This is a genomic window from Natronomonas halophila (genome assembly GCF_013391085.1).
Lineage (GTDB): Archaea > Halobacteriota > Halobacteria > Halobacteriales > Haloarculaceae > Natronomonas > Natronomonas halophila.
Genome location: NZ_CP058334.1, coordinates 1,528,337 through 1,973,347 on the forward strand (window position 1 = coordinate 1,528,337; position 445,011 = coordinate 1,973,347).

At 65.2% G+C, this 445,011-nt stretch carries 442 protein-coding genes, 4 tRNA genes, 2 rRNA genes, 1 other RNA gene and 2 pseudogenes (2 of these 451 only partly in view); 220 read left to right on the forward strand and 231 right to left on the reverse strand.

Annotated features, from left to right (window positions below; genetic code table 11):
• The 4 genes from HWV23_RS08395 to HWV23_RS08410 all read right to left on the reverse strand — a co-directional run.
• Positions 1-1,909: ribosomal RNA gene (locus HWV23_RS08395) — 23S ribosomal RNA — on the reverse strand; it reaches 1,010 nt to the left of the window's first position.
• Positions 1,910-2,109: 200 nt separating this feature from the next.
• Positions 2,110-2,181: transfer RNA gene (locus HWV23_RS08400), tRNA-Ala, on the reverse strand.
• A 104-nt stretch (positions 2,182-2,285) separates the two neighbouring features.
• Positions 2,286-3,751: ribosomal RNA gene (locus HWV23_RS08405) — 16S ribosomal RNA — on the reverse strand.
• The 16S and 23S rRNA genes sit together here with 1 tRNA gene alongside, the layout of an rRNA operon.
• 951 nt (positions 3,752-4,702) lie before the next feature.
• Positions 4,703-5,023, reverse strand: a complete 321-nt coding sequence (locus HWV23_RS08410; protein WP_178289962.1) for a non-histone chromosomal MC1 family protein — start codon at positions 5,021-5,023, stop codon at positions 4,703-4,705.
• A gap of 237 nt (positions 5,024-5,260) precedes the next feature.
• On the opposite strand from HWV23_RS08410, the gene HWV23_RS08415 reads away from it, so the two are divergent.
• Positions 5,261-5,458 carry a hypothetical protein gene (locus tag HWV23_RS08415; protein ID WP_178291632.1) on the forward strand — a complete coding sequence of 66 codons (198 nt, stop codon included), beginning with the start codon at positions 5,261-5,263 and terminating at the stop codon, positions 5,456-5,458.
• Positions 5,459-5,501: 43 nt separating this feature from the next.
• Positions 5,502-6,554, forward strand: coding sequence for a quinone-dependent dihydroorotate dehydrogenase (locus HWV23_RS08420; RefSeq protein ID WP_178289963.1), 1,053 nt, complete (start codon positions 5,502-5,504; stop codon positions 6,552-6,554).
• Between the two features lie 106 nt (positions 6,555-6,660).
• Here the strand turns inward: HWV23_RS08420 and gnd are convergent, their stop codons facing one another.
• On the reverse strand, positions 6,661-7,557 hold the full coding sequence (gene gnd / locus HWV23_RS08425) for a phosphogluconate dehydrogenase (NAD(+)-dependent, decarboxylating) (RefSeq protein ID WP_178289964.1): 897 nt from the start codon (positions 7,555-7,557) through the stop codon (positions 6,661-6,663).
• 124 nt (positions 7,558-7,681) lie between these two features.
• Here gnd and HWV23_RS08430 point away from each other — a divergent pair, with 124 nt between their 5' ends.
• Positions 7,682-9,121: an alpha/beta hydrolase family protein gene (locus HWV23_RS08430; protein WP_178289965.1), complete on the forward strand. Its 1,440-nt coding sequence runs from the start codon at positions 7,682-7,684 to the stop codon at positions 9,119-9,121.
• Positions 9,122-9,291: 170 nt separating this feature from the next.
• Positions 9,292-11,910, forward strand: coding sequence for a valine--tRNA ligase (locus tag HWV23_RS08435; protein WP_178289966.1), 2,619 nt, complete (start codon positions 9,292-9,294; stop codon positions 11,908-11,910).
• 5 nt (positions 11,911-11,915) lie between these two features.
• Here the strand turns inward: HWV23_RS08435 and radA are convergent, their stop codons facing one another.
• The 5 genes from radA to HWV23_RS08460 form a co-directional block, all read right to left on the reverse strand.
• Complete coding sequence (gene radA, locus HWV23_RS08440; protein ID WP_178289967.1) at positions 11,916-12,950, reverse strand: DNA repair and recombination protein RadA; 1,035 nt, start codon at positions 12,948-12,950, stop codon at positions 11,916-11,918.
• Between the two features lie 116 nt (positions 12,951-13,066).
• Positions 13,067-13,669 (reverse strand): PspA-associated protein PspAB, encoded by a 603-nt coding sequence (pspAB, locus tag HWV23_RS08445; protein ID WP_178289968.1) that lies wholly within the window; start codon positions 13,667-13,669, stop codon positions 13,067-13,069.
• Positions 13,670-13,850: 181 nt separating this feature from the next.
• The gene (gene ligA / locus HWV23_RS08450; protein ID WP_178289969.1) at positions 13,851-15,938 is read right to left on the reverse strand and encodes an NAD-dependent DNA ligase LigA; all 2,088 of its coding nucleotides are present in this window, start codon (positions 15,936-15,938) and stop codon (positions 13,851-13,853) included.
• Positions 15,939-15,990: 52 nt separating this feature from the next.
• Positions 15,991-17,100, reverse strand: a complete 1,110-nt coding sequence (locus HWV23_RS08455) for a pyridoxal-phosphate-dependent aminotransferase family protein (protein ID WP_178289970.1) — start codon at positions 17,098-17,100, stop codon at positions 15,991-15,993.
• Positions 17,101-17,183: 83 nt separating this feature from the next.
• Positions 17,184-18,374, reverse strand: coding sequence for an MFS transporter (locus HWV23_RS08460; RefSeq protein WP_178289971.1), 1,191 nt, complete (start codon positions 18,372-18,374; stop codon positions 17,184-17,186).
• Positions 18,375-18,469: 95 nt separating this feature from the next.
• Between HWV23_RS08460 and HWV23_RS08465 the strand changes: the two genes are divergently transcribed.
• Positions 18,470-19,354, forward strand: coding sequence for an MBL fold metallo-hydrolase (locus HWV23_RS08465; protein WP_178289972.1), 885 nt, complete (start codon positions 18,470-18,472; stop codon positions 19,352-19,354).
• Positions 19,355-19,418: 64 nt separating this feature from the next.
• Complete coding sequence (locus HWV23_RS08470) at positions 19,419-20,120, forward strand: SDR family NAD(P)-dependent oxidoreductase (protein WP_178289973.1); 702 nt, start codon at positions 19,419-19,421, stop codon at positions 20,118-20,120.
• A 270-nt stretch (positions 20,121-20,390) separates the two neighbouring features.
• Here the strand turns inward: HWV23_RS08470 and HWV23_RS08475 are convergent.
• The 14 genes from HWV23_RS08475 to HWV23_RS08540 all read right to left on the reverse strand — a co-directional run bounded on the left by HWV23_RS08475 (position 20,391) and on the right by HWV23_RS08540 (position 33,144).
• A tRNA-Lys gene (locus tag HWV23_RS08475) sits at positions 20,391-20,464 on the reverse strand.
• Positions 20,465-20,525: 61 nt separating this feature from the next.
• Positions 20,526-20,906, reverse strand: coding sequence for a helix-turn-helix domain-containing protein (locus tag HWV23_RS08480; protein ID WP_178289974.1), 381 nt, complete (start codon positions 20,904-20,906; stop codon positions 20,526-20,528).
• An 87-nt stretch (positions 20,907-20,993) separates the two neighbouring features.
• A complete protein-coding gene (gene argF, locus HWV23_RS08485; protein WP_178289975.1) occupies positions 20,994-21,887 on the reverse strand; it encodes an ornithine carbamoyltransferase in 894 nt (297 codons plus the stop codon).
• A complete protein-coding gene (locus tag HWV23_RS08490; protein ID WP_178289976.1) occupies positions 21,884-22,936 on the reverse strand; it encodes a [LysW]-lysine hydrolase in 1,053 nt (350 codons plus the stop codon). Before HWV23_RS08490 ends, argF begins: the two co-directional genes overlap by 4 nt.
• Positions 22,933-24,060, reverse strand: a complete 1,128-nt coding sequence (locus HWV23_RS08495; protein WP_178289977.1) for an aspartate aminotransferase family protein — start codon at positions 24,058-24,060, stop codon at positions 22,933-22,935. The genes HWV23_RS08490 and HWV23_RS08495 overlap by 4 nt, the downstream gene beginning before the upstream one ends.
• Positions 24,061-24,064: 4 nt before the next feature.
• Positions 24,065-24,922, reverse strand: coding sequence for an acetylglutamate/acetylaminoadipate kinase (locus HWV23_RS08500; protein WP_178289978.1), 858 nt, complete (start codon positions 24,920-24,922; stop codon positions 24,065-24,067).
• The gene (gene argC, locus HWV23_RS08505; RefSeq protein ID WP_178289979.1) at positions 24,923-25,957 is read right to left on the reverse strand and encodes an N-acetyl-gamma-glutamyl-phosphate reductase; all 1,035 of its coding nucleotides are present in this window, start codon (positions 25,955-25,957) and stop codon (positions 24,923-24,925) included.
• Positions 25,954-26,817: a lysine biosynthesis protein LysX gene (gene lysX, locus HWV23_RS08510; protein WP_178289980.1), complete on the reverse strand. Its 864-nt coding sequence runs from the start codon at positions 26,815-26,817 to the stop codon at positions 25,954-25,956. The genes argC and lysX overlap by 4 nt, the downstream gene beginning before the upstream one ends.
• Positions 26,818-26,931: 114 nt before the next feature.
• On the reverse strand, positions 26,932-27,096 hold the full coding sequence (lysW, locus tag HWV23_RS08515) for a lysine biosynthesis protein LysW (protein ID WP_178289981.1): 165 nt from the start codon (positions 27,094-27,096) through the stop codon (positions 26,932-26,934).
• Between the two features lie 172 nt (positions 27,097-27,268).
• Positions 27,269-28,726 carry an argininosuccinate lyase gene (argH, locus tag HWV23_RS08520; RefSeq protein WP_178289982.1) on the reverse strand — a complete coding sequence of 486 codons (1,458 nt, stop codon included), beginning with the start codon at positions 28,724-28,726 and terminating at the stop codon, positions 27,269-27,271.
• Between the two features lie 3 nt (positions 28,727-28,729).
• Entirely contained in the window at positions 28,730-29,935 is a 1,206-nt protein-coding gene (locus HWV23_RS08525; protein ID WP_178289983.1) for an argininosuccinate synthase, read from the reverse strand.
• Between the two features lie 327 nt (positions 29,936-30,262).
• Positions 30,263-30,958 (reverse strand): DUF7345 domain-containing protein, encoded by a 696-nt coding sequence (locus tag HWV23_RS08530; protein WP_178289984.1) that lies wholly within the window; start codon positions 30,956-30,958, stop codon positions 30,263-30,265.
• Positions 30,959-31,016: 58 nt separating this feature from the next.
• Positions 31,017-32,225 (reverse strand): putative sodium/potassium/calcium exchanger, encoded by a 1,209-nt coding sequence (locus HWV23_RS08535; RefSeq protein ID WP_178289985.1) that lies wholly within the window; start codon positions 32,223-32,225, stop codon positions 31,017-31,019.
• 190 nt (positions 32,226-32,415) lie between these two features.
• On the reverse strand, positions 32,416-33,144 hold the full coding sequence (locus HWV23_RS08540) for a DUF7345 domain-containing protein (RefSeq protein WP_178289986.1): 729 nt from the start codon (positions 33,142-33,144) through the stop codon (positions 32,416-32,418).
• 89 nt (positions 33,145-33,233) lie between these two features.
• Between HWV23_RS08540 and HWV23_RS08545 the strand changes: the two genes are divergently transcribed.
• On the forward strand, positions 33,234-33,419 hold the full coding sequence (locus HWV23_RS08545; RefSeq protein ID WP_178289987.1) for a DUF7554 family protein: 186 nt from the start codon (positions 33,234-33,236) through the stop codon (positions 33,417-33,419).
• 8 nt (positions 33,420-33,427) lie between these two features.
• A complete protein-coding gene (locus tag HWV23_RS08550; protein WP_178289988.1) occupies positions 33,428-33,919 on the forward strand; it encodes a 2'-5' RNA ligase family protein in 492 nt (163 codons plus the stop codon).
• Here HWV23_RS08550 and HWV23_RS08555 read toward each other — a convergent pair.
• The 3 genes from HWV23_RS08555 to HWV23_RS08565 all read right to left on the reverse strand — a co-directional run bounded on the left by HWV23_RS08555 (position 33,907) and on the right by HWV23_RS08565 (position 37,078).
• A complete protein-coding gene (locus tag HWV23_RS08555; RefSeq protein ID WP_178289989.1) occupies positions 33,907-34,644 on the reverse strand; it encodes an HNH endonuclease in 738 nt (245 codons plus the stop codon). The genes HWV23_RS08550 and HWV23_RS08555 overlap by 13 nt on opposite strands.
• The gene (locus tag HWV23_RS08560) at positions 34,641-36,746 is read right to left on the reverse strand and encodes an ATP-dependent DNA helicase (protein WP_246282748.1); all 2,106 of its coding nucleotides are present in this window, start codon (positions 36,744-36,746) and stop codon (positions 34,641-34,643) included. Before HWV23_RS08560 ends, HWV23_RS08555 begins: the two co-directional genes overlap by 4 nt.
• A gap of 170 nt (positions 36,747-36,916) precedes the next feature.
• Positions 36,917-37,078, reverse strand: a complete 162-nt coding sequence (locus HWV23_RS08565) for a preprotein translocase subunit Sec61beta (protein ID WP_178289991.1) — start codon at positions 37,076-37,078, stop codon at positions 36,917-36,919.
• A 119-nt stretch (positions 37,079-37,197) separates the two neighbouring features.
• Here HWV23_RS08565 and HWV23_RS08570 point away from each other — a divergent pair, with 119 nt between their 5' ends.
• Positions 37,198-37,464, forward strand: coding sequence for a thioredoxin domain-containing protein (locus HWV23_RS08570; RefSeq protein ID WP_178289992.1), 267 nt, complete (start codon positions 37,198-37,200; stop codon positions 37,462-37,464).
• A gap of 228 nt (positions 37,465-37,692) precedes the next feature.
• Here HWV23_RS08570 and HWV23_RS08575 read toward each other — a convergent pair whose 3' ends face one another.
• Positions 37,693-38,352, reverse strand: a complete 660-nt coding sequence (locus HWV23_RS08575) for an alpha/beta hydrolase (protein ID WP_178289993.1) — start codon at positions 38,350-38,352, stop codon at positions 37,693-37,695.
• 117 nt (positions 38,353-38,469) lie between these two features.
• On the opposite strand from HWV23_RS08575, the gene HWV23_RS17235 reads away from it, so the two are divergent.
• From HWV23_RS17235 to HWV23_RS08585, 3 genes are all read left to right on the forward strand, one after another.
• Positions 38,470-38,640: an HVO_0416 family zinc finger protein gene (locus HWV23_RS17235; RefSeq protein WP_343045282.1), complete on the forward strand. Its 171-nt coding sequence runs from the start codon at positions 38,470-38,472 to the stop codon at positions 38,638-38,640.
• A gap of 253 nt (positions 38,641-38,893) precedes the next feature.
• Positions 38,894-40,738, forward strand: coding sequence for a UvrD-helicase domain-containing protein (locus tag HWV23_RS08580; protein ID WP_178289994.1), 1,845 nt, complete (start codon positions 38,894-38,896; stop codon positions 40,736-40,738).
• A 165-nt stretch (positions 40,739-40,903) separates the two neighbouring features.
• Positions 40,904-41,572 carry a TM7S3/TM198-like domain-containing protein gene (locus tag HWV23_RS08585; protein WP_178289995.1) on the forward strand — a complete coding sequence of 223 codons (669 nt, stop codon included), beginning with the start codon at positions 40,904-40,906 and terminating at the stop codon, positions 41,570-41,572.
• Here the strand turns inward: HWV23_RS08585 and HWV23_RS08590 are convergent.
• The gene (locus HWV23_RS08590; protein WP_178289996.1) at positions 41,569-42,021 is read right to left on the reverse strand and encodes a hypothetical protein; all 453 of its coding nucleotides are present in this window, start codon (positions 42,019-42,021) and stop codon (positions 41,569-41,571) included. The genes HWV23_RS08585 and HWV23_RS08590 overlap by 4 nt on opposite strands.
• Positions 42,022-42,104: 83 nt before the next feature.
• Between HWV23_RS08590 and HWV23_RS08595 the strand changes: the two genes are divergently transcribed.
• The 5 genes from HWV23_RS08595 to HWV23_RS08615 all read left to right on the forward strand — a co-directional run bounded on the left by HWV23_RS08595 (position 42,105) and on the right by HWV23_RS08615 (position 45,491).
• On the forward strand, positions 42,105-43,190 hold the full coding sequence (locus HWV23_RS08595) for a geranylgeranyl reductase family protein (protein ID WP_178289997.1): 1,086 nt from the start codon (positions 42,105-42,107) through the stop codon (positions 43,188-43,190).
• A 54-nt stretch (positions 43,191-43,244) separates the two neighbouring features.
• Positions 43,245-43,832: a DUF6663 family protein gene (locus tag HWV23_RS08600; RefSeq protein ID WP_178289998.1), complete on the forward strand. Its 588-nt coding sequence runs from the start codon at positions 43,245-43,247 to the stop codon at positions 43,830-43,832.
• A 60-nt stretch (positions 43,833-43,892) separates the two neighbouring features.
• Complete coding sequence (locus tag HWV23_RS08605) at positions 43,893-44,312, forward strand: acyl-CoA thioesterase (protein ID WP_178289999.1); 420 nt, start codon at positions 43,893-43,895, stop codon at positions 44,310-44,312.
• Positions 44,313-44,349: 37 nt separating this feature from the next.
• Positions 44,350-44,754, forward strand: a complete 405-nt coding sequence (locus tag HWV23_RS08610; RefSeq protein ID WP_178290000.1) for a DUF8159 domain-containing protein — start codon at positions 44,350-44,352, stop codon at positions 44,752-44,754.
• Between the two features lie 80 nt (positions 44,755-44,834).
• Positions 44,835-45,491 (forward strand): trimeric intracellular cation channel family protein, encoded by a 657-nt coding sequence (locus HWV23_RS08615; RefSeq protein ID WP_178290001.1) that lies wholly within the window; start codon positions 44,835-44,837, stop codon positions 45,489-45,491.
• 7 nt (positions 45,492-45,498) lie between these two features.
• Here the strand turns inward: HWV23_RS08615 and bcp are convergent, their stop codons facing one another.
• Positions 45,499-45,948 carry a thioredoxin-dependent thiol peroxidase gene (gene bcp / locus HWV23_RS08620; RefSeq protein ID WP_178290002.1) on the reverse strand — a complete coding sequence of 150 codons (450 nt, stop codon included), beginning with the start codon at positions 45,946-45,948 and terminating at the stop codon, positions 45,499-45,501.
• 116 nt (positions 45,949-46,064) lie between these two features.
• Between bcp and HWV23_RS08625 the strand changes: the two genes are divergently transcribed.
• The 4 genes from HWV23_RS08625 (at position 46,065) to HWV23_RS08640 (ending at position 50,156) form a co-directional block, all read left to right on the forward strand.
• Positions 46,065-46,826 carry an SDR family NAD(P)-dependent oxidoreductase gene (locus HWV23_RS08625; RefSeq protein ID WP_178290003.1) on the forward strand — a complete coding sequence of 254 codons (762 nt, stop codon included), beginning with the start codon at positions 46,065-46,067 and terminating at the stop codon, positions 46,824-46,826.
• 37 nt (positions 46,827-46,863) lie between these two features.
• The gene (locus HWV23_RS08630) at positions 46,864-47,388 is read left to right on the forward strand and encodes a metal-dependent hydrolase (protein ID WP_178290004.1); all 525 of its coding nucleotides are present in this window, start codon (positions 46,864-46,866) and stop codon (positions 47,386-47,388) included.
• Between the two features lie 53 nt (positions 47,389-47,441).
• Positions 47,442-48,503 (forward strand): S66 family peptidase, encoded by a 1,062-nt coding sequence (locus HWV23_RS08635; protein ID WP_178290005.1) that lies wholly within the window; start codon positions 47,442-47,444, stop codon positions 48,501-48,503.
• A 72-nt stretch (positions 48,504-48,575) separates the two neighbouring features.
• A complete protein-coding gene (locus tag HWV23_RS08640; protein ID WP_178290006.1) occupies positions 48,576-50,156 on the forward strand; it encodes a cryptochrome/photolyase family protein in 1,581 nt (526 codons plus the stop codon).
• A 24-nt stretch (positions 50,157-50,180) separates the two neighbouring features.
• Here HWV23_RS08640 and HWV23_RS08645 read toward each other — a convergent pair whose 3' ends face one another.
• The 3 genes from HWV23_RS08645 to HWV23_RS08655 all read right to left on the reverse strand — a co-directional run bounded on the left by HWV23_RS08645 (position 50,181) and on the right by HWV23_RS08655 (position 53,978).
• Positions 50,181-51,377 (reverse strand): carboxypeptidase regulatory-like domain-containing protein, encoded by a 1,197-nt coding sequence (locus tag HWV23_RS08645; protein ID WP_178290007.1) that lies wholly within the window; start codon positions 51,375-51,377, stop codon positions 50,181-50,183.
• An 86-nt stretch (positions 51,378-51,463) separates the two neighbouring features.
• The gene (locus HWV23_RS08650; RefSeq protein WP_178290008.1) at positions 51,464-52,663 is read right to left on the reverse strand and encodes a surface glycoprotein; all 1,200 of its coding nucleotides are present in this window, start codon (positions 52,661-52,663) and stop codon (positions 51,464-51,466) included.
• Between the two features lie 181 nt (positions 52,664-52,844).
• On the reverse strand, positions 52,845-53,978 hold the full coding sequence (locus tag HWV23_RS08655; protein ID WP_178290009.1) for a hypothetical protein: 1,134 nt from the start codon (positions 53,976-53,978) through the stop codon (positions 52,845-52,847).
• Between the two features lie 140 nt (positions 53,979-54,118).
• Between HWV23_RS08655 and HWV23_RS08660 the strand changes: the two genes are divergently transcribed.
• The gene (locus HWV23_RS08660; protein WP_178290010.1) at positions 54,119-54,703 is read left to right on the forward strand and encodes a TetR/AcrR family transcriptional regulator; all 585 of its coding nucleotides are present in this window, start codon (positions 54,119-54,121) and stop codon (positions 54,701-54,703) included.
• Positions 54,700-56,184 carry an MATE family efflux transporter gene (locus HWV23_RS08665; protein WP_178290011.1) on the forward strand — a complete coding sequence of 495 codons (1,485 nt, stop codon included), beginning with the start codon at positions 54,700-54,702 and terminating at the stop codon, positions 56,182-56,184. The genes HWV23_RS08660 and HWV23_RS08665 overlap by 4 nt, the downstream gene beginning before the upstream one ends.
• Positions 56,185-56,372: 188 nt before the next feature.
• Here HWV23_RS08665 and HWV23_RS08670 read toward each other — a convergent pair whose 3' ends face one another.
• Entirely contained in the window at positions 56,373-57,305 is a 933-nt protein-coding gene (locus HWV23_RS08670) for a PfkB family carbohydrate kinase (RefSeq protein WP_178290012.1), read from the reverse strand.
• Between the two features lie 116 nt (positions 57,306-57,421).
• Here HWV23_RS08670 and ggt point away from each other — a divergent pair, with 116 nt between their 5' ends.
• The gene (ggt, locus tag HWV23_RS08675; protein WP_178290013.1) at positions 57,422-59,095 is read left to right on the forward strand and encodes a gamma-glutamyltransferase; all 1,674 of its coding nucleotides are present in this window, start codon (positions 57,422-57,424) and stop codon (positions 59,093-59,095) included.
• A gap of 48 nt (positions 59,096-59,143) precedes the next feature.
• Positions 59,144-60,010: a zinc metalloprotease HtpX gene (gene htpX, locus HWV23_RS08680; RefSeq protein WP_178290014.1), complete on the forward strand. Its 867-nt coding sequence runs from the start codon at positions 59,144-59,146 to the stop codon at positions 60,008-60,010.
• Between the two features lie 20 nt (positions 60,011-60,030).
• Here the strand turns inward: htpX and HWV23_RS08685 are convergent, their stop codons facing one another.
• Positions 60,031-63,183 (reverse strand): S8 family serine peptidase, encoded by a 3,153-nt coding sequence (locus tag HWV23_RS08685; protein WP_178290015.1) that lies wholly within the window; start codon positions 63,181-63,183, stop codon positions 60,031-60,033.
• Positions 63,184-63,404: 221 nt separating this feature from the next.
• Between HWV23_RS08685 and HWV23_RS08690 the strand changes: the two genes are divergently transcribed.
• The gene (locus HWV23_RS08690) at positions 63,405-64,931 is read left to right on the forward strand and encodes a winged helix-turn-helix transcriptional regulator (protein ID WP_178290016.1); all 1,527 of its coding nucleotides are present in this window, start codon (positions 63,405-63,407) and stop codon (positions 64,929-64,931) included.
• 27 nt (positions 64,932-64,958) lie between these two features.
• Here HWV23_RS08690 and HWV23_RS08695 read toward each other — a convergent pair whose 3' ends face one another.
• Positions 64,959-65,957, reverse strand: a complete 999-nt coding sequence (locus HWV23_RS08695; protein ID WP_178290017.1) for an AI-2E family transporter — start codon at positions 65,955-65,957, stop codon at positions 64,959-64,961.
• Positions 65,958-66,041: 84 nt separating this feature from the next.
• On the opposite strand from HWV23_RS08695, the gene HWV23_RS08700 reads away from it, so the two are divergent.
• The 3 genes from HWV23_RS08700 to HWV23_RS08710 are packed head-to-tail and all read left to right on the forward strand — an operon-like array spanning position 66,042 to position 69,840.
• Positions 66,042-67,079, forward strand: coding sequence for a thiamine ABC transporter substrate-binding protein (locus HWV23_RS08700; protein ID WP_178290018.1), 1,038 nt, complete (start codon positions 66,042-66,044; stop codon positions 67,077-67,079).
• 3 nt (positions 67,080-67,082) lie between these two features.
• Complete coding sequence (locus HWV23_RS08705; protein ID WP_178290019.1) at positions 67,083-68,765, forward strand: ABC transporter permease; 1,683 nt, start codon at positions 67,083-67,085, stop codon at positions 68,763-68,765.
• A 13-nt stretch (positions 68,766-68,778) separates the two neighbouring features.
• Entirely contained in the window at positions 68,779-69,840 is a 1,062-nt protein-coding gene (locus tag HWV23_RS08710; protein ID WP_178290020.1) for an ABC transporter ATP-binding protein, read from the forward strand.
• Positions 69,841-69,849: 9 nt separating this feature from the next.
• Here HWV23_RS08710 and HWV23_RS08715 read toward each other — a convergent pair whose 3' ends face one another.
• The gene (locus HWV23_RS08715; RefSeq protein ID WP_178290021.1) at positions 69,850-70,047 is read right to left on the reverse strand and encodes a DUF7535 family protein; all 198 of its coding nucleotides are present in this window, start codon (positions 70,045-70,047) and stop codon (positions 69,850-69,852) included.
• Positions 70,048-70,159: 112 nt separating this feature from the next.
• Here HWV23_RS08715 and leuS point away from each other — a divergent pair, with 112 nt between their 5' ends.
• A complete protein-coding gene (leuS, locus tag HWV23_RS08720; protein WP_178290022.1) occupies positions 70,160-72,799 on the forward strand; it encodes a leucine--tRNA ligase in 2,640 nt (879 codons plus the stop codon).
• Positions 72,800-72,874: 75 nt separating this feature from the next.
• On the opposite strand, the gene HWV23_RS08725 is transcribed toward leuS, so the two are convergent.
• Entirely contained in the window at positions 72,875-73,144 is a 270-nt protein-coding gene (locus HWV23_RS08725; protein WP_178290023.1) for a DUF7571 family protein, read from the reverse strand.
• 179 nt (positions 73,145-73,323) lie between these two features.
• Between HWV23_RS08725 and HWV23_RS08730 the strand changes: the two genes are divergently transcribed.
• Positions 73,324-73,530: a cold-shock protein gene (locus HWV23_RS08730; RefSeq protein ID WP_178290024.1), complete on the forward strand. Its 207-nt coding sequence runs from the start codon at positions 73,324-73,326 to the stop codon at positions 73,528-73,530.
• A gap of 84 nt (positions 73,531-73,614) precedes the next feature.
• Here HWV23_RS08730 and HWV23_RS08735 read toward each other — a convergent pair whose 3' ends face one another.
• Genes HWV23_RS08735 through uvrB form a run of 4 tightly spaced genes read right to left on the reverse strand, consistent with a single transcriptional unit; the run spans position 73,615 to position 77,399 of the window.
• A complete protein-coding gene (locus HWV23_RS08735; RefSeq protein WP_178290025.1) occupies positions 73,615-74,058 on the reverse strand; it encodes a peroxiredoxin in 444 nt (147 codons plus the stop codon).
• A 41-nt stretch (positions 74,059-74,099) separates the two neighbouring features.
• Entirely contained in the window at positions 74,100-74,549 is a 450-nt protein-coding gene (locus HWV23_RS08740; RefSeq protein WP_178290026.1) for a peroxiredoxin, read from the reverse strand.
• A gap of 43 nt (positions 74,550-74,592) precedes the next feature.
• The gene (locus HWV23_RS08745) at positions 74,593-75,306 is read right to left on the reverse strand and encodes a hypothetical protein (protein ID WP_178290027.1); all 714 of its coding nucleotides are present in this window, start codon (positions 75,304-75,306) and stop codon (positions 74,593-74,595) included.
• A 41-nt stretch (positions 75,307-75,347) separates the two neighbouring features.
• Positions 75,348-77,399, reverse strand: a complete 2,052-nt coding sequence (gene uvrB / locus HWV23_RS08750) for an excinuclease ABC subunit UvrB (protein WP_178290028.1) — start codon at positions 77,397-77,399, stop codon at positions 75,348-75,350.
• A gap of 109 nt (positions 77,400-77,508) precedes the next feature.
• On the opposite strand from uvrB, the gene HWV23_RS08755 reads away from it, so the two are divergent.
• Positions 77,509-77,802 (forward strand): HVO_A0114 family putative DNA-binding protein, encoded by a 294-nt coding sequence (locus HWV23_RS08755; protein ID WP_178290029.1) that lies wholly within the window; start codon positions 77,509-77,511, stop codon positions 77,800-77,802.
• Here HWV23_RS08755 and HWV23_RS08760 read toward each other — a convergent pair.
• The 3 genes from HWV23_RS08760 to HWV23_RS08770 are packed head-to-tail and all read right to left on the reverse strand — an operon-like array spanning position 77,799 to position 80,831.
• Positions 77,799-78,521: a CbtA family protein gene (locus tag HWV23_RS08760; protein ID WP_178290030.1), complete on the reverse strand. Its 723-nt coding sequence runs from the start codon at positions 78,519-78,521 to the stop codon at positions 77,799-77,801. The genes HWV23_RS08755 and HWV23_RS08760 overlap by 4 nt on opposite strands.
• Positions 78,521-78,709, reverse strand: coding sequence for a CbtB domain-containing protein (locus tag HWV23_RS08765; RefSeq protein ID WP_178290031.1), 189 nt, complete (start codon positions 78,707-78,709; stop codon positions 78,521-78,523). Before HWV23_RS08765 ends, HWV23_RS08760 begins: the two co-directional genes overlap by 1 nt.
• 40 nt (positions 78,710-78,749) lie before the next feature.
• Complete coding sequence (locus HWV23_RS08770; RefSeq protein WP_178290032.1) at positions 78,750-80,831, reverse strand: ATP-binding protein; 2,082 nt, start codon at positions 80,829-80,831, stop codon at positions 78,750-78,752.
• 34 nt (positions 80,832-80,865) lie between these two features.
• Here HWV23_RS08770 and cobN point away from each other — a divergent pair, with 34 nt between their 5' ends.
• The 3 genes from cobN to HWV23_RS08785 are packed head-to-tail and all read left to right on the forward strand — an operon-like array spanning position 80,866 to position 86,184.
• The gene (cobN, locus tag HWV23_RS08775) at positions 80,866-84,756 is read left to right on the forward strand and encodes a cobaltochelatase subunit CobN (RefSeq protein ID WP_178290033.1); all 3,891 of its coding nucleotides are present in this window, start codon (positions 80,866-80,868) and stop codon (positions 84,754-84,756) included.
• Positions 84,746-85,435, forward strand: a complete 690-nt coding sequence (locus tag HWV23_RS08780) for a precorrin-8X methylmutase (RefSeq protein WP_178290034.1) — start codon at positions 84,746-84,748, stop codon at positions 85,433-85,435. The genes cobN and HWV23_RS08780 overlap by 11 nt, the downstream gene beginning before the upstream one ends.
• Complete coding sequence (locus tag HWV23_RS08785) at positions 85,432-86,184, forward strand: cobalt-precorrin-7 (C(5))-methyltransferase (protein WP_178290035.1); 753 nt, start codon at positions 85,432-85,434, stop codon at positions 86,182-86,184. Before HWV23_RS08780 ends, HWV23_RS08785 begins: the two co-directional genes overlap by 4 nt.
• A 17-nt stretch (positions 86,185-86,201) precedes the next feature.
• Here HWV23_RS08785 and HWV23_RS08790 read toward each other — a convergent pair whose 3' ends face one another.
• Positions 86,202-87,320 carry a cyclase family protein gene (locus HWV23_RS08790; RefSeq protein WP_178290036.1) on the reverse strand — a complete coding sequence of 373 codons (1,119 nt, stop codon included), beginning with the start codon at positions 87,318-87,320 and terminating at the stop codon, positions 86,202-86,204.
• Positions 87,321-87,381: 61 nt separating this feature from the next.
• Entirely contained in the window at positions 87,382-88,089 is a 708-nt protein-coding gene (locus HWV23_RS08795) for a CbiX/SirB N-terminal domain-containing protein (protein WP_178290037.1), read from the reverse strand.
• Positions 88,090-88,223: 134 nt separating this feature from the next.
• Here HWV23_RS08795 and HWV23_RS08800 point away from each other — a divergent pair, with 134 nt between their 5' ends.
• Entirely contained in the window at positions 88,224-89,261 is a 1,038-nt protein-coding gene (locus HWV23_RS08800; protein WP_178290038.1) for a nicotinate-nucleotide--dimethylbenzimidazole phosphoribosyltransferase, read from the forward strand.
• A complete protein-coding gene (locus HWV23_RS08805; protein ID WP_178290039.1) occupies positions 89,258-90,553 on the forward strand; it encodes a cobyrinic acid a,c-diamide synthase in 1,296 nt (431 codons plus the stop codon). The genes HWV23_RS08800 and HWV23_RS08805 overlap by 4 nt, the downstream gene beginning before the upstream one ends.
• Before the next feature lie 9 nt (positions 90,554-90,562).
• Here HWV23_RS08805 and HWV23_RS08810 read toward each other — a convergent pair whose 3' ends face one another.
• The 3 genes from HWV23_RS08810 to larB all read right to left on the reverse strand — a co-directional run bounded on the left by HWV23_RS08810 (position 90,563) and on the right by larB (position 91,935).
• On the reverse strand, positions 90,563-90,817 hold the full coding sequence (locus tag HWV23_RS08810) for a GIY-YIG nuclease family protein (protein ID WP_178291633.1): 255 nt from the start codon (positions 90,815-90,817) through the stop codon (positions 90,563-90,565).
• A 67-nt stretch (positions 90,818-90,884) separates the two neighbouring features.
• On the reverse strand, positions 90,885-91,031 hold the full coding sequence (locus tag HWV23_RS17260) for a DUF7563 family protein (protein WP_418766778.1): 147 nt from the start codon (positions 91,029-91,031) through the stop codon (positions 90,885-90,887).
• 130 nt (positions 91,032-91,161) lie between these two features.
• Positions 91,162-91,935, reverse strand: a complete 774-nt coding sequence (gene larB / locus HWV23_RS08815) for a nickel pincer cofactor biosynthesis protein LarB (RefSeq protein WP_178290040.1) — start codon at positions 91,933-91,935, stop codon at positions 91,162-91,164.
• 243 nt (positions 91,936-92,178) lie between these two features.
• Between larB and HWV23_RS08820 the strand changes: the two genes are divergently transcribed.
• Positions 92,179-92,346 carry a DUF1931 domain-containing protein gene (locus HWV23_RS08820; RefSeq protein WP_178290041.1) on the forward strand — a complete coding sequence of 56 codons (168 nt, stop codon included), beginning with the start codon at positions 92,179-92,181 and terminating at the stop codon, positions 92,344-92,346.
• An 82-nt stretch (positions 92,347-92,428) separates the two neighbouring features.
• Here the strand turns inward: HWV23_RS08820 and rpiA are convergent, their stop codons facing one another.
• On the reverse strand, positions 92,429-93,112 hold the full coding sequence (rpiA, locus tag HWV23_RS08825; RefSeq protein WP_178290042.1) for a ribose-5-phosphate isomerase RpiA: 684 nt from the start codon (positions 93,110-93,112) through the stop codon (positions 92,429-92,431).
• A 58-nt stretch (positions 93,113-93,170) separates the two neighbouring features.
• Between rpiA and HWV23_RS08830 the strand changes: the two genes are divergently transcribed.
• Entirely contained in the window at positions 93,171-93,350 is a 180-nt protein-coding gene (locus tag HWV23_RS08830) for a hypothetical protein (protein WP_178290043.1), read from the forward strand.
• 66 nt (positions 93,351-93,416) lie between these two features.
• Positions 93,417-94,721, forward strand: a complete 1,305-nt coding sequence (gene glmM / locus HWV23_RS08835) for a phosphoglucosamine mutase (RefSeq protein ID WP_178290044.1) — start codon at positions 93,417-93,419, stop codon at positions 94,719-94,721.
• A gap of 45 nt (positions 94,722-94,766) precedes the next feature.
• On the opposite strand, the gene HWV23_RS17265 is transcribed toward glmM, so the two are convergent.
• On the reverse strand, positions 94,767-94,925 hold the full coding sequence (locus HWV23_RS17265; protein WP_418766777.1) for a DUF7563 family protein: 159 nt from the start codon (positions 94,923-94,925) through the stop codon (positions 94,767-94,769).
• Positions 94,926-95,021: 96 nt separating this feature from the next.
• Entirely contained in the window at positions 95,022-96,119 is a 1,098-nt protein-coding gene (locus HWV23_RS08840) for an aminotransferase class V-fold PLP-dependent enzyme (RefSeq protein WP_178290045.1), read from the reverse strand.
• 88 nt (positions 96,120-96,207) lie between these two features.
• Here HWV23_RS08840 and HWV23_RS08845 point away from each other — a divergent pair, with 88 nt between their 5' ends.
• The gene (locus tag HWV23_RS08845; RefSeq protein WP_178290046.1) at positions 96,208-96,990 is read left to right on the forward strand and encodes an alpha/beta fold hydrolase; all 783 of its coding nucleotides are present in this window, start codon (positions 96,208-96,210) and stop codon (positions 96,988-96,990) included.
• A gap of 93 nt (positions 96,991-97,083) precedes the next feature.
• On the forward strand, positions 97,084-97,776 hold the full coding sequence (locus tag HWV23_RS08850; protein WP_178290047.1) for a type 1 glutamine amidotransferase: 693 nt from the start codon (positions 97,084-97,086) through the stop codon (positions 97,774-97,776).
• Here the strand turns inward: HWV23_RS08850 and HWV23_RS08855 are convergent.
• Positions 97,773-98,261, reverse strand: a complete 489-nt coding sequence (locus tag HWV23_RS08855; protein WP_178290048.1) for an HPP family protein — start codon at positions 98,259-98,261, stop codon at positions 97,773-97,775. The genes HWV23_RS08850 and HWV23_RS08855 overlap by 4 nt on opposite strands.
• Before the next feature lie 138 nt (positions 98,262-98,399).
• Here HWV23_RS08855 and HWV23_RS08860 point away from each other — a divergent pair, with 138 nt between their 5' ends.
• Complete coding sequence (locus HWV23_RS08860) at positions 98,400-99,560, forward strand: acyl-CoA dehydrogenase family protein (RefSeq protein ID WP_178290049.1); 1,161 nt, start codon at positions 98,400-98,402, stop codon at positions 99,558-99,560.
• Positions 99,561-99,593: 33 nt separating this feature from the next.
• Here HWV23_RS08860 and HWV23_RS08865 read toward each other — a convergent pair whose 3' ends face one another.
• On the reverse strand, positions 99,594-100,373 hold the full coding sequence (locus tag HWV23_RS08865) for a DUF7089 family protein (protein ID WP_178290050.1): 780 nt from the start codon (positions 100,371-100,373) through the stop codon (positions 99,594-99,596).
• On the reverse strand, positions 100,373-100,462 hold the full coding sequence (locus tag HWV23_RS17270) for a hypothetical protein (protein WP_425487425.1): 90 nt from the start codon (positions 100,460-100,462) through the stop codon (positions 100,373-100,375). The genes HWV23_RS08865 and HWV23_RS17270 overlap by 1 nt, the downstream gene beginning before the upstream one ends.
• Positions 100,463-100,547: 85 nt before the next feature.
• Between HWV23_RS17270 and HWV23_RS08870 the strand changes: the two genes are divergently transcribed.
• On the forward strand, positions 100,548-100,943 hold the full coding sequence (locus HWV23_RS08870) for a RidA family protein (protein ID WP_178290051.1): 396 nt from the start codon (positions 100,548-100,550) through the stop codon (positions 100,941-100,943).
• A 264-nt stretch (positions 100,944-101,207) separates the two neighbouring features.
• On the opposite strand, the gene HWV23_RS08875 is transcribed toward HWV23_RS08870, so the two are convergent.
• Positions 101,208-103,001 (reverse strand): AAA family ATPase, encoded by a 1,794-nt coding sequence (locus HWV23_RS08875; protein ID WP_246282666.1) that lies wholly within the window; start codon positions 102,999-103,001, stop codon positions 101,208-101,210.
• Positions 103,002-104,320: 1,319 nt separating this feature from the next.
• Here HWV23_RS08875 and HWV23_RS08880 point away from each other — a divergent pair.
• Genes HWV23_RS08880 through HWV23_RS08890 form a run of 3 tightly spaced genes read left to right on the forward strand, consistent with a single transcriptional unit; the run spans position 104,321 to position 106,400 of the window.
• Positions 104,321-104,962, forward strand: coding sequence for an Era-like GTP-binding protein (locus tag HWV23_RS08880; RefSeq protein ID WP_178290052.1), 642 nt, complete (start codon positions 104,321-104,323; stop codon positions 104,960-104,962).
• A gap of 4 nt (positions 104,963-104,966) precedes the next feature.
• Positions 104,967-105,380 (forward strand): DUF2073 domain-containing protein, encoded by a 414-nt coding sequence (locus tag HWV23_RS08885; protein ID WP_178290053.1) that lies wholly within the window; start codon positions 104,967-104,969, stop codon positions 105,378-105,380.
• 27 nt (positions 105,381-105,407) lie between these two features.
• A complete protein-coding gene (locus tag HWV23_RS08890) occupies positions 105,408-106,400 on the forward strand; it encodes an OapC/ArvC family zinc-ribbon domain-containing protein (RefSeq protein ID WP_178290054.1) in 993 nt (330 codons plus the stop codon).
• A 153-nt stretch (positions 106,401-106,553) separates the two neighbouring features.
• Here the strand turns inward: HWV23_RS08890 and HWV23_RS08895 are convergent, their stop codons facing one another.
• The 6 genes from HWV23_RS08895 to HWV23_RS08920 form a co-directional block, all read right to left on the reverse strand.
• Positions 106,554-107,678 (reverse strand): ORC1-type DNA replication protein, encoded by a 1,125-nt coding sequence (locus HWV23_RS08895; RefSeq protein WP_178290055.1) that lies wholly within the window; start codon positions 107,676-107,678, stop codon positions 106,554-106,556.
• 77 nt (positions 107,679-107,755) lie between these two features.
• Positions 107,756-109,753: a helix-hairpin-helix domain-containing protein gene (locus HWV23_RS08900; protein ID WP_178290056.1), complete on the reverse strand. Its 1,998-nt coding sequence runs from the start codon at positions 109,751-109,753 to the stop codon at positions 107,756-107,758.
• 452 nt (positions 109,754-110,205) lie between these two features.
• Positions 110,206-113,808: a DNA polymerase II large subunit gene (locus tag HWV23_RS08905; protein WP_178290057.1), complete on the reverse strand. Its 3,603-nt coding sequence runs from the start codon at positions 113,806-113,808 to the stop codon at positions 110,206-110,208.
• Entirely contained in the window at positions 113,809-114,231 is a 423-nt protein-coding gene (locus HWV23_RS08910) for a PPC domain-containing DNA-binding protein (RefSeq protein ID WP_178290058.1), read from the reverse strand.
• Positions 114,232-114,348: 117 nt separating this feature from the next.
• Positions 114,349-114,516 carry a DUF7556 family protein gene (locus tag HWV23_RS08915; protein WP_178290059.1) on the reverse strand — a complete coding sequence of 56 codons (168 nt, stop codon included), beginning with the start codon at positions 114,514-114,516 and terminating at the stop codon, positions 114,349-114,351.
• 370 nt (positions 114,517-114,886) lie between these two features.
• On the reverse strand, positions 114,887-116,497 hold the full coding sequence (locus tag HWV23_RS08920; RefSeq protein WP_178291635.1) for a DNA-directed DNA polymerase II small subunit: 1,611 nt from the start codon (positions 116,495-116,497) through the stop codon (positions 114,887-114,889).
• A gap of 79 nt (positions 116,498-116,576) precedes the next feature.
• Between HWV23_RS08920 and HWV23_RS08925 the strand changes: the two genes are divergently transcribed.
• Complete coding sequence (locus tag HWV23_RS08925; RefSeq protein ID WP_178290060.1) at positions 116,577-117,488, forward strand: S24/S26 family peptidase; 912 nt, start codon at positions 116,577-116,579, stop codon at positions 117,486-117,488.
• 27 nt (positions 117,489-117,515) lie between these two features.
• Here HWV23_RS08925 and HWV23_RS08930 read toward each other — a convergent pair whose 3' ends face one another.
• Entirely contained in the window at positions 117,516-117,857 is a 342-nt protein-coding gene (locus HWV23_RS08930) for an AbrB/MazE/SpoVT family DNA-binding domain-containing protein (protein WP_178290061.1), read from the reverse strand.
• 128 nt (positions 117,858-117,985) lie between these two features.
• Here HWV23_RS08930 and HWV23_RS08935 point away from each other — a divergent pair, with 128 nt between their 5' ends.
• Positions 117,986-118,441, forward strand: a complete 456-nt coding sequence (locus HWV23_RS08935) for a MaoC family dehydratase (RefSeq protein ID WP_178290062.1) — start codon at positions 117,986-117,988, stop codon at positions 118,439-118,441.
• On the opposite strand, the gene HWV23_RS17105 is transcribed toward HWV23_RS08935, so the two are convergent.
• The 5 genes from HWV23_RS17105 to HWV23_RS08960 form a co-directional block, all read right to left on the reverse strand.
• On the reverse strand, positions 118,442-118,975 hold the full coding sequence (locus tag HWV23_RS17105) for a DUF5789 family protein (RefSeq protein WP_178290063.1): 534 nt from the start codon (positions 118,973-118,975) through the stop codon (positions 118,442-118,444).
• A gap of 75 nt (positions 118,976-119,050) precedes the next feature.
• Positions 119,051-119,557 carry a KEOPS complex subunit Cgi121 gene (cgi121, locus tag HWV23_RS08945; protein ID WP_178290064.1) on the reverse strand — a complete coding sequence of 169 codons (507 nt, stop codon included), beginning with the start codon at positions 119,555-119,557 and terminating at the stop codon, positions 119,051-119,053.
• Positions 119,557-121,851, reverse strand: coding sequence for an ATP-dependent DNA helicase (locus HWV23_RS08950; protein ID WP_178290065.1), 2,295 nt, complete (start codon positions 121,849-121,851; stop codon positions 119,557-119,559). The genes cgi121 and HWV23_RS08950 overlap by 1 nt, the downstream gene beginning before the upstream one ends.
• Positions 121,852-121,890: 39 nt before the next feature.
• Entirely contained in the window at positions 121,891-122,268 is a 378-nt protein-coding gene (locus HWV23_RS08955) for a hypothetical protein (protein WP_178290066.1), read from the reverse strand.
• The gene (locus tag HWV23_RS08960) at positions 122,265-124,658 is read right to left on the reverse strand and encodes a penicillin acylase family protein (RefSeq protein WP_178290067.1); all 2,394 of its coding nucleotides are present in this window, start codon (positions 124,656-124,658) and stop codon (positions 122,265-122,267) included. Before HWV23_RS08960 ends, HWV23_RS08955 begins: the two co-directional genes overlap by 4 nt.
• A gap of 113 nt (positions 124,659-124,771) precedes the next feature.
• Between HWV23_RS08960 and HWV23_RS08965 the strand changes: the two genes are divergently transcribed.
• Positions 124,772-125,011, forward strand: coding sequence for a ferredoxin (locus HWV23_RS08965; RefSeq protein WP_178290068.1), 240 nt, complete (start codon positions 124,772-124,774; stop codon positions 125,009-125,011).
• Between the two features lie 203 nt (positions 125,012-125,214).
• On the opposite strand, the gene mdh is transcribed toward HWV23_RS08965, so the two are convergent.
• Positions 125,215-126,129, reverse strand: coding sequence for a malate dehydrogenase (mdh, locus tag HWV23_RS08970; protein ID WP_178290069.1), 915 nt, complete (start codon positions 126,127-126,129; stop codon positions 125,215-125,217).
• A gap of 180 nt (positions 126,130-126,309) precedes the next feature.
• Here mdh and HWV23_RS08975 point away from each other — a divergent pair, with 180 nt between their 5' ends.
• Complete coding sequence (locus tag HWV23_RS08975; RefSeq protein WP_178290070.1) at positions 126,310-127,638, forward strand: MFS transporter; 1,329 nt, start codon at positions 126,310-126,312, stop codon at positions 127,636-127,638.
• 15 nt (positions 127,639-127,653) lie between these two features.
• On the opposite strand, the gene HWV23_RS08980 is transcribed toward HWV23_RS08975, so the two are convergent.
• From HWV23_RS08980 to cbiT, 11 genes are read right to left on the reverse strand one after another with little or no spacing between them, the layout of a single operon-like run.
• Entirely contained in the window at positions 127,654-128,850 is a 1,197-nt protein-coding gene (locus HWV23_RS08980; protein WP_178290071.1) for an outer membrane protein assembly factor BamB family protein, read from the reverse strand.
• The gene (locus HWV23_RS08985; protein WP_178290072.1) at positions 128,843-129,214 is read right to left on the reverse strand and encodes a DUF3209 family protein; all 372 of its coding nucleotides are present in this window, start codon (positions 129,212-129,214) and stop codon (positions 128,843-128,845) included. Before HWV23_RS08985 ends, HWV23_RS08980 begins: the two co-directional genes overlap by 8 nt.
• Positions 129,215-129,220: 6 nt before the next feature.
• A complete protein-coding gene (locus tag HWV23_RS08990; RefSeq protein WP_178290073.1) occupies positions 129,221-130,408 on the reverse strand; it encodes a CbiX/SirB N-terminal domain-containing protein in 1,188 nt (395 codons plus the stop codon).
• Positions 130,408-131,076: a cobalamin biosynthesis protein gene (locus HWV23_RS08995; protein WP_178290074.1), complete on the reverse strand. Its 669-nt coding sequence runs from the start codon at positions 131,074-131,076 to the stop codon at positions 130,408-130,410. Before HWV23_RS08995 ends, HWV23_RS08990 begins: the two co-directional genes overlap by 1 nt.
• Positions 131,073-131,300, reverse strand: a complete 228-nt coding sequence (locus HWV23_RS09000; protein WP_178290075.1) for a ferredoxin — start codon at positions 131,298-131,300, stop codon at positions 131,073-131,075. Before HWV23_RS09000 ends, HWV23_RS08995 begins: the two co-directional genes overlap by 4 nt.
• A 2-nt stretch (positions 131,301-131,302) precedes the next feature.
• Positions 131,303-132,367: a precorrin-3B C(17)-methyltransferase gene (cobJ, locus tag HWV23_RS09005; protein ID WP_178290076.1), complete on the reverse strand. Its 1,065-nt coding sequence runs from the start codon at positions 132,365-132,367 to the stop codon at positions 131,303-131,305.
• Positions 132,368-132,369: 2 nt separating this feature from the next.
• Complete coding sequence (locus HWV23_RS09010; RefSeq protein ID WP_178290077.1) at positions 132,370-133,260, reverse strand: precorrin-3B C(17)-methyltransferase; 891 nt, start codon at positions 133,258-133,260, stop codon at positions 132,370-132,372.
• A gap of 31 nt (positions 133,261-133,291) precedes the next feature.
• Complete coding sequence (cbiG, locus tag HWV23_RS09015) at positions 133,292-134,272, reverse strand: cobalt-precorrin 5A hydrolase (protein WP_178290078.1); 981 nt, start codon at positions 134,270-134,272, stop codon at positions 133,292-133,294.
• A gap of 1 nt (position 134,273) precedes the next feature.
• Complete coding sequence (locus HWV23_RS09020) at positions 134,274-135,149, reverse strand: cobalt-precorrin-4/precorrin-4 C(11)-methyltransferase (RefSeq protein WP_178290079.1); 876 nt, start codon at positions 135,147-135,149, stop codon at positions 134,274-134,276.
• Positions 135,142-135,906 (reverse strand): cobalt-factor II C(20)-methyltransferase, encoded by a 765-nt coding sequence (locus HWV23_RS09025; RefSeq protein ID WP_178290080.1) that lies wholly within the window; start codon positions 135,904-135,906, stop codon positions 135,142-135,144. The genes HWV23_RS09020 and HWV23_RS09025 overlap by 8 nt, the downstream gene beginning before the upstream one ends.
• The gene (gene cbiT / locus HWV23_RS09030) at positions 135,903-136,442 is read right to left on the reverse strand and encodes a precorrin-6Y C5,15-methyltransferase (decarboxylating) subunit CbiT (RefSeq protein WP_178290081.1); all 540 of its coding nucleotides are present in this window, start codon (positions 136,440-136,442) and stop codon (positions 135,903-135,905) included. Before cbiT ends, HWV23_RS09025 begins: the two co-directional genes overlap by 4 nt.
• 180 nt (positions 136,443-136,622) lie before the next feature.
• Between cbiT and HWV23_RS09035 the strand changes: the two genes are divergently transcribed.
• Positions 136,623-136,772, forward strand: a complete 150-nt coding sequence (locus HWV23_RS09035) for a hypothetical protein (protein ID WP_178290082.1) — start codon at positions 136,623-136,625, stop codon at positions 136,770-136,772.
• A gap of 5 nt (positions 136,773-136,777) precedes the next feature.
• Here HWV23_RS09035 and HWV23_RS09040 read toward each other — a convergent pair whose 3' ends face one another.
• Complete coding sequence (locus HWV23_RS09040; protein ID WP_178290083.1) at positions 136,778-138,508, reverse strand: excinuclease ABC subunit C; 1,731 nt, start codon at positions 138,506-138,508, stop codon at positions 136,778-136,780.
• Positions 138,509-138,607: 99 nt separating this feature from the next.
• Between HWV23_RS09040 and HWV23_RS09045 the strand changes: the two genes are divergently transcribed.
• The 5 genes from HWV23_RS09045 to ilvA all read left to right on the forward strand — a co-directional run bounded on the left by HWV23_RS09045 (position 138,608) and on the right by ilvA (position 142,629).
• Complete coding sequence (locus HWV23_RS09045; protein WP_178290084.1) at positions 138,608-138,871, forward strand: DUF7967 family protein; 264 nt, start codon at positions 138,608-138,610, stop codon at positions 138,869-138,871.
• A gap of 64 nt (positions 138,872-138,935) precedes the next feature.
• Positions 138,936-139,844, forward strand: a complete 909-nt coding sequence (locus HWV23_RS09050; RefSeq protein ID WP_178290085.1) for an ABC transporter ATP-binding protein — start codon at positions 138,936-138,938, stop codon at positions 139,842-139,844.
• Positions 139,841-140,695: an ABC transporter permease gene (locus tag HWV23_RS09055; RefSeq protein ID WP_178290086.1), complete on the forward strand. Its 855-nt coding sequence runs from the start codon at positions 139,841-139,843 to the stop codon at positions 140,693-140,695. The genes HWV23_RS09050 and HWV23_RS09055 overlap by 4 nt, the downstream gene beginning before the upstream one ends.
• Before the next feature lie 47 nt (positions 140,696-140,742).
• A complete protein-coding gene (locus HWV23_RS09060) occupies positions 140,743-141,165 on the forward strand; it encodes an Hsp20/alpha crystallin family protein (RefSeq protein WP_178290087.1) in 423 nt (140 codons plus the stop codon).
• A gap of 255 nt (positions 141,166-141,420) precedes the next feature.
• The gene (ilvA, locus tag HWV23_RS09065) at positions 141,421-142,629 is read left to right on the forward strand and encodes a threonine ammonia-lyase (RefSeq protein ID WP_178290088.1); all 1,209 of its coding nucleotides are present in this window, start codon (positions 141,421-141,423) and stop codon (positions 142,627-142,629) included.
• 262 nt (positions 142,630-142,891) lie between these two features.
• On the opposite strand, the gene HWV23_RS09070 is transcribed toward ilvA, so the two are convergent.
• Positions 142,892-144,427: a glutamate-cysteine ligase family protein gene (locus HWV23_RS09070; protein ID WP_178290089.1), complete on the reverse strand. Its 1,536-nt coding sequence runs from the start codon at positions 144,425-144,427 to the stop codon at positions 142,892-142,894.
• A 68-nt stretch (positions 144,428-144,495) separates the two neighbouring features.
• A complete protein-coding gene (locus HWV23_RS09075; protein ID WP_178290090.1) occupies positions 144,496-144,888 on the reverse strand; it encodes a hypothetical protein in 393 nt (130 codons plus the stop codon).
• An 88-nt stretch (positions 144,889-144,976) separates the two neighbouring features.
• Between HWV23_RS09075 and HWV23_RS09080 the strand changes: the two genes are divergently transcribed.
• Positions 144,977-145,384: a hypothetical protein gene (locus HWV23_RS09080; RefSeq protein WP_178290091.1), complete on the forward strand. Its 408-nt coding sequence runs from the start codon at positions 144,977-144,979 to the stop codon at positions 145,382-145,384.
• Between the two features lies 1 nt (position 145,385).
• Here HWV23_RS09080 and HWV23_RS09085 read toward each other — a convergent pair whose 3' ends face one another.
• Positions 145,386-146,540 (reverse strand): pyridoxal phosphate-dependent aminotransferase, encoded by a 1,155-nt coding sequence (locus HWV23_RS09085; protein WP_178290092.1) that lies wholly within the window; start codon positions 146,538-146,540, stop codon positions 145,386-145,388.
• A gap of 100 nt (positions 146,541-146,640) precedes the next feature.
• On the opposite strand from HWV23_RS09085, the gene hisD reads away from it, so the two are divergent.
• Both hisD and HWV23_RS09095 read left to right on the forward strand, forming a co-directional pair.
• The gene (gene hisD / locus HWV23_RS09090) at positions 146,641-147,990 is read left to right on the forward strand and encodes a histidinol dehydrogenase (RefSeq protein ID WP_178290093.1); all 1,350 of its coding nucleotides are present in this window, start codon (positions 146,641-146,643) and stop codon (positions 147,988-147,990) included.
• Positions 147,987-148,763, forward strand: a complete 777-nt coding sequence (locus tag HWV23_RS09095; RefSeq protein ID WP_178290094.1) for an SDR family NAD(P)-dependent oxidoreductase — start codon at positions 147,987-147,989, stop codon at positions 148,761-148,763. The genes hisD and HWV23_RS09095 overlap by 4 nt, the downstream gene beginning before the upstream one ends.
• Before the next feature lie 12 nt (positions 148,764-148,775).
• Here HWV23_RS09095 and HWV23_RS09100 read toward each other — a convergent pair whose 3' ends face one another.
• The 3 genes from HWV23_RS09100 to HWV23_RS09110 all read right to left on the reverse strand — a co-directional run bounded on the left by HWV23_RS09100 (position 148,776) and on the right by HWV23_RS09110 (position 151,131).
• Complete coding sequence (locus HWV23_RS09100) at positions 148,776-150,122, reverse strand: outer membrane protein assembly factor BamB family protein (protein WP_178290095.1); 1,347 nt, start codon at positions 150,120-150,122, stop codon at positions 148,776-148,778.
• 87 nt (positions 150,123-150,209) lie between these two features.
• Positions 150,210-150,282 (reverse strand) — tRNA-Gln (locus tag HWV23_RS09105).
• Between the two features lie 27 nt (positions 150,283-150,309).
• Positions 150,310-151,131: a homing endonuclease associated repeat-containing protein gene (locus HWV23_RS09110; RefSeq protein ID WP_178290096.1), complete on the reverse strand. Its 822-nt coding sequence runs from the start codon at positions 151,129-151,131 to the stop codon at positions 150,310-150,312.
• Positions 151,132-151,241: 110 nt separating this feature from the next.
• Between HWV23_RS09110 and HWV23_RS09115 the strand changes: the two genes are divergently transcribed.
• Complete coding sequence (locus tag HWV23_RS09115) at positions 151,242-151,823, forward strand: IMP cyclohydrolase (protein ID WP_178290097.1); 582 nt, start codon at positions 151,242-151,244, stop codon at positions 151,821-151,823.
• Positions 151,824-151,854: 31 nt separating this feature from the next.
• Here the strand turns inward: HWV23_RS09115 and HWV23_RS09120 are convergent, their stop codons facing one another.
• Positions 151,855-152,928, reverse strand: a complete 1,074-nt coding sequence (locus HWV23_RS09120; RefSeq protein WP_178290098.1) for a sensor histidine kinase — start codon at positions 152,926-152,928, stop codon at positions 151,855-151,857.
• Positions 152,929-153,099: 171 nt separating this feature from the next.
• Between HWV23_RS09120 and HWV23_RS09125 the strand changes: the two genes are divergently transcribed.
• Positions 153,100-153,759 (forward strand): metallophosphoesterase family protein, encoded by a 660-nt coding sequence (locus tag HWV23_RS09125; protein ID WP_178290099.1) that lies wholly within the window; start codon positions 153,100-153,102, stop codon positions 153,757-153,759.
• A 248-nt stretch (positions 153,760-154,007) separates the two neighbouring features.
• Positions 154,008-154,205, forward strand: coding sequence for a DUF7472 family protein (locus tag HWV23_RS09130; protein WP_178290100.1), 198 nt, complete (start codon positions 154,008-154,010; stop codon positions 154,203-154,205).
• Here HWV23_RS09130 and priL read toward each other — a convergent pair.
• The gene (priL, locus tag HWV23_RS09135; protein WP_178290101.1) at positions 154,202-155,257 is read right to left on the reverse strand and encodes a DNA primase regulatory subunit PriL; all 1,056 of its coding nucleotides are present in this window, start codon (positions 155,255-155,257) and stop codon (positions 154,202-154,204) included. The genes HWV23_RS09130 and priL overlap by 4 nt on opposite strands.
• Before the next feature lie 693 nt (positions 155,258-155,950).
• Between priL and HWV23_RS09140 the strand changes: the two genes are divergently transcribed.
• The gene (locus HWV23_RS09140; RefSeq protein WP_178290102.1) at positions 155,951-156,538 is read left to right on the forward strand and encodes a DUF7474 family protein; all 588 of its coding nucleotides are present in this window, start codon (positions 155,951-155,953) and stop codon (positions 156,536-156,538) included.
• A gap of 27 nt (positions 156,539-156,565) precedes the next feature.
• On the opposite strand, the gene HWV23_RS09145 is transcribed toward HWV23_RS09140, so the two are convergent.
• The gene (locus HWV23_RS09145; RefSeq protein ID WP_178290103.1) at positions 156,566-156,907 is read right to left on the reverse strand and encodes an SHOCT domain-containing protein; all 342 of its coding nucleotides are present in this window, start codon (positions 156,905-156,907) and stop codon (positions 156,566-156,568) included.
• A 139-nt stretch (positions 156,908-157,046) separates the two neighbouring features.
• Complete coding sequence (locus HWV23_RS09150; RefSeq protein ID WP_178290104.1) at positions 157,047-157,439, reverse strand: hypothetical protein; 393 nt, start codon at positions 157,437-157,439, stop codon at positions 157,047-157,049.
• Positions 157,440-157,637: 198 nt separating this feature from the next.
• On the opposite strand from HWV23_RS09150, the gene HWV23_RS09155 reads away from it, so the two are divergent.
• On the forward strand, positions 157,638-158,822 hold the full coding sequence (locus HWV23_RS09155; protein WP_178290105.1) for an aspartate kinase: 1,185 nt from the start codon (positions 157,638-157,640) through the stop codon (positions 158,820-158,822).
• Positions 158,823-159,007: 185 nt separating this feature from the next.
• Here the strand turns inward: HWV23_RS09155 and HWV23_RS09160 are convergent, their stop codons facing one another.
• Positions 159,008-159,238 (reverse strand): DUF7533 family protein, encoded by a 231-nt coding sequence (locus HWV23_RS09160; RefSeq protein ID WP_178290106.1) that lies wholly within the window; start codon positions 159,236-159,238, stop codon positions 159,008-159,010.
• On the reverse strand, positions 159,235-159,504 hold the full coding sequence (locus HWV23_RS09165; protein WP_178290107.1) for a DUF7533 family protein: 270 nt from the start codon (positions 159,502-159,504) through the stop codon (positions 159,235-159,237). Before HWV23_RS09165 ends, HWV23_RS09160 begins: the two co-directional genes overlap by 4 nt.
• Before the next feature lie 88 nt (positions 159,505-159,592).
• Here HWV23_RS09165 and HWV23_RS09170 point away from each other — a divergent pair, with 88 nt between their 5' ends.
• From HWV23_RS09170 to HWV23_RS09180, 3 genes are all read left to right on the forward strand, one after another.
• Positions 159,593-160,186, forward strand: coding sequence for a riboflavin synthase (locus HWV23_RS09170; protein ID WP_178290108.1), 594 nt, complete (start codon positions 159,593-159,595; stop codon positions 160,184-160,186).
• Between the two features lie 54 nt (positions 160,187-160,240).
• A complete protein-coding gene (gene hjc, locus HWV23_RS09175) occupies positions 160,241-160,756 on the forward strand; it encodes a Holliday junction resolvase Hjc (RefSeq protein WP_178290109.1) in 516 nt (171 codons plus the stop codon).
• Positions 160,757-160,828: 72 nt separating this feature from the next.
• Positions 160,829-163,195, forward strand: coding sequence for a DUF2298 domain-containing protein (locus tag HWV23_RS09180; protein WP_178290110.1), 2,367 nt, complete (start codon positions 160,829-160,831; stop codon positions 163,193-163,195).
• A gap of 33 nt (positions 163,196-163,228) precedes the next feature.
• Here HWV23_RS09180 and HWV23_RS09185 read toward each other — a convergent pair whose 3' ends face one another.
• From HWV23_RS09185 to HWV23_RS17185, 3 genes are all read right to left on the reverse strand, one after another.
• A complete protein-coding gene (locus HWV23_RS09185; RefSeq protein WP_178290111.1) occupies positions 163,229-163,876 on the reverse strand; it encodes an SWIM zinc finger family protein in 648 nt (215 codons plus the stop codon).
• Between the two features lie 134 nt (positions 163,877-164,010).
• Complete coding sequence (locus HWV23_RS09190) at positions 164,011-164,667, reverse strand: DUF7119 family protein (protein ID WP_178290112.1); 657 nt, start codon at positions 164,665-164,667, stop codon at positions 164,011-164,013.
• A gap of 97 nt (positions 164,668-164,764) precedes the next feature.
• Positions 164,765-164,893, reverse strand: coding sequence for a hypothetical protein (locus HWV23_RS17185; protein WP_281362648.1), 129 nt, complete (start codon positions 164,891-164,893; stop codon positions 164,765-164,767).
• 306 nt (positions 164,894-165,199) lie between these two features.
• Here HWV23_RS17185 and HWV23_RS09195 point away from each other — a divergent pair, with 306 nt between their 5' ends.
• The 4 genes from HWV23_RS09195 (at position 165,200) to HWV23_RS09210 (ending at position 169,562) form a co-directional block, all read left to right on the forward strand.
• Positions 165,200-165,544, forward strand: a complete 345-nt coding sequence (locus tag HWV23_RS09195; protein WP_178290113.1) for a DUF8134 family protein — start codon at positions 165,200-165,202, stop codon at positions 165,542-165,544.
• Positions 165,545-165,636: 92 nt separating this feature from the next.
• Entirely contained in the window at positions 165,637-167,385 is a 1,749-nt protein-coding gene (locus HWV23_RS09200) for a nitrite/sulfite reductase (protein WP_178290114.1), read from the forward strand.
• A 390-nt stretch (positions 167,386-167,775) separates the two neighbouring features.
• Positions 167,776-168,888 (forward strand): aminopeptidase, encoded by a 1,113-nt coding sequence (locus HWV23_RS09205; RefSeq protein ID WP_178290115.1) that lies wholly within the window; start codon positions 167,776-167,778, stop codon positions 168,886-168,888.
• Positions 168,889-169,196: 308 nt separating this feature from the next.
• Positions 169,197-169,562, forward strand: coding sequence for a hypothetical protein (locus tag HWV23_RS09210; RefSeq protein WP_178290116.1), 366 nt, complete (start codon positions 169,197-169,199; stop codon positions 169,560-169,562).
• Positions 169,563-169,574: 12 nt separating this feature from the next.
• Here HWV23_RS09210 and HWV23_RS09215 read toward each other — a convergent pair whose 3' ends face one another.
• From HWV23_RS09215 to HWV23_RS09225, 3 genes are all read right to left on the reverse strand, one after another.
• Positions 169,575-170,585 (reverse strand): matrixin family metalloprotease, encoded by a 1,011-nt coding sequence (locus tag HWV23_RS09215; RefSeq protein WP_178290117.1) that lies wholly within the window; start codon positions 170,583-170,585, stop codon positions 169,575-169,577.
• An 80-nt stretch (positions 170,586-170,665) separates the two neighbouring features.
• Positions 170,666-171,060: RNase P RNA component (gene rnpB / locus HWV23_RS09220), an RNA gene on the reverse strand.
• Positions 171,061-171,123: 63 nt separating this feature from the next.
• Positions 171,124-172,488 (reverse strand): LVIVD repeat-containing protein, encoded by a 1,365-nt coding sequence (locus tag HWV23_RS09225; RefSeq protein ID WP_178290118.1) that lies wholly within the window; start codon positions 172,486-172,488, stop codon positions 171,124-171,126.
• A 93-nt stretch (positions 172,489-172,581) separates the two neighbouring features.
• On the opposite strand from HWV23_RS09225, the gene HWV23_RS09230 reads away from it, so the two are divergent.
• From HWV23_RS09230 to uvrA, 3 genes are read left to right on the forward strand one after another with little or no spacing between them, the layout of a single operon-like run.
• Positions 172,582-173,319 carry an SDR family NAD(P)-dependent oxidoreductase gene (locus HWV23_RS09230; RefSeq protein ID WP_178290119.1) on the forward strand — a complete coding sequence of 246 codons (738 nt, stop codon included), beginning with the start codon at positions 172,582-172,584 and terminating at the stop codon, positions 173,317-173,319.
• Positions 173,320-173,373: 54 nt separating this feature from the next.
• Positions 173,374-174,432: a DUF7261 family protein gene (locus HWV23_RS09235; RefSeq protein WP_178290120.1), complete on the forward strand. Its 1,059-nt coding sequence runs from the start codon at positions 173,374-173,376 to the stop codon at positions 174,430-174,432.
• A 44-nt stretch (positions 174,433-174,476) separates the two neighbouring features.
• Positions 174,477-177,410 (forward strand): excinuclease ABC subunit UvrA, encoded by a 2,934-nt coding sequence (gene uvrA / locus HWV23_RS09240; RefSeq protein WP_178290121.1) that lies wholly within the window; start codon positions 174,477-174,479, stop codon positions 177,408-177,410.
• A 95-nt stretch (positions 177,411-177,505) separates the two neighbouring features.
• On the opposite strand, the gene HWV23_RS09245 is transcribed toward uvrA, so the two are convergent.
• Positions 177,506-177,673, reverse strand: a complete 168-nt coding sequence (locus HWV23_RS09245) for a DUF7331 family protein (RefSeq protein WP_178290122.1) — start codon at positions 177,671-177,673, stop codon at positions 177,506-177,508.
• Positions 177,674-177,797: 124 nt separating this feature from the next.
• On the opposite strand from HWV23_RS09245, the gene HWV23_RS09250 reads away from it, so the two are divergent.
• The gene (locus HWV23_RS09250; RefSeq protein ID WP_178290123.1) at positions 177,798-178,037 is read left to right on the forward strand and encodes a DUF8001 family protein; all 240 of its coding nucleotides are present in this window, start codon (positions 177,798-177,800) and stop codon (positions 178,035-178,037) included.
• A gap of 68 nt (positions 178,038-178,105) precedes the next feature.
• Positions 178,106-179,368, forward strand: a complete 1,263-nt coding sequence (thrC, locus tag HWV23_RS09255; RefSeq protein ID WP_178290124.1) for a threonine synthase — start codon at positions 178,106-178,108, stop codon at positions 179,366-179,368.
• Here the strand turns inward: thrC and mnhG are convergent, their stop codons facing one another.
• The 11 genes from mnhG to HWV23_RS09310 form a co-directional block, all read right to left on the reverse strand.
• The gene (gene mnhG, locus HWV23_RS09260) at positions 179,369-179,743 is read right to left on the reverse strand and encodes a monovalent cation/H(+) antiporter subunit G (protein ID WP_178290125.1); all 375 of its coding nucleotides are present in this window, start codon (positions 179,741-179,743) and stop codon (positions 179,369-179,371) included. It abuts the gene before it with no gap.
• A 45-nt stretch (positions 179,744-179,788) separates the two neighbouring features.
• Positions 179,789-180,082, reverse strand: coding sequence for an MrpF/PhaF family protein (locus tag HWV23_RS09265; RefSeq protein ID WP_178290126.1), 294 nt, complete (start codon positions 180,080-180,082; stop codon positions 179,789-179,791).
• Complete coding sequence (locus HWV23_RS09270) at positions 180,072-180,722, reverse strand: Na+/H+ antiporter subunit E (protein WP_178291636.1); 651 nt, start codon at positions 180,720-180,722, stop codon at positions 180,072-180,074. The genes HWV23_RS09265 and HWV23_RS09270 overlap by 11 nt, the downstream gene beginning before the upstream one ends.
• 2 nt (positions 180,723-180,724) lie before the next feature.
• The gene (locus HWV23_RS09275; protein WP_178290127.1) at positions 180,725-182,314 is read right to left on the reverse strand and encodes a complex I subunit 5 family protein; all 1,590 of its coding nucleotides are present in this window, start codon (positions 182,312-182,314) and stop codon (positions 180,725-180,727) included.
• Positions 182,315-182,656, reverse strand: a complete 342-nt coding sequence (locus tag HWV23_RS09280; protein ID WP_178290128.1) for a sodium:proton antiporter — start codon at positions 182,654-182,656, stop codon at positions 182,315-182,317.
• On the reverse strand, positions 182,653-183,117 hold the full coding sequence (locus HWV23_RS09285) for an MnhB domain-containing protein (RefSeq protein ID WP_178290129.1): 465 nt from the start codon (positions 183,115-183,117) through the stop codon (positions 182,653-182,655). Before HWV23_RS09285 ends, HWV23_RS09280 begins: the two co-directional genes overlap by 4 nt.
• Positions 183,114-185,456, reverse strand: coding sequence for a hydrogen gas-evolving membrane-bound hydrogenase subunit E (gene mbhE / locus HWV23_RS09290; RefSeq protein WP_178290130.1), 2,343 nt, complete (start codon positions 185,454-185,456; stop codon positions 183,114-183,116). Before mbhE ends, HWV23_RS09285 begins: the two co-directional genes overlap by 4 nt.
• 78 nt (positions 185,457-185,534) lie before the next feature.
• Positions 185,535-186,284, reverse strand: coding sequence for a GTP cyclohydrolase IIa (locus tag HWV23_RS09295; RefSeq protein ID WP_178290131.1), 750 nt, complete (start codon positions 186,282-186,284; stop codon positions 185,535-185,537).
• Complete coding sequence (locus tag HWV23_RS09300) at positions 186,284-186,859, reverse strand: riboflavin synthase (protein ID WP_178290132.1); 576 nt, start codon at positions 186,857-186,859, stop codon at positions 186,284-186,286. The genes HWV23_RS09295 and HWV23_RS09300 overlap by 1 nt, the downstream gene beginning before the upstream one ends.
• Before the next feature lie 140 nt (positions 186,860-186,999).
• Positions 187,000-189,375, reverse strand: coding sequence for an alpha/beta hydrolase (locus HWV23_RS09305; RefSeq protein WP_178290133.1), 2,376 nt, complete (start codon positions 189,373-189,375; stop codon positions 187,000-187,002).
• A 111-nt stretch (positions 189,376-189,486) separates the two neighbouring features.
• Positions 189,487-191,997, reverse strand: coding sequence for an alpha/beta hydrolase-fold protein (locus HWV23_RS09310; RefSeq protein ID WP_178290134.1), 2,511 nt, complete (start codon positions 191,995-191,997; stop codon positions 189,487-189,489).
• Positions 191,998-192,181: 184 nt separating this feature from the next.
• Between HWV23_RS09310 and HWV23_RS09315 the strand changes: the two genes are divergently transcribed.
• Positions 192,182-192,460, forward strand: a complete 279-nt coding sequence (locus HWV23_RS09315; RefSeq protein ID WP_178290135.1) for a hypothetical protein — start codon at positions 192,182-192,184, stop codon at positions 192,458-192,460.
• A 92-nt stretch (positions 192,461-192,552) separates the two neighbouring features.
• Here HWV23_RS09315 and serA read toward each other — a convergent pair whose 3' ends face one another.
• Entirely contained in the window at positions 192,553-194,136 is a 1,584-nt protein-coding gene (gene serA / locus HWV23_RS09320; protein WP_178290136.1) for a phosphoglycerate dehydrogenase, read from the reverse strand.
• 239 nt (positions 194,137-194,375) lie between these two features.
• On the opposite strand from serA, the gene HWV23_RS09325 reads away from it, so the two are divergent.
• The gene (locus tag HWV23_RS09325; protein WP_178290137.1) at positions 194,376-196,991 is read left to right on the forward strand and encodes an efflux RND transporter permease subunit; all 2,616 of its coding nucleotides are present in this window, start codon (positions 194,376-194,378) and stop codon (positions 196,989-196,991) included.
• A gap of 42 nt (positions 196,992-197,033) precedes the next feature.
• Positions 197,034-198,290: a hemolysin family protein gene (locus tag HWV23_RS09330; RefSeq protein WP_178290138.1), complete on the forward strand. Its 1,257-nt coding sequence runs from the start codon at positions 197,034-197,036 to the stop codon at positions 198,288-198,290.
• Positions 198,291-198,293: 3 nt separating this feature from the next.
• Here the strand turns inward: HWV23_RS09330 and mutS (HWV23_RS09335) are convergent, their stop codons facing one another.
• A complete protein-coding gene (gene mutS / locus HWV23_RS09335) occupies positions 198,294-200,888 on the reverse strand; it encodes a DNA mismatch repair protein MutS (RefSeq protein ID WP_178290139.1) in 2,595 nt (864 codons plus the stop codon).
• Positions 200,889-200,992: 104 nt separating this feature from the next.
• Between mutS (HWV23_RS09335) and HWV23_RS09340 the strand changes: the two genes are divergently transcribed.
• From HWV23_RS09340 to HWV23_RS09350, 3 genes are read left to right on the forward strand one after another with little or no spacing between them, the layout of a single operon-like run.
• On the forward strand, positions 200,993-201,292 hold the full coding sequence (locus HWV23_RS09340) for a hypothetical protein (protein WP_178290140.1): 300 nt from the start codon (positions 200,993-200,995) through the stop codon (positions 201,290-201,292).
• A 51-nt stretch (positions 201,293-201,343) separates the two neighbouring features.
• The gene (locus HWV23_RS09345; RefSeq protein WP_178290141.1) at positions 201,344-201,919 is read left to right on the forward strand and encodes a magnesium transporter; all 576 of its coding nucleotides are present in this window, start codon (positions 201,344-201,346) and stop codon (positions 201,917-201,919) included.
• A gap of 44 nt (positions 201,920-201,963) precedes the next feature.
• On the forward strand, positions 201,964-202,482 hold the full coding sequence (locus HWV23_RS09350) for a magnesium transporter (protein ID WP_178291637.1): 519 nt from the start codon (positions 201,964-201,966) through the stop codon (positions 202,480-202,482).
• Positions 202,483-202,572: 90 nt separating this feature from the next.
• Here HWV23_RS09350 and HWV23_RS09355 read toward each other — a convergent pair whose 3' ends face one another.
• Complete coding sequence (locus tag HWV23_RS09355) at positions 202,573-203,232, reverse strand: apolipoprotein A1/A4/E family protein (protein WP_178290142.1); 660 nt, start codon at positions 203,230-203,232, stop codon at positions 202,573-202,575.
• A gap of 238 nt (positions 203,233-203,470) precedes the next feature.
• Entirely contained in the window at positions 203,471-204,679 is a 1,209-nt protein-coding gene (locus HWV23_RS09360; protein ID WP_178290143.1) for a potassium channel family protein, read from the reverse strand.
• 109 nt (positions 204,680-204,788) lie between these two features.
• Between HWV23_RS09360 and HWV23_RS09365 the strand changes: the two genes are divergently transcribed.
• The gene (locus tag HWV23_RS09365) at positions 204,789-205,544 is read left to right on the forward strand and encodes a CehA/McbA family metallohydrolase (protein WP_178290144.1); all 756 of its coding nucleotides are present in this window, start codon (positions 204,789-204,791) and stop codon (positions 205,542-205,544) included.
• 37 nt (positions 205,545-205,581) lie between these two features.
• On the opposite strand, the gene HWV23_RS09370 is transcribed toward HWV23_RS09365, so the two are convergent.
• Positions 205,582-206,574 (reverse strand): ornithine cyclodeaminase family protein, encoded by a 993-nt coding sequence (locus HWV23_RS09370; RefSeq protein WP_178290145.1) that lies wholly within the window; start codon positions 206,572-206,574, stop codon positions 205,582-205,584.
• A gap of 126 nt (positions 206,575-206,700) precedes the next feature.
• Between HWV23_RS09370 and HWV23_RS09375 the strand changes: the two genes are divergently transcribed.
• The 3 genes from HWV23_RS09375 to HWV23_RS09385 are packed head-to-tail and all read left to right on the forward strand — an operon-like array spanning position 206,701 to position 209,634.
• On the forward strand, positions 206,701-207,450 hold the full coding sequence (locus tag HWV23_RS09375) for a hypothetical protein (protein ID WP_178290146.1): 750 nt from the start codon (positions 206,701-206,703) through the stop codon (positions 207,448-207,450).
• A 47-nt stretch (positions 207,451-207,497) separates the two neighbouring features.
• A complete protein-coding gene (locus tag HWV23_RS09380) occupies positions 207,498-208,613 on the forward strand; it encodes a 60S ribosomal export protein NMD3 (RefSeq protein WP_178290147.1) in 1,116 nt (371 codons plus the stop codon).
• A gap of 1 nt (position 208,614) precedes the next feature.
• A complete protein-coding gene (locus HWV23_RS09385) occupies positions 208,615-209,634 on the forward strand; it encodes a class I SAM-dependent methyltransferase (protein WP_246282667.1) in 1,020 nt (339 codons plus the stop codon).
• 184 nt (positions 209,635-209,818) lie between these two features.
• On the opposite strand, the gene HWV23_RS09390 is transcribed toward HWV23_RS09385, so the two are convergent.
• The gene (locus HWV23_RS09390; protein WP_178290149.1) at positions 209,819-211,576 is read right to left on the reverse strand and encodes a helicase C-terminal domain-containing protein; all 1,758 of its coding nucleotides are present in this window, start codon (positions 211,574-211,576) and stop codon (positions 209,819-209,821) included.
• 59 nt (positions 211,577-211,635) lie between these two features.
• Between HWV23_RS09390 and HWV23_RS09395 the strand changes: the two genes are divergently transcribed.
• The 4 genes from HWV23_RS09395 (at position 211,636) to HWV23_RS09410 (ending at position 212,755) form a co-directional block, all read left to right on the forward strand.
• On the forward strand, positions 211,636-212,046 hold the full coding sequence (locus HWV23_RS09395; RefSeq protein ID WP_178290150.1) for a hypothetical protein: 411 nt from the start codon (positions 211,636-211,638) through the stop codon (positions 212,044-212,046).
• Positions 212,043-212,186, forward strand: coding sequence for a hypothetical protein (locus HWV23_RS09400; RefSeq protein ID WP_178290151.1), 144 nt, complete (start codon positions 212,043-212,045; stop codon positions 212,184-212,186). Before HWV23_RS09395 ends, HWV23_RS09400 begins: the two co-directional genes overlap by 4 nt.
• Positions 212,183-212,515 (forward strand): hypothetical protein, encoded by a 333-nt coding sequence (locus HWV23_RS09405; RefSeq protein WP_246282668.1) that lies wholly within the window; start codon positions 212,183-212,185, stop codon positions 212,513-212,515. Before HWV23_RS09400 ends, HWV23_RS09405 begins: the two co-directional genes overlap by 4 nt.
• 102 nt (positions 212,516-212,617) lie before the next feature.
• Positions 212,618-212,755, forward strand: a complete 138-nt coding sequence (locus HWV23_RS09410) for a hypothetical protein (protein ID WP_178290152.1) — start codon at positions 212,618-212,620, stop codon at positions 212,753-212,755.
• Between the two features lie 6 nt (positions 212,756-212,761).
• On the opposite strand, the gene HWV23_RS09415 is transcribed toward HWV23_RS09410, so the two are convergent.
• Positions 212,762-213,994, reverse strand: a complete 1,233-nt coding sequence (locus tag HWV23_RS09415) for a DUF7405 family protein (protein ID WP_178290153.1) — start codon at positions 213,992-213,994, stop codon at positions 212,762-212,764.
• Positions 213,995-214,130: 136 nt separating this feature from the next.
• Between HWV23_RS09415 and HWV23_RS17190 the strand changes: the two genes are divergently transcribed.
• From HWV23_RS17190 to HWV23_RS09425, 3 genes are read left to right on the forward strand one after another with little or no spacing between them, the layout of a single operon-like run.
• On the forward strand, positions 214,131-214,259 hold the full coding sequence (locus tag HWV23_RS17190; RefSeq protein WP_281362650.1) for a hypothetical protein: 129 nt from the start codon (positions 214,131-214,133) through the stop codon (positions 214,257-214,259).
• 3 nt (positions 214,260-214,262) lie between these two features.
• Positions 214,263-214,535 carry a hypothetical protein gene (locus HWV23_RS09420; RefSeq protein ID WP_178290154.1) on the forward strand — a complete coding sequence of 91 codons (273 nt, stop codon included), beginning with the start codon at positions 214,263-214,265 and terminating at the stop codon, positions 214,533-214,535.
• The gene (locus HWV23_RS09425) at positions 214,528-214,749 is read left to right on the forward strand and encodes a hypothetical protein (RefSeq protein ID WP_178290155.1); all 222 of its coding nucleotides are present in this window, start codon (positions 214,528-214,530) and stop codon (positions 214,747-214,749) included. The genes HWV23_RS09420 and HWV23_RS09425 overlap by 8 nt, the downstream gene beginning before the upstream one ends.
• Here the strand turns inward: HWV23_RS09425 and HWV23_RS09430 are convergent.
• Together HWV23_RS09430 and HWV23_RS09435 are read right to left on the reverse strand one after the other, a co-directional pair.
• Positions 214,742-215,389: a TorD/DmsD family molecular chaperone gene (locus HWV23_RS09430; RefSeq protein WP_178290156.1), complete on the reverse strand. Its 648-nt coding sequence runs from the start codon at positions 215,387-215,389 to the stop codon at positions 214,742-214,744. The two genes, HWV23_RS09425 and HWV23_RS09430, sit on opposite strands and share 8 nt — an antisense overlap.
• Positions 215,389-217,545 (reverse strand): hydrogenase iron-sulfur subunit, encoded by a 2,157-nt coding sequence (locus HWV23_RS09435; RefSeq protein ID WP_178290157.1) that lies wholly within the window; start codon positions 217,543-217,545, stop codon positions 215,389-215,391. The genes HWV23_RS09430 and HWV23_RS09435 overlap by 1 nt, the downstream gene beginning before the upstream one ends.
• A 195-nt stretch (positions 217,546-217,740) precedes the next feature.
• Here HWV23_RS09435 and HWV23_RS09440 point away from each other — a divergent pair, with 195 nt between their 5' ends.
• From HWV23_RS09440 to HWV23_RS09455, 4 genes are read left to right on the forward strand one after another with little or no spacing between them, the layout of a single operon-like run.
• Positions 217,741-221,112 carry a molybdopterin-dependent oxidoreductase gene (locus tag HWV23_RS09440; protein WP_178290158.1) on the forward strand — a complete coding sequence of 1,124 codons (3,372 nt, stop codon included), beginning with the start codon at positions 217,741-217,743 and terminating at the stop codon, positions 221,110-221,112.
• A gap of 12 nt (positions 221,113-221,124) precedes the next feature.
• Entirely contained in the window at positions 221,125-221,781 is a 657-nt protein-coding gene (locus HWV23_RS09445) for a 4Fe-4S dicluster domain-containing protein (RefSeq protein WP_211693207.1), read from the forward strand.
• Positions 221,778-222,164 carry a hypothetical protein gene (locus HWV23_RS09450; RefSeq protein ID WP_178290159.1) on the forward strand — a complete coding sequence of 129 codons (387 nt, stop codon included), beginning with the start codon at positions 221,778-221,780 and terminating at the stop codon, positions 222,162-222,164. The genes HWV23_RS09445 and HWV23_RS09450 overlap by 4 nt, the downstream gene beginning before the upstream one ends.
• Positions 222,164-223,174, forward strand: coding sequence for a cytochrome b/b6 domain-containing protein (locus HWV23_RS09455; protein WP_178290160.1), 1,011 nt, complete (start codon positions 222,164-222,166; stop codon positions 223,172-223,174). The genes HWV23_RS09450 and HWV23_RS09455 overlap by 1 nt, the downstream gene beginning before the upstream one ends.
• A 29-nt stretch (positions 223,175-223,203) precedes the next feature.
• Here HWV23_RS09455 and HWV23_RS09460 read toward each other — a convergent pair whose 3' ends face one another.
• Complete coding sequence (locus tag HWV23_RS09460; protein ID WP_178290161.1) at positions 223,204-223,605, reverse strand: hypothetical protein; 402 nt, start codon at positions 223,603-223,605, stop codon at positions 223,204-223,206.
• 77 nt (positions 223,606-223,682) lie between these two features.
• Between HWV23_RS09460 and HWV23_RS09465 the strand changes: the two genes are divergently transcribed.
• Together HWV23_RS09465 and HWV23_RS09470 are read left to right on the forward strand one after the other, a co-directional pair.
• A complete protein-coding gene (locus tag HWV23_RS09465; protein WP_178290162.1) occupies positions 223,683-223,865 on the forward strand; it encodes a hypothetical protein in 183 nt (60 codons plus the stop codon).
• 169 nt (positions 223,866-224,034) lie between these two features.
• A complete protein-coding gene (locus HWV23_RS09470; protein WP_178290163.1) occupies positions 224,035-225,144 on the forward strand; it encodes a DoxX family protein in 1,110 nt (369 codons plus the stop codon).
• Between the two features lie 9 nt (positions 225,145-225,153).
• On the opposite strand, the gene HWV23_RS09475 is transcribed toward HWV23_RS09470, so the two are convergent.
• From HWV23_RS09475 to HWV23_RS09490, 4 genes are read right to left on the reverse strand one after another with little or no spacing between them, the layout of a single operon-like run.
• Entirely contained in the window at positions 225,154-225,834 is a 681-nt protein-coding gene (locus tag HWV23_RS09475; RefSeq protein ID WP_178290164.1) for a DUF7124 domain-containing protein, read from the reverse strand.
• The gene (locus tag HWV23_RS09480; RefSeq protein ID WP_178290165.1) at positions 225,827-227,647 is read right to left on the reverse strand and encodes an aldehyde ferredoxin oxidoreductase family protein; all 1,821 of its coding nucleotides are present in this window, start codon (positions 227,645-227,647) and stop codon (positions 225,827-225,829) included. The genes HWV23_RS09475 and HWV23_RS09480 overlap by 8 nt, the downstream gene beginning before the upstream one ends.
• A 55-nt stretch (positions 227,648-227,702) precedes the next feature.
• Positions 227,703-227,909 (reverse strand): DUF7561 family protein, encoded by a 207-nt coding sequence (locus HWV23_RS09485; RefSeq protein WP_178290166.1) that lies wholly within the window; start codon positions 227,907-227,909, stop codon positions 227,703-227,705.
• A 38-nt stretch (positions 227,910-227,947) separates the two neighbouring features.
• Entirely contained in the window at positions 227,948-228,163 is a 216-nt protein-coding gene (locus HWV23_RS09490; RefSeq protein ID WP_178290167.1) for a DUF8015 family protein, read from the reverse strand.
• A 330-nt stretch (positions 228,164-228,493) separates the two neighbouring features.
• Between HWV23_RS09490 and HWV23_RS09495 the strand changes: the two genes are divergently transcribed.
• Both HWV23_RS09495 and HWV23_RS09500 read left to right on the forward strand, forming a co-directional pair.
• Positions 228,494-229,408, forward strand: coding sequence for an NAD(P)H-binding protein (locus tag HWV23_RS09495; RefSeq protein ID WP_178291640.1), 915 nt, complete (start codon positions 228,494-228,496; stop codon positions 229,406-229,408).
• Entirely contained in the window at positions 229,405-230,106 is a 702-nt protein-coding gene (locus HWV23_RS09500) for a DUF7530 family protein (protein ID WP_178290168.1), read from the forward strand. Before HWV23_RS09495 ends, HWV23_RS09500 begins: the two co-directional genes overlap by 4 nt.
• 3 nt (positions 230,107-230,109) lie before the next feature.
• On the opposite strand, the gene HWV23_RS09505 is transcribed toward HWV23_RS09500, so the two are convergent.
• On the reverse strand, positions 230,110-230,283 hold the full coding sequence (locus HWV23_RS09505) for a DUF5786 family protein (RefSeq protein WP_178290169.1): 174 nt from the start codon (positions 230,281-230,283) through the stop codon (positions 230,110-230,112).
• 135 nt (positions 230,284-230,418) lie between these two features.
• On the opposite strand from HWV23_RS09505, the gene HWV23_RS09510 reads away from it, so the two are divergent.
• Positions 230,419-231,414 carry a DUF5784 family protein gene (locus tag HWV23_RS09510; RefSeq protein ID WP_178290170.1) on the forward strand — a complete coding sequence of 332 codons (996 nt, stop codon included), beginning with the start codon at positions 230,419-230,421 and terminating at the stop codon, positions 231,412-231,414.
• A gap of 250 nt (positions 231,415-231,664) precedes the next feature.
• Here the strand turns inward: HWV23_RS09510 and mutL are convergent, their stop codons facing one another.
• Positions 231,665-233,662, reverse strand: coding sequence for a DNA mismatch repair endonuclease MutL (mutL, locus tag HWV23_RS09515; RefSeq protein ID WP_178290171.1), 1,998 nt, complete (start codon positions 233,660-233,662; stop codon positions 231,665-231,667).
• 99 nt (positions 233,663-233,761) lie between these two features.
• Here mutL and HWV23_RS09520 point away from each other — a divergent pair, with 99 nt between their 5' ends.
• A complete protein-coding gene (locus tag HWV23_RS09520) occupies positions 233,762-235,162 on the forward strand; it encodes a PAS domain-containing sensor histidine kinase (RefSeq protein ID WP_178290172.1) in 1,401 nt (466 codons plus the stop codon).
• Positions 235,163-235,206: 44 nt separating this feature from the next.
• Complete coding sequence (locus tag HWV23_RS09525; RefSeq protein WP_178290173.1) at positions 235,207-235,509, forward strand: putative quinol monooxygenase; 303 nt, start codon at positions 235,207-235,209, stop codon at positions 235,507-235,509.
• Positions 235,510-235,560: 51 nt separating this feature from the next.
• Here HWV23_RS09525 and HWV23_RS09530 read toward each other — a convergent pair whose 3' ends face one another.
• The 3 genes from HWV23_RS09530 to mutS (HWV23_RS09540) form a co-directional block, all read right to left on the reverse strand.
• Positions 235,561-236,151, reverse strand: a complete 591-nt coding sequence (locus HWV23_RS09530; RefSeq protein ID WP_178290174.1) for a DJ-1/PfpI family protein — start codon at positions 236,149-236,151, stop codon at positions 235,561-235,563.
• Positions 236,152-236,266: 115 nt separating this feature from the next.
• Positions 236,267-236,512: a helix-turn-helix domain-containing protein gene (locus HWV23_RS09535; protein ID WP_178290175.1), complete on the reverse strand. Its 246-nt coding sequence runs from the start codon at positions 236,510-236,512 to the stop codon at positions 236,267-236,269.
• A gap of 148 nt (positions 236,513-236,660) precedes the next feature.
• Entirely contained in the window at positions 236,661-239,297 is a 2,637-nt protein-coding gene (gene mutS, locus HWV23_RS09540; protein ID WP_178291641.1) for a DNA mismatch repair protein MutS, read from the reverse strand.
• Positions 239,298-239,539: 242 nt separating this feature from the next.
• On the opposite strand from mutS (HWV23_RS09540), the gene HWV23_RS09545 reads away from it, so the two are divergent.
• The 3 genes from HWV23_RS09545 (at position 239,540) to HWV23_RS17195 (ending at position 243,262) form a co-directional block, all read left to right on the forward strand.
• The gene (locus HWV23_RS09545) at positions 239,540-242,329 is read left to right on the forward strand and encodes a PKD domain-containing protein (RefSeq protein ID WP_178290176.1); all 2,790 of its coding nucleotides are present in this window, start codon (positions 239,540-239,542) and stop codon (positions 242,327-242,329) included.
• A gap of 97 nt (positions 242,330-242,426) precedes the next feature.
• Positions 242,427-243,062, forward strand: a complete 636-nt coding sequence (locus tag HWV23_RS09550) for a DsbA family oxidoreductase (RefSeq protein ID WP_178290177.1) — start codon at positions 242,427-242,429, stop codon at positions 243,060-243,062.
• A 68-nt stretch (positions 243,063-243,130) separates the two neighbouring features.
• The gene (locus HWV23_RS17195) at positions 243,131-243,262 is read left to right on the forward strand and encodes a hypothetical protein (RefSeq protein ID WP_281362651.1); all 132 of its coding nucleotides are present in this window, start codon (positions 243,131-243,133) and stop codon (positions 243,260-243,262) included.
• Here HWV23_RS17195 and HWV23_RS09555 read toward each other — a convergent pair.
• A complete protein-coding gene (locus HWV23_RS09555; protein ID WP_178290178.1) occupies positions 243,259-244,170 on the reverse strand; it encodes an oxidoreductase in 912 nt (303 codons plus the stop codon). The genes HWV23_RS17195 and HWV23_RS09555 overlap by 4 nt on opposite strands.
• 123 nt (positions 244,171-244,293) lie before the next feature.
• Here HWV23_RS09555 and HWV23_RS09560 point away from each other — a divergent pair, with 123 nt between their 5' ends.
• The 3 genes from HWV23_RS09560 (at position 244,294) to HWV23_RS09570 (ending at position 247,035) form a co-directional block, all read left to right on the forward strand.
• Positions 244,294-244,803, forward strand: coding sequence for a hypothetical protein (locus tag HWV23_RS09560; RefSeq protein WP_178290179.1), 510 nt, complete (start codon positions 244,294-244,296; stop codon positions 244,801-244,803).
• 67 nt (positions 244,804-244,870) lie between these two features.
• Positions 244,871-245,611, forward strand: a complete 741-nt coding sequence (locus tag HWV23_RS09565) for an ABC transporter ATP-binding protein (RefSeq protein ID WP_178290180.1) — start codon at positions 244,871-244,873, stop codon at positions 245,609-245,611.
• Complete coding sequence (locus HWV23_RS09570; RefSeq protein ID WP_178290181.1) at positions 245,608-247,035, forward strand: hypothetical protein; 1,428 nt, start codon at positions 245,608-245,610, stop codon at positions 247,033-247,035. The genes HWV23_RS09565 and HWV23_RS09570 overlap by 4 nt, the downstream gene beginning before the upstream one ends.
• Positions 247,036-247,057: 22 nt before the next feature.
• Here the strand turns inward: HWV23_RS09570 and lpdA are convergent, their stop codons facing one another.
• Positions 247,058-248,482 (reverse strand): dihydrolipoyl dehydrogenase, encoded by a 1,425-nt coding sequence (gene lpdA, locus HWV23_RS09575; RefSeq protein WP_178290182.1) that lies wholly within the window; start codon positions 248,480-248,482, stop codon positions 247,058-247,060.
• Between the two features lie 135 nt (positions 248,483-248,617).
• On the opposite strand from lpdA, the gene serB reads away from it, so the two are divergent.
• The 3 genes from serB to HWV23_RS09590 all read left to right on the forward strand — a co-directional run bounded on the left by serB (position 248,618) and on the right by HWV23_RS09590 (position 251,046).
• Positions 248,618-249,253, forward strand: a complete 636-nt coding sequence (gene serB, locus HWV23_RS09580; RefSeq protein ID WP_178290183.1) for a phosphoserine phosphatase SerB — start codon at positions 248,618-248,620, stop codon at positions 249,251-249,253.
• A gap of 89 nt (positions 249,254-249,342) precedes the next feature.
• The gene (locus HWV23_RS09585) at positions 249,343-250,728 is read left to right on the forward strand and encodes an MEDS domain-containing protein (RefSeq protein ID WP_178290184.1); all 1,386 of its coding nucleotides are present in this window, start codon (positions 249,343-249,345) and stop codon (positions 250,726-250,728) included.
• Positions 250,729-250,782: 54 nt separating this feature from the next.
• Positions 250,783-251,046 (forward strand): hypothetical protein, encoded by a 264-nt coding sequence (locus HWV23_RS09590; protein ID WP_178290185.1) that lies wholly within the window; start codon positions 250,783-250,785, stop codon positions 251,044-251,046.
• 9 nt (positions 251,047-251,055) lie between these two features.
• On the opposite strand, the gene HWV23_RS09595 is transcribed toward HWV23_RS09590, so the two are convergent.
• The 5 genes from HWV23_RS09595 to HWV23_RS09615 form a co-directional block, all read right to left on the reverse strand.
• Positions 251,056-252,339, reverse strand: coding sequence for an O-acetylhomoserine aminocarboxypropyltransferase/cysteine synthase family protein (locus HWV23_RS09595; protein WP_178290186.1), 1,284 nt, complete (start codon positions 252,337-252,339; stop codon positions 251,056-251,058).
• Positions 252,340-252,399: 60 nt separating this feature from the next.
• Positions 252,400-253,608 carry a homoserine O-acetyltransferase MetX gene (gene metX / locus HWV23_RS09600; RefSeq protein WP_178290187.1) on the reverse strand — a complete coding sequence of 403 codons (1,209 nt, stop codon included), beginning with the start codon at positions 253,606-253,608 and terminating at the stop codon, positions 252,400-252,402.
• On the reverse strand, positions 253,605-254,903 hold the full coding sequence (locus HWV23_RS09605) for an O-acetylhomoserine aminocarboxypropyltransferase/cysteine synthase family protein (RefSeq protein ID WP_178290188.1): 1,299 nt from the start codon (positions 254,901-254,903) through the stop codon (positions 253,605-253,607). Before HWV23_RS09605 ends, metX begins: the two co-directional genes overlap by 4 nt.
• Before the next feature lie 145 nt (positions 254,904-255,048).
• On the reverse strand, positions 255,049-255,441 hold the full coding sequence (locus HWV23_RS09610) for a DUF5611 family protein (protein ID WP_178290189.1): 393 nt from the start codon (positions 255,439-255,441) through the stop codon (positions 255,049-255,051).
• 48 nt (positions 255,442-255,489) lie between these two features.
• Positions 255,490-256,269 (reverse strand): DUF7093 family protein, encoded by a 780-nt coding sequence (locus HWV23_RS09615; RefSeq protein ID WP_178290190.1) that lies wholly within the window; start codon positions 256,267-256,269, stop codon positions 255,490-255,492.
• A gap of 177 nt (positions 256,270-256,446) precedes the next feature.
• Between HWV23_RS09615 and HWV23_RS09620 the strand changes: the two genes are divergently transcribed.
• Complete coding sequence (locus HWV23_RS09620; RefSeq protein ID WP_178290191.1) at positions 256,447-256,755, forward strand: DUF6432 family protein; 309 nt, start codon at positions 256,447-256,449, stop codon at positions 256,753-256,755.
• A gap of 48 nt (positions 256,756-256,803) precedes the next feature.
• Entirely contained in the window at positions 256,804-257,886 is a 1,083-nt protein-coding gene (gene ygfZ / locus HWV23_RS09625) for a CAF17-like 4Fe-4S cluster assembly/insertion protein YgfZ (RefSeq protein ID WP_178290192.1), read from the forward strand.
• Here ygfZ and HWV23_RS09630 read toward each other — a convergent pair whose 3' ends face one another.
• Positions 257,887-259,731, reverse strand: a complete 1,845-nt coding sequence (locus HWV23_RS09630) for a ribosome biogenesis/translation initiation ATPase RLI (protein ID WP_178290193.1) — start codon at positions 259,729-259,731, stop codon at positions 257,887-257,889.
• Positions 259,731-260,048: an EMC6-like membrane protein gene (locus tag HWV23_RS09635; protein ID WP_178290194.1), complete on the reverse strand. Its 318-nt coding sequence runs from the start codon at positions 260,046-260,048 to the stop codon at positions 259,731-259,733. Before HWV23_RS09635 ends, HWV23_RS09630 begins: the two co-directional genes overlap by 1 nt.
• A 117-nt stretch (positions 260,049-260,165) precedes the next feature.
• Between HWV23_RS09635 and HWV23_RS09640 the strand changes: the two genes are divergently transcribed.
• Positions 260,166-260,447: a helix-turn-helix transcriptional regulator gene (locus HWV23_RS09640; protein WP_178290195.1), complete on the forward strand. Its 282-nt coding sequence runs from the start codon at positions 260,166-260,168 to the stop codon at positions 260,445-260,447.
• Positions 260,448-260,730: 283 nt separating this feature from the next.
• Positions 260,731-261,150 (forward strand): hypothetical protein, encoded by a 420-nt coding sequence (locus HWV23_RS09645; RefSeq protein ID WP_178290196.1) that lies wholly within the window; start codon positions 260,731-260,733, stop codon positions 261,148-261,150.
• A gap of 59 nt (positions 261,151-261,209) precedes the next feature.
• On the opposite strand, the gene HWV23_RS09650 is transcribed toward HWV23_RS09645, so the two are convergent.
• The 3 genes from HWV23_RS09650 to HWV23_RS09660 form a co-directional block, all read right to left on the reverse strand.
• Entirely contained in the window at positions 261,210-261,761 is a 552-nt protein-coding gene (locus HWV23_RS09650; protein WP_178290197.1) for a type IV pilin domain-containing protein, read from the reverse strand.
• On the reverse strand, positions 261,761-262,273 hold the full coding sequence (locus HWV23_RS09655; protein WP_178290198.1) for a hypothetical protein: 513 nt from the start codon (positions 262,271-262,273) through the stop codon (positions 261,761-261,763). The genes HWV23_RS09650 and HWV23_RS09655 overlap by 1 nt, the downstream gene beginning before the upstream one ends.
• A 109-nt stretch (positions 262,274-262,382) precedes the next feature.
• Complete coding sequence (locus HWV23_RS09660; RefSeq protein WP_178290199.1) at positions 262,383-264,233, reverse strand: PINc/VapC family ATPase; 1,851 nt, start codon at positions 264,231-264,233, stop codon at positions 262,383-262,385.
• Between the two features lie 101 nt (positions 264,234-264,334).
• Here HWV23_RS09660 and HWV23_RS09665 point away from each other — a divergent pair, with 101 nt between their 5' ends.
• Together HWV23_RS09665 and HWV23_RS09670 are read left to right on the forward strand one after the other, a co-directional pair.
• On the forward strand, positions 264,335-265,456 hold the full coding sequence (locus HWV23_RS09665; RefSeq protein WP_178290200.1) for a M20 family metallopeptidase: 1,122 nt from the start codon (positions 264,335-264,337) through the stop codon (positions 265,454-265,456).
• A gap of 67 nt (positions 265,457-265,523) precedes the next feature.
• Positions 265,524-267,029 carry a carboxypeptidase M32 gene (locus HWV23_RS09670; RefSeq protein WP_178290201.1) on the forward strand — a complete coding sequence of 502 codons (1,506 nt, stop codon included), beginning with the start codon at positions 265,524-265,526 and terminating at the stop codon, positions 267,027-267,029.
• A 19-nt stretch (positions 267,030-267,048) separates the two neighbouring features.
• On the opposite strand, the gene HWV23_RS09675 is transcribed toward HWV23_RS09670, so the two are convergent.
• Positions 267,049-267,507: a PaaI family thioesterase gene (locus tag HWV23_RS09675; protein ID WP_178290202.1), complete on the reverse strand. Its 459-nt coding sequence runs from the start codon at positions 267,505-267,507 to the stop codon at positions 267,049-267,051.
• Between the two features lie 93 nt (positions 267,508-267,600).
• Here HWV23_RS09675 and HWV23_RS09680 point away from each other — a divergent pair, with 93 nt between their 5' ends.
• The 7 genes from HWV23_RS09680 to HWV23_RS09710 all read left to right on the forward strand — a co-directional run bounded on the left by HWV23_RS09680 (position 267,601) and on the right by HWV23_RS09710 (position 271,775).
• A complete protein-coding gene (locus HWV23_RS09680; RefSeq protein WP_178290203.1) occupies positions 267,601-267,903 on the forward strand; it encodes a WNWW family protein in 303 nt (100 codons plus the stop codon).
• Positions 267,904-267,971: 68 nt separating this feature from the next.
• Positions 267,972-268,142 (forward strand): DUF5786 family protein, encoded by a 171-nt coding sequence (locus tag HWV23_RS09685; protein ID WP_178290204.1) that lies wholly within the window; start codon positions 267,972-267,974, stop codon positions 268,140-268,142.
• Positions 268,143-268,315: 173 nt separating this feature from the next.
• Positions 268,316-268,825: a universal stress protein gene (locus HWV23_RS09690; RefSeq protein WP_178290205.1), complete on the forward strand. Its 510-nt coding sequence runs from the start codon at positions 268,316-268,318 to the stop codon at positions 268,823-268,825.
• Positions 268,826-268,883: 58 nt separating this feature from the next.
• Complete coding sequence (locus tag HWV23_RS09695) at positions 268,884-270,131, forward strand: MBL fold metallo-hydrolase (RefSeq protein WP_178290206.1); 1,248 nt, start codon at positions 268,884-268,886, stop codon at positions 270,129-270,131.
• An 80-nt stretch (positions 270,132-270,211) separates the two neighbouring features.
• A complete protein-coding gene (locus tag HWV23_RS09700) occupies positions 270,212-270,778 on the forward strand; it encodes a 5' nucleotidase, NT5C type (protein WP_178290207.1) in 567 nt (188 codons plus the stop codon).
• Between the two features lie 36 nt (positions 270,779-270,814).
• Positions 270,815-271,633 carry an aldo/keto reductase gene (locus HWV23_RS09705; RefSeq protein ID WP_178290208.1) on the forward strand — a complete coding sequence of 273 codons (819 nt, stop codon included), beginning with the start codon at positions 270,815-270,817 and terminating at the stop codon, positions 271,631-271,633.
• Position 271,634: 1 nt separating this feature from the next.
• Positions 271,635-271,775, forward strand: coding sequence for a hypothetical protein (locus tag HWV23_RS09710; RefSeq protein WP_178290209.1), 141 nt, complete (start codon positions 271,635-271,637; stop codon positions 271,773-271,775).
• Positions 271,776-271,793: 18 nt separating this feature from the next.
• Here the strand turns inward: HWV23_RS09710 and HWV23_RS09715 are convergent, their stop codons facing one another.
• Complete coding sequence (locus tag HWV23_RS09715; RefSeq protein WP_178290210.1) at positions 271,794-272,075, reverse strand: DUF6360 family protein; 282 nt, start codon at positions 272,073-272,075, stop codon at positions 271,794-271,796.
• 123 nt (positions 272,076-272,198) lie between these two features.
• Here HWV23_RS09715 and HWV23_RS09720 point away from each other — a divergent pair, with 123 nt between their 5' ends.
• The 5 genes from HWV23_RS09720 (at position 272,199) to HWV23_RS09740 (ending at position 277,412) form a co-directional block, all read left to right on the forward strand.
• Positions 272,199-273,377 carry an alanine racemase gene (locus HWV23_RS09720; protein WP_178290211.1) on the forward strand — a complete coding sequence of 393 codons (1,179 nt, stop codon included), beginning with the start codon at positions 272,199-272,201 and terminating at the stop codon, positions 273,375-273,377.
• Positions 273,365-274,660, forward strand: coding sequence for a D-arabinono-1,4-lactone oxidase (locus HWV23_RS09725; RefSeq protein WP_178290212.1), 1,296 nt, complete (start codon positions 273,365-273,367; stop codon positions 274,658-274,660). The genes HWV23_RS09720 and HWV23_RS09725 overlap by 13 nt, the downstream gene beginning before the upstream one ends.
• Before the next feature lie 37 nt (positions 274,661-274,697).
• Entirely contained in the window at positions 274,698-275,576 is an 879-nt protein-coding gene (gene larE, locus HWV23_RS09730; protein ID WP_178290213.1) for an ATP-dependent sacrificial sulfur transferase LarE, read from the forward strand.
• A gap of 72 nt (positions 275,577-275,648) precedes the next feature.
• A complete protein-coding gene (locus HWV23_RS09735) occupies positions 275,649-276,701 on the forward strand; it encodes an ATP-binding protein (protein ID WP_178290214.1) in 1,053 nt (350 codons plus the stop codon).
• Between the two features lie 93 nt (positions 276,702-276,794).
• Complete coding sequence (locus HWV23_RS09740; RefSeq protein ID WP_178290215.1) at positions 276,795-277,412, forward strand: class I SAM-dependent methyltransferase; 618 nt, start codon at positions 276,795-276,797, stop codon at positions 277,410-277,412.
• 10 nt (positions 277,413-277,422) lie between these two features.
• On the opposite strand, the gene HWV23_RS09745 is transcribed toward HWV23_RS09740, so the two are convergent.
• Positions 277,423-278,043, reverse strand: a complete 621-nt coding sequence (locus HWV23_RS09745) for a histidine phosphatase family protein (protein ID WP_178290216.1) — start codon at positions 278,041-278,043, stop codon at positions 277,423-277,425.
• An 87-nt stretch (positions 278,044-278,130) separates the two neighbouring features.
• Here HWV23_RS09745 and HWV23_RS09750 point away from each other — a divergent pair, with 87 nt between their 5' ends.
• Positions 278,131-278,616, forward strand: a complete 486-nt coding sequence (locus HWV23_RS09750) for a hypothetical protein (RefSeq protein ID WP_178290217.1) — start codon at positions 278,131-278,133, stop codon at positions 278,614-278,616.
• Here HWV23_RS09750 and tatC read toward each other — a convergent pair whose 3' ends face one another.
• On the reverse strand, positions 278,617-279,390 hold the full coding sequence (gene tatC, locus HWV23_RS09755) for a twin-arginine translocase subunit TatC (protein ID WP_178290218.1): 774 nt from the start codon (positions 279,388-279,390) through the stop codon (positions 278,617-278,619).
• Positions 279,391-279,965: 575 nt separating this feature from the next.
• On the opposite strand from tatC, the gene HWV23_RS09760 reads away from it, so the two are divergent.
• Together HWV23_RS09760 and HWV23_RS09765 are read left to right on the forward strand one after the other, a co-directional pair.
• Positions 279,966-282,185: a twin-arginine translocase subunit TatC gene (locus tag HWV23_RS09760; protein WP_178290219.1), complete on the forward strand. Its 2,220-nt coding sequence runs from the start codon at positions 279,966-279,968 to the stop codon at positions 282,183-282,185.
• 62 nt (positions 282,186-282,247) lie between these two features.
• Positions 282,248-282,457: a pro-sigmaK processing inhibitor BofA family protein gene (locus HWV23_RS09765; RefSeq protein ID WP_178290220.1), complete on the forward strand. Its 210-nt coding sequence runs from the start codon at positions 282,248-282,250 to the stop codon at positions 282,455-282,457.
• Between the two features lie 10 nt (positions 282,458-282,467).
• On the opposite strand, the gene HWV23_RS09770 is transcribed toward HWV23_RS09765, so the two are convergent.
• On the reverse strand, positions 282,468-282,869 hold the full coding sequence (locus HWV23_RS09770) for a hypothetical protein (protein WP_178290221.1): 402 nt from the start codon (positions 282,867-282,869) through the stop codon (positions 282,468-282,470).
• 124 nt (positions 282,870-282,993) lie between these two features.
• On the opposite strand from HWV23_RS09770, the gene HWV23_RS09775 reads away from it, so the two are divergent.
• Positions 282,994-283,170: a ribbon-helix-helix protein, CopG family gene (locus HWV23_RS09775; RefSeq protein ID WP_178290222.1), complete on the forward strand. Its 177-nt coding sequence runs from the start codon at positions 282,994-282,996 to the stop codon at positions 283,168-283,170.
• Complete coding sequence (locus HWV23_RS09780) at positions 283,163-283,876, forward strand: queuosine precursor transporter (RefSeq protein ID WP_178290223.1); 714 nt, start codon at positions 283,163-283,165, stop codon at positions 283,874-283,876. Before HWV23_RS09775 ends, HWV23_RS09780 begins: the two co-directional genes overlap by 8 nt.
• Positions 283,877-283,894: 18 nt before the next feature.
• On the opposite strand, the gene HWV23_RS09785 is transcribed toward HWV23_RS09780, so the two are convergent.
• Entirely contained in the window at positions 283,895-284,653 is a 759-nt protein-coding gene (locus HWV23_RS09785; RefSeq protein ID WP_178290224.1) for a 23S rRNA (uridine(2552)-2'-O)-methyltransferase, read from the reverse strand.
• Between the two features lie 283 nt (positions 284,654-284,936).
• Here HWV23_RS09785 and HWV23_RS09790 point away from each other — a divergent pair, with 283 nt between their 5' ends.
• Both HWV23_RS09790 and HWV23_RS09795 read left to right on the forward strand, forming a co-directional pair.
• Complete coding sequence (locus HWV23_RS09790) at positions 284,937-285,713, forward strand: hypothetical protein (protein WP_178290225.1); 777 nt, start codon at positions 284,937-284,939, stop codon at positions 285,711-285,713.
• 54 nt (positions 285,714-285,767) lie between these two features.
• Positions 285,768-287,954, forward strand: a complete 2,187-nt coding sequence (locus HWV23_RS09795) for a multicopper oxidase domain-containing protein (RefSeq protein ID WP_178290226.1) — start codon at positions 285,768-285,770, stop codon at positions 287,952-287,954.
• Here the strand turns inward: HWV23_RS09795 and HWV23_RS09800 are convergent, their stop codons facing one another.
• From HWV23_RS09800 to HWV23_RS09810, 3 genes are all read right to left on the reverse strand, one after another.
• Positions 287,955-288,977: an LLM class flavin-dependent oxidoreductase gene (locus HWV23_RS09800; RefSeq protein ID WP_178290227.1), complete on the reverse strand. Its 1,023-nt coding sequence runs from the start codon at positions 288,975-288,977 to the stop codon at positions 287,955-287,957. It abuts the gene before it with no gap.
• Between the two features lie 50 nt (positions 288,978-289,027).
• Complete coding sequence (locus HWV23_RS09805; RefSeq protein WP_178290228.1) at positions 289,028-291,385, reverse strand: heavy metal translocating P-type ATPase; 2,358 nt, start codon at positions 291,383-291,385, stop codon at positions 289,028-289,030.
• Positions 291,386-291,454: 69 nt separating this feature from the next.
• On the reverse strand, positions 291,455-292,204 hold the full coding sequence (locus HWV23_RS09810) for a helix-turn-helix domain-containing protein (RefSeq protein WP_178290229.1): 750 nt from the start codon (positions 292,202-292,204) through the stop codon (positions 291,455-291,457).
• Between the two features lie 683 nt (positions 292,205-292,887).
• Between HWV23_RS09810 and HWV23_RS09815 the strand changes: the two genes are divergently transcribed.
• The gene (locus HWV23_RS09815) at positions 292,888-294,468 is read left to right on the forward strand and encodes a tryptophan--tRNA ligase (protein ID WP_178290230.1); all 1,581 of its coding nucleotides are present in this window, start codon (positions 292,888-292,890) and stop codon (positions 294,466-294,468) included.
• A gap of 21 nt (positions 294,469-294,489) precedes the next feature.
• On the opposite strand, the gene HWV23_RS09820 is transcribed toward HWV23_RS09815, so the two are convergent.
• Entirely contained in the window at positions 294,490-295,008 is a 519-nt protein-coding gene (locus HWV23_RS09820) for a hypothetical protein (RefSeq protein WP_178290231.1), read from the reverse strand.
• A gap of 130 nt (positions 295,009-295,138) precedes the next feature.
• Positions 295,139-296,233, reverse strand: coding sequence for a PrsW family intramembrane metalloprotease (locus tag HWV23_RS09825; protein ID WP_178290232.1), 1,095 nt, complete (start codon positions 296,231-296,233; stop codon positions 295,139-295,141).
• A gap of 123 nt (positions 296,234-296,356) precedes the next feature.
• On the opposite strand from HWV23_RS09825, the gene HWV23_RS09830 reads away from it, so the two are divergent.
• From HWV23_RS09830 to HWV23_RS09840, 3 genes are read left to right on the forward strand one after another with little or no spacing between them, the layout of a single operon-like run.
• Positions 296,357-296,515, forward strand: coding sequence for a hypothetical protein (locus tag HWV23_RS09830; protein WP_178290233.1), 159 nt, complete (start codon positions 296,357-296,359; stop codon positions 296,513-296,515).
• Between the two features lie 58 nt (positions 296,516-296,573).
• Entirely contained in the window at positions 296,574-296,948 is a 375-nt protein-coding gene (locus tag HWV23_RS09835; protein ID WP_178290234.1) for a DUF7532 family protein, read from the forward strand.
• Complete coding sequence (locus tag HWV23_RS09840; RefSeq protein WP_178290235.1) at positions 296,945-298,327, forward strand: ribonuclease FAU-1 family protein; 1,383 nt, start codon at positions 296,945-296,947, stop codon at positions 298,325-298,327. The genes HWV23_RS09835 and HWV23_RS09840 overlap by 4 nt, the downstream gene beginning before the upstream one ends.
• Positions 298,328-298,345: 18 nt before the next feature.
• On the opposite strand, the gene HWV23_RS09845 is transcribed toward HWV23_RS09840, so the two are convergent.
• Together HWV23_RS09845 and HWV23_RS09850 are read right to left on the reverse strand one after the other, a co-directional pair.
• Positions 298,346-299,482 (reverse strand): nicotinate phosphoribosyltransferase, encoded by a 1,137-nt coding sequence (locus HWV23_RS09845; RefSeq protein WP_178290236.1) that lies wholly within the window; start codon positions 299,480-299,482, stop codon positions 298,346-298,348.
• 37 nt (positions 299,483-299,519) lie between these two features.
• Entirely contained in the window at positions 299,520-300,977 is a 1,458-nt protein-coding gene (locus HWV23_RS09850) for an Hvo_1808 family surface protein (protein WP_178290237.1), read from the reverse strand.
• A 138-nt stretch (positions 300,978-301,115) separates the two neighbouring features.
• On the opposite strand from HWV23_RS09850, the gene HWV23_RS09855 reads away from it, so the two are divergent.
• On the forward strand, positions 301,116-301,688 hold the full coding sequence (locus HWV23_RS09855; RefSeq protein ID WP_178290238.1) for a cysteine hydrolase family protein: 573 nt from the start codon (positions 301,116-301,118) through the stop codon (positions 301,686-301,688).
• 27 nt (positions 301,689-301,715) lie between these two features.
• Here the strand turns inward: HWV23_RS09855 and HWV23_RS09860 are convergent, their stop codons facing one another.
• The 4 genes from HWV23_RS09860 to HWV23_RS09875 all read right to left on the reverse strand — a co-directional run bounded on the left by HWV23_RS09860 (position 301,716) and on the right by HWV23_RS09875 (position 304,923).
• A complete protein-coding gene (locus HWV23_RS09860; RefSeq protein ID WP_178290239.1) occupies positions 301,716-302,168 on the reverse strand; it encodes a universal stress protein in 453 nt (150 codons plus the stop codon).
• 92 nt (positions 302,169-302,260) lie between these two features.
• The gene (gene endA, locus HWV23_RS09865; RefSeq protein ID WP_178290240.1) at positions 302,261-303,271 is read right to left on the reverse strand and encodes a tRNA-intron lyase; all 1,011 of its coding nucleotides are present in this window, start codon (positions 303,269-303,271) and stop codon (positions 302,261-302,263) included.
• A gap of 70 nt (positions 303,272-303,341) precedes the next feature.
• Positions 303,342-304,064 carry an endonuclease NucS domain-containing protein gene (locus HWV23_RS09870; RefSeq protein ID WP_178290241.1) on the reverse strand — a complete coding sequence of 241 codons (723 nt, stop codon included), beginning with the start codon at positions 304,062-304,064 and terminating at the stop codon, positions 303,342-303,344.
• A 46-nt stretch (positions 304,065-304,110) separates the two neighbouring features.
• The gene (locus HWV23_RS09875) at positions 304,111-304,923 is read right to left on the reverse strand and encodes a transcriptional regulator TbsP domain-containing protein (protein WP_178290242.1); all 813 of its coding nucleotides are present in this window, start codon (positions 304,921-304,923) and stop codon (positions 304,111-304,113) included.
• Positions 304,924-305,116: 193 nt separating this feature from the next.
• Here HWV23_RS09875 and HWV23_RS09880 point away from each other — a divergent pair, with 193 nt between their 5' ends.
• Positions 305,117-307,189, forward strand: a complete 2,073-nt coding sequence (locus HWV23_RS09880; protein ID WP_178290243.1) for a CHAT domain-containing protein — start codon at positions 305,117-305,119, stop codon at positions 307,187-307,189.
• Positions 307,190-307,191: 2 nt separating this feature from the next.
• Here the strand turns inward: HWV23_RS09880 and pheA are convergent, their stop codons facing one another.
• Complete coding sequence (pheA, locus tag HWV23_RS09885) at positions 307,192-307,995, reverse strand: prephenate dehydratase (RefSeq protein ID WP_178290244.1); 804 nt, start codon at positions 307,993-307,995, stop codon at positions 307,192-307,194.
• 117 nt (positions 307,996-308,112) lie between these two features.
• Between pheA and HWV23_RS09890 the strand changes: the two genes are divergently transcribed.
• The 3 genes from HWV23_RS09890 to HWV23_RS09900 all read left to right on the forward strand — a co-directional run bounded on the left by HWV23_RS09890 (position 308,113) and on the right by HWV23_RS09900 (position 310,182).
• Positions 308,113-308,661, forward strand: coding sequence for a cupin domain-containing protein (locus tag HWV23_RS09890; RefSeq protein ID WP_178290245.1), 549 nt, complete (start codon positions 308,113-308,115; stop codon positions 308,659-308,661).
• Positions 308,662-308,706: 45 nt separating this feature from the next.
• Entirely contained in the window at positions 308,707-309,585 is an 879-nt protein-coding gene (locus HWV23_RS09895; RefSeq protein ID WP_178290246.1) for a hypothetical protein, read from the forward strand.
• A gap of 183 nt (positions 309,586-309,768) precedes the next feature.
• A complete protein-coding gene (locus HWV23_RS09900; protein WP_178290247.1) occupies positions 309,769-310,182 on the forward strand; it encodes a DoxX family protein in 414 nt (137 codons plus the stop codon).
• 37 nt (positions 310,183-310,219) lie between these two features.
• Here the strand turns inward: HWV23_RS09900 and HWV23_RS09905 are convergent, their stop codons facing one another.
• Complete coding sequence (locus HWV23_RS09905) at positions 310,220-310,936, reverse strand: rhodanese-like domain-containing protein (protein WP_178290248.1); 717 nt, start codon at positions 310,934-310,936, stop codon at positions 310,220-310,222.
• A gap of 82 nt (positions 310,937-311,018) precedes the next feature.
• Here HWV23_RS09905 and HWV23_RS09910 point away from each other — a divergent pair, with 82 nt between their 5' ends.
• Together HWV23_RS09910 and HWV23_RS09915 are read left to right on the forward strand one after the other, a co-directional pair.
• Positions 311,019-311,861 (forward strand): hypothetical protein, encoded by an 843-nt coding sequence (locus HWV23_RS09910; RefSeq protein ID WP_178290249.1) that lies wholly within the window; start codon positions 311,019-311,021, stop codon positions 311,859-311,861.
• Between the two features lie 53 nt (positions 311,862-311,914).
• A complete protein-coding gene (locus HWV23_RS09915; protein WP_178290250.1) occupies positions 311,915-313,234 on the forward strand; it encodes a restriction endonuclease in 1,320 nt (439 codons plus the stop codon).
• A 118-nt stretch (positions 313,235-313,352) separates the two neighbouring features.
• On the opposite strand, the gene HWV23_RS09920 is transcribed toward HWV23_RS09915, so the two are convergent.
• Positions 313,353-314,192: a VOC family protein gene (locus HWV23_RS09920; RefSeq protein WP_178290251.1), complete on the reverse strand. Its 840-nt coding sequence runs from the start codon at positions 314,190-314,192 to the stop codon at positions 313,353-313,355.
• 165 nt (positions 314,193-314,357) lie between these two features.
• Here HWV23_RS09920 and HWV23_RS09925 point away from each other — a divergent pair, with 165 nt between their 5' ends.
• On the forward strand, positions 314,358-314,711 hold the full coding sequence (locus HWV23_RS09925; RefSeq protein WP_178290252.1) for a winged helix-turn-helix transcriptional regulator: 354 nt from the start codon (positions 314,358-314,360) through the stop codon (positions 314,709-314,711).
• Between the two features lie 86 nt (positions 314,712-314,797).
• On the opposite strand, the gene nucS is transcribed toward HWV23_RS09925, so the two are convergent.
• The 6 genes and pseudogenes from nucS to HWV23_RS09960 all read right to left on the reverse strand — a co-directional run bounded on the left by nucS (position 314,798) and on the right by HWV23_RS09960 (position 319,992).
• Positions 314,798-315,562, reverse strand: a complete 765-nt coding sequence (gene nucS / locus HWV23_RS09930; RefSeq protein ID WP_246282669.1) for an endonuclease NucS — start codon at positions 315,560-315,562, stop codon at positions 314,798-314,800.
• 25 nt (positions 315,563-315,587) lie between these two features.
• Positions 315,588-316,136, reverse strand: a complete 549-nt coding sequence (locus tag HWV23_RS09935) for a DUF6735 family protein (protein WP_178290254.1) — start codon at positions 316,134-316,136, stop codon at positions 315,588-315,590.
• Between the two features lie 33 nt (positions 316,137-316,169).
• On the reverse strand, positions 316,170-317,330 hold the full coding sequence (locus tag HWV23_RS09940; protein WP_178290255.1) for a site-2 protease family protein: 1,161 nt from the start codon (positions 317,328-317,330) through the stop codon (positions 316,170-316,172).
• A gap of 51 nt (positions 317,331-317,381) precedes the next feature.
• A pseudogene (locus HWV23_RS17075) lies at positions 317,382-318,769 on the reverse strand (HVO_2922 family protein); the annotation flags it as partial.
• Between the two features lie 171 nt (positions 318,770-318,940).
• A complete protein-coding gene (locus HWV23_RS09955; RefSeq protein WP_178290257.1) occupies positions 318,941-319,312 on the reverse strand; it encodes a response regulator transcription factor in 372 nt (123 codons plus the stop codon).
• 89 nt (positions 319,313-319,401) lie between these two features.
• On the reverse strand, positions 319,402-319,992 hold the full coding sequence (locus tag HWV23_RS09960; protein ID WP_178290258.1) for a 50S ribosomal protein L15e: 591 nt from the start codon (positions 319,990-319,992) through the stop codon (positions 319,402-319,404).
• 304 nt (positions 319,993-320,296) lie between these two features.
• On the opposite strand from HWV23_RS09960, the gene HWV23_RS09965 reads away from it, so the two are divergent.
• Positions 320,297-320,974, forward strand: a complete 678-nt coding sequence (locus HWV23_RS09965) for a nitroreductase family protein (RefSeq protein WP_246282671.1) — start codon at positions 320,297-320,299, stop codon at positions 320,972-320,974.
• A 192-nt stretch (positions 320,975-321,166) separates the two neighbouring features.
• Here the strand turns inward: HWV23_RS09965 and HWV23_RS09970 are convergent, their stop codons facing one another.
• Entirely contained in the window at positions 321,167-322,072 is a 906-nt protein-coding gene (locus HWV23_RS09970; protein ID WP_178290259.1) for a serine/threonine-protein kinase RIO2, read from the reverse strand.
• A 136-nt stretch (positions 322,073-322,208) separates the two neighbouring features.
• Positions 322,209-323,144 carry an ADP-ribosylglycohydrolase family protein gene (locus HWV23_RS09975; protein WP_178290260.1) on the reverse strand — a complete coding sequence of 312 codons (936 nt, stop codon included), beginning with the start codon at positions 323,142-323,144 and terminating at the stop codon, positions 322,209-322,211.
• A 204-nt stretch (positions 323,145-323,348) separates the two neighbouring features.
• Between HWV23_RS09975 and HWV23_RS09980 the strand changes: the two genes are divergently transcribed.
• Genes HWV23_RS09980 through HWV23_RS10000 form a run of 5 tightly spaced genes read left to right on the forward strand, consistent with a single transcriptional unit; the run spans position 323,349 to position 327,347 of the window.
• Positions 323,349-323,933 carry a DJ-1/PfpI family protein gene (locus HWV23_RS09980; protein ID WP_178290261.1) on the forward strand — a complete coding sequence of 195 codons (585 nt, stop codon included), beginning with the start codon at positions 323,349-323,351 and terminating at the stop codon, positions 323,931-323,933.
• A 25-nt stretch (positions 323,934-323,958) separates the two neighbouring features.
• Entirely contained in the window at positions 323,959-324,690 is a 732-nt protein-coding gene (locus HWV23_RS09985) for a ribonuclease H-like domain-containing protein (protein WP_178290262.1), read from the forward strand.
• Positions 324,691-324,745: 55 nt separating this feature from the next.
• Positions 324,746-325,591: a lipoate--protein ligase family protein gene (locus tag HWV23_RS09990; protein WP_178290263.1), complete on the forward strand. Its 846-nt coding sequence runs from the start codon at positions 324,746-324,748 to the stop codon at positions 325,589-325,591.
• Positions 325,592-325,640: 49 nt separating this feature from the next.
• Positions 325,641-326,513, forward strand: coding sequence for a GIDE domain-containing protein (locus HWV23_RS09995; RefSeq protein WP_178290264.1), 873 nt, complete (start codon positions 325,641-325,643; stop codon positions 326,511-326,513).
• Positions 326,514-326,564: 51 nt separating this feature from the next.
• Complete coding sequence (locus tag HWV23_RS10000) at positions 326,565-327,347, forward strand: inositol monophosphatase family protein (RefSeq protein ID WP_178290265.1); 783 nt, start codon at positions 326,565-326,567, stop codon at positions 327,345-327,347.
• Between the two features lie 36 nt (positions 327,348-327,383).
• Here the strand turns inward: HWV23_RS10000 and HWV23_RS10005 are convergent, their stop codons facing one another.
• Positions 327,384-328,904, reverse strand: a complete 1,521-nt coding sequence (locus tag HWV23_RS10005; protein ID WP_178290266.1) for a molybdopterin-dependent oxidoreductase — start codon at positions 328,902-328,904, stop codon at positions 327,384-327,386.
• 143 nt (positions 328,905-329,047) lie between these two features.
• Between HWV23_RS10005 and HWV23_RS10010 the strand changes: the two genes are divergently transcribed.
• The 6 genes from HWV23_RS10010 to HWV23_RS10035 are packed head-to-tail and all read left to right on the forward strand — an operon-like array spanning position 329,048 to position 333,559.
• Complete coding sequence (locus HWV23_RS10010; RefSeq protein ID WP_178290267.1) at positions 329,048-329,662, forward strand: HAD family hydrolase; 615 nt, start codon at positions 329,048-329,050, stop codon at positions 329,660-329,662.
• On the forward strand, positions 329,659-330,570 hold the full coding sequence (gene cbiB / locus HWV23_RS10015; RefSeq protein WP_211693217.1) for an adenosylcobinamide-phosphate synthase CbiB: 912 nt from the start codon (positions 329,659-329,661) through the stop codon (positions 330,568-330,570). Before HWV23_RS10010 ends, cbiB begins: the two co-directional genes overlap by 4 nt.
• Positions 330,561-331,313, forward strand: a complete 753-nt coding sequence (gene cobS / locus HWV23_RS10020) for an adenosylcobinamide-GDP ribazoletransferase (protein ID WP_178290268.1) — start codon at positions 330,561-330,563, stop codon at positions 331,311-331,313. Before cbiB ends, cobS begins: the two co-directional genes overlap by 10 nt.
• Complete coding sequence (locus tag HWV23_RS10025; protein ID WP_178291645.1) at positions 331,313-331,864, forward strand: NTP transferase domain-containing protein; 552 nt, start codon at positions 331,313-331,315, stop codon at positions 331,862-331,864. Before cobS ends, HWV23_RS10025 begins: the two co-directional genes overlap by 1 nt.
• A complete protein-coding gene (gene cobD / locus HWV23_RS10030) occupies positions 331,854-332,867 on the forward strand; it encodes a threonine-phosphate decarboxylase CobD (RefSeq protein ID WP_178290269.1) in 1,014 nt (337 codons plus the stop codon). The genes HWV23_RS10025 and cobD overlap by 11 nt, the downstream gene beginning before the upstream one ends.
• Positions 332,867-333,559: an adenosylcobinamide amidohydrolase gene (locus tag HWV23_RS10035; RefSeq protein ID WP_178290270.1), complete on the forward strand. Its 693-nt coding sequence runs from the start codon at positions 332,867-332,869 to the stop codon at positions 333,557-333,559. Before cobD ends, HWV23_RS10035 begins: the two co-directional genes overlap by 1 nt.
• On the opposite strand, the gene HWV23_RS10040 is transcribed toward HWV23_RS10035, so the two are convergent.
• Both HWV23_RS10040 and HWV23_RS10045 read right to left on the reverse strand, forming a co-directional pair.
• The gene (locus HWV23_RS10040; RefSeq protein WP_178290271.1) at positions 333,560-334,306 is read right to left on the reverse strand and encodes a class I SAM-dependent methyltransferase; all 747 of its coding nucleotides are present in this window, start codon (positions 334,304-334,306) and stop codon (positions 333,560-333,562) included.
• Positions 334,307-334,366: 60 nt separating this feature from the next.
• A complete protein-coding gene (locus HWV23_RS10045; RefSeq protein WP_178290272.1) occupies positions 334,367-336,235 on the reverse strand; it encodes a receiver/sensor box histidine kinase in 1,869 nt (622 codons plus the stop codon).
• A gap of 172 nt (positions 336,236-336,407) precedes the next feature.
• Between HWV23_RS10045 and nikR the strand changes: the two genes are divergently transcribed.
• Positions 336,408-336,833, forward strand: a complete 426-nt coding sequence (gene nikR, locus HWV23_RS10050) for a nickel-responsive transcriptional regulator NikR (protein ID WP_178290273.1) — start codon at positions 336,408-336,410, stop codon at positions 336,831-336,833.
• 51 nt (positions 336,834-336,884) lie between these two features.
• Here the strand turns inward: nikR and HWV23_RS10055 are convergent, their stop codons facing one another.
• Entirely contained in the window at positions 336,885-337,634 is a 750-nt protein-coding gene (locus HWV23_RS10055) for a GNAT family N-acetyltransferase (protein ID WP_178290274.1), read from the reverse strand.
• 109 nt (positions 337,635-337,743) lie between these two features.
• Here HWV23_RS10055 and HWV23_RS10060 point away from each other — a divergent pair, with 109 nt between their 5' ends.
• The 3 genes from HWV23_RS10060 to HWV23_RS10070 all read left to right on the forward strand — a co-directional run bounded on the left by HWV23_RS10060 (position 337,744) and on the right by HWV23_RS10070 (position 339,334).
• On the forward strand, positions 337,744-338,415 hold the full coding sequence (locus HWV23_RS10060; protein WP_178290275.1) for a cob(I)yrinic acid a,c-diamide adenosyltransferase: 672 nt from the start codon (positions 337,744-337,746) through the stop codon (positions 338,413-338,415).
• Positions 338,416-338,693: 278 nt separating this feature from the next.
• The gene (locus HWV23_RS10065; protein WP_178290276.1) at positions 338,694-338,933 is read left to right on the forward strand and encodes a hypothetical protein; all 240 of its coding nucleotides are present in this window, start codon (positions 338,694-338,696) and stop codon (positions 338,931-338,933) included.
• 170 nt (positions 338,934-339,103) lie between these two features.
• Positions 339,104-339,334 carry a hypothetical protein gene (locus HWV23_RS10070; RefSeq protein WP_178290277.1) on the forward strand — a complete coding sequence of 77 codons (231 nt, stop codon included), beginning with the start codon at positions 339,104-339,106 and terminating at the stop codon, positions 339,332-339,334.
• A 33-nt stretch (positions 339,335-339,367) separates the two neighbouring features.
• Here HWV23_RS10070 and HWV23_RS10075 read toward each other — a convergent pair whose 3' ends face one another.
• Both HWV23_RS10075 and HWV23_RS10080 read right to left on the reverse strand, forming a co-directional pair.
• Positions 339,368-340,861: a cobyric acid synthase gene (locus HWV23_RS10075; protein WP_178290278.1), complete on the reverse strand. Its 1,494-nt coding sequence runs from the start codon at positions 340,859-340,861 to the stop codon at positions 339,368-339,370.
• An 83-nt stretch (positions 340,862-340,944) separates the two neighbouring features.
• On the reverse strand, positions 340,945-341,142 hold the full coding sequence (locus tag HWV23_RS10080; protein WP_178290279.1) for a hypothetical protein: 198 nt from the start codon (positions 341,140-341,142) through the stop codon (positions 340,945-340,947).
• A 140-nt stretch (positions 341,143-341,282) separates the two neighbouring features.
• Between HWV23_RS10080 and acs (HWV23_RS10085) the strand changes: the two genes are divergently transcribed.
• The 9 genes from acs (HWV23_RS10085) (at position 341,283) to HWV23_RS10125 (ending at position 354,327) form a co-directional block, all read left to right on the forward strand.
• Positions 341,283-343,271 carry an acetate--CoA ligase gene (gene acs, locus HWV23_RS10085; RefSeq protein WP_178290280.1) on the forward strand — a complete coding sequence of 663 codons (1,989 nt, stop codon included), beginning with the start codon at positions 341,283-341,285 and terminating at the stop codon, positions 343,269-343,271.
• 196 nt (positions 343,272-343,467) lie between these two features.
• Positions 343,468-345,990: a bacterio-opsin activator domain-containing protein gene (locus tag HWV23_RS10090; protein WP_178290281.1), complete on the forward strand. Its 2,523-nt coding sequence runs from the start codon at positions 343,468-343,470 to the stop codon at positions 345,988-345,990.
• Positions 345,991-346,197: 207 nt separating this feature from the next.
• The gene (gene acs / locus HWV23_RS10095) at positions 346,198-348,171 is read left to right on the forward strand and encodes an acetate--CoA ligase (protein ID WP_178290282.1); all 1,974 of its coding nucleotides are present in this window, start codon (positions 346,198-346,200) and stop codon (positions 348,169-348,171) included.
• A 57-nt stretch (positions 348,172-348,228) separates the two neighbouring features.
• On the forward strand, positions 348,229-348,693 hold the full coding sequence (locus tag HWV23_RS10100; RefSeq protein WP_178290283.1) for a DUF4212 domain-containing protein: 465 nt from the start codon (positions 348,229-348,231) through the stop codon (positions 348,691-348,693).
• Positions 348,690-350,381, forward strand: a complete 1,692-nt coding sequence (locus HWV23_RS10105; protein WP_178290284.1) for a VC_2705 family sodium/solute symporter — start codon at positions 348,690-348,692, stop codon at positions 350,379-350,381. Before HWV23_RS10100 ends, HWV23_RS10105 begins: the two co-directional genes overlap by 4 nt.
• 2 nt (positions 350,382-350,383) lie before the next feature.
• Positions 350,384-350,842 carry a universal stress protein gene (locus HWV23_RS10110; RefSeq protein ID WP_178290285.1) on the forward strand — a complete coding sequence of 153 codons (459 nt, stop codon included), beginning with the start codon at positions 350,384-350,386 and terminating at the stop codon, positions 350,840-350,842.
• Positions 350,843-350,922: 80 nt separating this feature from the next.
• Positions 350,923-351,153 carry a DUF8119 family protein gene (locus tag HWV23_RS10115; protein ID WP_178290286.1) on the forward strand — a complete coding sequence of 77 codons (231 nt, stop codon included), beginning with the start codon at positions 350,923-350,925 and terminating at the stop codon, positions 351,151-351,153.
• Between the two features lie 93 nt (positions 351,154-351,246).
• Positions 351,247-352,422 (forward strand): lactate 2-monooxygenase, encoded by a 1,176-nt coding sequence (locus tag HWV23_RS10120; protein ID WP_178290287.1) that lies wholly within the window; start codon positions 351,247-351,249, stop codon positions 352,420-352,422.
• A gap of 681 nt (positions 352,423-353,103) precedes the next feature.
• Complete coding sequence (locus HWV23_RS10125) at positions 353,104-354,327, forward strand: threonine synthase (RefSeq protein WP_178290288.1); 1,224 nt, start codon at positions 353,104-353,106, stop codon at positions 354,325-354,327.
• On the opposite strand, the gene HWV23_RS10130 is transcribed toward HWV23_RS10125, so the two are convergent.
• From HWV23_RS10130 to HWV23_RS10145, 4 genes are all read right to left on the reverse strand, one after another.
• Positions 354,328-355,107, reverse strand: a complete 780-nt coding sequence (locus tag HWV23_RS10130; protein ID WP_178290289.1) for a class I SAM-dependent methyltransferase — start codon at positions 355,105-355,107, stop codon at positions 354,328-354,330.
• 37 nt (positions 355,108-355,144) lie between these two features.
• Positions 355,145-355,528 (reverse strand): DUF7522 family protein, encoded by a 384-nt coding sequence (locus HWV23_RS10135; RefSeq protein ID WP_178290290.1) that lies wholly within the window; start codon positions 355,526-355,528, stop codon positions 355,145-355,147.
• 55 nt (positions 355,529-355,583) lie between these two features.
• Positions 355,584-356,417, reverse strand: a complete 834-nt coding sequence (locus tag HWV23_RS10140) for a deoxyribonuclease IV (RefSeq protein WP_178290291.1) — start codon at positions 356,415-356,417, stop codon at positions 355,584-355,586.
• A 71-nt stretch (positions 356,418-356,488) separates the two neighbouring features.
• Positions 356,489-358,720 (reverse strand): PAS domain S-box protein, encoded by a 2,232-nt coding sequence (locus HWV23_RS10145; protein WP_178290292.1) that lies wholly within the window; start codon positions 358,718-358,720, stop codon positions 356,489-356,491.
• A 106-nt stretch (positions 358,721-358,826) separates the two neighbouring features.
• On the opposite strand from HWV23_RS10145, the gene HWV23_RS10150 reads away from it, so the two are divergent.
• Positions 358,827-359,288 (forward strand): GNAT family N-acetyltransferase, encoded by a 462-nt coding sequence (locus tag HWV23_RS10150; RefSeq protein ID WP_178290293.1) that lies wholly within the window; start codon positions 358,827-358,829, stop codon positions 359,286-359,288.
• On the opposite strand, the gene HWV23_RS10155 is transcribed toward HWV23_RS10150, so the two are convergent.
• Positions 359,285-359,425 carry a zinc ribbon domain-containing protein gene (locus tag HWV23_RS10155; RefSeq protein ID WP_178290294.1) on the reverse strand — a complete coding sequence of 47 codons (141 nt, stop codon included), beginning with the start codon at positions 359,423-359,425 and terminating at the stop codon, positions 359,285-359,287. The two genes, HWV23_RS10150 and HWV23_RS10155, sit on opposite strands and share 4 nt — an antisense overlap.
• Positions 359,426-359,630: 205 nt before the next feature.
• Here HWV23_RS10155 and HWV23_RS10160 point away from each other — a divergent pair, with 205 nt between their 5' ends.
• On the forward strand, positions 359,631-360,662 hold the full coding sequence (locus tag HWV23_RS10160; RefSeq protein WP_178290295.1) for a hypothetical protein: 1,032 nt from the start codon (positions 359,631-359,633) through the stop codon (positions 360,660-360,662).
• Here HWV23_RS10160 and HWV23_RS10165 read toward each other — a convergent pair.
• Both HWV23_RS10165 and HWV23_RS10170 read right to left on the reverse strand, forming a co-directional pair.
• On the reverse strand, positions 360,659-361,366 hold the full coding sequence (locus HWV23_RS10165; RefSeq protein WP_178290296.1) for an alpha/beta hydrolase family protein: 708 nt from the start codon (positions 361,364-361,366) through the stop codon (positions 360,659-360,661). The genes HWV23_RS10160 and HWV23_RS10165 overlap by 4 nt on opposite strands.
• Positions 361,367-361,409: 43 nt before the next feature.
• Positions 361,410-361,688, reverse strand: a complete 279-nt coding sequence (locus tag HWV23_RS10170; RefSeq protein WP_178290297.1) for a hypothetical protein — start codon at positions 361,686-361,688, stop codon at positions 361,410-361,412.
• 83 nt (positions 361,689-361,771) lie between these two features.
• Here HWV23_RS10170 and HWV23_RS10175 point away from each other — a divergent pair, with 83 nt between their 5' ends.
• The gene (locus HWV23_RS10175) at positions 361,772-362,581 is read left to right on the forward strand and encodes an aldo/keto reductase (RefSeq protein ID WP_178290298.1); all 810 of its coding nucleotides are present in this window, start codon (positions 361,772-361,774) and stop codon (positions 362,579-362,581) included.
• A gap of 345 nt (positions 362,582-362,926) precedes the next feature.
• Here the strand turns inward: HWV23_RS10175 and HWV23_RS10180 are convergent.
• Positions 362,927-363,000 (reverse strand) — tRNA-Tyr (locus HWV23_RS10180).
• Between the two features lie 174 nt (positions 363,001-363,174).
• Here HWV23_RS10180 and HWV23_RS10185 point away from each other — a divergent pair.
• From HWV23_RS10185 to ftsZ, 3 genes are all read left to right on the forward strand, one after another.
• Positions 363,175-363,735 carry a double zinc ribbon domain-containing protein gene (locus HWV23_RS10185; protein ID WP_178290299.1) on the forward strand — a complete coding sequence of 187 codons (561 nt, stop codon included), beginning with the start codon at positions 363,175-363,177 and terminating at the stop codon, positions 363,733-363,735.
• A gap of 233 nt (positions 363,736-363,968) precedes the next feature.
• Entirely contained in the window at positions 363,969-364,142 is a 174-nt protein-coding gene (locus tag HWV23_RS10190; RefSeq protein ID WP_178290300.1) for a ribbon-helix-helix domain-containing protein, read from the forward strand.
• Positions 364,143-364,145: 3 nt separating this feature from the next.
• Positions 364,146-365,375: a cell division protein FtsZ gene (gene ftsZ / locus HWV23_RS10195; protein WP_178290301.1), complete on the forward strand. Its 1,230-nt coding sequence runs from the start codon at positions 364,146-364,148 to the stop codon at positions 365,373-365,375.
• Between the two features lie 128 nt (positions 365,376-365,503).
• Here the strand turns inward: ftsZ and ncsA are convergent, their stop codons facing one another.
• The 5 genes from ncsA to HWV23_RS10220 all read right to left on the reverse strand — a co-directional run bounded on the left by ncsA (position 365,504) and on the right by HWV23_RS10220 (position 371,373).
• Positions 365,504-366,490, reverse strand: a complete 987-nt coding sequence (gene ncsA, locus HWV23_RS10200) for a tRNA 2-thiolation protein NcsA (protein ID WP_178290302.1) — start codon at positions 366,488-366,490, stop codon at positions 365,504-365,506.
• 47 nt (positions 366,491-366,537) lie between these two features.
• On the reverse strand, positions 366,538-366,699 hold the full coding sequence (locus tag HWV23_RS10205; RefSeq protein ID WP_178290303.1) for a hypothetical protein: 162 nt from the start codon (positions 366,697-366,699) through the stop codon (positions 366,538-366,540).
• Positions 366,700-366,950: 251 nt separating this feature from the next.
• Complete coding sequence (locus HWV23_RS10210) at positions 366,951-367,643, reverse strand: RAD55 family ATPase (RefSeq protein ID WP_178290304.1); 693 nt, start codon at positions 367,641-367,643, stop codon at positions 366,951-366,953.
• Positions 367,640-368,221 carry a response regulator gene (locus tag HWV23_RS10215; RefSeq protein WP_178290305.1) on the reverse strand — a complete coding sequence of 194 codons (582 nt, stop codon included), beginning with the start codon at positions 368,219-368,221 and terminating at the stop codon, positions 367,640-367,642. Before HWV23_RS10215 ends, HWV23_RS10210 begins: the two co-directional genes overlap by 4 nt.
• A 5-nt stretch (positions 368,222-368,226) precedes the next feature.
• Positions 368,227-371,373 (reverse strand): PAS domain S-box protein, encoded by a 3,147-nt coding sequence (locus HWV23_RS10220; RefSeq protein ID WP_178290306.1) that lies wholly within the window; start codon positions 371,371-371,373, stop codon positions 368,227-368,229.
• A gap of 121 nt (positions 371,374-371,494) precedes the next feature.
• On the opposite strand from HWV23_RS10220, the gene HWV23_RS10225 reads away from it, so the two are divergent.
• Positions 371,495-372,157 carry a DUF7095 family protein gene (locus tag HWV23_RS10225; RefSeq protein ID WP_178290307.1) on the forward strand — a complete coding sequence of 221 codons (663 nt, stop codon included), beginning with the start codon at positions 371,495-371,497 and terminating at the stop codon, positions 372,155-372,157.
• A gap of 19 nt (positions 372,158-372,176) precedes the next feature.
• On the opposite strand, the gene HWV23_RS10230 is transcribed toward HWV23_RS10225, so the two are convergent.
• Positions 372,177-372,512: a winged helix-turn-helix transcriptional regulator gene (locus HWV23_RS10230; RefSeq protein WP_178290308.1), complete on the reverse strand. Its 336-nt coding sequence runs from the start codon at positions 372,510-372,512 to the stop codon at positions 372,177-372,179.
• A 137-nt stretch (positions 372,513-372,649) separates the two neighbouring features.
• On the opposite strand from HWV23_RS10230, the gene HWV23_RS10235 reads away from it, so the two are divergent.
• Positions 372,650-373,288 (forward strand): NAD(P)-dependent oxidoreductase, encoded by a 639-nt coding sequence (locus tag HWV23_RS10235; RefSeq protein ID WP_178290309.1) that lies wholly within the window; start codon positions 372,650-372,652, stop codon positions 373,286-373,288.
• A gap of 93 nt (positions 373,289-373,381) precedes the next feature.
• Here the strand turns inward: HWV23_RS10235 and HWV23_RS10240 are convergent, their stop codons facing one another.
• Complete coding sequence (locus tag HWV23_RS10240; protein ID WP_178290310.1) at positions 373,382-373,519, reverse strand: hypothetical protein; 138 nt, start codon at positions 373,517-373,519, stop codon at positions 373,382-373,384.
• 119 nt (positions 373,520-373,638) lie between these two features.
• Between HWV23_RS10240 and HWV23_RS10245 the strand changes: the two genes are divergently transcribed.
• The 4 genes from HWV23_RS10245 to HWV23_RS10260 all read left to right on the forward strand — a co-directional run bounded on the left by HWV23_RS10245 (position 373,639) and on the right by HWV23_RS10260 (position 376,927).
• On the forward strand, positions 373,639-374,403 hold the full coding sequence (locus HWV23_RS10245; protein WP_178290311.1) for a nucleotide-binding protein: 765 nt from the start codon (positions 373,639-373,641) through the stop codon (positions 374,401-374,403).
• Positions 374,400-374,933, forward strand: a complete 534-nt coding sequence (locus HWV23_RS10250) for a DUF8054 family protein (RefSeq protein ID WP_178290312.1) — start codon at positions 374,400-374,402, stop codon at positions 374,931-374,933. Before HWV23_RS10245 ends, HWV23_RS10250 begins: the two co-directional genes overlap by 4 nt.
• A gap of 62 nt (positions 374,934-374,995) precedes the next feature.
• Positions 374,996-375,577, forward strand: coding sequence for an LURP-one-related/scramblase family protein (locus HWV23_RS10255; RefSeq protein ID WP_178290313.1), 582 nt, complete (start codon positions 374,996-374,998; stop codon positions 375,575-375,577).
• Positions 375,578-375,613: 36 nt separating this feature from the next.
• The gene (locus HWV23_RS10260; protein ID WP_178290314.1) at positions 375,614-376,927 is read left to right on the forward strand and encodes a phosphoribosylamine--glycine ligase; all 1,314 of its coding nucleotides are present in this window, start codon (positions 375,614-375,616) and stop codon (positions 376,925-376,927) included.
• A gap of 18 nt (positions 376,928-376,945) precedes the next feature.
• Here the strand turns inward: HWV23_RS10260 and HWV23_RS10265 are convergent, their stop codons facing one another.
• From HWV23_RS10265 to HWV23_RS10275, 3 genes are read right to left on the reverse strand one after another with little or no spacing between them, the layout of a single operon-like run.
• Complete coding sequence (locus HWV23_RS10265) at positions 376,946-378,412, reverse strand: amidohydrolase family protein (protein WP_178290315.1); 1,467 nt, start codon at positions 378,410-378,412, stop codon at positions 376,946-376,948.
• On the reverse strand, positions 378,409-379,059 hold the full coding sequence (locus tag HWV23_RS10270; protein ID WP_178291646.1) for a helix-turn-helix domain-containing protein: 651 nt from the start codon (positions 379,057-379,059) through the stop codon (positions 378,409-378,411). The genes HWV23_RS10265 and HWV23_RS10270 overlap by 4 nt, the downstream gene beginning before the upstream one ends.
• A 58-nt stretch (positions 379,060-379,117) precedes the next feature.
• The gene (locus HWV23_RS10275; RefSeq protein WP_178290316.1) at positions 379,118-379,948 is read right to left on the reverse strand and encodes an alpha/beta fold hydrolase; all 831 of its coding nucleotides are present in this window, start codon (positions 379,946-379,948) and stop codon (positions 379,118-379,120) included.
• A 142-nt stretch (positions 379,949-380,090) separates the two neighbouring features.
• Here HWV23_RS10275 and HWV23_RS10280 point away from each other — a divergent pair, with 142 nt between their 5' ends.
• Positions 380,091-380,468, forward strand: a complete 378-nt coding sequence (locus tag HWV23_RS10280; RefSeq protein ID WP_178290317.1) for a DUF7522 family protein — start codon at positions 380,091-380,093, stop codon at positions 380,466-380,468.
• 6 nt (positions 380,469-380,474) lie between these two features.
• Here the strand turns inward: HWV23_RS10280 and HWV23_RS10285 are convergent, their stop codons facing one another.
• Positions 380,475-381,872: a permease gene (locus HWV23_RS10285; protein ID WP_178290318.1), complete on the reverse strand. Its 1,398-nt coding sequence runs from the start codon at positions 381,870-381,872 to the stop codon at positions 380,475-380,477.
• Between the two features lie 87 nt (positions 381,873-381,959).
• Entirely contained in the window at positions 381,960-382,409 is a 450-nt protein-coding gene (locus HWV23_RS10290; RefSeq protein WP_178290319.1) for a universal stress protein, read from the reverse strand.
• A 140-nt stretch (positions 382,410-382,549) separates the two neighbouring features.
• Here HWV23_RS10290 and HWV23_RS10295 point away from each other — a divergent pair, with 140 nt between their 5' ends.
• The 5 genes from HWV23_RS10295 to HWV23_RS10315 all read left to right on the forward strand — a co-directional run bounded on the left by HWV23_RS10295 (position 382,550) and on the right by HWV23_RS10315 (position 385,717).
• On the forward strand, positions 382,550-382,750 hold the full coding sequence (locus HWV23_RS10295) for a DUF7511 domain-containing protein (RefSeq protein ID WP_178290320.1): 201 nt from the start codon (positions 382,550-382,552) through the stop codon (positions 382,748-382,750).
• A 100-nt stretch (positions 382,751-382,850) separates the two neighbouring features.
• Positions 382,851-383,645, forward strand: coding sequence for a YqcI/YcgG family protein (locus HWV23_RS10300; protein WP_178290321.1), 795 nt, complete (start codon positions 382,851-382,853; stop codon positions 383,643-383,645).
• An 82-nt stretch (positions 383,646-383,727) separates the two neighbouring features.
• Positions 383,728-383,970 (forward strand): DUF8015 family protein, encoded by a 243-nt coding sequence (locus HWV23_RS10305; RefSeq protein ID WP_178290322.1) that lies wholly within the window; start codon positions 383,728-383,730, stop codon positions 383,968-383,970.
• Positions 383,971-384,050: 80 nt separating this feature from the next.
• A complete protein-coding gene (locus HWV23_RS10310) occupies positions 384,051-384,848 on the forward strand; it encodes a ZIP family metal transporter (RefSeq protein ID WP_178290323.1) in 798 nt (265 codons plus the stop codon).
• A gap of 101 nt (positions 384,849-384,949) precedes the next feature.
• Positions 384,950-385,717 carry a hypothetical protein gene (locus HWV23_RS10315; RefSeq protein ID WP_178290324.1) on the forward strand — a complete coding sequence of 256 codons (768 nt, stop codon included), beginning with the start codon at positions 384,950-384,952 and terminating at the stop codon, positions 385,715-385,717.
• Positions 385,718-385,726: 9 nt separating this feature from the next.
• Here HWV23_RS10315 and HWV23_RS10320 read toward each other — a convergent pair whose 3' ends face one another.
• Entirely contained in the window at positions 385,727-385,969 is a 243-nt protein-coding gene (locus tag HWV23_RS10320) for an amphi-Trp domain-containing protein (protein ID WP_178290325.1), read from the reverse strand.
• A 164-nt stretch (positions 385,970-386,133) separates the two neighbouring features.
• Between HWV23_RS10320 and HWV23_RS17115 the strand changes: the two genes are divergently transcribed.
• Positions 386,134-387,009 (forward strand): universal stress protein, encoded by an 876-nt coding sequence (locus HWV23_RS17115; RefSeq protein WP_246282673.1) that lies wholly within the window; start codon positions 386,134-386,136, stop codon positions 387,007-387,009.
• Positions 387,010-387,033: 24 nt separating this feature from the next.
• Here the strand turns inward: HWV23_RS17115 and HWV23_RS10335 are convergent, their stop codons facing one another.
• Genes HWV23_RS10335 through HWV23_RS10345 form a run of 3 tightly spaced genes read right to left on the reverse strand, consistent with a single transcriptional unit; the run spans position 387,034 to position 390,340 of the window.
• Complete coding sequence (locus HWV23_RS10335; RefSeq protein ID WP_178290326.1) at positions 387,034-389,346, reverse strand: heavy metal translocating P-type ATPase; 2,313 nt, start codon at positions 389,344-389,346, stop codon at positions 387,034-387,036.
• Positions 389,327-390,136 (reverse strand): sulfite exporter TauE/SafE family protein, encoded by an 810-nt coding sequence (locus HWV23_RS10340; RefSeq protein ID WP_178290327.1) that lies wholly within the window; start codon positions 390,134-390,136, stop codon positions 389,327-389,329. The genes HWV23_RS10335 and HWV23_RS10340 overlap by 20 nt, the downstream gene beginning before the upstream one ends.
• A gap of 6 nt (positions 390,137-390,142) precedes the next feature.
• Positions 390,143-390,340, reverse strand: coding sequence for a DUF8131 family protein (locus HWV23_RS10345; protein WP_178290328.1), 198 nt, complete (start codon positions 390,338-390,340; stop codon positions 390,143-390,145).
• 104 nt (positions 390,341-390,444) lie between these two features.
• Between HWV23_RS10345 and HWV23_RS10350 the strand changes: the two genes are divergently transcribed.
• From HWV23_RS10350 to HWV23_RS10370, 5 genes and pseudogenes are all read left to right on the forward strand, one after another.
• A complete protein-coding gene (locus HWV23_RS10350; protein ID WP_178290329.1) occupies positions 390,445-390,600 on the forward strand; it encodes a cytochrome oxidase in 156 nt (51 codons plus the stop codon).
• A pseudogene (locus tag HWV23_RS10355) lies at positions 390,597-391,079 on the forward strand (cytochrome c oxidase subunit II); the annotation flags it as partial. The gene HWV23_RS10350 and the pseudogene HWV23_RS10355, both read left to right, overlap by 4 nt.
• Positions 391,080-391,093: 14 nt before the next feature.
• Positions 391,094-392,812: a b(o/a)3-type cytochrome-c oxidase subunit 1 gene (locus HWV23_RS10360; protein ID WP_178290331.1), complete on the forward strand. Its 1,719-nt coding sequence runs from the start codon at positions 391,094-391,096 to the stop codon at positions 392,810-392,812.
• Positions 392,809-393,030 carry a CbaC protein gene (locus HWV23_RS10365; protein WP_178290332.1) on the forward strand — a complete coding sequence of 74 codons (222 nt, stop codon included), beginning with the start codon at positions 392,809-392,811 and terminating at the stop codon, positions 393,028-393,030. Before HWV23_RS10360 ends, HWV23_RS10365 begins: the two co-directional genes overlap by 4 nt.
• Positions 393,031-393,033: 3 nt before the next feature.
• Positions 393,034-393,705, forward strand: coding sequence for a DUF7546 family protein (locus HWV23_RS10370; protein WP_178290333.1), 672 nt, complete (start codon positions 393,034-393,036; stop codon positions 393,703-393,705).
• 102 nt (positions 393,706-393,807) lie between these two features.
• Here the strand turns inward: HWV23_RS10370 and HWV23_RS10375 are convergent, their stop codons facing one another.
• A complete protein-coding gene (locus HWV23_RS10375; protein WP_178290334.1) occupies positions 393,808-394,077 on the reverse strand; it encodes a hypothetical protein in 270 nt (89 codons plus the stop codon).
• A 133-nt stretch (positions 394,078-394,210) separates the two neighbouring features.
• Between HWV23_RS10375 and rtcA the strand changes: the two genes are divergently transcribed.
• Complete coding sequence (gene rtcA / locus HWV23_RS10380) at positions 394,211-395,209, forward strand: RNA 3'-terminal phosphate cyclase (RefSeq protein WP_178290335.1); 999 nt, start codon at positions 394,211-394,213, stop codon at positions 395,207-395,209.
• Between the two features lie 346 nt (positions 395,210-395,555).
• Positions 395,556-397,814, forward strand: coding sequence for an NADP-dependent malic enzyme (locus HWV23_RS10385; protein WP_178290336.1), 2,259 nt, complete (start codon positions 395,556-395,558; stop codon positions 397,812-397,814).
• Positions 397,815-397,828: 14 nt separating this feature from the next.
• Here the strand turns inward: HWV23_RS10385 and HWV23_RS10390 are convergent, their stop codons facing one another.
• Positions 397,829-397,978, reverse strand: a complete 150-nt coding sequence (locus HWV23_RS10390) for a hypothetical protein (RefSeq protein WP_178290337.1) — start codon at positions 397,976-397,978, stop codon at positions 397,829-397,831.
• Between the two features lie 83 nt (positions 397,979-398,061).
• Here HWV23_RS10390 and HWV23_RS10395 point away from each other — a divergent pair, with 83 nt between their 5' ends.
• Complete coding sequence (locus HWV23_RS10395) at positions 398,062-398,598, forward strand: diadenylate cyclase (protein WP_178290338.1); 537 nt, start codon at positions 398,062-398,064, stop codon at positions 398,596-398,598.
• Between the two features lie 62 nt (positions 398,599-398,660).
• Positions 398,661-399,188, forward strand: a complete 528-nt coding sequence (gene yjjX / locus HWV23_RS10400) for an inosine/xanthosine triphosphatase (RefSeq protein WP_178290339.1) — start codon at positions 398,661-398,663, stop codon at positions 399,186-399,188.
• A gap of 13 nt (positions 399,189-399,201) precedes the next feature.
• Here yjjX and HWV23_RS10405 read toward each other — a convergent pair whose 3' ends face one another.
• From HWV23_RS10405 to HWV23_RS10440, 8 genes are all read right to left on the reverse strand, one after another.
• The gene (locus HWV23_RS10405; RefSeq protein WP_425487426.1) at positions 399,202-400,347 is read right to left on the reverse strand and encodes a branched-chain amino acid ABC transporter permease; all 1,146 of its coding nucleotides are present in this window, start codon (positions 400,345-400,347) and stop codon (positions 399,202-399,204) included.
• Positions 400,348-400,528: 181 nt separating this feature from the next.
• Complete coding sequence (locus tag HWV23_RS10410; protein WP_178290340.1) at positions 400,529-401,521, reverse strand: branched-chain amino acid ABC transporter permease; 993 nt, start codon at positions 401,519-401,521, stop codon at positions 400,529-400,531.
• Positions 401,518-402,216 (reverse strand): ABC transporter ATP-binding protein, encoded by a 699-nt coding sequence (locus tag HWV23_RS10415; protein WP_178290341.1) that lies wholly within the window; start codon positions 402,214-402,216, stop codon positions 401,518-401,520. Before HWV23_RS10415 ends, HWV23_RS10410 begins: the two co-directional genes overlap by 4 nt.
• Positions 402,213-402,995, reverse strand: a complete 783-nt coding sequence (locus HWV23_RS10420) for an ABC transporter ATP-binding protein (RefSeq protein WP_178290342.1) — start codon at positions 402,993-402,995, stop codon at positions 402,213-402,215. The genes HWV23_RS10415 and HWV23_RS10420 overlap by 4 nt, the downstream gene beginning before the upstream one ends.
• A 3-nt stretch (positions 402,996-402,998) precedes the next feature.
• A complete protein-coding gene (locus HWV23_RS10425; protein WP_178290343.1) occupies positions 402,999-404,360 on the reverse strand; it encodes an ABC transporter substrate-binding protein in 1,362 nt (453 codons plus the stop codon).
• 80 nt (positions 404,361-404,440) lie between these two features.
• The gene (locus HWV23_RS10430; protein WP_178290344.1) at positions 404,441-405,394 is read right to left on the reverse strand and encodes an alpha/beta hydrolase; all 954 of its coding nucleotides are present in this window, start codon (positions 405,392-405,394) and stop codon (positions 404,441-404,443) included.
• Positions 405,395-405,561: 167 nt separating this feature from the next.
• Complete coding sequence (locus tag HWV23_RS10435) at positions 405,562-406,272, reverse strand: helix-turn-helix domain-containing protein (protein WP_178290345.1); 711 nt, start codon at positions 406,270-406,272, stop codon at positions 405,562-405,564.
• Positions 406,273-406,316: 44 nt separating this feature from the next.
• Positions 406,317-407,882: a class I adenylate-forming enzyme family protein gene (locus HWV23_RS10440; RefSeq protein ID WP_178290346.1), complete on the reverse strand. Its 1,566-nt coding sequence runs from the start codon at positions 407,880-407,882 to the stop codon at positions 406,317-406,319.
• A 313-nt stretch (positions 407,883-408,195) separates the two neighbouring features.
• Between HWV23_RS10440 and HWV23_RS10445 the strand changes: the two genes are divergently transcribed.
• From HWV23_RS10445 to HWV23_RS10470, 7 genes are all read left to right on the forward strand, one after another.
• A complete protein-coding gene (locus HWV23_RS10445) occupies positions 408,196-409,071 on the forward strand; it encodes an SDR family NAD(P)-dependent oxidoreductase (protein ID WP_178290347.1) in 876 nt (291 codons plus the stop codon).
• A 344-nt stretch (positions 409,072-409,415) separates the two neighbouring features.
• Entirely contained in the window at positions 409,416-410,480 is a 1,065-nt protein-coding gene (locus tag HWV23_RS10450) for a PstS family phosphate ABC transporter substrate-binding protein (RefSeq protein WP_178290348.1), read from the forward strand.
• 35 nt (positions 410,481-410,515) lie between these two features.
• On the forward strand, positions 410,516-411,625 hold the full coding sequence (pstC, locus tag HWV23_RS10455; RefSeq protein WP_178290349.1) for a phosphate ABC transporter permease subunit PstC: 1,110 nt from the start codon (positions 410,516-410,518) through the stop codon (positions 411,623-411,625).
• Positions 411,622-413,175 carry a phosphate ABC transporter permease PstA gene (gene pstA, locus HWV23_RS10460; protein WP_178290350.1) on the forward strand — a complete coding sequence of 518 codons (1,554 nt, stop codon included), beginning with the start codon at positions 411,622-411,624 and terminating at the stop codon, positions 413,173-413,175. Before pstC ends, pstA begins: the two co-directional genes overlap by 4 nt.
• On the forward strand, positions 413,168-414,091 hold the full coding sequence (gene pstB, locus HWV23_RS10465) for a phosphate ABC transporter ATP-binding protein PstB (RefSeq protein ID WP_178290351.1): 924 nt from the start codon (positions 413,168-413,170) through the stop codon (positions 414,089-414,091). Before pstA ends, pstB begins: the two co-directional genes overlap by 8 nt.
• A gap of 2 nt (positions 414,092-414,093) precedes the next feature.
• Positions 414,094-414,225, forward strand: a complete 132-nt coding sequence (locus HWV23_RS17200; protein ID WP_281362653.1) for a hypothetical protein — start codon at positions 414,094-414,096, stop codon at positions 414,223-414,225.
• 2 nt (positions 414,226-414,227) lie between these two features.
• Complete coding sequence (locus HWV23_RS10470; protein ID WP_246282674.1) at positions 414,228-415,226, forward strand: phosphate signaling complex PhoU family protein; 999 nt, start codon at positions 414,228-414,230, stop codon at positions 415,224-415,226.
• Between the two features lie 77 nt (positions 415,227-415,303).
• On the opposite strand, the gene HWV23_RS10475 is transcribed toward HWV23_RS10470, so the two are convergent.
• The 13 genes from HWV23_RS10475 to HWV23_RS10530 form a co-directional block, all read right to left on the reverse strand.
• The gene (locus HWV23_RS10475) at positions 415,304-416,110 is read right to left on the reverse strand and encodes an aldo/keto reductase (RefSeq protein WP_178290352.1); all 807 of its coding nucleotides are present in this window, start codon (positions 416,108-416,110) and stop codon (positions 415,304-415,306) included.
• A gap of 121 nt (positions 416,111-416,231) precedes the next feature.
• Positions 416,232-418,316: a VirB4 family type IV secretion system protein gene (locus HWV23_RS10480; RefSeq protein ID WP_178290353.1), complete on the reverse strand. Its 2,085-nt coding sequence runs from the start codon at positions 418,314-418,316 to the stop codon at positions 416,232-416,234.
• The gene (locus HWV23_RS10485; RefSeq protein WP_178290354.1) at positions 418,313-419,407 is read right to left on the reverse strand and encodes a TraC-like domain-containing protein; all 1,095 of its coding nucleotides are present in this window, start codon (positions 419,405-419,407) and stop codon (positions 418,313-418,315) included. Before HWV23_RS10485 ends, HWV23_RS10480 begins: the two co-directional genes overlap by 4 nt.
• Before the next feature lie 3 nt (positions 419,408-419,410).
• Positions 419,411-420,520, reverse strand: a complete 1,110-nt coding sequence (locus HWV23_RS10490) for a TrbL/VirB6 family protein (RefSeq protein WP_178290355.1) — start codon at positions 420,518-420,520, stop codon at positions 419,411-419,413.
• A gap of 2 nt (positions 420,521-420,522) precedes the next feature.
• Positions 420,523-421,305, reverse strand: a complete 783-nt coding sequence (locus tag HWV23_RS10495; protein ID WP_178290356.1) for a hypothetical protein — start codon at positions 421,303-421,305, stop codon at positions 420,523-420,525.
• A complete protein-coding gene (locus tag HWV23_RS10500; protein ID WP_484549433.1) occupies positions 421,305-423,047 on the reverse strand; it encodes a DUF8186 domain-containing protein in 1,743 nt (580 codons plus the stop codon). The genes HWV23_RS10495 and HWV23_RS10500 overlap by 1 nt, the downstream gene beginning before the upstream one ends.
• Positions 423,048-423,051: 4 nt before the next feature.
• Entirely contained in the window at positions 423,052-423,468 is a 417-nt protein-coding gene (locus tag HWV23_RS10505; protein ID WP_425487427.1) for a DUF7985 family protein, read from the reverse strand.
• 82 nt (positions 423,469-423,550) lie between these two features.
• Complete coding sequence (locus HWV23_RS17325; RefSeq protein WP_484549434.1) at positions 423,551-423,955, reverse strand: DUF8112 family protein; 405 nt, start codon at positions 423,953-423,955, stop codon at positions 423,551-423,553.
• Positions 423,883-424,374 (reverse strand): DUF8118 domain-containing protein, encoded by a 492-nt coding sequence (locus HWV23_RS17080; protein WP_211693221.1) that lies wholly within the window; start codon positions 424,372-424,374, stop codon positions 423,883-423,885. The genes HWV23_RS17325 and HWV23_RS17080 overlap by 73 nt, the downstream gene beginning before the upstream one ends.
• A 488-nt stretch (positions 424,375-424,862) precedes the next feature.
• Positions 424,863-425,252, reverse strand: a complete 390-nt coding sequence (locus tag HWV23_RS10515) for an acyl-CoA thioesterase (protein WP_178290357.1) — start codon at positions 425,250-425,252, stop codon at positions 424,863-424,865.
• Positions 425,253-425,694: 442 nt separating this feature from the next.
• Complete coding sequence (locus HWV23_RS10520; protein ID WP_178290358.1) at positions 425,695-426,987, reverse strand: TRAP transporter large permease; 1,293 nt, start codon at positions 426,985-426,987, stop codon at positions 425,695-425,697.
• The gene (locus HWV23_RS10525) at positions 426,980-427,489 is read right to left on the reverse strand and encodes a TRAP transporter small permease (RefSeq protein ID WP_178290359.1); all 510 of its coding nucleotides are present in this window, start codon (positions 427,487-427,489) and stop codon (positions 426,980-426,982) included. Before HWV23_RS10525 ends, HWV23_RS10520 begins: the two co-directional genes overlap by 8 nt.
• A 3-nt stretch (positions 427,490-427,492) precedes the next feature.
• Positions 427,493-428,503, reverse strand: coding sequence for a TRAP transporter substrate-binding protein (locus tag HWV23_RS10530; RefSeq protein WP_178290360.1), 1,011 nt, complete (start codon positions 428,501-428,503; stop codon positions 427,493-427,495).
• Between the two features lie 372 nt (positions 428,504-428,875).
• Here HWV23_RS10530 and HWV23_RS10535 point away from each other — a divergent pair, with 372 nt between their 5' ends.
• Together HWV23_RS10535 and HWV23_RS10540 are read left to right on the forward strand one after the other, a co-directional pair.
• The gene (locus tag HWV23_RS10535; RefSeq protein ID WP_178290361.1) at positions 428,876-430,420 is read left to right on the forward strand and encodes a class I adenylate-forming enzyme family protein; all 1,545 of its coding nucleotides are present in this window, start codon (positions 428,876-428,878) and stop codon (positions 430,418-430,420) included.
• Positions 430,421-430,493: 73 nt separating this feature from the next.
• Complete coding sequence (locus HWV23_RS10540; RefSeq protein WP_211693224.1) at positions 430,494-432,071, forward strand: class I adenylate-forming enzyme family protein; 1,578 nt, start codon at positions 430,494-430,496, stop codon at positions 432,069-432,071.
• 60 nt (positions 432,072-432,131) lie between these two features.
• Here HWV23_RS10540 and HWV23_RS10545 read toward each other — a convergent pair whose 3' ends face one another.
• Together HWV23_RS10545 and HWV23_RS10550 are read right to left on the reverse strand one after the other, a co-directional pair.
• On the reverse strand, positions 432,132-433,079 hold the full coding sequence (locus HWV23_RS10545) for a dihydrodipicolinate synthase family protein (RefSeq protein ID WP_178290363.1): 948 nt from the start codon (positions 433,077-433,079) through the stop codon (positions 432,132-432,134).
• 209 nt (positions 433,080-433,288) lie between these two features.
• Positions 433,289-433,816: a hypothetical protein gene (locus HWV23_RS10550; protein WP_178290364.1), complete on the reverse strand. Its 528-nt coding sequence runs from the start codon at positions 433,814-433,816 to the stop codon at positions 433,289-433,291.
• A 99-nt stretch (positions 433,817-433,915) separates the two neighbouring features.
• Here HWV23_RS10550 and HWV23_RS10555 point away from each other — a divergent pair, with 99 nt between their 5' ends.
• A complete protein-coding gene (locus tag HWV23_RS10555) occupies positions 433,916-435,124 on the forward strand; it encodes an iron-containing alcohol dehydrogenase (protein WP_178290365.1) in 1,209 nt (402 codons plus the stop codon).
• Between the two features lie 107 nt (positions 435,125-435,231).
• Positions 435,232-436,002 (forward strand): IclR family transcriptional regulator, encoded by a 771-nt coding sequence (locus HWV23_RS10560; protein ID WP_178290366.1) that lies wholly within the window; start codon positions 435,232-435,234, stop codon positions 436,000-436,002.
• A gap of 462 nt (positions 436,003-436,464) precedes the next feature.
• Here the strand turns inward: HWV23_RS10560 and HWV23_RS10565 are convergent, their stop codons facing one another.
• The 5 genes from HWV23_RS10565 to HWV23_RS10585 form a co-directional block, all read right to left on the reverse strand.
• Positions 436,465-437,058 carry a DUF6735 family protein gene (locus HWV23_RS10565; RefSeq protein WP_178290367.1) on the reverse strand — a complete coding sequence of 198 codons (594 nt, stop codon included), beginning with the start codon at positions 437,056-437,058 and terminating at the stop codon, positions 436,465-436,467.
• A 93-nt stretch (positions 437,059-437,151) separates the two neighbouring features.
• On the reverse strand, positions 437,152-438,078 hold the full coding sequence (locus HWV23_RS10570; RefSeq protein ID WP_178290368.1) for a transcription initiation factor IIB: 927 nt from the start codon (positions 438,076-438,078) through the stop codon (positions 437,152-437,154).
• Between the two features lie 232 nt (positions 438,079-438,310).
• A complete protein-coding gene (locus HWV23_RS10575; protein WP_178290369.1) occupies positions 438,311-438,664 on the reverse strand; it encodes a type II toxin-antitoxin system PemK/MazF family toxin in 354 nt (117 codons plus the stop codon).
• A complete protein-coding gene (locus HWV23_RS10580) occupies positions 438,664-439,032 on the reverse strand; it encodes a MarR family transcriptional regulator (RefSeq protein ID WP_178290370.1) in 369 nt (122 codons plus the stop codon). Before HWV23_RS10580 ends, HWV23_RS10575 begins: the two co-directional genes overlap by 1 nt.
• 193 nt (positions 439,033-439,225) lie before the next feature.
• Positions 439,226-440,386: a hypothetical protein gene (locus HWV23_RS10585; protein WP_178290371.1), complete on the reverse strand. Its 1,161-nt coding sequence runs from the start codon at positions 440,384-440,386 to the stop codon at positions 439,226-439,228.
• 565 nt (positions 440,387-440,951) lie between these two features.
• On the opposite strand from HWV23_RS10585, the gene HWV23_RS10590 reads away from it, so the two are divergent.
• The 5 genes from HWV23_RS10590 to HWV23_RS10610 form a co-directional block, all read left to right on the forward strand.
• Positions 440,952-442,652 carry a zinc metalloprotease gene (locus tag HWV23_RS10590; RefSeq protein WP_178290372.1) on the forward strand — a complete coding sequence of 567 codons (1,701 nt, stop codon included), beginning with the start codon at positions 440,952-440,954 and terminating at the stop codon, positions 442,650-442,652.
• A gap of 86 nt (positions 442,653-442,738) precedes the next feature.
• Positions 442,739-443,398: a hypothetical protein gene (locus HWV23_RS10595; protein ID WP_178290373.1), complete on the forward strand. Its 660-nt coding sequence runs from the start codon at positions 442,739-442,741 to the stop codon at positions 443,396-443,398.
• A 182-nt stretch (positions 443,399-443,580) separates the two neighbouring features.
• Complete coding sequence (locus HWV23_RS10600) at positions 443,581-444,042, forward strand: hypothetical protein (protein ID WP_178290374.1); 462 nt, start codon at positions 443,581-443,583, stop codon at positions 444,040-444,042.
• Positions 444,043-444,259: 217 nt separating this feature from the next.
• A complete protein-coding gene (locus tag HWV23_RS10605; protein WP_178290375.1) occupies positions 444,260-444,526 on the forward strand; it encodes a type II toxin-antitoxin system RelE family toxin in 267 nt (88 codons plus the stop codon).
• Between the two features lie 135 nt (positions 444,527-444,661).
• Positions 444,662-445,011 carry the 5' portion of a hypothetical protein gene (locus HWV23_RS10610; RefSeq protein WP_178290376.1) on the forward strand. Its footprint extends 34 nt past the window's final position, so 350 of the gene's 384 nt are visible here — the first part of the coding sequence; the start codon lies at positions 444,662-444,664; the stop codon falls past the right edge of the window.

Sequence of the window (445,011 nt, forward strand, 5' to 3'; positions counted from 1 at the left end):
GGTGTTCAGATACCCGCACTGGGCAGGATTCAGTGACCGTACGAGTCCTTTCGGATTTGCGGTCACCTATGTTGTTACTAGACAGTCGGAGCGTCCTAGTCACTGCGACCTGCCTCTTTCCGAGGCAGGCACCCCTTATCGCGAACTTACGGGGCCAGATTGCCGAATTCCCTAACGTCGGTTGTTCCCGACAGGCCTTGCCTTTCGCCGGCATGAGCACCTGTGTCGGATCTCGGTACGGACGTCATACTTGCCTTTTCACGGGCCCTAGGTTGAACCGACTTACGCTATCCTGCCGTTCGTCCGCTTCGTGCCATTACGGCTTCCACGGATTTTGACAGTTGGACCGGGCGAAAGCCCGGTTCGGTCGACCCCAAGGCGTTGGCGTTGAGTGTATGACGGCGCTGGAATATTAACCAGCTTCCCATTTGATCCGCTCGAATTGCGACGGATCTTAGGACCGGCTAACCCTCGGCTGACGAACATTGCCGAGGAACCCTTGCTCATTAGGCCGTCGGGATTCGCACCCGACTATCGCTGCTACTGTAACCAGGATTTTCTTCACCAATCGGTCCACTCGAACTCTCGCCCGAGCTTCCACCCAATCGGAGTGCCGACCTACGGAAACACGCGGTCAAGCGTGTCGCCGGGTCTCGGTGGTAGACTTGAGCCCCGATCATTTTGGGCGCCCCAAACCTCGGCCGGTAAGCTGTTACGCTTTTCTTAGAGGGTAGCTGCTTCTAAGCTCACCTCCCGGCTGTCTAAGGCTCGGGACCACCTTCAATCGCACTTAGTCTACACTTTGGGACCTTAACCCAGCTCTGGGTTGTCTCCCTCACGCTGCACAGGCTTACCCCGCACAGCGGACTCCCTGCGTCCACAGCGTCCATGAGTTCGGAGTTTGACAGGAGGTCCGACCCCTCTCGGGGGCGGGGCCTCCAATCAGTCTCTCTACCCCATGAACTACCTCAGCAGAGGTCATGCTTCGACATGTTTCGGTCGGAACCAGCTGTTTCCGGGTTCGATGGGCCTTTCACCCCTAAACATGGATTACGAGAGGGTATTGTAGGACACCAACTCTAGCAGGCCTCCACGTAGCTTTCGCCACGCTTCACCTTATCCATGCTTAGATCACCCGGTTTCGGGTCGTGCCCGTTTGACTCCCCGCGCTTGAACACGGCGGCCCTAGTGCAAAGCACTGCGGCCATGTCGGTTTCCCTACGCCTTCCCCGATAAACGGGTTAGACTCGCCAAACAAGCACACTCCCTGGTTCGTTTTTCAAAACGTACGATGAGACACCGGCTTCCCTTGGGTCCTACTGGAGGTTCGCACCTCGGTCGTTTTCCAAGGGACCTTTTGTGCCCCATCGCTCTATCGCCACCTGATTTCAAGCCCTATTGCACCTCCCTTCTCGGGGTGCTTTTCAGCGTTCGCTCACGCTACTTGTTCACTATCGGTCTCAGGACGTATTTAGTCTTAGCAGACGATGTCTGCCATATTCACGAGGAATTTCCAATCCCCGATACTCTGGAGCTGACGCACGACTTACTAGTTCCTGATACGGGGTTGTCACCCTGTATCACGCTCCGTTCCAGAAGACTTCTCAGAAACGTTCGGTCGATGAGTGTCAGTCCGAACACCACATTGCCCATAAGGCTTCGGTTTGGACTGGGTCGCGTTCACTCGCGGTTACTAACGACATCGCATTCGCTTTCTTTTCCTGCCCCTACTAAGATGTTTCAATCCGGGGCGTTCCCCATTGCGCAAAGCAATTGCTATGAGGATTCCTATTAGGAGATCCCAAGTTCTTCGCCTCCGTGCGGCTCCCTTGGGCTTATCGCAGCTTGGCACGTCCTTCGTCGGCGCCTGAGCCGAGCTATCCACCAGGTGGCACAGTAGCCACGATGATCGCTCAATCAACCCGATGAAACGGGTCCAGTGAGCGCCTGGATCGCACGTACACACGGTCTCATACACAAGCCAGTCGACTGCTGGCTGTGTCCACCCTTCCCACTCACGCTTGCGCGGAGTGGTGCATCGGTTCTTCGTACCCAAACGAACCACCGTTTCCCACTTAAGGGACACGGTTCGAAGTCGGGTACGTGAGATGGACCCACTGGGATTCGAACCCAGGGCATCCTCCTTGCAAAGGAGGCACTCTACCACTGAGCTATGGGCCCGGCCATTAGCCCTGACAGTTCAAAGGTGCTCGGTCGGCCACGGTCGACGAACGACGATAGACACGCCAAAGGTGGGTTGGGGCTACGCCCCAATCCCGATCGTTAGGAGGTGATCCAGCCGCAGATTCCCCTACGGCTACCTTGTTACGACTTAAGCCCCCTTGCGGAGCCCAGATTCGACCTGGGAACCAGGCCTCATCCGGACCCCACTCGGGTGCTTTGACGGGCGGTGTGTGCAAGGAGCAGGGACGTATTCACCGCGCGCTTGTGACACGCGATTACTACCGAATCCAGCTTCATGTGGGCGAATTTCAGCCCACAATCCGAACTACGACCAGGTTTAGGAGATTAGCTCCACCTCTCGGTGTCGCATCCCATTGTCCTGGCCATTGTAGCCCGCGTGTAGCCCAGCTCATTCGGGGCATACTGACCTACCGTTGCCCGTTCCTTCCTCCGTCTTGGCGACGGCAGTCCCCCTAGTGTACCCAGCCATCGCGAGATGCTGCTGGCAACTAGAGGTGCGGGTCTCGCTCGTTGCCTGACTTAACAGGACGCCTCACGGTACGAGCTGACGGCGGCCATGCACCTCCTCTCAGCAGCTCGAATAAGGTCATCAACCTGATCGTCATTACTGCTGTCGGAGCTGGTGAGATGTCCGGCGTTGAGTCCAATTAAACCGCAGGCTCCTCCGGTTGTAGTGCTCCCCCGCCAATTCCTTTAAGTTTCATCCTTGCAGACGTACTTCCCAGGCGGCTCGCTTCACGGCTTCCCTACGGCACAGCACAGGCTCGTAGCCTGTGCCACACCTAGCGAGCATCGTTTACGGCTAGGACTACCCGGGTATCTAATCCGGTTCGAGACCCTAGCTTTCGTCCCTCACTGTCGGATCCGTCCTTCTGAGGTGCTTTCGCCATCGGTGGTCCGTCCAGGATTACGGGATTTCACTCCTACCCCAGACGTACCCCTCAGATCTTCCGGTCCCAAGCCGCACAGTTTTCGCCGGACGCCCACACGTTAAGCGCGTGGATTTCCCGACGAACTTGCGCGGCCAGCTACGGACGCTTTAGGCCCAATAATATCGGCCATCACTTGGGCTGCCGGTGTTACCGCGGCGGCTGGCACCGGTCTTGCCCAGCCCTTGTTCCTGAACCACCTTACGGTTCAGAAAAGCGAGGGCTCTATGCCCTCGCACTCGGTGTCCCCCTATCGCACTGTCGTGCAGTGTAAAGGTTTCGCGCCTGCTGCGCCCCGTAGGGCCCGGACTCGTGTCTCAGAGTCCGTCTCCGGGCTCTCACTCTCATGACCCGTACCGATTATCGGCACGGTGGGCCGTTACCCCACCGTCTACCTAATCGGCCGCAGCCACATCCTATGGCGCCGGAGCGTTTCACACATCCGCCAGTTCCAGGCTGGATGTACTATCCAGGATTAGCCTCAGTTTCCCGAGGTTATCCTAGTCCATAGGGCAGTTTGGCCACGTGTTACTGAGCAGTTTGCTACGTTAAACGTGCAACTCGCATGGCTAAATCGGACACCGATAGCAATGGCCTCCGGCAGGATCAACCGGAATGTGTTCCCCGAACCTGATTCCCGGCTCGGGGAGGGTTGGCGGGAACACACCCAAAGGGTGTGTTACCAATCAATTGTCTATCGGCGTTCGGCGACGCTCGGACCGACCGAGTGTCACCGAACTGCCAGGGCTAACATCAGATCCCATCTATACGGCGGACCGCAGGGGTGGAATCCTCATTTCCTTCGGACCTAATTGTCTTCCGCGATGGGTCATAAACCCACCGGATTTCAATTGGCCCGTGAGTGAGTTCGGGTTCGAACCGAACTCAACCACGTCGTGTCTTTTCCAACCACCCTCATACACATAAGGGCGTCGGAACGGAAGCCAATCCGGGGCGACCCCGGACCGGCCTTCACACTTCAACTCGAATGCCCTGTTACACTTAAGGGCATCGGAGTTAGGTCGTCGCCGGAATGCGATTCCGCGCCGACCTTCGTATTTCAATCCAAGTGCCCTATTACACTTAAGGGCGTCGGATTGAATCCGACCCGACTCGTTTCCGAGTCGAGCTTCGTGCTCCGTTCCGAACGCCCCTCGCAGATGCGGGCGATCGGAAACGAGACGACCCAGAGGGCCATCCCGTCCGGGGCATCGCGCCCCGCGTTGATTGCATTCGTTCAGATGGGAGTGTTACCCTTAAGCCCGTCGAAGTGAACCGCCTGCGTCACGCGATTTCACGCCGTTCGGACCGTGTGAGTACGAAACGCGGGTTGCTGTACCGTGCTTGGTAGATGGAGTCTAGCGCGATAGCGCGCGGGTGTCATTAAAACGATAGGAAAACCTATCAGAATCCGTATAGAAATGTCGCGCGGCTGGAAAACGACTCCTCATCCGTGCGCGCGTACGCGATGTCGGAGTCGGGTGAGGGCCGCGCAGGTACGACTAGCTACCGGGTACTCAAAGCCGTTCGGAAAAACGAAGCAGTGTTGGGCCGCAGCGTGGACGGCCTCAGATTTCGTCGAGATGTTCGATACCTTTCTTGGAGACGTTCGCCTCCGTGATGGTATCCTGCTCTTCGAGCCACTCGGGGGCATCCTCGGGGGCGTCTTCCTCCCACGACCACCCGTCATAGATGTGGACCTTCTTCGTGCCCTTCTCACGGAGCCGCAGTTCTTTGTGTTCGGCGTGCTGTTCGGTGTCGGCGGGCTCGAGTCGGCGCGCTGCTTTCAGCGCTGCCTGCCGCGGAGTCCGTCCCGAAAAGACGCTCGTTTCGTTGCCGGTCTGGTCGCGGAGCGCGAAGTTCCGCGTGTCATCGTCGTCACGTGCCATGGTTTGTACTCCTCCGTGTGACGTCTGCACACACTCTGATATAAATATATCCCCCGTTCCGGCGGTTTCGGCCGTTTCTTTTATAAGTGAAGAGAGCGCCGTCGGCGAAAAACCGGGGGCGAACCCGCCTTCTGGCGCCCGATATCCCCCGTTTGGCGCCTCGCGCGCACCCGAATCCCCCGACCCGCGCACGGTACACTTATGTATCTCGTGTGGCGAACGACCCAACACAACGCGATGGTGCGAAAGAAGAAGCTCAGCCCGAGTGGCGCCAAGGACGAGGACGGCGAGTACCACAACGTGCACGTCAACCTCCACGAGGACGAACTCGCCGTCGCCGGCATGGAGATCGGCGACGAAGTGTTCGTCCGCGTTCGCGACGGGAAGATCATCATCCAGAAAGCCGACCCGGAGGACGTCGAACACGAGTTCTGAACACGACCGCGGCGCTTAAGCGCGTTCGCCAGCCCCCTACGGTATGAGCCTCTACGACCTCGCGAAGCCGCTTTTGTTCCAACTCGACGCCGAAACCGCCCACCGGACGGTCCACGAACTCCTCGGTGCCGTTCAGGAAACGCCCCTCGAACGCATCCTCGCGGACTACTACACCGTCGTCGACGCCCGCCTCCGCGTGGAGGCTTTCGGCCAGACCTTCCCGAACCCCGTCGGCGTCGCCGCAGGCTTCGACAAGAACGCCGAGATTCCCAACGCCCTCGCAGCGCTCGGCTTCGGCCACGTCGAAATCGGCGGCGTCACTGCGGAACCGCAGGCCGGCAATCCCCGCCCGCGGATGTTCCGCCTCCCCGAGAACCGCGCGCTCATCAACCGGATGGGCTTCAACAACGACGGCGCCGACGTCATCGGCGAACGCCTCGCGGACACCGACTGCAAGGTCCCCCTCGGCGTCAACATCGGCAAGTCGAAATCCGCCCCCAACGACGAGGCCGAGGACGACTATCTCTATACGTTCGAACGCGTGCGCGAGGGCGGCGATTACTTCGTCGTCAACGTCTCCTCGCCGAACACCCCCGGCCTCCGGGAACTCCAGCAGCGGGACCGCCTCGAATCCATCCTCGAAACGCTGCAGGACGCCGGTGCCTCGCCCCTCCTCGTCAAACTCTCGCCGAACCTCACCGACACGGCCATCGAGGACGCCCTCGACGTGGTCGACGAACTGGACCTCGACGGCGTCATCGCCACGAATACCTCCACCGACCGCCCGGCGAACCTTCACGGCGAGGCCGCCGACGAAGAGGGTGGCCTCTCGGGCAAGCCCATCGAGCAGGAAGCCACCGACATGGTCCGTTTCGTCGCCGAACGAACCGACAAACCCGTCGTCGGTGTCGGCGGCATCTCCGACGCGGAAGGCGCCTACGAGAAGATTCGCAACGGCGCCAGCGTCGTCCAACTCTACACGGGCCTCGTCTACGAGGGACCGTCGCTGGCCCGCGACATCAACGAGGGGCTGCTGGAGTTGCTCGAACGCGACGGCTTCGACTCCATCGAGGACGCCATCGGCGCGGACCTGTAGAACGGTCGTTCGAGTCGAAACGAAGGGCGAACGGCGGTATAAACGAACCGGCGATAGGAAAGCGGAAGTAAACGGTTGTCGACGGCGCTGTGGGACGAGTCGTCTTCTAACGGCGCTTTACTTCGTGTCGACCGAAGCCGTACCGGAGCCGGTTGGCCAGTCGACGGGAAAACTTGCCGTCCTCGACGCGGGAGTCGAACCGTTCACCCAGCGCCTCGTAGATGAGCGGCACCGAGACCTCCTGTTCGAGGGCTTCCTGAACGGTCCAGGTGCCCGTCGACCCGCCGGCGATGTGGTCGTCGACGTCCCCGAGGTCGTTGCCCTCCTCGCGGAAGGCCTCCTCGCAGAGTTCGAGCAGCCACGACCGGATGACGGCGCCGTTGTTCCACGTGCGCGCGATGGATTCCATATCGAGGTCGTAACGGCCCTCGCTGAGTAGTTCGAAGCCCTCGCCGTAGGCCTGCATCAGCGCGTACTCGACGCCGTTGTGGACCATCTTCACGTAGTGACCCGACCCGGAGGCACCCATGTGGTCGTGGCCCTGCGGCCCGGTCGCGACGGCATCGAAGACCGGCACCATCGCCTCGTAGGCCCATTCGGGGCCGCCAATCATCAGCGAGAAGCCGAGTTCGGCGCCGGCAGGGCCGCCCGAGGTCCCACAGTCGAGGTAGGCCGCATCGAGGGCTTCGGCCCGCTCGACCGACCGCTCGAAGTGGGAGTTACCGCCGTCGACGACGACGTCCTCGGCGTCGAGCAGCGGGTCGAGGTCGTCCAGCGTCGCGTCGACGGCGTCGCCGGCCGGCACCATCAGCCAGATGCGCTTTTCCTCGGGCAGTCGTTCGACGAGGTCCTCGATGGAGTCAGCAGGGGTCGCGCCCGCTTCCGCCGCGTCCGCGACGGCCTCCTCGTCGAGGTCGAAGGCGACGACGTCGTGGCCGTGTTCGAGCACGCGGTCGACGACGATACGCCCCATACGGCCGAGTCCGATAACGCCGAGTTGCATGGTCGGACATCTCGGCCCCGGCAAGTGAGGGTTGTGATTCGCCCGGCACCCGTATCGATACATAAAGGCCCGGCTAGAGGCGCCGATAACCCTTTGCAAGTCGTTCCGGAATCTCGGGTCAAGGATGCGTGGCCAGTTCACACGGCGAGCACTCCTCCGGCTTGCCGCCACGACGGGAGCGGTTTCCGTCGCCGCAGGCGCCCCTTCCGCAGCGACCGCTGGCCCGGTCGACATCGCCGACGAGTGGCTCGAACGGGAGTTCCGCAACTACACGAAGACACAGGAAGCCCCCGCCGAGCAGGCTTCCGACCCCGAGTTCATGCGCCGCTGGCAGCGCCGGAGTTCCGCCAACGGAGCCGACTATGCCGAACGCGTCGCCGACGAACCCGGCTGGCGAAGCCACGCCAACCTCTGTGCGACGTGGGGCGAACAATGCACCGGCGACCCCGACCTCTACCGGGACATCGACGCGCGTGGCTTCTACGGCACCGTCGGCGAGCGCCGGCGCGTCGCCTTCTACGACCGTGAGGGCGCGCGCCTCTCCGGTCACCTCTGGACGCCGACCGAGACGCGTGATTCCGGCCGGGGGCTCCCCGGCGTCGTCATCACCAACGGCTCCGTCGAGGCGCCGGAACCCCTCTACTGGTGGGCCGCACAGGCGCTGGTCGAGGCCGGCTACATCGTCCTCACCTACGACCCGCGCGGACAGGGCCGCTCGGATAGCGTCACGCCCGACGGCGACCCCGGCGGCAACGCCGACGGCGAGGTGTTCGTCACGAACCAGATCGACGCCATCGACTTCTTCCGGTCGACGCCCGCCGACCCCTACGAGCCGAACGCCGCCTTCGACCGGGGCGACGACGCCCCCGTCGAACCGCACAACCCGGTTTTCGAGGCGCTGGACCGCGACCGACTCGGCATCGCCGGCCACTCGGCGGGCGCCATCGGCGCCAGTATCGTTCAGGGCCTCCAGCCGTGGCCGACCGGCGGCGACAACCCCGTCGATGCCGTCGTCGCGTGGGACAACCTCGGCGACGCCGACGACGTGACCGGCGAGGACGCGAGGGGCGAGCTCTACGACGGCGGCCAGTTCCTCGAGACGGTCCCCGAGGGCGGCGTCGAACCTCGCGTGCCCGCGATGGGCCAGTCCGGCGACTACTTCCTGACACCCACCCCGCACGCGCGCCCGCCCGACCCCGACGGCAAGGCCGGCGGTTTCGGGACGTGGCGCGAGGCCGACGTGCCCATCTACCAACTCGTGGTCCGCGGCGGCACCCACTACGAGTGGTCGCGGCTGCCCACATTCCCGACGACCTCCTGGGAGTTCGGCAACGCGCTGGCGGAACACTACACCGTCGCGTGGTTCGACCGCTGGCTCAAGCGGCCCGAGGAGGACGGCTACCACACCGCCGACGGCCGACTGTTGGCGGACGACGAATGGGGAAACCACCTGAGTTTCCACTACCGCTCGAAGCGAGCCTTCCCGGGACGGGACGGGCGGTTCTACGACTGTGCGGACATCCGGGCGGGCTGTGAGACGGTGCCGACGACCCGCCAGCGGTGAGGTCGGCGGTGGATTTGGCGCGAACGCCCCGTAAGCGAACTTTTATACCGGCAACAGCCAACTCAACAGGTATGCGCGCGACTCAGTCGGTAGTACGTGGGCTGTAACCGCGCCTCCCTTTTAGGCGCACGAGCGAATCGCCTACCGACTGGTATACGCGACACCAAACTATGAGCGAGGTTCCAGACGACTACGACCCCGACGAAGCCGAACAGAAGTGGCAAAACCAGTGGCAGGAGGCCGACGTCTACAGCTACGACGACGACCCCGAACGCCCCGATTACATCATCGACACGCCGCCGCCGTACCCGACCGGGAACCTGCATATCGGGAACGCGCTCGGCTGGTGTTACATGGACTTCGCGGCCCGGTATCACCGTCTACAGGGCGACGACGTGCTCTTCCCGCAGGGCTGGGACTGTCACGGCCTCCCGACCGAAGTGAAAGTCGAGGAGAACCGCGACATCCACCGGACCGACGTCTCCCGCGAGCAGTTCCGCGAGTGGTGTATCGAGCACACCCACGACCAGATCGACGCGATGAAGGAGACGATGCACACGCTGGGCTTCTCCCAGGACTGGGACCACGAATACCGGACGATGGACCCCGAATACTGGGGCGAGACCCAGCGCTCCTTCCTGGAGATGGCCGAGGACGGCTACGTCTACCAGGACGAACACCCCGTCAACTGGTGCCCCCGCTGTGAGACCGCCATCGCCGACGCCGAGGTCGAAAACGAGGACCGCGAGGGAACCCTCTACTACGTCACCTTCGACGGCGTCGACAACGACGACATCGAAATCGCGACTACCCGCCCGGAACTGCTCTCGGCTTGTGTCGCGATGGCCGTCGACCCCGACGACGACCGCTACGCCGACCGGGTCGGCGACACCTTCGAGGTCCCGCTGTTCGGCCAGGAGGTCGAACTCATCGCCGACGACGACGTCGACTCCGACTTCGGGACCGGCGCCGTCATGATCTGTACCTTCGGGGACAAACAGGACGTCGACTGGTGGGCCGAACACGACCTCGACCTCCGGCCGGTCTTCACCGAGGACGGCAAACTCAACGAGCTCGCCGGCGACTTCGAGGGCCTGACCATCGACGAGGCGAAAGACGAAATCGCCACCGCCCTCCAGAAATCCGGCCACCTCAACGACGAACAGCCGACCGAGCAGTCGGTCGGCCAGTGTTGGCGGTGTGACACCCCCATCGAAATCCTCTCGAAGGAACAGTGGTTCGTCGAGGTCAACCAGGAGGAAATCCTCGAGACCGCGCGGGACATCGAGTGGTTCCCGGAGCACATGTACGACCGTCTCAAGGACTGGACGGAGGGCATGGAGTGGGACTGGGTCATCTCCCGCCAGCGCGTCTTCGCGACGCCCATCCCCGCCTGGGAATGTACCGACTGTGGCCACGTCGAGACGGCCAGCCCCGAGGAGGTGCCGGTCGACCCGACGACCGACGACCCCGCGACGGGCACCTGTATCGAGTGCGGTTCCGAGTCCTGGACGGGCGAAACCGACGTGATGGACACGTGGATGGACTCCTCGATCTCCCCGATGTTCGTCGCCGGTTGGCCCGAAGAGAGCTTCGAGCCGGTCCAACTGCGCGAGCAGGGCCACGACATCATCCGAACGTGGGCCTTCTACACCATCCTCCGGACCGCCGCCGTCACCGACGAAATCCCGTGGGAGGACGCTCTCATCAACGGGATGGTCTTCGGCGAGGACGGCAACAAGATGTCCAAATCCCGCGGCAACTTCGTCCAGCCCGAGGAAGTCGTCGAGGAACACTCCGCGGACGCCTTCCGACAGGCGATTGCGCTGGGCGGCCAGCCCGGCACGGACATCCAGTTCCAGTGGAAGGAGGTCACCTCCGCCTCGCGGTTCCAGACCAAACTCTGGAACATCACGAAGTTCGCGAGCGAGCATGTCGACGAGTCGACCGCGGACGTCGAGAACCCCGGCTACCGCGACGCCGACGCGTGGATTCTCGACAAGTGCGCTCGCGTCGCCGAGCGTGCCGCCGAGGACATGGACGAATACCGCTTCGACAGCGCGCTCCGCGAGGTCCGGGACTTCGTCTGGCACGACCTCGCCGACGACTACCTCGAACTCGTCAAGGGGCGCCTCTACGAGGGCCGACCCGGCGAGAAACACGCCGCACAGCACGCCCTCTACACCGCACTGACCGCCTCCCTGCGGATGCTCTCGCCGTTCGCGCCGTTCATCACCGAGGAGGCCTGGGACCACCTGCCGACCGACGGCAGCGTCCACAACGCCGAGTGGCCGGACCCGCCGGAAGTCGACCCCGAGGACGCCGAGCGCGGCGAACTCGTCGCCGACATCGCCGCAACCGTCCGCGGCTGGAAGTCCGACGAGGGCAAGCCGCTGAACGCCGAACTCGACCGCGTCGAGGTCTATCTCGACGAGGCGGTGCCGCTGGACACCTACGACCTCTCGGATACCGTCAACGGCCCCGTCTACGTCGAGGAGGGTGCCCCGAGCGTCGAACTGGTCCCCGTCGGCGTCGACATCGAGCACAGCGAACTCGGCCCGGTCTTCCGTGACCAGGCCGGCGACGTGGTCGCGGCACTCGAAGCCGCCGACCCGGCCGAACTGCAGGCCGAACTCGAAACCGAGGGTCACATCGAGTTCGAAATCGATGGTGAGACGGTGACCGTCGAAGCGGAGATGTTCGATATCGTCGAAGAACAGCGCGCGGAAAGCGGCGAAGAAGTCGTCGTCCTCGAAGCCGGCGACGCGACGGTGCTGGTCTTCGAGTAAGCCGTCTATTCGGGCTTCAGACCGTCGTTTTCGACGCGCATGACCGCTTCCCCGTCGGGGAGGTTCGGCGCGTCGACCAGTTTGACGATACGCTTGTTCTGCTTGGACTTCTTGAGGTACATCCGGAAGGTGGACTTGTGGCCGAGGATGTTACCACCGATGGGCTTGGTCGGGTCACCGAAGAAGGCGTCGGGGTTCGACTGGACCTGGTTGGTGACGACGACGGCGCTGTTGTAGAGGTTGCCGACCCGGTCGATGTCGTGGAGGTGTTTGTTGAGTTTCTGCTGTCGGTCGGCGAGTTCGCCACGGCCGACGTACTCCGCACGGAAGTGGGCCGTCAGCGAGTCGACACAGAGCAGGCGGACGGGGTAGTCGTCCTCCTCGTGTTCCGCGGCGATTTCCTGGGCCTTCTCGGCCAGCAGGATCTGGTGGTTGGAGTTGAACGCCTTGGCGACGTGAATCTTGTCGAGGAACGACTGGACGAGTTCCTCCATCGCCTCTTCGTCGTCGAGGCCACCTTCGATTTCGCGGTCCTCCATGGTCGCTTCGAGTACCTCGTCGGGGAGGCCGCGAACCATCTCGTCGATACGCTCGGGCCGGAACGTGTCCTCGCTGTCGACGAAGATACAGCGGCCGTGGAGGCCGCCCTCGTCCTGGGGGAGTTGGACGTTGATCGCCAGTTGGTGGGTAATCTGGGACTTACCGGCACCGAACTCGCCGTAGACCTCGGTGATGGACTGAGTCTCGACGCCGCCGCCGAGCATCTCGTCGATTTCCGGGATGAGGAATTTGAGTTTGCCAATCTGCTCGCGACGCTGGAGGACGTCAGAGCCGGTCTCGAAGCCGCCGATGTCGGCGGCCTCTCGGGCGGCCTGAATGATGTCGTTGGCGTTCGATTCGCCGACGTCGGCCGTGTTGGAGAGTTCCGCGGGGCTGGCTACGGCGATGCTCTGATAGGAGTCGTAGCCGTTGTCGCGGAGTTTGTCTGCAGTCGCGGGACCGACGCCGGGGAGTTCTTCCAGGTCTGCGGTTGCTGCCATGGACGTATCTGTGGCCGCCCACTACATAAACCCTCGTTAACACCTGAGTGAAAGTGAAACCGGGAGAGGGGACGCAGGCGAACCTGACGGTCGGCCGAAGGTTTAGGAACGAACGGTCAGCCCCAGGGGTGGGTGTCGCCCTCGGGCCACATCGGATACCAGTAGGCGGTGTCGTCCTCGACATCGAGTTCCCCGTCGAGGACGCTCTGGAGTTTGAACTCGATTTTCTGGTCCCGCTCGCGGCCGCCCGTCGGCACGAAGGGATAGTACGCCCCTCGACGGAACGAGTAAATCCAGTAGGCCGTCGTCTCGTCCCGTTCGAAGGCGAACAGCGCCGCCAGCAGGCGGGAGCCGAACCCCGACTCCATGAGCGTGTCGGCCGCAAAATGAACGCTCGTCACGAGATTCTCGAAGTCAGAATCGTGGAGGACGACCCACTGGTAGCCGTGAGCGTCCTCGATGAAATCCGCCGTCGTTCCCGTCTCCTCCTCGCCCAGTTCCAGTACCGCCTCGACTTCCGCGCGCGCGTCACGGAACGCGGTACTGTCGACGTCACCGAAACACAGCGCCGCGTCGCCCGATGGCACGAAATCGAGGTCCGCCTCCATCGTGACGTAGGCCGTCGACATCCCGAAGAGGTCCTCGGGGTCCGCATCGCGGGTGGCGTCGGCCTCCGCACCCCAACCCAGCACCTGCCGAATCGTATCGAAGACACCCATTATCGACACCCCGGGCGGACGGGACTTATACACGGCGCCTGACCCCCTAACCGCCTGACCCTGCCGACCATTTATATACCATCACGCGGCCAGCCGGCCCATGCGCTAAGCCCTCGCCGACAGTCCGCCGAGGCCGGAGTGCGGGCCGCGGCTGTCGAATCAGAAGTCGCCTGCCTGCTCGCTATTCGTCGATATCGACGTCGATACCGTGGTCTTCCAGCAGCGCCTCGAACTCCGATTGGTCGATTTGCGGCACGTCGTGTTCGTCGGCGTCTTCCCGCTTGGCCGTTCCCGGATTTTTCCCGACCACGAGGTAATTCGTGTTGCTGGAGACGCTGGAGGTGGCGGCGCCGCCGTTGGCCTCGACGAGTTCCTTGGCATCGTCGCGGGTCATCCCCTCCAGCGACCCCGTGAAGACGAAGGTCAAGCCGTCAAGCGCCTCGCCGGCTTCCTCGGCTTCCTGCGGTTCGACGCCGTGGTCGCGTAGCTCCTGGATTATCTCGCGGTTCCGCTCGGTGTTGAAGAAGCCCGCGATCTCGGTGGCCATCGTCGGGCCGATACCCTCGACTACCCGCAGGTCCTCGGTATCGGCAGCCATCACCGCATCCAGCGTCCCGAACTGTCGGGCGAGGTCCGCCGCCGTCGTCGGCCCGACTTCGGGGATACCGAGCGCCGAGAGGAAATCCGCCAGCGGCGGCTCCGTGCTCGCCTCGAGTTCCGAAACGAGGTTCTCGGCGCTCGTCTCCCCCCAGCCGTCGAGGTCGGCCAGTTCCTCGACCGACAGGTCGTAGAGGTCCGGCAGGCTCTCGACGAGGCCCTCGTCGACCAACCGGTTAACCGCCTCCTCGCCGAGGCCTTCGATATCGAGACCGTCCTGTGAGGCGTAGTATTCGACGAGCCGCCGAAGCTGTGCCTCACAGTCGATGCCCGCCGAGCAGAACGCCATCGGCCCCTCCCGTTCGACCGGACTGCCACAGACCGGACACGAATCGGGGAACGCGAAGGTACCCTCGGTTTCGGCCTCGACGACCTCCTCGATGTAGGGGATGACGTCGCCCGCGCGCTTGAGTCGGACCTTGTCGCCGATATCGACGCCCAGTTCCTCGATCTGTTCGGGATTGTGCAGGGTCGCTCGCGAGACCTCGACGCCCGCGACTTCGACCTTGTCCAGCAGCGCAACCGGCGTCAGGCGCCCCGTTCGGCCGACCTGCACGATGATGTCCCGGACCGTCGTCACCTCGGTCCGAGCGGGAAACTTGTAGGCGTAGGCCCATCGCGGCGCCCGCGAGGTCGCCCCCAACACCTCGCAGGCGTCCTTACGGTCGACCTTGATGACGGTGCCGTCGATTTCGTAGTTGAGGTCGTCCCGCATCTCCAGCATCGTCTCACGGAACTCGACGGCGCCGTCGATGTCCTCGACGAGTCGGGTGTGGTCATCGACGTGAAAACCCCACTCAGTCACCTTCTGGTGTTCGTCGATGCGGCGCTCGAAGCCGTAGTCGCCGTCGTCCAGTACGTCGAAGACGAAACAGTCGAGGGGGCGTTCGGCGGTCACCGAGGGGTCCAACTGCCGGAGCGTGCCCGCCGCCGCGTTCCGGGGGTTCGCGAAGGGGTCGTCGCTGCGCTCGATGCGTTCGCGGTTGTACTCGTTGAAGGCGTCCCGGGGCATGAACACCTCCCCACGGACGGCCAGGAAGTCGGGGTAGTCGCCGGTGAGTTGCAGCGGGACCGACCGGATGGTCCGGACGTTCTCGGTCACGTCGTCGCCTTCCTCGCCGTCGCCGCGGGTGGCCGCCCGCTGGAGTTCGCCGTCCTCGTAGACCAACTCGACGGAGAGGCCGTCGAACTTCGGCTCACAGAGGTACTGAACCGGCCCGTCGTAGTCCGCTTCTGCGAGTCGGTCGTGGACTCGGTCGGCGAAATCCCGAACGTCTTCTTCCTCCACCGAGGAGTCGATAGAGAGCATTGGCGTGACGTGGTCGACGGTTTCGAGTTCGTCGACGGGTTCGCCGCCGACCCGCTGGGTCGGACTGGTTTCGGACCGGAGGTCGAACTCCTCTTCGAGCGCCTCCAATCGCTCAAAAAGGTCGTCGTAGGCGTTATCCGAGATAACGGGGTCCGCGAGTTGGTAGTAACGATAATCGTGATACCGGACGGCCTCCCGCAACAGTTCGACCTGCCGTTCGGCCGCTTCCTCGTCGAGGTCCTCGACGGGGTCGAACTCGAAGGGCGGGTTCCGGATATAGGGGTTGTCCTCCGGTTCCTCCATTTGGCTGCGCTTCGACGGCCGCCCTCAAAAACGGGGGTGCTGGCCGACCGGATTAGAGGTCCGCGACGTCCTCGATAGCGTCGGTGAGTTCTTTGATGCTCTCGAGGTCGTGTTCGCCCATGTGGCCGATACGGAAGCTCTCCTCGCCGATGTCGCCATAGCCGCTGGAGAAGACCATGTCGTATTCCTCGGAAACCTGCTCCACGGTTTCGGCAACGTTGATGCCGCGGGTGTTCTCGACGCAGGTGACCGTCTGGGACTCGTAGCCTTCCTCGGGGTAGAGGCCGAAATGCTCGCGGGCCCACTCGCGAGTGTACTCGGCCATCTCCTTGTGGCGCTGGTCGCGGGCCTCGTGGGTCTCGTCGAGCATGTGCTTCATCTGCTTGCGGTAGGCCAGCATGAGCGGGATAGCGGGCGTTGAATGGGTCTGGCCCTTCCGGTCGTAGTAGTCCAGACAGCGCTGGAATCCGCCGTACCAGGAGGCCGAATCCTTCTCGACTTCCCGGTCGTAGGCGGCGTCGCTGACGACACAGACCGCGAGGCCGGGCGGCATCGCGAAGGCCTTCTGGGTCGAGGTGAAGATGGCGTCGATGTTGTGACCCTCGATGTCGATGAAGTCGCCGCCGAGACAGGAGATGGCGTCGACGATGAAGAAGGTATCCGGGTAGTCGCCGAGCAGGTCGCCGATTTCCTCGACGGGGTTGCGGACGCCCGTCGACGTCTCGTTCATGACGACGCCGACGGCGTCGTAGCCCTCGGTGCTTTCTTCGAGCGCTTCCCGGATGTCGTCGGGCTTGACCGCCTCACCCCAGTCGTATTCGATGCGGTCGACGTTCTTGCCGAGTCGCTCGGCGACATTGGCCTGCCGCTCGCTGAAGGCGCCGCTCGTGGGGACGAGGATGTCGTCCTCGACGAGGTTGAGCGTCGTCGCCTCCCAGAACTCGGTGCCCGACGCCGAGAGGACGATGACGTCGTTGTCGGTATCGAGGAACTCCTTGGTGTCTTCGACGATGGTCGTATAGAGGTCGGTCATCCGGTCCATCCGGTGGCCGAACATCGGTTCGGCCATCGCCTCGATGACGTCCTCGCGGACCTCGGTCGGGCCGGGCAGATACAGCGTCTTGTCGGGGTAATCCCCGGTGTATTCGCTTTTCTCGGTCATAGGAACCACTGAATACCTGTACCCTCGACGCGGGACGGCATGGTAGTTTTGATACCGTCAGTGCTACCGCGGGCATCGGCCGCTCACTCGGGCGTCCCGAAGGTCGACGTCGGGTCGGGCACCACCCGAACCAACACCGGCAGCGCGACGAGGACGATACCGATTTCGAGTGCGGCGGCGACGGCGAACGCTTCGAAGAAGCCGAACCGCGAGGCGATGCCGCCGCCGACGAGAATACCGCCGAGGAAGCCGAGGCTCCCAAAGATGTTGAACCCGCCCATCGCGGCGCCGCGCTCGCCGGGGCCGGCCATGTCGGTGACCAGTGCCATCGTCGCAGGGGCGATAAGTGCGCCGAGAACGCCCGCGATGACGAGAACGACCGCCGCCGAGAGGAAGGTCGGGGCCAGAGCGACGCCGATGATGGCCAGCCCGTAACCGACCGACCCGGCGACGATGGGGACGACCCGGCCGATGCGGTCCGAGAGGCTGCCGAAGGGGTACTGCAGGAGCGCGAAGGGCGCGAAAAAGCAGGCCAGCGCCAGCCCAGTCTCGCCGGGCGAGAGGCCGAAGGAATCCCGGAAGTAGAAGGTACCGACGATGCCGAAGAAGCCGCCGGTAAAGCGGTCGGCGAACCCGAAGCCGAAGGGGAGGAGGAGTTCGGGGCGGTGGCGGAGGCCATCGAGGATTCGGCGGAGGTCGTCAGTATCCGTCGGTGTCCGGTCCGGCAGCGTCGCGACGAGGACGGCAACCAGTGCCAGCAGGGATGCCGAGGCAACGAGCGGCGCCAACGCGCTTATTTCGTAGAGTTGGCCGCCGATGGGTGCGCCGAGGGCCGCCCCGAGGCCGATAGCGATGCCCGCCGCGCCCATGTTCTTGCCGTGGCCGCCATCGAGGTCCATCAGCATCGTAATCGCGAGCGAGAAGGCGCCGATGGTAAAGGCACCCTCGACGAACCGGAGGACCAAGGCGAGGCGGAAGTCGCCGACGCCGAGGACGACGGCGGCAATCAGCGCGAGATAAGACGCGGTTCCGCCGATGGCGCCGAGGACGATGAACGGCACGCGGCGGCCCGCGCGGTCGGAGACGGCGCCCCAGACCGCCGAAAAGAGGACGAACGCGAGGAGTTGCACGCCGAGGAACGCGGTTCCGGCGTCGATGGTCGGCGCGCCGCCCAGCGTCTCGACGAGTCTGTCGACGCCGGGATACACCAGCAACTGCGTGAAGAGGACGACGAAGACGACGGCGGCCAGACGGGCGCGCTCGGTACGACTCACGGTCGGGCGTAGGGCGCCCTCGTACTTGTGCCGTGCGACCGACGGGCGACAGGGTCGGGGGCGTCTTTTTGAGGATGCCGGCCCCAGCGGGTGCCATGGGACTGACGATTACGGTGCTCGGCAGCGGCGGGAACTCGCCCATCCCGACGCCGACCTGCCGGTGCCGCATCTGCGAGCGCGCCCGCGAGGAGGGGATTCCCGAGGCGCGACACGGCAATTCGCTGTACCTCGAAGAACTGTCGGCGATGGTCGACGCGCCGGAGTACGTCTACGAGAACCTCGAACGCGAGGACATCGACGAACTGGGGTACCTCTTTTTGACCCACTGGCATCCCGACCACTCCGCAGGCCTTCGGGTCGTCCAGTCCCGCTCGATGGAGCGGATGTTCACCGACCCCGGCTACGGCCTCATCGACGCTGCCCGCGAGAACCGCCCCACCCTCGTCACCACCCGCCGCGTCTACGAGCGCACCTGCGAGGTCTACGACGGCCTCCGGCACTTCGTCGAGGACGTCGGCTTCGCCGAGACGCATTTCCTCGACGAGGAACCGCTGACGATCGACGGAACGACGGTCGAGGCCGTCCCCTACACGCTGTCGGGCAACGACGACATGGACGCGACGGCTTTCCTCCTCGAGGACGACCACACGACCGTCCTGCTGGCGACCGACGACGCCCGATATCTGGACGAATCCGACCTCCCCGAGCACATCGATTTCGCGGTCTTCGAGTGCGGCTACTTCCACGAGACGCCCGACGGCACGCCCATCCTCACGGAGGGCGACGAGACACTCCTCGCCGACGAACTCACCCACGCGGAGGTGATGGAACGCGTCCGCCGCCTCGACCCAGACCGGACGCTCTTGACCGAAATCGAGCACCTCTACGGCCGCACCCACGCCGACTACCGCGAACTGGAGCGGACCTACGAGGACGTCCAGTTCGCCCACGACGGCCTGACGATTTCGGTGTCCCGCTGAGCGCTCCCGGGTATCCGGCAGCCGTCACGTCCTTTTAAGCCGGCGGCCCGCCACCCCGCTGTGTATGGCGAACGCTATCATCGTCGGCGCTTCTTCCGGTATCGGCCGTGCGCTTGCCCGGGAGCTATCGGGCGAATACGACCTCGGATTGGCCGCCCGACGCACCGACCGGCTCAAGGCGGTCGGCGAGGACATCGGCGGCGCCCACGTCGCGAGCATCGACGTCACCCAATCCGACGCCCGCGAGCGGTTCGACGACCTCGTCGACTCGCTGGGCGGCGTCGACCTCGTGGTTCTTTCCTCCGGCATCGGCCGCTACAACCCCGACCTCGAATGGGACGACGAACGCGACACCATCGACGTCAACACCCGCGGGTTTACCGCCCTCACGACCGCGGCGATGGACCACTTCGAGAAATCCGGGGGCGGCCATCTCGTCGGCATCTCCTCGGTCGCCGCCGAAATCGGCAGTCAGACGATGCCCGCCTACAGCGCCACCAAAGCCTACGTTTCGCGATACCTCGAAGGTCTCCGCTATCGGGCCGACGACGATATCTCGGTCACCGACGTTCGACCCGGCTTCGTCGATACGCCGATGTCACCCGACACCGACCGCTTCTGGGAGTGCTCGCCGGAGACCGCCGCCGGCCAGATTGCCCGCGCGATTCGAAAGGACAAGGACGTCGCGTATATCACCCGCCGGTGGTGGCTCGTCTCGAAAGTCCTCGGCCTGCTGCCGGACCGCTACCGTGCCGGCGTGATGTGAGACACCGGAGTGAATGTGGTCGGCAGTTCACACGACCCCTGAAAGAAACCCCGGACAGCGCTTGCGTCGACGGTATTCGTTCGATTCCACCCGAAGGCAGGGGGTTCGAGTCGAGAGGGATTTGAACCGAGTGGAGACGTTCCTGCTCACTTCGTTGCGCGGGCTGCGTCTCCCCGGGTTCAAATCCCACTGCCGTTTCGTGACTCACGGGAAGCCGAACAGCGCTTCGCTGTCGCTCAGCGCTGTTCGGCGTATTGCTCCTCACAAAAGCGGGCCGAGAGGGATTTGAACCCCCGGCCATCTGGTTAAAAGCCAGATGCTCTGCCAGACTGAGCTATCGGCCCGCACGCATTCATAACCGTGGTTGTGGGTAAATCCTTTCGATTGCCCCTAAACAGACCCGCTCTATTCGCCGGGGAAGTCGTCGATTTTCTCGTGGACGTAGGCGGCCCACTCGTCGAGCGTCTCGTGCATCAGTTCGCGGGCCTCCTCGGGCGGCGTCGCACGGTACTGGTAGACGTGGCCGCCGGAATCGAGCAGGCGCCGCCGCCGCGAGGCGAGTTCCTTGTCCAGAAGCGTCGAGAGCGCCCGGTTGACGTTGCTCCGGTCGCGGTCGACCTCGTCGGCGAGTTCCGCGACGGTGCTATCCGGCGCGTCGAGCAGTTCCAGATAGAGGCGCGCCTCGTGGTCCTGAATGCCGAACACACAGCGAAGGACTTCCTCGAAACCCGGTTCCGAATCCAACATCAGATTGCGGAACCGCGAGGGGTCCGGGTCGGGGTCCATAGCCAGGTTTGGCCCCCGATGAGGATAAATGCCGGGTGTGACATCCGCCGCTGCCGGTAATCAGCAGCCGAAAAGCGAGAAGCGAGGTTACTCCAGCAGGTAGGTCAGCAGGCCCTTCTGGGCGTGCAGGCGGTTTTCGGCCTGGTCCCAGACGATGGCGTTGTCGCTTTCCATCACCGAGTCCGTGACCTCCTCGCCGCGGTGGGCGGGCAGACAGTGCATCAGCAGGCGGTCGTCGAGCCACTCGTCCTGTATCTGGAAGCCGGCCTCCGAGAAGTCGATGAGTTTCTCGGCGCGCTCGGATTCCTCGCCCATACTGACCCAGACGTCGGTGTAGATGACGTCGGCGCCCTCGATGGCTTCCTCGGGGTCGTGCGTCGTTTCGGGGGCCTCGCCGAGTTCCTCGGCGCGGGCCATGATGTCGTCGTCGACGCCGTAGCCGTCCGGCGTCGCCACGGTCAAATCGAGGCCGACAAGCGCCGCCCCGAGGACGAACGATTGACAGACGTTGTTGCCGTCGCCGACCCACGCCACGTCGGCGTCGAAGCCGTCGAAGCGCTCCCGGATAGTCATCAGGTCAGCCAGCGTCTGGCAGGGGTGGGCGTCGTCGGTCAGGCCGTTGACGACCGGCACCTCGGAGTATTCGGCCAACTCGACGGCGTCCTCGTGGTCGAAGACCCGCGCCATGATGACGTCGACGTACCGGCTGAGCGCGCGAGCGGTGTCCTTGACGGGTTCGCCGTGGCCCAGATGGATGTCGTCGGGGCCGAGGAAGATGGCGTGGCCGCCCAGTTGGGTCGCGCCCGTCTCGAAGGACACCCGGGTTCGGGTCGAGGGTTTCTCGAATATCATGCCCAGCGTCTTGCCCGCCATGGCGTCGCCGGTCTTGCCCCGAGCGGTCCGTTCCTTCTGGTCGGCCGCACGGGTGAGCACTTCGTCGAGCTGTTCGCGCGTCAGGTCGTCGATGTTCAGGAAGTTCATTGCAGTTCCTCCGCGACGCGTTCCAGAACCGCGACGGCGCGGTCCAGTTCACGCAGTTCGAGGTGTTCGTTCGGTGCGTGGTCCAAATCAGAGTCGCCGGGGCCGTAGGTCGCCATCGGGCAGTCCCATGCGCCGGCGAAGATGTTCATGTCGGCGGTGCCCGTCTTCCGGAGCAGGCGCGGGTCCCCGCCCTGCCCGCGGATGGCCATCCGGAAGGCCCGGCCCACGTCGGTCCGGGGGCTCTGCATCGTCGGTTCGACCGCGTCCTTCCAGTTGACCGTCCCCGCGCCCGACAGTTCGGCGTCGGCCATCTCCCGGACCTCGTCGGTCGAGTATTCGGGCGGGACGCGCAGTTGGGCGTCCAGCGTCGCCTCGACGGCCAGTCCGTCCTCGCTGACGCCGCCCTCGATGCTGACGGGCTTGGGCGTCACGCGCTCGAAGACGGCGTCGTAGCCGTCGCCGCCGAACTTCTCCTCGACGGCCGACCACCACGCGATGGCGTCCTGAATCGCGTTGTTCTCCGGCCGGGAGGTGTGGCCGGACTCGGAGGTGGCGACGTAGGTGCCCTGCAGGATGCCGCGGTAGCCCAGCGTAATCCCGTCCCACCCGGAGGGTTCGCCGTTGACGACGGCCTCCGGGGCTTCGCGGTCCTCGATGAGGTGGCGGGCGCCGCGGGAGTTGACCTCCTCGCCGACGACGCCGACGAAGGAGACGCCCGTTCTGACGGCCGCGACCGCAAGCGCCGTCAGCGGCCCCTTCGCGTCGACGGAGCCACGGCCCCACAGTTCGGGGCCGTTCTCGCCCTCTTCGACGCGGACCGGAATATCGCCCGGCACGGTGTCGATGTGGGACGTGTACAGCGCAGAGTCGTCTGCCGGCGCCCGGACGTTGCCGACGTCGTCGATGAAGACCTCGCGGTCGTGGTCGCGGAAGAACTCGGCGAGCGCCTCCGCGCACTCCTCCTCTTCGGGCGTCGGCGAGGGGATGGAGACGAGGGTCTCCAGCAACTCGCGTGCTTCCTCGTCGGCTTCGGGCGCCGTCTCACTCATGCGATGATGGCCTCCAGTGCGTCGACGACCTCGTCGGCGTGTTCGCGCTCGATGGTCAGCGGCGGGAGCAGGCGCACGACGCTGCGACCTGCGGGGAGCGCGAGAATCTGATGGTCGATGGCGAGGTCACGGAGGATGGGATTGGCCCCCCGTTTCACCTCGACGCCGACCATCAGGCCCTCGCCGCGGACCTCGCGGACCTCGTCGCCGATGGCGTCCTCGAGTTGGTCGACAAGATAGTCGCCAACCTCGGCGGCGTGTGCCGGCACGTTCTCGCGTTCGATGACGTCGAGTGTCGCGCCCGCGGCGGCGGTGACGACGGGGCCACCCGAGAAGGTCGACCCGTGGTTGCCGCAGTCCTCGGCAATCCAGTCTTTGACGAGCGTCGCGCCGATGGGTAGGCCGCTGCCGAGGCCCTTCGCCGTCGTCAGCACGTCCGGGACGACGTCGTGGGCGTCGGCGGCCCACAGCGTTCCCGTCCGGCCGAGGCCGGTCTGAATCTCGTCCAGAACCATCGCGGCGCCGGCCGCCTCGGTCGTCTCGCGGACCGCCTGCAGGTAGTCGGTCGAGGCGGGGTTGATACCGCCCTCGCCCTGCAGGGGTTCGACGATGACCGCGGCGGTTTCCTCGTCGACGGCCTCGGCCATCGCCTCGCTGTCGCCGTAGGGGACGAACTCGACGTCGCCCGCCAGCGGGCCGAAGCCCTCCTTGTACTCGTCCTTCCAGGTGGCGGCGAGCGTTCCCATCGTCCGGCCGTGGAAGGCCTGCATCGTCGCGACGATCTTCGAGCGGCCGGTGGCGTGTCGGGCGAACTTCAGTGCGGCCTCGTTGGCCTCGGTGCCTGAATTACAGAGCCAGACGTTGTCGATATCGCCCGGCGCCACGTCGGCCAACTGCTCGTAGAGGGCCGTCCGTGGCGCGTTGGGGTAGGAGGCCTGGACGTACATGAGGCGCTCGACCTGGTCGGTCGTGGCCTCGACCACCTCGGGGTGGCAGTGGCCGACCGGGGTACAGGCGTAGCTCGCGCCGAAGTCCAAGTACTCGGTGTCGTTCGTGTCGTAGAGGTAGACGTCCTCGCCACGTTCGATGCTGATGGGTTTCTCGGAGAAAACGAAGCCGCTCATTGTGTTAATCGTCCTTAGGAAGCGCGCTGGGCAGGATATGCGTGCCGCCGCCCTCGACGGCAGACCGGATGGGCTGGTCGGCGTTGGCGCTGGCGACGACGACTTCGCTTGCGCCGCCCTCCAGTGCCTCCGTCGCCGCCATGACCTTCCGGCCCATGAAGCCCTCGGCGGCGTCTTTCAGTTCTGCGTACTCTTCGGGCGTCTCGACGCGTTCGATGAGCGTCGAAGAATCGTCGGGGTCGCGGTAGACGCCCTCCACGTCGGTCAGCGAGACGAGCGTCCCGCCGAGTTCCGCCGCGACGGCGGCCGACGCGCGGTCGGCGTCCGTATTCACGGCGACGTTTCGGGGGTCGGCGTCCTCGCCGTTGTCGCCGAGCATCGGCGGGGAGGCGACGGGCGTGTAGCCATCGTCAAGCAGCGTCTCCAGCAGGTCGCCGTTGACCTGCTTGATGGACCCCGAGTGGTCGCCGCGACGAATCTTCTTCTTGCCGTCCTCGACGACGCGAACGGCCTCCTTGCGGGGGCCGTAGAACAGTTTGCCGTCGACGCCCGACAGGCCGACTGCCTCGATGCCCTGATTCTGGAGGCCCGTCACGAGGTCGGTGTTGACGAGGCCGGCCATGGCCATCTTGAAGACGTCCATCGTCTCCTCGTCGGTGAAGCGGCCGACGACGCCCGATGGGGTTTCGACGTATTCGGGGTCGATGCCCATCTGTTCGAGCGTGTCGTCGACCGCAGTAGAGCCGCCGTGGACGACGGCGACGTCCGTGCCCTCGTCTTTGAGCGCGCCGATGTCGGCGAGCGCGCCCTCGGGGTCGACCGCGCGGGCGCCGCCGATCTTGACGACGACGGTGTCGGCCATCTACGGCGCTCCCACGGGGTGCATCCCCGTGAATTCGAGGCCGGCCGTCTCCTCGAATCCCAGCGCGACGTTGGCCGCGTGGACGGCCTGGCCCGCCGAGCCTTTCATCATGTTGTCGATGGCCGAGAAGACGACGACGCGTTTGTTCGCCGGGTCGAGTTCGAAGCCGACCTCCGCGTAGTTCGAGCCGGCAACCGCCTTCGGCTCGGGGTAGCGATAGACCCCGGAACCGCCGGCCACCAGCCGGACGAACGGCTCCTCCTCGTAGCTGCCGCGGAAGGCACCCCAGAGGTCGCCCTTCGAGACCGGCTCCTCGGGATAGACGTGACACGTCGCCGAGGCGCCGCGAGTCATGTCCACGGCGTGGGCGGTGAAGGACACGCTTGTGCCGAGGAACTGCTCGATTTCGGCCTCGTGGCGGTGGCCCGTCGGCGCGTAGGGGCGAACGACGCCTGAGCGTTCGGGGTGCGACGAGGCTTCGCCGCCGCCGGCGCCGCCCTCGGAGGAGCCGACCTTCACGTCGACGACGATTTGCTCGGTTCCCGAGAGGATGTCGGCGTCGAACAGCGGTTTGAGGCCGAGAATCGCCGCGGTGGCGTTACAGCCGCCGGAGGCGATGAGGTCCGCTCCACGGAGGTTCTCGCGGTTGAGTTCCGGCAGCGCGTACTCGGATTCGTCGAGCAGTTCGGGCCGTTCGTGGCCGTCGTACCACTCGTCGTACTGCTCTTCGCTGTCGAGGCGGAAGTCCGCGCTCAGGTCGACGACGGTGTCGGCGGCGTCCTGAAACGCGTCGATTTGCCCCATCGAGACGCCGTGTGGCGTACACGCGAAGAGGACGTCGACCGATTCCAGTTCCTCGGGGCTGGAAAAGCGAAGGTCCATCCCGCGGAGGTTCGGGTGAATCGACCCGACGGTCTTGTTCTCGTAACTGCGACTCGTCGCCTGTGCCACCTCGAATTCGGGGTGGCCCTCCAGCAGGCGGAGCAGTTCCCCGCCGGTGAAGCCGCTGCCGCCGATGACGCTTGCCGTCGTCATGCGGTTACCTCGGCTTTCTGGACCTTGGCTTCGAGCCAGTCGACGACCGCGCTCGGGACGTCGACGTCGGTGACTTCGTTGAGCGCCTTGAACTCGACGGTGTGGTTGACCTCGTGGACGGTGTAGGAATCGCCCGTCTCCATGAGGTCGACGCCGAGCAGGCCGCCGCCGACCGCATCAGAGGCGCGCTCGACGAGGTCGGCCATCTCGTCGGTGACCTCGATTTCCTCGGTTTCGGCGCCCTGTGCGGCGTTGGTGAGCCAGTGGTCCGACGAGCGGGCCATCGCCGCGACGGGTTCGCCGTCGGTGGCGACGACGCGGATGTCACGGCCCGGCTTGTCGACGAACTCCTGGATGTAGAACACCTTGTGCTCGTAGTGGCCGAGCGTCTCCTTGTGTTCGAGGATAGCCTCGGCGGCATCCCGGGAGTCGATTTTCGCCATCAGGCGGCCCCACGAACCCACGACGGGCTTGAGGACGCACGGATAGCCGAAGTTCTCGATGGACTCCATGGCCGACTCCTTGGTGAAAGCCACCTCGGTGTCGGGCGTCGGGATGTCCTCCTCGGCGAGGACGAGGCTGTTGCGGGCCTTGTCGGCGCAGATGGCCGCCGTCTCCGGGTCGTTGACGACCGGCACGTCGTAGGCGTCGACGAACCGGGTGATGTAGCGCGACCGGCTGGTCGCGAGACAGCGGTCGACGGCGATGTCGACGTCGTCGAAGGCTTCCGGCGGTTCGTGGATGCCAAAGCGCTCCTTGCGGACGTCGATTTTCGTCACGTCGTGGCCGCGGTCGCGGAGTTCGCTCAACAGGAGCTTCTCGTCGCGGCGGATGCGCGAATAGAGGACGCCGACGTTCACGAGTCGTCACCTCGTGACGACTCGTGAGCTCGAAGCGCCGGAGGCGTTTCGGCGTTCATGCTGTGGCCTCCTCACGCGCGGTCGAGTGCGCTGCTGCGCCGACGAACATGGGCCTTACTCCCCCCAGTCCTCTTCGAGTTCGGGCGCCGTATCCAGCTCGACGGGGTCGTCACCGACCACTTCGAGTTCGGCACCGCAGGTCGCACAGTCGACGATCTCTCCGACTTCGAGGTTGTCGTGCAGGTCCTGTTCGGCCCCACACTCGGGACATTCTGCCATTGTACATCGTACTCACCCGTCTAACCACTTAAACGCTTCGAACCTATCAGAATAAAATAATGACGTATACTCGCCTCTAATGCCACAAAAAGCGCCGTTCAAACGTCCAAACGTTTTCCAGTATCAGGAATTTGGTATTATGTCCCCGAGAGGGGACGGCGGTCGTGGTCGGTCACGCATACGTCGACACCTCCGTGTCGAGGTCGGCAGTAGCCGCCGACAGCGCCTCGCGTTTCGTTTCGAGCGTGTCAACGTCGGCTTCGACGCCCGCGACGGCACGCTCCAGCGCCGCCGCCACCGCGTCGGGTGCAGGCCCGCCGAGCGAGTCGCGCGAGGCAACGCTCTGTTCGGGGTCCAGCGCCGCTTCGACTGACTCGCGGTCGACGTGCTCGGAGAGCGACTCGCCGAGTACCTCCTGGGCCGCTTCGTCGAGTGCCTCGTAGTCGCTGCCGTTCTCCGCCGCCAGCGCAACCATCTCGTGGGCCGTCCGGAACGGCAGTCCCGACATCGCCAGCAGGTCCGCGACGCCGGTCGCAGTCGAGAAGCCCTCGCCGGCCGCCTCGGCCAGCGCGTCCTTCTTCCAGTCGGCGGTCGCGACCGCACCGGCCGCAACCTCGGTCGCCTCCGTGACCGCATCCACGGCCTCGAAGGCATGCGGGTGCGCGCGCTGGAGGTCGCGGTTGTAGGCGCGGGGAAGCCCTTTCAGAATCGTCAGCAGGGCGTTCAGCCCCGCCGAGGCGTCGCCCGCCGCGCCCCGCACGAGTTCCATCGTGTCGGGGTTCTTCTTCTGGGGCATAATCGACGACGTCGAGGAGTAGTCGTCCGACAACTCGACGTAGCCCTTGTTCGAGAAGACGACGAGGTCCTCGGCCAGCCCCGACAGCGTCGTCGCAAGCGAGGCGACCGCCGCGGTCGTCTCAACGAGGAAATCACGCGCCGAGGAGGCATCCATCGAGTTCTCGATGACCGACTCGAAGCCGAGCAGGTCGGCGACGCGCTCGCGGTCGATATCGAAGGGCGTCCCCGCGAACGCGGCGGCGCCAAGCGGCGAGCGATTGACGCGCTCGTAGGCATCCAGCAGGCGCTCGGTATCGCGGGCCAGCGCCGATTCGTAGGACAGCAGGTAGTGGCCAACCGTCGTCGGCTGGGCGGGCTGGAGGTGCGTGAAGCCGGGCATCACCGTCTCGCTGTGAGCGGCCGCGACTTCGGTCAGCACCTCGCGGGCCTCGATGGCCGTCTCGACGGCCTCAAGAACGTCCTCGCGTAGACGGTAGCGGATGCAGGTCGCCACCTCGTCGTTGCGCGAGCGCGCGGTGTGCATCTTCCCGCCGCGGGCGCCGACGCGTTCGATGACGGCCGTCTCGATGGCCGCGTGGACGTCCTCGCCGTCCGGCAGGGCGCCGTGGCCCGCGTCCTCGACGTCATCCAGCGCTTCGAGGATGTCGGCCGCGTCCGCCTCGTCGATGATGTCCTGTTCGGCGAGCATCACGACGTGAGCGCGGTCGACCGCGATGTCCGCGGCGAAGATGCGCTCGTCGGCCGCGAGGCTCGACAGGAACTCGCGGGCGGGGCCGCCGCTGAAACGCTCGCGGCGGACCACGTCTTGCGATTCCTCACCCTGTTCCGACATCCGTTATTCCTCGTCGGTCTGGCTGTTGATGACGCGGTTTGCGAGGCGTTCCTGGAAGCCGTGGTACTTCGCGACGCCCGTCGCGTCGCCCTGTTCGATGTCGCCGGTGACGTCCTCGGTGTTGAACGAGGCGGCGTCGGCGGAGTAGACGGCGTACTTCGAGTCGCGGCCGACCGGACGGGCCTGCCCGCCCTCGAAGCGGATGGTGACCGTGCCCGTGACGCGGGTCTGGGTCTCCTCGATGAAGCCTTCGAGCGCGCCGACGAGCGGCGCGTTGACCAGCCCTTCGTAGCCCTTCTCGGACCACTCGTGGTCGATCTGCTTCTTGAAGGAGCGTTCCTCCTTCGTCAGCACGAGGTCCTCAAGGGCCTGATGGGCGTTGAGCAGGACCGTCGCCGCGGGGTGCTCGTAGTTCTCGCGGACCTTCAGGCCGAGCATGCGGTCCTCCATGATGTCGGAGCGGCCGATACCGAAGTCGCCCGCGAGGTCGTTGAGTTCCTCGATGAGCGCGACCGGCTCGATCTCCTCGCCGTCGAGGCTGACGGGGTAGCCGTTCTCGAATCCGACCTCGATTTCGAGCGTCTCGCCCGTCGGCGCGGTCGTCCACTCGTAGATGTCCTCCGGCGGGACGTAGCTCGGTTCTTCGAGTTCGGAGCCCTCGATGGAGCGACTCCAGAGGTTCGTGTCGATGCTGTATTTGCCCTCGTCGCCGCCCTCGACGGGCAGGTCGCGCTCGTCGGCGTACTCCTGTTCGAACTCGCGGGTGAGGCCGAGTTCGCGGACCGGCGCGATGACCTCCATGTCGGAGTCACGCCAGACGGCCTCGAAGCGGAGTTGGTCGTTGCCCTTGCCGGTACAGCCGTGAGCGAGGCCGGTACAGCCCTGCTCTTTGGCGACTTCGAGAATCGCGTTCGCGATGACGGGACGGGCCAGCGCGGTCCCGAGGGGGTAGCCCTGATAGGAGGCGTTGGCGCGGACGGCGTCGAAACACAACTCGGCGAACTCGTCTTTCGCGTCGACGACGTAGTGTTCGAGGTTCAGCGCCTCGGCCGTCTCCTCGGCCTCGGCGAACTCCTCTTCGGGTTGGCCGACATCGACGGTGACGCCGATGACCTCGTCGTAGCCGTATTCTTCCTTGAGCAGCGGTACGCAGACCGTCGTGTCGAGCCCACCGGAGAAGGCGAGCGCGATGCGTTTGTTGTCGGACATGTGTGATGTGTTGATGGGGTAACTGTCGACCGGACAGTCATCGTTGGAAGCGGGGCGACGCGACGTGGGGTGTAGATACTATTCGGGCCTAACGGCCCGGTCGTCGCTGTCGCGGGAGAATGAGGGACCCACCGCTGACATCGGCCGCGTCGGAACGGTGGGTGGTCGTCATGTACATCCATCTATTCCCAGAGGGCTATTAAACCCTTGCGGGACGGCAAGAATCCTTTGTCACGCTATCACGAACCGCGGACGAACCGGGCGTTCAGAAACGCTGGCGGTGAAACAGGAACCGGCGGCAGCATCGTCGAACGAAAATGAGTCCGGTTACGTGCGACGACGGGCCAGTGCCGTCGCGACCACGGCACCGCCAGCGACGGCAACACCGAAGCCGGCGCCGTCAGCATCGGAGCCCTCGGTCGTCGTCGAGTCGCTCCCCTCGGCGACGACCTCGAAGCCGTCGAGGCTCGTACCGGCGTTCCACGTCACGCTGCCCGCGCTACTGCCGTCCGCCGAGGGCGCCGACGAGGTAATCTCGTAGCCGTCGGGTGCCGTGACGGTGAACGTCCGATTGGGCTCGAACCCACTCGCGAAGGGTTCGGTCACGGTCAACTGCTCGCCCTCGACGGCCGCGAGGTTCTCCCAGGCCACCGACAGCGTGACGGTACCGACGCTATCGTTCGATGCGACCTCGATGCTCGCGTCGGTCACGGACATCGACCGCCCGGTCTCGTTGCTCGCCCGGTCGGCGACGCCCTGCATGCGATTCTGGAACCGGGAGGCGGCCGCCTGTCGCGCCGTTTCGTTCGATTCCAGTTCCTCGAAGGCGGCCCGCTCGCTGTCCGTTTCGAGGTCGTAGGTGTAGGTAACCGTCAGGTCGGCGTTACCCTCGGCGTCCAACTCGACGAGGAACTGCTCGTCGTCGTGTTCGGCCGCAGCGGCCGGCGCCGCCGTCGCCGACGAAATCAATGCAACACAGAGCAACACTCCGGCGAACCGTCGTATCCATCCGTCAGAAATCATGTCTTGAAAAGTATCGTGAATCAGCGGTTATCGCAGCGAAATCCGACACGCGTCGGGGTTAGGCGTCCGTGCTGTCGGCCGTCCCGTCGTCGGTTTCGGTCTCCTCGACGTCATCCTCGGTTTCTGCGTCGTCGTCTTCGTCGGCGTCAGTCTCCGGGTCTTCGGTTTCAGTCGCTTCCTCCGTTTCCTCGTCGCGTTCCTCCTCAGTTTCTTCGGCCTCGGTCTCCTCGTCAGTCTCCTCGTCGCGCTCGTCGTCGGAGGCCTCGTCCTCACGTTCGTCGCCCTCGTTCTCGCGCTCGTCTTCAGCCTCGTCCTCGTCGGATTCCTGTGCGTCCTCGGCCGCGTCGAGGGCCGCCTCGGCGTAGTCGCTCGCTTCCTCGGCGAGTTCGAAGGCACGGTCCTCGTCGCCGTTATCGAGCGCCGTCTGGGCGTCGTTCAGCGCCGCACGGGCGTTTTCGAGTTCGGTCCGGGACTCGTTGAGCGCCTCGGTCGTGTCCTGGCTGGCGTTGTCGCCGGCCTGCTCTTCGATGGCGGCGACGCGGTCCTCGGCGAAGGCGACGTGGTCTTCAGCGAAGGCGACCGCCTCGCTGGCGTTGTCCGGTTCGCCCCGCTCGTGTTCGATTTCGACCTCGCGCTGGCCGTCTTCCTGCTCGACTTCGATTTCGATGGTGCCGCCCTGACGCTGGATAGTGACCTCGACGTCGACCTCGCCGCGCTCGTTGCCCGCGATGCTGCGGGCGATGGCGGCGACTTCGCTATCGCTCAGGTTGTCGGCGTTCTCCTGCAGCGTCCGGATGGCCGTGGCGTTGACGCCGCGTTCCTCGAGAGCGCCCTCGGGGAGCGTGGCAGCCGTCTCGTTGGTCGTGTTCAGCTGCTGGCGGACGCTTTCGATGTTCGCGTTGAGTTGGGCCAGTTCGGCGCGGTATTCACCCTCGCTGAGTTCGCCTTCCTGACGCTCCTCGCGGAGGTCCTCCCGTTCCTCACGGAGGTCTTCGAGGCGTTCCTGGAGCCGTTCGACGCGGTCGGCCACGCGGTCGGCGCGTTCGTCGTCGGATTCCGCGGATTCCAGTTCGATTTCGTAGGCGCGGTTCTCTATCTCACCCTCGAACTCGGCTTCCTGAACGCCGACGACACCCGACAGCTGTTCGCCGGGCGTGACCGTCTGGTCGTCCTCGGTGGTGTTTTCCTGCGCGACGACGCCAGCGGCCGGGACGGCGAGCAGCCCGACCACCAGCATCGCCGACATCAGTAGACTTGCGTGCTTCATTACATCCACTCCTACCACCGTGAACACCATATAAATCCCCAGTCGTTCCGACGAATTACCGTCGGTCAACGCCGATTAACCCGGATTAAAAACGCAACACGTGGGCGCGTTTTCCGAACCAACGTCTCGCATCCGCCCTGAACGGAAGGAATATTTATATACTACGTCGCCGGTCCGTGGTCCAGACGTGCTACTCCCGTCGCCGCAGCGCGACCAGCAGCGCGACCACCGGCAACGCGGCCAGCGTGAGCGCCCACAGGAAGGTTCCGACGCCTTCGAGGCCGTCGTCCGGCGGGGCCGCCGTTGTCGGTTCGGTCGCCGTCGCGGTTTCACTGCCCTCGGGTTCGTTGAAGGCGGCATAGAAGTTCGAGAAGTCGGATTCGACGCTCCAGGCGGCGCTGTTCAATCGGGCGATACCCGGCGGGGGTTGGGTGACCCCGCGCCGGTAGCCCTCGGGACCGTGAATCGTCACGTCGCGGTCGGGTTCGTAGCCGCTCCGGAACGGTTCGGTCACGACGACCATCGTCTCGTTGTAATACGCCAGGTTCTCCCAGGTGACGGTTACCGAGACGAAGCCGGTGCCGTTCCGCTCGTAGGTGTCGACCGAGGGGTCCCGGACGCGCATATCGAGGTCCGTCCCGTTTCGCCCGGTCGCCGCCGCCGCTTCGAGGTCCGACATCGTCTCCTCGCGGTGGTCGGCCCGCGCCGTCTCGTTGGTAGAAATGGCCTCGTAGGCCGATTGTTCGTCCTCGGCGCTCAGATTGTAGGTCGTAATGTGGTGGACCGCGGCGTTTCCGTCGGCCGTCAGTTCGATGGCGAGCGTGTCGTCGGTCGATTCCTCGTGGACGCCGGCAGCGAGGCCGGCCGTCGCCGCCAGACAGCAGGCCGCCAACAGTACGACCGCGAGCGTTCGCCGCATGCCCGTTGCTGTGCGGTGGCCTCCCAAAGCGGTTTCGCCTTCCATGCGGGGCCACAGCGCTTTTGCGCTCGCCGGACCCAGCGGGCAGTATGCTCCCCAACCGCGGCGGTATGGACGTCGAGGACCTGCTGAAAATCGTCCTCGTGCTGGTCGTCATCTGGATTATCGTCCAGATACTGCTGGACATCCTCGAGTTCGCCTTCAGCGGCGTCGGGTCGCTGCTCGGCCTCGTCATCGTCGTCCTCATCGTGGCCTACTTCCTCGACTACATCTAAGACGAGTCGTGTACAGCCTCAACGCGCCCGTCCCCGCGGAGATATCGCGACTCGCTCGGGGACTGGCCTCGAACTGCTTCGACGCCACGCCGCGGGACCGCCACACCCTCGTCCTCAAGCGCCTCGGTGACGGCGAACCCCGCAACCTCGCCAGCGAGGCCCGCTCGCGTATCGTCGGCACCGAACCGTTCTCCGCCCGCGTGACCGGCGTCGACACCTTCGAAGAGCCCGCAACCGGCCGAGGACCCGTCGCCTACCTCCGGGTCAAATCGCCCGGCATCGAGCGGCTGCATCGCCGGCTTTGTGAGCGGTTCGACCCCGCCGAGGGCATCGAGGCCGACGACTACGTGCCCCACATCACGGTCGCCCGCGGCGGCGACGCCGACCGGTTGGCCGGCACCGACCTCGACCGCGAGTGGACCGTCGACGCGCTCGTCGTCTGGTCCTCGGAGTACCGCGAACCCGTCGAGCGCATCGCGCTGCCCGTTCAGAAGGCGTAAAACGAGAAGGCGACGCCGAGGAGGATGAAAAACAGCGTCAGTCCGATGGGGTTGAGCAGATACCGAAGCGGCGTATCCGCGACGAGTCGCTCGGTCGTCGTCTTCGGCGGCCGCGAGGCTCGAACCGGCCCCGAGGCGAGCATCGCAGGCCGGACCGGCGCCTCGCCAGCACGGTCGGTCAATGCCTCGGCGTCGACCGCGCCGGCCGCCTCGAAGTCCTCGGAGTCATAGCCCGCTTCGAGCAACGCGCCCGCACAGGGCTTACAGAGGACGTACTCCTGTCCGCCCTCCTCGTAGGCGGCCAGTTCCGTCGCCGACTGGGCGACGTGCTGGCAGCGCTGGCAGACATGCTGGCGGTCCGAACGCATCGTCGAGACGGCCCGGGGTGCGTCGGGAAGCGGGAACAGCGGCGCCGCCTCCCGTCGGTCGCCGTAGGCCGGGTCGTCGGGATGCAGCGTCGCGTGACACGGGCCACACAACGTGACGAACTCCTCTAAGGACTCCAGCGAGGGCGTCGTATGCGGGGCCGCATGATGGGCTTCCAGACGGCGGCCGTCCGCATCGATGTCGCTGTTGTCCTCGACACCAGTCGGGTCCTGCCGGTAGCCACACCGCTGGCAGGTGTGTTCGTCGCGGTCCAGTACCTCCCCGCGGATGATTTCCCATCGTGGCCCCTCGCCGTCGGCCGTCCGTCGGTTCTCCGCGCGCGGGTCGAGAGTAGTCATGGCTGTGGCGGCGTCCCGTCCCAGGCGTCCTTGTCGCTGTAGAAGTTCAGCATGGCGAACTTGAGTTTCTCGGGAGCGATGTCGATGTGTTCGCTGCGCTCCTCGGGCGGGAAGGACGGATAGACGCTGTACTCGCCTAACTCGACGCGCTGTGAATGCGTGTAGCGTTCGTCGACCAGCACGCGAGCGCCGAAGTCCTCCGGCGACCGGATGGCCCGTCCCAGCGCCTGCCGCGTCTTCCGGACCGTCGGGATTTCGACCGCATAGCGCCAGCCCGCATCCTCGTCGGAGTCCTCGTCACCGAAGGCGCCCTCGTAGGCCCGCTGGACGGCCTCACGTCGGTCATCCAGATGCGGGTAGGGCACGCCGACGACCACGACGCTCCGAGCGTCGTCGTCGTCGAAACTGACCCCCTCCGCGAGGGTACCCCACAGCGAGGTGAAAAGCACCGCGTCGTCCTCGTCGGTGAACTCCCGGCGCATCTCCTCGGCGCGGGTCGCGGGTTCGTCCAGATACGGCGTCGAATCGCCCGAAAAGCGGTGGTAATAGCGTTCGGCCTCGGCGTAACTCGGGAAGAAGACGAGCGTGTTGCCGGGGGTGAACTCGACGGTGTCCTCGATAACGTTGCCGACGGTTTCCTGCACGGTGGGGTCGTCCCGCTGGCTGGCGAACAGCGCCGGGGTCTCGACGGCGTAGGTGCGGCGGTTTTCCTCCGGGAACTGCTCGCCGTAGGCCATCGTCACCGGGTCCTCCAGCCCCAGCACGTCCTCGGTCACCTCGAAGGGCCGCAGGGTCGCGCTCATCAGAATCGTCGAATGCAACTCCTCGAAGAGCGGCCGGGTGACCTGCTGTGGCAGACAGGTGTAGAGTTCAGCGCGGCCGATGACGCCCGTTTCGGTGCGTCGAACGCCTAAAACGGGGTACTGGCCCGGTTCGACCGACGACTCCATCCACTCCTCGATGAACGACGCCGCCGACAGCGTCGGACACTCCTTGCGCGTCGTCGCCTCACCGTCCTTATAGGCCTGTTCGTAGCGGCGGTCCAGTTCCTCACCGAGGGCCAGCGCCTGTTCGAGGTCCGTCGAGAAGCCCTGTCCCGTGTAGTTCTGGAGGAAGGAAACCGAGAGGTCGTCCCGGCCCTCCTCGTTGTCGATGGGAACGTCCTCCCAGTCCTCGCCGACCGCCTCCCGTTCGCCGAAGCCGAACGAATCCTCGTAGGTCTCGACGAGCGCATCGCGGAAGGTGCCAATGACGTTCGCCGCCGGTTCCGCGCGGGCGTCGTCACACTCCTCCAGTTCGTCCATCGCGCCCTCCAGCGTCTGTTCGGCGAGTTTTCGTGTCGCGTGGTCACGGGCGGCGCCCGCGACGTTGTGGGCCTCGTCGAAGACGACGATGATGTCCTCGGGTTCGCGGCCCAGCCACCGGAAGAACTGCTCGCGAATCATCGGGTCAAGCAGATGGTGGTAGTTGCAGATAACGAGGTCGACGCCCTCGATGCCGTCCTTCAGGAGTTCGTAGCCGCAGAAATCCATCGCGTGGGCGCGCTCGTAGATTTCGTCCGGCGTCCGGACGTCCTCGTAGAGCCACTGGTAGAACTCGTCGGTCTCGCCGGTCAGGTTGTTGTAATATCGGTCACAGATGTTCCGCTCTTCCTGCAGCGCCTCGATGCTCGCTTCGATGTCGTCGATCTCGTCCATGACCGACCCGCGGGCCTGCGCGGCCTCGCCGTTGCCGTCCTTGCTCGCATCGAGCAGTTCGCCCTCGCGGTCCTCCAGTTCGGCCAAATCCTGTTCCTTGTCGACCAAATCGCGGGTCGTATCCCGCAGGGCCTGACACTCCTCGTAGCCGACGTCGATGTGGCACATCGAGACTTTCCCGCGGAAGACGACCGACCGAATCGGTTCCTGGTCGTTGATGGCACGGGCCTCCTCGATGAACTGCCGGGTCTGTTGGTGGACGTTGGTCGTAATGACGACCGTCTTGCCGGCCGCGCGGCCGTACTCCAGCGCCGGCACCAGCGAGGCAAGCGTCTTGCCCGTCCCGCAGGCACCCTCGAAGAGCACGTCACGCTCCTCGACCAGCGCCTCGCGGATGTTGCCCATCGCGTCCTCCTGGTGGTCGTACGGCTCATCGTACGGGAAGAATCGCGCGTGGCCGGACGACTCTGACACAGCACCTACTCAGTCTTTTTCAAATAAAAGGGTTCGCCGCGCGGAGTGAAAGTTATACCACGGGCTCGCGGTGGGAAAACGGCGGTAAAAAGCGAGCCGAGTTAGGCCAGCGCGTTCATCATCAGGACGAACACGCCCAGTAGAACGCCGAAGGCGATGACCGTACGGGGGTCCATCGTGGGCGTGTTGCCGCTCTCTTCGTCGAAGTACCGGACGAGTCCGGCGCTGGACATCAGCCCGCCGGAGTTTTCTCCACTGCTCATACTCGACAGTTCGCAGGCGTGGGGGTAAGCCTTTCGGCAGCGTTCGACCGCCCCGGTCCTGCGTCGGAACCACCGGTTGGAAAACCCTTAAGCGAGCGGCTAAACAAACTCCGATAGTCATGCCCGTTACCCTCAAGGACTTCTATGCAGACTGGTGCGGCCCGTGCAAGACGCAGGACCCCATCCTCGACGAACTCGAAGACGAGTTCCCCGACGTCGACTTCGAGAAAGTAAACGTCGACGAGGAACAGGACGTCGCCAACGAGTATCAGGTCCGCTCGCTGCCGACGCTCATTATCGAGAACGACGACGGCATCGTCGAGCGCTTCGTCGGCGTCACCCAGCGCGACGACCTCGAAGACGCGCTGAGTCAGGCCGGAGCCTAAAACACCCACTTTTCAACACCGAACTTTTTGCACGGCGAGCCGGAGGCTCGCCGGCAAAAACTTCGATGAAAAAGACACGGCGGGCCTCCCTACGGTCGGCCCTTGGTCCCGCGCCTCGCTATCGCTCGGCGCGGTGAACCGCTCGCGCGCCTTCGAGAGCGCGCTCACGGATGCTTCGACTATTGCTTTCTTAAATAAGCAATCGCAGATAGTCGCCTTAACAGCGCGTCAGTACCTGCCTTCCAGCCACGTCACCACGTCCGTAATCTCCTGTGGGGCGGTTCCGTGACCGACGCCGTAGGTTTCGAAACGGACGTCGGCGCCGCCCTCTTGTAAGAGTTCGGCGGCCTGTTCGGCGCGTTCCGGCGGGATGACCTGGTCCATCGCGCCACACCCGATGAAGACCGGCTTGCCTTCGGCGTTGTCCACCTCGTCGTGGTGGGAGTCGGCGAGATAGCCGTTCAGCGCGACGACCCATCGGTAGGCGTCGGGGCGCTCCAGGAGGGCCGACATACTGGTGATAGCGCCCTGACTGAAGCCCAGCAGGCCGACGCGGTCCGGGTCGAGATTGTAGTGCTCGACCGCCTCCGCGACGAACTCGTGGATCAAATCGAGGCTCCGGCGGAACCCATCGGGGTCCGGCTGGCTGGCGTGGAGGCCGCCACCCGAGAGGTCGAGGTCGTACCACGTGTAGCTGTTCGGCCCGCCCATCTCGTTCGGGGCACGCACGCTCAGGACGTGCAGTTCGTCCGGTAGTTGTGCCGCGATGGGCAACAGGTCGCGTTCGTTCGTCCCTCGCCCGTGAATCAGTACGACCGCCGGGGCGTCTTCCTCGACAGAGCCCGGCCGACTCTCGTGGACCAGCGGCAACTCGCCTGAATCGCTCATACCCCGAATACGTCGTCCGCCATCAAAAACAGCCGGTAACCCACGCCCCACGGCAACCCTAACCGTGTTAGAATCTACCACAGCATTTATTGCTACTGTGAATCAATGACACTCTGTATGGCGACCGCGAACGAAGATATCTTCGACGACTTCCTCGACGAGCGAGGCCACACGACTGACTCTCCGTCCTGGGAACGAGACTATAACAAGAAACGATGTCCCGACTGCGGCGGGCTTCACGGACTCGACGCCTCGACATGCTCGGTCTGCGGCTGGCAGCCCAACTGAATCGCGGTCATTCCTCCCGTTTCTTTTAAATAATATATCCGGATAGCCGTGGGGTTCGCTTCGTTCCGACGGCCCTCGCTCGCGGGTCGCTCCGCTCCCCGCTCGCACATCGAGGCTTCGAGAGTCTCACTCCGTCCTGACCCTCCTGCTCACGGCTCACTCCGTTCGCCGTTCGTATAACCGAGGCTTCTCGCTTTGCTCGGAGCCTCGCTAATGCACGTTCTTTATACACGAGCGTGCCGTTACACGGGTAATGGCTGATTCCACCCACGTGACACGACTCTTCGGTGGGCCGGGCAGTGGGAAGACCACCGCCCTGCTCGACCGCGTCGACGACATGCTCGACGACGGAGTCGACGTCAACGACATTCTGGTGGTGTCCTACACCCGCGCGGCCGCCGCCGAGGTCCGCGAGCGTCTCGCCGAACGCCTCGATACCACGCCGAAATCCCTCCGCGGCAACGTCTGTACGATGCACGCGAAGGCCTACGAACTCCTCAACCTCTCGCGTGGCGACGTTGTCGGCGAGAAGCACAAAGAGGAGTTCTGTGAGAGTTACGGCCTCGAATTCGAAGACGAACACAAATCCTCCCGCCGCCGCTCGGCCCGGTCGACGACGCTGGGCAACAAAATCATCGCCACCTCCCAGTGGCTCCAGCGAACCGAACGCGACGTCGCCGACTGGTACGACGTCCCGTTCAAATGGGACGACGAGGAGGTCCGCCTCCCGCCGGATATCGACGAGAACGCCCAGACGGGCAACAAGTACACCCCGACGTGGCCCTCCTCGGACGACCGCGTCGACATCCCCGAAGCCATCCGTGCGTGGCGGTCGTATAAAGGCGAAGAGGGCGTCGTCGGTTTCGCCGACATGCTCGAACGCGTCCAGCAGCGTTCCCTCCTCCCGAGCGTCGACCATCTCGTCATCGACGAGTTTCAGGACATCACCACCCTCCAGTACGGCGTCTACGACGAGTGGAAACCCCACATGGAAAGCGTCCTCATCGCCGGCGACGACGACCAGGTCGTCTACGCCTGGCAGGGTGCCGACCCCGCACTCCTGCTGGACGAGGAGGTCGACGACGACGTCGTGCTCCCGAACTCCTATCGTCTCCCCTCGAAGATTCTCAACGTCGTCAACACCCAGATTAGCCACATCGACCAGCGGCAGGACAAGGACCTCAAACCCCGCAAACAGGGCGGCTCGGTCGAAGCCGTCTCCAGTCCCTCGATGCTCGACCTCGTGCGCAACGTCCGCGCCACCCTCGAAGAGGACGAAGAGGGCAGCGCCATGGTCCTCTTCCGCGCCCGCTATCAGATGTTCCAGTTCATGGACGAGTTCATCGACGAGGGCATTCCCTTCACGTCGCTGACCGACCAGCGGATGTGGACCGACCGCCTGCAGGGCTACGTCGACGCCATCGAATCCCTCGACGATGACGAACCCATCGACGGCCTGCAGGCCCAGCGCCTCGGCGAGATGCTCGCCGACAGCGCCTTCGGCACCGGCGAACGGGACGACTACTTCGACGCCCTCGACGAGATGCAGGACGCGGAAGGCGTCGACGACCTCACCGACATGGAGGTCGCCCCCGACTTCGTCAACGACCACGCCCCCTTCGCGCCCGGCCCCGCCTCCGCCGCCGACATGCTCACCAAGGTCTCGAACTTCCAGGAGCGCTCCGTGAAGGCCTACTTCAAGGGCGACTATCAGGGCATGGACCCCAACCGCCTCCGACTCGGCACCATCCACTCCGCGAAGGGCCGCGAGGCCGACCACGTCTTCGTCGCCACCGACCTCACCGAGAAGGTCGTCGAGCAGATGGCCGCCTCCGTCGACGACCCCGAGGACGTCGCCGGCGTCACCGAGTTCAACAAACACTCCGACCCCGTCCCGACCATGACCGACAACGAACGCCGTGTCTTCTACGTCGGCATGTCCCGGGCCCGCGAGCGCCTCGTCCTGCTGGAAAACCTCGTCGACGGCGCGCCGACGCTGCCCATCGACGTCCTCCTCTACAACGAGCCGCTCAACAAGCCGCTCGACGAAATCCTCTCGGATGCACAGGAGACGGGCAAAGAGCTCGCTGCCGATTAATTCCCACTTTTTGCACGCGAGCGCGGGGTCGGCGCGCAGAAGCGCCGACCACCGGCTCGCGGCAAAACCATGGTGAAAATATGCGCGCGGCGACTCGCTTTGGTACTGAACTCAGACGAGGACGTGGCCTCCAAGCTTATTCCGGTGGGTTTTGATAGGTCAGGTATGGAACTGGTAAACATCGGGTTACTGCTGGCAGGGTTGGTGTTGGTCTTTTTCGGCGCGGCGCTGTCGATTTACGCCGTGGCGCTGCTGGGCTTCCTCATCGGCGCTGGCGGGGGCTACGTCCTCGCACCGACACTCCTTCCCGCACTCGGCGCGGAAGGAATCATCGGCTTCGCGATAGCAGTCCTCGTCGGCGGGGCACTCGGCGCGGCGTTATCCTACGTCGCGCTGTCCTTTGCGACGGCGATACCGGCCTTCGTCGTCGGCGCGTATCTCGGCCTCTACGTCATCACGCCCATCTTCACCAGCGGCGGCCTCATCAAGTGGCTCGTCATGATCGTCGCCGGTATCGTCGGGTCGGTCATCGGCTTCGCGCTGACGAAGTACGCGCTCATGTTCATCACCGCCTTCATCGGGTCGGCGCTCGCGAGCACCCAGGTCCAGATGGGCGACTTCACGGCGGCCCGCGAGAGCCTCTCGCCGGAACCCATCCTCTTCGACCCGCTGGCGACGACCGGCGTTTTCGGCGTCGAGGTGCCGCTTTTCGGCGTCCTCTTCGTCCTCGGTGTCCTCTCGCAAATCGGCCTGTTCAAACTGGGCTGGGTGGCGAAGTTCGCGACCATCGTCCCCGGCGTCGGCAGTGTCTTCGGTAGCAGCGAGGAGAGCTAATCCGTCGCCTCACCCGATTTTCTCCAACTTCGGAAGACGCGTTCGACGCTCCCGGCGAGCAGCGCCGCGAGAAGAACGAGTGGCCACGCGAGAAAGGCCAGTTCGATGGGCGTCCCGGGCAGCGGAACGACGGGGCTCCGAAGCAGGAGCCACGTCCGGAAGGCCGCGGAGGCGAGGACGCCGAGGGCGAGAAGCATCGGCGCGAGAAGCCGATACCGCGCGTAGAGCGTCGCAACCGTCCCGCCCACGGCAGCACCCCCGATGACGGTATACAGGAACAGCGGACCGACAAGCGGGTCCGAGAGCAGTTCACCGAGGCCGTCAAGGGCCATGATGCCGCCGGCGAACAGCCCCACGACGGTGATGACGACCCCCGAAAGCGCGCCGATAGCGGCGACGCGCTTGGTCCGCGGCGTCGGCTCGCCGATGGGGGTGATATCGGACGACATACCGGCCCGTCTTCCGGAAGTGGCATAATCGTTGTCCGGCCCGCAACGGTGGATATTTTGCCGCGCGTCACCCTCGTTCGGGTATGCGCGATTTCGTCGTCGTGGGTGCCGGTCCAGCAGGGTCCCGCTTTGCCCGCTCCGCCGCCGAGGACGGCCACGACGTCCTCGTTCTCGAATCCGGAGAGATAGGCCGGCCGCTGGCCTGTTCCGGCCACGTGAGTCTGGATATCTGGGATTTTGTCCCCGAGGAAGCCCGCGACGACCTCTTTCAGAACGCCATCTACGGCGCGCGGTTCCACCTCGGCGGCGCCGACAGCGAGGCCCATCGTTTTTATAAGGACGAGCCGGTCTCCAACGCCATCGACCGGGTGGGACTAGACAAGACGCTCGCCCGCTGTGCCGAAGAGGCGGGCGCCGACGTTCGTGACGGCCACACTGTGACGGCCGTCGACGAGAAACCGGGAGGCGTCGATGTGACCGCCAGCGGCCCCGACGGCGTCGAAACCTTCGAGGCTCACATGGTCTGTGGCGCCGACGGCCCCCGCTCGCGGGTCCGCGACGAGGTGGGGCTGCCCGAACCCGCAGAACTCCTCCACGGCGTCTTGGGCTTCGAGTTCGAACCGGACCATCAGGACTTCGTCGACGTCCATCTCACGGTCCCGCGCTTCTTCGCGTGGCGCATCCCTCGCGGCGACGCGGGCGTCGAATACGGGCTTGCGGTCCGCCCCGGCGACGACGCCCCACAGCGGTTCGACGACCTGATTGCCGACTACGACGCCGACATCGACAAGCGGTGTTCGGGCGCCATCCCCATCGGCCCGCCGGACCGCACGGTCGGCAAGCGCTCCTTCCTCGTCGGCGACGCCGCGGCCCAGACCAAACCCTTCACCGGCGGCGGGATTCTCTACGGAATGCGCGCCGCCGACATCGCCGCCCGGGAAATCGACCCCCGACAGCCGGCGACGCTGGACGACTACGAGCGGTCGTGGCGCGACGAGTTGCGAAACGACCAGCGGCTTGGGTCGCTCGTCCGGGCCGGCTACTCGATGCCGCGACCCATCCAGCGGGCCGGGATGCGCGCCTTCTCGGGGGAAATCGCGGTCCATATGGACCGCCCGACCTCGCTGTTCTCGAAGGCCCAGTTGCGGGCGCTGTTGTCGTGGAACTGACCGAACCTCGGTGGCTTTCGTGGCACTAATCCCCGCTGGCCGCCAAACCCGGATATGACCGCGCCGACCGCCGACGGGACGCCCCGCACCGAGGGCCCCTTCCGGGTCCTCCGGGGCCGCGACGACGATGAGTGGCTCCTGCTGGACGTCGAATCGGCGGACCCGACCTACGTTTCCCGTGATGCGCTGCCCGACGACGTCGCGGTGGGCAACCGCGTCGAGGCCGACATCTCCTGGGACGGCGACGAGCCCGTCGTCGAATCGGCCGCCATCGACACCCGGACCACCTTCGAGTTCGTCCGCACCGAGGAACCCATCTTCGAGGCCGCACAGAGCTGTTTCGAGGAGGCCCGCGCCGAGGGCGAGGCGATGAACTCCCGTGTGACGTACAACACCGACAACGAGGCCAACGGCGTCGTCTACACCTTCGCCGACCAGTCCGGGAGTCAGGACCTCTTCGTCGAGTTCCGCGACGGCCACAAACCCCTCGAACCGCTGGTCGCCCGGGCGGCCCACCCCGAGGAGGTCGACCCGCCGTTTTCGGTTTTCGTTATCGACCCCCAAGAGCCGTTCATCGTCGTCTACATCGTCTTGGAGCCCGACGGCCTGCTCGACGAGACGGTACGGGATACCTACCTGTAGTCGACGCCGACACACCCGGCCGACCACACCTTTATACAGGAACCACGCGCCCTCACGCGTATGCACGAGGTCTACGAGAACGTCGTCCGGTTCGAGGAGACGGACGCACAGGGCATCGTCTTCTACGGCAACTACGTCACCTTTCAGGACGAGACCTTCACCGCGTATCTGGAGGCCATCGGCTACCCCTACAGTTCGCTGAAGGAGGCCGACTGGGACGTCCACGTCGTCCACATCGACCTCGATTATCGACGGTCGGCGGAGTTCCGGGACAGATTACGGAACGCGGTTCGTGTCTCGGCCATCACGGAGTCCAGCATCGAGTTCGAATACGAGTGCCGCAACGACGAGGGCGAGGTCCTCGTCGAGGGCGGCGTCGTCCACGTCGCCGTCGACGAGTCCGGCGAACCCACCCGCGTCCCCGACGAGTTCCGCGAAGCCGTCGTCGACTTCCAGGACGTCGCACCGGACCCGGTGTAGGCGGCAGGTTCTTTTCGCTCGGCCCGAACGAAGAGGTATGTCCGAGGTCGTCGACCGTCTCGAACGCAACCTGATGAGCCTCGGGGTCTACGTCGAGGACCACGCCGTCGAAACGCCCGAGGACACCGATGATGTCGTTCACGTCGAGTACGAAACCGCCGCGGACGGCCTCGCACAGGGTGACATCGGCAACGTCTGTTCGGAACTGGTCGAAGCCCACGAGGCCGGCTGGGAACCCAAAACGGTCCACTGCTGGGTGTTCAACACCGACGGCGGCTTCCACGGCGAGTGGGAGGCCCGCGCCGGCTGGTTCCGCGCGCTGGCCAACGGCGACATCTCCGAGACGGACTTCTCGACGCTCGTGCTGTCGACCCGCGAGCCGGCCGAGGAGCCCCCCGCGGAAGTGCCGGCGTTCGGTCCCGAACCGCAGGAAACCGGCTAGCCCGCCTGCCGAGACGAATCGTACACGTCTGAGTGTCAGAGGCGTAGCACTCAAGAGAGCCACTCACATAGCCGGAGGTAGTGACTCAGGACGCCCTCACGATACTCTTCGGCGACCCCTTCGCCGTGATGAACACCATCGGGTTGGTCGCGTTCGCCCTCGTCGGGTCGTCGAAGGCGATCCGTGAGGAGTTCGACCTGCTGGGCATCACCATCGTCGGACTGGCGATGGCCTTTGCCGGCGGCGCGACCCGCGACCTCCTCGTGACGCGCGTTCCGCTGGCCCTCCAGTCGCCCATCGAAATCAGTCTCGGCCTCCTCGGCGTCGGCCTGGCAATCGGACTCAACGTCGTGTTGACGTCCCCGGAGACCCATCCGATTACGCTGGTCGCCGACGCCATCGGCCTCGCTGCCTTCGCGACGACGGGGGCTATCGTCGCAACCGAGGCGGGGGTTTCGGTGTTCGGTATCGTCGCCATCGCGACCATCAACGCCGTCGGTGGGGGGGCGCTCGCGGATATCCTGCTGGACCGCGCCCCCTTCATCCTCTTCGAGGACTTCTATGCGAGTTGTGCCGTCCTCGGCGGTGTGGCGTACTGGGTCGTGGGCGCGCTCGGCGCGACCGGGGGGACGGCCGCTGTGGTGTGCGCCGTCGTGACCGTCGGCACTCGGTTGGTCGCGGTGGTCTACGACTGGCACCTGCCGACGGTCCAGACGTTGGGACAGTTGGGTAAGTAACAGCGCCTTACTCGATATCCGCCAGAATCGCCTCGGCGTGGCCCTCGGGGTCGACGCCTTCGTAGACGGCCTCGATTGTGCCGTCGTTGACGACGAAGGTGTTCCGGAAGACGCCGTCGAAGGTGTTACCGAACATGTTCTTCTCGCCGTAGGAATCGTATTTCGTGGCGACGGTACCGTCCTCGTCGGAGAGCAGGTCGATGGGTAAATCGTACTTCTCGGCGAACGCCGCGAGGTCCGAGACGGGGTCGTCGCTGATGCCGAGGACCGCAATATTCCGCTCCGCGTAGTCGTCCCAGTTGTCCCGGAAGTTGCAGGCCTCGGTCGTACAGCCGGGGGTGTCCGCGCGGGGGTAGAAGTAGACGACGACGCGGCCGTCGAAGTCGGAGAGCCGCACCGTCTCCCCGTCCTGATTTTCGAGTTCGAAGTCGGGGGCTTCGTCGCCGGGTTCGAGCATACCGATGCTGGACGGCGAGGGGCCAAACCGGTTGCGGATGGCCACCGCGGACCGCCCGCCAGTCTTCGAGTGGGGCGTTAGCAAGGCTTTATGAATGGTGCTACCAATGTACGGCTATGCGCTTCGAAGACGATACGGTGTTCATCACCGGTGCGGGTTCGGGAATCGGACGTGCGACCGCGACCGCGGTCGCCGAAGAAGGCGGGTTCGTCGTCGCGACGGACATCAACGAAGAGGGCGGCCAGAAAACCGTCGACGCCGTCGAGGCGGCCGGCGGCGAGGCCGTCTTCCACGAACTCGACGTGACCGACGCCGAGGAGTTCGACGCCGTCATCGAGACGGCCGTCGACGAGTACGGTCTCGACGCGCTGGTCAACAACGCCGGCGTCGGCCACCCGCCGGCCTACACCGAGGACGTCACCGACACGATGTTCGACTACGTGATGGACGTGAACCTCCGGGGCGTCTGGAACGGCTGTCAGGCCGCCCTGCCGCATCTCAAGGAACAGGAGGACGGCGCCATCGTCAACGTCGGGTCGCTCGCCTCCTTCCTCGGCCTGCCGAAACAGGCCGTCTACTCGCTGACGAAGGGGGCGGTCCTGAACCTGACGCGGGCCATCGCCGCCGAAGCGGGGCCGAAGGGCGTCCGCGCCAACGCCGTCTGTCCCGGCTTCATCGAGACGCCGCTGGGCAACCAGTACTTCGACTCACAGGAGGACCCCGAAGAGGCCAAGGAACGCGCCGCCCAGCAGTACCCCCTCAAGCGCCTCGGCGAACCCGAGGAGGTCGCCGACGCCATCTCCTTCCTGCTCTCGGATGAGGCCTCCTTCGTCACGGGCCACGGCCTCGTCGTCGACGGCGGCTTCTCGACGAGTTAGGCCGAGGCTTCTTGGCATACCACGCGGTTTTTCGAATATGGCGGGACTGGCCCTGCCGACCCTTTCCGACGTCGGGACGCTCGGTTATGCCGTCTACCTGCTGGTGGCGTTCGCCACCCACGCCTTCGTCGGCTACGTCCTCGCCGCGACGCTGACCGACGCGCGGCCGGCAATCGGCGGCGTCGTCGGTCTCGCACCCGACGCCGACTTCCTCTTTCCCGCCGAACTCGGCTTCCCGTTCCTCCACCGGGGCATCACCCACACACCCGTACTCGCCGCCGCCTGTCTGCTCGTCGGCTATGCGCTCGATGTCGACGAGGGGGTCCTCGCGGCGGTCGGTCTCGCCTACTGTTCGCACCTCTGCATCGACAGCCTCACGCCGAAGGGCATCATGTGGCTCTACCCGCTCTCCGAGACCGCCTTCAGCACCGCCATCGGCGGCCATTCGGCGCTCCCGACGGCGGTCATCTGGGCGCTTTTCGGCGGCCTCTACGTTACCTACCGACGCCTCCCGGCGAACACGCTCACCGAGGCCCTTCGCAGGGGTTCGTTCGCCGAGTGAACTGTTCGCATACCCGAACAACGCTTTTGAGAGCGCCGCCGAATTAGGCGACCATGTCCGACCGCGAGTTCCTCACACCGCCCCCGCTGGAACCCGGCGACAGCGTCGCCGTCATCGCCCCTTCCAGCGGCGGCGCTCACGATGCCCCGCACGTCTTCGAACTCGGCCTCCAGCGTCTCCGCGACGCGTTCGACCTCGAACCGGTCGTCTATCCGACCGCCCGACAGAGCAACGGCTTCCTCGCCGATAGCCCGCGGGCGCGGGCCGCCGACGTCCACGCCGCGTTCCGGGACCCCGAAATCAGCGGCGTCATCGCCACCATCGGCGGCGCCGACCAGTTGCGAATCCTCCGCCACGTCGACCCCGAGGTCCTCCGGAACAACCCCAAGCGGTTCTACGGGATGAGCGACAACACCAACCTCAACCTCCTGTCGTGGACCGCTGGCCTCGTCTCGTATAACGGCGCCCAACTGATGAACGAACTCGCCGTCCCCGGCGACCTGCCCGCCTACACCGAACGCTACTGCCGACGGGCCTTCTTCGAGGACTCGCTGGGCGAACTCGACGAAAGCGACGAGTGGACCGACGAACCCACGACCTGGTGGACCAACCCCGAAGAGATGGGGTCGCCGCCGGAATACGAGGCCAATCCAGGCTGGCGCTGGCACGGCGGCACCGAGGCCGTCGAAGGGCGACTCTGGGGCGGCAACCGCTCCATCGTCGAGTGGCACCTGGCGACCGACCGCTACCTGCCCGCCCCCGAGGCGCTGGACGGCGCCGTGCTCTGTCTGGAGACCGCCGAGACGATTCCCGACCCCGACATGGTCGGGGCGACGCTGATGTGTCTCGGCGAACGCGGCCTGCTGGAGCGGTTCGACGGCGTCCTCGTCGGCCGGCCGCCGACCCGGAGTTACCGGAAAGAGCCGCCCCGCGAGGAACGTGAGGCCTACCGCGAGCGACTCTACGAGGCGATAATCGAGGAGGTGGGACGGTACAACCCCGAGGCGCCCGTCGTGTGCGGCCTCGATTGGGGCCATACGACCCCCATCGCGCCGCTGCCCATCGGCGGGCGGGTCAGTCTCGACCCGGCGGCGGAGACGATTCGGTTCGAATAGCCGACGGGGCACCACGCGTCACCACACACACCCCACACTGACTACTAAACGCGCGGCGCCCGAATCGTGAATATGCGCCGGCCGCTCGTCGGCGACCCGCCCGACTACACGCTGGACGACACCGAGGTGCCGTGGGTCCTCGGCACGCAACTGACGGCCGAATCCGGCCCCCTCGCCCGAGCGCCCGAGGGCAGTCGCGTCCTCATGGTCGAGGCCCACGACTTCGCCCGGCGGAAGCCCTACCATCACCACAAACTCACGCTCGTCTTCGCGGCGATGCAGGCCTTCCGTGACCGGCTTGAGGCTGCGGGCTACGACGTCGTATATATACGGGCAAATACCTTCGGCGAGGCGCTGGACGAGTTCTTCGGCCGCTATCCAGAGACGACGCTCGTTCTCATGCGTTCGCCGAGCCACGGCGCCGAGCGTCGATTGCGCGAACTCGCCGACAAAGCGGGCGGTGACCTCCGCGTCGTCGACAACGAACTGTTCGTCAGCACCCGCCGGACCTTCGACGAGTGGGCCAATGGCCGCGAAGCGCCGTTCCGCCACGAGGAGTTCTACCGATGGATGCGACGCGAGACGGGCGTCCTGATGGACGGCGACGACCCCGAGGGCGGCGACTGGAACTACGACGAGGCGAACCGCGAGTTCCCGCCCGACGACTGGGAGGCCCCGCCGAAACCGCCCGTCGACCACGACGAGGGGGTTCGCGAGGTTCACGAGTGGGTCGGCGAGGCGTTCGAGGTGTGGGGCAGCGACGCGTTCGCAGGCGAGAGCGACGAAGGATTCGTCTGGCCGGTCACCCGCGAGGGCGCTCGCGACGTTCTGGACCACTTCATCGACGAACGCCTCCCCGAGTTCGGCCCGTATCAGGACGCCATGCGCGCCGACGAGTGGGCGATGGCCCACGCGCTGCTGTCCCCAGCCATCAACCTCGGCCTGCTGCACCCCGTCGAAGTCATCGAGGCCACCGAAGCGGCCTTCGAGGAGCGCGACCTGCCGCTGCCGTCCGTGGAGGGGTTCGTCCGGCAGGTCCTCGGCTGGCGGGAGTTCATGCGCCACGTCTACCGCCACGCGATGCCCGAGTTGGCCGACGCCAACCAACTCGGTGCCGACCGGGACCTCCCGGAGTGCTACTGGAGCGGCGACACCGCGATGAACTGCCTCGCCGAAACCGTCGACGACGTCCGGTCGCGGGGCTACTCCCACCACATCCAGCGGCTGATGGTCCTGTCGAACTTCGCGACGCTGTGGGGCGTCGACCCCGCCGAACTCAACGACTGGTTCCACGCGGCCTACGTCGACGCCTACCACTGGGTGACGACGCCGAACGTCGTCGAGATGGGGTCGTACGGCCACGGCGTCTTCGCCACCAAACCCTACGTCTCATCGGCGAACTACCTCACCGAGCTGTCCGACTACTGCGCGGGGTGTCGGTACGACCCCGAGGCCGACACCGGTGCTGACGCCTGCCCGTTCAACGCACTCTACTGGGACTTCCTGGACCGTAACGAGGAGCCGCTTCGCTCGAATCACCGGATGGGACTCATGTACAGCCACGTCGACGAGAAACGCGAATCGGGCGAGATGACAGACATACGCGAGCGAGTCGCCGAACTGCGCGAGATGGCCGACGCGGGTGACCTATGAAAAGTACGGCGCGAAACCGGTCGGCTACCGCCGGATGACGGCCACCGCGACGATAGCGAGAAGCGCGGCGATGACGCCGAAGCCGGGACCGTCGCCGTTGGTGCCGTCGGTCGTCTCGGTCGGTTCGGTCGCCGTCTGCTCGTCGGCCGGGACGATACCGTTGACGACGACGGGGTCGCTTTCGAGGTCGTCGCCGACCGCACGGAACTCGTTTTCGCCCGCCGATTCGATGGTGACGGTGAGTTGACCGTTAGCGTCGGTTTCGCCGACCGCCTGGCCGTTCCGCTGGACGGTGATGTTCGGCAGCGGTTCGCTGTAGGCGTTGACTACCTGCAGGGTCGTCACCTCGCCGACCACGACCTGCGTGTTCTGCGGTTCGACCGTCAACGTCGGCACGCGTTGGGTGGCGATTTCGACCGACCGGTCGGATTCCCGGACGGTGAGTTGCTGACTGGACTCCGTGTAGTTTTCCTTCGTGACGGTGACCCGGTAGTCGGTATTTACCGGGACACTGAGCGACGCGGTGCCGCCGGAGGCCCGAACGCGTGCGACTTCGCCGTCAGCATCGTCGAGTTGCACCACGGCGTTTTCGAGCCGTTCCGCCGGGTCGAAGTGGTCGTCGACGACCGTCACATCGAGACGCACGGTACCGCGCTCCAGCGATATCTCGTGGGTTCCATCGGTGCGAACCCGCTCGGAGATGGACTCGCGGTAGTAGCCGGGCTTGACCGCCTCGATCTGATAGCGGCCCTGCTCTATCGTGTCCGTCTCGAAGCGGCCGTCGGCGTCCGTCTGTCCCGTGGCGACCGTCCGGCCGTCCCGCCGGAGTTCGACGGTCGTGTTGACGAGAGACTGGTTCTCGCTGTCGGTCACCACGACGGTGGCCTGCCCCTTCTGCGAGACGCGAACGGTCACGTCCTGTTCGGAGGCGTCCTCGACGGTGACCGGGAAGTTACGAGTGTACTCCTCGTGGTCAACATCTATCGATACATCGGCGCCCTGGGGGACGTCGACGAACGCGCGCCCGTTGCTCGCGGTCGTCGCCGTCTGTTCACCGTCGTCCCACGTCGCAGTGACGGTAGCGTCGTCGACCGCCGCGTCGCTTTGGTCGACGACGGAGACGGTCAACGTGACCTGCGATTGGGTCGCTGCAGCCGTCGGCGTAATCAAAAGACAGCCGACCATCGCCGCGGCGATGGCCAGACTCACCAGCCGGTACATATCGGAGCCTCCGTGCGGGACTACTTAGTTTGGCCGGGCCGTTTCAACAGTCGATTCCGGGCGGAAAAGAAGATTATATCGCCGTCTTAGCGGTGCCGCGCCGCGATGAGCGAGGATGCCAGCGCCGCGAGCGCCGCGAGGGCGCCGAAGCCGGCGCCGTCGCCCTGCGAGCTATCGTCGGGCGACTGCGTCTCGGTCGACTCGCTTTCGGTGGCCGTCGACCCGTCCTCGGTCGGCGTCGCGTCGTCCTGACTGCTCAACTGGACGTTCCGCGCCGAGAAGTGGTCGATACCGATGGCCACGTCGACGGTCGCTTCCGCACTGGAGGACTGGGCGACGTAGTAGCGGGGCTGGTCGCCCTCCGTGGCCGACTGTTCGACCGCGCTGTAGGAGTCGGCCTGTGCCGCGGCCTCGCCGTCGACGGTGACGGTGAGGTCCTCGGCGTTCTCGAAGGCCGCCTCCGAGACCGACGTCAGCACGACCTTCCCCTGACTCCGGGTCCGCTCGACGGTCATGTTGATCTCGTTTTCGGCCGTCGAGGCAACCTCGACGGAGGTGTCGTTACCGTACTCGATGGCTTCGACCGCCGTCTCACCGCCGGATTCGGCGGACTGCTGGACGTAGACTTCGGCGGTCGCCGTGCCGTTCTGAATCATCTGCTCGGCCTCCTCGTCGTTCTCGGAGCGCTCGTCGTTGTACTGTCGGTAGACGAGTTGGCTGTCCTCGTAGACTTCAGCCGTCACGTCCCCGTTGTCGTCGACGGCGACGCTGCCCTCACCGACGACGATGAAGGCGCCCTGACTGCCGTCGTCCTTGGTGACGACCACGCGCTCGTCGCTTTCAGCCTGCGCATCGGCGTTACTGGAGACGTTCACCGCGACGACCTGGTTACCGTCGGTCGCCTGGAACTGGACGACGCCCCGCTGGGTGTCGTGGGTCTGCATCTCGCCGCCGCTCTCGAATCCGAGCGTGACGCTCGCGTCGGTCTGGCTTCGGCTGCCGATGGTCGCACCGACGATGTCGGCCGCGAGGGCTGCGCCGACACTGGTCTCGACGCCGATACCGGTTTGGCTTCGGGCCTCACCGGCCGACTGCATCGTCACGTTCTCGACGATGACGTTCCCGTCGACCGCGTAATCCGCGACGGCGTTACTCTGCTGGTCGAATTCGACGTGTGTTCCGGCATACGCTTCGCCTTCCGCGGACTGGGCCGCTGCCGGTGCTGCGGCCGTCCCCACCATGGAGACGACCAGCAGCGCCGACAGCAGTATCGCTCGGTATCGCATACGTGAAACGTTCCGTTCGGCAGAAATAAGCTTCTTGGCCGATGCGGCAACGTCTGCCGTTCACGTACTGCGATTTTGTTTATAGAACGGAGGTATTCCGGGTATGCCCGATGTTTGATAAGAGGGGCGAAACCGCAACGGGAGGCCCAGCAAGGCCGTCGGCAAGAAAAAGGAACGGTGCCTATGCGTGTCGGCGGGCCGCAAGCAGGGTGCCGACGACCGCAAGCAGCGCGATGACGGGACCGAAGCCGGCGCCGTCGCCGTCGGTCATGCCGCCGTCACCGCCGCCACCGTCGCTTTGCATCGCGACGTTCCGTTCCGAGAAGTGGTCGATACCGATGGCCACGTCGGTCGTCGCCTCCGCACTGGAGGACTGGGCGACGTAGTAGCGGGGCTGGTCGCCCTCCGCGGCGGACTGCTGGACCGCGCTGTAGGAGTCGGCCTGTGCCGCGGCCTCGCCGTCGACGGTGACGGTGAGGTCCTCGGCGTTCTCGAAGGCCGCCTCCGAGACCGTCGTCAGGATGACCTTCCCCTGACTCTGGCTCCGCTCAACCGTCATGTTGACCTGACTTTCGGAGGCGCTGGCGATTTCGACGGAAGTGTCCTCGCCGTATTCGACGGCGTCAGCGACGGTCTCCTCGCCGCCTTCCTGAGACTGCTGGACGTAGACCTCGGCGGTCGCCGTGCCGTTCTGAATCATCCGCTCGGTCGTCTCGTCGTCGTCGCTCCGCTCGCCATCGTACTGGCGGTAGACGAGTTGGCTGCCCTGCTCGATGTCGGCGTTGACGTCGCCTTCCTCGTTGACGACGACTTCGCCGTCACCGACGACGATGAAGGTACCCTGACTGCCGTCGTCTTTGGTGACGACGACGCGCTCGTCGCTTTCCGACTCCGCGTCACCGCTGACGTTGACGTTGACGACCTGACTCTGGCCGTCCGCGCGGACCTGAATGATGCCGCGCTGGTTGTCGTGGGTCTCCATCTCGGCGCCGCTTTCGGACCGAATCGTCGCGCTGGCGCGGGTCTGGCTCTGAAGTTCCAGTCCCGCCGCGTCGATGTCGGTGGTCGCTTCCAGCCCGGCGTCGAGGCCACCGCTGCTTTCGGCCTCGCTGGCGGACTGTACGGTCACGTTCTCGACGATGACGTTCCCGTCAACCGCGTAATCCGCGACGGCGTTGCCCGTCGTCTGGAACTCGATGTTCGCGCCACTGTACGCCTCGCCGTCAGCCTGCTGGGTCGCGGCGGCCGGCGCCGCCGCCATCGTGACCATCGAAACGGCCACGAGGAGTGCTAATGCCGTTGCTTTGAGCCTCATGTCCGGCTTTCCCGCGGCTCGACGCATAAATTATGTGGCCAATCAAGGGACGGATTACCACGCCGGATGGACGGCCCGAGCGGCCCCTCGATGGCCGGTACACGCAACGGTTAAAACGTCGACTGACTAGTCAGTCAATAATGGTCGAGGAGACACGGGAGCGCATCATGGAGGCCACCTACCGGGCCCTCTGTGAACACGGCTACGCCTCCCTGACGATGCAGGACATCGCCGACGAGTGTGACTGCAGCAAGTCGCTGCTACACTACCACTTCGACACGAAGGAGGACCTGCTCGTTGCGCTGCTCGCGTATCTCCTCGAACGGTTCGAGGAACGGGTCGCCACCGACGGCGACCCTCGTGACCGACTCATCGACCTCGTCGACGCGTTCCTCTTCGGCGACGAGCGCAGCCGCGAGGAACACCGCGCCTTCCATACCGCCCTGCTGGAACTCCGCGCGCAAGCCCCCCACAACGACGCCTTCCGTGACCAGTTGGCCGAAAACGACGCGCAGATTCACGCGACGGTCGCCGCCGTCATCGACCGCGGTATCGACGACGGCCGCTTCCGAAACGTCGACGCGGCGCGCGTTTCGGCCCACCTGCTCGCGGCGATTCAGGGCGCACGCATCCGCTGGGTCACCCTCGGACACGATACCGCGCTCGAACCCGTCCGCGAGGCGCTGGTCAGCGACGTCATCGACGGCTGGCTGGTCTCCGGATGAAAGACCGGTCGGTCAACGTCACCGACGGCGACCTCTTCAAACCCCTTCTGGTGCTGTCGGCACCCATCATCGGCTCGCAGGTCCTGCAGGTCGCCTACAACCTCGCCGACACCTTCTGGGTCGGCCAACTGGGCGCCGACGCCGTCGCCGCCCTCTCGTATTCGTGGGCCATCGTCTTCCTGATGGTCTCGGTCGGCGGCGGCCTCACCACCGCCGGGACCGTGCTGGTCTCCCAGCACAAGGGGTCGGGCGACTTCCGGCAGTCCCACCACGTCGCCGGCCAGACGATTTCCTTCGTTACCATCGTCGCCGTCGTCTTCGCCGCCGTCGGCTACGTCGCCGCGCCCTACCTGCTCGCGCTCATCGGCGCCACGCCGGGGACCGCACCCCACACCTTTGCCACCGACTACACCCGCGTCATCTTCCTCGGCGTCGTCTTCATGTTCTGGTTCTTCATCTTCGACGCACTGATGCGCGGCTGGGGCGACACCCGAACCCCGCTCTACCTGATGGCCGGCAGCGCGACGCTGAACGTCGTTTTGGACCCCTTCCTCATCCTCGGGTTCGTCGACAACCCCCTCTTCGTGTGGGCCGGCATGGAGGCCCTCCAGACCCAACTGTTCGCGCTGACCGGCTTCGATGGCTTCGGCGTCATGGGTGCGGCCATCGCCACCGTCATCGCCCGCTTCTTCCCGGCCGGCATCGGAATGTACCTCCTGCTGTTCGGCGACGTCGGCCTCTCGCCGTCGCCCAGCGACTTCCTCCTGAAGGCCGACACCGTCAAGAAAATCCTCGATATCGGCGCGCCGACCGGCGCCGAACAGGGGATGCGCGCCGGCGGCATCGCCGCGATGACCGCCATCATCGCACTGGCCGGCGACGACGCCGTCGCCGCCTACGGCATCGTCAACCGCCTCGCCTCCCTGCTCTTCCTGCCGGCGCTGGGCTTCGCCCGCGGCACCGAAACCGTCGTCGGCCAGAACCTCGGCGCCCGGCAACCCGAGCGCGCCAAACGCGCCGTCCTGCTCGCGGCCGCGACCGTTTCCGGGGCCTTCCTCGTCGTCGTCACCATCGCCTACCCCTTCGCCGAATCCATCACCGGCGTCTTCCTCCCGCCCGGCGAGGCCGCCTCCGAGACCGTCATCGAATACGGCGCCGCCTACATCCGCATCGCCGGCCCCGCCTACGTCTTTTTGGGCGTCTTCCAGATTACGCTGGGCGGCTTCCGCGGCTCCGGGTCGACCCGTACCGCGATGCTGCTGTCGGTCCAGGAGCTGTGGGTCTTCCGCATCCCGCTTTCCTTCGCGTTCATCACCGTCCTCGGCTGGGGCGTCATCGGCGTCTGGTACGCCGTCGCCATCTCCTTCGTCATCAGCGCGCTGACGACCGGCGCGTGGTTCCTCCGCGGTACCTGGACCGACAACGTCGTCGACCCCGAGGACGTCGACGCGCCCGGGGATATCGAGGTTGCGGACGACTAGCCACTTTTTGCACTTCCTTCGCGCGCCTTCGGCGCGCTCAGTCAGCGTGGCGGCGAAGCCGCCACGTCATAAGGTCGCGGCGTAGCCGCGACCCAGGGCAAAAACGTGGTGAAAATATGCGCGCCTCGGGGGCGCTTTTCAAGCGCCCCGCTCGGCGGATACTACCTATAAATAAAATCGGCTATCGCTCAAGTAGGCTTCACGTCCTCGGCAACCTCGGCGACTTCTGCGGCGTTGAACGCCGCCATCGGACCCGTCGTCGTCTGCACGAGGGCGTCGGCAGCCAGCGCCGACCGAAGCGCGGTTTTCGCCGTGCCATCGGCAAGCGCCGCGAGGAACGCCCCCACGAAGGCGTCGGCGCCGCCCGTCTCGTCGACCGCGTCCACCTCGACCGTCGCGAGTTCGCTGACCGTCGAATCCTGCCACGCCGCGGCGTCGTGGGGGCGCCGCATCGCCACCACGTCGAGGCCGTGTTCCGACGCGAGCGCGTGAGTCACCTGCGTCGGTTCCCCCGAGCGGTCGAAGACCGCCTCGACCGCCGAAGCGGAGGCGATGAGGACGTCGACGGCCGGCAACACCCGCTCCAGACGGTCACGGGCCGACTCGATGTCGTCCCACTCGTCGGTCTCCAGCAGGCCGACTGCCGTCCTCGCGCCGTTCTCGTGGGCCGTCTGGATGAACTTCGCGGTCGATTCCGCGAGCGCCCGCGGGCCCTGCAGCGTCGTCGCCGTCACGTAGGCCGTATCCGCCTCAGCGATGGGAGCCGTCGAGAGGTTCGACAGTGTGAGTTCCTCGACGGCCTCGCCCGCCAGGTCGGTGATTCTGGCGTCCGCACGCGGGGAGGCCCCGCGCTCGAAGAAGGAGATTCCCTGCCGGTCGTCGGCCCGTTCGGCGACGACATCGACGTCGTGGGCGCGCAGTTCCGCGGCGACTCGCCGGCCGAGCGGGCCGTCGGGAAGCCGGGAGAGCCACGTCGACTCGGCGCCGAGACGACCCGCGGCGACCGCGGCGTTGGCCTCCGGCCCCGTCACGCTCACGTCGAGCCGTTGGGCCGTTTCGAGCCGTTCGCGACCCGGCGGTGTCAAGCGAAGCGCCGCGCCGCCGAGGGTAACGAGTTGCATAGCCGAGACATCTCGCGGCGACCCTATAAGTAGCCGTGCCGACACGAGCGCCGAGGTGGTGTGACGGTGGCTGTCCGAGTCGCCGCTGATAAATCGGAGCCACGCGTACACGCCGTATGGACAAGCCATCTGTCGACGCGTTCGGCTCCCGGCGGTCGACGCTCCGGGGACCGAACGGCGCGGTCGCAACGAGCCAGCCGCTGGCGGCGCAGGCGGGCCTCCGCACGCTGCAGGACGGCGGCAACGCCTTCGACGCCGCGGTCGCGACGGCAGCGGCGCTGAACGTCACCGAACCCACCTCGACGGGGCTCGGCGGTGACGCCTTCATGCTGTACAAGAGCGCGGACGGCGAGGTCGGCGCGATGCGGGCCTGCGGCGGTGCGCCCGCCAACGCGACCCGCGAGAAGGTCCGCGAGGCCGTCGCCGACGAACAGGGCATCGACCCAAGCGAGGCCGAGATGCCCCGCACGGGCGCCCACGCGGTGACCGTCCCCGGCACCGCCCGCGGCTGGGAGGCCACCGTCGAGGAGTTCGGCTACCTCGACCTCGCCGAGGTCCTCCAGCCGGCCATCGACTACGCGACGGACGGCTATCCGGTCACCGAGGTCATCGCCGACGCGTGGACGCAGGGCGAAGACCTGTTCGAGGACGCCCACGCCCGCGAGCAGTACCTCGTCGACGGCGAGCGCGCACCCGAACCCGGCGAGACGGTCCGCCTCGAAAACCTCGGCGAGTCGCTACAGGCTATTGCCGAAGAGGGCGCGGACGTGGTTTACGAGGGCTACATCGCCGAAGCAATCGCCGAGGAGGTCCAGAGCCACGGCGGCTTCCTGACCGTCGAGGACCTCGCGAACTTCGAGGTGGAGTTCCCCGACCCCGTCTCGACGACCTACGGCGACGCCGAAGTCTACGAACTCCCGCCGAACAATCAGGGCCTCATCGCGCTGGAAGCCTTAAATATCGCCGAGGAGTTGGGCGCCAGCGACTACGACGCCGATTCAGCGGCACGCGTCCATTACCTCGCCGAGGCGATGAAACGGGCCTTCCACGACGGCCACCGCTACATCACCGACCCGGATTTCGAGGAGATTCCGCCGCTCGGTTCGAAGGAGTGGGCCCGCGAGCGCGCCGAAAGCGTCGGCGAGACGGCCTCTGATGTCTCCTTCGGCGTCCCCGATTCCCACGCCGAGGATAGCGCGGGACATGGTCCCGCTGACCCTCGGGAACCGAACGTTCCCGAGGACGCCGATACGGTCCTGCTCTGTGTCGGCGACGACGAGGGCAACGTCGTCTCCTTCATCAACTCCCGCTTTGCGGGTTTCGGCAGCGGCCTCGTCGCCGGTCGGACGGGCATCGCCCTCCAGAACCGCGGGGCCTCCTTCTCGCTGGACGACGACCACCCCAACCGGCTGGAACCCGAAAAGCGGCCGTTCCACACGCTGATTCCCGGCATCCTCAAGCGCGGCGCCGAGGACTGGTCGGCCTTCGGCGTCATGGGCGGCTACATGCAACCGCAGGGACACCTCCAGACGCTCGTCGGGATGCTCGACGATGACCTGACGCTGCAGGAGGCGCTGGACCGCCCGCGCTGGCGCTACCGCGAGGATGGCCGCCTCGCCGTCGAAGCCCGGATGCCGACCGACGTCCAGAACGGCCTCCGGCGCCGCGGCCACGACGTCGAAGTGCTGCTACCGGGCATGTTCGGCGGCGCGCAGGTGGTCCGGAACGAGGACGGGTCCCTGTCGGGAGCCACCGAACCGCGAAAGGACGGGACGGTCGAGGTCTGGTAACTCGCCGCTGCGCGCGAACTTTTAACCGCCGCGTCCCGAAGAGTCGGTATGGAATGGCAGACCGACTGGAACCTCCGGGCCCGGATGGGCGTGACGATGTTCCTGCTGTTTGCGCTCTATCTGGTCTTCGTCGGCGTCCTGACGCTGTATTTCGATAACCTGCTGTTTGCAGCCCTCCTGCTCGGGGCCTTCTCGCTCGTGCAGTTCTTCTTCAGCGGCAAGCTCGCCCTGCGGTCGATGGGCGCAAAGACGGTCAGCGAAGACGAGTACCCACAACTCCACGCGCAGGTCTCGCGGCTCTCACAGCAGGCCGACCTGCCGAAACCCACCGTCGCCGTCGCCGATAGCCGGACGCCCAACGCCTTCGCGACCGGCCGGTCGCCGAAAAGCGGCGTCGTCTGCGTGACCACCGGCCTGCTCGACACCCTCGACGACGAGGAACTGGAGGGCGTGCTGGCCCACGAACTCGCCCACATCAAGAACCGCGACGTGGCGGTGATGACGATCGCCTCGTTCCTCTCGACGATCGCTTTCCTCATCGTCCGGTGGGGGTGGCTCTTCGGCGGCCGTGGGCGGAATCAGGCGCCGCTTTTCGTCGCCATCATCGTCTCGCTTCTGGTGTGGGTTATCTCCTTCCTGCTCATCCGCGCGCTCTCGCGGTACCGGGAGTTCGCCGCCGACCGCGGGGCGGCCGCGATTACGGGCAACCCCGCGGCGCTGGCGTCGGCCCTGATGAAAATCTCGGGGCGGATGGACAAGGTGCCCGAGGAGGACCTCCGCGAGCAGGCCGAGATGAACGCGTTCTTCATCATCCCGATTTCCAAGGGGTTCATCGGCTCGCTCGCCCGAACCCACCCGCCGACCGAAAAGCGCATCGAGGAACTGCGAAAGTTAGAGCGGCAGGCCGAAACGTAACTTCTGAAATCCGGCGCCGGTCAGACGTCGGCGCCGAACAGAACGACGTCGTCGGTGCCGGCGAACTCGACAGTCCCCTGCCGGAACGACCCGTCGTCGACGATGTCGGCGATGGCCGGGCCGTAGCTTTCGAGGTTCGAGTTTTCGAGACCTGCCGGCGGTTCGACGAAGTAGGTGAAGGTGACCTCCTTGTCGCCCTCGACGTCGGTGGTCGTGACGGGGGTGACACCGTCGGTCTCGGGGTTGGCGTCGAACTCGACGACCCCATCCTCGCTTTCGGTTCCCTCCCCGAACGGGAGTAGGTTCCAGTCGCTGGGGAAGCGGTCGCGGATGACCGCCTCGCCGTCGAGGTCCGTGACGGTGAGTCGGACGCGGTTGGCCTGTCGGCCGGTCACGACGGTGCTGTCGGTCGTGCGGCTACCCGTCGCCTGGAAACTCGGCAGCGGGAAGCTATCCGCGGGACTGAACGTCACGTCGAGGTCGAAGTGCGCCTGCACGTCCTGGCCGTTGATGGCGCCGGGGACGTTGACGAGTTTCGCGACGACGAACAGCGTCCGCTCGGTCGGGTCCGTGGCGTCGCCACGGTCGACGCTGACCGACACCTCGGCGGTCCCGTTGGCCCCGACGGCGCTGTCGAGGATGTTCGGTTCGCCGACGTCGGTCGGGTTCTCGGCGTCGTAGACGAACAGGTCGATGTGGGGGTCGCCCTTGGCGAGTCCGGCGTTGCCGCCGCCGTAGGAATCGAACGCCACGGAGGCGGTCAGGTCGCCGCCCGGTACCTCGACGAAGCCCGCGACGGCCCGCGAATCGAAGGGCACGTCGAGGCCGACGGTCTCCTCGTGGGTGACGCTGGTCTGCTCGTCGCCGAGGGAGATGTCGGCACCGAGCAGGTCGCGCGTAACCGCGTCGACGGCGGCGTCGGGATTGACGCGACCGTAGCCCTCGTAGGGGTCACGCTCGCCGTGGGTGTAGCCCGCCGGACTCGGCACCAACTGGGCGTTGTGGTACGGCGCAGCGGTGAAGGCCGTCGTCGATGCCGTCGACAGGATGACCTGTTTCAGCCGCATGGTCTCCTCGTGGCCCATCTCCGGGCCGGGTTCGGGCAGTGCAATCGAGTCGGGCGCGTCCTCCTCCATCGCCTGTGCGACCAGTCCTGCTACGCCGCAGACGTACGGCGAGGCCATCGACGTGCCACCGATGGAGCGGTGGTCACGGGCGAGCGTCGTGTCGTCGGTCGTCGCCCCGTCGATACTGGCGATATCCGCGCCGGGATCCGGATTAGCGGTCGCACGCACCAACTCGACGTTGTCAGGGGTCGGGGTGCCGACGCTGGGCACGTCAATCGGCGCGAGCGACCCCGGCAGGCCGAGCAGGACCGTCACGAGCGCGTCGGGTTTGATATCACCGCCCGGCGCCGTCACGTCCGGCTTGAAGTCAAAGCCGTCCTGGTTCTCGTTGAGTTGGCCGATACCGCCCGAGGAGTAGCCGGTAATGCCGTCGAAGGGGTCGGTCGCGACGACCGAAATCGCCTCGCCGACCGCCGCCGGCTCCCCGTTGCCGTTGGCCGGCGTCCAGGAGTTGCCCGCCGCCGCGACCGTGAGGATGCCGGCATCGGCCATGCTCCGAATGGCCGGTGCCGTGCTCGGCAGCGCGCCGAAGGCACTCAACGGCAGCCCGAGCAGCGGCCCCCACGACATGTTGACCGCACGGAGATTGAGCGTATCGCGAACGTCGGCGGCGATGTCCCCGAGGTCCTCGGCGGGGCCGCTGAGGCCCTGGAACCCGGCGAGGCTAAAGTTCGGCGCGACGCCGCCGTGGACCGTGGTGTCGTCCTCGGTCCGGTCACCATCCGTCTCCGCCGGATGCCTGTACGCCCCGACGGCGATTTTTTCCAGCCGGCCGGCCAGCGGATTGCCGGCCTGAGCCTGCTCGGCGGCGGGGAGTGCCGCCTCGGTCTCGACCGGTTTCACCCGGACGGTGTAGGTTGCCTCGCCCGCCTCGTGGACGGTCGGGGCGTCGGCGATGATGGAGTCGAATCGAAGCGGCGATTCGTGGATCGTCTCGCCGTCGTGGACGATTTCGATGACGACGCCCTGGCCGATTCCGCTGGCGAAGACGCTCGTGCCGGCGCGGGCGGTGACCTCGTATTCGAGGAAATCGGTCGGCAGCAGCGTCGCGTTCTCCTCGTGCATCTCGGTGCGGTCGGGGTCGATAGTCGACGCGCGGCCGGTCGCGGTCATGATACCCGAGACGTGTGAGCCGTGACCGTTCTGGTCGCGAGGCACGTCGAACGACCCGTAGGAGTCGGTCTCGCTGTACCAGGCGACGGTCTTGGGCGTCTGGCCGTCGATGGCCGCGTTCTCGGCGGGCAGGACGTCGCCCTCGAAGCCGGTCGTCTCGTAGACGGTGGCGAGTTCGGTCTCACCCGTATCTGCGACGGTCTGAAGGGCCGCCTCGATGTCCCAGGCGGCGACGCCGCGGGTCGGTTCGACGAGGAACCGATACGTCTCGCCGGCCTCGACCTCGATGGTCGCCTCGATGACGTTCTCCGAACGAACGTCGTCGACGTAGGTCGTTCCGAGGGTCTCGACGGCGACGAACTCGCCGTCGGCCTCGCGCTGGAGCGTCGCGCGAACGCTCGAAAGTTGTGCTTCGGGCGTGTTGACGTTCCAACTCAGGGTGGCGTCGATCTGGTAACCGATGACCGAGTCGCCGCCCTGTGGGTCGATACTGAACGTCGCCGTCTCGGCGCTGGAGAGGTTCTCGACGCTCGTTCCGGCGACCTGACCGCTGAACGTCAGCGTCTCGACGGTGGTCGCCTCGGTGACCGGAACCTGCTCGGTCGATTCCTCGACGGAGGACAGGTCGATACCGCCATCGCCGTCGGGGCTGATACGCAGTCCGTTCCAGGGCCCGAGGTCGGGATGGCGGGCGGCGACCCCGGAGTCGGTGATGCCGAGCGTCCGGTCCGGACGGCCACGATACCCCTTCTCCCAGACTTTCTTGGCTTCCGCGACGCGCCAGTTCAGGAGCCGTTCGTCCAGCGGGTCGATATCCGCAGCGGCGGTACCGGCCACGCCGGCACCGAGCAACCCGGCCCCGACGAGCGTCCCCGACGCCTGGAGGAACGTCCGACGGGAGAACCCGGAATCGTCGTTGGGCTGTCCACTCATGATGTACCCGCTGCTTTCCGATATCCTACAAAGGTAGTTCTGACAACGGCATCGAAACGACGGCTGCCGGGGACCGAGTTGGGGACGGTAGCATCAATCGAATCCCACGACTGAAATCGGATTTGCGCCCGTTCGGCCGGCTGTCGGCCGTAGAGTGACTTTAAAGGACAGGTTATACCCGGGAGAACCGTTTCGGTACGATAGTCGTAGCCAGATATACGGTGGTTTCGGGGACACTCTATCGACGGGGGATATGCGTAGCCGCCTGCGTAGCGCTGGCGTTCCTGCTCGCGGCGGCCGTCCCGGCGCCGGCCGCGGCGGATCACGACACGACGAGCGACCGCTTCGACGACAACCGGACCGACGACTGGGGAGACCACGACTACCGGGAGACGAACGCCACGGACGCCGTATCCGACCGGTCGATACTCGACCGGAACACGACCCACGTCGACCTCGTGAACGGTACCGTCGGGAACGCGACCGTAGCGAGAGCGCTGGCCGAGGACCTCGATGGCGTCTCCGCGTCGGACCTCATGAGCGACAACGGGACGGTCCACGAGCGCGCGCTCCAAAACCTCACGGCCGAGGAGGCCGAGGCGCTCGCGAACCATTCGGCCCTGTCGGTGAACGCGTCGGTGCTGCTCGAGTTCGAGACCGACCCACAGCGGGCCGAGGAGCGGGCACTCGACGACAGCGGCGACGGCGCCGGGTCGACTCCCGAGGAGACCGGCAACGACGCCGATTCGACGGTCGGTGTCGTCCTCGACGCCGACATCGTGCCGGCCGACCGGCGGATGGGACTGAACGCACGGGTGCTGCCGGGCGTGGCCGTGCCGATGACGGCATCGTCGCTGGGCGCTGACCCGGTCGCCGTCAACCGAACCGAATCCACAACCGCGAACGACGCCTCCTCGTCGACCGGCGGGACGGCTACGCGCTCCGGTGGCAGCGACGAAACGGCGACGCAGGGCGCCGGGAGCGGGGAGACCGCCGAGACACCGACGCCGGACGACTCGTCGGAAGCGGCCGACGGGACGAACGCCACGGCGGGTGTGTTCGACGCCCCGACGACGCTCGATGGCGTCCTCGATAGCGGGGCGCCGCTTGCACCCGCCTCGCTTTTCGCGATGGGTCTGCTGACGGTCGTGACGCGGCCGTGGGTCGGCTTCCTGTCGACGGGCGCCGTCCTGTTCGGCGACTGGCTGGGCCGATTCGGCGTCCTCTTCCGGTTCGGCCGGTCGTCCTCGACCGACCCGCTGGAACACGAGACCCGCACGCTGATTCACGACCATCTTCAGGAGGTGCCCGGGGAGAGCCTCACGGAACTATCGGAGACGCTCGACGTGCCGCTTTCGACGCTCAGACACCATCTCAAAGTGCTCGAACGCGAGGGCGAAATCGTCTCACACAAACAGCGCAACCGGCGTCGGTTCTACCCGCTGGGGGCGGAACACGAAGCGCTCACGGCCGCGCTCGCGGAGGACACCAGCGCGGACATCATCGAAACGCTTCGACGGCGCGGGTCGGCCACCGTTGGCGAGGTCGTCGACGCCGTCGACCGGAGTTACAGCACGGTTTCCTATCACCTCTCGCGGCTGGCCGAGGACGGCCTCGTCGTTCAGCGAACCGAGGGCAGACAGACGGTTTCTCGGCTCGATTCGTCGGTCGAATCCCATCTGGGGCCGACCTCCGAACCCGAATCGACGGAGTTCAGCGGGCGGAACGGCGAGGCCACCGCCGACTGACACCGGCCGACGGCAAGAGTCGGGGTTTCAGTCCCGGATTTCGCCGGACCGCTCGCTCAACAGGTCGACCATCTCGACCAGCAGCGCGACGATGAGCGGGCCGGCGATGATGCCGATGACGCCGACGGTCAGGACGCCGCCGACGAAGCCGACGAAATAGAGGCTCGCCGGCAGGTTCGCCTGTCTCGTCGCCAACCGCGGGCGGATGAGGATGTCCGGAAGGACACCGATAACCACCGTCCCGAGCACGATGACGGCGATGGCCCGGTCGGTCATTCCGATGAGGAAATCGTAGCCGCCGAGCGCGATAGCGAGCATGCCGGGGCCGACGATGGGGAAGAACTGGAGGATGGCCGACAGCACCGCCAGCACGAAGACATCGTCGTAGCCGAGCGTGAAGAAGACGACCAGCGCGACCGGGAAGGTGAGGACGGCCGTCGCCGCCTGAATGATATACAGGGCATAGAGGGTGCCGCCGATCCGGTTGTGGAGCGCCCGGATGACGTCGTGATAGGACGGCGGCGTGATTTCGAAAGCCGCCCGGCCGACGGCGTTGGGCCGCAACAGCAGGCCGTAGAGGACGATGGTAAACAGCGTCAACTGGAGGGTGATGAAGACCGAATCGGCCGCAATCGAGAAGGCCAACTCCCGGAGGGCCTCGGACGTGCTGTTGACGAGGCTGACGACGTCGACGACGTAGGTAAAGCCGAACGCTTCGATTGGCAGTTCGTCGGGGAGGTTCCCGAGCAGTTCGATGATGGCGCTGCGGCGGCGGAACAGCGTCCACGCGATGGGCGCCAGCAGGACGACCACGGCCACGAACGCGACCATGGTGACGATACCGCTGGCGATGCGGTTCGGCACGCTGCGGTCGACGAGGCGCTGACGGAGGGGGTAGAGGACGTAGGCGACCGTAATCGCGAAGAAGACGGTCTCGACGACCGCCCAGAGGATGCCGACGGCGATCAAGCCGATGCCGACGAGCAACCCAGCGAGGACGTATCGCCGGCGGCGAAGCGATGACACAACACCCATTCAGCGGGCGAGGGCAAAACCGTTTCCCGGCCACGACACGGGCGACTTAAGTACACGCAGAAATACCACCCGGTAATGAAGCGACGGACGTTCATCGCCGGCGTCGGTGCTGGCGTTACGGCGACGGCTGGCTGTCTCGGCTATCAACAGGAACCCGGCGACGGCGTCGTGACCGTCGCGACCTACGACTCCTTCGTCGACGGCGAGGAACCCGTCGGCCCGTGGCTGAAAGAGCGGTTCGAAGCCCAACGCGACGACGACGTCACCATCGAGTTTCAGGTGCCCGAAGCGGGCGTCAACCAGTACATCCAGCGCGCCAAGCAGGACGCGCCAATCGAGGCGGACCTCTATGTCGGCCTCAACGTCGACGAACTCATCCGCATCGACGACGAACTCGATTCGGCGCTTTTCGACAGCCTCTCGGGGCAACTCGAACGGAGCGACCGGGTTCTCGACGAACTCCGCTTCGACCCCGACGGCCGGGCGGTCCCCTACGACACCGGCTACATCAGCCTCGTCTACGACGAAGAGGAGGTCGAACCCGAGACGTTCGAGGACCTGACCGCCGAGCGGAACCGCGGTGACCTCATCGTCCAGAACGCCCAGCAGTCGGACCCCGGCCGGGCGTTCCTGCTGTGGACCATCCACGAGTTCGGCGCGGACGGCTACCTCGACTACTGGCAGGACCTGCAGGACAACGACGTGCGCGTCCTCGGGTCGTGGGACGACGCCTACAACGCCTACCTCGAAGAGGAGGCGCCGATGGTCGTCTCCTACTCGACCGACCAGGTCTACTACGGCGACACCCCGCGCCACCAGGTCGGCTTCCTCAACGACCAGGGCTATGCCAACCCCGAGGGGATGGCCCGCTTCGCGGACGCCGACGACCCCGACGCGACCGTCGACCTCATGGAGTTCATGCTGACGCCCGAGGCGCAGGGCGAAATCGCCCAGCGGAACGTCCAGTTCCCGGCGGTCGACGACGCCGAACTCGACGAGGAGTTCTCCCAGTTCGCCCACGTCCCGCCCGAGCCGGTTACCTTCTCGTACGACGAACTGGCCGGCAACCTCGACGGCTGGGTCGAGGACTGGGCCCGACAGGTCGCCCAATAAGCAATGGCCGGCCGACGAGGACGCCCCGAACGACCGTTTCTCGTTGCCGGAGCAGTCACGGCCGCGCTGCTGGTCGTCCTGCTGTATTACCCCGTCGCCAGCGTCCTCGTGGAGGCCATTTTCGAGGACGGACAACCGACGCTTTCTCCGCTGCTCGACGTCCTCGCCGACCCCTTTTACTGGGACCTGTTCGGCTTTACCGCCTATCAGGCGACCCTCTCGACGCTTTTGAGCCTCGCGCTCGGCCTCCCGGGCGCCTACGTCCTCGCGCGCTACGGGTTCCCCGGCCGCCGCACCGTCCAGTCGCTGACGCTCGTCCCCTTCGTCCTGCCGTCCATCATGGTCGCGGTCGGCTTCGCCGCCATGTTCGGGACGAACGGCCCGCTGAATCAGGCGCTGGCGGGGCTCGGCTTGCCGAAACTCGAATTGATGTTCACGCTGAAAATCATCGTGCTCGCCCACGCCTTCTACAACGCGCCGCTGGTCGCCCGTATCGTCGCCGCGGCGTGGCAGAGCGTCGACGCCCGCACCGTCGAGACCGCCCGCAGTCTCGGCGCCTCGCCGCGGCGGGCGTTCCGTGACGTGGTCGTCCCGCAACTCGCGCCCGCCGTGCTGACCAGCGCCCTGCTCGTGTTCATCTTCACGTTCATGTCCTTCCCCATCGTGCTGGCGCTGGGGGGCCTCGAACTCGCGACCGTCGAGGTGTGGCTCTACGACCGGATTCGGACGCTCCGACTGCAGGAGGCCGCGGCGCTCGCAGTGCTGGAAGCCATCATCACGCTCGGCCTGACCTACGCCTATCTCCACTACGAGACGGCACAGGCCGCAAGTGGTGGCGTCGCGCCGCGCCCTCCGGCCCGAAAGCGCCTGTTCGCGAAACTCGACGCCAAGCGCCTCGCAATCGCCGGGTATGCCGTCGTCATCGCCGTCGTCTTCGTCGGCCCCATCGTCTCGATGCTGCTCGCGAGCGTCACCGACCTCGACGGGTCGCTTTCCCTTCGCTACTACGAGTTCCTGCTGGCCCGCCGGGACGTGGTCGTGGGCACCCAACCGGACGTGGCCATTCGCAACTCCCTCGTCTTCGCTGTCGGCGCAGTCGCCCTCGCGGTACCGATGGGCGTCGTCGTCTCGCTGGCGACCGCACGGGATACGCTGACCGCGCGCGTGGTCGGGACGCTCGCGATGTTGCCCTTCGCCGTCTCGGGTATCGTCGTCGGTTTCGGTCTGCTGCAGACGGTCGTCTTCGGCGTCGAGGTGGCGGGCCTCCGGATTCAGGTGACCGGCGCCGTCGCCATCGTCGCCGCCCACGCCGTCGGTGCCTACCCCTTCGTCGTCCGCACTGTCGCGCCGGCGCTGTCGTCGATGGACGATTCGTTGGTCGAATCCTCCCGCGCGCTCGGGGCCTCGCGCACCCGCGCGCTACTCGATATCGAGTTGCCGCTGGTCGCGCCCGCCGTCGCCGCCGGCGCGGCCTTCGCCTTCGCCATCAGCATCGGCGAGTTTAACGCCACCATCGTCCTCGTGGAGGGCGGCGGGTCCTACACCATGCCCGTCGCCGTCGAGCGCTATCTCGCCGAGCGGACGCTCGGACCCGCAACCGCGATGGGGTCGGTGCTCCTCCTCGTGACGGGCGTCAGTTTCGTGGTCATCGAACGCGTCGGCGGATACGGAGGCTTCGAGCGATGACGAGGTGGCACGAATGGAGGTAACGCTGGACGGCGTCGCCAAGCGCTACGGCGAAACGACGGCCCTGGAAGACGTGTCGCTGGCCATCGAGGACGGCGAGTTCTTCACATTGGTGGGGCCGTCGGGCTGCGGGAAGACGACGACGCTCCGTCTGCTGGCCGGCTTCGAGGAACCGACCGAAGGCACGGTTCGCTTCGACGGTGAGGACGTTGCCGGCCGGCCGCCGGAGGCCCGCGATATCGGCATCGTGTTCCAGAACTACGCGCTGTTCCCGCACATGAGCGTCGCCGAGAACGTCGGCTACGGCCTGCGCTTTTCGGAGCCGCCGGGCGGCGTTTCGACCGAGGAGCGCATCACCCAACTGCTCGACCTCGTGGGACTGGAAGGCTTCGACGACCGCGACCCGACGGAACTCTCCGGGGGCCAACAGCAGCGCGTCGCCCTCGCGCGGGCGCTGGCGCCCGGCCCCGAGGTGCTCCTGTTGGACGAACCGATGAGCGCGCTGGACGCCCGCCTCCGGGAGCGCCTTCGGCGCGACGTTCGGGACATCCAGCAGGAACTCGGCGTCACCACCGTCTACGTCACCCACGACCAGGCCGAGGCGATGGCCGTCTCCGACCGCGTGGCCGTGATGCACGACGGCCGGGTCGAACAGGTCGGCGACCCCCGTGACCTCTACCGTCGCCCCCGGACCCGGTTCGTCGCGGAGTTCCTCGGTGAGAACAACGTCTTCGACGCGCAGGTCGTTACCACGAACCGTGCCAGGGAACGAACTGCAAGTGAAACGGAGGGGTGCACGGTTCGCGTCGGGGATGCGGATTTCGAACTCTCTCGGGTGGAACCGCCGTCCGACGGGCGTCTGACGTTCTGTGTCCGGCCCGCCGCCTTCGAAAAAGGAACTGGACGGAATCGCCTCACCGGCGAGGTCGTCGACAGCGAGTTCCTCGGGGAGACGACCCGAGTGTGGCTGGAGTGGGAGGGTCGGCGCGTGGTCGCCGCGCTCGACGACCCGCCCGAGTCGGGGTCGCTGACGGTTGGCTTCGACCCCGATGACGCGTGGGTGCTGGACGACTAACGGCCGGCCTTACTCCCAGGAGACGTCCTTCCGAATACCCTTCAGGGTGCGCGAAATCATCCAGACGACGAGCAGGAACGGGAGCAGTGGGACGAGCAACAACAGCAGGCCGGCGCCGACAGCGAGCCAGAGATTGCTCGTTTCCCCGTCGCGTGAAACCCGATTTCGGAGCGCGAGTCCCCCGGTCGAAGCGGTACCCTCGGACATACCTCCCCATTGGGACGCATCCGACATGAGCCTTCGTGTGACCGGACAGCCGGATTCGTCGGATGGAAAGTTTAAGGGCCGAACCGGCGGTACCTTCGATAACTTCCTCTCTATGCACGACGACGGCTACGACCACACGGCGGTCGAACGACGGTGGCAGGAGGCGTGGGACGACGCCTCGGTGTATCGAACGCCCGACGACGTCTCCGACCCGACGTACGTCCTCGGCATGTATCCCTACCCCTCCGGACAACTTCACATGGGCCACGTCCGCAACTACACGATTACGGACGCCTACGCCCGTTACCGGCGGATGCGCGGCGACGACGTCCTCCACCCGATGGGCTGGGACGCCTTCGGACTCCCGGCCGAAAACGCGGCCAAGGAACGCGATACGAACCCCCGCGATTGGACCTTCGACTGCATCGACACGATGCGCGGTCAGATGGAGTCGATGGGCTTCGGCTACGACTGGGACCGCGAGGTCACAACCTGCAAGCCCCGCTACTACAAGTGGAATCAGTGGCTGTTCCGCCGGTTCGTCGAGGAGGACCTCGCCGAGCGCCGGGACGCCGAGGTCAACTGGTGTCCCTCCTGTGAGACGGTGCTGGCCGACGAGCAGGTCGAAGGCGACGCCGAACTCTGCTGGCGCTGTGACACGCCCGTCGAGCAGCGCGAACTCGAACAGTGGTTCCTGAAGATTACCGACTACGCGGACGAACTGGTCGACGACATCGACGACCTCGAAGGCTGGCCCGACTCCGTCCGGCAGATGCAGCGCAACTGGATCGGCCGGCAGTACGGAACCCAGCTAGAGTTCGAAATCGAGGACTACGGTTCCGTCGAAGCGTTCACGACGCGGGTCGACACCATCTTCGGCGCGACGTTCTTCGCCCTGGCGCCGGACCACCCTATCAGCGAGCAGTTGGCCGAGGAGGACGCCGACGTCCGTCACTTCATCGAGGAGGAGGCCGACCCGGACGGCGACGAACCCAACGGCGTCGAGACGGACCTGACCGCGACGAACCCGGTCACCGGCGAGGAGATTCCGGTCTTCGTCGCCGACTTCGTCCTCTCGGACGTCGGCACCGGCGCGCTGATGGGCGTGCCCGCCCACGACAACCGCGACCACGACTTCGCCGAGAAAATGGGCGTCGACATCGACCCCGTCATCGCCCCGAGCGAGGACGAGGTGCCCGACGTCAGCGAGGAAGCCTACACCGAGGACGGCGTGCTGGTCAACTCCGGCGACTACAGCGGCCTCGACAGCGAGACGGCCCGCGAACGCCTGACGGAGGACATCGACAGCGCCGAACTCGACACCCAGTACCGACTGCGCGACTGGGGTATCTCCCGGCAGCGCTATTGGGGGACGCCGATTCCGGTCGTCCACTGCGAGGACTGCGGCCCCGTCCTGGTGCCCGAGGAGGACCTGCCCGTCGAACTGCCGGAGTTCATCAACACTACCGGCAACCCCCTCGACGCCGCCGAGGAGTGGAAGCAGACCACCTGTCCCGACTGTGGCGCCGAGGCGACCCGCGAGACGGACACGATGGACACCTTCGTCGACTCCTCGTGGTACTTCCTGCGCTACGTCTCGCCGGACCTCGACGACGCGCCGTTCGACTTAGAGCGGGCCAACGACTGGATGCCCGTCGACCAGTACGTCGGCGGCATCGAACACGCCGTGATGCACCTGCTCTACAGCCGCTTCGTCACGAAGGTGCTGGCCGACACCGAGGACCTCGACCACCGCGAACCGTTCGAGAACCTGCTGGCCCAGGGGATGGTCCAGCTGGAAGGCGAGAAGATGTCCAAATCCAAGGGCAACGTCGTCTCCCCGCAGGCCATCGTCGAGGAGTACGGCGCCGACACCGCCCGCCTGTTCATGATGCAGGCCGCCCAGCCCGAACGCGACTTCGACTGGACCGACGAAGGCGCCCGCTCCGCGTATGCCTTCCTGACCCGCCTGAAGGACACGGTCGAGGCGTTAACCACCGGCGACGTGGAAACGACCGACGACCCCGGTTCGGTCGCCGGCTACGTCGACGACGAAATCGAGGCCGCCGTCGCCGTCGCCACCGAGGAGTACGACGACCTGACGTTCAACACCGCCCTGCGGGAGGCCCAGGACCTCGTCAGCACGCTCCGACAGTACCGCGACTATACTGCGGTCGACGCCGACACCTTCGAGGCCGGCCTCGAAACCGCGCTGAAACTGCTGGCGCCCGTCACGCCCCACGTCGTCGAGGAACTGTGGGAGACGCTGGGCTACGATGGCTTCGCCGTCGACGCCGAATGGCCCGACACGGAAGCCGACCGCGAGACGGCCGAACGGCGCCGTCGCCTCGTCCAGAACACCCGCGAGGACGTCCGGGAGATCAGCGACGTCGCCGGTATTCCGAACCCCGAGCGCATCGACATCGTTGTCACGCCGGAGTGGAAGTACGACGCGCTGAACATCGCCATCGACAGCGACGCGCCGAACCTCATCGGCGAACTGATGCAACACGACGACATCAAACGGCACGGCGACGACGCCGCCTCCTACGGACAGGACCTGCAGGCGAACCGTGAGGCCCTGCAGGAGACGCTGGACCCCGAAACCGAGTACGAGGCCCTGCAGTCCGCGGCGTGGCTGGTCGAACGGGAGTTCGACGCCGAGGTCCGGGTGCTGACCGCCGAGGAAGCGCCCGACAGCGTGGCGAACAAGGCCGAACCCGGCCGACCCGCGATTAACATCGAGGAGTAGGCCGTCGCTGTTCGCGGGGTTTTCTCGCAGGCGCCGCTATCGAGGGAATCGTCAAAAAATACGAGTCGCGTCCCCCTACGTCGACAGCTGGTCGTGTTGCCAGCCCGGGTCCTGGCCCGTTCGCTCGATCAGTTCGGCCCGGCAGGCCGGACAGTAGTCGGGAACCGTCGATTCGCTTCGGGGGACGTACACCGCGCCGCCACACTCCACGCACGCATCCGCGACGATGGTCGCACAGTCCGCGCAAACGTTGAAGTCGTCTACCGTCAGGTCGCGCAGCGGTTCGAGTTGTTTATCCAGGATATACTCGTCGATGACCGTCTGACAGTGTTGGCACGGTTGCATAGCGATGCTCCTAGTCAGATGATACCACACCGTAAATACCTGTCCCCACCGGAAACCCCCGCCGGGCGAGCGGAAACGGTCGTCGAAAACTGCCGAAAACGCCATCTCAGCGCCGGAGGGTCCATGGTACCTTGACTCTCGGAAGGGTTATCCCCTGATGGGCCATACATTTGTTTGTAATGGCAAACGGTAAGGTTGACTTCTTCAACGACACTGGCGGCTACGGTTTCATTTCGACTGACAGCGACGAAGTAGACGACGACGAGGACGTTTTCTTCCACATGGAGGACGTCGGCGGCCCGGACCTCGAAGAAGGTCAGGAAGTCGAGTTCGACATCGAATCATCCCCCAAGGGACCCCGCGCGACGAACCTCGTCCGCAACTAATTACGAACGTCGTCCGTCGCTGATACCGATGGTCGTCGATTTCGTTTTCTTCAGGAACTACACCGAATAGCGATACGCTCGCCGTTAGGCAACCCTCTCGACTTCGGCCAGTACGTCGTCAGCGTGGCCGTCAGGGTCCATATCGTCGGCGTCGACGACGGCTTTGACTTCGCCGTCGGCCAGGACGAACGTGATTCGGTCGACGAAATCACCGCGTATCTCCACATCGAACGCCTCGGCTACCTCCCCGTAGGGGTCCGCCAGCAGGTCGAAGGAGAGGTCCTCCTCGTCGGCGAACTCCCGGTGGGAGTCGACATCGTCCGTCGAGACGCCGTAGACGGTCACACCCGCCCGCCGGAACGATTCGATGTCGGCCTCGAACTGCCGGGCTTCGAGTTGACAGCCCGGCGTGCCGTCCCGCGGGTAGAAGTAGACGACCGTCGGCTCCTCGAAGTCCGGCATCACGGTCTCTCCGTTCTGGTTTTTGGCTTCGATAGCCGGTGCGTCCGCGCCTTGCTGTAGCGTCATGTCCACGTGTGGCGGGACGGGACACATCAACCTAATCCGGCCTAAAGTGACACGATGCCGTCGTCGAGCATGTCCATCAGCACGTCGCGGGCGTGTCCGTCAGCCGAAACGCCGCCGTAGACGCGCCGAACCTCGCCGTCAGCCAAGACGAACGTCGTTCGCTCGGCCCGGCCTTGGCTATCCCGCAGCACGCCGAACGCATCGCAGAGTTCGCCGTCGGGGTCCGCCAGCAGGTCGTAATCGATGCCCTCGCTTTCGGCGAACTCCCGGTGGGAGTCGACGCCGTCCGTCGAGACGCCGTAGACGGTCACGCCGGCATCGGCGTAGGATTCACGCTCGCGTGCGAACTGGTCGGCCTGCGTCGAACACCCGGGCGTGCCGTCCTCGACGTAGAAGTACAGGACGGTCGGAACCTCGAAATCGGGGGTGACCGACTCGCCGTGCTGGTTCGACGCTTCGACGTCCGGGGCGGGCTCGCCTACGTCAAGCATACCGGCACTTCCGGGCGAGGCGGGTTAGTGGTTGTCCACGCACCTACAGCGACTCCGCCGTCGCGTAGGCCCTCGCGCGCCAGGCGGCATCGATAGCGACGGTCGCGACGAGGCCGAGAACCGCCAGAGCCACCGACAGTGACACGGCAAGCGAGGCCGAGAGCGGCGTGGAGAGGACGCCACCGGCCGCGACGGCGACGACCAGCAGTACCGTGACAGCGAGACCACCGAATACGACCCGTTCGCGGCCCGGTTCGGGCGGGACGCGGTTCGCGCGGTCGACGCCCCGGGCCAACGACGTCGGCGAGTCGAGAACGACGGCGGGGACGACGAAGGCCTCACAGCCGACGACAATCTCGTTCGGTGCTACGTCGTCCTCCGAAACGACGTACTCGGCCAGCGGGCCGACGGCCACGCGAGTCTTCAGCCAGCGAGCCAGCGGGACGGCCGCGTTCCGCACCGCAGCGAGCGTCCCACCGAGCGTCGCCGTTCCGCCGCGAGCTTGCCGTCCGACGGCGTAGGCGACGCCCGCGCCGAACGGATACCAGACGAGCGATACGAGGGCGGCCACCACGACCAGAAGAACGAGATAGAGCAGGCGGCCGAGGCCGCCGAGAAAGAGCGGATGGACCGACACCGCGCTCGCGTGGAGGACCATCGCCAGTTGCCAGCCGATGGCGGCAACCGCGCCGACGGCGGCCGCGCCGAGGAGCGTACAGCCGACGGCCGCCCGCGAGCGGAGCAGGGCCCGAACCATGTTCCTAACCTGCCCGGCGGCTGACAAAAATCCCGGGGCAGTCAGAACTCGTCGTCGGGCGTGGGGACGCCCTCGTCGGGGTCGTCGAGTTCCTCGAAGGTCTGTCGCAACTCGCGGATGCGGTCCCGGATGTCGGCCGCGAGTTCGAATTCGAGATTCTCGGCGGCCTCGTTCATCCGGTCTTCGAGTCGTTCGATGAGTTCTTCGGCCTCGTCGACGGAGTCGGCCTCGACACCCGCCACGCCGTCGGTGTCGGTTTCGGCGCCCGGCAGGTTCGTCTCGCCGACTTCCTTCTCGATGGTCCGCGGTTCGTGGCCGTGTTCCTCGTTGAACTCGGTCTGAATCTCGCGACGGCGGCGGGTCTCCTCGATGGCGGATTGCATCGAATCCGTCTCGTCGTCGGCGTAGAGCACGACCTTGCCGTTGACGTTCCGAGCCGCTCGACCCATCGTCTGGACGAGTGTCGTCTCCGAGCGGAGGAACCCCTCCTGGTCGGCATCGAGGATGGCGACCAGTGAGACTTCGGGGATGTCCAGACCTTCCCGGAGGAGGTTGATGCCGACCAAGATCTGAATCTCGCCGAGACGGAGCGACCGGATGAGTTCGTGGCGTTCCAGCGTGTCCGTCTCGTCGTGCATGTAGGCCACGTCGATGCCCGCACCTTCCAGATACTCCGTGAGGTCCTCGGCCATCCGTTTGGTCAGGGTCGTCACCAGCACGCGCTCGTCGTCGGGCGTGTTCTCGATGCGTTCGAGGACATCCTCGACCTGTCCTTCGGCCGGTGACACCTCGACTTCGGGGTCGACGAGGTACGTGGGCCGGACGATCTGTTCGACGATCTGGGCCGAGTGTTCCCGCTCGTAATCGCCCGGCGTCGCCGAGACGTAGAGCGTGCGGTCGGTCTTCTCCTCGAACTCCTCGAAGGTCAAGGGGCGGTTATCGTAGGCCGTCGGCAGGCGGAAGCCGTTCTCGACCAGCGAGTCCTTCCGGGATTTGTCGCCCTCGTATTGGCCCTTAATCTGTGGGATGGTCTGGTGGGATTCGTCGATGACCGTCAGGAAGTCGTCGGGGAAGTAATCCAGCAGCGTGTAGGGCGCGTCTCCCGATTCGCGGTCCGACATGTGGACCGAGTAGTTCTCGATGCCCGAGCAGTGGCCCGTCTCCCGGAGCATCTCGATGTCGAAGGTGGTCCGTTCCTCGATGCGCTGGGCAGCGACCATGTCGCCCTGCCGCTCGAAGTAGCTGACCCGCTCTTCCATCAGATCCTCGATTTCTCTGATTGCGCGTTCGAGGCGCTGTTCCGGGATGGAGTAGTGTTCCGCCGGGTGGACCAGCGCGGCGGGTTCCTGGGAGACGACGTCGCCTTTCAGTACGTCGACCTTCATGATGCGGTCGATTTCGTCGCCCCAGAACTCCACGCGGAGGGCGTGGCGGCCGTACATCGGATAGACTTCGACGGTGTCACCGCGCACGCGGAAGGTACCCTGCTGGAAGTCGACGTCGTTGCGCTCGTAGTTCAGGTCGACCAGCCGTTTCAGCAGATCGTCGCGGCCCATCTCCGCGCCCTGCTCCAGTCGGAGGGCCATGTTCTCGTAGTTGCCCGGGTCACCTAGGCCGTAGATGGCCGACACGGAGGCGACGACGATGACATCGTCGCGGGTCAAGAGGGAGCGCGTCGCGGAGTGGCGGAGGCGCTCGATTTCCTCGTTGATGGACATGTCCTTGTCGATGTAGGTGTCCGTCTGCTCGACGTAGGCCTCGGGCTGGTAGTAGTCGTAATAGGAGACGAAGTACTCGACGGCGTTGTTCGGAAACAGGTTGCGGAACTCCTCGTAGAGTTGGGCGGCGAGCGTCTTGTTGTGCGCGAGGACGAGCGTCGGCTGCTGGAGGTCTTCGAGGACCCACGAGACGGTATTTGTCTTGCCGGAGCCCGTCACCCCGAGGAGGGTCTGTTTTTCGGCCCCGCTCTCGTAGCCCTCGACCAACTGCCGGATGGCGTCGGGTTGGTCGCCCGCGGGGTCGAACGGCGCGTCGACCTCCAGCGGGCGGTCGAGGTCGGGACGGTCAGGCTGGAGTGGCCCGGTGTCGCTCATTATCCGAGTGTAGGGGCCGACGCACTTGAGGCGCACGCCAGCGGCCGATAGCGGACGAAGTGTTGTTCGAAACCACGACATTATAAGAGGGCCGCACCCACCCACGCCCATGACCGTCGAAGTACGCCTCATCGGCCCCGAGGGGAACGAAACCCACGAGTTCGACGACGAGGCGGCCGACCGACTATGCCGACCGACCACTCTCGAACTCCTGCGAACGCTGGCCAGCGAGGAGCCAACGAGTATCCGCGAGGCCGCCCGGCTGGTGGACCGCGACGTCCGGCAGGTCCACGACAACCTCTGGAAACTTGGCGAACTCGGCCTCGTGGAGTTCGACCGGAGCGGCCAGTCCCACCGGCCGTTCGTCACTTACGAGCGTATCGAAGTCGAAATCGACCTCTAGTCGGCCGCTATCGGGCGAACGTCCGGGGGCCGCTCAGTTCGACTGCTTTTCAGGCGGGCGTGCGTTGCCGCGGTGATTCCCCACAGACCGAGTTGCCCAACGACAATCGCGCCGACGTAGAGCGACTCGAAGGACGCGGGGAGCGCGCTCTCGTAGGTCGGCGACGGTGCGACGAGGACCGCCACGCCGACGATTGCCGTGAAAACGGCGACGCCAGCGACGCCCGCAACGGCGTTTCCGTGGTCCGACAGACGAGTATATATCGAACCCGCCGCGAGGCAGGCAATCGCACCCGTCGCTATCAGGCCGACGTATAAATACCGGCTCGTCCCAACGGCGAGACTCGTTTCGACGCCCGGCGCGGCCGGCGGCAGGACGAGCCACGGGACGCCCGAGACGGTCAGGAAGCCGGCGAGGCCCAGCAGGTAGCTCTGCCCGCGTTCGGGTAGCGCCGGTTCGACGAGGAAGGCGACGACCCCGAAGACGACGACGCCGAACAGCAGGCCGAGGGCGACGCCGCTGCCGACCGAGATGGCCTGCATCAGCCCCTCGCTGACGAGCGGTTCGGAGACCTCATGGGCGTGTTCGTGGGCGTGGCTTTCGTGAGCCAGCGTCTCGGCGTGTGCGACCAGCGGGTTGCCGACAAGCGCCATGTAGAGGCCGTAGGCGCCGCCGCCGACGGCGCCCGCGAGCGCGCCGCGCTGCAGGTAGTCGTACATCAGTGACAGATGACACCGGCGACGTGGCGGCCGTTGTGCATGGCGTCGTGGACGAGCGGGTCGCCCGCAAAGGCCAGCAGGAACAGCCCCAGCGTGATGGCGGCGAGGCCGAGCGCGACCTGCGTCGGCGAGAGCGTCCCAGCGGCGGTGTCGATACGGTCCGAAACGGTGTCGTTTGCGACCGGCATTTTAAATCCACTTGTTTAAAGAACAAGCAAGGTTGTAAAACTATCGCCGCGCGTTCGCCACCGCCTGCTCGATACGTTCGGGCGTCAGCGCGTCCAGCGGCACGCGGTCGCCCTCCGTGGCGGCGACGACCTCCGAAAGCAGGCCGCGCTCGTCGCCCGCTTCGACACAGACCACGCGGGCGCCCGTTTCGGCGAGCGCCGCCGCAGCACGGCGGGTGTCGGCCGTCGGATTATCGGCCGCGTTGGCCCGGCCGTCCGAGACGACGACCACGACCGCAGCCTCCGGGTCCGCGCGGTCGACGACTTCCGCGGCGCTCCGCAGGCCCGCTGGCAGGGGCGTCCGGTCGCCGGTCGGCAGGTCCTTCAGGTGTCGCGCCGCGAGCGTCACCGAATCCGTCGGCGGCAGGAGTACCTCGGCCTCGTCGCCCGCGAAGGCGACGACGGAGACGCTGTCGCGCTCGGTGTAGGCGTCCTCCAGCAAGTCGAGGGTAACGCCCTTGGCCGTCCGCATCGCCGACCGCATCGACGCACTCGCGTCGACGGCGAAGACGACGAGCGCCTCGCCCTCACCGGAGCGGACCGACCGCCGGAGATCGCGCGTCTCGACGCCGTCGGCGCCCCGACTGGCCGCCGCCCGGACCGAGGCGGCGGCGTCGACTCCGTGGCCATTTTCGGCCGGTTCGGTGCGCACGCGCGTCCCGCGATTGCCGGTCGCCGGTGCCGCGGCCGCTCGGCCCGTTCCCTCAGCACCGTCGATTTCGGATGCCTCGACATCCGGCGAAATGGCGTCGGTAGGTGCCTCGCGCTGCTGGCCCGGGACGAGCGGCGTCGCTTCCTCGGGGTCATCGGAGTCAGCGTCGGTATCGTCACCGGCCTCGGCCCCCGGTTCGGCCGCCTCGGCGTCGTCGGCCTCGCTCGGTTGCGGGGCCGGCTGCTGGTCGGGTGTGGGGGGGTCACCGTCGTCGGACTCGTCACCGGGGTTGGCAGAGTCATCGGACGGTTCGCCGCCCTCGGCGTCTTCCCTGTCGTCGGCCTCGCCCTCATCCTCGCCTTCGGGTTCCGGCTCTTCCTCGGGATCAGTCTCCTCATCGTCCGCCTCCTCGCCTTCCTCACCCTCCTCGTCCTCGTCGAAGTGATCGTCAATGACATCCTCGGCGTCCGGTGCGTCCTCGAAGGGCCGGGACTGCATCCGGTGGGCAAGCGCGAGTTCCGCCGCGCGTTCGAGGTCAGCGTCGGTGACGGTCGGTCGGCCGTCCAGCGCCGCCAGCGCTCGCGCCGACCGGGCAGTCGCTATGTCGGCGCGATGGCCTTCGACGCCCGCTTCGAGACAGAGTTCCGCGATATCGCGCTTCTGCTCGTCGGTGAGTTCGACCTCGCCCAGCATCTCGCGGGCCTGCCGAAGCCGTCGGCGGTAGTCGGTGGTGTCGTCTGCCCGACCGGAATCGCCGAGGTTGTCGTCGATAATGGCGACGCGATCCTCGACGTCGCGCTCACCGCGAACCTCGACGGAGAGGGCGAATCGGTCCCGGAGTTGGGGCCGGAGGTCGCCTTCCTCGGGGTTCATCGTCCCGACGAGGGTGAACTCGGCGGGATGGGCGACGCTGACGCCGTCGCGTTCGACACGGTTCTCGCCGGAAGCGGCAGCGTCGAGCAGAACGTCGACGAGGTGGTCGTCGAGTAGGTTCACCTCGTCGACGTAGAGGATACCGCGATTGGCGCGGGCCAGGAGGCCGGGGTCGAACTCGGTCTCGCCGGCCAGCGCGTCCGAGACGGAGAGGGTACCGACGACGCGCTCGCGGGTCGCGCCCAGCGGCAGGGTAACCAGCGGGACGGGTCGCGTCTCCACCGGCAGAAACGCGCGCTCGCGGCAGTCGTTGCATTGCTGCGAGCGGTCGTCGGGCGGACAGCCGTAGGGGCAATCCGCCACGGCGCGCTGGTCGGGCAGGAGGTCGGCCAGTCCCCGCACCAGCGTGGATTTGGCGGTGCCCTTCTCGCCGGTGGCGAGCAGGCCGTCAAGCCCGTCGTCGGCCGCGACGGTCAGGAGCGCCTCCTTCAGTCGCTCCTGGCCCACGACCGCGCCGAACGGCGTGGAAACGCTTTTGGTTTCGGCGAAATCAAACACACTTGTATTAGCACAACGCGAGTTTATCAATATTATGCCCCGGATTGGACTCTACACCGCGACCGAAAACGAACTGGGCGCTCTGCAGCGCGCCGCCGACAAGGTCGATTCGGACCTCGTCGTCCGCTCGGAGAGCGACCTCGACGAACCCGATGACGTCGAGGCGTTCTGCGACGAACTAGCCGACTGCGACGTCGTCGTCTTGTGGCTCCACGGCGCCGAGGACTCGATGCCGGGCTACGACCGGGCCATCGACCGCTGTTACGACGCCGGCGTCCCCGTCGTCGTGAAGGCGACCGGCGACGCCTTCGCCATCGAGGATACGACCGTCCCGGGCAGCGTCCGGGATACCGTCTGCGAGTACCTCGAAAAAGGCGGGAGCGCGAACCTCGCCAACGCCGTCCGGTACCTCGCCGACCGCTTTACGACCGTCGACCGCGAGTACGACGCCCCCGTCGACCTGCCGACCGAAGGCGTCTACCACCCAGACCACCCCGGCGCATCTTACGAGGAACTGCGCGCGACGCTGGACCCCGACCGGCCGACCGTCGCCGTCTGGTTCTACGAATCCCACTGGACCCACGAGAACACCCGCTACGTCGATTCGCTGGTGCGGGCCATCGAGGCGGAGGGTGCCGACGCCCTACCCGTCTTCTGTAACCCCGTCACCGACAGCGACGAGCAGGAAGACGCCGAGTGGGTCGTCGACAACTGGCTCACCTCCGAGGACGGCGACCCCCTCGTGGACGCCGTCTGCTCGTCGTTCATGTTCTCGCTGTCGATGTCCGAGCGCGGCCGCGATGCCAGCGACGAAGGCTCCGACGCCGAGGAAGTCTTCCTCAAGCGCCTCGGCGTCCCTGTCATCCAGACGGTGACGACGATGCGCTCGCGGTCGCGCTACCAGTCCAGCGACACGGGCGTCATGGGCTTCGAACTCGCCCTTTCCGTCGCGTTGCCGGAGTTCGACGGCAACGTCATCACCCACCCCATCTCGGGCAAGGAACGCACCGACGACGAAGCGGGCATCGGCAGCGCGCCGAAACAGCACTTCCCCATCGAGGACCGCGTCGACCACGCCGCCTCGCTGGTCGTCAACTGGGCGAACCTGCGATATACGCCCAACGACGAGAAGAACGTCGCCGTCGTCCTCCACAACTACCCGCCGAGCGACGACGGCATCGGGACTGCCTTCGGCCTCGACTCGCCGGAGTCGACGGTCAACCTGCTCGATGAACTGCGCGCGCGGGACTACGATTTGGGAGGGCAATTCCCCGACTCGGGTCAGGAGCTTATCGAGACGCTCACCTCACAACTCACGCTGGACGACCGCTGGGTCGCCCCCGAGGACGTTCGGGACCGCTCGGTGGACGTTGTCTCGTCCGAGCAGTACGACGAGTGGTGGGCCGAGGCGGACCCCGACTTCCGCGAGAACGTCGTCAAGGAGTGGGGCGAGGCGCCGGACCGACCCTTCGCCATCCCTGGCGCGGAGTTCGGCAACGTCCTCGTGACCGTCCAGCCCCCGCGTGGGTTCGGTATGGACCCCTCGAAGGTATACCACGACTCGGACCTCCAGCCGCCGCACGACTACTACGCCTTCTACGCGTGGCTCCGCAACGACTTCGACGCCGACGCCGTCGTCCATCTCGGTACCCACGGCTCCTTGGAGTGGCTTCCGGGCAAGACGGTTGGCCTCGACGGCGAGTCCGCACCCGACGCGCTCGTCTCCGACCTGCCGAACGTCTACCCCTACATCATCAACAACCCCGGCGAGGGCACGCAGGCGAAACGCCGCTCCTACGCCGCCATCGTCGACTACCTCACGCCGCCGATGGCCAACGCCGGAACCTACGACGAACTCGCGGAACTCGAAGAGTTGGCCGACCAGTACCGCGAGGCCGGCAGCGAGGCCGGTGAGACGGTCGAACGCCTCCTCCGGGAGGCGGTCGACGAACTCGACCTCGCGGTCGAACTCGGAATCGCGGGCGACATCGACGAGAAAGCCGACGTACGCGGGCCCGAGGAAGCCGGCACAAGCCTTGCCGAGGGTGAGGTTTCAGGCGATGTAATCGGCGTCGACGAACTCGTCGAGCGCGTCCACGCCTACCTGACCGACGTGAAATCGACTCAGATTCGGATGGGGCTGCACACGATGAGCGAACCCCCCGAAGACGACTCCCTCGTGGAATACCTCGTCGCGCTCACCCGCCTCGAAAACCCCGGTGCGCCATCCCTCCGCGAGAGCGTCGCAGGCGTGCTGGGTGTCGACTACCAGACGATGCTCGATTCGCCCGGCGAGTACGACGAGACGCTCGGCATGACCTACTCGCAGGCCGCCGACGCGGTCCACGAGAAGAGCGTCGAACTGGTCGAGACGCTCGCCGAGTACGATTTCGACGTGCCCGAATCCAACGTCGATGCCGGCCCCGACGACGAAGTGAACATGAACCTGCTCGTCGTCGACATCGACCCGCTCGGCGACGCCCGCGTGCAGGGCGGCGCCCACGACGACCTCCGGGAGGTGCTGGCCTACATCTGCGAGGAGGCCGCCCCGAGCGTGCTGGAAGCAGAGGAGGAGATTCCACAGACCGTCGACGCGCTCAATGGCGAATACGTCCCGCCGGGCGGAAGCGGCGCGCCGACCCGCGGCGGCGTTGACCTGCTGCCGACGGGCCGGAACTTCTACACGCTGGACCCCCGGAAAGTGCCCGCCAAATCGGCGTGGGAGGTCGGCCGTGAGGTGGCCGACGGCACACTCGAACACCATCACGACGAACACGGCGAGTATCCCGAGGAAATCGGCGTCGTGGCGTGGGGGACGCCCACCGTTCGAACCCGTGGCGAGACCATCGCGCAGGTGCTCGCGCTGATGGGCATCGAACCGGTCTGGACCGACGCCGGCCGCATCGACGACGTGGAGCCGATTCCGCTCGACGAACTGGGACGGCCCCGCGTCGACGCGACGACCCGCGTCTCGGGGCTGTTCCGCGACGCCTTCCCGCAGGCGGCGGGTGTCATCCACGACGCCGTCGATGCCGTCGTCGACCTCGACGAGTCCCACGAGGAGAACTTCGTCAAGAAACACGTCGAGGAGGAAGCCGAGGAACTGGAAGAAGAGGGTATGGACCCCGAGGAGGCCCGCGACGCAGCGATGCCGCGAGTCTTCACCACGCGTCCGGGCGGCTACGGCGCCGGCACGAACAAGGCCGTCGACGAGGGGAACTGGGAGGACCGCTCCGATTTAGCGGAGGTCTACGTCCAGTGGGGCGGCTACGCGATGGGTTCGCGCGGCCGCGTGAGCGAGGACCACGACGGCTTCCGCCGGCGCCTCGGCAGCGTCGACGCGACGGTCAAAATCGAGGACACGATGGAACAGGACGAGTTCGACTCCTCGGACTGGTATGCCTTCCACGGCGGCTTCATCACCGCCGTCTCCGAAGTATCGGGCGAAGAACCCGCCTCCTACGTCGGCGACTCCTCGGACCCGGACAACATCGACGTCTACACGAACGAGGAGAAGGTCCGCAAGGCGATGCGCGCCCGCGTGCTCAACCCCGAATGGCTCGATTCGATGGAAGAGCACGGCTACAAGGGCGCCGGCGACCTCTCCCAGACGGTCGACGTGACGCTCGGGTGGGACGCCACCACCGACGTCGTCAGCGACACGCTCTGGAACGAGGTGGCCGAGAAGTACGCCTTCGACGAGGACCGCCAGGAGTGGATGCGCGACGTGAACCCGTGGGCGCTGGAATCCATCACGGACACCCTGCTGGAAGCCATCGAGCGGGACTTCTGGGACGCCGACGATGAAACCGAGGAACGGCTGCAGGACCTCAACCTGCGCGTGGATGGGGACCTGGAGGAACGAGCGACGGATGCTGGTCGTGGCGACGGCCACTCCACGGAGGTGGCCAGCGATGACGACTAACCCAGACTTCGAGGAGTACGCCGACCTCGGCGCGACTACCTCGGACGCCATGGAAATCGCCGAAACGAGCATGGACCGCGTCCACGAAATCGTCCCACAGGAGACGCTGGCCGACCGGGTCCGCGCGAAGTCGGTCCACGCAACCGGCGACCCCGAGTTCCAGCACCTGATGCGGTTTACCGGCGCCGACGAATCCGAGCCGCTCCGGGCCGGCGCGCAGGCAGTCCTCGACGAACAGCCCATCGTCACCGACATCACGATGGTCAAATCCGGCATCACGGGCCGCGGCCACGATTGTGAGGTCAAGAAGGCCATCGGCAACGGCGCGGAACTGGCCGCCGAGACGGGGATGACCCGGACCGCTGCCTCAGTGCTGGAACTCGACAAGGAGGGCATCTACGACGGTGCCATCGCGGCCGTCGGCAACGCGCCGACCGCGGCCCTCGCGCTGGCGGACTGCATCGAGCAGGGTACCCGCCCGGCCGTCATCGTCGGGACGCCCGTGGGGTTCGTGAAGGCCGCCAAGAGCCGAAAACGGCTCCGAGAGGTCTGCGAGGAACACGGCGTGCCGGCCATCACGAACGTCGGCCGACGCGGCGGCAGCGGCCTCGCCGCCGGCCTGACGAACGAACTGGTCCACGTGGCGAGTGATGTTAGAGATGGTGAGGTCGAACTGTGACGGAACCGGTCGACTTCCCCGAGGAACCCGCCGAGCTCGCGGCCAGCGCACCCGAAACACGGGGCGACGAGCCAGTCTACGCGGTCGGCATCGGCCCCGGCAACACCGAGTTCCTCACTCGCCGCGGCGCCCGCGCAATCGGGGAGGCCGACGTCGTCGTCGGCTTCGAGACGGTCGTGGATTTCGTCCGCGAGGAAATCGACGGCGAGGTGCTGACCTGCGGCTACCGCGACGAACCCGAAGTGCTCGCGAAGTTCGCCGAGCGCGTGGCCGACGGCGCGACGGGAACGGCCGTCCTGATGGGCGACCCGAACCACTCGGGGTACCAGTTCGTCGGGAAGGTCGAGGCGGCCATCGAGGCCGCCGATGTCAACCGCCCCGTCGAGGTGGTTCCCGGCATCTCGTCACTCCAAATCGCCGCGAGTCGTGCCCGGACGCCGATGGAGGAGACGACGTTCGTCACCCTCCATAAGAGCGGGCCCATCGAAAGCGACCTCCAGCGGCTTGAGCGGGACGTCGGCGAGCGGAACCTGCTCGTGCTGCCGCGCCCCTACGATTGGATGCCCGAGCGAATCGCCCACCGCCTGCTCGAATCGGGCGCACCGGATTGTGAGACGCTCGTACTCGAGCGGCTGACCCACCCCGACGAGTCAATAACCCGGACGTCGCTGTCGGCGTTGGCGGCCGACATAGATTCAAAAGAGGCGACCGCCTTCTCGGACCTCTCGGTGCTGGCCGTCCGTCGGTAGTCCCGGTTCGCCTATTTTCAGGTCGCCTTCAACACGAGCGGGTTCAGCGGCCCGCCGGTCGCACGCTGGACGTGCAGCGGCGCGGCGGTAAAGAGGAACTCGTAGACGCCATCCTCCGCACAGGCCGCAGCGAGGTCATCGAGCCACAGCATCTCCACGAGCGGCATCCCGAGGTTTCGGAGAAAAGCGCCGTGCAGCGGCAGGACGTACGTCTCGCCGTCGATAGTCTGGGTGACGCGCTCGATAGCGACGTTGTCGGCACCCACGGCAGCGATATCGTGGTCGTGGACCCACTCGACTAACTCCTCGCTGAAGACGAGTCCGGGTTCGTTCGTTGGGTGCCAATCAGCATCGGGGTCTCGGGTACGTGCCATCGCGCCCGTGCGGACGAGAAGGATGTCGCGTTCACGGATTTCGACATCCTGTGCATCGGTGGTCGTCAGCAGGTCGTCGAGATCGATTTCGGCGCCCATCGGCAGGCGCTCACCCTCGCTTTCGTCCGCGTGCCGGCCCACGTCCAGCAGGACGCCGCGACCGGCCACACCCGAGTCGGCTAGCGGCGCGACGGAGAGTTTGCCGTGGCCGCGCGTCTCGGTCACCCCTCCATCGATGCCCTCGACGGGCGTCTCGAATCGCTTTTCGATGGCCGTCTCGTCGGCGCTGAAGCCGTTGTAGAGTTCGTTCCCGTACCACGCGTGGCCCAGCGCGTCCATGTGGGTGGTCCCCTGCAGGTAGAACGGTGTCTCGAAGCGGTCGTCGGAGAACTTCATGCCCGCGCTGGCCTGCTGGTCACCCTCGCGGTAGGACCGTTCGTCGGAGACGTTGGTTCGGCGAGCGACTTCACGGCCCGGAAAACCGGGGTCGCCCGTGCCCCCGTTTTCGGGGATGGCTTCGCCCGTCAGCGGTAGGCCGAGGGTGAACCGTTCGACCGATTCCTCGCCGTTTCGGAGAGCAGCGTTCATTCCGGCCGCCGCTTCCCGACTCCCGAGCAGGTTGAGCGTCCCGTATTCGTCGTCGGCGCCCCAGCGGCCCCAGTTGTCGGGGAGGCCGTCGAGCAGGTCGGATACGTCCGGTACGGCTCCGCCATCGGCGAGCGCCCGGTCGGCACAGGCCGCACAACTCAGCGAGTGATGCATCACGGGGAGATGTGGAGGAGAGGAAAAATAGCTGCCGGCGAGCGGACGCGGTGGACGGAAGTCAGTTCCCGCCGTCGGTGGCGACGGGCGTCACGGCGGCGGTGCCGGCCTCGATGGCGCGGGCCTTCGAGAGTTCGGCCTCGATGGTGTCGGTGACGGCTTCGTGGTCGCCGAGCGGGTCGGCGTAGGCGAGGCCGCCGCGGTCGAGTTCCAGCTTCTCGGGCAGGGCCTTCTCCGTTTCCTCGCAGGGGGCGACGAAGAAGGGAACGGCGACAGCCCGGTCGCCGCCGAGGTTGTACCGGACGCATTCGGCAGCGGGGTTCTGCAGGAGATACGCCGTCGTCACCTCGCCGTAGTTCGAACTCTTGCGCAGGCGGTCGGCGTGTTCCTCGGTCGTCCGGCGGGCGTCGGCCATCGACGTGTCGCCGAAGGCGACCAGCGCGACGGAGGCGTCGTCGTCCGGGTCCACGGCTTCACGGGCCCGGTCGGCCAGCGCCCGGGTGACGGCCGCGCTGGCACCGACGGGCTCACAATGGCGAGCGGCCGGCAGCGCGCCCGGAATCCCGCGGGTGGTATCGCGGTCCGGCGCGACGGCCATCGGAACCACGTAGGTGTCGGCGTCCGCCGCGACGTCCAGTTCCGCCGGGTCGCGCTCGTAGGTCTCGACGCGCACCCGACCAGCGACGCCCCGCTCGCGGAGTCGCGCCGCGTGCCGCTCCGCCGTCTCTCGCGTGTGATTTCGGCCGACGAGTAGGAGTGTGTCCGTCATGGATGTTTAATCAAGTATAGTTGTATTAGCGCAAATCGGCTTGTATCACGGTGTGCGGCCATCCGATAAATAGGTTACGGGGCGCTGAGGACCAACCCGCAAACTCAAGTACGTTTGCACGAACACCAACCATAGTGACTCGACTCGTCCTGTGTGCCGGTTCGACGCGGACCGCCGCTATCGACGGCATCAGCGCCGCCGGTGCCGACGCCGACCTGATGGCCCACACACCGAGTGCCGACGCCGAAATCCTGACCTACGGCGCGCCGGTTCGGGCGCCCGTCGTCCCCGTCTCCCCGACCGGCTGTCCGACGCCCGCCGTCGTCACCCGCGCCGTCGTCGACCGTCTCGGCATCGATACCACCATCGTCGATGCCGGCCTTGCGGAACCGACCGGCGCGCCCACGGTGACAGTCGGCGCCCGTGCCGGCGACGACATCCGCGAACGCGACCCCGTCCCCTCCGCGCCGGGCGCCTTCGCTGCCGCCCGCCAGTTCGGCCGAAAACTCCCGGACGACGAACTCTTCCTCGCCGAGACGGTCCCGGGCGGCACGACCACCGCGCTCGGCGTTCTGACCGCGCTCGGTGAGGCGGACGTTCTCGGCCGCGACGAGGGTGCCATCTCCTCGTCGCTGCCCGAGAACCCACTCGACCTGAAGCGTCGCGTGGTCGATGAGGCGCTGGAAGCCTCCTCGCTTGCCCCGGGCGATGCCGCCGACGAACCGCTCGTCGCGCTCCGCCGGGCCGGCGACCCCGTCTTGGCCGTCCTCTCGGGCATCGCCGCGGGCGCCCTCGAAACCGACACCGCGGTCACGCTGGCCGGCGGGACCCAACTGGTCGCCGCCGCTGCGTGTCTCCGCCACGGCGGCTACGAGGGCCCCCTCGGGTTGGCGACCACCTCGTTCATCGAGGCCGACCCCGCCGTCGACATCCAGCGGGCGGCTGCCGAACTCGACCTCTCGGTGACCGTCACCGACCCCGGATTCACCGACGACCACCCCGCGATGGCGGCCTACAACCGCGGCGAAGCCAAGGAAGGCGCCGGCATGGGCGGCGCGCTCGCCATCGCCGACCGCGCGCGCCTACCGATGGCCGACGTGCGTGCCGGACTGCAGGACGTCTACGACGAACTGCTCGCCGACGCCGACGAGGAGCGGGCGCCCGAAGCATGAACGGCGTCGTCCTCGCCGGCACCGCCTCGGGCGTCGGCAAAACCGTCGCCTCGCTCGCCGTGCTCCGCGGCCTCCAGCGGGCGGGCTACGACCCACAACCCGCGAAGGCCGGCCCCGATTTCATCGACCCGAGTCACCACGCCGTCGTCTGCGAGCGGCCCTCCCGGTCGCTGGACCCGTGGCTCTGTGGCGAAACGGGCTGTCGGCGCAACTACTGGCGCGGCGACGGCGACGTCTGCGTCGTCGAGGGGATGATGGGCCTCTACGACGGCACGAACTCGACGGCATACGTCGCCGAGACGCTGGAGTTACCCGTTGTCCTCGTCGTCAACGCGAAAGCCGGGATGGAAAGCGTCGCGGCACAGGCGCTGGGCTTCCGCGAGTACGCCGCCGAGGCCCACCGCAATATAAACGTGGTCGGCGTCCTCGCCCAGCGCGCCCACGGCGGCCGCCACGAGGAGGGCATCCGCGACGCACTGCCCGACGAACTCGATTACTTCGGTCGAATCCCGCCGCTGTCGGAGTTGGAGATTCCGGAGCGCCATCTCGGCCTCCACATGGGCGAGGAATCCCCCATCGACGCCGAGACGCTGGACGAGGCCAGCGAACACCTTCGAATCGAGCGACTGGTCGAAGCGGCCAAATCGCCGCCGCGCCCCGACCCCGAACCGGAGCGACCGAAAACCGATGCCACCGTCGCCGTCGCCGACGACGCCGCGTTCTGCTTCAAATATCCGGCCACCATCGAGCGCCTGCGCGAGCGGGCCGACGTGGTGACGTTCTCACCGGTCGCGGGTGACCCGCTTCCCGACTGCGACGGCGTCTATCTCCCGGGCGGCTACCCGGAACTCCACGGCGCCGAACTGGCCGCGGGCGGCACGCTGGACGATTTAAAAGCGCGTGCGACCGATGGCCTGCCCGTTTTCGGGGAATGCGGCGGCCTGATGGCACTCTGTGCGACGCTGACCGACACCGACGGCGAGACCCACGAGATGGCGGGAATCCTGCCTGCCGATGTGGAGATGTGCGACCGTTATCAGGCGCTGGACCATGTGGAACTGGAGCCTCGCGGCGAGACACTGCTGGCCGATTCCAGCGACGCGGTTCGGGGCCACGAGTTTCACTACTCGAAAGCCGACGTCGCCGACGACGCAACCTTCGCCTTCGACGTGAAGCGAGGGGACGGCATCGCCGATGGCAAGGACGGCCTCACCGCATACCGGACGCTCGGCACGTATGCGCATTTCCACGCCGAATCCGGCGTCTTCGACAGGTTCGTCGAGTCGCTGTAGGTTGGTTCGTCAGTCATCCAGTCCGACCAGCCGCTCCTTTTCGGCCCGCGAGAGCTGCTTGATTTCGTACTCGCGGCTCATCGCGGCGGATTTCGAGTCGAAGGATTCCGAATAGACCAGTTCGACGGGCGTCCGACCGCGGGTGTATTTCGCGCCGTCGCCGGCATCGTGTTCCTGAACCCGGCGCTCGACATCGGTCGTATAGCCGGTGTAGAGCGATCCATCGGCACACTCCAGAACGTACACGTAGTGGGCGTCGCTCACAGTCACGGCTTAGGTAGAAAACGAGGGCACCCTGTGTTTGACACACAGTTCTACGGACGCACGGCCGTCACTCGTACGCACGTTCTCGGGACACTTCGGCGATGCCGGCGTTCGCAGAGCAGTTCGGACACGCGTGAACGCGTCCACCTTCGTCCGCGAACACTCGGGCGAACCGGTCCGAGATGTGCGCATCACAGTGGTCACACCTGGGCATTCTGGCCGCCGACGCGGGTATCCCTTGTCGGCATCGGTAGTACGGGGTCGAGACATTAATACCCTCGGTAAGGGGAAACACGGCACGAGGGCGCGTGACGCCCGCTCTACACCCGGTTTTCGATTCGGCATCAGTCAGTCGTCGCTCGCGCCGCCGAAACCGACCGCGCGATGAGGCCGGCCTGTGCGCCCGCGGCAAAGCCGGCGTCGATGTTGACTGCCATAATCGGCGTACAGGACTGTAACATGCCCGCCAGCGCCGCCTCGCCATTGCCACCGTGGCCGTAACCGGACGAAACGGGCAGTCCGATGAGCGGGACGTCGACGAGGCCGGCGATGACCGTCGGCAGGGCACCCTCCCGACCGGCAGCGACCACGAGGGCATCGACCGCCCGAATCTCGTCGATGTTGTCGAACATCCGCGCGATGCCTGCCACGCCCACGTCCGAGATGCGTTCGACGGTCGCGCCCATCTCGCCGGCGACGACGGCGGCCTCGCCGGCCGCCTCGGCGTCGACGGTCCCCGCCGTGACGACGCCGACGGTCGCCTCCAGGTCCGGCGGTTCGTAGTCGGTTCCGTGGACGACGAGCGTCCGGGCGCGTTCGTCGTGGTCGATATCGGCCGCGGGGAACTCCTCGGCCAGCAGCGACTTACAGGCATCGGCGCTCTCGTGGTCGATACGGGTCACGAGGGCGCTTCCGGTCGTTTCGACGGCCGCGACGGTCATGGCCGCGACTTCGGCGGGCGTTTTTCCTTCGGCGAACACCGCTTCGGGAATCCCCGTTCGGGCCTCCCGGGCCGCATCGAACCGGCCCGCCTCGGTGCGGGCGTAGCCCCGGAGTTCCGCCTCGGCCTCGGTCGGCGACAGTTCCCCGTCGGCGACCGCTTCGAGTATCTCGCGCATATCCCGACGTTCGTGTCGATAACAAGGAACCTGTCGGGTCGTCACCGCGCGCGAGCAGGGAAACCGCCTCATCGGCGCGGATACCGACGTACCGGCCAGGATTCCCGGCCACAAAATGTAAATAAAGGAACGGCTATCCCCATCGATTCCTCCCGGTTTATCACGGCTAAACGGGCGTTAGAAGCGGCGAAACCGCTCACGATTGGGAACATATATAAAGTACCCCGGACAATCCCGGCCTGTATGGCAGACCTAATCGTCAAAGCCGCTGTGAAGGAAGCGCTCGATGACATGAACGTTGCCTCCGACTTCTACGACGCCCTCGACGACGAGGTCGAGGAGATCCTCGAGGACGCCGCTCGTCGCGCCGAGGAGAACGACCGCAAGACGGTCCAGCCGCGCGACCTTTAAAGCGTCTCAGAGCTTTTCCGTTTTTTCCCACGCCCCGAGTCGCTGGTATCGCAATCGCCCCGAAACCCGCCGATAGCCGCCGCTATCGCTCGGTAACGTCGACGCCCGTCTCGGTCCCGACGTGAATCTCGTCAGCCACGCCGACGAAGAGGCCGTGTTCGACCACGCCCGGAATCGCCGCGAGGTCGGTCGCAAGCGCCGCCGGGTCGGCTATCGCGCCGAACGCACAGTCGATGACGAGGTTGCCGTTGTCGGTGACGACGGGACCGTCCTTCCGTTCGGCATCGCGGAGTTCGGGCGTCCCGCCGAGAGCGTCGAGGTTCGATGAGACCACGGGTTCGGCATCGGGCAGTACCTCGATGGGGACCGCCAAATCGAGCGGCGAGGCGAGTTTCGTCTCGTCGGCCACCACGAGAAAGCGGTCGGCGGCCGTATCCACCAACTTCTCGCGGGCGTGGGCCGCGCCGCCGCCCTTTATCAGGTCGAATCCCGCTATCTGGTCGGCGCCGTCGATGGCGACGTCGGGCGTCGCCTCGGTCAGCGAGGTGAGCGGAATCCCCGCTTTGCGGGCCATCTGCCGGGATTCGTACGACGTTGGAATACCTCGGATATCGAGGCCCGAATCGACCCGTCGACCCAACTCGCGGATGGCCGTGGCGGCCGTCGACCCCGTGCCGAGACCGACGACCATCCCGTCAGATACGGCGTCGGCGGCGCTTTCGCCGGCGCGGCGCTTCTGTTCGTCCGTCCCGCCGGATTGCTTCATGTGCGCGTCTCGCGTCGATACGGGAAAAGCCCTTGCGGTGACAGGGCCGACCCCAGACATGGAGTGTACGTACTGCGGCAGCGACCTCTCGAACTACGACCCCGTCTACGTCGAGGAGACCCGGGATGGCGAGCGCACCGAGGTCGGAGGGTTCTGCAATTACGCCTGCCTCGACGCCCACATCGACGAGGCCGAACTCACCTACGGCGACTCGTGTGAGTGGTCCCCCGACGACTGACCGCCACGACCGACGACCGGCGACCGGACGGGTATCGTTTTCACGACGGCGGCCGACTACCGCGGTATGTTCGGAACGAGCGGCATCAGGGGACCGGTCGGCGACGAGGTGACGGCGGACCTCGCGCTTCGCGTCGGTCGCGCGCTGGGGGCCGAAACCGACCGCGTCGTGGTCGGACGCGACCCCCGCGAGAGCGGCGAGTTGTTGACCGACGCGCTCGCGGCGGGCCTCCGAGAGACCGGCACCGACGTGGTCGACCTCGGCCTCGCCGCGACGCCGACGGTCGGCCGCGCGGTCGCGTGGGAGGGCGCCGACGCCGGCGTCTCGGTGACCGCGAGTCACAACCCCCCAGAGGACAACGGCATCAAACTCTGGCAGCCCTCGGGACAGGCCTACGACGAGGCCGGCCGCGAACGCATCACCGAGCGCATCCGGGCCGACGACGCGGACCTCGAAGCGTGGGACGGGTTGGGCGACCGGACGACCGACGAGGCGGCCGAGCGACATATCGAGGCGCTGGTCGATGCCGTCGACGGCTCGCTCGACCTCTCGGTTGCCGTCGATTTGGGCAACGGTGCCGGCGGCGTCACCGTCGATGCCCTCATCGAATTGGGCTGTGACGTCGAGACGCTGAACGCCCAGCCCGACGGCCGGTTCCCGGGGCGGCCCTCCGAACCGACCGCCGAGAACTGCGAGGCGCTCGCGACGCTGGTCGGCGACGGCGACTACGACCTCGGCATCGCCCACGACGGCGACGCCGACCGGATGCGGGCGGTCGCGGGCGACGGCACGTTCCTCGCGGGCGACACCCTGCTGGCGCTTTTCGCGGCCGATGCCGCCGAATCTGGCGAGCGCGTGGCGATTCCCGTGGACACGAGCCTCGCCGTCGAGGACTTCCTCGCCGAACGTGGCGTCGCCGTGACCCGGACGCCCGTCGGCGACGTCTACGTGGCCGAGGCTGCAACTCAGGAGGACGTGGCTTTCGGCGGCGAACCCTCGGGCGCGTGGATATGGCCCGAGGCGACGCTGTGTCCCGACGGCCCGCTGGCGGCGGTTCGCATCGCTGCGCTGGCGGCCGCCGAACCGCTCGAATCCCGCCTCGAAGCGATTCCGAGCTATCCCATCCGGCGGGCCAACGTCGAAACCGACGAGAAAGAGCGAGTGATGGCCGCCGTCGAGGAGCGCGTGTTGGCGGAATACGATTCGGTCGAAACGCTTGATGGCGTCCGGGTCAGTACCGATGATGGGTGGTTTTTGATTCGCGCCAGCGGGACTCAGCCGCTGATTCGGGTGACGGCGGAGGCCCGCGAGGCCGAGGCAGCGGACGCGTTACTGAGCACTGCGCGGGAGTTAGTGGAAAACGCCCGATAACCGCCGGGCGAAAAGCGCGGAAGGATAGTTAGAGAGCGAGGCCAGTCACGTACGGCGCGTCGAGCGCGCCTCGCGAACGTCGGACCCGTCGCGGATCTTGTCTTCGCACTGCGGGCACACGCGCGGATTCTCGATTCCGTTCGGCGTGAAAACCCGAGCGTACGCTGCCGTCACGAACGCGCCACAGTTCTGGCATTCCGGCATACACGAACCGTTGGACCACACACACATAATAATAGTGTGGCAACAGGTATCGCACAGCCAGCCGTTTCGGGGCCGAAACGCCCGATTTTCGCGGGGTCAGCAGAGCGACAGGAGCGCGTCGACGTCCTCCGGTGTGTTGAACGCGTGGACCGACGCCCGCACCGCCCCCGAGGGGAGCGGCCGGACGACGACGCCCTCCGCTTTGGCGTCCTCGACGAACGCCTCCGCGTCGCCATCGATTTCGAAGGCGACGAGACCTGATTCGTACTCGGTCGGCGAGAGACACCGCTCGCCCAGTCCGTCCTTCAGGCGGTCGGTCAGTCGCTCGATACGCGTTTCGACGTTCCCCATGCCGATACCCTCCAGCGTTTCGATGGCCTCGATGAGTCCCGCATACGGCGCGACCGCGGCCGTCGACACCTCGAAACGGCGCGCATCGGGGTGGAACTCCAGACCCTCACCCGTGGGTTCGACGGCACTCCGGTAGCCGACGTGTCGGGGCTGGAACGACGACAGCGACTCCGGACGAACGTAGAGATAGCCGGCGCCCCACGGTCCGAGCATCCACTTGTGGCCCGAGGCACAGACGGCGTCGGCGTCCCACTCCCGGACGTCGACGGGATGCTGGCCGACCGACTGGACGGCGTCGACGACGACTAACGCGCCCGCGTCGTGGGCGATATCGACCGCCTCGGACACCGGCAGACGCGTCCCGTGGAGCCAACTCTCGGAACTGAGACAGACCAGTTTGGCGTCGGCGACCGCCTCTTTATAGGCGTCCATCGGTAGACGGCCGTCGGGACACGGCAGCGTGACGGCCTCGACGCCCCGGTCGCGGAGGCGCCGCCACGGCAGGACGCCCGAGGGGTGTTCGAGGTCCGTCCGGACGACCCGGTCGCCGGCCTCCCAGTCGATGGCGTTGGCGACGCGGCTGATGCCGTCGCCCGTCGAGGCCACCAGCGCGATGTCGGCCGGCCGACAGCCGAGGTGGGTAGCGAGCGTTTCGCGGGCGTCCTCGCGCAACTCGGCGTCGGCCTCGTAGTGGCCGACCGAACAGGCCTCGAACTCCTGACGTCGCTGGGCCGCGTCGATGGCCTCGACGACGCGCTCGGGACTCGGCCCGCTCGCGCCCGTATTTAAATACACGCAGTCGTCGCAGGCGGGGATGTCGGCACGCAGGGCTTCCGGGTTCATACAGAAGAATCGATGGCCAGCGTAACGGGCTTTGGGGCGCTGGCAAGCGAGCAAAACGGGCATACCCCGTCGAACCGAACGACCCCACATGCCAACAGTCGAGACGGACGGGACCACCATCCAGTACGAAACGGAGGGCGACCCCGAGCGGCCGACGGTCGTCTTCGTCCCGGATACGGCGACGGGGCCGTGGCTGTGGGGCTGGCAGGCACCGAAACTGGCCGGTACCCATAGGACGGTCGTCTACGCCCAGCGGGGGACCGACGGCTCCGATACCGACGGACCCTACACCGTCGACCGACTGGCGGCGGACCTCGAAGCGGTCCTCGCGGATGCCGAGGTCGGCCGGGCACACCTCGTCGGTGCTGGACTCGGCGGGATAGTCGCGCTCCGATACGCCCGCGAATACAGTCGCGCGCGCTCGCTGACGCTGTTCGGTGTCCCGCCCGACGGCGAGCGCATTGACGCCGACGCGCTGGCCGGCCTCCATCCGCCGGACCCGACGCGCATCCGCCAGTCGCTCGAACTCGCCTTCTCGGACCGCTTCCTCGCCGAAACCGGCCTCGCCGACGACATCGTGGACTGGCGCACGGACGAGGACGCCGTCGGCGACGCCCGCGGCGGCCACATCGACGCCGCGCTCGAATTCGACGCCGAACCGCTCTACGAACTCGGCCTCCCGACGCTGGTCTGTCACGGCGTCGACGACCCCGTCGTTCCGCTGTCGGTCGGCGAGGAACTGGCTGCCGACCTGCCGCGCGGGCGGTTCGAGGCCGTCGAGGGGAAACGATGGTGTTTCGTCGAACACTCGGCTGCTGTGACGGACGCGATAGCCGAATTCATCGATGAGACGGTCGCTACCGACGAATGAACGGCAGTCCGGGTGATTTGACGGCGTCATAGGCCGACGCGAACGTGCCCGCCGACGCCCGCTTTTTACCTACGGAGGCGCTACCGGCGCCTAATGCGACCCCGAATCGCGCTGCTGGACGCCTCCCACGACGACCCGAACACCCCGCGGAACTTCCGCCGGGAACTCGACGCCGAAGTGTCCAGATTCCACGTCGTCGACCGGGAGTTTCCGGACCACGAGGCCTTCGACGGCCTGGTCGTCACCGGCTCTCGGGCCTCGGTCTACTGGGACGAACCGTGGATCAACGAGACGCGCGCGTTCGTTCGGGACGCCCTCGACGGTGGGGTCCCAGCACTCGGGGTCTGTTGGGGCCATCAGTTGCTCGCCGACGCGCTGGGCGGCACCGTCGAACCGATGGGCGAATACGAACTCGGCTATCGGACGGTCCGCCACTCGGGGGCGGACCTCTTCGATGGCGTCCCCGAGGAATTCACCGTCTTCACGACCCACTCCGATGCCGTAACGGAACTGCCGGAGGGTGCCGAGTTGATCGCCGAGAACGGTTACGGCATCCACGGCTTCCGTCATGGCAACGTCTACGGCATCCAGTCTCACCCCGAATACGACCCCCAGACTGCCGAAGACGTCGTCCGCGGGAAGGACCACCTCCCCGACGAGCGCATCGAATCGGTCTGTGAGGGTATCACCGACGACGCCTACGCCGCGGCCAAACCGGCCAAGAACGTTTTCGACAATTTCTGTGCGTCAGTGCGACGGACGGCGACCGCTCCCGCGGACGATTAGATTCCGCGGTCGAACCGCCGGTCGGCCCACAGGAGTAGTTGCTCGGCGCCGACCAGAACGACCACCGAGCCGATGATGACCGCACCCTCGAACAGTGTCGACAGCAGTCCCAGCGAGACGATAAGCGTCGTCGCGCACGCGGGCGCATGCCGGAGGTCCGTCGCGAGCATCGCCCACGTCGTCAGGCCGACCGAGACGACGCCCGCGATGGCGATTCGAAGCCCCGAAAGGGAGAACGCGGGCGCGGGATCCGTCGCAACCAGCCCGGTCGCGAGCGTGTGGTACGCCAGCAGGCCAGCGAGCACGCCGATGACGTGGCCACCTACGACTCTCGGGACGTTCGTGTCCTTCTCGGCGCCCAACGCGAGGACGTAGGCCGTCGGTCCGAGACTCGGGAAGAGCGCTGGATAGCCGCTGGCCCACGAAATCAAACCAACCGTGATGATGAGGCCACCGGCATGCAGGCTCCGCCGAACCGTCTCCATATCCCCACTCCGTCAGACTCCCTTTTCGGCCTGTCGAAGCGAACCACGGACTTACCCATCAACTGTGACCGCCCCGCATGCTATCAACGCTCGACCTGTGGGAGATAGTTTTTGTGTGCAACTCCCTAGGACACAGATATGCTAGACTACGTGGGTCTTGAGGAGGACCTCAACGAAGAAGAGCGAATGGTCCGGGACACCGCCCGTGACTTCGTCGAAGAGAAATTCAAGCCCGATGCCGGCGAACACTGGATCGAGGGGACTTTCCCGAAGGACCTCATCCCGGAGATGGGCGAACTCGGGTTCTATGCGCCCAACCTCGACGGATATGGCCTACCCAACCTCAGCGAGAAGGCGTACGGCCTGTTGATGCAGGAACTGGAAGCCGGCGACTCCGGCCTCCGCTCGATGGCCTCCGTCCAGGGCGCGCTCGTCATGTATCCGATTCACGCCTTCGGCTCCGAGGAACAGAAGGAAGAGTACCTGTGGGACCTCGGTGCGGGCGAGAAAGTCGGTTGTTTCGGCCTGACGGAACCCGAACACGGTTCGAACCCCTCGGCGATGGAGACCCACGCCGAGAAGGACGGCGACGAGTACGTCCTCAACGGCGCCAAGACGTGGATTACCAACTCCCCGATATCGGACGTAGCCATCGTCTGGGCGAAGGACCGCTCGGACGATAACACCGTCCGTGGTTTCCTCGTCGATACGGACAAGGATGGCGTGACGACCAACAAAATCGACGAGAAGCTCTCGCTTCGGGCCTCGATTACGGGCGAAATCGCCCTCAACGACGTTCGCGTCAACGAGGACGACGTGCTGCCGGGCGTCCGCGGGATGAAGGGCCCGCTGTCCTGTCTCACGCAGGCCCGCTACGGCATCGCCTGGGGCGCCATCGGCGCCGCACGTGACTGCTTCGAGACCGCGCGGCAGTACGCGACCGACCGCGAGCAGTTCGGTGGTCCCATCGGCCGCTTCCAGATGCAGCAGGACAAACTCGCCGAGATGGCCACCCAGATTACGCTCGCCCAACTGCTGGCCCACCGCCTCTCGGACCTGAAGGAACGCGGCGAGATGCGCCCCCAGCACGTCTCGATGGCCAAGCGGAACAACGTCCGGATGGCCCGCGACCAGTCGCGTATCGCCCGTGAAATGCTCGGCGGCAACGGCATTACGGCCGACTACTCGCCGATGCGCCACATGACCAACCTCGAAACCGTCTACACCTACGAGGGCACCCACGACATCCATACCCTCATCATCGGCGAGGACCTCACCGGCCTGCAGGCGTATCAGTAATAGACGCAGTTTTCGCTCGCCGTTTTTTTCGACCTATTCCAGCGCCTCGAAGGTCCGTTCGGCCCATCGGACCGCGAAGGCCGCACCGTGTTCCTTGTAGGCCGCGGAATCCAGCGCGTCGAACGGTTTCGGCACCTCGACATCGTGTTTGACCGCGGCGCAGGCGAGTTCCGCGGCGTCGGGGAAGCCGGTCCGGCCCGAGGCGACGTCCGAGGAAAGCACCGACAGTCGGGGTTCGAGTCGTTCGCCCGCGTCGACCCACTCGTCGTGGAGTCCGTCGTACTCGCCGTCCCACGCCGTGAACTCCTCGCGCGTGTGGAGGCCGACGTAGGCGTCGAACAGCGCGGCCGCGAGTTGGTAGGTATCGGCCGACCCGAGCGGGACCGCATCGGCGAGGGCCGCATAGTCGTCCTTGAAGAACCCGAGGAACTGTTCCGGGAGGTCGGTGCCGATTTCGACCAGTGCCTCCGCAATGAGGAAGTCGATGAAGCCCTCCGGGGAGCCTTCGAGGCGGGGTTTGACGAAGACCGTCGGCGGGTCGGTCTGGCGGGTCCACGCGACGCCGCCGTCGCCGGGCGCGCCGACGGTGAACTCGTCGCTGGCGATACGATGCAGCGTCTCGGGGGCGTCGGCTGGCACCCACGACTCAGGATAGGAAAGCGGGTCGATACCGTCGACGACCGCCAGCAGGTTCTCGGCGACCGACGGCGGCAGTGTTTCGAAATCACCCTCGCTGTCGAGGACGAGCGCGCCGGGGGCGTATTCGTCACGCACCTCGGCGAGGTCGCCCGACAGTTCTCGGCGGTCGAACATCACCCAGCGATGATAGCGCCGAGCAGGACGACGGCGATGACGGCGGATACGCCGACGGTCCCGAGCACGACTTTGGTGGCCTGACTCATGTTCGATACTTCCGACGGCGGGCGTTTAAAGCCTTCCAGTTCCGCCGCGGCGGAGAGTTATCCCCTCGGCGCTGCCACCCCGAGTATGGGCCGCCGCCGCGTTTCGACTGGAACCGAATGGGAACCGAAGGTGGGGTATTCGCGGGCCGTCCGCGTCGGGAACCGCGTGCTCGTCTCGGGGACGACGGCGACCGACGAGGACGGAAACCCGGTCGCACCCGGCGACCCCGAAATCCAGACCCGCCGCGCACTCGAAATCATTCGCGAGGCGCTCGAAGAGGCGGGTGCAGACCTTGAACACGTCGTCCGCACGCGCATGTACGTCACCAATGCCGACGACTGGGAGACCATCGGCGAGGTTCACGGGGAGTTCTTCGGCGAGATTCGACCCGCTGCAACGATGGTCGAAGTCTCAGGGCTCATCGGTCCCGAGTACGTCGTCGAAATCGAAGCGGAAGCCGTCGTTCCTGCGGATGAGTAATGTTCTCCATGTGAAACCGAGGGGTTACCAAGGATAACGATATTTATAAGGAGAAATCAGTGGAAAGGCGAGTGTCCACCGAGGTTCGGCTGGTGAGACAGAAACAAAGGTTGCATCCGCGAGGGCAGGTTCGGAGAACCCGCCCGAAGCGGTTCCCCGCGCGACCGCAGGGAGCGCGGGACCAAGGGCCGACCATCGGGAGGCCCGCCGTGTCTTTTTCATGAACGTTTTTGCCGGCGCGCGAAGCGCGCCGTGCAAAAAGTTTCAGTCGAAGCGCGCCTGCACGAATGGCTGAGCGTCCTCGACCTCGCCGACCCGCGAGTCCGAGAGGAGGACAGCTTCGGTTTCGTCGAGGGGGACGGAAAGGCTGATTTCCTTGGTCCGGCCGTACCGACCCTTCGAGACGACGACGGCGTTGACGATGCCGAGCATGTCGAGTTCGCTGATGAGGTCGGTGACCCGCCGTTGGGTGAGGACGTCGGCGTCGATCTCCTGGGCGAGGCGCTTGTAGATGTTGAACACCTCGCCGGTGTTGATGTTGTGGACGCCGTTCTTCTCGAGGAGGATGATGGCGTAGAGGACGAGCTTTGATTGTGTGGGGAGGGTGCGTACTACCTCGACAACCCGGTCGAGTTCGATCTTCTCCTGGGCGTGGCGGACGTGCTTTTCGTCGACGGTTTCGGTGCGGTCGCGTTCGGCGAGCTCGCCAGCCGTCCGCAGGAGGTCGAGGGCACGGCGGGCGTCACCGTGTTCCTGTGCGGCGAAGGCTGCACAGAGGGGGATGACGTCCTCGGAGAGGGTGTCGGATTTAAATGCGATTTCCGAGCGGTGCTGGAGGATATCTCGGAGTTGGGTCGCGTCGTAGGGCGGGAAGACGATTTCCTCCTCGCCGAGGCTGGATTTGACGCGGGGGTCGAGGAAGTCGGTGAACTTCAGGTCGTTGGAGATGCCCATGATGGAGACCCGGGAGTTGTCGAGTTCCGAGTTCATCCGCGAGAGGTTATAGAGCGTGTCGTCGCCCGATTTCTCGACGAGTTTGTCGATTTCGTCGAGCATGATGACGACCACGCGCTCGTGGTAGTCGACGGCGTCGAAGAAGGTCTGGTAGACGCGGTCGGTCGGCCATCCGGTCATCGGGACGGGTTCGAACTCCTCGAGGTCGTCTTCGAGGGTGCCGATTTCGGCCTCGACTTCGGCGACGTTGTCGAACTCGCTGTCTACGAGGACCTCGGGGTCTTCGGCGGCCTCGTCGCGAAGCTCGCCGAGTTCGTCGAGGCGCTCCTCGATGTACTCCTCGTTCTTGTCGATGAACTTGTTGGCGAGTTGTGCGAGCACGCGATACTGGGTGTCGGTCACCTCGCAGTTGATGTACTCGACTTCGCAGGGGACCTCGTACTTCTGGGAGGTCGATTCCAGTTCCTCGGAGACGAACTTCGCGCTGGCGGTTTTTCCGGTCCCGGTTTTGCCGTAAATGAGGATATTGGAGGGCGTATCCCCGCGGAGAGCCGTCACGAGGATGGTCGCCATGTTGTTGATCTGTTCCTCACGATGGGGGAGTTTGTGGGGCGTGTAGGAGGGACGGAGGACTTCCTTGTTCTCGAAGATGGGTTCGCCCTCCAGGAGGTCGTCGAAGAGACCGCGGGATGCCTCGTCGGTTTCGCTCTCGGATTCGGTATCGAGGTCGAGGTCTTCGAGGTCGACGTCGCCGGAGAAACCATCGACGTCGGTGCCGGCGGCAGGAGCGTCGGTTTCGGCGAGCGCATCGGCCGTCTCGTCGACTTCCGGGGTGTCTCTCGTTGACGAAGACCCCTTTGTTTCAACTGGAGAACCACCAGACTGCGAAGCAGTATTGGCGATTCTCCCGTCCGATGGCTGCTCGTCGAGTACCCCATCGGTGTCGTCCGGTTCGTCCTGGTCCACCGGCTGGTCGGTCGATGCCGAGTCCGTCGGCTCCTCGTCCTCCGGTGCGTCGGTGGCCGCGTCGCGGCCGTCGCCGACGGCGTCCGGGCTAGTGTTCGATTCCTCGTCCGTATCCGCGGATGAATTGCCGTCCGTCATTCGTTGATATACCCCTCCGTTTCACGTGGAGACACACCGCGCGACGACCGAACGGGTTGAATACAGTCGGTAGGAACCCGTTACCCCGAATCGGTTTGAAATCGGTCGTCCAGTTGATGCAGAGGAACCGATGGTGCATTACGGTAATAAGCGTTGCGGTGGCGCGGCGGAAATCGGTGGATAGCGGGTGGATGACGGGGATTAACGAATGTGGGAAAGGAGCACGGCTGAAGTTAACGAAACAATCCGAAACAGTCGCGGCGTTCGGGGAGCAACGCGGATAACTCGATGCTGGTCACCCGAAACGAACGCCAGTGGAGACGGGTGCACGGGTTGGCAGAGGTCAGCACGAGCCAGTAGAGTCAACTGGTGTGACTCGGGGCGGATCAGTCGGGATTACTCGTCGTTCGGACGGTCGTTCGGACGGTCGATTGGGGCGTCGGGGGGGACGATGGTTAGTTTCCAGTGGATGCACGGGAAGCGGAGGGGAGTACCCCCACACCCCTTTGTTTCGGGTGGAACGGTGAAACCGACGGGTGGGGGTGGTCGGAGAGGAGTTCGGACTCTAGTACAGTAACCTTTATATCTATAGTAGTAAAACCAAATCCGCAGTGGAAGGAAATAGAATATATTGTTTAGTTTTATGTCTAGTATAACTAGATGTTTCGGCAGTAAACCGCATCTAGTCTAGTATTTTCTAGATTTCTACTACGTTTCTACCGCGAACCGTGGCAGATCCCGTCCCCAGCCAGCCCCCCACCACACCCCTTCGTCCCGTTCCACCCGAAACGAAGGGGTGGGGGGCCACCTCCCCCTCGTTTCACCCCCCGCGCCCCGGAATTCCTGCTATAGTCGTCGTTTAGGGCCTGGTCCGTATCCGAGACACGAGACGACTTCGCTTTTGGGTCTCACCGCCGTTTCCCGTGGGGACGGTTGACACCCGTTGCTGGATGAGTGGTGGTCGTGGCTGGGGGAGAGGAACGGTAGTCGACAGCTGTTGGTTGATAGACGACGGCCGACAGTCGGCAGCAAGATAGGCACTACCGAGAAGGCTTGTCACCTATCGTCCTGACCTTCTCCTAATTCTTCTAAAATCATCGTCCCTGTACCCCTCCGTTTCACATCGAACGATATCAGCGGTCGTCTCGCGTCCTTCCACACGCGCGAAAGACCTTCTCCATCGGTTTCTCACGGACGGCATCATCAGCACCTGTTCCTTCCGTGATGTTTGTCTGACACACAGTTAAGTAAATGCGGTATGGTAGTACGTGCAGAGCGACTCCGATTTCGACTCGAAATCGGGGCCGTGGGAGGATGAGATGGGACTGCTAACCGAACTCAAATCGAGTATTTCGCGCGCGTCGTCGGCCCTCTTCTCGGGGAACGAGCCGAAGCGAATCGGCATCTATGGCCCCCCGAACGCAGGCAAGACGACGCTCGCTAACCGTATCGCTCGCGACTGGACCGGCGACGCCGTCGGCCCGGAGAGCCACGTACCGCACGAGACGCGGCGTGCGCGTCGAAAGGAAAACGTCGAAATCAAGCGCAACGGCAAGTCCGTCACTATCGACGTGGTGGACACGCCCGGCGTCACCACGAAGGTCGACTACAAGGAGTTCCTCGACCACGACATCGAGAAGGACGACGCCGTCCGGCGCTCCCGAGAGGCGACCGAGGGCGTCGCCGAGGCGATGCACTGGCTCCGCGAGGACGTCGACGGCGTCATCTACGTCCTCGATGCGACGGAGGACCCCTTCACGCAGGTCAACACGATGCTCATCGGCATCATCGAGAGCCAGAACCTGCCGGTCCTCATCTTCGCGAACAAGATCGACCTCGAGGACGCCAACGTTCAGCGCATCAGCAACGCGTTCCCGCAGCACGAGACCGTGCCGCTGTCGGCGCTCGAAGGAGACAACATGGACGAAGTCTACGACAAAATCGCGGAGTACTTCGGGTGATACCATGCCTGAAGTAACCACAAACGGCGACGACGGCGACGACGGGCTCGCCGACGGTATCCAGATCGACATGATCAGCGCCGACCGGATGCAGGGAATGCGAACGATGGAGAAAATCCGCCTCATCCTCGACGGCGTCCACGACGGCAATATCGTCATCCTCGAGGAGGGACTCGACCCCGAAGAGGAGTCCAAACTCATCGAGGTGACGATGTCGGAGATCAACCCCGACGGTTTCACGGGCATCGAAATCGAGACCTACCCCGGCGAGGAAACCAGCGACAACGGCTTTCTCGGCCGCATTATGGGGAAGGACAACAGCGATTCGAACAAACTGACGGTCATCGGCCCGGCCAACCGTATCGAGACGCTCCACAAGGACGAGACGCTCATCAGCACGCTGATCAAGCGCCGGTAATCGGGCTTTCGCCCATCCATCAACACCATGCCACACCAGTGTACTGGCTGCGGCCACACGTTCGCGGACGGCTCCAAGGAGATGCTGTCGGGCTGTCCGGAGTGTGGCGGCAACAAGTTCCAGTTCCGCCCCTCGGAGGAGGACCTCCCCGATGAGCCAGCCGAATCGGCGGAGTCCGACGCCCCCTCACGGCCCGACGCCGACTCCTCGTCGGTCGCCGAGACGGTCGGCCGCGCGACGACGAAGATGCGCGACCTCGTTTCCTCCGGGCCGGAGAGCCCCTCGGACGACCGCGGTGAGCCGACGGCAGAGTCTACTACCGAGTCGTCGACGGAGTCGACCGCAGAGTCGACGTCCGTTCCTGACCCCGATTCGACGACCGACCCCGACGCCACCGTTTCGAGCGCGGAACCGACGACGAGCAACGCGTCGGCCGGCTCAGTCGGGGCTTCCGAAACGGCACAGACGGACGCCGACCCGAATCCGGACGCCGCGTGGCCGAGCGAGTCCGAAGAGGCGCCTGCGGATGTGACTTCTGTCGATTCGTCGTCCGCTCGACCCGAAACCGGGGGAGAACCCGCGGGGACGGACGACGACGACGGAGAAATCATCGATGCGGACGCCCGCCGCTCGACAACCGACGAGTCTGACGAGGACCTCGCGCAAGCGAGCGCGCGTAGTGATATCGTTCAGGAAGACGAACTCCCCGAAACCGACGAGGTAGCAGCCACCAGCACGTCGGGACTGGAGTCGGCCGAATCACAGGCCGGGGGTCCGGAACCGGACGTCGACGGTCGGGTCGTCAGCGAACCTGACGACGAACAGCCGGATATCGCGGAGCTCCGCGAACAGCTCAACGACCAGTTCGAATCCATCAAAATCGTCGAACCCGGGCAGTACGAACTCAACCTGATGGAACTGTACGACCGCGAGGAGTACATCATCGCGCTGCAGGAAAACGGCCGGTACGTGATTCAGGTCCCGGAACAGTGGATGGGCGAAGACCCGGGCGAACGATAGCCCGGACGTCCCGCATCCCGTCACTCCCGCTTTCCCTCCACTCATCCTTCGGTCATCTGCTTCCCTCGCCTATTCACCCCTCTCCTTCGACTCGAAATGCGCCGGATACACCCGTGTTATTCCCTGCCGACTTGTACATCAGCCGACGCTCGTCTATTCTTCCAGCCGGTCCAACACCGCATCGGCGTCGTAGGAAAGCGATAGCGTCCGTGAACGCCCACGGCCCTCGACGCTGCTGTATTCGGCGTCGATGAGGCCCAACTGTTCGAGTTTGTTGATAATCTCGGAATAGCGGGTGTAGCCGAGGTCGGTCTCCTCGCTGAAGACGTCGAAGACGTCGCCGGCGCGCTTGCCGTCGTGGTCGGCGAGCACGCGAACGAGCGCGGCTTCCGACTCCGAAAGGCCGCGGAGGTGCCGCGAGAGGTGGACGTATTTGGCCTTTTCGTAGGCCTCGTCGACGTCGTCGGTGTTGACCTCCGTGGACCCGCGCATCTCGGCGTTGAGCCCGGCCCGCCGCAGCAGGTCGATACCGACCCGGAGGTCACCGCCGCTGTCGGCGGTGTGTTCGGCCACGCGGTCCAGCACCTGCGGGCCGACGGCCTCCTCGCGGAAGCCACGCTTGACGCGTTCCTGGAGGATATCGACGATTTCCCGCTCGCCGTAGGCGTCGAAGTAGACCTCCTCGGGTCGGAACACCGACTGGACGCGGCTGTCGAGTTCCTCGATGACGTTCAAATCGAGGTCCGAGGAGACGACGATGACGCCGATCTTCGCGCCCGAGTGGGCCTCGTGGGCCCGAAGCAGCGAGTAGAGCGTATCCGAGGCCTCGTCCTCGTAGAAGAGGTAGTTCACGTCGTCCAACGCGACAATGAGGACTTCGTCTTCCTCGACGAGGCGGTCGGTAATCTGGCCGAAGAGCTTCTTGAACGAAATTCCGGAGGTCGGCGGTTCGTATTCGAAGAGGCCCTCGAAGAGTCGCGAGAAGACGGCATACCGGGTCGAATCGACCTGACAGTTCACGCGAACCACGTCGACGTCGCTGACGCTGGCCAGTTCGTCGAAGAGTTTTTGCACGGCGGTCGTTTTCCCGGTGCCGGGCGGCCCGCGGGCCATCACGTTCAGGGGACGGGAGCCGCGGACCGCCGGTCGAAGGGCGTATTTGAGGGTCTCCATCTGCTCGTCGCGATGGAGGAACGCCTCCGGCAGGTAATCGAGTTCGAGGACGTGCTCGTCGCGGAACACGGATTCGTCCCACGAGAGCATGTCGTCGTCCGCCATTTCACTTTCACCACGCTGGCGCGGGTGTTAAGCCTTCGGGCGAACACGCCGAAGACGACTCGGAAGGTCCGAACGCATCAATCGGTCTGCTGGGTCGCCTCGAACTTCTCCAATAACTCGTCGTAGAGGACGTCGCCGTCCTCTTCCGCGAGTTTCTCGACGATGAGTTCCGGTGTCGACCGGGCGAGATGGTTCTTGACGGGCGAGCGGTTCACGCGCAACTCGCCGTTCTCCAGGCCCACCGCTTCGATGCCGTCGATGGTCACGTCGGCGTCGGCGGCCTCCCGAATCTCGCCGGCCAGATGCGAGACGAACACCGCCGTCGAGTCGCTTTCCTCCAGTGCCTCCAGAATCCCGGCGATGATGACCGCGCTGGCGCCGGGTTCGGTAATCGACTCCAGTTCGTCGACCAACACCAGTCGCGTTCGGTCGCCCGCGACGAGCGACCCGAACTCCCGGAGCGTCGACTCGAAGGCGCCCGCATCCAACGTGCCCTGTGTCTTCGCCTGATAATGTAGGGCCTCGAACCGCTCCAGTCGCGCTGCCTCGGCAGGCACGGGCATCCCCATCTGTCCTAACACGACGACCAACCCGACCAAATCGAGCGTCGACGTCTTCCCGCCGCTGTTGACACCCGAGAGCAGTGCCACGCCTTCGACCCCATAATCGACGGGTTCGACCTCCTCAAAGGCGACGTCAAGCAGCGGCGACCGCCCATCCTCGATTTCGAATCCCCGGCCCTCGAAGGTCGGGAACGTGCAGTCGAAGTCCCGGGCGAAGCGGGCGATAGCCAACTCCACGTCCAACTCCAGAGCGGCATCGACAAGGTCGTCCGCGGACTCGCGCATCTCCCGGAGGTCGTCGGCCAACTCGCGTTTCAGCGCGGCGGCCCGGCGGTCCCGCTCGGCGTTCAACTCCTCGCGTAACTGGCTGATGACGCGTTCCTCGTGTTCGACGGGAAACGTCGGGTCGTCGCCGAAGGCCTGCCGGGCCATCGATTCGTAGTCGTCCAACCCCAGCGCGTCCGCGAGGTGGTCCCGCGCGGCGTCGATGGCGGCGTCGTACTCGTCGGCCAACTCCCGGTCCAGAAGCGAATCGACGCCCGCGCCGCGTTCGACCAGCGACAGCAAATCGGCGCCCTCGATGGTCACGTCGCGTTCCTCGATGGCCTCCCGAAGCCGGTCGTTCGCGGTGTTTTCGGCCATCGAAACCGCGGCATCGAGGTCATCCAGCGCGTCCTCCAGTTTGTCCAGCGTTTCGTCGCCCGCGACGGTGCCGTCTTCGTTGAGTCGCGACAGCGCCTCGTCGAGCGCTTCGACGTCACAGGGCGCGTCCAAATCCGCAGCCTGATGGACCGCCGCGGCCGCTCGCAGTCGGTTCCGGTTCCGTGCGAAGAAAGCTAGCGTCCGTTCGGGAACCAACCGTTCGGGGTCCTCCAGCGCCGTCGGGTCGACCCGAACGTCGCCCTCGACGTCGATGCCCGAAAACTCCTCGTCGAGGACGATAACGGTCGAATAGCCCCGGGCCAAATCCGCAATCCCGCGGGCGTCGTCGACTAACTCGACGCTCATCTCGGGGACGGCCTCGCGGGCCGCCGAATACGTCTCGGCGTCGTTCGTCGCGAGACATCGGTCCCGAACCCGAACGTCCCGCGGCGGTTCCAGCGGTTCGACGCCGTCCAGCGCTTCGATTACCTCCGCCGTCGGGTCCCGTTCGACCGCTTCCCGAGCGAACTCTCGAACCTCTTCGATTCGGGACTCGGCAGCGCTCGGATAGAAGGTTTCCAGCCGCTTTTCGGCGTAGTCGGTCACCGCTCGCTCCTGCAGCAAGTCCAGCGCCGACTCGTAGAGTTCCCGCGCCCGCGGCGTCGACAGGAAATCGCTCTCGTCGTCGTGGTCGTTCCGAATCGCCGCCCGAGCGATGCGGGCCGCCCGCCCCTCGCTGATGCCCGGCGCTTTCGCCAGGCCGGCGACGTCGCCGGCCGACAGCAGCGTTTCCGGGTCGTCGAGTTCGGCCAACCGGTCGGCGGTTTTCGCGCCGACGCCCGGAATGGCCTCCAACTCCTCGCGTTCCATCTACCACTCTATGTGCCGTCATCCCGGAAAACTCCTTCTACGAACTTTTTGTACGGGCGCCTGCGGCCGTCTGCTCGCGGGCCGTAGGCCCGCTCGCATGGTCCGAGGGACCTTCGGTCCCTCGCTACCCGGCAAAAACTTCGATGAAAAAGACACGTCGGCCTTCCCTACGGTCAGGCCTCGGTCCCGCGCCTCCCTTCGGTCGGCGCGGCGGAACCGCTCGCGCCCTGCGGGCGCTCGTGGACATCACGCAATTTTGTCGAGATAGCTAACGCGAGAGCTCAACTGAAGGCGGTCAATCAAAAATGAGGTTAGCATACGCCGAGCGCAGCGAGGCGTTTCCCCGCGCGAGCGAAGCGAGTGCGGGACCAAGGGCCGACCATCGGGAGGCCCGCCGTGTCTTTTTCATGAACGTTTTTGCCGGCGCGCGAAGCGCGCCGTGCAAAAAGTTTCTACATGAAATCAGCAATGCCACTTTGCTTGTTGGTGTCGTCCTCGAAGATGGATTCGACGGCGCGGTCCAGTATCTTGAGGCGCTGCTTGGTGTATTCCCGACAGTCGTACTCCTCGGCGACCATGATTGCGGTGTCGATGTACTTGTTGACCGACCCCTGATGGACGGTGAGGTTGACGCGGCCGCCACATTCCCGGCAGTCGCCGGTCAGGGGGACGCGCCGGAACTTCTCGCCGCAGTCAAGACACCGGGTTTCCTGTCGTGAGAACGCCCGAAGGTTCCCGATGATGTCCGGCAGGAAGTGATACTCGATGACCCGCTCGGCGACGTCGGTTTCGTCGACCGACCGAAGCTTTCGGGAAAGCTCCAGTTGGGCGTTCATCTTCTCCATCATGTCGCCGAGCGTTTTGTACGCCGAGAGGTCCGGCCCGAGGGCGATGTCGCCCGTATCGTGGGTGTGCTCGAAACCGCGATACTGGTCCTCGGTGCCGAGGGTGTCCTCACCGATCTGGATGAGGTCCTCGACCTCGCCGGGGTCGGCCATCTCGCGCGTGGCCTCGTAGAACTCGCGGGGGTACTCCGAGACGATGTCCATGTTGTGGGCCTCGTCGTCGATTTCCGCCGGGTCGATGCGCGAGGACATGACCAGCGGCGCGTCCATCCGGCCCCCACGCTGGTTCGGCAGGAATGATTTAGAGAAGTTGAGAAGTCCGTCCATGAGGAGCATTACGCAATCTTCGTCACCATCGCAATTCCGACGCTTCGCGGCGTGAAAGTACGGATGAGCGTATCCGACGGCCGCCGAGGTGAATCCTATAATCCTCCCGACAACTGCGGCGGACGTGTGGGGTGCCATCCCGAAGACCAACTCGCCGACGAGTTCGTCGCGGTCGTCGATGTCGTAGTAGCGGTCCATGCCGTAGTACTGCTCCAGCAGGTCGTCGACGAAGTCGGCGGTCCGCATCATGTGCTCGGCGGCGCCGTTCGAGAGGACGACGTCCTGGACTCGCAACTCGACCAGTTGGTCCTCGTGGGTCAGCGGGTCGCCGTGGATGTCCTCGTCGTAGCCGAGGGCTTTCAGTTGGCCGACGGTGATGTCGAGTTCCGAGGCCCGCACGGAGGTGACCGGGAGGTCGGTCATGTCGTAACGGACGGTGCCGTCCTTGAACGATGAAACGCCGTTTTTGGCCCGAAGGACGCCCTTTTCGATGGGTTCGGGAACCTTGTGCTCCGAGGAGAGTCCCTGAACACCTTTCAGGACGTCGAAGGCGTTCTCGCGTTCGCCGACGTTTTCGAGGGCGTTGCGGTACTCCTCGTGGACGTCGATGGTCTTGGTCTGGACGGCCTCGGCTTCGGACTCACAGCGGGGACAGATGGCGCGGCCTGCCTCGTCGGGTTCGACGTCGATGTCGCAACTGTAGCAGATATAGTGGGGGTCGGTAACGGCGTTGCAGTCGGGACAGCGCGCCCGGTGGGTTTCGGTGTCGCAGTCGGGACAGGTCCGGCGGCCGACCTGCACTTCGACCCGGCCGGGGGTGTCCTGCATGTTCTCGGAGTGTTTCGCGGCGGCGGCGATATCTCGCTGGGAGCCGCCGGCCTCGCCGATGGGAAATAGCGTGTGGACGGCGGGCGAGAGGTCGCGCTTCTCGGATTTTTCGGGGCGACCCATCCGACAGCCGATGCGGGTTGGCGCGCGTTCGCGAACCTCGAAGGGCGCGACCTCGTTGACGGCCTTGACAGCGTTGTGGCCGTCGTCCCAGTTTCGGGCCTCCTCGGAGAGGTCCTCGCTGCCCCACGGCTTTTCGAGGTCGTCGGTCAGTCCGAGCGACTGGACGAAGGGGACAGCGTCGGGGACGGTCAGCGTCTCCTCGCCCTGGGTATGTTCGACGATGAGTACCTCCAGAGCCTCCCGGACGGGTTCAGTACGCGGGAGGACAAGGGTGCGTTCCGTGGGTTCGTTGGCGTCTGCTGGTGCAACTGCGGCACCATCGGCTTCTGCCCAGTGTCCGTCGCTTGCGGCTTCCGCCAGCGTCTCGAACCGCTCGATATCGAGGTCGTGCCACAGGTAGGTGTATTCGGGATGCAGCGGCGCGCCGTACTCCTCGACCCATTCGAGAGACTGTGCGGCGCTCGGGTGTTCGAGGTTGACCCGCGGCGAGTCCTCCAGCGCCTGCACGTCGGCGCCGGCAGCCTTCAGGTCGCCTTTCCACCACTCGGGCGTGTAGGAGGCCGGCGAGAGCGGGTGGTTGTTCTCGACGTATTCGCCGTAGTTGACGAGATATTCGCCCAAATCCAGAATCTTCTCGACGCCGTTGCGGATTTCCAGCGCCTCCTCGGGGTCGTCGATGCGCCGGACGTCGCCGTTGGCGAGTTTGACCGTCGGGCCTTCCATCGAGTCGACGGGGACGACGCCGCCGGCCTTGCCGGGGCGTTCGGTCTTGATCTGAGTGCCCGTCGCGAGGAAGTCGTCGACAAGGTGCATCGTCGCGGGATGGACGCCGGCCGTCGCGAAGCCGTGGTTCCGGGACCGGCCGTAGCGAAGACGGAAACCGCCGGTCTCGGAGGGGTGACCGAAGACGGGACGGCCCGCAATCAGGTCCCGAAGGAACTTCTTGGAGGGGTCGTGACGCGGCGGACCGTCGGGGCCGTCGGCTTCTCCCTCGGCCTCGTCTCCCGCTTCGTCGCCGTCGGCGTCTTCCTCCTCGGTGTCGGCCTCATCACCCTCGTCAGCCGCCGAATCGTCGCCTTTGTCCTTTTTATACGTGCCGTCGATGAGGTCCTGCAACCACGGCCAGTCGACCTCGTCGAGTTGGGAGGTGTACCGCTGAATCTTCGGCGCTTTCTGGGCGATACCCTCCCCCAGAACGAGACACATCCCACCACGTGCGTTGTTCGTGTCGACGCGTTCGAGGTCCCGAAAGCCGGAGACTTCCTCGTCGCCGGTGGCCTCGCCGTCGAGCATGATGGGCATGTTCTCGGCGATGAATTTCGTCTCGGCGTCCTTCGGGGAGTACTGCAGGCCCGTCTCGTTGTCGTAGAGAGCCAGTTCCTCGGCGTAGCGTTCGACCTCGTCGGTTCGGGCTTTGAACTCGTCGATGCCGATGAGGGTTCGAGTGTAGTCGGCCACCAGCACCGACAGCGCCTGTGCGGTCCCGCCCGCAGACCGGATGGGACCAGCGTAGTAGATGTTGATGAACTCGGTGCCGTCGTCGTTCTCCAGCAGTTCGACCCGGTCGATGCCCTCGATGGGCGCGGCGACGACGCCTTCGGTCAGGAGGGCGACGGCGGTCCGGACCGCACCTTCGACCTTCCCGGCGCGGGTGTCGTAGTCGCCGACCTTGCCGTCGGCGAAGTCGGCCGCGAGTTCGAGGGCGGCCTCCTCACGCGAGAGGTCGGGGTCTTCCTCCATCTCGCGGACGCGCTCGGCGACCCCGTCGATGCCGAGGATGTTCTCGACGCGGTCGGCCATGTCCTTCGCGATGGGAATCTCGACGTCCTCGGTGGGGTCGCCGCCGCGCTGTCGGGCCTCGCGGGCGACGTCCAGCGCCTCGTCGAGGCCGGTTTCCAACCGCTCGAAGTACGCTTCGTCGTCGGGGCGCATCTACAGCGGCCAGAGGTCGAGGTCAGTCGTCTCGTCGTGCTCGCGTTCGAGATGGGTGTCCAGTTCCCGGACGTAGAGTTCGCCGGCGAAGGTGGTCGCCGAATCGAGGTGCCCCCCGACCATCGAACCATCCTCGCGAGACAGCGTCACGTGCGTGTGTGCGAAGCGGTCGCCCTCCAGATGCGAGATGTTCCCCAGCGCAGTCGTCACCTCGAACGGTTCGTCGAATTCGACGGGGTAGTATTCCTGTTCGTCCTGGTCGTAGAAGTAGACCGTCGCGTCCTGCACCGCGCCGAGACCGAAGAAGAAGGCCGCATCGATGCCCTCGGCGTCGGCGAAGGCCTCGATCTGCTCGCGCCAATCCCGTCCGTGTTCCAGTCGGGCGACGAACTCCCGGTCACCCTCGACGCGTTGATAATCCATACTGGGTGGGATGACGGCAGCGGTCAAAAAGGTGTTCTCCCGGTGGCGGTCACCGGGACCGAACCGAAGCCGTGGCTACGAACCTCGAAAATGGGTCCCCACCCGTCGGCCACGCGGTTATCGCCAGTCGTCTACGTCGACTGTGGCTGCCGTGGACATGGAGAGATAGGCTTCCTCTCGGCAAAGCTCGGCGATGATAAGTCGGTCGCCGTCGTTGCCGCTGTCCACGGACGCCATAACCTCACAGTCGGAAACCGTCTCCGCAGTGGCCGTGTCCTGTGCCATGCATGTGCATAGTTGACAGTAGGTATATAACCCTGACGATGTGACACCGTGACATACCGTGATTTGCCGCATCGTTTATGAGGGATTTATATGTGGTAAGTAACATGATGCCGGAGAATCATTTTAAGGCAGGTGTCGAGTATGATTAACATACCACACAGTAGGTATCCGTGAGCGCCCGCAGGGCGCGAGCGGTTCCCGCTGGCGAGGCCGAAGGCCGAGCCAGCGTAGCGCCGACTGACTAACGCGAGCCGGAGTGAAGCGGAGGCTCGCGGCTGGAGGGAGGCGCGCATATTTTCCCCACGTTTTTGCCGAGAACCGGGGTCGCGCCCCGAAGCGGGCGCGACCCGCGTTCTCGTGCAAAAAGTGGCTATGAAAACTTGTGGACCGTCATATTCAGCGTATCGAGGTCCACGACGGGCGCGAACCCGGCGTCGGGGTCGATGTTGACGGATTTCTGGAAGTCGGTCTGGGCCTGCCAGCAGCCGGAGTTGACCGCGAGCACGTTCCGGTATTTCCCCCAGCCGAGTTTGTGGACGTGGCCGGTATGGAAGATGTCGGGCACCTCGTCCATGACGAGATAGTCCTTTTCCTCAGGCGCTAGACGGGTGTGGCCGCCGAACTGCGGGGCGACGTGGCGCTTTTTCAGGAGTTGGTACATCGCCTTGTGGGGGTCGTCGTAACTGGCCTTGTCCTCGGGGAGTTCGGCGATGACCTCGTCCAGTGAGACGCCGTGGTACATGAGAATTGAGACACCCTCCAGCGTGACGACGGAGGGGTTCGAAACGATGCGGGCGTCGTGGGCGGTCATGATGTCGCGCAACTCCTCGTCGAAGCCCGGCTGGGGTTCGGCGAGGCGGACGGCGTCGTGGTTGCCGGGTATCATGACGATTTCCATGTCGCCGGGGACTTCCTTGAGGTACTCCGAGAAGGCCTCGTACTGGTCGAAGATGTCGACGATGTCGAGTTCCTCGTCCTGGTCGGGGTAGACGCCGACGCCCTCGACCATGTCGCCGGCGATGAGGAGGTACTCGATGCGTTCGGCTTCGGGCGTGTGGAGCCAGTCGGTAAAGCGGTGCCAGGCGTCGGCCATGAACTCCTGTGAGCCGACGTGGACGTCGCTGATGAGGGCGGCCTGGACGTGGCGGTCGGCCGTCGAGGGTTCGTAGGTCCGGGGAATATCCGGGAAATAGAGGTCGTCGACGAACATGATGGAGCCGTCATCCGAGAGGGTCCCGTCGACGGCGATGACCTCGTCACAGAGCAGTTCGTCGACGAGGCCGGCGATGTTCTTGTCCTTCATCACGAGACAGGGGTAGACGCCGGTGGTGTCCTCCAGTTCGATGAGCCAGTGGCCGGAGGCCGTCGACCGGATGTCCGAGACCATCCCGACCATGCCGGCGTCGCCGCCGCCCGGACTGGCCTCCAGTTGGGAGGCGTTGCGGTGGTTGACCCGACCACGGAGTTTTCCGGCGAGGCGCTCGTAGCGGTCCCGGAACGTCGCCACGAAGTCCTCGTACTCGCCGGTCCCGGTCGAGTGTCCGGTCATGTCGTTGGCGATATCGAGGTCGCGCTTCGAGGGGTCGACGTCCCGCCCGCTCGAAGACCCCTTCGTTTCGACTGGAGCTGATACCCCTCCATCCCCTGATTCGGTCGCCGTAGTTCCAGTTGAAGTAGAGGGGTCTGTATCCGATGAAGAGTCGGCGACTGCGCCGCCGTCTCCCCCCGCTTCGGCTGCCGCGGCCGTCGCGGGTTCGTCCTCGGAAATCGGGTCTCGGCGGCCGCGCGGTTCGCCGTCGAGGGCGTCCTTGACGTCGGCCGCGGTGAGTTTCAGGGCGTCGTCGGGCGTCGCCTCGACGGCGAGCAACAGGGCCTGTTCGGGGCTGTCGGCGCTTGCGAGGAGCGTAATCGCTTCGCGGTCGGCGGTGTAGCCGTGGCTCGCGAGTTGTTGAGCGATGCGGGCGGGCTCCTCCTGAGGCACGTCGAAGACGTTGCCGGCGGCGGCCAAAAGCATAGCGGACCCAGAACGTTCAAACCCGCAGCGGCGTTACCACGGTGCAATGACGGATTCAGAGGACGGTGACCGTCGCGGTGACGGGCCGTCCGACGTGTCGGGGACCGACGCCACCGACGGGACGGAAGATTCCTTGGGGCCATCGGAAGCCCGAACACAGGACACCGAAGGCGGTCCCTCGGGCGTCGTCGACTGGCTCAAGTGGTTCTGGACGACCGACCGTGGCTGGGTCATCTACCTTCGGGACGTGACCACGAGCGTCACCGCGGTTCTCGTCATCGGCCTGCTGCTGTTCGCCATCAGTGGTATCTGGCCGCCGATGGTCGCCATCGAGTCGGGAAGCATGGAACCGCACATGGAGCGCGGCGACCTGGTCTTCGTCGTCGACGACGACCGCTTCGTCCCCGATAACGCGCCGGTCCACGAGGGCCAGTCGACCGGTGTCCTGCCCGCTGACCGGGCCGCAGGAACCGGTTATCGGAAGTTCGGGGGCTACGGCGACGTCATCGTCTTCCAGCGGGACGGGAGGCGCGATTTGACGCCGGTCATCCACCGGGCGATGCTGTGGGTCGAGGACGGCGAGAACTGGTATGACCGTGCGGACCCCGCCTACATGGGCAGCGCCTCGAACTGCGAGCAACTGACCCACTGCCCGGCGCCGCATGCGGGCTTCATCACCCTCGGCGACGCCAACCCGGCCTACGACCAGCACCGCGGCCGGGGGCAGTCGCTGTCCGCGCCGGTCAAACCCGAATGGGTCATCGGCACTGCCGAACTGAAAGTGCCCTACCTCGGGCAGGTCCGCCTGTTCTTCTCGAGGCTGTCGATGGCCTCGGAACCGGCCGGACAGGCCGCCGCTGAGGGCCCTGCCGTGACGGGCGCTGAAAACGCGACGGCCGCGGCTCCCGACTCGCCGAACGCCACCGCGACCGCCGGCCACACCCGGCCAGCGATTTAAAAGACGCTGCCGCGACCGCCGCTCGTTTTACTCGTCGTCGTCGCGCTTCCGCTTGACGGGCACGACGACCGTCTGGACGATGTCGCCGTCCTCGATATCGAGGGCCTCCCGTTCGGCGTCCGGGATGGAGATGCGGCCGCCGCTCTGGACGCGGGTTTTGAACGTCGCCATCTGGCTCATGGTGCCCAACTGCTCGGAGAGGTTCCCGAGGTCCGGCGTCGCGCTCGTCGTGGCGCCGGTCGCGCCGGTGAGCAACTGCTGGAGCGCCTGCTGCTGCTGTTTGGTAGCCTGTTCGGACGCCTGCTGAACCGCCTTCAGCAGGTTTGGCGGGCTCATGATGCTCTGGTCATCGTCGTCGTTATCGGTCATCTGATGTTCGAAGCGTCGCTTTTCCGGCCAATAAGGGTTCCGGGAGATACCACCAGAGGGCAGCGAGTGGTGTTGGATTCCTGTCGTTCGGCACCACGGTTTAGGGAGGGGGCCCCGTAGGCGATGCCATGCCAGAAATCGACCCCGGCGCGGACCTGCCGGACTGGGACGTAGACATCGACATCGAGGGCACCGACGACGCCCCCCTTGCGGTCGGCGACAGCATCCGATTCGCGAAGACGCTCTCGGACGACGATATCGAGCGGTTCGCGCTCGCCTCCGGCGATACCAACCCACTGCACCTCGACGACGAGGTGGCCGGCGAAACCCGATTCGGCGGCCGCATCGCCCACGGCATCCTCACTGCGGGCCTCATCAGTTCCGCCGTCGCTCGCCTGCCGGGGACCGCCGTCTACCTCTCACAGGACCTGGAGTTCCGCGCGCCGGTTCGACCGGACGACCGCGTGACCGCCGAAATCGAGGTCGTCGAAGCCCTTGGCAACGACCGCTATCGCTTCGAGACGACCGCCGAAACCGCCGACGATACGGTCATCCGCGGCGAGGCGACCGTCCTGATTGAGTAGTCACGGACGCTCGTCGGTGATGTCCTCGGTCGCCTCCGATTCGTCCTCGCGGTCGACGTCCTCGACCGATTCGGCGCCCTCGTAGACGCCTTCCGGCGCTTCCTCGGTTTCCTCCGGAATCGCCTCCGGGTCGTTTCGGGGTTCGGTCCCGACCGGTGACTCCTCGCCGGCCGCCAGTCGGTCCTCCGTGGACCCGAGGTTGCCTGCCTCATCCGGTTCGAGGTCGCGTTCGAGGTTGAACTCGCCGGGGTTGATGGCCTTGCCCGTCACCTCGCCGATGACGGCTTCCTTGGCCTCCCGCGGGGTGTCGAACTCCTGGTCTGTCAACCGGTCGAAGACGTCGCCCAGCGCCTCCGTTTCGTTGGGCAGTTCGACGGTCGTCTCGCCGTAACGGGCCGACAGTTCCTCCCGGCGGACCGGATAGGACTCCTCGTCGAGGTGCGGATTCACCTCTCGCAGGATGTTCTCGACGATTTCCGCGCGCTCGCGCTGTCCTTCACGCGCCGTTCGCTGTGGGTCACCCTCGTCGGTCATATGTTGGCCAGTAATCACTAATTCGGACGGCCGACTCAAAAGCGTAGGGGGCAGGTACGGACGTGAACGACCCTGCTACCGTTCGACGACCAACAGCGCGACCCGTTCGCGGACCAGCGCTCCGATATCCTGCTCGGTCGCCTCCAGTTCCGCGGCGCCGATATCGTAGAACTCCCGGACGGCCGCTTCGTCATAGTCGCCGAGCGTCGCCGTCGAGTCGAGCAGGTCCTCGACGGCCGCCGCCGCGGCGTCCTCGTCGCCGTCGCCATCGACCAGCACCACGGCCTCGGTTTCGCCCTCGCCGATGCCGAGCTCCAGCGCGCGCTGAATCTGCCGTCGCCCGGCCGCATACAGCATGATTTCGACGCCTCGGTCGCGGGCGATGCCCTCGCCGCGCTCGCGTTCGCGGTCGGCCAACTCGACTGCCCGCTCCAGATGCCGACTGGAGACGATATACCGCGAATCGAACGCCTGCACAGTCACGCCGTACTGCTCCCCGATTCCGTCCAGTGTCGCGACGAGCGTCTCGATGTCGGGAAACGCTTCGTCGCCGATTTCGACGGTGCCTTCGACCAGTTCCATCAGAAATCACCCAGACTTGCCTGCCCCTCGCCATCGTCGGCCGCTTCCTCGTCGGCGTCGTCGGGCGTCGCTGCCGCGTCCGGCGTCACGCCGTCCATCTCTGGATTCTGGTGGCCGGCCGCTTCCAGCACGTTCTCGGCGGTCTTCTCGCGGCCTTTCAGCGCCCCGAGAACGACCGACTTGTCGGCTTCCCGGAGGTCCGCCCGTGTCTCGATGCCGGCATCGAAGAGCCGACGGGCGCGCTTGCGGCCGACGCCGCGAACCCCCGCGAGGTCGATGAGTTCCTCGCCGACGCCGTGCTGGACGCGCTTGCGGGCCTCTCGGACGGCCGGCACCGTTTCGAGGCCGAGTTCGCTCGCCAGCGATTCGGCGGCGCCGAGCAGCCATTCGGCGGTGTCGACCTTCCCGCGGATGTCGCCCGGCCCGACGCCGTAGCGTTCGGCGATTTCGTCCTCGTCGACCTCGCCGGCCCAGTCTTCGAGCATTCGGGCGGTCTTGAGCGCCGACAGCCAGTCGTCGAAGCGGCCCTCCTCGAACTCGCTGGGCATCTCGCCGCAGAACTCCGATTCCCGTTCGTAGGCCAGCATCGTGTACTCCTCGCGGTCGCCCGACCGGAGGTAGAGTTCGTACATGTCCGGGGTTCGGGAGACGAGGTGATAGAGGCCGAGCGCCGTCGGGTCCGAGGCGTCCTTCAGACCGTCGAGAACCGTCGCAGCGCTCATCGGGTCCAGATAGAGCCGTGAGACGGTGTGGCCGAGGTTGGTCGCCTCGATGCGGTCGCCGTCCGCTCGCGGCTCCGCCGCTCGCTCATCCCGTTGGGCGTCCCGCCCAACGCCCTCGATGAAGTCGTTCCGCTCCAGATACTCCAGCGTCGAGTCGACGATACGCTCCAGTTCGGCGTCCTCCTGTCCGTACTGGGTGGCATACAGCGTCTCGTCGAGGAATTCCAGCAGGGCCTCCCGCGAGTCGGCGAAGCCGCTGGCGACGGTCGCCAGCAGGTGGGTCCGCATCGACGGCTCCCGGGCCAGTTTCGAGTCGACCGGTTCCGGGTCCGCCCAGACGTAGCGGTCCAGCAGTTCGTCGAGTTCGTCGTGGCTGTTCGCGAGCAGCAGCGCCTCACCGTAGGGGTCCCGACCCGGGCGGCCGGCGCGACCCATCATCTGGTGAACCTCCAGCACCGAGAGGGGTTGCATGCCGCCGGCTTCCCCGGAATACCGCCGCCAGTCGCGGACGACGACGCGGCGGGAGGGTGTGTTCACCCCGGCCGCCAGCGTCGGCGTCGCACAGACGCACTTGATGAGGCGTTCGCGGAAGGCGTCCTCGACGATGGAGCGGTGTTCGGAAGCGCAGCCGGCGTGGTGGAAGGCGGCGCCCTTCTCGACGCAGTCGGCGAGGTCCTCGCTCGTCTCGGTGTCGGAGACGCCGCGCAACTCCTCGGCCAACTCGGCGAGCCGTTCCCGTTCCTCGGGTTCGAGGTGGTCGCGCGTGGTGTTGGCCAGCCGTTTCGCCGCACCTTCGGCGTTCCTGCGGGAGTTGACGAACACCAGCGTCGACCCTTCGTCCGCGAGCGTATCCCGGACGATGGCGGCGGTCGGCTTCTCGCTGGATTTGACCCTGAGTTCCTGCTGAGAGCCGTCGCCGAAATGTAGCGCCTGCCCGTAGTGGACGCCCTTCTTGAGTTCGATGGGGCGCCAGTCCGAGTCGACGAGGTCGGCATCGAGCCACTCGGCCATTTCGTCGGCGTTGCCGACCGTCGCCGACAGCGCGACGACCTGCAGGTTCGGGTTCACGCGGCGGAGTTTCGCCAGCGTGACCTCCAGCGTCGGGCCGCGCTGGGGGTCGTCGACGAGGTGGACCTCGTCGCTGACGACACAGTCGAGGTCGTCGATCCACGGCGCGCCGTTCCGGACCAGCGAGTCGACCTTCTCGCTGGTGGCGACGATGATGTCCTTCTCGGCGAGCCATTCGCCGGTGTCCTCGTAGTTGCCGGTCGAGACGCCGATTTCGACGCCGAACTCCTCGAAGGCGGAGAACTCCTCGCGCTTCTCGCTTGCGAGCGCGCGCAGGGGTACGATGTAGAGCGCCTTGCCGCCGCGCTGTACGGCCGACAGCATCGCCAACTGGGCGATGAGGGTCTTGCCGCTGGCGGTCGGAATCGAGGCGACGAGACTGTCGCCCTCGGTGACGCCCGCCTCGACGGCTTCGGCCTGCGGCGGGTACAGCGACTCGATGCCCTCCTCGCGGAGGTGGTCGGCGAACCACTGGGGCACGCCGGAAACGTCGGCAACGTCCATTACCGTGGTCTTGTGCGCCACCGCTTTTAAATAACGTGCTCAGACCACGCCGCGGACGAGCGACCCCCACACCGGCAGCACCAGCGCCGCGCCGATGGCCACGTAGGCCGGCGGCGTCAGCGTGAGGAACTCGCCGACGCCCATCGTCGGACTCGCGAGGGCGTTGAGCGCCAGCACGGCGATGCCGACAACGAGGCCGGCGACGACCGCTCGCGGTAGCGTCCGACTCACCAGCCCCACGAGCGCGCCGGCGACGAACAGGCCGAGCCAGTGGACCCACGCCGCGCCGAGTCCGATGATGGCGAGGACGACGAGGGCCGTGTACCGCTTTCGTGGCTCGGTCCGCACCGTCGTCAGGAAGGCAGGTCGGAGGGGGTCGTCGTCGGGCCTCTCCTCAGTAACCGCTTCCTCACTCATTCTCCGTCACCTCCGAACTCGATGGTATCGTCGCTGTCGGGCGTCTCGAAAGCCATTGCCTTGTACTCGCCGTCAGCCCACATCTCGAGTTGGTCGTCGTAATGTTCCGAGAAGACCGACCCGCTCTGGCCGCCGGGGAGTATCGACCGCGAAGGCTCGCCGACCGACGAAATCTGTCGCCAACTGCTACCGGCCGAGAGGCCATCACGAGTGTTAAAGAGGGTGAATGCGCTGCCGTCGGTCGGATAGCGCGGGTAGTTCAGCGACGGGACCTGCCCGCTGAACTGGTGGTCGATGGTCGTCCGGTGGTAGTCGCCGTAGACCGACCAGCCCTCGGCGTCGATGTTCTCGACGGCGGTTTCCATCGCCTCGGCGATGACGGCCGCGCGGTCGCCGTCGAAGAAGTCGTCGTCGGGCGGCAGTTCGGTGAGCACCCACTCCTGTGGCCACCAGCCGTCGTCGAGGCCCAGTTCCTCGAAATCGTCGCCCCACGTCGCCCCCTGGAAGGCCTCGTAGAAGTGATGGAAGACGAGGGCGGCGGCCGAATCCCGGTCCATGCGGTAGTCCCACTCCGCGAGGGCATCGAGCCACGGGTCGGCAGCGTCATCGATTTGGTCGCGAACGTCGAGAATCGCGGGAACCAGTTTCCGCGCCCGGATATCGAGGGTATCCCGCTGGACCGACGCCATGAACTCGCTATCGACTGGCTCGCCGCTTTCGATGCGGTCGTCGAGCCGTTCGTAGACGCGCATTCCGCGGAACCCGGAGGCGTACTCGAAGCCGATGGGATACGTCGGGTCGTCGACGATGCGCTGGTTGGCGGTGCCGATGTAATCGGGGTCGACCACGCCGGGTTTCTCCTCGAAGGGGATGAACTCCCCACCCGCCCAGTCGCTCTGGCCGAACGGCTCGAAGCCGTCCCATTCGCCTTCACCGGCCGACCCGTCGAAGACGCGGTTGCCGTCGATGATCTCGCCGTCCTGCCGGCGAATCGGAATCTTGCCAGTCACCTTGTAGTAAATCTGCTCGTCGTCGACGTAGAGGGCGTTCTGGGTCGGGACGTCCATTTTCTGTAGGGCCTCGCGGTAGTCGTCGACGCCCTCCGTCTTGCTGAACTCGTAGATGGCCTCGGATTCGCGGGTGCCGGACATGCCGGTCCAGGCGACACCGACGTGCCGGGTCTCGCCGTCGATTTCGCGGTCGATGAAGGCGCCGTGGACCGTCTTGCGGACCTCGATTTCGCGGTCTTCGCCGCCCGATACTTCGATGGTCCGGGTTTCGGTCTCGAAGTCGCGCCACTCGCCGTCGTAGCGGTACTGGTCGCCGTCGGTCTCGTAGGTGTAGTGGTCGACGACGTCGGCGCCGGTGTTGGTGAAGCCCCACGCTCCGTGCTGGTTCTCGCCGACGATGACGAAGGGGATGCCCGGGAAGCCAGCGCCCCGGACGTCGACGTCCTCGTTTGCGACCGTAATCCGCTGTTCGTACCAGACGGGCGGTACCATGAGCGTCAGATGGGGGTCGTAGGCGAGGATGGGCGACCCGCTTTCGGTGTGGTCGCCGCCGACCGCCCAGTGGTTCGACCCCCACCACGCCGGCGGTTCGTGGGCGGCCAGCCAGTCGACCAGCGACGCGTCGACCCGCTCGGCGGCCGGACTCGCCGGAAAGCCGTCGACGCCCTGTACCTCGCCGCTGGTCCCCTCGCGGATGATGGGCGCGTCGTGGTCGAACGGTTGCTCGTAGAGGCGACGGTAGTCGGCGGTATCAAGTCGGTCGCGCAGGACCGCCCGCCGGAGCGTCTCGAAACTGCCCGTCAGCCCCCACGATATCTGCGTGCCCACCAGCAGGCTATCGCCGACGGTCCACTCGTCGATGTCGTAGCCCGCCAGCGTCGACTCCAGCGGTTCGGGCCCGGTCTCGATGTAGGCGTTGACGCCGTCGGCGTAGGCCTCGGTCACGGCCTCGACGCGGGTTCCCGCCAGTGCGTCCCGCGAGGCTTCGGCGGCGCCTCGGAAATCCATCTTCGCGTGGAAGATATCGGATTCGACGGTCTGTTCGCCCACCGCGGCCGAGAGCCGGCCGTCCATCAGGCGCCGAATCAGGTCCATCCCGAAGAGTCGGTCGGCGGCCTGTGCGTAGCCCACCGCGAAGTAGGCCGCTTTCTCGCTGTCGGCCTCGACGTGGGGGATGTGGTAGTCGTCGTAGGTGACCGTCGCCTCGCCGTACTGGCTGGCGACGGTATCGGGTACCTCCCCGCGCGTGCTCTCCCACGTTCGACCGCTCAGGGGAGCGAAGGAATCGAGCAACCCACCTGCCGGCGATAGCGCGGCCGCCCCGACGCCCCCGCCCAGTAGCGCGCCGAGAAACGCGCGGCGCGTGGTGTCGTCTGGCATACGGGAAGACACCACTGTATATATAAAAATGGTTGCGCTGCCGTCGATGGACGGGTATTAAAATACGGTCGTGCCTCCCACACGCCTTTTGCGGTGTCCGCCCAAGCGTCGGTATGCGAGTTCGCTACGACCGGGATACCTGTATCGGGATGTTCCAGTGTGTCGCCGAATGGGACGCCTTCACGGAAGACGAGGACGCGGGCAAGGCCGTCCTCGAGGACAGCGAGGAAGTCGAGGACGGCATCTTCGAACGGGAGGTCCCGGAGGACGCCGAACTCGACGCCAAGTTCGCCGCCCGTGCGTGTCCCGTCGATGCCATCGAAATCTACGAGGACGGCGAACAGGTCGTCTGAGCCGCCCGATTGCATGGCCGGCGGTGGACCGCTCCCGAACGCTTATAAGGAGTCGTGTAGAGGTTTCCACGTGAGGGAGTACCATGAACAGTCGCTCGACCGGCCGCGACCGACAGCGGCTCTGTGAGTGGGCATCGCTCATCGGTGACGACCTACCGGACGAGTACGGGCCCTGCGGCCCCGAAAAAGACGGCTAACGCCGCTTAGGAGATTTTGTCGTACTGGTCGGAGAGTTTCTCGGCAGCCTCGTCCATCAGTTCCTCTTCGTAGTCGTCGAGGTCCCACTCGACGACCTCTTCGATGCCGTTCGCGCCGAGTTTGACCGGCACGCCGAAGGCGGTGTCCTCGTAGCCGTATTCGCCGTCCAGCACGAGCGACCCGGGCAGCACCTCGCCGGTGTCGTTGAGCACGGCCTCGACCATGTGGGCGACGCCCGTCGCGGGGCCCCACTGGGTCGCGCCCTTGCGCTCGATGACGTCCATCGCGGACTCCTGCAGGTCGCCGAGAATCTCCTCCTTTTCGTCCTCGGAAAAGGAGAGGTCCTGACCGTCGACGCGGACCTTCGAGAAGGCGGGCACCTGTGCGTCGCCGTGCTCGCCGAGAATGGTCGCGTCGACGTTCTTGACGGGCACGTCGAAGCGTTCCGAGAGGACGTAGCGGAACCGCGCCGAATCGAGGCGGCCGCCAAAGCCGATGACCTTGTGGCGGTCGCGGTCGCCCGACTCGTAGAGGTGGCGGTTCAGCAGGTCGACCGGGTTCGAGGTCGTAATCGAGACGTAATCGTCGTTGTGCTCGTCGAGCGAGGCGCCGATGTCCTCCATGATGGGCGCGTTGTCGCCCGCGAGGTCGATGCGGGTCTGGCCCGGCTGGCGCGGAATGCCCGCGGTGATGACGACGACGTCCGACCCGGCGGTGTCCTCGTAGTCGCCCTGCACGACGGTCGTGTTGGAGTCGTAGGCGATGCCGTGGTTGGTGTCGGCGGCTTGCCCGATGGTGGTCTCCCGCTGGTCCGGAATGTCGACGAACACGAGTTCGTCGACGATATCGCGCAGCGCGAGGTTGTACCCCGCAGCCGCACCGACGGTCCCCGCCGCACCGATGACGCTAACCTTTGTCATAGTCGTTCGAAAGAGGCGGTGCGAGCCGATTAACTCTTGTCTTTTCGCCGTCCGAAGGCCGGCGTACCACCGCGCTACCGGCCGAATCTGCCGGCTCATGCCGTCGCGTCGAACCGGAAAACGACAGCAGGGGTAGCCGCCTCCGATACGCCTTTGCATCGACCGGTCGGACGGCCGATAGTGACAGCACGCGGACTTCGCCGGCTGTGGACCGACCCCGAGACCCGCCGTTGGCTCGCCTTCTTCGCGCTTGCGGCGACCTACGCGCTGGTATCGGTCTACCGGCTCTCGACGGCCGTCCTCGCGGACGAACTCACCCGCGCCTTCGACGTGACGGGCACACAGCTCGGCACGCTCCATGCCTCCTTCTTCTACGTCTACGCGGCGATGCAACTCCCGGCGGGGGTCTTCGCGGACCGCCTCGGCGCGCGCCGGACGGTCACCGGCGGCACCCTCGTCATGAGCCTCGGCGGTATCGTCTTCGCTGCCGCCGACAGTTACGCGCTGGCCTTCGCCGGGCGCGCGCTCGTCGGGTTCGGCGGGAGCGTCCTCTTCATCGCCATCCTCCGCTTCTGTGCCAACTGGTTCCGCCCGACCGAGTTCGCCCGCATGAGCGGCTTCACCCTCGCGGTCTCGGGCTTCGGTGGCGTATTGGCGACGACGCCGCTGGCGCTCGCGGTCTCCGCGTTCGGCTGGCGGCCGACCCTGACCGGGATGGCCGCCGTCGGCGTCGGCCTCGCGACGACGGCCTACCTCGTCGCCCGGGATACGCCATCCGACGCCGGGTTCGAGCCGATGGCCGGCCCCGAACCGCCCGGCGCACCCTCGCTGCGGGCCATCGTCTCGAACGCTCGAACGGTGCTCGCCGAGCGCGAAACGTGGCTCTGCGGGGCCATCCTCTTCGCCGGCACCGGCGTCAACATCACCGTCGTCGGCCTGTGGGGCATCCCCTATCTCGTCCAGACGTACGGGCTTTCGGTGACGGCGGCCTCGACGTACACGCTACTCGGCAGCGCCGGCCTGCTGGTCGGCCCGCCGACGGTCGGCGCCGTTTCGGACCGTCTCGCGGGCGCTGCCGACGGCACCGCGAGCACGGCCGCCCGAACGCGGCTCATCGTCATCGGGATGGCCATCTACACCGCAGCCTTCGCCACCCTCGCGATTACCGGCGCACCGCCCCGAATCGTCGTCGCGGCCGTCTTCTTCGCTTCGGGCGCCCTCGCCGGCGCGTACGCGCTGACCTACGCCGTCGTCAAGGAGCGCCACGAGGCCGCGGCCTCCGGCGTCTCGACGGGGACCATCAACACGATGGCCTTCACCGGCGCGGCCATCCTCCCGACACTGATGGGCTATGCGCTGGACGCCTACTGGACCGGCGAGACCATCGGCGGCGCCCGCGTCTACTCGGAGTTCGGCTATCAGGTGGCCTTCGGCCTCGCGGCAACCGTGGCATCGCTCGCGTTGCTGTCGTCGATTCTGCTGCATCGCAGAACGGTCGCACGCGCCTGAAAGCAAAAACCGTCCTCAGGGGCGCCGCAGGGCGTATTTACCAAGCACGGTCTCGCCGTCGTGATACCGGACTGGTTCCTCGATGAGTACGCGCCGGTCGCCCTCGATGGCGGCCGCGGTGACGACGCCCTCGTAGTCTCCTGACTCGACGCGGCCATCGGCCACGTCAAGCGCGTGCCAGCCGTGGACCGACGGGTCACGGTCACGGAAATGCTGGGCGACCGGGACCAACAACCGGTCGCCGTCCGTCGCGATCTCGTGAGAGAAACCACCGATATCGGCTCGCCAGCGCCATTCGCCGTCGAGCGTGTAGCCGAAAGCCGACTGCTCGTTCGGGTGTCGCTCGTCGGTTTCGCGGCCCTCCTCGGGGAAACTGTTACCGGTCTGGAAGCAGACGCCCGATTCGGTTGCATAGACGTGGTTCGGGTAAGCGTAGACCTCGTCGCCCTCCGAGAGCGGGGTCCCGAGGTCGACACGCCAGTCGACGGCGCCGTCTGTAAGTCGGTAGCCGCGGTAGTCGGCGTGACTCGTGATGAAGAGGCTCCCGTCGGCCGCCGAAACGTCACCGACGCGACGGAGCATATCCTCGCTGTCGCCTTCGGGGTCCCACGTCCAGCGTTCCGAACCGTTGCCATCGAGGACAACGAGGCCATCGTCGTGGGAGCCGGGACAGCGGTTGTAGGCGACGGCGACGCCGTCGTCGAAGGAATCTAGGGAGATGGGCGAAGCATCGGCGTCATAGCGCCAGCGGACACTTCCGTCGGGTGCGAGCGCGTAGATTGCGCTCTCGAAGTGCCGACCACCATCTTGCCGCTCGTAGCGTCGGGCGGCAACGTAGGCGGTATCGCCCGCAACCGCGGCGTTGACGACCATCGGGAGAAAAAAGCGCGTCTCCTTGCTCGGGTCGCCGATGACGTCGGCGGCGTCGTGTCGCCACCGCTCCTCGCCGTTGCTTATAAACCGAATTGCACCGCGCGCGGAGCGTTCACCGACCAGCACGCCATCGGCGAAAGGGACGTGCGTGATGGCGCTGCCCTCGCCGTCGAGGTGCCAGCGCTCGCGCCCTTTTGAATCGAACGCGCGGATTGACCCGTCGTCGAGGCCGACGACCGGTCCCTCGTCGGTCAATGCGAGCCCCGAGCGACGGCCTGCTTGCCGGGAGCCACAGGGGTCGACCTCGCCCAGCGAGAGTCGGGTCGCGGTCTTACTCATCCGCGGGGAAGACCTCGTGGAGCGTGTGGTGGGCCTCGCCGAGGTCATCGAGGAACGCCTCGCCCTGCGAGAGCAGGCGGTCGAGGGTGGCCTCGGCATCCCGAACCGCGACGAGGCGGCCCCGGAGATAGTCGTAGTCGGCGGCCTCCGGGTCGGCCGCCGCGACCTCCTCTTCGAGTTCGACGAGCGCGGTGTCGAGGTGTCGCTTGCAGTCCGCGAGCGTCTCGGCTTCGGCGAGGGCCTCGATGTGCGGTTCGGGATTTTCGCCCAACTCATCGCGGGCGTGTTTCTTCGCGGCATCGTCGCTGAGGCCGAGGCTGTTCATCAGGCCGAGTCGGAGCGCTTCGATTTCGTGGCAGGTCATGGTGGGTCAGAGGGTCTGGTCGACAAGGTCGGAGACGATGCGGTCGCGTTCCAGCGACGAGGCGATGCGGTCGCTGTCCTCGGGCGCGACGGAACCGTACCAGACGCCGTCAGGGTAGACGGCGACGTTCGGCCCCTCGCCACAGCGGTCGAGACACGACGAACGGGTAATCTGGACGTCGAGGTCGCGGTCCCGGGCGGCCTGCCGCAGGCGTTCCAGCACCGTCGCCGCGCCCTGTCCCGCGCAGGTGCGGTTCGTACAGACCGCGACGTGTTTGTCGGGTGCGTCGTGGACGTGGGGCTCGTCGTCCACGTCGGAGCGGTCGGCGTGGGCCGCCTGATGGGTCATCGCGCGCAACATCGCGCGGGCGCCGCCCGAGTCCTCCTCGAAGCCGTTCATCTCGACCTTGTACTTGCAGGTGTCGCAGGACATCGAGACGTCGCCGGCGCGGGCCTTCTCGAAGCGGTCCGCCAGCACTTCCAGCAGGCGCTCGTTGGCCCCGAGGGGTTCGCCCGAATCGGCGTCGACGTAGGGGTAATCGGCGTCGAACTCCTCGGTCCGGTCGTGGACCCGCTGGGTCAGGACGCCGTCGCCGAGCATGTACGGCAGGACGACGACAGCGTCGGGCCGGCGCTTGGCGACGGTGTGGAGTTGGTCTTCGAGCAGCGGTTCGGTGACGCCGATGAAGGCCGCTTCCACGTCGGTGAACTCTCGGCCCTCGTAGAGCAGGCGCGCGAGTTTGTGCACGTCGGCGTTCGAGTCGGGGTCCGACGACCCGCGGGCACAGAGGACGACCATCACGTCGTCGTCCTCGCGGTCGACGCCCAGTCGTTTCTCGACGGCCGCGGCGCGGTCATCTAGCAGTTCGACGAGTTCGGGGTGAACGCCGAGGTGCTTCCCGTTGTGGATCGAGACATCGTAATCGCCGCGGGCCTGCTGGACGATGAGCGGGATGTCCGCTTTGACGTGGCTGGCGGCGAACAGCGACAGCGGCAGGAGTGTCACGTCCGAGACGGTCGGCGCCAGCGAGCCGATGGCCGCCTCGATGGAGGGTTCGGCGAGTTCTAGAAAGCCGGCGTCGACCGGCAGGCCGAGACGGCCCTCCAGGTCGGCGGCCAACTCCCGGACCTGGTCGTTGGATTTCTCCCGTCGGGAGCCGTGTCCGGCGAGTACGACGGCCTCGGCGTCGAGCATCAGTAGGCCTCCGCCTGCTCGATGCTCTTTTTCAGTTTCCGGCGGCGACTCGGCGCGAACAGTCCCGTCTCCTCGCTGCCTTCGTAGAGCCACTCACCGACAGCGGGCGCGGCCGCGTCGTCGATGCCGAACCAGTAGCCGCCTGACGACGTCTCCGAGAGGTCGCCGTAAGGCGTCTCGACCGGCAGGTCATCGAGCAGGCGCTGGATTTCCGTCAGTAGCGCCTCGTCCTCGTGGACGAAGGAGATGCCGACCGTACCGTCGGAGGACTTGAAGCAGACCGTCCCACAGCCCTCCAGCAAGCCGCGGAGCAATTGTCGGTCGTGGCCGGCGAGCGTATCGAGCCGATAGCCGCCGGAATCGCCCTCGAAGGGGAGGCCGAGCGCGGCCGCCGCCCGGTCGCCGACTGACCCGTGGGCCTGCACCGTGTAGCTGTCCTCGCTTCGGGTGATGGTCGTGTCGTGGGCGTACTCCCGCTCGATGATGCGGTGGTCGACGGTGTCGGCGCCCGCGACGGCGGCGAGGCGCTCGGCGGCCGTCTCGTCGTTCGTTCGGACGGTTACGCCCTCGCTTGTCACCTCGCCGTCGCCGATGGCGCGGCCCCAGAAGTAGGCGGTCTCGGGGTGGGCATCCAGCAGGTTCCTCGGGGTGCCGATTTCGATGCTCACGCGTCGCTCACCTCGATAGCGTCCACCGGACACGCTGCTGCGGCCTGCTCGGCGTCCTCTCGCTTCTCGTCGTCGAAGGTGGCAACCAACTCACCGTCGCCTCGGTCGCTATCCGGCAGCGTCACGAGGCCGTCGTCGGCCTCCGCAAAGCGGCCGTCGCGGACGAGACAGGCGAAGATGCCGTCACACGCCTCCAAGTCGACTGAAACGCGGTATTCGGACATGGTCAGTAGTCGTATTTGGTCTCGTAGCCACGGGGGGTGACCATCCGGTCGTCCCAGACGTAGGTGTCCTCGTTGCCGACGATGATGGTCGTCGTCATGTCGATGATGTCCTCCTCGCCGAGTTCGGGGAGCGTGCCGAGGTCCGTGATATGCGTGGCCTCGTCGTCGCGGGAGGCGCCGTGGACGATGCCGACCGGTGTATCCTCGTCGCGGTGTTCCAGCAGGATTTCACAGCAGCGCTGGAAGTTCTCCCGGCGCTTGCGGCTCCAGGGGTTGTAGATGGCGACGGTGAACCCTTCGGGTGCGATGGCATGGAGGCGCGATTCGATTTCCTCCATCGGCGTCAGATGGTCCGACAACGACACCGAGACTGTGTCGTTGACCAGCGGTGCGCCGAGACGCGCACCGCAGGACTGGGCGGCCGGGACGCCCGGTACGACCTCGAAGTCCACCGCTGAGGCGGTCTCGCCCTTGGATTCCAGAATCTCCAGGGCAAGGCCCGCCAGCGCGTAGACGTTCGGGTCGCCGGAGCCGACGATAGCGACGTCGTTGCCCGCCAGCGCGCGGTCGATGGCCTCTTCGGTCCGGGAGACCTCGCCGCACATCGGCGTCGAGTAGATGTCGTCGGCCTCGTCGGTAATCTCGTCGGGCACGAGGTCGATGTAGGTCGTGTAGCCGACGATGTGTTCCGCGTCGGCCAGCGCCTTCTTCGCGCGAGTGGTCATGCCCTCCGGCTGGCCGGGCCCGAGGCCGACCGCGATGAGGCGGCCGGGGTCGGCGTCGAAGTCGTCGACGGTGGCGCCGACTTCCTCCTCGTCGTCCGACGACGAGGCGCCGCACTTCGAGGAAGACGACGAGTCGCTGGAGGCTCCGCACTTGCTCTCGCTGGATTCGTCAGTCGTGCTGGCGCCGCACTTCGAACTGCTCGTGTCCGTGCTTGTTTCGGCCTCAGTTTTTGAAGCACTCGCTCCGCATTTCGATTCCGTACTGGTATCGGAACTCGAAGCACCACACTTCGATTCCGTACTCGATGCCTCTGCCGTCTCCGTGGTGTTGTCCGTGCTCATGCTCAGAAGTCCTCCACCTCGCGGCCGCCGCGCGGCGTCACGAGGTACTCGCCGTGGTCGTTGCTCCACTCGTGGGATTCGTGGGTGCCGACCAGAATCGAGGTGCCCATGCCCCCGACCTTCTCGTCGTGCTCGGTCGCCTCCCCGAGCGTCGTGATGGTGTGAGTCTCGTCCTCCAGATTGCGACCGGCCTCGCCGCGACCGGCGTCGTTGAAGATGCCGACGGGGACGTCGTCGGACCGCTCCTCGCGGATGACTTCGATGGCCTGCTCGTAGTCTCGCCAGCAGTTGTAGAGGACGATGACGAAGCCAGAGATGGCGGCGGCCCGGAGCTTCTCCGCGATTTCGTCCCAGCCGCGCCACTTGTCCGAAAGCGAAACCGTACAGAAGTCGTTCGAGAGGGGTGCGCCGAGGTTCGCCGCGCCGCCCAGTGCTGCCGTCACGCCGGGGACGATTTCGATGGGGACGTCGTAGGCTTCCTCCTCCTCGGCCATCAGGAAGATGAGGTCGGATTTTCCGTAGACGTTCGGGTCGCCGCCCGAGACGTGGGCGACGTCCTCGCCGTTCCGGACGCGTTCGAAGGCCTCTCGGGCCAACTCGATTTGCTGGCCCATTGACGACCGGACGATTTCCTGCTCGTCGCCGGTCGGGGTGGTTGCAACCCCGCCATCAGTTGCGGGCTCCGGCGGAAGTGTCCCGTCCTGTCGCAGGAACTCCTGATAGAGGTTCGAGGCGATTACGCAGTCCGCGGTCTGAATCACGTCGCGTGCGCGCTGGGTCATCGCATGCGGCAGGCCGGGGCCGATGCCGACGACGTAGAGCGTACCGTAATCCTCGGTATCGGCGTCGGTTTCGCCGCCGCTCGCGTGGCGCTCCGCTCCCCGCTCGCTCATTCCGAGACCTCCCGTTGGTCGGTCTCGCCGCTCATTTTCCCACCGCCACGGTCACGGCCTCGTCGAACCGCTCTTTCTCACGCACCAGTTCGTGTTCGCGTCCGCCAGCAATAGCGGAGGCTTCCGCGATTCCGGGCCACCCGATGAGTTCCTTCGCCCGCGAGGGGGTCGGGCCCTCGTGGTCCAGCAGGGTGTCCTTCTCGAAGTGGACGACTCCGGCGCCGATTTCTTGGGCAGCCTCTACGAGGCCCTCCTCGCCCTCCTTGCGGGTCGCCGTAGCGACGAACTCAACGTCCGAAAAGTCGAGGTCGAGGTCCTTCAGCGCGGCCTCCCAGGCGTTGAGGACCTGCTCTTTCTTGACGCCGTCGACGGTGCCGGTCCCGAGGACGACCCCCTCATCGTTGCGCTTCATGACGGTCACGTCGTCGCCCACGAGAACCGCGCGTGGGCCGTCGAGGCGTTCGACCGCGTCGATTTCGTCGTTGAGGACGGCAAGGTTCGTCGCGACGGTCGAATCGCCGTTGACGACGTGGGCATCGAGGGCTTTGGCCTTCGATTCGATGCCCTGCTTGCCGGCGGCCTCGCTGGCGGTCGTCATCGCCGGGACGGCACCCATCCGCGAGAGGTCGTGGGCGACCTGGTTCGCACCGTGGTGGCCGCCCGTGATTGGGATGGCCCAGGTGAGTTCCTCGTCGACGACGACGATGGCGGGGTCGTCCCACTTGTCGTCGAGCAATGGGGCGGTTTTCCGCATCGCGATGCCGGAGGCCATCAGGCCGACGAAGCAGTCGTACTCGCCCCAGTGTTCGGCGAAGACGTCGCCGTGGTACTCGATGATGTCGATGGCCTCGTAGTCGTCAGCCAGTTCGTCTTTGATGTCCTCGGCGACGGGCAGTTTCCGCTCGAAACTGATGATGGCGATTTCTTCTGCGACTTCGCCATCGGAGTCAGGTGTCGAGCAATGTCCGCCGCCGCTATCGCTCGTGTCGGTGTCGTTGCTGTCGGTGCTCATGTTAATCGTCACTTTCCGCAGTATTTCCGCCACGATTCGCCCAGCCGTCGTACAGGTAGGAGCGCTCGTAGCCGGCGCCCGCGGCCGCGTCGCCGATGAGGACTAGGGCGGAGGCACGGTAGCCCGCGTCCGCCAGTTTCTCGCCGATATCAGCCACCGTGCCCTCGATGACGTCCTCGTCGGGCCACGAGGCGTGATAGACCACCGTAACGGGCGTTTCGGGGTCGGCGCCTGCCTCCAGCAGGCGGTCCATCGTGTCGCTCACGGCGTGGGTGCCGAGATAGATACAGGTCGTCACGTCGCCCATCTCGACGAAGTCGGCGATATGGTCGTCCTCCGGGTCAAGGGTCTTGCCCTGCGGCCGGGTGAAAGCGACGTGGTTCGCCGTCTCGTTGAGCGTCAACTGCGTCCGCAGGGTCGCACTCGCCGCGAACGCGGAGGTAACGCCCGGTACGATGTAGGTCGGCACGTCCTCGTGTTCCAGCGCGTCCATCTGCTCTAAGGCGGCGCCGTAGATGGCTGGGTCACCCGAGTGCAGTCGGATGACCTCGCGACCCTCGTCGTAGGCGTCCCGCATCAGGGGGATCAGCTCTTCGAGGTCCTTGCCGACCGAGTTCACGAGTTCCGCGTGGTCGCAGTAGGCGTCCAGCAGTTCGCTGTTGACCAGCGACCCGGCGTGGACCACGAGGTCCGCCGATTCCAGCGCCTCCTTGCCGGCGACGGTCAGCAGGCGAGGGTCCCCCGGCCCGGCGCCGATGAAGGGGATACCCTCCTGTTCGTCGCTCGCCGTGTGTTCGTAGACGCGCTCGTCGCGCTCGTGAGCGTGTTTCTCGCGCTGTGCGTCGATGGCCGTCTGCGGGTCGGTCTCGTCAGTCATCGTAAATCTCGTCTCCAACGGATTCCGCGGTGGCGAGTTCTTCGCTCACGACACCGCCATCAACCGTCGTCTCCGTCCCGAACGCGGCCGTCGCCGGCGTCTCGCCGGTGCCCGGTTTCTCGGCGTAGGCGACGGTGTAGTAGTCCCGCTCGGTCAGTTCCTTGGGGTCGTCGGTGACGATGGACTCGTGGTTTTCCATGAACAGTCGGCGGCCGTAGGTCACGCTATAGCCCGCCTCGACCAGTCCCTCGTGGGTCGCGGGCACGTCGGTCACCTTGAACAGGACCATCCGGTCGGGACCGGTCGGCGACGCGCCGTTGTCGGCCTCCCGAAGGGCGAGTTCCGAGCCGGCGGTAATCTCGACGTCCAGCGCCGTCGCGAAAGCGGTCACCGTCGAGACGCCAGGGACGATTTCGAGGTCGACCTCCAGGTGGAACCGGTCCAGCGTCCGGCGCAGGTGGCCGAACGTCGAGTAGACGTTCGGGTCGCCCAGCGTGACGAAGGCGGCCGTTCCGTCTTTTGCGACGGGTGCGACCTCCGCGGCGGCCTCCTTCCATGCTTTCCGCAACTTCTCCTCGTCGCGGGTCATCGGGAAATCGAGGTCGCCCAACTGCTCGTCGTCGACGTATTCGGTGGCGACGGCCCGCGAGAGGCGGCCGGGGGTGTACACCTCGTCGGCGTCCTCCAGAATCCCCCGGCCGCGAACCGTAATCAGCCCGGCGTCACCGGGGCCCAATCCGACGCCGTAGAGCGTCATGCGGCCCCTCCGACGATGACGTAGACCGGGTTGTTCGAGTCGAAACTCGTCGCACCGGCGAGTTCGTAGCCCGTCGAGACCTGGACCTGGACGATTTCCTCGAAGAGGTCACGCTCGCGGAACGCTCGGACGGCGTCGCCGGCGACTTCCAGCCGCGAGACGTTCATCACGACCCGGCCGATGCCGTTCTCGGCGGCGAAATCCAGAACGTCCTCGTAGTTCCGCGACCCGCCGAGAAAGAGCGCGTCGGCGTCCTCGGGCAGGCCCTCGGGGGCTTCGCTTTCGACCAGCGTCGCGTTCTCGACGTCGTTGGCCGCGAGGTTCTTCTCGGTCGTCTCCAGCCGGTTCGGCTTCCGCTCGATGGCCGTCACGCGGCCGGCCCGGCGGGCGGCCTCGACCGTGACCGCGCCCGTACAGGAGCCGACCTCGGCGAAGTGGTCGTCGTCGTCCAGATTCAGCTTCCCGAGCGTTACCGACCGGACCTCGGGTTTCGTCGGCCCGGCCTTCGCGTTGTGTGGAAGCGCTATGCGTGCCATGGGGCCTACAACTACACCAGTGCACAAAACAATTTTGATTGTTCTAAGGAAAGTTCAGTTTACAAGTCTGAATTTCTGGTTGTTAATTTTTAAGCCCTCGTGCCGACAGGTCGATATAGTTGGATATCTAATACTATCTTAGGCCGAAGAACGTTGTGTTACCTTGGCGTATCAATCAGTATGTCGACACAGGAACGATCCCAGCACGTCCGTGTCGTCTGTGGGGACTGCTACTACTCCGAAACCGTCGAAAAGGAGGGCCAGACACCCGCGGAGAAGATAATCGAACACGGCCGGGAGACGGGCCACAAACTCACCATCGAGCAGTAATCTGTTTATAAGGCTCGCTCGATGGCGTCGGCCGTCGCCTCGCCGACACCCTCGACGCCGGCCAGTTCCTCGCGGGAGGCCGCCCGGACGCCGTCGACGCTCCCGAACCGCCGGAGGAGCCGTTTTCTCAATTCGGGGCCGACCCCCGAGACGTCGTCCAGCGGCGTCGACACCTCGTCGCGAAGCGTCTGGTGATACTGGACGGCGAAGCGATGTGATTCGTCGCGCACGCGTTGGAGGAGATGCAACGCCGGGTCGTCCTCGTCCCAATCGTGAACTCCCCCCGGCGTAATCACCAACTCCTCGTCCTTCGCCAGCGCGATGGCGGGTACGTCCCACCCGACCTCCGAGAGCGCGTCGCGGGCGGCGCCCAACTGTCCCTCGCCACCGTCGATGAGCAGCAGGTCGGGGTCCGGCCGGTCGTCCCGCCCTTCGACGGCCCGGAGCGCGCGCCAGCGGACGAGTTCGCGCATGTTGGCGTAGTCGTCGTTCGTCTCGTCGAGTTTCTTCCGCCGGTAGTCGCTCTTTTCGGGCGAGCCGTCGACGAAGGCGACGTTGCTCCCGACGACGGCCTTGCCCTGTGCGTGGCTCACGTCGAAGCCCTCGATGCGCTCGGGGCGGTCGATACGGAGTTTCCGCCCGAGCGCGGTGACGCCGTCGGCCTCGCCGGCCTTCCGGCGGGCGTTCTTAAGCGCGAGGTCGATCAGCGTCGCCTCGCGGCCGGTGCCGGGCACCCGGACGGCGACGCCTTCGGCTTCCAGCCACCGGGTGACTTCCTCGTCGCCGTGGCGTTCGGGCAACAGCAGCGCGTCGGGTAGCGTTCGGTCAGCGTAGAACTGCGGGATGAACGCCGCCAGCACGCTCGCGACGCGGTCCTCGCCCTCCGGGGCGTCGACGCGGTGGCGCTCCCGGTCGACCAGTTTCCCGTCCTCGCTGTGGAGGCGTGCGACGGTCGCGGAATCGCCCTCGACGGCCACGCCGAGGACGTCGACGCGGTCCTCCTCGCGATTGACGACGGCCTCGCCGCCGCCCTCGTGGAAGGATTCGACGGCGTCGAGCCTATCGCGGAGCGAGGCGGCGCGCTCGAAGGCCTGCTCCTGTGCGGCGGTTTCCATCTCCCGTCGGAGCGGTTCGGCCAGCGCGCCCGTCTCGCCCTCGAAAAAGCGGACGACCGATTCGACGTCTTCGAGATAGGCGTCTCGGCCGATTTCGTCGGTGCAGGGCGCGGTACACAGCCCCATCTCGTAGTCGAGGCAGGGTCGGTCGCGATTGGCGTATTTGTGGTCCGAACAGCCCCGGATGCCGTAGGTCTCGCGGAGGGCCTTGACCACCGTCTCGACCCGGCCCTTGTTCGTGAAGGGGCCGAACACCGTCGACCCGTCCTCGGGGTCGCGGGTCACCTCGATGCGCGGGAACTCGTGGTCGGTCAACTGGACGAGCGGATAGGATTTGTCGTCCTTCAGGCGGACGTTGTACCGTGGCTGGTGGCGCTTGATGAGGTTGGCCTCCAGCAACAGGGCCTGCGTCTCGGTATCGGTGACGGCGAAATCGACGCGTTCGGCGCGGTCGACCATCTTCCGGATGCGCTCGCCCCGAGGGTCGGCATACGAGCGGACCCGGTCCCGCAAATCGACGGCCTTGCCCACGTACAGCACCGTCTCGCCGGCCTCGAACTGGTAGACGCCCGGCTCTTTGGGCAGGTCGTTCGCGCGTTCGCGGACCGCCGCGCCGTCCATGGTTGCTTGTCCCGGATTAGTCGCGCGGGCGTATCAGCGTGACGCGTTCGGAGCAATGGGAGCGGCACGTACAAACCGTGGCCGCCACTACGACCGCCAATGACTGATTCCGAGCGGCTCTGGCTGGTCGAGCGCACCTACACCGACCGCGACCTCGTGGTGCTCATCTACGCGACGCCCGACGGCACCAAACAACTCCGGAAGGAACTGGCATCGACGATGCTCCAGCGGACGACGGTGACGGCGGCCATCGAAGCGGACCCCGAGGACCTCGACCCTGTCGACGACGAGGAAACCCGCGACCGCTACGCCACCGAAGTCGAGCGCGTCCGGGCGGACCACGCCCCCGACGACCCGATCTGAAGGGCTACCACGCCGCATGAAAGCCTCAAGGCCTATAATCCGCCGGTAAGAAGCCGGGGATGAGATGACCGCTATCGAGTTGTCTGGGGTGCAGAAGTCGTTCGGCGACGTACAGGCACTCCGTGGTGTCGACCTCGAAGTCGATGACGGAGAGATATTCGGCTTCCTCGGCCCCAACGGCGCCGGGAAGTCGACGACCATCAACATCCTGCTGGACTTCGTCCGCCCCGACGCGGGCGAGGTGCGCGTGCTCGGCCACGATGCCGGCGACGAGAGCGTCGCGATTCGAGAGCAGACCGGCGTCCTCCCGGAGGGCTTCGACCTCTACGACCGCCTGACGGCCCGCGAACACCTCGAGTTCGCCATCGACTCGAAGGAGGCCGACGACGACCCCTACCCACTGCTGGAACAGGTCGGCCTCGAGGACGCCGCCGACCGGAAGGCGGAGGGCTTCTCGACGGGGATGCGCCAGCGGCTCGCGCTGGCGATGGCGCTGGTCGGCGACCCCGACCTGCTCATCCTCGACGAACCGACTTCGGGACTGGACCCCAACGGCGCCCGACGGCTCCGCGAAATCGTCGAGGAACAGGCCGCAAGCGGCACGACGGTCTTCTTCTCCAGCCACATCCTCGGGCAGGTCGAGGCGGTCTGTGACCGCGTCGGCATCATCCGCGCCGGCGAAGTCGTCGCCGTCGACACCATCGAGGGGCTCCGCGAGAACGTCTCGGACGGCACCACCCTCGTCGTCGAAGTCGACGCGGTACCGGACGGCGCCGTCCACCGCGTGAAATCCCTCGACGGCGTCTCCGACGTTGCCATCGACGGCACGCGTCTCCGGGTCACCTGTGACAGCAGCGTCAAGACCGACGTGGTCGCCGAACTCGAAGACGCCGGCGCCGACGTGCTGGACTTCTCGACGGAGGAAGCGTCGCTGGAGGAACTCTTCGCGGCCTACACGGAGGGGCAAGCATGAGTTGGCAGGCCGTCGCCCAGAAGGACTTCCGCGACGCCATCCGCTCGCGACTACTCATCGCCCTGACGGCGCTGTTCGCGCTCTTCGCGGTCGGCGCGGCATACGTCGTCTCCGAAATCCAGCCGCCCCAGCAGGCCGCCCTGACCGGCGAGGTGACGACCGTTCTGCTCATCGTCGGCCTCGTGCAGGCGACGGCGGTGTTCATCCCCATCGTCGCCATCGCGGTCGCCTACCGGGCGCTGGCCGGCGAACGACAGAGCGGGAGTCTGAAGGTCCTGCTCTCGCTGCCGAACAGCCGCGCTGACGTCGTCTTCGGCAAGTTCCTCGGCCGCGCTGGCGTCGTCACCGTCGCCCTCTTCGTCGGCTTCGCCGTCGGCCTCGTCGCGACGGCGGCGCTCGCCGAAGCGTTCTCCGCGCTCGAATACATCGTCTTCGTCGGCACCTCGCTGCTCTTCGCGTTCGTCTTCGTCTCCATCGCCGTCGGCGTCTCCGCGTTCACGTCCTCTACCTCCCGGGCCGCCTACGGCTCGTTCGGCATCTTCGTCGTCTTCCAGTTCCTCTGGGGTATCCTGTCGCAGGGCATCGTCTACGGCCTCAACGGCTTCTCCTTCGAGGGCGTCCAGCAGGGCGACCCCCTCTCGGACCTCTTTCAGGTGCTGACCATCATCGACCCGACGGCCGCCTACCAGCAGGCGACCAACTGGACGGTCCGCCTGCTCGCCGAAAACCAGGAGGTTCAGGACGCGCCGGCCTTCTACCTCGAACCGTGGTTCGGCTTCGTGATAATGGCAATCTGGATCATCCTCCCGCTGGCTATCGGCTACTACCGGTTCGAAGCCTCGGACCTGTAATCTTAGGTCCCCCATTTTTCTAACTGCCCGACGTATCCTCACCTGTCATGTCCCGCAACCCCTTCGACGAAATCGAGCGGATGTTCGACCGGATGAGCAACCGCCTCGAACCGTTCGACGAGGGCGTCTTCGAGGGGTCGGTCGCCGTCGACATCGAGGAAACCGACGACGCCTACGTCGTGACGGCTGACCTGCCGGGCTTCGACCGCGATGACATCGACGTCGAACTCGCGGGCGACCGCCTGACGCTGTCGGCCACCCACACCGAGGCGGAATCGGAGGAAGGCGACGAAGACGGGGGTCGCTACCTCCGACGGGAGCGCCGCCAGCAGTCGGTCAGCCGGTCGGTTCGCCTCCCCGAACCGGTCGATGAGGACGCCACGGAGGCCGAGTACAACAACGGCGTCCTGACGGTCACGCTCCCGAAGGAAGCCGAGGGCGATTCCGGCCACGACATCCCCATCAACTGACCCGACTCGAGCGAGTTCCTTTTTATACCCGACCACCCCCGAACGGCCGTCTGTCAACCGTCGAACGACCGTCTGACGAACGGTTCCTCCCCGCGTTGTCTTGCGGTTACACTTTCACTCCGCATGGAGGGGTTTTATGGTACATCCGGCCTCCCAATCTAATGCACACGCTCCTTCCCCTTTTGGCCTACCACCGCCGAGCGACGGTGCCGGCGGCCCGGAAGGCCTACCATTCCGCCACGAGTAGCCGTGGGTATGCTCGAGTTCGCCGACGTGGAAGCGGCCCGCGAGACGGTCGCGGAGACCGCCCGGGAGACCCCGCTCGAATACTCCAACACGTTCTCGAACCGGACCGGCGCGGACATCCATCTGAAACTGGAGAACTTCCAGCGCACCGGCTCGTTCAAGATTCGCGGCGCGACGAACAAGATCGCCCAACTGACCGACGAAGAACGCGAGCGCGGCGTCGTCACCGCCAGCGCCGGCAACCACGCACAGGGCGTCGCCCTCGCTGCGACCCGCGCGGGCGTCGATTCGACCATCGTCATGCCCGAGTACGCGCCCATCTCGAAGATCAACGCCACCCGCGAATACGGCGCCGAGGTCGTCCTCCACGGCGTCGACTACGATGCCGCCGCCGAGCGGGCCCACGAAATCGAACGCGAGGAGGACCGCACCTACGTCCACGCCTTCGACGACCCCGCCGTCATGGCCGGGCAGGGCACCATCGGCCTCGAAATCGTCGACGACTGCCCGCAGGTCGACACCGTCGTCGTCCCAATCGGCGGCGGCGGCCTCATCGCCGGTATCGCCACCGCCGTCAAGGCCCAGACTGACGCCCGCGTCGTCGGCGTGCAGGCGGAGGGTGCCTCCAGCGTCGCCGCCTCCCTCGAAAAGGGCGAGGTCATCGAACGGGATTCGGTCGACACCATCGCCGACGGTATCGCCACCCGAAAGGTCGGCGAGCAGACCTTCGAGGTCATCGAAGAGCGGGTCGACGAGGTGGTCACCGTTACCGACCCCGAAATCGCCAACGCCGTCGTCTCCCTGCTGGAGCGCTCGAAAACGCTGGTCGAGGGCGCCGGGGGTGTCCCGCTGGCTGCCGTCCTGGAAGAGCGCTTCGACTACGAGGAGGACGAAACCATCGTCCCCGCGCTCTGCGGCGGGAATATCGATTTGAACGTCCTCACGACGGTCATCCGCCGCGGTCTGGTCGAACGCGGCCGCTTCCTCCGGGTTCGAACCGTCCTCAAGGACCGCCCCGGCGCGCTGGAGGAACTGGTGGAGTTGCTGGCCGAGAATCGGACGAACATCTACGCCATCGAGCACGACCGCGCCTCGAAGGATATCGCGATGAACGCCGCCGAGGTGGAACTGGACCTCGAAACTCGCGGCCACGAGCATGCGCTGGAACTGCTGGATGCGATGGAGGCCGCCGGGTACGAAGTTGAAGTCTTGGTGTAGGGTTCTCTGTTCGGGTTTTATAAACAGGGCTCGGTGACTGCTCGACCGCAAACAGCCGGGAAGCCCTCGGCCCGCTAGCGGTCGCTAAACAGGATATCCTCCCTACGGTCGGATAGAGCCTGTTTAGCGACTAAATAAACGCCACCGAGCCTCACCCTTCCAGTCCACCAGGTCAGCACCGCACCTGCCCTTCCCCGGATCGGATGGTCGGCCTTGCGGCCGACCCATCCTCCCGGCCGAAACGAGCGATTTTCCTTAAAACTCAGCCACCATTCTGCACGCTCGCTTCGGCCTGCGGCAGCCAGTCGATGAACGTCCCCTCGATGAGCGTCTCGGATTGCTTGTCGATGTATTCGGCCTGCATCCCCCAGACGGCTTGCGCGAACGGCTCTCCCCGGCCGACGGCCTCGGCGACCAGTCGATGCTTCCAACTCGCGGGCGTCACCCGGCGGTCGACACGCTCGCGGAGCGGCTGGATGTAGCGGTTGGCTTCCTCGGCGTCCAGCCCCCGCAGCTCAAGGCCGTCGCGGGCGATTTCGAACAGTTCGGCGTATATCTCCTCGGTGTCGGTCGTCTCCTCGCCCGCGCCGGTAATCCAGCGGAAGTCGGCATCGAGGCCGTCCCGGACGGCCGCATAGAAGTTCTCCTCGGCGGCCTCCCACGGCAGGTCGTAGAGCGGGTGTTCGCGGCGCGGAAGGCTCTCAAGCAGCCCCGCGAAAACCGCCAGCAGGGCGACGGTGTCCCGGACTGTCGGCTGGCCGGGCAGCGGCCGGAACTCGATGCGGGCGTTGGCGCTCTGCCGCGTCGGGCCGTCGAAGACGGGGCGGACCCACCGCCAGAAGGTGCCGTGTTTGTGCCGGAAGTGGGCGAACTGGTCGTCGAAGCGGTGGCCCGTCTCCATGACCGTCGGCACGACCGTCTCGTCGGCGGCGATACGCTGGAGGGCCTCGTCGATGTCCTCGATGTCCTCCGGGAAGGTCACCTTCTCGCTGTCGGCGGGGTTGAGCACCGATTCGAAGACGGGCACGCGGTTTTCCATCCACGTCTCGTCGAGAATCGTCTCGGGGTCCGAATCGTAGAGTTCCGGCGGGAAGAACGGGCTATTGACGGCCACGCCGAGCAGCGGCCCGGCGATACGGAGCGCATACCGGAACCGCTCGGGCAGGTCGTGGGCGTGGGCCATCTGGTAGTGTGGCTGAATCGAGGTGATGAGGCTCTCAGGCATTACGGTATCCGCCGACAGCGAGACGTGCGGGGCGTCCAGTTGGAGTTCCGCCGCGTAATCGGTGTTGGCCATCGCGTGATACCGCGTCGAGGCCGACATGTTCGTCGCCATCCGAATGCCGTCCTCCTCGATGCTGTCGGTCAGGTAGTCGCTGGCCGTCTCGCCGATGGGCGGGACCGTCCACATCCCGTCGCTGACCAGCGCGATACCCTCGCGTTTGACCTCGGTTTCGGCGGCGTCGAGTTTGGCCTGCACCTCGGCTTCCTGTGCGCGGAGGCCGTATCGGGACAGCGGTTGGGGCGCCGTCGACAGTTCGGCGTTGTGCAGGCCCAGTTCCTTCTCGAAGCCGATATACTCCAGCAGGCGGCGCGGGACGCGCATGAGGGCGTCCGTCTCGTCGTCGACCGCGTAGAACTCGTATTCGAGGCCGACGATGGCCTGCGGGTTGTCGAAGGTGCCGTCCTCGATTTCCTCGCGCAACGCCTCGACCTCGCTGTCGACCCGCGACGCGAACTCCTCGTCGTCGACTTCGAGGGCCGCCCTGACCTGCGCCGCGAGTTCTGAGGCAGACATGTCGGTCCCTGAGTGCGGCTAGGGTTTGAAACGTGTGGCTGTCGCGAGGCCTCGCGCCCCGCGGAGAGTCACGATTCCTCCATCGTCGGCGCGGGCCGTTCGTAGGCGAACGCCAGCAGTGCCGCCGTTTCGTGGTCGACGTTGATGACCTCGCCGAGGCCCTCCATCGTGACGATGACGCGGCCGTCCTCGACGAACGCCGAGGCGGGCCGACCGTCGGTCACGGTGACGGTTTCCTCTTGGGCCAGCGCACGGACGAGCGCGCGAACCGCCGTTTCGAGGTGGTCGGCGCGGTTGTCCGGGTGGACGTAGGTGAGGTCGGCGTCCGTGAGGTCGTCCATGTAATCGCTGGCCTCCGGCGGCGGTCCGTGTTCGGCCGAGGCCTCGCTTTTCGACCCCTCGAGTTTGTCCGCGAGATACTCGTCGGCCCAGTCGCGTCCCGCCGAGCCGGTGCTTGCCATGTCGTAACATACAACGAGCGGGACAATCAATCCACCTCCCGCCTCGCCGTCGGGCAAGGGCCTTGTCTCCGCAGTCCCAAGAGCCACCGTGACCGAGACGACCGACGAACTGGTCGACTACTGCAAGACGCAGGCGGGCCTGCTGTCGGGCCGCGCCGAAACCATCGGGACGGAGGCCGACGAGCTACTGGACGAAATCGACGAGGACATCGAAACGCTCCGCGAGCGCCTCGAAGAGACGCCCGAGGACGTCGGCGATATCGAAACCGAGGGCGAATCCCTCGAAGAAAAGCAGGCTATCGTCGAGGCCAAGCGAGCGCGCATGTCCGCCTTTCAGGACCTCGCGGCCGACTATCTCGACCTCGCCGAGGACATCACCGATACCGAGCCCGAAACCGCCCTCGCGCGCATCGTCGACTTCGAATCCGAACGCGACGCTCCCGCCTACTTCGACGAACGAACGACGATTCTGGAGACCGTCGCCGAGGAGTCCTGAGTCAGTATTCGGCGACGCCCCTTTCGAGGCGGTCCAGCCCCTCTTCCAGCCGGTCCATCGAGTTCGCGAAGGAGAGCCGAAGCCGGCCAGCACCGGCCTCGCCGAAGCCGCTGCCGGGCGCGAGGACGACGCCGTGTTCTTTTAAGAGATACTTCGCGAAGTCGAGCGCCTCGGCGTCGGCGTCGTAATCCAGAAACGCGTAGAAGGCGCCCTCGGGTCGTGGCGCGGAGACGCCGTCCATGTCGTCGAGGCGGTCGCCGACGTAATCGCGTCGCCGCTCGAAGGCCGCGTACATCTCCTCGAACGGCTCCTGCGGCCCCGTCAGCGCCGCGATGGCCGCGTGCTGGGAGACGCTCGACGCACAGGCCGTCGTCGATTCGCGGATTTTCGTTACCTCACCGATAATCGATTTCTCGCCGGCCAGCCAGCCGAGCCGCCAGCCCGTCATCGCGTAGGTTTTCGAGCAGGAGCCGACGGTCAGCACGTGGTCGGGATGGCCGGTCAGCGCCGCGATACCGCGCGGCTCCCGGTCGTAGGTCAGCCCCGCGTACACCTCATCGGCGATGACGTGCGCGCCGCAGTCGGCCGCGGCCGCCACGACGGCCCGAATCGGCTCGGGGTCGAAGACCCGGCCGGTCGGGTTCGACGGTGTGGTCAAAATCACGGCACCCGTCTCCGGACCCATCCGCTGGATGAGGCGGTCGGCATCGAGGTCGTAGCCCTCTTCGACGGGCATCGGCACCTCGACCGGTTCGCCGTCCGCCAGAAACGCCTGCGTCTCGTAGTTCGGCCACGACGGCCCGGGATACAGCAACTTCTCGCCCGGTCCGACGGTCGCCAGCACCGCCAGATGCAGGGCCTCCATCCCGCCGACCGTGACGACGATTTCATCGATGGCGTGTTCGACGCCGTAATCGCTGGCCATCGCGTCGCTGATTGCCCGCCGACATTCGGGCAGCCCCGCGTTCGAGGTGTAGTGGGTCGCGCCCTCGCGGGCCGCTTCCGCGGCCGCCTCGACGACGTGCTCGGGGGTGTTGAAATCCGGTTCGCCGACTTCGAGGCGGACCAGTTCGCGGTCGACCGACTCCGCGAGGTCGAACATCACCCGTATCTGGGACCGCTCGGCCCGCCGCACCCGGTCCGTTGGTTGGTGCATGCGCGGGGCTACGACCGGCGGGAGTAAAGCAATCGGGTCATCGGCCGCGCCGAGGTTCCGCGATACGAGTTTTTAACTCAGATACTGGGGATTGTGAACTATGAGCACAGAATATCTGAAATCGGCGGCCGACGCGTCCCTCGAAATCCCACAGGACGTCACGGATTCCGTCCGCGATATCGTCGACACGGTCCGAGAACGCGGCGACGAGGGGGTTCGCGAACTCACACGGAAATTCGACGGCGTCGAGCGCGAGGCTCTCCGGGTGAGCGACGAGGAAATCGACGCGGCGGCGGAGTCGCTTACCGACGCCGAGCGGCGAGCCATTGACAACACCGTCGAGAACGTCCGTGAGTTCCACGAAGAACAGTTCTCGCACCTCGACGGCTTCGAGCGGGAGTTCGGGGAGGGAATCACCCTCGGGACGCGACTGGTGCCGGTCGAACGGGCTGGCGTGTACGTCCCCGGCGGCCGCAAACCGCTGGTCGCGGCGCCGGCGATGACCATCGTCCCGGCGACCGTCGTCGGCGTGGACACCGTCGTCGCCTGTGCACCGCCTCAGTCGGACGGGTCGGTACAGGCCGCCCAACTGTACGCCATGGACCGGGCCGGCGCGGACGAAATCTACGTCGCGGGCGGCGCCCAGGCCGTCGCGTCGATGGCCTACGGGACCAAAACCATCCCCAGCGTCGACGAGATAACCGGGCCGGGCAACGTCTACGTCATCGAGGCCAAACGGCAGGTGTTCGGCCACGTCGGCATCGACTTCCTCGCCGGGCCCACGGAGGTGCTGATAATTGCCGACGAGACGGCCGACCCCGCGTTGGTCGCGACCGACCTGCTCGCGCAGGCCGAACACGACCCGCGCTCGCGGGCCATCCTCGTCGCGACGGACCGGGACATCGCCGAGGCGACCGTCGACGAGGTCCACGAGCAACTCCCGGACCTCCACACTGAGGAGGTCGCAGGGGAGTGCTGGGAGGAAAACGGCGAGGTCATCCTCGCCGACGACCTCGATGCCGCGGCCGCCGTCGCCAACGACTACGCCCCCGAACACCTGCAGGTGATGACCGACGAGCCCCGGGGGCTCCTCGAGGACCTCCACAACTACGGGTCGCTGTTCCTCGGCCACCACGCCCCGGTCGTCTTCGGCGACAAGGCCGTCGGGACGAACCACACGCTCCCGACGCTGGAGGTCGCGAAATACAGCGGCGGCATCAACGTGACCACCTACCTGAAGATGCTGACCCATCAGGAACTGACCACCGAAGGCGCCGACGACATCGCGCCGTGGGCCGCGAAAATCTGCGAAATCGAAGGGACCCACGCCCACCAGATTTCCGCCGAGAAACGCATCCGGTCGGAGGAGTCACGAGGCCTTGCCCGGAGTCTCGACCTCGAACCAGGTGGCGGCGTCGACCTAGAGGGGGAGAGAGAGGAAGAACGATGACGCTCGAAGACACCACCGCCTTCGTCACCGGCGCGAGTCAGGGTCTCGGCCGGGCCATCGCGCTGCAACTCGCCGACGAGGGCGCCAACGTCGCGCTGGCGGCCCGCAGCGACGGCATCTACGAGACGGCCGCCGAATTCGACGACGAATCCCGAGCCTTACCCGTCGAAACCGACGTGACCGACGAGGAGTCGGTCGCGTCGGCCATCGAGGAGACCGTCGAGGAGTTCGGCGGCCTCGACTGTCTCGTCAACAACGCGGGCATCGCCGGGCCGACGGCCCCCGTCGAGGACGTCTCGGTCGACGAGTGGGAGCACACGATGGACGTCAACGTGACTGGCATCCTCCGGTGTGTCAAGCACGCGTCGCCGCACCTCCGAGAAAGCGACCACGGCAGCGTCGTCAACATCTCCTCTATCACCGGCAAACGGCCGTTGGAGGGCCGGACACCCTATGCGGCCTCGAAGATGGCCGTCATCGGTGTCACGCGGACGCTCGCGTTCGAACTCGGCGAGGACGACGTGACCGTCAACGCCATCTGTCCGGGCGGGGTCCGCGGGGACCGCATCGACCGCGTCATCGAAAAGCAGGCCGAACAGCGGGGACTCTCCTTCGAGGAGGCCAAACGGGAGGCCTTGACCGGCGACACCGCCCTCGGGCGCCTGACCGAACCCGAGGATGTTTCCGAGATGGTCGCCTATCTCGCGAGCGACAAGGCGCGTAACGTGACCGCCCAAGACATCAACATCGACGCCGGCACCATCTGGTACTGACCGTCTGTTAGGTCACGATTCCGGTCCGAGACAGTAGGCGTGACCGGGGGTTTCGACGACCGTTTCGGCGTCGCTCCAGTAGCCGCTGAGGTCGGCCCGTTCGGCGTAATAAACCCGCCCGTCGTGGGGGACCGCTTCGCTCGTCACGTGGCCGTTGTTCGGGACCCGCCAGCGGATGGCGCCAGTCTCCTTGTCGAGCGCGTACAGGTGCGTATCGTAGGACCCGACCAGCACGCTCTCGGCGGTTACCGACAGCGACCCGATGACGTGGCCGCCGACGTTTCGCGACCACAGTTCCTCGCCCGTCTCGGTGTCCAGCGCGTAGATATGGTGGTCGTCGCTGCCCATGAAGACGACGCCCGCGTCGGGGTCGATGCCCGGGTTCGACATGATGACCTCTCCGGTCTCGAAGGACCACTCCTCGCTGCCGTCTTCGAGGTCGAGACAGTAGAAGTGGCCGTCCCACGACCCGACGAAGGCCTTGCCCTCGTAGGTCGGAATGGTGCCCTTGATTTCGGCACCCGTCTGGAACTCCCAGGCGAACTCCATGGAGGGGAACTCCCAGCAGTAACAGACGCCGTCGTTCGACCCGGTGATGATGCGCTCGGTCGCGGGGTCGATGGCAAAGGAGGGGTGTGGCATCCCCCACAGGCGGTCGTCGTGCCACAGCGGCGCGCCCGTCTCGGCGTCCAGCGCCCACGCCGTCCCCGATGGCTCCTGCCACGGGTAGTTGTACTCGGCGACGACGTAGATGACGCCGTCCCAGTAGACCGGGCTGGAGCCGATGGCGAGGGCGCCGCGGAGGCGCCAGTTGGAGGTCTTCCAGACCCGCTCGCCCGTCGCCACGTCGAAGGCGTACATCGCGCCGTCGTAGCCGCCGACGTAGGCCGTCCCATCGACGATGAGCGGCGTCCCGTGGATGCCGAGGTTCGTCGCGCCGGTCTGAGCGGTCCACACCTGCTCGCCGTCGGGCCGCACCGCATGGACCTTCCCCGTGTCGGCCGGGATAATCAGCGTCTCGCCGTCCGGCGTCGGCCGCGGACTCGCCTTCGCCGCCGTGTGGCCGATTTCGTTTATCGGCATCGACCACTCTTTTTCGACCGACTCGGGGACGACGGCATCCGGATAGTAGCCGAGCCGTCGCGTCCCCTCTCGGAACATCGTCACGCCGTCATCGTCCGGATACGTCTCGTCGTAAGGCAGCGGTTCCGGGTCGAACGCCTCTTGGCTCCGGTCGTAGCCCCGACCGGGAAGGGTACAGCCGGCGAGGCTAGCGGTCGCCGCGAGGCCGACGCTCTGCAACAATCGGCGTCGACTGGTTGTGCGACCCGTTCGCCCGCTGTCGTTCGACCCGGACATTGACCGTCCGTACAGACGCGGCGGATATATGTATCGTGGTCGGCGGTTCGCGAAGCGTGTAGCTACGCGGTGAACGTTCGGAAGAAGTAGTCCCGGCTGGATTCGAACCAGCGTTGTGGGCCCCAGAAGCCCACGTGATTGGCCACTACACTACGGGACTGCGTGCACACGAAGGAATGCCACGGGACTATTTATGATTGTCGTGTTCGCCCGACGCTGCCTCCGGCGTCGGCGGCACGAAATGCGCCCGCCGATGGCAGTTCGCACACAGTAGCTCGCACTTGTCAATCTCCGCTTCGATGACCGGCCGTGGGCGGTCATCCGCAACCAACCGTGCGATAGTGTCGGCCTTCTCACCGACGTGATGGAAATCGAGGCAAGCCGGGTCGGTCTCGCCGCAGGTCGCACACCCGCCCCGGTTTCGTTTCCGTTCGAACACCCAGTTTCGCAGTTCCTCGGTCGGTGGCGTGTGATGCTCCAGCCGATGGCAGTTCGCACAGAGCACATCGCAGCCCTCGATTTCGTCCCGAAGCGCCGCTTTGCCGTATCCGTGCGTTACCATCGTCCCCACGTCCATCTCCTTTTCCGAGGGCTGTCTGTGGTGGAAGTCGAGACACGCGGGGTCGCTTTCGCCACACCGAACACAGCCGCGTTCCGCCTTGTATTCGTTGAGCCACTGGCGGAGTTTCGCCCGCCGCCTGCGAGTCCGCTCGGCGTTCCGCTCGCGGTTTCGATAGTGCCACCGCTGGTCGACCGAGAGTTCCGACCATTCCATCTCATCTGGGAGTTCGACATCAGCGGGTTTCTCGCTAACTCGCGCCCCCGTCGAGGGCTCGATGTCCAGCCCGGTAGCCTCTTTCGCGGCGTTCCAGCCGCCGAGTTGCCGAATGATGGTCGCCGAGGCAGGCGTCAGCCCCAACGCCTCGTATTCGGCTTTCGTCGGCGACTTGTCCAACCGGTCGGCCGCTTCCCGAAGGGCGTCGATGCATTCGGGTTTCGGCGTCGCCATATCCTCGCTGGCCGCCCTCTAGTATAAAAACCGTGCCGCGCAGCGGAAGTGTCAGCGGCCGCCTCACCGGAACCGACACCGACATACCGACGCCGCCGAGACTGACGCCCATGTACGTCGGACGTTTCATCGTCGTCGCACCGGACCGCGCGGCCTACCGCGTCTCCTCGCGGTCGTTCCCGAACCGGCAGGTCATCCAGCGCGAGGGGGCCCTCACCGTCGCGCCGACGCCGGACGCGCCGGAGACGGACAACCCCTATATCTCGTATAACTGCCTGCGAACGACCGACGGCGGCGACTTCGCCGTCATCGGCAACGGCACGCAGGTCGACCCCATCACCGAAAAGCTCGAACTCGGCTATCCGGCGCGTGACGCCCTGGTCGAACCGCTGCTCGCGCTGGATTACGAGAAGGACGACTACGACACGCCCCGCATCGCGGGCGTCGTCGGCGACGAGGAGAGTTACATCGGCATCGTCCGCCGAGATGCCATGCTCGTCCACGCTGTCGAGGAACCGACGCTGGTCGCGACCTACGAGAAGGACCGCCCGGAAGCGACCGACCTCGACGCGACCGACCCGGAAGCGATGGCCCGAGAACTCTACGACCGGGACCTCGAACACCCGGTCTGTGCGGCGGCGGTGGCCAACACCGACGACGGCTTCGAGACCGGCTTTTATAACGGCGAGTAGCGGGCCGAGGTCGGCTGTCGGCCGTCGAGGGCTATTCCTGTTGGAGGCGGATGCGGACGCTGTTGCCGCCCAAATCGCTGTCCTCGAAGGCGAGTTCGCCGCCGGAGCGGTCGACGATCCATTTGACGAGCCAGAGGCCGAGGCCGCTGCCGTGGTGTTTCGGCGTGATATCCGCGTCGCCGGTGACGACGTTGCGCTCCATCGGCGGGATGCGCGGCGCGTCGTCGTCGACGATGATATCCGCCCATCCGCCGTTCTCGATGCTCTCGATGCGGACCCGGACGGTCGGTTCGTCGTCGGGGTTGTGCTCGATGGCGTTCTCGACGACGTTCTCGATGGCGAGTTGGAGGCGCGGAATCGCCGAAACGGTCATCGAATCCGGGATATCGAGGTCGACCGTCGCGTTCGGATGCGCGTTGCGGAGTTGTTCGACCGTGGCCCGGACCAGCGGCACGCAATCCAGCGGCGCGGCGTCGGAATCCGGCGACTGCAGTACATCGTCTATCTGTGCCGCATCGCCCGCCAGACCGAGCAATCGCTCGGCGCGCCGGTTGATGACCGTCGCCGTCCGGACGGCGTCCTCGTTGTCGCCGTCGAGTACCTCCAGCAACTGCGCCGAGTTGCCTTCGATGATGTTGGCCTCCGTCCGCAGGGTGTGCCGCAGGACGCGCGTGACGACCTGCAGTTGGCGTTCCTTCCGGTTGATTTCGGTCAGGTCGGTGTAGACGGCGAAGCCGTCGATTCCGGATGACTCCGAGGTGTAGGGAATCCCGCGATAGAGGAACTCACGGAGGCCGTCGGCGGTCCGGCGCTGGACCCGCCGATAGTTGATTTCGCCCGAGGCGGTCCGCGAGTCGAGCGTGTCGGCCTCGTCGGTGAGCCACTCGGGGACGATGTGGTCGTTGAGCGGCGTATCCACCACCTCGGCGCGCTCGTAGCCGAACAACTCGACGAACGACTCGTTGACGCTCCTGATAACCGGTTCGTCGTCGACGAGTTCGAAGGCGACGACGGCGTCCTGTATGTGGCCGAGGAGATGGCGCAACCCTTCGGGTTCGTCGACCGGGAACAACTCCGTCTCAGTATCGTGTTCGTTAATATGCATTATTGTCTTCCTAAGTCTGTTTTCTGTGTCTGTTTGGTCGGTTAATCCTGCATACTGAAAAAGAACACTGTGTATATTCCTCTAGAAATTTAATCTATATTCAGACGAACAGCCATCCGGTCGGATGCCGGCGGCGGATATTTATCCCGACGCGGGCCGAACCGTCGGGTGATGCAAGTCGGGGTTATCTCTGATATTCACGCGAACCGGGTCGCGCTCGATGCGGTCCTCGACGATATGCCCGAGGTGGACGCGCTGGTCTGTGCGGGGGACGTGGTGGGGTACAACCCGTGGCCGGGCGACTGCGTCGACGCGATGCGCGAGCGCGACGTGCCGACGATAATGGGGAACCACGACCGCTCGGTCGTGACGGGGACGGGCTATCCCGGCAACCGGATGGCCGACGCGGGGGTCCATCACGCCATCGACGAACTCGACGATGACCAGATGGCGTGGCTTCGCTCGCTGCCCGAGGAGCGAACCTGTTTCGACGGTCGGATGAAAATCGTCCACGGCCATCCCGACGACCCGAACCGCTACACCCATCCGGGGCTGTTCTCCGAGGACCTGCTCGACGACGAGGACGTGCTCGTGATGGGCCACACGCACGTTCAGCACTACGAAGTCTACGACGACGGCGTCGTCATGAATCCGGGCAGCGTCGGCCAGCCGCGGGACAGCGACCCCAAAGCCGCCTATGCCATCGTCGACCTCGACGAGTTGGCCGTCGAGGAGTACCGGGTGGCGTACGACATCGAGGCGGTCATCGAAGCCATCGAGGATGCCGGATTACCCGAGGACACGGGCAAGCGGTTGCGGAAAGGGCGGTAGAGAAAGAGCATACGCCGAGCGTAGTCGTTCGAGAGAGCAAAGCTCTCTCGTGATGACGAAAGACGCCGAGAGCGTCTTTCGAACCACGAGGCGTTTCACCGCGCGAGCGAAGCGAGCGCGGGACCAAGGCCCGACCGCAGGGAGGGCCGCCGTGTCTTTTTCATCGAAGTTTTTGCCGGCGCGCGAAGCGCGCCGTGCAAAAAGTTCGGTTCGAAGCCCTTTTGCCCGATAGCACCGCAAAACCGAGTATGGACCGGGATGCGGCCGTCGAAGCCGTCGTCGCGTTCGCGGGCGTCGCGTTGCTCGCGGGCGTCATCATGTGGATCGGGACCGCCTACACGAGCGATGGGCTCACCGCGAACGGCGGCATCGCCCTCGTCGCGGCTATCGGTTTCTTCATCGTCTTCATGTCCGTCGTCGGCCTCGGACTCTCGCGACGCTACTAGGCGCGCCAGTCGGTGACCCGATTGTCGGGCGCCTGCTGGAGCCGTTTTTCGTAATAGGAAAGCGGATGCTGAATCGTCTCGCAGGTGTCGTCCTTGTCGACGCAGTCGCCGTACTCGTCCATCACGGCACACGACGGCGGCGCCAGAGCACTGCCGTCCTCGTCGTCGAGGCGTTCGACTTGGGCCTGAACCCGTTCGGCGGGCGTTCCTGAGACGTCACACAATTCGACGATTTCCTCGCCGTCGAGGCCGGTACTGACGAGGAACGACACGAGCGCGAACCGGGAGTGGTCCGGCAGCGCCTCGCCCTCGCGGATGCGGGTCAGCAGGTCGCGCATGCAGGGCGGAAAGAGGCCCGGAACGACCGCGTCGAAGGCCATCGGCGGGTCGAGGTCCGAGATGTCCTGTCGAATCGCCGTGAGTTCGTCGTCGAGCGGGTCGGCGATGGGCTCCGGTACCGCGAGGGGTAGGCCCTCCGCAACGCGGTGGTGAATCGCCTCCCGAAGCAGGGTGTACAGTTCCGCGCGGGCGACGGGCACGCGGCCGTCATCGAGCGGACGACCGACGAGTCGCCAGCGCTCGTCGTCGAGGTCGCCGGCGAGTTCGAGGTAGGCAGTCACCTCGACGCTGAATCGGCCGTTTCCGGTCGGTTCGACGCGTCCCGAGAGGCCGAAATCCGCGAGCAGGCGCTCCAACGTGAGCCGGCTTTCGGCGGTGCTTTTGAGTTCGATATCGGCCTCGAAATCCTCGACGAACCGCTCGCGGGCGGTGGCGGCCTCGGCGGCGGCGTACTTCTCCGTGGCGCCCGGCACGTCCAAAAGCGAAACGAGCACGCGAGCGACCGGGTAGGAGAGCAGTTCCGCGCGGTCGCTCCAGAGTTGCGACTCCTCGGCTTCGGTGGTCCCCTCTAAAAGCGCGCGCTGGACGCGCTCTTGGCCGCGTTCGACGGCCGGCCCGCCACGCTGGACGAGCGCGGCGAGGTCGACGTCCGCGGCTTCGACCGCATCGCGAGAGGCGTCGAGGAAGGGATAGCGAGCGTGGAGCCGCTCCATACCCACCGGTATCCGGGCGGTGCCGATAAACGCACCGACCCTGAGTTTCTGACTTTTCTGATGATTTATAAATCGTGCTTAGCGACTTCCTGACCACAAACGACCGGAAAGCCCTCGGCCCGCTGGCGGTCCCTGAGCGGCATATCCTCCCTTCGGTCGGATAGGGGCCGCTCAGGGACTATATAAACGCCACTGGGCCTCGCCCTTTCATTCCACCAGGCAGTACCGCAACCGCACCACACGCCTCCCCAACCGACTCCCTCGCTTCGCTCGGTCGTCCCTCGCGCGCTGGCTGGCCTGACCGCCGCTCACGAGATGTTTGCGGCGGTCGGCCAGCGCGCGCCATTTATAAGAATCACCTGGCCGGGAGCGAGGGGTTGCCCCCGGCGACCCCTCGCGACCCGGGGAAGGGCAGGCACGGTGCGGTTCCCTGGCGTCCTCGTGAGCGACCGAAGGGAGCGAACGAGGGCTCAGGAGAGCTTGCTCTCCTGGTGGAATCGAAGGGCGAGGGCGGGTACGGGAAGCACGACCCCTAAAGCACCGAAGCGAACGAAGTGAGCGAGGCGCGCAGAGTGGGTCGCGCGACCGTAGCCGCCCGAGGGCTTCGGAGGTCGCGGTTCCGTTTGAGTAGCGGTTTTCAAAACAGGAGAGTCGACACGCCTATACTCGCGCCCATCCAGCAACCCAACATCCGTGCGTCTCAGGTATCGCTGTCCGGGCTGTCGGACGACCAGCAACCTCCACGACCCTGGGTGTGAGTTCGAGGGCACCGACCGGACCCACATCGAGAAGGCCTACACCGACATCCTGAGCCCGCTGTCCGCCCGCAACTACGACGACGAGGACGCCCTCCGAGAGGACGTCCCGGACCGCTGGAGCGGCCTCCACGGGGCGGTCCTCTCCCGTCTCGAAAGCGACCAGCGGGTCGTCGACGAGGACGGCGAACTCCAGTTGCTGCCGCCAGAGGAATACAAGGAGCGCGTCTCCAAGCCCACGTTCGAGCCGCTGAAGACGATTTATGAGAAGGGCAGCGTGCCGGGCGCGCACGACAACTCCGTTTTCGCCATAATCGCCTTCTACGAGATGGTCGGCCTCTCGTGGGAAGAGGCCCGCGAGAACACCGTCGACTGGCTCCACGAGTCGGGGACGTGGGACCGCGGCGGCTTCGAGGAGGCCTCACCCGAGGAACTGGTCGACTCGAAGAAGCACGTCTACGAGCAGGGCTACGGCTGGAAGGAGAAGGCCCAGGCCGCGAAGGCGGTCATCGACCGCCATCTGTAGACGAGTCCGGCAGTCTGCGGCTGTCGCTTAGTTCTGGTCTTCTTTCAGTCGCTGCATCCGCGTCTCGTATTCCTCGTCGGTCAACTCGCCGCGAGCGTAGGCCTGCCGGAGTTCCTCGATGGCTCGGTCGGCTTCGTCCCCGTCGGCGAGAGCCCGGTAGCCGGCGTAGGCCAGCACCGCGATGACGACGAGCGGCAGGAGACTCGACACCAGCCACCAGCCGCCGGTGCCCATCATCCCGCCGTCCCACATCCCGGTGTGCATCCCGCCGATGGTCGGCATCATGACTAGCATCATCAGGACCGGCAGCAGCAGCAGGGCTGCGCCGATGATGAGGACGAGCCGCAGCAGTCGGTCATCGTTACTCATACCTAACACTACGGGGGCCGTATTCATGCCCGTTTTCCCTCTGAATCCATCGTAAATACTGCCCTACGCTTGCAATTCGAAGGCGAATCCGGGCTATCTACCCCGAGAACGAATCTTCAGATGGTCGCCCGGTCTGTCGTTACCGATTCGGCTTCCAGCGGTATCGCGTCGTGTGCGTGCCGTCGAAGCGCGGTCCCGGCCCGTGCTCGTCGAACTCCGTCTCCTCGACGGCCGTCCGCGTCTCCTCGTCGTGTTCCGGTACCAGGAGTTCGACGTCCATCCCCTCGCGGTCCGCAAAGCGGGTCGGCTCCTCCAGCAGGCGCCGGTGGATGGCGGGGGTTTCGCCTTCCAGTTGGGTGACGTGGACGGTCCGCCCCTGAGCGTCGAAACTGACGAAGCCCTGCACCGCCCCGTCTTCCTCCGCGACCCGAACCGTCCGGTCGTGGACGAGGTTCCGCATCACGTCGGTCGGTGCGCCGGTCAGGGTCGCCAGTCGCTCGGCGTCGGCCTCGACGGCGTCCCGTATCTCCATGCTATGCGGTACCATTTTCTCACGGATTAATGTTCCCGTCAGGCAGAGGCGTCTCGCTGGCCACGACCCCCGGCCCGCCTCGGCGCAAAAATCGCCGGAGACGGCGGTGTGGCAAGCTTCCCATAGATGGACAGGGTTATCTCCCGGGACCAGTTACCCGACGGGTATGAGCCACCACACCGTACCGCAGGTGATTGCATGCGCGTAGTCGCCAAGTTCGGCGGCACCAGCCTCGGCAACGGCGACCGGGTCAACCGTGCTGCCGACTCCATCGCCGCCGCCGTCAACGAGGGCCACGAAGTCGCCGTCGTCGCCTCGGCGATGGGGTCGACCACCGACTTCCTGCTCGACGCCATCACCTTCGAGGCCGACGAATCCGACGAGGCCGAAATCGTCTCGATGGGCGAACGCACCTCCGTCCGGATGCTGAAAGCCGCCCTCGGCGCCCGCGGCATCGACGCCAAGTTCCTCGAACCCGGCACCGACGAATGGCCGGTCATCACCGACGAACACGGCGAGGTCGACGTCGAGGAGACCCAGCGCCGCGCGAAGAAGCTCGCGGCCGACATGGCCGCCGAAGGCTACGTCCCCGTCATCACCGGCTTCCTCGCACAGGACCACGCCGGCAACGTCACCACGCTCGGCCGCGGCGGCTCCGACACCACCGCCGTCATGATGGGCAACTACATGAACGCCGACGAGGTCGTCATCGTCACCGACGTCGAAGGCGTCATGACCGGCGACCCCCGTGTCGTCGAGGGCGCACGCAACGTCGGCGAAATCACCGTCGACGAACTCCGTAACCTCTCCTTCCGCGGTGCCGAAGTCGTCGCCCCCTCCGCCCTCTCGTATAAGACCGGCAAGATGAGCGTTCGCGTCGTCCACTACCAGCACGGCGACCTCCTCTCGGGTGGCACCTCCATCGAGGGCCAGTTCGAGAACCTCATCGACCTCCGGGAGGAACCGCTGGCCTGCCTCACCGTCGCCGGCCGCGCCATCCGCAACACCCCGGGCATCCTCTCGGACCTCTCGGACGCCATGGCGGATTCGGACCTCAACATCGACGCCGTCTCCAGCGGCATGGATTCGGTCACCTTCTACGTCGACGCCGAAGTCGCCGAACGCGCCGAGAACGTCCTCCATCAGGCCGTCATCGACGTCGAGGAACTCTCCAGCGTCACCGTCGACGACAACGTCGCCGTCATCCGAATCACCGGCGGCGAACTCCCCACCCAGTCGGGTATCCTCGAAGACATCATCGTCGCTCTCAGCGAGGAACACATCACGATTCAGGACCTCATCACCAGCGCCACCTCCGTCTCCGTCTTCATCGACTGGGACGACCGCGAAGCCGCGCTCAAACAAATCCAAAACGCCGTCTAAACCACGAACTTTTTCCACGGGTCGGCTTCGCCGACCCGGCAAAAACTTCGATGAAAAAGACACTGCGGGCCTCCCTGCAGTCGGCCCTTGGTCCCGCGCCTCCCTGCGGTCGGCGCGGCGAACCGCGCGAGCGAAGCGAGCGCGGATGCTGGCGACTATATTTAAATTAATCTCGCGTCGCGCGACTACTCCCCGCCGCGAATGTTCTTCAGCCGCTTGACCCGACCCACCGTCTTGTCCGTCAGCCGCGTGTAGATGTACTCGCTGACGATGACGAGGCCGATGGACGCGAGGAGGAAGAACACGGCCTGCGGATAGAGGCCGTCGAGCAGGTTGAACACGCCGACCATCGCGATGGGACCGGCGACGACCAGCGTCCCGATGAGTTGCAGCGAGCGGATGATTCCCAGCGTCACTTCTGGTACCCCTCGGGGGCGTCATCGTCGTCGGACGGCACCTCGTCCTCGTCGATGACGACGGTGTCGACGGCCGTCCCCAGAACGCGCTCCTTGATATCGAAGACGCTGATGTAGTGCTGGCCGATGACCAGCGCCGCGGCGACAGCGATGAACCCGACACCCATGGCCGTCCGCCCCCCGACGAGGAACTCGACGCCGAGCATCCCGATGGGCAACGCGAGAACGAGCGTCCCGGCGAGCGAGATGGTGTCGATGATACCCATTTGTCGTCTGTAGGCCGTTGCCGCCCAAAAGCCCGCCGTTCCAGACGCGTGACGACAGCCTTTCGGCGGGGGCGGTCCTACGCCGGGTATGTTCACCGGCATCGTCGAGGAGACCGGCGAAATCGTCGCCGTCGATGACGGCCCCGAAGGCCGCCGACTCCGCGTCGCCGCGTCGTTCTGTGACGAACTCGAACACGGCCAGTCCATCGCGGTCAGTGGCGCGTGCCTGACGGTTGAGGACTGGGATTCGGAGAGCTTCGAACTGTTCTGCTCCGAGGAGACGCTGGAACGGACGTATCTCGATGAAATCGAGGTCGGCGACGTCGTCAACCTCGAACGCGCGCTGCCCGCCGACGGCCGCTTCGACGGCCACTTCGTGCAGGGCCACGTCGACGGCGTCGGCGAAGTGACCGAAATCGAGAAACTGGGGGACGACTGGTCGTTCGCCTTCTCGCTGCCCGAGGACCTCCAGCGGTACGTCGTCGAGAAGGGCTCGATTGCGGTCGACGGCATCTCGCTGACCGTCGCCGATTTGGGCGATGACGACTTCGCCGTCGCCATCATTCCAGCGACCTACGAGTTGACGACGCTTGCCGACAAGGAATTGGGCGACCCCGTCCACCTCGAAGTCGACGTGGTCGCGAAATACGTCGAGAGCCTCACCGAGGGCTACGTCCAGTAGCCTACCCGCGCGCCGTCGGCCCATTTAAGGCCGCCCCTCCCCGAGTGTCCGCCAATGTCGAACTCGAACGCGAAGGGGGACCGCCGCGAGCGCGAACTCGTCAACAAACTCGACGAGGCCGGTTTCGCGGTCATGCGCGCGCCCGCTTCCGGCAGCGCCACCGAGCGCGAACTCCCGGACGTGCTGGCCGGCGACGGCGAGACCTTCTACGCTATCGAGGCGAAATCCTCCAGCGGCGACCCCATCTATCTGACCGGCGAGGAAATCGAGGCGCTGGTCTACTTCTCGCAGAATTTCGGCGCCAAACCCCGCGTCGCGGCCCGCTTCGACCGCGAGGACTGGTATTTCTTCCATCCCGGCGACCTCTATACGACCGACGGCGGCAACTACCGCGTCAAGAAGGAAACCGCCCTCGCGGAGGGCACCGATTTCGCGGAGTTCGTCGGCGACTCCGAGAAGGTCACGCTTGACGAAGTTGCCGTCGAATCCGACGCCGGCCCCGACCGGGACGTCCTCGAAGCGCTCCAGCGCGGCGACCTCTCGGTCGACGAGGCCGCCGAGATGTTATAAGGCGGCCGCTCGCGGCGCTCTCGTCGTCGGTTCCGAAAAGCACTTGCCGAAAACAGGTGTGTTCTGGAAGACATGGAGTGGCTTACCGTCCTCGTGTACCTCCTCGCGCCCGCGGTGCTCACGGTGCTCGGCGCACCCATCGCCGCCCTCTTCTTTCGGGCCCTCCCCCGAAAGGGCGCCGCGTTCGCCCTCCCTACGGCGCTCGTCCCGTTTACCATCACCGTCTTCTGGGTCGGTCAACTCACCTTCGGCCTCCACACGCTCGTCATCGGTCTGGGCGTCCTCGTCGGCGGCGCGATAGCCGCGATGCGTCTCGGTGCCGCCCCCGAGTGGCGGTCGGTCGCCGCGATGTACGGCGTCTTCTGTGCCGGCTTTCTCGTACTGGTCGCCTTCCGTGCGGCCGACCCGGGCATCACGGCGGCCGGCGGCGAGCAGTTCCTCCATTTCGGCATCGTCAACGCGCTCGAACGCGCGAACACGCTGCCGCCGGAGGACATGTGGTTCGCCGGCAAGCGCCTCAAATACTACTACGGAACCCAACTGCAGGTCGCCAGCCTCTCGATGCTCACCGGCACGCCGCTCCGCTACGGCTTCAACCTCGGCATCGCTGCCTTCTACGGCCTGTTGTTCGTCGTCGCCTACGGCGTCGCCGGCGCCATCGCCCATCGACAGGACCGCTCGTATCGACTCGGCGGCGTCTTCGGCGCCTTCTTCGTCGCCTTGGCCGGCCCGACGACGACGGCAATCCGCCTCGCGACGCCGTACCTGCCGGACGCGCTGGCCGACCCCATCAAACCGGCCGCGTTCGGCTTCGTCGCGACCCGATTCAACGGCGGCGACCTCGCACAGACGGTGACCGACCTGTCGAATCCCCTCGACTGGGGCTGGTGGTACACCCGCTATGTCGTCCCCGGGACGATTCAGGAAGTGCCGCTCTACTCCTTCGTCAAGGCCGACCTCCACGGCCACACCTTCGCCAACGGCTACGTCCTCTTCGCCGGTGCGCTCGCGCTCGCCTACTACGCGACGCCCGAGGGCGAACGCACCCGTCGCCGCGCGCTCGTTTTCGGCGGCCTCGGTGCCGTCGCCGGCCTGTTCGGCTTCATGAACACGTGGTCGCTCCCGACGGCGGCCGGCCTCACCGTGCTCGCGGTCGGCGCGGCCGATGCACATCCGGCCACACTGCTTCCGGAGCCGCTCTCCGAGCGCCTCCAGTTCTCGCCTGCCTCGCCGGAGGACCGCCTCGCGTGGCTCGCCCGCGAACTCTGGCGGCTGGTTCTGGCCACGCTCGCCGGCGTCGTCGTCCTCGCAATCGGCGTCGTCGTCGCCTCCCCGTTCCTCGTGTTCGGGCAGGTGCCGACGAACAACGGCATCGGATTCTTCCCCCCACGAAGCCCGCTCGGGCCGTTCCTCGTCATCTATGCCGGACTGGTGGCCGCCTTCGCACTCTACGTCGCCGCGCGCGGGTGGCCGGCCATCGAGGGCGTCTCGACGCCCCGACTCGCTGCCGGTGGGCTGGCACTCGTCGCCGCGATGGCCGCGATTATCGTCGCGCTCGATTTCGCCGTGCTGGCGGTTCTCGGCCCCCTCATCCTCGGCGGCTGGCTGCTGGTCCGCTCCGGCCGGGGGGACTTCGCGCTCGTGTTGCTCGTCGCCGGTGCGGGCCTGCTGCTCTCGTTCGAACTCGTCCACGCCAAACTCCCGCTCATCGATAACCCCCGCTGGAACACGTCGCTGAAGGTGGCCGTTCAGGGCTGGACCCTCGGTGCGGCCGGGGCCGGCGCGGGGATGGCCGTCCTCCTCGCCCGCAGTTACGAGCGCTTGAGCGAGTCCGGGGCCTTCGGTTCGAGCGGAGATGCGGCCGTTTCCCCGTCCAACGGTGTCGATACGGCACGGCTCCGGTCACTGGCGCCCGCCGTCTTCATCGTCGTGGTGCTTCTCGCCAGCGCGGTGTTTCCGACGATGATGTTCGCGACCGAAATCGGCTCGGAAATCGACGAGAACCGCTACAACCCCTCCATAGACGGCTATCAGGCCGCAGACCGGTTCCACCACGAGGAGTACGAGGCCCTGCGGTGGCTCAAGGACCGCCCGGGTCGGCCGACCATCGTCGAGGCGCCCGGCGGTTCCTACGACTGGACCAGTCCAGCCGCCACTTTCTCGGGGCTGCCGGGTGTCATCGGGTGGGACCACGAGGAGGAATACCGCAGTCCCGAGGCTTACGAGCGCCGCGTCGACCACGTTGACGAGGTTTATACCGGCGAGTGGGCCACGGCGGCTGAACACCTCGAACGCTACGACGTCACCTACGTCTACGTCGGCCCGAACGAACGCGAGCGCTACGGCTCGGAGTTGCGTTCGTTCGACCGCGAGGCGTTCAGCGTCGCCTTCGAGGGCGGCGAGGTGACGATATACGAAGTCGACCACTCGGAACTGTAGCGGGCCGCAAAACAGCTGATTTCGGCGTTCTGTCTACTCGATGAGCATCTGGTCGCGGACCGCCAGCCGTGAGTAGGGGAAGGCATAGCGCGGGCGTTCGTCGAGGTTCGCGTCGGCGTCGTCGGAAAAGGGGTAAACCACCTCGACGACGGGGTCGTCGCTCGGGTAGCCCTCGTTTTTCGGGTAGTCGGCGACCGTCGAGTCGGCGGCCTCGATATAGCGCTCGTGGGCCAGTTCCTCGGTTAGTCGGTAGACGACGACGGTGTCGCCGGTTTCCTTGTCGGTCGCGAGGTCGCCGCGTTCGAGCCAGCAGTCCCCACAGAGTTCGGGGCCGTTCTCGGGAACGAACGACTCGCGGCCACAACCGGCACAATCCGCGCGCTTCTTGCCGGGCGGCGGGACCCGCCCCTCCGTCACCTCGATGGCGACGCGCCGGAGGTGTTTGCAGCGCTCGCCGCGGATTTCGTGGTCCGGGCAAGTGCAGTCGCTCCGCGAGAGATTCACCATGTAGGTCGCGCCGGACTGGCTTTCGACCGCGTATCGGCCGGCCCCGAGGGAGCGGACGGCCATCGATTCGGTCCACGCGCGGGCCGAGCGGTCGTCGAGACGGCTGGTATCGGGCGCCAGCGGCCGCCGAGCGTCGGAGTCCGATGACGCGGATGTGTGTACTGGATGCGTCATATTCCAGTTGAAACGTAGGTGTTCGACGCTTATGAGTCGTTCGACGGTTCACGTCGTGAACGGCGCAAAAACGGGCTATAAAATAACCATTTCAGGTCAGAATTAGCCACCGCCGAGTGCAGTTTAAAAAGGCTCTAGAGGTACTCGTCGAGCGCCTCGGCGACGACGTTCTCGGGGTCGGTGTCCTCTAACGCGGCGTGTCGTCGAAGCTCTCGGTAGGTCTCGGGCGGCAGGGACAGCGATACCTGTCCGAGGTCGATGCCCTCGGCTTCCAGCGCTTCCTCGACGCTCATACCCTCGTTGACGCGGGAGGCGATAGACCGGACTTCGCGGACGGTGAGGTCGTGGTCTAAGGTCGCCCACGCGAGCAAAAAGCGGGACTCACCCGAGACGCGGGCGACGTGTTTGGCCGCTGTCGGCGCGATTTCACCCAACGCGACGTGGCGGCGGATGGACCGCGGCAGGTCGTGGACCCGCGCCCACTTCCGGATGAAGGAGACGGTGGCCTCGCCGTCGGCGCGTTCGGCGGCGGCCTTGTACGACCCGGTGCCGCGAACGAGGGCGGCACAGGCGGCGGCGCCGCGCAGCATATAGACGTTGTCCTCGCTGCCGACGGTGTTCGAGGCGAAGCGCCGAACGGTGTCGGCGGCCTCCGCGAGACTCTCGGGGTCGTCGGGGTCGAACTGGACCGCGCGCTCGCCGGCGACGCGGGGGTCACCGCGAATGACGGGTTCGCCGACCGGCGATTCGCGGTCCGTCGGCGGCTCCTCGTCGCCCGGGCCTTGACTCATTGAACGTCGATACGGTAACCGAGGTGAAAAACGTCTCGGCGCTGTGTGGTTTCGCGGTCAGGACGCGAGTAGAAGAGGTCGGGGGCGAGACGCCACGCTACTCGTCGGCGTCGCGCTCGTCCGACATATGCTCCCAGATTTCGGTACATCCGCATCCGTCCTCGACGTCGTCGAGGTGGCTCGTGTCGATCTCTTCGTCTTCCGGCTCGTTCTGTGTCTGGCTCATCGTAACTCCTCCTCGTACAGCTCGGGGGCGACGTCCGCAGACGTGTGCTGGCGGATGCCCGCCCGCTGACGGTCTGTCATCACTCCCCCGTAGATGTCTTATCCGTATAAGGCCGCCTTCCTCCGTAATCCCTACCCGTGCTCCCGCTTCCAGGAGCTTCTTTCCCCTTTCTCCGACGGCCCGACTCGACGGAATACGGCGACGTGGGGCGGTTCGGTCGGAAACGACCGTCACCGAATCTCCGGACGAGCGGCAACGGCTGTCCACGCCGACGGCCTTACCCCGGCGGAGCGTCTGGTAGCGGGTATGCCCACCTCGGTACACCAGCTGGACGACGGCGCGTGGCTCAGCGTCAACGATAGCCGGCAGGTGAACGTCAGCGACCTCTGGTGGCTCGCACGCCACGATTTCTGCGACTGCGAGATGGCCGACTTTTTAGCGGAAGGGTTTGTCACCATCAGCGTCGACCACCCGAACATCGAGGGCCGCATCGCCGGCCAATGTATCAACTGCGGCGAAAGCGGCGTCACCGACTGGCTGACGCTCGGCCGCGTCGTCGACCCCGACGAGGGCGAGTTCTATTCCGTCGACCCATCGAGCGTCCACATCCCCGAGCGCCGGACTCGGCTGGCCGAACCCGAAGACGCCTGAGAAAAAGCGGCCGTTTTTTCCGGAAGAGGTGAGACGCGGGGAGGCTTGACCGAATGGAGGATGGTATATGTGCAGGACTATTGCCTGTGGATATGCCGAGCAAGGTCGAAGGCTGGAAAGACGAGGTCTACGGTGCGGAAATCCGGGACCACCTCATGGAGTTCGCCGAAGAGGGATGGAGTTCCATCCCCGAGGACGAACACGACGCCTGGTTCGAGCGGTTCAAATGGTGGGGTCTGTACCACCAGCGGAAGGGCCAGGAATCCTACTTCATGATGCGTATCGGGACGCCGAACGGTCGCCTGACGCCCGAACAGCTTCGGGTCGTCGGCGAAATCGCCAACGAGTACGCCACCGGGCCGGTCGAAAACCCGGAGTTCGGCGGCGCCTACTGTGACTGGACGACCCGGCAGTCCATCCAACTGCACTGGATTCAACTGCAGGACATTCCGGACATCTTCGAGAAACTCGAAGAACACGATCTCTCTACTATTCAGGCCTGCGGTGACTCCTGGCGGAACATCGTCGGCTCGCCGATGGCCGGCAAGGACGCGAAGGAACACATCAACGCGTGGCCGGTCATCAAGGAGCTCAATGACACTTTCAAGGGCAACGACGACCACTCCAACCTCCCCCGGAAGTGGAAGGTCGCCGTCACCGGCGACACCCGCGGCTCCGGACAGGCCGAAATCAACGACCTCGGCTTCGAGCCCGCCACCAAGGAACTCGACGGCGAGGAAGTCAAGGGCTTCAACGTGAAGGTCGGCGGCGGCCTCTCCCGCAAGGAACCCCGCATGGCCCGCAGCATCGACGTCTTCGTCACCGAGGACACCATCGCCGACGTCGCCGGCGGCATCTCCGCGCTCTTCCGCGACCACGGCGACCGCGAGGACCGCTTCAACGCCCGCATCAAGTTCCTCGTCGACGAGTGGGGTACCGACAAGCTCCGCCGCGTCCTCCAGGAGGACTACGTCGACTTCGAACTCCCCACCGCGGGCGAGGACCTCCGGGAGCAGTACACCTACAACTCCGGTCGCAACGACGAAATCGGCGACTACGTCGGCGTCCACGAACAGGTCGACGGCGACTACTTCGTCGGCCTCTCCGTCCTCGTCGGCCGAATGGGTGCCGACGACGTCATCGAACTCGCCGACCTCGCCGAGGAGTACGGCTCCGATATCGTCGGCATCACCCAGCGACAGAACCTCATCGTCTCCGACATCGCCGAGGAGGACCTCGACGACTTCCTCGACGAGCCGCTGCTGGAGACCTACTCGCCGGACCCCCACCCGTTCATGCGGGGCTCCATCGCCTGTACCGGCACCGAGTACTGTTCGCTCTCCATCGTCGAGACGAAAAACCGGATGGTCCGCTACGCCCGCTGGCTCAAGAACAACGTCGAACTGCCCGAGGGCGTCAACGACTTCCACATCCACCTGTCCGGCTGTACCGCATCCTGCGCTCAGCCCCAGATCGCCGACATCTCCCTGCGTGGCATGAAGACCCGCAAGGACGGCGAACCCGTCGAGGCCTTCGACATCGGCCTCGGTGGCGGCCTCGGGGAGAACCCCCGCTTCGCCGACTGGATCGAGATGCGCGTCGCCGCCGACGAGGTGCCCGGCTACATCGAGAACCTGCTCGAAATCTACGACGAAGAGAGCAACGAGGGCGAATCCTTCCGCGACTACATCGAGCGCCACGAGGAGGAGTACCTCAACGGCCTCGCCGAACCCGAGGAAACCTCCTACGAGGACCCCTACCTCGGCAACACGAAGATGACGTGGTACCCCTACGCCGAGGACACCGAGATGGACGCGTCGCCGGCGCCGGCTGACGACTAACGAACTTTTTGCACGGCGCGGCGAAGCCGCGCCGGCAAAAACTTCGATGAAAAAGACACTGCGGGCCTCCCTCGCCTCACGGCTCACTTCGTTCGCCGTTCGGCATACCGAGACTCCTCCTTCGGTCGGAGTCTCGCAACCGGTCGGCCCTTGGTCCCGCGCCTCACTTCGTTCGGCGCGGTGGAACCGCTCGCGCCCTGCGGGCGCTCGCGGATGCTTTCTTTATACTCTGTTTAAATATCTATCAGCAGTAGTTATTCGGCCATTTCTGTGAGTTCCACCCGAAACACCACCCCTGTCAGGGGACCCCTCCTTCGTCTGGAATAACGACGCCCTGCGTTTCGTCTCGAATGCCGGCTTATAAATCCTCGCGCGGCGAACGGGCGGGCAATGGACGAGCGCGTACGCGAACACGCGGAGGTACTGGTCGAGTGGAGCGCGCGAACCGAGGAAGGCGACGACGTGGTATTGTCTGTCGCCGAGGACGCCCACGAACTCGGCGTTGCGGTCGCCGAGAAACTCGGCGAGGTCGGCGCGAACGTCGTCACGACCTACGGCTCTGCCGAGGTCTCGCGGGCCTACCTGCAGGGCCACGACGGGGACTTCGAGGAGAACCCCGCCCACGAACTCGCGCTCTACGAGAACGCCGACTCGGTGCTGCGAATCGGCGGCGGACGGAACACCACCGCGATGGCCGACGTCGACAGCGACGTCCGGCAGGCCTACTCGAAGGCCCGCGAAGAGGTCCGTGAGGCCCGAATGGACACCGACTGGGTGTCGACGGTCCACCCGACCCGCGCGCTCGCACAGCAGGCCAGCATGGCCTACGAGGAGTATCAGGACTTCGTCTACGACGCCGTCCTGCGCGACTGGGAGTCGCTGGCCGAGAAGATGGCCCATATGAAGGAGATTCTCGACGAGGGCGAAGAGGTCCGTATCGTCAAGGAACGGGAGGACCAGCCGAAGACGGACCTCACGATGTCCATCGAGGGTCGCACCGCGGTCAACTCCGCGGCGTCGGTCGCCTACGACTCCCATAACCTCCCGTCGGGTGAGGTCTTCACGGCGCCCTACGCCACCGAGGGCGAGGTGTTCTTCGACGTGCCGATGACCATCAACGCCCGTCGCGTGCGGAACGCACACCTCACCTTCGAGGACGGCGAAGTCGTCGACTTCTCGGCGGAGACGGGCGAGGATGAACTTGAGACCATCCTGAACACCGACGAGGGCGCCCGACGGTTGGGAGAGTTGGGCATCGGGATGAACCGCGGCATCGACCGCTTTACGGACAACATCCTCTTCGACGAGAAGATGGGCGATACCGTCCACATGGCTGTCGGCCGCGCCTACGACGCCAACATGCCGGAAGGCGAGGAGGGCAACCAGTCGGCCGTCCACGTCGACATGATTACGGACATGTCCGAAGCCTCGCGCATGGAAGTCGACGGTGAGGTCGTCCAGCGGAACGGGACCTTCCGATTCGAGGACGGTTTCGGGGGATAGTACCGCACCGAGCGCAGCGAGGTGCGGCTTTTTCATCGAAGTTTTTCAAGGAGGGTGAGCGAGTGAAGCGAGCGAACCCGACGCAGAAAAAGTTCGAATGGCACCTTCCGATTCGAGGACGGATTCGAGGGATAGTCTACTACGACTGGATATGTTCTGGTAATAGATGGTATCGAAACCCATCTGACACCATAATAAATAAACCGGGTGGCCTGTTAGTCGGTAGCAGCGCGAGGTCGGAGACAACTTTGAACGCCGCCCAAGTTATTATGGGCTTGCTGACAGCTTGACACTCGCGGAATGCAACCATGCTACACCTACTATCCGGCGGGCGGTTCTGCCCGCTGCCGAGTGCCGTCGAGGCACAGAAGAAAATCAGCGCCGCGACGTTCGAGTTGGTGTCGACCGGGTCGACGATGCACCACGAGACCATCGCCGCCGCCCGCGCGATGACCCAGCTCAATCTCAGTTCGGCCGAGGAGACCACCGGTATCCGGTCGCCGCGGGCCCACGACACGATAGACGACGGCTTCGACACCATCGAAGACGCCAGCAAGCGCGCCGAGGACCGCTTCTACCGGGCGCTGCTGTCGGCCGGCCAACTGTCGGCCACCTACGCCGAGTTCGTCGACGCATCGGTCGAACGGGCCTGCCCGACCGCCAGCGATGAGTAACGAGTCGCCCGCTCAGTCCCACCAGTTGCTTCGCCGTTCCTCGTAACTCGCCGAGGGCCTGAGCGGCTCGGGGAACTCGCCCGGTTCGGTGTGGCCGAACCCGGTCCCGAGCCAGCGGCCGACGTGCCACGCGACGGCGTCGGTATCGACGTCCACGAGGACGATTTCCAGACTCGTATACCGTTCGAGCGTGCCGTCCCCGTCGACGTCCTGTCCCGTGGTCCGCCCGCAGGAGCCGCCGCCGGTCCGGCAAGGGTCCGACTCGGCGAAGCGTATCGTGATATCCGCGCTGTCCGGAGTCTCCGCCCGGTAGAAGGTCACGTTCTCCGGGACCGTCCCACCGGCGCCGTCCATGTAGTAGTGCAGCGCGGCGCCGACCTGTCGTTCGGTGGCGTCCCACGCCGAATCGGGGACGCTCCCCTGGTCGATGTAGACGACGAGCCCCGGCTCTTCCCACGGGAGCGGTCGTTCGGTCGCGTTCGGCTTCGGCACCGTCGCCAGCCGGGTCCGCGCCTGCATCACTTCCTGTGGGGCGGCGTCGTGGGTCAGCCCCAGCGTGTGCCCGAGTTCGTGTTCGAGCACCTGTTCGGTCGATGCCGCCGAGAGACCGGTCCGGACCCGAACGTCGACGGGGCGGTCTATCTGTCGGGTGTCGGTCAGAACCGGCGCACAGCCGGCGGTGTGCTCATCGTCGCGGGATTTCCCACAGTCGGTCACCACGGGTTCGAACCGGACGTGGATGTCCGCGGTTTCGTTCGGCTCCGCCAGCCGAAAGCCCACGTCGTAGCCGGCGTACTGCCGGCTGTGTTCGGTCCAGAAGACCAGCGCCCCGTGGACCGCCGACTCGTAGTCGCGGTCGGCGTCCGCCGGTGCCTCGTAACTGACCGATAACACGTCGTCACGCCAGGGGTTGTCCGGGTCACCGTCGTAGCCGTCGCCGGTACCCATCCCGCCGGGGTTCAGGGGCCCGACACACCCCGAAAGCAGGAGAACCGTTGCGACCGCAACCACCCGCCAGTGCATTATCCGCGGTATCGCCTGTGGGTAAAAAGAGGGTTTCGCCGGTTCGGGGCGCCGAGCCGCGGCGCTGGTGGCGTAAAATCGGCTGAGGATAGTAAGCCCCCTTCTGTTTCTACCCGGCATTCGGCTGAGCACCCGTCTGTGTGTCCGGGCTACCTTAGTCGACGGGCTTGCACCGGCGAGGATTCGCCGTTCCATCCGTTCCCACTCGTCAGCGTGGCCTCGAGAGGCCACGTCATCCCTCGACGGGTTAGCTCCCTTCCCTTACGGGTCGGTTCGCGCGCTTGCGGCGGAACCGCAAGCGCCATAGGCCGCCGATGGCGGCCCACGCGTCTCATCGGTCGGAGTGGGCGGTCTCGTTTCTGTTCCAGAGCCAGCGGTCTCCCGCTCCGGGCTTGCGCCCGGTCACCTGCCCGGACGGTGGGGGGACTTTCCTCATGCCCGCATGTGCGGGCACGGGGACCGGGCATCCTCTTCCACTGATAAGTAGATGGGTCGGCCGCTTAAGGGGTTCGGTGGGGAGGACCACCCGACCGGACGGTCACCTTCGAAGCCGCCGGTAGAGCCCCGCCAGTCCGAGGCCGCACAGCCCTGCGGCCGCGCCGAGACCGGCGCCGTCCCCGCTCGTCTCGGTCCCCGTCGGCGTCGTATCCAGCGGCCCACCGGGGTCCGGGAAGGCGTAGATTCGGGCGCCCTCCGCGGGCGTCTCGAGGCTGTTGTCCTGCCAACTGCTCCCGATGACGGCGTCGCCGGCCCGCTGAGCCGTCCAGAAACTCGTCGTCTCCGAATCCCGCCAGTGGGCCAGTTCTTCGGGGTCGGTCGGGTCCGTGACGTCGTGGACCTTCAGGCCGCCGCGGTACCACGATGTGTAGAGGCGGTCGCCGACGAACTCGAAGTTGTGCGACGTCGTCCAGACGCCGCCGCGGAACTGTGCGTCGCTCGTCGGCGGCGCTTCGATGCGCGACAGTCGCTCCTCGTCGGCGGCGTTCCACAACTCCACGCCGCCGAGGTCGCTCGTCGGGGCGTCGGCTTCCTCGCCCCATGCCTCCTCGTTGAGCGCGACGAGGTCGCTGTCGACGCCCCGCTGTGGCATCGCGAAGTGGTCGTTGCCGGGCAGATAGAGCCGGCGTTCCAATGCCTCCGAATCGCTGAGTCCCGCCCGCGATTCGGGGTCCTGTCCCCGGAGGCCGACGATGGGCGTCGGGTCGCTCGGATCCGACACGTCGATGAGCCACGTACCGGCGTCCCAGTAGGAGACGTAGACCACCTCGTTTTCGACCCACACATCGTGGATTTCGTACATCTTCCAGTAGACGTCGGCCCAGCGGTCGTCCGTGTCGAGAATCGACCACCGGCCCACCTCCTCGCCCGATTCGATGTCGACACAGACCAGCGGGTTTCCCTCGCCGTTGTTGCCACAGAGGTACAGCGTCTCGCCGTCGGTGGTGAGGTTGTGATGGTAGAAGTCGGTCTCGTATGTCAGGACGTGCTGGGGGTCAGCGGGGTCGGAGACATCGAAGACGACGGCGGCGTAGGTGGTCCCCGAGTGGGTGTTCGGCGGCCCGCCAACGGCGTAGTAATCGCCGCCGACCTTGCCGTCGTAGATACCCGACAGCGGGCCCTGGCGATGGTCGGCGAGCAGGTCGGTGCGTTCGGCGAGCACGGTGAGGTCGGTCGGGTCCGAGACGTCGACGGTGGCGAAACCGTCGGTGGTGGCGACGTAGGCGACGCCGTCGTCGACGACCAGTTCCTTGGCCCCCGGCAGCGAGAGGTTATCGAGCGGGTCGAAGCCGCCGCCGGCCTCGCTATCGCCGCCGCCGTGACCCTCGTGGGCGGCGGCGCCCCCGGCGAGCGCGAGACTCGAGGCGCTGGCGAGGCAGGTCTTCAGCAGCGACCGACGGTGCATTCGCCCGAGATTGGGCGTGGGTGCGCCTATGCTTTCCGGCCCGGCGTCGTCGGGCGGGACAGCTATTTGCCCGCACCGCCCCGAGACGGGCGTATGATTCGACCGGACTGTTCGGGACGGGTCGCCCTGGTCACCGGCAGCGCGAAAGGCGTCGGCCGTGCGTTCGCGCTCGCGTTGGCCGACGCGGGCGCGGACGTGGCCGTCCACTACCACAGCAGCGACGCCGAGGCCGAAGCCACCGCCGAGGAGGCCCGCGACCGCGGCGTCAACGCCGTCACCGTGCAGGCGGACGTGACCGCCCCCGACTCCGTCGATGCGTGTTTCGAGACCATCGAAACGGAACTCGGCAGCGTCGATATTCTCGTCAACAACGTCGGCGAGTTCGCGCCCGACCACTGGGCGGACATCGACCTCGACACCTGGCAGATGGTCATGGATACGAACCTGACGGGGACGATGCTCTGTTCGAAGCGCGCGCTGGGACCGATGCGCGATGCCGGATGGGGCCGCATCGTCAACGTCGGCTACGCATCGGCCGAACGGGCCTCCGTCTCGCCGACCAACTTCCCCTATTTCGTCGCCAAGACGGGCGTGCTCATGTTCACGCGGATGCTCGCCGCCGAGACACAGGACGACGGCATCACCGTCAATGCAGTATCGCCGTACGTCGTCGAGACCAGCGACGCCTTCCCCGAGGAGGCCCCCCGCGGCCGGTGGGCCAAACCCGAAGACCTCGTGGCGGCGCTGCTGTTCTTCGTCGACGAATCGACCGAATACATCAGCGGCGAGAACGTCGAAATCGACGGAGGATGGCTTCCCGAATCGGTATGAATTGTGAATCGGCGAACACATTCATAAGCCCCGATATTCAACCATCTATCGTACATGCTCGGTGACCGCCCCGCGAGCGAGCGGGGTCAACTACTCGTCATTACGGCGCTCGTTCTCGCCGTAGTGCTGGTCGGACTGGCTCTAGTTCTCAACTCCGCGATTTACACGGAGAACCTCTCGACGCGCCAGAGTACCGACAGCGTCGGCGTCACCACGGCCATCGGGACGGGCGAAGCCGAAATCGAGCGTGCCATCCACCACGTCAACCGGCATAATAACTCCTCGAACCCCAAGGTCAACCGAGCGTTCGACGACGCCATTCGCGACCTCAACAACGACACCAACGACGAGTACGCCAAGCGCGGGACGAGCTATCGGTTCCAGGTGACCGACCGGACCAACGGCACCCACCTCAAACACACCAACAGTTCGAAGAGTTTCGTCTCCGGTGGGTCGAACTCCGGGCAGGGTGACTGGCTGCTTGCCGGAAGCGTTCCTCATCTTCGTGATTATCGGATGACTGTTCAGCCGCGATACCTGTATACCGGCAGTGACCTCACTATCGATATCCTGATGAACAATGCTTTCCGGGTGAACATGACTGGCGAGGACCAAAGCGGTAGCGAGGTGACGTGGGAAGTCTACGTCTACGAGAACGATACGGGCGACGTGGTAGTCGTCGGCGCCAACGAAACGGAACTCCTGAGCGAGGACACTATCGAAGACCTGACCACGTTTGAGGATGGCTGTCGGGCGGTGACGAGTAGCGACGACGAAGACGTCACCCTCGATTTCACGAACGGAACGGTTTCGGGACAATCCTGTTCGGGGCTGGCGTTTCAGGACCACTTCGAAGGCCCAATTTCGATTCGATACGAGAACGCCGACGATAACGAAACCCTCGCCGAATCACGTAGCGGCGGCACCTATGAACTCGCCATCGGCACCACTGACTACGAGGACCAGCACTTCCACAACGCCACCGAGGACCAGTCCCCCTACGCCACCCATATCATCTACAGCGCCCGCGTCGAGAGCCACTACGCCCGCGCCGATATCACCCACAGCAGGACCATGCGCCTCTATCCGGGTATAGAGACGTACGTCGGATAGCCGCAACCGACAGGGTTTCACTCGGCCAGTTCCTCGACCCGATAATGACTGACGACATCGTCGTCCGCGGTGCCTCCGAGCACAACCTGAAGGACATCGACGTGTCCATTCCCCGCGAGGAGTTCACCGTCGTCACCGGCCTTTCGGGGTCGGGGAAATCCTCGCTCGCGTTCGAAACCGTCTACGCCGAGGGCCAGCGCCGCTACATCGAATCGCTGTCCGCCTACGCGCGTAACTTCCTCGGGCAGATGGACAAACCGCAGGTGGAAAACGTCGAGGGGCTGTCGCCGGCCATCTCCATCGACCAGAAGAACGCCGCGAACAACCCACGCTCGACGGTCGGGACCGTCACCGAACTCCACGACTACCTCCGCCTGCTGTACGCCCGCGTCGGGACGCCGCACTGTCCCGAATGCGGCCGCGAAGTCGGCGAGCAGAGCGCCCAGCAGATGGTTCGCCGCCTGCTGGAACTGCCGGAGGGGACCCGCGCGAAAATCGGGGCGCCCGTCGTCCGCGACCAGAAAGGCGCCTTCGAGGACCGCTTCGACGAACTCGTTTCGGAGGGGTACACCCGCGTCGAAGTCGACGGCGAGGAGTACGACCTCTCTATCGAGACGCCGGACCTCGACGACAATTACGACCACACCATCGACGTCATCGTCGACCGCGTGAAACTCGAAGAGGACGCCCGCTCGCGTATCACCGACTCCGTCGAAACCGCGCTTGAGGAAGCCGACGGCGTCCTGAAGGTCATCCTCCCTGACCCACCGGAAGACGCCGATATCGGCACCCAGTCCCGCAGCACTGGCGACCTCGCAGGCGACGATGACGACCGCCTCGTCGCCGAGTTCTCCGAGGAACTGGCCTGTACCCACTGTGGTATCGACCTGCCGGAAATCGAGACCCGCTCCTTCTCCTTTAACTCGCCGCACGGCGCCTGTCCGGAGTGTGAGGGCATCGGTGAGACGAAGGAGGTTGACGAGGACCTCGTCGTCACCGACCCCTCCAAGCCCATCAAGAACGTCTTCGAGCCGTGGAGCTACAACCGCTCGTACTACCGGACGCGCCTCGATAGCGTCGCCGAGCACTTCGGCGTCAGCGTCGACACACCCTTCGAGGACCTCGACGAGGACGTCCAACGGCAGTTCCTCTACGGGACCGACGAGGAGGTCGTCTTCAAACGGCAGACGAAGAACGGCACCCGACGCAAGGAAAAGCGCTTCGAGGGCGTCATCCCGAACCTCGACCGCCGCTACATCGAGACGGACTCGGAATCCACCCGCGAGCACATCGAGGACTACATGGCGACGACGACGTGTCCGGCCTGCGAGGGGACGCGACTCAAGCCCGAATCCCGCGCTGTCCTCGTCGCTGGCACCTCGATTACGGCCGTCAACCAACTCTCCATCGGCGACGCCTTGGAGCACTTCGAGAACCTCGATGCGGACCTCGATTCGCGCGAGCGGAAAATCGCCGAGGAGATTCTCAAGGAAATCCGCGCCCGCCTCGGCTTCATGGAGGAGGTCGGCCTCGAATACCTGACCCTGGACCGAGAGGCCTCGACGCTTTCCGGCGGCGAAAGCCAGCGAATCCGACTCGCCACGCAGGTCGGGTCGGGCCTCGTCGGCGTCCTCTACGTGCTTGACGAACCTTCCATCGGCCTCCACCAGCGGGACAACGACAAACTGCTGGACACCCTCGAAGGCCTCCGCGATTTGGGCAACACGCTCGTCGTCGTCGAACACGACGAGGAGACGATGTGGCGCGCGGACAACGTCATCGACATGGGTCCCGGACCCGGCAAGCGCGGCGGCGAAGTCGTCGCCAACGGCGACGTCGAGGACGTGATGGCCGCCGAGGAGTCCGTGACGGGGGATTACCTCTCCGGCGAACGGCGGATTCCGGTGCCCGACGAGCGCCGCGACGCCGACGGCTATCTCACGGTGCGGGGCGCCCGCCAGCACAACCTCAAGGACCTCGACGTCGATTTCCCGCTGGGCTCTTTCACCGCGATTACCGGGGTTTCGGGGTCCGGCAAGTCGACGCTGCTGCACGAGATTCTTTATAAGGGTCTCGTCAAGCGGATGAACGACACCGACGTCTTCCCCGGTGAGCACGACGACATCGAGGGCATCGAGAACATCGAGACGGTCCGGCTCATCGACCAGTCGCCCATCGGCCGGACGCCACGCTCCAATCCGGCCACCTACACCAACGTCTTCGACCACATCCGCGAACTCTTCGCGGAGACCAAACTCTCGAAACAGCGCGGCTACAAGAAGGGCCGCTTCTCCTTCAACGTCAAGGGCGGTCGCTGTGAGTCCTGTGGCGGTCAGGGGACCGTCAAAATCGACATGAACTTCCTCAGCGACGTCTACGTCCCCTGCGAGGAATGTGAGGGTGCCCGCTACAACGACGAAACCCTCGAAGTCACCTACAAGGACGCGACCATCTCGGACGTCCTCGATATGGAAGTCGACGAGGCCTACGACTTCTTCGAGGGCCACTCCGGCATCCGGCGCCGCCTCCAGTTACTCAAGGACGTCGGCTTGGGGTACATGCGCCTCGGCCAGCCTTCGACGACGCTCTCCGGCGGGGAGGCCCAGCGAATCAAACTCGCCGAGGAGTTGGGCAAGAAGGACTCCGGCGAGACGCTCTACCTGCTGGACGAACCCACCACCGGCCTCCACAGCGAGGACGAGCGCAAACTCATCGACGTCCTCCATCGCCTGACCGACGACGGCAACACCGTGGTCGTCGTCGAACACGAACTCGACCTCGTGAAGAACGCCGACCACATCGTCGACCTCGGCCCCGAGGGCGGCGAGAAGGGCGGCCAGTTGGTCGCCGAAGGCACCCCCGAAGACGTCGCCCAAACTGAGGAATCCCACACCGGCCGCTACCTCCGTGACCTGCTGCCGGCCGTCGACCTCGATGGGCCGCGGAGCGGGCGAGGGAAAGCGGCCGGGGACGACTGAGGTCTACTTTTCGCACGGCCGACTTCGCCGCACGCTGGGGCGGATACCCGTGGTCGGCCTCGCGAGCGCGATACTACTTAAAATAGCGTGTGGTCTCAGGCCGCCGCTTCGAGTTCTACAGCGTCGTCGGACTGTATCCACGCCCGGTGGTTTTCCCGGTCGTAGATGACGAGTTCGCCGGATTCGAGTTCGATATCGACACACCGGTCTGCGGGAACCGGGGGACTGGCCTCGCTGGCGTCGTCTTCGAGCGGCGGTGTCATTGGTGGGTCACGGGCGATATCGCCCTACAGGAGACGATTGATGGGCGATATTGATAAATGTTACCACGGTACATGATTGGTGACTTTGCAAGCGGTGAAGTACCGTGAGGCCGTTCAGCCGTGTATGAGTGGCTCGAACGTCGTCGAATCCGGCGAATACACGGCGGATGAACTTCTGGAGCGGTTGCGCGAGGGCGAACGCCTCGTCGTCCGGACCGAGGTCCTCGGCAACCCCGAGGAGTTGACGCTCCGCTACGACGGCGAGACGTACTACTGTGATACGCCGACGACGCTCCACAAACACGAGACGGCCGAGGAGATGCGCGAGTGCATGCGGCACTACGGCTACGTCACGGCGGCGTGACCGCGCGGGTGCCAGCAGTATCGACGTGAAACGGCCCCTTTTTGCGACTCCGTACCGCAGGGCCAGTAATGGCTGACCTCGCGCTTCCCGACGACCCCGCGGCGCCGGACGTGGCAACCGACGGCGTCTGGCTCCACTGCATCGAATGCGGCGAGCAGTTCGCCCCCTTCGAGGACATCATCTACACCTGTAGCGACTGCGGCGGCCTGCTGGAGGCCCGCTACGACCGCTATCCCACCTTCGATGACTTCGACGGGTCGGGCGTCTGGCGGTACAACGCTGCCCTGCCCTTCGAGGAGGGCGTCACCCTCCCCGAGGGCGATACGCCGCTCCATCGCGTGCCCCGCCTCGAAGAGGAGATCGGCGTCGAGAACCTCCGCATCAAACACGAGGGGATGAACCCCACCGGCTCGTTCAAGGACCGCGGCATGACCGTCGGCGTTCGCGTCGCCGAGGAACTCGGCGTCGGCCGTCTGGCCTGTGCCTCGACGGGCAACACCTCCGCGGCGCTTGCGGCCTACGGCGCGCGTGCGGACCTCCAAACGCTCGTTCTCCTGCCCGCGGGTAAGGTCGCGGCCGGAAAAATCGCCCAGGCCAGCCTCCACGGCGCGCGTATCCTCGAAGTCGACGGCAACTTCGATTCCTGCCTCGACATCGTCCAGGACCTCGCGGACCGCGGGGAGGCCTACCTGCTCAACTCGCTGAACCCCTTCCGTCTGGAGGGACAGAAGACAATCGGCCTCGAAATCCTCGAGGAGTTCCACGCCGACTACGGCCGGTTCCCGGACCGCATCGTCCTCCCCGTCGGCAACGCCGGCAACACGGCCGCCCTCTACAAGTGCTTCCGCGAGATGGTCGCTGCGGGCGAACTCGACGAAAGCGAGGTGCCCAAACTCACCGGCGTACAGGCCGAAGGCGCCGCGCCGATGGTCGAAGCCATCGCGGAGGGCGCCGAGGACACCCGCCGCTGGGAGGACGTCGAAACCATCGCGACCGCCATCCGCATCGGCAACCCCGTCAACGCGCCGAAGGCCCTTCCGGGCATCCGCGAGACGAACGGCACCGCCGTCGCCGTCTCCGACGAGGAAATCACCGACGCCCAGCGCACGCTGGCCGGCGAGGGCGTCGGCGTCGAACCCGCCTCCGCCGCCTCCGTTGCGGGCCTCCGGAAACTCCGCGAGCAGGGCGTCATCGAGGACGACGAGAACGTGGTCTGCCTGACGACGGGCCACCTGCTGAAGGACCCCGACGCCGCCGCCGCAGCCGGCGCCGACCCCGAACCGGTCGCGAACGGCACCGAGGCCGTGCTGGAGCACCTCGCCGGCGAATAGCTACTCCTCGGGTTCTTCCTCGACCGTCTCCCGCTCGTTTTCGCCATCTTTGCTCGGCCACGTGACGCCGCCGAGGAAGGGTACGCCCGCCTTCTGGGCGGCCCGCGAAATCATGTGGGCGCCGGTCGGCACCGTCAGGAACAGAAAGAGGATGCCGACAAGCGACGTGAGGCCGGCACCCCCCGGCCCGAAGTGGACGAACCCGGCGACGAAGACGGCGGCCGTTCCCAGCGTCGTCGGCTTGCTCGTCGCGTGCATCCGGTTGTAGACGTTCGGGAAGCGAATCAGGCCGATAGTCCCCACCGTGAGGAAGAAGACGCCGACCACGGCCAGCGCTGCGACGGTCAGATGCCGCGCCGTTTCGAGTGCGACCATACTATCGGGCCTCCGTTCGTCGGGTGTGGGTTCGTGCCTGCATGATTACTCCCGTCGGGTGATGATGTCGCCTTCGGTGACGTACTTCGCGACCGTGACCGTCGAGAGGAAGCCGATGATGGCCAACACGAGGCTGACGGTCACGAAGAGGCCGCGGTCGGTCTTCAGCGCGAAGAGGACGGCGATGGCGACCACGTTCGTCGCGATGGCGTCCAGCGCGACGACGCGGTCCGGTACCGTCGGCCCGCGGATGACCCGGTAGCCGCAGACCAGACACAGCGCCGCGGTCACGACGATAGCGCCGTCGATGACGGCGCCTGCGAGCGTCTCACCGGTCATCGGTGCGCTCCACCTCCGTTTCCTCGCCCCGGTTGGCGAGGTGTTCCATCGGGTCGGCGGCGTTTTTCGGCTCCGGCGGGTAATCCGGCGGATGGACCCGAATCTCGGGGGCCTCGTCGCCGGGGTCGAGACGCTCGTCGAAGATGCGGAGCGCGTAGTCCTCCCAGTCGCGTATCGGGTCGACGATGGCGTCGACGTCCCGGCCGTCGATAGCGTGGACGTAGAGGGCGTTCTCGTCGGGGTCGTGGTCCATCGTCACCGTCCCCGGCGTGATGGTGATACTGTTAGCGATGGTGGTGATGCCGAGGTCGGTCTCGACCCGCAGCGGGACGAGGATGACTTGCGGTTCGATGGCCGTCCACGGCACGAGCGTCCGGTAGGCGACGTCGACGTTCGCGACGATGATCTCCTTGCTGAAGGCGGCGATATAAAAGGCGATGTACGGGACGATAGTGAACGTCCGGGCGAGGTCGACCCGCTCCTCGTAGAGTCGCCGGAAGACGTAGGCGACGGGCATCCCGACCGCGAGGCCGACGACGAAGGTACCCAGAAGTCCCTTCAGGGTCGGCGCTGCGCCCTGAACGAATACCCACAGGACGCCGAACAGCGTCCCGGCGACCAGCCACCGCCGCGTCGTGATGCTCATGCGTTGTCACCTCCGGGGTCGACCGCGTCGACGTAGGCGTCGGTATCGAGGGCCGCCTCCGCGGCAGCGTCGGCGAACGTGTATACGGGCTCGAAGCCGACGCCGACGAGGACGACCAGTCCCGCCAGCGTCGCCACGAGCGCGACCAGTCGGGTATCGACGGGGTCGGTATCGACCGCTTCGGTCGGCGCCCCCCAGAAACACTCGGTCCAGACGCGCGTCGAGTAGACGAGCGTCAGGAACGCCCCCGCCAGTAGGACGGCCAGCAGGCCGACCGACGCGACCGTCGTGTCGGCCGCTATTCGGACGATGGCCGCCTCGAAGACGAGGAACTTGCCGAAGAAGCCGACCAGCGGCGGGATGCCGACGAGCGAGAGGCTGCCGACGAAGAAGGCCGCCGCGAACGTCGAGGAGCGTTCGGCCAGTCCGCCGAGGTCAGCGATTTTCGTCGTCCCCGCCGTATCTCGGATGACCGCCGCCGAGAAGAAGAGCAGGCTCTTCGTGAGGGCGTGATGAAGCGCGTAGACGAGCGCGGCCACGAGCGCGAGGCGTCGGGCGGAGTCGCTGGTCGCCGCGGCGGCGACGGCGACCGGCGCGGCGATGAAGCCGACCTGGCCGATGCTGGAGTAGGCCAGCAGACTGTCGAGGTGGCTCCGACTCACCGCGCCGATGCCGCCGACCAGAACGCTGGCGGCGGCCATGACCAGCAGCACCGGCGCGAGGAAGGCAAGCGGCGAGTCGCCGCCGAAGAAGGGCGCGGACAGCGAGGCGTCCGCGAAGACGGTGAAATACAGGCGGATGATGGCGTAGATACCGACCTTCTTGGTCACGCCGGCGAGCATGGCCGCGATGGGCAGCGGCGCCGCGCGATAGGCCGACGGCACCCAGAACTGGAAGGGAACGAGCCCGGCCTTCAGCGCGAAGGTGGCGAGGATGAGCGCCGAGAAGCCGACGACCGGCGCCGTCTCGACGGCCGAGGGTTCGGCCAGTACGACGGCCATATCGGCCATGTTGAGCGTGCCGACCGTCGCGTAGAGGCCGCCGACCGACAGCAGCATGAAGACGCCGCCGAGGACGTTCAACACGACGTAGCGGGCCGCCGCCGCGGTGTGCTGGGCGTTGCCGTAGAAGGCGACGAAGACGTAACTCGCCATCAGCATCACCTCGAACCACACGAAGAGGTTGAAGAGGTCACCCGTCAGGAAGGCACCCGTGACGCCCAAAAGCAGGAAGCCGAAGACGGGGTGGTAGTAGACCTGCTGGTTGCGACGGTCGATGAAGTAGACGGAGACGGCGGCCGCAAAGAAGGCGACGATGGCCGTCATCGACAGCATGAACGCCGACAGGGCGTCGACGACGAGCGTGATACCGAAGGGTGCGGGCCAACCGCCGACCTGATAGGCGACCGCGCCGGTCGCATCGGGCGCGAAGACCGTCCGGTAGACCAGTGCGCCGATGAGGACGGCATAGACTGCGGTGCCGGCGACGGTCGCGCCCTGCTGGAGGCGCCAGCGGCCCCGCGTCAGGAGCGCGACGGCGGCGATGCCGAACGCAACGAGCATCGGCGCGATGACGAGCGTCTCCATCTATTCCCACTCCCTGAGGTCCATACTCTCGTTTTCCTGATAGGCGCGATACGACAACACGAGCGCGAAGGCGGTCATGCCGAAACTGATGACGATGGCGGTCAACACGAGCGCCTGCACCAGCGGGTCGGCGGTCGCCGGAAACGGCGCATAGCGGGTCCCGAGGACGGGCACGGTGTCGCTCGTGCCCTCCCGGATCCCGCCCATCGTGATGAGGTAGACGTTCGCCGCCTGCGAGATGACGGCCACGCCCCAGACGACGTGGATGATGTCGTCTCGGAGCAGCAGGAAGGTCCCGAGTGCGAAGAGGGCGCCGACTGCCGCCGCGATGCCGACCGTCATTCGGCGCCCACCACCGAAAGCACCGCCAGCAGGCCCCCGACGACGACACAGAAGATGCCGATATCGAAGACCAGCGCCGACGCCAGTTCCACCTCGCCGTACAGCGGCACGCCGTGGACGTAGGTGTAGGTCTGGGTGAGGAACGGTTCGCCGAACAGCATCGGGACGACGCCGCTGACGAACGCGAGGAGGACGCCGAGAACGAACAGGCGGCGGTAGGCCTCGACGGTCCGGTGCTGGAGGATGCCGGTCCCGGGGTCGACCTCGCGGCCGAGGACGCCGACCTCCAGATAATCGAGGCCGTAGGCGACGTACACCAGCGCGAAGGCCGCCACCGTCAGGACGCCACCGATGAAACCGCCGCCGGGGTCGTTGTGGCCCTGCAGGAACAGCGAGAGGGCGACCACGAGCACGATGGGGACGACGACCCGCGCCGTCGTCCGCATAATCGTCGTCGTCATTGCGTCTCACCCCGGTCGCGCATCTCCAGTAGCACCAGCACCGACAGCGCGGCAAGCAGGATGACCGCCGCCTCGCCCAGCGTGTCGAACGCTCGGAAGTCGGTCAGGATGACGTTGACGATGTTCGTCCCGCCGCCGCCGGGCACCGCGTTGTCGACGTAGTAGCGACTCGTCTCGGTCAGCGACGGGTCCGGACTGGCCACCAGCACCGAGACGAACGCCGTCGCGCCGACCAGTATCGAGAGGGCGATATCCCGGGTGACGACGCTCGGCCGTAACTCGGTGTAGAAGGCCGGCAACTCCTCGATTATGAGCAGGAAGACCAACAGGAGGAGCGTCTCGACGACCAGTTGCGTCAACGCGAGGTCCGGGCCGCTGGCCAGCACGTAGAAGACGGCGACCATGAACCCGAGGATGCCGAGGGTCAGCACGCCCGCGACGTGGGAGTCGGCGGTGGTCACCGCCAGCGCGGCGACGACGGCAACCGCGAGGACGAGCAGTAGCGCCGCCGGCGCTCGCTGTCCCGCAAGGCCGGGTTGGACGGCCGTGACCCAGTAGCCCAGCAGCGTCAGGCCGCTGGCGGTGGCGAGCGCCCACGTCACGTAGGTCCGTAGCAGGCCGTTGTGGACGACGGCATCGAGTCGCGTGCTCGCGGCGTCGAGGACTTCCAGCATGTCGGCGTAGAGCGCGGCGGGTTCCAAGAGCGTCGCCCCGGATTCGACCCGGGCGATTCCCGACCGGACCCGCCCGGAGAAGGGGTAGGCGGCCCCACCGACGACCAGTGCGACGACGCTCATCAGCACCGGCCCCGACAGCGAGGTCGGAATCCCGGCGTGGACCTCGACGGGCTTGAGCGTCGTTGCGCTCGCGGCGTCGTTGACGATGAAGTCGATGGCGACGCCGGGAGCGACGCTGACGACGCCGACGAGAACGGCGAGTACCGCCGGCGGTGCCACGAGCAGGGCCGACGGGCGATGGGCGACCGACGCCGTCTCGGGCTGGTCGCCGAAGAAGATGCTCAAGAACCGCAGCGAGTAGAGGACGGTGAAGATGCTGGCGAGGAGGGCGACGGCGGGATAGAGCCACGCGAGGCCGCCGGCCGCGTGGGCGGTCTCCCACGCCGCTTCGAAGAGCAACTCCTTGGAGTAGAAGCCGTTGAACGGCGGGACGCCGGCCATGCTCAACCCCGTAATGACGGCGATGGTGGCCGTAATCGGCAGGTCGCCCCGGAGGCCGCCCAACTCGTCTATCCGCCGGCTTCCGGCCTCGTGGGCGACGATGCCGGCCACGAGGAAGAGCGCGGCTTTGAACAGCGCGTGATTGAACAGGTGGAAAGCGCCCGCCTCCGCGCCATAGTAGGTGGTGAAGCCGAACCCGGCGACCATCAACCCGAGGTGGCTGGCCGTCGAGTAGGCAAGCAGTTCCTTGATGTCCGTGGCGACGACGGCGAGGACGGCGCCGACGGTCATCGTCAGGAGGCCGACGGCAGCCAGCAGGGTCGTCCATTCGTCGCCAACGAAGAGGGGACGCATCCGGCCGAGGACGTAGACGCCGACCTTGACCATCGTCGCCGAGTGGAGGAACGCGGAGACGGGCGTCGGCGCGACCATCGCGTTCGGCAGCCAGAAGTGGAGCGGCACCTGCGCGGATTTGGCGGCCGCGGCGACCGCGATGAGGACGAGTGCCGGCACGAAGAGGCCGGCCTCGGTCAGTTCCGCGCGCATCGCCTCGCGCTCGGCGAGCATCACCGCGAGGTCGAAGGTGCGGCCGCCCAGCGCCGGCCCGCTGGCGACCGCAAGCAGGAGGATGCCGGCCAGCAGACAGAGGCCGCCGCCGACGGTCACGAGCATCGCCATCCGGGCCGAATACAGCGACGGTTCGTCGTCGGTGTAGTAGCCGATGAGGACGAACGAACAGACGCTGGTCAACTCCCAGAAGAGGAAGAGCGAAACGAGGTCCGAGGCGAAGGCGACGCCGAGAATCGAGCCCATGAACGCCGACAGCGCCATATAAAAGCGGCCGAGGTTCGGCTTGCCGTGCATGTAGCGGCCGGCGTAGGTGAAGATGAGGACGCCGATGCCGCTGGCCAAAAGCGCGAAGAGGAGCGCCCACCCGTCGACGTAGAAGCCAAGCGAGATGTCTCGCGAGGGAATCCACGACACCGCGACCGAGCCCTGTCGGCCGTGCTGGGAAGCGACGAGGCCGAACGCGACGGCGGCGACGGCGGCCCCGACGTAGCCGGCGCGGTCGCCGACGACCCGATAAAAGAGCGGCATCGCCGCTGCCGCGACGAAGGGAAGGAGGACCGCGGCGAGAACGACCGATAGCTGCGGGTCCATCAGTTGTCCCTCACATCTCGTGGCACCCTTAAATTAGTACCCGGTCGGCCCGTCGCGTTCCGGGAGTTCGTCGCCGCCTTACTGCCGGGTTCGGGCCGGCGATTCGAGCGTTATCCGTTCGCCCGTCTCCCGACCGGCTTCCAGCGCGTGCTTCGCTTGAATACCCGCGCCTGTCGGCATTTCGGCGGTTCCGACGCCGACCCGCAGGTCGACGCCCGTGCGTTCGGCCTCGCCGAGCGCCGCCTCGTAGGCCGCTTTTTCCAGCGGCGGACAGACTGCGATGGCGTTGTCGCCGCCGACGAAGAATGTGAGCGCGCCGCGGTCGTACAGCGGGTCGGCGATGGCGCTGATGCCGCGGGTAATCGACTGATAGGCCGTGTACGCGTCGGAGGTGTCCGTGTAGTGGGTCGTCGCGTCGACGACGTCGAAGTGGGCAACGTCGAGAGGTTCGACGCTTCCCGTCTCGCCGACGAGTACGCGCTGCCGGTCGGGGTCCTGTGCGCTGCCCGCCTGCTGGAGGTGACCGGTCGCGGCCGCCAGCGCCGCCCGTGGCGTCTCTCCCGGGCCGATGCCCGCGCTAACCGAGACGGGATAGCGGTCGTCGAGTTCGTCCAGTATCCCCTCGTGTGCCTGCCGGTCCATGCCGGGCGTCACCGCGACGACGTTGTCCCCGCGGGCGTAGAACGCGTAGCCGCCGTGGTCGCCGACGGCTTCCGCGATGTCGGCGTAGAGCCGCGACTGGAGGGTCTGGAGGCGCATCTCCGGCCGCGGGTCGGGCGTCGTCGTCCACGGGCCGTAGTTGTCGAGTTGGAACAGCGTCGCCTGCATCAGGCCTCCACTGCCTCCCCGCGGGCGTACTTCGCGAGCACGTCGTACTCGACATTGACCGCATCACCGACCGAAACCGCGGGCAGTGCCGTCTCGTCTCGTGTCGTCGGGACCGTCGCGACGGTGAACGTATCGCTCCCCACGTCGGCGACGGTGAGGCTCGCTCCATCGAGTGCGATGGCACCCTTCTCAACCACGTACGGCGAGGCCGGCCGCTCGAAGACGTACTCGTGGGTGTCGCCGCCGTCCCGGACCTCGCGGAGGGTCGTGGTCGTATCGACGGTGCCCTTCACGACGTGGCCGTCGAACCGGCCGTCGGCAGCGAGGGGGCGTTCGAGGTTGACGGTGTCGCCGGCGTCCAGTCGCCCTATCGTGGTCCGTCGCCGTGTCTCCGCCGAACAGTCGGCGACGAGCAGGCCGTCCTCGCGGGCGGCGACGGTGAGGCAGACACCGTCGACGGCGAGGCTATCGCCGTGTTCGCGCTCGAACGGCGCGTCGATGGACAGGCGAAGGCCGCCGTCGTGATGGTCGACATCCCGTACCGTGCCGGTCGCTTCGATGATTCCGGTGTACACGGTAGAGCGGGGCACTCGGTTCCTCAAGAATGTTCCTAAATTAGATATGCATAACGTATTTGTTATAGATGTGGTTCCGGGGACCGTTCGGCCGGTAAACCCGCTGCTGTCGGGCAGGCGTGCGCAAAACCAGTCGGTGGTTAGGCGGGTCGCGGTTCGCGTTTCTCTTCGGGCGTCTCGTGTTCGAGTTCGGCCAGTCGGAGTTCGTGGACCGACTCGCCTTCGGGAACGTCGAGGTCGTAGGTGCCGAAGGCGCTGGCGAGGGTGACCGTCGCCGCGTCGTCGCTGTCGGCCCGAACCGTGATTTCGGCCTCGGGGTCCAGACCCGCTTCCTCGACCCACACGGTGGTCGATTCGACGCCATCCAGAGAGATTTCGAGGGTGTTCTCGGGCGGCCGCCGCGACTCGATGGGCGGGGTTTCCCACTGGAGGCCGCGGGTGAAGTGGGGCCGGGGGTTCGTTCCGACGTTCCGGAACGTGCCGACTTCGGGCGGCGCGTAGCCGTCGGCCAGCGACGTGGCATCGACGACGCCGGAGCGTTCGCCATCGCGGGTGACGATATCCGAGACCCAGTAGGCGCCGTCGTGGACGAGGCCGACCTCGGGGTGGTCCAACTCCGGCATCTGGCGGTAGGTGACCCGCCGGGGGTTGCGGATGACTTTCCCGCTTTCGATGAACTCGGGGATGCCGTCCCAGCGGTCGTGGTGACCCAGGGAGAGGTGGGTATCGGCGGGGAAGACGTTGAACTGGTAGCGATACCCGTGGTTCTTGAGGCGGCGGGCGTAGTTGTCCGGCGACAGCACGGGTACCAGCGGGTCACCGACGCTGTTCCACAACATCATCGGGACGTGCCGGAGGTTGTCGGCGATATCCAGCGCGCTCTCGGGGTCCTCGGTGAAGACGTTGAGGAACTCGCCGCCGCCCTCGCCGCCGAAGAGGCCGTTGGTCAGGCGGGCGGGCGATTTCAGCCAGCCGTCGGTGATGGCCTCGATTGGGTCCTCCGAGGGCGGGCCGACGACCGAGAAGCCGCGGCCGAAGAGGTCCGGACACTGGGCGGCGAGCATACAGGTACCGAACCCGCCCATCGAGTAGCCGCCGATGGTGACCCGCGAGCGGTCGATGTCGAAGCGGGTCTCGAGGTCGCGCCACGCCTCGAAGATATCGAGTTCGGCCTCCCGCTTGTACCAGCGGCCGGGGCCGCGGGCCTGCGGCATCATGATGATGGCGCCGGTCTTCTCGGCCAGCGACTGCAGCAGGTTCGGCGTGTAGACGGCGTACTGCGTATACGAGCAACTCAGCGAGTGGAGAAGCAGAATGAGCGGCGCCGGTTCTTCGAGGTCCTCGGGGATGTAGACGTTGTAGGGCTGGATTCGGCCTTCGAGGATGTCGTGGTCGACGTCGACGCCCTCGCCGAGGTAGTACCGGGAGGGGTACATAAAGGAACTGACGCCGGAGTCGGGCGTGTTGCGCTCTTCGACGCCATCGCGGAGCTTTCCAAAGTCGATGTCGGCGCCGAACCCGGAGATGTCGCGTTCGGCCAGCGCCATCGCCTGTTCGTGTTCCCGCCAGTTGCCCTCGCCGAGAACCCGCGGCGAGCGTTCGAGGAACAGGTCCAGCAGGTTGTGACCGAGGCCGGTGATGTCGACGAGGTCGAACAGCCCCCGGCCGATATCGACGGGCCCGAGGTTCCGGCGGTACGGTTCGTCGAAGCGGAAGCCCACGTTGAAGACCGGCGGCAGGTCGTCGTTCTCGCGGACCCCGCCGGGCGTCTCTTCGTCGGGACTGACGGCGATTTGTTTGAACTCCTCCTCGTCGTCGTCCCACAAACCGACGACGACGTAATGGCGCCACGTCTCGTCGCCGGGGTCCAGCGGAACCTCGATTTCGATTTGTCGGCGGCGCACGTCGATGTCGACGCGGTCGGCGTCAAGGGGTTGGCCGTCGAGTTCGGCGCCGGTGCCCCAGGTGACGAGGCGGTGATCGACGGGGGCGCCCAATTCGCCCAATCCGTATCCCCAGTCCGTTCGGCGGTCCGACGAGCGGGTGAGACTCGGGTCCGACTCGGTGTCGATGCCGACGGCAACGGCGGCGGCGTCGGGTTCGAGCATCGTGTTGAGGGTGATACGATAGGCGATGCCCTCGTCGGTCGGCCGGGCGCGGAACTCCAGAAGGTCCGCCGCGTTGTAGCCGTAGGTTTCGGGGTCGTTCGGGTAGTGGTAATCGCCGGTCGATTGGGAGAGCACGCCGCCGAGAGAGGCCGAATCCGCGGGTGAGCCGCCGATCCACGAGCGGGTGTCGGCGCCGTGGTCGTCGTAGACGTAGTCCTGATAGAGGTATTCGCCGTCGGCGTAGGCGTCGCAGCCGGCGACCATCAGGGGGTCCGCCTTCCAGCCCGGGCCGTTCTCCAGTTGTGGCGGGGTCGGATTCGCCCCGTATAGCGCGTCCGGCCCCGGGCGGGGCGGGGAGGTGGGATGCTCGGCCGCGTCCCCCTCCTGGTTGCTCTGCTGGTGAGACATGGCTACACACAGGACACGGACGCGGAAATGTGTTAACCCTATGAATACGTGAGGGTTTATATACTCACCTGCCTCTCCGTCGAGGGATAATTATAAACTCCGAACAACTGGTCAATCCGTGGTTCCCTCGGCGAGCGGGCCGACGGTCAGCGTCGACTCGCCGCGGTCGACGGTGACGTCGTGGGCGCCGAAGGAACCCCGAAGCGTCAGCGTCGCCGCGGTGTCGGCGTCGGCCTCGATGGTGAGTTCCCTCTCGGGGTCGAGGCCAGCGGCTTCTACCCACAGCGTGACCGATTCGACGCCCTCCAGGGAGAGTTCGAGCGTGTTTTCGGGGCCGCGTTCGCTTCCTTCCTCGGGGTCGTCCCACTCGACGCCGCGGGCGGTGTAGGGAAGCGGCTTCGTGCCCGTTCTGTTGAACGTCTCGGCGTCGGGGTCGGCGTAGCCGTCGGCCAGCGAGGTGGCGTCGACGAGGCCGCTGCCGTGGCCGGCTTTCGCCTCGATATCGGTCACCCAGTGGGCGCCGTTGTGGCGGATATCGAGGTCCGGGTAGTCGAACTCGGGGACGTACCGGAAGGTGACCCGTTTCGGGAACGTCGGCTGGTCGGTCCCGGCGAGGTATTCGGGGCCGCGCTCCCAGTAATCCTGAATCGCGATGAGGAAGTGGTCGGCCGTCGGGAACACGTCGATTTCGTGCCGGTAGCCGTGCGAACGGAGCTGGTTGGCGTAGTTGGCTGGCCCAAGCAGGGGCACCAGCGCGTCGGTGCCGCCGTGCCACAGCATCATGGGAACGTGTCGGAGGTTCTCCGTCAGGCGGAGGGCGTTCTCCGGTTCCTCGGTGAAAATCGAGAAGAGGCGGCCGCCGCCCTCCCCGCCGAAGAGGTCGTGCATCAGGATGGATGGCGTCGCCAGCAGGTTGCCCGTCGGCCCCTCCAGTGGGTCCTCGGCGGGCGGGCCGACGACCGCGAAACAGCGCCCGAAGCAGTCGGGGTGTTTGGTTGCCATGATGATGGCGCCGAACCCGCCCATCGAGTAGCCCGTCACCGACACCTGCGAGCGGTCGATTTCGACCCGGCGTTCGAGGTCGCGCCACGCCTCGAAGACGTCGAGTTCGGCCCGGCGCTTGTACCAGATGCCCGGTCCGCGGGTCTGGGGCATGAAGACGACGCCGCCGGTCTCCTCGGCCAGCGCCTCGACGTAGCCCGGCATCCACACCTGATACTGGGTATAACAGTTGCCCAGCGAGTGCAGCGCCGTCACCATCGGCACCGGTTCCTCGTCCTCGACGTCCTCCGGGATGTACGCGCCGTAGGGCTGGATGCGGCCCTTCAGGACGTTCGCGTGCGGGTCGACGCCCGACCCGAAGTCGTGCCGTGAGGGGTAAAGATAGGAGACGTAGCCCGATTCGGGGAGGTCCCGTTCGGTCACTTCCTCCTGCAACTTCGCGAAGTCGATATCGGCGCCGAACGGCGAGATGTCGCGTTCGGCCAGCGCCTGTGACTGGTGGTGGTCCCGCCAGTTTCCGACGCCGAGGACGCGGGGGATGCCCTCGACGTCGCTGAGCGGCCACAGTTCCTCGAGGTCCGAGATGAGGTCCGAGATAGCCGTCGTTCCGAACGGGGTGAGGGGGTTGCCGAGCGGGTTCAGCAGGTCCAGCGGGTCCTCGAAGTCCTCGGCGACGTTGACCGCGGCGCCGAGCCGCTGGAGCGTCTCGAAGGGGTTGTCCAGTTCCGCCAGCAGTTCCCGTGGCGTGTTCGCCAGCACCGTCGCCAGTCGGGGCAGAATCGTTTCGAGGTCGACGTTCCGGTCCATCGGCTCCTGTTCGTCGAAGCGGAAGCCCACGTTGAATATCGGCGGCGTATCGAGGCCGCGTTTCCGGCCGCCCGGCACGGATTCGTCGGCGTCGACCGCGACTTCCTGAAACTGTTCGCTCTCGCCGTCCCAGAGGCCGACTGCGACGTAGTGGCGCCACGTCTCGCCGTCGGGCTCCAGCGGGACCTCGACTTCTATCTGGTTACGCCGCACGTCGACGTCGATTCGGTCTGAATCGAGCGGTTCGCCGTCGAGTTCGGCGCCGGTGCCCCAGGTGACGAGGCGGTGGTCGACGGGGGCGCCCAACTCGCCGAGGCCGTAGCCCCAGTCCGTTCGGCGGTCCTCACCGTCGTCCGACGCTTCGGGGTCGGCCTCGGTGTCGATGCCGATTGCGACGGCGGCGGCATCGGGTTCCAGCATCGTGTTGAGGGTGATACGATAGGCGATGCCCTCGTCGGTGGGGCGGGCGCGGAACTCAAGGAGGTCCGCCGCGTTGTAGCCGTAGGAATCGGGGTCCGACGGATACCGATAATCGCCCGTCGCCCGACAGTAGAACCCACCCATCGTGTTGCCGCCGGGCGGTTGGTCGAACACCGACCGGGTGTCGGCGCCGTGGTCGTCGTAGACGTAGTCCTGATAGAGATACTCCCCATCGACGTAGGCGTCACAACCGGAGATTAGAAGCGGGTCGGCGTTCCAGCCGAACCCGTTTTCCAGTTGTGGCGGCGTCGGGTTCGGGCCGTACAGCGCGTCGGGGCCGGGCCGCGGCAACGACGGCTCCTGTCCCCCGCGTCCGGTCGACTCGTCGCTCATTGCTCGGCGGTTTGGAGTCGACGGCGAAAGGTATTCCCCCGGTTATGGGATGGGATTTATAATCTCTCGACGGTCGTTATCGTCTCACATGGGCGGCCGGTACGGGCTCTGTCACGGTAATGTCTGACGTATCGATGACCGATGTCCGACTGACTTTTTTAAGTACAGGTCGCGAACCCCGAGTATGGCCAGCGCATCGTCCGAACCCGTCGAGCCTGGTGTCGAGGGGAGCCGAATCGCCGACCTTCGCGCCGAACTGGAACGTAGCGAACGCCGTCGCCGCGACGCCGAGAAGTGGGCGGAGTTCCTCGAAACCGAACTCGAAGCCCGGAACGAAGAACTCGCCGCCAAGGAACGCCACCTGAACGACGTTATCGAGCAGTACGAACGCCAACTCGAAGCGGCCAACGAATCCGAGGAGACTCCGGGTCTCCTCGACCGCCTCTTCGGCTGGCTCCGATAACGGCCCACCCCCTCGACCCAGCGACGGCTCTTTTGCCGACTCCGTGAACTATCAGTTTATAATAAACGTCGAAAACAGCGGCTTCGAGCCCGTTAGTCGCCGTTGAGGCTGATGTACTTCGTCTCGATGATGCGCTCGTCGGCTTCGAGCTTTTCGCGGGCTTCGTCGGGAACCTCCTGGTCGACGTTGTAGACGGTCAGCGCCTCGCCGCCGTGGGTCTCGCGGGCGTTGAACATCCCGGCGATGTTGACGCCGAACTCGCCCATGACCGAGCCGATGTGACCGATGACGCCGGGTTCGTCGGTGTTGCGCGCGACCATCATCTTGCCGCCGGGGATGGCGTCGACGCGGTAGCCGTCGACGCGGACGATACGGGCGTCGTCCTCCGCGAAGAGCGTTCCGTCGACGGAAATCTTCTTCTCGCCGTCGCCGACGGTGACGGTGACGAGGCTCTGGAAGTCCTCGGCCTGCCGGCGCTTGGTCTCGCTGACCTCGATGCCGCGGTCCTCGGCGATTTGCGGTGCGTTGACGGCGTTGACCTGCCATTCCAGCGGCTGGAAGACGCCCTTGAGCGCGGAGGCGGTGAGGAGGTCGACGTCCTCCCCGGCGATGTCGCCCTCGTAGGTCACCTGCACCGTCTCGAGACGGCTATCGAGCAACTGGATGGCGATTTTGCCCGCCGTCTCGGCGAGGCCGATGTACGGTTCGATGCGCGGGAACGCCGACTCGTCGACCGAGGGCGCGTTCAGCGCGTTGATGACCGGTTCGCCCTCGAAGGCGGCGACGACCTGTTCGGCCGTCGAGGTGGCGACGTTCTCCTGGGCGGCCTCCGTCGAGGCGCCGAGATGCGGCGTAACGATGACGTCCTCGACGTCGAGCAGGGGGCTGTCGTCGGGCAGCGGTTCTTCGGCGAAGACGTCGAGGGCAGCGCCGGCAAGCACGCCGTCCTCGACGGCTTCCGCGAGGGCGGTCTCGTCGACGATGCCACCGCGGGCGCAGTTGACGAGGTAGCCGCCCTCCATCTCGGCGAGTTCCGCCTCGCCGATCATGTTCTCCGTCTCGGGCGTCAGCGGCGTGTGGATAGTCAGCACGTCGGCGGCTTCGAGGACATCGTCGAGTTCGGCGAGGTCCGCGCCGAGTTGGTCGGCGCGCTCCTCGCTGATGTAGGGGTCGTAGGCGACGAGGTCCATGCCCAGCGAGTCGAGTTTCTTGGCGACTTCCTGGCCGACGCGACCGAGGCCGACGATACCGAGAGTCTTACCGTTGAGTTCCGTCCCGAGGAACTCGCCTTTCGCCCATTCGCCGTCCGTCAGGCGGATGTGGGCCTGCGGAATCGAGCGGGCGGTGGCGAACGTCATCGCGACGGTGTGCTCGGCGGCGGCCCGAACGTTACCCTCGGGAGCATTGGCGACGATGACACCCTCGTCGGTCGCGGCGTCGATGTCGATGTTGTCGACGCCGATGCCGGCGCGGCCGACGATGACGAGGTCCTCGGCGGCTTCCAGCACCTCTCGGGTGACTTCCGTGCCCGAGCGGACGATGAGCGCGTTCGCGTCCGCGACGGCATCGAGGAGGTCCTGCCCCTCCGCCTCGTAGTTCGTGACGACTTCGTGGCCCGCCTCGCGCAACACGTCGAGGCCGGCGTCCGCAATCGGGTCCGTGACGAGTACCTTCATGCGCGTATCGTCCCGTCCGCGAGGGATAACGCTTTCTTCATCGCCGCGTTTTGCAGGCGTCGGAAGCGGCGATTGTATACATGTACTTGTTCATTATTCCATAAGATGGTTCTCCGATAGACACATTAATGTGGTGTCTCTTACGGTGACGTTTTAAACGCCGTCGAAATCCGGCGATGGGTATATAGGCTGGCGGCCGCCATGGTCTGTGAACCCGTGTCGCCGTCCGGTGGTCCCCCATGAAACTGGACGCCCTCGCCGAGGCCGTCGTCGTCGAGCACCGCCGCAAAATAATCGCCGTCACGCTTGCGGTCGTGTTCGTCCTCAGCCTCGGGCTTCCGGGACTGGTCATCGATACGACCCTCGAGGAGTTCCGCGGCGGGACGCCCGAACACGAGGCCAACGGCTACATCGAGAACAACCTCAGCGGGCAGGCGCCCAACTCGACTGGCTCGTTCGTCGTCATCCGCGACGACGAGAACGTCCTCACGAAGGACCGGTACGTCCAGCAGTTGCGCGCCCAACAGCGAATCCGGAACGACTCCGTCGTCGGGCCAACGCTCGTCGACGAGCAGCCGCCGCTGGGCGTCGCCAACGTCGTCGCAATCGTCGCCATCAAGCGCGAACGCGGCGTTCCGCCCGAGGAAATCACCGTCAATCCGCGGCCCCCTCTCGATGCGCAAATCGAGGCCGTCGAGGACCTCACGGATTTCGAACGCCAACTCTACACCGCCTACGCCGTCGGCCTCGTGATGGACGACGTCGACCACACCTGGCCGGCGGGCGGTTCCTTCGCGACGGTCCCGACCAGCTACGAGGGCAACGGCAAGACCGCCGAGTCGACGGCCATCGTCGTCTCGCATAAGGAGTCGACCTCGCCCGAGGAACTCGCGGCGGCCCAGACCCGAATGGCCGACATCGTCGACGAGGAAGTCGAAGGCGAGGCGCTCGTCCTCGGTGACGGCATCATCGACGACGAACTCCGGCGCTCGTCGTTCGACAGCCTCGGCATCGTCGGCCCGCTGGCGTTCCTCTTCGTCGTCGTCGTGTTGCTCTTCGCCTACAGGGACCTCTACGACGTCCTGCTCGGCCTCTTCGGGGTCGGGTGTGTCCTCGTGTGGACGCTCGGCTTCATGGGGTGGGCGGGAATCACGTTCAACCAGTTGTTCGTCGCCGTTCCCGTGCTGTTGATGGGACTGTCCATCGACTACGCCATCCACGCCGTGATGCGGTATCGGGAGGCCCGACCGCCGGACGAGGGCGGCTTCCAGTTCGGCGACGCGGAGGGGCGGCGCTCGGTTCGGAACGCGATGGCGACCGCCCTCGGCGGCGTCGCGGCCGCCTTCGCGCTCGTGACGATAACGACCGCCACCGGTTTTCTCTCGAACCTCGTCAGCGAAGTCCCGCCCATCCGGCAGTTCGGCCTCGTCAGCGCCGTCGGTATCTGCGGGGCACTGGTCGTCTTCACGCTCCTGCTCCCGGCCCTCAAGGTCGAACTCGACGGGTGGCTCGAAGGCCGCGGCATCGACCGCCGCCTCCCCGCGTTCGGCACCGAGGGCGGCCGCCTGTCGGCGGTTCTCGCCGGCCCCATCGCCGCCGCGCGCATCTCACCCAAAGGCGTGCTGGCCGCCGCACTCGTCGTCACGCTCGTGGCCGGCGCCGGTGCTGCGACGGTCGATACCACCTTCGAACAGGAGGACCTGCTCGTCGAGGAAGTCCCCGACTGGCAGCAGAACCTCGGCCCGCTTTCGGCCGGCACCTACACCGCACAGGACAACATCGCCTTCGTCAACAACGAGACCTACGTCTACGACGGCACGACGACCCAGGTTCTCGTCCGCGGCGACATCACGCAGGATGACACGCTCGAACGCGTCCAGCAAGCCTCCGACCGGGCCAACGAGACCGACGTCGTGCTCGTCATGCCCGACAACGAACCGGGAACCCAGAGCCCCGTGCGCGTGATGGAGGACCTCGCCGAGGACGACGAGGCGTTCGCCGAAACCTTCGAGGCGGCCGACACCGACGGCGACGGCGTCCCCGACCGGAACATCGAGGGCGTCTACGACGCCTTCTACGAGGCCGCGCCGGAGGGGGCCGCAAACTGGGTCCAGCGCGAGGACGGCGAGTACGTCGCCCTTCGTCTGGTGGTCCCCGTCGACGGGACCGCCGGTGAGGCCGAAATCGCCGACCAGATTCGCCCCGTCGCCGAACCCGTCGACGGCGACGGCCTCGATGCCATCGCGACGGGCCAACCCGTGATGAATCAGGCCGTCGCCGAGGGCCTGCTGTCGACGGTCATCAACAGTCTCGCCATCACGCTGGCCGTCGTTCTCGGCGTCCTCGCGGCCGTCTACCGCCGACTGGAGGGGTACGCCAGTCTCGGGGCGGTCACCATCACGCCCGTCCTCCTGGCGGTGGTCTGGATTACCGGCTCGATGGCCGCCCTCGGCATCCCGTTCAACGTCATGACCGCGCTCATCACGAGTTTCACCATCGGCCTCGGCGTCGACTACTCCATCCACGTCGTCGAACGCTACGTCTCGGAGTTGAACGCCGAGGTCGGCAAACAGGAAGCCCTCGAACGCGCCGTCTTCGGCACCGGCGGCGCCCTGCTGGGCTCGACGGCCTCGACCGCGGGCGGCATCGCCATCCTCGGCCTCGCGTTGCTCGTCCCGCTCCAGCAGTTCGGGGTCATCACCGCCCTCACCATCGTCTACGCCTTCATCGGCAGCGTCGTCGTCCTGCCGAGTCTTCTCCTGCTGTGGACCGACTGGGCCGGCGCCGACCCCACGGACGTCCCCGAGCACGTCCGGCGTCGTCGGCAGCGCCAGCAGGCCGAGAGCGACGACTGAAGAGGGGCAGACGATTTGAGGCAGGCCTTCGACGGGTTCGCCATGGCTTTCGACCCCGGACTCACCGTCGCCGGCAGTCTCGCGATCCTGTTTCTCATCGGCGCAAGCGCCTTCTTCTCCAGCAGCGAACTCGCCATCTTCTCCTTGGCCCGCCACCGCGTCGACGCGCTGTCGACGACGGGCGCGGCCGGCCGGACGCTCGCCCGCCTTCGCGAGGACCCCCACAAACTGCTCGTCACCGTCCTGGTCGGCAACAACGTCGCCAACATCGCCGCCGCCAGCATCTCCACCGCGCTGCTCATTCAGGTGCTCCCGCCCGGCGAGGCCGTCCCCCTCGCGACGGTGTTCACCAGCGGGTTCGTCCTCGTCATCGGCGAAATCGCGCCGAAATCCTACGCCGTCTCCAACGCCGAACCGTGGGCACTCCGGGTTTCCCGACCGCTCGCGCTGGTCCAGAAACTCATGTCGCCGGTCGTCTACCTCTTCGAAATCGCCACCAACGCCGTCACCCGCCTCATCGGCGGCAGTACGGACTTCGAGACCTACCTCACCCGCGAAGACATCGAGACCATCGTCGTCTCCGGCACCGAAACGGGCGCCATCGCCAGCGAGGAAGGCGCCATGATTCGCGGCGTCCTCGATTTGAGTGAACGCCCCATCCGCGCGGTCATGGTCCCGCGGGTGGACATGATTGCCGTTCCCCGCTCGTCGGACCTCGATACCGTCGTCGAAACCGCTGCGGACAACCACATCACGCGCGTCCCGATATTCGGCGAGAACCGCGACGATATCGTCGGCGTCGCGGACCTTCGTGACGCCATCAACGCCCGCAAGGAAGGCGGCGACCTTTCGTCTATCCTCACCGACCCCGAGTTCGTTCCCCAGTCAAAACCTATCGACGAACTGCTCGCGGAGATGCAAGCCGAGAACCTGCGGATGGTCTTCGTCGTCGACGAGTTCGGCTCCGTGGTCGGGCTGGCGACCCTGGAGGACGTCGTCGAGGAGGTCGTCGGCGAGATTCTCGACCACGGCGAGACGGAACCGATTCGGGTTCTCGATGAAACGACGGCCGTCGCCCACGGGTGGGCCACCGTCGCCTACGTCAACGAAACGCTGGGGCTCTCGCTGCCGACCGACGCCGACTTCGAGACGCTCGCGGGACTCATCCACGCCCACACCGGCCAACTCCCCGAGGAGGGCGACCGTATCGAGGTCGGCGGCGTTACGCTGACGGTCCTCGATGCGACGAGCACGCGTATCCGGCGGGTGCGCGTGGAGTGGCAGAAAAGCGAAGAATAGCCGCTATTCGACCTGTGATTTGAGCCGCGACAACAGGTTCAGCGCCTCCAGCGGCGTCGTTTCGGCGAGGTCGACCGCGCGGAGTTCCGCGAGAATATCCGCTGGGAGTTCGCCCCCATCTGTTGAGGCAGGAACTTCGGTCGTCGTGCCGTCGTCGTCCGCAATCGCCGCTCGCTCGTCGGTTTCGTCGGCCAGCACCGCCTCGGCGCGCTGAACGACCTCGGCGGGGACGCCGGCGGTGTTGGCCACCTCGACGCCGTAGGAGGCCTCGGCCGGTCCCTCCCGGAGGTCGTGTTCGAAGTCGACGCCGTCGGCGCGTCGTTCCGCGGAGAAATGGTAGTTGCGCGCCCGCGGCAACTCGGCGGCCACGTCGGTCAGTTCGTGATGGTGGGTCGCAAAGAGGGTGTAGGCGCCCACCTCGTCGTGGAGGTACTCGGTGGCGGCCTGGGCGATGGCGTAGCCGTCGGTGGTGGAGGTGCCGCGGCCCACCTCGTCGAGGACGACCAGCGAGCTCTCGTCGGCCGCCTCCAGAATCGTCGCGAGTTCGGTCATCTCGACCATGAACGTCGAGCGGCCGCCGGCAATGTCGTCGGAGGCCCCGACGCGCGTAAAGATTCGGTCGATGACGGGTAGTTCGGCGCTCCGGGCAGGGACGAAACTCCCCATCTGTGCCATCACGGAGAGCAACGCGACCTGTCGCATGTAGGTCGACTTGCCGGACATGTTGGGGCCGGTGATGACCGCCATCGGGCGCTCGCGCGGGAGGTCCGTCGGGTTCGGGACGAACGCCTCCTCGGTGCGCTCGACGACGGGGTGGCGTCCGCCCTCTACATCGATTCCGTCGGCGCCAACCTCGGGCCGGCAGTAATCGTAGCGGGCGGCGACCGTCGCCAGCGAGCAGAGCGCATCGAGGCGAGCGACGGCGTTGGCGGTCCCCTGAATCCGCTCGGTTGCTTCGCCGACCTCCTCGCGAACCTCCTTGAAGAGGTCGTACTCGCGTTCGTCGGCGCGGCCCTCGGCGCGGATAATCTCGTCCTCCCGCTCTTTCAGTTCGGGCGTGTAGAACCGCTCGGAGTTCTTCAGCGTCTGTCGGCGCTGGTAGTCGTCGGGCACGGCATCGAGGTTGGGGTTGGTCACCTCGATGTAGTAGCCGTGGACGGAGTTGTGTCCGACTTTCAGGGAGTCGACGCCGGTCCGCTCGCGTTCCTGTGCTTCGAGGTCGTCGATCCACGCCTTCCCCTCGCGTTCGGTCTGTCGGAGGTCGTCCAGCGTCTCGTCGTAGCCGTCGCGGATGACGCCGCCCTCGGTGATTTCGACGGGCGGCGACTCGACGATGGCGCGGTCGATGAGGTCACGCACGTCGGGGCAGTCGTCCAGTTCCTCGTGAATCTCTGCGAGCAGGTCGCTTTTGTCGGCCGAATCGGCGATGCACTCCCGGAGGTCCGGGACGACCGAGAGCGTCGATTCCAGGGCCCGGAGGTCGCGGGCATCGGCCCGTCCTCGGGAGACGCGCGCCACGAGGCGTTCGAGGTCGTAAACGTCGGCGAGCAGTTCGCTTGCCTGCTCGCGGTCGCCGACGCTTTCGACCAGTGCTTCGACGGCATCGAGACGGTCCTCGATGTGGGACTCGTCTAACAGCGGCCGTCGGAGCCAATCACGGAGTTCGCGCCCGCCGAGCGCACTCGCCGTCTCGTCGAGCGTTTCGACGAGGGCGGCGCCCTCCAGTCCGTGGACGTGCCGCGGTTCGAACACCTCCAGCGAGCGAAGCGCGACGGCGTCCAGCAGCATGTACTCGCGGGGGTCGTAGCGCGTGAGGTGATTGAGGTAGTCCAGTTGCTCGGTTTCGCCGTCGGTCGTCCCGCCGCGGGCGTACTCGGCGTACGACAGCAGCGCGCCGCAGGCCCGGAGTTCGGCCTCGCTGGCGAGCGTGGTATCACCAAAATACTCCTGCACCTTCTTGCGGGCGTTCTCGATGTCGAAGGCCGACCGCTCGTAGGGCGTGACCATGCAGTTCGACGCGAAGGGGTCGGTCGGCGCGTCGGGGCCGACGACGGCCTCAGCGGGGTCGAACCGCTGGAGTTCGTCCTCGACAGCTTCGAGGCGGCCGAGTTCGGTGGCGTAGAAATCACCCGTCGAGACGTCCAGCAGGGCGAGTCCGTAGCCGTCGGTGAGACAGGCCACGAAGTTGTTGTCCTCCTCTTTGAGCAGTTCCGTCTCCGTCAGCGTGCCGGGCGTGACCACCCGCGTGACCGCGCGGTCGACCAGTCCCGACGTCTCCTCGGGTTTCTGGACCTGGTCGGCGACCGCGACCCGGTAGCCGGCCTCCAGCAGCGTCTCGATGTACGATTCGGCGTTGTCGATGGGGATGCCGGCCATCGGGTAGGTGCCGGTTGAGTCCTCCCGCTGGGTGAGCGTGATTTCGAGGATGCGCGCCGTCGCCTCGGCGGCCTCGCAGAAGGTTTCGTAGAAGTCGCCGACCTGGAACAACACCAGTGCATCGTCGTAGCGCTCACACAGTTCCAGATACTGCGAGAGCATCGGCGTCAACTCCTCGGCCTTCTCGGCCATCGCGGGCGGCGGCCCCAACGCCTCGTCCATATCCGAGGGTGCGTCTCGTCGCTCAAATACTCACCGGGCGACGGTCGATTCCGCTTTTGGCGTCGGTCGGCCGGATTATATGGGCCGGCCCCCAAGAGGCCCGCATGGCTGACGACGACAGGGGAACCACCCCGCTCTTCGACCCGCGGTTGTTCACGCCGACCGAGTTCCTCGGCGAGGACATGGAGCACAACGTCGACGTGACGGGCGATACCAGCGTCGAGGTCAACCACACGCTCGACCTCGATTTGCCGATGCGGCGCATCGAGGCCGGCGTCATCTGCTTTGCCGTTCTCGTGGTCGCCCTCGGCGTACTGACGGGCTTCGGGCCGACGGTACAGGTCAGCGCGGCGCTGGGTGCCGTCGTGGTCGGCAACGTCCTCGCACGGGCGGTCGGGCGGTAGCGAGTCGGCCCCTCCGCGGATTTTATACCCTAACCACGAGACGCCTCGCGTATGGAAATCGGTGAGGAGGTCCGGCGCATCTACCGGGAATCCATCGGTATCCTCTGTGTCAGCCTCCTCGGCGGCCTCTTTGCGGGCACGGTCCTCGGCAGCGAAGCCATGCGCGCCGGGTTCCGCGAGTTCCCCGGACTGCTGCTTTTGCTTCCGGCCTTCCTCGCGACCCGCGGCAACGTCTACGGCGCCTTCGGCGCGCGCATCTCCTCGGGCCTCCACCAGGGGCTTATCGAACCCGACCTCGGCTGGGACCGCCGACTGGTCAACGCCGTCGTCGCTTCCTTTATAAATGGGCTCGGTATCTCGGTGTTCATCGGCGCCCTCTCGTGGGCCATCCTCCAGGCGCTCGGCCGCGAATCCGCCCGCCTCGTCGAACTCGTCAGCATCACCTTCCTCGCCGGCCTGCTTACCTCCGTCGTCCTCGTGTTCGGTCTACTGATTTTGGTTTTCGGCAGCTACGAACGCGGGATGGACCCCGACAACCTCATCGGGCCTATCGTCACCATGCTCGGCGACGTCTTCGGCGTCGTCTTCCTCTATCTCGCCATCGTCGCCATCGGGGTGGTACTGTGACCGACGACATCGGCTCGTGGCGCACCCGGCGCATCGTACTCACGATGTTCCCGCTGTTGCTCGGCCTCTCGGTGCTGGAGATGGGCTCGGGCTACGTACTGGAAGCCCTCGAAGCGACGTACGTCGACAACCCGACGCTGCTCGTGTTGGTGCCGGTGATGATTGGAATGGGCGGGAATCTCGGTGCCATCCTCTCCTCGCGGCTCTCGACGCGGCTCCACCTCGGCGTGCTGGAGTTCGACCTCCGCGATACCGTCCTCTGGACGAACATCATCGCGATTCTGAGCCTCGCGGCCACCGTCTTCACCCTGCTGGCCCTCGCAGCGTGGGTCATCGGCCGGTTCATCACCGGCACGCCGATGGCGCTTGCGGATTTGCTCATCATCTCGCTCGGCAGCGGCATGTCGCTGGCGGTGCTGGCCATCCTGCTTTCCATCGGCGCGACGTACGTCTCCTACCGGCTGGGGCTGGACCCCGACGACACGACGATTCCGGTCGTCACGAACGTCGCCGACATCTGCGGGGTGCTGATTCTGTCGGGGTTCGCAATTTTAGTGTTGTAAGAGCCGCGCCGCTATCGGATATAAAAGCCGTGTGAAGGAAATGGGACCAATGGCCGCCGCGGTGACGCGGTGGCGCGACGGGACTGCCGCTTAGGCCGCGGCGTCTTCGTCGGTGCTGGTCGCGCTCTCGGCGGCGTCGGAGACGTTCTCGGTCACGTCCTCGACTTGCTCGGAGAGGGTTTCGGTCTGCTCTTCGATCTGCTCCTGAACCTCGTCGAGCTGCTCTTCGAGCTGGTCGCGGAACTCCTCGCCGCGCTCCTCGAGTTCGTCGCGGACGTCCTCGATTTGGGTCTGGAGATCTTCGAGGGCGTCGACGGTCTGGTCTTCGAGGTCCTCGTTGGCCTCGAGGATGGATTCGACCTGCTCGTCGAGCTGGTCGAGGAAGTCATCGAGGAACTCGTCGACGGAGTCGCTGCCGTCTTCGAGGCCGTCCTCGATGCGGTCGAGGGCGTCCGTGCGGTTCTCCTCGATGGTGTCGAGCTGTTCGTCGATGCTCTCGCGGAGGTCCGCGACGACGTCCTGGTCGCCGGGGACGGTCGCCTCGATGGCGTCGAAGTAGGTGTCGAAGCCGGTGCGGACGAGGTCACCGCTGCGCTCGGAGACGTCGCGGGCAGGCTCGAAGCCGCCGATGACCGTCTCGTTGAGGCGCTTCTGGAACTCGACGCCGCTTTCGATGGCGTCGCGGGTGCCCTCGATGGTCGTTCGCTGGAACTGGAAGACCGCACTGACGGGGGAGTCGTTCTCGCTCATTGTATTTGGATAGAGGGTTCCCGAGTATATAAATCTGTCTCTGAATGGTATTCAAAACCATCAAATGTCTTTGAATGTCTGAAAGATGCGGAGGGGGCCTGCCAGTACCTCGGGAGTAGCACGGCAGCCGTTACGGACGGGCGGGTGATTCAGACGACCGACCTACACGCGCGAATGAAACAAAAGAAAGCACGAGAGCGGCGGCTACGAACGTGAAAAACGCGAGAAATCGAGGGGTTCAGGATTTCGCCAGCGATTCGAACTCCTCGGCGGATGTGCGGGTGCCCTTGGTGATGAGGACGTCGCCGGCCTGCAGGGTCAAATCCGCGTCGGAGGCGATAATCCAGCCTTCCTCGGGCCGCCGGACCGCGATGACGCTCATGCTGAGTTCCGTCTCGGGGACGCCCGCCTCGATTTCGGTGCCGTCGAGGACGCTGCCTGCCTCGATTTCGGTGCGGGTGATGATTTCGTCGGACTCCTGAACGGCGAGTTCGACGACCGGGTGGATATCGAGCCCCCGGAGGACGCCCTCGCTGATTTCGAGGGCGGCGTCGCTTATCATCTCGGTACTGACGCCGAGATAGATGAGGCCGCGCAGGGAGACGGGGTCCTCGGCGTCGGCGGCGGCGGCGAGCAGCCACGCCTCGAACCGCGAGCGCAGCGCGTCGACCTCGACTTCGAGGTTGCGGACCTCCTCGGCGAGTTCGGCGTTCTCGAAGAGGATGCTGCCGTACGCGAGGTCGACGGCCAACTCCGAGAGGTTCTTCATCAGGATGATGGAGTCGACCGCGCGTTCGAGGTCGTCGACCTCCGATTCCGGCGGTTCCGGCGACTCGTAGGCCTCGCCGCTCGCGGTCTCGTAGACGTCGGCCAGCGCCTCCTCGGGCCCGCGCATCAACATCACGTCGTCGGCCTCGATCGTCGTCCCGGGGCCGGGGTTCAGAATCCACTCGTCGCCGCGGCGGATGCCGATGACGCGAACGCCCGTCTCGCTTTCGAGGTTGATATCCAAAAGCGTCCGGCCGGCGAACGCCGAGTCGTCGGCGACTTCGCCGCGGACCAGCGCCTCGACGGCTTCGGGGAGGGCCGCCCGCATCGCCTCCGGCAGGCCGATGTCTTCGAGGACGATTTTGGCGATGTCGGCGGCGGCGTCGCTGATGTGGTCCGCCCCCGCCGCGATGCCGAGCACGGGCGCCAGCGTCTCCACCTCGCTCGGGTTGCGCGCGGCCATCATGAGGCTCATCCGCGCGCGCATCTGGAGAACGTCCATCTTCTCTTCGAGCGTCAGCACCTCCTGTGCGAGGTCGTCGCTCTGGTGGAGCACCGCCGAGTAGGCGAGGTCGATGAGTAACTCGGAGGTGTCCTTCATCTCGATCAGGAGTTCCTTGACGCTAATCGGCTCGTAATCCACCGACTGCGGGACGGAACTCCCATCGAACCCGACCATACCTCCCCCTTCCGAAGGAGGCGATAAAAAGCCTTGTTCGCCCGTCGCCGCTGATTGTACCTCCGGGACCGCCGCGCGTCTTTTCCCTGCGCGGCCCGAACGCCAATCGATGAGTAGGCCGACCACCCTCGAAGTGGACCTGCACGTCCACAGCGAGGCGTCGTACGACGGGCACGAACCGGTCGAGCTAATCCTCGAACACGCCGCCGACATCGACCTCGATGCCGTGGTCATCACCGACCACGACACCATCGGTGCCTCCATCGAGGCCGCCGAGATGGCGGCCGACTACGGCCTCGTCGGCGTGCCCGGTGTCGAGGTATCGACCGCCGACGGCCACCTGCTGGCCATCGGTATCGAGGAGATGCCCGCGCCTGGCCGCCCCATGGTCGAGACCGTCGAGGAAGTTCAGGCGGCCGGCGGCGTCGCCGTCGTTCCGCACCCCTTTCAGCGGACCCGCCACGGCGTCCGCAAGCGACGACTCAAGCACGTCGACCCCGACGCCATCGAGACGTTCAACGCCTGGCTCTTTACGGGCTACCGCAACCGCCGCGCTCGGCGCTACGCCACGAAATACGGCTACCCCGCCGTCGGCGGCAGCGACGCCCACTCGCTTCTGACCGTCGGCCGTGCCTACACCGAAATCACCATCGACAAACCCGTGCCAGACATCGACAGCGACGACATCGTCGCGGCCATCCGCGAGGGCGACACCGGCGTTCGGGGCCACCGTGCGTCCATCAAACGCGCCACTGGCCACTACGCCAAAGCCGCCGCCCGAAAGAGCGCGTGGGGCGTCCGGACCGCCCTCAAAAAGAGTGCGTGGGGCGCCAAACGGACCGGGTCGGCCGTCTTCTCCTGGTAGTCAGTCCGACAGTCGCCGAAGTCGGTTCTCGCCTCGCTCAGACGCGCGTGTCGACGAGGTCGAAGGCCGTGCCGTTGTTCTGTTCGTTGGCGCGCTCGTAGACGACGTGGGCTGTCGCGACGTCCTGGATGGCGAGCCCGGTCGAATCGAAGACGGTGACGCCGTCCTCGGGGGTGCGACCGGCCTCGTCGCCGGTGACGATTGCGCCCAACTCGCCGTAGAGGTCCTCGTCGGAGAGGAGGCCACGGCTCCATGGGACGTTGATTTCGCCGGAGTGGGTACACTGCTCGTAGTCGTCGATGACGAGTTTGGCGTTCGTGACGATTTCCTCGTCGAGTTCGTTTTTGCCGGGGGCGTCGGCGCCCATCGCGTTGATGTGGGTGTGGTCGCCGACGTCAGCGGCGTCGACGATGGGCGATTCGACGGGCGTGACCGTCGAGAGGATGTCACACTGGGCGGCCTCGGCGATGGAGCCACCGCGGACGTCGAACTCGTCGCCGAAGCGGTCGATGAATCGCTGGACGGCGTCCTCCCGTTTGTCGGCGACGACGACCGTCTCGATGTCCCGAACCACGCTGATGGCCTCCAGTTGCGTGTAGGACTGGACCCCCGCGCCGACGATGCCCAGCGAACTGGCGTTCGGAATCGAGAGGTGGTCGGTGGCGACTGCTGCCGCTGCGCCGGTCCGTTTGCGGGTCAGCGTCGTCCCGTCCATAATCGACAGCGGGAAGGCGTTTCTCGGGTCCGAGTAGATCATCGTCCCCATCACCGTCGGCAGGTCGAACTCGTCGGGGTTGTCCGTGTGGACGTTGACCCACTTGATGCCCGCCGCGTCCCAGTCGCCGGCGTCCATGTAGGCCGGCATCGAGCGGAAGTCGCCGTTGTACTTCGGCAGGTCGATGTACGACTTCGCCGGCATCTGGACGTTGCCGTGCTGGTAGGCCGCAAAGGCCTCCTCGACGGCCACGATTACCTCCTCCATCCGGGCGTTGTCGCCCACGTCCTCCCGGTTCAACAACAGGGTCTCCATATGGCAAATTTTGCACGGGCGCCTACTTATGTCCATGCACTTTGCCAGGTTCCGCCCTTCGAGATATGTCAAACCGTTCCTTGAGCCTACACAAAGCCCTCTACCTAAACGTCCGTCCGCTCTTCTATGACGACGCTGAACCGACGAACCGTACTGGCGGCGGTCGGTGCGGCCGCTCTCGGGGGGTGTACCCGGTCGGAACTGCCGATGGTCGGCGACTCCACCGAGGACCTGCCCGAGGACTGCCCGGTCTCACAGGACTACGGCGTCGAGTGGCCCGCTGACCTCGATGCCGACGCCGCGGAGACGTTCGTCGAGAACTACGAGGCCGTCCACTACCGGGAGGGTGTCGTCGGGTACGAACCCGAGACGCAGCTGGATTCCTACGATCTGGGCGTCAACTCGGAGGGCGTCCAGCGTTCGGGCGACGGCTACGAGGTCGAGGTCTCGGGCAACGGCGGCATCTACCGGCCGGATTTGATGTTCGGCGCCCACCGCGAGGACGACCCCGCCGACGCCGAGCGCGTGCCCGCAAGCGAGGTGGAGGACGAACGACTCCGCGAGTTGCTGGAGACGGCCGCCGCCGAGGGCGAGGCCGACGCGAACGTTCGACACGGCCCCGAAGTCGACCAGTACATCGACCTCTTCGATTCCCTGTTCGACAGCTACGACCCTCACCAGAAGCATGGGGATTCGAGGACGCTCTACTTCACTGTCGACGGCACGCCCGTCGAAGTCGACGTGACTGCCTCGACGCTACACGGCGACTACTGGTGGTCGGCGACCTACTACGTCGACGAACACGTCGTCTACCGGGCCGAGGAGGACCAGTCGCCCACGGACGGCAGGCTGCTGGAGTGTCGGGACTCGACCTGAAGCACAGGGCGCGCCGTTTAAAAGGCTCCATCGGCTATCCTTCGGCAATGAGTTCCGGTTCGCGCTCCGAAGAGTTCTGTCCGCGCTGCGGCGACGCCATCGAACGGCCCCCGGAGGTCGACCTCCCGACGGGGCCGCGCGACCCGGATTCGGTGCTGTGCGACGAGTGTTACTTCGAGGATTTCGACCTCGTCGACGCCCCCGAGCGCATCGAGGTTCGGGTCTGTAGCCAGTGCGGTGCGCTCCACCGCGGCAACCGCTGGATAGACGTCGGCGCCCGCGACTACACCGACATCGCCATCGAGGAGACGGCCGAGCGGTTGGCGGTCCACGTCGACGCCCACGATATCGACTGGGGCGTCGAACCCGAACAGGTCGACCAGAACACCATCCGGATGCACACGGTGTTCACCGGCATCATCCGCGATACGCCGCTACAGGAGGAGGTCACCGTCCCCGTCTACATCGCCCGGGAGACCTGCGACCGCTGTGGCCGCATCGCGGGCGACTACTACGCCTCCATCGTGCAGGTCCGGGGTACCGAGCGCACGCCGACACCCGAAGAACAGGACCGCGCCATCGAAATCGCCGAGGAGTTCGTCGCTGACCGCGAGGAGGACGGCGACCGCGAGGCGTTCATCACCGAGACCACGGAGATGAAAGACGGCGTGAACATGAAGGTCTCGACCAACAAACTCGGCCAGACCATCGCCGAACGCATCGTCCGCGAGTTGGGCGGGGCCGTCTCCGAGGCGCCTACGCTGGTCACCGAGGACAGCGACGGCAACGAGGTCTACCGGGTCACCTTCACCGCGCGCCTGCCGCCCTTCGTCCCCGGCGACGTTATCGACCTCGACGACGGCGAGGGCCCCGTCCTCGTCACCAGCGCCCACGGGAACCTGAAGGGCACCCGTCTGGAAACGGGCGACCGCTACGAGGCCGACTTCGAGGACGGTATCGCGCCCGAGGCCCGAAAACTCGGCACTCGCGAGGACGCCGAGGACACGACCGTCGTGACCGTGGAAGACGCCCACGCCGTGCAGGTGCTCGACCCCGAGACCTACGAATCCAAGACGATTCCGCGCCCCGACTACATGGACCCGGATGCCGACGAGGTACCGGTGCTCAAACACCGCGACGGCCTGCATATCCTCCCCGAATAGCGTGTCGCCCCTCGCCGCGCTCGTTTCGAAACCCCGCACGCAGGATGCCATCGACGCCCTGCGCGCGGAGGGCGTCTACGATTCGACGAGAAGCGTTGCTGAATACGACAACGAACGAGTGGCGATTCCCGTCCACGAGGCGCCTGCGGAAACGGCCGTCGATGACACGCGCAAGGTCGACCTGCCGACCAGAGCGCGCGGCCTCGACGACGTTCTGGCCGCTCGCGGCGCCAGCGAGGAAACCATCACGGCTGCTCCGTCCTCGTGGGCCGTCGTCGGCGATATCGTGCTGGCGGATTTCGGCGATGTCTCCGCCGAATCGACGCTTGACGCCGACGAGCGCGAAATCGTCGGCGAGGCGCTACTCGAACTCCACGGCAACGCCGACACCGTCCTCGCTCGCGGTGGTATTTCGGGCACCCGCAGGGAACCCTCGCCGGAGGTCGTCGCGGGGACGGGCGAAACCGAAACGGTCCACGTCGAACACGGCACCAACTACGCGGTCGATTTCTCGAAGGTGATGTTCTCGCCGGGAAACAAGGCCGAACGCGCCCGGATGGGAGACATCGTCGGACCGGGCGAGCGCGTCTTCGATATGTTCGCCGGCATCGGCTATTTCACGCTCCCGATGGCGCGGGCCGGCGCCGAGGTGACCGCCGCCGAAATCAACCCCGAGTCCTTTCGGCTGCTCGTCGAGAACGCACGGCTGAACGATGTTTCCGACCGTGTCGAAGCGGTCCTCGGCGACTGCCGCGACGTGGAGACGACGGCCGACCGGGTCGTGATGGGGTATTACGACGGACATGAGTACCTTGACTCGGCGCTGGATACGCTCGTTTCGGGCGGCACGCTCCATCTACACGAGGCGACGCCGGAACCGCTGTTTCCCGACCGGCCGGTCGACCGACTGACTGCGGCCGCCGACCAGGCGGGGCGGTCCGTCGAGATAGCGGACACACGCGTTGTGAAAAGCCACAGCGAAGGCGTCGTCCACGCCGTCGTCGACGCCGTCGTCGAGTAGGCTATCGTGCGAACACTGCCTTCGGTGTCGGGAGTGCCTGACACGACGAGGGACTTATAGGGGGAAAGGGCAAACTACCGCTATGGATTTCGGCCCTGACCTCGACCGGCAGCAGATTATGGCGCTGCTGTTCGTCTTCCTGATGATCATGTGGATGGTCGCGACCGCGGCGACCATCCTGTAGTTACTCGTCGCCCCAGACGTCCGACAGCGGGTGGTCGTCCAGCGACCCCGAGCGGCGCGCACTTTTCGACGCCGACTGACTCCGTGAGGTGGTCGTCCCGCCTGCGGACTCCCCCGCGTTCGTCGTGTCGGCGACGCCCTTCGGGTCGAACGGCGGGAGGTCGGGTTGGGACATGCGGTCGACCTGTTCGGCGAACCACTCGGGCATGTCGTGGCGCGCCCGCTCGAAGAGGTCCAGAAGCGAGGAATCGGCGAGATACGTCGCCCCGTAATCATCCGGCGAGCGGACCACGCGGCCGCAGGCCTGGATGACCGTTCGCAGCGCCGTCCGGTAATACCAGCCCCACTGGCCGTCTTCGAGGCGTTGGGCGACCCGCGAATCGTTCGTGTTCGGATACGGTGCCTTGCAGAGCACCTGCCACCGGCAGAGGTCGTCCTTCAAATCGAGGGCTTCCTCCATCTTCACCGAGACGAAGACGTCGGGGTCGTCGGCGCGCTTCCAGCCCGACAGCGCGGCGTCGCGGGTCTCCTTGTCGTGGCCGCGCACGCGGTCCGAAACGCCGAAATCGTCCAGCAACTCGTAGAGGTGGTCGGCGATGTCGTAGGAGTGGGCGTGAATCAGCCCCTTCTCGTCGGGGTGTTCGTCCATCAGGCGGACGATGGTGCGGGCGACTTTTGGCAGCGTCTCGTCGCGCTTTTCGTAGGTCATCTTCCCCTGTGTCACGTCGTAGAGCGGCCGGTTCTCGACGGGGAACGTGTGCGGGACGTCGACGAGCGCGACGTTGTCGGGGTCCAGTCCCGCGCTGCGGCAGAAGGCGTCCTTGTTGAGGATGGTCGCCGACAGGAGCGCGAACTTGGTGCCGCGGTCCCAGACCGTGTGATGCAGGTAGCGTGCGGGGTCCAGTGGCTTGACCGAGATGGCACGATTCCGTGATTGGTCGGCGACCCACGTCGTCGGACTGTCGGTGTCCCGCAGGTCTTCGAGGAACCAGCCCAAATCCCGGACCAGTTCGGCCAACTGGTCTCGCTCCTCGGCTTCCTCGGGCGTGAGTTCGGCCTTACCGCGCAACTCCTCCTGGCGGCGCGAACAGACCGTCGTCAGCCGTTCGGCGTAGTCCTCGACGTCGCTCAAATCGTCGATTTCGGGCGGTTCGCAGGCATCCCAGACCGGGATTTCCGCGGGCGAAAGGTCGATAGTCGCGTACATCTCCGCCCACTCCGCGAGGCCGTGGGCCTCGTCGACGACGACGACGTCCCGGGTACCGAAGACGTCGCTGCCGGCGGTCTGCATGAAGTAGGCGAGCGTCATCGCCGCGATTTCGCGGTTCGAGGCGATAGAGCGGTCCGAGAAGTACGGGCACCGATGTTTGACCGGGCAGTTGAACCCCCGCTCGCGGGCGCAGGGCGCCTGATTAACCGGCGTCGAGGTTTCGCCCGGCAGGATACACGAGTAGTTGGCCTTGCCGCGGATGACGCTCAGATCTTCGAGCAACTCGTCGCCCTCGACGTCGTCGAGTTGGGAGACCTGCGGCGTCGTGTAGTAGGCGCCGACGGGTTTGGCGGCCTCGCCGGAGCCGGCGTGTCGCGCGCACCCGGCGATGGCCCGCGCCAGCAGGGACTTGCCGCTGCCGGTCGGCGCGCGCACTAACACGACGTCGTTGCCGGCCTCGAAGGCGGCGCGGATGTCGCTGAGGGCCTGCTCTTGGGCGCCCCGGAAGGAGGGTGCGGGGAACTCATCGACGATACGCGACGGGTCCACAGCGAACCGAACGCCGTCGGCGGCCTAAAGTCCTCCCTTAGACGAACGCGGTCACGGTTATGACAATGCGAAGTGTCACCCGAACGGGGGCCGGTGCCCTCGTCGCGGCCGCTCCGGCCGTCCTCGCGGGCTTCGAGCGAGGTCAGGAGGGGCAGGGTGGAACGTGGAGTAAGTTTTTCACCCTCCCCGGCCCAACTGGGGTGTGGGTAGTTAACATGGGAATCAGAACGTCGCTCCAACAGGCGCGGTGGTTAACGTTCGCGGCCCTCGCGGTCGCCATCTGGTCGGTGGTCATCTGGTTCGAGGTACTCAACGGAATCGAGTGGGCGTCGATGAACTACATCGGCCGCTCTGCCCCAAGCGGGGTCATCGGGCTCCTCGTCCTCGGGGCGTTCATCGCCCTGCTGGTCGCCGTGTTCGGCGAACTCGGTGAAGAAGATCCGTCGCCGGAGAGTTGGCCCCCCGAATGACGTACTTCGAGTGTACCGAATGCGGGCAGATGGGTAACTTCACGAGAATGGAGCGGTCCGAACTCCGCCAGCGGTGTCCGTCCTGCGAGGAGGAAACCGTCTGGGAAACCGCCTTCGAGGCCGAGGAGGGGACGTTTTGATTACCTTCGAGGTCAGCGACCGCCTCTCTGAGGCCGCCGAGGAGTGGGCCGAGGCGCGGCTGGAGGACGAAGACGAGGCGCTCGAAACCAAGGTCGAACAGGCGCTGCTGGAGGTCGAACACCTCGTTTCCGGCGCCCACGAAGTCGACTTCGAGGTCGAGGGCCGGACCGTCCACCACGAGCCGACCGACGCCTTGGCGGCGTTCCTCGACCAGCAGGCGACGGAGAAGGGCATCGACGAGTCGGACGTGCTCGCACTCTACGTCGACCTGTTCGCACGCGTGTTCCTCGACGACGAGGAACGCCCGTCCAACGCGCCGCCGACCTGATACGGGCCGTCCTGTGTTGGAGGCCCTTTTATACGCAGAGCGTAGTGACTGCTCGACGGGCCCCACACAAACCTTAATACTACGTCTCCAGTATGTGTCATCATGTCACACAAGGACGGCGAATGGCGCCCCAAGGGCGCGACCGAGACGTTCAACGGGTTCGAAGTCTGGGACCACGGCGTCTGGCCGAACGAACTCCACACGGGCGAGGTCGACGGCGACGTCTCCTTGGAGGACTAACGCTTTTTACGGCGAGAACGCCGGAAACGCGCGACTGGTGCGGGGCGGAACGTAGAAGTTCGCCCGCGATTGGACCTCGATGAAGTTCAGCAGGCCGTTGTTCTTCCTGTCGGTTACCTGGTCGTGTTCGTCCCGGAGGAACCACCCGTTCATAGCCTTCCGCGTCGCCGCGAAGTCGTCGAGCGACGCCTGCAGCGACAGGAAGTGAACGCCCGCTCTGCCGCCGTCGACCGTGTTGAAATCCCGTCTGAGGATGACGGGGTCCCCGTCCTCGCGCGCTCGAGCGACCTTTTCGTGGTGGCCGACGACGCCGAACTCCTCGGCGTGCTCGAAGGCTTCGTCGAGAAACGGGACGTCGTCGGTAAATGAGTCGACGTCCTCGGGGGAGAACTCCGGCGAGAACATCCGGTCGACCCGCCCGCCTTCGTCCATGTCCCACCAGGCGTCGAGCGATTCGGTGAGGTGTGAGAGGTGCATCGTCGTGCCGCCGTCGAACCGGCCGTCCTCGAAGCGCCCGCTGTCGATAGTGACGCGGTCCTCGCTCGGCTGTGTGCCCTGCCGCATCGACATGAACCCGGTGAACATCGGGGCGTCGCGGGGGATGTCGTCCGGGACGCCCTCGGCGCCCGTGTGTTCGGCGGGGAGTCCCTCGCCGTGGAAGCCGGTTCGACGAGCGACGACCGAGAACACGTCGCCGAGTCGGGCGTCGAGTTCCCGGCCTTCGAGGGGTTCGGATTCCGAGAACAGCGCCGTCTCGGTGCGGACGAGATGCGAGGGAACGTCGGAGGCGAGGACGAGCGCGGCGTCGTACGAGAGGAGGTCCGGGTCGTCCGTCCGCGACAGCACCTCCGGGTGACGAATCGGCGAGGCCTCCAACGCGCCGATTCGTTCGAAGTAGCGGGTCCCCCACGCCAGCGTGTGGAGCAGTCCGTCAGGGGACCACTCGTAGGTGGCCTCCAGTTCGCGCATCGCGGTTTCTACGGTATCGGCGGCGTCGACGGATGGGTCGACGTCCAGATCGACCAGGAGGACGCGATGGTACTGCGGCAAGTGATGATTACCGTGGGCATCCGTGTGGAGAACCGCGTCCCACGCGTGCTGTCGGTCGGGGACCTCGTGGGGGTTCGACGGCAGCGATACAGGGTCCCCTCGGTCCTGCGAGAGTAGCGTGGAACACCCCGGTATCGCCGCGACTCCGACGGCGGCCAACCGCCCGAGCAACCCGCGTCGCGAGGTCATGCTCTGGTCTACGTCTGAACGGCCAAAAACGTTTCTCAGGGTTTTTATCCGGGGATTTCAACGTATCCGGATTCCGATGTGATGGGAAAAAGGGAGGTTCCACAAGGGTTTAGAACGGCGACTCGAAACTAGGTGTGTGGTAAACGGTATCGCACACCTCGGTTCGACGCCCGAAACGTCGATGACGTCACTGGCGGTCCTCGGTCTCGGACTCGTCGCTATCGCCGTCGTCACGTGGGATGCCTACAGACAACACTGGGATTGAACTATGGCCGTCGAAACGAAGTCAACGACCGATTCGAACCTGACTCGAGCGCTCGGATACGTCCGTACGGCGGTCTACGTAGTCGCGACGCTGATTGGCCTCTCGATTCTCGTCGTCGGCACCGTCGCCGTCATCGCCGGACTGAAGGGAACGTGGCACTGGTCCATCCACCTCGAATCGACGATACGGTATATGGCGACGCTGGTGGAGTACTTGCTTGCCCTGTTAGTGCCGCTCTTTGGAGTGCTCGTCGTCGGCCGGTGGTACGATGAGTAACCGCCTCGGCACCGCGGCGCTGGCTTCGGCCGTCGGGTCGTTGCTCGCGGTGGTCGTCGGCATCGGCGTCGTCTCGCTGTTCGCCGAATGGCGCGGCGTCTGGACCAGTTACTTCCTGATGGAACGGACGATAGACGCCGGCGCGCCCGTGGTGGCCGCGCTCGGCGTCCTCGCGTTGCTGGCGGGGTTCGTCGTCGTCTACGGGGCTACGTAGGCACCTGCTGGGCGACGAGTTCGTCCTCGAACTCGACGAGGCCGACGAACACCTCCGTCGCGGCGAGAAAGAGGTTCGCCTCTGCTTCCTTCATGTCGAACTCGTCCTGAACCGTTTCGAGGAACGCCTCGTGCCATCGCCCGAGGTGTTCGTCGAGGAAGACCCGCTCGAAGCCGAAGGCGGCCTCCTCTCCGCGTCGCTGGCGGTCGACCAGATCGCGGAGGAACGCGAGTTCGACGGCGATGTGGTCGTTTTCCTCGGGGTAGTCCTCGTGGGGCTTCCAACCCGCCGCCGAGTAATCCGCCTCCAGTTCCGCGAGTCCCTCGCCGATGAAGTCCGTGTCCTCGCGATAGTAGGTCTCGTGGGGAAGCGCCGGTGGACGCGGCCCCACGAACAGCCGTGTGTACTCCGTTCGGAGTTCGTCGGAAACGTCCTCGACCGACCGCGACCGGTTGGCTTCGATGAACGCCTCGAGCCGTTCGAAGCCGCGGTCCATCGGGTCGTTGATTTCTCCCTCGGGGACGGCTACCTCGTCGGAGAACAGCCGTCCGAGGAACTCCTCGTCGGGGGCGTCGTAGAACACCTCGATGAGGAAATCGATCACTTCCAGTCGCGCCTCGTAGATTTGAGTTTCGTCCATCAGTTTTCACCTCGCTCGAACAGCAGCGACGTTCGACAATCGCCACAGTACTCGAAGACCGAATGCGGTGAGTTGGGTGCGATACCTTGAACCGCGTCGCCGACCTCCCCGCGGACCTTGTCGATGGTTCCGGCGGACGCGAAGGGCTTGCCGCAGCGAACGCATTCCTGCATCTCGCCCTCGTAGACGCTCGTCCAGGCGGCACTCGGGACGTCCTCGGGGACCTCCTCGCGGACCTCCTCGCGGTTCTCCGGGAGGAGCGACAGGTCCAGTCCGTCCTGCATCGTGATGGCCGTCTCCGGACACCCCTCCTCGCAGAGGCCGCAGTTGACACAGCGTTCGTGGTTGAACAGCAGGTCGCCCTCGTTCGTCCGCTGGATGGCGTCGGTCGGACACAGGTTCGTACAGGTCGGCGTGAGGTTGCAGGCGTCCGAGACGTCCATCCAGCCGAAGTCCTTCAGGCCGCGGATGACCTCCCGGTCGGGGTCGACGTGTTCGAGGAGGACGCGAACGGACTCCAGCGTCCACGCGTGGGAGGCAAACGCCGGGCGGTCGATGTCGCCCTCGATGGTGCCCTCGGCCTCGTGTTCGCCGGCGGGGACCGGCGACTCGTCGAGGCGCTCGACGACGAACCTGGAGAGTTCCTCGACGAACTGGCCGGGGTCGTCGGCCCCGGGTGCGAAGAAGCCGACGCGCTCGCCCAGACCGAGATCGGCGGTCGCGCGGTTCAGGCGCTCGACCAGTTCCGCCTTGGGGTCCGGTCCGGAGTGCAGACAGTCGCCGCCACAGCCGACGATGGCGACGCCGTCGGCGCCCGCCGCCAGCGCGTGCATGACGTGGGCCTCCCCGACAGTGTCGGTGCAGTTGACTTTCACGGGGAGAATCGGCGGATAGGAGACGTCCTCCTCGATGGCCGCCCGGCGGCCGTACTCGCGCAGCCGGTCGGCGGCCCGCTCCGAGCAGACGAAGGCGACGACCGGCTGGTCGATGCCGCTCGACCCCCGATTGAACAGCCAGCCCCCGTTGTCGTTTTCGGCCTTCAGCAGGGCTTCGACTTCGCGGGCGATGCGGCGGTTCGAGGGCTCCCGGAGTTGCGTGGCCCCGGTCGGACACGCCGAGGTACAGGCGCCGCAGTCCTGACAGGCCACCTCGTCGAACTCGACGGAATCGACCGACGGTCGACTGACCGCGTCGTGCGGACAGGCGTCCGTACAGGCCGTACAGCCCTCCTGTGAGGAGGCGCCCGCGGCACAGACGTCCATCTCGAGGTCGAGGAACGCGGGTTTCTCGATACCGCCGAGTTGGGATTCGACGGCCGCTATCGTGGCGGCGTCGACGTGGCCGGTGTAGTAGCCCACGCGACCGCCGCGGGTATCCGGGTCGGCGTCGGGATGGATGACCTGGTCGACGGCGATGCGGCGGGTCGTCCCGTCCATGTCGATGGCGTCGGTCGGACATACGTCGGTCCATTCGCCGTCGGGCGCGTCGGCCGGAATCTGGACGGGGCGTCTGGTGACGCCGTCGGGGCCCTCCCGGACGCATTCCATGCAGTCGATGCAGGCTTCGGTGACTCGCGATTCGAGGGTGAGTTCGAACTCGCCGAACCGCCCGTCGACGTCGACGACCTCCCCGCGAGCGATATCCACGTCATCGAGGTCGGCATCGACGTTGGCGAGTTCGCGGCCGTCGGCGACGAGCGTGACATCCGCCGAATCGGCGAGGGCGGCGGCAGTTTCGGAGTCGCCCACGACCGCGACCGAGTCGCCGGCCTCCCGGGAGACCGTTCTGGAGACGGCTTCCTCCTGCAGCCCCGCGTGGGTCGCGTTGAGCAGGCGGGCGGTCTTGTCGGTCGCGGCCTCGCTGTCGTGGACCCACGCGGCCCCCTCGCGGTGGTCGACGAAGGCCGCCGCATCGGGGTGGAGCCCTTTCCGCTCGACCAACTCGCGGAACGTCCGTTTACACCGGTCGTCGGACGCCGTTACGATGAGTTGGTCGAGGTCGTACTCGTCGATGACGTGTTCGACGCCGTCGAGACCGCCCTCACAGAGTAGGTCAGAGGACGCCACGACGTCGACGTCTCGAACACCCTCGCGAACCTCCTCGAGGTCGAGCCCACAGGTGCCGCCACAGCCGCAAACGAATGCCCCTACATTCATCGACTGTGTTCAATGCTACCGTGGATATATGTTTTGCGACGGTTCCGTCGGCGAAAAAACATAAATATACTAATAGATCGCCGTACTCCCGCGGATGTAATAAATATCCGTTTACTAACGGCCCGGTATTTAATATAGGATGGTTTCCTATGTGCTAGGGAATCGCAATCAAACAACACGGTCCGCAAACATGGTATGAGCACAGAACCAGTCTCCTTGGACCTCGACCGACGGTCGTTCATGAAGGCGAGCGCCCTGACGGGCGTTGTCGCACTCGGTGGCGGTACCGCTGGGCAGGTACTCGCCCAGAGCGACGATGAGGTCGATGGACAGGACACGGAAGGAGAGTTGACAAAGACTATTTGTAACTACTGTTCGGTCGGCTGTGGCTTCCACGGCGAGCGAAAGGGTGATACCTTCGTTGGCATGGAGCCATGGGAAGACCACCCGATCAACAACGGGTCGCTCTGCTCGAAAGGGGCAGGCATCTACGAGACCGAACACTCCGAAAAGCGCCTCAAACACCCGATGATTCGGGAAGACGGCGAGTGGAAGAAGCTGTCGTGGGATACCGCCTACGACCGCCTCGGCACCGACATTCGGGCCCTGTGGCCCGACTCGGACGTTTCGCCGAGCGACGCCGTCGACGTCGACGAAGAACACAGCCGCGAGAGCGTGATGCTTCTCGGGAGTGCCCACCACTCCAACGAGGAGTCCTACGCCATCCGAAAGCTCGCGGGATTCATGGGAACGAACAACGTCGACCATCAGGCACGCATCTGCCACTCGACGACGGTCACCGGCCTCGCGAACACGTGGGGTTACGGTGCGATGACCAACACCGTCTCCGATTACCGCAACTTCGACCTCGACATCATCATCGGACAGAATCCCGCCGAGGCCCACCCCATCGCGATGCAGCACATCCTCGAGGGGCAGAAGCGTGGCGGGGACATCCTCGTGCTCGACCCGCGGTTCACGAAGACGGCAGCCCATGCCGACGAATTCATCCGGTTCAGGCCCGGGACCGACGTGGCGCTGATGATGGGCGTCGTCAAGGAACTCCGCGACGAGTACGGGCTGGCGCTGGACCCGGACGCCGACGACACGGGCCAGAACATGCTCTCGGACCGCGTCCAGGGCTGGGAAGACGTCGACGCCGAACTCGACCAGTACGACAAGGAGACGGTCTCGGACATCACGTGGGTCTCCGTCGAGGACATCGAGCGAATCGCCGAGATGGTCCACGAGAACCGCCCCCACGTCCAGATCGAGTGGGCGATGGGCGGCACCCAGCACAACAACGGGACCCAGAACATCCGCTCGTACGCCGTCGCGAGCCTCGCCTCCGGAAGCGCGGCCCGCAGCGGCGGCGGCCTGCAGGTCATGCGGGGCCACGCCAACGTTCAGGGTGCGACCGACCTCGCGGTGGCGAGTCACATCCTGCCGGGCTACTACGGGCTCACACCCGGCGGCTGGTCGTGGTGGGCCGAAATCTGGGACAAGAACCCCTACACCAGCGGGTCGACCTCGTTCGAGGACATGTACGACAAGTTCGAGTTGATGCCGCCGGACAAGTACGTCCGACAGAGCGGCAACGAGGAACTTGAGCCCGATTCGCTCCCACCCAACGAAAACCACGGCCCCGAGGAACCGGCCGCGAACTCGATGATGTTCCAGAACGGGCTCACGGTCGCCCGCTGGTTCGAGGCGGCCCTCGACCAGGAGGACCGCTATCAGGACACGCCGATTTATCAGCCCGACCAGGTGAAAATCGCCGTGTTCTGGGGCCACTCCGCGAACTCCATCAGCGAGATGGAGCAGATGAAGGAGGGCATGGAGAACCTCGACCTGCTGGTCGTCGTCGACGTGTTCCCCTCGGTGGCGAGCGTCCTCCCCGACTACGAGGACGGCCCGCCCGTCCTGTTGCTGCCGGCGTCGAGTCAGTACGAACACTACCGTTCGCTGACGAACACGAACCGGTCGGTGCAGTGGTCCGAACCGGTCGCCAAGCCCGCCCACAACTCCCGTCCCGACCTGCGAATCATGCAGGAATTGGCCGACGAACTCGGCTTCGGCGAGCACTTCGACTGGGGCAGCGGCCCCGAGTTGTACAACGGAAAGTCGACCTACGAGAACGTCATTCGGGAGTTCAACCTCGGGACGAACACCATCGGCTATCGGCAGACACCCGAACGGCTCCAGCAGCATCTGGAGTACGACTACGCGTTCTCCAGCGAGGACCTCAAAGGCGCCGAAGGGACGCCCGTCGAGGGCGAGTACTGGATGCTTCCGTGGCCCTGCTGGGGCGAGGGGCATCCGGGGACACCCATCATCTGGAACGACGACATGGACCCCAACAACGGGGGACAGGACTTCCGGACTCGATGGGGCGTCCAGGCCCCGTCGCCGGACGACTGGGACGCGATGCCCACCGACGACGATTACCCGCTTCAGGAGACCGTCGACGCCCACGACGATATGGAGGAGGCGCTCGACCTGACGCGAGCGCCGTACGTCCCCGACTGGGCCAGCAACCGCGATCTGGCCGAGGACGGACAGATTCACGGCGTGCCGGAGTATCCGGGCTGGAAAATCACGCCGCCACAGAGCCTCATCGACCCGACGCAGTCGACACAGTCCGACGAACTGACGATACCACAGCAGTACGCGCTGGACAATCAGGAGTCGGTCTACACCGCCGCACAGGCACTCGACGACCCCGACACCGGAAGTCCGGAGTTCGACGAGTACCTCCGGACCATGATTGGTGAGGGCGTCGACCCCGACTTCTACGAGGAGTACGACTACAAACAGCCCGACGCCCCGACCGGTCGGGGTCGGGCCCGGGCGGTCGTCTGGAGCTTCCTCGATAAGATCCCGGTGCATCGCGAACCCATCGAGAGCCCGCGGTCGGACCTCGTCGAGGAGTGGCCGGCGAACGGCCAGCAGCGGAACCACTACCGCCTCGACCAGAACAACGCGGCCGAACAGCAGACGGCGATGGACATCATCCACGGCGATGGCGACGGCCCGGAGCTCGATACCATCATGACGACCGGTCGGCAGGTCGAACACCAGGGTGGCGGCGCGGAGACGCGGTCGAACATCCACACCGCCGACCTGCAGCCCCACATGTACGCGGAGATAACGCCCAACAAGGCCGAGGACCTCGGCGTCGACGGCGGCGACCTCGTCGTCGTCTCCTCGACCGACCGGGGGTCGGTGCTCGTGAAGGCACGAGTGACCGACCGGCCCAACGACGACGAGGTGTTCCTCCCGTTCCACTGGGGCGGGGTGTTCAAGGGCAAGAGTCAGGAGGACAAATACCCCGAAGGCACCGTCCCGTACGCCATCGGCGATTCGGCGAACGCGATTACGTCACGGGGCTACGACGTCGAGACGCAGATGCAGGAGACGAAGGTGTCGATGGTGGCCGTCCGACCGGCTACCCAGAGCCTGCTCGAGGAACTCGGGATGGACACGGACCTCGAGTTCCCGCAGGACCGTGACGGCATCGGCCAGCAGAAGGACTTCGACGTCCGTGACAGCGAAACGGTTCAATGAGGTGATACAAGCATGTCTCAATCAAACAAAGAAGTGATGGGCGATGGCGTGATGAGCGTCGGCGAGGGAACGCGAATCTTCCCGGACGTCGGCGCATGCATCGACTGTGGCGGTTGCGTCGTCGCCTGCAAGCGAACGTGGGACGTTCCCCACGACGAACAGCGAATCAGCATCTCGACGATGCTGGAGGGTCAGGAGGGCGACGGGGGGTCAGCGGCGAACGCGCTCGCACAGGGCGACTCGCCCGGCGAGACGTCCATCCCGATGCAGTGTTACCACTGCGACAACGCACCCTGCGTTTCGGTGTGTCCGACCGACTCCCTCATCAAGACCGACGACGAGTTCGTCGACGTCCGCGAGGACCTCTGTGTCGGCTGTCAGTACTGTCTGTCGGCGTGTCCGTTCGGGGCGCCGCAGTTCCCCGAGGAGGACGACGGCGCCGCACAGGTGTTCGGTACCGGCGGTAAGATGGACAAGTGTACGATGTGTGAGGAACGGCAGGACGTCGGCAAGGGGCCGGCCTGTGCCGAGGAGTGTTCGACCGACGCCATCCTCGTCGGGCAGCCCTCGCAGATCGCCGACGAACTCGATAGACGCGACGAGGGTCCGTTCTTCAACGACGTGGCGATGGACATCGTCTTCGGTGAGGACGCCGGTGAGTTCCAATGAGTCACGAGACGCCCGAGGTCGAGGGGTACTCCCCGATATCGGTCTTCATCTCGGCGCTGGTCGGCATCGTGGTCGCCGTCCTGTCGGTGTGGTGGGCCAGCGGGTTCGGGCCGTTCTACGAGACGCTCTTCCGCGTTGGCCCCACCGTCGAGGGCGGCGGCGTCGGCGCCGACTGGGTCGCCGGCAACACGATTCCGGCCCTGGACTTCCTCATCGCGCTGGTCCACGCCGCCGACGTCATCCTGGGCGTGTTCATCCTGCTCCTGGTGTTCCTCCACTGGGCGAGTTTCCGCCGTCTCGCCGCTCGGATGCGGCACCCCGGGGAGGATGAGACGGGCGAGACCGTAATGGCCGACGGCTCCGGTGACGGAGGTGAACGCTGATGACGAATCTCGACCACGGCAAGTTCACGCGGGTGACGACGCTGTTCCACTCGCTTTTGGCGCTCGACGTGTTCCTGCTGTTCTTCACCGGCTACGCCATCATGTTCAACTCGGAGCTGTGGTGGCTGATGACGCTGATGGGCGGTGCGACCGGCGTCACCGCGCTGCACCGCATCGCCGGCATCGGCCTCGTCGCGCTCATCGTCTTCTGGATGGTGCTGATGCTCATCAGCCCGACCGGCCGGAGCAACTTCGCGGAGATACTCCCGGTGAAAGAGGACATCGAGGCGTTCCTACAGGACGTCCAGTTCATGCTCGGGCGGGCCGACGAACGCCACCCCCACGCCCGGCAGTTCGCCGGCTACGAGTCCGACGAGGTGCCGCTGCTGTCCTACGTGGGCAAGGGCGTCGTCGCCATCTTCGCCATCGAGTTGACCCTGCTTACCATCTCGGGGCTGCTCATCTGGTCGAAGACCGGCCTCATGTCGTACTTCGCGACGCGAACCGCAGCCATGGCGTTCGTCGTCTTCCATGGCCTACTGGGGATTATCATGCTGATGGGGGTGATGTTCCACATCTTCGAACACGGGATGCATCCCGCCTTCTACCCCGTCGAGACGAAGGCGTTCATCCCCCGGAGCATGATCCCCGAGAGCCACGACGACGACGAGGACCACGACGGGACGGGCATCGAGCGGCTCGAACTCTCGCCGAGCTGGCACTCCGTCTCGACGGTTTTCGGCTCGTTCGTCGTCATCGGTATCGTCTCGGTGTTGATGGGGAGTATCGTCCGGGAGGGATACCCGGTCCCACGGGAGTTGGTCGTCAGCGGTGACCTGACGAATCTCCTGCTCACTATCGGTATCAACATCGGGATATTCGTGCTGTTCGTCGGCCTCGTCCTCTCGATGTACGGTAACGTGATGCGAGTCCGTTGGGAAAAGGAGGTGCAGCGCCGCCAAGAGCGCGAGACGGTCGCGGACGGTGGCGAAACCCGGACGGACGACTGAACTCCGTTTTCGGCGATTTTCTCGCGTTTTCAGGCTGTCAGCAGTTCCGCGCCCTCTTGGGATAGGTCCACGGTGACGTCCTGTCGCGTCTGTTCTTGAATCTGGTCGATGTTACGCGTGAGGACTTCGAGGATGTCCTTCGGCTCCGGGTACACCAGCATGTTCCCGTCTTCGTCCTCCATCACCAACTGGGTGTCCGAGAGGGTCACCTGGTCGTTCTCGATGCTGGCGACGATGGCCGGCAGCGCCTCCGCCCCGCCGGGGTCGCCCTCCTCGACTCTGGTGATATAGACGGAATCGAGGCCGATCAGGTCCTTGTACTCGCGGACCCGCTCGGCGCAGTTGACCATGTCCCTCGTCACTTCGGTCTTGCGTTGGTTCCCGTGTTCTCCGTCATAACAGTGCTTACACACCCGTAGCTCGATTCGCATGGAACGATGTATCGGAGTGAGTACTAAAGACGGTTGCGCCGGTAACGCTTTTATACGTCCGGGATGTGTGTTAACATATGGCTGGTGCCCTAAACATCGTCTACGCCGTCATCGTCGTGCTGGTCGCGATAGTCGGATTCGCTTACGTGTTGACACAGTCGGACGACGGCACCGGCGAGGAGACGCGATGGAGCGACTGGGGAACCATCGCGGCGGTCGCGTTGTTCCTCGTCGGCCTCGTGTGGTCGACGATGTTCTAATCGGTGTCAACCGCCTGCGTCCGAATCGTGGCGCCACGGGCGGTTCGACACGCTGTTCGTTATTCCCCGCCCGGTCGGGACGCGTTAGCTGCTTTTGATGGTGTCCTCACGACGACCGGATGGCGCCATATCGACGGCTCTTTTAAATCTCGCCACCTGTGTGTGATGTATGGTAACTCCCACCGCGAAAACGCTCTCTCGCGCGCTGGTTACTCTCGGGGCCGTCTCCGTGGTCTGTTCGGGGGTCGTGGCCGCCCACGTGCGGTTCGTCACGGATACGACGGACGTCGGCGAGGGGTTCGCCTTCCTCGCCGATGCGCTGACGGACCCGTTCAATGCTGCCATCCTCGGGGGCGGCGCTCTCGCCGTGCTCGTCGCGCTCGGCGTCTATCTCCGCGTTCAGCCGCTCCAGCGGGACATTGAGGTGTTCCGCGACGTGATGACCGGCTACCGTGACCTGTTGCCGTGGCTGCTGCGTCTCGGGTTCGGCCTCCCGCTCGTCGGGGCCGGCTTCGCGGGTTACTTCTTCAACCCAATCGTCGAACCGGCCACCGCCCCCGGGTTCGCTCGCCTGTTCCAGATCGGACTCGGGTTCGCGCTGCTTTTCGGCGTCGCCACGCGAGCGGCCGCCATTCTCGGTCTGCTGGCCTATCTGGTGTCGCTTTTCCTCCAGCCGCTGTTGCTGTATTCCTTCGAGTGGGTCCCCGGTTTCATCGCCCTCGCGGTGGTCGGTAGCGGCCGTCCCAGTGCCGACGAGGTCCTGCAGAAAGTCGCCGCCGCCGACGGCACCGTCTACGGCGAACTCGACCCGGTCCACCGCGCCGCATCGTGGCTCAACCGCGCCGTCGACCCCTACGAGCGGTTCGTCCCGACGGTCATCCGTATCGGGATGGGTCTTTCCTTTGCCTTCCTCGGGCTCTTCGAGAAGCTACTGGCTCCCGAAATGGCCCTCAGCGTCGTCGAACAGTACAGCCTCACCGCGCTGCTGCCCGTCCCCGCCGAACTGTGGGTGCTGGGCGCCGGCTTCGCCGAACTCGGCCTCGGCGTCGCCATCATGTTCGGCTTCTTCACTCGCACCTCCGCAATAACGGCGCTGAGCGTCTTCGTCCTCACGCTGTTCGGTATCCCGGACGACCCCGTCCTCGCCCACATCGGCCTCTTCAGCCTCGCCTCGGCGCTTCTCATCACGGGCGCGGGCGCCTACGCCCTCGACAACCGCATCGGCGCCGACAAACCCGCGGCGGCCCGGGACGACATCGTAACCACGGTCGACGATTGAAGGGGTCGGCTATTCCTCTTCGATGTCCCAGTCGGCCTTCTCGGCGGCCGTCTCCAGCGGGACGAACTCCCAGCCGGATTCCTCGGCAATCCACTCATCTTCGGGGGTGCCGACGACGGCCAGTCGTTCGGCGTAGAACATCGACGTCTTGCCGATATCGGCGAGTCGTTCGGCGGGCCCGGTCCCCGTCCCGTTGAAGAAGTCGGCGTCGATGGTGTGTTCGCGCTGGAACTTGGTGATGACCGGCGCGCTCACGTCGCCGACGATGCCGACCCAGTCGGCCCACTCGCGGGCCGAGGCAACGACAAGTTGCGGGTCGGACAGCGCGGTGACGGCATTGTAGGTCAACGCCATCGTCATATCGTCGACGCCGCCGCCGTGGGGGCCTTCGGCCATCGGTTCGGCGTCGTCGGGAGCGTTGCTGACGGTCGCGCCGGCGCCCGAGCCACCGCTTTCGGTCGGCACGCCCGCTGGCTTGTCCTCGTTTTCCCGGGGGACGCGCGGGACAGGGCCGTCGTCGTCGGTCGCGTCCGCCTCGGCGTCGGCACTTCCGGCGCTTGCCGCCGGCGCCGGCGCGTCGGGTTCGTCGTCCGGGTCGCCGTCCTCGCGCCACAGCCAGTCGCCGTGGTTGGCCTCCGGTTCGTCGTCATCGTCGGTTTCGATGTCGTCGAGGTCGATTTTGTCAGTCATCGTCGTCGGTTTCGGTTCGCGGGGCGGTTTCGGGGGCGGCGCCGACGGGCGTGTCGTGGTCGACGGTCGCTTCGAGGTCGAGCCGTTCGAGCGTCTCGCGGGTCGGCAGCCCCTCGCGACTCCAGCCGCGAGCGGCGTAGTAGGCGTCAAGCAGGACGTCGAACTCCGCGGGGTCGATGCGGCCGCCTTCGGCGGGCCCGTCGGAAATCGGCTCGGTGAAGGCGGCGGGCAGTTCGTCGGTTGCGCGGTCGAAGCCCTCGCGGGCGTTGAACAGGCGCACGAGGTTCCAGACCCGTTCGCCGACCCGGTGGAGTTCGTCGGGAGCGTAGTCGTCGCCGAGGGCGTCGAACCACTCGGCGCCGAAATCGTCCCACAGCGGTTCGCCCGCGAAGTCGTCGGCGACGAAACTCCACAGCGCCGAGCGGGTGTTCTGGGCGGCGACCACGGCCGCGACCCGCTCGCTGGTGTCGGCGTCCTCGGCGAAGGCCTCCCACTCGATGGGCCGGGCCCGCCGGTGGCAGCCGCCACGGTCGCTGGTCGCGTAGGCCAACGCCATCCCGGCGGCGGCCCGGGGGTCGTAGGCGGGCAGTTCCATGGATTTGACCGTCGGGATGACGTCGTCGGTGCCGTAGGCGTCGCTTGCGGCGTCGACGCCCTCGGCGAGCGTCTCGGCGACGCCGGCCTCGCAGGGGCCCGCAGCGCCGGTCGCGATGGCCTCGATGAGCGCGCGGGCGCCGTCGGCGTCGCCGAAGGCCAACTCGCAGTCGATGTAGTCGGCCTCGGCGGCCCGAATCGCCCACGCGACGGCGTTGCCGGCCGAAATCACGTCGATGCCGAGGCGGTCACAGAGGCCGCCCAACTCCGCGACGGCGTCGAAGTCTTCGACGCCGAGGCCGGCCCCGAGAGTCATCGGCGTCGCGCCGCGCGGAACGGAGGTCCCCTCGTCGGTCTCGATTTCGAAGCCGCCGGGTACCTCCCGGTCGGGGTGTTCCCGGCCGACGGCGGCCTCGGCGGCGGCCTCGATGCCGATGTCGTCGGCGGCCTCGAACTGGTCGCGCTGCCAGCCTTCGGTGGCGAGGGCGCCCACCTCGTTGGCGAAGTCGATGCTTTCGAGCGTCTCGCCGGCGGCCTGCCACCGGCCGGTGTCGCCCTCGGCGTACTCGCGCTCGTAGCGTGCCCGGAGGTCGGCGAGTTCCGGCGGCGTCTCGGGGGTGCCGTTCCGGACGACGACGGCCTTGAGCCGTTTGGCGCCCATGACCGCGCCCGCGCCGCCGCGGCCGGCGTGGTGGTCGCCAGCGTCGGAGGCGATGGTCGCGTAGGCGACGCCATGCTCGCCGGCCGGGCCGATGCAGGCGACGCCCGAATCGGGGTGGGCCTCGGCGGCCGCGACGGTGTCCTCGCCCCACGTCTCTGCGGGTTCGATGTCTCCCTCGCCGTCCTCGATGACGATGCGGACCGGCTCGTCGGCCTCGCCGGTCACGAGCACGGCGAGACAGTCCTCCAGCGACCCGGCGAGGCGGCCGGCGAAGGCGCCGCCGGCATACGAGTCAAGAAAGCCGCCGGTCAGCGGCGATTTCGTCACCGCCGCATAGCGGGTTTCGCCGGGCAGGTAGCCTGACAGCGGGCCGATACAGAAGGCCAGCAGGTTATCGGGGCCGAGCGGGTCAGTGCCGGCGTCGAGTTCCTCGTAGAGGTAGCGCGCGCCGAGGCCCTTGCCGCCCAGAAAGCGGCGTCGCCATCGCTCGGGAACGCGTTCGCGGCTGACGGTCCCCGACGAGAGGTTCGCTCGTAGGACGTACTCGCGTCCGGCCATTCCCCGAAGTCTTCGGGATTGGGTAGTAAAAACTATGGGGTGGCATACCACGCGATTAGTTCTCGTCCAGCGCCGCGACGTCGGCGGCGCTCGGCTCGTCGGGCAACTCCTCGATACAGTCGAAACAGAGGAAATGTTCGGTGCCGTCCTCGAACTCCAGTGTCATGCCGCCGGTGCCCTCGGGGTCCGACGACCAGATGCCGGAGATACCCCCGCCTATCGGCACGTCGTCGCCACAGCCCTCACACGGTTCGCTGGCCATAACCGGGGTAGGCGCCAGCGACTCAAAAGGGACGCGACCTACCGGGGCGGGTTGACCGCTAACCCGTCGGCCACGAGCGGCAACACCACGAACGCACTCGCCGCGAGCGCCGCCCAGACGGGCACGCTCGTCACCTGACCGACCAGCCAGCCGATCACCAACAGCAACGGAATCGTCGCAAGCAGGAGGTCGTATCGGGAGAGTTCGGAGATGTCGAGCGTTCGTCGTTCGTCCGGCCCTGCCGGACGGGCCATCCGAGAGATATCGCTACGAGGTTGTCGCTCCGACATCAACACCACCTCCACTCGATACTGACAACGGCTTGTAACTAAAATCTTACTTCGAAATTGTCGAGAAGGCGAGTGATTATATTCATATATTATTTCTAGATGTGTCCACAAACAGCCTTGTTACGTCGGAGGCGGTTTTTGGACCGAATGACGGTATATAATGGCTCCATGAGACAGCCACGATACTCTACTTGCCGCGGCTGCTACTGAATGGGTCGGCTACCGGTCCTCCGCGGCGAGACGGCCCACGAGCGCCGGGGTGGGATTAAGGGCGTGGCCGGCAACGAATCGAGTATGCGCGTGCTCGTGACGGGGGCGTCGGGGTTCGTCGGCAGCCGGCTGGTGTCCGCTCTGCTCGAACGCGGCCACGACGTGGTCGCGCTCGTTCGGGACGCGGACCGCTACGACGCCCCCGCGGGCGTCGAAACCGTCGAAGGCGACCTGCTGAAACCGCCCGTGACGTTTCCGTCGGCCGACGCCGCCTACTATCTCGTCCACTCGATGGGGACCGGTGGAGATTTCGAGGCCCGCGACCGGCTGGCGGCCCGCACCTTCGTCGATGCCGCCGACGCCGCCGGTATCGAGCGCACCATCTATCTCGGCGGCCTCGGGGACGACCGCGACAAACTCTCGCCGCACCTCCGCTCGCGTCGCGAAGTCGAGCGGATTCTCGCGGAGGGCGAGGCCGACCTCACGACGCTTCGGGCCGCCATCATCGTCGGCGAGGGGTCGGCGAGTTTCGAACTCATCGCCCAACTCGGCAGCCGTCTTCCCGCGATGGTGACGCCGAAGTGGGTCCGCACCGAATGCCAGCCCATCTTCATCGACGACGTCATCGAGTACCTGGTCGGCGTGCTGGACGCGCCCGAAACGGCGGGTGAAACCTACGAAATCGGCGGCCCGGACGTCCTCTCCTATCAGGAAATCCTGCGATACACCGCGAAGTTGCTGACCGGCCGCCAGCCACTCATCCTGCCCGTGCCCGTCCTGTCGCCGCGGCTATCGGCCCGGTGGCTCTCGGTGGTGACCGACGTCTCGACCAGCGTCGCCCGGCCGCTGGTCGAGGGGATGCGCAACACCGTCGTCGTCACCGACCACAGCATCGACGACCACGTCGACGTCGAGTTGACGCCCTTCGACGAGGCCGTCCGGCAGGCGCTGGGTGACCGGGCCATCCTCGCCGAACCGGTGGGGGTGTCCGAGACGTGAGACGCCGCCCCGAGTACGGCGAGACGTGGGCTTACGAGAGCATCATCGGCGCGCTTCCGGGCGTCAACATCTCCCGGGGGGCCGCTATCGCCATCCAACTACTCGTCTTCGAGGTGTCCTTGCTGGGGCTGGCGTGGTACTACGCCCTCCCGGACATCATCGTGCCGGGCACCGCCGCCGTCGCCGTCGCCGCGGCCGGCAGCGCCGAAATGCTCCGTATCAGCGGCGCCGCGCGGGTGCCCGAGACCCCGGAGGCCTACCGCCGCCTGCTGTTCGGCTCCAGCGTCGAGGTGGTCCTCTCGGTTTTGGCGTTTATCGCCTTCGTCACCCACCTGTTCGTCTTCGACCCCGGCGGCGGCCCGCTGGTCGAACGGCTCTTCGGCATGCGGCCGCCGACGCTCGTGGTCTACCTGACGCTGCTCGTGATGTGGGACCTCTGCTATCGGCTCGGAACCGGGTGGTGGGCCGCCATCGTCGCGCTCTGGCGGTCGGCGACCTATCGGTTTGACCCAGAAACCGCCGCGACGCTGCGGCGGGCCGACCGCGAGACGCTGCTGTTCGGCGTCATCCAACTCGTTCTCGTGCCCTTCATCCTCGATTTCCCGGTCCTGCTGGCGGCGCTTCTCGGACACGTAACTGCCGTCTTCGTCGTGACGACGGCGTCGCTGGCGCTGTTGCGGTGGCGAGAAACAGGGTGAGGATTACTGCGACTGAATCTGCTTGTACTGGTCGAGCAGCGCCTCCGTCGAATCCCCCGAATCGTACTCTACTTCCCCCTCGTAGTTGGTTCGCTCGTCATCGAAGTCGGCATCGACGGTGGAGGTTTTCTCTTCGCGGCGCTCGTGCTCGTCTTCGTCATAGGCACCCATTGACATGGTAAGTACACTCCCACTTTGCGATTATACATTATTAATGTAACGGGGCCGATGGACGTACATTTATAAACGCGACGTTGCGTTCACGCCGCCGGCGTGCGAAACCGGTAAACCCGACGGCCGATTACGATTCGTGTGGCCGGCCCTCTCCGTTTCCGACGCTCGAACGAGACGTGGACCCGCGACCGGGTCCGCAAGCAACTTCTCGCCCCGCTGGCGTCGTCCTTCGGCGCCCGCATCGAAGAGCCGTGGTTCGCCGTCAACGACGACCGATACGACGCCGTCCGCTTCGAGATGGACAACGGCGACATCGCCCTCTTCTGTTTCCGACCGGGCCGCGCCTACTGGCTCGGAAACACCGAAACCCCCGAGCCGCTGTGGCGCACCGAGAAAGAGACCTTCGACGAGGCGCCCTACGCCGTCTCCCGGTGGGCCCAGCGGGAACTCACCGCTCGCATGGAACTCACCGACCCGTGGCTGACCGACTACGAACACGTCACGTGGTTCTTCCTGCCCGTCTTCTGCTCGAAGGACGGCCGCGATTCGACGCGCCGGTTCTTCGCCGAGGACGCCGCCGGCTTTCCCGACGCGACCCGCGAGGAGGGCCTCGAATTCTACGAAGCCTTCCTCTCGACGGGCGCCCTCGACGCCCACCGCTACACGATGGCCTCGAAACTCGGCACCTCGCCGGGCTACGACCTGACCCGCATGCGCGCCACGATGGCCGAATTTAACGTTGCTAAAATCCTCCACGACGCCGGCCTCGACTTCGAACCCGAGGTCGAACAGGAAAGCGGCCACGCGCTCGATTTCGCCGTCGACGGCCGACTCGTCGAGGTCACCCGCCCCGAACCGCCCGCCCGCCGCTCCCGCGCGGACCACCCCGTCGCCGCGGTCCGCGAAACCGGGAAGGCAAAGCAGGACGACCAACTCGCCAAACACCCCGACGCGGCCCTCTTCGTCGACTGTACCTCCTTTACCGGGCCCGAGTGGGCCGCCGTCAAGGGCGAACAACCCCACGTCGACCACGAACCGACCGTCGTCTTCCGGGTCCGCCCCGACGGGCACATCGAAGGCTACCGCTACGGCAAACTCCCCTTCGACCTCAAGGACGCCATCGAGTGGGTCTGAGGACGGCGACCTTCTCGATTTTCAGTGCTGCTTAAAAAGGGACGCTCACTATCGGTTTCTGCTGGTCAACCAACTGCTATCCTGGTGGACTGAAAGGGCGAGGCGGGGAGGCGTTTACTTGGTCGTCTGAGCGGGCCCTATCCGACCGTAGGGAGGATATCCCGCTCAGCGACCGCCTCCGCGCCGAGGGCTTTCGAGGTGATTGCGGTTCGATAGTCACCAAGCTCGGTTCATAAAAGAACGTACAATCCTAGCCGCCGTGACCGGGATAATCGCGCTCGAAGCGGTCCTGAATCTCCTCGCGTGAGAGTTCGATAATCGTCGGCCGACCGTGCGGACAGGCGTAGGGGTTCTCGCAGTCGTCCAGCGCCGACAGCAGCCCCGTCACCGTCCCCTCGCGCAGCGACGTATTACCCTTAATAGACGGATGGCAGGCCAAATCCCCGAGCAGGTCGTCCACTACGGACTCGACCGTTCCTTCTGGGTCGCCGTCGACGAACTCCGCCAGCAGGTCGCGGGCGAGTTCGGGCGCGTCGTCCCCGATACGCTCGGCGACCAGTGCCGGCACCGTCGTCACCGCGGCGGTCCGGTCGCCGGTCCGCTGGACGCGGAAGCCGAGGCGGGCCAGCGCCTCCTGATAATCGTCCAGCAGCGCGGCCTCGCGGGCAGTCAAATCCAGTTCAATCGGGTCGGCGAGCGCCTGCGTGGTCACCTCGCCCGCGAAGCGTTCCTGAAGTCGCTCGTAGTTGACCCGTTCGTCGGCGGCGTGCTGGTCGACCAACACGAGGCCGTCGTCGGTTTCCGCGACGATGTAGGTGCCGTCGAACTGCCCGAGGACGCGTAGTTCCGGCAGGCGGTCCATCGCCTTGGGCGTGCCCGTCGTTTCGGTGCCGCCGAAGGTGCGCTGGTCCGGCGTCTCGCGGAAGCGGTCGTTGTCCTCGTCTCTGGCGGCGGAATCGGGCGACTGCGCGGGGGCCTCCTCGATAGCATCGTCCTCCTCCCACGCAGCGGATGGCTCGCTTCGCGAAGCCGTCGACGAAGCGTCCGCTCGATTCGTTCCACGCGAAGCGTCGGTGGGGTTCGAACCCGCCCCCGTTTCGGGTCGAGCACGGTGACCCGAGTCGGTGCGTTCCGGGTTGTCCGCATCACCGCCTTCGCCCGTATCCGGCGAGATTTCGGTCTGTTCGGGGGCCGACCGTCCGCGCGGCGCACGCGAGCGGAGCAGACCCTCCTCCAGCAGTGCGGCCTCCACCGCGTCGCTGACCGTCTCGCGGACGCCCTCGTCGTCGGCGAAGAGCACCTCCAGTTTTCGGGGGTGGACGTTCACGTCGACGCCGCCGGCCGGGACGTCGATGTCGATGACGGCGAAGGGGTAGCGGTCCGGCGCGAGTTGGGTTCCGTAGGCGTCGACGATGGCCTCTCGGACGACGTTCGCGGTCACGTAGCGGCCGTTGACGAGCGTCGTCATGTATTCGCGACTCGCGCGGTTCGTTTCGGGGTGGCTGACGAGGCCCTCGACGCCCGCCAGCGGGCCGGCGTCGGTGTCGGCGTCGCCCTCCTCGCGGGCGTCGCCGACGGGAATCATCGACGCCGCGACTTCGCGGCCGTAGACCGAGAGGACGGCGCTGCGGCGGTCGCCGTCGCCGGGCGTCGAGAAGGTCTCGCGGCCGTCGTGTTCCAGCGTCACCGCGACGCCGGGGTTGGCCAGCGCGTAACCGGCGACGACCTGTTGGATGTGGTCGAACTCCGTGGCGGCGGTCTTGAGGTATTTCCGCCGCGCGGGGACGTTCCCGAAGAGGTCGGTCACTTCGACGGTCGTGCCCTCGGGACAGCCGACAGGGCCGCACTCGACCACGTCGCCGCCCTCGACGACGAGTTCGGTGCCGCGGGAGCCACCGCGTGGCTTCGTCCGAATCGCCAGCCGGGCGACCGACCCGATGGCGTGGAGGGCCTCCCCGCGGAAGCCGAGGGTGCCGATGGCGTCGAGGTCGCCGATATCCCGGAGTTTGCTGGTCGTATGCTCCCGGACGGCCTTGCGGGCCTCGCTTTCGGCCATGCCGAAGCCGTCGTCGGAAACGACGATGCGGTCGGTGCCGCCGGCCTCGACGCGGACGTCCACGCGGGAGGCGTCGGCGTCTAAGGCGTTCTCGACCAGTTCCTTGACGACCGATGCCGGTCGCTCGACGACCTCGCCGGCGGCGATTCGGTCCCGCGTCGTCTCGTCGAGTTGTCTGATTTCCGGAGCCATGAGGGGCCGCGTACGTACGCCGTTGGCCGCTCACCGTACCTAACTCTTTCTCAGCGCATCGGGCACAATCGTTATACTCGGGTGCGACGACCACATGCTATGAACGAGGACGGCGGCCCGGAGCCGCGGGACCGGGACTGGTACCGCGCGCTGCTCGACGCTGCCGCCGAAGTCGTCGTGGTCCTCGACGACGGCACCATCGAATACGCCAACGCCGCCGCGAGGGACGTCCTCGGCTACGACCCCGAATCCCTCGTCGGTATGCCGATAACGGAGTTCGTCCACGAGGACGACCGGGACGTTGCGCGCGACCTGCTCGCCGACGACGCTGCTGCGGCCGTCGACACCGAACTCCGCGTCCACCACGCCGACGGCACGATGCGGCAGGTCGCCCTCAGGCGGTCCGACCTCCCGGCCGAGGGGTCGGTCGAGGTGACCGTCCTCAGCCTCCGGGACGTGACCGACCGCCGGCAGCGGGAGGAGGAACTCGCTACCTACGAGACCATCGTCAAAACCGCGCCGGTCGGCCTCTTCACGCTGGACGAGACCGGCGACGTTACGTGGGCCAACGAGGTTTACGCCGACGCGCTGGGTATCTCGAGGGACGACCTCATCGGGACGTCATTCGAGGACCTCGTCGCGGCCGGCTACTACGCCCCCGAAACCGTCGACACCTACGCCGAGCACGTCCGAACGCTGCTGTCGTCGGACAACGACATCGAGCAGGCCAAATACCGGGTCGAGGTGCACCTCGACGGCGAGACGCTGGTCCACGACGCATACGTCGCCCTCCTGCCGCTGGAGGACGGCGAGTTTCAGGGCACCGTCATCGCGTTCCGTGACGTGACCCAACAGCAGGCCTCCCAGCGGGAACTCCAACGGCAGAACGAACGGCTCGACCAGTTCGCCTCCGTCGTCAGCCACGACCTCCGGAACCCGCTCAGCGTCGCCAAGGGCCGCCTGACCCTCGCCCGCAAGACCGGCGAGGACGAACACTTCGAGGCCGTCGCCGAAGCCCACGAGCGGATGATGTCGCTCATCGATGGTCTGCTGTCGGTCGCCCGCGAGGGGCGCACCCTCGAAAACCCCGTTTCCATCTCGATTGCCAGCGTTGCCGAGGCCGCGTGGGAATCGGTCGATACCGATGCCGCGACGCTGACCGTCGACGACGGCGCCGGCACCGTTACGGCCGACCCCGAACGCCTCCAGCGCCTCTTCGAGAACCTCTTTCGCAATGCGCTGGACCACGGCGGCGAGGGGGTCGCCGTCACCGTCGGCACGCTCGCGGACGACGAGGGCTTCTACGTCGCCGACGACGGCCCCGGCATCCCACCGGGGGACCGCGACCGCGTCTTCGAACAGGGCTACTCGACGAGTCCCGACGGCACCGGTTTCGGCCTCCGCATCGTCGATACCGTCGCCGAGGCCCACGGCTGGTCGGCTATCGCTGTCGAAAGCGAACCGGGCGGCGCCCGCATCGAAATCCACACCGGCGAGTAGCGCGGCACGAAGGCTTTTGGTTGCGGTGGGCGTTGCCAACGTGCATGATAGTGATGCACGCCGAACTCCCCATCGACCCCGAGCACCGCGAAGAAGCCATCGAACGCGTCGAAGAACTCGCCGTCGACTCCCGCGCCGAGGACGGCGTCATCGATTATCGGGTCACCACCGACATCGAGGATACCGATGTTATCCGCGTCATCGAGCAGTACGAGGACGACGACGCCGTCCAGTCCCACATGAACAGCGACCACTTCGAGGCCTTTCAGGCGGCAATCGGCGCCTGCCTCGCCGGCGACCCCGAGCTCTACCGGTACGAGGTCGAATCGAAGACGCGCGTGATGTAGCACGGCCGTCCGCTCGCCGGCCCGTTAAAATAGTTAGTCGTCGCTTTTGCTTCAGTCGTCGGCCGCCGCCGGCGCGCCGTGTTTGATTTCGTCGCCGAGCAACTCGAGGAACGTCGCGAGCCACTCGGGGTGGTCGGGCCACGCTTGGCCGGTTACGAGGTTCCCGTCGCGGGTGACCTCATCGACCCACGAACAACCGGCGGCCTCGCATTCGGCGCGGACGGCCGGATACGACGTCATCTCGTAGCCGTCGAGGACGTCGGCGGCCGCGAGGATTTGCGGGCCGTGACAGAGCGCCGCCACGGGTTTGTCCGCCTCGAAGAAGTGCTGGACCGTCTCGATGACCTCGTCGTAGGTGCGGAGATACTCCGGTGCCCGGCCGCCCGGAACACACAGCGCGTCGTACTCCGTCGGGTCGACCTCGTCCATCGTCGCGTTCAACTCGAAGTTGTGGCCGCGTGCCTCCATGTACGTCTGGTCGCCACGGAAGTCGTGGATGGCAGTCTTGACAGTCTCGCCCGCCTCCTTGTCGGGACAGACGGCGTCGACGTCGTGGCCGACCATCTCCAATGCCTGAAACGGTACCATTAGCTCGTAATCCTCGCCGAAATCCCCAACGACCATCAGGATGTCTTTGCCCATTGGTAACACCCATACTAGCTACGGAAACGGAATACAAAAATCCGCGCATTCATCACTCAAATGGGAGAAATCGGGTAGAACGCGTCGACTACCGAACGGCCGTGGACGGCGGGCGTCAGGGCGCGAGTTTCCGCCCGCCCCTCTCCCCGTTGAGGCGGTCGAAATGCCGTTGGCCTTGTTCGGTTAGCGCGTAGACGCCGCTCGTTGCGGTCATCGTGATATGGCCCTCGTTTTCGAGGTCGTAACATTGCCGGTCGACGGTGACGGGGTGGCGGTTCAGTCGGTCTGCCAGTTCGACGACCGGAGTCGCACCGTGCTCCGCGAGCAGCGCCAGAATCTCTCGCTCGGGGTCGGTTGCCATGGGTATCACTTACGAACGCTTCACAGTAACCCCGATGCTGTGTACTGCTGGTGGGTTTATAAGTATGCGAACGTCTGATGGTTCGTGGTGGGGCTTAGAAACACTATCTGACGTTCAGAGACATTCGGTGGCCGGACTCGGCTACGGCTCACCCGTCGAGCCGTTCCTGCCACTCCTGGACGCGACGCATCAGTTCGACGGGCGGCACCTCGTTGACGTCCATCCCTTCGAGGTCCTCCAGTACGGCCTCCGTGGCGGGGTCCAGCGGCTCCGGACCGCCGTCAGCCGATGCTTCGGCGCTTTCGGCCGTCCCCTCGGCATCGTCCCGGAACTCGCCGCTGCCGAGGTCGAAGACCGTCTGGACGGGCCCGTCGGAGCCGCCGCCCTTGGCCTCGATGGCCCGCTCGTTTCGCAGGCGGTCCAGCACGTTCCGCGCGCGGTCGACGACGGGAGCGGGCACGCCCGCGAGGTCGGCAACGTGGACGCCGTAGGAACGGTCGGTCGGCCCCTCCTCGATGGTTCGGAGGAAGGTGACCTCACCGTCCCGCTCCTCCGCAGCCACGTGAACGTTCTCGACGCGCGGCAACTCGTCGGCCAACGTCGTGAGTTCGTGATAGTGGGTCGCAAAGAGGGTGAACGCGCCGATTTCGTTGTGGAGATACTCGGTGGCGGCCCACGCAATCGAGATGCCGTCGTAGGTGGCCGTCCCGCGGCCGACCTCGTCGAGGATGACGAGGGAATCCTCGGTGGCCGAATGGAGGATGTTCGAGAGTTCCTGCATCTCGACCATGAACGTCGACCGCCCCTGTGCGAGTTCGTCGAGAGCGCCCACGCGGGTGTAGACGCCGTCGACGAGGCCGACACGGGCGCTGTCGGCGGGAACGAAGGAACCGACCTGTGCGAGCAGGGAAATCAGCGCGGCCTGTCGCATGTAGGTCGATTTGCCGGACATGTTCGGCCCCGTCACGAGCAAAAAGCGCCGCTCGCGGTCCAGATAGAGGTCGTTCGGCACGAACCGCGTCTCGGTTTCGACAACGGGATGGCGTCCCGCCTCGACGTCCAGCACCTGCTCGTCGGTCAACGCGGGGCGCGTCCAGTCCTGTTTGGCGGCGTGGGCCGCCAGCGAGCAGAAGGCGTCCAGTTCCGCGAGCGTGCGGCCGACTTCCTGCAGCAGGTCGGCCTCCTCGGCGACCGATTCGCGGAGGCGGCAGAAGGCCTCGTACTCACGGTCCCCGCGTTCCTCTTCGAGGCGCAGGATTTCGCGTTCCTTCTCCCGTAACTCGTCGAAGACGTACCGTTCGGCGTTTTTCAGGGTCTTGATGCCCTCGTAGTGGTCCGGCACGCCGTCGGCCGCGCTCTTGCCGACCTGCACGTAGTAGCCGTCCGTCTTGTTGCGGCCGACAGTGACATGGGAGAGGCCGTGCTGGCGCTTTTCGCGCTCTTCGAGGGTCTCGAAGAACTCCTCGGCCCGCTCGTGTCGGGCGACCAGTTCGTCGAGGTCCTCGTCGTAGCCCCGTTTTATCAGGCCGCCCTCGTGGAGCGTCTTCGGCGGGTCGTCGGCAAGGGCCTCCAGTTCCTCCCGGAGGGCCGCGACGGCCTCGCGGTCCAGGTCCGCAAAGAGGTCCGCAACCGGTGAATCCGCCAGTCGGGGCGCACCCTCGATGCTCTCGGCGAGGTCGGGCACGAGCGCCAGCGTCTCGCGGGCCCGCAACAGCGCGTCGGCGTCGGCGCTTCCGGACACCGCGCGACTGGCGACCCGTTCGAGGTCGTAGGCCTCGGCGAGCGTCTCCCGGAGGCCCTCCCGCACGAGCGCGTCGTCGGCCAGCGCCGCCACCGCGCGCTGGCGGCGCCGGAGTTCGCCCTCCCGTCGAAGCGGCCGGGTGAGCCACTCCTTCAGGAGGCGGCCGCCGGCGCTCGTTTCGGTGTGGTCGATAGTATCGAAGAGCGTCTTGCCGCCGCCGGTCATCGTCTCGGTTAGTTCGAGGTTACGCTGGGTGGTCGCGTCCAGCGAGACGTGGTCGTCCGGCGCGTAGGCCTGCAATCGCGTGACCGACGCGAGGGCGCCGACGCCCGTCTCGGCGACGTAGTCGATAGCCGCCCCGGCGGCCGCGACTGCCGCCTCGCTGTCGAGGCCGACGGTTTCGACGGCGTCGCCGAACTGCTCGGAGAGGGTGTGGCGAGCGCGGCCGGGGGCAAAGGCCTCCGTGTCGTGGAGGGTCGTCCGGCCGTCGATGCGCTCACGCAGGGTGGCGAGGAAGTCGTCGTCGGTCCGCACCTCGGGGCCGGGAACCACCTCGACCGGCGCGAACCGGTAGAGTTCGGTGAGCGCGCGACTCGCCGCGTCGGCCCCCGAAACCGCCGTCGCGCGGAAGGTGCCGGTCGTGATATCGCAGAACGCGAGACCGTATTCGTCGCCGTCGCGGGCGACCGCCGCGAGGTATTTCGCGTCGTCGTCGTCCGTCTCGATGAGCGTTCCCGGCGTAACGACGCGGGTCACCTTCCGGACGATATCGCCGTCCTCGTCGTGCTGGTCGGCGACGGCGATGCGGTAGCCGCGTTCGGCGAGTGCCTTCAGATAGGGTGTGAGGTCGTCGACGGGGACGCCCGCCATCTCGTAGTTCTCGCCGCCGGAGGAGCGCTCGGAGACCTTCAGGTCGAGTTCCTCGCCGACGAGGCGGGCGTCCTCGCCGAAGAACTCGTAGAAATCGCCCATCTGCATCGCCAACAGGTCCGCCTCGCTGTCGGCCTTCAACTCGAAGAACTCCCCGACGATACCCGAAGCCATGTCGCTATCGCCGGCCGCGGTGGGGTAAAGCGCTACGGTCGGCGGGTCCCGTTTTATATTCGCCCGCCGAGTGGACGGGGTCTGCTGGACCACGACACCCTCGTTGGTCCCATCGCCACCACGCTGGGTGACGTCTTCGGCGTCGTCAGTCTGGTGCTGTGTCGGGTCGGCGCTCGCCATGCCAAAACTGTTAGGCACTCTTCACTTCCCTCTGTTCGGGTTATTGTTTGGTATTACTACTCATGACCACGCATACCCGCCGCACCAGAGCTTTCGCCGGGGTGGCCGTCGCGGTGGTACTCCTCGTCGGTTGTCTCGGGTTGGTCGCGATAGCGGCCCCGAACGCGGCCGCCGCCGAGGCCAGCGAGCCGGTGTCGACCTACGCCGATACGGACGGGACGCTGACCGTCCTCTACGAGAACGGTACGACGAAATCGCTCGGCGTCTCCCCGAACGTCATCGGGCCGATGGAGGACATCGACGGCGACGGGACGCTCGAAGTGACGTATATCGACCAGAGCAACGACCTGCACGCCATCGGCCTCGACGGCAGTACCGGGACGCTCGTCAGCAATAATGCGACGGGCAAGTACATCGCCGTCGGCGACTGGAACGGTGACGGGACGACAGCCGTCTATTACAAGGGCTCCAACAACGGGAAGCTCTGGCGCGTCGAAGCCGGCGGCACGCCGGAAGCGGTTCGCGACCCCAGCGGTAACAAAATCGCCACGAACAGCCCGCTCGGCGTGGCTGACTACGACGGCGACGGTAACCGCGATATCATCTATCTCGGTAGTTCTTCCACGGTCAAGTACTACGACGGCGAGACCGTCGACAGCACCGGCTTTTCGAGTTTCGGGTCGAACAACGGCCTCGGCATCGGCGAACCGGCGACGTTCGAGGACCGCGGTGTTCGCGTCCCATACATCACGGGCAGCAACAACCTCGCGCTCTTGGCGGCGGACAGCAGCAAGGAGAAACTCGACGGGAACTACGGGAAGGCCGTCAAGGCCCCCGTCGCAGCCGCCGACTGGAACGGCGACGGGACACATGAGTTGATGCACGTCCACAAGGACAACAACGAGATTTACGTCGGCTATCTGAACGGCTCCGTCGACCCCGTGACGAACGCCGGCGGGTCGACCGTCCAGACCACGGCCGGCCTCGGCATCCTGGCGGGCGCCGCCAGACCTGCCCCAACGATTTCCGAATATAACGTGGCCAACCCCGAGGGCCGGGACGTCCGCGTCTCGTTCAACTCCAGCGACCGACTGACCGACATCGAAATCGACGTTTCCGGCGCCGAGAGCGCGACGCTGACCGAGGCCGATACGACCGAATCCGGCAGCGGCCCCTACCAGTACGTCGCAACCTACCGGGGTAGCGTCGACGGCGACTACACGGCGACGCTCGTCCGGGCCGCAAACAGCGACGGCGTCGACGGCGCCAGCGGCGAAAGCGGCACCGTCACCGTCGAGACGCCGTCGCCGACGGTCGATATCGCGACGCTGACCGACGCGGCTGACGGCGACGGGCTGGTCACCGACGGCGACTCGGTCCGCGTCGAGGCCACCGTCCACAACGAGAGCCGAATATCCTCAGTCACCGCCGACGCGTCGGCCTTCGGTGCCGGAAACGTCGTCCTCGCCCACGAGAGCGGGTCGACCTACACGGGCACGTTCACCGTCGATGCGGCCGGTGTCGGCGAGGACGGCAACCTGTCGGTGGCCGTCACCGCGACAAACGAGTACGGCCATACCGACACGAACGGTTCGGATACGGTCTTCGTCGATACGACGCCGCCCGATGCCTACGCCGGCCCCAACGCGACCATCGAGGAGGACACCAAGGTCATCTTCAACGGTCGCGGGACCCGCGACAACTACGAGGTCGTCGGCTACGCGTGGGACTTCGGCGACGGGACGACGGCCCCCGGCGACACCGTGACGAACGTCTTCGAGGAGCCGGGGACCTACACCGTCGCCCTGACCGCCGAGGACGCGGTCGGCCAGACGGCGACGGACACCCTGACGCTGGAGGTCACCGACGTCAACGAGACCACCAGCGACACCTCGGATAGCGAGACGACCACCGAGACCGACGTCGTCCGCATCTACGAGGAACGGGACACCGAGACGGAGACGGAATCGGATACCGAGACGGAGACGCAGACCCAGTCCCCATCCGTCATCGAACTCTCCCCGACGAAACGGCGCGTGGTCAACCGGACCGCTGATGGGCCGGTGGCGTTCGCCTTCGAGGCTGATATCGCCGATACCGAGCCGGTTCCGACGCAGGTGACGGTGCTCCCGGAACGGGACGGCCCGTTCAACATCTCGGTTCGGCCGCTCTCGGATGTCGGCCCGCCCGCGCCGAACCACACGGCCGTGGCGGGGTACTTCGCGGTGAACCACACTATCGACGAGGCGAACATCAGCAAGGCGACGCTGACACTCGCCGTGCCGAAATCCGAGGTGCCCGACGACGACCGACCGCCGACCGTCTACCGCCGCCATAACGGCTCCTGGGAGGGCCACGAGGCGGCCCGAGTCGACGAGACGAACGATACCGTCTACTACAACACGCGCCTGCCCGGCCTCTCGACGTTCGCGATGGGCTTCCGGTTGCCCGCTCTCAGCGTCGAGCGCGTGCAACTCGAACAGGACGCCGAACGCGCGGTCGACGTCACGGCGGTCGTCACGAACGACGGCACCGCGACGGCCACCGAATCGGTCGCCCTACAGGCCAACGGCGACCCCGTCGCCACGAAGAACGTCACCGTACCGCCCGGCGAGAACCGGACGGTGACGATGCGGCACACCTTCGAAAGCGCCGGTAACTATCGGCTCTCGCTGAACGGCGACGGCATCGGGTCGCTGACCGTCGACGACTCGGGGGCGACGGAGACGGCAGCGACGGGCCGAACCGGCGGCCCAGCAAGCGACTGGTGGCTGTTCGCCCTGCTATTCGCCACCCTTCTCGGTGGCGGTGGCCTCGTGGGCTATCGGCAACTGAACGGTAAGGGCCGATAGCGGACGGTCAAGCGTCGATTCCTCCTCTCGCTTCCGGTGATGTACGGGCCCGCCACACCGGGAACGCCCTTTTAAACGCCCGTCCCCGAATAGGGGTATGAGCGAAACCCAGCAGACCCCGACGGTACAGATTTATGCGGACTACGTCTGTCCGTTCTGCTATCTCGGCTACGCGTCGCTGGACCAGTATCGCGACAGCCGCGAGGAACCGCTGGAGACCGACTGGCACCCCTTCGACCTCCGGGCCGGCAAGCGAAACGCCGACGGTTCCATCGACCACTCGGTCGATGACGGCAAGGACGAGGAGTACTTCGAGGAGGCCCGCCGGAACGTCGAGCGCCTCGCCGAGAAGTACGACGCCGAGATGGCCCAGACCCTACGGAAGGACGTCGACTCGCTGGACGCCCAGCGCGTCGCCTGGCGCGCCCGCGAGGAGTACCCCGAGGCCTTCGAGGAGTTCCACCGCAGCGTCTTCGACGCCCTCTGGGAGGACGGCCGCGACATCGGCGACATCGACGTCCTGAAGGAACTCGCGAGCGACGCCGGCATCCCCGAGTCGTTCGTCGAGGAGACGCTGGCCGACGAATCGAGCGAGGCCGAACTCGAAGACGCCTTCCGCAACGCCCAACAGACCGGAATTTCCGGCGTGCCCACGTTCGTCTCCGAGGACAACCACGCCGCCCGCGGCGCGGTTCCGCCCGAACAGCTCCGACGCCTCGTCGAAGGCGCCTAACCAACCGAGCGACGGCGGCGGGGGATTTTTATATCGCCGCCGATTCCTGTGGTGTGCGAACGATGAACATGACGCTGCTTCATACGGACGACGGCGACCGCTACGGGCAGTTCCGTCTCGACGATACGCTCGTCGTCTACGACCGCGAGAACGCGAACGCGTGGGCGCGGGTCGCCCCCGCTACCGACGTGCGCACTTAATACGTTACGTCAGTCAGGTCTTCCGAGACGTCCCATAGCCGCTCGGCCGCCCCCTCGTCGTAGGAGCGGTCACTCGAACGCTGCTTTTCCGGCGCCCCGCGCATATTGAAGAGGCCGCCGGGGCCGACGTACTCGCCGCCGTCGATGGCCTCGGCCGTCGCCGCATACAGCATCGGCAGTGCGCCCTGTGCGGCCGACTGGGCGAACACCCGATTGAAGACGCCCATCAGCGCGCGTTTGAGCCGCGAGCCCTCGGCTTCGGGCCCGCGATACTGGAGGTTTGTCGCCGCGTAGCCGGGGTGGCAGGCGACGCTGGTCAGGTCGTCGCCGTGGCGGCGGTCCAGTTCGTAGGCGAACAGCACGTTCGCCAGTTTGCTCTGGGCGTAGGCGTCCCACTTGTCGTAGGACGCCTCGCCGTGGAGGTCATCGAAGTCGATTTCTCCGCGTTCGTGAACGCCGCTGGACTGGGTGACGACTCGCGGGTTCTCGGCCGCACGCAGCGAATCGAGCAGCAGACCGGTCAGCGCGAAGTGGCCGAGGTGGTTGATGCCGAACTGGCGTTCGAAACCGTCCTCCGTTTCGCCGCGGGGAATCGCCATCACGCCCGCGTTGTTACAGAGGACGTCGATGGCATCGAGTTCTCCCCCGACGGTCGCCGCGAACTCGCGTATCGAATCGAGCGACGCGAGGTCGAGTTCGCGCACCGACAGCGAGGCGTCGGGAACGTCGCCGCGGACGTCCGTCGCGGCCGCGCCGCCGCGGTCGAGGTCGCGACACGCCAGCACGACGTGGGCGCCCTTCCGGGCGAAGGCCCGCGTCGCTTCGAGGCCGAGGCCGCTGTTGGCGCCCGTGACGACGACCGTTTCGCCGGTGCAGTCGGGCATCTCGTCGGTGGTCCAGTCGGTCATATCGGTTTCTGGGCTGCCAGGGGGTTACGTCTTCGGTGAGCGGCAGTCGGAGCGCGTCGTTGGCTTATAAACCCGGCAATGTCGGGCGAAAAGCGGATTTGGGTAAGGAGTGGCATACGAGGTATGCGACCCCATCGACTCGTAGTGTTCGTCGCCGTCGCCTGCCTCGCGGTCGGCGCGCTCGGCGGCGTCGCCGCGGCCAACGGCGTTACCGAGGACACGACTATCGGGACGAACGAGAGCGTCACCGTCGGCGACAACGGCGGCTATCTCGACGTCACCTGTATCGGCACCGTGACCGACCACGAATGCGACAAGGAAGGCGAACTCGACGCCGGCCCCGCGTCGGTCGACTACGACGGCTTCAACGACGATAGCCTCGAAGACCGCCGGTCGACCTTCGGCGACAACTTCGTCATCACCGTCGACGACCAGGGCGCCGTCGTCGGCTTCACCTGCGATATCGACACCACTCCCTCGGCGGAGAACCCCTGTCCGGTCACTGTCGAACAGTACGAAGACGAGGGGAACAACGGGCAGGGCGATGAACGGAGCGACGACGACGGCGACAACGGCGATAACGGACAGGGCGACGACAACAACAACGCGCCGGACCACTCGAACCGGCCCTGAACGAGGGCGACTCTCTTCTCGTAACGCCCCTAGACTATAGGCCCCCGGCGGGTGAACCTCTGCTCGAATGGCGGCGATTCAGACGCGCGAGTTGACGAAACGCTACGGCGACGTGCTCGCCCTCGATGCGCTCTCGCTTTCGGTCGACCGCGGCGAGTGCTACGGTTTCCTCGGCCCGAACGGCGCCGGGAAATCGACCACCATCAACATCCTCACCGGCCAACTGGTCCCCGACTCCGGCGAGGCGCGGGTCGTCGACGTCGACCCCGTCGAGACGCCCGTCGAGGCACGAAAGCACGTCGGCATCCTCCCCGAAAGCGGTCGCCCGCCCTCGTTTCTGACCGTCCGGGAATACTTCGAGTTCGCCGCGGCGACGCGGGAACTCGACGACGCGACCGTCGAAAAACGGGTCGACACGTGGGCCGAGCGGCTGGAGTTCGCCCACAAACTCGATACGCTCTGTACGGACCTCTCGCAGGGCGAACGCCAGAAGGTCCTCATCACGCAGGCGTTCCTCCACGAACCCGAGGTGGTCTTCATCGACGAACCGCTGACGAACCTCGACCCCATCATGCAGGAGCGGGTCAAGCGCTTCTTCGAGACCTACCGCGAAGCGGGTAACACCCTCTTCCTGTCGACGCATTTCGTCGAGACTGCGGCCGAAGTCTGCACGCAGGTCGGTATCATCAACCGCGGCCACCTGCTTGAGGAGTTGCGGCCCCGCGGCATGACGGGCGACGAACTGCTCGACCGCTTCTTCGAGTCGGTCGACGAGGACATGGCCGCGGCCGAACTCACCCGCCAATGAGCCTCTCGATGCCCTACCTGCTCCGGATTATGGCAATCGAGGAGTTCCGCCTCCACAGCCGGCTGTTCGGCGGCAGCCGGTTCGCCGTCTTCCCGGTCTTCGTCGCGGTGGTCGCCGCCGGCACCGCCGCCTTCTTCGCCCTCGCCAATGCCGAAACCGGCCTTCTCATCGCTGGCCTCCATCTCATCGTCGCCGCCCTCGGCCTGCAGGTCGGCACGGTCGGCCTCGTCGGCCGGGACGCCCTCGAAGACCTGCTCGGGGAGACGACGCTACTGCTGTTTTCGGCCCGGACGCTGCCCGTTTCGGCGAAGAAACTGCTCGTCGCGTTCCTCCTGAAAGACGTCGGCTACTACGCCGTCCTCTTTTTGTTGCCGCTGACGGTCGGCCTCGTCCCGCTGGTCGTCATGGCCGGCCTGCCGGCGACTCGCCTGCCCCTGTTGTTCCTCACGTCGTCGGGGATGTTCGCCGTCGGCGTCGCCGCCAGTTTTGCGCTCGTCGGGCTTCACACCCGGTCGCGAGCGGCCGCCCTCGTCGTCGCGTTGGGAACCATCGCCGCCCTCGTCCTCGATAGCGGCCGCGTGCTCGTCTTCACGCCCTACGGCCTGCTGTCGGGTATTCGTCCACTCACCGTCATCTCCAGCCTCGCGCTCCCCATCGTTCTCGGCGTCGTCGGCGGCGCACTCTTCGAGTTCGACCGCCGGACGCCCTCCCGGACGTCGGTCGACCGCTTCCGGACGCTCAACGCGAAGTTGGGTACTTTCGACGAACAGGGCTTGCTGGCGAAATCACTGCTCGACGTGGTTCGGTCCTCGGGCGGCCTCTGGAAGGTCGTCTTCTCGCAGGGATTGGTCTTTGCCGTCCTCGCAGTACTTCTGGCCTACCTCCCCGATGTAGTGCCGGTCCGACCCGAACCCGGCCTCACCATCGCCGCCGTGCTCGCGCTGGGCTCGTTTACGACCTACAACTGGCTCTGCCAGTTCGACGATACGGCGTTCTACCTCCGATTCCCGGTTTCCTTGCCCGCCGTCTTCCGGGCGAAACTGCTTGGCTTCTGTGCGCTCGCGCTGCCCGCCGGCTTCGCCTTCCTCGCGCTCGGGACGGTCGTCTTCGGGACGGGCACGATGCTGGTCGGTATCGCCGTCTTCGCGCCGCTGTGTCTCTACATCTTCGGCATCACCGCGTATCTCGCCGGCCTCGAACCGACGGAACTCCTCTTCGATACGCCCGTCTTCGTCGGCTTCACGCTGGCGAACATGGTCGTCCTCATTCCGCTGGTCGTCGCCGCTATCGCCTTCCAGTTGGCGCCGACGCGGTTGGCGCTCGGTAGCGTCGGCTACGCGGTTCTTGCGGGCCTCGTCGGCCTCGGACTCTATCGGCGGGCCGGCCCGCGCTGGGAGCGGAAGGCGCTCGCTGGCGAGAACTGAGTCGAAAAACAGCCGTCGCGGCCTACCGGTTCAGCGTGTGGGTCGCCATGCCGCGAGCGTTGGCGGCGGCCTCGGCGACGGCCTCCGAAAGGCTCGGGTGGGTGTGAATCGTCGCGGCGATGTCCTCCAGTTGGGCGCCCATCTCGATGGCCAGTCCGACCTCGGCGATGAGTTCGGAGGCCTCGGGGCTGACGATTTGGGCGCCGAGGACGAACTCGGTTTCCTCGTCGGCGACGATGCGGACGAAGCCCTCGTCGGCGCTGAGGGTGAGCGCCCGCCCCGACGCACGAAGCGGCATCTCGCCGACGATGGGGTCGAAACCCTCCTCCTCGGCTTCCTGTTCGGTCATGCCGACCGTCCCGATTTCGGGGTCGGTGAAGACGGCGGCGGGAATGGCCTGATAGTCGAGGGCGGCGGGTTCGCCGGCGATGACCTCCGCGGCGACGTGGCCCTCCTTGTACGCCTTGTGTGCGAGCATCGGTTCGCCCGCGAGGTCGCCGACCGCGAAGATGTTCTCGACGTCGGTGCGGGCCTGATGGTCGGTGTCGATGGTACCGTCGTCGTTCGGTTCGAGGCCGGCGGCCTCGGGGTCGAACGTGTCGCTGACGGCGTGGCGGCCGACGGCGACAAGCACCTTCTCGGCGTCGTATTCGAAGGTCTCGCCGTCCTCGGTTTCGGTGGTGACGCGGACCTCGCCGCCGACCTCCTCCCAGCCCTCGGCAGCCTCGCCGAAGTGGAAGTCGATACCCAACTCCTCGGCGCGGCCGCGGATGATGCGCTTGACGTCCGCCTGATAGCCCGGGAGGATATCGTCGAGCATCTCGACGACGGTGACGTCACAGCCGAGTTTGGCGAGCACCGTCGACAGTTCCATGCCGATGTAGCCGCCGCCGACAACGAGCATCGAATCGGGGAGTTCGTCGAGGTTTAGCACGTCCCGCGAACTCAGGATGCGCTCGCCGTCGAAATGCAACCCTGGCAGTTGGACGGGTCGGCTGCCGGTGGCGACGATGGCGTGTTCGAACTCGATGGTTTCGCTGCCCTGCCCCTCGCCGCCGTGGGCGACGCGGGCGGTGTTCTCGTCGACGAACTCCGCGCGGCCCTGCACGAGGTTGACGCCGTTGGCCTTACACAGTTTCTCGACGCCGCTTGTCAGTTGGTCGACGACGCCGTCCTTCCAGCCGACCATCCCCTTGAGGTCGACGTCGGCGCGGGCGTGGATTCCCATCTCCTCGGCGTTGTTGGCGTCGTGAGCGAGGTTCGTACCGTGAATCAGCGCCTTCGACGGGATACACCCCTCGTTGAGGCAGGTGCCGCCGTACTCGTCCTTCTCGACCAGCGTGACGTCGAGGCCGAGTTGTCCGGCGCGAATCGCGGCGACGTAGCCGCCCGGCCCGCCACCGATAATCAATACCTCCGTGCCTGTTGCGATGTCTCCGACGACCATTCGTTAGCAACCTTCTCGCCCGCCGGGGTTAAAAACTGGCAGGAATTGCCATTGGGGACGAGTTGGCGGCCCGCACGGACGCCCGCGGTTGGCCCGAACCGGACGTTTTGTGACCCCCGGACCCCCACAAGCGGTATGCTCATCGCCTTCGACTTCGACGGGACGCTCTCCGATTCGGAGATGACGGTCCTCCTCGGCGAGGAAGCCGGCGTCGCCGACGAAATCGACGAGATTACCGAACGGGCCATGAACGACGAACTCTCCTACGCGGAGAGCCTCTACGAGCGGGCCGAACTCCTCGATGGCCTCCCCGAGGCGAAGGTCGAGGCGGCCTTCGACCGCGTGCAGTTGCGCCCCGGCGCGGCCGACGTCATCGCGGCCCTTCAGGAAGATGGCCACCACGTCGCCATCCTCACCGGCGGCTTCGACCGCGGCGTCGCCAAGGCACTGGAAGCCGAGGGCGTCTCGGTGGATACCATCGTCGCCAACCGCCTCCCGATGCGCAACGGGAAACTGACCGGCGACGCCGAGGGGCCGCTCATCGAGGGGACGAAGGACGACGCCCTCGATGACCTCGCCGCCGACGTCGGCGTCGAGATGGCCGATACGGTCGCCATCGGCGACGGCGCCAACGACCTGCCGATGCTGGAGGTCGCCGGCCTCGCTATCGGCTACGAACCCAAGCCCGCCGTCGGACCGCACTGTGACGTCGTGGTCGAATCGATGACCGACCTGCTGGAGCTGCTGGAAGCGAAGGGCGTCCTCGAATAACTCTTGGGTGGACGGACGGCTACGCACGGTTGGTTCATCCCATGTCACGGCCAAAACTGAGATTAGTGGTTGGTTCGTGAGACTACCTGATGGGAATCCCCGGTGAGGGTACATACTCCCCCCAACAGAATCGGCGTCTCGACGAGCACGGCTTCGAGACGATTCGAGCGGAGTTCGTCGGCGCCGACCTCGACCGGCATCTCGCGCTGTTCTACGAGTCCCGCGACCTGCAGTTGACCGTCGCGGCGGCCTTCGTCGACCACACGCTCACGCAGGGAAAGCAGTGTCTGTACCTGGTCGATGACAACACGGCCGACGCGGTCGAGACGGCGCTCCGTGCGGCCGGCATCGACGTCGAGCGGCGTGTGGCGGACGGCGATCTGGTGATTCGAGACGCGGAATCGGTGTATCTCGACGCCGAGTTCGACCCCGAGACGCTGCTGGAAACGCTGGACGAACGCACCGACGAGAGCATCGCCGAGGGCTACGAGGGCCTCGGCGTCGTCGGCGAGAACACGTGGTGTTTCCATACGGCCGGCACGTTCGACCGCATCCTCGAGTTCGAAGCCCAGTTCGACACGCGGTGTCCCGACCTGCCGATCACCGCCCTCTGTCAGTACGACCTCACGCGGTTCTCCGAGGAATCCATCGCCAAGGCGCTGTGGACCCACCGACAGATTATCTACCGGGGCCGGCTCTGTCAGAACCCCTACTACGTCCCGCCGGAGGAGTACACCGACTCGCGGAACCCGGAGTTGAACGCCCGGCTCATGCTCGAACAGACCTACGACCTCTCGCAGGCCCAGCGCGGGATTCAGCAACGCGAACAGCGGCTCGCGGTCCTGAACCGGGCGCTCAGACACAACATCCGCAACGACCTCAACATCATCGCGGGCTATCTCGAACTCATCGGGGACCGCACCGACCTCTCGGCGACCGAACGCGAGTGGCTGACGACCGCACGGCAGCACGTCGACGACGTGGTCGAGATGGCCGAGAAAGCCCGGCACATCGAACGAACGCTCTCGAACTCGCGGGTCGAACCGACGGACCTCGGCGAGGTCATCGAGGAGGTAACCGCGACCATCGAGGCGGAGTTTCCGGACGCACGGGTCTCGGTTAGCGGCGACCGGCACGTGACCGTGCTGACGGATACGAACCTCGACGTCGCCCTGCTGGAACTCGCCACCAACGCCATCGTCCACCAGAAAACCGAGACGCCGTCTGTGACCTTCGACGTCGCGACGCCGACGGAGGGTCCGGTCCGCCTCGAAATCCGCAATCCCGGTCCGCCGATTCCCGACCAGGACCGCCGTGCGCTGCGTGAGGGCCGGGAGACGGCGCTGGAACACAGCAGCGGTCTCGGCCTCTGGATCGTCAAGTGGGTCGTCGAGGAGGCCCACGGCAGCCTCTACTTCCCGAACGGCGACGAGGAGTGCCGCGTCGGCATCGAACTCCCGCGGGTGACGAATTAAGGCGCCGTCGGCGTCTGACGCGGTTTTATCTCCTCACCTGGCTTACCGACGGCTATGGGTCTTCAGGGAACGCTGCTGTGGCCGGTCACTAAACTCGCCGGATGGGTCGACAATAATCCGCTGAGTGCGGTCGGCGTCGTCGTCGCCCTCGGGGCGCTTGTCGCCCTCCTCGTCTCCGCTGATATCGTTCTGGGCGGCCAGCGGACGATTTCGAGTACGAGCGCCGCGACGGCGATTTCGGAGACGGTCCTCGCACAGCCAGCCTATGCCGTCATTGCGCTGGCCGGGATGGCCGTCTTCCTCTTCTACGACGGATAGCGCGCCGAATCAGGTCGCGTCCTCGATGGCCGCATCGAGGTCCGCGATGATGGTGTCGACGTCCTCCAGGCCGACCGACAGTCGCACGAGGTCGTCGGTGACGCCGCTCGCCTGCTTTTCCTCGTCGGTGAGTTGCTGGTGGGTCGTCGAGGCGGGGTGGATGATGAGCGTCTTGGCGTCGCCGACGTTCGCCAGCAGACTCGCGAGGTCGGTCGATTCGGTGGTCCGCTTTGCGGCCTCGTAGCCGGCCTCGAGTCCGAAGGTAATCATGCCGCCGTAGCCGTCCAGATACTCGCTGGCGGTCTCGTGGGTTTCGTGGCTTTCGAGGCCGGGGTAGGTGACCCACGAAACCTCGGGGTGGTCGTCGAGATACTCGGCGACGGCCATCGCGTTCTCGCAGTGGCGTTCCATCCGCATCGGGAGGGTTTCGAGGCCCTGAATCGTCGTCCACGCGTCGAAGGGCGCCTGCTGGTTGCCGAGGTCACGGAGGCCGCGGGTCCGGGCGGTGTAGGCGAAGGCCGCCTCGCCGAACGTCTCGGAGAAGTTGATGCCGTGGTAGGCCGGGTTCGGCTTCGCGATTTCGGGGAAGCGGTCGGCGTGCTCGTCCCACGGGAATGAACCGCCGTCGACGAGAACGCCGCCGATGGTCGTTCCGGAGCCGTGAATCCACTTGGTCGTGGAGTTCCAGACGAGGTCGGCGCCGTGTTCCAGCGGGCGGCAGAGCGCGGGGGTCGCGAAGGTGTTGTCGACGAACAGCGGCACGCCGTTGTCGTGGGCGATTTCGGCCAACCGTTCGAAGTCGGGCGTGACGAGGGCGGGATTGCCGATGGTCTCACAGTGGACGAAGGCGGTATCCTCGTCGATAGCTTCCTCGTAGGCCTCGTAGTCGAGCGTGTCGACGAAGCGGGTTTCGACGCCGCGGCGCTCGACGGTGTGGGTGAGGTAGGTGTAGGTGCCGCCGTACAGCGACGACGCCGAGACGATGTTGTCGCCCGCCGACGCGAGGACGAAGGTTGCGAGGTCGAAGGACGCCATCCCCGAGGAGGTGGCGATGGCGGCGACGCCGCCCTCCAGTGTCGCCAGCCGCTGTTCGAGGACGGCGTTGGTCGGGTTCATAATCCGGGAGTAGATGTTGCCCGGTTCCCGAAGCGCGAAGAGGTCCGCGGCGTGTTCGGCGTCCTCGAACTCGTAGGAGGTGGTCTGATAGATGGGCGGTGCGCGCGCGCCCGTCGTCGGATCTGCTTCCTGTCCTGCGTGCAGCGAGTCGGTGTACAGGTCGTCCCTGTCGAACATATCCGAGGGGTTAACCGCCATCGTAGTAAACCCACCCCCGAACGACTTTTTAAGGGGAGTTCAGTCAGAAAAAAGGCTGGTGTGGACGGGGGCGAACTCGTCGCCCTCGTCGTCGCGTTCGACGGTATCGGAGACGGCCTTGCCGCGGACGCCCGAGGCGAGGAAGTCGTCGACGGGCGGGCCGACGCGGTCCGGTTCGACGAGGAAGGCGTCGTGGCCGTGGTCCGAATCGATGACGTGGTGGGCGGTAGCGGTGTCGCTGGCGCGGAACGCCTCCGCGAGCGATTCGCACTGCTCGGTCGTGAAATGCCAGTCGCCGGTAAAGGAGACGAGCAGGGCCTCGCCGTCGAAGGCTGCCAGCGCGTCGGCGTCGTTCTCGTAGCCCGACGCGAGGTCGTAGTTGTCCATCGCCCGCGTGAGGTAGAGATACGAGTTGGCGTCGAACCGCTGGGCGAACTTCTCGCCCTGATAGTCGAGGTAAGATTCGACCTCACGATAGGGGAAGAAACCGGCGGCGGGGTCGCTGGGGAACGTGTCGCGGCCGGCGTCCATCCCGGCGGAGCGGCGGCCGAACTTGTCCTCCATCGATGATTTCGAGAGGTACATGACGTGGCCGATCTGTCTGGCCAGCGCCAGCCCCTCGACCGGCGGGTCGCTGTCCTCGCCGTAGTAGTCGCCGCCGTTCCAGTTCGGGTCGGTCGTAATCGAGCGGCGGGCGATGGCATCCAGCGCGAGACACTGGGGGTCCAGTCGGGCCGCGGCGGCGATGACGATGACGCGGTCGGCGTGGTCCGGGTGGCGTTTCGCCCAGTCCAGCGCGTTCATCCCGCCGACGGAGCCGCCGATGACGGCATGGAGGTTCGGAATCCCTAACTCGTCGAGCAGGCGACGCTGGGCGCGGGTCCAGTCGCCGACCGTGACGGCGGGGAACTCGGTGCCCCACGGTTCACCCGTCTCCGGGTTCGTGGTCGCCGGTCCCGACGACCCGTAGCAGGAGCCGGGCACGTTTGCGCAGATAACGTAGTACTCGGTCGTATCGACGGCTTTGCCGGGGCCGACGATGTCGTCCCACCACGCGTGGGCCTGGCCGGCGGTATCCGCGCGGCGGCGCGACCCGGCGACGTGGGCGCTGCCGGTCAGGGCATGACAGACCAACACGGCGTTGTCGCCCGTAAAGTCGCCGTAGGTCTCGTAGGCGATTTCGAGGTCGGCGACGGACTCGCCGCACTCGAAGGTGAACTCGCCGAGGGAGACTGTCTCCTGTGTCATAGTACGCTATCGAGGTCCGCGATGATGTCGTCGACGTCCTCGACGCCGACCGAGAGCCGAATCAGGTCGGGTGTGACGCCGCTCGCGCGCTGTTCGTCCTCGGTCAACTGGGCGTGGGTCGTGGAGGCGGGATGGATGACGAGCGACCGGGCGTCGCCGATGTTGGCGAGGAACTTCGCGACCTCGGTGTCCTCACAGACCCGCTTGCCGGCCTCGTAGCCGCCTTCGGGGCCGAAGGCTATCATGCCGCCGTAGCCGCCCTCTAAGTATTTCGAGGCGGCGTCGTGGGTCTCGTGGTTTTCGAGGCCGGGATAGGTGACCCACGCGACTTCGGGATGGTCGTCGAGATACTCGGCGACGATTTGGGCGTTCTCGCAGTGGCGTTCCATCCGCAACTGGAGGGTCTCGACGCCCTGGAGGGTCGCCCACGCGTCGAAGGGGGATTGCTGGTCGCCCAGCGTGCGGGTCGCGCGCTGGCGGGCGGCCATCGTAAAGGCCCGGTCGCCGAACCGTTCGGTGAAGACGACGCCGTCGAAGGCGGGGTTCGGGGCGCCGATTTCGGGGTACTTCTCCGGGTATTCGTCGAAGGGGAAGGAGCCGTCGTCGACGAGAATCCCGCCGAGGGTGGTCCCGGAGCCGTGAATCCACTTGGTCGTGGAGTTCCAGACGATGTCGGCGCCGTGTTCGAGCGGCCGACAGAGCGCGGGGGTCGCGAAGGTGTTGTCGACGACGAGGGGGATGCCGTGGTCGTGGGCCACGTCGGCGATTTCCTCCAGCGGCGGCGTCACCAGCGAGGGGTTGCCGACCGTCTCACAGTGGACGTAGGCGGTGTCCTCGTCGATTGCCTCGGCGTAGGCCTGCGGGTCCAGCGTGTCGACGAAGCGGGCCTCGATGCCCCGGCGGCCGGCGGTGTGGGTGAGATAGGTATGGGTGCCGCCGTAAATCGAGGAGGCCGAGACGACGTTGTCGCCGTCCTCGGCGAGGACGAGCGTGGCGGCGTCGAGCGCGCCCATGCCCGAGGCGGTGGCGAGGGCGTCGGTGCCGCCTTCGAGGGAGGCCAGTCGCTCTTCGAGCGCGCGCACGGTCGGATTGGCGATACGCGAGTAGACGTTGCCCTGGTCTTCCAGCGCATAGCGCGAGGCCGCGATGTCGGCGTCCGGAAACTCGTAGGAGGTGGTCTGATAGATGGGCGGCGCGGCGGCGCCCGTCTCCGGGTCCGGGCCCTGCCCGATATGGAGACACCGCGTGCCGAACCCGAGGCCGTCGCCCCCTCGCTGCAGCTCCTCGTTACTCATGTATGGTATGCATATCACTCTAGTCTTCTATAACCACTAGTTACGGCAAGAATTGCTTACCATGGGTGGGCGACACATTCGGGGCGCGTCGGGAATAGCCACGGCTGGCCGGTCGCGGCGTGCCGAAGAAAGGCGAAGGTCGTCGTTAGACGTTGTCGGGGGTTTCGGCGTCGTCCTCGACGGCGCGCTTCATGGACTCGCGGCGGGCCTTGGCGTCGCGGCCCGTACAGTCCAGCAGGAACTCGTTTTTGGCGTTGTTGGCGTCCTCGGCGGCGTCGACGTCGCCGGTCTCCAAAAGCTCCTCGAGGTCCCGCTCGACGAAGTCGACGGCCAGTTTGTCCTTCTTGCCGGAGTATTCGACGGCGCCCGCGACGACTTTCTCGAAGACGGGGTTGTCGGGGTCGCCGACGACGTGGAGGTCGCTGCCGTTGAACTCCTCTGTACCCGTAATCTCGCCGAACGTCTCCTCGATTTTCGCTTCGAGGTCGGGGACTCGTTCTTCGAGGTACTCCCCACGACGCATCTTGTACTCTTCCATGGGCGTCCTATCGTAAGCCGACGGTATACCGTTTTCGAGGTTCGAGGACTACTCGTCGTCCTCGACCAGCCACGCGCCACACTCGGGACAGGGGTCGCCGTCGCGGTACGACGACTCCGCATCGACCGTAAACTCGCATTCGGGACAGACGATGGTGCCTTCCGGCACCGTGATACCGGCCAGTCGGTCCTCGTTGTCCGACGGTTCGGGTTCCAGTTCGGGTTCGGGGCCGGGGTCCGGCTCCTCGCCATCCGCCGTCCCGTCCTCGGCGGCTGGCTCGTGGGCTTCCACCACGTCCTCGTCGTCGGGCCACTCGCCGGGTTCGCGGTCCGGTTCGTCGTCGTCGGTCAGGATTACGGCGTCCTCCTCCTCGGGGTCGCGGTCCTCGATGGTCGACTCCTCCTCGTCCGGCGATTCCGCGAGTTCGTCGACCGCGGCCGCGGCCTCCTCCGCGGCTTCCTCGGCGGCCGCGTCGGGTTCGGCATCTCCATCGTCCTCGATGATTTCGGCGTCCTCCGCGCCGCTTCGGTCGACGGCGGCATCGAAGGCGCCACCCTCGCTTGCCCCGGAGGCGGTGTCGCCACCCGCGGCAGCACCGGCGTTGGCGTCGACGTCGGTCGCCGTCGCGTTCTCGTCGATATCTACCTCGTCGGCATCGACGACGGTGGTGACCTCGGTCGTCTCGGAGACGACGCGCTCCTCGCCGCAGCGCGTACACTCCTCTAACTCGCGGACCATCGTCACGACCTCGCTACCCTGCTCTTCGCGTTCCGTCTCGGTCCCCGCCGGCTCGAAGGAGTGGCCGAGTATCGAACATTTGAGTCCCATTGGGGGATTGTGCCCGTGTGGAGGGCTTAAAGGTTGATACGGATCGTTGCCGCAAATTACCGGCGAGCACCGAGTCGTACCGGGCGTTCGTCGGTAAACGACGACGATTCGTATGCGACACCACGGCCGGAAGTTCCCCGGCGAACGGTTAAGACGGACCCGGGCCAAGGCGCGCATATGCAGGCCAAGCGGGAGTACCGGGACCGCGACGACGCCCAGGTCGCGGTGCTCGATGCGCTCGTCGACCGAAGCGAGGAGGGGATGACGGTCTTCGAACTCCGCTCCGGCGTCGACGTCGACATCGATATCGACGAACTGGAGACCGCGCTCGCGGACCTCAAGGAGGCGGGCCTCATCGACGTCGAAAACGACGACGAGGCGATGCGTATCTACCCCGACGAACGGGTCGTTCCCGAACCGACCAACGGCGACGAGGACGACGGCCCCTCGGTTCTCGACCGACTCCGCGAGAAACTCGGGTTCTGACGCCCGACTTCGCGGCTGTTTTACCGCCTCGTCGCCTTTCGTCACACAATGACAGTCGTCGAGGACATCCACGCTGCCCACGGCGCGACGTTCACCGAACGCGGGGGGCGACGCGTCGCTGCCCACTACGGCCGCCCCGAGCGCGTCCACCGCGCGATTCGGAACGTCGTCGGGGTCATGGAGATGGGATACGGCGTCGTCGAAGTCACCGGTGACGACCGCACCGAGTTCGTCGACAACGCGGTCACCAACCGCGTCCCCGGCGAGGACGGCCACGGCGTCTACGCCCTCCTTCTGGACCCGCAAGGGGCAATCGAGACGGACATCTACGTCTACAACGCCGGCGAGAAACTGCTCTGTTTCACGCCACCCCAGCGGGCCGCTCCCCTCGCCGAGGAATGGGAGGAAAAGACGTTCATTCAGGACGTCGATATCCGCGTCGCCACCGACGATTTCGGCGTCTTCGGCGTCCACGGCCCGAAGGCAACCGAGAAAATCGCCTCGGTCCTTACCGGCCCGGGGTCGCCCGACGAACCCCTCTCGTTCGTCCGCGGGACGCTCGGCGACTGGGGGGTCACCATCGTCCGCACCGACGACCTCACCGGCGAGGAAGGCTACGAGGTCATCTGTGCGGCCGAGGACGCCGCCGACGTCTTCGACGCGCTCATCAATCACGGCCTCAACGCCGCGCCGTTCGGCTACGAGACCTACGAGAACCTGACGCTGGAGGCCGGCACGCCGCTGTTCGATACGGAACTTGACGGCAACGTCCCGAACGTCCTCGGCCTCCGGAACGCCCTGGACTTCGAGAAGGGCTGTTACGTCGGTCAGGAAGTCGTCTCCAAAATCGAGAATCAGGGCCGGCCATCCCGGAAACTGGTCGGTATCCGCCCCGAGTCACTGCCGGAGGCTGGCGCCGCCGTCTTCGACGGCGACAGCCACGTCGGCGAAATCACGCGCGCCGGCAACTGCCCGACGCTCGAAGGCCCGGCCGCGCTCGCGCTGGTGGACTATGGGCTCGATAGCGAGGAACTCACCACGCGCGTTGATGGCGAAGAAATCGACGCCGAAGTCGCCGAACTGCCCTTCGTCGAGGGGTCGGCACAGTCGCGGCGGCTGCCGCAGTACTGATTACTCCTCGTCGGTGTCGGTCGGCGCGTAGTAGTACTCGCCCTGCTTTTTCTGCTCGCGGTCCTTCTGCGACCCGGGCTTGTTGATGCGCGGGCGACCGGTCCGCTCGTCGCGGCGGAAGGTCACATCGAGGTTTGCGAGGAAGGTGTTCATCCCCTCGCGCATGCCCATCGGACGGCCGGCGTGGCCGTGTTCGGCGGGTTCGCCGTCGAAGACCTGCAGGCGGTCCGCCAGCAGGTCGATCATGTAGATGTCGTGGTCGATGACCATCGCCGTCTTGTCGTGGGTTTCGGTGTAGCGCCGAATCGCACGCGTCGCGAGGACGCGCTGTTCGACGTCGAGGTGGGCGGAGGGTTCGTCCAGCAGGTAGAGGTCGGCGTCCTTCGAGAGACACGCTGCGATGGCGACCCGCTGGCGCTCGCCGCCGGAAAGGTCCGTCAGGTTCTGCTCCATGATGCGCTCGAGTTGGAGCGGTTGGGCGATTTCGGTGTTCCAGTAGGAGGTGCCGAAATCGTCCGTAATCGACCGCAGGAACGAATCGACGCGCATCGGCTGGTCGATTTCGACGTACTGCGGCTTATACGAGATGTCGAGGTCGGCATCGAACTCGCCGTCCTCGGGTTCGAGGCGGCCGGCGAGAATCTGCGCGAACGTCGACTTCCCGATACCGTTCGGGCCGACGATGCCGAGCACCTCGTTGTTCCGGATTTCGCCGCCCTCGATATCGAGGCTGAACTCGCCGTCGCCGTAGGATTTCGTCATGTCGGGGTACTCGACGAGCGTGTCGCCGCGCGTCGCCGTCCGGGGGGCGTGTTCCTCGAACTCGATTTCCTCCGGCCGGATGCGCATATTCTCGTTTTCGAGGTAGCCTTCGAGGTACTGGTTGATGCCGCCCTTCGTGGATTTCGGCGGTGTGATGACACCGAAGACGCCGGGTTCACCGTAGGCGACGTGGAGGTTGTCCGCCAGCAGGTCGAGCACCGCGAGGTCGTGTTCGACGACCAGCATCGAGCGGCCCTCCTCGGAGAGTTCTTGAATCAGGCGCGCCGCGGTGACGCGCTGGCCGATGTCGAGGTACGGGGTAATCTCGTCGAGGAAGTAGAAGTCAGCGTCCCGGACGACCGTCGCCGCGATGGCGACCCGCTGGAGTTCGCCGCCCGACAGCGTGTCGATGGGCTGGTCGACGATTGGGCCGATACCGAGTCGTTCGATGATGTCGTCGGCGACGCCGCGCTCGTCGACGCCCTCGATGAGTTCCATCGTCTTGCCGTCGAACTGCTCGGGAATCTTGTCGACGTACTGCGGCTTGCGGGCGACGGTCACGTCGCCTTCCTGCAGGTCTTCGAGGTAGCCCTGGATGGCCGTCCCGCGGTACTCGTCGAGGACGGTCTCCCAACTCGGTTCCTCGTCGAAGTCACCGAGGTTCGGCGTGATTTCGCCGGCCAGAACCCGGACCGCGGTGGTCTTCCCGATACCGTTCGGGCCGAGAATCCCCGTTACGCGGCCTTCCTGTGGGGCCGGGAGGCCGTAGAGCGCGAAGGCGTTCTCGCCGTAGCGGTGGGTCGGCTCCTCGTCGAGTTCCTGCGGGAGGTTGATGATCTCGATGGCGTCGAAGGGACACTTCTCGACGCAGATACCGCAGGTCTCGCCCAGACACAGCTCCTCGGAGATGGAAATCTGGTCGGGGCCGCCCGTGTACATGTCGTCGTCATCGTAGCGTTCCTCCCGGGTGACGATACACTCCTCGCCGGTCCGGTTCGGCGGGCAGTAGTTCGCACACTCGTAGTTACACCGGTCCGGCTGACACCGGTCCAGATCGACGACGGCGATGCTGTCGTCAGCCATTAGAGGCTCGCCCCGGTTTCGAGCAGGATTGCCCAGCAAACGAACCAGAGCGCGAAGGTCATGAACGCGACGTAGAGGTAATCCTTCGCGCCGAAATCCTCGATATCAAGCTCGAGGCCCGCCATCTCCAGTCCCTGCAACAGCGGGAACTGCACGATGATGGCGCCCGCGAGGACGTAGACGCCGAGCGTGTCACCCGCGCCGCTGGCCACCATCGACGACACGAGGGCTGCGACGACCCCCGCGAGACAGGCGATGGCGGTAACGGTCACGCCGCGAATGTGTGCGGCTCGGCGTTCGGCCGTATCCGTTGCCATATGCATGCGTCCGCGAGCCGTCGCCAAAAGCCGTTCGTTCCCGTGACGCCACGATTCCTCGGATTCCGGGATTCTCCTCAATCTTTATACGGTTGGCTCCCGTTCATATCGGTACAGATGGCCGATTCTGACGGGGAAGAACTTACCGACCTTCCGCCCAGCGCGAAGCTCGTGTACAAGGTGCTTGAGTACAACGGGCCGATGACCCAGAAGGACATCGTTGAGGAGTCCATGCTCTCGGCTCGAACGGTCCGCTACGCGCTCGAACGGCTCGAAGACATCGAAATCGTCTCCGAGGACGTCTACTTTGCCGACGCACGACAGAACCTCTACGAACTCGAAGCCCCCGTAGAGGCCTCCGCCGACGGCGGGACCGACCCCGCCTGTTGTGACGACTAAACTCCACTTTTTGCACGGCCGCTCGCCACCGGCAAGCGGCCGGCAAAAACGTGGGGAAAATATGCGCGCCTCCCTTCAGCCGCGAGCCTACGGCTCGCGTTAGTCGGTCGGCGCTACGCTGACTCGGCCTTCGGCCTCGTCAGCGGGAACCGCTTCGGGCGGGTTCTTCGAACCCGCCCTCGCGGATACTCTCCGAGGTATCCTTTTTAATAGGCTGAATCTCCATATCTGGGGAGCACGCGCGGCACAAAGAACAAATGTCATCTAATCGTGTTTTCTGATAATGGGTATCCAATCGCGTAACACGCTCCTCGGCGTAATACTCGGCCTCGGCGCGCTCCTGTGGGGAGCGGCCGTGTCGGTGCTCGTCACCTCGGGCGTGTTGCCCTCGACGTTCGAGTTACCAGTCGGGTTTGCCCTTTTGATGCCGGTACTGGTCGGCATTACGGTCGCGCTTCCGGGCGGATTCGACGCGGCGGCCTACGTCCAAAACGAGGATATGCCGACCATCGCCATCGACACGATTCTCGTCTTACTGGCCGCGCTGTTGACGGCTGCTGTCGTCATCGTCTTCATGTCGGAGGTGGCGACTGCCGTCGTTTCGATTCCCGAACTGGTCTCGATACCCATCTCCTTCGGCCTCACCACCGTCGCTGGCTTCGTTACCTTCGGGTCGCGGAACGCCGACTACTACGCGACGTAGCCCACACAGACGAGGGTAGTCGCCGAACGCTATCGCAGTGCGCTCGCCGCGCGGCTACGTCACTCGATATTAATTCGTGCCACCGTAGCGGCCCGCTCGTCACTGGACCAGACGATTGAAACCGTGTCTCCGGGCTGAAGTTCGATGACCGTGCCGTCGCCATCCGTGAGGTGCCGTTCTCCACCGTCGACTTCGGTGGCGAACGACACGTTCGGGCCGCCGTCCGGCGCCCCCGCGACGGTAGTCACTTCACTCCCCATCGTGACCGTCGCGTCGTCGAACGTCGCCGAAGTTCCGTCGGCATTCAGCCCCCTCCACGGTCGGGTCTCGTTTTCTTTGGAGACGAGGATGTCGAGATTCGACGCGTCGATGGCCTCGCCGCCGTCGTGGCGGAAGGTGACCGTTCGGACCTCGATGCGCTCGCCCTCGACGGTGAGGTTCGTCGTAGCTTCCTCGACGTCGAACTGCGCGTTCGGTGGCCCATCGGGTTCCTCCGGCGTAGCCGCCCAGATACTCGCGCCGATACCGGCCGTGACGAGCACCGTCGTTCCGAGGAGAGCAGCGATGGCCAGCCGAACCGGGATACCGACGTTGTCATCGGTCCCGCTCATCAGAGGAAGTCCCCCAGACCGATTACCACGGTTCCCCAGAAGAAAAGATAGGTGATGCCGATGGCGAAGCCGCACACGGCGACGAGTCCACACGCGCGAAACACCTCGTCTTCCGGAACACGGGCGTAGTCTCGACGCCAACGGAGCGCAGTTCCGACAGCGTACCCGAGGACGGCCCACACGCCGGTCGCGCTACCGACGAGAAGGAGTCCGAAAATTTCAGTTATCGAACCGATGACCCCGACGCCATGGAGCATCCCACCTATCGCTGGTAGGGCGGCCAGCGGACCAATCAGGTGGGGCGATTCTTTATAAGCCAGATACGTCGCGCCGACGAAGACTGGGGATGTCGCGGCCTGCAACAGGACGGCCACATCTATACCGTCCAGTCCGCCGATTACGAAGAGCACGCTGCTCGCCGCGTACCCGAGAACGACGAATAGAAGCCCGATAGTGGCCTTCCTCGCTCCGGTCTCGCCGAATCGGTCCCGGAGCGACGAGCCGACGTTCATATTTGCTGATACAATCGTTCATAATATAAATACGCTCGGCCGGCTCAGTTCTGGACCTCCGTAGAAATCGGATGACTGCGGAGTCCGAAAAGTGGCTCCGAGCGAAGGTCTACTGGGGAACGACGGTAATCTGCTTGCCGCGGTCGATGGCCTGTTCGAGTTCCTCGGCGATGGCCGAGCCGCGGGAGACCTGAATCTCGCCGCCGCGGGAGACGGTGGCGGTAAAGAGGTACTCGCCGTCGGCCTGAATCTCGACGGTGTCGCCGTGGTAGTCGTCCAGCGGGATGACGACGTGGCGGCTGGTCACGTCGGGGGTGACGACGTCACCTTGCTGGCTGCCGCCGCCTCCGCTACCGCTTCCGGCCTTGCCGCCGGGGCGTTCGTCGAAGGTTTTGACGTCGATGTCGATGCCGAGGCGGTCCTCGATCTGGTTGATACGGCCGCCGCCTTTGCCGATGACATACGAGATGTCGTCGTCCTCGACGTAGACGACGGCGGTGTTGCTGCCTTTGAGTTCGACGTCGACGTGGCCGTTGGCGACCGAGCGGACCTCCCGCTCGATTTCCTGTTTGGCGACGCGTTCGACGCCGGTTTCGCTGCCTTCCTCGCCTTCGGCGCCCTCGAGGGGAACGGTGACGACCTGCCGGTTGAAGGTGTAGATTTCGTAGGCGGGTTCGCCGGTTTCCCAGTCCTCGATGACGATGACGGGGCGGGCGAGGTCCTCCTCGACGAGGCCGTGGGGGACCTTCACCTCTGTCGTCACGTCGTAGACGGTGTGGACGTCACCCTCCTCGATGTAGACGACGGTGTCGACGACCTGCGGAATCATGCCGAGTTCGACCCGGCCGACGAGGCGCTGGAGGGCGTCGATGGCGCGGGTAGCGTGGACGACGCCGATCATGCCGACGCCGGCCAGTCGCATGTCCGCGAAGGTTTCGAAGTCCGACGTTTTGCGGACCTCGTCGTAGATGGTGTAGTCCGGACGGACCATCAGGAGGGAGTCGGCGGTGTTCTCCATCGACCCGCCCAGTTCGGTGTACTGGGTGATTTCGGGACCGACCTGCAGGTCCCGCGGTTTCTCCATCGTCTTGACGGCGAAGCCCTCGTCGTTGAGGAACTCCGCGACGGCCTGTGCAAAGGTCGACTTCCCGGCACCCGGCGCGCCCGAAATGAGGACGCCGCGCTGGTGTTCGGTGAACCGGTCGCGCAGGTCGTCGGCGTGCTCGTAGTCGTCGAGGTCGGTCTTGACGATGGGGCGAACTGCGGTGACCTCGATGGCGTCCGCGAAGGGCGGTTCGGCGACGGCGATACGCATGTCCTCGATCTGGGCGATGGTCATGCCCGGATGCGTGAGTTCGATGAAGCCGTCGTTCGAGGAGCGTGCGGTGTCGATGACGTCGTTGGCGTAGGAGCGCATCTGCTCTTCGGTGAGGGCCTCCTCGCCGATTTTCTCGTAGGCCATATCGCCGATGGCGCCGCGTTTGGCCATCGGGCGGACGCCGGTCTTGAGGTGGACCGACATCGTCTCGTCGTCGAGATAGGCCTTGATGGCGAGTTCGCTCTCGTCTTCGGTTCGGGGTTCGACGTAGTCGACGTCGAGGCCCTTCGCGCGGGCGACTTCGGCCTGCACGACGTCGCTCGTTAGAAGCGTCGCGGCGTGTTCCTCCGCGAGGTCCCGAATGAGGGCGTCGATTTCGCCCTCTTCGGCCTCCCGCTTCTCGACTGCTTCGGGCCGTCGGCCGACGTACTCGACCGTGATGGCCCCCTCGTCGGCGAGGTTGGCGAGTCGCTGTAGCTCTTCGAGGCCGTCCCAGCCGCTGTCGCGGCCGGCGTTGGCCTGTGCCTCCAGTTCGCCGACGACCGCCTCCGCGATGTATACGGTGCCGCTAAAGCCGTCGGCATCGACGCGTTCCGACACGCGGCCGTCGATGACCGCGCTCGTGTCCGGCAGAATCTCCATACCTTAGCTGGGTTCCCGACGCGTATAAAAACCGTGATGGGTGTGCGAACACCCGCCACCTGTCCCTGAATCTCAAGTCACTGGCGGCCGTCGCCGCCGATATGCCCCTCGCCGAGTTGACCCGCGACCTCGTTTCGATTCCCAGCCACGAGGACGAACGCGAGGCGGGCGCCTTTATCGCCGACTGGCTTCGGGAGCATACCGACGCCACCGTTACCCACACTGATGTGGGAAACGTCATCGCACGGCGGAACGAGGACGCCGACACGTCCCTCGCGCTCGTCGGCCACCACGACGTGGTGCCGCCGGACGACGACCAGACCGACGGGGACGGCTACGCTGTCATGGAACGGCAGGGACGGCTCTACGGTCGCGGTGCTGCCGATATGAAGGGAAGTCTCGCCGCGGCGATGACGGCCTTCCGTGACAGCGAAATCCGAGAGGTGTCGACGGGCCGGACGGATTCGGACAGCCCGGGCTGTGAACTCGTCTTCGCCTCCTTCGCGGGCGAAGAGCAGGGCGGTGTCGGCTGTCGGGCCGCCATCGAGGATGGGTTCGCGCCCGACTACGCCATCGTCGGCGAGGGGTCAACTGGCTATTCGGCGGAAGGCGTTACCGACGTGGCCGTCGCCCACAAGGGCCGCCGCGGCGCGACGGTCACCGCCGAGGGCGAGGCCGCCCACGCCAGCGAACCCGAGGCCGGCGAGAACGCCATCTACCGGGCGGCCGACGCCGTCGACATCGTCCGCCATCTACCGGCCCCGGAGACGCGCGTGCTCGGCCACGAACTGTCGGGCAGCGTCGTCGTCACCGAAATCGAAGGCGGCAGCGGCTGGAACGTCATTCCCGAAGCCTGCGAGTTCACCGTCGACGAGCGGACTGTCCCCGGCGAGCGGGCGGAGCTAGAGCAGGTCGAATCCCTCTTCGGCGTCTCGCTGGAGGTCGACCAGGACCTCCCGCCGATGGCTTGCGACGACGGCGACTTCGCCGATGCGGTGCTGGAGGGGGCCGACGCTGCACAGGGGGCCACGCCCGAACAGGTCGTCAAACCCCACGCCACGGATGCCGGGTGGCTGGCGAATCGGGCGGGAACCACCTGCGTCGTCTGTGGCGCTGCCGAACCCGGCGAGGCCCACACCGCGAGCGAGAGCGTCTCGCTCGACGCCGTCGAGCGTTGTGCGGACGTCTATCAGCACGTCGCCGAACGCGCACCGTTGTGGTAGGTGTCAACGATTCTCCCCGGTCTCCTGCTTCCGTGGCTTCATGGTTTCGCGGCCCCCAGCAGTGGTTATGGCAGCCGACCAATCGTCGGTCCCCGACGCGTACGACGACTTGCTCGAACAGTACGGGCGGGCGACGTATCTCGCGGACGCGAACATGGTCCTCTCGTGGGACCAGGAAGTGATGATGCCCGAGGGCGGCACGCCCGCCCGAGCGAAACAGCGCGGTGCGATTTCGGCCGTCCAGCACGACCTGCTCGTCGACGACGATATGGGCGAGTGGCTGGACGAACTCGACGGCGCGGACCTACCGGCCGAGGAGGCGGCCGCTGTCCGCGAAATCCGCCGGCAGTACGAGCGGAAATCCCGCGTGCCGACCGACCTCGTCGAGGAAATCAGCGAGGTCACCTCCGATGCCCACCCGATCTGGCAGGACGCAAGGGAGAACGACGACTGGTCGACGTTCGCGCCGACCGTCGAACGGCTCGTCGACCTCAAGCGGGAGTACGCCGAACACATCGACGCCTCGGCGGACCCCTACGCGGTCCTGTTTGCGGATTACGAACCGTACATCGACCTCGATACCGCCGAGGGAATCCTCGAACGCCTCCGCGAGACGCTGGTCCCGCTTATCGACGACATTCGCGAGGCCGACGCCGACCTCCACGAACTCGACGGGACGTTCCCCGAGAACCAGCAGTACGACCTCGTCCGTGAGACGCTGGAGGCGCTGGATTACGACTTCGACCGCGGCCGCCTCGACACCGCACCGCATCCCTTCTCCTCGGGGACGCAGTTCGACGCCCGCGTGACCGCGCGCTTCGACGAATCCAACCCGCTCGAATCGCTCGGCATAACGGTCCACGAGTTCGGCCACGCCGCCTACACGCAGGGACTCCCGCAGGACGCCTACGGGTCGCCGCTGGGCGAACACCGCGGTCTGACCGTCCACGAATCCCAGTCGCGACTCTGGGAGAACCACGTCGGCCGGTCGCGGGCCTTCTGGGACTTCTTCGTCCCGCGGTTCAACGCGGCTTACGGCGCCGACCTCTCGTCGGAACAGGCCTACGAGGCCGCCAATCAGGTCTACGAGGACAACCTCATCCGCGTCGAAGCGGACGAACTCACCTATCACCTCCACATCATTCTCCGGTTCGAAATCGAGCGTGCCCTCCTGTCCGGCGACCTCGATGTCGAGGAGGTCCCGGCGGTCTGGAACGACAAGATGGAGGAGTATCTCGGCGTCCGCCCCGAGACCGACGCCGAGGGCTGTCTGCAGGACATCCACTGGAGCCACGGCTCCTTCGGCTACTTCCCGACCTACTCGCTGGGCAGCGTCCTCGCGGCCCAACTCTATGCGGCCGCCGACGATGACATCGACAGCCTCGATGCCAAGATTCGCGCCGGCGAGTTCGAGGACCTCCACACCTGGCTGACCGACAACGTCCACAGCCACGGTCAGCGTTACACGACCGACGACCTCATCGAGCAAGCCACCGGCGAGTCCTTCACCGCCGATTACTTCCTCGACTACGCCGAATCCAAGTTCGGCGACCTCTACGACCTCGACCGGTAGGCCGGGGCTTCCTTTTAAGTTAGCTTCTGAACAGCCGATAGGCGCCCATTCCGACCGCGACCTGCTTTTCCTCGCCGTCGGGCGTTTCGCTCATCACTTCGATGTAGGAGACGCCGACGCTGCCGCCGGCCCGGACGACCTCTGCGGTCGCCGTGAGGTCGCCGGTCGCCGGACGGAGGTAGTTGACGTTGAGGTTGATAGTCGAGAGGTCGTCCTCCAGCGGGTCGGTGAGGTAGGGCCGGAGGGCGATGCCGCCGACCACGTCGATGAGCGTCGAAGCGACGCCGCCCTGTATCGTCGGCGGGTCGGTCGGGTTCGTGAGTTTGTCGTCGAAGGGGATGGTCGAGACCATCCGGCCGATGTCGAACTCCTCGACGGTGAAGTTCAGCCACGAGAGGAACTGGTGTTCGGATTCGAGATACTCCTGTAACATGGCGACGGCCTCGTCGGGCACGTCGTGCGGTTCAACGTCCGTCATGTGGAATCTTGCCACCCACGGTGGCTTGTATGCTGGGGTGGCCGCCGTTCGCCGACCCGTGCTCTCAAGTAACCGCGCACCATCGTGTGATATGTGAGCAAATCAGAATCCGGGTTCGATGCCGAGGCGCTCGCAGCGGGTCTGGAGACGTTCGGCGGTGACCCCGAAGAGCGGCGGGCGGTAGCGCGCCACGCCCGCGACCTCGCGGACAGCGGCCGCTACGAGGCCGACGCCGACGTGCCGCTGACGCCCGAGCACGTGGTCGTCCAGTTGGCCGACGCGCCGGAGGGTGGACCGGCCGAACGCTGGAACTGGTGGCTCGGCGCTCTGGAGTTCGCGTACGGAGGCTACACGGAGTTCACGCTGCGGCGCTGGAGCGCTCCTGACGAAGCCTGATACGCCGCTCAGCCCCGTCTGATGCGCATCCCGGTGTTTTTCCGTACGGGGTCTCTATTGTCGAGTGTATGGGCTTCGGTAGTTACGACGAATCCGAGCAGAAGGACCAGAACGTCGAGGCGGACGAGGACGCTGCGGTCAACGTCCACGAAAACGACCACGAGGGCGAGGTCGAATTCGAGTTCGAGGAAAGCGAGGAGTCACTGATCGACAAACTCCAGGACATGAAAGACGACTGACTGTCGTCTCGACGAGAACACTGCATTCGCGTTTGTTTTCGCAAGGCTGCGGCGGTGTCGAATAGTCGATTCTCTCAACCGGGTTGTCGACCCGCTCTCGCTCCCCCGGTACGGAATCCCAGATACTGAGATTCGATATCGACGGTTTTGGTGCCGCACGCCTACGTGTAAGCATGACTTTCATGGTCCCGTTCGACGGCAAGGAACTCGCCGAGGCCGCCCTCGTCCGGGCAAAGGAGTTCAATACCGTTCTGGACGAGCGAATCGTCGCGGTGTCGGTGATCCCGAAGGAGAACGTCGAATACGCTAGAGAGCGGGGATGGTTACAGAAAGACGAACCCTTCGACGTTAAGAGAATCGTCGCCAAACTCCACGAACAGGTGCTCGAACTGGCGCCCGAGGCCAACTTCAGACACATCGTCGTCAGTCGCTACGCGCCGACCGGAACGATAGCCTCCCAACTACGCCGCCACGCCGAACAGGAGGACGCGTCGATGGTGTTCATCGGCAGCGAAAACGCCGGCCGCGTCGTCTCGACGGTGAGCAGCGTGGGGAACAACGTGGCGAGCGACGAGGACTACGACGTGGTCATCATCCGCAACCGGACGCCGTCGAAGATCGCCAAGATACGGAACAACTCGCCGCATCGGCGACAGAAATCGGACTTCTACTTTCCCCGGTGATTCCCCCTGTGGTCCCGAACCGACGAAGGCAAACCACCCGAGCGAGTAACCACCGGTAGTGAACCTGCAGTTCCTCGGCGGTGCCGGCGAAGTCGGACGCAGCGCGATTCTCGTCAACGAGTCGCTGCTGCTCGATTTCGGCATGAAGACCGCCGACCCGCCACAGTACCCCGTCGGCGGGGTCCGCGGTGGCGGTCCCGACCCCGATGCAGTCGTCGTCAGCCACGGCCACCTCGACCACGTCGGGGCGATTCCGGCCCTGCTGTCCGGCGACGCCCGCCCGCCGATTTACTGGACGCCGCCGACCGCCGAATTGGCGCTGACGCTGGCCCGCGACACGCTCAAACTCCACGGCGGCACGCCGCGCTGTCCCTTCACCGAGGAGGACCTCCGCCGCGTCACCGAGGTTTCGGAACGCCGCGGCTACCGCGAAACCTTCGAGGCCGCCGGCCACGAGGTGACCTTCTTCAACGCCGGTCACATCCCCGGCAGCGCCCACGTCCTCGTCGACGACGGCGAGACGCGACTGCTCTATACGGGCGATTTTCATACGGAAAACCAGCGCCTCGTCTCCGGTACCGACGCCCGGCCCAACGCCGATATCGTCATCACCGAATCGACCTACGCCGACGTCGAACACGAACCCCGTGAGTCGGTCGAACAGCGGTTCGTCGAGAGCGTCAAGACGACGCTGTGGGAGGGCGGCACCGTCGTCGTCCCCGCCTTCGCTATCGGCCGGACGCAGGAACTGATGCTCGTCTGTGCGGCCCACGACATCGACTGCTACGTCGACGGGATGGGCAAGGACGTCACCCGGATGGTCCGCCAGCATCCCGAGTTCCTCCGGGACGGTGAGGCCATGCGCCGCGCCAAGTCTAATGCGCGGTTCGTAACCGGCCGCGACGGCCAGCGCAAGCGCATCGCCGACCAGCAGACGGTCGTCATCACCACCGCCGGGATGCTCTCGGGCGGCCCCGCGATGACCTATATTCCCGAAATCTATGCGAACCCGGTCAACAAGATCTGTTTTTCGGGCTATCAGGTCGAGGGCACGCCCGGCCGCCAGTTGCTGGAGACGGGTGGTACCGAAATCAACGACCGGCACCTCCGCGTCAGCGCACAGGTCGAGAGTTACGACTTCTCGGCCCACGCCGACAGCGAGGGCCTGCGCGACTTCCTGAGCGACTACGAGGACACGCCGCTTCTGGTCAACCACGGCGATTCCTGCGAGTGGTTCGCCGAACAGTTGCGCGCCGACGGCCACGAGGCGGCTGCCCCCGAGTTGGGCGAGACCGTCGAAATCTGAACCGCCGCCCCAACGTCGGTCGACGTACGATACCACGCGCCAAAGTGCGACTTAAGCCGCTCCAGCCCTAAATACCGATAATGACGAACCGTCCGCTGGCCGCCGGGTCGACGCTTCTGGTCGACCTCGACGGCGTCGTCGCCGACCAGCTCCCGCGGCTCTGTACCTACCTCAACGACGAGCTGGGCCTCGACGTCGCCCCGACCGATATCGACGACTGGAGCTACGACGTGCCGGGCGTCGACGGCCACGTCGGCACGGTCATCACCGAACTGATGACCGACCACACGGAGTGGTACTTCGGCGGCATGGACCCGACGCCGGGCGTCGCCGACGCCCTCGCGGACCTCCGCTCGGAGTACCGCGTCGAAATCGCGACCCACCGCGTCCCCGACACCCACGACGTCTCGAAGGCGTGGCTCGACGACCACGGCATCCCCTACGACGACTTCCACGAGGAGGTCCCCTCCGACAAGGGTGCGGTCCCCGGCGACGCGCTCATCGACGATTACCACCGCAACGTCGCCAACGCCCTCGATGCGGGCAAGACGGGCTTTCTGATGCGCCAGCCCTACAGCGACCCGACGGCCTGTGACGGCGCCCACGTCGTCGACTCGTGGGACGACGTGCGCAGCCTCCTGCTGTAGCCCCGACTTTTTGCACGCTCCGCCGCAAGGTGGGGTATGGACACGTTCGATATCGGCGGCGAGTTGACCGTTCGACGACTCGGCTTCGGCGCGATGCGCATCACCGGCGAGGACATCATCGGCGAACCCGACGACGTCGAGAACGCGCGCGACGTGCTGCGCGAGGCGGCCGACCGCGTGGACCTCATCGACACCGCCGACTCCTACGGTCCCGGCGTCTCCGAACGCCTTATCGGCGAGACGCTGGCGCCCTACGAGGACGTGGCCGTCGCGACGAAGGGCGGCCTGCTCCGGTCGCCGGACGGCGAGTGGTTGCCCCACGGCGCCCCCGAATACCTCCGCAACGCCCTGCTGTGTAGCCTCGACCGCCTCCGAGTGGATACCATCGACCTCTACCAGTACCACCGCCCGGACCCCGACACCGATTTCGAGGAGAGCATCACGATGCTGGCGGAACTGAAAGACGACGGCTTCATCGACCACGTCGGCGTCTCGAACGTCAGCGTCGACCAACTGGAGACGGCCCGGGACCACGTCGAGGTGGCGACCGTCCAGAACCGCTACAACGTCGGCTACCGCGATGAGGCCGCCGTGCTCGATGCCTGCGAGGAGTACGGTATCGGCTTCATCCCGTGGTATCCGCTGGCGGCCGGCGACCTCGACTCGGTCGAGGGCATCGACGAGATTGCCGACGCCCACGACGCGACCCGGCAGCAAATCGCGCTGGCGTGGTTGCTGGAGCGTTCGCCCGTGATGCTCCCGATTCCCGGCACCTCCAGCGTCGAACACTTAAAAGAGAACGTCGCCGCGGCCGATATCGACCTCACCGACGAGGACGTCGCACGGCTCACCTGACATGACGTGGCCGCCCGACGACTGTCCCGAATGCGGGAGCCCGGACCTGCGAAAGCGGTATACGGTCGGTGGCGGCTGGCGAGTCGACGCCTACGTCTGTGGCGACTGCGGCAACCGGATTCGGCGGTCGGACGGCGAGTAAATCGGCCCCGAGTATCCGTCAGTCCTGCGCCGCTTCGACCTTGTCGGCGTGGTCCTCTAGTTCGGCGGCGAGTTGGCGGGCCTCGTCGGCCGACAGCCGCACCGTGTCGGCGTGGGGCTGGAGGTTCTCCAGTTGGGTGTTGTCGAGTTCCAACTGCAGCGAGACGTGGTCGGGGTCCTCCCGTGGGCTGGTGACGTTGAGGACGGCGTAGGCCTCCTCCTCGAAGTCGTGGCCCTCGGCCTCGCCGTCGAGCAAATCGAGCGTCGTGAAGGCGTTGACCTTCATGATACGGTCGACCATATCGACCGAAAGGCGACTGGGCGGGGTAAGCGTGACGCTCGTCACTGTCGCCGCCGCTCGGCACTAAACGGGCCGTCTATCGACGCCGGAACCGTCAGGTATGCTGGCACGCATCGTGTGGGTATGCAACCCTACGGGGCTTACCGCGCGGCGTTCGCGGACCGGTCGCTCCCGACGGCGTTTCTCGACCGACGAGCCTTCGAGGCGAACGTCGAACGGACCGCCGAGCGCGCCGACGGCGTGCCCGTCCGTATCGCCTCGAAATCCGTCCGCTGTCGGGCCGTCCTCGAACGCCTCCTCGACGAACCCGACTTCGAGGGACTGATGTGCTACACCGGCGACGAGGCCGCCGATCTGGCTGCGGCGGGATTCGACGACCTGCTCGTCGCCTATCCGACCGTCGACGAAGGCGAACTCCGGCGAGTCGCTGAAACGGTCGCGGACGGCGCGCGCATCGTTCTGATGGTTGATTCGACCGAGCACGTCGAACGAATCGGGGCGGTCGCCAGCGATGTCGGTGCCGACGTCCCGCTGTGTATCGACCTCGATTTATCGACCGAACACCTCGGAATCTACTTCGGCGTCCAGCGCTCGCCGATTCGGACGCCCGAACAGGCCACGAGCGTCGCCGACGTCATCGCCGAAACCGAGGGCGTTCATCTCTCGGGACTGATGGGCTACGAGGCACAACTCGCCGGCCTGCCGGACCGCAACCCGGCGAACAACCCCGCGAAAAACGCGATTATCCGGCGCCTGAAGGAGCGTTCGAAGCCAATCGTCCGGGAGCGCCGGCAGGCCGTCGCCGAGGCGTTGGATGACGAATACGGACTGGCGTTCGTTAACGGCGGCGGAACTGGCAGCATCGAGTTCACCCGACAGGACCCATGGGTAACCGAGGTGACGGCGGGGTCGGCCTTCTATGCGCCCCGACAGTTCGACTGGTACGACGAGTTCGCCTACGAACCGGCCGCCGGCTACGCCGTCGAGGTGACGCGAGAGCCCGATTCGGGCGTCTACACCTGCCGTGGCGGCGGCTACGTCGCCTCCGGGCCCGTCGGTGAGGACAAGGCCCCGATTCCGTGGCTGCCCGAGGGTGCGACGCTCCGGGACGACGAAGGGGCGGGCGAGGTACAGACGCCGGTCCTCTACGACGGCGACCTCTCCGTCGGTGACCCGGTCGTGATGCGCCACGGGAAGGCGGGCGAACTGTGCCGGTTCTTCGAGGAACTCGCGGTCGTCGACGGCGAGGAAATCGTCGACGTGTGGCCGACCTACCGGGGGGAGGGCAAATGCTACATCTGACCGACGAGGGCGTCTGGCACAACTGGTCGAAGAGCGTGTCGGCGCGGCCGGAACACGTCCACTTCCCCGAAAGCGAGGACGCCCTCCGGACGGTCGTCACCAACGCCGAGGGCACGCTTCGGGTCGTCGGCGCGGGCCACTCCTTTCCGCCGGTGGCGAAAGCCGACGAGACGCTCGTTTCACTGGAGCGGTATACTGGTCTCGTGGACGTCGCCCCCGACGCACGGCGGGTGACGGTGCGAGCGGGCACGCCGCTGTCGGCCCTCACGAGTGCGCTGGCCGAACACGGCCTCATGCTGGAAAACATGGGCGACATCGACGACCAATCGATTGCGGGCGCGCTCTCGACGGGCACCCACGGCACCGGCACCGACTTCGGCGTCATGCCGACCCAAATCGCGGGAATGCGGCTTATAAAGGCGAACGGGGAGGTGCTCGAACTCGACGAAGCAGACGACCGCTTCCCGCACGCACAGGTCTCGCTCGGCAGTCTCGGTGTCATCAGCACTGTCACGCTGGACGTGGTCGACGACTACCGCCTCGAAGAGCGGAAGTTCCCCGCCGATATCGACGACGTGCTGGCGAATCTCGACTCCTACCGCGAGCACCGCAACTTCGAGTTCTGGTGGTTCCCGCACACCGATACGGCGCTGGTGAAGATTCTGGAGGAGACCGACGAAACGGGTTCGCCCGGCCGTCTCGACTCGGTTGAGGAGCGTCTCGAAAATCTCGCGTGGGAGGGGCTCTGCCGTGCCGGGACGCGGGTTCGGCGGGCCTCCCCGCTTTTAAGCAGGTTCACCGCGGGGACGTTCTCCGAGTCCGAACGCATCGGCCCCGCGCGCGAGGTGTACCCCACGACGCGTGCCGTCCGGTTCAACGAAACCGAATACGGCGTCGCCCGCGAGGACGCGGTGGACGCCTTCGACGAACTCCGGAGCGTCGTCGAATCTCACGACGCCATGTTTCCGGTGGAGTTCCGCGACGTGGCCGGCGATGGGATTCCGCTGTCGCCCGCTTACGACCGTGAATCGACGTTCCTCGCCGTCCACGCCTATTATAAACGCGAGTGGGAACCGCTGGTTCGGGACGCCGAAGCCGTCTTCGACCGATACGACGGGCGGCCACACTGGGGCAAACACCACACGAAGACGGCCGAGGAATTCGCGGGTTTGTATCCCGAGTGGGGCGATTTTCAGACGGTTCGGCGGGAACTCGACCCCGATGAGCTGTTCCTGAACGACCACCTTCGGGACGTGTTCGGCAAGTCGGGCGTCGAATCGTGACGCTGGGCTTTTCTACGCGCGACACGACACCTGAGACATGACATCCGTCGAGGCGAAGCGGGAGGCCGCAATCGAGGACCTGCAGGAGTTCGATAGCGTCCTCATCGCGTTTTCGGGGGGGGTCGACTCCTCGGTGGTCGCCGCGCTGGCCCACGAGGCGCTCGGCGAGGATGCCGTCGCCTGCACCGCCAAAAGCGAGACGCTGCCCGACGCCGAACTGACGGAGGCAAACCGGGTCGCCGACGAAATCGGCATCCGCTACGAGACGGTCTCCTTTTCGGAGTTGGACAGCGAGGCGTTCATCGAAAACGACGGCGAGCGCTGCTATCACTGCCGGTCGATGCGGCTGGGCCGGATGTTCGACAAGGCTCGCGAACTGGACATCGGCGTGGTCTGCGACGGGACGAACGCCTCCGACCCCGGCGAGGGCCACCGGCCCGGCCTCCGCGCGGTCGAGGAGTTGGACGCCTACTCGCCGCTTCTCGAACACGGCATCACGAAAGAGGAGGTGCGTGAAATCGCCCGCCACTACGACCTCTCGGTGGCCGACAAACCGTCGATGGCGTGTCTCTCCTCGCGGATTCCGACGGGGCTGGAAGTGACCGAGGAGAAACTCTCCCGCATCGAGAAGGCCGAAACCCTGCTCCGGACGTGGGGCTTCGAGCAGTTCCGCGTGCGCGACCACGACGGCCTCGCGCGCATCGAGGTGGGCGAGGACGAACTGGAGCGTGCGCTGGACGCCGATTTCGCGGCGGCCGTCCGTGACCACCTCACCGATATCGGCTTCGACCACGTGACGCTGGACCTGGAGGGTTATCGGACCGGGAGCGTCTCACCGGAGGACGCCGACGAGTCGACCGACGCCGAGACGGCCGACGACGTGTTGGATGCCGACTATCCGACCAGCGACGACTGATTCTGGATGGTGGCCGACACAGCACGATGAACGATTCACGCAAAATATCACCGGGCAGGCCGTAGCTACGGTATGAATCTCGCGTCGCTCCGGCGCCGGTCGTGGCTCCTCGTCGCTGGCTTCGGAGTGCTGCTGTTAGCCGCCGACGTGGGCAACTACCTGTCCGAACTGGCGGACCCATCGGTGACCGGCGGGCCGATGGCTGCCCTGTTTCTCGATAGTCTGCCCGCCCTCGGACTCGTCTACGCCGGCTACTGGCTGTCAACTTCCGACTTCGGGCCGGAGGCGCGATTACGCATCAGCGGGTGGTGCCTCGCGGGCGGGGCGATATTCGGCAGTGCTATCGGCGCGACAATCGTCGTCCGTCTCTTCGAGAACCGGCCTATCGGCGAACCGGCGTTTCCGCTGTTGGTCGCCGTCGGCGTGGGCGGGCTGGCCGGCTTCGCCGCCGGATACTACAACGCTCGGGCGCGAGCGGAGGCGGCACAGGCCCAGTCGATGAACGACGCGTTCGCGTTCGTCAACGACCTCATCAGACACGACCTGCGGAACGACCTGACGGTCATCAGCGGCTATGCCGACCTGCTGGAGGGCGAGAACGCCGAGATTATCTCCAAGAAATCCGAGGAAGCCCTCACCCGCATCGAAGTCTCGAAGGCAATCGCGGAGACGCTCACGACCAAACGGGACGAGGAGACCGTCGACCTGGCCGGTATCACCGCCGAGGTGGCCGAGAAAATCGACGACACCTACGACCTGACGGTGACGACCGACCTGCCCGACCACGCGCGAGTCGAGGCCAACATCGGCGTCCGGTCGGTCATCGACAACCTGCTGGAAAACGCCGCCGAGCACAACACCGCGGCGGACCCGCGGGCACACGTCACGATAGACTGCGCCGACGACACCGTCCGCCTCGCCGTTCGCGATAACGGGTCGGGAGTCCCCGAGGAACAGACCGAGGGCCTCTTCGAAGCACCGACATCGGGGCCACGGGGCGGCCTCGCGCTTGCGAAGACTCTCATCGAACGCTACGGCGGCCGCATTCGCTACGAGGGCGGCGATTCCCGAGGGTCGAACTTCATCGTCGAACTCCCACGAGCGGACCCCGTCCCGTCGAGATAGCACCTCTCGGCCGCCGGCGGCGGAGGGATTCGGTCGGCCACGCGATACCCCGCGCTTCCCATAGCCTTTGCCCGTGGGACTCCTGGTATCGATATGGACCCCTCCGACAATCACCAGAACTGGGCCGACCGCTCCGGGGAGTTCTCACCGGAGTATTACGCCCGCCTCGGCCCCAACGAGGTCAGCGAGACCCTCGCCGAGGTGTTCGCCCACTACGTCGAGGAGGACGCCGCCGTCCTCGAACTCGGCTGTAGTTCCGGCCGCCACCTCGCGCATCTCCGCTCGCAGGGCTACGAGAACCTCACCGGCATCGACCTCAACGACGAGTCCTTCGACGTCATGGCCGACCACTACCCGGAACTCGCCGAGACGGGCACGTTCTATACGGGCGCAATCGAGGATATCCTGCCCGATTTCGACGATGACGCCTTCGACGTCGTCTATTCGGTCGAGACCCTCCAGCACGTCCATCCCGACAACGAGTGGGTCTTCGAGGAGGTCATCCGCGTCACCGAGGACCTGCTAATCACGGCCGAAAACGAGGGCAACAGCCCGAACCGCGGCCGCGGCGACACCGACGTGAGTTACGTCAACGACGATTTCCCGCTGTATCACCGCAACTGGAAGGACGTCTTCTCGGAGTACGGCCTCGCGCAACTGCTCAAAGAACCCGGCAAACGCGACACGGTGCGCGTCTTCCGGCTGCTGTGAGCCGCCGGCGCTATTCCAGCCAGACCCGCTCGTTTTCCCGGACCACGCGCAACTCGCCGTCCTCGGCGACGAGTTCGTTGACGCCGCAGTTGTCCTGATGGTGCTGTTTCAGCCCCTCGTGGAGCGGCAGCCCCTTCGCGTAGCCGAGCATGACGTGCAGCGGGCCGCCGTGGGTGACCAGAAGGACGGTCTCGCCCGCGTGGTCGGCGACGACCTGGTCGAGTCGCTCGGTGACGCGGTCGGCCAAATCGCGGAGCGATTCGCCGCCCTCGGGGACCGCCATCGCGGCCTCGTAGGCGGCGTCCCCAAGCGAGAATTTCGGGAAGCGCTCCTGTACCTCGTGGTATTCGAAGCCCTGATAGACGCCGATATCCCGTTCGCGCCAGTGTGGCTCGTAGGTAACGTCGAAGTCGGCGTCGAACGCGTCCAGAACCAACTCGGCGGTCTCCTCGGTGCGGTCGAGGTCCGACGCGTAGACGGTGTCGATATCGTACTGGTCGGCGAGCCACTGGCCCGCCCCTTCGGCCTGCTCGCGCCCGGTTTCGTTGAGTTTGGTCGGCGCCCAGCCCTGCATCCGACCGTTGCGGTTCCAGTCCGTCTCGCCGTGGCGGACGGCGACGACACGTGTCATTGGCTGGCCGTACTCCACGGGGGGCAATGAGCCTTCGGCCACCGTTTCCGGCAGTAGTTCTATACCCCCGAGCGGTGTGGCTCGCGTATGGCGACCGAGTCGTCCGTCGACCCGACCGAACGCCTCCTGTGGTCGCTGCTGGCGGGCGTCTGTTTCGCGGCCTCGGCGTCGATGTTCGTCGTTCCCTTCATGGGTGCCGAGAAGATGTGGCCCAACCCGCTGTCGAACAGCGACGGCGCGATGGGCGCCGCGGCACTGCTCGCCGCGTTTCTCGTCGGCGGTGCGTGCTGGTTCTATATCGAGGGGAACGCGGAACGGCGCTACGTCAGGGCCGGCGTCGTCGCTGGCGTCGTCACCGGGACGGTCGCCCATCCGGTGATGTGGTTCCTCTGGGGGCTGCTGAACGGGTCGCTCTATATGGCCGTCCTGTTCCTCGTCCCGCTGTTTTGGCTGCTCGGGCTGCTGTTCTTCGGGATAATCACCGTCCCGCTCGCGGTCGGTGCGGGCGTGGTCGTGGGCCTGCTTCGGGTCGGTTCAAAACGATACGGGCAACGCGGGCAAGACGCGGCGTGACTACCGCTTGACCCACCGTAACGTGAGCAGCGTCGCCTCGAAGAGGCCGATCATCGTCGCGGCGACGATGATGGGTGCCATCCCGGTCGGGTCGGGGCTGAACAGGAACGCGATGCCGAGGAACGCGCCCCAGAAGTAGAGGCGCTTGTCGGCCAGCCACCGGCGGGTCGTCAACCCCATCATGATGGCGAGCATGATGAACAGCGGAATCTGGAACACCGCCGCGAACAGCCCCATCATGAGGACGATGAGGTCGAACGTCTGGCTCAGACCGAAGGCGATAGTCGCCGCGTCCTGCGAGTAGGTGAGGAAGTACGTGAAAATCGCGGGCAGCACGAGGAAGTACGCGAAGAGGACGCCGACGCCAGCCAAGACGAGGCTGGCCGGCACGGAAGCGAGGTAATACCGCCGTTCGTGCTCGTAGAGACCGGGCCGCATGAACAGGTAGGTCTGGTAGACGAACACCGGCAGCGCGACGATGAAGCCGCCCAGCGTGGCGACTTTCAACCGCGCGAGGATGAGCCCAAGCGGGTGGTACACGCGGGGGCGGGCGATGTCGCCGCCCGGAAGCACCGAGTACCACAGGAAGTTGATGATGAACTCCGCGAAGGGAAAGACGATACCGGAGATGATGGCCATGACGACGATGACGATGCCGAGCCGGTAGACCATCTCCTCGATGTGGTCCGCGAGCGGCATTTCCTCGTCGCTGGCGGGGCCGTCGCCGACGACTCCTTCGTCGACGTTGTGGCTCCCCTCCGGCGTCTCTGCCATGTGTTCCGGTCGGCCCCCGGTGTTTGTAAGCCTTCTCCTAGTCACTTGTAGCCCACTTTTTGCACGCTCCGCCGGTCTGGCGCGCTACGGCGCCAGACCCGGCTCCGCGGCAAAAACGTGGGGAAAATATGCGCGACTCGTTCCCGTCGCGCGCCTGACGGCGCGCGGTGGTCACTCGTCGCTACGGCGCCTCACTACGTTCGGCGCCGCGAACCGCCTCGGGGGTGACCTTCGGACACCCCCTCGGCGGATGCCACCTCTGATCTCTCGTTGAGTCTGTTTTAGTTCTGTTCTACCCCGAACCTTCGAGTTACACCCGATTCGAGCCGGACACAGTAACAACGTAGTGAGCATCCGCCGAGCGGGGCGTTTGAAAAACGCCCCCGAGGCGGTTCCCCGGACAAGGGCGCCGAAGGCGCCCGCAGTCCGGTAGCGCCGACCGACTAACGCGGCCCGCAGGGCCGCGGCTGGAGGGAGGCGCGCATATTTTCCCCAGTTTTTGCCGGGCGCCGCAGGCGCCCGTGCAAAAAGTGGAAGCGAAAAGGTTGATAACTGCGAGCAGACAACCTTCCCGCGTGTCTAGCGCCGTCGACGACGATGTGAAGCGGACGGTCGCGGAGGGGCGACAACATCTCGGGACGCTCCTTCGGGGCCTGCAGAAGCATCTGCAGAAGGTTTTCATCGTCTTCCTCATCGGCTTTATCGGGACGTTCACGGTCCTGCGCCTCTACGTCTGGGAGATACTCAAACAGGACCTCAACGCCCACCCCGACATCGTCGTCGTCGCCATCACGCCGTTCGAAGTCATTCTACTGCAGGCGAAAATCGGCCTCGCGGCCGGCGTCGTCTTCGCCATCCCGCCCATCCTCTATCTGAGCCGCGATTCGCTCAAGGCACGGGGTCGATGGCCGGAGAACCTGCCCCGCTGGAAGGCCATCGGCTTCGGTATCGCCAGCGCGGCGCTGTTCGCCGGCGGCGTCGCCTACGCCTACTACCTCTTCTTCCCGCTGATGTTCGCGTTCCTCGCGAGTAACGCCGTCGGCGCGGGTTTCGAGCCCACCTACTCCATCTCGATGTGGGCGCAGTTCATCTTCCTGCTGTCGATGTCGTTCGGCCTGGCCGCCCAGTTGCCGCTGGCGATGAGTTCGCTGTCCTACAGCGGTATCGTCCAGTACGAGACCTTCCGTGACAAATGGAAGTACGCGGTCATCGCCATCTTCGTCTTCGGCGCACTCTTCTCGCCGCCGGACCCCTTCACCCAGATTATGTGGGCGGTGCCGCTTGTGACGCTGTACGGCATCTCGCTGTACATCTCGAAAATCGTCGTCACCACGAAACGCTCCAGCAGTTCCATCGACATCCCCGCGACCGCCCGCGAGCGATGGAACGCCCTCGCGGGCCTGTTCCTCGTCGGCGTCGCGCTGGTCTATGCGTTCTACACCTACGGCGGCTACGAACTGGTCAATAGCGTCCTCGCCGCCGTAAACTCCAGTTATCGGTTCCTACCAACTGGCGGCGCCTACGACGTCCCCGACACCACCTACATCGGCGTCCTCGGCGCCATTTACGGCCTCATCTTCACCGCCGTCGGCCTCGGCTACTTCGTCTACGACGGCCTCGAAGAGCCGACCCGAAACCAGTATGCGGTCCCCGGCGGCACGCCCGGCGACCCCGCCGCTATCGACCTCTCGCAACTCGATGAGGCGGGCATCCGGGCGGCCCCTGTTGCGGCCTTCGCCCGCCTCGAAGAGGAAGAAGCCCTCGCCCTCGCCGAAGAGGCGATGAAGGACGACGACCCCGAGCGCGCACAGGCCATCCTCGACCGCTTCGATAACGTGAATCCGCCCGAAGGCGACGTTTCCCCGAAGGAACACGGAATGGGAACAGGCGAAGGCGGGGACGGAGCCGAAGCCGGAACCGCCGAGGCTGCCGAAGACGAGGAGGATGCCGGCATCCTCGCCCGGCGGAGTGCGGGTATGCTCGACGCCTTCAGCGAGGACGAAATCGACGAGGACGACGTGGGCGGCTACGCCTACGACATCGCCTTCGTCGTCGACAGCCTCACCTCGAAGGCATTCGCCCTCGTCGGCGTCTTCATGGCCGTCATGGCCGCCGTGTTCTTCGTCCTCTATCAGGGCGGTATCGGCGAACTGAGCAAGCAGTTCGTCAGCCGGATGCCATCCGAGTTCGCCGCCGAACAGGTCTCCATCGTCACGCTGCATCCGGTCGAGGCGCTCATCTTTATGATCAAGGTCTCGGTCATCGCGGGCGCGGTCGCCACGCTCCCGCTGGTGCTCTACTACGCGTGGCCCGCGCTGAAGGAACGCGGCCTCGCCCGCGGTGACCGTCGGGTCCTCCTGCTGTGGGGCGGTACCCTGCTGTTCGGGTTGACCGTCGGGAGCATCGTCGGCTTCATCTACGTCGCGCCGGCGGTCATCTCGTGGCTCGCGGCCGACGTCCTCGGGGCGAACATGATTATTGCCTACCGCATCAGCAACTACGGCTGGATGATCTTCTTCCTCACAGCCGGTATCGGCATCCTCTCGGTCATCCCCGTCTCGATGTTCCTCTTCCACCGCGGGAACATCGTTCCCTACTCCGTGATGCGGAACCGCTGGCGGGAGTTCACCATCGCCGTCCTCGCGATTGGGGCGTTCTTCTCCCCGCGCGGCGTCTTCACGATGTTCCTGCTCGGCATCCCCGTCATCGTCGCCTACCTGGCCGGCCTGGGGGTACTGTGGGCCTACACGCTGGGCGGCCGCCGGACGTTCGAACCCGCAGAGGGCGCGGACTAGTCTCTCTGCTTACTACGGCGTATGTGCCGTCTAACAAAGCAGCCGTGTCCTGTACGGTAGGTATGGTATCCCTGAGAGCGCTGCTCGTCAACGCCATCGTCGGACTCATCATTCTGGTCGTCGCCAACGCCATCGGTCTGGGCGTCGAGATTTCGATACTCACGCTCCTGATTTGTGCAATTTTGGGCGTGCCCGGGGCGATACTCGTCATCCTGCTCGCAGTGCTCGATATCGCCTTCGCGGCGTCGATGGCGCCTCTATTTATCGGGTAGGTCGTCCCCGCTACTCGTGGTCGCGTATCGCGGCCACGGCCCGCTGTCGTTTCTCGACGATGGCGTGGACGCGGTCCTTCTTGTCCTCGATGTCCTGCTGGTCGCGCAGCCAGTAGAGGTCCGTATAGAACGCCACCAGCGCCTCGATTTCCGCCCCGGAGAGGTGGCCGATGTCGTCGGCGTTGCTCTCGTAGATGACTGGTGTTTCGACGGTCTCGGTCAGCGTTTCGTATGCGCCCCGTTCGGCCAGGTCGTCGAGATACGAGAGCGCGTCCAGTTCCGTCTCGAAGGCCTGCCGGAGATGCGTGCGGGCCAGCCGCCGCCGGCGCCAAAACAGGAAGTACGACCCCGCGATGGTCGCAACGGCGCCGATGATACTCCCGAGGACGAATCCGGTGATGGTTCCAGCCACGCTATCGGTTCACACGGCCACGGCAAAGGCGTTGCCGCCTATCTATATGCCCTGAGTGTTCTCCAGATAAGGACTCAAGAAGAAATCCGAGTCGTATATACCGCCATACCCGTAACCGGAAGATATGCCAAAAATAAGCGTCGAGATTCCGCAGGAACTGCTCGACGACCTCGACGACCATGTCGGGGACGACGGCAAGTACGTCAACCGGAGCGACGCCATCCGCGCGTCGATTCGCAAGAACCTCGATATCATCGACGAAATCGACGCCCGCCACGGGCGACTGGAGGACGATGAGTAGCGCTCACGTACGGCAGCGGTTGCTGCCGACCGGCGCCGTCGCGCTCGCGGCGATGTTCGTCACCGCGCTGGTCACCTCGCAGGTCACCGCCTCGAAGTTGCTCCTGTTCCAGTCGCCGGTCGCCCTGCCGGTGACGGGGACCGCTCTCGTGTTGCCCGGCGCGGCGCTGGCGTACGCGCTGACCTTCCTCGCGACCGACTGTTACACCGAACTGTACGGCAAGCGCGCCGGACAGGTCCTCGTCAACATCGGGTTCCTGATGAACTTCCTGTTGCTCGCGCTGGTGTACAGCACCATCGCCGCCCCGGCGGTTCCCAATCAGCCTATCGACCCCGCCACTTTCGCGGCGGTCCTCGGCCAGAGCGGCCCGCTTGTGGTCGCCAGCCTCGCGGCGTATCTCGTCAGCCAGAACTACGACGTGCTCGTCTTCCACAAACTCAAGGAACTCACGGACGGCGAGATGCTCTGGCTCCGCAACATCGCCTCGACGGGAACGAGTCAGGCCATCGACACGGTCATCTTCGTCGGACTGGGGTTCTACGTCCTCCCGCAGGTCGGCTTCGGTGCGACCTACGAACTCGGGTTCGTGCTCTCGCTTATCGTCGGCCAGTACGCCCTGAAACTCCTCATCGCGCTGGTGGATACGCCCTTCGTCTACCTCATCACCGGCGTGATTCGCCGCAGCGAAGAGCCACAAATCACCTAAAAGAGCCGCCGACTCGACCTATGCCTTCTTCTCGGCGAAGCCGTACCGCGGCTTCACGTCGGTGACGGTCACCTCGACCGTCTCCCCTTCGTCGGCGTCCCCGACGAAGAGCGTGTAGCCGTCGACCTTGGCGATGCCGTCGCCCTCGCTGCCGACGTCCTCGATGTCGACTTCGAGTTCGTCGCCCTCGCGGACGGGCGCCGTGATGCGGCTCTTGGCCACCATGAACAGCTCCGAGGAGGAATCCCGGGAGGCCTTCGGGTGGATGGTCCGGACGTACTCGAACTCCTCGTCGATATCGGCCCGGAGGTCGTCGGTGTCGGGGCCCTCGAAGACCTTCGCGACGAAGTCGCCGCCCGGCGCCAGCAGTTCGAGGCTGGTCTCGAAGGCCATCCGCGCGAGATGGACCGACCGCGCGTGGTCAAGCGAGTACTCGCCGGTCATGTTCGGCGCCATGTCCGAGATGACGACGTCGGCCTCACCGACCATGTCGACGACCTGCTCGCGGGTCTCCGCTTCGGTCATGTCGCCGCGGACGGTCTCGACGCCGTCGATGGGCTTGATACGCTGGAGGTCGACGCCGACGACGCTTCCGTCCTCGCCGGCCAGTTCCTTGGCGACCTGCAGCCACCCGCCCGGCGCGGCGCCGAGGTCCACCACGGTGTTGCCGGGGTTGATGAGGTTGGCCTCCTCGTCGAGTTGCTTCAGTTTGTAGGCGGCACGGGAGCGGTAGCCCTCCTGTTTCGCCCGGTTGTAGTAGTCGTCCTTACGCGTCATACGTCCCTCACCACGTCCTCCGATACGTCTCCATCCGCTACAAACGAACGTGCGCTCATACACGTCTTGACGGGGTCAACGCGGAAAGACGTGCCGGATTCGGGGCTCTCTGGGCCACGTTGGTTCGGTTCGTCTTCGGGGCCAATCGACCCGAGTAATTCGCCGCCGTAGTAGCATACACCGTCAGTTGATATCAGTAATAAAAACAGTGATTTTAGAAACTTCTGCAAAACTTCATCCATCCGTTGACCCTTAACTACAAGGACGTCTACCTGACGCCGACATGTCCTTTGAAGGGGTGACGTCGCGCCGAGCGTTCCTCGGCACGGTCGTTGGGGGAGCTACTGTAGCTCTCGCTGGCTGTAGCAACGATTCGAATAACGGAAGCACAGGGACACCGACGAATACACCGACGCCGACGTCGTCCGGGCTGGAGGCACAACTCCAGACGGTCCGCGAGGCGACGGCCGACTTCGAGGACCCGCAGGCGGCCCTCCAGAACGGGTTCCAGCCGGGCGGACCGTACGTTCCGGGCATGGGGTGGCACTTCCAGAACCCCGAGTGGGCCCAGGAGGCGGCCCAGAACGGGTTCGACCTCGAGAAGCCGCCGACGCTTACCTACGTGGAGACGGACGACGGACTGACGCTGGGGTCGGTCGAGTACGCCGGTCCCGCACAGGCTGTCCCCGAGTCGCCGGACCTCTTCGACGACGCCGATGCCGACGCCACCGAATCGTGGGGCACCCACGCCGCTGCTACCCACGTTTTCGCGACGCCCGACGGCGAGCAGACCAATCCGGAGGACGTCACCTTCGATGAGTGGACGACTCCGGACTACTGGGCGGAGTTCAGCCCGCCGGACAGCGACCTCGAAGCCGGGGATACCGTCTCGCTGAACTGGGGGACGGCCAGCGGCAAGGAGGGCGACCGGACCGAGCGGGTCGCCGACGTCGTCACTACCCATCCGGAACTCCGGGCGCTCCACGTCTGGACGCACATGGAGAACCCGGAGGGCGTGTTCGCGCCGGTCAATCCCCGCCTCACGAGCGATAGCGGGTGAAGGCTGGCCGGCAGACTGGGGGTAACGGGTGAGAAACGAGAGTATACTTATTTTATGAACGACACGACTGACGACCGAACGCGGATACTCGTCTGGGGGTTTACCGTCGCCGCCGTCCTCGCCGTCCTCGTCGGCGGGGTCGGATTGCTCGCGGACCCCGTCGCGGCCCACGGCGAGGACGGAGGGGGTAACGCATCGCAACCGACGCAGTCGCTCTGTGAGTTCCCGAACCCGGAGTGGCGTGAGGCCCAAACGATTGCGGGGGTGGATATCCAGCAATCCCGGCATTGTCGACCGGACAACCCGAACGCCGTCGCGGCGTCGGTCGCCGGGACGAACAACGTCCCCATGGACGTCCTGATGCGGACGGGCTATGCCCGGGACGCCGTCGAGAAGTGCTGTGACAGGGACGGCGACGGTGACCCGGACGTCATCCGCATCACCCTCGAAATCAACGAACTGAACGGCGGCGCCGTCGAACACCACATCGCGCCGGGCGTCTCGCCGGGCATGTGGGTCTTCTCGCCCAAGACGCGGGGGATGGTCGAGAACGGGTCGGCGTCGTCCCGCCTCGTCCGCGCGCCGTCGCCGTCCATCCGTCTCGAGGCGGGCGATACGGTCTACGTGACCGTCGAGAACACCCACTACCAGCCGCATACGGTCCACTTCCACGGCACCGACCACCCATACGAGAGCAACGGCACGGACGTCGACGGCAACGACGGCGTCCCGCAGACGAGCGAACGACCGATCAAACCGGGCGAGAATCGGACGTACAAGTTCACGCCCGGCGAGCCCGGGACGATGTTCTACCACTGCCACGTGGCCCCGGACGTCCACATCCCGATGGGGCTCTCGGGGATGTTCGTCATCACTGAGAACGCCTCGGACAACCGCGTCCAGACGTTCAACAACGGCGCGGGGAAGGTCCGCCACCCGTCACGGGCGGAAGGAAACGACACCGCCGGGGTCTACGACCTCCACTATCAGGCGCTGGATAAGAACCTCTCGCGGATTCCGGCGACCCACGACGACCCGCGGCGCGTGGCGACGCTGATGAACCGCCGCCACGACGCCACCGACGCGTCGATGGATTACTACCTCCTGAACGGGCGGTCGTTCCCCTACACGCTGCAGGAATCACCCATCGTCGTCGACCCCGGACGGGAATACCGGCTTCGGGTGCTGAACTCCGGGCCGCGCGACGTGGCCGTCCACACGCACGGACACAAGGCCACCGTCGAGGCCTACGACGGCGTCACGCTGAACGAGTCGAACGAAATCCAGCGTGACGTTATCGACGTCGCGCCGGCCCAGCGCGTCGACCTGACGCTCAACACGACTGACGACGGCCGCAATTCCTACGGCCCCGGCGTCTGGTTCATGCACGACCACCGCGAACCGGGGGTGACGACCGACGGCATCTCGCCGGGTGGCAACATCAACACCATCACCTACGCCTCGTATCTCGACGAGCGGACGGAACTCCCGCAAACGGAGACCGACCTCGGCCGCTACTTCAACAGCTCCTACTACGCCGGCGAGGTTCCGTACTGGAGTAACCTCGACGAGAAACTGGCCGCGGGCAACGCGACGAGTACGGCCACGGCCGGCGCCGTCGACCACTGGGTCGGCGCGAACGAGATGCGGATGGAGATGCGAATGGCCGAGGGCGGACTGGTCGTAAACGAGAACGAAAAGGACCCGCCGTACGGCTGCGACGAGATTCGGGGCACGCGCAACGTCACGGTCGAGGCGGGCGAGCAGTTCGCCGAACCGGGCGAGATGTTCGCCTACAACCGCAGCCAGTGGCAGTTCGACACCTGCACCCGGGTAAACGTCACGCTCGTCAACACCGACGAGGTGCGACACCAGTGGATGATACACGGGCTGCTCCGGACGAGCTATCCGGGCGGAATGTTCAACATCGAAGCCAACGGCGGGACGTCCGTCACCGGGACGTTCGTCACCCCCGGCGTCGACACGCGCTTGCAACTCCATTGTTCGGTGCCGTCCCACGACATGTCCGGCATGAACGGGACAGTCGTCGTCGGCAACCCGTCCAGCGGGAACACGAGCGCCGACGCCGCAACCGCAACCGACGACGCGAACGAGTCGACGGCGACGGCGGCCGTCGGGACGGGGGCGTTACTGTCCAGTAGTCCCCCGAGCGTCGCACTCGGGGCCGTCGTCCTCGCCCTTCTCTCCGGTGTGTTGCTGGCGAGACGGCGGTGGAACTGATTAGACGAGGCCGACGCCTTCGGCGATGAGTTCGTGGGACCGAAGCGCGTCCTCGTGGCCGTCGTGGACGTGCTGAATCATCATCTCGTCGACGCCGACGCGGTCGGCGAGTTGGTCTAGCAGGCTCGAAATCGTCTCCGGGCTACCGGAAATCGCTCGCGGCCACTCGTTTTCGTCGAGCGTCGCGGGCGTCGGCTCCGGAACGCCGCCGAGTTCGTCGATGGCCTCCTCGATTGACGGTCGCGTGCCGACGATGCCGCGTTCCATCCGCTTGTAGGTCGCTTCGGCGACCGCCCGAATCCGTGCGGCCTCCTCGTCGGTGTCGGCACAGACGGCGTTGACGGCGACCATCCCCTGCGGTTCGTCGATACTCCCGCCAAGTTCCGAGGGCTGGAACGTCTCGCGATACTTCTCGAAGGCGTGGGTGGCGAACTGCGGCCGGATGAAGGCCGCAAAGCAGAATCGAAGGCCGAGTTCGCCGGCGATGGCCGCACTGGAAGGGCTGGAGCCGAGCACCCATGGTACCGGCTCGTCGGCGCCGGAGCGGGGAATCTCGATATCACTGTAGGCGTGGTTGTCGGGGTAGTCGTCGTAGAGGTGGTTGATGACGGCCTCTATCTTCTCGGCGTGGTCCTTGTCGGGGTTCTGGACGTGGCGGTCCGTCCCGAGCGCACGGTCGACCGCGGGCGAGCCGTTCGCGCGCCCGAGGCCGGCGTCGATGCGGCCCGGTGCGAGCGCGTCTAAGGCGCCGAACTGTTCGGCGACCTTGAAGGGACTGTAGTGGTTGAGCAGAACGGCGCCGGAACCGAGACGAATCGAGTCGGTTTCGGCGGCGAGATGGCCGAGCAACACTTCGGGCGTCGTCCCGGCGAGGGTGTCGGCCATGCCGTGGTGTTCGGCGACCCAGAACCGTTCGAAGCCGAGGTCTTCGGCCTGCTGGGCGGCTTCGACGGTGTTCGCGTAGGCCTCGGTCGCGGTGCCGTCGTCGGGAACCGGCGAGAGGTCGACAGCGGAGAGCTTCATACCCGGAGTCGGGGACTGCGGGAGATAACGGTTGGGCTATCAGCAGACGCTTATCGCTCTTCGGGGCTGATTCGCGAGAGCCGCATCGCGTTGCCCGTCACGCCGAGGCTCATGCCCATGTCGCCGACAACGACGGCCAGGGCGACGCTGACCAGCCCCAGCGGCACGCCCAGCGCGAGCAGGAACTTCACGCCGAGGCTCGCCCAGATGTTCTGCCGGATGACGCCGTTGGCGGTGTGCGACAGCGAGTACAGATACGGGAGTTTGCCGATATCGTCGCCCATCAGCGCGATATCGGCCGTTTCGAGGGCGGTGTCGGTGCCGGCGGCGCCCATCGCGATGCCGACCTCGGCGGTCGCCAGCGCGGGCGCGTCGTTGATGCCGTCGCCGACCATCGCCACGTCGCCGTACTCCGTCTGTAGTTCCTCGATGGCCTCGACCTTCTCCTCGGGCAGGAGTTCGGCGCGGTACTCGTCGACGCCGACCTCCTCGGCGATGGCGCGTGCCGTCCCCTCGTTGTCGCCGGTCAACATTACGACGTGTTCGACGCCCAACTCCTGAAGGCGCTCGACGGCGCGCTTCGAAGTCGGCCGCACCTCGTCGGCGATGGCGATGGCACCCAGCAATTCGGTCTCCGTACCGACGAGGACGACGGTCTTGCCCTCCCGTTCGAGCGCGGCGAGGGTGCCCTCGTCGAAGGTCGCCCCGGCCGTCGGGTCCTGCTCGGGTTCGGGAACCGCGCCGCCGTCGGTTCGTCGGCCGCGGTCGAGTGCGAAACCGAACTCCTCGAAGAGCGCCGGCTTGCCGGCGTAGTAGGTCTTGCCGTCCAATTCGCCGCGGATGCCCTTGCCGGTCAGGCTCTCGAAGGCCGCAGGTTCCGGAACGTCGCCCACGCCCGATTCCTCGGCGCGGTCGAGAATCGCGGTGGCGATGGGGTGTTCACTCCGCCGTTCGAGGCCGGCGGCAGAGCGGAGCAGCGTCGCCTCGTCGGTTTTGCCGACCGGCACGACGTCGGTGACGGTGAGTTCGCCTTTCGTCAGCGTCCCGGTCTTGTCGAGGGCGATGGCGTCGACCTCGCCCATCGCTTCGAGGTGGTTGCCGCCCTTGACGAGGACGCCGTTTTTCGCGGCGCTGGTGATGCCCGAGACGACGGAGACGGGCGTCGAGATGACGAACGCGCAGGGACAGGCGATGACCAACAGCGTGAGGCCGCGGATGAACCACGTCCCCCAGTCGCCGACGAAGGTGATGGCATAGCCGGCCGCGCCGACCGACACCGGGTCGGAAATCGCCAGCGGCGGGAGGACGGCGGTCAGAATCGCCAGCACGACGACGGTCGGCGTGTAGTAACCCGCAAAGCGGTCGACGAACTGCTCGGTTTCGGTCTTCTTCGCCTGTGCGCCCTGAACCATCTCGATGATGTGGGCGAGCGTCGATTCGCCGGCCGTCGAGGTGACCTCGATTTCCAGATACCCGCCCTCGTTGATGGTGCCGGCGTACACCTCGTCCTCGACGCTCTTGTCGACGGGGACGCTCTCGCCGGTTATCGGCGACTGGTCGACCGCGCTTTCGCCCTCAAGCACCACGCCGTCCAGCGGAATCTTGTCGCCGGGGCGGACGACGACAGTCTCGCCGATGTCGACGTCGTCCGCGGGGACGGTCACCTCCTCGCCGTCGCGCCGGACGGTCGCCTCGTCGGGCGACAGTTCCATCAACTCCCGGAGGGAGTCGCGTGCGCGGTCCATCGCGTAGTCCTCCAGCAGTTCGGCGATGCTGAAGAGGACCGCCAGCGTCGCCGCCTCGACGAAGTAGCCGATGGCCGTCGCGGCGATGATGGCCGTCCCCATCAGCAGGTCGATATCGAGACTCAGGTTCTTCGCGGAGTAGTAGCCGCCCCGGACGACCGGGAACCCGCTTGCGATGACGGCGCCGAGAAAGAGCACGTCAGCGAGCGTCAGCGGGATGTCGAGAACGCTCGCCACGACGAGGTTGCTCCCCGTGAGGACGAACTCGAAGAGGAGGCCGACCGTGACGAAGACGGTGCCGACCCACGTTTTGATGGCACGCGGACTCGTCCAGATTTCGGAGGGTGGGGCGACGTCGACGCCCTCCGAGGTCTCGTCTATCCCGTCGCCCTCGTCGTCGGTTTCCCGAACCACCTCGTAGCCCGCGTTCTCGATGGCGTCGATGACCGCACTTTCGCTCACGCGGTCCGGGTCGTAGGTGACGGCGGCGGTTCCGGTCGTCGGCTGGAGGGTCGCTTCGATGATGCCGTCGACCCGCTGGAGGCTCTTGTCGACCTTCCGCGCACAGGACGGACAGTCCATCTCGGGGACGGCGAGGCGAGCGGTGAGTTCCCGCCGCCGTCCGTCGTCCGTCCGGTCCGCGGCGTCTGCATCGTCGGTCATTACCTGACGGTTCGGCCGACACGTCGATAAGCCTTCGTTGGAATATTCCAACTCCCGCCCTCGGCCCCGCTACAGCGGCGTCGACGGTTCCGCGCCGAGCTGCGAGTCCGCGACGTGGCGCTTCGCCAGTTGTTCTTCGGCCCGTCGAAGGCGATAGGTAAGCGTCGACCGCGGCACGCCCAGATGGTCGGCCAGTTCGCCGACGTCGACCTCCCGGGGTGACTCGTAGTAGCCGTGTTCGACGGCGGCCTGCAGCGCGGCCTCCTGTTCGGGCGAGAGGTCGTCACTGCGGCCGGCCGCATCGCCCGTCGAGGCCGACGTCTCGGCGGTTCGCAGCATCTCGGTTCGGGCACAGTCGCCGACAGCCGCTTCGAGGTCAGCGAAGAAGGCGGCGACGTCGCCCTCGCCGGAGTGGATGACGCGCCAGGTGTAGTGGCGGCCCTCGTGACGCGTCTCGAAGAGAACACCGTCGCCGAGGTGGTCACGGGCGATGTGGGGAACCGACGCGCAGTCGGGCGTCCGCTCCCAGTCGGAGTAGAGTACGAGCGTATCGTCGGTGTGGTCGAGCACGCGCGTGGTCTGGGTGGCGCCGCAGTCGCCCGTCGCGAGACAGTCCGCGTAGTAGTCGCTGTTCAGGAAGGCATCCTCGATGGCGTCGAGCGCCTCCGGCGTGCCGGTGGCGTGGTCCACACGCCAGAGGCGCTCGGGGGTCGCATGGAGGGACAGCGAGCGAATCCGGGCGTCCGGGTGCTCCGCTAGCGTGTCGGCCACCCGGTTGCACCCCGGTTCGTATTCGAGGGCGAAGACGAGTTCGCGCATAGGCTTCCTTGGTGACGAGTGGACAAAACCTGTCGGCTTCATTTATAAGTCGAGCGTGACGACTTCCTGACCGCAAACAGGCGACTCTCTAGCCGCAAACAGCCGGAAAGCCCTCGGCCCGGAGACGGTCGCTAAGGAGGATATCCTCGCTCGCGTTGCTCGCTCGGATAGGGCCTCCTTAGCGACTATATAAACGCCTCCGGGCCTCGCCCTTTCATTCCTCCAGGGACCGCACAACCCTGCCCTTCCCCGGGTCGGATGGTCGGCCGTGCGGCCGACCCATCCTCCCGGCCAAGTGTTTATTTATAAATGGCGCGCGCTGGCCGACCGCCGCGAGCAGAACGCGAGCGGCGGTCAGGCCGGCCAGCGCGCGAGGGACGACCGACTGAGCGCAGCGAAGGAGGGAGTCGGTTGGGGAGGTTCGTGGTGCGGTCGCGGTGCTGTCCTGATGGAATCGAAGGGCGAAGCCGGGTAGCGCTTGTCTTGGGCGCTCAGCGGGCACTACTCGACCGAAGGGAGAGTATCCCGCTGAGCGACCGCCAGCCGGCTGAGGGCTTCGGGGGTAGTGTGGTCGAGACAGTCGCCACGCTTTCTTTATAATCAGATACACCACAATCAGACTGCTCCACAAGCCCTCTCACGCAAGCGAACGGTTTTTGGGCGGACCACCCCGACGGATGCGTATGGCAGACGACGAAACCCACGCTGACGAGGGCACCCCTGCCGGGGCGGACCGCGAGGTCCGACCCGACGGCGGGGCGAAGGGAGCCGACGACGTTGCCCTCGACCCGTGGGGCTCGTCGACGGTCGCCGACTACCGGAAACTCTTCGACCAGTTCGGCATCGAGGAGTTCGACGATGTCCTCCCCGAGGTGCCGACGCCCCACTATCTCATGCGTCGGGGCGTCATCTTCGGCCACCGCGATTACCGCCCCGTCGCCGAGGCGATGGTCAACGACGAGCCGTTCGCCGCGCTGTCGGGCTTCATGCCGACCGGCGACCCCCACATCGGCCACAAACTCGTCTTCGACGAACTCATCTGGCACCAACAGCAGGGCGGCGACGCCTACGGCCTCATCGCCGACATGGAGGCCCACGCGGCCCGCGACATCCCGTGGGACGAAATCGACGAACACACCGAGAGCTACCTGCTGTCGCTCATCGCGCTGGGTTTCGACCCCGAGGAGGGCGAAATCTATCGGCAGTCGACCAACCGCGACGTTCAGGACCTCGCCTTCGAACTCGGAACGCAGGCGAACTTCTCGGAGTTGGGCGCCATCTACGACTTCGACGGCGAGACCGAGGTCTCCTACATGCAGTCGGTCGTCACCCAGATGGCCGATATCCTCTATCCGCAACTGGACGAACCCAAGCCGACGGTCATCCCCGTCGGTCCCGACCAAGACCCCCACATGCGGCTCGCTCGGGACCTCGCCGGTCGGATGCGCTACTTCAAGGTAACCGAGGCCTACGCGAGTTTCGAACTCGACGACGGGGAACGTGAACTCGTCGGCCGGGCCTACGAGGCGCTCGCGGCGGACGCCGCCGACCCCGAAACCGACGTCCGCTGTACCGACGCCGCCGACTGGCTCGAGGACGAATCGCCGGACCACCCGGCGCTGTGGAACACCGTCGAGAAACTCCGCTCGGGCGGCAAGGAACCGCTTCGCCCCCGCGTGCGCTTCCTCGACCGTAACGCGACCGAGGACGCCTTCGAGGCGCTCATCGACGCAGTCGACGGCGAAAAGCGCGTCTACGAGGGCCACATCGACAGTTTCGACCTCGATGCCGAGGCAGCCGAGGAACTCGCCCGACAGGTCGAGGTCGACCACGGGGGCTACGGCTTCCTGCCGCCGTCCTCGATTTATCACCGCTTCATGACCGGCCTCACCGGGGGCAAGATGTCCTCCTCGGAGCCGGCCAGCCACATCAGCCTGCTCGACGACCCCGAGGGCGGCTACGACAAGGTCAAAGCAGCGACGACCGGCGGCCGCGAGACGGCCGAAAAGCAGCGCGAGTTGGGCGGAAAAGCCGACGAGTGTCCGGTCTACGAACTCTACGCGTACCTGCTGGCGAACGACGACGACGATTTCGCCGCCGAGGTCTACGAGGAGTGTGTCACCGGCGAGCGGCTCTGTGGCGGCTGCAAGGAGCAGGCCGCCGAGTTGATGAAGGAGTTTCTGGCGGAACACCAGGAAAAGCGGGAGGAGGCACGTGAACTGCTGGAAGCGGCCGATATCGAACTCGACAGCCCGCGGAAGTAAGCGTCAGGGGGACTACGACCGTTAGGCGGCGAGCAGTTCTTCGAGGCCGTCGAGCCCCGGCGTGGTGGGCACGTCGTTGCCGGGCAGTTCGGGGACCTCATCGCCCGGCAGTTCGGGCGCGTCGCCGCCCGGCGTGTCGGTTTCGCAGGCGCCCTGCGGGTTCTGCGCCGAGTCGGGGCTCAGCTCACAGTCGATGCCGCCGGCAACGCTCTGGTTGTTCGCCGACCCGTCGCCGCTGGCCGCGACTTCGACGCCGTTCTGGGAAACCGAAACCGACCCCTCGGCGGAGGCGCTTCCCTGGTCGCTTTCGACGCTGACGGAGCCGTCGCCACCGCCGCCGTTACCGCCGGCTTCGGGGTCCTCGATTTCGGGAATCTCGTCGGTCAGGTTGGTGCTGTCGCCGACGCCGTCGGTAATCCCGTCGGTGACGTCAGTCGCGTCGTCGAGTCCGGCCGCGGCGGCCGACCCCGCGAACATCGTCGCGACACAGAGGGCGATCAAAACCGATACGAGCGCTCGTGATGTGAGTCGTGTACTCATACAACAGGCAACCGGTGCGACGATAAATAGAAGGTCGTTACTCGGGACATTGACGGCATTTTAAATACTGGGGTGGACGAACGCGTGGTTTCCGTGTCGTACCTCGGGCCGAAAACGAGGGGGAAAATCGCTACGAGTTCGTATCCGGGTCGAACTCCGTCAGTTCGGAGTCGGCGTCTTCGGGGTCGTCGATGTCGTCGTGAACGCGCGCGTAGGCGCTCCGGTAGCGGGCGATTTTCCGGTAGAGGGCATAGAAGAACACGCCGTCGTAAACGACGACGAAGGCGACGAAGATGATGAAGACGGGGATGGGAAGCAGCGCGCCGATTACGACGGGGACGATGCCGACGAGGATGTTGTAGGTGCCGTGGATGAAGGCCGCGATGAGCAGGCCCTTGGCGACGATGGGGCCGGCATTATCGGGGTTGAACTTCGCGAGGCCGAGGTAGTAGCCCGCGAAGGCCGAGTAGATGACGTGGCCCGGCCCGGCGAGGCTTCGGACGGCCGTAATCTCGCCGCCCGCATCCAGTGTCTGGAGGAACGCGGCGGCGAAATCGGTTGCGGTCTGGGTGATGACGGCGCTCGGACCGCTGATGTTCTGTGTGATGTAGAGGACGTTCTCGATGGAGGCGAAGCCGAGGCCGGCGACGGCGCCGTACACCGCGCCGTCGATGACCGAGTCGAACCGGCTGTCGCGGTAGGCATGGAGGCGCACCGCCAGCAGTTTCACCGCCTCCTCGCCGGGGCCGACGACGAGGTAGTAGAACAGCACCATCACGAGTAACTGGAGGCCGGGTACGGGACCGACGACGGCGACGATACCGCCGGCACCGACGCCGAACAGTCCCCTGAAGGTGGTGTTGATGATGGCCGCAAAGCCGGCAAAGAGGACGGCGAGCACGAAGGTCATCGCCAGCAACGACGCGGGTTCGTCGGTCGTGATGTCGGTCGTGTAGATGTACACCGCCAGCAACCCGGCCGGCACCACCGACAGCGCGACCAACGCGAGAATGAAGGGGTTCTCGAAGAAGGCAGCGGCCGCGCCGCCGCCGAGAATCAAAAGCAGAATGAACACGCCCAGCGCGACGAGCAGCGCCCGTCCAGCCTTGAGGACGCCCTGATGTGTCTTCACCGCCAGTCGGTCGAGCCGACTCCGCGGTTCCCACGACGTGACGTCGTAGAGGTCCTCCGACTCGTCGGCGCGAGCCTCCACCGGGTCTTTCATAGCGGCAATGCGGCCGGCGGACTCCTAACGTTTTGGCCCGAGCGCGCGGCGACTCGAATGTGATAATACAACATTATGACCTTCAGGGGCAGGTTGAAATAGGACAATCGAACACATCGGGCCATGACGCGCTACAGCGCCAGCCGAGGGATTCTCTACTCCGCGCCGCCGGGACCGAACGGGAACCGCGGGAACGAGAAAGCAAGCGAGGACGCCAGCACGGAGGAACCGACCGCCGAAACCGAGGCCGACGCGGCCGCGGACGCGACCGCCGACGACTGAAGAACCCACCGGCGTTCCAAGCCGGGACGCTTTCGGTCCCCGCCTTCGAACGAGGCGTATGCACTTCGACCAGCGAACCCAGCAGGCGCTTCGGGAGTTCGGGCTCTCGACGGCGGAGATAGAGGAGGTCTCCGAGGCCGTCGTCGAGGCCACCGCCGAGGACGCCAACGCCATCGAAGCGTTCTTCGAGGGCGTCGATACCGTCTACTCGGATATGGAGATGGCCCATTCGGCCAGCGACTTCCCCGAACACGGCCTCGAATACGTCGACCTCTACACTCACGCCGACGATCTCCGGGGCTACATCAAGTTCGACGGCTGGGGCGCTTACGTCGAGGGCGGCCGCGTCCTCTCGGATAGCGTCGTCGAACTCACGCTCGGCCCGACGGTCGACGACCGCGTGCGCTTCGCCGCCGACCGCGACGACTTATGACCGACCGCGACAGCGTCCGTATCCGCGGCATCTACACGACTGCCCTCACCGAACTGCTCCGCGAGGAGTACGACGTGGTACAGGCTTCCCCGCCCATCCGCGAGCGGTTCGACGCCGAGTTCGAGGCCGCGCCCGCCGATGTCACCCTCCGCACCACCGACGACCGACAGGGCGTCGGGGTCGCTGGCGCGCCCGATGCGGTCGCCGACGTCTCCGACCGCCTCGCGGACCTCGCGCTCGACGTCTTCGTCTGGGACGACCCGGCCCCGCAGGGCGCGGTCTTTCAGGGCGTCGTCGAGGAGACGCTCGGTTCCGGTGCCGTCGTCGATTTGGGGGACACGGAGGGATGGCTCCCCTACGACCGAACCGAGGGCTACGTCAACGAAGGCGACACCTACCGCGTACAGGTCGCGGTCCCGAAACCGCCGTGGGACGACGACCGCCCGTCGCTGGCGACGGACCTCCGAATCCCGGGCGGCCTCGTGGAGTTGCGTCGCGACGGCGACCCGGACCGCGGCGAGACGGCCCGGATGGCCGACCTCCTGCCGGTCGACCCCGCGGAGGGCTGGACGCCGAAGTGGTCCCGCACCGCCGACGACGCCTCGCTGGACGCGATGGCCGACGCGCTCGAAGCAGCCAACGACCGCGCCGAGGACGTGATGAGCGCCGTCGCCGACTTCGATTCGGACGACGCGCCCGGCCGTATCGTCGCTCCCGAGGCGGGCAGATGGGTCTGGTTCGGCCGCGAGACGCGCTTTGCCCTCGACGAGCACCGCCGCGACGTCGAGACGACGATGCCCGGCCACCACCGCGTCAAGGCCGCGACCGACCGCGCCAGCGCCGCCGTTGACTTCGCGGAGGCGCTCTGCGAGCCGTCGGGTCAGTTCCCCTTCGCCGTCACGACCCGCCAGTTCGGCCCACAGGAGGGCGACACACTCGCCATCAGCCACGGCAAGCCCGACGGCCGGAACATCACGCTCGGCCGCGGCGAGGTGGTCGACTGGGACCCCGATGGGTCGATTACCCTCGAACGCGAGATGACCGGCGGCGGCACCTACGACGCCTTGGGCGTCGAGCGGCACGCCGGCGACATCGCCCGCACCACCTTCGTCGAGGGTCGCTGGTGGTACGCCACCGTCTACGAAGGCACGGACGGAACCCGTCGCGGGACCTACGTCAACGTCTGTACGCCCGTCGAAATCTTCCCGCATGCCGTCCGCTACGTCGACCTCCACGTCGACGTCGTCAAAGGGCCGGACGGCGAGGTCCGCCGCGTCGACGACGACGAACTCGACGAAGCAGTCGAGGTCGGCCATATCGCCGAAGACCTTGCTGACCGTGCGCGGACGGTCGCCGGTTCTATCGAAAACGGCCTTTGAGAACGTAACTCTCGCGTCCTATTCTTCCCGAAACCCGACGCGCTCGGCCTCGGCCGTCGCGCGCTCCGAAGCCTCCTCGAGGTCGAACTCCGCGACGATGTCCCCGTCTCGAATCAGCGGCTCCATGAGCGATTCGCCGTCCTCGGGCCCCTCTTCGTCGGCCAGCGCGATGTGGTGGCCGCCGTCGGGCGTGCGGTAGACCTCCTTTCTGCCCGAGAGTTTGCCCTTCTTGGCGGCGGGTTCGCCCTCGATTTCGACGATGTCGAGGGCGAAATCCAGCGGGTCTGCGTTGGAAACGTGGCTGCCGACGCCGAAGCCGTCGGCGACGTCCTTGAGTTCCCGAATCGTTTCGGGTGTGATTCCCCCGCTGACGAAGATATCCACGTCCTCGTAGCCCTCGGCGTCGAGTTTCCAGCGCGTCTCCTTGATGATGTGGCGGAAGTCGCCGCGGCGGGAACTCGTCGTATCGAGACGAACGCTGTCGAAGCCCAGTTCGGCGGCCCGCAGGGCTTCGTCGGTCTCGTCGTCGTAGGTGTCACACAGCGCGATGCGGGGGACGTCCTCGTCGACGGCCTCGTCGAAGGCGCGCCAGGCCTCTTCCTGATTGCCGTGGCCGAAGCAAATCATGAGCGCGTGCGGCATCGTCCCGGAGGCCTCGTGGTCCATGAACTCCTCGGCGGCGACGAGCGAGAAGCCGTCGAGGCCGGCCAGCATCGCCGAACGGTCGACGACGCCGCCGATAGCGGGGTGGACATGGCGGGCGCCGAAACTCAAAAGCGAGGTCTCGGGCGCGGCGCGGCGGGCTTCGAGGGCGGCCGTCGCCATACCTGAGGCGTGCGAGAGGAATCCGAGCAGCGCGGTTTCGAGTCGACAGAACTCCAGATACGACCCTTCGATGCGCATGACGGGGCCGCCGTCGAACAGCGTCCCTTCGGGAACCGCGTCGGCGTCGAGGTCGTAGCCCGCAAGCAGGTTCGCGGCGTCTTTCAGGCCGGCAAAGCAGTCGAACTCGCCGGTCGGAAACTGGTCCTGAGTGAGTTCGGCGACGACGGTCGGATTTCGCCCGGCGTGTTCCAGTGCCTCCTCGGTCCGCAGGAAATACGCGTCCGTGGCCCGCCCCTCGACGATGGCGGACTCCGGGACGATGTCGAACATATCGACCCATCGACGCGCGCGGCGAAAAAGGTAGCCGTTATCGGCCGTCGTCGGTGCCGCTCCCCGCGGGCGCGTACACGTCGTCGAGACTCCCCCGCGTCGGTGCCTTCACGACGGTGAAACTGGTGCCGTCCCGCTGTACCCAGACGGCGCCGCGGAACCGCTCCTCGTCGCCGAACCGCCAGACTTCGGCGCCGCCGTCGGTCGCGACCCGCTGGCCGCCCCAGAACTCGAAGACCTGCTCGTAGCCGTTGCCGAACTCCGTGGCGTTGGTCCGGTCGTTGAACGTCACGTTCCAGACGAAGGCCGTGCGGTCGCCGTCGGCGTAGGCGTGGAGGCGGTCGGCGTACCACCCCTCGGCGTAGCTCACGTCGTAGGTGAACGGCCGCTCGCGGTCAAGCCCGTTCTGCCCGGAGTTCAGGAACTCGTTTCGGTCGATGACGGGACTGTTCCCGCTTGCCCCGTCGACGTAGAGCGTGTAGGCGAACATCGACGCCAGACCGCTCTGGCCGACCGTCGCGTAGTCCGGCCCTCGTTCGGTCCGGACGCGCTCCCAGTCGGCGTCGTTGCGGTCGGTCACCGTCGCGTTCCCGTAGGTGTCGGTGTCGTAGGTCGCGGGATAGATGATTTCGGCGGCGTCGGTCGGCAGGTCCTCGTGCATCGCGTTGACGGCATCCCAGCCGCCGCGTTCGCGGTGGTGGTCGACGAACGAGGGGCCCTCGGCGTAGGGGAAGAACCCGGTGAAGTAGACGCCCCAGTGGAAGCTCGACCCGGCGGAGGCGCCCGACCCGCCGCCGGTGCCGATACACTGCCACTCGCCGCTCGCACAGCGGTCCTCGTAGTCGTGCTGGACCGACGTGGCGTCGCCCTCGATGAGGCCGTTGCGGGCGTTGACCGAATCCAGTGTCCCGGGACCGAGCGATTCGAGGCCGAACTGCTGGTCCTGCAGCGCGTGGACGAGTTCGTGAGCGAGGGTGTACTCGTCGACCAGCGTCGCCGGTTCCGTGGGGCTGACGAGAACGAGCCGGCCGGTCCCGGGCAGATAGTAGCCGAGGACGGTCCCGCCGCGGTTCCCGCCCCGGACGTCGACGATGTCCCGGTCGGGCCCGACGAGGAACAGCGCCTCGAACTGGGCGTTGTCGAGACGGCGAGCACTCGCGTTCGGCGCGGTCCAGACGTCGTCGTTCTCCGCGCGGAACTCCTCGCGGGTCAGGAGTTCGACTTCGATGTCCTCCTCGAATTCGAGGCCCCGGAGGAGTTGGACCCGGGCCATCGCTCGGGAGACGACGGCCTCGGTTTCGGATTCGGTGAGGCCGTTCGAGGCGTTGATGTCGAAGGTGTCGTTGTGCCAGTAGCCATCGTAGTAGCCCAGCCGGTCGTTTTCGGGGGATTCTGAGGTAGGGGGTTCCGCCGTAGAGGGCTGGTAGCCGGCCGAACAGCCGGCAAGCGCCAACAGGACGGCGAGGGCGATGGCCGCCATCGGGCGTCGGTTCATTACCCTAACGCAGGGCCGACGCGGGCAAAAAGCCACGGCAGTCGTCCGGCACTGCCGGAACCGTGGGTTCGGTGCCGCCCGGCACGCGCGGACTGCCCGCGGGGTAACGGTTTTGCGCTTCCGTTCGAAGTACCGCATATGCAACTGGCCCCCGACAGCACCGCGGTCGTCGTCGTCGACATGCAGAACGGCTTCTGTCATCCCGACGGCTCGCTGTACGCGCCAAACAGCGAGGCGGCCATCGAGCCGTGTGTGGAGATGGTCGACACCGCCCGCGAAGCCGGTGCCTCGGTCGTCTTCACCCGGGACGTCCACCCGCCCGAACAGTTCGAGGACAACCACTACTACGACGAGTTCGACCGCTGGGGCGAACACGTCGTCGAGGGGTCGTGGGACGCCGAACTCGTCGAGGAACTGGACCCGGACGACGCTGACCTCGTCGTCGTGAAACACACCTACGACGCCTTCTATCAGACGGAACTGGAGGGGTGGCTGGAGAGTCACGGAATCGACGATCTGGTCATCTGCGGCACGCTGGCGAACGTCTGCGTCCTCCACACCGCCGGGTCGGCCGGCCTTCGGGATTATCGGCCCCTCCTGCTGGAGGATGCCGTCGGCTGTATCGAGGATGACCACCGCGAATACGCCCTGGAGCACGCCGACTGGCTGTTCGGCGAGGTCCACGCCCGTGAGGATATCGAGTTCGTCTGAGTCCCGCGTTCCCTACGCGACGTCGGGTCAGGCAGCGTCGATAGTCCCATCGGGCTGGACGGTGACGACGGGAACCGGCGCCGTCCGAATGACCTTGTCGGTCACACTTCCGAGGACCGTCTTCTCGAAACCGCTGCGGCCGGCCGTCCCGATGACGACCATGTTAGCCCCTATTTCGTCCGCGTAGTTCGAAATCTCCTCTGCGGGCGTCCCCGTGCGAACGACGACTGCCGCGTCGAGTCCCTCCGCTTCAGCCGCGTCGGCCAGTTCGGATGCCCACTCGGACGCCCGTTCGGCAACGTCGTCTTCCGTCATCGGCCCGGAGCCACCGATCGACGAACGATGTGTTAAACTCGTGTCCCCGACCGAGAGCGCGTGGACGGTCGCATCGAGGTCCTCGGCAAGCCCGAATCCAACTTCGGCAGCAGACATGGCGTACTCGCTTCCATCCGTTGGGATAATAATCGAATTTTGAGTCATTCGTTTCGTACGTTCTGGTTGATAGACTCAATCGTATAGTTGTGTTGACTAGCGTGGATATTGCGCGAGTCCGGTCGTGCTGGGGACGGCGATTACGGCGTCAGCCGCGCAACCGACACCCACCGCATATCGCCGTTCCCGTCGACCAGCGCATAGACCATTTCCTTGCGGACGCCATGGGCCAGCCGAACGTCCAGCGCGAGGTCACGCGGCGAGAGGATTTCGTCGGCGGGCAACACCCGAATCAGCAACTCCGAGTGGCCCAACTCCTCGACGCTTTCGACGTCGGCGTAGGTCCGGAAATCGGCGCCGAATTTGAAGCCGGTCTTCGGAACCAGCCCCCGCTCGCGGAGTTCCCGATAGACCGTCAGCCGCCGGTCGAACCGCTCGCCCTCGACGGCACGCCCGCGGTTGAGAAGCGCCTCGGCGCCGCCATCGACGTTCAAATGGCCCGTCTCGGCGAGATAGGTCGCTTCCAGCAGCGACAACTGAAGGGTGTCGTCGTCACGCCCCATCTGCTGGCCGTAGAACCCCCGTTCGTAGAGGTCAGTGGGTGGCTCCCAGCAGAGCACGCGGTCCTCCAGCAGATGTCCCTGCGTACTGCCGTCGAAGGCCATCGAACTTTCCCCCGCGACGGGTTCGTCGTCGGTGTCGAGATACGTGATCTCGCTTTCCTCGTCGACGACGGCGAGGACGACGTCCCCGAGGGAGGCAAGCGGGATCGAGGCCCGTTCGCCGACGACGCTGACGCGGTGTTCGACGGTGTCGTCCCACGGGCCGTCCCCGCGCGGGTGGACGACGAAATCGATGTCCGCGGGGTCGTCGACCCAGCCATCGCGGGCCGGTGAGAGGTAGAAGCCGCGGTCCCGCAAATCCCGGTAGACGAGGAAGTCGACGACGATGTCCTCGTGTTGGGCGAGGAACGCGGCGAAATCCTGCCCGTCGACGGCATCGAGGTCCCCGCGATAGAGGAGATGCGCAGCCTCGACCCGCGAGAGGACGACGCCGTCGCCGCGCGGTCGGCCGTAGCCCCGCGAATCGTAGTACCGCTCGCGGGCGTTGGCGCCGACCTCGACGGTGCCGTCGATGAGTTGGCCCTGCATGGGCGGTTGTCGCGGCCCCGGTCGTATAGCCGCTACGGTCGGCGGAAAGGCGTGGCGCTGCCGTTCGCTGCTACGTCCCGCAGGTCGCGTCGAGACACCGTCGACCGCTGGCGGTCTCGAAGACCGGGAGCCCGCAATCGCACTCCTCGACGATGCGGCCATCGGGAATCGAAAAGCCGGTCTCGCAGTCGGGGTAGTCCGCACAGCCAGCGATGAGACCGCCGCGCCGGAGGATTTCGAGGGGGCTTCCGCACTCCGGGCAGTCCCATTCGCGGTCGAACCGTTCGGTGACGGCCTCCGTGAGGGAGCCACAATCGTAGTCCAGACACAACTCGAAGGTCTCGCCGCGGTCGGCGCGGAACTTCGGCAGGCCGCAGTCACAGGTGTCGTCAGTGACGCTGGCGCCGCTCGGAAGCCCGAAGACAGCCTCGCAATCGAGACAGACGACCTCGCCGGCGGTACGGACGAGGTGGCCGCCACAGCGACAGTCGCCGACTGGGATTCCGGCACGGCTCACGTCGTGGTTCTGAGTGGTAAGGTCGCCGTCCTCGTCGCCTGCGGCCTCGATTTGCAGGCTCTCGTCGCCGTCGGTCGCAACGACCCACAGCGGGTCGGTCGTCACCGAGAGTTCCGCCGGGCGGGTGAGCCACGCGACGGGCTGATAGCCGTCGGCGTCGTGGACGAGGACGGTGTCATCGGGCTTGATGAGGACGTGAACCCGGCCGCGCTGGATCCGGTCGCGGCGGCCGCTGGCGTGGACGATACAGTCGCCGGTGATGGTGCGAATCGACACGGGGCCGCTGGCCGCGGCTTCCTATATAAGTACGCGGACGCGAGAATCAGGCCGCGGAAACGCTCTCTGCGAGGCCCAGCAGTTGGACGGGGTCAGCTTCGTCGACGTCGGTGCCGAGGACGAGTCGCTGGCGGGGGCGACCGATGTCCTTCGGAATTTTCTCGGTGTCGATGAGGCCGACGTCCTCCAGTTTTCGCTTTTCGCGGGAGAACTTCGCCTTGCTGCCGACGCCGGTGGATTCGCCCCAGTTGCCGAGTTCGTAGAACTGGACCTCGTTTTTCGCCCCCATCAGGATACTGAGGCGGACGGGGTCGACGGAGGTTTCGTCGCTTCGGGTCTCAACGGCCGCGCTCAGCACCGTCTCGACGTCGTCCCGCATCGTCGTGCCGAGTTTCTCGTCGAGTTGGTCGAGCATTCCCGTGTAGGCGGGCGTCCGAAAGGAGACGTCAGCGGCGGTGTCGAATTGCTCTTCGACGGTCTCGCGCGTGCCGGCGACGAACGATTCGTCGTCGTCCATTACCACGGTCAGTGTCGTCTCGTCGACGCCCGTAATCGTGGTTACTGCGCCGTCGGTGATGACGAACGAGGGTAGGTGGCCCTCCCGTCGCCGGACGCTGACGGTGCCCCGCTCGATATAGTCGACCAGATACGAAGCGACCAGAAACCGACGACGGACTGCTTTTGCCGTCTCATCGTCCGTCAGAATGCGAATCTCCCCCTCCGGGTCGTGTTCTTCGAGTGCAGACAGAATATCCGTGAAATCGGAGACACGAGAAGACGTAATGAACACGTCGCTGTCGGCCTTGAAGACGTCAGCATAGGCCGAGACGCGTTCATTATTGATACTCTTTAAGGGCATACCTCTAGACACGTCGATACCTGAGTTAAATCTTCGGCAAACGGTCGGGGGATAATCCCTCCCGTTCGGCGTGATGGCCGACCTTCCGTCCGGTTTGGACGTACGCCCCCCCATCCCGTGTTATCCTCTATCGAACCGTCGGCGACTGATTCGATGGGCAACTTTATACATGGAAATTGGGTAGGTGGAACTAATGACTGGTGTCGTCTTCGAGTCGCTGTCGTCGCCACCGCGGATTCGCGTCGCGGATACCGTCGGTCACGAACAGACCGACCTCTATACCGACCAGCCCTGCACGCTGACGCCCACGACTGCTGACTTTCCCTTCCGTGTTACCGACGCCGTGGAGACGACGATATCGGGGTTCGAGACCTCGAAAGCGATTCAGGTGTATGTTCGGGACCGTTCTGGTCGGATGGTTCTTAGCGCTGAACATGACTGCGAACACTCGTTACCGGCTGATGACTACTTCATCGAGCTCTCTGCCTCGGTTAAAATCTACATAGAGGTATCCAGCAGCATATCTATTGACGCGAACCTGGAGCGATCGCGTGTTTCATTCGACGGCCCGACACGGCTGGTGATCGGATCTCGATCGCCTCGGAGCCAACCCCCCGAGACTGTCACCACGACTGGTGACCCCGAAGACCTGATGACTGCGTTGTCGTGTCTGGGTGAAGGTATTCTGGCTGACTCTCCTGACCGCTCGTATCCAACTATTCGGGGACATCCGCCAGAGATAGCGCTCGGCTCGGAACTCGAGGTCCCAGACAACATCGAGCCACACGATTCCGATGTCGTCTTCGAACTCCCACCTCGTATTGACGCGCTCTACCCTGCTGTTCCGCTAGTCTACTATCTCGATGCAGCCATCGAACCGGGTGAAACCCCTCGAATCGTCGCTGACGGCGAGACTATCTATGAGACGTCCCTCGAAGAGTTCCCATCAGCCGTCAAAGAAATCCTTCCGCATGTGTTCCTGCTTGACTGTCTCGCTCGTCGGGCTGGCTTTTACCCATTCAAAATCGGCGTTCACGAACGCGTAACTGATGATTTACCCTTTGCCCCAGCTGACTACTACGACCGACCACTGGCAGAGCAATTGCGGGCGTATCTGGATGTTCCTTTCGAGACGCTGAAACCATATCTTCCACAGTGGTCGGTTACCGCTCACGTCGAACCAGATATCGAACATGTAACCGCGATGCCGTATCTCGCGGCGCAGTTGGCCTTCGTCGAATGTACGACGTATCCACGGGTGACAGGTGACGACGCCCGCAAGGCGAGCATACAGGCCTTTGTTGAGGGTGGAAGTAGCGCGACTCGAGCAACGACCGACGTATTCAACGAGGATGCCGCTTTCGTCGATGTCTCACCTGATCCTCGAACACTCTCCGATATCTGGGTCGGCGATGATATCCCGCTCCGAGCGAGCGAGTTCATGGCTGAGGGTCACCAGAACCGTCACAACCGGGAGCCGCTCGAAGAGAGGACCGTCACGGTGACCATCGTCTGCAACGAATCGTGGATGGACGGTGAGGCGGCTGCTGTCGAGGAACTATACGGTACGCGAGAGGACCTTCCTTTCAATATTCGCACCCATGACGGGTTAACCTGCGACGAATTGGCCGAGGTCCTTCAGCGCGATACTGACTTCTTCCATTATATCGGTCATGCCGAGCCCAAAGGATTGCAGTGTACGAACGGCTTTCTCGATATCCAGAATATTTCGTCAGTTGGCACGGATATCTTCTTCCTCAATGCTTGCCAGTCTTATCAACAGGCGGCCGCTCTGGTCGAAGCCGGTGCGATTGGAGGTATCGCCACGCTCAGCGATGTAATCGATGAACCGGCTAGCGCTGTTGGCCGGACAACTGCTCGCATGCTGAATCAAGGTTTCGGGCTTCGTGATGCTCTTTCGATTGCACGAAGCCGTTCATTCACTGGCGGGCAGTATCTGACTATCGGTGACGATAGTGCCACATTTCTACACGCAGAGAGTCATCTTCCGAACCGATGTATCGTTGCTGAATCAGGAAATGAGTACCATCTCTCGATGCTTCCCTATACGGACCAATACGGGCTCGGAGGAATGATAACACCATATACCGACTCCGAGGGTAAGCGATATCTTAGCGGCACCTTGATTGGCCCCTACAATCTTTCCAGAGACGAACTCGTGGACTTCCTCGAACTCCAAGACGTCCCCGTCGAATTCGAAGGCGAGTTCTATTGGGCGTCGGACTTAGCCGAAGAACTGGAATAACTCTAAACGACGTGTTCGGTGTCGTAGGAGCCCAAAACGCGCACCCAGCCGTTTTCGGCGAGGCCGCGCAACTCGTCGATTGCTTCCTGTGCTCGTTCCTCGTAGAGGCCGGCGGCGAAATCGAAGTGGAAGATGTAGTCGCCGAGGCGTTCGCCGCTGGGGCGGGATTCCACGCGCGAGAGGTTGATGTCCCGGTCGGCAAACGGTTCGAGCATCTCCAGGAGGAGACCGGGATAGTTGGTGTTCGGATAGACGATGACGGTGCTCTTGCCGCCGGCATCGGAGCGCTCGGTTTCGGGCGCCAGCACGACGAACCGGGTGGCGTTGGAGGTGCTGTCCTGGATGCCCTGTGCGAGCACTTGCAGGTCATCGCCGGCGTTTTCCGGATGGCCGATGGCCGCGACGGTCGGGTCCTCGCGGGCGCGTTCGACACCACGGGCGGTGGAGGCGACGGCCTCGGTCTTGGCGCTGGGGTACTCGCTGGCGAGGTACTCGCGGCACTGGGCCAGCGCCTGCGGGTGGCTGGCGACGATATCGAACTCGCTGGTCTGGGCGAGCAGCGCGTGTTTGATCGGCGTGACGATCTCGCGGACGACGGCGACGTTGCGGTCCGCCAGCGCGTCCAGCGATTCGGTGACTGACCCCTCGATGCTGTTCTCGATGGGGATGACGCCGCGTTCGTACTCGCCGCCGGCGACGCCTTCGACGATGCTGGTCACCGACTCGACGAAGTCGATTTCGTCGGCAACCGCCTGCGTCGCGCGATGGGAGTACGTTCCTTCGGGACCGAGCGTGAGGGCCTTCATCGATTCACGGTAGATGGGGAGGTATGAAAAGGGCGTCGGGGGCGTGGTCCGACCGCAGGGAGGACCACGATAGCGAGCGCTGCGGACTTTTAAACATCGCCGCCGGAAAGGCCAGCCATGAACCGAGTCACCGTCGACGCGTGTGACGTTGCGTCTTACGCGGGCATCGAGCGTCGAAATCTCGGTGAGGCGGTAGAGACCGATGCGGTGGCGCTCAACCACTACGCGGTCGACCCGGGCGAGCGCATCGCGGGCCTCCACACACATCTCGACCAGGAAGAGGTGTTCGTCGTGCTGTCGGGGTCGGCGGTGTTCGAGACGCTCGACGGGAAACGGGCCGTCACCGAGGACGAGGCTATCCGCTTTGCACCCGGCGAATTCCAGTCCTGTACGAACCGGGCGGACGAGCGACTCGTCGTACTCGCGGTCGGCGCGCCCGCCGGCACCGACGAACTCCGGGTTCCAGTCGGCTGTCACGCCTGCGAAGCCGACGCGATGGCGCTCGAATTCGCCGCCGGCGAGGAACGTCTCGTCTGCCCGGAATGCGACGCCGAACGGGTGCCCGAATGTCCCGAGTGTGGGGGTGGTGAATTGCGCGCGGAACTGGTCGAAGGCCGCCCCGCCAGCGTCTGCCAGTCCTGCGGTGCGGCCGACCCTGCTCGATAGCGTCCACGCTCCGAGTTTTATATATCCGCCCGCCGGAGTGCCGGCATGAACCGCGATAAAGCGGCGCTTGCCGGGGTAGGACTCGGCCTGCTCGCGTCCGCGCTGGCGCTCGCGTACGCGTTCGTCGTCGACCTCATCGGGCTGCCGCCCACGCCCGGCGTCCCCTACGGAACGATACTGGCAGTCGCGGCGGTCGCCGTCGTCCCCTTCGCCGTCGCGGGCGGGTCGGCCTACGTGGCCGCTCGCCACGGCGTCTTCGCGCCGTTGGTACTCGTCGCCGTACTCGCGCTTGCGCCCGCCGTGCTCGGCTGGACGGGCGACGAACTGCTGGTCGGGCTCTTCGTCGTCGGCCCGTTCGTCGTGGTGGCGGGCCTCGCCGACGCGCTCGTTCGGGCGCGAGTCGATCGCCTGAAAAACCCACCCTCGGAGGCCGGCTACCGGGCGCTTTCGGTCGGCGTGATGGCGGCTATCGTCTACTTCGGCGTGTTCACGCTGCGGGCGGTCCTGCCGCTGTGGCGCATCGACACCGGCGCGCCCCAGACTCTGCCACCGTCAGTCGACCTCTTGCTCATGCTGTGGTACGTCTTCGGCATCGCACTCGTCCTCGTCGGCCTTCCGGTCGCGCTCAACCGGCGATTCGGCCTCGTCGCGCCGCTTTTCGGCCTTGCCGCGTACCTGCTGGTCGACCTCGCGTACCTCCAACCGCTGGTCGCGGAAGGTGCCGAACTCGTCGTCGTGCTCCTGCTGGCCGTCTGGCCCCTGTTGGCGTCCGTTCTTGGGGGTGTCGGTGCTATCGAGTGGTGGGTCCGAAAGCGTCGCGGGGAGTACGAGCAACCCGACGAGGAAGGCGGCGAGGGGGGCGACGGCGGCGATGGCGGCGGCAGATTCACCGTCGAAGGCGGCCTCTTCGGCGACCGCGTCTAGCGGTTTTTCGCTTCCTGTGCCGTGGTATTATCTCCCGCGGACATCGATGTTACTTGGTTGTGCTCATGTTGGCGAGAGAATATATAGGTTCCATATCCTACCTGGTAACGTAATGAAACCAGATATCGAAATGAGTGCTGTATCGCCCGCCAACCGTTCGACGCTCACGGCGGTGGTCGCCTGATGTTCGACGCTGCAGGCGCCGACATCGTGTTCCTCATCGCGCGAGTCCTCTTCGGCGGCGTCCTCGCGTTCATGGGTCTCAACCACTTCCTGAACCTCGAGGACATGACCGGCTACGCCCAGTTCAAGGGCCTGCCGGCGCCGAAGGCGTCCGTCCTCTTCAGCGGCGGCCTGCTGGTCTTCGGCGGCCTCTCGCTTATTACGGGGGTCCTCCCGGCCATCGGCGCGGGCGCTATCGCCCTGTTCCTCGTCGTCTCGGCAATCACGATGCACGACTTCTGGAACCAGGAGGGCGAGGAGGCCCAAAACGAGATGACCGCGTTCCTCAAGAACATCTACGGCGCCGGCGCCGCGCTGGCGTTCCTCGCGGTCGCGAACGCCGTCTGGCCCTACGCGGTCAACGTCGGCCTGTAAACGCGGTCCGACTGTCCACGCGAGTCCCTTTTCCCCTTTATAATCGAACGACGTCCCCGAGCAGGTTTCCGAGCGGTTGCTCCGTCTCGGCAGCCGGCGTCGTCACGCGAATCTCCGAATCGCGCGTCACGTCGTAGAACTTGATTTCGAGCGTGAACCCGCCGTCCTCGGCGATGGGGACCGCCTCGCGCTGGCCCGTCGGGTCGTGGCGCGCCCACGCGTACTCGCCGGCGTAGGTGGCGTCGGTTCGGCCGCGAATCTCGTAGACGTCGGGCCGCTGTTCGACGGCGTCACCTGCCAGCGGATAGCCGGCGTCGACCCACGCGCCGAACCCCTCGTCGATGGCGTAGGTGTCGACGTAGCCGTTCTCGATGAGCGTGGCGCCGCGCATCGCCGAGAGATGGTGCGGACAGCCACAGTAGGTGACGATGCGGGTGTCCGTCGAGCGGTCCGCGAGCGGGTCGCCGCCCTCCTGGCCGTCGGGCGCCGGACTGAGGACGGCCGCTTCGATATGGGCGCGCTGGTAGGCGGTCAGGCTTCGAGCGTCGGCGAAGACGGTGTCGTTGTCCGCGCGATACCACTCGATAGCGTCGTCGATGGGGACCAAAGGGACCTCGACGCCGTCGTCGGTGGTCGTCGTCTCGTAGCCGTATTCGTTGGCGGCCTCAGGAGTGTCATCGCCGCCACCGAGACAGCCAGCGGTCGCGACTGCGCCGGCCGCGACGCCGGTTTGGAGGAACGTTCGCCGGTTCATGCCAGCGGATACGACCCGCGTGGACAAAACGGTTCCCTGCGGCGGCGATAGCGTTTTGCGTCGGTCGCTCCTGCGAGGGGATATGCAACGCCGTGCGTTCCTCGCGGCGACGGCCTCGGTCGCCGGTGCTGGCGCTGCCGGATGTATCACGCGGTCCGACAGCGAGGAGCGGGTCAACGCCGCCGGCGACATTACCGTCCGCATCGACGGCGACGCCCTCGACCTCTCGGCGGACCGTTTCCAGTCCGAACACGCCGACGAATCCGTCGCCTTCCACCTCCACGACGGCGACGACGACTGGTATATGGAGGGCGACGAGCGCGTCACTCCCGCCGAGGGCCTCGATTTGCTCCCTCACTTCGCTTACGGCCGCGACGGCGGGTATCGCCGTCTCACCATCGACGGCACCACTTACGATGCGTCGTCGCCCGGCACCGAACTCGCCGTCTTCGTCAACGAGCGCCTCATCGACCCGGCAGCCTACCGCCTCCGCGACGGCGACGACCTGCTCGTAGTCGTCACGACGACCGGCCGCCAGCAACTCGGCGTCGAGGGCGACCGGGTCTCGGCGAGCGGCGATATCGGCCTCCGCATCGACGGCGACCCGTTCGACCTCACGGCCGACCGCTTCCAGTCCGAACACGCCGACGAGTCCGCCGCCTTCCACCTCCACGCCGGCGACGGCAAGTGGTACATGGAGGGCGAAGACCGCGTCACCGTCGGCGAGGGACTGGCCCTGTTGCCCCACTTCGACTACGACCGCGAGGAGGGCTTTCACGTCCTCACCATCGACGACACCACCTACGACCAGCGGGAGTCGGGCACCGATTTCGCCGTCTTCGTCGACGACACGATCGTCGACCCCACTGCGTGGGAACCCGCCGACGGCGAGGCTATCCGCGTCGACGTGACGACCGGTGCCTAACGAACCGCGAGTCGGCCGGCGGTCTTTTGGTTCCCGCCGTTGGAACGCCGATAGTGACCCTGCTGGACGGCCTTTCGGGTTTCGAATTCGAGGACGCAGTCTCCTCGCTGTTCCGCGCCCACGGCTACGAGAACGTGCAGGTCGGGACCCGCGTCGCCGACGAGGGACGGGATATCACGATGTACGACGGCGATACCGCCTACGTCGTCGAATGCAAGCACACCGACACCGTCTCCCGGCCGGTCGTCCAGAAACTCCACTCGGCCATCGCAACCTTCGACCACGACGGCCCGAAACGCGGCATGGTCGTCACCTCGGGCCGCTTTACCGGCCCCGCCGAGGAGTACGCCGACCGACTCCGAAAGCGGGACGACCCACATCTAATCGACCTCGTTGACGGCCGCGAACTCCGCAAACTCGGCGAGGAGGTCGGGATGGACCTCTACAACGGCCGCATCGAAATCCTCTGTGAGGAGACGCTGCCCGTCGGCGACCCCGAAACGGTCTTCGTCGATGTCTTCGAGGACGTCGCCAACGCCCCCTCACGAGCGGACCTCCCGACGCCGGACTACGACGTGCGCTACCGCCCCGTCGTCGACGTCGAGGCAGTCACCCGCGCCACCTTCGAAACGAGCGTCGGCGTCATCCACCGCATCGACCGCCGGGACCACCTCGTCGTCGAAGCCGACGGGCCTGCCCCGCGACTGGCGTCGGACCTCGTTGACCTGACCGGCGTCGAGACGGTCAACCTCGAAACCGCCCAACAGCGCCACGGCGGAGAGGCCGTACGCTTCCAGCACACCGAAAGCGAATACCGGGAATGGGCGACCGACCGCCTCTGTGACCTGCTCGAAACGACGGTCACCTACACCGGCGACAACAACGTCACCTACCACAAGGACTGCCGCCCGTCGCCGAACGACGTGGCGGTCCGCCGGGCCAACCCGCTCTACATCCCTCGCGTCGATGCCGGCGTCGGGTTGGGCGAGTACACCCATAATCTCGAATACGCCGCCGCGGGCAACCGCTACGTCACCCGCGAGGACGGGATTCGACGCTGTGTCCATTGTGATACCGCCGGCCCCGAAGCGGCCGAATACACCTACTGCGAGAACTGCGGCAGTATCAGTTGTGCAACCCACACCGAGGAGGAGCGACTCACCGGCGACCCGGTCTGTACCGGCTGTGCGGTGACCGGTGACTTCTTCTTCGCGACGAAGTACTTCTTCGACGAGGGGAACCGCGAGACGTTCCGCGAGGAATACGAGGCGATGCCCTTCTACCGCAAACCGCTGGAGAACCCTTACCTCGCGGCGGGTGTGGCCGTCGCACTGGTGCTCGTGTTGCTGGTGCTCGTCGGAGCGTTCGTTTGACGACAGCTAGTCGTTCGCGGTGGGACTACCGCGTATTCCCCCGTTTCGGGAGCGCGTGTCGCTACGACCATCGCCATTTCAGCGATTAGATGGCGGGCTGACCGGGGGCAGGCAACGTTCAGGCGCGAAACCGCATCTCGATTTCGTCCGGCCCCGTAACCGAGATGCCGTCGTCCGTCTCGGTTACCGCGTACTCACTCTCCGCGATTCGGTCCCGAACCGCATCGAGCGTCTCCGTTCGGGGTAGAACCACTTCGAACCACGACAACCCTCTGCCGTCGACTGGTCCGGTTCGGTTGTTCCACGTGTTCGCGCCGAGATGGTGGTGGTATCCGCCGGCAGATACGAAAAGGGCTGCCGGGAGTTCGGTTTGGACCTCGAACCCGAGCGTCTCCACGTAGAACTCCCTGAACGACGCAAGTGAGGACACTTCGAGGTGCACGTGGCCCACGTCCGTTCCGGCAGGGGCCTCCGACTCGCCCGCAGCGGCCGCTTCTATCGGTTCGAGGTCGAGGTGATACGTGCCGATACGAACCGTCCCGTCGTCGTTGCGAGGCCATTCCTCCCGCGGGTAATCCCGGTAAATTTCGATGCCATTGCCCTCCGGGTCCGTCAGATATAGCGCCTCGCTCACCCCGTGGTCGGACGCGCCACCGAGTTGCCAGTGGTCCCTGATTCGGTTTAAGGCGTCACCCAGCGCTGCACGCGACGGGACCCTGAACGCGTTGTGAAAGAGCCCCGCCCCCGACCGGTGTCGGGTGGGCGCATCCGGTTCGTGTTCCAACACGAGAAGCGGGGTCTCCACGCCACCGAGAACTGCCCGGGTGTCGTCGCGGCTGAGCACGGTGAGTCCGACGACGTCCCGATAGAAGTCGGCCATCTCCGTGAGGTCCGATACGCCGAGTGCTGTCCGCCCGATGCGCGTTCCCGAGGGCAATCTATCTCCGTCCGAATACATGGTTCCTCGATGTGGCGTGTTCGGTGAAGACCCCCTCCGCTCCATCGGTACCCGCCCCCGATTGGCTATCGATTACGAGTACCGCCGTGTTTCGTGGTTTCGTCATATTACCTAGTTTGGCTCCAAACCTACATATAGCTCAGCCAATAACCGTGTGAGTAGGTTATGGCGACCCAACCACCGGAGGATGCGGACGAACGGTCCGACGTCGAACGGCGCAATGCGGACGTCTGTAACGTCGTCGAGGCGGTCGAAGAGGTCGGCTCGAAGTGGAAACTCGTCGTCCTCAACGACTTACGGGGTGGAGAAAAGCGGTTCAACGAACTCAAGCGGTCGACGGGCGCGAGTTCCTACACGCTGTCTCGCGTCCTCGATAGTCTGGAAGAGGACGGGTTCATCGACAACCGCAAGGAGTTGGAGTCGCCCGTCGCCAGTTACTACACGCTGACCGAGAAGGGCAGCGAACTCTGTCCCGTGTTCGATGCCCTAGACGAATGGGGAGCGGACTGGCTCGAATAGACCGACCCTCTCGGAGTCGCCCACCGTTCGGCGGGGCCGATTCTCGTTCGGTAACCGTACTACGACGGCCCCTCTTTGCCCGCCCGCTATTCGCCCTCGGGCGTCAGCGAGACGAACTCCAGTCCTTTCTCGGCCAGCAGCGCCTCGGCACGGTCGGTAACCGACGGCGCCACGAGAACCCCGCGCACCTCGGCGTCGGCGTGCAAGTCCCGCTGGAGCGCCTCGACGTACCGATTCAGTTGGCCGACGGCATCGGGGCCGACACGCCGGCGTTTCAACTCCAGCACGACCGTCCGCCCTTCGTCGTCCTCGCCGTAGACGTCGACGGCGCCGGCCGGCGTCTCGCGTTCGGTCGCCAGCGGGGTGAATCCCGCTTCGACCAGTCCCGGCTCGTCCAGAATCCGCTCTTTGAGGTCGGCTTCGGTGCCGACCACTTCGAGGGACTCGGGGTCCGACCCGGCGAAAGCGGCGGCGTGGGCGACCGACGAGAAACGAACGACGAGCGACTCCTCGGGCGTCGAGCGGTGGCTCTCGACGACGAGTTCCTCACCATCCGTTCGACAGCTGTGCTCACAACCGGGTGGCTGCCAGTTGACCGGCTTCTGGCCCTCGTCGGTGTGGACCAGCGCCGCGCCGTCGGGTTTGAGCATGAGATGGCGGTCGCCGGGGCCCAACTCGGATGCCGCACGACCCTCGTAATCGACGCTACAGCGGCCGAACAGCGTCACGAGCGCCTCGCGGTCGAGGCCGTCGCGGACGAGTTCGGCCGCTTCCGCGGGCGTGGGGTCGGTGCGGGTACGCGCCGCTGCCGCCCCGGCTGGCTCCCCCGTCACCGTCTCGTCGTTCGACACGCCCGAGCGTAGTGGCGTCGGGCGTTTAAGCGTCGCGTTCGTCGCTCGCGCGTGGCGATTCATCGGCCAGCCAGACGACCGTCCCCCGGTCGGCGTCCAGCCAGCGAAGCGCCCGCGCGATGGCCGTTCCGTCGAGGCCGCTGGTATCCCGGACGGCGCGGGCCCCCGCCAGCCAGCCCCGGAGGTAGGATGCGTCCCGCTGGCCGTCGTAGCCCACGAGCGTGCCGGTCCGTCGGCCGTCGATGTCGATGGGGAAGACCAGATAGGTTCGCACCGAGAAATCCGGTGCGACGACGAACAGCGCCTCGTGTTCCAGCGGGTCGACGCGCTCACAGACCTCGGCGAAGGTGAGGCCGGTCGCTATCGGGTCGGGGTCGACCGCCCGGTCGTGGTCTTCGGCGAGCCGGCCGCCCCTGACGTCGACGAGGTCAGCCGCACGGTCGGCGGCCCACTTGTCGTCGGGCGGCCCGCCGAAGGGGGTTTCAGGTGTGAGGTCGGCGGGGTTCGGCCCCCAGTGTGCGTAATGCAGGTCGTAGCCGTCGCGGTCGTAGGCGACGAGGACGCGGTGGCCCATGGGGGCCGTCTGGCCGCGCTTTCCCTGATAAAATCAGGCGTAGCCGTCGGGTGCCTCGATGTCGACGCGGCGCGTGCCGATACCCTGCAGGACCTCGATGGCCGACAGGAAGTCCTCGGAGGTTATCTGGCCGACGAACCGGCCGTCTTCGATGACGAGCACGCGGTCGCCCTTCGATTCGCCGAGGGTTCGCATCGCCTCGAAGGCGTCGTCGTCCGGGCCGACGCTCGGTGGGGCCGGGCCCATCACGTCGGCGACGGTGGTCGAGGACCGCTTTGTGGAGTCGACGTTTCGGACCGTACTCAGCGTCACGAGGCCGGTGACGGTCCCTTTGTCCATGACGGGGTAGGCCGTCGTTCGCTCGGTGACGACCCGGTCGAGGAACTCGTCGACGGTCGTCTCGGGGGTGACCGTCCGCAGGTCCGTCGACATGAGGTCACGAGCGGTCATGTCCGCCAGCAGGTCCCGCATGACTGTCGCGCGGGACTCGGCACCGGCGGCGACGTAGACGAACATCGCGACCAGCAGCATAATCGGCGCGAAGGCGAGGACGGCCACGACGGCCAGCAGGATGGCCATGCCCTTGCCGACGGCGGCCGCGGTCTGGGTCGCTTCGGCGTAGGGCCGCGAACGTGCGAGAAGTGCCCGAAGGACGCGGCCGCCGTCCATCGGGAACGCGGGAATCATGTTGAAGATGGCCAGCGTGAGGTTGATGACCGCGAGCCAGCCGATGACGAAGACCACAACGGGTTGGGCCGGGACGACGAACAGCAGCGCGTAACAGACGGCGGCGACGAGGACGCTCATCGCGGGGCCGGCCAAGGCGACGTAGAACTCGACGTTCCAGTCCTCCGGCAGGTCCTCCATGTGAGCCATGCCGCCGAAAATCCACAGCGTGATGGAGGTGATGGTGATGCCGTAGCGGCGGGCGGTCCACGAGTGGCCGAGTTCGTGCAACAGGACACCGACGAACAGGCCGAGGGCGGCGGCGACGCCGATAACGATGGGCGTGTTGCCGGTCTGCAGCAGCGCGATATCGACCTCGTGTGGCGAGATGCTCGCGACGAAGCCGGCGTAGGCGGCCAGCTGTGCCGGGCGGCTAATGAGCCACGCGAGGACGGGCAGGAAAATCACGAACGTGATGTTGAGTCGGATGGGAATGCCGGTGATCGTGCCGACGTGGAAGTTGCGCATTGGTGTGGGTTGTCCGTAAAAAGGCCCGAAGCCGGGTAGTTATTCGCCTTCGTCGGCGCCGGGAGCGTTCCGCTTGACGCCGTCGACGGCGTCCTGTGCGGAGCTTCGCGAAGAGTAGCCCTCGCCGGAGTCGGCGATGATGTTGCCGTTGTCGTGGCGGAGTCGCCAGCGATACTCGCCGCGGTTGTCCTCGTAGAGTTCGAAGGTTGCGGTCATGGTTATTGCTCCTCGATATCCGCATCGCCCGCGTTGGTTCGGACGCTGTCCAGACCCTGCCGTGCCTTCTGTCGGCTGGCGTAGCCCTCGCCGGAATCGGCGAGGATGTTGCCGTTCTCGTGGACGAGCCGCCAGCGCCACTGGCCGGCCTTGTCGCGGTAAACCTCAAAGCCGGCGGGGTCGATTTTGAGGTAATCACCCGCGGCGGCGTGCTCGCGGACGCCGGCCATCGCGCGCTTCGCGTTGGATTTCGAGGCGTAACCCTCGCCGGAATCGGCGAGGATGTTCCCGTTGTCGTGGACGAGTCGCCAGCGGTAGTCACCCGCGTTGTCCTCGTAGAGTTCGAAGGAGGCCTGACTCTCGTATTCGATAGGCTCGGTTTCGACTTCCTCGGCGGCTTCCTCCGGGTCCTCGGGTTCGATGATGCGGACTTCCGCGCCCAGCGCGTTCCGCATCACGCTGTGCATGCCCTGCTGGCACTTCTGTCGGCTGGCGTAGGCCTCCGCGGAGTCGGCGATGATGTTGCCGTTGCGGTGCCGGAGCCGCCAGCGGTAGCCGCCCGCCCGGTCCTCGAAGAGTTCGAAACGGGCCTGCGACTGCCGAAGGGCTTCGAGTTCGGCCGCGGAGGCTTCGGCCGATGTACGGGCCTCGTCGCGTTCCTCGCGCGTGCTCGCGAGTTCTTCGCGAGTTTCGGCGCCCTCCCGCTCGGCCGCTTCGCGAGTCTCCCGTTCGCTTGCGGTCTCGGTTTCGGCACGCGAGAGCATCGGGACCAGCACCGCGCCCGCGGCGATAACCACCAGTCCGAGGACGTACAGCGCGATAACGCCGGTGTTGCCCGTCGCGAAGGTCCAGTCGGCCGGATAGACCGTCAGGAACCACACGAGTGCGAGCAGACACAGGGCCATGCCGCCGTAGGTCAGGTACGTCGCCAGGTTCCGCAGCGGCAATCGAAGCGCGATGCCGCCGAGCATGAGCGGGACGCCACCGGCCGCCAGTACGATGGCCAACTGCCGAACCGTCCAGAAGGTGGCCGGTTCGGCGACCGGCGGACGCTGGGTCACCAGCGTCGAACTGTAGAGGAACAGCGCGACGCCGATGACGCTGGCGACGAGGCCGGCCACGAACAGCCAGTAGCCGTACACCTCGTCGTCCGTCGAGGGTTCCGTGATGCGCTCGCGGTACAGCGACACGAGCGCACTATCGTCTGCTGGTCTCTCTGCCATACTACTAAATATCTCGGTGAGGAGACATAAATGTTGACACGGATACTATTATGGCTGGTGTACCATGGTATGAGGGCGTATATTCGGTGATATCAGTAGAAATATGCTATTATTGATATATTGGATAGTTGTTTGACAGGTGGTAACGTTAAACGCGATAGGGGGCCGCGGCTACGCCAGTCGGTCGATTCGTTCCCGGAGTTCCGTCGGGCTGAACGGCTTGGTGATGTAGTCGTCCTCGTTGACGTCGACGCCGTCCGGGATGGTCTCTTCCCGGTCCCTCCCCGAGAGGAAGACGACCGGCACGTCGGCGAGTCGGTCCTCGGCGTGAATCTTTCTCAGCACGTCGAGGCCGTTAATGCTGGGGAGCATGATATCCAGCAGGACGAGGTCCGGGACCTCGCCGTCCCGGAGTCGTTCCCAGCAGGCCGTCCCGTCGCTGTAGGCTTCGACGGTGTAGCCGTTCGATTCGAGCGTGTAGGTGAGAAGGTCCCGCAGGTCCGCCTCGTCTTCGGCGATAACGACCGTCGCTCCCGTACCCATTGACGAACGGAGGCGACGCTCGGTAATAACGTGTGGGCTACGCGGACTGTGAGACGAACGCGAAAAACCGCGAGAACGGCCGAAACGGCTTATTTGCCGCGGTTGTTGTTCGAGCGGAGGCTCGGACGGGTGTGTTCGGTCCCTTTGCCACGCTTCTGCTGGCCGCGGCCACGCTGGCCGGCGGAGGTGCGGCCGCGGTAGGCGCGGCCACGGTGGCTGTCGTCGCAGATCCAGTTGAGGTCGTCGTCGTTCTGGATGGCGCCGTGTTCGGGGTCCAGCAGGATTACCTCGAACCACTTCTGGGAGCCGTCCTCACCGACCCAGTAGCTGTTGAGGACCCGCAGGTTGCGGAACTTCCGGCCGGAACGCTCCTCGGCGATGCGCTGGAGGTTCTTCCGGCGGGTAATCTTGTTGACACCCTGGCGCTTCGACCGGCGGCCGGCCTTGAAGCGCTGTTTGCGAGCGGTACCTTTGCGGACGGACACCCGAGCGACGACGACGCCCTGCTTGGCCTTGTAGCCGAGCGAACGGGCCTTGTCGAGGCGGGTGGGGCGTTCGACGCGCTCGATAGCGCCCTGGTCGCGCCATTCCTGCTGGCGCTGCCACTGTAGTTCAGCGAGCTTTCCGTCCTTGGGCGTCTGCCACGCCTCTCGGATGTGCGAATAGAAGCTTCGTGCCATTGTGTTTCACCACGGGCGTTGCGTGGTTCAATCCACACCGCGGCCGTCCGCGCGTGCGAATCACATCCCGACCTGCGTAGACAGGTGCCCGCTGGTGCCCGTCGTCCAGCGAGTTATCGAACATTCCCTACGATATCGGTTAAGGGCTTCGAAAGCCGGTTGGTTCGGCCCTGACAGTGGCAGGGATATGCTGGCTTTTCTCCCGCGTGACTGTCACTCCCATTACCCGGTCACACTCCTGATATCCGGTGGTAGCGGGGTTAGCGAGAGTATTTCCGATGGAATCGGCTAGACGGGGACACACGTGAAGTCCCCATCTAACGCTGCGACTGGCACTGCCGATATCGATACTGACGCCGACGTCCGGTTCCCCGGTGCCCTCGAAGCACTCCGAACGCGCCGCTCCGGGCACAACTTCGACCCCGAGACGGACATCGACGACGAGACGCTGGAAGCCCTCGTCGAGGACGCGACGCTCGCGCCCTCCTCGTATAACCTCCAGCCGTGGGAGTTCGTCGCCGTGCAGGATGACGACCGCCTCGACGAACTCGTCGACCTTGCCTACGGGCAGGAACACATCCGAGAGGCCGGCACCGCCGTCCTCGTCGTTGGCCACGACGAACCCAAGACCGCCGACCGCGTCTTCGACGAGTGGGTCGAGGCCGGCCGGATGGACGAGGAAACCGCCCAGGCAACCAAGGAACAGGCCGTCACGATGTACGACGACGAGCGGATGGGCCGGGACTACGCGGTCCGCAACGCCTCTCTTGCCGCCCAGAACTTCCTGCTTTCCGCCCACGCGCGTGGCCTCACCGCCACGCCGATGATCGGTTTCGATATCGAGGGTGCCGCAGAGTTCCTCGAACTCCCCGAGGACGCGGTCCCCGTCGTCCTCATCGCCGTCGGCCCGAACGGCGGCGACGAACCCGAGCGACTCCCCCGACGCGACGTCGAGGAAGTCCTCCACCGCGAAACCTTCTAAGGTCGCTTTTCGTCTGTTCCATTGCGGTTTCGACGTTTCGAGCCCGTAGCGACGGCATTTCGACACTCTACAGCCGACCCACTCAGCCCCGACTCCCTCAATTCTATATCGCACAATTTGATTTATTAGGGGTTCAACACGGCTATCCTCGAACACGCGAGAACACGTCGAAAAACGGCGAAAAGATACGTCTCAGGCGAAATTACGGACCGTCTCGAACTCGTCGTCCGCGAGTGCGCTCGCGAGGGCGGCTCGGTCGACCTCCGGCGTTTCGCGAGGGTACTTCCGCTCGAAGTAGCCGACGATATTGTCGACATCCCGCTGCAGCAGTTCCTCGCTGTTTTCGTGTTCGGTCGGCACCGACTGGGGCCAATCGAAGACGGTCACGCCTTCGCTGGAGACGAAGACGTTGTACTCGCTCATGTCGGCGTGGACGTAGCCCTCCCGGTAGGCGATCGCCATCTCCTCCAGGATTAGATCGAGGACGCCGACGACCTGCTGGGATTCGAGTTTCGCCTGCGAGAGTTCGACGCCGTCGAGTTTCTCCATTATCAGGGCGTGTCGGTTCTGGTCGACCGGTCGGGGGACCGACACCTCGGGATAGAGGGTTTCGAGGGCCTCGTACTCCCGTTCGGCGGCCTTTCGGGCGGTGTAGAACCACGAGCGGTGTTCCTTGTCGGCGGTGTATTCCCGCTCCTTCTGGACCTCCCGGAAGTTGGTGTAGCCCTCGCGGTGGTATTTGAGAGCCAGCGACTGGAAGGACCGGGCCTCGTAGACGTCGCTTTCCTTGCCCACACCCAGGGGTGCGCCGACGCCATCGATGGTGTCTCGTTCCGAGAAGGTCCGCAACGCGAGCGCGTCGTACCCCTCGAAGGTGAGCCGATAGCCGGTGTACTGAATCGTTTTCCGTTCGACGAGTTCGCGGTCCATACAGCGGTCGATGCGGTAGGTGACCTCCTCCTCGTCGAGCCGGGAGAACTTGGGGAGTTTCCCCTCGCTGACCCACCGCGAGAACCGCATCCCGTGTTCGATGCCCGACAGCAGATGGAAATCGCCCTCCTCCAACTCGGCCATCTGCGCAGCGACGTTCTGAACCATCTCAGCGTGTCTAGCGTCCGAACCCTCAAAAGCACCTCGCGTCGAGGATAGGCCGAGATAAACCGTATATAACGATATAAAATCCGGCTCGTCAGCTCACTCTCCTAAATCGCGGAAACGAACGAGAACGGAGAACTCAGGCCTGTTCGTGGTCGGTTTCGAACAGTTCGTCAGCGAGTGATTCGAGTTCGTCGCGGATGGCCAACTCCGAAAGCCACCGCTCGGGCAGTGCTTCGACTCCGAATCTGGCGCCGGCAAGCGCGCCGGTTACCGCGGCGATGGTGTCGGTGTCGCCGCCCATCATCACGGCGTCGACGATTGCGGCCTCGGCGCTCGTGGTCGTCAGGGCGTGATAGAGCCCGGCCTGCAGTGTCGTGACGACGTATCCCGAGTTCTGGAGGCCGACGCTGTCGGTTTCGCCGTCTCGGTAGGCGACTACCTCGGTCGCTGCGGTTTCGATTTCTTCCGGGAGATTATCGCCGAGCGTGTCGAGTGCGGTCTCCAGCGGCCGGTCGTTACCACCCAACTGCTCGGCGAGGACGTCGTTGAACAGCACACAGCCCCACTGACACCGGGGGTCGGCGTGGGTAATCGCCGACGATTCGCGGCTGACCGTCCCGCGTGTTTCGGGGTCGTTGCGGTAGGCCACCGCGTAGGGTGCACAGCGCATGAGACTGCCGTTGCCGGCGTTGCTGCCCTCCCGACTGGCTTCCCATTCGTTGTGGCCGGCTTCGTCCCAGGGTTCGCCGTTCTCGATTCGCCGGAGGGCGCTGCTGGTCATGATGCCGATATCGAAGGGCCCGGACCGTTTCCACTCGACGAACCGCTCGGCGATATCTGCCGGGTCGAACTCGCCGTTCTCTGCGAGGCTTCGGGCGATACAGAGGGCCATCTCGGTATCGTCGGTGATAGTCCCCGCCGGCTGGCCGTGCGTGCCGTCGGCCAGCATCTCAGTCACGCGGCCGTGCCGCCGCTCGATCGCCTCCGGCGAGGAGAACTCGACCGGCCGGCCGAGCGCGTCCCCACAAGCCAACCCCAGCAGTACCCCGCGTGCGCGTGTGCGTTCGTCCATCCTGTGCGGCTTGCGGGCCGAGTCCCAAACTACTGTCGCTGATTCGAGTGAAACGACCGATATCGCGAGGTAAACGGCTTCGCTGCGGGCTCTCGCGAACGCCCCTCGATTCTCGCCGCCATCAATTTGATATAGCGATATACAGTTTATCGATTCTTTCGTCGCGACCCACAGTTTCATCGCGCTGACTGCCCAATTCGTCGCATGAACGTTGCTATCCTGCTTTTTGAGGGATTCGACGAACTCGATGCGGTCGCGCCCTACGAGGTCTTCGAGACGGCCGGCGATTTCGGCGCCGACGTCGACGCACGGTTCGTCACGCTGAACGGCGCCGAAACCGTCGAAGCGACCCACGGCATGCGAATCGAGCCGGACGGCGTGTTGGCCGATACCGACCCGGACCTGCTCGTCGTCCCGGGCGGTGGGTGGAACAACCGGGACTCGCCCGGCGTCTGGACTGAATACGAAGATGGCGCGATTCCCGACGCCATCGCTCGGTTCCACGACGAGAGCGTGACCGTCGCCTCGGTCTGTACCGGCGCGATGCTGCTCTCGAAGGCGGGCCTGCTGGACGGCCGCCCGGCGACGACCCACCACAGCGCGCTCGATGACCTCCGGGAGACGGACGCCTCAGTTCGCGAAGCCCGGTTCATCGACGACGGCGACGTGCTGACGGCCGCCGGCATCACCTCGGGGTTCGACCTCGCGTTACACCTCGTCGAGCGGGAGTTCGGCGAGGAAGTCGCCGCAGACGTCGCCCGCGAACTGGAGTACGAGCGAACGGTTTAGGAGGGTCGACCCCCGAGGAGTGGTCGTGCGACTGGAGAACTCCTACATTCCCGTGGACGGCGTCGGCGAGGCGACGGAGCGAAAGCTCTGGGAGGCCGGGGCCCGGACCTGGGACGCATTCGAGCCCTCGCTGTGCGGGCCGACGACGGCCGACCGAATCGAATCCTTCATCGAAACCGCGCGCCCGCGGCTCGAATCGGGCGATTCGGCCTTCTTCGACCGGCAACTGCCCTCCTCGGAGCGGTGGCGCCTCTACGAGGACTTCCGCGACGAGGCCTGCTTTTTCGACATCGAGACGACCGGGCTGAACCACACCCACGACGACGTCACCTGCGTCACGTTCCATCAGGGCGGCGACACCGAGACGCTCGTTCGCGGCGACGACCTCACTCCCGAGAACGTCCGCGAGTTGCTGGACGCGCCGCTGCTGGTGACGTTCAACGGCGCGCGCTTCGACGTCCCCTTCCTCGAGGAGTCGTTCGACCTCTCAATCGACGCGCCGCATCTCGATTTGATGTATCCCTGCAAGCAGGCCGACCTGACGGGCGGCCTGAAGACCATCGAGACCGAGGTCGGTATCGAGCGTGACCGCCCGGACCTCTCCGGGGAGGACGCGGTCCGCCTCTGGCGGGAACACGAACGCGGCGTCGACGGGTCCCTGGAGACGCTCGTCTCCTACAACCGCGAGGACACGGTCAACATGAAGACGGTCGCCGACCGGACCGTCGAGCGCCTCGACGAACGGCTCCTGCCGTAGCCGATTCGTCCCGTTCGGGCACAATCGCTTTCCCTGCCGGTTGCCAAGCGCGGGTATGGACTGGCGGCTCATTCCCGAGGAGATGCAGGACGGCGCGATGGCGATGGCCTTCGACGAGGTGGCCGCCGAAACCGTCGCGTCGGGCGGCCCCGCGACGGTTCGGCTCTACCGCTGGATGCCGAGCACGCTCTCGCTTGGCTACGGCACCGACGCCTCGGTCGTCGATTGGGACTTCTGCGAGAAATGGAACATCACCGTCACCCGCCGGCCGACCGGCGGCGGCGCCATCTACCACGACACGGCCGGCGATATCGCCTACTCGATTATCGCGCCGGCAGACGAGTATCCCGGCGACGTCACCGAGTGCTACCGGGAGTTCATGCAGCCGATTTTGGACGCCTTCGACGCCTGCGATATCGACGTCTCCTTTGCCGACGAGGAGCGCGAGGCGCTGTGGTCGCCCTCCTGCTATCTCCGCGCCATCGACCCGGTCCACGACCTGACGGGCCCGGACGGCCGGAAGATAGCCGGAAACGCCCAGTATCGGACCCGCGACGCCATCGTCCAGCACGGCTCGCTGACCTTCGACGTCGACGCCGAGAAGCACCTCGGCTGTTTCGAGGACCCGCCCGTCACGCCCGAGGAGTTCGAAGAGCGGGTCTGCGGCGCCGTCGAATCGGTCGACTACGACGACTCCGTCGAGACGGGGCTGGGCACCTTCGGCGGCTACGACCTCCAGCGGTCCCGCCTCGTGGCCGAACTCGAAGACGCGCTGGCCGAGTGGGCCGGCGCCGAGGAGGGCGAATGGACCGACGCGGAATGGGACCGCGCCAAGGAGATCTCGGGCGGCAAGTACCGGACCGACGAGTGGGTTCGCGAGCGGACGGACCCGCTGGACTGACCGACGAACCGGGCAAACCCTTTGTCGGTGCCGACTGCACTCTGCCGGTATGGGCGCAGTCGCGGACCTGAAGCGACGGACCGGCGTCGGACTCGGCGGCATCCTCCTCTATTCGCTGCTTCTCGCGGGCGGCATCGTCGCAGCGACGGCCACCGGACAGGTCGACTGGACCGATGGCAACCTCGGGCTGTTTTTCGCGGGCCTGCTCTACGGCGTGGGCCTGCTCGGCGTCGTGTCCGCGGTGTCGAACCTCCCTCGCTTCCTGCTCGTGGCGGTCGGCCGACGCCGTGGCCCGATGGAGGGCCTGTCGGCAGTCACCGGCACCATCGAGACGATCGAGGGGACGCTGACGGCGCCGCTACACGACGCGCCGGCGGTCTGCTATACGTACCGCGTACTCGATACCACGGAATCGGAAGGAGACGACGAGGCCGGAGAGGACGCTGCTTCCGATTCGTCGGAGGACGACGAAATCGACGAGGGGAACTGGTCGCTGACCGCGATGGGCGAGGACGGCGTTCCCTTCGCTGTCAGCGCGGCCGACGGCACCGAACGCGTACGCGTCGACCCCGCGGCGGCCACCGTCCACCTCGACGACCGAACCGAGGTCATGGTCGAGGCTGGCGAACACCCCTCGGGCGGGGCCGAGGCGCTCCGCCGGGAAGCCGACCTCGCGCCCGCTCCCTCGGGGGTGCCCCGTCGCTATCAGGAGGCGACGCTCACGCCGGGCGAGGAGGCCTTCGTCGTCGGCCGCGCCCGGTCGGACGGCGGCCTCCGCATCGACGACGGGACGCCCTTCGTCGTCGCCGACGCGGACTACCCCTCGCGGCTTCGGGGCCGCGTCACGGTCGGCTTCGGCGCCGGCATCCCGGTGAGCGCCCTCGGAATCGCCGCGATGCTGTTCGCTGCCGGCGGGTTGTGAGGGCCGGCCCGGGACGAACCATTTTTGCGCGAACCGGCCGCAGGCACGGCCATGTCTTCGGTCCCCGACCACGCCGAATCGGTCGCTATCGACGCCTGTCTCCGCGGTGGCCGGTATCTCCGTGCGGCCTTCCGCGACGGCGAGACGGACGCCGACCACTCCGCGACGGACGTGAAATCGAGCGCGGACGTCGAATCGGAATCGCGGATGCTCAACGTCCTGAAACGGGCTTTTCCGGACCACACTATCGACGCCGAGGAATCGGGCCGCCACCCCGGCGACGACCGGTATCGCTGGATCGTCGACCCGCTCGACGGGACCAACAACTTCGAGGCGGGACTGCCCGCCTTCGCCGCGGCGGTCACGCTGCTGGTCGACGGCGAGCCGGAACTCGGCGTCGTCTACGTCCCCAGCACCGACGAGTTGTACGTCGCCCGTCGCGGGGCGGGCCTCCGGTACGACGGCGAGCGAGTCGACGGCGCGGAGACGCCACCGCCGACCCCCGAATCGGCGACGGTGATGTCGGTCATCGGCCACGGCGTCAAGCGGGACGCGGCCGCCAGCGCAGTCTCCGAGGCCATCAACCGCGGCATCGAAACCGCCTGCAAGCGGCGCCTCGAAAGCTGGAGTCCGACCGTCCACTGGGGCCTGCTCGCTCGCGGCTGCATCGACGGCGCGGTCTGTTATCGCCCCGACGCCGAAGAGCAGGCGCTCGGCGAACTGTTCGTCGAGGCGGTCGGCCACGAGACGGCCGCGGGCGAGGAGTGGTTCGTGGCGGCCCGAACCGCGGACCTCCGCGAGCGACTGGTTGACGTCGTCACGGACGCGGTCTGATTCGCGCTGGTACCACCGGCCCCCGAAGCAGGGGTCTCAGAAGGGGTTGGAGCCGCCGTCGCCGACAGTCCGGGTGACCCACCCCGAGGGCCCGCTCGGGAAGGGGTCGGTTTCTTCGGCGGGCTGGACGGTCCCGTCGGCCTCGATGGCCCGGACGACCACGTCGTGGGCACCCTCGGGCGCGTCGTATGCGTGAACCCACTGGCGCCAGACGTCCTCGCCGGGCAGCGGCTCCGAGAGGGTCGCGTCGGTCCACGTCTCGCCGCCGTCGGTCGATACTTCGACGCCGCCGATACCGCGCGTGCCGGCGTAAGCGTGGCCGCCGACGCGGACGCGGCCGCCGTCGAGTTCCTCGACGAGGTGGAGTTTCGCGACGGTCTTGACGGGGCCGGTGCCGTGCCAGCCGCGTTCCTCCCAGTAGCCCTGTGCTTCCTCGTCGAGCACTTCGATTTCGGTGACCCACTTGACGTTGATTTCGCCCCAGTGGCCCGGGATGAGGACGCGGGCGGGGTAGCCGTGGCCGCGGGGGAGCGTCTCGCCGTTCATGCCGTAGGCGAGAAAGCCGTCTTCGAGCGCCGCCAGCGGGAACTCCTGATAGTAGCCGTCCGTCGCGTGAAGCATGACACAGCATTCGTCGGCGGGGCCCGCCGGGTCGACGAGGTCCATGATGGGGACGCCGGTCCACAGCGCGTTGTCGAGTTTCCGGGCGTTGAGTTTCTCACCGACACACCGGAGGGTGACAAAGCGGTTCTCGGCGTCCATCCCCGTGATTTCGTCGTAGGTGTAGGACACTTCCTCGTCGACGGCGCCGGTGACCGACAGCGTCCAGTCGTCGGGCGAGACGGTCGGGTCGGTGGTGTTGATGTCCACCTCGTAGAACCGTTCGGAGACGAGCGGCTCCAAGTCCGGCACGTCGAGGCTCTTCTCGTCGGCCTCCTGCAGCAGCGGCCCGATTTCGGCCTCCGCGCCGTCGTCGTCGACGGCGGACCGCTCGGGTCTTGCGGCCGAGAGGTCCCCGCTTCCGAGGAGGTAGCCGCCGCCGAGGGCGCCGATGGCGCTGACGACGCCCCCGAGGACGCTTCGGCGGTCCCGAAAGCCCGCTTCGCGGTCGGTAATCGACACGAGGTTCGCCGCCGCGACGACCAGCGCAACGGCGACGCCAGCGGCGAGGGAGGGCAGCGTCGCCGCCGTCACGGTGACGGTGACGCCGGCAGCCAGCACGCCCGCAATCGGGGCGGCCGCGGCGGCGACTTCCAGCCGTTCGGCGGTGGCGATGCCCACGCCGGCGGCCACGGCCAGCAGCCCCGCCGAGAGCACCAGCGCGACGATGAGGTTGAGGCGGCTACCGAGGTCACCGAGAAGGAGGATGCTGTAGGTGACGACGACCGCCGGCAACCGCCGGGCCAGCAGGCCGGCTATCGGCCCCGCGATGAACGAAGGGGTGAACGATGCGACGGCGTAGGACCCCGCGACGCCGGCGACGCCGGCGGCCAGCGACACCGCAGCTGGCCCGGCGGGGACGGCATCGAGGATGTCGGTTCGCGATGGCGGATTCATGGGCGGTGTGACGACCGTTGGCACAGTAATGGCTCCGAGACGGATAATTCATGGCCTGCCGGCCGGATACCGTGCTTTCCCGCCCGTTCCGGTCCAGGGGCGTGCCCACGAAATTCAAGTCGCGGCCCCCGATAGGTCCGGTCGTGGCAGTTACCTTCGACCTCTTCGGCACGCTCGTCGACGCGGACACACCCGCCGACCCCGCCGCGGCCGTCGCCCGCGAGTTACGCGACCGCGACGTGGCCGTGCCCGACGATTTCGACGAGGCCTACCGCGAGGTCCACATCGACGCGCCGCCGGGGGCCGAAGTCCCGCTGCCGGCACACGTCTCGGCGGCGCTTGGCTCTCGGGGCGTCGACGGGCCGAACAACGCCGCCCGGCGGGCCGTCGTCGCGGCCTTCGACCCCGACGTCGAACGCCGCCCCGGCGCCGAGGCCGCAATCGAGGCGGCGAGGGAGGTCGGCCCGGTCGCCGTCTGCTCGAACTGTAGCGTTCCCGAGTTGGTCCGCCGGACGCTGATTCGTGCGGACCTGAAAGGGGCCTTCGACGGCGTCGTCACGAGCGTCGGTTGCGGCTGGCGGAAGCCCGATTCCCGCGCCTTCGAGGCCGTAGCGCGCCGAATCGAGGTCTCCCCCGCCGACCTCGTCCACGTCGGCGACGACCCCGAGACCGACGGCGGGGTCACCGAGGTGGGCGGCCACTTCGTCGACGTGGCCGAGACGCCGCTGGCCGAGTTCGACCCGGAGGTACTGCGGTGAGCACCGCGGGGCTTGCTGTCGCTATCGCCGCCGGCCTCGCGCTGGCGCTCGACTGGACGTTTCGGGAACCGCCCGCCGAATACCACCCCGTGACCCTGTTCGGCCGGGTGGTCGACTGGGCCGACCGCGAGTACCGACGCCCGCGACTGGCGGGGGCCGCGCTGGCGTTCGTCCTGCCTGCTGCTGCGGCACTTCTCGTCTACGGTGTGCTGTGGCTGGCGTGGCCGTGGGTCGTGACTGGTCTCGTCGCCGGTCTCCTGCTGTGGTCGACGTCGAGTTTCCGCCTCCTGCTGGATATCGCCGGCCGCGCTCTCGTCGAAAGCGAGCGGGACATCGAGGCGGCCCGCGAGGCGCTGCCGGCGCTCGTGGGGCGGGACGTCGAGGACCTCTCGCCGGAACTCGTCCGGAGCGCGGCCGTCGAAAGTGCCGCGGAAAACCTCTCGGACGGCCTCGTCGCGCCGTTGCTGGCCTTCGGGCTTCTGTCCGCCGTCTCCCTGCCGGCGGCGGGCGCCGCCGCGGCGTACGTCAAGGCGGTCAACACGATGGATTCGATGCTCGGCTACCCCGGCGCCTTCGGGTGGGGCAGCGCCCGCCTCGATGACCTCGTGATGTTCGTCCCTGCGCGGGTGACGGCGCTGCTACTGGCCGTCGTCACGGGCGCGCCGGCCGCGTGGTGGCGTGCCCGCCGCTACGCCGCGACGACCGACTCGCCCAATGCCGGGTGGCCGATGGGGACGCTGGCGGCGGCACTGAACGTCCGCCTCGAAAAGCAGGGCGTCTACACGCTCAACGAGGTGGCCGATTACCCCTCGGTGGCCGACGGCGACGCGGCACTGGCGGCAGTCAAACGCGTCGGACTCGTAAGTTACACGCTGGTCGCGCTCGTCGGCGTGATACGGTGGCTCTAACCGAACTCGGCTCGGCCGTCCGCGGCGGGGCGGCCTTCCTGACGCGTTTGCCCGTTACGACCAGCGAAGGCGACTGGCTCCAGTTTCAGGGGACGCCAGCGGTCTTCCCGCTGGTCGGCTATCTCATCGGCGTACTCGTGGCGTTGCCGTTCGTCCTGCTTGGAGGTCACGCTGCGGCCGCCGGCTTCCTGCTCGCGTTGTTCGTCGTTGCCGGCATCAACCACATGGACGGCGTCGCCGACCTCGGAGACGCCGCGGCGATTCACGACGCCGAGGACCGAAAGCAGGCGCTCAAGGACACGACCACGGGTGTCGGCGGCACCGTCGCCGTCGCCGTCATCGTCGCCGGTCTCGCGCTGGCCGGCCTCGCGCTGGCGTCGATGCCTTTCCGGGCGGCCGTCGCCTTGGTCGTCGCAAGCGAGGTCGGCGCGAAACTCGGCATGGCGACGGTAGCCTGTCTCGGCACCGCGAGCCACGAGGGGCTCGGCTCGCAGTTCACGCGCAACGCGAGCCGGCAACTCCTCCTCGGGCCGGCCCTCGTCGCGGTGCCCGCGGCGATGCTGACGGGCTTTTCGCCGGCCGCGCTCGTCGCGGTGCTGGCCGGTCCGGCCGTCGCCGTCGGGCTTGTCCGGTGGGCCGACGACGCCCTCGGCGGCGTCAACGGCGACGTCTTCGGCGCGACGAACGAACTCGGCCGCGTCGTCGCGCTACACGCGGGGGTGTACGTATGGATGTACTTCTGATGTGCGGCGGTCGGGGGACCCGTCTGGACCGCGGCGAGAAACCGCTGTTCGAAATCGGCGGCGAGCCGATGGTCGACCGCGTGCTCGCGGCACTGGAGGCCAGTCGCGCCGGGACGGTTCACGCCGTCACCGCGCCACACGCCCCGGAGACGGCCGACCATCTGGACGGCCGGGTTCCCCGCATCGAGACGGCCGGCGAGGGGTACGTCGAGGATTTGACGACGGCGCTGGACCGCGTCGAGTTGCCGGTCATGACGGTGGTTGCCGACCTCCCGCTGTTGGCCGGCGAGGTGGTCGACGAGGTACTCGACGCCCACGAGTCGGGGCCGCTGACGGTCTGTGTCCCGAGGGAGCTGAAAGAGGCTCTGGACGTGAGCGCTGATACGACCCGCGCCCACGGCGGCCACGAACTCGCGCCGACGGGGCTCAATATCGTGGGCGCCGAGGATGCCGACGAGACACTCCACGTCAGTTACGACGCCCGCCTCGCGGTCAACGTCAACCGCCCGGCGGACGCCGAAACCGCGGAGGTGCTCGCGGATGGACCCTGACAGCGTCGCCGACGCCGAGCGGGTCCCTCACGGCTCCAGCGACGACCCCGGCGTGCTGGATTTGAGCGCGAACATCAATCCTCGCGTGCCCGACGGCTCCCGGGCCGTCTACGAGGCGGCGTTCGACGACGCTCGCTCGTATCCCAACGACGGTTATCCCGACTTTCGAGCGGCCGCCGCCGAGTACGTCGGCTGTGACGCGGATGCGGTCGTTCCAACCGCGGGCGGCCTCGCGGCGATTCGCCTCGCAATCGGCGTCGTCGTTTCGCCGGGCGACAGCGTCCTCGTCCCCTACCCCTCCTTCGGCGAATACGCCCGCGAGGTCGAGTTGGCGGGCGGCGACCCTCATCTCGTCCCCCACGACGAACTGCTTGATGCCGACCCGACCGACCACGCGATGGCTATCGTCTGTACGCCGAACAACCCGACCGGCGAGTTGCCGCCCGCCGACGAACTGGCGGCCTTCGCCGACCGATGTGTGGCCGCCGATACCGTCCTGCTGGCCGACGAGGCGTTCCTCGGCTTCACCGACCGCGCCTCGCTGGCCGGCCGCGAGGGGTGCGTCGTCGCCCGCTCGCTGACCAAACTGTTCGGCCTGCCCGGCCTCCGGGCGGGCTTTGCGGTCGCTTCCGGCGAACTGCTGGAGCGTCTCAAAACCGCCCGTCGCGCGTGGTCGGTCGGCGGCCCTGCTGCTGCTGTCGGCGCCCACGCCATGGCCGATTCGGCCTTTATAAATGAGACGCGCGAGCGGGTCCGGGAGGAACGCCAGTATCTCCACGAGGGACTGGAGTCCCGCGGCTTCGAGGTCTACCCCTCCGACGCGCCCTTCCTGCTGTGTGACGTTGGCGAGGACCCGGCGGCCCTGCTCGATGCCTGCCGCGAGCACGGGGTCGTCCTGCGGGATGCCACGACGTTCCGTGGCCTCGACAGTCACGTCCGCATCGCCGTCCGGGACCGCGAGGCGACCGAGGACCTGTTCGCCGTCCTCGACGAGGTGTGGTGATGTTCGAGTACGACCGCACTGACGATCGACTCACGCTTTTCCGGCCTGACACCCGGTGGCTCTCGAACGGTTTCGACGGCGGCTATCGCGATGCCGACGCCGCCCACAACCTCACGGTGCCGGAGGGGTTCGACCGGACGGACCTCGGGGCGTACGCCGCGGAACGCCTCGGCGAGCGGCCGTCGGGGCCGACCCTTTTAACCGGCGTCAGCCAGCGGCACGCCCGCGGCGCTCGCTGTGGCCCCGTCGAGGCGGTGGCGACGGTCGGTCTCTCGAATCCCGCGGTGTTACCGGTGGAGGGCGACGCCGAACCGGCTGCAGGGGAAACGATGGCCGACGGCTGGCGACCGGGTACGGTCAACGTCTTCGTCGGGACGACGCGCGCCCTCGACGACGGCGCCATGGCCGGCCTGCTGGCGACCGCGGTCGAAGCGAAGACGGCGACGCTGCTCGCGGCGGCGGACGTGCCGGGCACCACGAGCGACGCCGTCGTCGTCGGCTCTGCCCCCGAGGGGTCTCCGTCGGCCTTCGCCGGCAGCGCGACGGAGGTCGGCGATTCGGCGCGGGCCTGCGTCCGCGATGCGGTGCTGGCCAGCCTCGATGCGCGCTACGACGGCGAGCGTCCGCCGACGCCCGAGGAGGCCCGCTACGGGCTGAGGACGACCCGCGAGCCGTCGGGCTTCGAACCGTGACTACTTCTCGGCGACGACGACCAGTCGCTCGGCGTCCTCGTCGAAGTCGCGACCGTCGAGGTCGCCGTAGACCTCGACCGCCGAGAAGCCGACTTCCCGGAGCAGTTCGGACAGTTCGTACGCCGAGTAGAGCCGATGGGAGACGGTGAACTCGCGGGTCTCGCCGTCGGCAACCAGCACCCAGCGGTTCTCCATCCAGCACCAGTCGTCGGTCACCTCTCGGTCTTCGAGGAGGTAGGTGCCGTCCGCCTCGGACCAGCCGCGTTCCTGAAACTCCTCGGCCAGTACCTCCTTGCTCGTGAGGCTCATCACGAGTTTGCCGCCCGGGGACAGCGACTCGTAGATGTTGCGGGCGGCCCGCTCGTCGTCGGCGCGGTCCTCGAAGTAGCCGAACGACGTGTAGAGATTGACCGCGAGGTCGAACGTGTCCGGCCGTCGGAACTCGCGCATATCGGCGTTGACGAACTCGACGTCGGCCCCAGCCTCGGCGGCCCGCTCGCGGGCGGTCTCGAGATAGGGTGCCGTCGCGTCGACGCCTGTCACCTCGAAGCCGCGAGCGGCGAGTTCGACGGCGTGGCGGCCAACGCCGCAGGGCATATCGAGGACGCGGCCGCCGTCGATACCCGCCAACCCGAGAACGTCATCGAGTTGTTCGGGCGCCTTCTCGACGGTTTCCGGCGGGAAGACGTGCGGTTCGACCGCCTCCCAGAAGGCCGGGTTCTCGTGCCAGGGGGGTGTACCGTCCATACGGTCGCCTCGGAGCGAGATTAATAAGTCGCTACTGGTGGTGTGGGGAAAGATAACACGCTATTCGAACGTGACGTCGGTAACCTCGAAGCGTGCGCCGTCCGACTCGCTTTCGGTGACGGCGACGGTCCAGCCGTGGGCGTCGGCGGTTTTTCGGACGATACTCAGCCCGAAGCCGGTGCCCTCCTCGCTCGTCGAGTAGCCGGCGTTGAATACGGATTCGCGTTCGCTCTCGGGGATTCCGGGGCCGTCGTCGGCGACGTAGAAGCCGTCGCCGTCGATGGAGCCGACGGTAATGGTCACGTCCTCGCCGCCGTGCTCCACCGAGTTCCGAAAGAGGTTCTCGAAGAGCTGTGCCAGCCGGCTTTCGTCGGCCAGAACGGTCACGGAGTCGTCGAGCAGGACGTTCAGGTCGGCGCCGTCGGTGTCGACGGTCCGCCAGCAGTTCCGGGCGTGGGGCCCGAGGGCGACGGGTTCGCGGTCGGTCACGGTTTCGCCCTGCCGCGCCAGTTTGAGCAGGTCGTCGATGAGCGCGTCCATGCGGGAGAGGGCGTCGTCGATGTGGTCGGCGTGGGCCTCGATGTCGCCGGTCTCGACGAGCAACTCGAGGCGACCCTTGGCGACCGACAGGGGGTTGCGGAGGTCGTGGCTGACGACGCCGGCGAACTCGTCGAGGCGCTCGTTCTGGCGTTCGAGGCGCCGCTGGCTCTCGCGGAGTTGTCGGTGCTGGTCGACGCTATCGAGGGCGACTTCGACGTTCGCGGCGAGAAGCTTCGCCAGCGACACGTCCCGGTCGTCGAAGGCGGACCGTTCGGTCGCTCCCGCGATGAAGACCCCGTGGTCGCCGAGCGGCAGCAGCATCTCGCTGCGAATCGGGGTCTCGGGATTGTAGCGGTCCGGTTCGTTGCGGACCTCCTCGACGGTTCGGGGCTCGCCGCTCTCGAAGACCTCCCAGGCCAACCCCTCGCCGCGCTCGAAGTTCGGCGGGTCGGGTATGAGTTCGCGCCCCTCGTCGGTAATCGTCTCCAGAACCAGCGCGTCGCGGTCCGCATCGTAGAGCCACACCGCGTGTATCGCGAGGCCGACGATGTCCCGGGCCGCACCCGTCGTGCGGTCGGCGATTTCGTGTTTCGTCTCGGCCTGAATCACCTGCCGTGTCACCTCGTGGAGCCGCGTCAGTTTCCGCTCGTAGGCCTTCCGGTCGGTGATATCCCGGATGACGCCGACGCTGCCGCGGTAGGTGCCGTCGTCGGCCCGAAGCACCGCGAGGTTGGCCTCGACCTGCCGGCGTTCGCCGCCGGCCGTCATGACGCTCATCTCGTAGACGTCCCAGTCGGGGCCGTCGTCGTCGAGCAATTCGCGGATGCGTTCGGTCGCGCCCTCGAACTCGTCCTTGACGATGAACGCGCTGGCGTGGGTGCCGACGATGGCCTCGCGGTCGGTGCCCAGATACTCGGCCATGGCGGCGTTGGCGAATTCGACGTACCCCTCGTCGTCGAGGACGTACATCGGGTCGCCGACGGTTTCGACGAGGGCCCGGTACCGCCGCTCGGTTCGGCTGTCTTCGAGGGCCTCGTGGACCCGGTCGACGAGGACGTCGAGCGTCTCGGGTTGCTGTGGCACGTAGTCGGTGACGCCGGCGGCGACGGCCTCGCTGGCCAACATCTCGTCGCCGTCGGCGGGATAGAGGACGAACGGCAGGTTCGGGTCGGCTTCCCGGATTCGTTCGCAGAACGCCACCCCGTCGGTTCCCGGCAGGGCGTGCTCGCTGACGATACAGTCCGCGTTCCGCGGGGGCGTCGCCGCCGACGGGTTCGAGACGGCCTCGACGGTCACCGACCCGTCGCCGTCGAAGGCCTCGGTGACCCGCCCGGCGGCCTCGTCGCCCACGTATAGCAGTCGCCACGAATCCCGCCCCCCGGATGGCATGACTCGACACCAAGGAACGGTCGATTATTGTTGTTTTGGTCACGAATCAGACGGCGAGGCACCCTGGTTCGGCCCGGGACCACCGACGAACGCGGCGTTCGGCTAATAAAACCGGCTCCGAAACCCCCGCTCGGTACGCAATCCTTAATAGAATATACGGTTGTTTTAATATATGACCGTCGTCAGCGTCTCGATGCCGGAATCGTTGCTGGAGCGGCTCGACGAGTTCGCGGAGGAACACGGCTACACCGGCCGCAGCGAGGTGGTCCGTGAGGCCTCTCGTAACCTCCTCAGCGAGTTCGAGGACAAGCAACTCGAGGGCCGCGAGTTGATGAGCACCGTCACCGTCGTCTTCGACCACGAGACCTCCAGCGCCGAAGAGCGGATGATGCAGGTCCGCCACGACCACGAGGACATCGTCGTCTCGAACGTCCACAACCACGTCGGCGACCACTACTGCATGGAACTGTTCATCCTCGAGGGCCCCCTCGACGAAATCTCGACGTTCGTCGGCAAGATTCGCGCGACCAGCGACGTGCTCTCGGTCGATTACTCGGTGATTCCGGTCGACGACGACGACGTGCCGCTGGCGGGATAAGGACGTTCGGTCGTCCCCGATGACGAGCGGCGGGCGTGGAATCGCCTCCAGCTAGAGGTAGCTGTCGTCCCACTCATCGGGCCGGTGTGCGTTGCCGCAGCTTTGACACTCAATGCGGTCGAGTCCGTCGGCGGCATTGGCCATCGAGCCACAGTTGATACAGTAGAACCCGTACTGCTCGGTTAGCTCCGAATCGGTGTACAATCGGAGGAACGGCGCCTCAGTGCCAGGAATCTCCTCATCGCCCGTGTGGACCGTCTCGCCGTCCTCCGTCTCGATGGTCTCCGCCCGGTGGCGTTCCTGGTGTTCGTCGCTGGCTTCGCTGGTCTCGGTGCCGAAGACGTTGATGGTGAACTCCTCCTCCGCGATGGTCTCCTCTCGACTGTCGATTTCCTCGTAGCCGAACTGTTCGAAGAACTGGTCGCCCGCCTCGTTTTCCGAGAGGATGAGCGCCCGGACCGTGTCGGCGCCCTGCCGTTCGAGTTCGTCACGAATCGCCTCGAACAGTCCCGTGCCGATGCCCCGACCCTGGGCCTCGGGGTCGACGAACAGCCAGTCGATTTCGCCGTCACCGCCGACGAGCGACCCGGTGGCGAAACCGACCGACTCGCCATCGTCCTCGGCGACGAGAACGACGTCATCGTCGTTTTCGCGGCGCTCCGTGAGATTGTCGGGGTCGAACTCCGAGCGGACGATGCCCTCGAGTCCCTCGGGGCTCAGCGAGTAGGACGCGCGCATCGAGTCGCTGGCAATCTCCCGGATTACCGCATCGTGGTCGGCCGTCGAGTTGGTGACGTCCATGCCCATACTTCGGGGCCCACGGGATTATTTGTTGCCCCTACAAGAACACAATCTGGTAACCAAGTGGGAAGCCAACACCGCCTTGGTTCGGGGGGTACAACCCCGGAGTATGCCCGGAAACGACCCGACACCGCCCGGAAAGAACCGGACGCCGGAGCCCCGCGATATCGACCCTGCAGCGCCCGAGGAATTCGGCCTCACGCAGGTCTGGTGGGGCGACGGCAAGGGCAAGACCACCGCGGCACTCGGCATGGCCTTCCGCGCGGCGGGCCACGGCTTCCGCGTCCACCTTCTCCAGTTCATGAAGGGCGGCGCCGACAGCGTCGAGGACGTCCGCGGTGAGTACAACGCTATCGCCGCCATGCCCGGCCTCACCTACGAGAACTTGGGCCACTACGGGTGGCACGCGATGAACGACGGCACCGAGGAACGCGACCACGAGGCCGAAGCAGAGGCGGGCTTCGACCGGGCGCGCGACCTCGTCGACGCGGCCGACGACGCGGACCTCTCGACGCCGTTCCCGCTGGACGGCGACGCCGACGACGGGCTGCACATGCTCGTCCTCGACGAACTCCTCTATGCCGCCGACCGCGGTCTCGTCGCCCCAAAGGACGTCGTCGACCTCGTCGAGTCGAAACCCGACGGCCTCGAACTCGTGTTGACCGGCAGCCACGAACACCCGGACTACCTCATTGAGGCCGCGGACCTCGTCACGAACGTCAGCAAGGAGAAACACCCAATCGACGCCGGTCAGCGAGCGCGGAAAGGCACCGAATACTGACCCTCTCGTTGGGTCGAAAGATTACCGAAAACCGCCGGCAGACAGCCGTCTGACGGGCGGACGACATCGGCACAAGACACATTATGTACCCCCTCCGAACGACGGATGGAGGATGGGTCGGCGCACGCTCCTTCCCCTCATGCGCCTTCCCCTTCAGCGCCGTCGTGGCTCGTACCCGGTGTGCTTCTTTCGATCAGGCAGTGGCTCGTTCGCCCGGCCGAAACGGACTCCGTGACTCGGGTGCGGAGCTATTTATCGCTCGCCGACCACGTACCGCCATGAGCGAGGATTCGGTGTTCCCCGAGGGCTTTCTCATCCCTATCTCCGGCCTGTTGGCGGTCGTCTTCGCGGTGCTTGCGGGTGCCAGCCTGCCGTCCGCCCTGTCCGGCCAGGTCAGCGGTATCGCCGCAGTCGTCGTCTTCGGCGGCGGCAGCATCGCCCTGATGGTCTTCAGGCACCGACACGGCAAGCGCCGTGAGGCGGCTGCCGAGGAGGACGCGGATATGGGCGAGGAATAACAGGAGACGCAGTGAACCGGCGGCCTGATGGGATGAACGGACTGGCGAACTCGACACTACGCTGCTGTTGACGGTCCGTCTATAGGGGCTCCGAGAGCGCATCGTGACCGAAACACCCGAAGTATTGAACAAATCCGACAGCGAAACGACGGCACGACCCGAGAGGACAGATGTTCGTACTTCTGATAATCGCAATCGGGGCCTTCGCCGCTGTTAGCGGTGTCGTCCGGCTTGCGCTGGTCGGCCGTGCGTATCGTTCTGCGCGGAGCGGCACACCTGACTCCACGGCGTTCGACAGGGACTGCGCACTTACGCTCACGATTCAGTCGATTACCGCCATCATCGGCGGGGCAGTCGTCGTGTCTATCGGCCTGGCCCTCGATGGCATCCTCGTTTTCTGAATCGGATTGCGGCGCGGCCGGCACGACGACTGCTTATAAATCTACGTCCAGTGCGTCGAGGTCGATCTCGCCGACCAGTTCCGCGGCCCGCTCGTACGGCGAGTCCGCTTGCCCCTCCGTTTCCGGTCGAACGCGCCCTGCGCGCTTATAAACGGCATCCACGAACGCCTCGCGAGCGACCCGATTCTCGAAGAGGGCGTGGAGGTAGGTGCCGAATACGTCCTCGACGGCGGCGCCGTCGTCCGTGAAGGGGCGGTCGACATCACCGAGCAGTCGGCTTTCGCCCATGTGGATCTCGTAGCCCGAGACGGGCCCCGAGGCGCCCGAAATCGGGCCACAGCCCGATAGGTCGCGCTCGACGGCCTCGACGGTCTTATCGGGCGAAAAGCGGGTTTCGACGGGTAGCAGGCCGACGCCCTCGATGGCCTCGGTGTCGCCCGTGCCCTCCACGTCGGCGTTGGTCAGGCGCTCGCCGAGCAGTTGGTAGCCACCACACAACCCGACCACGGGGCCGTCGAAGGCCCGCAACTGTTTATAAAGGCCTGCCTCCCGCGCCGCGAGCGCGTCGTCGACGGTGTTCTTGGTGCCCGTCAGCAGGACGGCGTCCGCGGCGTCGAGGCTGGCATCCAGCGGGACGAACCGCACACGGACGCCCGGAACCCGTGCCAGCGGTTCGACGTCGGTGACGTTCGAGGCGCGCGGAAACCGCGGGACGGCGACGGTAACCGTCCGGTCCTCGGGGACGCCGTCGTCGGCGCCCCATACGTCGGCCTCGCCGGGTGCCGGTAGCGAGACGCTGTCCTCTTCGGGGAGGCCGGGGTCGTCGTAGGGCAGGACGCCGAGGACGGGGACGCCCGTTCGCTCCTCGAAGCTATCGAGGCCGTCCTCCAGCAGCGAGCGGTCCCCGCGGAACTTCGTGATGACGGCGCCGACCACTTGCTCGCGGACGTCATCAGGGAGCAGTTCGAGGGTACCCACCAGCGAGGCGAAGACGCCGCCGCGTTCGATGTCGGCCACGAGGACGATATCGGCATCAGCGAACCGGGCGGTTTCCAGATTCGCCAAATCGCGGTGGTGAAGGTTGATTTCGGCGATGGAGCCGGCGCCCTCCGCGATTATGACGTCGTGGTTTTCGGCCAGTCGGTCGTGGGCCGCCTCGGCGGCCTCGCGAGCGCGGTCCCAGTGGGTGTCGTAGTAGTCGCCCGCGGCGAAGTGGCCGACCGCCTCGCCGTCGACGACGAGTTGGGATTCGCCCTCGCCGCGCGGTTTGAGGAGGACGGGATTGTGGTCAGTCGTCGCCGGGACGCCGGCCGCGCGGGCCTGAACGTGCTGGGAGACGCCGATTTCGCCGAAGCCGTCGCCGGTCGCTCGCGCGACTGCGCGTGCGTTGTTGGACATGTTCTGGGCTTTGAACGGCGCGACGTCGACGCCGTGGTCGGCCAGCAGGCGACAGAGGCCGGCGGCGACCGTCGACTTGCCGACGTGGCTGGCCGTGCCGGCGACGAGGATGGTGCGGGCGCGTGCCACGCCTGCTCACAGGCGTGGGCCTCAAATACCCCTTACGAGTCGCGAGCGCGCGGCGAAAGCAGCGACGTGCGTCGAAAAGAGACTCAGAACGCCTCGTCGGGCTGTTCGATGGTCGCCGAAAGCCCCTCGCGTTCGGTCTGGCCGGCGAGGTGTTCGCTTTCACCTTCGGATTCCCGCCGGCTGTTGCCCTGCTGTTCGTCGGTCACCGATTCGTCGCCCGTGACCTCGACGAACAGGGACTGTAACTCCTCGGCGCTCCCGTTGGATGCGTTCGTGCTCATCGTGCCTTCCTCCGCCTTGACCAACCAAGGGGAACATAAAGGAAACTCTGCCTAATCATATTGGCCGGGCCACAGGTGCGTCGGAAACCGGTGGGTCGGCGGAGGAACGTTTATCCGCCCGACACACCGACATACGACCGATGGACGACGGGGGCGACGCCGAACTCGAAGCGTGGGTCGAAAACCAGGAGACCTTCGAACCGCCAGCGGAGTTCGTCGCGGGCGCGAACGTCTCCGACCCCGATATTTACGAGGAATTCGAGAACAACTGGCCCGACTGCTGGGAGCGGGCCGCCGAGTTACTGGAGTGGGACCGCCGCTGGGAGGGCGTTCTCGACGACTCGGACGCGCCCCGCTACCGCTGGTTCGTCGACGGGAAACTCAACGCGGCCTACAACTGCATCGACAGACACGTCGAGGCCGGCCGGAAGAACCACGCCGCCCTCCGGTGGGTCGGCAAGCGCGGCGAGACGGAGACCTACACCTACGGCGACTTGCAACGGGAGACGGAGGCCTTCGCTGCCGCCCTTCGCGAGTTGGGCGTCGGCGAGGACGACGTCGTCACCCTCTATCTGCCGATGATTCCCGAACTGCCGGTCGCCATGCTGGCGTGTGCGCGCCTCGGCGCGCCCCACTCGGTCGTCTTCGCGGGCTTTTCGGCGGACGCGCTGGCGACGCGGATGGACAACGCCGATTCGGAGTATCTCGTCACCTGCGACGGCTACTACCGCCGCGGGGACGCCCTCAACCACAAGGGCAAGGCCGACCGCGCGGTCCGACAACTCGACCACGACGCTGAAACCGTCGTCGTCGACCGGCTCGGCGGGGGCCTCCCCCACTCGCTGTCCGACGCCCAGCACGACTACGACACGCTCGTCGAGGACCACCGCAACGCCGAGGTCGAACCGGTCGCCCGCGACAGCGAGGACGACCTCTTCGTGATGTACACCTCGGGGACGACGGGCGAACCGAAGGCCGTCCGCCATACGACGGGCGGCTATCTCTCACACGTCGCCTGGACCAGCCACGCGGTACTGGACATCAAACCGTCCGACACCTACTGGTGCTCGGCGGATATCGGCTGGATTACCGGCCACTCCTACATCGTCTACGGGCCGCTCGCGCTGGGCGCGACGACGGTCATGTACGAGGGGACGCCGGACTACCCCGAGAAGGACCGCATCTGGGAACTCGTCGAACGCTACGACGTCGACGTCTTCTATACGGCACCGACGGCGGTCCGGGCGTTCATGAAGTGGGGCACCGGGCATCCCGAGGAACACGACCTCTCCTCGCTGCGCCTGCTCGGGACGGTCGGCGAACCCATCAACCCCCGCGCGTGGAAGTGGTACTACGACAACATCGGCGGCGGCGACTGCCCGGTGGTCGACACCTGGTGGCAGGCCGAAACCGGCGGGATGATGGTCTCGACGCTGCCCGCCGTCTCGACGATGAAGCCCGGCTCTGCGGGCCCGCCACTGCCCGGCATCGACGCGAAGGTGGTCGACGCCGACGGCGAGGAAGTCGACCCCGGCGAGGCCGGTTATCTCGTCGTCGAGAAGCCGTGGCCCGGCATGCTGCGGGGGCTGGCCGGCGAGGACGACCGCTTCATCCCCGAATACTGGTCGACCTACTCCGAGCCCGACGAGGACGAATGGGTCTACTTCGCGGGCGACGGCGCGAAACTCGACGAGGACGGCTACATCACCCTTCTGGGGCGGGTCGACGACGTCATCAGCCTCGGCGACCACCGCATCGGGACGATGGAGATCGAGTCGGCCATCGTCGGCGTGGAGGGCGTCGCCGAGGCCGCCGTCGTCGGGACGGCCGGCGAACTCATCGCCTACGTCAGCACCGAACAGGACCGGGCGGGCGATGCGGACCTCCGGCGGGCCATCGTCGCGGGCGTCGAGGACGCCATCGGCGAGGTGGCCGTCCCCGACCACGTCGTCTTCACGCCCGAACTCCCGAAGACCCGGTCGGGCAAAATCATGCGCCGCCTGCTGGAGGACATCGCCACCGGCGCGGAGTTGGGCGATATCAGCGCGCTGCGCAACCCCGAAATCGTCGGCGAACTGCGGGCGCGACTGGCCGGCGAGACGCGGTCGTACCTCGAACCCGAGGACTGATTTCGCTTTTCGAATCGGATACGAAATCGCTGCTATAACCCCTTGCCACTCCGTCTAGGGTACCGTCCCAGTCGTTTGCGGTTCGCGTCCCGATTAGTTACGAATTAGCCATCCGATAGGTATCCTCCCGCTCGACGCCGCTACCGCCCGCAGCCACCCGAAGGGTTATGGTTTCGCAATAGACATTGAATACGAAATGGAAGCCACGCTGGACGGGACGGCCTACGAACGGCTTCGGGAGGCCGCCACGACGGGCCGGGAGCGACTCGTCGTTCGGCTGGCCGGCGAGGCGGGGGTTCGGCCGGCCGAGCAGACGCGGCTTCGGCCCGGCGACATCGACAGACGGCGTTTCGAGGGCGAGACCCACCACTTCCTCGCGGTCCGCGACGAGGACGACGACCCGACTCGCCGGACCCATCTCTCGGCGGACCTCGCACAGGCAATCGACGAGTACGCCGCGACGACGGGTACCGACCCTGACGGCCGCCTCATCGACGTGACGCCGCGGCGGGTCCAGATGCTCATCAGCGAGGTGGCGACTCGGGCCGTCGAAGCGACCGGCGACGAGCGGTTCGAGGACGTCTCCAGCGACGAGTTGCGCCGCTATTTCGCTCGCCGCCTGCTGACCGAAACGGACGTCGACCCCCGCGTGGTCCGCGAAGTGGGCGGGTGGGACCGACTGGCCGCGCTGGACCCCTACGTCGGCGAAATCGAGGACGCCGACATCGCGGCGGCCTTTACAAACGGCCATCGCCCGGCCATCGCCGCCGACGAGGGCCCCTCCTTCGAGGCTGCCGCGAGCGTCGTCGCGCTCGAACTCGACGCCGACGGGCGCGTGGTGGGGTGTTCGGGTGCGTTGGCGTCCCTGCTCGGCTATCCCGACGATTCGGTTCCGGGCACGCCCTTCGAGGGCCTCTTCGCCGAGGAGGCACGCGAGCGCGCACGGCCGAAGGAACTGCTCGCGACGGCGGGCCGCGATGACGTCACCGTCGAGGAGTGCTGGTTCCAGCGGGCCGACGGCTCCCGGGTTCGGCTCTCGGCACTGGTCGGCGCCCTCCGCGAGGACGGCCGCCTCGACGGCTTTACCGTCATCGTTCGGCCGGCCGACGCCGACGGCAGCCTCGCTGCCGGCGCCTTCCAGCAGGCCGTCGAGGCGGCGGGCCAGCCGATGTGTCTCGCCTCGGTCACGGGCGAAATCGAGTACGCCAACGCGGCCTTCGAGGAGTTGACGGGCTTCACGCAGGGCGAGGCCGTCGGCCGGACCGCCGACGACCTGCTCAGTACCGGCGAGAACACCGAGGCGTTCTATCAGGAACTCCGGGAGACGGCCCTGGACGGCGAGACGTGGACCGGCCAACTGACCACGCGCCGCAAGAGCGGCGAGCGGGTCCACGTCCGCCAGACCGTCGCGCCCGTGATGGACGGCGATGAAGTGGCTTTCTTCGTCTGTATCAGCACCGACGTGACCGAGCGGGTCCGCCGCGAGCGCGCGCTCGCCCGGCGGTGTGAGACCCTCGAGGGGCTCGAAACGCTGGTTGCGGACATCAATTCGGCCGGCCGCGAACTCATCGACGCCTCGACGCGGGAGGAAATCGAGGCGGCCGTCTGCGAGTCGCTGGCCGACAGCGAGGCCTACGTCGGCGCGTGGGTCGGCAGCACCGACCCCGGCGACCCGCGACTCCACCCCCGCGAATGGGCGGGCCTTGACCGGGAGACGACCGGTGCCGTCGACGTCGAAACCCCAGCCGTCGAGACGGCCCTCGATACGGGCGACCCGCGGGTGACCGGCGGCGACTTTGCCCCGGACGTGGTCGGCCCCTTCGATGCGGCGGAGGTCGGCGGGGTGCGCGCAGCGGGCGTCGTCCCGCTGGCCTACGGCGAGACGACCTACGGTGCTCTGGTCGTCTTCACCGACCGGCCGACCGCCTTCGGCGACCGCGAGCGGACGTTACTGTCTGACCTCGGCGCCCGCATCGGCCACGCCGTGACGGCCATCGAGCGGCGGAACCTCCTGCTTGCCGATACCGTCGTCGAACTGGAGTTCGGCTGTACCGACGACGAGGCATTCATCGTCGAGGCCACCCGCCAGCACGGCTGTTCGTGCACGCTGGAGGCCGTCGTTCCCGTCTCCGAGACGTCGCTGCTGTTCTACGTGACGCTGTCGGGCGCCCAACCCGACGCCTTCCTCGATACGGTGATGGACGCCGACGGGGTCGTCGACGCCCGGTACATCCGGGAGTATTCGGACCGCTCGCTGCTGGAGTTCACCGTCGAGGGCGATTCGCCGGCGCTGACGCTGACGGACCTCGGCGCGACCATCCGGTCGGCGGTCGCCGAATCCGGCGAGGCGACCTATCACGCCGAAATCGCCCGCGAGGGCGACGTCCGCGGCATCGTCGAGGGGCTACAGGCCGAGTTCCCGGCGACGGACCTGCGGGCGAAACACGCCGTCGACCAGTCCATCGAGACGGTCGCGGAGTTTCAGGACACGCTGGCGGAGTCGCTCACGGACAAACAGCGGGCGGCGCTGCGGGCGGCCTACTTCGCGGGGTATTTCGACTGGCCCCGCGGGTCGACCGCCGAGGAGGTCGCCGACTCGATGGACGTCTCCTCGCCGACCTTCCACAACCACCTCCGGAAGGCCGAACGGAAACTGCTGGCCTCCTTCTTCGACCACACCCACGACCACCTCGGCGCCGAGGCGCCCGAACTCGGCTAAACATTTTAAATCGGTCTGGTTCGCCGCACCTTCTGTCGGTTCGAACAGGTCAGATATCCGCGTCGAAATCTCTGATGAACGTTCATTCGGGACTCGATAGGGGGTTCGAGGGGCCGATTCGCGCCGGTCTCGCGGTCGCGACCTCGGGTGCGTTTGTCATGCTTAGATTCCCCGCTTATTAGTACCCGTTACGCTTGAACGGATGGAATGTCAGACTCGGAGGAATCCCAACTGGAGGCACGGCTTGCCGACCAGGAGGAATTCGAACCACCTGAATCGTTCGTCGAGCAGGCCAACGTGTCCGATCCCGCCATCTACGACGAGTTCGAGGAGAACTGGCCGGAGTGTTGGGAGCGGGCCGCCGACCTGCTCGACTGGGAAACCGACTACGACGAGGTACTGGTCGACGACGACGAACCGTTCTACGAGTGGTTCACCGGCGGCGAACTCAACGCCTCGGAGAATTGCCTCGACCGACACCTCGATTCGCGCGGCGACGAACTCGCCATCCAGTGGGAGGGCGAACTCGGGGAGACCCGCGAGTTCACCTACGAGGAACTCCACCGCGAGGTAAACGAGTTCGCCGCGGCGCTCCGGGACCTCGGCGTCGAGGAAGACGACGTGGTCACGATGTACATGCCGATGGTACCGGAGCTGCCCATCGCCATGCTGGCGTGTGCCCGCATCGGCGCACCGCACTCCGTGGTCTTCGCGGGCTTCTCCGCGGACGCGCTCGCGACGCGGATGAACTCCGCGGACTCGGAGTATCTCGTCACCTGTGACGGGTACTATCGCCGCGGTGACGCCTTGGACCACCTCGACAAGGCCAACGAGGGCCTCTCGGGTGTCGACCACGAGACGACGACGGTCGTCGTCGACCGCCTCGGCGACGAACAGGAACACGAACTCGGCGAGGACCAGGTCGACTACGACGACCTCGTGGCCGACCACGCGGGCGCGGAGGTCGAACCGGTCACCCGCGACGCCGAGGACATGCTGTTCCTGATGTACACGTCGGGGACGACGGGCGAACCGAAGGGTGTCAAACACACCACCGGCGGCTACCTCTCGTACGTCTCGTGGACGAGTCAGGCGGTCCTCGACGTCAAGCCGGACGACACCTACTGGTGTGCCGCCGACATCGGCTGGATTACCGGCCATTCCTACATCGTCTACGGCCCCCTCGCGCTGGGGACCACCTCGGTCATGTACGAGGGGACGCCGGATTACCCCGACAAGGACCGAATGTGGGACATCGTCGACAGCTACGACGTCAACCAGCTCTACACCGCCCCGACCGCGATTCGGGCGTTCATGAAGTGGGGCAGCCAGTACCCCGAACAGCACGACCTGTCGAGTCTGCGCCTGCTGGGGACGGTGGGCGAGCCCATCAACCCGAAGGCCTGGAAGTGGTACTACAAGCACATCGGCGGCGAGGAGTGTCCGGTCGTCGACACCTGGTGGCAGACCGAGACCGGCGGCATGATGATTACGACCCTGCCGGGCGTCGGAACGATGAAGCCCGGCTCCGCGGGGCCGCCGCTGCCCGGTATCGACGCACAGGTCGTCGACGGCGAGGGCACCGAGGTTGCCCCCGGCGAAGCCGGCTACGTGACGGTCAACAAGCCGTGGCCCGGCATGCTCCGGACGCTCTACAAGAACGACGAGCGGTTCATCGATGAGTACTGGGACGCCTACTCGGACCCCGACGCAGACGAGTGGGTCTACTTCCCCGAGGACGGCGCGAAAATCGACGACGACGGCTACATCACCATCCTCGGCCGGGTCGACGACGTCATCAACGTCTCCGGCCACCGGCTGGGAACGATGGAAATCGAGTCGGCCGTCGTCGGCGTCGAGGGCGTCGCCGAGGCCGCGGCGGTCGGCGGCGACCACGAGATGAAAGGCGAGGCCGTCTACACCTACGTCATCCTCGAGGACGGCTACGAGGAAGGCGAGGAGATGGAACAGCGCATCATCGAGGGCGTCGAGGACGCCATCGGTCCCATCGCCCGGCCCGAGCAGGTCATCTTCACACCTGAACTGCCGAAGACTCGGTCCGGGAAAATCATGCGACGACTGCTGGTCGATATCGCCAACGGCGAAGAGCTTGGTAACACCAGTACGCTGCGGAACCCCGACGTCGTCAAGGACATCGAAAAGAAGGTCAAGAGGGACTGAGGGGAGGAATCCCTTTTCCGAGTTACCGACGCCGAACACAGGCTACACACGACAACTATGACAGACAAAACCACTCACGATACTGCGGGTGACTCCGGTCGGGCCGACGACGGCCGGTCCATCGAAACGGACGGTGGAGTCGCCTCACAAGCCGCACAGGACCACGAACAGACCGACTATCTCAACGCGGAGGTGAACCTGCTGAACCCGAGCACGCCGTTCATGCGCGAACACCTGAAAATCGTCTGGACGGGCTTTGCCATCTGGGCGGTCATCGTCTTCGGGCCGGTAACGATGACGCGGCTGGCACCGGGCGTAATGACGACCCAGATGCCGGTCATCGGGTTCCCGCTGCACTACTTCCTCATCGCCTTCGGTGGGCCGACCGGCGCGCTGCTGCTGTCGTTCTGGTATGCGCGCAAGCGGGACGCCCTCGACGAGAAGTACGGTATCGACCCCGAGAGCGTCTCGACCCAGACCGAAGGCGAGGCCGTCGCTGCTGACGGAGGTGTCGAGGAATGATCGACTCGCTGGCACTCCAGAGCGAACTGCTCCCGGAAGGGCTGAACATCTCGTTCAAGACCCTGCCGGCCATCCTCGTGTTAGGGATGCTCGGCCTGTTCCTCGCTATCGGCTTCGTCTTCCGCGTGGCCGACACCGAGAACATGTGGGTCGCCGGCCGTTCCATCGGGAACGTCGAAAACGGGATGGCGATCGGTGCCAACTGGATGTCCGCGGCATCGTATCTCGGGATGGCCGCCCTGATCGCCCTTTCGGGCGTCTACGGGCTGGCGTTCGTCGTCGGCTGGACGACGGGCTATTTCATCCTGCTCATCTTCATGGCCGCACAGCTCCGACGGTTCGGGAAGTACACCGCCCCGGACTTCGTCGGCGACCGCTTCAACTCCGATAGCGCACGCGCCATCGCGGCGGTGACGACGTTCCTCATCGGGTTCGTCTACGCCATCGGGCAGGCACGAGGGATGGCCCTCGTCGGCCTGTACGTCTTCGGTGACTTCGGCGGCGTCATCCCCGGTCTCGACGGCTATCAGGTGATGGTCGTCGCGATGATGGCGATTACGGTCGGGTACCTGTCGCTGTCCGGGATGCTGGGCGCGACGAAGAACCAGGCCGTGCAGTACGTCATCCTCATCGTCGCGTTCCTCGCCGGGCTCTTCGTGGTCGGCGTCACGAACGGCTACTCGACGATTCTGCCGCAGATCGAGTACGGGATGCTCATCAGCGAACTCGGCAGCGAATTCAGCGAACCCTTCGTCAACGAGAGTTACTACCTGTGGATCGCGACGTGTTTCTCGCTAATCGTCGGCACCTGTGGTCTGCCGCACGTCCTGGTCCGGTTCTACACCGTCGAAAGCGAGCGGACCGCCCGCTGGTCGACCGTGTGGGGCCTGTTCTTCATCTGCCTGCTCTACTGGAGCGCACCGGCCTTCGCCGCCTTCGGGACCGACCTCTACAGCAGCAACGTCGGCGCGACCTACGGCGACCCCGGCATGTCGAGTGCCGCCGGTGACGTCATCGTCGTGCTGGCGACCCAGCTGTCGGGCCTCCCCGAATGGTTCGTCGGGCTGGTCGCCGCGGGCGGCATCGCCGCCGCTATCGCGACGGTCGCGGGCCTGTTCATCGCGGGTTCCTCGGCCATCAGCCACGACATCTACACCAACATCATCAACCCCGACGCGACCCAGCGCCAGCAGATTCTGGTCGGCCGACTGAGCATCCTCCTTCTGGGTGCCATCACGACGCTGGCCGCGCTGGACCCCGCAGCACCCATCGCCGCGCTGGTCTCGTACGCGTTCTCGCTGGCCGGCGCCGTGCTGTTCCCGATGTTCTTCCTCGGCATGTGGTGGGAGAACACGAACCGTCAGGGCGCACTCGCGGGCATGCTGACCGGCCTCACGCTGTGGGCCATTCCGATGATCAACGAAGTCGTGCCGACCTACGGCTTCTTCGGCGGCGAGACCATCTCGCCGGCCCTCGCACAGTGGATGCCGGCCATCGGCTCGGCGCTTATCGCCGTGCCCATCGTCTTCGTGGTCACTATCGGTGTCTCCCTCGCGACGGAGGAGCCGCCGATGGAGACCAAGAAGATCGTCCGGCAGTGTCACAGCCCCGAACCGATGAGCCAACAGCAGACGGCAGAAGACGTCGTCGCAGCCGACGGGGGCACCGAGACCCCCGCGGATGACTGACCATGTACGAGAAAATACTCGTTCCGACGGACGGTAGCGATACGGCCGAAAACGCCGTCGAGCACGCGCTCGACATCGCCGAGAAGTACGACGCGGAGGTCCATGCCCTCTACGTCGTCGACACGGACTCGATGAGCCTCACGCTCGGCGGCGAGCAACTGGACCGCATCGAGCAAGGCCAGTTCGACGAGATGGAGGAGGTCAAAGGCAAGGCCGACGCGGCGACCGGCTACGTCGCCGACGGTGCGGCTTCCCGCGGCCTCGACGCCGTCGAACACATCTCGGCGGGCAAGCCCCACGACCAGATCGCCAACTACGCCGAGCACAACGACATCGACCTCGTCGTGATGGGCAGTCACGGCCGCTCGGGCGTCAAGCGTGCGATTCTCGGCAGCGTCACCGAACGGACGCTCCGGTCGACGCACGTGCCCGTGCTGGTCGTCGACGTCCAAGAGGAATAGCGCGCAAGACTGACGGCGCCCCGGCGCCACGATATTTTTATGCACTACCACCGACCGACACCCCAGAGGAGCCACCGGCTATGAGCATCGTCGACCGACTCCGCGAGCACGTCGAGGAAAACCAGCAGGGTATGCTCTACGACCTCGTGTTCGCGCTCGTGTGGGTCGCCTTCGTGGACGCCCTCTTCCGGTTCGTCTTCCCGCCGTCGTATCCGGAGTGGGCGTTCTACCTGTTCATGCTCGCCGGCATCCCCGCGTACTTCGGCTTCTTCTGGTCGCTGAAGATGGCGAAAGCACAGCAGCAAGAGTAATCTCGAATCGGATTCCGACCCCGCCGACTTCGTTTTTCGTTCCCGACTAGCCGCGTCCCATACCTCTAAGCGCCCGCGTGCCAAGCCCCGAGTATGGGCGAGCAATTCGGCAACCGGAAGGTCAATCAGGTGTACCGCGAGGGGATGTTCGAGGGCAAGACGCCCGAGTTCCCGGTCAGTTACGAGGACCTGCGACAGGCGGCCCACGACTCGATGGACGAAACCGCCCGCGCCTACATCCACGGCGGCGCGGGCGCCGAGGAGACCTTCCGCAAGGAACAGGACTTCTCGGCGTGGCGCATCGTCCCCCGGATGCTGCAGGGCGTCGCCGACCGCGACCTCTCGACGGAAGTCCTCGGCCAGACCATCGACTACCCCGTCATGGTGACGCCACTGGGCGTCCAGACGCTGGTCCACGAGGACGGCGAACTCGCCACCGCCGCCGCGTGTGACGAACTCAACGTGCCTTTCATCCTCTCGTCGCTGTCCTCGACGCCGATGGAGGACGTCGCCGAGGAACTGGGTGACACTCCCAAATGGTTCCAGTTCTACTGGTCCAGCGACGAGGACATCGCCAAGTCGTTCCTCAACCGCGCCGAGGAATCGGGCTACGACGCCATCGTCGTCACCGTCGACGCGCCCACTCTCGGCTGGCGCGAGCGCCTGCTCGAACGCGGCTACTACCCGTTCCTCGAAGGCGAGGGTGTCGCCAACTACTTCTCGGACCCCGCGTTCCGCAGCCAACTCGACGAGCCGCCGGAGGAAGACCCGCAAGCGGCGGTCGACCACTTCCTCGACATCTTCGGCGACTCCTCGCTGACGTGGGACGACCTCGAATTCGTCTTCGAGAACACGGACCTACCGGTGCTTATCAAGGGCGTCCTGCACCCCGAAGACGCCCGGAAGGCCGTCGAGCACGGTGCTGACGGTGTCGGCGTTTCCACTCACGGCGGCCGGCAGGTGGACGGGTCTATTACGGCGATTGAAGCGCTTCCCGAAATCGTGGAGGAAGTCGGCGACGAGGCGACGATTACCTTTGACTCCGGGATTCGTCGGGGTTCGGATATTTATAAGGCGCTCTCGCTGGGGGCTGATGCGTGCCTTATCGGCCGGCCCTTCATCTACGGGCTGGCGCTCGGCGGGCAGGACGGCGTCCATCACGTGCTGGAGAACCTGATTGCCGACTTCGACCTCTCGATGGGGCTTGCCGGTCGGGACGATGTCGATGATTTGGACCGGGACTCCCTCCGCCACGAAGACGACCTCTAGACGTAGTCGTTAGCGCTATTTCTTTTTGAGTCGGACTTGGCGACTCACTCGACCGCAACACCTCCGAAGCCCTCAGCCGGCTGGCGGTCGTTCAGCGACATATCCTCCCTACGGTCGGATAGTGGTCGCTGAACGACTCCACTTCGTCGCCACCCGGCTTCGCCCTTCGATTCCGCCAGGCACCGCGACCGCGCCACACGCCTCCCCAACCGACTCCCTCGCTCCGCTCGGTCGTCCCTCACGGGTCGCTTCGCTCCCCGTTCGGCATCCGAGGGTCTCGCTCCCTGCGGTCGCTCCGACCCTCGCTACCCCTCGCACGGTTTCGTCCGACCGCCGCTCACGGGTGCGTTCGCGGCGTTCGGCCAGCGCGCGCCATTTATAAATTCAACTGGCCGGGAGCGCGGGCGGCCGGAGGCCGTCGCGTGACCCGGGGAAGGGCAGGTGCGTCTCCTGGTGGACTGAAAGGGCGAGGGGCGCTGGCGCCGAAGTAGAGTCGCTGAGGAGGCACTACGCGAGCGAAGCGAGCGTATCCTCCTCAGCGACCGCCAGCGGGCCGAGGGCTTTCTACGTCGTTGCGGTCAGGAAGTCGCCAAGCATCACTCACCAACAAACACGTCCAAACCCAGCACCTCCAGTTTATAAATATCAACGCGCCGAAACGCCACACAACCCCACTTCTCCATGCCACTCCAACGAGTCTGCTACGACTGCGGTCGCGAGACGGACGAACGCCGAGCCAGATGCACGTGCGGCGAACCACTATGGCTCGACACGGACCCGGAGGATTTCGACTGGAGCGACGTCACCGACGCGCCGGGGTTGTGGCGTTACGAGGCCCTCCTCCCGGTCGGCATGCCGACGCCGGGCCGTCTCGCGGCCGCAGCGGGCGGAACACCCCTCCTCCGAGAGCCCGAACTCGACGGCTTCGCGGGCACGAAAATCCACCTCAAGGTCGAAGGTCAGCACCCGACGGGGAGTTTCAAGGACCGTGGCAGCGCCCTCGCGCTGGCGGCCATCGAGGCCGGCCTCGAAGACGAATCCGGCCACCAAATCGACGCTGTTGGCACGGTCTCCCACGGCAACATGGCGATGAGCATGGCGGCCTACGCCGCCTCCTTCGGCCTGCCGTGTGTCGTCCTCGTTCCCGACGACATCCCCGAGGAACGCCTCGGCGTCATCGCGCAGTTCGACCCCGAAATCAGACGGGTGCAGGGCGATTACGGCCGTCTCTACCGCGACTCGCTGGAGGCGGGCGCGGCCCACGATATCGCCTTCGTCAACTCGGACGTCCCCCTGCGCGTGGAAGGCCAGAAGACGACGGCGCTGGAAATCTGCGAGGCCTTCGCGCCGACGACGCCCGATGCCATCGTGATGCCGGTCTCCAGCGGCGGCCACGCCAGCGGCGTCTGGAAGGCCCTTCGCGAACTCGAATCGGCGGGGGCCATCGACGAGATTCCGCGCCTGTACTTCGTGCAGGCGGCCGCCTGTGCGCCCATCGCCGAGGCGTTCGCCACGGGCGCCGAGACGGTCTCGCCCATCGAGGGCGGCGGTGGCGAGACGATTGCCTACTCCATCGCGAACGCCGACCCACCGAGCGGGAACCGGGTGCTCCGTGCGGCCCGCGAGACGGGCGGGTCGGTCATCGCCGTCGACGACGAGGAGATTCGGGAAGCCCAGCGTGAACTGGCGACCGAAGCGGGCCTGACCGTTGAGGCCGCCTCGGCCGTCCCGCTGGCGGGCGCGCGACTCCTCGCCGAGGCCGGTACGCTTGCGAACACCGACGATGTGGCCGTCATCACGACCGGCACGGGACTCAAAGAAGCCGCCGGGTCAGCAGCGGCGGCGTCGACCGAAACGGTCGGTATCGACCGACTGGATGCGGAACTATCGACGTTCGCGGAGTAATCAGACCTCGCCCAACGCGACGTAGAACGGCACCGTCTCCCGGCGGTGGTACTCGCCGGATTGGACCTGTCGGACGGCCTCACGGCCCATTTCGCGCCACTCGCTCCTGAGGGCATCGAGTTCCTCCTCGCTGCCGGCCATCGTCTCGCGGCGCTCTCGGAGGCCCGCGCCGCTTGCCTTTCGACCGACGGCTTCGACCTCCCGTTCGCTATAGGGCGGTTCGACCGCGAGCGTCTGGTCGTAGCGGGTCGTCGTCACGTTCGCGAGGCCGGCCGTCCGGAGGACTTCGGCGGCCTCGGCGCCCAGCGCGACGTTCGTCTCGATGCCCTGCAGGTAGCGTCGGCGGGCCTGTGCGGCCAGTCGGCTCTCGGCGTCGACGGTCGATTCGACGGCGACGGCGCTGTTATCCGGTTCGATGCAGGCCACGCGATTGCTTGCGACACGGGCGAACTCCCGGACTGCGGCCTCGGGGTCGGGGAGGTTGATGAGCAGGGCCTGACAGACCACGAGGTCGAAACTGTCGTCGGGGAAGGGCAACTCGTAGGCGTCGGCCTGCACGGCGGGGCCGTCGACCTCCAGGAGCAACTCGCGGTCGCGGTCACAGCCGACCACCTCGCCGGGGCATTCCTCGGCGAGCACGCGGGTCAGCGCGCCCTCGCCACACCCGACGTCGAGGACCCGGTCGCAGGTATCGAGATCCAGTGGGTCGAGGGCCTCGCGGCTGTCGGCCCACATGCCCTGCCGCGTCTCCCGGAGGTATTCGGCTGAGAACCGCCGCATTGCCGGAGGGTAGTTCTGGCGGGCTTAAAACGTCTCGCTACGTCGATGCCTTGGCGGCGATGCGGACGCCTTCGACGAGGCGCTCCAGCGGCCGGGAGCCGTTCAGTCGGACGGCCACGACGATGCCCTGGGTGTCGTTCGTGGGGACGACGACGTCGGCGACGGTTTCGTAGACGCGAACCGTCGTCGTCAGTTCCTCGCCGTGGATGTCGGTGTAGGCGCCGCTGCCAAGACTTCCGAGCAGCGACGATTCGAGGGCGCCCTTCCCGGCCTCTTCGTGCTCGCCGAAGCCATCGGCCAGATAGACGCTGTCGGTGCGGGGGTCGGCCTGTGAGTCGTACCAGCCGACCGCAAGCAGGTCGTCGCCGATTTCGGTTTCGAGCGCCTCGCTCGCCGCGGTGGCCGCCGACTCGACTGTCATACAGGGTACACGAAGCGGATAAACAAAAACGCTGGCAGCGGGGAAACGAACCGAGTCAGTTCCCGTAGAACTCGCGAACGCGCTCGATGTTCCAGGCGTAGGACTTGCCGTTCTCGGTCGGGGTTTCGAGGACGAGCGGGACGTCTTCGACGGCGTCGTGGTTGATGAACGCGCGCATGCCTTCCTCGCCGATGAGCCCCTCGCCGATGTGGGCGTGTTCGTCCTTGTTGGTGCCACACTCGTGTTTCGAGTCGTTGAGGTGGACGCATTCGAGGTGTTCGAGGCCGACCTCCTCGTCGAACTCCGCGAACGTTTCCTCGACGCCTTCGGGCGTCGAGAGGTCATAGCCCGCGGCGAACATGTGGGCGGTGTCCAGACAGACGTCGAGGTCGAGGTCACAGCGGTCGAGGACGCCGCCGAGTTCCTCGAAGGTGCCGCCGAGTTTCGTCCCGCTGCCGGCGTCGGATTCGATGAGGACGGTCACGCCGTCGGGCACGTCGAGTTCTTCCAGCGCGCTCGCGGCGTTATCGAGGCCGCCGTCGACGCCCGCGCCCGTGTGGGCGCCGAGATGGACGTTGACGTACGGAATCCCGAGTTTGTCGGCGGCGTCGACTTCCTTCTGCATGGAGTCGATGGATTTCTCGCGGAGGTCGTCTTTCGGGGTACAGAGGTTGACCAGATACGAGGAGTGGATGACCCACGGGCCGACGTCGTTCTCCTCGGAGAGGCCGCGGAACTGCCCGGCCTCGTCGTCGCCGATGTTGGGGTCCTGCCAGACCTGCGGCGAGTGGGTGAAAATCTGCCCGCAGTTGCCGTCGTATTCGAGTTGCTCCTCGACGGCGTTGTCAACGCCGCCCGCGATAGAGGTGTGTGCGCCGATTCTGAGCATACACTCCCTCCGGGCAGGTGGGGGTTAGTGGCTTCGGAATCGTGGCCGGTTGCCGGTGTTCGACACGCCGACTAACCTGCCGTCGGGTCCTCGTCGGTGAACTCGAAGCGCGCGCCGCCGGCGTCGCTTTCGGTCACCGTGACGTCCCAGTCGTGGGCGTCGGCGATGGTGTCGACGATGGCGAGACCGAAACCGGTGCCGCCACCCTTAGAGTAGCCGGATTCGAGGACGGCCTCGCGTTCGCTTTCGGGAATGCCGGGGCCGTCGTCGGCGACGTAGAAGCCGTTCGGGAGGCCGCCGACGGTGACCGTGGTGGCGCCCTCGGCGTGTTCCGTTGCGTTCCGAAAGAGGTTCTCCAGCAGTTGCCGGAGGCGTTCGGGGTCGGCGACGACGATACCGGGGTCGTCGAACGAGAGGTCGAGGTCCCGGGTGTCGGCGGTCTCCCACGCGCTTTTGGCGGCGCTTTCGAGGTCGACGGGTATCGGGTCGTCGGTGAGTTCGCCCTGTCGCGCCAGCGCGAGCAGGCCGTCGATGAGTTCCTCCATCCGGTCGTGGGCGTGCTCGGTGGCCTCGAAGTGTTCGTCTTCGCCGGTTTCGCGGGCGAGTTCGAGACGGCCGCGGGCGACGCTGAGGGGGTTCCGGAGGTCGTGGCTGACGACGGAGGCGAACTGGTCGAGGCGTTCGTTCTGCCGGGCGAGTTCCCGCTCGCGCTGTTTCTGCTCGGTAATGTCGGTGTAGATGGCGTAGCCGCGGGTGACCCGTTTCCCGACGTCGTGGGGGACGACGTGGAGGATGAAATCCCGCAGGCCGTCGGCAGTCTGCCGGCGCACCTCGCCGTGGAGGCTCTCGCCCCGCTGGATGCGTTCGTTGAACTCGTTGGGGTCGTCATCGACGTCCGGCGGGACGATGAACTCGTCGAGGTTCTCGCCGGCGATTTCGTCGCTATCGTAGCCGAACACCTCCTCGAATGCGGGGTTGGCGCGCTTGACGATGGGTTTGCCGTCCTTCATGTGGGCCTCGACGGTCGGGTCGGGGATGTTCTCGAAGAGGGCTTCGAGGTCGTCCCGTTCCTTCCGGAGGCGGGTTTCCTTGGCCGCGCGGTCCAGGGCCGCCTCGGCGTTGGCCGCGAGGACGGTCGCCAGTTGAAGGTCCGCCTCGTCGAAGGCGTCCCGCTCCGTCGAGGCGATGCTCAACACGCCGTGGTCGCCCAGCGGGAAATAGGCGGCCGACTGAATCGGGCCGTGGTCGTAGTCGTCCTCGACCGTCGAAAAGTCGGGTTCGACGCGCGGTTCGCCCGCCTCGAAGGCCTTTCCCAGCGGGGTAACGCCGACGGGATACGGCTGCTGAACACGGAACATCTCCTCGACTTCGTCGGTGCTGTAGGACGGCACCAGCATGCCGTCCTCGTGGAGGCGAACCGTGGCGATGGATTGGCCGAGAATCTCCTGTGCGGCCTCGAGCGTCAGGGTGGCGACCTCGTCGGTATCGGCGGTGGCCATCAACTCCCGGGTCGCATCGTGGAGGCGTCGCAGGCGGGCGTCGGTTCGGTTCTCGCTCCGCCGAAGCACGCCGATAGTGCCCCGGAAGGTACCGTCGTCGGTGAGCAACGCGACGTGGTTTTCGAGGTCGATTGTCCCGCTGTCGGCCGTCTCGACGGCCATGTCGTAGGTCGCGGTTCGGTCGTCGCTCCCGGAGAGCAAGTCCCTGATGACGGCCTCGCCGCGCTCGATGTCGCTCGGACTCAGGAGCATCGAGACGGGTTCGCCGACCACCTCGTCGGGGTCGTAGCCGGTCAGCTCCGCAGCGCGTTCGTTGAAGCCCATGATACGACCCTCGGCGTCGGTCATGTAGGCGGGGTCGCCGATGGCATCGAGGAAGTGGCGATATTCGGCCGGCGCGGGGGTCGCTTCCCGGTCCGCCGCGGGGCCGTGGTCCTCGACCGCGTGTTCGATGCGGCGAGCAAGCAGCGTGTAGGTGTCCGCGTTCGGGTGCTTCCGGACGAAGTCGGTCGCGCCGGCCGCGAAGGCCTCGTCGACGAGGCCCTCCTCGCTGGTGCCGGTAAAGAGGACGAACGGGAGGGAGGGCCGCTGGTCCCGGATGGCAGCCAGCAGGTCCAGTCCCGAGGCGTCGGGCATCTCGTAGTCCGACACCACGCACTCGACCGTCCCGTCGAGCGCGTCGAGGGCGGGGGCGGCGCCGCTGGCCGTCGCGATATCGAACTCCTCGCGTTCGAGGTGCCGGGCGACCGTCTCACGGAACGCGTCGTCGTCATCGACGAGCAGTACCCGAATACCCGGACTCACGGACCATTTGTGGGTGTTCTCGCGGGATAAGCGTACTGGATGTGCGTGTCGGCTCTTCGGCGACACGGTTCGATGGCGTTTTGCTCGGTCCGCGCGCCGTCCCCGTATGGACCAGTCGTTCGTCGACGGTGAGGCCCCGGCGGGCTATCGCCTTCTGGAGGAGGTGCCGACGCCGTCGGAGTTCGTCCGTCTACGGTCAGAGGCGGGAATGGCCGAACGCAGCCTCGAAGCCGCCGAGCAGGGCCTGCCGAACACGTTGTATTCGGTCGTAGCGCGAACGGAGACAGCCGACGAGACCGACCCAACCGCCGGGCCGGCCGTCGGCGTTGCTCGCGTCATCGGTGACGGTGGCGCCGTCTTCCAGATATCGGACGTGGCCGTCGTGGAGGCGCATCAGGAACAGGGGCTGGGCACCGCGATGATGGATGCGGTGATGTCCTATATCAGGGCTGAGGCCCCGGAAACGGCGTATGTCAATCTTCTCGCGGACGTCGATGGCTTCTACGAGCGCTGGGGGTTCGAGTATAGCGCGCCCGCTTCGAAGGGCATGGTCTGGTCGCCCGATTAGTCGATGGAGTAGCGGGCGATGTCGGCCGACCCACAGACCTCACAGTCGTCGGCGTGGGGACCGAGCGTCGTTCCGCAGTCCCGGCATTCGTAGACGACGTTTCCATCCGCGAGCAGGCGTCGAACGCGTTCGAGCATAGTGTTGGTTCCTCCCGAACGGGAGGCCCCGCCAGTAGCGACTCGGCGGGCCATCCTCCCGTGGCCGTACAGGTGGCTTGTGCTGGCCGACCCATAAATAGTCCAGACCTTTCAATCCGATGATGGCGGCTGGGTATACACGTCGATGAACACCTCGCGAGCGGGACCCGGAAGGTTCCTGTGGCCGCCCGCCCATCCACCGACGATGAGCGACGACCGACCGACCGCCGTGGCGCTGCCCGGGCCGCCCGAATCGTGGCTGGCGAGCCTCCGGACCCTGCTCCGGGACGTTCGCGGCAAGTCGCCGTCAGAAGACGACGTCCGCGCGTGGCTGGAGGAACACACCGAGGGAGACACCGATGCGAACGTCGACCGCTATCTCGATTTCCTCGCCGCCATCGACGTCCTCGATGGTGGCGACACGCCGCCGTCGCTCGGCCCCTACGGCCGGGACTTCCTCGATAGCCACGACGAGGGCGTCCTCTTCGAGACGTTGGCGGCGAACGTCGCTGGCGTCCGCGCGCTGGTGGAGGTGCTGGCGATTCGACCCATCACCGACATCGAGGCCGCGGAACTCCTCTCGCGGGAACTGGACGCCGAAATCGAGGACGCATCGGCCTATCGCGGCTGGCTTCGGGCGCTCGGCTACGCGGAGTACGACGAGGGCGTCATCGACCTGACGACGAAGGGTCGGCGACTGGTCGACAGCGACGCAGAACTGTCCGACGGGGCCGCCTCGCGACTCCCGAGCACGCGGGCATCGGAGGCGGCCGACGCGGCGGCGAACGAGAGTGATGACGAACCGACGGCCGGCGAGGAAGCCACACCGGGGACCGCCGCTTCGTCGTCGGAAACTACGGAAACAGCGCGTTCGACGGCGGAGACGAACCCGCCCGACATGGACGCCTCGACGCTGACGGCGCGGCACGACTACCGCTGTATGGTCTGTGGCGACCGGCGTCGGCAGGCCCCCGAGGAGGGCTACGCCGAGGTTCACTACCTCATGCCGCCCGACGAGGACCATGGCGGGCCGACCGACGCCGACAACGCCGTCGTCGTCTGTCCGAATCATCGCGCCGACTTCGAGCACGGTCTGATTCGGGTCGACCCCCAATCGCTGACCGTCGAGCACGCCTACGAGACCGACGTGTCGGGTCGAACGCTCCGGACCGTCGAGGGCCACGCCCTCGGCGCGCAGTATCTCGCCTACCACAACGACGTCGTCGCCGACTTCTAGCGGACGCGCGCCAGCCACTCGAAGGCCTGTTCGCGGAGGCGGTCTTCGGCGGCCTCCGAGAAGCGATGGCCCTCCTCGCGGTAGGTCTGTAGAAGTGTATCCGTCTGCAGGGCGCCGACGGCATCGAGGCTGTCCGACAGGGGGACCGACGCGTCCTCGCGGCCGTGGAAGATTGCGACGGGCACCGCAAGCGACTCGGTGACGCCCTCGAAGGCGTAGGTGTCGAAGTCCTCGAAGAAGCGCTCGTCGATGGCGTACTCCTCGTCGTACTGGAAGACGCCCTGCGATTCGACGGCCTCACGGGCGGCATCGAAGGCGCGGTTGTAGGTCACCGGCGCGCGCGTGACGAGCGCCTCGACACGGTCGTCGTCGACGGCCGCATGGAAGGCCGTCTTCCCGCCGAAACTGGAGCCGAAGGCGGTGTAGGCGGGCGGGTCGAAGTAATCGACGACCGCCTGAAGGTCCGCGATACGCGTCGAGAGGTTCTGGTCGATGAAGGCGCCGTCGGATTCGCCACAGCCGCGGAAATCGAAGCGTACGGCGTTGTAGCCCTCCGCGACCGCGCGTTCGCAGCGTTCCTCGTAACTTCCGGACTTGTCGCTGAGAAATCCGTGACAGAAGACGAGCCAGTTCTCGGAGTCGGCCTCGTGACGGACGGCGACGACGGATTCGTCGTCGGTGACAGACACCGTGTGACGTTCCATTGGCCTGTCGGACACGGCGGGCGACCGTAGGCGTTGTTGTCGGTCAATCGGTCTTGATGTCGAGTTTGTCCGTGCCGCGAATCCACTCGAGGTACTCGGAGATCCGGTCGGCCTCCCGAAGCGCCTCGATGGTGTCGTAGGACTCCCGTAATTCTTCGTTGGTGAAGACGGCGTGAATCTGGTCGTGACAGGGGCGACACAGCATCACCGTCGGACTCTCGGCGCGTTCCTCCGGTCGGAGGTGGTGTTCCTGAACGACACGCGGGTCGTCGATGCGTTCGTCGGGCACCACGCGGCCGCAGAGTTCGCAGGTCGTCGGCATCGGCTCAAACGGTGTAGGGCCTACAGCGGGATATCGGTGACTCCGCCGGCACACTCTTTGTCCTGCCCGTCGGCCACCCCTGCATGGCTACCGATTCGCCGGTCCCGCGTCTCGGCCTCGGGACCTGGCAGAACACCGATTTCGACCAGTGTCGCGAGAGCGTCCGGACCGCGCTCGAACTCGGCTATCGGCACGTCGACACCGCGGAGTTGTACGAAAACGAGCGTCCCGTCGGCGCCGGTCTCGCCGCTGCAGACGTGCCCCGCGAGTCGGTCTTCCTCGCGACGAAGGTCCTCCATCCCCGGGCGACCGACGAGGTGACGCGAGCGTCCATCCGCGAGGCCGTGGAGGGCTGTCTCGACCGCCTTGACGTCGATGCGGTCGACCTCATGTACGTCCACTGGCCCGCCGACTACGACCTTGAGTTGGTCCACAGCACGCTCGCTGGCCTTCGCGACGACGGACTACTCGACGGCGTCGGCGTCAGCAACTACGAGCCACGCCACCTCGAGACGGCACTGGACGCCGACCCGGACATCGTCGCGAATCAGGTGGAGTTGCATCCGTTGCTCCCGCAGGCCGACCTCCGAGAGCGGTGTGCCGACCTCGGCGTCGACGTGGTCGCGTACGCGCCGCTGGCCCACGGGGACGTGTTCGACGTCCCCGAACTGGAGACGGTCGCCGAGAAGCATGGGATGAGCGTCCCGCGTGTCACCCTCGCGTGGCTCCGCGAGAAGGGCGTCGCCGCCGTTCCGAAGGCCACGAGCGAGGCGCATATCCGGGACAATCTGGCCTCACGTGACCTCGAGTTGGCCGAGGAGGACGTGGCGACTATCGACGGTATCGAGCGGACGGAGCGGTTCTTCGACCCCGACTACGCGCCCGAGTGGTGAGACGGTGTCTGACTTCGTTCGACGGTTTGCAGGAGGATACTCGCAATATCGAGGCGCCTCCCCGATTTGAACACCGTGAGACGTGCTCGCTCCGCCCGACTCACGAGCTCAAATCGGCTCGGGATAGACTTTTGACTGCTCACGTTGTTCGCAGCAAAATGCTCGCGGCTTCGCCGCTCGCAATATCGAGGCGCTCTGCGAGCGCCTCGCAGTCCGCCCTCCCCGATTTGAATACGCGGAGACGTTCCGAGCGTGCGGCGCTTCGCGCCGTTCCGGGACTGCGACTCCTCTCTTCAAATCGGCTCGAAATAGACTTTTGACTGCTCACGTTGTTCGCAGCAAAAGTCCGCCCTCCCCGATTTGAACGGGGGGCAAGTCGATCTACAGTCGACTGCTCTACCAGTCTGAGCTAAGGGCGGGCGTATGTGATACGAGACGACTGCGGGACTTAACGGTTTTGACCTACATCGCCCTCGTGTCTCCGACTCATACGCGATTTCACGCCGTTCGACGGCGTGTCCGCCGCTCGACGCACGCCTGTCTGACATCGCGGGAAGATTGAAATACCGTCACACACAATCGTCGGACGAGTAATGAGCAAGATCACGTTCCGGGCGGATGACGACCTCGTTCGCCAACTCGAGGAGTTCGACGCCTCCAAGAGCGAGGTCATGCGTCAGGCGCTCCGGGCGTACCTCGACGAGAACGGGGAGGCGCCCGTAAACGAGGGTTCGACGGGCGTAAACGCCGATTCTTCGCCTGCGTCGGCCGAGGAGTCCCTCGACGACCTCATCGCCGAGCGCGTCGACGCCGTCCTCGCGGACCGACTGGACGGCGCGTTGACGCCGCGAGAGCCGCAGGACGTGAACGTAAACATCACGCTGGATGGCGATTCCGGCAGTGTGTCACACGAGGCAGGGGAGGGTCGTAAGACAGTCCCCGCCGAGGACGAAAACGCGTCCGACGAGCCGCGGGAGACGTGTAAACAGTGCGGCGAGGACTTGCCTGAATCGGCCGTATACTGCTCCAACTGTGGCGAAAAGGCGTCTCACAGGGTGTTCTGCGAATGCGGCGACGAGCTCCGCTCGGACTGGGGCTTCTGTCCCGGGTGCGGCCGTCGCACCCCTGCAGCGGACGTTCTCAAGGATCCGTAAACGCGGAAAACAGGGGATTCAGGGTCGTAAACGTCCTTCTTACATAGTTGTCTTACGCCACCCCTAACCTTTAAGTAGTCTGCTTCTGTGATTACATCTGCGTAAGACGGCGCGTCTTACACCAACCCGCCTGTGGCAGGAAGGGCCACGCTACCGGGCGATTTCGGGGTGTAAACGCGAAAGCGAACGCGTGTGCAACGCCGTCTTACCCACAGACAGAGGGGAAATACAATATGGAGCGTGTGACACTACGGATTCCGAAGCAGCAGATCGAAGAGGTCGAACGCATGGTCGATACGGGCGAGTTCCCGAATCGGAGCGAGGCGATTCGCTCCGCCGTGCGCGAGATGCTCAATGAACAGGACGCCGAATCACGGGACAGCAACCGCCCGTGGGCCAAGGTGTAGACGATGCAGGACATCGTCAACTCCGCACTCGAGAACGCGGAGAAAGAATCCCGAGAGGTCGGCGACAGCGACGACGGTAGCGATTTCGGTGACCCCCGAATCGTCATCGTCGGCGCTGGCGGTGCCGGTAACAACACCGTCAACCGGCTGTACAACATCGGCGTCGATGGCGCGGATACCGTCGCCATCAACACCGACAAACAGCACCTGCAGATGATCGAGGCCGACACCAAAATCCTCGTGGGCAAGTCGCTCACGCAGGGGCTCGGTGCCGGCGGTGACCCGTCGATGGGCGAACGCGCCACCGAGATGGCGCAGGGCACCATCAAGGAAGTCCTCGGTGACGCGGACCTCGTCTTCGTCACGGCGGGCATGGGTGGCGGCACCGGTACTGGTGCGGCCCCGGTCGTCTCGAAAATCGCCAAAGAGCAGGGCGCTATCGTCGTGGGCATGGTCTCGACGCCGTTCAACGTCGAGCGCGCCCGGACGGTCAAGGCCGAGGAAGGACTGGAGAAGCTTCGCGGCGAAGCCGACTCCATCATCGTCCTCGACAACAACCGCCTGCTCGATTACGTCCCGAACCTGCCCATCGGCAAAGCCTTCTCCGTGATGGACCAGATCATCGCCGAGACGGTCAAGGGCATCAGCGAGACCATCACTCAGCCGTCCCTGATTAACCTGGACTACGCGGACATGTCCGCGATAATGAATCAGGGCGGCGTCGCGGTGATGCTCGTCGGGGAGACCCAGGACAAGAACAAGACCGAAGAGGTGGTCAACGACGCGATGAACCACCCGCTGCTCGACGTCGACTACCGCGGCGCCTCGGGCGGACTGGTCCACATCACCGGCGGCCCCGACCTCACGCTGAACGAGGCCGAGGGCATCGCCAGCAGCATCACCGAACGCCTCGAAGCCTCCGCGAACGTCATCTGGGGCGCCCGCATCGAGGACGCCTACAAGGGCAAGGTCCGCGTCATGGCCATCATGACCGGCGTCCAGTCGGCCCAGATCCTCGGTCCGACGACCCAGAAACAGGCCGACGCCTCCCGGCAGGCCATCGACTCGGTGGACGAAGACGAGTTCGCCTCGACGCCGCCCGAAAGCTCGACGGAGACGGGCACGGCCGGCGGCCGCGGCGCCTCCGGCAACTCCGGCGGCTTCAGCCGCAGTGAAACCGACGGCGGCCGCTCGGAAGCCGAGAAGAACAACGGACTTGACGTAATCCGATAAGTCTTAATTTCGATACTTTCTTTTGACCGCTACTGATTGCGATTAGCTCCAGCAATAGTCAGCTATATTCTCTGACAATAACCGCGTAAAACGACGTGTATGACGCTCGGCTGACGGCAGATAGAGGTTCAGTCGCCGGTCTCGGCTAATTCGCCACCGACTGCGTCAACGAGTTCGCATTTCCGACAGACGTCGTTGTTCGTCGGCGCGCCACAGCGGTCACAGTCGCCGCGCGGCCCCTCGTCGCCGCCGCGGTAGGCCTCGGCCGCCAGCTTCGCCAGTTCCTCGTAGCCGGACATGATGGAGTGGCGGGTGCCGGGATGGTCGTCTTCGAGGTCGTGGATGTGCTGTTGAATCTCGCCGCGGTAGGCCTCGCTGGCGTGGGGACATTCGGCCATATGCGAGGGGAGGTCCTTCAGGTGCGCATAGAGGGCGACCTCCTTTTCGGGGATGTCCCGAAGCGGCTTGGCGCGGGGAACGAAGGGGTCGTCGTCGATTTCGCGGTCCTCGAAACTGCCCAGCGAGGCGTCGAAGTGTTTGGCGACCTGCTGGATGTCGCCCGACAGCAGGTTCATCATCGCGGTCTGGGCCTCGTCGTCGAGGTTGTGGCCCGTCAGGAGTTTGTCGGCGCCGTACTCCTCGGCGTACTGGGAGAGTGCGTCCCGGCGGAAGACCCCACAGTAGGCACAGGGGGCCATATCGAGGGGGTCCTCGGCGGCGACGTCGTCCATCTGGAGGCCGTATTCGTCGGCATACGAGACGACCTCGTGTTCGATAGAGAGGTCGTCGGTCAACTCGATGCAGGCGTCCAGCGAGGCGTCGCGGTAGCCCTCGATACCCTCGTGAATCGTGAGCGCGACCAGTTCGACGCGGGGGTCCTTCGCGAAGATGTCGTCGAGAATGTGGGTGAGGACGACGCTGTCCTTGCCGCCGGAGAGGCCGATGAGCCACGTTTCCGGGTCCTCGGGCGTGGCCTCGGCCGAGAGCAGGGCGTCATCGCGAATCCGTTTGCGGACCCGGGAGTCGACCGACCGACAGAAATGTTCCTCACAGAGGTGCATGCCCGAGTAGGCGGCGTGCATGACCGCCTCGTCGCCGCATTTGTCGCACTCCATTAGCGGCTACTTGCCGATTCGACGGGATACGGGTTTCGCTCTGATGCTCATCCGGTCTCTTCCGTAATGTGGACCCGGGCGCTCGCGACGACCCCCCACACGAAAAGCCACGTAAAAAGGACGATGAACGTAACCATCGTCGAGGAAAGCAGGCCAAGCGGCTCCGTCAGGTCGAACAGCACCGGGTACGACAGCAGGCTGAAAACCACGGCAACGAATCCGCCCATAACACACTCCAGACACTGCCAGACGGTGCTAAATCGAGGGGTACCGCTCTGGACCTTTCGGGGACGCCCTCCCGCGCTGTTTGGTGTGTTCATTCACACCACTATTCTGGACCTTCATGCTAATTCATTATAAATATGTCGCACACATCGCTGTAGCATCGTTGCCTCGAATAACCGATGTACGTGCCCTCCCGTGGTCTCGGCGGCGGTTTGGGTCACGCGGGCGGAACCGATTAGAAGGAGACCCAGGTTCGCGGCGCGTCCGGGAGGCCGACCACGCGCATCTCGCGGGTGCCGTCGTCGGCCTCGCGCAGTTCGACGACGGCGTCGAAAAGCGACGTGAGGGTGTTTACCTCCTGAGTGTTCTGTGTCGTCGGGTCGAGGGTGGCGATGCCGAGGTAGTTGGCCGCGGAGACGCGGCCGGTGATTGTATGGAGGAAATTGAACATCCGCTGGCTGTCGGCGTACTGGAGTATCGTCGACAGCGACAGCACCGACAGTCGCAGGCCGGCCTCTACCTCGCGGCCGATATCGCGGGTGCATTTGACGATGCCCATCCCGATGCCCGTCAGGTCGCCGGGCGAACCGACGTATTTGATGGCCTCGGTGTCGTCCATCGACCCCTTCCCGGTCGCGCCCGTACAGTCGACGACGTGGAGCCTGTCGGGGTCGCCGTCCGGGAGTCCCTCGTAGGTCGACCGGAGCCGGTCACCGTCGGTGTCGGGCGTGATGGCGATGGCGTGTTCGTCCGGCGTGCCGACGGCGAGCAGTTCGAGCGCGAGGCGGCGCTTGCCGAGCATCGGCGGCCCGGAGATGAGGACGTTGGTCCCGGCGGAAACGGTATCGAACCCGGAGACCGGAACGACGTCGCCGACGTGGTAGGAGTCGGCCCTGGCGACGGCGCCCTGAAAGCCGTCCGAACTCATTCGCCGTCCTCCTCGAACTCCCTGAGGGCGCCGACGAACGTCGCGTCATCGAGCAGGCGGTCCTGCTCGCCGTCCAGGTCGGCCTTCAGGTCGTCGATGCGCTCCTGAAGGTCGGTGTAGGCCTCGCTTTGGGCCAGTTCCTTCTCGGTTTTCTGCTCTTCGAGCATGGCCCGTTTCGCCAGCAGCGACCGATACTCGCGGACCTTCTCGGCGCGCTCGCTCCGTTCGAGCAGGTCGTCGATGGTCTTGCGCAGTTCGTCGGCCGTCGGGGGTTTCGTGATGTAGTCGTCGAAGCCCATCTCGATGATGTCGAAATCGGGGTCGACGGCGCTGACGATGGCGACGGGACAGTCGTAGCCGCGGTCGCGAATCTCCGCGAGCACCTCGTCGCCGGACATGCCGGGCATCATGCGGTCGAGCAACACCACGCCGACGTCCTCGTCGAGTTGTTCGAGGGCGTCCGCGCCGGAGTCGGCCAGTCGAACCTCGTAGTCGAGGTCGAGCCAGAGCTTGTACGTCTCCGCGACGTCGGGTTCGTCCTCGACAACGAGTACGACCGGGTCGTCCGTCGCGTCCATACCGGTCATTGTGCTTCCCCCGGTTTGCCTCTTTGGTCGTCCGTGGTGTCCGCCCGCTGGAGGTCGATGACGAAGGCCGCGCCCGGGTCGTTGTCCTCGATGTGGATATCGCCGCCGTAGGCGTCGACCATCGCGTCGACGAAGAAGAGGCCGAAGCCGGACCCCGAGGATTTCGCGTGGGTCTCCCCGCGCCGGAACACCATCTCGTGCTGTTCGGCCGGAATACCGCGGCCGTTGTCCGCGATGCGAACCCGGACGCGTCCGTCGACGCGTTCGGCGCTGGCGTGGATGCGGAGCCCCGCGGTTTCGTTGTGCTCGATGGAGTTGCGAACGATGTTCCCGAGGACGTCACCGAGCAGTTCGTCGGCCCGGACCTGAAGGCCCTCGGGAAGCGAGGTTTCGAACTCGACGTCCGGATAGGTCTGGCCGATGCGGTCGAGTTCCGCCTCCAGCAACCGCGTGACGTCGACGGGCTCCAGCGTGACGCCTTCCTGGCCGCTGAGGGCGTTCAGCACGGTCTGGACCCGCTCGACGAAATCCGTGATGTCGTCACACCACCGGCGGATTGTCTCGGCGTAGTCGCCGTGGTCGCCGTCGAGTTCTTCTTCGAGGATTTCCGCGCGGGCGCCGATGACGGTCATGCCGTTGAGGACGTCGTGGCGGAGGATGCTGTTGATGAACTCCATCTGTGAACTGCGGGTCTCCAGTTCGGCTTCGCGTTCGATTCGGTCGAGGGCCGCCTCGACGTTGCCGGCGAGGATGTTCATCAGGTAGCGGTCGGTCTCGGAGATGGCCTCGCCTTCCAGCGTCGCGAACCCGAGCAGGCCGTGGTCGCCGACCGGTGCGAGCACGACCGTTCCGAGCGGCATGTCGACGGCTCCGTCGCGGGTTTGATAGTCGTCCGCGATACGCGTCTCGCCCGCTCGGAAGGTTCGCATCTCGACGGAGTCGTCATCGATTGTCGGGATGCCGTCCATGCCGTGTTCGGCGGTGAACGCGCGGACCTCGTCGGTCATCTGTTGGGGAACGAGCGCGTCACTGACCGAATCGTACTGCCAGTAGACCGCGAACGGCCGCCCCAGTACGTCACCGGCGATATCGACGGCCATCGACTCGGCTTCCGTCGCGACCGAGGTGTCGGCCAACTTCAGGGTGGCCTGCTGGAGCGTGCGAATCTGCCGTTCCTGCCGTTTCCGCTCGGAGATGTCGCGAACGATACCCGTAAACAGCCGGCTGTCGTCCAGTTCGAGTTCGCCGAAGGAGACCTCGATATCGACCTCGTGGCCGTCGGCGTGGCGTCCGGGGAGTTCGATGCCGCTCCAGTCGAGGGCGCGCTCGCCGGTGTCGAGATAGCGCTGTATCCCCTCACGGTGCTGTTCGCGGAGGTGTTCGGGAATAATCGTCGTCAGCGACTCGCCTTCCAGTTCGTCGGGGTCGTACCCGAGGATGTCCTCGATGGCCTGACTCGCGAACTGCACCGTACTCGATTCGTCGATGGAGACGATGCCGACCGGCGAGTTCTCCGTGAGTGCGCGGAACCGCGCGCGGGACTGTTCGAGTTCGCGTTCGCGTTCGGCCCGGTCGAGCGCCGCCCGCGCGTTCAGCCCGAGGATTTCGGCCTGTCGAACGTCCATCTCCGGTATCGCGCCCGGTTCCGGGCGGCCGACTACCAGCAGTCCCTGGTCGCCGAGCGGTATCAACAGGACGGCGCCGAACGGCCCGTCGAAAGTGCGGTTTTCGACCGTCCGGTAGTTCTCGACGACACGGGTTTCCCCCGCCCGGAACACCTCCATGCCGAGCGCGTCGTCCTCGGCAATCGGGTCGAGGTCGGAAACCGATTCGACGTTCAACAGGTCTTTGCTGGAGTCGGTTATCCCGACCGCGACGAGGTGGTCGGCCGCCTCGTCGTAGCGCCACATCATCGACAGCGGGCAGTCGAGGACGTCCTTGGCGATGTCGACGGTCGTTTCGGCGACTCCCTCGGTCGTGGTCGCGTAGGTCAGCCGACGACTCGCGTTGTGGAGGTCCTCGATGCGCCGTTTCTGTTCGTGCTGTTCGGTGATGTCCATCGCGGTGCCGATGACCTGTGTCACCTCGTCGTTCTCGTAGACGGGGGTCAGCCACGCTTCGAGCACCACGGTACCGAGGTCGACGGTCCGATGGACGGTGTTGCCGTCGAGGGCCTGCTCGATGCCGTCGATGACGTTCGGGAGGCCCGCGTACATCTCGAACATCGAGTCCCCGACGGCTTCGCCCGGTTCGAGGCCGAGGGCTTCGAGGCCCTTCCCCTCCGAGAGGGTAATCGTCCCGTCTTCCTCGAAGACGAACAGCATGATGGGGACGTTCTCGATGATGGTCGCGAGGCGTCGTGCCCGCTCTCTGGACTCGGTGATGTCGCGGACGATGGCGACGCTGCCGCCGTCCTCCATCCGTGTCAGCGTCAACTCCTGTGGGAAGGTGCTGTCGTCCACACGCTGGCCGGTCGATTCGCCCCGCCACTCGTTTCGGGATTTGAGTTCCGGGAACACCTCCTCTTCGATACGGGCGGCCTCCGAGGGCGGATAGCAGCGTTCCCAGGGTTCGCCGACCAGTTCCTCGGGGTCATCGTAGCCGTACATCTCGGCGAAGGCCCCGTTGACCGTGACGTACTCGCCGCGGTCGTTCAGGATGGCGATGCCGTCGGTGGCGGTTTCGAGCGCGCGCTGGGTCCGGCGTGTCACCCGGTGTTGCTGTCGTCGTCGGGCATCGTAGTAGCCCGCGAGGGTGCCGCCGGCGGCGCCGAGCGGCGCGGTAAAGAGCGCGGCGTAGGCGCCGACGGTGAGCGGGTTGCTCGCGACGACGAGCGCAGTCGTCGAGAGGACGACGGCGAAAAGCACCGCGGTCGCGGCCGTCCAGGTGGTGACGACGATAACGTCGTCGCCGGTCAGGTCCGTCCGGTGGAGTCGAACGCCGCCGGCGACGATGGCCAGCGATGCCACCAGCGGCACCGCGGCCCGCACCGTATCGAACCCGGACGTGCCGATGAACGCACCGGCGACCGAGAGGACGGCAAGCAGTACACCGATTCCGATAACCGAACACTTCCGCAGGCAGTCGCCGATGCCCGTAGTCCGCTCGGCCCGCCCGCCGAGTTCGGGCGCTTCGGTCGTCATTATATGTGGTCTATGGCGAAAACGTAAAGCAATTGTCTAGAATTCGGCATGGTGTCCCATGCTAGTACGGTACCGATACCGTCCGTGAGGGTTTTGCCTCGTGGCCGACTACCGCTTGCCGATGAGTTTCAGCCGCGAGGAGGCCGTCGCCCGCCTGCGCGAAATCGTCGAGACGGTTCGCGCCGAACCGATGGCCGTCCCCGTCCGCGAGGTGTGGGTCTACGGCGACGTCGTGTTGGGGATGGACCCCATCGAGCGCCTCGACGTCTACGTCACGAAGGACCTGCTGTTCAAGGACGAACCCGACCGCGAGGCGGACTTCGAGAAACGCCTCGGCGTCTCGGGGGTCGGCAAGACGGTCGCCGCGGCGTGGGCCGAGGAGTTCCCGGAGTACGTTCGCGCGAACGCCAACGGCCACGTCGCTCCCGAGAAATGCCTCGCGGCCCACCTGCTCGAAGACGACGAACCCATCCACCTCGAAGTGTGCAATACCGGCTTCGAGAACAACGTCACCCAGCGGCTCAAGGGCGCCCGCGCCCGCGACGATTACACGCAACTGCTCGACCCGCGGGCGGCCTGTCTGTGGGTCGACGACGAGGACGGCGGACAGGTCAGCGAGGAAGCGTTCCGCAAACTCGAGGAGGGGGAGTTCGTCTTCCCGACGCTGTCGGCCTCTCTGGAGATGCTCGGGATGGACGAGGACGAAGCGGACGAGGCCGCCGACGAACTGCGGGCCTATCAGGACCAGCAGGACGGCGTGACGGTTCGCGGCGACGTGGTGTAGGCGGTGCTTGGCTCGGCGGTCACTCCTCGTCGAGAATCCACTTTTCGCCCCACTCGGAGATTTCGTCGAAGGCCGAGAGGAGTTCCCGCCCCTTCGGCGTCAGCGAGTAGTAGACGGCGACCGGGCTCCCCTCGTCGACGCGGCGTTCGACGTATCCTTTCTCCCCGAGGTCATCGAGCACGCGGGACAGCGTCTGTGAGTTCGCGCCCGTCGCCCGCTTGAGTTCGTTGAACCGGAGTTCGCCCTCACGGAGGACGTGGATGACGGTCATCCGCCAGCGGGACCCGACCTCTTCGAGGGTTTTGATGACCGGACAACCGTCGTATTTCGCTTCGAGCGTAGCATCCGATGACATCTGTGTGACCTGGTCAGACGAACGTTCGCTGACCTATATTACGGTCTCGGTCCTTGACCAGGTATGATGATGTAACCGCAGCGCGCGGGCATCATCACGGCATCGGACGACAGCTAGCAGCGACGCACCTCACTACCATGGACGTACTACTACTCGGCGCGAGCGGACGAATCGGCCAACGAACAGCGACGGAACTCCTCGACCGCGGCCACGCCGTCACCGGCGTCTCCCGAAGCGGGACCGTCGACGACATCGACGACGACGAGTTCGTCGCCGTCGCCGGGGACGCGACCGACCCCGACGACGTGGCGAAACTCGCGACGGGCCACGACGCCGTGGTGTCGACGCTCGGTCCGAGCGGCGACGCAGCCCCCGACATCCTCACGGACATGATCGAGGCCGTAATCGAGGGGCTGCGCCGCGCGGACGTCGACCGCCTCGTCTGGACGGGCGGCGCCGGCGGCCTCAAGGTCGGCCCGGAGACGCTGCTCATCGAAACCGAGGAGTTCCCCGAGGAGTGGGAGCCGGTCGCCCGCGTGGCCATCGAGGCCTACGACATCCTCAGCGAGGCCGACGATTTGGCGTGGACGTACGTCGCGCCGGCCGCGCTTATCGAACCCGGCGAGCGAACCGGCGAGTACCGGACCGCCGACCGCGAACTCGTGGCCGACGAGGAGGGGGACAGTTACATCTCGATGGAGGACTTCGCCGTCGCCCTCGTGGACGAACTCGAAAGCGAAAACGCCGTCCACACTTATCTCGGCACCGGGTACTGAGCGCGGCAGCTACCCATCCAATCGTGGCGTCGCGTGCCCGAACCGAACGCTATGCGGTTCGACGGGACGGCAAAACGAGAATGAAAGCGGACGTTATCGAAGGTCCGGGACGAGCGCTGCTTCTACCTCGTCGGCGTCGTAGCGCTTGAGCTGGCCGCCGTCGGCGCGGATGGTGGTGGTTTCGTCCTGCGGCATGACCGGGACCATAGGTTCGATCTCGTCGGGGGTCATCTACTACCATCCACAATGTGCATAGTCTTAAACCTTCATGATTGTTAGTCAAAGATGCGGCAAGTATTGTCGGGCGGGCATCCGAAGCCTTATATCCGAATACGAAACAGTCGAAAGTAATGGTCGAGGCGTTCGCCGTCGCGTCGGGGAAGGGCGGGACGGGCAAGACGACGAGCACGCTCGCCCTGGGGATGGCGCTGGCCGAGGAGTACGACGTCACGGTCGTCGACGCCGACACCGGGATGGCGAACCTGCTCTTTCATACCGGCCTCGCCGAGGCCGACACGACGCTCCACGACGTGCTGGTCGACGGCGGCGCACCCGTCGAGGACGCGACCTACGAGCGGTTCGGAATGCGTGTCGTCCCCTGCGGCACCTCGCTTGCGGCCTTCGAGGCCGCCGACCCCGAACGCCTCCGGGACGCCGTCGCCGAACTCGCCGCTGACACCGACGTCCTCCTTTTGGACTCGCCAGCGACGCTGGCCTCCAAAAGCGCCGTCCTTCCAATCGTCCTCGCGGACCGCGTGGTCGTCGTCCTCCAGCCGACGATTCCGGCCATCTCGGACGGCCTGAAGGTTCAGGAGTACGCCCTCTCGTACGGTTCGGATATCGCCGGCACGTTGTTCAACCGAGTCACGGGCGACATCGACGACGCCGCCGAGAAGGCCGACCGCTACTTCGAGGGGCCGCAGTTGGCACGGATTCCCGAAAGCGACGCCGTCCGGGAGGCACGGGCGGCCGGCCAACCGTTGCTCGCTCACGCACCCGAGACACCGGCGGCCGCCGCCTACCGGGAGGCTGCCTCCGCACTCGACGTCCGTGACGGCGACAGCGACGCGGTCGCCGAGCGGTTCCGCACCGCGGTCATCCCCGACCCGCCATGATTCCCGAGGGCGACCTTCTGCGCTCGCGGGTCGTCACGGACCTCGCGCCCGCCCTCGAAGACGTGCTGGACCGCCGACTGGACGGCTATGCGGTCCTCGCGCCCCGGGACGCCCTGCTCGGCGCGGACGGCACCGACGCCGACCGTGGCGTTCTCACCTTCGAATCCGGGGTCCCGACGCTGGCCTACCACGCCGGCACCGACCGCGGCGGCCCCGCCGCGCTGGCCGATATCGGTCCCGGCCCGTATCGCCTCGAACTCTACGCGCTGGATGCCACGCATCTGGGGGTGGCCCACGAAACCGAGGGCCTCCGGGTTCCGCCGGGGATGGCCGCCGAGCGACTGGCCGGCGACGGCGCGCTGGCCGACCGGGTCCGGAAGGCGACCGACGAGGACGACGCCGAGGCGGACGGCGCCCTCGACGCGTTCCTCGACAACGAGGCCGCAATCGAGGACATCCGCGAGTCCGCGCGCTCGGAGGCGGCGGCCCGCGCCGAAGACTGGGGCTTCGAGGACGCCATCGAGGAGTAGGGGGGCGACGACGGTCCGGTATCGGCCGAAGGTTCAAAACCGAAGGCCCACGCACAGGTGGTATGGCACCCTCCAACGACATCGACATCAGCGGGCTGGACCTTTCCGGCGACCGCTACGTCGTCGAACAGAGCCTGATTCGGAACAAGTACGCCGCCTCCGACAGCGATGGCAACACCGTCCTCCGGGGCAAGCAGAAGATGTTCAAACTCAAAGAGGAGTTCCCCTTCGTCGACGCCGACGGCGAGGAGGTCTTCACCGTCAAGGCCGGCAGCGTCATGGACGTCGCCGGCAACTACGTTCTCTCGGATGCCCGGACCGGTGAGGACCTCGTCATCCTCGATAACGACTTCTCGATGTTTCAGGACACTTGGACGATTCGGGATGCCGACACCGAGGCCGCTATCGCGCGAATCGACTCCCGCGGCGCGCTGGTGACGCTCGCGCGCAACAACCTCCCGTTCGGCGAACTGATTCCGCACAAGTACGAAATCACCGACGCCGACGGCGCCCACGTCGGCAATATCAACGGCAAACTGTCGATTCGCGACCGCTACGAAATCACCATCGACGACGCGAGTTCCGTCCCGAAGGAGGCCGTTATCGCCGCCGCGATGGTCATCGACGCCATCCAGAACAACTGACGGCACGCTTTACCCTCTGGCGAGCGTCTCCAGAGTATGGATTCGAAGAACTTCCTCTTCTGCTCGCTGGACGCCGCCCTCATTGGCGATATCGCCTGGCAGGTCCACAAGGAAGGCCACGACGTCAAGTACTATATCGAGGCCGAAAGCGACCAGGAAATCGCCGACGGCTTCGTCCCGAAAACCGACGACTGGCGGGCCGAAACCGAGTGGGCGGACGTCATCATCTTCGACGACATCTGGGTCGGTAGCGACATCGGCACCGGCGAAATCGCTCAGGAACTCCGCGCGGAAGGCAAGGCCGTCGTCGGCGGGACGCCCACCACCGACAGCCTCGAAGAGGACCGCGGCTACGCGATGGAAGTGCTGGAGGAAAACGGCGTCAACACACTCGAACACCGGGAGTTCTCGGATTTCGACGAGGCCATCGCCTTCGTCCAGGAGAACCCCGCTCCCTACGTCATCAAGCCGCTCGGCGAGGTCCAGAACGTCAAGCGCCTGCTCTACGTCGGCCGCGACGACGACGGCGGCGACGTCGTCGACGTCCTCCGGGCTTACAAGAAGGCTTGGGGCCACCGGATGAAGGGCTTCCAACTGCAGCGGAAGGTCGAGGGCGTCGAAGTCGCGATTTGCGGCTTCTTCAACGGCGACGAGTTCGTCGAACCCATCAACTTCAACTTCGAGCACAAGAAGCTCTTCCCCGGAAACATCGGCCCGCAAACGGGTGAGATGGGTACCTCGATGTTCTGGTCGGGCCGCAACAACCTCTTTGCGCGCACGCTCGGCAAACTCGAAGAGTGGCTGGCCGACGAGGGCTACGTCGGCAGCATCGACGTCAACTGCATCGTCAACGCCAACGGCGTCTATCCGCTGGAGTTCACCCCGCGGTTCGGCTATCCCACTATCACCCTGCAGGAGGAGTCCTTCGAGTCGCCGACCGGGCAGTTCTTCTACGACCTCGCCCACGGCAACGACCCCGACCTGCGGGTCCACAGCGGCTATCAGGTCGGCGTCCGGGTCGTCCTGCCGCCGTTCCCCTTCGACGACGAGGAGACCTACGACGAGAACTCCCGGAATGCGGCGGTGGTCTTTGAAACTGATAGCCGCGAGGGCATCCACATCGAGGACGCGAAGAACGTCGATGGTCAGTGGCGCGTCGCGGGTGACAACGGGATGCCGCTCGTCGTCACCGGCAAGGGCGAGACGATGGGTGAAGCCCGCGAGCAGGCTTACGGCCGCATCGACGATATCGTCATTCCGAACCTCTACTACCGGGACGACATCGGCGAGCGCTGGACCGACGGCGACGGCGACCGGTTGCAGGCGTGGGGCTATCTCGGCCCGGCTTGAGTCGAGTATCGCCCCCTCTCAGTACTCGAAGACGTCCTCGACCGACTGGAGGGCGAGGCGGCCGAGCAGTCGCACCGGCCCCCGCTTCGGCAGGTCCCGGAGTACCTGTCGGGTACCGGGCGGGTCGCTACCCCCGGCGTCGATGTCCCAGTCCGTCTCCGCGGCGAAGCGTTCGACGGCTTGCTCGGCGCGGCGCTGAATCGCGTCGGCATCCAGCGTTCGGACCTCGCCGTCGCGCAGGAGCATCTCGCCGTCGACGATGACCGTCTCGACGTCCGCCGGCGCCGCGTTGTTCACGACGTTCGCCGGGGCGTTCGTCATCGGCGTGAACTTCGGCGCATCGATATCGAGGAGGACGACGTCCGCCCGCTTTCCGGGTTCGAGACTCCCGAGTTCGTCGCCGACGCCGAGCGCGCGGGCGCCCTCAACGGTGAGCATCCGCACCAGTTCCATCGAGGAGTACTGTCCCGCGGTTCGCTTGAGGTTGGCCGCGAGGCGGGCCTGTCGCGCCTCACCGAAGAGGCTGTAGGAGTCGTGCCAGTAGTGGTCGTCGATACCCAACCCGACGTCAACCCCGGCCGCCCGGAGTTCGGGGACGGGCGTCCATTGCATCTCCGGGCCGGGGTTCCAGTAGGCGAACACCGAAGGGCAGTGTGCGACCGAGGCGCCGGCCGCCGCAGTCCGTTCGATGTCCGCCTCGTCGGCGACCCGGAAGTGTGCCGCCACCAGTCGGTCGTCGAGCAGTCCCACCTCGTCGAGTAGCGTGAGGGAGTCGTCCGCCCCGTTTGCCCGCGCCATCGTGTCGCTCTCGTCGAGTTCGAGCAGGTGGGTGTGGACGAGCAGGTCCGGGTACTCGGCGGCGAGGGCGCTGATTCGTTCCCAGAGGTCCCGCGAACACGACCAGTCGTCGTGCGGGCAGATGGTCGCCCGGATTCGTCCGTCGTAGGTGTCGTGGTACTCGTCGATGAACGCCCGAGCGCGGTCGAACTGCTCGTCGACGGGAACGTCCCAGAACAGGTCCGTGACGGCGGGACCGAAGAAGCCGCGCAGGCCGGCCTCGCCGAAGGTTTCGGCGCCCGCCTGCGGGTCGATGTCCATCGAGTTGACCGTGGTGACGCCGCCGACGAGGAAGTTGAGCGCGGCGAGGTCGTACCCCGCCTCGACGAGGTAGTCGAACTCGCCGTCGGCGATTTGCGCATACAGGGCCGTCATGCTCCCCATCAACTCCAGCAGTCCGAGGTCGCTGAACGCGCCCAGAAGCGGCGTCAGTTCGAGATGGGTGTGTGCGTTGACCAGTCCCGGCATCGCCAGCGACCCCTCGCCGTCGATGACGACGTCGGCGTCGGCGTCGCGGTCGCCGGCCTCGGTGGGCCGAACCTCGGCTATTCGGCCGTCCTCGATGCGGACGGTTCCGGACTCGAAGAGTCGGTTCTCGCCGTCGACGGGCAACACGAGCGCGTCGTGAACGAGGATATCTCCCGTCATCGCCGTCCCCCTGTCCTGTAGTGTTCGATTACCGTCGCCTCGGCTTTCCGGAGCAGTTCCCCCGCGGTACTCGTCGAACAGTCGATGACGTCGGCGACGTCCGCAACCGTTCCTTCTCTGGGAACCTCGTAGTAGCCGACCGAAACCGCCGCCTCCAGCGCCGTTTGCTGTCGGTCTGTCAGTCGCGACGGCGAGTGGGCCCGCTCGAACTCGTGGACCGCGTCGATAGTGAGGTCGCCGAACTCCGAGAGGCTCTCGTGAAACGTACTGAGTGCGTCCGCTTCGCCGACCGCCTCGAACCGAACCGCGCCCGTTTCGTGGAAAACGACCGGCGGGATGAAGACGACCTGCGCTTCCGCGATTGCCTCCAGCAGGGCCGCCGAGAACTCGTAGTCGCCCTGCTGGAGGAACGCGTAGGTGCCGTCGGCCTCCGGGACGACGTTGCTGACCACCAGCGAATCGATGCTTTCGATGGCGGTCTCGGTCGCTTCCCGGTCGCCGTCACACCAGAACAGCGTCGTCGCTTCGGCCGTCGGACTCCACGTCAACAGTTCGGCCCGGGTAATCGGCGTCCCTGCCATGATGTGCCGCTGGAGGGGGTGGAGATGCCGGTCCGGATAGGTAACCGAGAACTGGATGCGTTTCATGCCGCCATCGGCGGCCGTTCGCCCACCCAACACATCAATCACCGTGGGTCCCCGCCCGTCATCGGTGGGTGGCGAGCACGTCGGGAACGCTCCGGAGGAGCGTCTGGAGGTGGTCCGCATCGTTGAGGGCGCGCAACTCGGCGTTCGGGAGCTGTGTTTCGAGGCGGCGCGCGTCGGCTATCGGGACGTTCGCATCGGCGTCGCCGTGCCAGAGGCGGACGTCGCCCGTGACGTCCGCGAAGTCGATTCCCCAGTCCGTCGTCGCGTGCCGAAACTCGGTGACTGCGCCGCGGCGGGAGTCGGCGAACGCCTCGACGAAATCCGCCTTGACCGTCTCGGCGGCGGCATCAGGGACGGACTCGGCGTCGTCGGTGTACTGCGCGAGCACGAACGACGGGGCGAGGCGACTCGCCAGCCACGCCTGTCCCCGGAAGAGCCCGCGGAGCGCGGCCGGTGTCGTCGTCGCCAGTCGTCCGAGCAGCCGCTGTATCGCCGGCGTGGCTTCGCTCAGGGCGGGCGGTGTCGCCCCCGCGACGAGGTCGATTCGGTCGATGCGGTCCGGCCGGGTCGCGGCCGCCGCGAGCGCGTAGGGGGCGCCGCCGGAGAAGGCGACGACGCCTGCCGACTCCACGCCGGCGTCGTCGAGGACCGGCGTGAGGAAGGCCTCGGCATCGCGCACCGACCGCTCGGCCCACGGCGAGGAGCGCCCGTAGCCGGGGCGGTCGGGTGCCAGCACCCGGATTCCGAGGTCCTCGGCGGCGGGTTCGAGTAGCCGTCCGAGCAGTCGGGACCCGGGCGTGCCGTGGAGGAAGACGACCGGCGTACCGTCCGAACGGCCGTATTCGGCGTAGGCGAGTTGCCGGTCGCCGTCGAGTGAAACCCGTCTCATACCTCCGGATACGCGTTCCGGTGGCGAGTGTATACTGCCGGATGCATGCGGCGGTTTATAAATAGGCGTCCGACCGGCGGCCGACGTGCTCGGGTACCCAGGGCACCCGTCGTTTTTGTGGCTGGCGGCCGACACTTCGGACATGGCACAATCGCTCCCTGAAGCGGTTGCGTCGGAACTGGTCAGCGCCGTTCGAACCACCGTCGGCGACGAGTTGCGAAGCATCGTCCACTTCACCGAGGAGTCGGTCGACCAACTGTACCTTCGCGAGGACCTGGAGGCCGAGGCCGACCTGGTCGGGTTCGCGGACATCGAACGCCTTGGGTTCCGCTCCCAGACTGGCTACCAGAACACCGAACTCGGCGCGTACCAGTTCACCATGCGCGCCTTCGAACACGGCTACCTCACTCGGGTCATCGAGGGCGACCACGGCGTCTTCGTCACCACCGACCCGATGGCCCGAGACCGGTTCGAGGAGGCCGCCACCGCCGTTCGTGAGGTTCTGGAGGACGTCGAGTAGGCCACCCTAGTGGCCGTGGTCGTGCCCGTGGCTCCCCTCGTCGACCGTGGGCGATCCGTCCGCGAACTGCTCGGGTGATTCCTCGAAGGCTTCCTTGCAGGCCTCGGCACAGAAGTAGTAGGTCGTCCCGTCGTGGGTGGCGCTCGGGCCGTCGTCGTCGGTCCGCATCCCACAGACCGGGTCGCGGTACTCGCCGGGCGCGCCGAGGCCGCGTCGATAGACGTAGGCGAGAAAGCCGACGAAGGCGAAGGCGATGAGGTTCAGGGCGAGGGTGTAATCGAGGGCGAAATACGTCTGTTCGGTCGCCGTCAGGCCGCCGGAGAGGTTCGGGACGATGTCGAGCCACTCGAAGAGCACCTCCATGAGGAAGCCGGCGAAGGCCATCGTCACGAAGAAGACGCCGAGGATGTAGAGCATGACGCCCCAGCCGTAGTATTTCCGGTAGACGTTCAGGACGGGCACCGTGACGAGGTCGGCGTAGACGAAGGCGATGATGCCGGCGAAGCCGACGCCGCCGCTCCACAGCGCGACGGCGAAGGGAACGTTGCCCATGCTCCCGACGAAACTGATGACGGCGATGGTCACGCCCATCACTGCGTTCTCGGCGGTCACCAGCAGGCCGTCGCCCTGCAGGAACAGCGCGTTCCAGACCCGCTGGGGGACGAAGACGATGACGAACCCGGAGATGAGAAAGCCCGCGACGATGTCCTTATAAATCATCGACCACTCCTTGCGGAACTGGTTTGCGACCTTGTACCACCCGCCCCACGAGCGGAGTTCATCGCGCCACCCGCCGCCGCTTGCGGCCTGCTGGCGGTAGGTCTCCAGACAGCCCTCCGAGCAGAACTTCAGGGTCTCGCCGCCGTCGGTTCTGATGGTGTACTCGTCTTTGCCCTCCATGCCGCAGGTAGGGTCCTCGGTGACGCCGGCCTCGTGTTCGCGTTCGTTGAGCGCCTCGCGGACCTCCTCGAAGCGGTTCTCGGGCAGCGTCAGGTGGACGAGGCCGGCCATCACGACGATGAGGACGAGGCCGCCGAGCAGTTCGGCCAGCAGGAACTCCCAGCCAAGCAGGATGAGAATCATCAATCCGAGTTCGACGACGAGGTTCGTTGAGGCGAACATGAACGCCAGGAAGTTCACGACGTGGGCGCCCTTCTTGAAGAGGCCCTTGCCGATGGCGACGGCGCCGAAACTACAGCCACTACTCGCGGCGCCGAAGGCCGTCGCCCGCGCGAGGCCGGTCAGGTCGCCGTCGCCGAGCAGTTCGCCCATCCGCTCTTTGGAGACGAACACCTGCACGAGGCTCGTGACGGTGAGGCCGATGATGATGGCCCACGCCGCGGTCCACAGGAAGCCGACACCGATGCGAAGCGCCTCGAAGACGTCGCCGACGGGTACCGCCATATGTCACGGTAGGACCGTATCGACTAATGCAGTTGTGCCTTACAAACTGAACTCGAACCGGGGATAAACGTTCGATTCCGAAGCCGGCTACGCCTCGACGGGCGTCTTGACGATGGTGACCGGCCGTTCGGCCATGTTGGCGACACGGTCGGCGACGCTGCCCAGCAGCCGTCGGTACTGGCCGGAGCGGTTCTTCGAGCCGATAACCGTCAGGTCGATGTCGGCCTCGTCCATGTATTCGAGGATTTCCTCGTGGGGGACGCCGTGTCGCACGACGGCTTCGGTGTCGACGCCCTCTTCGAGAGCACGGTCGGTAATCGACTCGACGGCCTCCTGACCCGCCTGTTCGAGGGCCGTCTCCAGCCCCTCGAACTCGTGGACGTACTCGTCGCCGGGGTAGGAACTGTAGGCCTCCGCGTCGACGACGTAGAGGACGTGCAGTTCGGCGTCGTATCGCCGTGCCGCGTCGATAGCGTGCTCGATAGCGCGGTCGACACCCGCGCTCATGTCCGTGGGCAGCAGGATGCGGTCGTACATCACCCGAGGATACGGCCGCCAGCGGATTATAAATCCGGGCCGCGTCCCACGCCCTGAGACTGTGGCGCCGGCCGTCGGTCTCGCCATCCGGGAATGACCGTCCGGTGTTTTATGTATCGGGCCGGAAGCATCCTCTGACGATGACGGACACGTTCGGTCGACGTGAACGGGACAGCCCCTCCGAGTTCCAGCCACAGACCCTCGAAGTCCTCGGCAGCGACGCCTCCGGGCGCCCGGAGGCGTACACATTCGTGCCACGCGATGCGGACGCCGCCGAGCGGCAGACGACGTGGCTCACCGCCGACCGGGCCAGCGTCGTCGACCTCGAGGCGTGGCAGTGACCGCTCGAAACCCACTCCATCGGTACGGATACGGCGCGAACGCAGGCCTGCCGACCGAAACGGAAAACATCACTTCGATGCGGCCAAAAGGTGATCCCACATGAACGAGCCGGGCATGCAATCGCTTCTGGATCAGGAGACACTCGTCGAGCGCGTCGAATCCGGGGAAGCGCCCCGGTGGGTCCAGCGGCACTGGGAGACGTTCAGCGACGGGCTTCTCGGTGAGCGAAACGGGACGCCGTTTCCCTGCTTTTTCGGCGTCGAGTCCGTCCAGCAAGGCGACCCCCTCTACACGGCGTGTCCCTCGATGAGCGACCGGGATGCGTTGCTGTCGCTTCGGGACACGCTGCTGGAGTATCTCGACACCTATCAGGACCACTCCGAACGGGCCTCGCTGGTCACCTTTTTCCGGCCGCCCGAACGGGAGTTGAGCGAGGCGGAGTATCACGAGTCGCTGTGGCACGTCCTCCAGTTCCTCCATCTCCACGACCCCGAACCGTGGCCCGCGGACATCCCGACCGGCCCTGACGACCCCTACTGGGAGTTCTGCTTCGGTGGCAAGCCGATGTTCCCGACCTGTCGGGCGCCCTTCTACGAGACGCGAAAGAGCCGGTACTGTCCCGTCGGGCTCGAAATCACCTTCCAGCCGCGGGCCCTCTTCGAGAACCTCGACGTGACTGCCGATACCGAGGCGGGCCAGCGTGCCCGCGAGGTGATACAGGGCCGACTCGAGGACTACGACGGCGTCTGTCCGCACGCCGACCTCGGCGACTGGGGCGTCGAGGGCGATCGCGAGTGGCCGCAGTACATGCTCTCGGAGGACGAGGTGCAGGCTCCCGACGAGTGCCCGATTACCGTCACCCGCGAGCACCCGAAACCAGGCGCCGTGCTGTGACCGCGATGGCGCCCCGCGTCCCACTGACTGGGATTGCCTGACGGCTTTTTCAGTGGGCGGCCCGTATATACGACTATAGTCAATGACCGACCGCTACGGACGCGTCCTCGTCGTCATCCCCGTCGTTCTCGCACTCGGGGCGGCCGCGAGCCTCGACCCGCGCGTGGAGCTGTATCAGGGCCTCGCGACCGCGAGCGTGATTTCGACGGTGGTGCTGTACGACGCGCTCTTCCGGAACCCGCCCGTCAAACCGACGGTTCAGGATGCCACCGCGACGGCCGCCGTCGGCATCGGCTGGGCCGCGACGATTTTGGCCTTCCTGTGATGCGACGGTGCCCTCCGGAACCGGCGCGGTCCACGTCACCGAACCGTTCGATACAGTACACCTCGCTTCGATGACCGACCGTGGGACTCCTCGCTAACCTCTCGCTGGTGTTCGTCGCCGGGTTCATCACCGCCTTAGCGACCGGTCTCGGCGCGCTACCGTTCTTCTTCTTCGAGGATATCAGCGACCGGTGGAACGTCGTCCTCTGGGGCTTCGCCTCGGGCATCATGCTCTCGGCATCGCTGTTCGGCCTCGTTGAGGAAGGGCTGGCCGAGGGAACGCCGCTGGAAATCATCGCGGGGATGGCCGTCGGCGTCGTGCTCGTCGTCGTCGCCCACGAGGTGCTGATGGACGCCGACCTCGATGCCCGCGACTACGAGGAAGCCGATTTCAAGAAACTCGTTCTCATCCTCGGCATCCTGACGGTCCACAGTTTCCCCGAGGGCGTCGCCGTTGGCGTCGCCTTCGCGGACCTGAACCTCGGGACCGGCCCCGCAGTCCTCGGATTTACCGTGCCGGTGCTGGCCATCTTCATGACCGTCGCCATCTCGATTCACAACGTTCCCGAGGGGACGGCCATCGCGATTCCGCTACGGGCGATGGCGGTCCCCGAATGGAAGATGGTCTGGTGGGCCGTCTTCTCGAGTCTGCCACAGCCGGTCGGCGCCGTCATCGCCTTCGGGTTCGTCCGCATCGCCCGTCGGTTCCTCCCCTTCGGGTTCGGCTTCGCGGCCGGCGCGATGATTTACCTCGTCCTCTCGGAGTTCGTCCCCGAGGCGCTGGATACCGGCGCCGACCTGCCGCGCGGCGGCCGCCCGGAACTCCTCGGCGGGGTCGTCGCCGGCGTCCTGCTCATGATTCCGCTGCTGTTCGTGTGAGGCCGGCGTCGTGTCGCCGTCCTTCCCCGTCCCACCGGGCGACTCTCAGGGACCGGGATTAGCCTGTGTTATTATATAAATCGCCGACGCACGTCGAGCCAATGAGCTTGCACACGCCCCTGCAGGCGGTCGGCGACCCGGCGGCGACGATGGCGGCCGCAAACCTGCTGGCCTACGCCTCTATCGCCGTCGCGGCGGCCGTCCTGTTCGGCTATCTGGTCGGCTACGTCCAGTACGTCCTCGCGGCCGATACTGTCGAATGGTGGTACATCGCCGTTGCTGCCGGCGCCGCGGTGATTTACGGCGTCTCGGGCGCCGCGAGCATGCTGGCCGACGCCTCGTGGCTCACGGTCTTTACCGACGGCGCGGTGCTGTTCTTCATCCTGTTTCTCGCGCTCGGCCTCCGGGCGCTCTACCACGCCGAGGGGTCGCCGGACGGGCGGTCCCGACTCATCCCCGTCTGGGTCGATTACCTGGTCGTCGCCGCCTTCGTCGCCGCGTGGTGGCTCGGCTTCCTCGTCGAAGCCGACTGGACGCGGCTGGTCGTCGCCGCCGGTTGGCTGCTGGCCTCGGCGTGGGCCGTTCTCTACGGCGTCCTGACCGTTCGGTTCCACGAGGGGACGACGCTTGCGGCCATCACACGACACCTCCTGCCTGCCGCACTCTGTGTCGTCGCCATCGTCGTCGTCGACCTCGGTGGGTCCGTCGTCGGCCTGAGCGCCGCCTACGTCGACGCCATCTGGCTCGTCGGGACCGTGCTGGCCGCGGCGTTCCTCTTCAATACGGCCGTCGCGATTCGCCAGGAGGGTGGCCAACTCCAGCGGATGTACGACTGGACGACGTGGCGACAGCAGTCCCTCGAGGAGTAGGCGGCCGGCCTACTCGGTCCAGGAGAGTTCGTACTCGAGTTCGAGATACACTTCGCCGGTCTCCGAATCCGTCATCCGTTCGAGTTCGACCTCGAAGGCCGCCTCCTCGGGCACCTCGACGGACCGTCGGTCGGTTCCGCTTCCCAGTTGCACCGTCCCCGCCTCGATTTCCTCGGCGGCGTCGACGAGCGCGTCGGCGATGTCGGCGCGCGTCCGCCGTTCCTCGGTCTTGAATAGTTGTTCTTCGGGCATCGGTTTAACATACGTTTGTGAGACGGAAAATACCGGCTTACGGGTCTCAAATATCGGGATTCCGCCGGTGAGTGCGGTCCTGATGCCTCCCAGATTCCGGGATTCCGCGGCTGATTTTTATATAACGCCGTGGTAGTTGTTGGCACCGTTCCGGTGATTCACCGATGACAGCCATACTCATCCCGATAGACGGCAACCCGCCGTCGAAGGCCGCTCTCGAATACGTACTGGCCGAATTCCCCGAGGCCGATGTGACGGTACTCCACGTCATCGGGGTCGTCGATACCGCCGGGGAGGCCGAGCGGGCCTCCGGCCACCGGCGGGAGCAACTCGAACGCGCACGCGCTGATGCCGAGGATCTCTTCGAGGAGGTCGACCGCCGCGCGGCCGAGGCCGGCGTCGAGGTCGCGACCGAGACGGCCTTCGGTCCGCCCTCCCGGACCATCCCGAACCGCGCCGAGGAGTTCGACCGGGTCGTCATGGGCGAACACGGTCAGTCCGGCGCGAGACAGATACTGCTCGGCAGCGTCGCCGAGACGGTCGTCAGCCGGTCGCCCGTCCCCGTGACGGTCGTCCGCGGCGACAGCGAGGAACCGGACCGCCGGATGATCGTTCCCGTCGACGGGTCGCCGCTCTCCCGGGAAGCGCTCGACTACGCGTGTTCCGAACACGACCCCGAGACGGTGACCATCCTGCACGTTATCGACCCGTCGGAACCGGCCTACAGCGCCCTCGAAGCAATCGACGTTCGGCAGGAACCCCTCCACGGATCCGAGGAGTGGTACGAGCGGGCCGAAACGGCGGCCGACGAACTGGTGGCCGACGTCCGCGGGGAGGTCTCGGCGGGCGACGTCGACATCGGGACCGCCGTCGAGACGGGCGACCCCTCGCAGGTCATCGCCGACCGCGCGGCAGCCGGCGGCTTCGACCACGTCGTCATGGGGAGCCACGGCCGCACCGGGCTGGACCGCCTGCTGCTCGGCAGCGTCGCTGAGACCGTCGTCCATCGGTCGCCGGTCACCGTGACCGTCGTCCGGTAGGCTATGCTGCCCCTTTTCGGCGCGTCAGCGCAACGACCGCGCCGAATTGAGCACGACGAGCAGGCTGCTTGAGGCCATCGCACCGGCGGCGAAAAGCGGGTTGAGCAGGCCGACGACCGCCAGCGGGATGGCGACGGCGTTGTAGCCGAACGCCCACGCGAGGTTGGTCCGGATGCGGCGGTTCGTCGCCGTGGCGATGTCGAACACCGCGGGCACCGAGCGGAGGTCGTCGTCGACGATGACGGCGTCGGCGGCCTCCGTCGCCAGTTGCGTGCCGCCGGCCATCGCGATGCCGAGGTCCGCCTCCGCCAGCGCGGGCGCGTCGTTGCTGCCGTCGCCGACCATCGCTACCGTCCCGTCGGCCCGGAGTCGCCGCACCGTCTCGGCTTTCGCCGCCGGCTTGACGCCCGCGAACACTCGGTCGACTGCGGGGTCCTCGCGGAGGCGGTCGGCGGCCGCCCCCTCGTCGCCGGTCAACACGACCACCTCCCGGTCGGCGAAGGATTGGGCCACCTCGGCCCACTCGGGGCGTGGCTCGTCGCCGACGGCCACGACGCCCTCGGCGCGGCCGGCCCGACCGACGAGGACGGGCACCGCGCCATCGGTTCGTATCTCGTCGGCCCGGTCGGCGAGGTCGTCGGGGACGGTCCACTCGCGGGCCTCGAAGAGCGTGGGATGCCCCACGAGGACGCGCTCGCCGTCGATTCGCCCCGAAACCCCACGGTCGTGTTCCTCGATATCGGTCGCTTCCGGCGGGTTCTCGACGGCGTCGACGACCGCCTCCGCCACCGGGTGCGACGAGAAGCGTTCCAGTGCCGCCGCCCGCGCCAGCAGTGCTTTTTCGTCGCCGGTCGAGGCGACGTTCCGAACCGTCATCGCTCCCCTCGTCAGCGTCCCGGTCTTGTCGAAGACGACGGTGTCGGCCTCGGGGGCGGCCTCGAACAGCGCGGGCGTGGCGACGACGACGTTGTCCTCGGCAGCGGTTCGGGTCCCCGCTGCGACCGCAAGCGGGGTCGCCAGCCCGAGCGCGCAGGGACAGGAGACGATGAGGACGGTCAACCCCGTCAGGAGTGCGGCGGTCGGGGCCGTTCCGGACGCCAGCAGCCACGCGGTCGTCGCGGCCGCGACGAGGACGACAAGCGGGACGAAGACGGTCGCCAGTCGGTCGGCCAACCGCTGAGCGCCGGGGCGGGCGCTCTGAATCCGCCAGAGCAACTCGACGATGCGGTCGAGCGTGCTGGTCACATCTTCGCCGGCACGGACGACAAGCGGCGCGTCGGTCACGACGGTCCCGCCCCGTACATCGTCGCCCGGGTTCTTGCTTCGGGGCAGCGACTCGCCGGTCACCAGCGCCTCGTCGACCGCCGCGGAGCCTTCGAGGACCGTCCCGTCGACGGGGACGCGGTCGCCAGGCCGAACCAGCAGGCGGTCGCCGGCCTCGACGGCCCCGACGTCGACCCGGTCGCCGCTCGGGTGTCGAATCGCCTCCTCGACCTGCCGTCGCGTCAACTCCGAGAGCAGGTCGGTAGCCCGGCGCTTGATGCGGGATTCGTACTTGGTGCCCGCGGTCACGACGAGGACGACCGCGATGGTCACGTCGAAGTAGAGTTCGGTGTGGCCGACGAGCATCGCCAGCGTGCTGTAGGCGTAGGCGCCGACCGCCGCCAGCGACACCAGCAGGTCGGTGTTCGGCCGCCACGCCCGGAGGCCGACGTAGGCGCCGCGAAGCAGCGGATAGCCGGTATAAAAGAGGACGACCGAGGTGAAGGCCCAGATGTTGGTGGCGACGTAGACGAAGCCGATACCGCCCAAATCGACGATTGGCGGATAGCCGAAGTAGGTCGGATAGAGGAAGAGGGCGTACCACAGCATCGCCATCATGCCGAAGAAGCCGCCGCCGACGAGGAACCGAACCACGTCGTCGCCGTCCTCGTCGGCCGGTTCGTCGGGGTCGTGGGCCTCGTAGCCGTATCCCGACAGCCGGTCGGGGAGGGAGTCGGCGTCGACGCTTTCGGGGTCGTAGACGACGCGGGCCAGTTCGCTCGCGTAACTCGCCTCGACGGTCTCGACGCCCTCGATGTCCCGGCCCAGCGACTCGACGAACACCTCGCAACTCGAACAGGTCATGCCGTCGACCGCGAGGAACGTCTGCTCGGAGCCCTCGGGAACCTCGTCGGCGCCGAGGGCCGGCCCCTCGTTTTCCTCGATGGCCGCCTCGGCGTCATCCCCGAGGCGGCGCTGAACCTCCAGACAACCCCGACAGCAGAACGCGCCGTCGACGTCGTCGGCCGTCACGGGCGGGTCGGGCGTCGGCAGGTCACAGAGGCGACAGGCCATGGCTCACCTCGGAAAGCGGTCGGTAGGGCAGCGACGGGTGCGGTAGTTCGACGCCGAACAGCATCAGGCCGTGGGCCAGCAGGACGTAGCCCAACACGACGAACGCCGCGCCGAGCGCGCGGTTGAGGCGGCGCCGCCGGGTCGCGTCCACGGCGTCGATGACGGTGCCGTACAGTAGTAGCGTCGGGATGGTCCCCAATCCGAGCGCGAAAAGCGACAGGCCGCCCCGGAGCGGGTCGCCGACGGCGAAGGCGTAGAGATACGCGGGATAGATGATGGGGCAGGGAAAGAGACCGTGGAGCGCCCCGAGGCCGATGATGCCGGGGCCGGCGGCCAGTCGGTCGACGCGGTCGGTCGCGGCGGCGACGACCCGGCCCAGCGGCGCGCCGTCGGGGACGATTCGATGAAGGCCGCCCGCCCCGCCGAGCAGATACGAGACGCCGACGGCGACGATGAGCAGGCCGACGCCGACGCCGACGCCGCCCCGAAGGCCGTCGCCGACGCCCTCGATGGCAGCGGCCGACTCGAAGACGGCCCCGCCGAGCAGGCCGGCGAGGGCGCCGACGGCGCCGTAACTGGTCGCCCGGCCGAGGTTGAAAAGCGTGTGCTGGCGGAGTGCTCTCGGGGTGAGGTGGCCGTCCCGTCGCCCGCCGTCGGGGCGGGTCGCGTCGATGCGCTCGGCGTACAGCGTCACGAGCGGGCCGCACATGCCGAGACAGTGGGCGCCGGCCAGCAGCCCCACGACGGCGAAGACGGCGAGGTCCACTCCGACGGCACTTTCGAGTGCCATCGAGCGTTAGCCGGCCGTGCCGTGGCCGTTCTCGCCGTGGCCTCCGGGGACCGGCGAGAACGCGACGTAGAGGCTCCCGAAGATGAGCAGGACGTTCACGAGGGCGATGCCGGCGATGGGCTCGCCGCCAGCGAACGCGAAGATGGCGACCGGGACGAGCGCGAGGAGCGCGAGGAACGCGCCCCGACGCGGTGTCAGTTCCATGCCGGAAGATATGACCGCCGGTGGTTGAAAACTCTATCCCCGGTTCCCGGGAGCTGAGAGCCGAGGGAACTATTTTGTGGTATCTCCTTGAAACGCCGCCGAGAATGTCAACAGATACCGAACGACAACTCGGTCACGAGGATTTCGATCCGGTGGGGACGGTCGTCCTCATCGTGATTTACTTCCTCATCCTGGTGGGGATGTGGGTTTTCACCTACTTCATCGAGTTCCTCGGCAACGGGCCGACGGTGATAGGATGAACGTCCACACCTACGAGAAGCTCTGGCTCGTAGCGGCGCTCGCGCTCATCGTCGGGTTCATCGCGACGGTCACCTACGGCGCGGTCGGCGCCGGCGTCGCGATGGTCGACGACTCGGGTGGGACCATCGACGCTACCGCAGTCAGCGAGGACGACCGATTCGCCGACCCCCGCGTCGAACAGGTCGGGCCGAACGAGTACGAGGCCTACGTCGTCGCCCAGCAGTTCATCTTCCGACCGACGCCGATAGAGGTGCCGGCAAACAGCCGCGTCACGTTCTACGTCACCTCGATAGACGTGATTCACGGCTTCCAGGTCGCCGGCACCAACGTCAACACGATGGTCATCCCGGGACAGGTCGCCGAGATAACCGTCGCGTTCGACGAACCGGCCGAATACGGCATCGTCTGCAACGAATACTGCGGACAGGGCCACCACGACATGGAGGGCAAACTCGTCGTGGTGCCCGAAGACGAATATCAGGAGGGTGAATCATGAGCGACGAACTCAGCGGCTCTGAACTGTACCTCGACCGGTTCCCCGACGAAGCACAGGTCGTCCGAGCGGCGCTGTGGAGTTCCTTCGTCGCGCTGGGTATCGGTGGCCTCGGCGGCATCATTCAGGCGCTCCACCGGACGAACTACCTCCGAATCATCGATTCGGCGGATTACTACACCGTCCTTACGCTGCACGGCGTGTTGCTCGCCCTCTCCTTTACCACGTTCTTCCTCGTCGGCCTGTTCACGTGGGCGGTAACCCGGAGTCTCGACCGGCCGATGGTCGACATCCGGTTCACGTGGACGTGGTATCTCGTGATGGTCGCGGGGACGGTGATGGCGGCGATTCCGATTCTCGCCGGCTTCGTCGATTCGATACCGCTCAGCGCCGACGTGCTCTTTACGTTCTACGCGCCGCTGCAGGCCCATCCGCTCTTCTATGCGGGCCTTGCGGTGTTCATCATCGGGTCGTGGCTCGCCGGCCTCGACTTCTTCCGGACGTGGTGGGCCTGGCGGGACGAAAACGAGGGCGAGCGCATCCCGCTGCAGACGTTCATGGTGCTGACGACGATGCTGATGTGGTATATCGCGACGCTGGGCGTCGCCATCTCCGTCGTCGTCTTCCTGCTGCCGTGGTCGCTGGGTGTCTTCGAGCAGGTCAACGCGCTGTTGACGCGGACGCTGTTCTGGTACTTCGGCCACCCGGTCGTCTACTTCTGGCTGATGCCGGTCTACCTGCTGTGGTACACCGTCCTGCCGAAACTCGCCGGCGGCCGACTGTTCAGCGACCCGCTCGCACGCGTCGTGTTCGTCCTCTTCCTCCTGTTGTCGACGCCGACGGGCATCCACCACCAGTATCTGGACCCCGGCATCGCGGAGGGATTCAAGTTCATCGCGATGACGAACACGATGTTCCTGCTGTTGCCGAGCCTGCTGACGGCCTTCACCGTCGTCGCGAGCATCGAACACGGCGCCCGCCAGCGCGGCGGCGAGGGCTATCTCTCGTGGCTCGGCGACCTCCCGTGGCGTGACCCGGCCTTCACGGGTATGGCGCTTGCCGGCCTCATGTTCGCCGCCGCCGGCTTCTCCGGGATGGTCAACGCCGGGATGAACGTCAACTACCTCGTCCACAACACGCTGTGGGTGCCCGGCCACTTCCACCTCACCGTCGGGACGGCCGTCGCGCTGACGTTCATGGCGGCGACCTACTGGCTGCTGCCGCAGTTGACCCGGCGGGCGGTCTACAGCCGCCGTATCGGGCTGTTTCAGGTCCTGCTGTGGTTCGTCGGCATGACGCTGATGTCGAACGCGATGCACCGCGGCGGCCTCATCGGCATCCCGCGGCGGACCGCCGAACCGCAGTACTCCGGCTTCGCCTTCGATGCCGGCTTCAGCACCGTCGGCGAACTCCGCTTCCAGATTGCCCTCGGCGGGACGCTGCTGTTCGTCTCGCTCGTGTTGTTCCTCGCGAACGTCATCGTCTCGCTGCTGGAGTCGCCGATGGAGGGCACGTTCGACGACACGCTGCCGCCGGCGCTGTCCGGCCCGGAGGACGCCCCCGAGGTGCTCGATAACCTCGCGTTGTGGACCGGCATCGCGCTGCTGTTGGTCGTCCTCGCGTACGTCCTGCCCCTCGGCGCCATCATCTCTGAGGGCGGCCTGTTCGGCCCCGGAACGGGCACCTATCCGGCGTGGATACTGGAGGTGATTTCGTGACCAGCCGTATCTCTCGCGGGGGCCTGCTCGTCATCCTCGCCTTCCTCGTGCCGGTCATCGTCGAGTTGCGGACCCTCGCCGGGTTCCTCGGTATCCGGCTGTCGACGACCCAGTTCCTCGTCGCCGCGGTAGCGCTGGTCGTCGCCGTCCTCGGCTTCGTCGCGGTGTGGAACATGCGGGCCGACGAGAACGGCACGAACGCCTCCGGGGGTGTCTGACCCGTGGCGGCGTCCGGCCTCGCGCGCCCGTCGTCGGTGACGGTACCGGTCGCGAGACGGACCGCCGTCCGCGCCGTCGGCACGCTGCTTGCCGTCGAGTTGCTTGCGGTGGCGCTGTACCTTCGGGTCACCAACACGGGCGTCCTCGCGCCGCGATACACCCTGTATCCCTTCGTATGGATTAACGTGGGCGTCTGGGTACTGCTCCGTCGGCCGGCAGTCGCGGCCGCTCGCCGCCGTCGCCTTCTGGCGGGCGCCGTCGCAGTCGCCTACTTCCTCCTGTTGGCGGTCGCCGGCGGCCTCCTCGGAGGGGGCGGCATGTCGATGCCGGCCCGCATCGCGTGGCTGTCGCCCGGCTGGGGGCCGGCGCTGCTGTACACCGGCGACTGGGTCAGCCTGACGGTCATCCCCTTCGAGGTCGTCGGCTACGCCGTCCTCGCGACGCTGGTGTATACGGTCGTCCTCGCGGGCGCCCGCAGCGCGCTGGCTGGCCTGCTCGGCGTCGCCACCTGTGTCGGCTGTCTGTGGCCGTTCGGGGCGGCCCTGCTGGCGGTTCTCGGCGGCGTCGGCTCGCCGCTCGCGACCGCCGTGCCCGGCGTCGCCTACGACCTCTCGACGGCGCTGTTCCTCCTCACCGTCGGCATGCTCTACTGGGCGGCCGGACGGGCCGCATAGCGGCCGCCTTCAGCGGCTTTACTGGTCCGAAAACGAACTCCGATTCTGCTTATAAATACTGATCGAAGGCTATCGAACCTACTTAAAAACTCGTCGACGATGTTATCGCGGTCGGTTCGGCGCGACGCGGCGGCTAACCATCGAGGCGGCGGCGAGGGTCAGCACGACGAGGCCACCGAACACGAGCGTACTCACGGCTAACCCGGAGGCCGACCCCGGTATCACTTCGGCGAGGGCCGGGCCGAGCGTCACCACTCCGACGGCGACGAGCGCGAGAGCGACGCCGGTCAGGGCTATCGCGACGGCCGGCATCACGCGTTCCGGGCGCACTGGCGGGTTCTCGGCGAGTCGTCGGTCGAATGGCTGGCTCATATCCGACTGTAGGACACGAACGGCCGTAAAAAGGGCCGCCGTGTCCTACTGGCTGGGAATCGGGCCGTGGGGTCAGCAGGACGGGCAGTCGGCCGTCGGAAGTTTTGTTGCCGTCCGCGTCGCCCGTTTTCGTATGCACGAAATCGACGGCGCGGCGGGCGGCGGCCAGATCGTCCGGACCGCGGTGACGCTGTCGGCACTCTCGGGCGAGGCCGTCCGCATCGAGAACATCCGTGGCGACCGGCCGAACGGGGGGCTTCGCCCCCAGCATCTCGCGGCCGTCGAGGCTGCCGCCGCACTGTGTGACGCGGACGTCGAGGGCGACGAACGGGAATCCGAAACCCTCGAGTTCGACCCCGGCGACGTCGCGGCGGACGACGTGACGGTCGAGGTCGGCACCGCCGGCAGCGTCACGCTGGTGGCCGATACCGTCCTCCCGCTGGCGACGGCGCTCGACGAGGCGGCGACGGTGACGATAACCGGCGGCACCGACGTCCAGTGGTCGCCGCCGCTGGATTTCCTGCGCTATGTGAAACTCCCCCTCCTACTCGGTGTGGGCTTCGACGTCGACGTCTCGGTCGAATCCCGCGGCTTCTACCCGGTCGGCGGCGGCGAAATCGAGGTGACGCTCCGGCCCTCGGCACCGGAGGCACTGGCGTTCGACGAACGCGGCGCCCTCCGTCGTGTCGAGGTGTATTCGGTGGCGACCGAGGAACTCGAAGACCCGGCCGTTGCGGGCCGGCAGGCCGCGGCCGCCGCGGAGGCGCTGCCGGACGTGGCGACGCCGACCGACGTCTCCTACGTCGAGGCCGATTCGACGGGGTCGGCGCTCGTGCTGGCGGCCGTCTACGAGGGCGGCCGTGCGGGCTTCACCGCACTGGGGGAGGCCGGCAAGCCCTCCGAGGAAGTCGCCAGCGAGGCCGTCGACGAATTTCAGGACTTTCACGACGGGGCAGGCGCGGTCGACCGCCGTCTCGCCGACCAGTTGATGGTCCCGCTGGCGCTTGCCGGCGGCGAGGTGCTGGCGCCCGAACGCACCGACCACGTCGAGACGAACCGGGGGGTTATCGAGACGTTCGGCTACGAAATTGCCGTCGAGGAGCGCGACGAGGCGGTCCTGCTCTCCGGCTAACTGGCGGTTCGGTGTCTGCTGCCGTCGGCACGGCGGTCAGTCGGCCGTTCGATGCGTCGTGTTTCCCGACCGTTCTTAGGGGGCATGGAGGACCAAGCAAAACGGATTCCTGTGTTGGTGTGTAACACACTATCGCAGGCAGCACCGGTCTGGTGTTCTGGCTGCACCGAACGGCACCCCACCGTCGAGTTGGCGGAGTCTAGGCACCCTCGCTGACTCGGGTCGATGGAAGTCCCCACCTTCTCCCCCCCTTCGTGCCTTTTCGGTGTCTCCAAGCATCGAATCGGATCGGTAATCTTCCCCACTCAATAGTTGCGTGTTTGTATCGGGGCGTTCAAGACCCGTTATGGGACTGGACGAGGACGCACTCGACTACCACCGCGCGGACCCGCCCGGAAAACTCGAAATTTCGACGACCAAACCGACCAACACCCAGCGTGACCTCTCGCTGGCGTACTCGCCCGGCGTCGCCGCCCCCTGTCGCGCCATCGACGAGGACCCCGCCGAGGCCTACACCTACACGACGAAGGGGAACATGGTCGGCGTCGTCTCCAACGGGACGGCCGTGCTCGGATTGGGCGATATCGGCGCCCAGGCCTCCAAGCCCGTCATGGAGGGGAAAGGCGTCCTCTTCAAGCGCTTCGCCGACATCGACGTCTTCGACATCGAGTTGGACGAGAACGATCCCGCGGAGTTCGCGGACTCTGTCGCCCGGATGGAACCGACCTTCGGGGGCATCAACCTGGAGGACATCAAGGCGCCCGAATGCATCGAAATCGAGGAGTACCTCCGCGAGGAGATGGACATCCCCGTCTTCCACGACGACCAGCACGGGACGGCCATCATTTCGGGTGCCGCGCTCCTGAACGCCTGCGAAATCGCGGGCAAGGACCTCGAAGAAATCGAGGTCACCTTCGCTGGTGCGGGCGCGGCCGCCACCGCCACCGCACGCTTCTACGACTCGCTCGGCGTCAAAAAGGAGAACATCACGATGTGCGACATCGACGGCATCATCACCGAGGACCGCGCCGCCGAGAACGACCCTCACGAGTACGCGGCGCCGTTCGCGGCCGACGTGCCCGAGGGAAGTCTCGCCGACGCGATGGAGGACGCGGACGTCTTCGTCGGCCTCTCTGTCGGCGGTATCGTCGATGAGGACATGGTGCGGTCGATGGCCGACGAGCCCATCATCCTCGCGATGGCCAACCCCGAACCGGAAATCGGGTACGAGCAGGCGAAGGCGGCCCGCGACGACACGGTTATCATGGCGACGGGCCGCTCGGACTACCCGAATCAGGTCAACAACGTCCTCGGGTTCCCCTTCATCTTCCGTGGGGCGCTGGACGTCCGCGCGACCGAAATCAACGAGGCGATGAAAGTCGCCGCGGCCGAGGCGCTGGCGGACCTCGCCAAGCGTGACGTGCCCGACGCCGTCGTGAAGGCCTACGGCGACCAACCGCTGCAGTTCGGCCCCGAATACATCATCCCGAAGCCGCTGGACCCCCGCGTCCTCTTCGACCTGTCGGGCGCAGTCGCCGAGGCGGCGATGGAGACCGGCGTCGCCCGCGAGGAACTGGACCTCGAAGAATACCGCGAGGAACTGGAGGCCCGCCTCGGCAAGTCCCGCGAGATGATGCGGGTCGTCCTCAACAAGGCCCAGAGCGACCCCAAACGGCTCGTGTTGGCGGAGGGCGACGACCCCAAGATGATTCGGGCGGCCTACCAGCTCGTCGAACAGGAGATTGCCCGCCCCGTACTCATCGGCGACAAGCGCGCCATCTGGGAGCAGGCCGCGGACCTCGGGCTGGATTTCGACCCCGAAATCGTCGACCCGACGAGCGACGAACTCGACCCCTACGCCGACCGCCTCCACGAGTTGCGCAAGCGCAACGGCGTCACCCGCCGGGAGGCACAGGGACTGGTCCACGACGGCAACTACCTCGCCAGCGTGATGGTCGAGATGGGCGACGCCGACGCGATGCTGACGGGGCTAACCAACCACTACCCGACCGCCCTGCGGCCGCCGCTGCAGGTGGTCGGGACCGCCGACGATTCAGATTACGCGGCCGGCGTCTACATGCTCACGTTCAAGAACCGCGTCGTCTTCGTCGCCGACGCCACCGTCAATCAGGCGCCCGACGCCGACGTCCTCGAAGAGGTGGCGACCCACACGGCGGACCTCGCCCGACAGTTCAACGTCGACCCCCGGGTCGCGCTGCTGTCGTATTCGGATTTCGGCACGGTCGACAACGAGGGCACGCGCAAGCCCCGGGAGGCCGCCCGTCGCCTCCGTGAAAACGCCGATATCGACTTCCCGGTCGACGGCGAGATGCAGGCCGACACCGCCGTCGTCGAGGAGATGCTGACCGGCGACTACGACTTCTCGGACCTGGACGACCCCGCGAACGTGCTTGTCTTCCCGAACCTCGAAGCCAGCAACATCGCCTATAAACTCCTCCAGCGGCTCGGCGGCGCCGAAGCAATCGGCCCGATGTTGGTCGGGATGGACAAACCGGTCCACGTCCTCCAGCGTGGCGACGAGGTGAAGGATATCGTGAATCTGGCGAGCGTTGCGGTTGTGGACGCGCAGACGGACGAGGAATAGACTGTCGTCCGTTTTCAGGTCACTAACTCAAAGAGGCTATCGCCGAAGAAGATGAGCGCGAGGCCCGCGATGACGAGGAGAATCACCCACAGAATCGTCAGGATACCGACGCGTCGGAACACCTGCTGGTCGTTCGCATCGCGGGGCTCCGACTCCGTGGTCATAGGTAGCTCTTCTCACCCCTCCTAATTAACACTTCGTGCCCCGGCGGGCGAACCACTATACGATATGGCTACACAGTACCGCCATGAGCGGACCGCTGGCTATCGACTATCGTACCCATCACCGGGTCGACCGGATGCAGGCGGTCATCCGGTACTGTCTGGAGGGAATCGCGATGGAGTTCGGCCGCTGGGAGGACACCGCGGGTGCGCCGGGGGCGTATCTCGCCCTCGTTTCGAGCGGGTCGGTCGCGGATTTCGCGGATCCGATGGGGGACAACCACTGGCCGGAGACGGGCCGGGAACCCCTAGAGGAGTTCGACGCCTTCTACGAGTCCCTCCGGACGGTCGCCCAGACCTGCGACGGCGCGGCCGTCGTCGGCGTCGACGGCGTCATCAACGAGCAGTTGGTCCGGTTTCGGAGCCCCGCGGGCGTGCAGGCCGACTACGAACCGTGGATGGGTGCCCGCCACATGAGCGCCCTCGACGTCTCGACCCGTGAGGACGTCGTCGTAACGTTGACGCTCAGCGAGGAGACCGGCCGGGTGACGGTGTTCCAGAACGGCACCTTCGAGAGCGTGCCGCCGGAACGGTTCGGCGAACGCTGGCGTGGCACACAGTAGACGCCCGCCGCCGGCCACACGCCTTCGGAACGTCCTTACTGGGGCCGTGGCTACCGCCGACCATGTACGTCGGCGTCGGCAGCGGCAACCCGGTCAAGCGACGAGCGGTCGAATCGGTCCTCGAAGCGACTGACGCGTTCGACAGCGACGCGACCGTCGAGGCGGTCCCGGTCGACTCCGGCGTGAGCGAACAGCCGGTCGGCCACGCCGAGACGGTTCGAGGCGCCGAGACGCGCGCCGCGAACGTCCTCGAATCGGGCGAGTACGACCTCGGGGTCGGCATCGAGGGCGGCGTCGCCCGCGTCGAGGGCGCGTCGGGCCTCTTCTTGGTCATGTGGGCCGCCGTCGACGACGGCGAGACGTCGGGCCTCGGGTCGGGGCCGAGCCTCCGGTTGCCCGACGCTATCGCCGCCCGCGTCGAGTCGGGCGAGGAACTCGGGCCGGTGATGGACGACGTGTTGGGCGAATCCGACGTCGCGAAACGGCAGGGTGCGGCGGGCGCGCTGACCGGCGGCAGCCTCGACCGCCAATCGGCGCTCGCGGCGGCCGTCTCGGGGGCGCTCGGGCCGTTCGCGACCGACCACTACTGAAAAAGGAGAGTCGTTATCGGCGATAGCGGTCGAGGCGCTCGGGGAGTTTCTCGGCGACGGTGCCGCCGAGTCGGTCCCGGAGCGCGCCTAGAATCCCGCGGGGCACGAAGAGGACGAAGGCGATGAAGATGAGGCCGAGGTAGAGTTCGGCGCGGCCGTCGACGAAGACGTTGATGAACTGCAGGACGGTGAGGTCACCGGCGCCCGCCGTCAGGACGCTTTCGGGCAGCGCGTCCCGGAGGAAGCGGGCCAATCCGTGGGATTCCGTCGAGAGGATGCCGCGGACGAACTCGTGGAAGAGATGGCCGTAGAGCGCGCCGGCGAGCGTGCCGAACCCGCCGATGATGGCCGCCAGCAGGGCGTCGGCGGTCACGAACAGGTCGAAGGTGTTCTCGGGGGCGACCGACCGCCGGTAGCCGGTAAAGAGCGCGCCGGCGATGCCGGCGAAGAAGCCGCTGATACCGAAGGCGCCCAGTTTGTACCAGAACGTGTTGTAGCCGACCGCCTTCGCACGCTCCTCGTTTTCGCGGATGGCGACCATCACCCGGCCGAACGGCGAGTGGATGATTCGCTGCATCGCGAAGTAGGACAGCAGGACGACGGCGCCGACGGCGTAGTAGGACACCTCGACGGTGCCGAGGTCGAGGCCGGTCCCGAGGACGTTGTCGAAGCTATCGCCGGTCAACCGCCCCAGTCGGAACTGCAGGGCGTCGATACCGGGGATTCCGATGGCGAACCCCTCTCGGCCGACGACGCCGACGCCGTCACGCGGGTTGGAGCCGACGTAATCCCAGTTGCGGATGAAGACGTGGGACACTTCCGCGAAGCCCAGCGTCACCATCGCGAAGTAGACGCCGGTCAACCGGAAGGAGACCGCGCCCACGGCGACCGCGATGAGGAAGGCCACCAGCGCGCCGCCGATCAGCATGAGCATGAACGGCGCATCCGGGGCCAGTCCCGGTATCTTCCCCGTGCCGGCCAGCGCGACGAAGTAGGCACCGATGCCGTAGAACATCGCGTGGCCGAAGGAGAGATAGCCGGTGTAGCCGCTGACGAAGTCGAAACTCATCGCGAAGAGGCCGACGTAGAGCACGACGACCATCGTCCGGGTTCGGGGCAGGAAGACGTCGAGGAGCGCCCCAATCTGGACGCCGCCCACGGTGAGGGTGATGCCGGTCAGGCCGGCGTAGATGAACGGGTAGACGACCAGCGCGGCGACGACGGCGACGTGTGCCGTGTGACTCCCGAGATAACTGCGGAGCGTGTCACCGGTCGACTCGCCGTCGTCGGACTCGGGACTGGCTGCCTCGGGTTTCTCGTCGGGGTCGGGGGCAGCGTCGCTAATGGCCGCCCACCTCCGCGATGCCGAAGAGGCCCTTCGGGCGGGCGATAAGCACGACCACCAACACGAGGAACAACACCAGTTCCGGCAGCCCCGGGAAGTCGATGTAGTTGATGAACAGCCACGTCATCAGGGCGTCGACGAGGCCGACCAGCAGGCCGGCGACGACGGTTCCCTTAAAGGAGCCGAGGCCGCCGATGATGACGACGATAAAGGCGATAAGCAGCGTCTCGACGCCGAGCGGGACGCTCGCGCCGAACCGCGGGTCCCACATGAGCAGGACGCCCGCGACGCCCGCAAGGCCGGCGCCGACGCCAAAGACGACGGTGAAGGCCCGCCGGACGTCGATGCCGAGCGCCTGTGTCATCTCGGGGTCCTCGCTGCCGGCCCGGATGTAGAGGCCGTACCGCGTCCGGGTGAGAAACAGGAAGATGGCGGTGACGACCAGCAGGCCGACCAGCATCTCGAAGAAGAGCAGGCCACGGGCGCTCGCACCGAGGATATCGTATCGGTTCGCGAGGAAGTCGGGCGCGGTCCCGATGGCGGCCTGCCATTCGGTCTGGGGTCGGAGGCCGCCCAACTCGACGACGATGCGTGCGGCTTCGTCGAGGACCAACACGAGGCCGAAGGTAAGCAGAATCTGGAACAGCGGTTCGCGGTCGTAAATCGGCCGGATGAGCGTCACCTCGATGGCAGCGCCGAAGCCGGTCAGTATCGCGAAGACGGCGGCGACGGCGACGAAGAACAGCAACAGGCGCGCGATTTGGCCGGTCCCCGCCGAGACGAGGCCGACCATCACGGCGCCGCCGAGATACGCGCCGAGCATCGTCAGCGACCCGTGGGCGAAGTTGAGCACGCCCATCAGCCCGAAGATGAGGCTGAGGCCGCTGGCGATGACGATGTAGAGGGCGGCCTTCGAGAGCGCGTCGAGCGTGATGCCGATGGGTGCGAAAAGCGGGAGGCCGTCCGCGAGAAGCGACAGACCGGTCATGCGCTGAGATACCTCCGTATCTTCTCGTCGTCCCGCGAGACGTCCTCGGTCGAGCCGGATTCGACGACCCGCCCGTGGTCGAGCAGGTAGAACCGGTCGGCGAGGTCCATCGCCAGCGGGAAGTTCTGTTCGACCAGCAGCACGGTCGCGTCCTCGGCGACCCGCGAGAGCGCGTCGGCGACCTGCTGGACGATTTTCGGCGCCAGTCCCTCGCTCGGTTCGTCGACGAGCAGGAGGTCGTTGTTGCCGACCAGTCCGCGGGCGATGGCGACCATCTGCTGTTGGCCGCCCGAGAGGTCGCCGGCCTCCCGGCCGCGGTGGTCCTCGATTTCGGGGAACGCGCCGTAGGCAGTTTCGAAGGCCGCCTCGACGCTTTCGCCGGGTGGCGTCGCGATACGGATGTTCTCGTCGACGGTCAGGTGCGAGAACATCCGGCGTTCCTCGGGCACCCAGCCGACGCCCTTCCGGGCGACGTCGTGGGTTTGCAACCCCGTCACGTCCTCGCCGCGGAGGGTGATGGTCCCCTTGCGGGGCGGCGTCAACTGCAGAATCGACCGGAGCGTCGTCGTCTTGCCGACGCCGTTGCGGCCGATGAGGGCGACGCATTCGCCGTCCTCGACCTCCAGGGAGACGCCCTGCAGGATGTGGCTCTCGCCGTAATAACTGTGGATGTCGTCGACGTCCAGCAGGCTCATGCGTGTTCACCTCCGGTGGGTCGGCCGGCCTCGTAGCCGCCGAGATAGGCCTCCTGGACGCGGTCGCTGTTGCGAATCGCCATCGGGTCGTCGTCGGCGATGAGCGAGCCCTGATGGAGGACGGCGATGCGGTCGCTGACCTCCATCACGACGTCCATGTTGTGTTCGACCAGCAGGACCGCGTGGTCGGCGGCGATATCGTCGACGAGGTCGGTGAGGTCGTCGATACCGTCGCTGGAGACGCCCGCGGTCGGTTCGTCAAGCAGGATGACGTCGGGGTCGCCGGCCAGCGCGATACCGACCTCGAGGTTCCGTTTCTCGCCGTGGCTGAGCGCCTCGGCGGGCCGGTCGGCTTTCTCGCCGAGGTCGACCCGGTCGAGGATGTCGCGGGCCTCCCGCTCGTATTCCGGGAAGGCCTCGACGTTGCGCCACGCGCGCCAGGAGTCCGCGCCGCCTGCGGCCTGTGCGGCGATGCGGACGTTCTCCAGCACCGTCGACGTCTCGAAGACGTTCGTTATCTGGTAGGACCGGTGGATGCCCGACAGCGCCGTCTCGTAGGGTGCATGGTCCGTGATATCTGTCCAGTCGTCGCCGTCGTGGTACTCGACGGTGCCCTCTGTCGGTTCGAGGACGCCCGTCAGCAGGTTGAAAAACGTCGTTTTCCCGGCGCCGTTCGGCCCGATGAGGGAACAGCACTCCTCGCCGAGGTCGAAATCGACGCCGTCGACGGCGACGAGGCCCCCGAACCGTTTCGTGAGGTTCCTCGTTCGCAGGACCATCGCTTACAGCGAACACCCCATGTCGGGGTGGTCTTCCGGCAGCGTCGTCTCGTCGGCGGGGATGCGGGCCAGCGGTTCGCCCGGCATGATGGGTGCGTCCCAGTTGTCCTCGGTGTTCGGAACCGGGTAGGCGACGGTCATCTCCGAGCGCGCCTGGTTGTTGTATTCCTGGAAGGTGTAGGCGTCGGCACCTTTCGGCGTGTCGGCGACGGTCATCCCCGTGAGCGCGTCGGCGATGTCCGCACCGTCCGTTGACCCGCTCTCGTCGACCGCCTGCACGATGGCGGATGCGGCGGTGAAGGTGCCCGAGGTAAAGAGGTCGGGAACGATGCCGTACGTCGAGGTGTACGCGTCGACGAAGGCGTCGTTGATGTCGTTGTCGTACTGGTTCCAGTGGTAGCGAGTCGTGAACGGCCCGAGTTTGGCGTCGCGAATCTTCTCCTCGGTCAGCGGTTCGCCGAGGACGCGCTGGGCGACGCCGCCGATGGCGTTGGTCGAGATCTGAGTTGCGAAACCGCCGAACATCCGAAGGCCGTAGCCGCCGGAGAGCCCCTCGTCGAGGAAGTTCGGCAGCGTCACGACGGTGAAGCCGCCGATGACCGCGTCGGCGCCCGCGTCGACGGCGTTCTGATAGAGGCCCGCGAACTCGTCGTGGCCGCGGGGGACGAACCGCTCGTCGACGATTTCGATGCCCTCGGATTCGAGGACGTTCCGGTAGTTGCGGGCGACCGCACGGCCGAAGGAGTAGTCCGCGGCCATGATGAACACTTTCTCGACGTCGGTCTCCTGTGCGACGTATTTCCCGCCGGAGAGGGCGTCCATCGCCGTGTTCTCGCTGGCGCGGAAGACGAGTTCGTTACACAGTTCGCTATCGCTGGAGAGGTCCGCCGCCGCGGCGGGTCCGGCCATGTAGGGGACGTTCGCCTCCAGGACGACGGACTCGATGACGCGCCGTGCGCCGTCGGAAGAGCCGATGCCGAACAGCATGTCGACCTCCTCGTCCTGGACGAGGTCGGTCGCGACCGTCTGGGCCTGGTCGGGGCTGAACTGCGAGTCCTCGATGACCAACTCGTAGGTCACGTCCTCGCCTTCGACCGTTTGGGTCCCGGTGGTCGAGGTGTCGATGGGGTCGCTGTCGTGTTTGTGGGCCAATCCGGAGAGAAAACCCCACAGCGACTGCTGGCCGTAATACTGTACGTCGCCGGAAAGCGGCTGCATGACCCCGATTTTGACGGTCCCGCTGGCGCTGCCGTTGCCGTTGCCGTTACCGTTGCCGTCCCCCGTACACCCGGCTAACGCCGAGGCGCCGAGCGTTCCCGCGGCCGTCGTTTTCAGCCACTGCCGCCGCGTCTGTTTCTTTGCCATGTTAGAATTATTCACACATGATGTAGCAAAAGGGGGGAGGTTAACATATCAACTACAGCCGAATCCGGCCGCCTCGCGGCTCACTCCCCGCCGGGCGGGTCCGGCAGGCGGCTGGCGGCGTAGTCGATAGCTTCGCGTCCGTCGTCGATGTGTTCGTAGAGGCTCAAAAACCCGTGAATCTGGCCCTCGTAGTTGCGATGTTCGACCGGGATGCCCGCTTCATCGAGCCGCTCGGCGTAGGCGGTTCCCTCGTCGACCAGCGGGTCGAAGCCGGCCGTGATAACCGTCGCTGGCGGCAGCCCCGAGAGGTCACGCGAACGCAAGGGGAACGCGTAGTCGTTGCCGATGTCGGCCGCCCCCGTGAGGTACTGGTCGAGATACCACTCGACGCTGTCCATCTCGAGAAAGTAGCCGGTCCCGTAGTCGTCGTAGGAGTCGAACCAGTGGACCGATGGCGGGTTGACCGAGGGGTAGATGAGCAGTTGGTGGGCGATATCGGGCCCGCTGCGGTCCCGTGCGGCGAGGGTGACGGCGGCGGTGAGGTTGCCGCCCGCGCTGTCGCCGCCGACGGCGACGCGGTCGGGGTCGCCCTGCAGGGCGGCGGCGTGGTCGGCCGCCCACGCGGTCGCGGCATAACAGTCCTCCAGCCCCGCGGGGAAGGGATGTTCCGGCGCCCGGCGGTAGCCCACCGAGACGACGACACAATCGGCCTCGTTCGTCAGCAGACGACAGGGGCCGTCGTAGGCGTCCAGCGATCCGCGGACCCACCCGCCGCCGTGCAGGAAGACCAACACGGGGAACGGCCCCTCGCCGTCGGGCGAGTAGATGCGGAGCGGTATCGGGCCGTTCGGCCCTTGAATCTCGAGGTTCGTGACTTCGCCGACGGGGTCGGGCGTCTGGGACGCAAAGAGGTCGTCGAGCAACTGCCGGCCGGTCGCAACCGACAGCGTCGAGGAGGGTGGTGAGACACCGGCTTCGAGTTCCTCCAGCAGCGCCCGCGCCTGTTCGTCGAGGTCAGGGTGGCGGTCGGTCATCGACTGCCTCCGTAGGCGAGGAGCCGGCAGCCCCGCGAGGACGGTACATGGCCGAACCTATCTGTGTTTCGTGGTAGCATGACACGACATATGTGATACCGGCATCAAAAACGAGGGGTTGGCATATGAACGGTGGGCGGTCGTCGTGGCTGTTCGGTGGGCCCCGGCTATGGCATCTCGTCGACGTGTTCGAGTGCCTCGACCAGTCCCCGGAGGACCTTCTTCTCGCCGCGGCGCATGTTCTTGGAGACGGCGGTCGTCGAGACGTCGAACTCGTCGGCCAGCGTCGAGAGGGTGGCGTCCCGGGGCGTCTCGAAGTAGCCGGCGTCGGCCGCACGCCGGACGGTCTTCTCTTCGACCTTCGAGAGCGAGCGGGCGGCATCCAGCAGGGCGGTCGCCGCGTCGGCGTTGTGCATCACGTCGAACAACTGGTCGAGTTCGAGGTCGCGGCGTTGTTCGACCTGAAAGTCGTTGTTCTTGTCGAGGGCGTACAGCGTCTCGTCGGCGGTACCGCCGTCGTCGAAGCCGACCTGCCATAGCTCCTCGCCGTCGCGGATATGGAACGGCCCGGTGATGTAGCCGCCCTTCTCGTGGATCGTCTCCATGGCGTCGGTCTGCTCGATAACCGTCCGGATAACGGCGGTATCACCTTTCCGAGTGAACAGCCGGTAGTCGGACATGTTCTCGTGGGCGCGCAGCGCCGACAGGCCGTTGTCGAGTGCCCCCCTGTCTGCCCCCTCGACGAAGAGTCTGGTCTCCAGTTCCTCGGCGGCCGCATCGAGTTGCCAGTGCATCGTCGAGAACGTCACCTCGTGGTCAACGGTCGTGTCGATGAATGGGCAGTCGTACTGCTCCATCTCCATGGTGACGTCTAACATGGTCTTGTCCTTTCGAGGCCACGTATATAACGGTTCTCCACGATTCACCCACCTCCAGTCGGTCCGAACCGTTCTTTGACAGCCACACGGTCGATTTTTCCGGTTCCGGAGTCGGGCAGGCTGTCGACCACCGTCAGCGCGACGGGGACGGCGAAGTCGGCGACCCGCGGTTCGAGGAACGATTCGAGGTCGGCAAGCGTCAGCGAGTCGTCGGCGACGACGACGGCTTTCGGCACCGCGCCGAGGCGGTCGTGGGGGATGCCGAAGACGACCGCCGCCTCGACGTCAGGGTGTTCGACGATGGCGCTTTCGACGCGCTGGGGGTAGACGTTCTCGCCCGCCGTGACGAACATGTCGTCGATGCGGCCCTCGATGTGGACGTAGCCGTCCGAATCGACGCGAGCGAGGTCGCCGGTCGAGACCCAGCCGTTGAAGGTCCGCTCGTCGGCGTCGCCCCAGTAGCCGGCCGCGGCGGCGGGCCCCGCGAGTTCGAGTTCGCCCACCTCGTCGCGGGCGACGGGGTCGCCCGCTTCGCCGACCAGCCGGAAATCGACGCACATCGCGGGTACGCCGACGCTGCCGACCTTTTCTGGCGGGGCATCCTCGGGCATCGCGAAGTTGTTCGGTCCGAATTCGGTGAGGCCGTACCCCTGCGAGAAGTCGACGCCCCGCTCGCGCCACGCCTCGATGACGGGCTCGCGAGATGGGCCGCCGCCGCTCTTGACGAACCGCAACGACGAGAGGTCCGTCGCCGCCCACACATCGTGGCGGGCCATCTCGGCGAGTGCGGTCGGCGTCCCGACCAGTACCGTCGCCGCCTCGCGTTCGATATCCGCCAGCACGCGCTCGGGATGGGCCTCCCGCCGGAGCAGCACTCGCGCGCCCATGCCGAAGAAGGGCAGCGTCAGGATGTTCCAGCCGCCGGTGTGGAACATCGGGAAAACCAGCGGCGTCACGTCGTCGGGACGAATCCCCCACGAGGTAATCGTCGAGAAGGCGTTCCAGTAGATGCTGCCGTGGGTGAGGACCGTCTCCTTCGGCGTTCCCGTCGACCCGCCGGTATGCAAGAGGAGGTGCGGGTCCGACAGCGCCGTCTCGACGGCGTCGAACGTCGGGTCGTACCGGTCGATGCCAAGCGGGTCGTAGCGGTGGTCGTCGTCGGTCGGCAGCGACCGGACGGTGGGGTCAGCGTCGCTCAGGTCGAGAGCGTCGATGAGTTCGGCTTCGAAGGGCGTTTCGACGACGACGACCGACGGCTCGATGTCGGCGACGACGGCCGCGAGGTCGCGCTCGGCGAGGCGGTGTGACAGCGGCGCGAGCAACCCCCCCGTCTTGGCCGTGGCGAAAAAGAGGTCGACCAGTTCGACCCGGTTCCGCGAGAGGACGGCCACCCGGTCGCCCGACCCGACACCCAGCCCCCGGAGCGCGCGTGCGGTGCGGTTCGCCCGCTCGTCGAGGTCAGCGTAGGTGTAGGCCGCGTTGTCGGCGGGTTCCTCGACGGCGACGCGGTTCGGCGTGAGTCGCGCCCGTCGCTGGCTCCACGCGCCGACCCACTCGTAGGGCCGGTCGTCGTGGGTATGCGGGGACGCGTCCGGCTGGCCTCCGAGCATCACGTTTCGGCTCGGATATCGAGCCTCGGTTGGACGGACCGTCCCCCGAGGCGTTGGCGCGGGGCGGCCAGCCGTCGACTGTACAGAACTCGTGTCATACCCTACCACAGCTACTCACCCACTATCAAACCGGAGATTCACATATCAACCCCGTCGTTACCGTAGAGGTACGCCATACCGCGTTTTAGGTGAACGTCGATTTCGGGGACAGGCGTTCAGTCCTCGGGTTCCGACGGTTTCGGCCCCGCCGACGCGGGCCGACGTTAGAATATGAACCTCGGTTTCCATATCGGTCGCTAGCCGATACTGTGGTATGAGTTCGCAACCGGGCTCGGATAGCGACTCCCTGTCGCCGCCGCCCATCACGAAAGAGCGGGTTCTCACGCTCGATGACCCGCGATTTTCGACGGAGAACGTCGCCGTCGTCACCGGCGCGGCCTCGGGTATCGGCCGGGCGACGGCCATCGCGCTGGCGGTCAATGGCCTGACCGTTGTCGGCCTCGATATCGACGAGAGCGGCCTCGACGAAACCATCGAGACGGTCGACTCGCTTGACGCCGAGGGCCGGCTGGTCGCCGCGCCCGCCGACCTGACCGACGACGAGGAAACCGAGGCGGCCATCGAGGCCGCTGCCGAGGAGGGGTCGATTCGATATCTCGCCAACATCGCCGGAATGCAGCATATCGCGTCCATCCCCGACTTCCCGATGGACACCTACGACCGGTTGACCGACGTGATGCTCCGGGCACCGTTCCTGCTGTCGAAACTCGTGATGCCGCATATCCGGGCGACCGACGACGGCGTCGGCGCCATCGGCAACATGTCGTCGATTCACGGCCGCTATGCCACCCGCGACAAGGCGACCTACATCACCGCGAAACACGGTCTCAACGGCCTGACGCGGTCGATTGCTGCCGAGGGCGAAGGCACGCTCCGCGGCTATTCGGTCAGCGTCGGCTACGTGTTGACGCCGTTGATGGCCAACCAGATCGAAGACACCACCGAGGAGCGGGGAATCAGCGAGGACGAAGTCATCGAGGACGTGATGCTCGGGCAGGCACGTACGAAGGAGTTGATGTTGCCGGTCGAGGTTGCGAACCTCTTCGTGCTCGGCTTCTCGTCGCACGCGAAACACCTCAACGGCGGCGACCTGCTGTTCGACGGCGGCTACACGCTCACCTACGAGTGAAACCTGTCGCCCGCTGAAAACGAGCCGGTGACTACAACGACGTGCTGACGCCGACCACCGTCTCCTCGCTTTCGGTCCCGGGGACGCTCAGCCACTCCTCGCCGTCGACGGCGCTGGCCTGCAGCGGCCCGAGCGTGTAGCGGCCGGTCGCCGCCTTCAGGACCGACCGGCGTGTCTCCGTCCGCGTGGTTCGTTCGTCTCTCTCCGTACCGGTATATAGCCCTCTGTGGCCATCACCCCGGTACGTTCAGGTGGGGACGCGGACGGAGGGATACAGCCGGCGACGTACCGTGTGATACCCCTATTATAAACCGGTTTAGTAACCCTCGGGGACCAATCAGGTGATGACGCAGGAGAACTCGCGTCTCGACGGGGTATCGCGGCGACAGGTGATTCTCGGTACCGGTGCGGTCGGGGCGGCCTCGATGGCCGGCTGTCTCGGCAACGTCACCGGGAGCAACGAGGGGGGTTCAGAGCCGCTTACCGCCGACGGCTCCTCGACGGTCTATCCCATCACGAGTCGAGCGGGCTCGCTGTGGAACGGTAACGCGCCCGCGGACGACAAGGAGTACTGGGGCCCCGGACAGTACGATATTGACACCGACAAGAACATGGCCGACTACTGGGCCGGCCTCTACGGCTTCGAACCCAGCGGCGAGGAGGGCACGCCGCCGTTCTTCGTCAGCGTCGGCCTCAACCACACCGGCGTCGGCCTCGAAAAACTCGAACGCGGACAGGTCGACATCGGCGACGCCAGCGCGCCGGTCAGCGCGGAGTTCCCCGACCGGCCGGCATCCGAACTCGAACCCTTCACGGACCACGTCGTCGCCATCGACGCCCAGCCCATCATCGTCAGTTCCGAACTGTACGAAGCGGGGGTCACCGAACTGACCCTCGCGGACGTTCAGGACATCTATCGCGGCAACGTCGAAAACTGGTCGGAACTCGGCGGGCCGGACAAGGAGATTCAGGCCGTCGGCCGCGCGGTCGGCTCCGGGACCGACACCTCGTTCCGCGCGAACGTCCTCGGCGACCCCGACGCCGAGATGCCCGGCGTCGACACCCGGAAGGGCCAAAACCAGCAGGTCAAGACGCTCGTCGACAACTCCGACAACGCTATCGCCTACATCGCCCTGGCGTTCGTCGACGACGCGACGCCCGCCATCGACCTCGAAATCGACGGCCAACTCTACGAGTATCCCGACGACTTCGGGACGCTCGATTACCCGCTGTCGCGGGCGCTGCACTGCTATACGTGGGAAGGAACCTCCGACAAGGAGGCGGCCTTTATCCGGATGATTCTCAGCGACTACGGCCAGCAGATGTTCGTCGAAACCAACGACTACCTGCCGCTGAACGACGACCGCCGGCAGGAGGAAATCGACAAACTGCCCGAGCCGTCGAACTGAGCCGCTGACTGCGAATATTTTACGAGACTCACTCCATGCTCGGCTCTTCATCCCTCGAAGCGATTCCGCGACTCGACCGTCGGACCGACCTCTCCCGGGAGGCCGCGGCGATGCTCGCCGTGCTGTCGGTCAGTCTGCTCGGAACGTTCGTCCTGTTCCTGCTGAACGACCTGCTGGCCGTGGTGCCGCTCGTCGCGTTCCTCGCGGCGGTCGGCTACGGATGGGTCACCCAGCAGGACGTGACCGCCCGCGTGCTGTCGCTTATCGCCACCGCCTCGACGATAGCGATTCTCGGCCTCATCACGGTGTTCATCTTCTATCGGGCGGTGCCCGCCTTCCGGCTGATGGGCGCCCGCCTGTTCGGCTTCACCGACCCCGTGACGGTCTTGGGCGTCTCGCTGCCGGCCGTCGAGACGTTCTGGAGCACCGGGTCGAACACCTACTCGCTGGTGCCGATGATCTGGGGCACGCTCGTGACCACCGCCATCGCGATGGTCATCGCGGGGCCGCTCGGTATCGCGGGGGCGCTCTTTCTCGCTGAAATCGCGCCGCCGATGGTCCGGGAGGTGGTCAAGCCGGGCGTGGAGATTCTGGCCGGCATTCCCTCCATCGTCTACGGCTATCTCGGCTTCGTGACGCTGAACACCTTCCTCTTCGAGCACCTGCGGATGTCGAACCTCGGGAGCCTCTTTCTGGTCGGCCTGGTTATCGGGCTGATGGCGCTGCCGACGGTCGTTTCGGTCGCCGACGACGCGCTCACGAGCGTGCCGGCCAGCATGCGTGACGGGTCGGCCGCGATGGGCGCAACCGAGTGGCAGACGACGAAGAGCATCACGCTCCCGGCGGCGCTGTCGGGCGTTTCCGCCGCCGTACTGCTCGGCATCGGCCGGGCCATCGGCGAGACGATGGCCGCGACGGTCATCATCGGCCACAGCCAGCAACTCCCGCAACCGCTGGCCGACGTCTTCGCGAGCACCGAGACGCTGACGAGCCTCATCGCCAGCCAGTACGGCAACGCCGACGGTGGCCACATGAGCGCGCTGTTCGCGGCCGGTGTCGTCCTCTTCGTCACCGTGCTGGTGTTGAGCATCGGCGCCCGACGCGTCGAACTTCGGATGGAGCGGAAACTCGGGGGTGAGCCATGAGCGGTGAGTACGCCTCGACGCTCGTCACCGACGAGGCGACGCTCGGCGAGCGTGTCGCCTCGACGACGATTGGCCTCGGCCTCCTCGTGTTCGTGCTGTCGGTGCTGGCGGTCGCTCGCGTGGTGACCGAGGAGGCGTCGGTCCTCGGTATCGGCCTCTACGATTTCCTCGCTGGCGGCCTGCTGGCGATGGGTCTCGGCGTCGGCGTCGTCGGCGTCGGGTCGGCACTCGGGCGGGTCGCAACGACGCCCGACGAGACGCCGGGCACGGTCACCGCGGGCGCATTCGGCCTTATCGCGGCCGCCGTCGTCTGGCTGTCGACCGCCCAAATCGGCGCTTTCGGCCCCCTTGGAGGCGTCCCCGCTGGCCTCCTCGCGGGCGCCGTCACGTTCGTCGGCCTCGGGTTGCTGCCGGAGGATCTCGGGTCGACGCTGCCGACGGTTGCGGTTGCGGTCGCGGTCTCTGGGGCCGTGCTGACGAACCTCCTCACGCCCGCGTGGCTGTGGGACCCCGAGTGGCTCTCGGCGGGCTTTTCGGGGTCGATGACGATTCCGGTGCTGCTTGCGGTCGCCGCGCTCCTGACGGCGTGGGCCGGCGCGAAAGCCTACGGCGGCTACGGCAGCGAGGGCCGACAGGCCGGCGCGTACCTGCTGGTCGCGCTGAACGCGCTCGGGATGTTGGCCGTGCTGTTGGCCATCATCCTCTTTATCGTCACGAAGGGCGTCGCCCCGGCCTTCGAGGGGTTCTCGCTGTCCCCCTTCGATTGGCCGTTCGTCCTGAACGGCTACTCGTTCCGGCCGGACGTGGTCAACGGGGTGTTCCCGGCCATCGTCGGCACGATATACCTCGTGGTCGGGGCGACGCTAACGGGCGTCCCCGTCGCCGTCGCCGCCGCCGTGTTCCTCACCGAATACGCCGAACAGGGGCCGTTCGTCGGCGCCGTGGAAATCGCCACGAACGGCCTCTGGAGTACGCCCTCGGTAGTGTACGGCCTGTTCGGCTACGCCTTCCTCGTGCCGCGACTCGGCGGCACCACCTCGCTGCTGTCGGGGATGCTCGTTCTCGGGTTCATGCTGATGCCGCTGTGTCTCATCACCTCACGGGAGGCCATCAAGGCCGTTCCCGACGAATACCGCGACGCCAGCGCCGCCCTCGGCGTCTCCCAGTGGGAGACCGTCAAAAGCGTCGTCGTCCCCGCGGCGATGCCCGGCATCGTCACGGGCGTTATTCTGGGCGTCGGCCGCATCGCCGGCGAGACGGCGCCCATCCTGCTGGTGATGTCCGGCGGCCTGCGCGACGACGCCCCGAACGTTCTCGGGTCCTTCGAGTTCACCTCGGCGCCGCCCTTCGTCGCCAACGACGCGCTGTTGCAGAGTTCACCGGCCCTCCCGTATCAACTGTACGCGACCATCACCTCGGGCGTCTCCGCGGAGAACGCCGTCGAGTACGGCTGGGGCACCGCCTTCGTGCTGCTGGTGGTCGTGCTGTCGTTCTACGCGGTCGGCATCGCCACGCGGATGTACTTCAGACGGAGACTCAACTATGAGTAACACCACACCATTGGAGACGGAACGGACCGATGGACGCGACGACCCCGACGCTGTGCGCGCAACGACGGTCGGCGAGTCCGAGGAAACGATTCGGCCCGCCTGGCGCCAGTACGACTTCGAGGGCGACCCGAAGATGTCGGTTCGAAACCTCGACGTCCACTACGGCGACGACCACGCGCTGAAGGACATCAGCATGGAGATTCCCGAGGAGAGCGTCACCGCGCTCATCGGGCCATCCGGCTGCGGGAAGTCGACGTTCCTCCGGTGTCTGAACCGGATGAACGACCGGATTCGCGCCGCCGACGTCGACGGCGAGGTGACCTACGACGGCGAAGACATCTATCAGGGTGGCGTCAACCTCGTCGAACTCCGCAAGCGCGTCGGGATGGTGTTTCAGGCGCCGAACCCCTTCCCGAAGTCGATTCGGGAGAACGTCTCCTACGGGCCGCGCAAACACGGCGAGGTCCGGACCGGCTTCTTCGACCGCCTGACCGGCCGCGACGACCGCGAACAGCGGGACCGAATCGTCGAGGAGTCCCTCCGGAAGGCGGCGCTGTGGGACGAGGTCAACGACCGCCTCGACGAGAACGCCCTCAGCCTCTCGGGCGGCCAACAACAGCGGCTCTGTATCGCCCGCTGTCTCGCGGTCGACCCCGAGGTCATCCTGATGGACGAACCGGCGTCGGCGCTGGACCCCATCGCGACTGCGAAAATCGAGGACCTCATCGAGGAGCTATCCGAGGAGTACACGGTCGTCGTCGTCACCCACAACATGCAGCAGGCCGCCCGCATCTCCGACCAGACGGCCGTCTTCCTCACCGGCGGCGAACTCGTCGAGTACGGCGACACCGACCGCATCTTCGAGAACCCGAACAGCGACCGCGTCGAGGATTACATCACCGGGAAGTTCGGCTAACCATGTCCCGAGCAGACTACCAGCGACAACTCGACGCCCTCCGCGCCGACGTCGTCGAGATGAGCGACCACGCCGTCGACGGCTGTGCGCGCATCGTCTACATGACCGACCACGACGCGGGGTCGCTCTACTGACGATGAACTCGATATCCGATTCCGACCCGGTGAAACGGAAGGTGCAGTTGGCCGGCGGCTCGACGTTTACCCTCTCCATCCCGAAGGAGTGGGCGACACAGCGTGATATCTCGCCCGGCACGGGCCTGCTCATCTATCCCTTCGACGACCGCCTCGTCGTCGCGCCGGCCGAGCGCAACGACGGCGGCCGGACGACGGTCATCGACGCCGACAGCCTCGACGAGGAACTACTCGCGTGGCGGATGCGAGCCGCCTACGTTTCGGGTGCCGACGCCATCGAGGTGCGCTCGAAGACGGGGCTGTCGACCGCCCAGCGTCGCCTCGCATCGAGCATCGTCACCGACCTCGTCGGGATGGAAATCGCCGAGGAATCAGAGACCGAACTCCGCATTCGGAGCCTGCTGAACGCCGCCGAAGTTTCGCTGGAACGCACCATCGAACAGCTCCGCAATCTCGCGTTGCCGATGCATCGGGACGCCATCGAGGCGGTCCGGACCGACGACGCGGAGTTCGCCGCACAGGTCGCCGCCCGCGATGACGACGTCGACCGGCTGTTCGCGCTCGTCAGCCGGCAGTTCCATCGCGTCCTCACCGACGTCCGGGAGATGGAGCACCTCGAACCCGGCCATCTGCGGGCGTTCGCCCAGTTCCGTATCGCCCGCCAACTCGAACGCGTCGCCGACCACGCCGAACGCATCGCAGCGGTAACCGACCGCCAGCCGGCGGGGCCGCCGACGGAGGTCGCCGACCGTCTGGCGGGGTTCGGCGCGGACGCACGGCGGGTCGTTACGACCGCCCTCGACGGCGACGCCGCGCGGGCGCTGGGGCAGCGAGCCGACGTACTCGATGCGGCGGATACCTTCGACCGCGAACTCCACGACAGCCGCACCGAATCGACGTATCTCTACGGGCGCATCGTCGAACGCGTCCGCCGGACCGCAGAACACGGCGGCAACGTCGCCGAAGTCGTCGCGCTCCTCGATGCGACCGATAACCGATAGGCGCTCCCTTTTCCTGCAGCCGTCGCTGTAGGAGCGGCCGAACTGGTCGTACCGTTCCGGTTACCGACGCGGGTCGCCTACCGGTTCCACGGCGCTTCTTCGAAATCGACGTACCGTTTCTCGCGGTCGATGGCGTCGATTCGCTCGATGTCGGCGTCGGTCAGGTCCACGTCGAGGGCGCCGATGTTCTCCTCGATGTGGTCGGCGGATGCGGATTTCGGAATCGCGGCGACCGAGTCCTTCGAGAGCAGCCACGCCAACGCGACCTGTGCGGGCGTCGCGCCGTGGCTCTCTGCGATGTCGACCAGTTCCGGAACCTCGGTGACGTTGCCTTTCGCCATCGGCGTGTAGGCGACCAGCTGGTGGCCATGCTCGCGGGCCAGTGCACGGAGTCGGCCCTGCTGGAGCAGGGGGTGGCACTCGACCTGATGGGCGAACAGCGGCGCATCGAGCGTTTCGATAGCCGCCTCCAGCAGTTCGGGCGTGAAGTTCGACAGGCCGACGTTTCGAATCAGGCCACGCTCGTAGAGGTCGTCGAACGCCGACAGCGTCTCCCGTCGGTCGTAGGCCCGAATCGGCCAATGGACGTACAGCAAATCGAGCGTCGTTACGCCCAGGCGTTCCCGGCTGGCTTCGGCGTGGTCGATAACGTCGTCGTACGAGAGGTTGTCCGGGCTGATTTTCGTGGCCAGAAAGACGTCCTCGCGGTCGACGTCGGACCGCCGGATGCCTTCGCCGACGGCCCGTTCGTTCTCGTAGCCTTCGGCGGTATCGACGTGCCGGTAGCCGCAGTCCAGCGCCGTCGCGACGCTTTCCGCACAGACCTCCGGGTCGGTGTTCTCGTAGGTTCCGATGCCGATGTCGGGGAGTTCCTCGACGACCATACCCCGTATGGAGGCGGCGGTCCCTTGGGTGTTCGTCCTCCAACTGACTGAGCTGTAGAATTTTCTTGCATACGGGTCACCCGTTGACCCGTTGAAAAACCAAACCGGCAGAGGGCCTGGATTAATCGTCATCCGCGATAGCGGATGAATCTGCTTCTGTACCAGTAGCGAGATCTGGTGGCGTTTCGTTTTCGATGACAGCCATCTCTCGGGGGAGTGCTCTGATTTTGATTCCACGCCATTCCCCGTCGACGCCGAGGAGTGCTTGCGAGTAGCCTTTCTCCTTGTCACCCGGAACCGCGTTCTGAACGAACCGCATTTGGGCGTGATTCAAATCGAAGATCTCCGCGATATCCGGGTCCATCCCGTCGAGTTTGTGGAACTGCTTGATGGCACACTGGTCAAGGATGATTTTTGAGATATCGTGTGCGAGGAACTCATCGACAGTCTGTGTGACCAGTCGAATCGACAAGTCGTGGTGGCGATGGTGTCTGAAGATGGTCTCTAGATACTCCAGGGTCTCGGCGTCTTTCATGAGGTACCGCGCCTCGTCGATAATAAACACGACCTCCTTTTCTGTCTCCTTGGCACGCTCATAGACCAGTGAAATGAGCAACTCCATCAACAGGCTCGTGTGTCCACCGATAGACCCACCCTGCTGAGTCAGGTCCAGATACAACACCTTCTCGTCTCGGATGTCGAATTCGCTCTCTCGACCGAGGTTCTCGAACTGCCCGCCTTCAGCGAAGGGACGCAACTGATCGAGCAGCCAGACGGCATCCGATCGGATCTTCTCGCCTTCGGCCTCTACTCGCACGACATACTCATCGGGGTCTTCGCTCATTTCTTCGAGAATATCCAGCATCTCCTGTACCGTCGGACTCTCGCGGCTGTGCGTCGAGACGTCTTCCGTGATTCCCTTCCGGTCGTAGGCTTCGTCGATGGCGAGTTCTAGCGTTGTGCGTCGATCGCCGAGGTCCACATCGCGGAGCGCGAAGTAGTTCGTGAAGAAACTCACCGCCCGGTTTCGCTTTTCTTTTAGAGGGCTCGCATCATCGCCACGTTCGGCACGGCGGTGTTCCGGGGTCGGTTTGATTTCTAACGGGTTGAGACCCAGCGTTCCGCCGACGGTCAACTGTCGGCCGCCGAGCGCATCGACGACCCCATTCCAGTTGTTGAGCGGCTCGAGAACGACCCCAATCCGATCCGGATCACGCTCTAGCGTACGGATGAAGTTCTGTTTCGAACCGAAGGACTTCCCCGAACCAGGATCCCCAACCGTGAACATCGCATAGCCGTCCTCGCGCTCGAAGGGGTCGATAACGACGGGGCTTCGGGTGTCCTTGTGGATACCGAATTCGACGCCACCGTCCTCGAGAATCGTTGCGTTATGCGGTGACGCAAGCAACGCACCGACGGCGCCGCCGAGCGCAACGGCATCCCGTTCCAGCCCGCTCGGACCGACCGGAGCGGCCGACCGGAGCGCCTTGTCCTGCGTACAAATCGCCGTCTTCGGTTCCAGTCCAGCCGGTTGCTCACGGAGCGTCGCTCTGACTTTCTTGACGGCCTGCTGGAGTTCGTCCCGTGTGTCCGCCCGCACCGTAATGACGAGTTCCTGGTCGAAGACCTGCTGGCCGTTCTCGACGGCCTTGTAGGTCGCGACGGCGTCGTTGGCTTTCTCCTGTAGATAGGCACCCCTGACCGATTTTTCGAGGTCGGCATCAGCCTGTAAGTCGTCGGCCACCCGTTGCAGTTCGTCGCGAGCACGGCCTTGGTTTTTTGGCACGATGCGAGACGTCACGTCGAACTCGATATCGGTCAACTCGAAGAGCTTGCTCAGATAGCCATCCTTCGGAGCGTCGGGATATTCTGCGACGTACAGAGTGGTCGTCCATTGTTCACCGACCTTCGCGGCTCTGGTATCCCACTGAACCGCCGCTGGTGCTACCGTATCCTGATGCTGTTCGGCGATCGAATCCAACAGATCACGTTCGATATCGGCCGCTTCCAACGTTTCCTCGTCGAGGTGGGAGGAGAGTGGTGTCTCTTCGCGAGTTCGCTCGCGCCACCACGAAACGAGATTCGCGATCACGATGAGTGCGAGCACGCTGCTGACACCGTATACCAGTATTCCCTCACTCGAAACGACAGGCGGTAGCGAATCGAGTCGACTGATCGCGTCTGTAATAACCTCGCTTGGTGTCATCGGTCGTCCTCCCGCGGACTCCGACTCACAGCCGGTTCGGTACGGATGAGCTGCTCGGCGTGGTCTTCGCTGAGTTCCTCACCGTTCCAGAATTCGGTCAGTAGAAGGAATATCTCGACTGTCGTGAGGCGTCGGTCGGTCCACCCGGAGACGTTGTCGATGAACTCCGAGCGGACCGTCTCGATTCGATCATCGAGCTTTTCGAACATTGCAGCCCGCAACTCGGATTCTTCGAGTTGCTCTCGCCGGGTGACGAACGGGTTGAACAGAAAACCGATAATCGGGAACTTCGTGAGTTTCTCGCCCGGCGTTTGCTCGGCTCCGTATCGCTTGTAGACCTCAATGCGATCGACCTCGACGCCGAGATAGTAGTGCAACTCTTGAGCGTCTGCGAGGTCGTCGGGCCGTTTGTCTTGGTATTCCTCGATCAACTCGCCGAAGACCGGATTGGCTTGGACGTCCTCGTCTTCAAGTCGATCATCGAGTTGTTTGACGAGCCGTTCGACCGGAAACGAGCGGGTCGTCGCATACATCGTCAGTGGGAAGCCCAACTCGTTGTTCGCGAACTCCTCGCCCGCTCGCTGGACGGCGGCCCAGTCATCTGACATGGCGAAATCCATGTTCGCCGGTTCGAGTTCGATGAACGCCTCCATCGTCCCATCCGTCCGCTCGATGGCGTTCGCACCCGGCCATGCCCGCCTGACGTTCGTCAGGTCCTGTGTGGATTCATCGACGCTGAACGGCGTGTACTGAACCAGACCGCCCTCGGTGGTCGGGTTGGTATCCGCCGTGCGATAGCTGTGGGTCACCCGTGGACGCTTTGTGACATAGCGTAGAACGTCGGTCAACCAGTCCCACGCGGTGAGTTGCGGTGGTGCTGCATAGACCAGTGCCGTACCGATGGTCAGCCCTGTGAAGAGGAGACCGATGGTAACGATACCGATGTTCAGCAAACTGCCGATGAGTAGGCCAGCTAACGGAAATCCAAGCAAGACGCCGACATCTCCTTCCCGAATGTTGATGACCGGGATGCGATTGTCTTCACCGAGACGGTTCATGATGCGCCGTTGTGCTCTGTCGTAGTCAGTCATTGATCAGTAGTAGGCCGGATCGTTTTCTTTTCGCCGATACTCCGAACGACCTCCAGAGTCCGCCTCGTCGGATGAATCCGAGGCAGGTTGATCTCCCGTTCGTCGGGCGACTCTGTATCGGTTCGATACCGCCACGCTTGCGCCGGCTGTTGGTCCCCAACGGCCGGCAGCAGCAGCGGCTCTCGGACCACCGATCGCAGCCGCTCCAGCGACGGTTCCCAACAGCACTGTTCCTCGACTCGCTGTTCCCAGCACTCGGGCTGCCAGCGGGCTCGCATATTGGAACGTCTTCCAGGTGACGAATAACGCGATAATCGGTAGCGAGATTACGACGAGATACTCGAAGAACGACCCTGAAACGGCCAGTTTTGACTCGCCAGTAAACAGGAACGCATAGCCGCGGAACAGAAGCGCAGCCGGCAATGGGAGAATCGCGAGCGGGATAAACTGGGCACAGATTCGTCGGGCGATTCCCGAAAGGACAGGAACGTTTCCGTAGGAAATCGCAAGCCCAACTGGCATCCCGTAGAGGTACACGTACAGTAGGACGTCTCGAATGAAAAACAGCGCCTGTACAGCGAGCATCGAGAGGCCGCCAACCATCGCCATGAGAAGCGTGACTACGGGTGTATCAACCGCGTGTGGAAGCATCGCGATGAGTGCCTCCGCTACCTGCGTGATATTCGGGAGCAACCCGATTGTAAGCCCGTGAACGAAGTACAACGTCATCACCGCGAGCCAATACCAGGTGACAATGAGGAATGCACCTGTCCACGACGACCGCCGAGCCTTTCGCTGTTCGTAGGCGCTTCCCATGTTGAATATCCGGATAAAATGCCGTCCTTGGACACAGAGAAAGAGAATAACGAGTCCGAAAATCATCATCTCTCCCGCCACGGTTGCCTCATAGATGCCGTGCCAGAGACCGTCTGATTTTGGGGGCTTGCTGAAGACTTTAGCAGTGCCATCACCCTCCGGGAGAGGTGTGGCGAAGAGCGAGGCACCCAGATCGCGAAGTCCCCCCACTAATTCCTCTGAAAACCATTCTGTGACTCTTTTGACGATGTCCTCGAACCATTTCAGACCAAAATCTGAGAACGGTGTTTCGGCCATTTTCATCCCCTCTCGATGATTTCTGGTCTACAGGCGTCGTATTCATCCGCACTTGGGTATTCAACCAGAAACTGCTGTTCGATATTGGGATAATTAGTTCCAGTTATAGTGATGAGACACTCTCCCTCTTGTCTCTCTTCTTTGCAATCCGTTCCCTCACCTTCGAACGAAAACGGAAGTGTACTACTGAAGATTGTATCCGCAGAATCTGGGTTTAGGATAATTCGGTCGCGTTCCCCTTGTCCGGTTGTATCGTCGAAAATACCACTTTCAGAGTTATGTAACGCTGTAGGATTCGGAACATCGCCGCTGAACTCTAACTGCTGAATGGCTGTAGGACCAGTACCCGTATTACGTAGTTCGACAAAACATTCTACATCTGCTGTTTTTCCAAGTGAGTCTGGCATTCGATCTGGGTGATTCTCCCCTATACCGATATCGACGATTTCCAGATTGGGATGTATGTCAAGAGATGTCGTCGCGCTTCGTTCACCGCTCTCGACTAGGGCAATCTCGTATTCGCCCGGAGTGTAATCTACACCCAACTCGAAGGTGAGCTGAGTCTCCCCGGATGTTCGGTCTGCTTCAGCGAATAACTCACCGTCCGGATTTGTAATTGCGATATTGCCGCTGGTATCGTCGGCAAGTTTGACGACAAGTTCGGTATTGTCTACAGTGACATTCTCGAATAATTCTCCTCCCGTCGATGTACTCTCAGAGCAGCCAGCAAGCGCTGCTGCTCCGGCGATACTACACAACACGTTGCGTCGAGTTCGCTCTCTCATTAGAATCGCCTCCAGTGGAGCAACGTTCCGAGTTGTCGACCAGCGTACAGTGCGACCGCGAAGGGGAGCAGGACCATTCCCAACCGCCACAACAGCCTTGTCCAGCCGTAAATCGTGGTCAGTGGATGCCATCGAACGATATCGGTATCGCTCGCATACGGTGGATAGGCGCTGAGCCACGATTCCGGCTCGTATCGAGCCGTATACGTGCCGGGTTGGGTGATGAAAACCGTCGCTTTGCCTGTTCCATTCGTTTTCACGCGCTGGTCCGCGATCTGGATGTAGCCTTCCTGTTCAAGTGTGCCAACTGGCGACCGACGATTGTTATCCTGCAATACAATCGGATTGCCAGTTTTGGCGGCCTCCAATTTCAGCAGCACCGTAACTCCGGATTCGTTTCGCTTGACGATGGAGGCCGAGAGGCTGCTCTCCCGAATCTTCCGCGGACTAGTTGGAGATTCGAGGATCGTTGCTTGCGTGCCGTAGACGATGCCGTGAACTGTCAGCGCATCCGGGTTGACATGGCGTGATTCAACAGCCATGCCGTACGTCGGTTCGTACGTCGAGTTGATGACCGCTACCGAGACGTTCTCCGGGATCGACTCGGCGGGCGATTCGTAGGATCGGCCCCACGTTTCGATAATCGTTGGACCACCGTACTCCGGCTTGGCCCGTGGCCCGAGTTCTGACGGATACGCGTGAACGTAGACGGGCAACGCATCCGATTCGATCGGCTTGGATTCTTTCGCCGTTGAACGCATAAGGACGTCCCAGCGCGTGTCTCTGGCGTTGAAGAATCGCCAAACGCCTCTGACTCGGTGACTCCCGTTCTCGGTTAGGGAATAGCCCTGCCATGGCTCGGTCTGATAAATCGAGACGCCCATCTTTCCATCCGGATACTCCGAGAAATGCGCCGTCGCACGCAGATCATAGACGTCGACGGGGATTTCGTCGGTGACCGTCACGGAGTCGTTGACGAGTACCGTCTTGTCGATGTCGATCGTCTCGGTCCCGTTGCCGAGTGATCGGTTGACTTCTCGCGAGGCATCAACGCTTTTCCGGAGGGTCGTATTGATATCGGCTTCCAGCCGCAGCGTCTCGACGTCACCCTCGACGTTGTACCGCAGTTTCGGGTGGTGGTTCCCGTCGGATTCGACGAGTAGTCTGTCGTCTGCGTAGAGGCGCACTTCACTTATCGTGTGATTGGTGAGCTGCCAAGTGACCGATCTGTCTATGCGGTACCTGTCAGGCGGCACGGTGACTCGATAATCGACGGTTCCGAGCACGAGGCCGTCCGGTGCGATATAGAATCGCGTCTCGGACGCATTGAGATACGCCCTTGTCGACGGCGAAACCGCGAACACCGTCGCGTGGGCATCCTTGATGTAGGTCGAACTTTTCGTCGTTGCGTGCGGCGGGTATACTGACGTCTTCCGCCCGCCTGGGGAGTATTCGTCGTGTGCGAACCGCGTCCAGCGTTTCGCCGTCGATGGTGGTCTGGCAAACGTCAAATCTGAGCCGTTGGCGACTTGGTGAATCGTCGTTCGGTTCTCACCGTAGGCTGAACGATACTCCTCGTTCGAAATGTACGTTGAGCCGGGTTGTTTCGCCCACAGCGTCGCTTCTTCGCTTTCGTTCAGGCCACTATCGGTCGATCCGGGACGCGGCGGTCCTGCAGCGGCACTCGTAGCGCCGCTGACCAACAGAAAGATACAGCCGATGATGGCTCCCAGTTGGCGCATATCTTCAGAACGGGATCAGGTTCACACACTCGGCAATCGGGAGGTCCATCGAATTGCCTGCAAGCGTGAACAGGGGTCCGAGAACGGTCAGGACGACACCCGATTTCATCGCCCCTCGCTTGTGTTCCTTCAGAGAGGCCTTTTGCTCGCGGCTGAGGGTGAACATCTCCATCAGCTCGTCGGCCTGCCAAACCACCAGCAGGCCCATGATTCCCAGCCCGGTTGTGAGCTGAACGAACCCTTCGATCATGTCGGTCAGCGTACCGGATTGCTCGTTACAGACTGGGTTACTGCTTTCCGCTGCTGTCGCCGGTTGGGCGGTCAGCAGACTGAATACTACGATCACACTAAACGCGATTAGCGCGATTCGTCTATCCGTCGATAGGGTGGGCGGTTGCTCGGAAGACGACGTTGTATTCATGCTTACTTCAGTTAGCCATTCTACAGGAGGGGATAAAGTACCTAAATTTCAGACTAAATATTGTAATAGTCCGTCGAGTTATTTAATACTCTGAATGCTCGGATGGGTCGACGTACGCCACAGCTGCTGGTTCACCGAGCAAGAGCGTCCCTTGGCACTGTCGGAGCGTTGCTTTGACGACGATTTCGTGAGCGCCGAGCGTGGGATAGGATAGCGGGTTCTGATCACACTCGTTGCAGTAGAGGCGGGCCAGAGAAAGCTCTCGTTCGTCCGTGAAGCGATATGCGTAGCCGATTATTGTCGTCTCCGCGAAGAGATACGCGCCACAGGTCGTACATTGAGGGGCCGTTGAGGCGTCACCGATAGCCAGCCCCGTTAGCGTTCCGACTGCTTCGACTTGAATCGCCCTCGGGATCATTTCTCCGCTGCCTCGCAGCAGTCGTCCAAATCTCGCTTTCGCATCGCTTCGGCGCCACAGCCCCGACATCGGTAGTACTCCTCGCCAGTCCACTCACCGTAGGCGTCGAATTCAGGGATTGGCCCACGAATCTGCCCGGTATTGTTTCTATCTTCGACCTGAGACTCGACGGTTGCACCCCCGTCAGAGGCGACTCGCTTCGGAATCCGACCATCAGGTGTCGGGACGCGCTTCGCGCGGATCTCCATCTCGACGCGGCGTCGGTGTTTGCAGCCGTTCTCGGGCGTGTTTTCACGATAATCCGGGCAGGTGCAGGTTCCATCGACGACATCGACGGTGTAGATGTTTCCGGACTCGGCGTAGACAGTATATTTGCCGCCCGCCTGTTCGAGCGTGACCTGCATCGATTCCGTGTACGCACGTCGTGTCCTCGGTTCGAGGTCATCGATACTGTTCGGTATTGGGGTGAAAGCTTCTCGTCGATCCATAGTTGGGCGAGAGCACTACGTCGCGCGCCCTCGCCCGTCAGGGCGCAAAAACGAGCTATCAAAGGTGATTAGTTGTCATCTCTACCGGGATGTAACGCAGGTCTCAGAAGCCACTATTCCGGTTTGTTCGAGGCAAGGTTCTGTGTTTCTCGTCGATGGCACCCGCTATTGGAAGACACCTGCCGAGTTGATAATCGCGATACCAACATAATAGATGTGTACTTCTGATTATTATCGGATTTTGGAATATTAAGACCGATTAGCAGTCTCTCAAAGCGTTTTAGCAACACGAATATAGCTCAAGTGGTTAATCCGCCTTCACTGGAAATAGCGTTTTGTTAATTCCCATGTTCGTGTTATATGTTCGATTTTACACCCGGTTCCCATGCTAATAGTCTTATGTACATAAGAGATAACAGTTGTCAGTACCAAGATTACGCGCTCTAACATTAATCACGCCTGAAAGTATACTGAATCTGTGGGAACCGCTATTGAAGTGACTCGAATACAGATGTGTATTGATCTGGAATAGTACAGGCCGCGCCCGTTTCAGGTTTAATCGTTACCTGTGTACTTTCTGCAGTCGCCACCGTGTCTGTGCCTGTGTTAATCTCGTAACTAAGTGTGAAACTCTTCTCATTAATGTCGCCCAGATTCAAGTCTACGGAAACGGAGTCGCCCCAACTAATAGGGCCTTGGTAGTCAACTTGGAGAGAAACGACGACCATATCTGGTGACTCAAGGTTCATCCCTAGAACTTCTTCGAAGAATTCGAGGCGTGCAACTTCCATGTACGTAACGAATACTGCATGATTTACGTGGTTCATCCCGTCTAGATCACTATATCGTGGCTCAACTGTCGTTGAGTAGTGTGCCATGTCAAACCAATGTCGGGGAACTGTCTTCAGACTGTCGTTAGATATCCAATTGAGGCCTAAATACTAATTTGAATACTAAATCGAACGTCTTTGATCATCGACGAGGCGATATATTCGCCACTATTTGTTTATTCGACTCGGTGATGTCCCAAGTTGGCATATTTCTAGTCACGCAAATAAATACGTGCCCCGTAGTAGATTGCTGGGTTAGCAGCCCTTAATTCGGATTTACAGAAGGCGTCTGCAATAATACGAAGAGTTGTGTGATTGTTTCGTAGAATCTCTAAGATGCTCGCGGGGTTAGACGAGCACCCGATGGGCCAATGGTTGCCACGCTGCTAATAATTCGACTCGGCGTCGATTGTGAACCCCTACCAATCGGTAGGCGTCTATTCAGTAATAATCTCTTTGGTGATTCAGCAGTTCAAAATATAGAAGTCGGTTAGAAAACCGACGGAAGCCAAGTGGTCAGAGCTGGGAAAGCAACAAGCAGTAGAATCACGATCATGATCGGGACATAGAACGGAGCGACTGCCTTCGTGATCTCTTCAAGGCTCGCGTCTGTAACCTTTTCCAGAACGAATAAGATTACCCCGAAAGGCGGAGTGAGGAGTCCAATCATTAGGGTGAGGATCATGATAATACCAAATTGAACTAGGTCGATACCTACGTTGTCGAGAATTGGCACGAGGATCGGTACAAGGATGGTAATTGCTGCCAGCGTCTCCATGAACATTCCCACGAACAACAACAGGAGAATGATCAAGAGCATGATTCCAATAGGATTGCTGGTGATGGACGTAATCAGGTCCGCTAGCATCATCGGTAACTGAAGTTGGAGTGCGACGGTACCGTACAGCGACGCGGCACCGAGCAAGAATAACAACGAGAACGTCTCGATGGCACTCGCTTGGATCTCCTCATGGAGATCGTTGAATGACATGTCTCCATAGAAAACCCCGAGCAAGAGTGCATATGTAACAGCAACCGCACCTGCTTCGGTCGCAGTAAAGAATCCTGAGAGGATACCACCGATAATCAATACCGGGAGAAATAGCGGCAAGAGGGCTAACTTGAGATTGGCAATCACTTTTGATAAATCAAACTCCTCACGCAGGTCGATACCGTCCCTTCGCATGATGATGAACGTGAACACCATGAGTATTATGCCGAGTAGTAAACCCGGAATCACACCTGCAATAAATAGGTCACCAATCGAGACACCTGCGAGGACACCGTAAATTATGAGCGTTACGCTTGGTGGGATAATCGGACCGATAACGGTTGAAGATCCAGTAACCCCAAGCGCGAGCTTCTTATTGTAGCCACGCTCACGCATCGATTCATACTCGATACGACCTAGCCCAGCAGCGTCAGCCAACGCAAGTCCGGACATCCCCGAAAAAATCATACTCGCTGTGATGTTCACATAAGCTAACCCACCTCGGAACTGGGCGAACAGTGCGTTAGCGAAGTCGAATATTACTTCGGTAAGTCCGATCCGGTTCATGATTCGACCCAGTAAAATGTAGAACGGGAGCGCGAGTAGTGTGAAGCTATTGAGGCTGTAAACCAGTTGTGTGCTGATGAGCGAGTAGTTGAGGCCTCGTCCAAACGGTGAAACCATGATAACAATACTCGTTCCAGCCATTGCGATCGCGACTGGAACACCCATCGCGTACAATAGTAACAGAACACCCAAAAACAAAAAGGTGAGAACCAGTACCTCAATCATCGTCGGTCACATCCCGAGCGGCATCGATTGCGTTCCATCCTTCGAAAACCATCATCAGGACCAATGAGGCCAAGATGAGGGCATAAATAGCTCCAAGCCGCATGAAGGTCACTTCGGCGAATGCACTGTTCCACTCGCTAAACATCGATCCGAATACTCCACGAGTGTAAATTAGGAGTACGGTGATTGTAATCGTCGATGCAGTGGCCTTGAGAGCAAGACGTTTTCGTCCTGTTAGTCGCTTTTCAAAGGTAGACATTTTAATATGTTCGCTGTTTCGTGAGGCGACGGCAGCACCAAGATAGGTTCCGACAATCAACAGGACAGTTGCGACCGGTTCAACAAGATACGTCGGTAGCCCGAGGAATCCAAGATTGAACGTACGCACCAGTACTTGAATGATTGTAATCCCAACGAGCGCTGAAAACAATGCAGAGAGACTGTACAGAAGCACGCGGTCCAATATCGTGTTTGATTTGAAACCGCTATCTGTCGAATCCATCTGTTAGATGCTTTTCACTTCTTCCCAAGTCCCTTTCCAGTTCGTATCAAATTGTTCTTCGATATAAGGACGAGCCGCTTCCCGAAGTCCTTCTCTATCGACATCGCTAATGATCTCCATTCCATTTGATTCCAACTCGTCAAGAGTCTCTTGTTCCGCCTCTTTCCCCTGCTGAGTCGTCTCCTCAGAGGCTTCTTGGGATTTTTCTAGGATGAGTTCCTGATGAGTCTCGTCCAAATTTTGGAAGGAGTTTTCGTTCATCCACAGATTCCGGTTGCCGACGAGGTACTCGACTTCGATAAAGTAATCCTGTACCTCATAGAGACTCATTGAAAGTGCTTGGTTCGCGTCGGAGGTGGTCGCTTCAGCGACACCCGATTCAAGGGAACTGTAAACCTCGTCCGACGGGGTAGTTGTGGTGTTGACACCAATCTCTTCCCAACTATCGATCCAAGTCCCGATAGGTGTCTCACGGAGCTCGAATCCTTGGAAATCTTCTACAGTCTTTACAGGCTCATTTGACGTCATCGAACGCCAACCGACATAGAGTGGGTCACCGAGCACGCGGACATCATGCTCTTGTCGGATATTTTCATAGGAAGATTGGATTAGTTCGCTGTTGTTGACTCGTAGGAGATGTTCGAAGTCATCCATAATGAAAGGACTAGAGTGGAACCATACTTCTGGAGCCCACATTGCAATCGGAAGTGGGCCTGCACCCATCCCTTCGAGACCACCGTTGCTGAGTGTTTGGGTCATCTCTTCCTCTCCCCCGTATGCTCCACCAGGAACGTGGTTAATGGCGAGCTCTCCGTCCGTTTCTGCTTCGACCTTCTCTTTGAGTTTGGCGATGGCGATGTTTTCGAGTGTCCCCTTTTCAAATGTGCTTGCGAACGTCAATTCGGTCCCCGAATCTGACCCGAGGCTACCGAGACATCCCGCAAGGCTGAATCCTGCGCCAACTCCACCGGCTTGCAGTACTTGTCGCCTGCTAACACCGTTGTTAAACGTCATCAACCACCCATTCTAACAAATAGGTATTAAATCTTCCCCTAATTAGCCTCATTGTTAAGCACAGAACTTAATTGGGTTAGTGTTGCTGTACGGCTTCGAGCTTAGAATCCTCTTATATCCTTAGACTATCTACATATCATGGTTTTAAGCTAGCTAATGCTACCGCCTATCGATATTTTCCATGGACACCGGGTTCGTTATAATCTATATATCTACATAGGGTAGCAGGGCTGTTTGATATACGGAATCCCTGTAGTTGGTAGAACTAGGTCGCTATACCAGTTCTATTTTACTTAATATAGTCCATCTATTTGTAGAATTCTTCGGGGGCGGCGGAACGTTTAATACAATTTGATAGAGACAGATTACTCGATGCGTATACACGAGCTTTATCAGTCGGGACTAGAGCGAAATCCAGGGAAAGAGTTCGTTACGTTCCCAAATCACAGTTCATACACATACGAAGCATTTGCTGAACGGATAGCACAGACCGCACATGCGCTAGAATCGATCGGAGTCTCGAAAGGTGATCGTGTAAGCGTATTCCTCCCAAACTGCCCGACGTTCCTTGCGCTATTCTTCGCGACATCGAAGCTTGGAGCAGTCTTGGCACCTGCCAACCCTGAGTACACGGACCGGGAGCTATCACACAGCATCGATCTTTCGAACCCTTCTATATTAATCACGGAAGATGAATTAATCGAGACAGCGTCTGTAGCCGCGGAAGAGAGCAGTGTCGAGGAAGTCCTCACTATCGAAAAAAATGACTCGAACCGATCACTCTCCACGCTGATCGAGGACCAACCGAGGTCATACGATGCGCCAACGTATCCCGATTCAAACATCGCGTTGCACATGTATACCAGTGGTACGACGGGACCACCGAAAGCTGTCGAAATCACGCATTTCAATTACACACACGCTGCCGCTGACTTCGCTAAGAGGATGGGTCTAGCCCCATCAGACCGACTCGGTACGTGTCTCCCTCTCTTTCACGCGAACTCGCAGGTCTATTCGACGCTCGGTGCCTGTGCTGTTGGTGCATCGCTCGTTCTATTCGATCAGTTTTCGACCTCAAGCTGGTGGGAATGGATGCGCGAGCATAACGTCACCGAGTTCAACGCGATGGGGTCGATGTTAAAGATGCTCGACAATGTTGACCCATCGACTGTCAATCCCGATAATCCGGTAGAGAAGGTGTTTTCTGCCGGGACACCACCAGAACTGATCGAACCGTTCGAAGAACGTTTTGGAATCAGGGTTGTCGAAGGGTACTCACTTACCGAAGATGTTCTATTAATCCTGAACCCCACCGAACCCTCACGACGACGGGTGGGTAGTATTGGATTGCCGCCGGCAGAAAAGCGCGTACAGATAGTCGATGACGACGGAAACCAAGTCCCTCGTGGTGAGAAAGGTGAGATTATCATGGATTGTCCGTCAACGATGGCTGGCTACCACGATCAACCTGAGAAGACCGATGAAACCATCAGGGACGGGTGGTTGTACACGGGAGATTATGGGAGGATGGATGAGGACGGATTCCTCTACTTCGTTGACCGAAAGAAGGACGTCGTTCGCCGTTCCGGGGAGAATATCTCTTCGTACGAGGTGGAGGGGGTGATCAAGGCCATGGCCGAGGTTGAGGAAGTGGCAATCATTCCTTCCCCAGACGAGTTTAGAGGCGAAGAGGTCAAGGCCCTCGTCAAACTTGAACCAGGTGCGTCTCTGGATCCAGAAGATATTATTGAGGCCGCCGAAGCAGAACTTGCATCGTTCAAAGTGCCTCGCTATGTCGAATTCGTCGATACCTTCCCCTACACACCGACGGAAAAGATTCAAAAGTCCAAACTTCGTGAACGTGAGCAACGTGGTGAGGTCGATCATTGGGATCGAACGGAGGAACTAGACGGATGACTCATCGTATCATTCCCACTCAACACCGCTGGTTCAAACGAAATTATATGTTGGCGGGGTGTCTCCGATGAGTGTGCCCACACAACCACCGACAATTCAGGAACTTCGAACACATGGTGATACCCTCGTATCTCTCCTCGAACGGAGTGCAGAAACGACTCCCTCGGCCAGCGCCGTCCGATGTGAGGGCAAGACAGTTACATACGGAACTCTCCACAACAGAGCCACTAGCCTTGCGGATGGCTTGCATGAGTACGGGTTAGACGAGGACGACCGTTGCTGTCTCTGCCTTCCGAACGGTATCCCGTTTATCGAAGCTGCGTGGGCCTGTGCCTCCGGTGGCATTGTTGCGTCACCTATCAACCCTTCGTATCAACGTCGTGAAATCGCGTACCAACTTGATCACGCCGATGCAGCTGCTATTATCATTAGTCCCGATAGCGTTGATCACGCACGGGATGCGATTGACGATGTAGATCGAGATGTCGCACTATTTTCGACGGAACAAGACGATGGGGTTGACGCAACGATTGACGAACTAATCGAAGCGGGAGATCATTGTACTGTCGAACGCTCGCCGTCTGACGTAGTGTTCCAACCATATACATCCGGAACAACCGGCGATCCCAAAGGAGTTCTCTTGACTAACCGCAACTTCCGGGTGCAAATTCTTCAGACGGTTGCACGCCGTCTTCGACAAGATGAGCTTGGTGATGCACTTGTCATTCTACCAACCTACCATATCACCGGATTCCTGTTGGCAGTGTCAGCCCTTGCCGCTGGCCAGACGCTCAATCTCTGTCGGCCGGACCAGTGGGATCCCGAAACTGTCCTTGAACTTGTGACCGAGGAGCCAATTGAGGAGTTCGTCGGTGTGGCGACGATGTTCACCGACTTGCTTGATGAGTACGACGAGACGCGCCATGATGTTAGTTCGCTTCAGGCCACTCAACAGGGTGGAACGAAGATACCACCAGAACTGCAGGCATCCTTTGAGGAGACTTTCAACGTCGAAATTATGGAAGGATACGGGATGACCGAGACTACTGCCGCCGTATTGAGTAGCATTGATGCATCCCTCGGCAACCGGAGGGGAGCAGCAGGGCAACCAACAGGGCACACCCGGGTGAAGATCGTTGATGAGGATGGTACTGAACTCCCCGACGGTGAGGCTGGTGAGCTTCTTGTAAAGGGCCCCCAAGTGATGGCCGGTTACTACGAAGATGGGGAAGCGACCGAAGAGGCGTTCACGGAGGATGGATATCTCAAAACAGGCGATCTTGCCTCACGCGACGCCGACAACTATGTCACAATCAAAGGTCGAAAGAAGAACACCATCATCACCGGTGGCTTCAACGTCTATCCAGCTGAGGTCGAGGACACGATTTGTAGCCACCCAGATGTTCGAGATGCTGTTGTCGTCGGCATCCCCGATGAGCGGAAGGGCGAAGTGGTTGCGACGCTCGTCACCCCGAAAGAGGGCAAGATCCTCGATGAGGACGAGATTACATCCTATGTCCTTGACGAACTCGCACCGTACAAGCATCCACGTATCGTTGAGATACGGGAAGAAGCGCCCCGAACAGGGAGTGGCAAGATCAAACGGAGCGTCGTCGAGTCGCAGTTTCGAGAACGGTACGACTCTCGCTGACGTCCACAGAAACCACTCCTGAACCGTCAGGGGTTATTTTTGATGAGTCGTTGCTTTTCCTCAAGCTGTCTGTACGTCGTATCCGAGTTCGTCGAGTTTACGCGCAAGCCGTTCCCGCCGTTTGTCCCCCGGCATGTAAATTGGACTACGCGGTGGGCCAGCAGAGCGCCCGAGTAGATCAAGGGCACACTTGATATTGGCTGGGTAGTCTTGGCCGAAGAGAATTCCGAGTAGGCGTGAGGCTTTGAACTGCAACTCTTTCGCTCGTTCCCACTCACCTGCTCGACAGGCGGCCCAGAGATCGACAATCAGGTCGGGGTCAATATTCGTCGTTACGCACCAAGCAGTATTGAGTCCCGCTAATGAAAACGGGAAGAATGTATTCGCTCCGATTCCGACGTTAAACTGAGAATATTCATCTGTAAGTCGTAGCTTTGCGAGGAGTTCATGCAGATCCGGATTGCTTTCCTTGATGCCGACTACGTTGTCAAGTTCTTCGTCGGCGACGAGTTTGATGAGTGTGGACGGCGTCGTGTTGTTCTTGGTTCTGATTGGATAATTGTAGATGGAAAGACCAGTCTCGATGTCTTGTGCAAGTTCCTTATAGAACCGGCGCAGGTTTTCTTGGTGGTCGTTATAGAGCCAGTAGTAAGGATTCGAACAGATGACGCCGTCAGCGCCGTTCTCTTCGGCGAAGTGTGCCATCCGCTTAGTCTTCTTTAGACTCTCAGCTGTTACGTTGCAGAATACGGGGAGATCTCCACTCTCCTCAATCGTAATCTTCGTCACTCGTTGCCACTCATCGTAAGTCATGCTTGCGAACTCGGCCGTCGTTGCACAGGACATGACACCGTCTACGCCGGCATCAACACCATAAGAGACGAATTCTGGCAACTTATCATATGCTATCTCACCATCGTTGGTCATCGGCGTCACTGGGCAGTGGATCACTCCCCATGGCTTGGTGATTCCCGTCTCTGTTTCTGTGTCTTCGGTTATTTCTATCACGGCACAAGTAGGTCATTCCAACTGGATAAATAGTATTTGGGTACCGGTAACGTCAACCGGGTTGGGTATCGAATAGATAACGCCGACAAACAGCTTTTGAGATTAGAACAGATACTCTTGTTTACAATTACTAACAGCCGTTGAAATGAATTTGGGCTGAACCTAATGGTAGAACACGCGACTATACTCTGCTATGAATCCGAGCTCCCTTAGAGCGAAATACCATCTCCTGTGCGGACGACGCGGTCGTTCATGTCATCCATAACGAGGGCTGCAGGGAATTCCGTCGGGTCATAGAGCTCGTCTGTGTCACCGATGAGATGTTCGATTCGCGGGACTCGTGGCCGTTTGAGTATCCCGATATGAGTGTGATGTTCGTCACCAACTACTTCAACCCGGTTTTCCGCACCTGCCGGTAAATAGATGATTTCACCCGGTCCGCCTTCTATTGATTGGACTTCTCCATTGTTATCCCGATATTCCCAGACGCATCTTCCTTCGAGATTAACGAGTATTTGGTACATTTCGGGACTATGCGAGTGCCACGGAACCACTGCACCCGGATCGCCCTCTGTCCATGTGGTAATGACATCGTTCGTAAGGACTGTTGATCGTATCTCCATCGGCATCTCGTCTTCGCCGACACTGGCTGCTTCAGCGAGGACTGGAGATTCATCTACTGAAATTTTGTGTGGCTGTTGCTGCGGCAACACGCCGTAATTTTTCTTTGTCGGCACAGTTGCCATCTTGCGGGTATAGTAATAAAATTTCCCCCCACTTCAAAGACCAGACGACGGGGAAACACCCAAGAGGATGGTTTCCGTGTATCAGTTTGAATGCAAACCGATACTTTACATCATTGGTACGGGCCATCGCGATTCGTTATTGGCGCAGGATGTGTCGGTGAACTTGAACCGATAGCGAAAGATGCTGAGATATCACATGTCCTGTTAATCACCAGCCAATCGGTAGCGGCCGATTCCGAAATCATCAACCCCATTATTGACGGACTAGGTAGCCTTGACGTCACTGTATTTGATGAGGTAAGTATCAAAAAGGAGCTTGAAACCGTGTTGGCAGCTGTAGACCTCATCGAATCGTCCAGTATCGATGGAATCGTTAGTGTAGGGGGTGGAAGCACCGTCGACGTAGCAAGAGCCGTCAGTGCGGTCGCGGTAACCGACGATGATCCGACAACGCTCTTCGCGGACGTTGGAGATGACGGGGAGATCGAATTCTCGGATATTCCGTCGGCATCACTTCCGGTGATTGCGATTCCGACCACACTCTCCGGCGCAGAAGTAACCTGCGCGGCAGGCATGAATATTGGTGACCCCGATCAAGGCTCCAGAAGAGTTCGAAACGCACCTATGATTAGTCCTGATCTCTGGCCTGAGGCGATCTTTTATGATCCAAAGATCGCAGCAAGAACGCCAGATTCTGTGCTCGGTCCGTCTGCGATGAATGGTCTCGACCATGGTATCGAGATGCTATACTCTAGAAATGGTTCAGCTTTCACCGATGCGACGGCGACTCAAGGCATCCGACTATTCAACGAGTCGATCCCGAATCTGCTCGGCGATAGCCAAAATATTGATACACTCGAGCGGGCGATGACCGGAGTCGCTCTTTCGACACTTGGATTAATCGACCCAACTACGGGAGCGAAGTACTCGGTTATCCACGCATTCGGCCATCAGTTAGCACAACGATATGATGTCCATCAAGGCCAAGTGCATGGTATTGTGGCTCCAACCGTTCTCGACTATATTTTCGATAATATCGAAACCAACCAAGCACAACTGGCAGAGGCCCTCGGGTGTGCGACTAAGAAAGATTCACAAACAGCAATCGTGAATCGTGTCAGAGAGCTTCGGAACGCTCTCTCTCTCCCTTCAGAACTGCGAACGCTTGACGCAATAGAACGAAATGATTTCCCCGAACTTGCGGAGGCCATCAGAAACGATATTGGCATTCAGTTCGGTCCTTCTGGACTCACACCCACTACGGCTGAAATTGAGGGAATATTGGATTCGGCTTGGTAGATTAGATCTTATTGTTCCCAGTAGACAAGTCACTATGAACCATCCGGATGCGAGTAAAAATTCGATAGCATCGAAATCATTTTGGTCCATGCTCACAACCAAGATGCATGGGAATAGAAGAAAGTCGGAAAATCAAATCGGATGAAACTCTTATTTCAATCATAAATCTATTGAAAGAGGGAAATAAGATACATGTTTCCGAGATCGCGGACACCCTCGATATAGCAAATAGTACCGTGCACGGGCATCTCTCCACCCTCCATTCCTATGGTCTCGTCCGAAAGACTGGTACAGAATATCGACTCGGGCTACAATTCCTTGATTACGGTGAAGTAGCGCGAAGGGAACATCCGTTATACGCACCCACAGCTGAGACAATCGAAGAGCTAGCCCAAAGTACACAAGAGAAGGTCTGGTGTATCGTCGAAGAAAATGGTCAAGCCGTGTATCTGAATGGTGCATCTGGTGACCGATCTGTTAAAACACATGCTCGTGAAGGTCAACATACGAAACTTCACCATCTCGCCGCCGGTAAGGCAATTCTCGCATCCCTCTCTCCCGAGCGGGTGGAAGATATTATTGATAAACACGGTCTTCCGTCAAAAACGGAGAACACGATTACTCAAAAAGAGGAATTGTTAGAAGAGATTGACCAGATTCGCGAAGAGGGAGTGGCATACAACCTCGGAGAGTCTGTTATTGGGCTTCACGCCATCGGCGTTTCTATCCATGACGAGGAGGATAAAGTGATGGGCGCAATTAGTATTAGTGCACCCGCAAATCGGATGAGCCAGGATCGAATGTCGGGTGATTTGTCCCAGAAGCTCAAAGGCGTCGCAAACGAGATTGAACTGTTATTTCGTACAGATAGGTACTAAAATGCGGTATACTTGATCCACGGAGAATTACTGACTATCTGATTTCTCCCACTTTCGATGATGTCGAATCTCCACGTAGTATCTCTGGTTCCACCCTTGGATAGGGGGAATGATTGCTCTTCTGAGCTGCGTCTACTAAAATAACAGAGTTAATGATGTTATTCATGTCGTTTTACTCGGGAACGAGATTATGGTCTGCCAAATCTCGGTACTATGTCAATACAATATATCTGGAATTTCAAGGGGCTGTTAACATGACGTACGTAACCTCAAACGCTTATATATGCAAGCGGTAAACATTATACTGGAGCGTTCTAGGGCCTGTCCTCCCGGATATAGGTCGTGGCTGCGCGCGCAGCGAACGGAGTGATCGAGCACGGAGCGGAGGGTGGGGCGGTGGCTGGCGGGTGGTGGCCGAATACAACAAAAAACCGTCAAGAGATTACCGTACTCTGGGCCGGTCTATTTGAGTCCGAGCAGCTGCCGTCCGGAGGTGAGTACCTGGTCGGCGAGCGTCACTCCGCTCTCTCGAGGGTCCAACCCCGAGGCGAAGATCACCTCGTGGCCACCCGAAGCGTAGCCAGCGACGAGTCCCCGAAGGCGATCCCGAGCCGTCTCCGGAGGTAAATCGCCCGCATCAACCAGTCCACCGAGCGTCGCTTTCGCCGCCTCGATGCTGGTGCAAAAGGCCCCATCAGCGACCGCTTCGCCATCGACGTGTGACAAGGCAACGATCGCACCCTCGCCGAACGCATCATCCTCGTAGATTTTGTCGCTCCATTCCGAGAGACCGAACCAGACGGTTCGATACGGTCTGACCTTGAACCGGTCGGTGACGATGACGACGGCCCCGAATCGGCTAAAATCGAGCCTGTCGATTACCTCTTGGAGCGACCGACCTTCCTCGATCGGCGTTTCCTCCACGAGTGCGGGCTCATAGTCGCCATCGCCGTGTCCGTACGGCGTTTCCGAACTGATGCGTGTCGCCAACTGCAGGTTCCGCCCGATATACGTCGACCGATGCGCTGTATAGCTGCCGTCCGATCCTTCGTACAATACGAGTGCGTGCCGTTGTCTCATCTTCATCGTTTCTCGCGGACCAACTCAGGCCGGCCCGCACCCGTCGGGCCAACAAAAAACCGCGGCTGCTTATCGCCGCGCGCCCTCGAGATCCCGATAGCGCTCCCGAACGGTCACTGCTGAGACGTCGGCAGCATCCGCGAGTGCGTTCTGTTTCAGATACTCGCCGGTCTCCTGTCCGGCGAGATACAGCGCTCCAGCAGCCGAACCGAGTGGATTCCGACCGTTCGCGATCTGGTCGTTGTCCGCGGTATCGAGAAGTGTCTGCGCTCGCCGCCGAGTTTCCTGTGAAGCGTCGACCGCCGACGCTACCTGTGGGACGTACTGCGACGGATCTGCTGGCGGCACGGGCAGATCGAGTTCCCGATTCAACGCGGTGTATCCGGTGCGAATGCGCTCTTCGTCGATCTTCGAGACCCGTGCAATCGCCTCGAACGACCGAGGATGTTCGTTGAGACGGCAGACCGCGTAGAGACACCCTGATGCGATTGCCTCGATGGATCGGCCTCGCAGGAGATCCGAATCTTGGGCCGTTCGGAAGAGTTGACACGCCTGATCACGAACGCTCGTCGGTAAGCCGAGCGCGGCCGTCATCCGCCGAATCTCGGTGAACCCAGTGATGCGGTTTCGGTCGGCCTTCGAGCTGACCTTCGCTCGGGTGTGCTCGCGACGCAGCCGATGCAGTTGGCGTCGTTTTCGCCCCTTGAGTTCCCGTCCACTGGAGTCCTGCTTCCGGCCGATGTCCGTCCCGATACCGCGGTCGTGTCGGGCGACGGTGTTCGGCGCACCGACGCGCCGGCCGCCTTCGTCGTTGTGGAACTCCCGCCACTCCGGGCCACGATCCATCTCCTGGTCCTCGACGACAAGTCCGCAGTCGTCACAGACCGTCTCGTGGGTATTCGATGTTACTCGGCTACTGCACTCCGGGCAGGTGTTGTGTTCGTTTTGCTGTACGTCCTCGTCGAACGTCTGCTCGTAGATGTTTCTCGAAGCCATGTCACGTCACGAGGCACGCTACTGTGCGCCCCTCGCCCGTTCCGGGGCACAAAAACGGACCCATCGAGACGAGTACCTGACATCGTTCACTCCCGGGAGGGATCCCAGCGAATTTGCTGAGAAACCAGTCTTCAGCAACTACTCTCTGAAAACCGTGTAGCCATATCGAAGAACTGAGCGCAGTACAAGGTAATCCTCCGCTACACCGGGACTACTTGACTAGGGCACGCGGCTACTGTAGTTCCTCAATTAGAGAAACAGCAGCCTCGTCGACGAGTTCGCTCTCTAAACGCCCCTGCCAGAAATCGATGTCTTCGTGGTCGATCGATTGGACTCCCCATGGAACGATTCGGCTCTCGTCTGGTGTTCCACCACGGAGCCAACTCTCATCTGGAATCTCAATGAGACCATCCAGCCACGATGTCGACGTTAACGTCACCACGATGTACTGCTCGCCGTGGAACGGACGCCCTTCGTGATTCGAGAGGATGAGCCACGGCCGAGCGTTCTCTTCACCCTTGAACGGATCGTTCCCATAGACGACGTCCCCTCTCTCGAAAACCACAGTCGCATCCTCATCGTTCACTATTCGTCCTCCATACTCGGATGCGGCTCGCTGGGAGCATGCTCTCGCCACGATTCCTTGTCCTCTTCTCCTAATTGCTCGTTGAACAGGGCTGTCGCCCGCTCGTAGCCACTATATCCTTCGAGTCGGTCGGTGTCGTCGGTTACCGCCCAGTATGTCGCCTTGTGCTCAACTAAACTACGGTCCTTCAACCGCGAGAGTGCGGTGCTGACCGCCCCCTCATCAACGCCTATCTGGGACGCGATTTCGCGTGCCTTGAACGCACGATTGTCGTTTGCAACGAGGAATCCGAGTACTTGATCAGGGACTGAAAGCCCCGCGAGTTCCTCCTCGCTCGTGTTCTCGAAGGTGTCTCGATCAATGGACATCGTTGGATGGAGATATGTACTCTATCGTAAAGAGCGTTAGGAGTGAAAGCTCTGAAAATATCAAAAGATACTATTTTCTGTACAGCCTCGTCGAACGTCTGCTCGTAGATGTTTCTCGAAGCCACCTCACGTCACGAGGCACGCTATTGTGCTCCCCTCGCCCGTTCAGGGGCCAAAAAACGGCTTCGAGACGCTAATCAGCCGTTGCAAACCGCTCCCGCAGTAACTCTTCTCGTTCTTCGAACGTCTCGGCTTTCTCACGGACACCGTCGCTGACCTGTTCGATTTGCGCCAGCGCAACCTGGCTTTCGAGCCCGGTCTGGCCGTCCGCATCGGTCTCGGCTTGGGCCTGTCGTTCGTAGGCCTGTTCGACGCGTTCGAGCGTTCCGTCCGGATTGAACAGGATGTCATTGGCCGTCCGGATGTAGCCGTCGAGGGCGTCGCCTTCCTTGCCGCGGAAGAAGTGGGTCAGCGCGTAGGTCGCCCCTGAGTGTAACGTCCACATATCGATTTCGAAGGGGTCCGCCGCGTTCGATCGGGCGTCGCTTGCGGCTTGTTGCGCTAGATACTCCGGAAAATCCAGCAGGGTGTAGAACTCTTCGAGGTCGAACGGGACGTCGGGGAACGAGACGGTGATGTCCTGGGCATCCGTGATGAAGCCCAGCAAATCATCCGCGACGAGTTCCAACTGGGAGAGCACCGATTCCCACCACGGCCCGAAGCCGTCGATATCGCCGACGTGCTTGACGACTTCACGGTCGGTGAGCGACCGGATCGAGTTCGCACAGTAGCTATCTCGTGCAAACCCCTCGACGTACACCGCGTTGTTGCCGAAGAAATCGTAGCCCGTTGTGACGCCCATCGTTATCGGGTCATTCCGACCGGGGAGGGTAACCGACAGCCCGTCGAACATGATGTCCATGTGGACTTCGCCGCCGCCTCGGTACTGTCTGATTTCGCCGAAGACAAGTTCCGACAACGGGGTCTCCTCGTACGTTTCGGCACGGAGAATCTCCTCCAGTTCCCCGTAGACGTCTGTCGGGTTGATGATGGCGTAATTGGAGGTTGGAACGTGGAAGAGCGGATCTTCGTCGGCTTCGCCATCACCGCTTGCCTGTTCGATGAGTCGGGTCGGCTCGACGACCGCGTTGAATCGGTCCGTCTCGACCCACTCGCCGGTGTAGGGGTTTTCGTAGCCGACCGTAGTTTCCGTTGCCTGCGGGAGCGACCGAATCGCTTCGGCGAACGTCGTTACTTCCTCGACATTCTGGTTGGCTTCATACCACGCAGGAAGTGTTGCGTCTGTTCTTGTGTCTACGCCCGCGAACACGGTAGATGTCTTTGGAGCTTTCATCGGTTCTCACGAGAGACGACTTCGAGCGTCCCTCGCCCGTTCAGGGGCAGAAAAACTGTACTCTCTACACCGGTATCACGAAATCCCGAAACCCCTGCAATGGCAAGCAAGAACAGTCGCTCCATTCTGTAGTGGAATAGGACTTGGCCTTAGCGTCCAATAGCGATGATTCGAGACGAGTCGGAACGTCTGGCACCACGGCGGCCGGGGCTACGTCGCGTCAGGGCTCTTGGTATAGAGCCAACCACGACGTTTTGAGAGGGTTGTCATAATCCTTTTAGAACGAGCGTTCGGTTAGATTCGCATGAGGTGGGGGGTTCGTTCCCGACGAAGAGTACTAGTCGTATTGGGGCTCGTAGTGTGTCTCGCTGTTGCAGGCTGCTCGGCAGTCGATGATACAGCGCCGAACGAGGACCCGGTCGTCGAGGGCCAACAGGTTACGCCTACAGCGACGCAGACTGCGACCGAATCCGGCGACGAACCGACGCCGACTCCGGAACCGCTGACGCCACCGACCGACACACCGGAGTCGTATCCACCAATTATCGAACGAGTCCAGAGCTCATTGGGGGAGAACGAAGGAAAGATTCTGTATCTTATCGTGACAAACAAGTCCGACTCGGTGACGAACGACGGCGAAGCGTTCTTAGAGCGCCTGCGGGAAATCGAGGACCTAGGCTACGCCCAGCGCGACCGCGTCGCCGAGTCAGTCATCAGACGGACAACGATTACCGACGGGATGCTGCAGACTATCGACCGGATTCTGGCGTCTCCTGAACGGTTCCAATCGACGGCCTTCAGGGATGGAATTCAGGATACCAACGACAACGGGATACTGGACGGCGAAGAGCAAGCTCTGGGGCTGAATCCGGACAGGCGAGATACTGAAATTGAGTCCATCGTCAAGCCGCTGCAATCGGATGGCTATACCCAGCGTGAACTATCGTACCTGAACCAGGTCATCGAATTCTCGTCGGACCGGGACAATCAATACGGTGGCTGGCAGCAGGCGAAAGACCACGAACTGCTTCAGGACGCCGCTTCGGATGGGGAAATCTCGAAGACGGAACACTGGGGTATACAGAACAACGACAGCGATGAACTGATAAACGCCAAAGAGGAACACATCGGGACCGACCCGGAGCAGGCGGATACGAGCGGCGACGGCTTCGAGGATCATCTCAAATGGGGCCCGATGCAAGACCTTGGGATGGATGCTGACCCCACACGAATCGACGTGTATATTGAGGTCGACAAGACCGAAGACTCCGAGTTCTTGACTGAAAGCCAACGGCAAACGATAAAGAGTACTTTCCGCCAGGAACCGGGCGATGCAGTCGGTCCGATTCATATCCACTTCATTCGGAGCGACCGGAATCTCGAGCGCGCCAATAACTATGACGAAGTCGACGAACGCCAGGCCGAACATCACGACGGCTTGGGGTACGGCGTCCGATATTTCCTGATTACCAACGGCTCCATCGAGGATTCCGGGCGTGCGAGAATGTCGACCGCCGGAGCGAGTTGGATGGTCATTCGAAGCGATCTGTATGGCAAGCAGCAAACTGCGGCACACGAGATCGGGCACGGCCTCGGTGTATTCGGCGACTCGTACGAAGGGGTCGATACGGACGAACGTTATCCCGGCTACGAGAGCATCATGAACTACGCCTACGGTAATCAGGATCACGATGCAGTCACCTTCTCGAACGGGCCACCGTTCAACGACTACAAACACATGGCTGAGATGTCGTTCGCAATCCGATACATCACCACACACAAACTCCGTGAGGCATGGGCGAACGGCGGTGTCGAGCAACAACTGGACCAGCGAGTCGAAACCACACCAACACCGACATCCACCCCGACGCCGACCGCGACACCAACTTCGCCCGCTACCGCGACGCCAGCACCGACCCAAACACGAACACCGACCTCGACAACTACGTCGACAGCAACGCAAACGCCGACTCCAACAGCCACCCCGACAGCGACACAGACGTCAACTGCGACTGCCACGTCGACTCCGACGGCGACTGCGACGCCCTCCGAGACGACTACATCCACATTGACCCCGACCGCTACGCCAACCTCGACTGCTACAGCAACACCCTCATCGACAGCCACGGCCACTCCTACTTCGACGCCAACTCAAACATCGACCCCTACGTCTACCCCAACGCCCACCGGAACAAGCAGTTCGATGGGTGTAGTCGTGGTTATGCTGTTAGGAACAGCCGACCTGACCTATCGACGAGAAGCATAGGGCTGAGACTGAGATACAACGTTACTGGTATCTACGCTCAACGCCCTAAAGCGGATTTGTTCCAAGCAGGGTTGGCAAACGCGCTGTTGACATTCTACATCGAGACACGAGACAATGTTCAGTATAGAAGGTTAGACGATCAACGTTGGCTTCGGCAGAAGCGGCAAGAGGAGAAAGTGAGTCTTGAGAATCTGAGTAAGGAAATTGGTTGTCCAGAAGGCCGCCTCAAGTCTCGTTTGAAGAAGCTCGAAATTTTCGAACTACCTGATGAGACATCTACGCAGGAGTCGCATGGTCCCGATCCAGAGTATCCAGATCTCCACAACGAGAAGTGGCTGAAAACCAAGTATATCGATGTGGGTTTGACTTCTAAAGAGATTGCTGACCGTTTAGGCTGTGTTTCGAACTCAGTGAGACAAGCGCTCAGTAAGCACGGGATTCGTAAACAAGACCATCGCCCATCCGAATTACAGAATGAATCATGGATACGACGAAAATACGTTTATGAAGATTTAACTGATCGAGAAATCGGCTCGATGATTGATATCTCCCTCTCTTCTGTACGGAAAGCCCGGAAGAAATTCGGGATTCAAAGTCAGCCAGCGTATCCGAAGTTACGAGATGAGGAATGGCTTCGAGCGAAATGGGAAGACGAATTATTGAAGCCAGCTGAGATAGGGGAGGCTGCAGGAGGGGCTTCAACCGGTACTGTTCGAGAATGGCTTGACAAACATGGAATCATCTAACTTGCGGAGATGCAGTTACTGTTACTAAACGCAGTTCTACACGTCATCGACGTCTTCATCGGTGGTGGCCGTAGCGTCCTCTACCGATTGTTGTGGCATGTCTGCATTGTCTTGTAGTCCGGTACTCCGCCCAGAAAGATCGCCCAAGTAGATACTTGTAGACGACCGGATAGGATATGGATATGTTCGGTATTTCGGAGCCAAATATCCTCGAGCAGGGAGAGGCTGGAGACCAATTCATCAATGAAGATCAACCACAGGTCAGAATCACTCGAAATCAGACCGATCCGAATTGGATTGTAGATGGGGTCGACAGTATAGAAATCTCCTATGAATCTAACGACCGATTCCGGGTTGAGTATTGGGGATATATGACCGGGAGACTGTGGATCACCCATGATGGCGTTAACGAACTGAAACAGACCTTCCTTGACGATCGAGATGAGATTCCTGGCTGGACGCTCTCGACCGAACTCACGGAGCTCCCGGACTGGTTTCCTGTGCCTGACGACATCCCTTCTCCTGTTACGTGTAGTGAATGCGGGTCAGAAGTCTCGGTAACTGAGGTCACAGCCCCGTTGTCAGGGGGGTTACAAGACCGCTACTGTCCAGATTGCTGGTCCTCTGTTCGAGATGGAACGTAACCATCGCGACCTTCTTGAGTCGCCTTACCGCTGCATCACACTTCCGTTGATATGACCTCCTACTGACAACCTGGCTCACAGATAGACTTATCTGACGCAGCTGTGTCTGTATCAAATACCGAATAGGCCGTACCCATCCCGGGTCGCGTTGAACGTGACCTGCGAACACCGGATGGGAGTTCAAGCATAGTCGGGAGTCCGGCTATGCGTGACAACTATGGCCTACGAAATTTCCTTCCGGCGTGGACTCGAAGCGGCTTTTGAAACCCTCGACAGCGAGGCTGCAGCCCAGATTCAGAAGAAGCTTGAGCGTGTCGCGACTGACGAGTGGCGGTCGCCTGCAGACTGGAGCTACAAATCGTGGGGCGGCCAGTCGACCGGGAAGTTCAACTGGGGGTCTCACCGTGTTTTCGCGGATATCGATGAATCAGCAGGCAAAATTATCGTTGATGAGTCTCTCCATCGGGAGAACCTCTATAGGTAGGGTAAACTCGGTCGGTGATTCCGGAGCTAAGATGGTAATCGGGATAATCGCCTCTTAAATCAGATTTCTATTTTCGTTAAATGATATGTGGGGTATACGAAAGTTCTTATAGCTTCTCTATGTGGGTAAAGGCGGATGGTAGGTACAACCACACAGACGGTTACTGTCGGTCAGACTGACAACAGCGGTAATCTCATTGCAGACCAGACGCACGCCGGGAAGACCATCCACGTGCCCGCTGGGGAGATTGGGGCAACCTATGAAGTTCGGCTCATCGACAGGGGCGATTACCTCGTCGCTGACGTTGTTGACCGGACGAAGGAAGTCCAGCCTCGTCAGCCGAGCATCGATAACGGTCCGGATACGGACGATGTCGGGAAAGACCTTCTCGACCCCAGCCGGAACAGTTCTTACTCGCATGAGGTCCGGAACTCGCCCGCAAGCGGGAAGCTGCGGAGTACTCCGGAGAAAGAGGAAGAACGCGC

Excerpts from the sequence above, each read along its gene's own strand:
- HWV23_RS09630 (WP_178290193.1), bottom strand. The coding sequence starts at position 259,731 with ATGGCTGACGACAGCATCGCCGTCGTCGATCTGGACCGGTGTCAGCCG.
- HWV23_RS08865 (WP_178290050.1), bottom strand. The coding sequence starts at position 100,373 with ATGTTCGACCGCCGAGAACTGTCGGGCGACCTCGCCGAGGTGCGTGAC.
- HWV23_RS09130 (WP_178290100.1), top strand. The coding sequence starts at position 154,008 with ATGGACCGGGATGCGGCCGTCGAAGCCGTCGTCGCGTTCGCGGGCGTC.
- HWV23_RS09545 (WP_178290176.1), top strand. The coding sequence starts at position 239,540 with ATGACCACGCATACCCGCCGCACCAGAGCTTTCGCCGGGGTGGCCGTC.
- HWV23_RS08925 (WP_178290060.1), top strand. The coding sequence starts at position 116,577 with ATGACGGATTCAGAGGACGGTGACCGTCGCGGTGACGGGCCGTCCGAC.
- HWV23_RS09530 (WP_178290174.1), bottom strand. The coding sequence starts at position 236,151 with ATGGGCAAAGACATCCTGATGGTCGTTGGGGATTTCGGCGAGGATTAC.
- HWV23_RS08950 (WP_178290065.1), bottom strand. The coding sequence starts at position 121,851 with ATGGACGTTGCCGACGTTTCCGGCGTGCCCCAGTGGTTCGCCGACCAC.
- HWV23_RS08650 (WP_178290008.1), bottom strand. The coding sequence starts at position 52,663 with ATGCGATACCGAGCGATACTGCTGTCGGCGCTGCTGGTCGTCTCCATG.
- HWV23_RS08765 (WP_178290031.1), bottom strand. The coding sequence starts at position 78,709 with ATGCCGGTCGCAAACGACACCGTTTCGGACCGTATCGACACCGCCGCT.
- HWV23_RS09490 (WP_178290167.1), bottom strand. The coding sequence starts at position 228,163 with ATGGCCCGTCCGGCAGGGCCGGACGAACGACGAACGCTCGACATCTCC.
- HWV23_RS10000 (WP_178290265.1), top strand. The coding sequence starts at position 326,565 with ATGTCTTCGGTCCCCGACCACGCCGAATCGGTCGCTATCGACGCCTGT.
- HWV23_RS08685 (WP_178290015.1), bottom strand. The coding sequence starts at position 63,183 with ATGAGTGGACAGCCCAACGACGATTCCGGGTTCTCCCGTCGGACGTTC.
- HWV23_RS09645 (WP_178290196.1), top strand. The coding sequence starts at position 260,731 with ATGGGTATCCAATCGCGTAACACGCTCCTCGGCGTAATACTCGGCCTC.
- HWV23_RS08465 (WP_178289972.1), top strand. The coding sequence starts at position 18,470 with ATGGGACTGACGATTACGGTGCTCGGCAGCGGCGGGAACTCGCCCATC.
- HWV23_RS10065 (WP_178290276.1), top strand. The coding sequence starts at position 338,694 with ATGAGCGAGGATTCGGTGTTCCCCGAGGGCTTTCTCATCCCTATCTCC.
- HWV23_RS10245 (WP_178290311.1), top strand. The coding sequence starts at position 373,639 with ATGGTCGAGGCGTTCGCCGTCGCGTCGGGGAAGGGCGGGACGGGCAAG.
- HWV23_RS09050 (WP_178290085.1), top strand. The coding sequence starts at position 138,936 with ATGACCGCTATCGAGTTGTCTGGGGTGCAGAAGTCGTTCGGCGACGTA.
- HWV23_RS10215 (WP_178290305.1), bottom strand. The coding sequence starts at position 368,221 with ATGGACGCGACGGACGACCCGGTCGTACTCGTTGTCGAGGACGAACCC.
- HWV23_RS10110 (WP_178290285.1), top strand. The coding sequence starts at position 350,384 with ATGTACGAGAAAATACTCGTTCCGACGGACGGTAGCGATACGGCCGAA.
- HWV23_RS09800 (WP_178290227.1), bottom strand. The coding sequence starts at position 288,977 with ATGAAGCTCTCCGCTGTCGACCTCTCGCCGGTTCCCGACGACGGCACC.
- HWV23_RS08955 (WP_178290066.1), bottom strand. The coding sequence starts at position 122,268 with ATGAGTGAGGAAGCGGTTACTGAGGAGAGGCCCGACGACGACCCCCTC.
- cobD (WP_178290269.1), top strand. The coding sequence starts at position 331,854 with ATGGACCCTGACAGCGTCGCCGACGCCGAGCGGGTCCCTCACGGCTCC.
- HWV23_RS08740 (WP_178290026.1), bottom strand. The coding sequence starts at position 74,549 with ATGCTTGACGTAGGCGAGCCCGCCCCGGACGTCGAAGCGTCGAACCAG.
- HWV23_RS10275 (WP_178290316.1), bottom strand. The coding sequence starts at position 379,948 with ATGAGACGGGTTTCACTCGACGGCGACCGGCAACTCGCCTACGCCGAA.
- HWV23_RS08855 (WP_178290048.1), bottom strand. The coding sequence starts at position 98,261 with ATGGAGACGGTTCGGCGGAGCCTGCATGCCGGTGGCCTCATCATCACG.
- HWV23_RS10290 (WP_178290319.1), bottom strand. The coding sequence starts at position 382,409 with ATGTACGACCGCATCCTGCTGCCCACGGACATGAGCGCGGGTGTCGAC.
- HWV23_RS09120 (WP_178290098.1), bottom strand. The coding sequence starts at position 152,928 with ATGCATATTAACGAACACGATACTGAGACGGAGTTGTTCCCGGTCGAC.
- HWV23_RS17200 (WP_281362653.1), top strand. The coding sequence starts at position 414,094 with ATGTCCCGAGCAGACTACCAGCGACAACTCGACGCCCTCCGCGCCGAC.
- HWV23_RS10170 (WP_178290297.1), bottom strand. The coding sequence starts at position 361,688 with ATGCCGACGACCTGCGAACTCTGCGGCCGCGTGGTGCCCGACGAACGC.
- HWV23_RS09280 (WP_178290128.1), bottom strand. The coding sequence starts at position 182,656 with ATGACGGTCGGCATCGCGGCGGCAGTCGGCGCCCTCTTCGCACTCGGG.
- lysW (WP_178289981.1), bottom strand. The coding sequence starts at position 27,096 with ATGGCAGAATGTCCCGAGTGTGGGGCCGAACAGGACCTGCACGACAAC.
- ilvA (WP_178290088.1), top strand. The coding sequence starts at position 141,421 with ATGCTCGAGTTCGCCGACGTGGAAGCGGCCCGCGAGACGGTCGCGGAG.
- HWV23_RS09860 (WP_178290239.1), bottom strand. The coding sequence starts at position 302,168 with ATGACTCAAAATTCGATTATTATCCCAACGGATGGAAGCGAGTACGCC.
- HWV23_RS08820 (WP_178290041.1), top strand. The coding sequence starts at position 92,179 with ATGGCAGACCTAATCGTCAAAGCCGCTGTGAAGGAAGCGCTCGATGAC.
- HWV23_RS09275 (WP_178290127.1), bottom strand. The coding sequence starts at position 182,314 with ATGGAGACGCTCGTCATCGCGCCGATGCTCGTTGCGTTCGGCATCGCC.
- HWV23_RS08545 (WP_178289987.1), top strand. The coding sequence starts at position 33,234 with ATGCTCCCCAACCGCGGCGGTATGGACGTCGAGGACCTGCTGAAAATC.
- HWV23_RS09550 (WP_178290177.1), top strand. The coding sequence starts at position 242,427 with ATGAGCGAAACCCAGCAGACCCCGACGGTACAGATTTATGCGGACTAC.
- HWV23_RS09690 (WP_178290205.1), top strand. The coding sequence starts at position 268,316 with ATGACTTTCATGGTCCCGTTCGACGGCAAGGAACTCGCCGAGGCCGCC.
- HWV23_RS08455 (WP_178289970.1), bottom strand. The coding sequence starts at position 17,100 with ATGACCGAGAAAAGCGAATACACCGGGGATTACCCCGACAAGACGCTG.
- rtcA (WP_178290335.1), top strand. The coding sequence starts at position 394,211 with ATGCACGAAATCGACGGCGCGGCGGGCGGCGGCCAGATCGTCCGGACC.
- ligA (WP_178289969.1), bottom strand. The coding sequence starts at position 15,938 with ATGGAGGAACCGGAGGACAACCCCTATATCCGGAACCCGCCCTTCGAG.
- HWV23_RS10430 (WP_178290344.1), bottom strand. The coding sequence starts at position 405,394 with ATGACCGACCGCCACCCTGACCTCGACGAACAGGCGCGGGCGCTGCTG.
- HWV23_RS08590 (WP_178289996.1), bottom strand. The coding sequence starts at position 42,021 with ATGTCGTCCGATATCACCCCCATCGGCGAGCCGACGCCGCGGACCAAG.
- nikR (WP_178290273.1), top strand. The coding sequence starts at position 336,408 with ATGACCGTCGTCAGCGTCTCGATGCCGGAATCGTTGCTGGAGCGGCTC.
- bcp (WP_178290002.1), bottom strand. The coding sequence starts at position 45,948 with ATGCTCGAACCCGGCGACGAAGCCCCCGACTTCGAACTCGAAAATCAG.
- acs (WP_178290282.1), top strand. The coding sequence starts at position 346,198 with ATGTCAGACTCGGAGGAATCCCAACTGGAGGCACGGCTTGCCGACCAG.
- HWV23_RS10120 (WP_178290287.1), top strand. The coding sequence starts at position 351,247 with ATGGGCGAGCAATTCGGCAACCGGAAGGTCAATCAGGTGTACCGCGAG.
- HWV23_RS09675 (WP_178290202.1), bottom strand. The coding sequence starts at position 267,507 with ATGACGGACGTTGAACCGCACGACGTGCCCGACGAGGCCGTCGCCATG.
- ggt (WP_178290013.1), top strand. The coding sequence starts at position 57,422 with ATGGACAAGCCATCTGTCGACGCGTTCGGCTCCCGGCGGTCGACGCTC.
- HWV23_RS09115 (WP_178290097.1), top strand. The coding sequence starts at position 151,242 with ATGTACGTCGGACGTTTCATCGTCGTCGCACCGGACCGCGCGGCCTAC.
- mbhE (WP_178290130.1), bottom strand. The coding sequence starts at position 185,456 with ATGGACCCGCAGCTATCGGTCGTTCTCGCCGCGGTCCTCCTTCCCTTC.
- HWV23_RS09660 (WP_178290199.1), bottom strand. The coding sequence starts at position 264,233 with ATGGAGATTCTGCCGGACACGAGCGCGGTCATCGACGGCCGCGTGTCG.
- hjc (WP_178290109.1), top strand. The coding sequence starts at position 160,241 with ATGTCGAACTCGAACGCGAAGGGGGACCGCCGCGAGCGCGAACTCGTC.
- HWV23_RS09020 (WP_178290079.1), bottom strand. The coding sequence starts at position 135,149 with ATGACTGACGAGACCGACCCGCAGACGGCCATCGACGCACAGCGCGAG.
- HWV23_RS10580 (WP_178290370.1), bottom strand. The coding sequence starts at position 439,032 with ATGTCCATTGATCGAGACACCTTCGAGAACACGAGCGAGGAGGAACTC.
- HWV23_RS08735 (WP_178290025.1), bottom strand. The coding sequence starts at position 74,058 with ATGACGCTACAGCAAGGCGCGGACGCACCGGCTATCGAAGCCAAAAAC.
- HWV23_RS09525 (WP_178290173.1), top strand. The coding sequence starts at position 235,207 with ATGATAGTGATGCACGCCGAACTCCCCATCGACCCCGAGCACCGCGAA.
- HWV23_RS09360 (WP_178290143.1), bottom strand. The coding sequence starts at position 204,679 with ATGGTCGGGTTCGATGGGAGTTCCGTCCCGCAGTCGGTGGATTACGAG.
- HWV23_RS09310 (WP_178290134.1), bottom strand. The coding sequence starts at position 191,997 with ATGAGCGACGAGTCGACCGGACGCGGGGGACAGGAGCCGTCGTTGCCG.
- HWV23_RS08915 (WP_178290059.1), bottom strand. The coding sequence starts at position 114,516 with ATGGCACAGGACACGGCCACTGCGGAGACGGTTTCCGACTGTGAGGTT.
- HWV23_RS10585 (WP_178290371.1), bottom strand. The coding sequence starts at position 440,386 with ATGAAAGCTCCAAAGACATCTACCGTGTTCGCGGGCGTAGACACAAGA.
- HWV23_RS10255 (WP_178290313.1), top strand. The coding sequence starts at position 374,996 with ATGGCACCCTCCAACGACATCGACATCAGCGGGCTGGACCTTTCCGGC.
- HWV23_RS08905 (WP_178290057.1), bottom strand. The coding sequence starts at position 113,808 with ATGCGCCCCGACGACGAAGCGTACTTCGAGCGGTTGGAAACCGGCCTC.
- HWV23_RS10490 (WP_178290355.1), bottom strand. The coding sequence starts at position 420,520 with ATGGCCGAAACACCGTTCTCAGATTTTGGTCTGAAATGGTTCGAGGAC.
- HWV23_RS09045 (WP_178290084.1), top strand. The coding sequence starts at position 138,608 with ATGACTGATTCCGAGCGGCTCTGGCTGGTCGAGCGCACCTACACCGAC.
- HWV23_RS10600 (WP_178290374.1), top strand. The coding sequence starts at position 443,581 with ATGTTCGGTATTTCGGAGCCAAATATCCTCGAGCAGGGAGAGGCTGGA.
- HWV23_RS09975 (WP_178290260.1), bottom strand. The coding sequence starts at position 323,144 with ATGGACGAACGCACACGCGCACGCGGGGTACTGCTGGGGTTGGCTTGT.
- HWV23_RS08960 (WP_178290067.1), bottom strand. The coding sequence starts at position 124,658 with ATGCCAGACGACACCACGCGCCGCGCGTTTCTCGGCGCGCTACTGGGC.
- HWV23_RS08705 (WP_178290019.1), top strand. The coding sequence starts at position 67,083 with ATGGCCGGCCGACGAGGACGCCCCGAACGACCGTTTCTCGTTGCCGGA.
- HWV23_RS10390 (WP_178290337.1), bottom strand. The coding sequence starts at position 397,978 with ATGACCACGGAGTCGGAGCCCCGCGATGCGAACGACCAGCAGGTGTTC.
- larB (WP_178290040.1), bottom strand. The coding sequence starts at position 91,935 with ATGCGCGAGATACTCGAAGCGGTCGCCGACGGGGAACTGTCGCCGACC.
- acs (WP_178290280.1), top strand. The coding sequence starts at position 341,283 with ATGGACGACGGGGGCGACGCCGAACTCGAAGCGTGGGTCGAAAACCAG.
- HWV23_RS10375 (WP_178290334.1), bottom strand. The coding sequence starts at position 394,077 with ATGAGCCAGCCATTCGACCGACGACTCGCCGAGAACCCGCCAGTGCGC.
- HWV23_RS08710 (WP_178290020.1), top strand. The coding sequence starts at position 68,779 with ATGGAGGTAACGCTGGACGGCGTCGCCAAGCGCTACGGCGAAACGACG.
- HWV23_RS09060 (WP_178290087.1), top strand. The coding sequence starts at position 140,743 with ATGTCCCGCAACCCCTTCGACGAAATCGAGCGGATGTTCGACCGGATG.
- HWV23_RS09745 (WP_178290216.1), bottom strand. The coding sequence starts at position 278,043 with ATGACACGTGTCGTCGCCGTCCGCCACGGCGAGACGGACTGGAACCGC.
- HWV23_RS10320 (WP_178290325.1), bottom strand. The coding sequence starts at position 385,969 with ATGCCCGAAGAACAACTATTCAAGACCGAGGAACGGCGGACGCGCGCC.
- HWV23_RS08840 (WP_178290045.1), bottom strand. The coding sequence starts at position 96,119 with ATGAACCCGGAAGCCCTGCGTGCCGACATCCCCGCCTGCGACGACTGC.
- HWV23_RS09910 (WP_178290249.1), top strand. The coding sequence starts at position 311,019 with ATGCAACGCCGTGCGTTCCTCGCGGCGACGGCCTCGGTCGCCGGTGCT.
- HWV23_RS08860 (WP_178290049.1), top strand. The coding sequence starts at position 98,400 with ATGCTAGACTACGTGGGTCTTGAGGAGGACCTCAACGAAGAAGAGCGA.
- HWV23_RS10280 (WP_178290317.1), top strand. The coding sequence starts at position 380,091 with ATGGCACAATCGCTCCCTGAAGCGGTTGCGTCGGAACTGGTCAGCGCC.
- HWV23_RS08500 (WP_178289978.1), bottom strand. The coding sequence starts at position 24,922 with ATGGCCGACACCGTCGTCGTCAAGATCGGCGGCGCCCGCGCGGTCGAC.
- HWV23_RS09100 (WP_178290095.1), bottom strand. The coding sequence starts at position 150,122 with ATGTCCGGGTCGAACGACAGCGGGCGAACGGGTCGCACAACCAGTCGA.
- HWV23_RS17195 (WP_281362651.1), top strand. The coding sequence starts at position 243,131 with ATGACGCTGCTTCATACGGACGACGGCGACCGCTACGGGCAGTTCCGT.
- HWV23_RS08585 (WP_178289995.1), top strand. The coding sequence starts at position 40,904 with ATGGAACTGGTAAACATCGGGTTACTGCTGGCAGGGTTGGTGTTGGTC.
- HWV23_RS09210 (WP_178290116.1), top strand. The coding sequence starts at position 169,197 with ATGCTACACCTACTATCCGGCGGGCGGTTCTGCCCGCTGCCGAGTGCC.
- HWV23_RS10500 (WP_484549433.1), bottom strand. The coding sequence starts at position 423,047 with ATGCGCCAACTGGGAGCCATCATCGGCTGTATCTTTCTGTTGGTCAGC.
- mnhG (WP_178290125.1), bottom strand. The coding sequence starts at position 179,743 with ATGGTCGCACTCGAAACGGCGCGGCATCTGACCGTCGCAGCGCTGGCC.
- HWV23_RS09925 (WP_178290252.1), top strand. The coding sequence starts at position 314,358 with ATGGCGACCCAACCACCGGAGGATGCGGACGAACGGTCCGACGTCGAA.
- HWV23_RS09365 (WP_178290144.1), top strand. The coding sequence starts at position 204,789 with ATGAGTAGGCCGACCACCCTCGAAGTGGACCTGCACGTCCACAGCGAG.
- HWV23_RS08630 (WP_178290004.1), top strand. The coding sequence starts at position 46,864 with ATGGCGGGACTGGCCCTGCCGACCCTTTCCGACGTCGGGACGCTCGGT.
- HWV23_RS08890 (WP_178290054.1), top strand. The coding sequence starts at position 105,408 with ATGCCACACCAGTGTACTGGCTGCGGCCACACGTTCGCGGACGGCTCC.
- HWV23_RS10230 (WP_178290308.1), bottom strand. The coding sequence starts at position 372,512 with ATGTCATCGGATGCTACGCTCGAAGCGAAATACGACGGTTGTCCGGTC.
- HWV23_RS08780 (WP_178290034.1), top strand. The coding sequence starts at position 84,746 with ATGACGACTAACCCAGACTTCGAGGAGTACGCCGACCTCGGCGCGACT.
- HWV23_RS09470 (WP_178290163.1), top strand. The coding sequence starts at position 224,035 with ATGGTAACTCCCACCGCGAAAACGCTCTCTCGCGCGCTGGTTACTCTC.
- HWV23_RS09995 (WP_178290264.1), top strand. The coding sequence starts at position 325,641 with ATGGGCGCAGTCGCGGACCTGAAGCGACGGACCGGCGTCGGACTCGGC.
- HWV23_RS08700 (WP_178290018.1), top strand. The coding sequence starts at position 66,042 with ATGAAGCGACGGACGTTCATCGCCGGCGTCGGTGCTGGCGTTACGGCG.
- HWV23_RS09735 (WP_178290214.1), top strand. The coding sequence starts at position 275,649 with ATGAATCTCGCGTCGCTCCGGCGCCGGTCGTGGCTCCTCGTCGCTGGC.
- HWV23_RS09665 (WP_178290200.1), top strand. The coding sequence starts at position 264,335 with ATGCCCCTCGCCGAGTTGACCCGCGACCTCGTTTCGATTCCCAGCCAC.
- HWV23_RS09960 (WP_178290258.1), bottom strand. The coding sequence starts at position 319,992 with ATGGCACGAAGCTTCTATTCGCACATCCGAGAGGCGTGGCAGACGCCC.
- HWV23_RS10190 (WP_178290300.1), top strand. The coding sequence starts at position 363,969 with ATGGAGCGTGTGACACTACGGATTCCGAAGCAGCAGATCGAAGAGGTC.
- HWV23_RS09415 (WP_178290153.1), bottom strand. The coding sequence starts at position 213,994 with ATGACCTCGCGACGCGGGTTGCTCGGGCGGTTGGCCGCCGTCGGAGTC.
- HWV23_RS10060 (WP_178290275.1), top strand. The coding sequence starts at position 337,744 with ATGCCCGGAAACGACCCGACACCGCCCGGAAAGAACCGGACGCCGGAG.
- HWV23_RS10345 (WP_178290328.1), bottom strand. The coding sequence starts at position 390,340 with ATGGAACTGACACCGCGTCGGGGCGCGTTCCTCGCGCTCCTCGCGCTC.
- HWV23_RS09345 (WP_178290141.1), top strand. The coding sequence starts at position 201,344 with ATGGAAATCGGTGAGGAGGTCCGGCGCATCTACCGGGAATCCATCGGT.
- HWV23_RS10555 (WP_178290365.1), top strand. The coding sequence starts at position 433,916 with ATGCAAACCGATACTTTACATCATTGGTACGGGCCATCGCGATTCGTT.
- pstA (WP_178290350.1), top strand. The coding sequence starts at position 411,622 with ATGAGCGGTGAGTACGCCTCGACGCTCGTCACCGACGAGGCGACGCTC.
- HWV23_RS09570 (WP_178290181.1), top strand. The coding sequence starts at position 245,608 with ATGAGCCTCTCGATGCCCTACCTGCTCCGGATTATGGCAATCGAGGAG.
- HWV23_RS08490 (WP_178289976.1), bottom strand. The coding sequence starts at position 22,936 with ATGAGTGAGACGGCGCCCGAAGCCGACGAGGAAGCACGCGAGTTGCTG.
- HWV23_RS09165 (WP_178290107.1), bottom strand. The coding sequence starts at position 159,504 with ATGGGTATCATCGACACCATCTCGCTCGCCGGGACGCTCGTTCTCGCG.
- argC (WP_178289979.1), bottom strand. The coding sequence starts at position 25,957 with ATGACGACGGCAAGCGTCATCGGCGGCAGCGGCTTCACCGGCGGGGAA.
- HWV23_RS10210 (WP_178290304.1), bottom strand. The coding sequence starts at position 367,643 with ATGAGTTCGGACGGCTTTCAGGGCGCCGTCGCCAGGGCCGACTCCTAC.
- HWV23_RS09900 (WP_178290247.1), top strand. The coding sequence starts at position 309,769 with ATGTTCGACGCTGCAGGCGCCGACATCGTGTTCCTCATCGCGCGAGTC.
- mutL (WP_178290171.1), bottom strand. The coding sequence starts at position 233,662 with ATGGCTCCGGAAATCAGACAACTCGACGAGACGACGCGGGACCGAATC.
- HWV23_RS09445 (WP_211693207.1), top strand. The coding sequence starts at position 221,125 with ATGTCTCAATCAAACAAAGAAGTGATGGGCGATGGCGTGATGAGCGTC.
- cgi121 (WP_178290064.1), bottom strand. The coding sequence starts at position 119,557 with ATGGAACTGGTCGAAGGCACCGTCGAAATCGGCGACGAAGCGTTTCCC.
- HWV23_RS10220 (WP_178290306.1), bottom strand. The coding sequence starts at position 371,373 with ATGACGACCGAAGCGCCCGAACTCGGCGGGCGGGCCGAGCGGACTACG.
- HWV23_RS09720 (WP_178290211.1), top strand. The coding sequence starts at position 272,199 with ATGCAACCCTACGGGGCTTACCGCGCGGCGTTCGCGGACCGGTCGCTC.
- HWV23_RS08605 (WP_178289999.1), top strand. The coding sequence starts at position 43,893 with ATGCACGAGGTCTACGAGAACGTCGTCCGGTTCGAGGAGACGGACGCA.
- HWV23_RS10260 (WP_178290314.1), top strand. The coding sequence starts at position 375,614 with ATGGATTCGAAGAACTTCCTCTTCTGCTCGCTGGACGCCGCCCTCATT.
- HWV23_RS09705 (WP_178290208.1), top strand. The coding sequence starts at position 270,815 with ATGGACACGTTCGATATCGGCGGCGAGTTGACCGTTCGACGACTCGGC.
- HWV23_RS09560 (WP_178290179.1), top strand. The coding sequence starts at position 244,294 with ATGCGACCCCATCGACTCGTAGTGTTCGTCGCCGTCGCCTGCCTCGCG.
- gnd (WP_178289964.1), bottom strand. The coding sequence starts at position 7,557 with ATGCAACTCGGCGTTATCGGACTCGGCCGTATGGGGCGTATCGTCGTC.
- HWV23_RS09370 (WP_178290145.1), bottom strand. The coding sequence starts at position 206,574 with ATGGAGACCCTGTTGTTGAACCGGGAGGACGTGGGCGACAACGCCCGG.
- glmM (WP_178290044.1), top strand. The coding sequence starts at position 93,417 with ATGTTCGGAACGAGCGGCATCAGGGGACCGGTCGGCGACGAGGTGACG.
- metX (WP_178290187.1), bottom strand. The coding sequence starts at position 253,608 with ATGACACAGGAGACAGTCTCCCTCGGCGAGTTCACCTTCGAGTGCGGC.
- serB (WP_178290183.1), top strand. The coding sequence starts at position 248,618 with ATGCTCATCGCCTTCGACTTCGACGGGACGCTCTCCGATTCGGAGATG.
- HWV23_RS10160 (WP_178290295.1), top strand. The coding sequence starts at position 359,631 with ATGAGCGACGACCGACCGACCGCCGTGGCGCTGCCCGGGCCGCCCGAA.
- HWV23_RS10360 (WP_178290331.1), top strand. The coding sequence starts at position 391,094 with ATGAGCGACGAACTCAGCGGCTCTGAACTGTACCTCGACCGGTTCCCC.
- HWV23_RS09555 (WP_178290178.1), bottom strand. The coding sequence starts at position 244,170 with ATGACCGACTGGACCACCGACGAGATGCCCGACTGCACCGGCGAAACG.
- mutS (WP_178291641.1), bottom strand. The coding sequence starts at position 239,297 with ATGGCTTCGGGTATCGTCGGGGAGTTCTTCGAGTTGAAGGCCGACAGC.
- HWV23_RS10530 (WP_178290360.1), bottom strand. The coding sequence starts at position 428,503 with ATGACGTTTAACAACGGTGTTAGCAGGCGACAAGTACTGCAAGCCGGT.
- HWV23_RS08610 (WP_178290000.1), top strand. The coding sequence starts at position 44,350 with ATGTCCGAGGTCGTCGACCGTCTCGAACGCAACCTGATGAGCCTCGGG.
- HWV23_RS09285 (WP_178290129.1), bottom strand. The coding sequence starts at position 183,117 with ATGACGACGACGATTATGCGGACGACGGCGCGGGTCGTCGTCCCCATC.
- HWV23_RS08910 (WP_178290058.1), bottom strand. The coding sequence starts at position 114,231 with ATGGATTATCAACGCGTCGAGGGTGACCGGGAGTTCGTCGCCCGACTG.
- HWV23_RS10305 (WP_178290322.1), top strand. The coding sequence starts at position 383,728 with ATGACCGACCGCTACGGACGCGTCCTCGTCGTCATCCCCGTCGTTCTC.
- HWV23_RS10385 (WP_178290336.1), top strand. The coding sequence starts at position 395,556 with ATGGGACTGGACGAGGACGCACTCGACTACCACCGCGCGGACCCGCCC.
- HWV23_RS09855 (WP_178290238.1), top strand. The coding sequence starts at position 301,116 with ATGCAACTGGCCCCCGACAGCACCGCGGTCGTCGTCGTCGACATGCAG.
- HWV23_RS09830 (WP_178290233.1), top strand. The coding sequence starts at position 296,357 with ATGACGCGCTACAGCGCCAGCCGAGGGATTCTCTACTCCGCGCCGCCG.
- HWV23_RS08665 (WP_178290011.1), top strand. The coding sequence starts at position 54,700 with ATGAAAGACCGGTCGGTCAACGTCACCGACGGCGACCTCTTCAAACCC.
- HWV23_RS10090 (WP_178290281.1), top strand. The coding sequence starts at position 343,468 with ATGGAAGCCACGCTGGACGGGACGGCCTACGAACGGCTTCGGGAGGCC.
- HWV23_RS09200 (WP_178290114.1), top strand. The coding sequence starts at position 165,637 with ATGCCGAGCAAGGTCGAAGGCTGGAAAGACGAGGTCTACGGTGCGGAA.
- HWV23_RS08985 (WP_178290072.1), bottom strand. The coding sequence starts at position 129,214 with ATGACCTGCCACGAAATCGAAGCGCTCCGACTCGGCCTGATGAACAGC.
- HWV23_RS09890 (WP_178290245.1), top strand. The coding sequence starts at position 308,113 with ATGAACCGAGTCACCGTCGACGCGTGTGACGTTGCGTCTTACGCGGGC.
- HWV23_RS09375 (WP_178290146.1), top strand. The coding sequence starts at position 206,701 with ATGACGACGCTGAACCGACGAACCGTACTGGCGGCGGTCGGTGCGGCC.
- HWV23_RS08805 (WP_178290039.1), top strand. The coding sequence starts at position 89,258 with ATGAACGGCGTCGTCCTCGCCGGCACCGCCTCGGGCGTCGGCAAAACC.
- HWV23_RS08625 (WP_178290003.1), top strand. The coding sequence starts at position 46,065 with ATGCGCTTCGAAGACGATACGGTGTTCATCACCGGTGCGGGTTCGGGA.
- HWV23_RS09075 (WP_178290090.1), bottom strand. The coding sequence starts at position 144,888 with ATGGCAAGCACCGGCTCGGCGGGACGCGACTGGGCCGACGAGTATCTC.
- HWV23_RS10025 (WP_178291645.1), top strand. The coding sequence starts at position 331,313 with ATGTGCGGCGGTCGGGGGACCCGTCTGGACCGCGGCGAGAAACCGCTG.
- HWV23_RS08715 (WP_178290021.1), bottom strand. The coding sequence starts at position 70,047 with ATGTCCGAGGGTACCGCTTCGACCGGGGGACTCGCGCTCCGAAATCGG.
- HWV23_RS09650 (WP_178290197.1), bottom strand. The coding sequence starts at position 261,761 with ATGAGCGGGACCGATGACAACGTCGGTATCCCGGTTCGGCTGGCCATC.
- HWV23_RS09520 (WP_178290172.1), top strand. The coding sequence starts at position 233,762 with ATGAACGAGGACGGCGGCCCGGAGCCGCGGGACCGGGACTGGTACCGC.
- HWV23_RS10295 (WP_178290320.1), top strand. The coding sequence starts at position 382,550 with ATGACGGACACGTTCGGTCGACGTGAACGGGACAGCCCCTCCGAGTTC.
- HWV23_RS09765 (WP_178290220.1), top strand. The coding sequence starts at position 282,248 with ATGGTATCCCTGAGAGCGCTGCTCGTCAACGCCATCGTCGGACTCATC.
- pspAB (WP_178289968.1), bottom strand. The coding sequence starts at position 13,669 with ATGGGTGTCTTCGATACGATTCGGCAGGTGCTGGGTTGGGGTGCGGAG.
- HWV23_RS08600 (WP_178289998.1), top strand. The coding sequence starts at position 43,245 with ATGACCGCGCCGACCGCCGACGGGACGCCCCGCACCGAGGGCCCCTTC.
- HWV23_RS08575 (WP_178289993.1), bottom strand. The coding sequence starts at position 38,352 with ATGAGCGATTCAGGCGAGTTGCCGCTGGTCCACGAGAGTCGGCCGGGC.
- mdh (WP_178290069.1), bottom strand. The coding sequence starts at position 126,129 with ATGACAAAGGTTAGCGTCATCGGTGCGGCGGGGACCGTCGGTGCGGCT.
- HWV23_RS08570 (WP_178289992.1), top strand. The coding sequence starts at position 37,198 with ATGCCCGTTACCCTCAAGGACTTCTATGCAGACTGGTGCGGCCCGTGC.
- HWV23_RS08595 (WP_178289997.1), top strand. The coding sequence starts at position 42,105 with ATGCGCGATTTCGTCGTCGTGGGTGCCGGTCCAGCAGGGTCCCGCTTT.
- HWV23_RS08980 (WP_178290071.1), bottom strand. The coding sequence starts at position 128,850 with ATGAGTAAGACCGCGACCCGACTCTCGCTGGGCGAGGTCGACCCCTGT.
- HWV23_RS10070 (WP_178290277.1), top strand. The coding sequence starts at position 339,104 with ATGTTCGTACTTCTGATAATCGCAATCGGGGCCTTCGCCGCTGTTAGC.
- HWV23_RS10570 (WP_178290368.1), bottom strand. The coding sequence starts at position 438,078 with ATGGCTTCGAGAAACATCTACGAGCAGACGTTCGACGAGGACGTACAG.
- HWV23_RS09195 (WP_178290113.1), top strand. The coding sequence starts at position 165,200 with ATGCCCACCTCGGTACACCAGCTGGACGACGGCGCGTGGCTCAGCGTC.
- endA (WP_178290240.1), bottom strand. The coding sequence starts at position 303,271 with ATGCAGGGCCAACTCATCGACGGCACCGTCGAGGTCGGCGCCAACGCC.
- HWV23_RS08495 (WP_178289977.1), bottom strand. The coding sequence starts at position 24,060 with ATGAGCGGCTTCGTTTTCTCCGAGAAACCCATCAGCATCGAACGTGGC.
- HWV23_RS10140 (WP_178290291.1), bottom strand. The coding sequence starts at position 356,417 with ATGCTCAGAATCGGCGCACACACCTCTATCGCGGGCGGCGTTGACAAC.
- HWV23_RS09955 (WP_178290257.1), bottom strand. The coding sequence starts at position 319,312 with ATGGGTACGGGAGCGACGGTCGTTATCGCCGAAGACGAGGCGGACCTG.
- HWV23_RS09620 (WP_178290191.1), top strand. The coding sequence starts at position 256,447 with ATGCAGGCCAAGCGGGAGTACCGGGACCGCGACGACGCCCAGGTCGCG.
- HWV23_RS09990 (WP_178290263.1), top strand. The coding sequence starts at position 324,746 with ATGGACTGGCGGCTCATTCCCGAGGAGATGCAGGACGGCGCGATGGCG.
- HWV23_RS09225 (WP_178290118.1), bottom strand. The coding sequence starts at position 172,488 with ATGCACCGTCGGTCGCTGCTGAAGACCTGCCTCGCCAGCGCCTCGAGT.
- HWV23_RS10395 (WP_178290338.1), top strand. The coding sequence starts at position 398,062 with ATGAGCGGACCGCTGGCTATCGACTATCGTACCCATCACCGGGTCGAC.
- HWV23_RS09070 (WP_178290089.1), bottom strand. The coding sequence starts at position 144,427 with ATGTCTGCCTCAGAACTCGCGGCGCAGGTCAGGGCGGCCCTCGAAGTC.
- HWV23_RS10055 (WP_178290274.1), bottom strand. The coding sequence starts at position 337,634 with ATGGACGTCACCAACTCGACGGCCGACCACGATGCGGTAATCCGGGAG.
- HWV23_RS09495 (WP_178291640.1), top strand. The coding sequence starts at position 228,494 with ATGCGCGTGCTCGTGACGGGGGCGTCGGGGTTCGTCGGCAGCCGGCTG.
- HWV23_RS09110 (WP_178290096.1), bottom strand. The coding sequence starts at position 151,131 with ATGGCGACGCCGAAACCCGAATGCATCGACGCCCTTCGGGAAGCGGCC.
- HWV23_RS10150 (WP_178290293.1), top strand. The coding sequence starts at position 358,827 with ATGGACCAGTCGTTCGTCGACGGTGAGGCCCCGGCGGGCTATCGCCTT.
- HWV23_RS09775 (WP_178290222.1), top strand. The coding sequence starts at position 282,994 with ATGCCAAAAATAAGCGTCGAGATTCCGCAGGAACTGCTCGACGACCTC.
- HWV23_RS09250 (WP_178290123.1), top strand. The coding sequence starts at position 177,798 with ATGAGTGGCTCGAACGTCGTCGAATCCGGCGAATACACGGCGGATGAA.
- HWV23_RS10040 (WP_178290271.1), bottom strand. The coding sequence starts at position 334,306 with ATGGACGGTACACCCCCCTGGCACGAGAACCCGGCCTTCTGGGAGGCG.
- HWV23_RS09465 (WP_178290162.1), top strand. The coding sequence starts at position 223,683 with ATGGCTGGTGCCCTAAACATCGTCTACGCCGTCATCGTCGTGCTGGTC.
- HWV23_RS08930 (WP_178290061.1), bottom strand. The coding sequence starts at position 117,857 with ATGACCGATAACGACGACGATGACCAGAGCATCATGAGCCCGCCAAAC.
- HWV23_RS08645 (WP_178290007.1), bottom strand. The coding sequence starts at position 51,377 with ATGTACCGGCTGGTGAGTCTGGCCATCGCCGCGGCGATGGTCGGCTGT.
- HWV23_RS10525 (WP_178290359.1), bottom strand. The coding sequence starts at position 427,489 with ATGGATTCGACAGATAGCGGTTTCAAATCAAACACGATATTGGACCGC.
- HWV23_RS09935 (WP_178290254.1), bottom strand. The coding sequence starts at position 316,136 with ATGGGCCACCGCGTCCTCGTCGCCTACGACCGCGACGGCTACGACCTG.
- serA (WP_178290136.1), bottom strand. The coding sequence starts at position 194,136 with ATGAAGGTACTCGTCACGGACCCGATTGCGGACGCCGGCCTCGACGTG.
- HWV23_RS09715 (WP_178290210.1), bottom strand. The coding sequence starts at position 272,075 with ATGGTCGACCGTATCATGAAGGTCAACGCCTTCACGACGCTCGATTTG.
- HWV23_RS08415 (WP_178291632.1), top strand. The coding sequence starts at position 5,261 with ATGGTGCGAAAGAAGAAGCTCAGCCCGAGTGGCGCCAAGGACGAGGAC.
- HWV23_RS09000 (WP_178290075.1), bottom strand. The coding sequence starts at position 131,300 with ATGTCCGAATACCGCGTTTCAGTCGACTTGGAGGCGTGTGACGGCATC.
- HWV23_RS10105 (WP_178290284.1), top strand. The coding sequence starts at position 348,690 with ATGATCGACTCGCTGGCACTCCAGAGCGAACTGCTCCCGGAAGGGCTG.
- HWV23_RS09590 (WP_178290185.1), top strand. The coding sequence starts at position 250,783 with ATGGGTCTTCAGGGAACGCTGCTGTGGCCGGTCACTAAACTCGCCGGA.
- HWV23_RS10605 (WP_178290375.1), top strand. The coding sequence starts at position 444,260 with ATGGCCTACGAAATTTCCTTCCGGCGTGGACTCGAAGCGGCTTTTGAA.
- argF (WP_178289975.1), bottom strand. The coding sequence starts at position 21,887 with ATGAACTTCCTGAACATCGACGACCTGACGCGCGAACAGCTCGACGAA.
- HWV23_RS09180 (WP_178290110.1), top strand. The coding sequence starts at position 160,829 with ATGGAGTGGCTTACCGTCCTCGTGTACCTCCTCGCGCCCGCGGTGCTC.
- HWV23_RS08420 (WP_178289963.1), top strand. The coding sequence starts at position 5,502 with ATGAGCCTCTACGACCTCGCGAAGCCGCTTTTGTTCCAACTCGACGCC.
- HWV23_RS10535 (WP_178290361.1), top strand. The coding sequence starts at position 428,876 with ATGCGTATACACGAGCTTTATCAGTCGGGACTAGAGCGAAATCCAGGG.
- HWV23_RS10435 (WP_178290345.1), bottom strand. The coding sequence starts at position 406,272 with ATGTTAGACGTCACCATGGAGATGGAGCAGTACGACTGCCCATTCATC.
- HWV23_RS10420 (WP_178290342.1), bottom strand. The coding sequence starts at position 402,995 with ATGGTCCTGCGAACGAGGAACCTCACGAAACGGTTCGGGGGCCTCGTC.
- HWV23_RS08760 (WP_178290030.1), bottom strand. The coding sequence starts at position 78,521 with ATGTACGACTACCTGCAGCGCGGCGCGCTCGCGGGCGCCGTCGGCGGC.
- HWV23_RS09795 (WP_178290226.1), top strand. The coding sequence starts at position 285,768 with ATGAACGACACGACTGACGACCGAACGCGGATACTCGTCTGGGGGTTT.
- HWV23_RS08850 (WP_178290047.1), top strand. The coding sequence starts at position 97,084 with ATGCGACCCCGAATCGCGCTGCTGGACGCCTCCCACGACGACCCGAAC.
- HWV23_RS17235 (WP_343045282.1), top strand. The coding sequence starts at position 38,470 with ATGGCGACCGCGAACGAAGATATCTTCGACGACTTCCTCGACGAGCGA.
- HWV23_RS10445 (WP_178290347.1), top strand. The coding sequence starts at position 408,196 with ATGAGTTCGCAACCGGGCTCGGATAGCGACTCCCTGTCGCCGCCGCCC.
- HWV23_RS10130 (WP_178290289.1), bottom strand. The coding sequence starts at position 355,107 with ATGCGGCGGTTCTCAGCCGAATACCTCCGGGAGACGCGGCAGGGCATG.
- HWV23_RS10350 (WP_178290329.1), top strand. The coding sequence starts at position 390,445 with ATGTCAACAGATACCGAACGACAACTCGGTCACGAGGATTTCGATCCG.
- HWV23_RS10115 (WP_178290286.1), top strand. The coding sequence starts at position 350,923 with ATGAGCATCGTCGACCGACTCCGCGAGCACGTCGAGGAAAACCAGCAG.
- HWV23_RS10225 (WP_178290307.1), top strand. The coding sequence starts at position 371,495 with ATGAGTTTCAGCCGCGAGGAGGCCGTCGCCCGCCTGCGCGAAATCGTC.
- HWV23_RS10265 (WP_178290315.1), bottom strand. The coding sequence starts at position 378,412 with ATGACGGGAGATATCCTCGTTCACGACGCGCTCGTGTTGCCCGTCGAC.
- rpiA (WP_178290042.1), bottom strand. The coding sequence starts at position 93,112 with ATGAAGCAATCCGGCGGGACGGACGAACAGAAGCGCCGCGCCGGCGAA.
- HWV23_RS09595 (WP_178290186.1), bottom strand. The coding sequence starts at position 252,339 with ATGTTCGACAGGGACGACCTGTACACCGACTCGCTGCACGCAGGACAG.
- HWV23_RS10475 (WP_178290352.1), bottom strand. The coding sequence starts at position 416,110 with ATGGTCGTCGAGGAACTCCCCGACATCGGCATCGGAACCTACGAGAAC.
- HWV23_RS17265 (WP_418766777.1), bottom strand. The coding sequence starts at position 94,925 with ATGCCGGAATGCCAGAACTGTGGCGCGTTCGTGACGGCAGCGTACGCT.
- larE (WP_178290213.1), top strand. The coding sequence starts at position 274,698 with ATGACATCCGTCGAGGCGAAGCGGGAGGCCGCAATCGAGGACCTGCAG.
- HWV23_RS17105 (WP_178290063.1), bottom strand. The coding sequence starts at position 118,975 with ATGACCGACGAGGGTGACCCACAGCGAACGGCGCGTGAAGGACAGCGC.
- HWV23_RS09190 (WP_178290112.1), bottom strand. The coding sequence starts at position 164,667 with ATGAGTCAAGGCCCGGGCGACGAGGAGCCGCCGACGGACCGCGAATCG.
- HWV23_RS09215 (WP_178290117.1), bottom strand. The coding sequence starts at position 170,585 with ATGCACTGGCGGGTGGTTGCGGTCGCAACGGTTCTCCTGCTTTCGGGG.
- HWV23_RS08565 (WP_178289991.1), bottom strand. The coding sequence starts at position 37,078 with ATGAGCAGTGGAGAAAACTCCGGCGGGCTGATGTCCAGCGCCGGACTC.
- HWV23_RS10100 (WP_178290283.1), top strand. The coding sequence starts at position 348,229 with ATGACAGACAAAACCACTCACGATACTGCGGGTGACTCCGGTCGGGCC.
- HWV23_RS10505 (WP_425487427.1), bottom strand. The coding sequence starts at position 423,468 with ATGAATACAACGTCGTCTTCCGAGCAACCGCCCACCCTATCGACGGAT.
- HWV23_RS09970 (WP_178290259.1), bottom strand. The coding sequence starts at position 322,072 with ATGGTTCAGAACGTCGCTGCGCAGATGGCCGAGTTGGAGGAGGGCGAT.
- HWV23_RS10560 (WP_178290366.1), top strand. The coding sequence starts at position 435,232 with ATGGGAATAGAAGAAAGTCGGAAAATCAAATCGGATGAAACTCTTATT.
- HWV23_RS09055 (WP_178290086.1), top strand. The coding sequence starts at position 139,841 with ATGAGTTGGCAGGCCGTCGCCCAGAAGGACTTCCGCGACGCCATCCGC.
- HWV23_RS10315 (WP_178290324.1), top strand. The coding sequence starts at position 384,950 with ATGAGCTTGCACACGCCCCTGCAGGCGGTCGGCGACCCGGCGGCGACG.
- cbiT (WP_178290081.1), bottom strand. The coding sequence starts at position 136,442 with ATGGCACGCATAGCGCTTCCACACAACGCGAAGGCCGGGCCGACGAAA.
- HWV23_RS08560 (WP_246282748.1), bottom strand. The coding sequence starts at position 36,746 with ATGGGCAACATCCGCGAGGCGCTGGTCGAGGAGCGTGACGTGCTCTTC.
- HWV23_RS09325 (WP_178290137.1), top strand. The coding sequence starts at position 194,376 with ATGAAACTGGACGCCCTCGCCGAGGCCGTCGTCGTCGAGCACCGCCGC.
- HWV23_RS09205 (WP_178290115.1), top strand. The coding sequence starts at position 167,776 with ATGGACGAGCGCGTACGCGAACACGCGGAGGTACTGGTCGAGTGGAGC.
- HWV23_RS09565 (WP_178290180.1), top strand. The coding sequence starts at position 244,871 with ATGGCGGCGATTCAGACGCGCGAGTTGACGAAACGCTACGGCGACGTG.
- ygfZ (WP_178290192.1), top strand. The coding sequence starts at position 256,804 with ATGACAGTCGTCGAGGACATCCACGCTGCCCACGGCGCGACGTTCACC.
- HWV23_RS08530 (WP_178289984.1), bottom strand. The coding sequence starts at position 30,958 with ATGATTTCTGACGGATGGATACGACGGTTCGCCGGAGTGTTGCTCTGT.
- HWV23_RS08430 (WP_178289965.1), top strand. The coding sequence starts at position 7,682 with ATGCGTGGCCAGTTCACACGGCGAGCACTCCTCCGGCTTGCCGCCACG.
- HWV23_RS10340 (WP_178290327.1), bottom strand. The coding sequence starts at position 390,136 with ATGGCACTCGAAAGTGCCGTCGGAGTGGACCTCGCCGTCTTCGCCGTC.
- cobN (WP_178290033.1), top strand. The coding sequence starts at position 80,866 with ATGCCCCGGATTGGACTCTACACCGCGACCGAAAACGAACTGGGCGCT.
- HWV23_RS09805 (WP_178290228.1), bottom strand. The coding sequence starts at position 291,385 with ATGACCGACGATGCAGACGCCGCGGACCGGACGGACGACGGACGGCGG.
- HWV23_RS08885 (WP_178290053.1), top strand. The coding sequence starts at position 104,967 with ATGCCTGAAGTAACCACAAACGGCGACGACGGCGACGACGGGCTCGCC.
- HWV23_RS10470 (WP_246282674.1), top strand. The coding sequence starts at position 414,228 with ATGAACTCGATATCCGATTCCGACCCGGTGAAACGGAAGGTGCAGTTG.
- HWV23_RS09710 (WP_178290209.1), top strand. The coding sequence starts at position 271,635 with ATGACGTGGCCGCCCGACGACTGTCCCGAATGCGGGAGCCCGGACCTG.
- HWV23_RS09095 (WP_178290094.1), top strand. The coding sequence starts at position 147,987 with ATGACGCTCGAAGACACCACCGCCTTCGTCACCGGCGCGAGTCAGGGT.
- HWV23_RS10175 (WP_178290298.1), top strand. The coding sequence starts at position 361,772 with ATGGCTACCGATTCGCCGGTCCCGCGTCTCGGCCTCGGGACCTGGCAG.
- HWV23_RS09785 (WP_178290224.1), bottom strand. The coding sequence starts at position 284,653 with ATGACGCGTAAGGACGACTACTACAACCGGGCGAAACAGGAGGGCTAC.
- lpdA (WP_178290182.1), bottom strand. The coding sequence starts at position 248,482 with ATGGTCGTCGGAGACATCGCAACAGGCACGGAGGTATTGATTATCGGT.
- uvrA (WP_178290121.1), top strand. The coding sequence starts at position 174,477 with ATGACTGACGACATCGTCGTCCGCGGTGCCTCCGAGCACAACCTGAAG.
- HWV23_RS09435 (WP_178290157.1), bottom strand. The coding sequence starts at position 217,545 with ATGAATGTAGGGGCATTCGTTTGCGGCTGTGGCGGCACCTGTGGGCTC.
- HWV23_RS10300 (WP_178290321.1), top strand. The coding sequence starts at position 382,851 with ATGAACGAGCCGGGCATGCAATCGCTTCTGGATCAGGAGACACTCGTC.
- HWV23_RS10515 (WP_178290357.1), bottom strand. The coding sequence starts at position 425,252 with ATGGCACACTACTCAACGACAGTTGAGCCACGATATAGTGATCTAGAC.
- HWV23_RS10240 (WP_178290310.1), bottom strand. The coding sequence starts at position 373,519 with ATGACCCCCGACGAGATCGAACCTATGGTCCCGGTCATGCCGCAGGAC.
- HWV23_RS08965 (WP_178290068.1), top strand. The coding sequence starts at position 124,772 with ATGCGAGTTCGCTACGACCGGGATACCTGTATCGGGATGTTCCAGTGT.
- HWV23_RS17270 (WP_425487425.1), bottom strand. The coding sequence starts at position 100,462 with ATGAGTCAGGCCACCAAAGTCGTGCTCGGGACCGTCGGCGTATCCGCC.
- HWV23_RS10155 (WP_178290294.1), bottom strand. The coding sequence starts at position 359,425 with ATGCTCGAACGCGTTCGACGCCTGCTCGCGGATGGAAACGTCGTCTAC.
- HWV23_RS09585 (WP_178290184.1), top strand. The coding sequence starts at position 249,343 with ATGGGAATCCCCGGTGAGGGTACATACTCCCCCCAACAGAATCGGCGT.
- HWV23_RS09430 (WP_178290156.1), bottom strand. The coding sequence starts at position 215,389 with ATGGACGAAACTCAAATCTACGAGGCGCGACTGGAAGTGATCGATTTC.
- HWV23_RS09810 (WP_178290229.1), bottom strand. The coding sequence starts at position 292,204 with ATGCGCGAACTCGTCTTCGCCCTCGAATACGAACCGGGGTGCAACCGG.
- tatC (WP_178290218.1), bottom strand. The coding sequence starts at position 279,390 with ATGGCAGAGACGCCGGAGGGGAGCCACAACGTCGACGAAGGAGTCGTC.
- HWV23_RS08745 (WP_178290027.1), bottom strand. The coding sequence starts at position 75,306 with ATGGTTCGGGCCCTGCTCCGCTCGCGGGCGGCCGTCGGCTGTACGCTC.
- HWV23_RS09395 (WP_178290150.1), top strand. The coding sequence starts at position 211,636 with ATGACAATGCGAAGTGTCACCCGAACGGGGGCCGGTGCCCTCGTCGCG.
- HWV23_RS09480 (WP_178290165.1), bottom strand. The coding sequence starts at position 227,647 with ATGGCCGGACGCGAGTACGTCCTACGAGCGAACCTCTCGTCGGGGACC.
- HWV23_RS09845 (WP_178290236.1), bottom strand. The coding sequence starts at position 299,482 with ATGTTCGACATCGTCCCGGAGTCCGCCATCGTCGAGGGGCGGGCCACG.
- HWV23_RS09615 (WP_178290190.1), bottom strand. The coding sequence starts at position 256,269 with ATGGGACTCAAATGTTCGATACTCGGCCACTCCTTCGAGCCGGCGGGG.
- HWV23_RS09535 (WP_178290175.1), bottom strand. The coding sequence starts at position 236,512 with ATGGCAACCGACCCCGAGCGAGAGATTCTGGCGCTGCTCGCGGAGCAC.
- mutS (WP_178290139.1), bottom strand. The coding sequence starts at position 200,888 with ATGGACGAGGCGTTGGGGCCGCCGCCCGCGATGGCCGAGAAGGCCGAG.
- HWV23_RS10005 (WP_178290266.1), bottom strand. The coding sequence starts at position 328,904 with ATGAATCCGCCATCGCGAACCGACATCCTCGATGCCGTCCCCGCCGGG.
- HWV23_RS09850 (WP_178290237.1), bottom strand. The coding sequence starts at position 300,977 with ATGAACCGACGCCCGATGGCGGCCATCGCCCTCGCCGTCCTGTTGGCG.
- HWV23_RS09455 (WP_178290160.1), top strand. The coding sequence starts at position 222,164 with ATGACGAATCTCGACCACGGCAAGTTCACGCGGGTGACGACGCTGTTC.
- HWV23_RS08795 (WP_178290037.1), bottom strand. The coding sequence starts at position 88,089 with ATGACGGACACACTCCTACTCGTCGGCCGAAATCACACGCGAGAGACG.
- HWV23_RS08830 (WP_178290043.1), top strand. The coding sequence starts at position 93,171 with ATGGAGTGTACGTACTGCGGCAGCGACCTCTCGAACTACGACCCCGTC.
- HWV23_RS09350 (WP_178291637.1), top strand. The coding sequence starts at position 201,964 with ATGTTCCCGCTGTTGCTCGGCCTCTCGGTGCTGGAGATGGGCTCGGGC.
- leuS (WP_178290022.1), top strand. The coding sequence starts at position 70,160 with ATGCACGACGACGGCTACGACCACACGGCGGTCGAACGACGGTGGCAG.
- HWV23_RS17185 (WP_281362648.1), bottom strand. The coding sequence starts at position 164,893 with ATGAGCCAGACACAGAACGAGCCGGAAGACGAAGAGATCGACACGAGC.
- HWV23_RS09400 (WP_178290151.1), top strand. The coding sequence starts at position 212,043 with ATGACGTACTTCGAGTGTACCGAATGCGGGCAGATGGGTAACTTCACG.
- HWV23_RS09840 (WP_178290235.1), top strand. The coding sequence starts at position 296,945 with ATGACCGACCGCGACAGCGTCCGTATCCGCGGCATCTACACGACTGCC.
- HWV23_RS08535 (WP_178289985.1), bottom strand. The coding sequence starts at position 32,225 with ATGAAGCACGCAAGTCTACTGATGTCGGCGATGCTGGTGGTCGGGCTG.
- HWV23_RS08410 (WP_178289962.1), bottom strand. The coding sequence starts at position 5,023 with ATGGCACGTGACGACGATGACACGCGGAACTTCGCGCTCCGCGACCAG.
- HWV23_RS09635 (WP_178290194.1), bottom strand. The coding sequence starts at position 260,048 with ATGGCAACGGATACGGCCGAACGCCGAGCCGCACACATTCGCGGCGTG.
- HWV23_RS08755 (WP_178290029.1), top strand. The coding sequence starts at position 77,509 with ATGACCGTCGAAGTACGCCTCATCGGCCCCGAGGGGAACGAAACCCAC.
- HWV23_RS09880 (WP_178290243.1), top strand. The coding sequence starts at position 305,117 with ATGACTGGTGTCGTCTTCGAGTCGCTGTCGTCGCCACCGCGGATTCGC.
- HWV23_RS17115 (WP_246282673.1), top strand. The coding sequence starts at position 386,134 with ATGACAGCCATACTCATCCCGATAGACGGCAACCCGCCGTCGAAGGCC.
- HWV23_RS09170 (WP_178290108.1), top strand. The coding sequence starts at position 159,593 with ATGTTCACCGGCATCGTCGAGGAGACCGGCGAAATCGTCGCCGTCGAT.
- HWV23_RS10125 (WP_178290288.1), top strand. The coding sequence starts at position 353,104 with ATGCCACTCCAACGAGTCTGCTACGACTGCGGTCGCGAGACGGACGAA.
- HWV23_RS08435 (WP_178289966.1), top strand. The coding sequence starts at position 9,292 with ATGAGCGAGGTTCCAGACGACTACGACCCCGACGAAGCCGAACAGAAG.
- HWV23_RS10480 (WP_178290353.1), bottom strand. The coding sequence starts at position 418,316 with ATGACACCAAGCGAGGTTATTACAGACGCGATCAGTCGACTCGATTCG.
- HWV23_RS09655 (WP_178290198.1), bottom strand. The coding sequence starts at position 262,273 with ATGAACGTCGGCTCGTCGCTCCGGGACCGATTCGGCGAGACCGGAGCG.
- HWV23_RS09920 (WP_178290251.1), bottom strand. The coding sequence starts at position 314,192 with ATGTATTCGGACGGAGATAGATTGCCCTCGGGAACGCGCATCGGGCGG.
- htpX (WP_178290014.1), top strand. The coding sequence starts at position 59,144 with ATGGAATGGCAGACCGACTGGAACCTCCGGGCCCGGATGGGCGTGACG.
- HWV23_RS10485 (WP_178290354.1), bottom strand. The coding sequence starts at position 419,407 with ATGACTGACTACGACAGAGCACAACGGCGCATCATGAACCGTCTCGGT.
- pstC (WP_178290349.1), top strand. The coding sequence starts at position 410,516 with ATGCTCGGCTCTTCATCCCTCGAAGCGATTCCGCGACTCGACCGTCGG.
- HWV23_RS08870 (WP_178290051.1), top strand. The coding sequence starts at position 100,548 with ATGGGCCGCCGCCGCGTTTCGACTGGAACCGAATGGGAACCGAAGGTG.
- HWV23_RS10520 (WP_178290358.1), bottom strand. The coding sequence starts at position 426,987 with ATGATTGAGGTACTGGTTCTCACCTTTTTGTTTTTGGGTGTTCTGTTA.
- cobJ (WP_178290076.1), bottom strand. The coding sequence starts at position 132,367 with ATGAGCACGGACAACACCACGGAGACGGCAGAGGCATCGAGTACGGAA.
- HWV23_RS09040 (WP_178290083.1), bottom strand. The coding sequence starts at position 138,508 with ATGGACGGCGCGGCGGTCCGCGAACGCGCGAACGACCTGCCCAAAGAG.
- HWV23_RS09820 (WP_178290231.1), bottom strand. The coding sequence starts at position 295,008 with ATGAGTACACGACTCACATCACGAGCGCTCGTATCGGTTTTGATCGCC.
- HWV23_RS10495 (WP_178290356.1), bottom strand. The coding sequence starts at position 421,305 with ATGAGAGAGCGAACTCGACGCAACGTGTTGTGTAGTATCGCCGGAGCA.
- HWV23_RS10045 (WP_178290272.1), bottom strand. The coding sequence starts at position 336,235 with ATGCCATCCGGGGGGCGGGATTCGTGGCGACTGCTATACGTGGGCGAC.
- HWV23_RS09410 (WP_178290152.1), top strand. The coding sequence starts at position 212,618 with ATGTCACACAAGGACGGCGAATGGCGCCCCAAGGGCGCGACCGAGACG.
- HWV23_RS09185 (WP_178290111.1), bottom strand. The coding sequence starts at position 163,876 with ATGACGCATCCAGTACACACATCCGCGTCATCGGACTCCGACGCTCGG.
- pheA (WP_178290244.1), bottom strand. The coding sequence starts at position 307,995 with ATGAAGGCCCTCACGCTCGGTCCCGAAGGAACGTACTCCCATCGCGCG.
- HWV23_RS09440 (WP_178290158.1), top strand. The coding sequence starts at position 217,741 with ATGAGCACAGAACCAGTCTCCTTGGACCTCGACCGACGGTCGTTCATG.
- HWV23_RS09725 (WP_178290212.1), top strand. The coding sequence starts at position 273,365 with ATGCTACATCTGACCGACGAGGGCGTCTGGCACAACTGGTCGAAGAGC.
- yjjX (WP_178290339.1), top strand. The coding sequence starts at position 398,661 with ATGTACGTCGGCGTCGGCAGCGGCAACCCGGTCAAGCGACGAGCGGTC.
- HWV23_RS17325 (WP_484549434.1), bottom strand. The coding sequence starts at position 423,955 with ATGTCGGGGCTGTGGCGCCGAAGCGATGCGAAAGCGAGATTTGGACGA.
- HWV23_RS09825 (WP_178290232.1), bottom strand. The coding sequence starts at position 296,233 with ATGAAAGACCCGGTGGAGGCTCGCGCCGACGAGTCGGAGGACCTCTAC.
- HWV23_RS09605 (WP_178290188.1), bottom strand. The coding sequence starts at position 254,903 with ATGAGTAACGAGGAGCTGCAGCGAGGGGGCGACGGCCTCGGGTTCGGC.
- HWV23_RS09450 (WP_178290159.1), top strand. The coding sequence starts at position 221,778 with ATGAGTCACGAGACGCCCGAGGTCGAGGGGTACTCCCCGATATCGGTC.
- HWV23_RS17260 (WP_418766778.1), bottom strand. The coding sequence starts at position 91,031 with ATGCCCAGGTGTGACCACTGTGATGCGCACATCTCGGACCGGTTCGCC.
- HWV23_RS08935 (WP_178290062.1), top strand. The coding sequence starts at position 117,986 with ATGCCAGAAATCGACCCCGGCGCGGACCTGCCGGACTGGGACGTAGAC.
- HWV23_RS09485 (WP_178290166.1), bottom strand. The coding sequence starts at position 227,909 with ATGGCCAGCGAACCGTGTGAGGGCTGTGGCGACGACGTGCCGATAGGC.
- HWV23_RS09460 (WP_178290161.1), bottom strand. The coding sequence starts at position 223,605 with ATGCGAATCGAGCTACGGGTGTGTAAGCACTGTTATGACGGAGAACAC.
- HWV23_RS08895 (WP_178290055.1), bottom strand. The coding sequence starts at position 107,678 with ATGGCGGACGACGACATGCTCTCGTGGGACGAATCCGTGTTCCGCGAC.
- HWV23_RS08725 (WP_178290023.1), bottom strand. The coding sequence starts at position 73,144 with ATGCAACCGTGCCAACACTGTCAGACGGTCATCGACGAGTATATCCTG.
- HWV23_RS09155 (WP_178290105.1), top strand. The coding sequence starts at position 157,638 with ATGCGCGTAGTCGCCAAGTTCGGCGGCACCAGCCTCGGCAACGGCGAC.
- HWV23_RS09355 (WP_178290142.1), bottom strand. The coding sequence starts at position 203,232 with ATGAGCGAGAACGACTCCCCCGTCAGTGCGGTCTTCCAGTTCCAGCGA.
- HWV23_RS09340 (WP_178290140.1), top strand. The coding sequence starts at position 200,993 with ATGGCTGACGACGACAGGGGAACCACCCCGCTCTTCGACCCGCGGTTG.
- HWV23_RS10185 (WP_178290299.1), top strand. The coding sequence starts at position 363,175 with ATGAGCAAGATCACGTTCCGGGCGGATGACGACCTCGTTCGCCAACTC.
- argH (WP_178289982.1), bottom strand. The coding sequence starts at position 28,726 with ATGTCGGAACAGGGTGAGGAATCGCAAGACGTGGTCCGCCGCGAGCGT.
- HWV23_RS09315 (WP_178290135.1), top strand. The coding sequence starts at position 192,182 with ATGGCCAGCGCATCGTCCGAACCCGTCGAGCCTGGTGTCGAGGGGAGC.
- cbiG (WP_178290078.1), bottom strand. The coding sequence starts at position 134,272 with ATGAGCACCGACAGCAACGACACCGACACGAGCGATAGCGGCGGCGGA.
- HWV23_RS09780 (WP_178290223.1), top strand. The coding sequence starts at position 283,163 with ATGAGTAGCGCTCACGTACGGCAGCGGTTGCTGCCGACCGGCGCCGTC.
- HWV23_RS08845 (WP_178290046.1), top strand. The coding sequence starts at position 96,208 with ATGCCAACAGTCGAGACGGACGGGACCACCATCCAGTACGAAACGGAG.
- ftsZ (WP_178290301.1), top strand. The coding sequence starts at position 364,146 with ATGCAGGACATCGTCAACTCCGCACTCGAGAACGCGGAGAAAGAATCC.
- HWV23_RS08900 (WP_178290056.1), bottom strand. The coding sequence starts at position 109,753 with ATGGAACGCGAGGAGTTGGAGGCCATTCCGGGCGTCGGCGCGAAAACC.
- HWV23_RS09230 (WP_178290119.1), top strand. The coding sequence starts at position 172,582 with ATGATTCGACCGGACTGTTCGGGACGGGTCGCCCTGGTCACCGGCAGC.
- HWV23_RS10335 (WP_178290326.1), bottom strand. The coding sequence starts at position 389,346 with ATGGCCTGTCGCCTCTGTGACCTGCCGACGCCCGACCCGCCCGTGACG.
- HWV23_RS09750 (WP_178290217.1), top strand. The coding sequence starts at position 278,131 with ATGGCGACCGAGTCGTCCGTCGACCCGACCGAACGCCTCCTGTGGTCG.
- HWV23_RS09700 (WP_178290207.1), top strand. The coding sequence starts at position 270,212 with ATGACGAACCGTCCGCTGGCCGCCGGGTCGACGCTTCTGGTCGACCTC.
- HWV23_RS10165 (WP_178290296.1), bottom strand. The coding sequence starts at position 361,366 with ATGGAACGTCACACGGTGTCTGTCACCGACGACGAATCCGTCGTCGCC.
- HWV23_RS09085 (WP_178290092.1), bottom strand. The coding sequence starts at position 146,540 with ATGCACCAACCAACGGACCGGGTGCGGCGGGCCGAGCGGTCCCAGATA.
- HWV23_RS09740 (WP_178290215.1), top strand. The coding sequence starts at position 276,795 with ATGGACCCCTCCGACAATCACCAGAACTGGGCCGACCGCTCCGGGGAG.
- HWV23_RS09420 (WP_178290154.1), top strand. The coding sequence starts at position 214,263 with ATGGCCGTCGAAACGAAGTCAACGACCGATTCGAACCTGACTCGAGCG.
- HWV23_RS09835 (WP_178290234.1), top strand. The coding sequence starts at position 296,574 with ATGCACTTCGACCAGCGAACCCAGCAGGCGCTTCGGGAGTTCGGGCTC.
- HWV23_RS08525 (WP_178289983.1), bottom strand. The coding sequence starts at position 29,935 with ATGTCCGACAACAAACGCATCGCGCTCGCCTTCTCCGGTGGGCTCGAC.
- HWV23_RS09245 (WP_178290122.1), bottom strand. The coding sequence starts at position 177,673 with ATGACACCGCCGCTCGAAGACGACGCCAGCGAGGCCAGTCCCCCGGTT.
- HWV23_RS09790 (WP_178290225.1), top strand. The coding sequence starts at position 284,937 with ATGTCCTTTGAAGGGGTGACGTCGCGCCGAGCGTTCCTCGGCACGGTC.
- HWV23_RS17080 (WP_211693221.1), bottom strand. The coding sequence starts at position 424,374 with ATGGATCGACGAGAAGCTTTCACCCCAATACCGAACAGTATCGATGAC.
- HWV23_RS09815 (WP_178290230.1), top strand. The coding sequence starts at position 292,888 with ATGGCAGACGACGAAACCCACGCTGACGAGGGCACCCCTGCCGGGGCG.
- HWV23_RS09610 (WP_178290189.1), bottom strand. The coding sequence starts at position 255,441 with ATGGAAGAGTACAAGATGCGTCGTGGGGAGTACCTCGAAGAACGAGTC.
- HWV23_RS08880 (WP_178290052.1), top strand. The coding sequence starts at position 104,321 with ATGGGACTGCTAACCGAACTCAAATCGAGTATTTCGCGCGCGTCGTCG.
- HWV23_RS10425 (WP_178290343.1), bottom strand. The coding sequence starts at position 404,360 with ATGGCAAAGAAACAGACGCGGCGGCAGTGGCTGAAAACGACGGCCGCG.
- HWV23_RS09940 (WP_178290255.1), bottom strand. The coding sequence starts at position 317,330 with ATGCGCAACTTCCACGTCGGCACGATCACCGGCATTCCCATCCGACTC.
- HWV23_RS09235 (WP_178290120.1), top strand. The coding sequence starts at position 173,374 with ATGCTCGGTGACCGCCCCGCGAGCGAGCGGGGTCAACTACTCGTCATT.
- HWV23_RS08470 (WP_178289973.1), top strand. The coding sequence starts at position 19,419 with ATGGCGAACGCTATCATCGTCGGCGCTTCTTCCGGTATCGGCCGTGCG.
- HWV23_RS08730 (WP_178290024.1), top strand. The coding sequence starts at position 73,324 with ATGGCAAACGGTAAGGTTGACTTCTTCAACGACACTGGCGGCTACGGT.
- HWV23_RS10415 (WP_178290341.1), bottom strand. The coding sequence starts at position 402,216 with ATGAGCCTGCTGGACGTCGACGACATCCACAGTTATTACGGCGAGAGC.
- HWV23_RS08790 (WP_178290036.1), bottom strand. The coding sequence starts at position 87,320 with ATGCATCACTCGCTGAGTTGTGCGGCCTGTGCCGACCGGGCGCTCGCC.
- HWV23_RS09330 (WP_178290138.1), top strand. The coding sequence starts at position 197,034 with ATGGCTTTCGACCCCGGACTCACCGTCGCCGGCAGTCTCGCGATCCTG.
- HWV23_RS10440 (WP_178290346.1), bottom strand. The coding sequence starts at position 407,882 with ATGCTCGGAGGCCAGCCGGACGCGTCCCCGCATACCCACGACGACCGG.
- HWV23_RS09150 (WP_178290104.1), bottom strand. The coding sequence starts at position 157,439 with ATGGAGATACGGGACGCCGTCGAGGCCGACGCCGAGCGACTGGCGACC.
- HWV23_RS09425 (WP_178290155.1), top strand. The coding sequence starts at position 214,528 with ATGAGTAACCGCCTCGGCACCGCGGCGCTGGCTTCGGCCGTCGGGTCG.
- HWV23_RS09670 (WP_178290201.1), top strand. The coding sequence starts at position 265,524 with ATGGCAGCCGACCAATCGTCGGTCCCCGACGCGTACGACGACTTGCTC.
- HWV23_RS10250 (WP_178290312.1), top strand. The coding sequence starts at position 374,400 with ATGATTCCCGAGGGCGACCTTCTGCGCTCGCGGGTCGTCACGGACCTC.
- HWV23_RS09125 (WP_178290099.1), top strand. The coding sequence starts at position 153,100 with ATGCAAGTCGGGGTTATCTCTGATATTCACGCGAACCGGGTCGCGCTC.
- HWV23_RS08480 (WP_178289974.1), bottom strand. The coding sequence starts at position 20,906 with ATGGACCCCGACCCGGACCCCTCGCGGTTCCGCAATCTGATGTTGGAT.
- HWV23_RS09895 (WP_178290246.1), top strand. The coding sequence starts at position 308,707 with ATGAACCGCGATAAAGCGGCGCTTGCCGGGGTAGGACTCGGCCTGCTC.
- HWV23_RS08635 (WP_178290005.1), top strand. The coding sequence starts at position 47,442 with ATGTCCGACCGCGAGTTCCTCACACCGCCCCCGCTGGAACCCGGCGAC.
- hisD (WP_178290093.1), top strand. The coding sequence starts at position 146,641 with ATGAGCACAGAATATCTGAAATCGGCGGCCGACGCGTCCCTCGAAATC.
- HWV23_RS08580 (WP_178289994.1), top strand. The coding sequence starts at position 38,894 with ATGGCTGATTCCACCCACGTGACACGACTCTTCGGTGGGCCGGGCAGT.
- HWV23_RS09305 (WP_178290133.1), bottom strand. The coding sequence starts at position 189,375 with ATGTCTCACCAGCAGAGCAACCAGGAGGGGGACGCGGCCGAGCATCCC.
- HWV23_RS10410 (WP_178290340.1), bottom strand. The coding sequence starts at position 401,521 with ATGACCGGTCTGTCGCTTCTCGCGGACGGCCTCCCGCTTTTCGCACCC.
- HWV23_RS08875 (WP_246282666.1), bottom strand. The coding sequence starts at position 103,001 with ATGACGGACGGCAATTCATCCGCGGATACGGACGAGGAATCGAACACT.
- HWV23_RS08660 (WP_178290010.1), top strand. The coding sequence starts at position 54,119 with ATGGTCGAGGAGACACGGGAGCGCATCATGGAGGCCACCTACCGGGCC.
- priL (WP_178290101.1), bottom strand. The coding sequence starts at position 155,257 with ATGGAGCGGCTCCACGCTCGCTATCCCTTCCTCGACGCCTCTCGCGAT.
- thrC (WP_178290124.1), top strand. The coding sequence starts at position 178,106 with ATGGCTGACCTCGCGCTTCCCGACGACCCCGCGGCGCCGGACGTGGCA.
- HWV23_RS09025 (WP_178290080.1), bottom strand. The coding sequence starts at position 135,906 with ATGACGCTCTACGGCGTCGGATTGGGCCCCGGTGACGCCGGGCTGATT.
- HWV23_RS09640 (WP_178290195.1), top strand. The coding sequence starts at position 260,166 with ATGGCCGATTCTGACGGGGAAGAACTTACCGACCTTCCGCCCAGCGCG.
- HWV23_RS08640 (WP_178290006.1), top strand. The coding sequence starts at position 48,576 with ATGCGCCGGCCGCTCGTCGGCGACCCGCCCGACTACACGCTGGACGAC.
- HWV23_RS09265 (WP_178290126.1), bottom strand. The coding sequence starts at position 180,082 with ATGACCGGTGAGACGCTCGCAGGCGCCGTCATCGACGGCGCTATCGTC.
- HWV23_RS08670 (WP_178290012.1), bottom strand. The coding sequence starts at position 57,305 with ATGCAACTCGTTACCCTCGGCGGCGCGGCGCTTCGCTTGACACCGCCG.
- HWV23_RS10135 (WP_178290290.1), bottom strand. The coding sequence starts at position 355,528 with ATGACAGTCGAGTCGGCGGCCACCGCGGCGAGCGAGGCGCTCGAAACC.
- HWV23_RS09905 (WP_178290248.1), bottom strand. The coding sequence starts at position 310,936 with ATGAACCGGCGAACGTTCCTCCAAACCGGCGTCGCGGCCGGCGCAGTC.
- HWV23_RS09380 (WP_178290147.1), top strand. The coding sequence starts at position 207,498 with ATGAGTTCCGGTTCGCGCTCCGAAGAGTTCTGTCCGCGCTGCGGCGAC.
- HWV23_RS09980 (WP_178290261.1), top strand. The coding sequence starts at position 323,349 with ATGAACGTTGCTATCCTGCTTTTTGAGGGATTCGACGAACTCGATGCG.
- HWV23_RS09035 (WP_178290082.1), top strand. The coding sequence starts at position 136,623 with ATGTCGACACAGGAACGATCCCAGCACGTCCGTGTCGTCTGTGGGGAC.
- HWV23_RS10035 (WP_178290270.1), top strand. The coding sequence starts at position 332,867 with ATGTTCGAGTACGACCGCACTGACGATCGACTCACGCTTTTCCGGCCT.
- HWV23_RS10235 (WP_178290309.1), top strand. The coding sequence starts at position 372,650 with ATGGACGTACTACTACTCGGCGCGAGCGGACGAATCGGCCAACGAACA.
- HWV23_RS09010 (WP_178290077.1), bottom strand. The coding sequence starts at position 133,260 with ATGAGCGAGCGGGGAGCGGAGCGCCACGCGAGCGGCGGCGAAACCGAC.
- HWV23_RS09505 (WP_178290169.1), bottom strand. The coding sequence starts at position 230,283 with ATGTCAATGGGTGCCTATGACGAAGACGAGCACGAGCGCCGCGAAGAG.
- HWV23_RS09295 (WP_178290131.1), bottom strand. The coding sequence starts at position 186,284 with ATGCAGGCGACGCTGTTCCAACTCGACAACTACGGCCCGTGGACGACG.
- pstB (WP_178290351.1), top strand. The coding sequence starts at position 413,168 with ATGAGTAACACCACACCATTGGAGACGGAACGGACCGATGGACGCGAC.
- HWV23_RS10080 (WP_178290279.1), bottom strand. The coding sequence starts at position 341,142 with ATGAGCACGAACGCATCCAACGGGAGCGCCGAGGAGTTACAGTCCCTG.
- radA (WP_178289967.1), bottom strand. The coding sequence starts at position 12,950 with ATGGCAGCAACCGCAGACCTGGAAGAACTCCCCGGCGTCGGTCCCGCG.
- HWV23_RS10285 (WP_178290318.1), bottom strand. The coding sequence starts at position 381,872 with ATGGCGGTACCCGTCGGCGACGTCTTCGAGGCGCTTCGCATCGGTGTC.
- HWV23_RS08655 (WP_178290009.1), bottom strand. The coding sequence starts at position 53,978 with ATGAGGCTCAAAGCAACGGCATTAGCACTCCTCGTGGCCGTTTCGATG.
- HWV23_RS08540 (WP_178289986.1), bottom strand. The coding sequence starts at position 33,144 with ATGCGGCGAACGCTCGCGGTCGTACTGTTGGCGGCCTGCTGTCTGGCG.
- HWV23_RS09685 (WP_178290204.1), top strand. The coding sequence starts at position 267,972 with ATGGGCTTCGGTAGTTACGACGAATCCGAGCAGAAGGACCAGAACGTC.
- HWV23_RS10450 (WP_178290348.1), top strand. The coding sequence starts at position 409,416 with ATGACGCAGGAGAACTCGCGTCTCGACGGGGTATCGCGGCGACAGGTG.
- HWV23_RS10270 (WP_178291646.1), bottom strand. The coding sequence starts at position 379,059 with ATGAAACGCATCCAGTTCTCGGTTACCTATCCGGACCGGCATCTCCAC.
- uvrB (WP_178290028.1), bottom strand. The coding sequence starts at position 77,399 with ATGAGCGACACCGGGCCACTCCAGCCTGACCGTCCCGACCTCGACCGC.
- HWV23_RS09475 (WP_178290164.1), bottom strand. The coding sequence starts at position 225,834 with ATGACTGACAAAATCGACCTCGACGACATCGAAACCGACGATGACGAC.
- ncsA (WP_178290302.1), bottom strand. The coding sequence starts at position 366,490 with ATGGAGTGCGACAAATGCGGCGACGAGGCGGTCATGCACGCCGCCTAC.
- HWV23_RS09875 (WP_178290242.1), bottom strand. The coding sequence starts at position 304,923 with ATGCCCTTAAAGAGTATCAATAATGAACGCGTCTCGGCCTATGCTGAC.
- HWV23_RS08555 (WP_178289989.1), bottom strand. The coding sequence starts at position 34,644 with ATGACTACTCTCGACCCGCGCGCGGAGAACCGACGGACGGCCGACGGC.
- HWV23_RS09145 (WP_178290103.1), bottom strand. The coding sequence starts at position 156,907 with ATGAGTAACGATGACCGACTGCTGCGGCTCGTCCTCATCATCGGCGCA.
- HWV23_RS08990 (WP_178290073.1), bottom strand. The coding sequence starts at position 130,408 with ATGCTCGACGCCGAGGCCGTCGTACTCGCCGGACACGGCTCCCGACGG.